This window comes from Mesorhizobium sp. LjRoot246 (assembly GCF_964254115.1).
Lineage (GTDB): Bacteria > Pseudomonadota > Alphaproteobacteria > Rhizobiales > Rhizobiaceae > Mesorhizobium.
The window spans coordinates 3394104-3843515 of sequence record NZ_CAXUSN020000001.1 but is presented as its reverse complement, the minus strand read 5'-3'; the positions used below and the strand labels follow the sequence as shown (position 1 = coordinate 3843515).

General features: G+C 62.6%; 427 protein-coding genes, 8 tRNA genes, 6 pseudogenes and 3 riboswitches (2 of these 444 running past the window's edge). Of the genes and pseudogenes, 198 read left to right on the top strand and 243 right to left on the bottom strand.

What is annotated here, in order from left to right:
* The 3 genes from ACSQ3L_RS18590 to ACSQ3L_RS18580 form a co-directional block, all read right to left on the bottom strand.
* Positions 1 to 1063, bottom strand: partial view of a class II 3-deoxy-7-phosphoheptulonate synthase gene (locus ACSQ3L_RS18590; protein WP_436161275.1) — the 5' portion only. Its footprint begins 311 nt before the window's first position; the window shows 1063 of its 1374 coding nt (coding positions 1-1063); it begins with the start codon at positions 1061 to 1063; the stop codon falls past the left edge of the window.
* A 137-nt stretch (positions 1064 to 1200) separates the two neighbouring features.
* The gene (gene mfd, locus ACSQ3L_RS18585) at positions 1201 to 4698 is read right to left on the bottom strand and encodes a transcription-repair coupling factor (RefSeq protein ID WP_436161274.1); all 3498 of its coding nucleotides are present in this window, start codon (positions 4696 to 4698) and stop codon (positions 1201 to 1203) included.
* Positions 4699 to 4768: 70 nt separating this feature from the next.
* Positions 4769 to 5056 carry a succinate dehydrogenase assembly factor 2 gene (locus ACSQ3L_RS18580; RefSeq protein WP_436163477.1) on the bottom strand — a complete coding sequence of 96 codons (288 nt, stop codon included), beginning with the start codon at positions 5054 to 5056 and terminating at the stop codon, positions 4769 to 4771.
* Positions 5057 to 5387: 331 nt separating this feature from the next.
* Between ACSQ3L_RS18580 and recG the strand changes: the two genes are divergently transcribed.
* Positions 5388 to 7496, top strand: coding sequence for an ATP-dependent DNA helicase RecG (gene recG / locus ACSQ3L_RS18575; RefSeq protein WP_436161273.1), 2109 nt, complete (start codon positions 5388 to 5390; stop codon positions 7494 to 7496).
* Here recG and ACSQ3L_RS18570 read toward each other — a convergent pair.
* Positions 7448 to 8203, bottom strand: a complete 756-nt coding sequence (locus ACSQ3L_RS18570) for a DUF502 domain-containing protein (protein WP_436161272.1) — start codon at positions 8201 to 8203, stop codon at positions 7448 to 7450. The genes recG and ACSQ3L_RS18570 overlap by 49 nt on opposite strands.
* Positions 8204 to 8759: 556 nt before the next feature.
* A complete protein-coding gene (locus ACSQ3L_RS18565) occupies positions 8760 to 9782 on the bottom strand; it encodes an IS110 family transposase (RefSeq protein WP_436158213.1) in 1023 nt (340 codons plus the stop codon).
* Between the two features lie 201 nt (positions 9783 to 9983).
* Here ACSQ3L_RS18565 and ACSQ3L_RS18560 point away from each other — a divergent pair, with 201 nt between their 5' ends.
* Positions 9984 to 10271: a GIY-YIG nuclease family protein gene (locus ACSQ3L_RS18560; protein ID WP_127383549.1), complete on the top strand. Its 288-nt coding sequence runs from the start codon at positions 9984 to 9986 to the stop codon at positions 10269 to 10271.
* 111 nt (positions 10272 to 10382) lie between these two features.
* On the opposite strand, the gene glmS is transcribed toward ACSQ3L_RS18560, so the two are convergent.
* The 3 genes from glmS to ACSQ3L_RS18545 form a co-directional block, all read right to left on the bottom strand.
* Positions 10383 to 12206: a glutamine--fructose-6-phosphate transaminase (isomerizing) gene (gene glmS, locus ACSQ3L_RS18555; RefSeq protein ID WP_436161271.1), complete on the bottom strand. Its 1824-nt coding sequence runs from the start codon at positions 12204 to 12206 to the stop codon at positions 10383 to 10385.
* 178 nt (positions 12207 to 12384) lie between these two features.
* Entirely contained in the window at positions 12385 to 13743 is a 1359-nt protein-coding gene (glmU, locus tag ACSQ3L_RS18550) for a bifunctional UDP-N-acetylglucosamine diphosphorylase/glucosamine-1-phosphate N-acetyltransferase GlmU (protein WP_436161270.1), read from the bottom strand.
* Positions 13744 to 13889: 146 nt separating this feature from the next.
* Complete coding sequence (locus ACSQ3L_RS18545; RefSeq protein ID WP_436161269.1) at positions 13890 to 14636, bottom strand: cytochrome c biogenesis CcdA family protein; 747 nt, start codon at positions 14634 to 14636, stop codon at positions 13890 to 13892.
* Between the two features lie 173 nt (positions 14637 to 14809).
* Between ACSQ3L_RS18545 and ACSQ3L_RS18540 the strand changes: the two genes are divergently transcribed.
* The 9 genes from ACSQ3L_RS18540 to ACSQ3L_RS18500 all read left to right on the top strand — a co-directional run bounded on the left by ACSQ3L_RS18540 (position 14810) and on the right by ACSQ3L_RS18500 (position 24669).
* On the top strand, positions 14810 to 15187 hold the full coding sequence (locus ACSQ3L_RS18540; protein ID WP_436161268.1) for a COG4315 family predicted lipoprotein: 378 nt from the start codon (positions 14810 to 14812) through the stop codon (positions 15185 to 15187).
* Between the two features lie 360 nt (positions 15188 to 15547).
* Positions 15548 to 18184: a type I DNA topoisomerase gene (topA, locus tag ACSQ3L_RS18535; protein WP_436161267.1), complete on the top strand. Its 2637-nt coding sequence runs from the start codon at positions 15548 to 15550 to the stop codon at positions 18182 to 18184.
* 6 nt (positions 18185 to 18190) lie between these two features.
* On the top strand, positions 18191 to 20509 hold the full coding sequence (gene rnr, locus ACSQ3L_RS18530) for a ribonuclease R (protein ID WP_436161266.1): 2319 nt from the start codon (positions 18191 to 18193) through the stop codon (positions 20507 to 20509).
* Positions 20509 to 20955: a DUF983 domain-containing protein gene (locus ACSQ3L_RS18525; RefSeq protein ID WP_436161265.1), complete on the top strand. Its 447-nt coding sequence runs from the start codon at positions 20509 to 20511 to the stop codon at positions 20953 to 20955. The genes rnr and ACSQ3L_RS18525 overlap by 1 nt, the downstream gene beginning before the upstream one ends.
* Positions 20956 to 21041: 86 nt before the next feature.
* Positions 21042 to 21782 carry an NUDIX hydrolase gene (locus tag ACSQ3L_RS18520; protein ID WP_436161264.1) on the top strand — a complete coding sequence of 247 codons (741 nt, stop codon included), beginning with the start codon at positions 21042 to 21044 and terminating at the stop codon, positions 21780 to 21782.
* 15 nt (positions 21783 to 21797) lie between these two features.
* A complete protein-coding gene (locus tag ACSQ3L_RS18515) occupies positions 21798 to 22976 on the top strand; it encodes an MFS transporter (RefSeq protein ID WP_436161263.1) in 1179 nt (392 codons plus the stop codon).
* 110 nt (positions 22977 to 23086) lie between these two features.
* Positions 23087 to 23545 (top strand): hypothetical protein, encoded by a 459-nt coding sequence (locus ACSQ3L_RS18510; protein WP_436161262.1) that lies wholly within the window; start codon positions 23087 to 23089, stop codon positions 23543 to 23545.
* A 153-nt stretch (positions 23546 to 23698) separates the two neighbouring features.
* Positions 23699 to 23866, top strand: a complete 168-nt coding sequence (gene rpmG, locus ACSQ3L_RS18505) for a 50S ribosomal protein L33 (RefSeq protein ID WP_006201775.1) — start codon at positions 23699 to 23701, stop codon at positions 23864 to 23866.
* A gap of 593 nt (positions 23867 to 24459) precedes the next feature.
* Positions 24460 to 24669, top strand: coding sequence for a hypothetical protein (locus ACSQ3L_RS18500; protein WP_436161261.1), 210 nt, complete (start codon positions 24460 to 24462; stop codon positions 24667 to 24669).
* 379 nt (positions 24670 to 25048) lie between these two features.
* Here the strand turns inward: ACSQ3L_RS18500 and ACSQ3L_RS18495 are convergent, their stop codons facing one another.
* The 7 genes from ACSQ3L_RS18495 to ACSQ3L_RS18465 form a co-directional block, all read right to left on the bottom strand.
* Positions 25049 to 26116: an ABC transporter ATP-binding protein gene (locus ACSQ3L_RS18495; protein ID WP_436161260.1), complete on the bottom strand. Its 1068-nt coding sequence runs from the start codon at positions 26114 to 26116 to the stop codon at positions 25049 to 25051.
* A gap of 4 nt (positions 26117 to 26120) precedes the next feature.
* A complete protein-coding gene (locus ACSQ3L_RS18490) occupies positions 26121 to 26969 on the bottom strand; it encodes a carbohydrate ABC transporter permease (RefSeq protein WP_436161259.1) in 849 nt (282 codons plus the stop codon).
* Positions 26969 to 27892 carry a carbohydrate ABC transporter permease gene (locus ACSQ3L_RS18485; protein WP_436161258.1) on the bottom strand — a complete coding sequence of 308 codons (924 nt, stop codon included), beginning with the start codon at positions 27890 to 27892 and terminating at the stop codon, positions 26969 to 26971. The genes ACSQ3L_RS18490 and ACSQ3L_RS18485 overlap by 1 nt, the downstream gene beginning before the upstream one ends.
* Before the next feature lie 217 nt (positions 27893 to 28109).
* Complete coding sequence (locus ACSQ3L_RS18480; protein WP_436161257.1) at positions 28110 to 29387, bottom strand: ABC transporter substrate-binding protein; 1278 nt, start codon at positions 29385 to 29387, stop codon at positions 28110 to 28112.
* A gap of 29 nt (positions 29388 to 29416) precedes the next feature.
* Positions 29417 to 30604 carry a PLP-dependent transferase gene (locus ACSQ3L_RS18475; RefSeq protein ID WP_436161256.1) on the bottom strand — a complete coding sequence of 396 codons (1188 nt, stop codon included), beginning with the start codon at positions 30602 to 30604 and terminating at the stop codon, positions 29417 to 29419.
* Complete coding sequence (locus tag ACSQ3L_RS18470) at positions 30601 to 31335, bottom strand: FadR/GntR family transcriptional regulator (RefSeq protein ID WP_292637798.1); 735 nt, start codon at positions 31333 to 31335, stop codon at positions 30601 to 30603. Before ACSQ3L_RS18470 ends, ACSQ3L_RS18475 begins: the two co-directional genes overlap by 4 nt.
* 139 nt (positions 31336 to 31474) lie before the next feature.
* Positions 31475 to 32944 carry an FAD-dependent monooxygenase gene (locus ACSQ3L_RS18465; RefSeq protein WP_436161255.1) on the bottom strand — a complete coding sequence of 490 codons (1470 nt, stop codon included), beginning with the start codon at positions 32942 to 32944 and terminating at the stop codon, positions 31475 to 31477.
* 369 nt (positions 32945 to 33313) lie between these two features.
* On the opposite strand from ACSQ3L_RS18465, the gene ACSQ3L_RS18460 reads away from it, so the two are divergent.
* Both ACSQ3L_RS18460 and ACSQ3L_RS18455 read left to right on the top strand, forming a co-directional pair.
* Positions 33314 to 34271 (top strand): IS630 family transposase gene (locus ACSQ3L_RS18460; protein ID WP_436161209.1). Its coding sequence is split into 2 segments (ribosomal slippage): positions 33314 to 33664 and positions 33666 to 34271, totalling 957 coding nucleotides; the frame shifts between segments, so codons are not numbered across the junction.
* A 12-nt stretch (positions 34272 to 34283) separates the two neighbouring features.
* Positions 34284 to 34574: pseudogene (locus ACSQ3L_RS18455) on the top strand (LysR substrate-binding domain-containing protein); the annotation flags it as partial.
* A gap of 271 nt (positions 34575 to 34845) precedes the next feature.
* On the opposite strand, the gene purN reads toward ACSQ3L_RS18455, so the two are convergent.
* The gene (purN, locus tag ACSQ3L_RS18450) at positions 34846 to 35439 is read right to left on the bottom strand and encodes a phosphoribosylglycinamide formyltransferase (RefSeq protein WP_436161254.1); all 594 of its coding nucleotides are present in this window, start codon (positions 35437 to 35439) and stop codon (positions 34846 to 34848) included.
* 793 nt (positions 35440 to 36232) lie between these two features.
* Between purN and ACSQ3L_RS18445 the strand changes: the two genes are divergently transcribed.
* Positions 36233 to 37558 carry a bifunctional folylpolyglutamate synthase/dihydrofolate synthase gene (locus ACSQ3L_RS18445; RefSeq protein WP_436161253.1) on the top strand — a complete coding sequence of 442 codons (1326 nt, stop codon included), beginning with the start codon at positions 36233 to 36235 and terminating at the stop codon, positions 37556 to 37558.
* Positions 37559 to 38030: 472 nt separating this feature from the next.
* Here ACSQ3L_RS18445 and ACSQ3L_RS18440 read toward each other — a convergent pair whose 3' ends face one another.
* Positions 38031 to 39404, bottom strand: coding sequence for a PleD family two-component system response regulator (locus tag ACSQ3L_RS18440; RefSeq protein ID WP_436161252.1), 1374 nt, complete (start codon positions 39402 to 39404; stop codon positions 38031 to 38033).
* A gap of 33 nt (positions 39405 to 39437) precedes the next feature.
* Positions 39438 to 39854, bottom strand: a complete 417-nt coding sequence (locus ACSQ3L_RS18435; protein WP_436161251.1) for a response regulator — start codon at positions 39852 to 39854, stop codon at positions 39438 to 39440.
* A gap of 196 nt (positions 39855 to 40050) precedes the next feature.
* On the opposite strand from ACSQ3L_RS18435, the gene ACSQ3L_RS18430 reads away from it, so the two are divergent.
* Positions 40051 to 40350 carry a DUF3572 domain-containing protein gene (locus ACSQ3L_RS18430; protein ID WP_292177183.1) on the top strand — a complete coding sequence of 100 codons (300 nt, stop codon included), beginning with the start codon at positions 40051 to 40053 and terminating at the stop codon, positions 40348 to 40350.
* Positions 40347 to 41000: a hypothetical protein gene (locus ACSQ3L_RS18425; protein ID WP_436161250.1), complete on the top strand. Its 654-nt coding sequence runs from the start codon at positions 40347 to 40349 to the stop codon at positions 40998 to 41000. The genes ACSQ3L_RS18430 and ACSQ3L_RS18425 overlap by 4 nt, the downstream gene beginning before the upstream one ends.
* An 11-nt stretch (positions 41001 to 41011) precedes the next feature.
* Here the strand turns inward: ACSQ3L_RS18425 and ACSQ3L_RS18420 are convergent, their stop codons facing one another.
* The gene (locus ACSQ3L_RS18420; RefSeq protein WP_436161249.1) at positions 41012 to 42544 is read right to left on the bottom strand and encodes a hypothetical protein; all 1533 of its coding nucleotides are present in this window, start codon (positions 42542 to 42544) and stop codon (positions 41012 to 41014) included.
* 98 nt (positions 42545 to 42642) lie between these two features.
* The gene (locus tag ACSQ3L_RS18415; protein ID WP_436161248.1) at positions 42643 to 43218 is read right to left on the bottom strand and encodes an N-acetyltransferase family protein; all 576 of its coding nucleotides are present in this window, start codon (positions 43216 to 43218) and stop codon (positions 42643 to 42645) included.
* A gap of 65 nt (positions 43219 to 43283) precedes the next feature.
* On the opposite strand from ACSQ3L_RS18415, the gene ACSQ3L_RS18410 reads away from it, so the two are divergent.
* Positions 43284 to 44612: a DNA polymerase IV gene (locus ACSQ3L_RS18410; protein ID WP_436161247.1), complete on the top strand. Its 1329-nt coding sequence runs from the start codon at positions 43284 to 43286 to the stop codon at positions 44610 to 44612.
* A gap of 6 nt (positions 44613 to 44618) precedes the next feature.
* On the opposite strand, the gene ACSQ3L_RS18405 is transcribed toward ACSQ3L_RS18410, so the two are convergent.
* A complete protein-coding gene (locus ACSQ3L_RS18405) occupies positions 44619 to 45125 on the bottom strand; it encodes a hypothetical protein (RefSeq protein ID WP_436161246.1) in 507 nt (168 codons plus the stop codon).
* A 194-nt stretch (positions 45126 to 45319) separates the two neighbouring features.
* Here ACSQ3L_RS18405 and ACSQ3L_RS18400 point away from each other — a divergent pair, with 194 nt between their 5' ends.
* A complete protein-coding gene (locus tag ACSQ3L_RS18400) occupies positions 45320 to 46201 on the top strand; it encodes a DMT family transporter (RefSeq protein WP_436161245.1) in 882 nt (293 codons plus the stop codon).
* A gap of 109 nt (positions 46202 to 46310) precedes the next feature.
* Here ACSQ3L_RS18400 and ACSQ3L_RS18395 read toward each other — a convergent pair whose 3' ends face one another.
* Positions 46311 to 48011 (bottom strand): ArnT family glycosyltransferase, encoded by a 1701-nt coding sequence (locus tag ACSQ3L_RS18395; RefSeq protein ID WP_436161244.1) that lies wholly within the window; start codon positions 48009 to 48011, stop codon positions 46311 to 46313.
* Between the two features lie 322 nt (positions 48012 to 48333).
* On the opposite strand from ACSQ3L_RS18395, the gene ACSQ3L_RS18390 reads away from it, so the two are divergent.
* The gene (locus tag ACSQ3L_RS18390) at positions 48334 to 49197 is read left to right on the top strand and encodes a methyltransferase domain-containing protein (RefSeq protein ID WP_436161243.1); all 864 of its coding nucleotides are present in this window, start codon (positions 48334 to 48336) and stop codon (positions 49195 to 49197) included.
* Positions 49198 to 49303: 106 nt separating this feature from the next.
* Here ACSQ3L_RS18390 and ACSQ3L_RS18385 read toward each other — a convergent pair whose 3' ends face one another.
* The 4 genes from ACSQ3L_RS18385 to ACSQ3L_RS18370 are packed head-to-tail and all read right to left on the bottom strand — an operon-like array spanning position 49304 to position 52664.
* Entirely contained in the window at positions 49304 to 49927 is a 624-nt protein-coding gene (locus ACSQ3L_RS18385) for a class I SAM-dependent methyltransferase (RefSeq protein WP_436161242.1), read from the bottom strand.
* Between the two features lie 2 nt (positions 49928 to 49929).
* Positions 49930 to 50409 carry a GtrA family protein gene (locus ACSQ3L_RS18380; protein ID WP_436161241.1) on the bottom strand — a complete coding sequence of 160 codons (480 nt, stop codon included), beginning with the start codon at positions 50407 to 50409 and terminating at the stop codon, positions 49930 to 49932.
* 38 nt (positions 50410 to 50447) lie between these two features.
* Positions 50448 to 51452, bottom strand: a complete 1005-nt coding sequence (locus ACSQ3L_RS18375) for a glycosyltransferase (protein ID WP_436161240.1) — start codon at positions 51450 to 51452, stop codon at positions 50448 to 50450.
* 6 nt (positions 51453 to 51458) lie between these two features.
* Entirely contained in the window at positions 51459 to 52664 is a 1206-nt protein-coding gene (locus tag ACSQ3L_RS18370; protein WP_436161239.1) for a glycosyltransferase family 2 protein, read from the bottom strand.
* 198 nt (positions 52665 to 52862) lie between these two features.
* On the opposite strand from ACSQ3L_RS18370, the pseudogene ACSQ3L_RS18365 reads away from it, so the two are divergent.
* Positions 52863 to 52988: pseudogene (locus tag ACSQ3L_RS18365) on the top strand (EamA/RhaT family transporter); the annotation flags it as partial.
* Between the two features lie 12 nt (positions 52989 to 53000).
* On the opposite strand, the gene ACSQ3L_RS18360 reads toward ACSQ3L_RS18365, so the two are convergent.
* The 4 genes from ACSQ3L_RS18360 to ACSQ3L_RS18345 form a co-directional block, all read right to left on the bottom strand.
* The gene (locus ACSQ3L_RS18360) at positions 53001 to 53804 is read right to left on the bottom strand and encodes a potassium channel family protein (RefSeq protein ID WP_436161238.1); all 804 of its coding nucleotides are present in this window, start codon (positions 53802 to 53804) and stop codon (positions 53001 to 53003) included.
* A 57-nt stretch (positions 53805 to 53861) separates the two neighbouring features.
* Positions 53862 to 54260, bottom strand: a complete 399-nt coding sequence (locus tag ACSQ3L_RS18355) for a nuclear transport factor 2 family protein (RefSeq protein WP_436161237.1) — start codon at positions 54258 to 54260, stop codon at positions 53862 to 53864.
* A 255-nt stretch (positions 54261 to 54515) separates the two neighbouring features.
* The gene (gene dnaE / locus ACSQ3L_RS18350; RefSeq protein ID WP_436161236.1) at positions 54516 to 58043 is read right to left on the bottom strand and encodes a DNA polymerase III subunit alpha; all 3528 of its coding nucleotides are present in this window, start codon (positions 58041 to 58043) and stop codon (positions 54516 to 54518) included.
* A 106-nt stretch (positions 58044 to 58149) separates the two neighbouring features.
* On the bottom strand, positions 58150 to 60162 hold the full coding sequence (locus ACSQ3L_RS18345; protein WP_436161235.1) for an acetyl-CoA carboxylase biotin carboxylase subunit: 2013 nt from the start codon (positions 60160 to 60162) through the stop codon (positions 58150 to 58152).
* Between the two features lie 200 nt (positions 60163 to 60362).
* On the opposite strand from ACSQ3L_RS18345, the gene ACSQ3L_RS18340 reads away from it, so the two are divergent.
* From ACSQ3L_RS18340 to ACSQ3L_RS18320, 5 genes are all read left to right on the top strand, one after another.
* Positions 60363 to 61490 carry an S-(hydroxymethyl)glutathione dehydrogenase/class III alcohol dehydrogenase gene (locus tag ACSQ3L_RS18340; RefSeq protein WP_436161234.1) on the top strand — a complete coding sequence of 376 codons (1128 nt, stop codon included), beginning with the start codon at positions 60363 to 60365 and terminating at the stop codon, positions 61488 to 61490.
* A 67-nt stretch (positions 61491 to 61557) separates the two neighbouring features.
* On the top strand, positions 61558 to 62028 hold the full coding sequence (locus ACSQ3L_RS18335) for a YaiI/YqxD family protein (protein ID WP_436161233.1): 471 nt from the start codon (positions 61558 to 61560) through the stop codon (positions 62026 to 62028).
* Between the two features lie 34 nt (positions 62029 to 62062).
* Entirely contained in the window at positions 62063 to 62740 is a 678-nt protein-coding gene (locus ACSQ3L_RS18330) for a DUF1345 domain-containing protein (RefSeq protein ID WP_436161232.1), read from the top strand.
* A gap of 97 nt (positions 62741 to 62837) precedes the next feature.
* A complete protein-coding gene (locus tag ACSQ3L_RS18325; RefSeq protein WP_436163476.1) occupies positions 62838 to 63719 on the top strand; it encodes a cytochrome b/b6 domain-containing protein in 882 nt (293 codons plus the stop codon).
* A 1-nt stretch (position 63720) separates the two neighbouring features.
* A complete protein-coding gene (locus ACSQ3L_RS18320; RefSeq protein WP_436161231.1) occupies positions 63721 to 64512 on the top strand; it encodes a molybdopterin-binding protein in 792 nt (263 codons plus the stop codon).
* A 40-nt stretch (positions 64513 to 64552) separates the two neighbouring features.
* Here the strand turns inward: ACSQ3L_RS18320 and ACSQ3L_RS18315 are convergent, their stop codons facing one another.
* On the bottom strand, positions 64553 to 65347 hold the full coding sequence (locus ACSQ3L_RS18315) for a maleate cis-trans isomerase family protein (protein ID WP_436161230.1): 795 nt from the start codon (positions 65345 to 65347) through the stop codon (positions 64553 to 64555).
* A 222-nt stretch (positions 65348 to 65569) separates the two neighbouring features.
* Here ACSQ3L_RS18315 and ACSQ3L_RS18310 point away from each other — a divergent pair, with 222 nt between their 5' ends.
* Positions 65570 to 66850 carry a D-amino acid dehydrogenase gene (locus ACSQ3L_RS18310; RefSeq protein WP_436161229.1) on the top strand — a complete coding sequence of 427 codons (1281 nt, stop codon included), beginning with the start codon at positions 65570 to 65572 and terminating at the stop codon, positions 66848 to 66850.
* 8 nt (positions 66851 to 66858) lie between these two features.
* Positions 66859 to 67587 (top strand): GntR family transcriptional regulator, encoded by a 729-nt coding sequence (locus ACSQ3L_RS18305; protein WP_436161228.1) that lies wholly within the window; start codon positions 66859 to 66861, stop codon positions 67585 to 67587.
* A 38-nt stretch (positions 67588 to 67625) separates the two neighbouring features.
* On the opposite strand, the gene ACSQ3L_RS18300 is transcribed toward ACSQ3L_RS18305, so the two are convergent.
* A complete protein-coding gene (locus ACSQ3L_RS18300; protein ID WP_436161227.1) occupies positions 67626 to 68627 on the bottom strand; it encodes a hypothetical protein in 1002 nt (333 codons plus the stop codon).
* Positions 68628 to 68907: 280 nt separating this feature from the next.
* Positions 68908 to 68994: riboswitch (glycine riboswitch) on the top strand.
* A 149-nt stretch (positions 68995 to 69143) separates the two neighbouring features.
* Here ACSQ3L_RS18300 and gcvT point away from each other — a divergent pair.
* Genes gcvT through gcvP form a run of 3 tightly spaced genes read left to right on the top strand, consistent with a single transcriptional unit; the run spans position 69144 to position 73446 of the window.
* Entirely contained in the window at positions 69144 to 70244 is a 1101-nt protein-coding gene (gene gcvT, locus ACSQ3L_RS18295) for a glycine cleavage system aminomethyltransferase GcvT (RefSeq protein ID WP_436161226.1), read from the top strand.
* A 5-nt stretch (positions 70245 to 70249) separates the two neighbouring features.
* Positions 70250 to 70618 carry a glycine cleavage system protein GcvH gene (gene gcvH, locus ACSQ3L_RS18290; protein WP_292177123.1) on the top strand — a complete coding sequence of 123 codons (369 nt, stop codon included), beginning with the start codon at positions 70250 to 70252 and terminating at the stop codon, positions 70616 to 70618.
* Positions 70619 to 70635: 17 nt separating this feature from the next.
* Positions 70636 to 73446, top strand: a complete 2811-nt coding sequence (gcvP, locus tag ACSQ3L_RS18285; protein WP_436161225.1) for an aminomethyl-transferring glycine dehydrogenase — start codon at positions 70636 to 70638, stop codon at positions 73444 to 73446.
* Positions 73447 to 73455: 9 nt separating this feature from the next.
* On the opposite strand, the gene ACSQ3L_RS18280 is transcribed toward gcvP, so the two are convergent.
* Both ACSQ3L_RS18280 and ACSQ3L_RS18275 read right to left on the bottom strand, forming a co-directional pair.
* Positions 73456 to 74631: a GGDEF domain-containing protein gene (locus tag ACSQ3L_RS18280; RefSeq protein WP_436161224.1), complete on the bottom strand. Its 1176-nt coding sequence runs from the start codon at positions 74629 to 74631 to the stop codon at positions 73456 to 73458.
* A 186-nt stretch (positions 74632 to 74817) separates the two neighbouring features.
* Positions 74818 to 75519, bottom strand: coding sequence for a winged helix-turn-helix transcriptional regulator (locus ACSQ3L_RS18275; protein ID WP_436161223.1), 702 nt, complete (start codon positions 75517 to 75519; stop codon positions 74818 to 74820).
* A 123-nt stretch (positions 75520 to 75642) separates the two neighbouring features.
* On the opposite strand from ACSQ3L_RS18275, the gene ACSQ3L_RS18270 reads away from it, so the two are divergent.
* Positions 75643 to 77112: an FAD-binding oxidoreductase gene (locus ACSQ3L_RS18270; RefSeq protein WP_436161222.1), complete on the top strand. Its 1470-nt coding sequence runs from the start codon at positions 75643 to 75645 to the stop codon at positions 77110 to 77112.
* Positions 77113 to 77269: 157 nt separating this feature from the next.
* Here ACSQ3L_RS18270 and ACSQ3L_RS18265 read toward each other — a convergent pair.
* The 10 genes and pseudogenes from ACSQ3L_RS18265 to cpaB all read right to left on the bottom strand — a co-directional run.
* Positions 77270 to 77476, bottom strand: a pseudogene (locus tag ACSQ3L_RS18265) (dienelactone hydrolase-related enzyme); the annotation flags it as partial.
* Complete coding sequence (locus ACSQ3L_RS18260) at positions 77458 to 77928, bottom strand: hypothetical protein (protein ID WP_436161221.1); 471 nt, start codon at positions 77926 to 77928, stop codon at positions 77458 to 77460. The gene ACSQ3L_RS18260 and the pseudogene ACSQ3L_RS18265, both read right to left, overlap by 19 nt.
* Positions 77929 to 78089: 161 nt before the next feature.
* The gene (locus tag ACSQ3L_RS18255) at positions 78090 to 78920 is read right to left on the bottom strand and encodes a hypothetical protein (protein ID WP_436161220.1); all 831 of its coding nucleotides are present in this window, start codon (positions 78918 to 78920) and stop codon (positions 78090 to 78092) included.
* A 76-nt stretch (positions 78921 to 78996) separates the two neighbouring features.
* Positions 78997 to 79962, bottom strand: coding sequence for a type II secretion system F family protein (locus ACSQ3L_RS18250; protein WP_436161219.1), 966 nt, complete (start codon positions 79960 to 79962; stop codon positions 78997 to 78999).
* 1 nt (position 79963) lies between these two features.
* Positions 79964 to 80929 carry a type II secretion system F family protein gene (locus tag ACSQ3L_RS18245; RefSeq protein ID WP_436161218.1) on the bottom strand — a complete coding sequence of 322 codons (966 nt, stop codon included), beginning with the start codon at positions 80927 to 80929 and terminating at the stop codon, positions 79964 to 79966.
* Between the two features lie 4 nt (positions 80930 to 80933).
* Positions 80934 to 82355: a CpaF family protein gene (locus ACSQ3L_RS18240; RefSeq protein ID WP_436161217.1), complete on the bottom strand. Its 1422-nt coding sequence runs from the start codon at positions 82353 to 82355 to the stop codon at positions 80934 to 80936.
* Positions 82352 to 83566: an AAA family ATPase gene (locus ACSQ3L_RS18235; RefSeq protein ID WP_436161216.1), complete on the bottom strand. Its 1215-nt coding sequence runs from the start codon at positions 83564 to 83566 to the stop codon at positions 82352 to 82354. The genes ACSQ3L_RS18240 and ACSQ3L_RS18235 overlap by 4 nt, the downstream gene beginning before the upstream one ends.
* Positions 83567 to 83602: 36 nt before the next feature.
* A complete protein-coding gene (locus ACSQ3L_RS18230) occupies positions 83603 to 83872 on the bottom strand; it encodes a hypothetical protein (RefSeq protein ID WP_436161215.1) in 270 nt (89 codons plus the stop codon).
* Positions 83873 to 83876: 4 nt separating this feature from the next.
* Entirely contained in the window at positions 83877 to 85322 is a 1446-nt protein-coding gene (locus tag ACSQ3L_RS18225) for a type II and III secretion system protein family protein (RefSeq protein ID WP_436161214.1), read from the bottom strand.
* Positions 85323 to 85355: 33 nt separating this feature from the next.
* Complete coding sequence (gene cpaB, locus ACSQ3L_RS18220) at positions 85356 to 86282, bottom strand: Flp pilus assembly protein CpaB (protein ID WP_436161213.1); 927 nt, start codon at positions 86280 to 86282, stop codon at positions 85356 to 85358.
* Between the two features lie 237 nt (positions 86283 to 86519).
* Between cpaB and parE the strand changes: the two genes are divergently transcribed.
* Both parE and ACSQ3L_RS18210 read left to right on the top strand, forming a co-directional pair.
* Entirely contained in the window at positions 86520 to 88574 is a 2055-nt protein-coding gene (gene parE, locus ACSQ3L_RS18215; protein ID WP_436161212.1) for a DNA topoisomerase IV subunit B, read from the top strand.
* Between the two features lie 44 nt (positions 88575 to 88618).
* Positions 88619 to 90682 (top strand): FUSC family protein, encoded by a 2064-nt coding sequence (locus ACSQ3L_RS18210; RefSeq protein ID WP_436161211.1) that lies wholly within the window; start codon positions 88619 to 88621, stop codon positions 90680 to 90682.
* Here the strand turns inward: ACSQ3L_RS18210 and ACSQ3L_RS18205 are convergent.
* The gene (locus ACSQ3L_RS18205; RefSeq protein ID WP_436161210.1) at positions 90679 to 91803 is read right to left on the bottom strand and encodes a DUF2336 domain-containing protein; all 1125 of its coding nucleotides are present in this window, start codon (positions 91801 to 91803) and stop codon (positions 90679 to 90681) included. The two genes, ACSQ3L_RS18210 and ACSQ3L_RS18205, sit on opposite strands and share 4 nt — an antisense overlap.
* 171 nt (positions 91804 to 91974) lie before the next feature.
* Between ACSQ3L_RS18205 and ACSQ3L_RS18200 the strand changes: the two genes are divergently transcribed.
* The 3 genes from ACSQ3L_RS18200 (at position 91975) to ACSQ3L_RS18190 (ending at position 94346) form a co-directional block, all read left to right on the top strand.
* Positions 91975 to 92932, top strand: a protein-coding gene (locus tag ACSQ3L_RS18200) for an IS630 family transposase (protein WP_436161209.1) whose coding sequence is annotated in 2 segments (ribosomal slippage) — positions 91975 to 92325 and positions 92327 to 92932 — 957 coding nt in all. Because the reading frame shifts where the segments join, the coding sequence is not laid out codon by codon here.
* Between the two features lie 76 nt (positions 92933 to 93008).
* Positions 93009 to 93461: a MaoC family dehydratase gene (locus tag ACSQ3L_RS18195; protein ID WP_127259620.1), complete on the top strand. Its 453-nt coding sequence runs from the start codon at positions 93009 to 93011 to the stop codon at positions 93459 to 93461.
* A gap of 3 nt (positions 93462 to 93464) precedes the next feature.
* Complete coding sequence (locus ACSQ3L_RS18190; protein ID WP_436161208.1) at positions 93465 to 94346, top strand: HpcH/HpaI aldolase/citrate lyase family protein; 882 nt, start codon at positions 93465 to 93467, stop codon at positions 94344 to 94346.
* A gap of 7 nt (positions 94347 to 94353) precedes the next feature.
* Here the strand turns inward: ACSQ3L_RS18190 and ACSQ3L_RS18185 are convergent, their stop codons facing one another.
* Entirely contained in the window at positions 94354 to 95028 is a 675-nt protein-coding gene (locus ACSQ3L_RS18185) for a methyltransferase family protein (protein WP_436161207.1), read from the bottom strand.
* A 400-nt stretch (positions 95029 to 95428) separates the two neighbouring features.
* Between ACSQ3L_RS18185 and ACSQ3L_RS18180 the strand changes: the two genes are divergently transcribed.
* Positions 95429 to 96163, top strand: a complete 735-nt coding sequence (locus ACSQ3L_RS18180; RefSeq protein ID WP_436161206.1) for a TetR/AcrR family transcriptional regulator — start codon at positions 95429 to 95431, stop codon at positions 96161 to 96163.
* Here the strand turns inward: ACSQ3L_RS18180 and ACSQ3L_RS18175 are convergent.
* The 3 genes from ACSQ3L_RS18175 to ACSQ3L_RS18165 all read right to left on the bottom strand — a co-directional run bounded on the left by ACSQ3L_RS18175 (position 96141) and on the right by ACSQ3L_RS18165 (position 99392).
* The gene (locus ACSQ3L_RS18175) at positions 96141 to 98042 is read right to left on the bottom strand and encodes a CASTOR/POLLUX-related putative ion channel (RefSeq protein WP_436161205.1); all 1902 of its coding nucleotides are present in this window, start codon (positions 98040 to 98042) and stop codon (positions 96141 to 96143) included. The two genes, ACSQ3L_RS18180 and ACSQ3L_RS18175, sit on opposite strands and share 23 nt — an antisense overlap.
* A gap of 156 nt (positions 98043 to 98198) precedes the next feature.
* The gene (locus ACSQ3L_RS18170; RefSeq protein WP_436161204.1) at positions 98199 to 98807 is read right to left on the bottom strand and encodes a flavin reductase family protein; all 609 of its coding nucleotides are present in this window, start codon (positions 98805 to 98807) and stop codon (positions 98199 to 98201) included.
* The gene (locus ACSQ3L_RS18165) at positions 98808 to 99392 is read right to left on the bottom strand and encodes a nitroreductase family protein (RefSeq protein WP_436161203.1); all 585 of its coding nucleotides are present in this window, start codon (positions 99390 to 99392) and stop codon (positions 98808 to 98810) included.
* Positions 99393 to 99548: 156 nt separating this feature from the next.
* Between ACSQ3L_RS18165 and ACSQ3L_RS18160 the strand changes: the two genes are divergently transcribed.
* A complete protein-coding gene (locus ACSQ3L_RS18160) occupies positions 99549 to 100511 on the top strand; it encodes a hypothetical protein (protein ID WP_436161202.1) in 963 nt (320 codons plus the stop codon).
* 21 nt (positions 100512 to 100532) lie between these two features.
* Here the strand turns inward: ACSQ3L_RS18160 and ACSQ3L_RS18155 are convergent, their stop codons facing one another.
* The 4 genes from ACSQ3L_RS18155 to thrS form a co-directional block, all read right to left on the bottom strand.
* Entirely contained in the window at positions 100533 to 100847 is a 315-nt protein-coding gene (locus ACSQ3L_RS18155) for a type II toxin-antitoxin system RelE/ParE family toxin (protein WP_436161201.1), read from the bottom strand.
* The gene (locus ACSQ3L_RS18150; RefSeq protein ID WP_436161200.1) at positions 100837 to 101112 is read right to left on the bottom strand and encodes a type II toxin-antitoxin system ParD family antitoxin; all 276 of its coding nucleotides are present in this window, start codon (positions 101110 to 101112) and stop codon (positions 100837 to 100839) included. The genes ACSQ3L_RS18155 and ACSQ3L_RS18150 overlap by 11 nt, the downstream gene beginning before the upstream one ends.
* Before the next feature lie 106 nt (positions 101113 to 101218).
* Positions 101219 to 102157, bottom strand: a complete 939-nt coding sequence (locus ACSQ3L_RS18145) for a lysophospholipid acyltransferase family protein (protein WP_436161199.1) — start codon at positions 102155 to 102157, stop codon at positions 101219 to 101221.
* An 86-nt stretch (positions 102158 to 102243) separates the two neighbouring features.
* Positions 102244 to 104220: a threonine--tRNA ligase gene (gene thrS, locus ACSQ3L_RS18140; RefSeq protein WP_436161198.1), complete on the bottom strand. Its 1977-nt coding sequence runs from the start codon at positions 104218 to 104220 to the stop codon at positions 102244 to 102246.
* Between the two features lie 255 nt (positions 104221 to 104475).
* Between thrS and ACSQ3L_RS18135 the strand changes: the two genes are divergently transcribed.
* A complete protein-coding gene (locus ACSQ3L_RS18135; RefSeq protein ID WP_436161197.1) occupies positions 104476 to 105312 on the top strand; it encodes an SAM-dependent methyltransferase in 837 nt (278 codons plus the stop codon).
* A gap of 58 nt (positions 105313 to 105370) precedes the next feature.
* On the opposite strand, the gene blaOXA is transcribed toward ACSQ3L_RS18135, so the two are convergent.
* The 3 genes from blaOXA to ACSQ3L_RS18120 all read right to left on the bottom strand — a co-directional run bounded on the left by blaOXA (position 105371) and on the right by ACSQ3L_RS18120 (position 106964).
* Positions 105371 to 106198, bottom strand: coding sequence for a class D beta-lactamase (gene blaOXA, locus ACSQ3L_RS18130; protein ID WP_436161196.1), 828 nt, complete (start codon positions 106196 to 106198; stop codon positions 105371 to 105373).
* 148 nt (positions 106199 to 106346) lie between these two features.
* Positions 106347 to 106721, bottom strand: coding sequence for a membrane protein insertion efficiency factor YidD (gene yidD, locus ACSQ3L_RS18125; RefSeq protein ID WP_436161195.1), 375 nt, complete (start codon positions 106719 to 106721; stop codon positions 106347 to 106349).
* An 84-nt stretch (positions 106722 to 106805) separates the two neighbouring features.
* Complete coding sequence (locus ACSQ3L_RS18120; RefSeq protein ID WP_436161194.1) at positions 106806 to 106964, bottom strand: hypothetical protein; 159 nt, start codon at positions 106962 to 106964, stop codon at positions 106806 to 106808.
* Between the two features lie 91 nt (positions 106965 to 107055).
* Here ACSQ3L_RS18120 and ACSQ3L_RS18115 point away from each other — a divergent pair, with 91 nt between their 5' ends.
* Positions 107056 to 107964: a LysR substrate-binding domain-containing protein gene (locus ACSQ3L_RS18115; RefSeq protein WP_436161193.1), complete on the top strand. Its 909-nt coding sequence runs from the start codon at positions 107056 to 107058 to the stop codon at positions 107962 to 107964.
* A gap of 33 nt (positions 107965 to 107997) precedes the next feature.
* Here ACSQ3L_RS18115 and ACSQ3L_RS18110 read toward each other — a convergent pair whose 3' ends face one another.
* Positions 107998 to 108426, bottom strand: coding sequence for a cell envelope integrity protein TolA (locus ACSQ3L_RS18110; RefSeq protein WP_436161192.1), 429 nt, complete (start codon positions 108424 to 108426; stop codon positions 107998 to 108000).
* Positions 108427 to 108476: 50 nt separating this feature from the next.
* Positions 108477 to 108923, bottom strand: a complete 447-nt coding sequence (locus ACSQ3L_RS18105) for an iron-sulfur cluster assembly scaffold protein (protein ID WP_436161191.1) — start codon at positions 108921 to 108923, stop codon at positions 108477 to 108479.
* 238 nt (positions 108924 to 109161) lie between these two features.
* On the opposite strand from ACSQ3L_RS18105, the gene folE reads away from it, so the two are divergent.
* From folE to ACSQ3L_RS18090, 3 genes are all read left to right on the top strand, one after another.
* The gene (folE, locus tag ACSQ3L_RS18100) at positions 109162 to 109797 is read left to right on the top strand and encodes a GTP cyclohydrolase I FolE (protein ID WP_436161190.1); all 636 of its coding nucleotides are present in this window, start codon (positions 109162 to 109164) and stop codon (positions 109795 to 109797) included.
* Between the two features lie 3 nt (positions 109798 to 109800).
* The gene (gene hisI / locus ACSQ3L_RS18095; RefSeq protein WP_436161189.1) at positions 109801 to 110253 is read left to right on the top strand and encodes a phosphoribosyl-AMP cyclohydrolase; all 453 of its coding nucleotides are present in this window, start codon (positions 109801 to 109803) and stop codon (positions 110251 to 110253) included.
* Positions 110254 to 110337: 84 nt separating this feature from the next.
* The gene (locus tag ACSQ3L_RS18090) at positions 110338 to 111303 is read left to right on the top strand and encodes a patatin family protein (RefSeq protein ID WP_436161188.1); all 966 of its coding nucleotides are present in this window, start codon (positions 110338 to 110340) and stop codon (positions 111301 to 111303) included.
* Between the two features lie 77 nt (positions 111304 to 111380).
* Here the strand turns inward: ACSQ3L_RS18090 and ACSQ3L_RS18085 are convergent, their stop codons facing one another.
* Entirely contained in the window at positions 111381 to 112895 is a 1515-nt protein-coding gene (locus tag ACSQ3L_RS18085; RefSeq protein ID WP_436161187.1) for an MFS transporter, read from the bottom strand.
* Between the two features lie 102 nt (positions 112896 to 112997).
* Here ACSQ3L_RS18085 and ACSQ3L_RS18080 point away from each other — a divergent pair, with 102 nt between their 5' ends.
* Positions 112998 to 113969, top strand: a complete 972-nt coding sequence (locus ACSQ3L_RS18080; protein ID WP_436161186.1) for a GlxA family transcriptional regulator — start codon at positions 112998 to 113000, stop codon at positions 113967 to 113969.
* 63 nt (positions 113970 to 114032) lie between these two features.
* On the opposite strand, the gene recJ is transcribed toward ACSQ3L_RS18080, so the two are convergent.
* The 8 genes from recJ to ACSQ3L_RS18040 form a co-directional block, all read right to left on the bottom strand.
* The gene (gene recJ / locus ACSQ3L_RS18075; RefSeq protein ID WP_436161185.1) at positions 114033 to 115817 is read right to left on the bottom strand and encodes a single-stranded-DNA-specific exonuclease RecJ; all 1785 of its coding nucleotides are present in this window, start codon (positions 115815 to 115817) and stop codon (positions 114033 to 114035) included.
* A 174-nt stretch (positions 115818 to 115991) separates the two neighbouring features.
* Positions 115992 to 116225 (bottom strand): DUF6434 domain-containing protein, encoded by a 234-nt coding sequence (locus ACSQ3L_RS18070; protein WP_436161184.1) that lies wholly within the window; start codon positions 116223 to 116225, stop codon positions 115992 to 115994.
* Between the two features lie 73 nt (positions 116226 to 116298).
* Positions 116299 to 117282 carry a class II fructose-bisphosphatase gene (glpX, locus tag ACSQ3L_RS18065; protein WP_436161183.1) on the bottom strand — a complete coding sequence of 328 codons (984 nt, stop codon included), beginning with the start codon at positions 117280 to 117282 and terminating at the stop codon, positions 116299 to 116301.
* Between the two features lie 202 nt (positions 117283 to 117484).
* Positions 117485 to 117652 carry a Thivi_2564 family membrane protein gene (locus ACSQ3L_RS18060; protein WP_292177048.1) on the bottom strand — a complete coding sequence of 56 codons (168 nt, stop codon included), beginning with the start codon at positions 117650 to 117652 and terminating at the stop codon, positions 117485 to 117487.
* A gap of 72 nt (positions 117653 to 117724) precedes the next feature.
* Positions 117725 to 118081 carry a hypothetical protein gene (locus tag ACSQ3L_RS18055; RefSeq protein ID WP_436161182.1) on the bottom strand — a complete coding sequence of 119 codons (357 nt, stop codon included), beginning with the start codon at positions 118079 to 118081 and terminating at the stop codon, positions 117725 to 117727.
* A 136-nt stretch (positions 118082 to 118217) separates the two neighbouring features.
* Entirely contained in the window at positions 118218 to 119531 is a 1314-nt protein-coding gene (locus ACSQ3L_RS18050; protein ID WP_436161181.1) for a homoserine dehydrogenase, read from the bottom strand.
* Between the two features lie 49 nt (positions 119532 to 119580).
* Positions 119581 to 120798, bottom strand: a complete 1218-nt coding sequence (locus tag ACSQ3L_RS18045; protein WP_436161180.1) for an LL-diaminopimelate aminotransferase — start codon at positions 120796 to 120798, stop codon at positions 119581 to 119583.
* Positions 120799 to 120842: 44 nt separating this feature from the next.
* Positions 120843 to 121325: a hypothetical protein gene (locus ACSQ3L_RS18040; protein ID WP_436161179.1), complete on the bottom strand. Its 483-nt coding sequence runs from the start codon at positions 121323 to 121325 to the stop codon at positions 120843 to 120845.
* A gap of 2 nt (positions 121326 to 121327) precedes the next feature.
* On the opposite strand from ACSQ3L_RS18040, the gene ACSQ3L_RS18035 reads away from it, so the two are divergent.
* From ACSQ3L_RS18035 to ACSQ3L_RS18020, 4 genes are all read left to right on the top strand, one after another.
* Positions 121328 to 123163: a PHA/PHB synthase family protein gene (locus tag ACSQ3L_RS18035; protein ID WP_436161178.1), complete on the top strand. Its 1836-nt coding sequence runs from the start codon at positions 121328 to 121330 to the stop codon at positions 123161 to 123163.
* Positions 123164 to 123490: 327 nt separating this feature from the next.
* A complete protein-coding gene (locus ACSQ3L_RS18030; RefSeq protein ID WP_436161177.1) occupies positions 123491 to 124627 on the top strand; it encodes a YcbK family protein in 1137 nt (378 codons plus the stop codon).
* A 360-nt stretch (positions 124628 to 124987) separates the two neighbouring features.
* The gene (locus ACSQ3L_RS18025) at positions 124988 to 126010 is read left to right on the top strand and encodes an IS110 family transposase (RefSeq protein ID WP_436158213.1); all 1023 of its coding nucleotides are present in this window, start codon (positions 124988 to 124990) and stop codon (positions 126008 to 126010) included.
* Between the two features lie 402 nt (positions 126011 to 126412).
* Positions 126413 to 126487 (top strand) — tRNA-Glu (locus ACSQ3L_RS18020).
* Positions 126488 to 126831: 344 nt separating this feature from the next.
* Here ACSQ3L_RS18020 and ACSQ3L_RS18015 read toward each other — a convergent pair.
* The 7 genes from ACSQ3L_RS18015 to ACSQ3L_RS17985 all read right to left on the bottom strand — a co-directional run bounded on the left by ACSQ3L_RS18015 (position 126832) and on the right by ACSQ3L_RS17985 (position 131031).
* Positions 126832 to 127134 (bottom strand): DUF1330 domain-containing protein, encoded by a 303-nt coding sequence (locus ACSQ3L_RS18015; RefSeq protein ID WP_436161176.1) that lies wholly within the window; start codon positions 127132 to 127134, stop codon positions 126832 to 126834.
* A 156-nt stretch (positions 127135 to 127290) separates the two neighbouring features.
* A complete protein-coding gene (locus ACSQ3L_RS18010) occupies positions 127291 to 127533 on the bottom strand; it encodes a hypothetical protein (protein WP_436161175.1) in 243 nt (80 codons plus the stop codon).
* Between the two features lie 410 nt (positions 127534 to 127943).
* On the bottom strand, positions 127944 to 128351 hold the full coding sequence (locus tag ACSQ3L_RS18005) for a TadE/TadG family type IV pilus assembly protein (protein ID WP_436161174.1): 408 nt from the start codon (positions 128349 to 128351) through the stop codon (positions 127944 to 127946).
* Positions 128341 to 128766: a TadE/TadG family type IV pilus assembly protein gene (locus ACSQ3L_RS18000; RefSeq protein WP_436161173.1), complete on the bottom strand. Its 426-nt coding sequence runs from the start codon at positions 128764 to 128766 to the stop codon at positions 128341 to 128343. Before ACSQ3L_RS18000 ends, ACSQ3L_RS18005 begins: the two co-directional genes overlap by 11 nt.
* Before the next feature lie 20 nt (positions 128767 to 128786).
* Positions 128787 to 130013, bottom strand: a complete 1227-nt coding sequence (locus ACSQ3L_RS17995) for a pilus assembly protein TadG-related protein (protein WP_436161172.1) — start codon at positions 130011 to 130013, stop codon at positions 128787 to 128789.
* Between the two features lie 255 nt (positions 130014 to 130268).
* Entirely contained in the window at positions 130269 to 130685 is a 417-nt protein-coding gene (locus ACSQ3L_RS17990) for a DUF6074 family protein (RefSeq protein ID WP_436161171.1), read from the bottom strand.
* 49 nt (positions 130686 to 130734) lie between these two features.
* Positions 130735 to 131031, bottom strand: coding sequence for a DUF982 domain-containing protein (locus ACSQ3L_RS17985; protein ID WP_436161170.1), 297 nt, complete (start codon positions 131029 to 131031; stop codon positions 130735 to 130737).
* Between the two features lie 244 nt (positions 131032 to 131275).
* Here ACSQ3L_RS17985 and map point away from each other — a divergent pair, with 244 nt between their 5' ends.
* The gene (gene map / locus ACSQ3L_RS17980; RefSeq protein ID WP_436161169.1) at positions 131276 to 132103 is read left to right on the top strand and encodes a type I methionyl aminopeptidase; all 828 of its coding nucleotides are present in this window, start codon (positions 131276 to 131278) and stop codon (positions 132101 to 132103) included.
* A gap of 29 nt (positions 132104 to 132132) precedes the next feature.
* On the opposite strand, the gene ACSQ3L_RS17975 is transcribed toward map, so the two are convergent.
* Positions 132133 to 133032 (bottom strand): sensor histidine kinase, encoded by a 900-nt coding sequence (locus ACSQ3L_RS17975; RefSeq protein WP_436161168.1) that lies wholly within the window; start codon positions 133030 to 133032, stop codon positions 132133 to 132135.
* 126 nt (positions 133033 to 133158) lie between these two features.
* Here ACSQ3L_RS17975 and ACSQ3L_RS17970 point away from each other — a divergent pair, with 126 nt between their 5' ends.
* Entirely contained in the window at positions 133159 to 133488 is a 330-nt protein-coding gene (locus ACSQ3L_RS17970) for a hypothetical protein (RefSeq protein WP_436161167.1), read from the top strand.
* Here ACSQ3L_RS17970 and ACSQ3L_RS17965 read toward each other — a convergent pair.
* Positions 133455 to 134216 carry a response regulator gene (locus ACSQ3L_RS17965; protein ID WP_436161166.1) on the bottom strand — a complete coding sequence of 254 codons (762 nt, stop codon included), beginning with the start codon at positions 134214 to 134216 and terminating at the stop codon, positions 133455 to 133457. The two genes, ACSQ3L_RS17970 and ACSQ3L_RS17965, sit on opposite strands and share 34 nt — an antisense overlap.
* Before the next feature lie 39 nt (positions 134217 to 134255).
* A complete protein-coding gene (locus ACSQ3L_RS17960) occupies positions 134256 to 135113 on the bottom strand; it encodes a MipA/OmpV family protein (protein WP_436161165.1) in 858 nt (285 codons plus the stop codon).
* A 242-nt stretch (positions 135114 to 135355) separates the two neighbouring features.
* Here ACSQ3L_RS17960 and radC point away from each other — a divergent pair, with 242 nt between their 5' ends.
* From radC to ACSQ3L_RS17925, 7 genes are all read left to right on the top strand, one after another.
* Positions 135356 to 136105, top strand: a complete 750-nt coding sequence (radC, locus tag ACSQ3L_RS17955) for a RadC family protein (protein WP_436161164.1) — start codon at positions 135356 to 135358, stop codon at positions 136103 to 136105.
* A 154-nt stretch (positions 136106 to 136259) separates the two neighbouring features.
* Positions 136260 to 137144, top strand: a complete 885-nt coding sequence (gene coxB, locus ACSQ3L_RS17950; RefSeq protein WP_436161163.1) for a cytochrome c oxidase subunit II — start codon at positions 136260 to 136262, stop codon at positions 137142 to 137144.
* A 22-nt stretch (positions 137145 to 137166) separates the two neighbouring features.
* Positions 137167 to 138936, top strand: a complete 1770-nt coding sequence (ctaD, locus tag ACSQ3L_RS17945) for a cytochrome c oxidase subunit I (protein WP_436161162.1) — start codon at positions 137167 to 137169, stop codon at positions 138934 to 138936.
* Complete coding sequence (locus ACSQ3L_RS17940) at positions 138933 to 139637, top strand: cytochrome c oxidase subunit 3 (protein WP_436161161.1); 705 nt, start codon at positions 138933 to 138935, stop codon at positions 139635 to 139637. Before ctaD ends, ACSQ3L_RS17940 begins: the two co-directional genes overlap by 4 nt.
* Positions 139638 to 139649: 12 nt before the next feature.
* Positions 139650 to 140369 carry a heme-copper oxidase subunit III family protein gene (locus ACSQ3L_RS17935; protein ID WP_136616244.1) on the top strand — a complete coding sequence of 240 codons (720 nt, stop codon included), beginning with the start codon at positions 139650 to 139652 and terminating at the stop codon, positions 140367 to 140369.
* A 9-nt stretch (positions 140370 to 140378) separates the two neighbouring features.
* Entirely contained in the window at positions 140379 to 140783 is a 405-nt protein-coding gene (locus ACSQ3L_RS17930; protein ID WP_436161160.1) for a cytochrome C oxidase subunit IV family protein, read from the top strand.
* A gap of 246 nt (positions 140784 to 141029) precedes the next feature.
* Positions 141030 to 141503: an aminoacyl-tRNA deacylase gene (locus tag ACSQ3L_RS17925; RefSeq protein ID WP_436163475.1), complete on the top strand. Its 474-nt coding sequence runs from the start codon at positions 141030 to 141032 to the stop codon at positions 141501 to 141503.
* Positions 141504 to 141559: 56 nt separating this feature from the next.
* Here ACSQ3L_RS17925 and ACSQ3L_RS17920 read toward each other — a convergent pair whose 3' ends face one another.
* The 5 genes from ACSQ3L_RS17920 to tig form a co-directional block, all read right to left on the bottom strand.
* Positions 141560 to 142372 carry a DUF2189 domain-containing protein gene (locus tag ACSQ3L_RS17920; protein ID WP_436161159.1) on the bottom strand — a complete coding sequence of 271 codons (813 nt, stop codon included), beginning with the start codon at positions 142370 to 142372 and terminating at the stop codon, positions 141560 to 141562.
* A gap of 353 nt (positions 142373 to 142725) precedes the next feature.
* Entirely contained in the window at positions 142726 to 143655 is a 930-nt protein-coding gene (locus ACSQ3L_RS17915; RefSeq protein ID WP_436161158.1) for a heme o synthase, read from the bottom strand.
* 137 nt (positions 143656 to 143792) lie between these two features.
* Complete coding sequence (locus ACSQ3L_RS17910; RefSeq protein WP_436161157.1) at positions 143793 to 144173, bottom strand: c-type cytochrome; 381 nt, start codon at positions 144171 to 144173, stop codon at positions 143793 to 143795.
* A 191-nt stretch (positions 144174 to 144364) separates the two neighbouring features.
* Complete coding sequence (locus tag ACSQ3L_RS17905; RefSeq protein WP_436161156.1) at positions 144365 to 144889, bottom strand: hypothetical protein; 525 nt, start codon at positions 144887 to 144889, stop codon at positions 144365 to 144367.
* Between the two features lie 162 nt (positions 144890 to 145051).
* Positions 145052 to 146527: a trigger factor gene (gene tig, locus ACSQ3L_RS17900; protein WP_436161155.1), complete on the bottom strand. Its 1476-nt coding sequence runs from the start codon at positions 146525 to 146527 to the stop codon at positions 145052 to 145054.
* 376 nt (positions 146528 to 146903) lie between these two features.
* Here tig and ACSQ3L_RS17895 point away from each other — a divergent pair.
* Positions 146904 to 146986 (top strand) — tRNA-Leu (locus ACSQ3L_RS17895).
* A 124-nt stretch (positions 146987 to 147110) separates the two neighbouring features.
* Here ACSQ3L_RS17895 and ACSQ3L_RS17890 read toward each other — a convergent pair.
* The 3 genes from ACSQ3L_RS17890 to ACSQ3L_RS17880 are packed head-to-tail and all read right to left on the bottom strand — an operon-like array spanning position 147111 to position 150297.
* Positions 147111 to 148559, bottom strand: a complete 1449-nt coding sequence (locus ACSQ3L_RS17890; RefSeq protein WP_436161154.1) for an aromatic amino acid lyase — start codon at positions 148557 to 148559, stop codon at positions 147111 to 147113.
* A 38-nt stretch (positions 148560 to 148597) separates the two neighbouring features.
* Positions 148598 to 149182, bottom strand: a complete 585-nt coding sequence (locus ACSQ3L_RS17885; protein WP_436161153.1) for a GDYXXLXY domain-containing protein — start codon at positions 149180 to 149182, stop codon at positions 148598 to 148600.
* On the bottom strand, positions 149179 to 150297 hold the full coding sequence (locus ACSQ3L_RS17880; RefSeq protein WP_436161152.1) for a DUF2157 domain-containing protein: 1119 nt from the start codon (positions 150295 to 150297) through the stop codon (positions 149179 to 149181). The genes ACSQ3L_RS17885 and ACSQ3L_RS17880 overlap by 4 nt, the downstream gene beginning before the upstream one ends.
* Positions 150298 to 150533: 236 nt before the next feature.
* On the opposite strand from ACSQ3L_RS17880, the gene ACSQ3L_RS17875 reads away from it, so the two are divergent.
* From ACSQ3L_RS17875 to ACSQ3L_RS17855, 5 genes are all read left to right on the top strand, one after another.
* Positions 150534 to 150674: a DUF1127 domain-containing protein gene (locus ACSQ3L_RS17875; protein ID WP_013531315.1), complete on the top strand. Its 141-nt coding sequence runs from the start codon at positions 150534 to 150536 to the stop codon at positions 150672 to 150674.
* Positions 150675 to 150723: 49 nt separating this feature from the next.
* Entirely contained in the window at positions 150724 to 150864 is a 141-nt protein-coding gene (locus tag ACSQ3L_RS17870; protein WP_436161151.1) for a DUF1127 domain-containing protein, read from the top strand.
* Positions 150865 to 151257: 393 nt separating this feature from the next.
* Positions 151258 to 152670 (top strand): methylenetetrahydrofolate--tRNA-(uracil(54)-C(5))-methyltransferase (FADH(2)-oxidizing) TrmFO, encoded by a 1413-nt coding sequence (trmFO, locus tag ACSQ3L_RS17865; RefSeq protein ID WP_436161150.1) that lies wholly within the window; start codon positions 151258 to 151260, stop codon positions 152668 to 152670.
* A 64-nt stretch (positions 152671 to 152734) separates the two neighbouring features.
* The gene (locus ACSQ3L_RS17860; RefSeq protein ID WP_436161149.1) at positions 152735 to 153037 is read left to right on the top strand and encodes a type II toxin-antitoxin system ParD family antitoxin; all 303 of its coding nucleotides are present in this window, start codon (positions 152735 to 152737) and stop codon (positions 153035 to 153037) included.
* Positions 153009 to 153341, top strand: a complete 333-nt coding sequence (locus ACSQ3L_RS17855) for a type II toxin-antitoxin system RelE/ParE family toxin (protein WP_436161148.1) — start codon at positions 153009 to 153011, stop codon at positions 153339 to 153341. Before ACSQ3L_RS17860 ends, ACSQ3L_RS17855 begins: the two co-directional genes overlap by 29 nt.
* A 3-nt stretch (positions 153342 to 153344) precedes the next feature.
* On the opposite strand, the gene ACSQ3L_RS17850 is transcribed toward ACSQ3L_RS17855, so the two are convergent.
* From ACSQ3L_RS17850 to yajC, 6 genes are all read right to left on the bottom strand, one after another.
* Positions 153345 to 154295: a sterol desaturase family protein gene (locus ACSQ3L_RS17850; RefSeq protein WP_436163474.1), complete on the bottom strand. Its 951-nt coding sequence runs from the start codon at positions 154293 to 154295 to the stop codon at positions 153345 to 153347.
* The gene (locus tag ACSQ3L_RS17845) at positions 154295 to 154729 is read right to left on the bottom strand and encodes a hypothetical protein (RefSeq protein ID WP_436161147.1); all 435 of its coding nucleotides are present in this window, start codon (positions 154727 to 154729) and stop codon (positions 154295 to 154297) included. The genes ACSQ3L_RS17850 and ACSQ3L_RS17845 overlap by 1 nt, the downstream gene beginning before the upstream one ends.
* A 92-nt stretch (positions 154730 to 154821) precedes the next feature.
* Positions 154822 to 155655 (bottom strand): phytoene/squalene synthase family protein, encoded by an 834-nt coding sequence (locus tag ACSQ3L_RS17840; protein ID WP_436161146.1) that lies wholly within the window; start codon positions 155653 to 155655, stop codon positions 154822 to 154824.
* A 1-nt stretch (position 155656) separates the two neighbouring features.
* The gene (locus ACSQ3L_RS17835; protein WP_436161145.1) at positions 155657 to 156100 is read right to left on the bottom strand and encodes an Mth938-like domain-containing protein; all 444 of its coding nucleotides are present in this window, start codon (positions 156098 to 156100) and stop codon (positions 155657 to 155659) included.
* On the bottom strand, positions 156075 to 158624 hold the full coding sequence (gene secDF, locus ACSQ3L_RS17830; protein ID WP_436161144.1) for a protein translocase subunit SecDF: 2550 nt from the start codon (positions 158622 to 158624) through the stop codon (positions 156075 to 156077). Before secDF ends, ACSQ3L_RS17835 begins: the two co-directional genes overlap by 26 nt.
* A gap of 51 nt (positions 158625 to 158675) precedes the next feature.
* Entirely contained in the window at positions 158676 to 159014 is a 339-nt protein-coding gene (yajC, locus tag ACSQ3L_RS17825; RefSeq protein WP_008876289.1) for a preprotein translocase subunit YajC, read from the bottom strand.
* A 299-nt stretch (positions 159015 to 159313) separates the two neighbouring features.
* Here yajC and ACSQ3L_RS17820 point away from each other — a divergent pair, with 299 nt between their 5' ends.
* Positions 159314 to 160189 carry an ATP-binding protein gene (locus tag ACSQ3L_RS17820; RefSeq protein ID WP_436161143.1) on the top strand — a complete coding sequence of 292 codons (876 nt, stop codon included), beginning with the start codon at positions 159314 to 159316 and terminating at the stop codon, positions 160187 to 160189.
* Positions 160190 to 160299: 110 nt separating this feature from the next.
* On the opposite strand, the gene ACSQ3L_RS17815 is transcribed toward ACSQ3L_RS17820, so the two are convergent.
* The 14 genes and pseudogenes from ACSQ3L_RS17815 to ACSQ3L_RS17750 form a co-directional block, all read right to left on the bottom strand.
* The gene (locus ACSQ3L_RS17815; protein ID WP_436161142.1) at positions 160300 to 161823 is read right to left on the bottom strand and encodes a peptidoglycan DD-metalloendopeptidase family protein; all 1524 of its coding nucleotides are present in this window, start codon (positions 161821 to 161823) and stop codon (positions 160300 to 160302) included.
* Positions 161824 to 162304: 481 nt separating this feature from the next.
* Positions 162305 to 162958 carry a protein-L-isoaspartate(D-aspartate) O-methyltransferase gene (locus ACSQ3L_RS17810; RefSeq protein WP_436161141.1) on the bottom strand — a complete coding sequence of 218 codons (654 nt, stop codon included), beginning with the start codon at positions 162956 to 162958 and terminating at the stop codon, positions 162305 to 162307.
* Positions 162955 to 163713, bottom strand: a complete 759-nt coding sequence (gene surE, locus ACSQ3L_RS17805) for a 5'/3'-nucleotidase SurE (RefSeq protein ID WP_436161140.1) — start codon at positions 163711 to 163713, stop codon at positions 162955 to 162957. Before surE ends, ACSQ3L_RS17810 begins: the two co-directional genes overlap by 4 nt.
* A gap of 229 nt (positions 163714 to 163942) precedes the next feature.
* Positions 163943 to 164554, bottom strand: a pseudogene (gene serS, locus ACSQ3L_RS17800) (serine--tRNA ligase); the annotation flags it as partial.
* Positions 164555 to 164713: 159 nt separating this feature from the next.
* Positions 164714 to 165424, bottom strand: a pseudogene (locus ACSQ3L_RS17795) (serine--tRNA ligase); the annotation flags it as partial.
* A 355-nt stretch (positions 165425 to 165779) separates the two neighbouring features.
* Positions 165780 to 166646 (bottom strand): twin-arginine translocase subunit TatC, encoded by an 867-nt coding sequence (gene tatC / locus ACSQ3L_RS17790; protein ID WP_436161139.1) that lies wholly within the window; start codon positions 166644 to 166646, stop codon positions 165780 to 165782.
* Entirely contained in the window at positions 166643 to 167422 is a 780-nt protein-coding gene (gene tatB / locus ACSQ3L_RS17785; protein WP_436161138.1) for a Sec-independent protein translocase protein TatB, read from the bottom strand. Before tatB ends, tatC begins: the two co-directional genes overlap by 4 nt.
* 29 nt (positions 167423 to 167451) lie before the next feature.
* Complete coding sequence (locus tag ACSQ3L_RS17780) at positions 167452 to 167673, bottom strand: twin-arginine translocase TatA/TatE family subunit (protein ID WP_013531295.1); 222 nt, start codon at positions 167671 to 167673, stop codon at positions 167452 to 167454.
* Positions 167674 to 167843: 170 nt separating this feature from the next.
* The gene (gene scpB, locus ACSQ3L_RS17775; RefSeq protein WP_436161137.1) at positions 167844 to 168614 is read right to left on the bottom strand and encodes an SMC-Scp complex subunit ScpB; all 771 of its coding nucleotides are present in this window, start codon (positions 168612 to 168614) and stop codon (positions 167844 to 167846) included.
* Positions 168611 to 169411, bottom strand: a complete 801-nt coding sequence (locus ACSQ3L_RS17770) for a segregation and condensation protein A (protein ID WP_436163473.1) — start codon at positions 169409 to 169411, stop codon at positions 168611 to 168613. Before ACSQ3L_RS17770 ends, scpB begins: the two co-directional genes overlap by 4 nt.
* 62 nt (positions 169412 to 169473) lie before the next feature.
* Positions 169474 to 170493, bottom strand: a complete 1020-nt coding sequence (gene nagZ, locus ACSQ3L_RS17765; RefSeq protein ID WP_436161136.1) for a beta-N-acetylhexosaminidase — start codon at positions 170491 to 170493, stop codon at positions 169474 to 169476.
* 131 nt (positions 170494 to 170624) lie between these two features.
* Positions 170625 to 174005: an SPOR domain-containing protein gene (locus tag ACSQ3L_RS17760; protein ID WP_436161135.1), complete on the bottom strand. Its 3381-nt coding sequence runs from the start codon at positions 174003 to 174005 to the stop codon at positions 170625 to 170627.
* Between the two features lie 103 nt (positions 174006 to 174108).
* A complete protein-coding gene (argS, locus tag ACSQ3L_RS17755) occupies positions 174109 to 175866 on the bottom strand; it encodes an arginine--tRNA ligase (RefSeq protein ID WP_436161134.1) in 1758 nt (585 codons plus the stop codon).
* 62 nt (positions 175867 to 175928) lie between these two features.
* Positions 175929 to 177143 carry a deoxyguanosinetriphosphate triphosphohydrolase gene (locus tag ACSQ3L_RS17750; RefSeq protein ID WP_436161133.1) on the bottom strand — a complete coding sequence of 405 codons (1215 nt, stop codon included), beginning with the start codon at positions 177141 to 177143 and terminating at the stop codon, positions 175929 to 175931.
* Positions 177144 to 177216: 73 nt separating this feature from the next.
* On the opposite strand from ACSQ3L_RS17750, the gene erpA reads away from it, so the two are divergent.
* The 6 genes and pseudogenes from erpA to ACSQ3L_RS17720 all read left to right on the top strand — a co-directional run bounded on the left by erpA (position 177217) and on the right by ACSQ3L_RS17720 (position 180219).
* On the top strand, positions 177217 to 177564 hold the full coding sequence (erpA, locus tag ACSQ3L_RS17745) for an iron-sulfur cluster insertion protein ErpA (protein WP_352655190.1): 348 nt from the start codon (positions 177217 to 177219) through the stop codon (positions 177562 to 177564).
* A gap of 4 nt (positions 177565 to 177568) precedes the next feature.
* Positions 177569 to 178081, top strand: coding sequence for a hypothetical protein (locus ACSQ3L_RS17740; protein ID WP_436161132.1), 513 nt, complete (start codon positions 177569 to 177571; stop codon positions 178079 to 178081).
* 2 nt (positions 178082 to 178083) lie between these two features.
* Positions 178084 to 178479, top strand: a complete 396-nt coding sequence (locus tag ACSQ3L_RS17735) for a VOC family protein (RefSeq protein WP_436163472.1) — start codon at positions 178084 to 178086, stop codon at positions 178477 to 178479.
* A gap of 17 nt (positions 178480 to 178496) precedes the next feature.
* Entirely contained in the window at positions 178497 to 179291 is a 795-nt protein-coding gene (gene xth, locus ACSQ3L_RS17730) for an exodeoxyribonuclease III (protein WP_436161131.1), read from the top strand.
* A gap of 171 nt (positions 179292 to 179462) precedes the next feature.
* Positions 179463 to 179756 carry a hypothetical protein gene (locus tag ACSQ3L_RS17725; protein WP_436161130.1) on the top strand — a complete coding sequence of 98 codons (294 nt, stop codon included), beginning with the start codon at positions 179463 to 179465 and terminating at the stop codon, positions 179754 to 179756.
* Positions 179757 to 179845: 89 nt separating this feature from the next.
* Positions 179846 to 180219: pseudogene (locus ACSQ3L_RS17720) on the top strand (endonuclease domain-containing protein).
* 87 nt (positions 180220 to 180306) lie between these two features.
* On the opposite strand, the gene ACSQ3L_RS17715 reads toward ACSQ3L_RS17720, so the two are convergent.
* The 4 genes from ACSQ3L_RS17715 to ACSQ3L_RS17700 form a co-directional block, all read right to left on the bottom strand.
* Positions 180307 to 181146, bottom strand: coding sequence for a tetratricopeptide repeat protein (locus tag ACSQ3L_RS17715; RefSeq protein ID WP_436161129.1), 840 nt, complete (start codon positions 181144 to 181146; stop codon positions 180307 to 180309).
* The gene (gene ilvD / locus ACSQ3L_RS17710) at positions 181133 to 182857 is read right to left on the bottom strand and encodes a dihydroxy-acid dehydratase (RefSeq protein ID WP_436161128.1); all 1725 of its coding nucleotides are present in this window, start codon (positions 182855 to 182857) and stop codon (positions 181133 to 181135) included. The genes ACSQ3L_RS17715 and ilvD overlap by 14 nt, the downstream gene beginning before the upstream one ends.
* A gap of 317 nt (positions 182858 to 183174) precedes the next feature.
* Positions 183175 to 184422 (bottom strand): outer membrane protein transport protein, encoded by a 1248-nt coding sequence (locus tag ACSQ3L_RS17705; protein WP_436161127.1) that lies wholly within the window; start codon positions 184420 to 184422, stop codon positions 183175 to 183177.
* Positions 184423 to 184779: 357 nt separating this feature from the next.
* Positions 184780 to 187563, bottom strand: coding sequence for a valine--tRNA ligase (locus tag ACSQ3L_RS17700; protein ID WP_436161126.1), 2784 nt, complete (start codon positions 187561 to 187563; stop codon positions 184780 to 184782).
* A 306-nt stretch (positions 187564 to 187869) separates the two neighbouring features.
* On the opposite strand from ACSQ3L_RS17700, the gene ACSQ3L_RS17695 reads away from it, so the two are divergent.
* Positions 187870 to 188502 carry a bleomycin resistance protein gene (locus ACSQ3L_RS17695; RefSeq protein WP_436161125.1) on the top strand — a complete coding sequence of 211 codons (633 nt, stop codon included), beginning with the start codon at positions 187870 to 187872 and terminating at the stop codon, positions 188500 to 188502.
* A 58-nt stretch (positions 188503 to 188560) separates the two neighbouring features.
* On the opposite strand, the gene ACSQ3L_RS17690 is transcribed toward ACSQ3L_RS17695, so the two are convergent.
* From ACSQ3L_RS17690 to ACSQ3L_RS17670, 5 genes are all read right to left on the bottom strand, one after another.
* Complete coding sequence (locus ACSQ3L_RS17690; RefSeq protein ID WP_436161124.1) at positions 188561 to 189376, bottom strand: DUF2497 domain-containing protein; 816 nt, start codon at positions 189374 to 189376, stop codon at positions 188561 to 188563.
* A gap of 357 nt (positions 189377 to 189733) precedes the next feature.
* Positions 189734 to 191125 carry a TolC family outer membrane protein gene (locus tag ACSQ3L_RS17685; protein WP_436161123.1) on the bottom strand — a complete coding sequence of 464 codons (1392 nt, stop codon included), beginning with the start codon at positions 191123 to 191125 and terminating at the stop codon, positions 189734 to 189736.
* Between the two features lie 187 nt (positions 191126 to 191312).
* On the bottom strand, positions 191313 to 191981 hold the full coding sequence (locus ACSQ3L_RS17680) for a protein-L-isoaspartate O-methyltransferase family protein (protein ID WP_436161122.1): 669 nt from the start codon (positions 191979 to 191981) through the stop codon (positions 191313 to 191315).
* A gap of 91 nt (positions 191982 to 192072) precedes the next feature.
* Positions 192073 to 192146: transfer RNA gene (locus tag ACSQ3L_RS17675), tRNA-Cys, on the bottom strand.
* Between the two features lie 340 nt (positions 192147 to 192486).
* On the bottom strand, positions 192487 to 192753 hold the full coding sequence (locus tag ACSQ3L_RS17670; protein WP_436161121.1) for a hypothetical protein: 267 nt from the start codon (positions 192751 to 192753) through the stop codon (positions 192487 to 192489).
* A gap of 223 nt (positions 192754 to 192976) precedes the next feature.
* Between ACSQ3L_RS17670 and ACSQ3L_RS17665 the strand changes: the two genes are divergently transcribed.
* Together ACSQ3L_RS17665 and ACSQ3L_RS17660 are read left to right on the top strand one after the other, a co-directional pair.
* Positions 192977 to 193051: transfer RNA gene (locus tag ACSQ3L_RS17665), tRNA-Asn, on the top strand.
* Between the two features lie 415 nt (positions 193052 to 193466).
* Positions 193467 to 193718 (top strand): hypothetical protein, encoded by a 252-nt coding sequence (locus ACSQ3L_RS17660; RefSeq protein WP_436161120.1) that lies wholly within the window; start codon positions 193467 to 193469, stop codon positions 193716 to 193718.
* Positions 193719 to 193772: 54 nt separating this feature from the next.
* Here ACSQ3L_RS17660 and ACSQ3L_RS17655 read toward each other — a convergent pair whose 3' ends face one another.
* The gene (locus tag ACSQ3L_RS17655; RefSeq protein ID WP_436161119.1) at positions 193773 to 194018 is read right to left on the bottom strand and encodes a hypothetical protein; all 246 of its coding nucleotides are present in this window, start codon (positions 194016 to 194018) and stop codon (positions 193773 to 193775) included.
* A 222-nt stretch (positions 194019 to 194240) separates the two neighbouring features.
* On the opposite strand from ACSQ3L_RS17655, the gene ACSQ3L_RS17650 reads away from it, so the two are divergent.
* Positions 194241 to 194672: a cupin domain-containing protein gene (locus tag ACSQ3L_RS17650; protein ID WP_436161118.1), complete on the top strand. Its 432-nt coding sequence runs from the start codon at positions 194241 to 194243 to the stop codon at positions 194670 to 194672.
* Between the two features lie 89 nt (positions 194673 to 194761).
* Here the strand turns inward: ACSQ3L_RS17650 and ACSQ3L_RS17645 are convergent, their stop codons facing one another.
* Positions 194762 to 195217 carry a carboxymuconolactone decarboxylase family protein gene (locus ACSQ3L_RS17645; RefSeq protein WP_436161117.1) on the bottom strand — a complete coding sequence of 152 codons (456 nt, stop codon included), beginning with the start codon at positions 195215 to 195217 and terminating at the stop codon, positions 194762 to 194764.
* Between the two features lie 275 nt (positions 195218 to 195492).
* On the opposite strand from ACSQ3L_RS17645, the gene ACSQ3L_RS17640 reads away from it, so the two are divergent.
* Both ACSQ3L_RS17640 and ACSQ3L_RS17635 read left to right on the top strand, forming a co-directional pair.
* Positions 195493 to 196251, top strand: coding sequence for a copper homeostasis protein CutC (locus ACSQ3L_RS17640; protein WP_436161116.1), 759 nt, complete (start codon positions 195493 to 195495; stop codon positions 196249 to 196251).
* Entirely contained in the window at positions 196248 to 196745 is a 498-nt protein-coding gene (locus ACSQ3L_RS17635; RefSeq protein WP_436161115.1) for a GNAT family N-acetyltransferase, read from the top strand. Before ACSQ3L_RS17640 ends, ACSQ3L_RS17635 begins: the two co-directional genes overlap by 4 nt.
* Positions 196746 to 196787: 42 nt before the next feature.
* On the opposite strand, the gene ACSQ3L_RS17630 is transcribed toward ACSQ3L_RS17635, so the two are convergent.
* The 4 genes from ACSQ3L_RS17630 to ACSQ3L_RS17615 form a co-directional block, all read right to left on the bottom strand.
* Positions 196788 to 197810: an acyltransferase family protein gene (locus ACSQ3L_RS17630; protein WP_436161114.1), complete on the bottom strand. Its 1023-nt coding sequence runs from the start codon at positions 197808 to 197810 to the stop codon at positions 196788 to 196790.
* A 274-nt stretch (positions 197811 to 198084) separates the two neighbouring features.
* On the bottom strand, positions 198085 to 198882 hold the full coding sequence (locus tag ACSQ3L_RS17625; RefSeq protein ID WP_436161113.1) for an FAD binding domain-containing protein: 798 nt from the start codon (positions 198880 to 198882) through the stop codon (positions 198085 to 198087).
* Positions 198883 to 199000: 118 nt separating this feature from the next.
* The gene (locus ACSQ3L_RS17620) at positions 199001 to 201349 is read right to left on the bottom strand and encodes a xanthine dehydrogenase family protein molybdopterin-binding subunit (RefSeq protein WP_436161112.1); all 2349 of its coding nucleotides are present in this window, start codon (positions 201347 to 201349) and stop codon (positions 199001 to 199003) included.
* 126 nt (positions 201350 to 201475) lie between these two features.
* Positions 201476 to 201973: a (2Fe-2S)-binding protein gene (locus ACSQ3L_RS17615; protein ID WP_436161111.1), complete on the bottom strand. Its 498-nt coding sequence runs from the start codon at positions 201971 to 201973 to the stop codon at positions 201476 to 201478.
* Between the two features lie 264 nt (positions 201974 to 202237).
* Here ACSQ3L_RS17615 and ACSQ3L_RS17610 point away from each other — a divergent pair, with 264 nt between their 5' ends.
* The 11 genes from ACSQ3L_RS17610 to ACSQ3L_RS17560 all read left to right on the top strand — a co-directional run bounded on the left by ACSQ3L_RS17610 (position 202238) and on the right by ACSQ3L_RS17560 (position 215702).
* Positions 202238 to 203422, top strand: a complete 1185-nt coding sequence (locus ACSQ3L_RS17610) for an FIST N-terminal domain-containing protein (RefSeq protein ID WP_436161110.1) — start codon at positions 202238 to 202240, stop codon at positions 203420 to 203422.
* Between the two features lie 14 nt (positions 203423 to 203436).
* A complete protein-coding gene (locus ACSQ3L_RS17605; protein ID WP_436161109.1) occupies positions 203437 to 204777 on the top strand; it encodes a hybrid sensor histidine kinase/response regulator in 1341 nt (446 codons plus the stop codon).
* Between the two features lie 9 nt (positions 204778 to 204786).
* Positions 204787 to 205212, top strand: coding sequence for a hypothetical protein (locus ACSQ3L_RS17600; protein ID WP_436161108.1), 426 nt, complete (start codon positions 204787 to 204789; stop codon positions 205210 to 205212).
* A gap of 400 nt (positions 205213 to 205612) precedes the next feature.
* Entirely contained in the window at positions 205613 to 211813 is a 6201-nt protein-coding gene (locus ACSQ3L_RS17595) for an RHS repeat-associated core domain-containing protein (protein WP_436161107.1), read from the top strand.
* Positions 211814 to 211819: 6 nt separating this feature from the next.
* Positions 211820 to 212287, top strand: coding sequence for a DUF4304 domain-containing protein (locus ACSQ3L_RS17590; RefSeq protein WP_436161106.1), 468 nt, complete (start codon positions 211820 to 211822; stop codon positions 212285 to 212287).
* 126 nt (positions 212288 to 212413) lie between these two features.
* A complete protein-coding gene (locus ACSQ3L_RS17585; protein ID WP_436161104.1) occupies positions 212414 to 212608 on the top strand; it encodes a transposase in 195 nt (64 codons plus the stop codon).
* 104 nt (positions 212609 to 212712) lie between these two features.
* Positions 212713 to 213297 carry a transposase gene (locus tag ACSQ3L_RS17580; RefSeq protein ID WP_436161105.1) on the top strand — a complete coding sequence of 195 codons (585 nt, stop codon included), beginning with the start codon at positions 212713 to 212715 and terminating at the stop codon, positions 213295 to 213297.
* 52 nt (positions 213298 to 213349) lie between these two features.
* Complete coding sequence (locus tag ACSQ3L_RS17575; protein WP_436161104.1) at positions 213350 to 213544, top strand: transposase; 195 nt, start codon at positions 213350 to 213352, stop codon at positions 213542 to 213544.
* A gap of 104 nt (positions 213545 to 213648) precedes the next feature.
* The gene (locus tag ACSQ3L_RS17570; protein ID WP_436161103.1) at positions 213649 to 214329 is read left to right on the top strand and encodes a transposase; all 681 of its coding nucleotides are present in this window, start codon (positions 213649 to 213651) and stop codon (positions 214327 to 214329) included.
* Between the two features lie 43 nt (positions 214330 to 214372).
* Entirely contained in the window at positions 214373 to 214843 is a 471-nt protein-coding gene (locus ACSQ3L_RS17565) for a DUF4304 domain-containing protein (RefSeq protein WP_436161102.1), read from the top strand.
* Positions 214844 to 215021: 178 nt separating this feature from the next.
* Positions 215022 to 215702, top strand: coding sequence for a transposase (locus tag ACSQ3L_RS17560; protein WP_436161101.1), 681 nt, complete (start codon positions 215022 to 215024; stop codon positions 215700 to 215702).
* A 291-nt stretch (positions 215703 to 215993) separates the two neighbouring features.
* Here the strand turns inward: ACSQ3L_RS17560 and ACSQ3L_RS17555 are convergent, their stop codons facing one another.
* Positions 215994 to 216677, bottom strand: coding sequence for a response regulator (locus ACSQ3L_RS17555; RefSeq protein ID WP_436161100.1), 684 nt, complete (start codon positions 216675 to 216677; stop codon positions 215994 to 215996).
* 175 nt (positions 216678 to 216852) lie between these two features.
* Here ACSQ3L_RS17555 and ACSQ3L_RS17550 point away from each other — a divergent pair, with 175 nt between their 5' ends.
* From ACSQ3L_RS17550 to ACSQ3L_RS17540, 3 genes are all read left to right on the top strand, one after another.
* Positions 216853 to 217548: a fumarylacetoacetate hydrolase family protein gene (locus tag ACSQ3L_RS17550; RefSeq protein WP_436161099.1), complete on the top strand. Its 696-nt coding sequence runs from the start codon at positions 216853 to 216855 to the stop codon at positions 217546 to 217548.
* 4 nt (positions 217549 to 217552) lie between these two features.
* Positions 217553 to 218203 carry a maleylacetoacetate isomerase gene (gene maiA / locus ACSQ3L_RS17545; protein WP_436161098.1) on the top strand — a complete coding sequence of 217 codons (651 nt, stop codon included), beginning with the start codon at positions 217553 to 217555 and terminating at the stop codon, positions 218201 to 218203.
* Between the two features lie 114 nt (positions 218204 to 218317).
* Complete coding sequence (locus tag ACSQ3L_RS17540; protein ID WP_436161097.1) at positions 218318 to 219358, top strand: zinc-dependent alcohol dehydrogenase family protein; 1041 nt, start codon at positions 218318 to 218320, stop codon at positions 219356 to 219358.
* Positions 219359 to 219388: 30 nt separating this feature from the next.
* Here the strand turns inward: ACSQ3L_RS17540 and ACSQ3L_RS17535 are convergent, their stop codons facing one another.
* A complete protein-coding gene (locus ACSQ3L_RS17535; protein WP_436161096.1) occupies positions 219389 to 220252 on the bottom strand; it encodes a DMT family transporter in 864 nt (287 codons plus the stop codon).
* A gap of 104 nt (positions 220253 to 220356) precedes the next feature.
* Between ACSQ3L_RS17535 and ACSQ3L_RS17530 the strand changes: the two genes are divergently transcribed.
* The 4 genes from ACSQ3L_RS17530 to ACSQ3L_RS17515 all read left to right on the top strand — a co-directional run bounded on the left by ACSQ3L_RS17530 (position 220357) and on the right by ACSQ3L_RS17515 (position 223655).
* Entirely contained in the window at positions 220357 to 221763 is a 1407-nt protein-coding gene (locus ACSQ3L_RS17530; protein ID WP_436161095.1) for a PLP-dependent aminotransferase family protein, read from the top strand.
* Positions 221764 to 221787: 24 nt separating this feature from the next.
* Positions 221788 to 222567 carry a hypothetical protein gene (locus ACSQ3L_RS17525; protein WP_436161094.1) on the top strand — a complete coding sequence of 260 codons (780 nt, stop codon included), beginning with the start codon at positions 221788 to 221790 and terminating at the stop codon, positions 222565 to 222567.
* Positions 222568 to 222631: 64 nt separating this feature from the next.
* Positions 222632 to 223405: a hypothetical protein gene (locus ACSQ3L_RS17520; protein WP_436161093.1), complete on the top strand. Its 774-nt coding sequence runs from the start codon at positions 222632 to 222634 to the stop codon at positions 223403 to 223405.
* Between the two features lie 55 nt (positions 223406 to 223460).
* On the top strand, positions 223461 to 223655 hold the full coding sequence (locus ACSQ3L_RS17515; RefSeq protein WP_436161092.1) for a hypothetical protein: 195 nt from the start codon (positions 223461 to 223463) through the stop codon (positions 223653 to 223655).
* A gap of 104 nt (positions 223656 to 223759) precedes the next feature.
* Here the strand turns inward: ACSQ3L_RS17515 and ACSQ3L_RS17510 are convergent, their stop codons facing one another.
* Positions 223760 to 224653 carry a LysR family transcriptional regulator gene (locus ACSQ3L_RS17510; RefSeq protein WP_436161091.1) on the bottom strand — a complete coding sequence of 298 codons (894 nt, stop codon included), beginning with the start codon at positions 224651 to 224653 and terminating at the stop codon, positions 223760 to 223762.
* Positions 224654 to 224784: 131 nt separating this feature from the next.
* Between ACSQ3L_RS17510 and ACSQ3L_RS17505 the strand changes: the two genes are divergently transcribed.
* Positions 224785 to 226251 (top strand): MFS transporter, encoded by a 1467-nt coding sequence (locus tag ACSQ3L_RS17505; RefSeq protein WP_436161090.1) that lies wholly within the window; start codon positions 224785 to 224787, stop codon positions 226249 to 226251.
* 19 nt (positions 226252 to 226270) lie between these two features.
* Here ACSQ3L_RS17505 and ACSQ3L_RS17500 read toward each other — a convergent pair whose 3' ends face one another.
* The 3 genes from ACSQ3L_RS17500 to ACSQ3L_RS17490 all read right to left on the bottom strand — a co-directional run bounded on the left by ACSQ3L_RS17500 (position 226271) and on the right by ACSQ3L_RS17490 (position 229038).
* Positions 226271 to 226768 carry a MaoC family dehydratase gene (locus ACSQ3L_RS17500; protein WP_436161089.1) on the bottom strand — a complete coding sequence of 166 codons (498 nt, stop codon included), beginning with the start codon at positions 226766 to 226768 and terminating at the stop codon, positions 226271 to 226273.
* 192 nt (positions 226769 to 226960) lie between these two features.
* Complete coding sequence (locus tag ACSQ3L_RS17495) at positions 226961 to 227389, bottom strand: phasin family protein (RefSeq protein WP_436161088.1); 429 nt, start codon at positions 227387 to 227389, stop codon at positions 226961 to 226963.
* Positions 227390 to 227742: 353 nt separating this feature from the next.
* On the bottom strand, positions 227743 to 229038 hold the full coding sequence (locus tag ACSQ3L_RS17490) for a DUF445 domain-containing protein (RefSeq protein WP_436161087.1): 1296 nt from the start codon (positions 229036 to 229038) through the stop codon (positions 227743 to 227745).
* 275 nt (positions 229039 to 229313) lie between these two features.
* Between ACSQ3L_RS17490 and rirA the strand changes: the two genes are divergently transcribed.
* Positions 229314 to 229775, top strand: a complete 462-nt coding sequence (gene rirA, locus ACSQ3L_RS17485) for an iron-responsive transcriptional regulator RirA (RefSeq protein ID WP_127267528.1) — start codon at positions 229314 to 229316, stop codon at positions 229773 to 229775.
* Positions 229776 to 229929: 154 nt separating this feature from the next.
* On the opposite strand, the gene ACSQ3L_RS17480 is transcribed toward rirA, so the two are convergent.
* The 5 genes from ACSQ3L_RS17480 to hemP all read right to left on the bottom strand — a co-directional run bounded on the left by ACSQ3L_RS17480 (position 229930) and on the right by hemP (position 234162).
* Positions 229930 to 230721 (bottom strand): heme ABC transporter ATP-binding protein, encoded by a 792-nt coding sequence (locus ACSQ3L_RS17480; RefSeq protein WP_436161086.1) that lies wholly within the window; start codon positions 230719 to 230721, stop codon positions 229930 to 229932.
* Between the two features lie 7 nt (positions 230722 to 230728).
* Positions 230729 to 231826, bottom strand: a complete 1098-nt coding sequence (locus tag ACSQ3L_RS17475) for a FecCD family ABC transporter permease (RefSeq protein WP_436161085.1) — start codon at positions 231824 to 231826, stop codon at positions 230729 to 230731.
* 11 nt (positions 231827 to 231837) lie between these two features.
* Positions 231838 to 232704: a heme/hemin ABC transporter substrate-binding protein gene (locus ACSQ3L_RS17470; RefSeq protein ID WP_436161084.1), complete on the bottom strand. Its 867-nt coding sequence runs from the start codon at positions 232702 to 232704 to the stop codon at positions 231838 to 231840.
* A 71-nt stretch (positions 232705 to 232775) separates the two neighbouring features.
* Positions 232776 to 233831 (bottom strand): hemin-degrading factor, encoded by a 1056-nt coding sequence (locus ACSQ3L_RS17465; RefSeq protein WP_436161083.1) that lies wholly within the window; start codon positions 233829 to 233831, stop codon positions 232776 to 232778.
* 124 nt (positions 233832 to 233955) lie between these two features.
* Positions 233956 to 234162 carry a hemin uptake protein HemP gene (gene hemP / locus ACSQ3L_RS17460; RefSeq protein ID WP_436161082.1) on the bottom strand — a complete coding sequence of 69 codons (207 nt, stop codon included), beginning with the start codon at positions 234160 to 234162 and terminating at the stop codon, positions 233956 to 233958.
* A 198-nt stretch (positions 234163 to 234360) separates the two neighbouring features.
* On the opposite strand from hemP, the gene ACSQ3L_RS17455 reads away from it, so the two are divergent.
* The 4 genes from ACSQ3L_RS17455 to ACSQ3L_RS17440 all read left to right on the top strand — a co-directional run bounded on the left by ACSQ3L_RS17455 (position 234361) and on the right by ACSQ3L_RS17440 (position 238470).
* Positions 234361 to 236538 (top strand): TonB-dependent hemoglobin/transferrin/lactoferrin family receptor, encoded by a 2178-nt coding sequence (locus tag ACSQ3L_RS17455; protein WP_436161081.1) that lies wholly within the window; start codon positions 234361 to 234363, stop codon positions 236536 to 236538.
* Between the two features lie 5 nt (positions 236539 to 236543).
* Positions 236544 to 236981: a hypothetical protein gene (locus ACSQ3L_RS17450; RefSeq protein WP_436161080.1), complete on the top strand. Its 438-nt coding sequence runs from the start codon at positions 236544 to 236546 to the stop codon at positions 236979 to 236981.
* Positions 236982 to 237066: 85 nt separating this feature from the next.
* Positions 237067 to 238089: a TonB family protein gene (locus ACSQ3L_RS17445; RefSeq protein WP_436161079.1), complete on the top strand. Its 1023-nt coding sequence runs from the start codon at positions 237067 to 237069 to the stop codon at positions 238087 to 238089.
* Between the two features lie 66 nt (positions 238090 to 238155).
* The gene (locus ACSQ3L_RS17440; protein ID WP_436161078.1) at positions 238156 to 238470 is read left to right on the top strand and encodes an antibiotic biosynthesis monooxygenase family protein; all 315 of its coding nucleotides are present in this window, start codon (positions 238156 to 238158) and stop codon (positions 238468 to 238470) included.
* Between the two features lie 12 nt (positions 238471 to 238482).
* Here ACSQ3L_RS17440 and putA read toward each other — a convergent pair whose 3' ends face one another.
* Positions 238483 to 242094 (bottom strand): bifunctional proline dehydrogenase/L-glutamate gamma-semialdehyde dehydrogenase PutA, encoded by a 3612-nt coding sequence (gene putA, locus ACSQ3L_RS17435; protein WP_436161077.1) that lies wholly within the window; start codon positions 242092 to 242094, stop codon positions 238483 to 238485.
* Between the two features lie 163 nt (positions 242095 to 242257).
* On the opposite strand from putA, the gene ACSQ3L_RS17430 reads away from it, so the two are divergent.
* Positions 242258 to 242710: an Lrp/AsnC family transcriptional regulator gene (locus ACSQ3L_RS17430; protein ID WP_436161076.1), complete on the top strand. Its 453-nt coding sequence runs from the start codon at positions 242258 to 242260 to the stop codon at positions 242708 to 242710.
* A gap of 1 nt (position 242711) precedes the next feature.
* Here the strand turns inward: ACSQ3L_RS17430 and ACSQ3L_RS17425 are convergent, their stop codons facing one another.
* From ACSQ3L_RS17425 to ACSQ3L_RS17410, 4 genes are read right to left on the bottom strand one after another with little or no spacing between them, the layout of a single operon-like run.
* On the bottom strand, positions 242712 to 243026 hold the full coding sequence (locus ACSQ3L_RS17425; RefSeq protein WP_436161075.1) for a helix-turn-helix domain-containing protein: 315 nt from the start codon (positions 243024 to 243026) through the stop codon (positions 242712 to 242714).
* Entirely contained in the window at positions 243023 to 243346 is a 324-nt protein-coding gene (locus ACSQ3L_RS17420) for a type II toxin-antitoxin system RelE/ParE family toxin (RefSeq protein ID WP_436161074.1), read from the bottom strand. The genes ACSQ3L_RS17425 and ACSQ3L_RS17420 overlap by 4 nt, the downstream gene beginning before the upstream one ends.
* A 56-nt stretch (positions 243347 to 243402) precedes the next feature.
* A complete protein-coding gene (locus ACSQ3L_RS17415) occupies positions 243403 to 244602 on the bottom strand; it encodes a cytochrome-c peroxidase (RefSeq protein WP_436161073.1) in 1200 nt (399 codons plus the stop codon).
* 7 nt (positions 244603 to 244609) lie between these two features.
* Entirely contained in the window at positions 244610 to 245059 is a 450-nt protein-coding gene (locus tag ACSQ3L_RS17410; RefSeq protein WP_436163471.1) for a FixH family protein, read from the bottom strand.
* 151 nt (positions 245060 to 245210) lie between these two features.
* Between ACSQ3L_RS17410 and ACSQ3L_RS17405 the strand changes: the two genes are divergently transcribed.
* Complete coding sequence (locus ACSQ3L_RS17405) at positions 245211 to 246131, top strand: sugar kinase (protein ID WP_436163470.1); 921 nt, start codon at positions 245211 to 245213, stop codon at positions 246129 to 246131.
* Here ACSQ3L_RS17405 and ACSQ3L_RS17400 read toward each other — a convergent pair.
* The 3 genes from ACSQ3L_RS17400 to ACSQ3L_RS17390 all read right to left on the bottom strand — a co-directional run bounded on the left by ACSQ3L_RS17400 (position 246128) and on the right by ACSQ3L_RS17390 (position 249842).
* Positions 246128 to 247150, bottom strand: a complete 1023-nt coding sequence (locus ACSQ3L_RS17400) for an aldose epimerase family protein (protein ID WP_436161072.1) — start codon at positions 247148 to 247150, stop codon at positions 246128 to 246130. The genes ACSQ3L_RS17405 and ACSQ3L_RS17400 overlap by 4 nt on opposite strands.
* A gap of 91 nt (positions 247151 to 247241) precedes the next feature.
* Entirely contained in the window at positions 247242 to 248699 is a 1458-nt protein-coding gene (locus tag ACSQ3L_RS17395) for an NAD-dependent succinate-semialdehyde dehydrogenase (RefSeq protein WP_436161071.1), read from the bottom strand.
* A 192-nt stretch (positions 248700 to 248891) separates the two neighbouring features.
* Positions 248892 to 249842 (bottom strand): AEC family transporter, encoded by a 951-nt coding sequence (locus tag ACSQ3L_RS17390; RefSeq protein WP_436161070.1) that lies wholly within the window; start codon positions 249840 to 249842, stop codon positions 248892 to 248894.
* Positions 249843 to 249987: 145 nt separating this feature from the next.
* On the opposite strand from ACSQ3L_RS17390, the gene ACSQ3L_RS17385 reads away from it, so the two are divergent.
* From ACSQ3L_RS17385 to ACSQ3L_RS17340, 10 genes are all read left to right on the top strand, one after another.
* A complete protein-coding gene (locus ACSQ3L_RS17385; protein ID WP_436161069.1) occupies positions 249988 to 253008 on the top strand; it encodes a caspase family protein in 3021 nt (1006 codons plus the stop codon).
* Between the two features lie 97 nt (positions 253009 to 253105).
* A complete protein-coding gene (locus ACSQ3L_RS17380) occupies positions 253106 to 253654 on the top strand; it encodes a histidine phosphatase family protein (protein ID WP_436161068.1) in 549 nt (182 codons plus the stop codon).
* Between the two features lie 229 nt (positions 253655 to 253883).
* Positions 253884 to 253957, top strand: a tRNA-Lys gene (locus ACSQ3L_RS17375).
* A 2-nt stretch (positions 253958 to 253959) separates the two neighbouring features.
* Positions 253960 to 254027, top strand: a tRNA-Asn gene (locus ACSQ3L_RS17370).
* 358 nt (positions 254028 to 254385) lie between these two features.
* The gene (locus ACSQ3L_RS17365; protein ID WP_436161067.1) at positions 254386 to 255528 is read left to right on the top strand and encodes a slipin family protein; all 1143 of its coding nucleotides are present in this window, start codon (positions 254386 to 254388) and stop codon (positions 255526 to 255528) included.
* A gap of 232 nt (positions 255529 to 255760) precedes the next feature.
* The gene (locus ACSQ3L_RS17360; protein ID WP_010909964.1) at positions 255761 to 256042 is read left to right on the top strand and encodes an acyl carrier protein; all 282 of its coding nucleotides are present in this window, start codon (positions 255761 to 255763) and stop codon (positions 256040 to 256042) included.
* A 56-nt stretch (positions 256043 to 256098) separates the two neighbouring features.
* On the top strand, positions 256099 to 257289 hold the full coding sequence (locus ACSQ3L_RS17355; RefSeq protein WP_436161066.1) for a beta-ketoacyl-ACP synthase: 1191 nt from the start codon (positions 256099 to 256101) through the stop codon (positions 257287 to 257289).
* Between the two features lie 52 nt (positions 257290 to 257341).
* Positions 257342 to 258613, top strand: a complete 1272-nt coding sequence (locus tag ACSQ3L_RS17350; RefSeq protein WP_436161065.1) for a beta-ketoacyl-ACP synthase — start codon at positions 257342 to 257344, stop codon at positions 258611 to 258613.
* Between the two features lie 36 nt (positions 258614 to 258649).
* Entirely contained in the window at positions 258650 to 259678 is a 1029-nt protein-coding gene (locus ACSQ3L_RS17345; RefSeq protein ID WP_436161064.1) for a zinc-binding dehydrogenase, read from the top strand.
* 4 nt (positions 259679 to 259682) lie between these two features.
* Entirely contained in the window at positions 259683 to 260678 is a 996-nt protein-coding gene (locus ACSQ3L_RS17340; protein ID WP_436161063.1) for a lipid A biosynthesis lauroyl acyltransferase, read from the top strand.
* Between the two features lie 71 nt (positions 260679 to 260749).
* On the opposite strand, the gene ACSQ3L_RS17335 is transcribed toward ACSQ3L_RS17340, so the two are convergent.
* Entirely contained in the window at positions 260750 to 261178 is a 429-nt protein-coding gene (locus tag ACSQ3L_RS17335) for a L,D-transpeptidase (protein ID WP_436161062.1), read from the bottom strand.
* 222 nt (positions 261179 to 261400) lie between these two features.
* Between ACSQ3L_RS17335 and ACSQ3L_RS17330 the strand changes: the two genes are divergently transcribed.
* The 5 genes from ACSQ3L_RS17330 (at position 261401) to ACSQ3L_RS17310 (ending at position 268010) form a co-directional block, all read left to right on the top strand.
* Complete coding sequence (locus tag ACSQ3L_RS17330) at positions 261401 to 262681, top strand: acetylornithine deacetylase/succinyl-diaminopimelate desuccinylase family protein (RefSeq protein WP_436161061.1); 1281 nt, start codon at positions 261401 to 261403, stop codon at positions 262679 to 262681.
* A gap of 161 nt (positions 262682 to 262842) precedes the next feature.
* Complete coding sequence (locus ACSQ3L_RS17325; protein ID WP_436161060.1) at positions 262843 to 264321, top strand: ABC transporter substrate-binding protein; 1479 nt, start codon at positions 262843 to 262845, stop codon at positions 264319 to 264321.
* 256 nt (positions 264322 to 264577) lie between these two features.
* A complete protein-coding gene (locus ACSQ3L_RS17320) occupies positions 264578 to 265525 on the top strand; it encodes an ABC transporter permease (protein WP_436161059.1) in 948 nt (315 codons plus the stop codon).
* Complete coding sequence (locus ACSQ3L_RS17315) at positions 265522 to 266391, top strand: ABC transporter permease (protein WP_436161058.1); 870 nt, start codon at positions 265522 to 265524, stop codon at positions 266389 to 266391. Before ACSQ3L_RS17320 ends, ACSQ3L_RS17315 begins: the two co-directional genes overlap by 4 nt.
* Positions 266388 to 268010 (top strand): ABC transporter ATP-binding protein, encoded by a 1623-nt coding sequence (locus tag ACSQ3L_RS17310; RefSeq protein ID WP_436161057.1) that lies wholly within the window; start codon positions 266388 to 266390, stop codon positions 268008 to 268010. The genes ACSQ3L_RS17315 and ACSQ3L_RS17310 overlap by 4 nt, the downstream gene beginning before the upstream one ends.
* 20 nt (positions 268011 to 268030) lie before the next feature.
* Here the strand turns inward: ACSQ3L_RS17310 and ACSQ3L_RS17305 are convergent, their stop codons facing one another.
* Both ACSQ3L_RS17305 and ACSQ3L_RS17300 read right to left on the bottom strand, forming a co-directional pair.
* Positions 268031 to 268516, bottom strand: coding sequence for an NUDIX domain-containing protein (locus ACSQ3L_RS17305; protein WP_436161056.1), 486 nt, complete (start codon positions 268514 to 268516; stop codon positions 268031 to 268033).
* Between the two features lie 47 nt (positions 268517 to 268563).
* On the bottom strand, positions 268564 to 268995 hold the full coding sequence (locus ACSQ3L_RS17300; RefSeq protein ID WP_436161055.1) for a TerB family tellurite resistance protein: 432 nt from the start codon (positions 268993 to 268995) through the stop codon (positions 268564 to 268566).
* 147 nt (positions 268996 to 269142) lie between these two features.
* On the opposite strand from ACSQ3L_RS17300, the gene ACSQ3L_RS17295 reads away from it, so the two are divergent.
* From ACSQ3L_RS17295 to ACSQ3L_RS17280, 4 genes are all read left to right on the top strand, one after another.
* Positions 269143 to 269928, top strand: a complete 786-nt coding sequence (locus ACSQ3L_RS17295) for a TSUP family transporter (protein WP_436161054.1) — start codon at positions 269143 to 269145, stop codon at positions 269926 to 269928.
* 52 nt (positions 269929 to 269980) lie between these two features.
* Positions 269981 to 270151: a hypothetical protein gene (locus ACSQ3L_RS17290; RefSeq protein ID WP_023812274.1), complete on the top strand. Its 171-nt coding sequence runs from the start codon at positions 269981 to 269983 to the stop codon at positions 270149 to 270151.
* Between the two features lie 102 nt (positions 270152 to 270253).
* Positions 270254 to 271084: a helix-turn-helix domain-containing protein gene (locus ACSQ3L_RS17285; RefSeq protein ID WP_436161053.1), complete on the top strand. Its 831-nt coding sequence runs from the start codon at positions 270254 to 270256 to the stop codon at positions 271082 to 271084.
* Between the two features lie 71 nt (positions 271085 to 271155).
* Positions 271156 to 271575 (top strand): VOC family protein, encoded by a 420-nt coding sequence (locus tag ACSQ3L_RS17280; RefSeq protein WP_436161052.1) that lies wholly within the window; start codon positions 271156 to 271158, stop codon positions 271573 to 271575.
* Positions 271576 to 271869: 294 nt separating this feature from the next.
* Here the strand turns inward: ACSQ3L_RS17280 and ACSQ3L_RS17275 are convergent, their stop codons facing one another.
* Together ACSQ3L_RS17275 and ACSQ3L_RS17270 are read right to left on the bottom strand one after the other, a co-directional pair.
* Complete coding sequence (locus tag ACSQ3L_RS17275; RefSeq protein ID WP_436161051.1) at positions 271870 to 273345, bottom strand: cobyric acid synthase; 1476 nt, start codon at positions 273343 to 273345, stop codon at positions 271870 to 271872.
* Positions 273345 to 273959, bottom strand: a complete 615-nt coding sequence (locus tag ACSQ3L_RS17270; protein ID WP_436161050.1) for a dimethylsulfonioproprionate lyase family protein — start codon at positions 273957 to 273959, stop codon at positions 273345 to 273347. Before ACSQ3L_RS17270 ends, ACSQ3L_RS17275 begins: the two co-directional genes overlap by 1 nt.
* A 156-nt stretch (positions 273960 to 274115) precedes the next feature.
* Here ACSQ3L_RS17270 and ACSQ3L_RS17265 point away from each other — a divergent pair, with 156 nt between their 5' ends.
* Positions 274116 to 275282 carry an isobutyryl-CoA dehydrogenase gene (locus ACSQ3L_RS17265; protein WP_436161049.1) on the top strand — a complete coding sequence of 389 codons (1167 nt, stop codon included), beginning with the start codon at positions 274116 to 274118 and terminating at the stop codon, positions 275280 to 275282.
* 25 nt (positions 275283 to 275307) lie between these two features.
* The gene (mmsB, locus tag ACSQ3L_RS17260; protein ID WP_436161048.1) at positions 275308 to 276192 is read left to right on the top strand and encodes a 3-hydroxyisobutyrate dehydrogenase; all 885 of its coding nucleotides are present in this window, start codon (positions 275308 to 275310) and stop codon (positions 276190 to 276192) included.
* Positions 276193 to 276495: 303 nt separating this feature from the next.
* Here mmsB and ACSQ3L_RS17255 read toward each other — a convergent pair whose 3' ends face one another.
* The 5 genes from ACSQ3L_RS17255 to ACSQ3L_RS17235 all read right to left on the bottom strand — a co-directional run bounded on the left by ACSQ3L_RS17255 (position 276496) and on the right by ACSQ3L_RS17235 (position 282278).
* A complete protein-coding gene (locus ACSQ3L_RS17255; RefSeq protein WP_436163469.1) occupies positions 276496 to 277140 on the bottom strand; it encodes a cytochrome c oxidase assembly factor Coa1 family protein in 645 nt (214 codons plus the stop codon).
* Between the two features lie 135 nt (positions 277141 to 277275).
* Positions 277276 to 278655 (bottom strand): aspartate aminotransferase family protein, encoded by a 1380-nt coding sequence (locus ACSQ3L_RS17250; RefSeq protein WP_436161047.1) that lies wholly within the window; start codon positions 278653 to 278655, stop codon positions 277276 to 277278.
* Positions 278656 to 278706: 51 nt separating this feature from the next.
* Complete coding sequence (locus ACSQ3L_RS17245; RefSeq protein ID WP_292180666.1) at positions 278707 to 278847, bottom strand: capsid protein; 141 nt, start codon at positions 278845 to 278847, stop codon at positions 278707 to 278709.
* A 129-nt stretch (positions 278848 to 278976) separates the two neighbouring features.
* Positions 278977 to 281034 carry a prolyl oligopeptidase family serine peptidase gene (locus tag ACSQ3L_RS17240; protein ID WP_436161046.1) on the bottom strand — a complete coding sequence of 686 codons (2058 nt, stop codon included), beginning with the start codon at positions 281032 to 281034 and terminating at the stop codon, positions 278977 to 278979.
* Between the two features lie 71 nt (positions 281035 to 281105).
* Positions 281106 to 282278 (bottom strand): MFS transporter, encoded by a 1173-nt coding sequence (locus ACSQ3L_RS17235; protein WP_436161045.1) that lies wholly within the window; start codon positions 282276 to 282278, stop codon positions 281106 to 281108.
* 302 nt (positions 282279 to 282580) lie between these two features.
* On the opposite strand from ACSQ3L_RS17235, the gene ACSQ3L_RS17230 reads away from it, so the two are divergent.
* The 4 genes from ACSQ3L_RS17230 to ACSQ3L_RS17215 all read left to right on the top strand — a co-directional run bounded on the left by ACSQ3L_RS17230 (position 282581) and on the right by ACSQ3L_RS17215 (position 288713).
* Entirely contained in the window at positions 282581 to 284158 is a 1578-nt protein-coding gene (locus tag ACSQ3L_RS17230; protein ID WP_436161044.1) for a trimethylamine methyltransferase family protein, read from the top strand.
* A gap of 138 nt (positions 284159 to 284296) precedes the next feature.
* Positions 284297 to 284782, top strand: coding sequence for an endonuclease domain-containing protein (locus ACSQ3L_RS17225; protein WP_436163468.1), 486 nt, complete (start codon positions 284297 to 284299; stop codon positions 284780 to 284782).
* Entirely contained in the window at positions 284779 to 287349 is a 2571-nt protein-coding gene (locus tag ACSQ3L_RS17220; RefSeq protein ID WP_436161043.1) for a GcvT family protein, read from the top strand. Before ACSQ3L_RS17225 ends, ACSQ3L_RS17220 begins: the two co-directional genes overlap by 4 nt.
* An 8-nt stretch (positions 287350 to 287357) precedes the next feature.
* Entirely contained in the window at positions 287358 to 288713 is a 1356-nt protein-coding gene (locus ACSQ3L_RS17215; protein ID WP_436161042.1) for a M24 family metallopeptidase, read from the top strand.
* On the opposite strand, the gene ACSQ3L_RS17210 is transcribed toward ACSQ3L_RS17215, so the two are convergent.
* Together ACSQ3L_RS17210 and ACSQ3L_RS17205 are read right to left on the bottom strand one after the other, a co-directional pair.
* Positions 288678 to 289472, bottom strand: a complete 795-nt coding sequence (locus ACSQ3L_RS17210; RefSeq protein ID WP_436161041.1) for a phosphate/phosphite/phosphonate ABC transporter substrate-binding protein — start codon at positions 289470 to 289472, stop codon at positions 288678 to 288680. The genes ACSQ3L_RS17215 and ACSQ3L_RS17210 overlap by 36 nt on opposite strands.
* 83 nt (positions 289473 to 289555) lie before the next feature.
* On the bottom strand, positions 289556 to 290566 hold the full coding sequence (locus ACSQ3L_RS17205) for a fatty acid desaturase (RefSeq protein WP_436161040.1): 1011 nt from the start codon (positions 290564 to 290566) through the stop codon (positions 289556 to 289558).
* 229 nt (positions 290567 to 290795) lie between these two features.
* Here ACSQ3L_RS17205 and ACSQ3L_RS17200 point away from each other — a divergent pair, with 229 nt between their 5' ends.
* Entirely contained in the window at positions 290796 to 291653 is an 858-nt protein-coding gene (locus ACSQ3L_RS17200) for a helix-turn-helix domain-containing protein (protein WP_292336579.1), read from the top strand.
* A gap of 135 nt (positions 291654 to 291788) precedes the next feature.
* Complete coding sequence (bmt, locus tag ACSQ3L_RS17195) at positions 291789 to 292811, top strand: betaine--homocysteine S-methyltransferase (RefSeq protein ID WP_436163467.1); 1023 nt, start codon at positions 291789 to 291791, stop codon at positions 292809 to 292811.
* A 15-nt stretch (positions 292812 to 292826) separates the two neighbouring features.
* Here the strand turns inward: bmt and ACSQ3L_RS17190 are convergent, their stop codons facing one another.
* The 3 genes from ACSQ3L_RS17190 to ACSQ3L_RS17180 all read right to left on the bottom strand — a co-directional run bounded on the left by ACSQ3L_RS17190 (position 292827) and on the right by ACSQ3L_RS17180 (position 296023).
* Positions 292827 to 293096, bottom strand: a complete 270-nt coding sequence (locus ACSQ3L_RS17190) for a hypothetical protein (RefSeq protein WP_436161039.1) — start codon at positions 293094 to 293096, stop codon at positions 292827 to 292829.
* Between the two features lie 213 nt (positions 293097 to 293309).
* Positions 293310 to 295460, bottom strand: a complete 2151-nt coding sequence (locus ACSQ3L_RS17185; protein WP_436161038.1) for a vWA domain-containing protein — start codon at positions 295458 to 295460, stop codon at positions 293310 to 293312.
* A gap of 2 nt (positions 295461 to 295462) precedes the next feature.
* Complete coding sequence (locus ACSQ3L_RS17180; RefSeq protein WP_436161037.1) at positions 295463 to 296023, bottom strand: RNA polymerase sigma factor; 561 nt, start codon at positions 296021 to 296023, stop codon at positions 295463 to 295465.
* A gap of 340 nt (positions 296024 to 296363) precedes the next feature.
* Here ACSQ3L_RS17180 and ACSQ3L_RS17175 point away from each other — a divergent pair, with 340 nt between their 5' ends.
* From ACSQ3L_RS17175 to ACSQ3L_RS17150, 6 genes are read left to right on the top strand one after another with little or no spacing between them, the layout of a single operon-like run.
* Positions 296364 to 296687 (top strand): ArsR/SmtB family transcription factor, encoded by a 324-nt coding sequence (locus ACSQ3L_RS17175; RefSeq protein ID WP_436161036.1) that lies wholly within the window; start codon positions 296364 to 296366, stop codon positions 296685 to 296687.
* Complete coding sequence (locus ACSQ3L_RS17170; RefSeq protein WP_436161035.1) at positions 296684 to 297094, top strand: SRPBCC family protein; 411 nt, start codon at positions 296684 to 296686, stop codon at positions 297092 to 297094. The genes ACSQ3L_RS17175 and ACSQ3L_RS17170 overlap by 4 nt, the downstream gene beginning before the upstream one ends.
* Positions 297095 to 297152: 58 nt before the next feature.
* Positions 297153 to 297371, top strand: coding sequence for a hypothetical protein (locus tag ACSQ3L_RS17165; RefSeq protein ID WP_436161034.1), 219 nt, complete (start codon positions 297153 to 297155; stop codon positions 297369 to 297371).
* Positions 297372 to 297382: 11 nt separating this feature from the next.
* Positions 297383 to 297820, top strand: a complete 438-nt coding sequence (locus ACSQ3L_RS17160) for a DUF1801 domain-containing protein (RefSeq protein WP_436161033.1) — start codon at positions 297383 to 297385, stop codon at positions 297818 to 297820.
* 29 nt (positions 297821 to 297849) lie between these two features.
* Complete coding sequence (locus tag ACSQ3L_RS17155; protein ID WP_436161032.1) at positions 297850 to 298242, top strand: VOC family protein; 393 nt, start codon at positions 297850 to 297852, stop codon at positions 298240 to 298242.
* A gap of 32 nt (positions 298243 to 298274) precedes the next feature.
* Positions 298275 to 298682 (top strand): DUF1801 domain-containing protein, encoded by a 408-nt coding sequence (locus tag ACSQ3L_RS17150; RefSeq protein WP_436161031.1) that lies wholly within the window; start codon positions 298275 to 298277, stop codon positions 298680 to 298682.
* A 2-nt stretch (positions 298683 to 298684) separates the two neighbouring features.
* Here the strand turns inward: ACSQ3L_RS17150 and ACSQ3L_RS17145 are convergent, their stop codons facing one another.
* Positions 298685 to 299863, bottom strand: coding sequence for an NAD(P)/FAD-dependent oxidoreductase (locus ACSQ3L_RS17145; protein WP_436161030.1), 1179 nt, complete (start codon positions 299861 to 299863; stop codon positions 298685 to 298687).
* Positions 299864 to 299945: 82 nt separating this feature from the next.
* Complete coding sequence (locus ACSQ3L_RS17140) at positions 299946 to 300533, bottom strand: TetR/AcrR family transcriptional regulator (protein WP_436161029.1); 588 nt, start codon at positions 300531 to 300533, stop codon at positions 299946 to 299948.
* Between the two features lie 139 nt (positions 300534 to 300672).
* On the opposite strand from ACSQ3L_RS17140, the gene ACSQ3L_RS17135 reads away from it, so the two are divergent.
* Positions 300673 to 301230 carry a DUF308 domain-containing protein gene (locus ACSQ3L_RS17135; RefSeq protein ID WP_436161028.1) on the top strand — a complete coding sequence of 186 codons (558 nt, stop codon included), beginning with the start codon at positions 300673 to 300675 and terminating at the stop codon, positions 301228 to 301230.
* 75 nt (positions 301231 to 301305) lie between these two features.
* On the opposite strand, the gene ACSQ3L_RS17130 is transcribed toward ACSQ3L_RS17135, so the two are convergent.
* From ACSQ3L_RS17130 to ACSQ3L_RS17120, 3 genes are all read right to left on the bottom strand, one after another.
* Entirely contained in the window at positions 301306 to 302043 is a 738-nt protein-coding gene (locus ACSQ3L_RS17130; protein ID WP_436161027.1) for a dienelactone hydrolase family protein, read from the bottom strand.
* Positions 302044 to 302149: 106 nt separating this feature from the next.
* Positions 302150 to 302830 (bottom strand): hypothetical protein, encoded by a 681-nt coding sequence (locus ACSQ3L_RS17125; protein WP_436161026.1) that lies wholly within the window; start codon positions 302828 to 302830, stop codon positions 302150 to 302152.
* 89 nt (positions 302831 to 302919) lie between these two features.
* Positions 302920 to 304494 (bottom strand): trimethylamine methyltransferase family protein, encoded by a 1575-nt coding sequence (locus ACSQ3L_RS17120; protein ID WP_024501311.1) that lies wholly within the window; start codon positions 304492 to 304494, stop codon positions 302920 to 302922.
* Between the two features lie 275 nt (positions 304495 to 304769).
* On the opposite strand from ACSQ3L_RS17120, the gene ACSQ3L_RS17115 reads away from it, so the two are divergent.
* Positions 304770 to 305468 carry a corrinoid protein gene (locus tag ACSQ3L_RS17115; RefSeq protein WP_027029468.1) on the top strand — a complete coding sequence of 233 codons (699 nt, stop codon included), beginning with the start codon at positions 304770 to 304772 and terminating at the stop codon, positions 305466 to 305468.
* Between the two features lie 88 nt (positions 305469 to 305556).
* Here the strand turns inward: ACSQ3L_RS17115 and ACSQ3L_RS17110 are convergent, their stop codons facing one another.
* Entirely contained in the window at positions 305557 to 305697 is a 141-nt protein-coding gene (locus ACSQ3L_RS17110) for an entericidin A/B family lipoprotein (RefSeq protein WP_013531174.1), read from the bottom strand.
* 64 nt (positions 305698 to 305761) lie between these two features.
* Here ACSQ3L_RS17110 and ACSQ3L_RS17105 point away from each other — a divergent pair, with 64 nt between their 5' ends.
* On the top strand, positions 305762 to 306403 hold the full coding sequence (locus ACSQ3L_RS17105; RefSeq protein WP_436161025.1) for a DUF1638 domain-containing protein: 642 nt from the start codon (positions 305762 to 305764) through the stop codon (positions 306401 to 306403).
* A gap of 24 nt (positions 306404 to 306427) precedes the next feature.
* Here the strand turns inward: ACSQ3L_RS17105 and ACSQ3L_RS17100 are convergent, their stop codons facing one another.
* A complete protein-coding gene (locus ACSQ3L_RS17100; RefSeq protein WP_436161024.1) occupies positions 306428 to 307360 on the bottom strand; it encodes a DUF4274 domain-containing protein in 933 nt (310 codons plus the stop codon).
* A 281-nt stretch (positions 307361 to 307641) separates the two neighbouring features.
* Between ACSQ3L_RS17100 and ACSQ3L_RS17095 the strand changes: the two genes are divergently transcribed.
* The 11 genes from ACSQ3L_RS17095 (at position 307642) to ACSQ3L_RS17045 (ending at position 316892) form a co-directional block, all read left to right on the top strand.
* Complete coding sequence (locus ACSQ3L_RS17095) at positions 307642 to 308217, top strand: DUF4893 domain-containing protein (protein ID WP_436161023.1); 576 nt, start codon at positions 307642 to 307644, stop codon at positions 308215 to 308217.
* A 94-nt stretch (positions 308218 to 308311) separates the two neighbouring features.
* Positions 308312 to 309091: a formyl transferase gene (locus ACSQ3L_RS17090; RefSeq protein WP_436161022.1), complete on the top strand. Its 780-nt coding sequence runs from the start codon at positions 308312 to 308314 to the stop codon at positions 309089 to 309091.
* Between the two features lie 55 nt (positions 309092 to 309146).
* Positions 309147 to 309413 (top strand): DUF1778 domain-containing protein, encoded by a 267-nt coding sequence (locus ACSQ3L_RS17085; protein WP_436161021.1) that lies wholly within the window; start codon positions 309147 to 309149, stop codon positions 309411 to 309413.
* Positions 309401 to 309916, top strand: coding sequence for a GNAT family N-acetyltransferase (locus tag ACSQ3L_RS17080; protein ID WP_436161020.1), 516 nt, complete (start codon positions 309401 to 309403; stop codon positions 309914 to 309916). The genes ACSQ3L_RS17085 and ACSQ3L_RS17080 overlap by 13 nt, the downstream gene beginning before the upstream one ends.
* Positions 309917 to 310156: 240 nt before the next feature.
* Positions 310157 to 310459 (top strand): virulence factor, encoded by a 303-nt coding sequence (locus ACSQ3L_RS17075; protein ID WP_436161019.1) that lies wholly within the window; start codon positions 310157 to 310159, stop codon positions 310457 to 310459.
* On the top strand, positions 310452 to 311090 hold the full coding sequence (locus ACSQ3L_RS17070) for a methylenetetrahydrofolate reductase C-terminal domain-containing protein (RefSeq protein WP_436161018.1): 639 nt from the start codon (positions 310452 to 310454) through the stop codon (positions 311088 to 311090). The genes ACSQ3L_RS17075 and ACSQ3L_RS17070 overlap by 8 nt, the downstream gene beginning before the upstream one ends.
* The gene (locus ACSQ3L_RS17065; protein ID WP_436161017.1) at positions 311087 to 312178 is read left to right on the top strand and encodes a methylenetetrahydrofolate reductase; all 1092 of its coding nucleotides are present in this window, start codon (positions 311087 to 311089) and stop codon (positions 312176 to 312178) included. Before ACSQ3L_RS17070 ends, ACSQ3L_RS17065 begins: the two co-directional genes overlap by 4 nt.
* 81 nt (positions 312179 to 312259) lie before the next feature.
* A complete protein-coding gene (locus tag ACSQ3L_RS17060; protein ID WP_436161016.1) occupies positions 312260 to 313234 on the top strand; it encodes a methyltetrahydrofolate cobalamin methyltransferase in 975 nt (324 codons plus the stop codon).
* Between the two features lie 10 nt (positions 313235 to 313244).
* Positions 313245 to 315335 (top strand): ASKHA domain-containing protein, encoded by a 2091-nt coding sequence (locus tag ACSQ3L_RS17055; protein ID WP_436161015.1) that lies wholly within the window; start codon positions 313245 to 313247, stop codon positions 315333 to 315335.
* Between the two features lie 184 nt (positions 315336 to 315519).
* Entirely contained in the window at positions 315520 to 315705 is a 186-nt protein-coding gene (locus ACSQ3L_RS17050) for a hypothetical protein (protein WP_056596339.1), read from the top strand.
* A 233-nt stretch (positions 315706 to 315938) separates the two neighbouring features.
* Entirely contained in the window at positions 315939 to 316892 is a 954-nt protein-coding gene (locus tag ACSQ3L_RS17045) for an alpha/beta hydrolase (RefSeq protein ID WP_436161014.1), read from the top strand.
* Between the two features lie 34 nt (positions 316893 to 316926).
* On the opposite strand, the gene ACSQ3L_RS17040 is transcribed toward ACSQ3L_RS17045, so the two are convergent.
* On the bottom strand, positions 316927 to 317826 hold the full coding sequence (locus ACSQ3L_RS17040; protein ID WP_127258510.1) for a LysR substrate-binding domain-containing protein: 900 nt from the start codon (positions 317824 to 317826) through the stop codon (positions 316927 to 316929).
* A gap of 216 nt (positions 317827 to 318042) precedes the next feature.
* On the opposite strand from ACSQ3L_RS17040, the gene ACSQ3L_RS17035 reads away from it, so the two are divergent.
* The 3 genes from ACSQ3L_RS17035 (at position 318043) to ACSQ3L_RS17025 (ending at position 319986) form a co-directional block, all read left to right on the top strand.
* Positions 318043 to 318228, top strand: a complete 186-nt coding sequence (locus ACSQ3L_RS17035) for a hypothetical protein (protein ID WP_032930657.1) — start codon at positions 318043 to 318045, stop codon at positions 318226 to 318228.
* Positions 318229 to 318567: 339 nt separating this feature from the next.
* Positions 318568 to 318702 carry a hypothetical protein gene (locus ACSQ3L_RS17030; protein WP_013531161.1) on the top strand — a complete coding sequence of 45 codons (135 nt, stop codon included), beginning with the start codon at positions 318568 to 318570 and terminating at the stop codon, positions 318700 to 318702.
* A gap of 345 nt (positions 318703 to 319047) precedes the next feature.
* On the top strand, positions 319048 to 319986 hold the full coding sequence (locus ACSQ3L_RS17025) for a GlxA family transcriptional regulator (RefSeq protein WP_436161013.1): 939 nt from the start codon (positions 319048 to 319050) through the stop codon (positions 319984 to 319986).
* Between the two features lie 19 nt (positions 319987 to 320005).
* Here ACSQ3L_RS17025 and ACSQ3L_RS17020 read toward each other — a convergent pair whose 3' ends face one another.
* The 16 genes from ACSQ3L_RS17020 to ACSQ3L_RS16945 all read right to left on the bottom strand — a co-directional run bounded on the left by ACSQ3L_RS17020 (position 320006) and on the right by ACSQ3L_RS16945 (position 338023).
* A complete protein-coding gene (locus ACSQ3L_RS17020; RefSeq protein WP_436161012.1) occupies positions 320006 to 320797 on the bottom strand; it encodes an ABC transporter ATP-binding protein in 792 nt (263 codons plus the stop codon).
* Entirely contained in the window at positions 320794 to 321567 is a 774-nt protein-coding gene (locus tag ACSQ3L_RS17015; protein WP_436161011.1) for an ABC transporter permease, read from the bottom strand. The genes ACSQ3L_RS17020 and ACSQ3L_RS17015 overlap by 4 nt, the downstream gene beginning before the upstream one ends.
* A 106-nt stretch (positions 321568 to 321673) precedes the next feature.
* The gene (locus tag ACSQ3L_RS17010) at positions 321674 to 322624 is read right to left on the bottom strand and encodes an ABC transporter substrate-binding protein (protein WP_436161010.1); all 951 of its coding nucleotides are present in this window, start codon (positions 322622 to 322624) and stop codon (positions 321674 to 321676) included.
* A 132-nt stretch (positions 322625 to 322756) separates the two neighbouring features.
* Entirely contained in the window at positions 322757 to 323101 is a 345-nt protein-coding gene (locus tag ACSQ3L_RS17005) for a peptidase inhibitor family I36 protein (RefSeq protein ID WP_436161009.1), read from the bottom strand.
* An 89-nt stretch (positions 323102 to 323190) separates the two neighbouring features.
* Positions 323191 to 324039: a DUF1194 domain-containing protein gene (locus tag ACSQ3L_RS17000; RefSeq protein WP_436161008.1), complete on the bottom strand. Its 849-nt coding sequence runs from the start codon at positions 324037 to 324039 to the stop codon at positions 323191 to 323193.
* A 95-nt stretch (positions 324040 to 324134) separates the two neighbouring features.
* Positions 324135 to 326696, bottom strand: coding sequence for a GcvT family protein (locus ACSQ3L_RS16995; RefSeq protein WP_436161007.1), 2562 nt, complete (start codon positions 326694 to 326696; stop codon positions 324135 to 324137).
* A 159-nt stretch (positions 326697 to 326855) separates the two neighbouring features.
* Positions 326856 to 327614, bottom strand: coding sequence for an FkbM family methyltransferase (locus tag ACSQ3L_RS16990; RefSeq protein WP_436161006.1), 759 nt, complete (start codon positions 327612 to 327614; stop codon positions 326856 to 326858).
* Complete coding sequence (locus ACSQ3L_RS16985) at positions 327611 to 328843, bottom strand: hypothetical protein (RefSeq protein ID WP_436161005.1); 1233 nt, start codon at positions 328841 to 328843, stop codon at positions 327611 to 327613. The genes ACSQ3L_RS16990 and ACSQ3L_RS16985 overlap by 4 nt, the downstream gene beginning before the upstream one ends.
* Positions 328844 to 328864: 21 nt before the next feature.
* Positions 328865 to 330295: an aspartate aminotransferase family protein gene (locus ACSQ3L_RS16980; RefSeq protein WP_436163466.1), complete on the bottom strand. Its 1431-nt coding sequence runs from the start codon at positions 330293 to 330295 to the stop codon at positions 328865 to 328867.
* A gap of 105 nt (positions 330296 to 330400) precedes the next feature.
* A complete protein-coding gene (locus ACSQ3L_RS16975; protein ID WP_436161004.1) occupies positions 330401 to 331408 on the bottom strand; it encodes an NAD-dependent epimerase/dehydratase family protein in 1008 nt (335 codons plus the stop codon).
* Positions 331405 to 331854: an EamA family transporter gene (locus ACSQ3L_RS16970; protein WP_436161003.1), complete on the bottom strand. Its 450-nt coding sequence runs from the start codon at positions 331852 to 331854 to the stop codon at positions 331405 to 331407. The genes ACSQ3L_RS16975 and ACSQ3L_RS16970 overlap by 4 nt, the downstream gene beginning before the upstream one ends.
* 124 nt (positions 331855 to 331978) lie before the next feature.
* The gene (locus ACSQ3L_RS16965) at positions 331979 to 333331 is read right to left on the bottom strand and encodes an FAD-binding oxidoreductase (RefSeq protein ID WP_436161002.1); all 1353 of its coding nucleotides are present in this window, start codon (positions 333329 to 333331) and stop codon (positions 331979 to 331981) included.
* A 2-nt stretch (positions 333332 to 333333) separates the two neighbouring features.
* Positions 333334 to 334767, bottom strand: coding sequence for a UbiA family prenyltransferase (locus tag ACSQ3L_RS16960; protein ID WP_436161001.1), 1434 nt, complete (start codon positions 334765 to 334767; stop codon positions 333334 to 333336).
* Between the two features lie 206 nt (positions 334768 to 334973).
* Entirely contained in the window at positions 334974 to 335237 is a 264-nt protein-coding gene (locus tag ACSQ3L_RS16955; protein ID WP_056596396.1) for a hypothetical protein, read from the bottom strand.
* A gap of 156 nt (positions 335238 to 335393) precedes the next feature.
* Positions 335394 to 337880 carry a mechanosensitive ion channel domain-containing protein gene (locus tag ACSQ3L_RS16950; RefSeq protein ID WP_436161000.1) on the bottom strand — a complete coding sequence of 829 codons (2487 nt, stop codon included), beginning with the start codon at positions 337878 to 337880 and terminating at the stop codon, positions 335394 to 335396.
* 14 nt (positions 337881 to 337894) lie between these two features.
* Complete coding sequence (locus ACSQ3L_RS16945) at positions 337895 to 338023, bottom strand: hypothetical protein (RefSeq protein WP_436160999.1); 129 nt, start codon at positions 338021 to 338023, stop codon at positions 337895 to 337897.
* Between the two features lie 47 nt (positions 338024 to 338070).
* On the opposite strand from ACSQ3L_RS16945, the gene ACSQ3L_RS16940 reads away from it, so the two are divergent.
* Genes ACSQ3L_RS16940 through ACSQ3L_RS16925 form a run of 4 tightly spaced genes read left to right on the top strand, consistent with a single transcriptional unit; the run spans position 338071 to position 343229 of the window.
* Positions 338071 to 339330, top strand: a complete 1260-nt coding sequence (locus ACSQ3L_RS16940) for a sarcosine oxidase subunit beta (RefSeq protein ID WP_436160998.1) — start codon at positions 338071 to 338073, stop codon at positions 339328 to 339330.
* A gap of 17 nt (positions 339331 to 339347) precedes the next feature.
* Positions 339348 to 339659, top strand: coding sequence for a sarcosine oxidase subunit delta (locus tag ACSQ3L_RS16935; RefSeq protein ID WP_436160997.1), 312 nt, complete (start codon positions 339348 to 339350; stop codon positions 339657 to 339659).
* Entirely contained in the window at positions 339656 to 342649 is a 2994-nt protein-coding gene (locus ACSQ3L_RS16930) for a sarcosine oxidase subunit alpha (protein WP_436160996.1), read from the top strand. Before ACSQ3L_RS16935 ends, ACSQ3L_RS16930 begins: the two co-directional genes overlap by 4 nt.
* A complete protein-coding gene (locus tag ACSQ3L_RS16925; RefSeq protein ID WP_436160995.1) occupies positions 342642 to 343229 on the top strand; it encodes a sarcosine oxidase subunit gamma in 588 nt (195 codons plus the stop codon). Before ACSQ3L_RS16930 ends, ACSQ3L_RS16925 begins: the two co-directional genes overlap by 8 nt.
* Positions 343230 to 343247: 18 nt before the next feature.
* Here ACSQ3L_RS16925 and ACSQ3L_RS16920 read toward each other — a convergent pair whose 3' ends face one another.
* The gene (locus ACSQ3L_RS16920; RefSeq protein ID WP_436160994.1) at positions 343248 to 343658 is read right to left on the bottom strand and encodes a VOC family protein; all 411 of its coding nucleotides are present in this window, start codon (positions 343656 to 343658) and stop codon (positions 343248 to 343250) included.
* Positions 343655 to 344164, bottom strand: coding sequence for a DMT family transporter (locus ACSQ3L_RS16915; RefSeq protein WP_436160993.1), 510 nt, complete (start codon positions 344162 to 344164; stop codon positions 343655 to 343657). Before ACSQ3L_RS16915 ends, ACSQ3L_RS16920 begins: the two co-directional genes overlap by 4 nt.
* A gap of 86 nt (positions 344165 to 344250) precedes the next feature.
* Between ACSQ3L_RS16915 and ACSQ3L_RS16910 the strand changes: the two genes are divergently transcribed.
* The gene (locus ACSQ3L_RS16910) at positions 344251 to 345147 is read left to right on the top strand and encodes a LysR family transcriptional regulator (RefSeq protein WP_436160992.1); all 897 of its coding nucleotides are present in this window, start codon (positions 344251 to 344253) and stop codon (positions 345145 to 345147) included.
* Between the two features lie 167 nt (positions 345148 to 345314).
* A complete protein-coding gene (locus ACSQ3L_RS16905; RefSeq protein WP_436160991.1) occupies positions 345315 to 346757 on the top strand; it encodes an MFS transporter in 1443 nt (480 codons plus the stop codon).
* A gap of 75 nt (positions 346758 to 346832) precedes the next feature.
* Here ACSQ3L_RS16905 and ACSQ3L_RS16900 read toward each other — a convergent pair whose 3' ends face one another.
* Positions 346833 to 347537 carry a nitroreductase gene (locus ACSQ3L_RS16900; protein WP_436160990.1) on the bottom strand — a complete coding sequence of 235 codons (705 nt, stop codon included), beginning with the start codon at positions 347535 to 347537 and terminating at the stop codon, positions 346833 to 346835.
* 225 nt (positions 347538 to 347762) lie between these two features.
* Between ACSQ3L_RS16900 and ACSQ3L_RS16895 the strand changes: the two genes are divergently transcribed.
* The 5 genes from ACSQ3L_RS16895 to ACSQ3L_RS16875 are packed head-to-tail and all read left to right on the top strand — an operon-like array spanning position 347763 to position 355303.
* A complete protein-coding gene (locus tag ACSQ3L_RS16895; RefSeq protein WP_436163465.1) occupies positions 347763 to 348305 on the top strand; it encodes a helix-turn-helix domain-containing protein in 543 nt (180 codons plus the stop codon).
* 21 nt (positions 348306 to 348326) lie between these two features.
* Complete coding sequence (locus tag ACSQ3L_RS16890) at positions 348327 to 350780, top strand: GcvT family protein (RefSeq protein WP_436160989.1); 2454 nt, start codon at positions 348327 to 348329, stop codon at positions 350778 to 350780.
* The gene (locus ACSQ3L_RS16885) at positions 350777 to 351682 is read left to right on the top strand and encodes a homocysteine S-methyltransferase family protein (protein ID WP_436160988.1); all 906 of its coding nucleotides are present in this window, start codon (positions 350777 to 350779) and stop codon (positions 351680 to 351682) included. The genes ACSQ3L_RS16890 and ACSQ3L_RS16885 overlap by 4 nt, the downstream gene beginning before the upstream one ends.
* The gene (locus ACSQ3L_RS16880) at positions 351675 to 352856 is read left to right on the top strand and encodes a pyridoxal phosphate-dependent aminotransferase (RefSeq protein WP_436160987.1); all 1182 of its coding nucleotides are present in this window, start codon (positions 351675 to 351677) and stop codon (positions 352854 to 352856) included. The genes ACSQ3L_RS16885 and ACSQ3L_RS16880 overlap by 8 nt, the downstream gene beginning before the upstream one ends.
* Positions 352853 to 355303, top strand: a complete 2451-nt coding sequence (locus tag ACSQ3L_RS16875; protein WP_436160986.1) for a GcvT family protein — start codon at positions 352853 to 352855, stop codon at positions 355301 to 355303. The genes ACSQ3L_RS16880 and ACSQ3L_RS16875 overlap by 4 nt, the downstream gene beginning before the upstream one ends.
* 168 nt (positions 355304 to 355471) lie before the next feature.
* Here the strand turns inward: ACSQ3L_RS16875 and ACSQ3L_RS16870 are convergent, their stop codons facing one another.
* From ACSQ3L_RS16870 to ACSQ3L_RS16840, 7 genes are all read right to left on the bottom strand, one after another.
* Entirely contained in the window at positions 355472 to 356059 is a 588-nt protein-coding gene (locus ACSQ3L_RS16870; protein ID WP_436160985.1) for an NAD(P)H-dependent oxidoreductase, read from the bottom strand.
* The gene (locus ACSQ3L_RS16865; protein WP_436160984.1) at positions 356059 to 356640 is read right to left on the bottom strand and encodes an NAD(P)H-dependent oxidoreductase; all 582 of its coding nucleotides are present in this window, start codon (positions 356638 to 356640) and stop codon (positions 356059 to 356061) included. Before ACSQ3L_RS16865 ends, ACSQ3L_RS16870 begins: the two co-directional genes overlap by 1 nt.
* Before the next feature lie 205 nt (positions 356641 to 356845).
* Positions 356846 to 358249: an FAD-binding oxidoreductase gene (locus ACSQ3L_RS16860; protein WP_436163464.1), complete on the bottom strand. Its 1404-nt coding sequence runs from the start codon at positions 358247 to 358249 to the stop codon at positions 356846 to 356848.
* Positions 358249 to 359550, bottom strand: a complete 1302-nt coding sequence (locus ACSQ3L_RS16855) for a cytosine deaminase (RefSeq protein WP_436160983.1) — start codon at positions 359548 to 359550, stop codon at positions 358249 to 358251. The genes ACSQ3L_RS16860 and ACSQ3L_RS16855 overlap by 1 nt, the downstream gene beginning before the upstream one ends.
* 186 nt (positions 359551 to 359736) lie before the next feature.
* The gene (locus ACSQ3L_RS16850) at positions 359737 to 360588 is read right to left on the bottom strand and encodes an ABC transporter permease (protein WP_436160982.1); all 852 of its coding nucleotides are present in this window, start codon (positions 360586 to 360588) and stop codon (positions 359737 to 359739) included.
* A complete protein-coding gene (locus ACSQ3L_RS16845) occupies positions 360575 to 361402 on the bottom strand; it encodes an ABC transporter ATP-binding protein (RefSeq protein WP_436160981.1) in 828 nt (275 codons plus the stop codon). The genes ACSQ3L_RS16850 and ACSQ3L_RS16845 overlap by 14 nt, the downstream gene beginning before the upstream one ends.
* An 11-nt stretch (positions 361403 to 361413) precedes the next feature.
* A complete protein-coding gene (locus ACSQ3L_RS16840; protein ID WP_436160980.1) occupies positions 361414 to 362418 on the bottom strand; it encodes an ABC transporter substrate-binding protein in 1005 nt (334 codons plus the stop codon).
* A 265-nt stretch (positions 362419 to 362683) separates the two neighbouring features.
* On the opposite strand from ACSQ3L_RS16840, the gene ACSQ3L_RS16835 reads away from it, so the two are divergent.
* Complete coding sequence (locus ACSQ3L_RS16835; RefSeq protein ID WP_436160979.1) at positions 362684 to 363067, top strand: RidA family protein; 384 nt, start codon at positions 362684 to 362686, stop codon at positions 363065 to 363067.
* 54 nt (positions 363068 to 363121) lie between these two features.
* Positions 363122 to 363925, top strand: a complete 804-nt coding sequence (locus tag ACSQ3L_RS16830) for a creatininase family protein (protein ID WP_436160978.1) — start codon at positions 363122 to 363124, stop codon at positions 363923 to 363925.
* On the opposite strand, the gene ACSQ3L_RS16825 is transcribed toward ACSQ3L_RS16830, so the two are convergent.
* Both ACSQ3L_RS16825 and cobD read right to left on the bottom strand, forming a co-directional pair.
* Positions 363926 to 364435, bottom strand: coding sequence for a tyrosine phosphatase family protein (locus ACSQ3L_RS16825; RefSeq protein WP_436160977.1), 510 nt, complete (start codon positions 364433 to 364435; stop codon positions 363926 to 363928). It lies immediately after the preceding gene.
* Positions 364432 to 365481 carry a threonine-phosphate decarboxylase CobD gene (gene cobD, locus ACSQ3L_RS16820; RefSeq protein ID WP_436160976.1) on the bottom strand — a complete coding sequence of 350 codons (1050 nt, stop codon included), beginning with the start codon at positions 365479 to 365481 and terminating at the stop codon, positions 364432 to 364434. The genes ACSQ3L_RS16825 and cobD overlap by 4 nt, the downstream gene beginning before the upstream one ends.
* Between cobD and cbiB the strand changes: the two genes are divergently transcribed.
* The gene (gene cbiB, locus ACSQ3L_RS16815; protein WP_436160975.1) at positions 365480 to 366448 is read left to right on the top strand and encodes an adenosylcobinamide-phosphate synthase CbiB; all 969 of its coding nucleotides are present in this window, start codon (positions 365480 to 365482) and stop codon (positions 366446 to 366448) included. The two genes, cobD and cbiB, sit on opposite strands and share 2 nt — an antisense overlap.
* A gap of 301 nt (positions 366449 to 366749) precedes the next feature.
* On the opposite strand, the gene cobO is transcribed toward cbiB, so the two are convergent.
* The 5 genes from cobO to ACSQ3L_RS16790 all read right to left on the bottom strand — a co-directional run bounded on the left by cobO (position 366750) and on the right by ACSQ3L_RS16790 (position 370459).
* Positions 366750 to 367364 (bottom strand): cob(I)yrinic acid a,c-diamide adenosyltransferase, encoded by a 615-nt coding sequence (cobO, locus tag ACSQ3L_RS16810; protein WP_436160974.1) that lies wholly within the window; start codon positions 367362 to 367364, stop codon positions 366750 to 366752.
* 1 nt (position 367365) lies between these two features.
* Entirely contained in the window at positions 367366 to 367881 is a 516-nt protein-coding gene (cobU, locus tag ACSQ3L_RS16805) for a bifunctional adenosylcobinamide kinase/adenosylcobinamide-phosphate guanylyltransferase (RefSeq protein ID WP_436160973.1), read from the bottom strand.
* Entirely contained in the window at positions 367874 to 368689 is an 816-nt protein-coding gene (locus ACSQ3L_RS16800) for a CbtA family protein (protein ID WP_436160972.1), read from the bottom strand. Before ACSQ3L_RS16800 ends, cobU begins: the two co-directional genes overlap by 8 nt.
* Before the next feature lie 15 nt (positions 368690 to 368704).
* A complete protein-coding gene (locus tag ACSQ3L_RS16795) occupies positions 368705 to 368884 on the bottom strand; it encodes a CbtB domain-containing protein (protein WP_436160971.1) in 180 nt (59 codons plus the stop codon).
* A 36-nt stretch (positions 368885 to 368920) separates the two neighbouring features.
* Positions 368921 to 369116, bottom strand: a riboswitch (cobalamin riboswitch).
* 158 nt (positions 369117 to 369274) lie between these two features.
* A complete protein-coding gene (locus ACSQ3L_RS16790; protein ID WP_436160970.1) occupies positions 369275 to 370459 on the bottom strand; it encodes a helix-turn-helix transcriptional regulator in 1185 nt (394 codons plus the stop codon).
* 373 nt (positions 370460 to 370832) lie between these two features.
* Between ACSQ3L_RS16790 and ACSQ3L_RS16785 the strand changes: the two genes are divergently transcribed.
* The 3 genes from ACSQ3L_RS16785 (at position 370833) to ACSQ3L_RS16775 (ending at position 374395) form a co-directional block, all read left to right on the top strand.
* The gene (locus tag ACSQ3L_RS16785; RefSeq protein ID WP_436160969.1) at positions 370833 to 371918 is read left to right on the top strand and encodes an aKG-HExxH-type peptide beta-hydroxylase; all 1086 of its coding nucleotides are present in this window, start codon (positions 370833 to 370835) and stop codon (positions 371916 to 371918) included.
* 88 nt (positions 371919 to 372006) lie between these two features.
* A complete protein-coding gene (locus ACSQ3L_RS16780; protein WP_436160968.1) occupies positions 372007 to 373062 on the top strand; it encodes a HesA/MoeB/ThiF family protein in 1056 nt (351 codons plus the stop codon).
* Positions 373063 to 373228: 166 nt separating this feature from the next.
* Positions 373229 to 374395 carry an aromatic ring-hydroxylating oxygenase subunit alpha gene (locus ACSQ3L_RS16775; protein WP_436160967.1) on the top strand — a complete coding sequence of 389 codons (1167 nt, stop codon included), beginning with the start codon at positions 373229 to 373231 and terminating at the stop codon, positions 374393 to 374395.
* Positions 374396 to 374534: 139 nt separating this feature from the next.
* Here the strand turns inward: ACSQ3L_RS16775 and ACSQ3L_RS16770 are convergent, their stop codons facing one another.
* Positions 374535 to 375734, bottom strand: coding sequence for an MFS transporter (locus ACSQ3L_RS16770; protein WP_436160966.1), 1200 nt, complete (start codon positions 375732 to 375734; stop codon positions 374535 to 374537).
* A 200-nt stretch (positions 375735 to 375934) separates the two neighbouring features.
* Here ACSQ3L_RS16770 and ACSQ3L_RS16765 point away from each other — a divergent pair, with 200 nt between their 5' ends.
* On the top strand, positions 375935 to 376933 hold the full coding sequence (locus ACSQ3L_RS16765) for a heparan-alpha-glucosaminide N-acetyltransferase (RefSeq protein WP_436160965.1): 999 nt from the start codon (positions 375935 to 375937) through the stop codon (positions 376931 to 376933).
* Positions 376930 to 377406: a methyltransferase family protein gene (locus ACSQ3L_RS16760; protein WP_436160964.1), complete on the top strand. Its 477-nt coding sequence runs from the start codon at positions 376930 to 376932 to the stop codon at positions 377404 to 377406. Before ACSQ3L_RS16765 ends, ACSQ3L_RS16760 begins: the two co-directional genes overlap by 4 nt.
* A gap of 221 nt (positions 377407 to 377627) precedes the next feature.
* Here the strand turns inward: ACSQ3L_RS16760 and ACSQ3L_RS16755 are convergent, their stop codons facing one another.
* The 3 genes from ACSQ3L_RS16755 to ACSQ3L_RS16745 form a co-directional block, all read right to left on the bottom strand.
* The gene (locus tag ACSQ3L_RS16755) at positions 377628 to 378014 is read right to left on the bottom strand and encodes a MerR family transcriptional regulator (RefSeq protein ID WP_056596491.1); all 387 of its coding nucleotides are present in this window, start codon (positions 378012 to 378014) and stop codon (positions 377628 to 377630) included.
* A 153-nt stretch (positions 378015 to 378167) separates the two neighbouring features.
* The gene (gene mgtE, locus ACSQ3L_RS16750; RefSeq protein ID WP_436160963.1) at positions 378168 to 379586 is read right to left on the bottom strand and encodes a magnesium transporter; all 1419 of its coding nucleotides are present in this window, start codon (positions 379584 to 379586) and stop codon (positions 378168 to 378170) included.
* 191 nt (positions 379587 to 379777) lie between these two features.
* Positions 379778 to 379862, bottom strand: a tRNA-Leu gene (locus tag ACSQ3L_RS16745).
* A 257-nt stretch (positions 379863 to 380119) separates the two neighbouring features.
* Between ACSQ3L_RS16745 and lipB the strand changes: the two genes are divergently transcribed.
* Positions 380120 to 380863: a lipoyl(octanoyl) transferase LipB gene (lipB, locus tag ACSQ3L_RS16740; RefSeq protein ID WP_436160962.1), complete on the top strand. Its 744-nt coding sequence runs from the start codon at positions 380120 to 380122 to the stop codon at positions 380861 to 380863.
* 22 nt (positions 380864 to 380885) lie between these two features.
* Here lipB and ACSQ3L_RS16735 read toward each other — a convergent pair whose 3' ends face one another.
* The 24 genes from ACSQ3L_RS16735 to ACSQ3L_RS16620 all read right to left on the bottom strand — a co-directional run bounded on the left by ACSQ3L_RS16735 (position 380886) and on the right by ACSQ3L_RS16620 (position 406671).
* Positions 380886 to 382136 carry a site-2 protease family protein gene (locus ACSQ3L_RS16735; RefSeq protein ID WP_436160961.1) on the bottom strand — a complete coding sequence of 417 codons (1251 nt, stop codon included), beginning with the start codon at positions 382134 to 382136 and terminating at the stop codon, positions 380886 to 380888.
* 592 nt (positions 382137 to 382728) lie between these two features.
* Positions 382729 to 383409 carry an ABC transporter ATP-binding protein gene (locus tag ACSQ3L_RS16730; protein WP_127272304.1) on the bottom strand — a complete coding sequence of 227 codons (681 nt, stop codon included), beginning with the start codon at positions 383407 to 383409 and terminating at the stop codon, positions 382729 to 382731.
* The gene (locus ACSQ3L_RS16725) at positions 383409 to 384695 is read right to left on the bottom strand and encodes a lipoprotein-releasing ABC transporter permease subunit (RefSeq protein WP_436160960.1); all 1287 of its coding nucleotides are present in this window, start codon (positions 384693 to 384695) and stop codon (positions 383409 to 383411) included. The genes ACSQ3L_RS16730 and ACSQ3L_RS16725 overlap by 1 nt, the downstream gene beginning before the upstream one ends.
* On the bottom strand, positions 384692 to 386020 hold the full coding sequence (gene proS, locus ACSQ3L_RS16720; protein ID WP_436160959.1) for a proline--tRNA ligase: 1329 nt from the start codon (positions 386018 to 386020) through the stop codon (positions 384692 to 384694). Before proS ends, ACSQ3L_RS16725 begins: the two co-directional genes overlap by 4 nt.
* Before the next feature lie 635 nt (positions 386021 to 386655).
* Positions 386656 to 386940 carry a DUF1467 family protein gene (locus ACSQ3L_RS16715; protein WP_436160958.1) on the bottom strand — a complete coding sequence of 95 codons (285 nt, stop codon included), beginning with the start codon at positions 386938 to 386940 and terminating at the stop codon, positions 386656 to 386658.
* Positions 386937 to 387341: a methylmalonyl-CoA epimerase gene (gene mce, locus ACSQ3L_RS16710; RefSeq protein WP_436160957.1), complete on the bottom strand. Its 405-nt coding sequence runs from the start codon at positions 387339 to 387341 to the stop codon at positions 386937 to 386939. Before mce ends, ACSQ3L_RS16715 begins: the two co-directional genes overlap by 4 nt.
* 138 nt (positions 387342 to 387479) lie before the next feature.
* Positions 387480 to 389150: a ribonuclease J gene (locus tag ACSQ3L_RS16705; RefSeq protein WP_436160956.1), complete on the bottom strand. Its 1671-nt coding sequence runs from the start codon at positions 389148 to 389150 to the stop codon at positions 387480 to 387482.
* Positions 389151 to 389268: 118 nt separating this feature from the next.
* A complete protein-coding gene (locus ACSQ3L_RS16700) occupies positions 389269 to 390090 on the bottom strand; it encodes a biotin--[acetyl-CoA-carboxylase] ligase (RefSeq protein WP_436160955.1) in 822 nt (273 codons plus the stop codon).
* Positions 390091 to 390095: 5 nt separating this feature from the next.
* A complete protein-coding gene (gene nuoN, locus ACSQ3L_RS16695) occupies positions 390096 to 391532 on the bottom strand; it encodes an NADH-quinone oxidoreductase subunit NuoN (RefSeq protein WP_436160954.1) in 1437 nt (478 codons plus the stop codon).
* A gap of 18 nt (positions 391533 to 391550) precedes the next feature.
* Positions 391551 to 393056 carry an NADH-quinone oxidoreductase subunit M gene (locus ACSQ3L_RS16690; RefSeq protein WP_436160953.1) on the bottom strand — a complete coding sequence of 502 codons (1506 nt, stop codon included), beginning with the start codon at positions 393054 to 393056 and terminating at the stop codon, positions 391551 to 391553.
* Positions 393056 to 395029 carry an NADH-quinone oxidoreductase subunit L gene (gene nuoL / locus ACSQ3L_RS16685; RefSeq protein ID WP_436160952.1) on the bottom strand — a complete coding sequence of 658 codons (1974 nt, stop codon included), beginning with the start codon at positions 395027 to 395029 and terminating at the stop codon, positions 393056 to 393058. The genes ACSQ3L_RS16690 and nuoL overlap by 1 nt, the downstream gene beginning before the upstream one ends.
* Before the next feature lie 10 nt (positions 395030 to 395039).
* Positions 395040 to 395348 carry an NADH-quinone oxidoreductase subunit NuoK gene (nuoK, locus tag ACSQ3L_RS16680; protein ID WP_010910101.1) on the bottom strand — a complete coding sequence of 103 codons (309 nt, stop codon included), beginning with the start codon at positions 395346 to 395348 and terminating at the stop codon, positions 395040 to 395042.
* A gap of 1 nt (position 395349) precedes the next feature.
* Positions 395350 to 395970, bottom strand: coding sequence for an NADH-quinone oxidoreductase subunit J (locus ACSQ3L_RS16675; RefSeq protein WP_436160951.1), 621 nt, complete (start codon positions 395968 to 395970; stop codon positions 395350 to 395352).
* 124 nt (positions 395971 to 396094) lie between these two features.
* The gene (nuoI, locus tag ACSQ3L_RS16670) at positions 396095 to 396586 is read right to left on the bottom strand and encodes an NADH-quinone oxidoreductase subunit NuoI (RefSeq protein WP_292638722.1); all 492 of its coding nucleotides are present in this window, start codon (positions 396584 to 396586) and stop codon (positions 396095 to 396097) included.
* 244 nt (positions 396587 to 396830) lie between these two features.
* Positions 396831 to 397874, bottom strand: coding sequence for an NADH-quinone oxidoreductase subunit NuoH (nuoH, locus tag ACSQ3L_RS16665; protein WP_436160950.1), 1044 nt, complete (start codon positions 397872 to 397874; stop codon positions 396831 to 396833).
* A gap of 2 nt (positions 397875 to 397876) precedes the next feature.
* Positions 397877 to 399958: an NADH-quinone oxidoreductase subunit NuoG gene (nuoG, locus tag ACSQ3L_RS16660; protein ID WP_436160949.1), complete on the bottom strand. Its 2082-nt coding sequence runs from the start codon at positions 399956 to 399958 to the stop codon at positions 397877 to 397879.
* Between the two features lie 74 nt (positions 399959 to 400032).
* Entirely contained in the window at positions 400033 to 400728 is a 696-nt protein-coding gene (locus tag ACSQ3L_RS16655) for an NADH-ubiquinone dehydrogenase (protein ID WP_436160948.1), read from the bottom strand.
* A 124-nt stretch (positions 400729 to 400852) separates the two neighbouring features.
* Positions 400853 to 402157, bottom strand: coding sequence for an NADH-quinone oxidoreductase subunit NuoF (nuoF, locus tag ACSQ3L_RS16650; protein WP_436160947.1), 1305 nt, complete (start codon positions 402155 to 402157; stop codon positions 400853 to 400855).
* A 10-nt stretch (positions 402158 to 402167) separates the two neighbouring features.
* On the bottom strand, positions 402168 to 403451 hold the full coding sequence (locus tag ACSQ3L_RS16645) for an NADH-quinone oxidoreductase subunit E (protein ID WP_436160946.1): 1284 nt from the start codon (positions 403449 to 403451) through the stop codon (positions 402168 to 402170).
* Entirely contained in the window at positions 403452 to 404642 is a 1191-nt protein-coding gene (locus tag ACSQ3L_RS16640) for an NADH-quinone oxidoreductase subunit D (protein ID WP_436160945.1), read from the bottom strand.
* A gap of 66 nt (positions 404643 to 404708) precedes the next feature.
* Positions 404709 to 405086 carry a four helix bundle protein gene (locus ACSQ3L_RS16635; protein ID WP_436160944.1) on the bottom strand — a complete coding sequence of 126 codons (378 nt, stop codon included), beginning with the start codon at positions 405084 to 405086 and terminating at the stop codon, positions 404709 to 404711.
* Positions 405087 to 405126: 40 nt separating this feature from the next.
* Positions 405127 to 405729: an NADH-quinone oxidoreductase subunit C gene (locus ACSQ3L_RS16630; RefSeq protein WP_436160943.1), complete on the bottom strand. Its 603-nt coding sequence runs from the start codon at positions 405727 to 405729 to the stop codon at positions 405127 to 405129.
* Between the two features lie 4 nt (positions 405730 to 405733).
* On the bottom strand, positions 405734 to 406315 hold the full coding sequence (locus ACSQ3L_RS16625; RefSeq protein WP_292182649.1) for a NuoB/complex I 20 kDa subunit family protein: 582 nt from the start codon (positions 406313 to 406315) through the stop codon (positions 405734 to 405736).
* Positions 406306 to 406671, bottom strand: coding sequence for an NADH-quinone oxidoreductase subunit A (locus ACSQ3L_RS16620; protein WP_010910112.1), 366 nt, complete (start codon positions 406669 to 406671; stop codon positions 406306 to 406308). The genes ACSQ3L_RS16625 and ACSQ3L_RS16620 overlap by 10 nt, the downstream gene beginning before the upstream one ends.
* 319 nt (positions 406672 to 406990) lie before the next feature.
* Between ACSQ3L_RS16620 and ACSQ3L_RS16615 the strand changes: the two genes are divergently transcribed.
* From ACSQ3L_RS16615 to ACSQ3L_RS16580, 8 genes are all read left to right on the top strand, one after another.
* Positions 406991 to 408190, top strand: coding sequence for a winged helix-turn-helix domain-containing protein (locus tag ACSQ3L_RS16615; RefSeq protein ID WP_436160942.1), 1200 nt, complete (start codon positions 406991 to 406993; stop codon positions 408188 to 408190).
* Positions 408191 to 408219: 29 nt separating this feature from the next.
* Positions 408220 to 408424, top strand: a riboswitch (cobalamin riboswitch).
* A 39-nt stretch (positions 408425 to 408463) separates the two neighbouring features.
* On the top strand, positions 408464 to 408892 hold the full coding sequence (locus ACSQ3L_RS16610; RefSeq protein ID WP_436160941.1) for a DUF1636 family protein: 429 nt from the start codon (positions 408464 to 408466) through the stop codon (positions 408890 to 408892).
* Positions 408893 to 408894: 2 nt separating this feature from the next.
* A complete protein-coding gene (gene cobW / locus ACSQ3L_RS16605; protein WP_436160940.1) occupies positions 408895 to 409932 on the top strand; it encodes a cobalamin biosynthesis protein CobW in 1038 nt (345 codons plus the stop codon).
* A gap of 18 nt (positions 409933 to 409950) precedes the next feature.
* A complete protein-coding gene (locus ACSQ3L_RS16600) occupies positions 409951 to 413781 on the top strand; it encodes a cobaltochelatase subunit CobN (protein WP_436160939.1) in 3831 nt (1276 codons plus the stop codon).
* A complete protein-coding gene (gene cobG / locus ACSQ3L_RS16595) occupies positions 413778 to 415277 on the top strand; it encodes a precorrin-3B synthase (RefSeq protein ID WP_436160938.1) in 1500 nt (499 codons plus the stop codon). The genes ACSQ3L_RS16600 and cobG overlap by 4 nt, the downstream gene beginning before the upstream one ends.
* A gap of 2 nt (positions 415278 to 415279) precedes the next feature.
* The gene (locus ACSQ3L_RS16590) at positions 415280 to 415912 is read left to right on the top strand and encodes a precorrin-8X methylmutase (RefSeq protein ID WP_436160937.1); all 633 of its coding nucleotides are present in this window, start codon (positions 415280 to 415282) and stop codon (positions 415910 to 415912) included.
* Positions 415909 to 416667: a precorrin-2 C(20)-methyltransferase gene (locus ACSQ3L_RS16585; RefSeq protein WP_436160936.1), complete on the top strand. Its 759-nt coding sequence runs from the start codon at positions 415909 to 415911 to the stop codon at positions 416665 to 416667. The genes ACSQ3L_RS16590 and ACSQ3L_RS16585 overlap by 4 nt, the downstream gene beginning before the upstream one ends.
* A complete protein-coding gene (locus ACSQ3L_RS16580) occupies positions 416664 to 417428 on the top strand; it encodes a precorrin-3B C(17)-methyltransferase (RefSeq protein ID WP_436160935.1) in 765 nt (254 codons plus the stop codon). The genes ACSQ3L_RS16585 and ACSQ3L_RS16580 overlap by 4 nt, the downstream gene beginning before the upstream one ends.
* On the opposite strand, the gene ACSQ3L_RS16575 is transcribed toward ACSQ3L_RS16580, so the two are convergent.
* The gene (locus ACSQ3L_RS16575) at positions 417392 to 418168 is read right to left on the bottom strand and encodes a cobalt-precorrin-6A reductase (RefSeq protein WP_436160934.1); all 777 of its coding nucleotides are present in this window, start codon (positions 418166 to 418168) and stop codon (positions 417392 to 417394) included. The genes ACSQ3L_RS16580 and ACSQ3L_RS16575 overlap by 37 nt on opposite strands.
* A 1-nt stretch (position 418169) precedes the next feature.
* Between ACSQ3L_RS16575 and cbiE the strand changes: the two genes are divergently transcribed.
* From cbiE to ACSQ3L_RS16535, 8 genes are all read left to right on the top strand, one after another.
* On the top strand, positions 418170 to 419399 hold the full coding sequence (cbiE, locus tag ACSQ3L_RS16570; protein WP_436160933.1) for a precorrin-6y C5,15-methyltransferase (decarboxylating) subunit CbiE: 1230 nt from the start codon (positions 418170 to 418172) through the stop codon (positions 419397 to 419399).
* Positions 419378 to 419896 (top strand): cobalamin biosynthesis protein, encoded by a 519-nt coding sequence (locus ACSQ3L_RS16565; RefSeq protein WP_436160932.1) that lies wholly within the window; start codon positions 419378 to 419380, stop codon positions 419894 to 419896. The genes cbiE and ACSQ3L_RS16565 overlap by 22 nt, the downstream gene beginning before the upstream one ends.
* A complete protein-coding gene (gene cobM, locus ACSQ3L_RS16560; protein ID WP_436160931.1) occupies positions 419893 to 420657 on the top strand; it encodes a precorrin-4 C(11)-methyltransferase in 765 nt (254 codons plus the stop codon). Before ACSQ3L_RS16565 ends, cobM begins: the two co-directional genes overlap by 4 nt.
* A complete protein-coding gene (gene cobA / locus ACSQ3L_RS16555) occupies positions 420654 to 421472 on the top strand; it encodes a uroporphyrinogen-III C-methyltransferase (RefSeq protein ID WP_436160930.1) in 819 nt (272 codons plus the stop codon). Before cobM ends, cobA begins: the two co-directional genes overlap by 4 nt.
* Complete coding sequence (locus ACSQ3L_RS16550) at positions 421469 to 422782, top strand: cobyrinate a,c-diamide synthase (protein WP_436160929.1); 1314 nt, start codon at positions 421469 to 421471, stop codon at positions 422780 to 422782. The genes cobA and ACSQ3L_RS16550 overlap by 4 nt, the downstream gene beginning before the upstream one ends.
* A 3-nt stretch (positions 422783 to 422785) precedes the next feature.
* Positions 422786 to 423562: an adenosylcobinamide-GDP ribazoletransferase gene (gene cobS, locus ACSQ3L_RS16545; protein ID WP_436160928.1), complete on the top strand. Its 777-nt coding sequence runs from the start codon at positions 422786 to 422788 to the stop codon at positions 423560 to 423562.
* 53 nt (positions 423563 to 423615) lie between these two features.
* A complete protein-coding gene (cobT, locus tag ACSQ3L_RS16540) occupies positions 423616 to 424626 on the top strand; it encodes a nicotinate-nucleotide--dimethylbenzimidazole phosphoribosyltransferase (RefSeq protein WP_436160927.1) in 1011 nt (336 codons plus the stop codon).
* 256 nt (positions 424627 to 424882) lie between these two features.
* The gene (locus ACSQ3L_RS16535; protein WP_436160926.1) at positions 424883 to 425194 is read left to right on the top strand and encodes a hypothetical protein; all 312 of its coding nucleotides are present in this window, start codon (positions 424883 to 424885) and stop codon (positions 425192 to 425194) included.
* Positions 425195 to 425334: 140 nt separating this feature from the next.
* Here ACSQ3L_RS16535 and ACSQ3L_RS16530 read toward each other — a convergent pair.
* Positions 425335 to 425410 (bottom strand) — tRNA-Lys (locus ACSQ3L_RS16530).
* Between the two features lie 357 nt (positions 425411 to 425767).
* On the bottom strand, positions 425768 to 426676 hold the full coding sequence (locus tag ACSQ3L_RS16525; RefSeq protein WP_436160925.1) for a PhzF family phenazine biosynthesis protein: 909 nt from the start codon (positions 426674 to 426676) through the stop codon (positions 425768 to 425770).
* A gap of 102 nt (positions 426677 to 426778) precedes the next feature.
* On the opposite strand from ACSQ3L_RS16525, the gene ACSQ3L_RS16520 reads away from it, so the two are divergent.
* The 3 genes from ACSQ3L_RS16520 to ACSQ3L_RS16510 are packed head-to-tail and all read left to right on the top strand — an operon-like array spanning position 426779 to position 430000.
* Positions 426779 to 428071, top strand: coding sequence for an efflux RND transporter periplasmic adaptor subunit (locus ACSQ3L_RS16520; RefSeq protein ID WP_436160924.1), 1293 nt, complete (start codon positions 426779 to 426781; stop codon positions 428069 to 428071).
* Between the two features lie 4 nt (positions 428072 to 428075).
* The gene (locus ACSQ3L_RS16515; protein ID WP_436160923.1) at positions 428076 to 428786 is read left to right on the top strand and encodes an ABC transporter ATP-binding protein; all 711 of its coding nucleotides are present in this window, start codon (positions 428076 to 428078) and stop codon (positions 428784 to 428786) included.
* The gene (locus ACSQ3L_RS16510; protein WP_436160922.1) at positions 428783 to 430000 is read left to right on the top strand and encodes an ABC transporter permease; all 1218 of its coding nucleotides are present in this window, start codon (positions 428783 to 428785) and stop codon (positions 429998 to 430000) included. The genes ACSQ3L_RS16515 and ACSQ3L_RS16510 overlap by 4 nt, the downstream gene beginning before the upstream one ends.
* Before the next feature lie 118 nt (positions 430001 to 430118).
* Here ACSQ3L_RS16510 and ACSQ3L_RS16505 read toward each other — a convergent pair whose 3' ends face one another.
* Complete coding sequence (locus ACSQ3L_RS16505; RefSeq protein WP_436160921.1) at positions 430119 to 430640, bottom strand: SRPBCC family protein; 522 nt, start codon at positions 430638 to 430640, stop codon at positions 430119 to 430121.
* Complete coding sequence (locus ACSQ3L_RS16500; protein WP_436160920.1) at positions 430621 to 430983, bottom strand: ArsR/SmtB family transcription factor; 363 nt, start codon at positions 430981 to 430983, stop codon at positions 430621 to 430623. Before ACSQ3L_RS16500 ends, ACSQ3L_RS16505 begins: the two co-directional genes overlap by 20 nt.
* Before the next feature lie 170 nt (positions 430984 to 431153).
* Here ACSQ3L_RS16500 and ACSQ3L_RS16495 point away from each other — a divergent pair, with 170 nt between their 5' ends.
* Entirely contained in the window at positions 431154 to 431396 is a 243-nt protein-coding gene (locus tag ACSQ3L_RS16495) for a hypothetical protein (protein ID WP_436160919.1), read from the top strand.
* Here ACSQ3L_RS16495 and ACSQ3L_RS16490 read toward each other — a convergent pair.
* A complete protein-coding gene (locus tag ACSQ3L_RS16490) occupies positions 431393 to 432109 on the bottom strand; it encodes a hypothetical protein (RefSeq protein ID WP_436160918.1) in 717 nt (238 codons plus the stop codon). The genes ACSQ3L_RS16495 and ACSQ3L_RS16490 overlap by 4 nt on opposite strands.
* 7 nt (positions 432110 to 432116) lie before the next feature.
* Complete coding sequence (locus tag ACSQ3L_RS16485; protein ID WP_436160917.1) at positions 432117 to 433229, bottom strand: endonuclease/exonuclease/phosphatase family protein; 1113 nt, start codon at positions 433227 to 433229, stop codon at positions 432117 to 432119.
* A 189-nt stretch (positions 433230 to 433418) separates the two neighbouring features.
* Between ACSQ3L_RS16485 and ACSQ3L_RS16480 the strand changes: the two genes are divergently transcribed.
* Complete coding sequence (locus tag ACSQ3L_RS16480; protein WP_436160916.1) at positions 433419 to 434003, top strand: BA14K family protein; 585 nt, start codon at positions 433419 to 433421, stop codon at positions 434001 to 434003.
* Between the two features lie 80 nt (positions 434004 to 434083).
* Here the strand turns inward: ACSQ3L_RS16480 and ilvC are convergent, their stop codons facing one another.
* Both ilvC and ACSQ3L_RS16470 read right to left on the bottom strand, forming a co-directional pair.
* A complete protein-coding gene (ilvC, locus tag ACSQ3L_RS16475; RefSeq protein WP_436160915.1) occupies positions 434084 to 435103 on the bottom strand; it encodes a ketol-acid reductoisomerase in 1020 nt (339 codons plus the stop codon).
* A 25-nt stretch (positions 435104 to 435128) separates the two neighbouring features.
* Positions 435129 to 435782: a TetR/AcrR family transcriptional regulator gene (locus ACSQ3L_RS16470; protein ID WP_436160914.1), complete on the bottom strand. Its 654-nt coding sequence runs from the start codon at positions 435780 to 435782 to the stop codon at positions 435129 to 435131.
* A 155-nt stretch (positions 435783 to 435937) separates the two neighbouring features.
* Here ACSQ3L_RS16470 and ACSQ3L_RS16465 point away from each other — a divergent pair, with 155 nt between their 5' ends.
* Positions 435938 to 436372, top strand: a complete 435-nt coding sequence (locus tag ACSQ3L_RS16465; protein WP_436160913.1) for a DUF1772 domain-containing protein — start codon at positions 435938 to 435940, stop codon at positions 436370 to 436372.
* Positions 436373 to 436401: 29 nt separating this feature from the next.
* Here ACSQ3L_RS16465 and ACSQ3L_RS16460 read toward each other — a convergent pair whose 3' ends face one another.
* Positions 436402 to 436860, bottom strand: a complete 459-nt coding sequence (locus ACSQ3L_RS16460) for a MarR family winged helix-turn-helix transcriptional regulator (RefSeq protein WP_436160912.1) — start codon at positions 436858 to 436860, stop codon at positions 436402 to 436404.
* A 131-nt stretch (positions 436861 to 436991) separates the two neighbouring features.
* On the opposite strand from ACSQ3L_RS16460, the gene ACSQ3L_RS16455 reads away from it, so the two are divergent.
* Positions 436992 to 437717 (top strand): glutathione S-transferase family protein, encoded by a 726-nt coding sequence (locus tag ACSQ3L_RS16455; protein WP_436160911.1) that lies wholly within the window; start codon positions 436992 to 436994, stop codon positions 437715 to 437717.
* Here ACSQ3L_RS16455 and ACSQ3L_RS16450 read toward each other — a convergent pair.
* Positions 437665 to 438930 carry an FAD-dependent oxidoreductase gene (locus ACSQ3L_RS16450; protein ID WP_436160910.1) on the bottom strand — a complete coding sequence of 422 codons (1266 nt, stop codon included), beginning with the start codon at positions 438928 to 438930 and terminating at the stop codon, positions 437665 to 437667. The genes ACSQ3L_RS16455 and ACSQ3L_RS16450 overlap by 53 nt on opposite strands.
* A gap of 46 nt (positions 438931 to 438976) precedes the next feature.
* Positions 438977 to 439387, bottom strand: a complete 411-nt coding sequence (locus ACSQ3L_RS16445; protein WP_436160909.1) for a winged helix-turn-helix transcriptional regulator — start codon at positions 439385 to 439387, stop codon at positions 438977 to 438979.
* 134 nt (positions 439388 to 439521) lie between these two features.
* Between ACSQ3L_RS16445 and ACSQ3L_RS16440 the strand changes: the two genes are divergently transcribed.
* A complete protein-coding gene (locus ACSQ3L_RS16440; protein WP_436160908.1) occupies positions 439522 to 440415 on the top strand; it encodes an SDR family oxidoreductase in 894 nt (297 codons plus the stop codon).
* Positions 440416 to 440456: 41 nt separating this feature from the next.
* Here ACSQ3L_RS16440 and ACSQ3L_RS16435 read toward each other — a convergent pair whose 3' ends face one another.
* From ACSQ3L_RS16435 to ACSQ3L_RS16425, 3 genes are all read right to left on the bottom strand, one after another.
* A complete protein-coding gene (locus ACSQ3L_RS16435) occupies positions 440457 to 441497 on the bottom strand; it encodes an SDR family oxidoreductase (protein WP_436160907.1) in 1041 nt (346 codons plus the stop codon).
* Positions 441498 to 441531: 34 nt separating this feature from the next.
* Positions 441532 to 443451 carry a potassium transporter Kup gene (locus ACSQ3L_RS16430; protein WP_436160906.1) on the bottom strand — a complete coding sequence of 640 codons (1920 nt, stop codon included), beginning with the start codon at positions 443449 to 443451 and terminating at the stop codon, positions 441532 to 441534.
* Positions 443452 to 443554: 103 nt separating this feature from the next.
* On the bottom strand, positions 443555 to 444295 hold the full coding sequence (locus ACSQ3L_RS16425) for a pyridoxine 5'-phosphate synthase (protein WP_436163463.1): 741 nt from the start codon (positions 444293 to 444295) through the stop codon (positions 443555 to 443557).
* Between the two features lie 135 nt (positions 444296 to 444430).
* Between ACSQ3L_RS16425 and ACSQ3L_RS16420 the strand changes: the two genes are divergently transcribed.
* On the top strand, positions 444431 to 444853 hold the full coding sequence (locus ACSQ3L_RS16420; RefSeq protein WP_436160905.1) for an STAS/SEC14 domain-containing protein: 423 nt from the start codon (positions 444431 to 444433) through the stop codon (positions 444851 to 444853).
* On the opposite strand, the gene ACSQ3L_RS16415 is transcribed toward ACSQ3L_RS16420, so the two are convergent.
* On the bottom strand, positions 444846 to 445973 hold the full coding sequence (locus ACSQ3L_RS16415) for an ATP-dependent DNA helicase (protein WP_184873422.1): 1128 nt from the start codon (positions 445971 to 445973) through the stop codon (positions 444846 to 444848). The two genes, ACSQ3L_RS16420 and ACSQ3L_RS16415, sit on opposite strands and share 8 nt — an antisense overlap.
* A 219-nt stretch (positions 445974 to 446192) precedes the next feature.
* On the opposite strand from ACSQ3L_RS16415, the gene ACSQ3L_RS16410 reads away from it, so the two are divergent.
* Entirely contained in the window at positions 446193 to 446516 is a 324-nt protein-coding gene (locus tag ACSQ3L_RS16410) for a hypothetical protein (protein ID WP_436160904.1), read from the top strand.
* A 74-nt stretch (positions 446517 to 446590) separates the two neighbouring features.
* On the opposite strand, the gene ACSQ3L_RS16405 is transcribed toward ACSQ3L_RS16410, so the two are convergent.
* The 4 genes from ACSQ3L_RS16405 to ACSQ3L_RS16390 form a co-directional block, all read right to left on the bottom strand.
* Positions 446591 to 446863 carry a nitrile hydratase accessory protein gene (locus tag ACSQ3L_RS16405; protein ID WP_436163462.1) on the bottom strand — a complete coding sequence of 91 codons (273 nt, stop codon included), beginning with the start codon at positions 446861 to 446863 and terminating at the stop codon, positions 446591 to 446593.
* Between the two features lie 82 nt (positions 446864 to 446945).
* Positions 446946 to 447605, bottom strand: coding sequence for a nitrile hydratase subunit beta (nthB, locus tag ACSQ3L_RS16400; RefSeq protein WP_436160903.1), 660 nt, complete (start codon positions 447603 to 447605; stop codon positions 446946 to 446948).
* A complete protein-coding gene (gene nthA, locus ACSQ3L_RS16395) occupies positions 447602 to 448207 on the bottom strand; it encodes a nitrile hydratase subunit alpha (RefSeq protein WP_436160902.1) in 606 nt (201 codons plus the stop codon). The genes nthB and nthA overlap by 4 nt, the downstream gene beginning before the upstream one ends.
* A gap of 79 nt (positions 448208 to 448286) precedes the next feature.
* Positions 448287 to 449412 carry the 3' portion of an efflux RND transporter permease subunit gene (locus ACSQ3L_RS16390; protein WP_436160901.1) on the bottom strand. It continues 2036 nt past the right edge of the window, so 1126 of the gene's 3162 nt are visible here — the last part of the coding sequence; its start codon lies beyond the right edge, outside the window; it ends in the stop codon at positions 448287 to 448289.

Sequence of the window (449412 nt, the reverse complement as noted above, 5' to 3'; positions counted from 1 at the left end):
TGCCGTGCATCGGATCCGACGACCACACCACGCTGCGGCCTTCCTTTTGCACCGCGCGCACCAGCTTTGGCAGATAATCGGTGACCTTGTCGGAACCGAAGCGCGCGATCAGCGTCAGCCGGCCAGGTTCGTTTTCGGGGTTGAGCAGGTCGATCAGTTCCAGCAACCCGTCCGGCGTCAGCGACGGGCCGCACTTCAAGCCGAGCGGATTCTTGATGCCGCGGCAATATTCGACATGCGCATGGTCGGGCTGGCGGGTGCGGTCGCCGATCCAGATCATGTGGCCTGATGTGGCGTACCAGTCGCCGGAGGTCGAATCGACGCGGGTCAGCGCCTCCTCGTAGCCAAGCAGCAGCGCTTCATGGCTGGTGTAGAAATCGGTCTCGCGCAGCGCGTAGTTGGTTTCCGAGGTGATGCCGACGGCCTTCATGAAGTCCATCGTCTCGGTGATGCGATTGGCAAGCGACTCGTACTTTTCGCCCTGTGGGCTGTCGGATACGAAGCCGAGCATCCAGCTATGCACATTCTCCAGGCTGGCATAGCCGCCTTGCGCGAAGGCGCGCAGAAGGTTGAGCGTCGCCGCCGACTGGCGGTACGCCATTTCCTGGCGGGCAGGATCTGGAATGCGCGACTTCTGATCGAATTCGATGCCGTTGATGATGTCGCCGCGGTAGCTGGGCAGCGTCACTTCGCCCTTGGTCTCGTTGTCGGACGAGCGCGGCTTGGCGAACTGGCCGGCAACGCGACCGACCTTCACCACCGGCTGCGCGCCGGCAAAGGTCAGCACCACCGACATCTGCAGGAAGACGCGGAAGAAGTCGCGGATGTTGTCCGCGCCATGCTCGGCGAAGCTTTCGGCGCAATCGCCGCCCTGGAGAAGGAATGCGTCACCGGCAGCGACTGCCGCAAGCTGCTTCTTCAGCTTGCGCGCCTCACCGGCAAAAACCAGCGGCGGAAAGGTTGCGAGCTGGGCCTCCGTGTTCTTCAGCGCGACAAGGTCCGGATAGGCAGGAACCTGCTTGATCGGCTTTGCTCTCCACGAATTCGGCGACCATTTCGTCATCGCTGCACCCAACGCTCTTTCCGGCGAGCACCCTCGCCCGCCATTTCCCGCCCCCCATTGGGGTTGGCGGCTCCATACACGAAGCCGATTTCCTATTCTAGACCGGAATTTCAGCGCTGGCGAATGGCCCAGGCCGGCTACGCCGCCTTCTCCACCAGCCGCGCCAACTGCGTCATGACGACAGCCGAACCCGCCAACCGCTTCTCGGCCGTTGGCCAATCGCGCACGAAGACGACGCTGTGGTCCGGCCGGATCTTGGCCAGCGAGCCCTGCTCGCCGATGAACCGGACCAGCCCGACCGGGTTGGAGAATTCGCGCTTGCGGAAATGGATGACGACGCCCTTCGGCCCGGCATCAAGCTTCTCGACATTGGCCTTGCGGCACAGCGCCTTGATGAAGACGATCTTCAACAGATGCTTCACTTCGTCCGGCAGCGGGCCGAAGCGGTCGATCAGTTCGGCGCCGAAAGCATCGATTTCCTCGGTGTTTTCGAGATCGCCGAGGCGGCGATAGAGCGCCAGCCTGAGCTGCAGGTCCGGAACATAGCTTTCCGGGATCATCACCGCCGTGCCGACGGCAATCTGCGGCGACCAGCCGCCATCCTGGACCTCGCCGGAATCCTTCACCTCGGCGACAGCCTCTTCCAGCATCTGCTGATAAAGCTCGAAGCCGACTTCCTTGATGTGGCCGGACTGCTCTTCGCCGAGAAGATTGCCGGCGCCTCTTATATCGAGGTCGTGGCTGGCCAGCTGGAAGCCGGCGCCCAGCGTATCCAGCGATTGCAGCACCTTCAGCCGGCGCTCGGCGGTGTCGGTCAGCTTGCGGTTGGCCGGCAGCGTGAACAGCGCATAGGCGCGCACCTTCGAGCGGCCGACGCGGCCGCGCAGCTGGTAAAGCTGCGACAGGCCGAACATGTCGGCGCGGTGGATGATCAGCGTGTTGGCGGTCGGAATATCGAGGCCGGATTCGACGATGGTCGTCGACAACAGCACATCGTACTGGCCATCGTAGAAGGCATTCATGATGTCGTCGAGTTCGCCCGGCGGCATCTGGCCGTGGGCCACCGCGACCTTCAGTTCAGGCACGGATTCTCTCAGGAAATCATGTATTTCCGCCAGATCGCTGATACGCGGAACGACATAGAAGGAATGCCCGCCCCGATAGCGCTCGCGCAGCAGCGTCTCGCGGATGACCAGCGGATCGAAGGGCGAGATGAAGGTGCGCACCGCCATACGGTCGACCGGCGGCGTGGCGATCAGCGACAACTCGCGCACGCCGGTCAACGCCAGTTGCAGCGTGCGCGGGATCGGCGTTGCCGACAGCGTCAGCACATGCACGTCGGTTTTCAGATCCTTCAGCCGCTCCTTGTGCTTGACGCCAAAATGCTGCTCCTCGTCGATTATCAGCAGACCTAGGTTCTTGAACGAGATCGCGGAGCCGAGCAGCGCATGGGTGCCGATGACGATGTCGACCTGCCCTTCGGCGATGCCCTTCTTGGTCTCGGCCAGTTCCTTGGCGCCGACCAGCCGCGAGGCCTGGCCGACACGAATCGGCAGCCCGGAGAAACGCTGCGAAAACGTCTTGAAGTGCTGACGCGACAACAATGTCGTCGGCACCACAACCGCCACCTGAAAGCCTTCCATCGCCGCGATGAAGGCACCGCGAAGTGCCACCTCGGTCTTGCCGAAGCCGACATCGCCGCAGATCAGCCGGTCCATCGGCTTGCCGGCCGCCAGATCATCGCGCACCGAGTCGATCGCTGTCTGCTGGTCGTCGGTCTCCTCATAGGGGAAGCGCGCGGCGAACTCGCCATAGAGACCTTCTGCCGGCACCAGCGGCGGTGCGAAGCGCATCTGCCGCTCGGCGGCGATGCGGATCAGCTGCCCGGCCATGTCGAGCAGGCGTTTCTTCAGCCGCGCCTTGCGCGATTGCCAGGCACCGCCGCCAAGCTTGTCCAGCGTCGCCTCGGCTGTGTCAGAACCGTAGCGCGACAGAAGCTCGATGTTTTCCACCGGCAGGAACAGCCGGTCGTCGCCGGCATAATGGATTTCCAGGCAATCATGCGGCGCGCCGACCGCTTCGATGGTCCGCAGGCCGATAAATCGGCCGATGCCATGGTCGGCGTGGACGACAATGTCGCCGGCCGACAGCGCCGAGGCCTCGGCAATGAAATCCGAGGGACGCTTCTTGCGTTTCGAACGCCGGATCAGCCGGTCGCCGAGAATGTCCTGTTCGGCGACGACGACCAGTTTTTCGGTCTCGAAGCCGGATTCGAGCGGCAGCACGGCCAAGGCCGCCTGACCCGGCTCGAGCTTTTCAGCTTCCGCCAGCGTTGCAACCTGCTTGAGGTTGCCGAGATGGTGTTCGGCAAGGATCTGGCCAAGCCGATCGAGCGAGCCTTCGGTCCAGCCGGCGATGACGACGCGGCGACGCGCCGCGCGCTCATTGGCGATGTGTTTGACGACGACATCGAACACATTGGCGTTCGGATCGGCGCGCTCCTCGACGAAGCTGCGGCCGTGGCGCGAGCCGGCGTGATAGACTTTCTTGGCGCCTGCGTCGGGCGCGTCGAACGGGGTGAAGTCGATCGCTTCGCGTGGCCCGAGCGAGGCGATCAGGTTTTCCGGCGAGAGATAGAGCAGGTCCGGCGCCACTGGCTTGTAGGGCACGGCATCCTTCAAGGCACCGTCCGCTTGCTTCCTGCGCGCCTCATAGTGGTCGAGGATCAGCGTGTGGCGCTCGGCCAGCGCCTCATGCGCGAGATGGTCGAAGACGACAGGCGTATCGGGCAAATAGTCGAACACCGTCTCCAGCCGCTCGTAGAAGAATGGCAGCCAGTGCTCCATGCCGGCGAAGCGCCTGCCCTCGCTGACCGCCGCATAGAGCCCGTCGTCGCGCTGTGGAGCGCCAAAGGCTTCGATGTAGGAGCGGCGGAAGCGGCTGATCGTTTCGGACGTCAGCGCCACTTCGCTCATCGCCTGCAGCGCCATCGACTTGCGCTGGCCGGTGGTGCGCTGGGTGGCGGCGTCGAACACACGGATCGATTCCAGCGTGTCGCCGAAGAAGTCGAGCCTGAGCGCTTCGGTCCAGCCGGGCGCGAACAGGTCGAGAATGCCGCCGCGCACCGCGAACTCGCCGATGCCGCGCACGGTCGGCACACGCTCGAAACCGGACGTTTCCAGCCGCGACACCAGTACGTTCATGTCGATCTGGTTGCCGGGCTTGGCATGAAAAGTCTGTGCCTCGACAAGATCCGCCGGCGGAATGCGCTGCAGCAGCGCATTGGCGGTTGTCAGGATGACGGCGCGGTGCGGCTTCTTCGCCAGCGCGATCATCGCGGTCAACGCGTCGAGGCGCTTGGCGGCGGCGTCCGAACCGGGCGAGACGCGGTCGTAGGGCAGACAATCCCAGGCCGGTAGTTCCAGCACCGGCAGGCCGGGCGCCGCGAACGACAGCGCCTCGATGATCGCCGGCAGGCGCTGGCCGTCGCGCGCGACGAACAGCACCGGCTTGTCGGGCGCGATCTCGAGCGCCGCCTGCACCAGCGCAAAGGCTTCGTAGCCGTCGGCGACGCCGTCGACGATGAACTGGCCGGCGCGGCCTTTCGGCAGACCGATAGTGGGAATGAGGCTCATGAAATCACGGTCTTGTTTTATCGCAATTCCGAACGGAAACCGTTTCGCACTTTCCTGGAATTGCTTGTGTTCAGAATGTCAGAGAGTGGCGGAAAGCCAGGATCTTTTGCAGGACGGCACAATCGATCTCCGCCGGCACCGGGCGTTCGCCGGTGACCATGGGCAGGAATTCGGTGTCGGGAATGTCGAGGAGCCTCTCATATTGGTCTATTTCCTCGCCGGTCAAGGCGCCGATCTCAGCATCGGCGAAAGTGCCGAGGATCAGGTCCATCTCGCGCATGCCGCGATGCCAGGAGCGAAACAGAAGCTTGCGGCGGTGGGCGTCCAGTCCTTCGCTTGATCTCGTCGTTCCGGTCATCATGCCGCATCCTTGCTTGCTGCGGCGCATATAGCGTGGATAGAAGGTGCTGTCAGCCTTGCAACGGCCCGGCGGGTGTCTAACATCCCGGTGTGACGAACATTCCTGACAGCATCGGCGCGAGCACCCCTCTCTGTCCTGCCGGACATCTCCGGCATTTCACCCTCCCCCTTGTGGGGAGGGTCGGCGAGCTCGCGCGGCGAAGCCGCGCGAAGGAGACGGGGTGGGGGTGCGGCGCTGGTGGACCGTTTTCTTCGCAAGACAGACGCGCACCTACCCCCACCCCGCTCCGCTTCGCGGATCGACCCTCCCCACAAGGGGGAGGGTAAAAATGAGGCCCTCCATCCTCGATCCCTTATTTGTCCCGATCACGTCGCTTGCCGGCGTCGGACCGAAAGTCGGTGCGCTGATCGAAAAGGTCGTCCCGGCCGACCTCGGTGACCGCCCCGCGCGCGCGGGCGACCTTCTGTTCGTGCTGCCGCACACCGTCATCGACCGCCGCAGCCGGCCGGGCATAGCAGGGTCCGCGGAAGGCCAGATCGTCACGCTCGAGGTGCGCATAGATCGCCACCAGCCGCCTCCGCGCGGCAACAGGTCGGTGCCCTACCGCGTCTATGCCCATGACGACACCGGCGAGATCGCGCTGACCTTCTTCCATGCCCATGCCGCCTATCTCGAAAAGGCGATGCCCGAAGGCGAGCATGTCGTGGTCTCGGGCCGCATGGAATGGTTCAACGGCCGCCCGAGCATGGTCCACCCCGGCCATATCGCGCTCGCCAGCGAAGCGGAAAACCTGCCGCTGGTCGAACCGGTCTATCCGCTCACCGCTGGGCTCTCGGGCAAGGTGCTGCGCCGGGCAATCGGCCAGGCGCTGGCGCGTGTGCCTGAACTTCCCGAATGGCAGGACGGCGCCTTCATGCGCAGGCACACCTTTGCCGCCTTCCACGATGCGCTCGCCCGCATCCACAATCCGGCCGACCCGATCGACGTCTCGGTCGACGGAGCCGCCTGGCGGCGCCTCGCCTATGACGAGCTGCTGGCGGGCCAGGTCTCGCTGGCGCTGGTGCGGGCAAAGGTCCGCCGGCTGTCCGGCCGTCCCCTGGTCGGCGACGGTCGCATCGTCGAAAAGCTGCGCGAGGCCCTGCCCTATTCGCTGACCGCTTCCCAGGAATTCGCCCTCGCCGAAATCAATGCCGACCTTGCCGATCCCGAACGCATGCTGCGGCTTCTGCAGGGCGATGTCGGCTCCGGCAAGACGGTGGTTGCGCTGCTGGCGATGGCGCGGGCCGTCGAGGCCGGCGGCCAGGCCGCTTTAATGGCACCGACCGAAATCCTGGCGCGCCAGCACCTGGCGACGATCGCGCCGCTTGCCGCCAAGGTCGGGCTGCGCATCGCCATCCTGACCGGCCGCGAGAAGGGCCGCGAACGCATCGACACGCTGGCCGGCCTGGCGAGCGGCGAGATCGACATCGTCATCGGCACCCACGCGCTGTTCCAGGAGACGGTGACCTTCCACGACCTGGTCTTCGCCGTCATCGACGAGCAGCACCGCTTCGGCGTCCACCAGCGGCTTGCCATCACCGCCAAGGGCGATGCGCCAGACATGCTGGTGATGACCGCCACGCCCATCCCACGCACGCTGGTGCTGACCGCTTTCGGCGACATGGACGTGTCGAAACTGACGGAAAAGCCGGCCGGCCGCCAGCCGATCCGTACCGTCACGCTGCCGCTCGAACGGCTCGATGAACTGGTCAACCGCATGGTGGACGCTGTCGCCGGCGGCCAAAAAATCTACTGGATCTGTCCGCTGGTCGAGGAATCCGAAGAGATCAAGCTGATGTCCGCCGAGGACCGTTTTGCGTCGCTGAAGCCATTGTTCGGCGACCGCATCGGTCTCGTCCATGGCCGCATGAAGGGCGCCGACAAGGACGAGGCGATGCGCGCCTTCAAGCAGGGCGAAACCCGCATCCTGATCGCGACCACGGTCATCGAGGTCGGCGTCGATGTTCCCGACGCCACCGTCATGGTCATCGAACACGCCGAACGCTTTGGCCTCGCCCAGCTGCACCAGCTGCGCGGCCGGGTCGGGCGCGGCGACAAGCCCTCCTCCTGCGTTCTGCTCTACAAGGACCCGCTCAGCGAAACCGCAAAACGCCGGCTGTCTGTCATGCGCGAGACCGAGGATGGGTTCCTGATCGCCGAGGAGGATTTGAAGCTGCGCGGCGAAGGCGAATTGCTGGGCACGCGCCAGTCCGGCACGCCGGGTTTCCAGGTCGCGCGCATCGAGGCGCATGCCGACCTTCTGGAGGCCGCCCGCGACGATGCCAGGCTGATCCTATCGCGCGACCCGGAACTGCAATCCGAACGTGGCGAGGCGTTGCGCCTGCTGCTTTATTTGTTCGGCCGCGACGAGGCCGTGCGGCTCTTACGCGCCGGCTGAGCCAAGGCGGCAACCGACGGGTTGGCGAGCATCCCTTCGATCGGCTCGCCATTCACGACAACCATTGGCTTGACCTCGGGCGCCACCAGCCCGGCCGAGACGATCAGCTTGGCGCCGTCCTCGATCGTCATGTCGAGCAGCACGATATCCGACTTCGGCACATACATCAGAAAGCCGGTCGTTGGATTGGGCGTGCAGGGCATGAACACGGCAATCAGCGGATCGCCTTCCTGGTCGAGCTTCTGGTTGATCTCGGTTTCCTTCTCGCTGGCGACGAACACCAGCGACCACACGCCCTTGCGCGGATATTCGACCAGCCCGACCTGGCGGAACATGTCGCCCTTGTTCGACAGCACCGTCTCGAAAATCTGTTTCAGCGAGCCATAGATGCCGCGCACCAGCGGCATGCGGCCAAGCAGCCGCTCACCGAAATTGACGATGGCGCGGCCGACGATGTTGGCCGTCAGAAAGCCGATCAGCGTGATCAGGATGAGCGCCACGATCAGCCCGAACCCCGGCACCGGAAACGACAGGTACGTATCCGGGCTATAACGTGCCGGAATATAGGGCTTCACCCAGGAATCGACCCAACCGATGAACGACCAGGCAATGTAGGCGGTGATCGCCAGCGGCGCGCAGACAATGAAGCCCGTGAGGAAATAGTTCCTCAGCCGGGTCACGCCGGAAGTCTTGGGAGCGTCGGACATGGTTCACCGGGGGCCGCTATTGCGACGCAACATTAGTGAACCGCCGTGCAGTTTGGAACTGCGAAGTTTTTAAAGAGCCGATTATGCCGCCGCTTCCAACGAAGCAATCCAAACGGAAGCAGCATACGTTCGCGATTAGCCGAAACATCCTTCCCTTCGTCATGTATGGACGGCCCCCTGTTGGCAAGGTGCAATTGGCATATTCGGCAGATAGTCTGGAGCGGTCATGTATTCGGCCTTTTGATGCGGTCGAATTTGGACCGCTGGCCCTCAAGGGTTACGCGGATCGGGTTCCAATCATCCATGTATGGACGGCCCCCTGTTGGCAAGGTGCAATTGGCATATTCGGCAGATAGTCTGGAGCGGTCATGTATTCGGCCTTTTGATGCGGTCGAATTTGGACCGCTGGCCCTCAAGGGTTACGCGGATCGGGTTCCAATCATCCACACGCGCTCTTGTATCGCGATGACGAAGGCGGAGTGTCCCGACCCAGGTCCTGACCATTTTGCCGTGCTGCCTTTTGCTCCTTACGCTGTTAAGGGCCTTGCTTTGCGGTTTATGCCGCAGCCGGTGCCCTGTATTCCTGTCCCGAGTTCAGCATTGCCCAGATGATGCGGGCGGTCTTGGCTGCCTGGGCGACGACGGCGACCTTGACCGGCCGCCTGGCCAGCAGGCCGCGTATCCAGGGCGAGCCTCTGTCGGGCTTGGCCCTGACCTGCCGCAACCAGGAACTGGCGCCGAGAATGAGCAGCCTTCGCAAGCCGCCATCGCCGGCGCGGCTGATATGGCCTGTCAATCTGTGCTTGCCGCCGGTGTCGTGGTTCTTGCGGGTCAGGCCGACCCAGGCGGCGAAGTCCCTGGCCGAGGCGAACTGGCGGCCATCGCCGATGGCGGCGATCGTCGCATGCGCGATGATCGGGCCGACGCTCGGGATCGTCATCAGCCGCAAGGCCGCCCGCTGCTGCCTGACCTGAGCCAGGATCTGCTTGTCCAGCTTGCCGATCTCGCCATCCAGCGCCCGCCATTGCCCGGCCAGCGGCAGCAGGCAGATCAACAACGCCGCGGGGATGGCTTCATCGGCCGTTTCGATGAGCTGCAGCAGGCCCTCGATGCCCGCCGCCCCCTTGGCGTTCGCGAGACCCATTTCGTAGAGATGGCCGCGAATGGCATTGGCCAGCTGCGTGCGTTGGCGTACCAGAAGGTCACGCGCACGATGCAGCGCGCGGGCATATTGCTGTTCGACCGTCTTGATCGGCACGAAGCGCATGTCGGGCCGGCTCACCGCCTCGCAACAGGCTTGCGCATCGCGGGTATCGTTCTTGTTGCGCTTGACGTAGGGCTTCACATAGGTCGGCGGCATCAGCTTGACCTGATGGCCGAGCGCGCTGAGCGTGCGGCCCCAATGATGGGCCGAACCGCAGGCCTCCATGCCGATCAGCGCCGGCGGCTGCGCGGCAAAAAACTTCACCACCTGCGCGCGGCGCAATTGGCGCTGCACGACCACTCGCTCGGTCGCATCCACCCCGTGCACCTGGAACACATTCTTGGCCAAATCGATTCCAAATCTGATAACTTGCATGACGGACGGTCTCCTTCCGCTGGGTTCAACACGACCAGTTTGGCACATTCGATGCCGCAAGGGGCCGTCCACCCATCATCCACGGGCGGAGCAAGGAGCGTAGCGACGCGGCGCAGACCCGAGGATCCATTCCGTGACGTCGGCCGAAAAATGCAACCCCTCAAGATGGCCGACGGATCGTCCAGCCGCTATACTTCGTTCATGACGGGCTATGTCTATTTAACTGCGAGCCGGAAACGCGGCACCATCTATATTGGCGTCACAAACGATCTCGGTCGCCGAATGCCCGAGCACAAGTCTGGTGAGGGTTCGCGCTTTACTGGACGGTACGGCGTAGAACGCTTGGTTTGGTACGAAGAGTATTTCGACATCCGCGATGCGATCCAGCGCGAGAAGTCGCTGAAACGTTGGCCGCGTCAATGGAAGATTGAACTGATCGAAAAGGCTAATCCGGAGTGGTTCGAGCTTTTCCGCGGGACTGGGTGGTAACACCAAGTTCTGCACCGCTTTGATCCGCCATACCGTCACGGAATGGATCCTCGGGTCTGCGCCGCGTCGCTTCGCTCCTTGCTCCGCCCGTGGATGACGAAAGGATGAAACCTACTCCACCGTCACCGATTTCGCCAGATTGCGCGGCTGGTCGACGTCGGTGCCCATGAACACGGCGGCGAAATAGGCCAGCATCTGGATCGGCAGCGCGTAGATGATCGGCGAGATGATTTCCGGCACGTCCGGCAGCACGATCGTCTCCATCGTCTTGACGCTCGTCAGTGCCGCACCCTTGCTGTCGGTGATCAGGATGATCTTGCCGCCGCGTGCCGCCACTTCCTGCATGTTCGAAACCGTCTTTTCGAAGATGCGGTCATGCGGCGCGATGACGATGACTGGCATGTTCTCGTCAATCAGCGCGATCGGCCCGTGCTTCAGCTCGCCCGCGGCATAGCCCTCGGCGTGGATGTAGGAGATTTCCTTGAGTTTTAGCGCGCCTTCCATGGCCAGCGGGAAATTGGTGTCGCGGCCGAGATAGAGCACATCCTTGTAGCGCGAGAGTTCGCGCGCGATCCGTTCGATCTGCTCTTCGAGCTTGAGCACCTGGTTGGCATAGCGCGGCGCTTCCGAAAGCGCGCGCACCAGCGTCTTTTCCATTTCCTTCGAGATCGTGCCGCGGGCTACGCCGGCGCGCACTGCAAGCGATGCCAGGACCGATAGCTGGCAGGTAAAGGCTTTGGTCGAGGCGACGCCGATCTCCGGCCCGGCCAGCGTCGGCAGCACGACGTCGGATTCGCGCGCCATGGTCGATTCTCGTACATTGACGATGGCGCCGATCTTCATGCCGGCCTTGCGGCAGTAACGCAGCGAGGCCAGCGTATCGGCGGTTTCGCCCGATTGCGAAATGAAGAAGGCGGCATCGTTCGCCGACAGCGGCATCTCGCGATAGCGGAATTCGGAGGCGACATCGATATCGACCGGCAGCCGTGCATAGCGCTCGAACCAGTACTTGCCGATCAGCCCGGCCAGATACGCCGTGCCGCAGGCCGAGATCGCCAGCCGGCCAATTTTGGCGAAATCGAACGGCAGATCGAGCGGCTTCGACACTCCGGAGACGAAATCGACATAATGCGCCAAAGTGTGCGAGATCACCTCGGGCTGCTCATGGATTTCCTTCTCCATGAAATGTCGCCGGTTGCCCTTGTCGACCATGAAGCTGGTCGAGAGCGACTGCTGGCGCTTGCGGTCTACCTTTTGGCCGTCGATGTCGAAGATGGTCACGCCGGCGCGGCGCACCACTGCCCAGTCGCCATCTTCGAGATAGGTAATCGAATTGGTGAATGGGGCGAGCGCGATGGCATCGGAACCCAGGAACATCTCGCCATCGCCATGGCCGACGGCCAGAGGCGGACCGTTGCGGGCGCCGACGATCAGGTCCTCGTCGCCCTTGAACATGATCGCGAGTGCAAAGGCGCCTTCCAGCCGCTTCAGCGCCTGATGCGCGGCCTCGATCGGCTTCAGCCCCCTGGCCAGTTCGCGCGCCACCAGATGCGCGACGACCTCGGTGTCGGTCTGCGACGAGAAAGAATAGCCGTCGCGGATCAACTCGTCGCGCAGTTCGGCGAAATTCTCGATGATGCCGTTATGGACGATGGCGACGCCTTCGGAGAAATGCGGGTGCGCGTTGGTCTCGTTGGGCACGCCATGCGTCGCCCAGCGTGTGTGTCCGATGCCGATCGTGCCGTCGAGCGGCTCGTCCTTGAGTCGGCGCTCGAGATTGATGAGCTTGCCTTCCGCGCGGCGGCGGCCAAGCTGGCCACGCTCGATGGTGGCGACGCCGGCGGAGTCATAACCGCGATACTCCAGCCGCTTCAACGCGTCGACGATGAGCGGCGCAACCTGCGAGTGGCCGACGATTCCAACGATACCGCACATGCAGACAGCCCCCGAATTCCCCGTGGAAAACCAGCGCTATCTAGGGATGGCCGGCCTGCCATGAAAGTCACTTTGCATTTCGTCCCGTGTAACGGAACGCTCATTCCTGTCGATGCACCATGACAGACCGCTCTTGCAATCCGGTTACTGCAATCGTTCGGTTTTTTGCGGGCCGATTTTACTTTTTCTTCGCAGCCGCGGCCGAAGCAAAGCGTTCGCGCAATTCCTTGCCCTTGCCTGGGATCGTCTTCTGGCGGGCGCGGCCGAAGGCCAGAGCATCGTCCGGCACGCTTTCGGTGATCACGCTGCCGGATGCGATGTAGCCGCCCTTGCCGATGGTGACAGGCGCCACCAACGACGAATTCGAGCCGACAAAGGCGCCCTCGCCGATGTCGGTGAAGAATTTCGAATAGCCGTCATAGTTGCAGGTGATGGTGCCGGCGCCGATATTGGCCCCCGCGCCGACGCGGGCATCGCCGATATAGGTCAAATGATTGACCTTGGCGCCCTCTTCGATGACAGCCTGTTTGACCTCACAGAAATTACCGACCTTGGCCTTGTTCCGGAGATCCGCACCCGGCCGCAGTCGCGCGTACGGCCCGACATCGCAATTGGCTGCAATGGTGGCGCCCTCGATATGGCTGAAGGCGTGGATCTTGGCGCCGCCGGCGATCTTCACGCCCGGACCGAACCAGACATTGGGCTCGACGATCGTATCAGTGCCGATCTCGGTGTCGTGCGAGAAATACACGGTCTCCGGCGCGATCAGCGTCACGCCCGACAGCATTGCTTCATGCCGCCGGCGCGCCTGCCAGATGCTCTCGGCTTGCGCCAGTTCGGCGCGGTTGTTGATGCCGAGCGCGCTTTCGAAACTGGCTTCGGTGGCGACGACATCAAGGCCTCGCGCGCCGGCGATCTCGACAATGTCGGTGAGGTAATACTCGCCCTTGGCGTTCTTGTTGCCGACCGCATCGAGCAGCTTCAGCGCGTGGGCGCCGGCAACCGCCATCATCCCGGCATTGCAAAAGCCGATTTTCTTCTCCGCCTCCGAGCAGTCCTTCTCCTCGCGAATGGCGGTGAGCTTGCCGTCCTTTTCGATCAGCCGGCCATAACCGCTCGGACTGGGCGGACGGAAGCCGATCACCACGACGGCAGCACCTTCAGCCAGTTTCAGCCGCGCCACGGTCAGCGCGTCGGCATCGATCAGTGGCGTATCGCCGAACATCACCAGGATATCGTCATAACCCTTTGATATCGCATCGCGAGCGGCGAGCACGGCATGCGCGGTGCCAAGCCGCTTCTCCTGCACGAAGGTCTCGGCCTTCGGCGCGAATTTTGCCGCGGCCTTGCGCATCTCTTCCGCGCCATGGCCGATCACCAGCGCCTGGCTGCCGGCGCCGGCGGCTTCGGCCGCCTTCACCACATGGGCGATCATCGGCAGCCCGGCGATCTGGTGCAGCACCTTCGGCAGCGCACTCTTCATGCGTGTGCCTTCGCCGGCGGCGAGGATGACGGACAGGCAGGATCTCTGGCTCATGGGCGAACAACCATATGAAAAGGGTTGGGAATCAAAGCATGCTAGCAGTGGCGCCATGCTGCACCAATGCGGTTAAATTCCGGTGAGGTGGTGGAGCAGCTGACTCTTAATCAGCGGGTCCGCAGTGCGGTCTTCATGTAGGGCGCCTACCCCAGTCGCCCTAGCACCGGGAAATTCTCCAGCAGCCAGTAGGACACGGTCTGCACGCCGCCAGTGAGGAAAAATACGCCGGCGACGACCAGCAGCGCGCCGATCGCCTTTTCGACGCGGCCGAGATGGACGCGGAATTTGCCGAGGAAGCGCATGAAGGCGCCGGAAAAAAGTGCTGCGATCAGGAATGGAATGCCCAGGCCGAGCGAATAGGCGGCGAGCAGCAGCGCGCCCTCGCCCACCGTCTCGCGGCCACCGGCCAGCGTCAGGATCGGTCCCAGCACCGGACCGATGCAGGGTGTCCAACCGAAGGCGAAGGCCAGCCCCATGACGTAGGCGGCAACCGCGCTTGCCGGCTTGCCTTGCGACTGGAAGCGCGCCTCACGCGACAGCAGCGGAATGCGCAGGATGCCGAGGAAATTCAGGCCCATCAGGATGATCAGCACGCCGGCGCCCATCGCCAGCGGCTCCTGCCAGACACGCAGCAGCCGGCCGATGGTCGAGGCGCCGGCGCCCAGCGCGACGAATACGGTCGAGAAGCCGAGCACGAAGGCGATCGAGGAATAGAGCAGCGCGCCGCGCGCGCCTTCACGCGCCGTCGTCCCCGCCTTGCCACGGAAATCGTCGACCGAGACGCCGGCCATGTAACAGAGATAGGGCGGCACCAGCGGCAGCACGCAAGGCGACAGGAACGAGATCGCTCCCGCCCCGACCGCGCTGACATAGCCGATGTCCAATGCCATTTCCTAGAACTCCAATGCCGTGATGCCGATATAGCGATGCGCAGCCTTGTCCACCAATCACCATTGTGTTGGCAAGATCATCCGTGCCGGGGAAGAAACGGTGCCTCGCAGGCGTTGATGCAGCGAGGCCGCGATTTCCCGCGCGCCTCCAGATGTCAGTCAGGGAGATTTCCATGAAAACCATAACCGCAGGGCTGGCAGCGCTTTTGCTCAGCACCGCCGCATCCTTCGCCGCCGACGCATGGAAGGAAGCCGAGGTCAATGGCACCAAGATCTACACCGACGCCAACGGCATGACGCTTTATACCTATGACAAGGACGAGAAGGGCAAAACCAATTGCTACGACAAATGCGCCACCAACTGGCCGCCGCTGAAGGCCGAGGCCGGCGCCAAGGCGGATGATGAATGGAGCGTTGTCGACCGCACCGACGGCACCAAGATGTGGGCCTATGACGGCAAGCCGGTCTATACCTTCATCAAGGACAAGAAAGCCGGCGACGTGAACGGCGACGGCGTCGGCGAGGTCTGGCACATCGTCAAGGCCGACTAAGCATGCCGATCCCGCCTACTGGCGGGACAAGGGCTGGTCGCCGGGCATCTCCATGCAGCCGGCGGCCGGCATCGATCAGTCCGTGACGGCGTCGACCCTGTGCCGCAACCAGCCGGCTTTCCGCGACTCGACGAAATGAAAACGGGTCGTTTCCGCCGACTCGGGATCACTATCTCCCTTTCCCGAAATTCTGTGATTTTCTCCATACACTCTAAGAGTGTATTGCTGCGGACACCCCGGCAATTTGGGCGCTTCCCCTTGACCGGATGCAAAAGCGCGGCCATGTGAGCGACAAATAGAACGAGATTTCGTCGCGCGCAGCGGAATTCTTCTGCCGCACCACAGCTGATATGAGACCTCATGGACGTCGTCGTCGTCGAATCGCCGGCCAAGGCAAAGACAATCAACAAATACCTCGGCAAGAACTATAAGGTTCTGGCCTCGTTCGGCCATGTCCGCGATTTGCCGGCCAAGGATGGCTCGGTGCGTCCGGACGAGGATTTCGCCATGTCCTGGGCGGTCGACACCGCTTCGGGCAAGCGGCTTGCCGACATCGCCAAGGCGGTCAAGGATGCCGACGGCCTGATCCTCGCCACCGATCCGGATCGCGAAGGTGAAGCCATTTCCTGGCATGTGCTGGAGGTGCTGAAGCAGAAGCGCGCGCTGAAGGACAAGCCGGTCAGCCGCGTCGTCTTCAACGCCATCACCAAATCGTCGGTGCTGGAAGCGATGGCCAATCCGCGCCAGATCGATGCGCCGCTGGTCGATGCCTATCTTGCCCGCCGGGCGCTGGATTATCTCGTCGGCTTCACGCTGTCGCCGGTGCTGTGGCGCAAGCTGCCGGGTGCTCGCTCGGCCGGACGTGTCCAGTCGGTTGCGCTGCGTCTCGTCTGCGACCGCGAGTCCGAGATCGAGCGCTTCATCCGCGAGGAATACTGGCAGATCGCTGCTCTGCTGGGCACGCCACGCAACGAGAATTTCGAAGCGCGGCTAACCGCCTTCGATCGCAAGAAGCTGCAAAAGCTCGACATTTCCAACAAGGCGCAGGCCGACGACATCAAGTCGATGCTCGAAGGCGCAACCTTCAAGGCGGTGTCGGTCGAAGCCAAGCCGACCAAGCGCAATCCCGGCCCGCCCTTCACCACCTCGACGCTGCAGCAGGCCGCATCGTCAGGCCTCGGCTTCTCGGCCAGCCGCACCATGCAGGTGGCGCAGCGGCTCTATGAAGGCATGGAGATCGGCGGCGAAACCACCGGCCTGATCACCTATATGCGAACCGACGGCGTGCAGATGGCGCCCGAGGCGATCGACGCCGCACGCGACGCCATCGCCAAGGAATTCGGCCCAAAATACCTGCCGGAAAAGCCGCGTTTTTACACGACCAAGGCCAAGAACGCCCAGGAAGCGCACGAAGCGATCCGCCCGACGGATTTCATGCGCACCCCGGCATCGGTCAGGCAATATCTCGATTCCGACCAGATGCGGCTCTATGAGTTGATCTGGAAGCGCGCCATCGCCAGCCAGATGCAGCCGGCCGAGATCGAGCGCACCACCGCCGAGATCGAGGCGGTCAACGGTTCACGCACCGCCGAGCTTCGCGCTATCGGCTCGGTCGTTCGTTTCGACGGTTTCATCGCCGCCTACACCGACCAGAAGGACGACGATGCGGAAGACGAGGAAAACCGCCGTCTGCCCGAAATCCGCGCCGGCGAACAGCTTGCCCGGCAGGCAATCAACGCCACCCAGCACACCACCGAGCCGCCGCCGCGTTATTCCGAGGCATCGCTGATCAAGAAGCTGGAAGAGCTCGGCATCGGCCGTCCTTCTACCTACACGGCGATCTTGAAGACGCTCGAGGACCGTGACTACGTCACCATCGACAAGCGCCGGCTGGTACCGCAGGCCAAGGGGCGGCTGCTGTCAGCTTTCCTCGAAAGCTTCTTCGAACGCTATGTCGAATACGACTTCACCGCCTCGCTGGAGGAAAAACTCGACGAGATCTCCGACGGCAAGCTTGCCTGGAAGGATGTGCTGCGCGATTTCTGGAAGGATTTTTCCGGCGCCGTCGCCGACATCAAGGAACTGCGCGTCACCGACGTGCTCGATGCGCTGAACGAAGAACTGGCGCCGCTGGTGTTTCCCGCGCGCGAAGACGGCTCCAATCCGCGCATCTGCCCGAAATGCGGCGCCGGCAATCTGTCGCTGAAGCTTGGTAAGTTCGGCGCCTTTGTCGGCTGCTCGAACTATCCCGAATGCTCCTTCACCCGCCAGCTCGGCGACGCCGCCAACCCCAATGGCGAGAATGGCGGCGGCGAGGACGGCACCAAGGTCATCGGCAAGGATCCCTACACGTCAGAAGAGATCACGCTGCGCAGCGGCCGCTTCGGCCCCTATCTGCAGCGCGGCGACGGCAAGGAAGCCAAGCGCTCCAGCCTGCCCAAGGGCTGGACGGCCGAGTCGATCGACCACGAGAAGGCGCTGGCGCTGCTGTCGCTGCCGCGCGATGTCGGCCAGCATCCGGAAACGGCCAAGATGATCTCGGCCGGGCTCGGCCGCTACGGCCCGTTCGTGCTGCATGACGGCACTTACGCCAATCTTGAAAGCATCGAGGACGTGTTCTCGATCGGTCTCAACCGCGCGGTGTCCGTAATCGCCGAGAAGCAGTTGAAGGGCAAAGGCGGCCGCAATGGCGGCACGGCCGCTGCGCTCAAGGAGCTTGGTGACCATCCCGATGGCGGCGGCAAGATCGTCGTGCGCGACGGCAAATACGGGCCTTACGTGAATTTCGGCAAGGTCAACGCCACCCTGCCCAAGGGCAAGGATCCGCAGTCGGTGACGATCGAGGATGCGCTGGCGCTGATTGCCGAGAAGGAAGCCAAGGGTGGCGGCGGCAAGAAGCCGTTCCGCAAGGCGGCAGCGGCCAAGGCGCCCGCAGCCAAGAAAACGGCGGCCAAGAAGCCGGCTGCGAAGAAGCCAGCCGCGAAGAAAAAAGGGTAGGATAGCGTGGCGCGCAAGATCACCGGCAGAACCCACGGCGATCCGCGCACCGCCGACACAAGAGCCAAGGTCAGGGACGACTATCGGCCGTCGCGTGACGAAATCCTGCGCTACATCGCCGAAAATCCCGATCGCGCCGGCAAACGCGACATCGCCAAGGCGTTCGCGTTGCGCGGCGACGACCGCATCTGGCTGAAGGATATTTTGCGCGACTTGCAGGACGAAGGCGTCCTGACCAAGGAGCGCAAGGGGCTGGCCCGCGTCGGCGCCCTGCCCCATGTCACGGTCCTCGATATTTTCGACCGTGACGCCGATGGCGTGCTGTTGGCGCGCCCCACCGAACACACAGCCAATGGACCGCCCCCCATCGTCTCCATCCGCCTGTCGCGCAGTGGCGGTGGACCGGCGCCCGGCATTGGCGACCGCGTGCTGGCCAAGACCTTTCCCGCCGACGAGACGAATGTCGCCCTTGGCGGCCCCGCCTACACCGGGCGGGTGGTCAAGATCTTCGAGAAACGCACCGATGCCGTGCTCGGTATTTTTCGCATCTTGCAGGACGGCACCTTCCGCATCGAGCCGGTGGAGCGGCGCCAGCCCGAACTGATCGTCGACAAGGAATTCCAGAACGGCGCCAAGAACGGCGACCTGGTCGAGGTCGAGCCCGCGCGGGCCTCCCGCTATGGGTTGCCGAGAGCCAAGGTGCTCAACGTGCTGGGTTCGCTGACCAGCGAAAAGGCGGTCTCGATGATCGCCATCCACGCGCATGACATTCCGCATATCTTTCCGGCCGACGTCATCGCCGAATCCGAAGCCGTCAAGCCGGCGACGCTTGCTCACCGTGAGGACTGGCGCGACCTGCCGCTGGTCACCATCGATCCGGCCGACGCCAAGGACCATGACGACGCGGTCTTCGCCACGCCGGATCTCGACGAGAAGAACCCCGGCGGCGTGGTCGCCACCGTGGCGATCGCCGATGTCGCCGCCTATGTCCGCTATGGCACCGCACTCGATCGCGAGGCGCTGAAGCGCGGCAATTCGGTCTATTTTCCGGATCGTGTCGTGCCGATGCTGCCCGAGCGCATCTCCAACGATCTCTGCTCGCTGCGCGAAAGCCAGGACCGGCCGGCGCTCGCCGTGCGCATGGTTTTTTCGGCCGAGGGCCGCAAGCTCCGGCACTCCTTCCATCGTGTCATGATGAAGTCGGCGGCAAAGCTCGCCTACAGCCAGGCCCAGGCGGCGATCGACGGCGTGCCGGACGATAAGACCGGTCCGATCCTCGACACCGTGCTGAAGCCGCTATGGGACGCCTATGCGATCCTCAAGCGTGGCCGCGATGGCCGCCAGCCGCTCGAACTCGATCTGCCGGAGCGCAAGATCATGCTCAAGCCGGACGGCACCGTCGATCGCGTCATCGTGCCGGAGCGGCTCGATGCCCACAAGCTCATTGAAGAATTCATGATCCAGGCCAATGTTGCCGCGGCCGAGACGCTGGAGGCGAAGAAGCAGGAACTGGTCTACCGCGTGCATGACGCGCCGTCGCTGGCCAAGCAGGAATCGCTGCGCGAGTTCCTGCAGACGCTTGGCCTGTCGCTGGCGCGTGGCGCGCAGATGCAGCCTGCCCAGTTCAACGGCATTTTGGAGCGCGTGCGCGGCGCCGACAATGAAGGCCTGGTCAATGAAGTGGTGCTGCGCTCGCAGAGCCAGGCCGAATACTCGCCCAAGAACATCGGCCATTTTGGTCTCAACCTCCGCCGCTACGCCCATTTCACCTCGCCGATCCGCCGCTATGCCGATTTGATCGTGCATCGCGGACTTATTGCCGCACTCGGCCTCGGTCCGGGCGGGCTGACGCAGGACGAAGCGGCACGGCTCGAAGATGTCGCGGTGCTGATCTCCGGCACGGAACGCCGCGCAATGGCTGCGGAGCGCGATACTGTCGACCGTCTGATATCAGCCTATCTTGCCGAACGCGTCGACGACCGTTTCGACGCCCGCATCTCCGGCGTCACCAAATCAGGACTATTTGTCCAATTGCCGCAGTACGGCGCGGATGGTTTCATCCCGGTGTCAACATTGAACGGCGATTACTATATCTACGACGAAACGGCCCGCTCCCTGTTCGGAGAACGCTCGGGCAAAGGTTACCAGCTCGCGGACCGCGTCGAGGTCCGGCTCGTCGAGGTGGCACCGATGGCTGGCGCGATGCGCTTCGAGATGTTGACCGACCCGAAGCCTTTGCCGGGCTCCAAGCGGTCGTTTCACAAGGCCAAGGGCCGCGCCCGCGCGTCGCAATCGCGACCCGGTTCGCGCGGCAGGAGACGATGATGGCAACAGCCACGGAAGAACAGGTTTTCGGCGGAGAACATCACTCGGGCCGGGCGGCGCGCCCGCTGTGGACGGCGATGAAGCGCGGCCTGCTCGGCCGCTGCCCGCATTGCGGCGAAGGCAAGCTGTTTCGCGCTTTCACCAAGACCGTCGACACATGCAGTGTCTGCGGCGAGGAACTGCATCACCACCGCGCCGACGACCTGCCCGCCTATCTCGTCATCGTCATCGTCGGCCACATCGTGCTCGGCGCCTTCATGGGCTTTGAGGCAACGTCGACTTTGTCCACGTGGCAGCACATCGCAATCTGGGTGCCGCTGACCATCCTTTTGTCGATCGCGCTGCTGCAGCCGGTCAAGGGTGCCGTCATCGGACTGCAATGGGCCTTCTATATGCACGGCTTCGGCGGCGAACACGACGTGATCGAGCCGCATCCCGAAGCTTGAGCCGCAGCCAAGAATACGGCGTGGCGCAACATACCCACCGTGAAAGGCCACTTTCGCTTGCCAGAAGTTTCCGCTAGGTCCTGTGCATGGACGGTATGACCAAGGCGGAAGTCGATAAGATCGAGCGGAGCATGATCGCTCATAGCGACCAGCCAATTCGCCCGCGCGATGCGGCAACCCTCATCCTGCTCGACCGCAAGGGCGACGAGGTGCTGGTGCTGATGGGCCGTCGTCATGCCGGCCACGCCTTCATGCCGGGCAAGTTCGTCTTTCCCGGCGGCCGCACCGACCCGGCCGACAGCCGTATCCTGGTCGCCGCCGCATTGCATCCGGAGCAGGAAGCCAGGCTCATCGCCGGGCCGGGCCGCACAAGCCCCGCTCGAGCCCGCGCCATTGCCTTGTCGGCTATCCGCGAGACCTATGAGGAAGCCGGATTGCTGATCGGCCGCAAAGGCGCTTTCGCTACGGCCAGGCCCGATTGGCAAGGTTTTGCCGAACACGGCGTGCAGCCCTCCCTGGATATGTTGCGCTTCATCGCGCGTGCCATCACGCCGCCCAACCGGGTGCGCCGCTTCGACACGCGCTTCTTCAGCGCCTGGCGTGACGACGTCGCGGTCGAACTGCCGGGTGGCGGTCCAACCAACGAACTCGAAGAGCTGGTCTGGCTGCCGCTTGCCAAGGCCAGGGAAGCCGACATCCCCGACATCACCCGGATGATCCTGGACGAGCTGGAAAAGCGCCTCGCCCATGATCCGCTTTTGCATCCGGGCGGCCCGGTGCCCTTTTACCGGCTTGTCCGCAACCGCTTCACCCGCGACCTTCTGTAGAGTATTCAGCATCCCATGACTGTCGACACCCAATCAAAGGGCGACGAACGCGTACACTGGCTGCCGATGGTGGCGGCGATCTCTTCGATCAGCGTCGTCGGCATCGCCATCGGTCTCGGCATGCCGCTGCTCAGCGTCATCCTGGAAACACGCGGCCATTCGGCCTCGATGATCGGCCTCAACACCGCCGTCGCCGGCCTTGCCTCGATCGCCGGTGCGCCGCTGGCGACACCGCTTGCCATGCGCTTCGGCGTCGCCTGGACCATGATTGCCATGATCGCCGCCGGCGCTCTGGCCTTCGTCGGTTTCCATTTCGCACCCGATTTCTGGATGTGGTTTCCATTGCGCATCGTGCTGCATGTCGCGCTGACGGTGCTGTTCATCCTGTCCGAATTCTGGATCAGCACCTCGGCGCCGCCGCATCGGCGCGGCCTTGTCCTTGGTATTTACGCCACGGTTCTGTCACTCGGCTTTGCCGCCGGACCGTGGCTGTTTGCCCATCTCGGCAGCTCAGGCTTCAGGCCGTTCGGTGTCATCATCGCTCTGGTGACGCTGGCCGCCATACCGGTGCTGGCAGCGCGCAACGAGAGCCCGACGATCGTCTCCGACGGCGAGACCAGCAATTTCCTGCGTTACATCTGGCTGGTGCCTTCGGCGACCGCTGCCGTGCTGGTGTTCGGCGCGGTGGAAACCGGCGGCTTTGCGCTGTTCCCGATCTACGGCAGCCGCATCGGCTATTCCGAAGCCGACGCAGCCCTTCTCCTGACCATGATCGGTCTTGGCAATGTGCTGTTGCAGATCCCCATCGGCATGATCAGCGACCGCGTCAGCGACCGCCGCTATCTGCTGATTGCCTGCGCCATGGTTGGTCTTGTCGGTACCGTCTTCATGCCCTTCTTCGCCCAGAATTGGCATTTGATGGCCGCGCTTCTGTTCGTCTGGGGCGGCGTCGTCGCTGCCATGTACACGATCGGCCTTGCCCATCTCGGCTCGCAGCTTTCCGGCCATGAACTGGCGTCGGCCAACGCCGCCTTCGTGCTGTGCTACGGCGTCGGCATGGTGCTCGGCCCGCAAGCGATCGGCATCGGTATGGATGCGTTCGGCCCGTCCGGATTCGGCTGGTCGCTTGGCCTGTTCTTCGCCGCCTATATTGCTCTGGTCGCCATGAGGTTGGTTCGCAAGATCCTGCTGTAGCGCGACTGCGCCAGCCCTGCATTTCGCACCGCATGGTGACAGGCTGCTGACAGAACCGTGTCAGTAGCCCGGGGCTAAAAGGGTGTCCCAAAACACTTGAGGACATTTCCATGATCGACAGCGGCTTTGAAACCACATCGCTACGAATGACACTGCTTCTGCTTGTGACCTTCCAGGCTCCGGCCGCCGATGTCGACCGCATCATGGACGCGGTGGTCGCGATCGCACCGCTGGCCATGGGCAAATATGACCGCAACGCCTATCAGTCGGCGCACGGCATCGAACGCTACAGGCCGCTTGAGGGTGCGGCCGCCGGCGCCGAAACGGAACTGCGGCGGCGCCCCGGCACGGTCGAGGTTTCCTTCGAACTGCCGGACGACCAGACGTTGGCCGCCCGCGTCGTCGAGGCGATTTTCCAGGCACACTCCTACCAGGAGCCGGTGATCCGCATTCAGCCGATTCTTGCCAGCCGTTCCAAAGGGCTGGACGACCGCGCCAATCCGAATCGCTGGTGGAACACGACCGGAGACTGGAAGAAGGCTGCGGCATCGGCGACGGAAACCGCATGATTTCCGGTCACCAGCAGGCTCGCGCGTATCGCACAAGGCCTGCCGGGCTTGACTTTCCGGGCGCGTTCTTTATGTGTCGCGCCAAGTTTCCCGCGTCCGGGTGTTTCCCCGTGCTCCAGCGGCCAAAACCCCACGAACAAACGGACTGATATCATGGCCAAAGCCGCAAACATCAAGATCAAGCTTCTGTCGACCGCCGACACCGGTTTCTTCTACGTGACCAGCAAGAACAGCCGCACCAAGACGGACAAGCTGTCGTTCCGCAAGTACGACCCGGTCGCCAAGAAGCACGTCGAATTCAAGGAAACCAAGATCAAGTAATCTGGGTTTCCCTCTGCAATGCCGAAACGCCGCCCGATAGGGCGGCGTTTTTCGTTTATAACCAGTTGATTTCATTGCATTTGCGTAGAGATTCCACCCAAAAGGATTGACCCTTCGCCGGGGTTGCGGCACCCTTGGTCGTGGGTTGGCAGGGTGTCATGAACAAGGCGCCTACGGATGTCGAAGAAGTTGAAAGCTGCGATCATTGCAGCCCTTGTTGCTCTGGCTGCTGGCTTTGCCGTCAGTAACGGGCTGATAAGTCAGCAGACGGCCGATGAGATCAAGGCCAGGACCGACCAGGTTTTGACTGAGGAAGAGGCATCACAGCCCGCACCTCAGCCTGACAGTCCCGTCGCACCTTCCACGGAACCTGCATCGCAGGCTCCGAGCCCGCCAGCCGCGGCACCCCCGCAAGGATCCCAACAGGGTCAATGAAGAAGCCCGCGCAAAGATGGCTCCCGTCGTGTGATCGCGCCATCACCTGCGGTGTATCATTTTAATACAATCGCCAATTGGTAGACTCGCAGGACGGATAGGCAGTTAGTTTCAGCGTCGGGCAAAAAGGGGGAATGCCTCGATACCGGGAGAAAACGATGTCCATTCAAAAAGGTGATTATCGAACCAACAGAGCCGACTACGCGATTGCCGCGATGCATGGCGGACTGACCGCCGACGACAGCGATCGAGACGAGATCCTGGCAAGAAGAAAAAAGTCCCTGTGGCTGAAAGATCGGCGCTCAACCAAGTCAGCCGAGAACCCGATGGATAGCTCGCCGCTGCCCAGAAGAATCCCTCGCGGTTAGCGGTCTACAATCGCCTTCCGCGATCGCACCATACCCGCACATAGCCAACTCGCCCATATTGCAGGTGCCGCCGTCGATGTTGACCTCTCCGACGACGGCCCTAGTTCGTGGCGAAATGACTTCCGTTCTTTTTAGAAGACGGCGGGACTAAGGTCTTGCGCTCTACACGCAAAGGTCCGAGCGGTCCTGTTCGGTTCCGGAAATGTCTATTGGACGTTCCGCTATTTTATCCAATTGAAATGTAGCGTTACCGTGTATTCCCGCCCGATATCGGCGCCCGATCTGGCTGCCCGCAACCACAGTAGCTTCAGCGCCCTGTGTGGATCCCTATGCAACTGCTCGGTCGCCCCCAATTGGACTCAGCCACGGCTGAGTCCCCTCAGCCGATGCGGTCACCGTTTTTCGGATCGAACAGATGCAGCGACGCCGGATCGGCGGCCAGCCGCACCACGTCGCCGGGCTTCACGCCGGCACGGCCCATGGCAAAGACGCACAACTGCTGGCTGGCGAGCTTGACGTAGAACTGCGTCGAAAGTCCGAGCGGCTCGACCACACCCACCTCGCCCTTCAGCGCGCCGTCATCCGCCAGCCTTATATGTTCGGGCCGCAAGCCGACGGTGATGGCGTCAGCGTCCTTCAGCGGCAGGCCTTCCGGCAGCCGCAGCGCCTGGCCATCGGCCAGAACGGCCTCCCACGTAGCACCTTTGCGAACCGTTGCCGGCAGGAAATTCATACCGGGTGAACCGATGAATCCGGCGACGAACATGTTGGCCGGCCGGTCATAGAGATCGAGCGGTGCGCCGACCTGCTGGATCAGCCCGTCATGCATGACGACGATCCGGTCGGCCATGGTCATCGCCTCGATCTGGTCATGGGTGACATAGACCGAGGTGGTCTTCAGTTGCTGATGCAGCGCCTTGATCTCGGCGCGCATATGGACGCGCAGCTTGGCGTCGAGGTTCGACAGCGGCTCGTCGAACAGGAACACCTTGGGATCGCGCACGATGGCCCGGCCCATGGCGACGCGCTGACGCTGGCCGCCGGACAGTTGCCGCGGCAGGCGCTGCAGGAAGCTGTCGAGCCCGAGCCGCTTGGCCGCGCCGTCCACCCTCGCGTCGATCGTCGTCTTCTCCGCCTTCTTCAGGAGCAGGCTGAAGCCCATGTTCTTCGACACGTCCATATGCGGATAGAGCGCGTAGGACTGGAACACCATGGCGATGTCGCGGTCCTTGGGTGCTACGTCGTTGACCAGCCGCTCGCCGATACGGATCTCGCCGCCGGAAGCCTCCTCCAGCCCGGCGATCATGCGCAAAAGCGTGGACTTGCCGCAGCCTGACGGCCCGACCAGGACGACAAACTCGCCATCGGCGATTTCAAGGTCGACCGCGTGCAGGACGCGGACCGCGCCATAATCCTTGCGGACCTTTTCGAGCGTAACAGAGGCCATCGATCTATCCTTTGACGGCGCCGGCGGTCAGGCCGGTGACGAGATAGCGTTGCAGGAAGGCGAAGAAGATACAGACCGGGATCAGCGCCAGGATGGATGCCGCCATCATCTGTCCCCAGTCGACGGCGAACTTGCCGATGAAGGTGAGCAGGCCGACCGCGAAGGTCTTCTGGTCGTCGCTGGAGATCAGCATCAGTGCGAACAAAAGCTCGCTCCAGGCGGCGGTGAAGACGAAGCCGAGCGTGGCGCCCATGCCCGGCAGCGTCAGCGGCACGATCACCTTGCGCATCGCCTGCGCGCGCGTGCAGCCGTCGATCATCGCCGCCTCCTCCAAATCCTTCGGAATGCCGTCGAAGAACGACTGCATCAGGAAGGTGGCAAACGCCGTGTTGAAGGCGGTGTAGATGATGATCAGCCCGGTCAGGCTGTTGATCAGGCCGATCTGCCCCATGACGCGGTAGATCGGCGGAATGACCATCACCAGCGGAAAAGTCTGGGTCAAAAGCAACATCAGCGCCAGTGCCGCCTTGCCGCGAAAGGTGAAGCGCGACATGGCATAACCGGCGAGCGTGGCGATGATCGTCACCAGTGCCGCCGTCGACACCGAGACGATGACGCTGTTGAGGAAATAGCGCGGGAAATCGGTGGCCTCGAGAACGGTGACGAAATTCTGCAGCGTCACGCGCGACGGCCAGAAGGTGATGCCTTCGGAATAGAGAAGCCGCTCCGGCGTGACCGAGATCTTCAGCGTCCAGTAGATCGGGAACAAGGCGAAGATCACGTAAGCGGCAATGGCGGCGTAGAGGCCGATACCGCCGAAGAAGCGCTGCGAGGCTGAACGTCCTGCGATCATCAGACGTGCCTCACCAGCGTACGGCGGATGCCGATCAGCGCGATCGCATAGGCAATGAGCAGGACTAATAGCAGCACGGCCACCGCCGAGGCATAGCCCTTGTCCAGCGATTTGAAGGCACTGACATAGATGTAGACAGGCACCGTGTTGGTCGAGCCGGCTGGTCCGCCCTCGGTCATGACGAAGATCAGGTCGGCGAAGGTAGCGATCCAGATGGTGCGCAACATCACGGTGATGGCGATGGTCGGCGCCAGGAATGGCAGCGTCACCTTGGTGAAGCGCTGCCAGGGCGAAGCGCCGTCGATCGCCGCCGCCTCATGCAGTTCCGACGGGATCGACTTCAGCGCCGCCAAAAGCGTGATGGCGAAGAACGGAATGCCGAACCAGATATTGGCGACGATCGGCCCCCACATGGCGGTTGAGGGATCGGACAGCACATTGGTCGGCTCGGCTTTCAGCCCCAGCGCGAAAAGCCAGTGCGGCAATGGCCCGATGATCGGATTGAACAGCCAGGCCCAGGTCAGGCCCGACAGGAAGGACGGCACCGCCCAGGGCAGGAACACCAGGGCCTGCACGGCCTTGCGGCCGCGAAACGGTTTGTCGAGCAGCAGCGCCAGGCCAAGACCGAGAAAGAACTGGAAGAACAGGCTGGCGACCGTCCACCACAGCGTGTTGACCAGCGCCTGCCCCAGCACCTGATCCGACAGCATCGCCTGATACTGTCCGAGCCCGACATATTCGGACTTGAACGCCGAGAATTTGCGGAACGAGTAGCTGATGCCGATGAGCAGCGGCACCAGAAGCACCACGACCAGCAGGATGATCGCCGGGCTGAGATAGAGCCATGGCTCGATTGCGGCATGGGATAGCCGCTTGCCACGCGGCTTGCCGGCGGATCGTATTTCGGACACGGCGTAGGTCATGGGCTCGGGGGCGCTCCTGGAACAGCGTCGGGGCTAATGACAAGCGTCCTTCTCCCGTTTACGGGGAGAAGATGCCGGTCCACCCTCCGCAGCTGCGGCGGAGGACGGGCAGGCAGATGAGGGGGCAGCGCGAACCTATCGAGGTATGGCGCAGCCCCTCACCCGTCACTTCGTGACACCTTCTCCCCGTGAACGGGGAGAAGGAAAAAAGAGGCGCTTACTTCTTGTTCTTCGCCAGCCAGTCCTGCTGTTCCTTGGTCAGGAACGTGGCCCATGCGTCGGCCGCTTCCTTGGCCGTCTTCTGGCCCAGCAGCACTTCCTGGAAGTTCTTGATCGCCACCTGGTCGACGAAGTTGCCGAGGTTCTCCAGATGCGTCGGCGGGGTGACCATTTCATATTTGGAGGTGTCGCTGAGCTCCGTGAACCAGCCCTTGAACTGCTCGGTCTTGAAATGGGGATCCTGGTCAGCGCCGTTGTGGATCGGGACGACGCCGACTTCCTTGGCCCATTCCAGATTGTCCTTCGGCGAAAGCAGCGTCGACATCAGCTTCCAAGCGTCGTCCTTGTGCTGCGAGTTGGCGAACATCGCCCAGCCAGCATAACCCAGCGTCGGATAGGACTTGCCGCTCGGTCCGACCGGCAATGGCGCAACCGCGAAGTCGTCGGCGCTCATCTTGTCGGCGATGCCGAGCAGCGCGTCCGGATCCTGGTTGAGCATGGCGCAGGTCCCGGAATAGAAGCCGGTGACCGTTTCGTTGAAGCCCCAGCTCACCGCATCCTTCGGCGCCAGGCCGTCCTTGTACATGTCGGCCAGCATCTGCAAGCCCTTGACCGAACCTTCGTCGTTGATGGTCGAAGTGCCGTCCTCGTTGAAGTAGCCACCCTTGCCGGCGGCGATGTTCATGAACATGTGCATGCCGTTGAAGGCGCCCGGCCCGCCGCGCAGGCAGTAGCCGTACTTGCCGGGGATCGCGGAGATCTTCTTGGAATCGGCGATGAAATCCTCGAGCGTCGCCGGCGGACCGTCTAGGCCGGCCTCCTTGAACAGTTTCTTGTTCCAGAACAGCGCGTTCACATAGTAGCCGTAGGGGATCATGAACTGGGTGTTGTTGACGGTCGAGCCGAACTGCTTGGCGCGGTCGCCGAGCGTCTTGGCGTCGTCCCATTTGGCCATGTAGGGGCCGAGATCCTCAAGCTGGGCATTGTTGGCGTAGAGGCCCATCCAGCGTTCCGGCATCTCGACAATGTCGGGCGTATCGCCGGCCTGCACCATGGTCAGGAATTTCTCGAAGGCCTGGCCCCAGGGCAGCGAGATCAGCTCGACCTTGACGCCCGGATTGGCCGTTTCGAATTCGGCGATCTGCTTCTTCAGGAATTCGGTGCGCGGCGGGCTGGTGATGACTTCGACCATTTTCAGGGTCGAATCGGCCACGGCATTTCCGGCGGAAATCGCCAGTCCCGCAACGGTGGCTAGCATGACGGTCAGTTTTTTCATGTTCAAGACTCCCATTTTGAACCCGCTTGTTATTTTCTGGCTTTTTCGAAGGCCTGGGCCACGTCAGCCCACAGGTCTTCGACACTCTCCAATCCGACATTGAAGCGGATGGTTCGGGGGCTGACGCCGAAGCGCGCCATCGAATTCAGGCCCGGCGTCTGCTCCAGCGACGCCTTGGCCGGTACGACCAGGCTTTCATGCCCGCCCCAGCTGACGCCGATGCGGAAATATTTCAGCGCATCGACGAAGACGGGGATGTCGATATCGTCCGTCACCTCGAAGGAGAACAGACCGGCATAACCGGCCAGCGTCGCCTTGCCCGGATGGTTCGAATAGACGGGATGGTTGACCCGCTCGACATTGGCATGCGCCTTCAGCCGTTCGGCAATGGTCAGGCCGCTCTTCATGTGGTGCGGCAGGCGCAGCGGCAGCGTGCGCAAGCCGCGCAGCAGCAGCCATGCCTCGAACGGCGACAGCTTGCCGCCGAGATAGGAATAGGTCTGCTCGTTGATGTGCTTGATATGGGCCGCCGAACCCGCCACCACGCCAGCGACCGTATCGCTGTGGCCGCCGAGATATTTCGAGGCCGAGTGCAGCACCAGATCGACGCCATGCGCGATCGGCTTCTGGAACACCGGTGTCGACCAGGAATTGTCGATCGTGGTGACGATGCCCTGCTCCTTGGCCAGTCGCGTCAGGTGCGCGATATCCTGCAGCTCGAACATCATCGAGGTCGGGCTTTCCAGATAAAGCAGCTTGGCGCCGGGAAGTGCCGCCGCGACCGCATCCGGATCGGAGCCGTCGACATAGTCGACCTTGATGTTGAGCCGCGGCAAAAGCCGCTCGAACAGCCGGTAGGCATCGCCATAGCAATTGCGCACCGCCACGATGCGCTCGCCCGCACCGACAAAGGCAAGCACCGTGGCACTGATCGCCGCCATGCCGCTGGAAAAGCCGCGCGCGGCTTCTGCGCCCTCAAGCGCCGCCACCCGCGCCTCGAACTCCATCACCGTCGGGTTGTCGCCGCGCGAGTAGATCGGCTGCTTTCGTTTGCCGGCAAAGGTATCGGCCATCTCGGCATAATTGGCGAAGGTGAACAGCGAGGTCTGGTAGATCGGCGGCACCACGGCACCGCCGGGAAACGGCTCGTCATGCGCCAAGAGTGTCGCCGCTTCGGCAAGATAGTCGTGATCGAAACTTGATGGATGCTCGTTCATGTCTGGCTCGAAAGTTTGAGTTTGGCGGCACCGCGCTTGAGATCGTCCTCGACGGTGGCGATCAGCTTGAGCGCCTCGGCGCGGGCGCCCTGCGGGTCGCGGGCGGCGATGCATTCGTAGATGGTGCGGTGGTAGGGAAAGCTGGCGTGGCCGAAATCGCGAACGCCGAGCGGATGCTCCCAGAAACGATGGAACAATTCGTGCATGGCGGCGATGATCTGCTCAAACAGCGGGTTGCCCGAGACCCGGTAGATGGCCTGGTGGAACTCCCAGTCCTCTTCCGACGACATGCCCTCGCGTGTGCGAAACGCCTGCTCCATGATGTCGAGCTTGCGCGCGATCTCGGCGATGTCGGCTTGGCTGGCGCGTTCGGCGCAAAGGGCTGCGGCCTCCGCTTCCAGCGCGCGGCGGATCTCCAGCGTCTGCATCAGGCTGGTGAAATCATTGCCGCCGGCCAGCGTCAGCGGCATGTGCAGCATGTCCGGCGAGACGGCGGCCTTGAGATAGGTGCCGCTGCCTTGCCGGCGCTCGACGAGGCCGAGCCCTTCCCAGCGTGTCAGCGCCTCGCGCACGGTGTTACGGCTGACCTTCAGCCGCTCGGCCAGAATACGCTCGGTTGGAAGCCGCTCGCCTGGCTGCAAGGCCTCGGCGCGGACAAACCCCACCAACGCCTTCAGCACGGCGTCATCGCGCGCCGTCGTCTGAATCGGTGGCAGGCTGTTCTGGTCCACATCAACTCCAAGTGGTCCAATGGTCCAACCAATTTCTGCATGGATGGAAACTCCTGTCAATCACTTGTCAGGAGAACTGTCGAAGGGAGCGACGCAATGCGTTCAAGGCGGTCGCGCGATCCCGCCTCGATCGTGTCTGCTAACCCGCAGCCGGTGGTCCGAACCAAGTGGTCAGCGCATCCACCAGTCCCTGCTGGGTCCCCACCCCAACCCAAGCCACATATCCATCGGGCCGGATCAAGACGGCGTCGGGCGCGGCGACCGTCCCCAGCACCGGAAGATCCCAGGCACCGGCACACAAGGCGTCGATCTGCAGGACCCGATCAGCCCAGGGCGCGATTTCCAGTCTGCCGGGCTCACCGAGGTTGAGGAGCACCGGCCGCGCGTCGTGCAGCAAGGTGAAGAGCCGCAACGGCCCGTTGGAGGTGACCAGATCGATGTCGGGCATTCGCCGCCCAAACAGTGGATGCCCCCCGCCGAGGTCGTAATGGACACCCAGGCCGGACATCTCCGCGGCGATCCGTTTGCGAGGCTCTTCCATGCCAAGCAACTCGGCAAAGATGTCGTTCAATGCCTTGGTGCGGGCATCCATGCGACGAAGCGCAACCTGTGCCATCGCGTTGCGCAGTACGCGGGCGGCAATCGGATGACGCTCGGCGTGATAGCTGTCTAGCAGGCTTTCCGGTGATATCCGCTTGACCACCTGGGCGAGTTTCCATCCCAAGTTCACCGCGTCCTGCACGCCAATGTTGAGCCCCTGCCCGCCCATCGGCGGATGGATATGCGCGGCGTCGCCGGCCAGCAGGACGCGTCTGTCGCGGTAGGCCACAGCCTGGCGCGTCATGTCGGTGAAACGGGAGAGCCAGGTTGGGTTGTGGACCCCGTAATCGGTGCCGTAGACTGCGACAAGTGCCTCGCGGAGATCGTGCAGCGTCGGTTCGCCTCCGATGGTCAGTTGCCTCTCGGTCAGCACGACACCGACCCGCCCGCCTTCCTCGATCTTGCCTATCGCATGAATTCCGAACGCATTGCTGTGAAAGCCCCATTCCGGCTCTTCCGACATCTCGGCCTCGGCAATCATCCAGCTCATCGTCGGATCCCATCCGGCAAACTCGATGCCGATTGCCTTGCGAATGGTGCTGCGGCCCCCGTCGCAGCCGACCAGATATGCAGTCCTCAGATGGTGGCCGGTGGAAAGTTCGACATCGACGCCGCTGTGGTCCTGGGTAAACCCCGCAACCTCGTGGCCATGATAGATCGGCACCTTCAATTCGCCGACCCAGTCGGCCAGGATGCGCTCGATGTGATTTTGCCGCAGCGCCAACAGATAGTTATGCCGGGTTGGGAAGTCGCTGATGTCCAGGCGGGTCATGTGAAAGCCCACGGCTGGGCCTACCTGGCCCTGCGAAAGGAACCGATCCGCAATTCCACGCTGATCGAGCACTTCGATGGTTCGGGCATGCAGGCCGCCGGCGCGCAAGCCGGCGAGTTTCTGATCCGGCCGTCGTTCGATAATGGCGACGTCGACGCCTGCCAACGCCAGTTCGCCCGCCAGCATCAATCCCGTCGGACCGCCCCCTGCGATCACCACCGCATGATCTGAAATCATTATCATCACTCCCGTGTTCCGTACCTTTGGGCCACGGTTTTACGGGAGGAGCCGGGTCTTGCCGCAAGCCCCTGGTGCGCCATATGTATGAGATGGAGGGGATAGCTGTTTCTTTCCCCTTGATGACCCGCTGTACGAGACGCCGAACGGCGACGGGCAGACCGCATCTGCAGGCGGATGCCGCCACAAGCCGGTGAGACTATCCCTATATCGGTGAAGAATACGGCAGCGGCATTACCCCAATCTGCAAAGTCCCAGCCCACGCCCTTGTTCGCTAGGACGACAGTCTAGAGCGTCGGGCGAATTGGGTGAATCGATGTGATTCCCTTTTTGGTGGAACTGTGATTCCCTTGGGCACGGAGGTGCTTCATGGGAAAAATAACTTCGGCTGATTTGCGACTTCGGATGGTGCGGGGCATTGCAGCTGGTAAGTCGCGGCGAGCGGTGGCGGCTCAATTTGAGGTGGCTCCGTCAACGGCGGTGCGGGTGCAAGCGCGGTATGCTGCGACCGGTTCACTGGCGCCGGCGCGGCAGGGCCGCCCGGCCGGCTCTGGCAAGCTGGGGCCGTTGCGGCAGGTCATTTTGGATAAGGTGCATGCCAAACCGGACATCACGATGCCGGACCTTGGCGCCTGGCTCGAGGCTGAGCACGGGGTGAAGGTGGACCCTTCGAACCTGTCGAAGTTTCTGTGCCGGGAAGGGCTTACCTATAAAAAAAGCGCTGCTGGCGTCGGAGCAAGAACGCCCCGACGTGAAGCAAGCCAGGCGTGACTGGCGCGAGCGCCGCCAGCCGCTGATGCGATGTCAACCGGCGCGGCTGGTCTTCATCGACGAAACCAGCGTCAAGACCAACATGACGCCGTTGCGTGGCCGCGCCCCTCGCGGCGAAAGGCTGCGGGCCGACGCGCCTTTCGGCAAATGGCAAACCCAGACCTTCATCGCCGGATTGCGCTGCCATGAACTCGTGTCGCCCTGGATCATCGAAGGAGCCATGGACGGCGCGGCTTTCGATGCCTATGTCGAGACCCAGCTTGCACCAAGCCTGAGCCGTGGCGACATCGTCATCCTCGACAATCTCAACGTTCACAAAAGTCCGCGCGCCGCACAGGCCCTGGCCGAGCGCGGCGCGTGGTTCCTGTTCCTGCCCAAATACTCCCCAGACCTCAATCCCATCGAGATGGCCTTCGCCAAGCTCAAGACACTGCTGCGCAAAGCCAAAGCGCGAAACTATGACGATCTCTGGCGCGCCATCGGCAATATCTGTGATCAGTTCAGCCCAACCGAATGTTGGAACTTTCTCAAAGAGGCCAGCTATGTTGCATGTTAATCGCCCGACGCTCTAGCCGACAAGGAGACGGTATCCATGGAGGACCTCTCGCAACGGCCATTGGTGCTGCTCGATCTACCGGAGTCACGCACCTATCTGATGGCGCTTTTTGATTTCGCCGCTCGCCGCCCGAAACTTGGCTTGCGTACCCGATCCTACGAGACGGTCCGCACCGCCGTTTCGAATGGGCTCGGCGTTTCGGTTCTCAACATAAAGCCAAATCGTAACGCAAGCCCCGACGGCCCCGAATTGCGACGCATTCCCATTTCCGATCAGCTGCGCCGGCCGACGTTATTGTCGTAGACCCCTATGGCGACAACAAACCGGCGTACGTGAAGGGCTTCATCCGCAATCGGCATCAGTACATATCGGAATTGGGGCCGGCAAATTTCGCAGTGTTCAAACCAGGGCAAGGTAACGGCCTGATCTACCCTGCCCCGCGAGTCTGAATGCCGCGTAGACACACAGGCGCCGATATCGATGGCATCGATAAAGCGGCGCCGCCCGCCAAGCATCGCCGCCACGCTCTGCTTTAAATGAGCCGCCCAGATCTAACTGAGCAAGCCAAGAGCTCTCAGAGTGGCAGCTTTAGATCGCCGCAGGAAACTCTGCGGACTGTTTCGATGATCAAGTCGCATTCCGCCTTCATGACCTTTCGCTCGATATCCTCAACGGCATCTGACGGATCAATATCGACCAATCGGCTGGCAATTGCGCGGCCATGATCATATTCGCTGTCAACAAGGTGGATAGTTGCGCCGGTTACGCTCTCACCTGCGTCAAACACGGCCTGATGAACCTTGCGCCCATACATACCCTTCCCCCCAAATCTGGGAAGCAAAGCAGGATGCACGTTCAATATCCTACCTTCAAAGGTTGTGAGCGTGCGGGGACCGAGTTTCCGAAGATACCCTGACAACACGATGAGTTCAGCCTCAGCATTTTGGAGTTCCCATCGCAACGCCTCATCCGCAGTATCCTCACAGGGCTGCGTGGGGATATAAATTGACGGAATTGCCTCCTCTTGAGCATATTTTAAAGCCGCCGAAGTCGGTCTATCACTCACGACCAAACAGGCTACCGCTTTCAGATCCCCACGATGAATTGCTTGGCTGATCGCCCGAAAAGATGAGCCATTGTTAGATGCTACGAACGCTATACGCAGCATTGGTTTCCCTGCCGTGTTATATCTGAAAAAAGAATATGGCTAACGGGTGCGGTCATAGTCTTAGCTCACCTGCCATATAACACGCTGCCTTCACTCCATCAGCGACCGCCGGCGCTATATAGCGTTCCGGAGCCCGTTGAATGAGATCGCCTCCAGCAAAAATCGCTCCCGATACGATGCGCTGAAGCGGCTTGTCCCATATTTGATCATAACTCGTAGTCATGCCAATTCTTACGAAACTCTCTCAACAAAACATGTCACCCCAGACCAGTTTTAATCGGCCCGAATGCCCACTGTGGCTTCATGCTCAATAACTGAGACATTAAGTGCCAACAGCAGTTTCGTGAAGCGGCTTCGAGATCGAAGCTCTTCCCTTGAAATGAGGACAACATTGGCCCATTTCTGGCGGGCGAGACAGCCAAAGAGCAAGCCTCATCACCGCCGCCAATCACTGTTGCCCTTCGCGTCCGTGCGACTCTCCCAAAGAATTGTGTCTGCCCCCAACACGGTAAGAGTGCGATGGCCCACCAGTCGAAAGCACGCCGGGTGAAAAGAGCCAACTCATCGGGTCACGTTGAGGGCGATAGCGGGTTGAGAGGGTTTCAATTCTATGTGAGAAGTCGACGCTACATACTAAATGGCAGGCTAGAGTTCGGCGCCCAGGATTGACTAATTCTGAATCTAGACACGAATGCAAGGGTTGCGGATGCTGAGCGGTGCCTGAATTGTTAAGCGGAAACGCAGCAAGCCTAAGCTTCGACTTTAGCTAAATTAGCCGACCGGTGAATACGCTATGCTGACATTCAACCAAAGCCGCCGCTTGGCAGAAACGCTAGCGCGTCTCGATGGTCTAACCGATTGGGAACGAAGGCCGCGTGGATCGATGCTCGTCGGGTTAGACTCGATGTACGATCTAATGCAGCGCCTAGAAAATCCCCACAAAGGCGTCCGCGCCATCCATGTAGCAGGAACCAAAGGCAAGGGGTCAGTTTGCGCTCTCCTTGAGGTCGCGCTGTTACGCGCAGGCTACCGCGCCGGCCGCTATTCATCACCGCACGTCGAGCGGGTATCGGAACGGGTCAGCATTTTAGGCCAGCCATGCGGCGAAGGCGAATTGGCGGACGCCCTGACCCGGGTACTGGACGCCTATGAAACCTCGAAGCATGACGGCACGCCGGGGGCTGCTGCGACTTGGTTTGACGTGTTAACAGCCGCTGCCTTTCTGATGTTCAGGGAAGCCGATTTGGACTGGGTCGTTGTCGAGGTTGGCCTCGGCGGACGGCTGGACTCGACAAATGTCGTCTACGGCGAAGTTGCCATCGTCACCAATATCGAGTTGGAACACGCTGAAATTCTCGGTGCGTCTCGGGAGGCCATTGCCCGCGAGAAAGTGGGCATACTCAAGCCCGGTGCGACTCTGGTCACGACGCTCGCAACTGACGACGAAGCCGGTCGAGTTTTGCAGGAGCAGGCCGACGAGTTAGGCTGCCCGGCCCTGCGCACCAATCTTGGGCCAGATGCAAGGATCGCGGACAGGAACGCTGAATTGGCGGCAGTAGCACTTGATCATCTGGGCAGGCAGGGCGTTTTCGCGCTTTCGAAGAGCGCAGCTAAGGTCCCACTCGGCGCATGGCTGCTAGATGATGCGACACAAACCAAAGCCCGCCTCCCAGGTAGGTTAGAGTGTTTCAACATCCGCGGTCTCAATGAACCACTATCGGCATCGCGAACTGTGCCGGTAGTGCTCGACGGTGCGCATATCCCTTTCAACCTTGCGGCGGTATTATGCGACCTCACCCTTCGACCAGATTTGAACGGTCGATGTGTGGCCGTCGTCGCCCTTGCCGCTGACAAGGACGCACTGGGCTTCTTGTCGGTTCTAACGGATTACGTGAGCACCACCATCTTTACGGAGCTGCCAGTGTCGGGTCGGGGTTGGCCGGCGGCAAATCTGAACGTTCTTGCAACATCGTTGGGTATGACGAGCGAAGTAGAGTCAGATTCAGAACTCGCCTTAATGCGAGCCGTTCGCCTGGCCTCGGAAACTGCAACGTGGCTCCTGGTTACAGGCTCATTACATCTCGTCGGAGCGTTGCGACGAATAATAAGCGCCGGCTAGGTGCACGCGTCCACTGGACTAGACAGTTTGGGAATCGTGGGCGCTGTGCCTTCTGAAGGCCTGCACGTCTGCCACTGGATGACACGCGCGCGACTGTCCGGTCCGTTGGAACTATCCCGATTTTTCGATGCACAAAAAACCCCCGAAGATCGGGGGCTTGGCACGGAATCCTCATGTCACATGAGACAAAGGGGGCCGGTCGGCGTTTGGCAGCGGTACGAGGAGGCCACTATGTGCCAGCGCCGGCCGGCCGACCCCACGGACCCAGGAGATGCGGCGGACCTGAGCATCATGGGGTATTCCTGAGGATCGGAGCCGGCTGTCTATCCTCGTGCCGGCTTCGTCTTGGCCTGCACATTTGCGCAAGAGCTTATGAAAATCAACAGTTTCTTAACCAAGGCTCGCGAATCGCTTGGGTTAAGGTAAACGGGTAACCCTGTCGGGTTGACTTGGATAATCGGAGCTGGACCGGTTATGCCGCCTTGGCGACGACACGGTTGCGGCCGCCGCTCTTGGCTTCGTAGAGCGCGAGGTCGGCACGCTTCATCAGCGCCGCCACCGTATCCACGCCCTTCAGCACCGACGACACGCCGACACTGACGGTGACCTCGATGGTCTTACCCTCTTGGCCGATGGCAAAGGGCGCCTGGGCGATTTCGGCGCGAATGCGTTCAGCCACCTTCTCAGCCACCGCGCCCTCAGTGTCCGGCATCACCACGACGAACTCCTCGCCGCCAAAACGGCAGGCAAGGTCGATACCCCGGACGTTCTTGCGCAGCCGTCGGGCAAATTCCCGCAGCACCTCGTCGCCGCCGTCATGGCCGTGCGCGTCGTTGATCGCCTTGAAACGGTCGAGGTCGGTGATCATCACCGACAGCGGCCGGCGCCGTGCCACGGCCCGATCGAACAGCGTCTGCAGGTGGCTGTCGAGATAGCGGCGGTTGTGCAGCCCGGTCAGGCCATCGGTCACCGCCATTTCGATGGTCTGGGTGACGCTGGCGCGCAGTTGATCGTTGTAGCGCTTGCGGCGCACCTGGGTACGCAACCGCGCCGTCAGCTCCTGCTGGTCGATCGGCCGCATCAGATAGTCGTTGATGCCGAGTTCGAGGCCACGGATGATACGCTCCTCCTCGCCCTCCTCCGCCAAAAGAATGATCGGCACGAAGCGGGTGCGATCCAGCGAACGCAACTGCGAACAGAGCCTCAGCGGATCGAAATCGGCGAACGCGGTCGAGATCATCACGCATTCATAGGACGTCTCCGCGGCCTGGAAGAAGCCGGCATGCGGATCGCTGGAGATATCGAGGTCGGCGCGGTCGCGCAGCATCTTTTGGATGCGCTCGACGGACGACTTGCGCTCGTCGATCAAAAGCACTTTCGGCGTCGTGTCCTCGGAGGCGAAATTGCGGCTCAAAAGCTCTTCGATGCCGATGTTGCGCGTCGTCGAGGCGCGCAGCCGCAACTCGTCGGTCAGGGACTTCAGGCGGACCAGGCTCTTGACGCGCGTCATCAGTTGCAGATCGTTGACCGGCTTGGTCAGGAAGTCGTCGGCACCGGCCTCAAGCCCACGGACACGGTCGGAAACCTGGTCGAGCGCGGTGATCATAACCACCGGAATGTGCGACGTCGCCGGATCGCTCTTCAGCCGCCGGCAGACCTCGAACCCGTCCATATCCGGCATCATCACGTCGAGCAGCACGACATCGACCTTGCCGTTCTCGCAGGTTTCGATCGCATCCGGCCCGTTGGTGGCGGTCAGCACTTCGAAATATTCGGCCAGCAGCCGAACTTCCAGCAGCCGCACATTGGCAGGGATGTCGTCGACGACGAGGATCCGCGCAGTCATTTCATAAGGCTCCGGCTCGGCTGAAAGGGTACATTACGCATCGCCCAGATAGGATTTGATGGTTTCGATGAAACGCGGCACCGAGATCGGCTTCGAAATATAGGCCTCGCAGCCGCCCTGGCGGATACGCTCCTCGTCGCCCTTCATCGCGAAGGCGGTCACCGCGATGACCGGGATGACGTGCAACTCGTCGTCCTCCTTCAGCCATTTGGTCACCTCCAGTCCCGACACTTCAGGCAGTTGGATGTCCATCAGGATGAGATCCGGCCGGTGCTGGCGCGCCAGATCGAGCGCTTCCAGACCGTTTCGGGTGCGCACGGTCTCATAACCGCTTGCCTCGATGAGGTCCCGAAAGAGCTTCATGTTGAGCTCATTGTCCTCGACGATCATGACCTTCTTCGGCATCGATATCCCGTCCCGGCCGCCCTTCCGCTCGAAGGCGACCGTCATGCGCCATGTCTGAACGCACCAAACCCTGCTTCACTTTACGGCAATATGATTGACGAAACGGAAATCCGCGGCTGAAAAGCAGCGCGAATTCCACCTCGCCCTTGCGCGTCCAAAGGGCGCGCCACGCTCTAATGGCTTGCCGCAAGCAACTCTTGCCATTACTGCGGGAGAGACTCATTCCACACCGAAGGTAGTGATGGCAAACGCAGCGTCAATGCGCGAAGAGGCGGAAGCGATTGCCGTGAAGGCCCTGGGCTTCGTCGCCTCCGATCCGGAGCTGTTGCCGCGCTTTCTGGCAATCACCGGCATAGAAGCCCATTCGATCCGCAAGGCCGCCAGCGAACCGGGATTCCTGGCCGGCGTCCTGCAGTTCATCCTTGCCCACGAGCCGACACTGATGCGCTTTGCCGAGGAAACCGGCACGCCACCGGCTGCTGTCGGCAAAGCCTTGCGGGCGCTGCCGCTGGGCGACGACAACCATGAGCATTCGATATGAGCGATGATCCCGAAACCGCGCGCCAGATCGGGGAATTAGTGGCTGACGACCGCCCGCTGCTGGTGCTTGACGTCGACGACGTCTTGCTCGAATTCATCCGCCCTTTTCCCAATTTTCTCAAGGCGCGCGGCTATGACCTGACGCTGGCCTCCTTCCGGCTGACCGGCAACATCGCCGAAACGGCGAGCGGCCGGCTGATCGAACAGCCCGAAGTCACCGCACTTCTGGGCGATTTCTTTGACGCACAGGCCGACTGGCAGAGTGTTACGGAAGGTGCTGCGGAAGCCCTGGCAGGGCTCGGCGATCGGGCGGAAATCATCTTGCTTACGGCCATGCCGCACAGACACCGAGCCGTGCGCCGTGCCCATCTCGATGCCCTCGGGATGAACTACCCGCTTCTGACCACTGAAATGGCCAAGGGACCCGCGGTGGCCAAGCTTCGCGGCAAGACCGACCGGCCGGTCGTCTTCGTCGACGATCAGCCGCGCAATCTGGCATCGGTGCGGGAATCGGTCGCCGACGCCGAACTCATCCACCTGATGGCCGACATTTCGTTGCGTGCGTTCCTGCCGCCGGTGCCGGACGACGTCGCCGTCGTCCAGGACTGGCACGAAGCCGCGCCGAAAATTGCAGTGGCGCTGGGGCTCTAAGGCCCCGGCCCTCAAGGGTTCAGTTTCGCGCCCGCCCCGCCGCCATCGTTCCCGCTATCGTCTCCACTGTCATCGTCGTCGATGCTGTCGTCCACGGCCGGATCGGCGGGCTTCAGCATGACGCCATTGACGGCGACCGAACCGTCGGCCTTGGCATTGACGACCCATTCCAGCCGGCCATCGGGCAGCGTATTGCCAAAACCTTTCGCCATGAGGGCGACAGGCACATATTGCGCCACCTCCGGTTCTGACTTCGCCGCCTCCTGCAGGCCTTCGACAAGCTTGTCGAAGCCGGCGACATCGACGGTCACGTTGCCTTCGGGCTTTTCGCCGGGGAACGTCATCTCGCCTTCCAGCGCGATCTCCGTGTCCTTGTTCTTCACGGTGCTGTGGCCGAGCACGACCTTCGGCGTCTTGGCCATGAAGTCGGCTTTGAGCTGCTCGCCGAATTCGGCCGACAGCGGCGGATCCTGATTGAGATCAAAGGCTTCGATCGCCTTCTTCGCCATGCTGTCGAGATCGATATTGGCGCCGCCGAAGTTCAGCTCGACATCTGTGGGCAGCAGCCCCACGCTCCAGCTCGGCAGAAGCTGCGTCGGCACGGTCAGCCCTGACGCCTTGATCCCGTAGGTGATCGTACCGCTTTGGGCGACGCCGTCGGTGCCGAACACGGTGCTGAGCTGGGTGGCGCCGAAATTGCCGACCGGGCTTTCCACCGCGAAATCCTTGAAGCCGTAGGTTCCCTCGACACGCTCCCAAAGCGGCAAGGCGGCGAGCAGAAGCGATTTGAGTTGCGCCTGGTTGGCCTTTAGCGTCGCTTCGTTTTCATTGGCCACGGCAAATGCCAGGAGATCGAGTAACGGCTTTGTCCGCACGCCCTTGCCGCTGGCTTCGACCGACAGTTCCGGTGACCTGACGGTGACCGGGAATTTCAACCCGCTCTCCGGATCGTCGAAATTGATCGCTTCGACAAAACTCGACACCTTTTGCGAGGTTGTGAAATCGACGCCGCCGGTCGCGGACTTGGTCGCGGCAATGGTCGCCGTGCCGGCGCCGGCGTTGACTTCCATGTGCTGCTTGGCATCCTTCGATGCCATCGTCATGCCGGACATCGAACTGGTACCGCTGGTGAATGCCGCCAGATTGGGATCGTAGACACCGGCCCCCTTGCCATCCTTGATCGAAAACTGCGTGCCTTGCAGCCCCTCGGGTCCGTTGAACTCGAAGGAAGCGCTTTGCGAAAAATCCATCGAGACATCCCAGGATCCATCGCTGCGCGGCTTGACCATCAGCGCATAGGGCGCGAAGTCGAATTTCAGCAGTTTCTGGTCCGGAAATGATGCGGCAAGTGCGTTGAAATCAAACAGGATTTTGTAGACGCCGCCTTCGAGCGAAACCTTCAGAATGCCTTTGTCGATCGCCTGCTTGCCGACGTAGCGGGCCAGGTCGTCTGACAATTTCTTCGCACCCTGACTGTCGACGGTCTGACCGAACGCAGGCGCGCTCAACGCAAGGAGGAAAACGAATGGTAGGGCACGGTTCACGCGAATTCTCCGTTTGACCTAGAAGGAACGTCCGTCTGGTATGAAATTACTGCTGCAACCGCAAGGTAAGATCAACAAGCCACGAGCGGCCCCCTCAATCAAAGCACCAGCCGCATCAGTGGCCGGCCGGCCTTGCGTTCCACCAACCGCTCGAAACCGGCCTTCTCGAAAACCCGAGACGAGCCGACGAACAGGCCGATCGAACGCGAATCGCGCGACAGGTCTATCGGGCATGCCTCGACCTGCCGGGCGCCATTCTTGCGGGCGAAGTCGATGCCGCCTTCGACAAGGCGATGCGTGATACCCCTGCCGCGCGCCTTGCTGCGGATGAAGAAGCAGGAGATGGCCCAGACGGCGGGATCCATTGCGTCGGCAGGATCGACCGGTGCCGACCCCCTGCCCTGATTGTTCCACTCGGGCACGTCGGCGCGTGGCCCGATCTGCATCCAGCCGACCGCCTGACCGTCTTCGAATGCCAGCAAGCCCGGCGGCGGGCCTGCTTCGATGCGCGCCTTGATGTGATCCTTGTTGCGTTCGCGGCTACTCTCGCGGCGCACCGCCGGCGCCAGGCGGAAATGCGTGCACCAGCAGCCGTAGCAGGCTCCCTGCTTGCCGAAGAGATCCTCGAATTCAGCCCAAAGCTCAGGCGCCAGCGGCGCTATGGTCGTGCTCATGCGTTCTCCCCAGGTCAGCCTTGTCGCTGGCCTTGCACTATCGTACCATTGCTTCTGTTCTCTTTATGTTCGCAGCGATGGCGGCCCCTGTCAACAATCCCGATCACGGTTTTTGCCGCGACTGCCTGACGTTTCAGCGCGGTGAGACGCGCCGCTGCGAGCGCTGCGGCAGCCCGCGCCTTGCGCGTCATCCCGAGCTTTACCGGCTGCATCTGGCCCATATCGATTGCGACGCCTTCTATGCGGCGATCGAAAAGCGCGACAATCCCGCGCTCAAGGACAAGCCGCTGATCATCGGCGGCGGCAAACGCGGCGTCGTCTCCACCGCATGCTACATCGCCCGCATCCAGGGCGTGCGCTCGGCCATGCCGATGTTCAAGGCGCTCGAAGCCTGCCCCGAGGCGGTCGTCATCAGCCCGAACATGGAAAAATACGTGCGTGTCGGTCGCGAGGTGCGCGCCATGATGCAGGCGCTGACGCCGCTGGTCGAGCCGCTCTCGATCGACGAGGCGTTTTTAGACCTCTCCGGCACCGAACGGCTGCACGGCCTGCCGCCGGCGGTGGTGCTGGCGCGCTTTGCGCTGGCAGTCGAGAAGGAGATCGGCATCAGCGTTTCGGCCGGCCTGTCCTATTGCAAGTTCCTCGCCAAGATAGCGTCGGACTTCCGCAAGCCGCGCGGCTTTTCGGTCATCGGCGAGGCCGAGGCGGTCGGCTTCCTCGCGGTGCAGCCGGTGACCATGATCTGGGGCGTCGGCAAGGCGTTCAACGCCACGCTGGAGCGCGACGGTATCCGCACCATCGGCCAGTTGCAGCAGATGGATCGTGGCGACCTGATGCGCCGCTACGGCACGATGGGCGACCGGCTCTATCGCCTTTCGCGCGGCGAGGACGTCCGCCGCGTCGATCCCGACCAGGACGCCAAGAGCGTATCGGCCGAAACCACCTTCGATACAGACATCGCGTCGCTGGACGAGCTGGTCGCGGTGCTGAGAGGGCTTTCAGAAAAGGTCTCGGCACGGCTGAAAAAGTCCGGCATTGCCGGGCGCACCGTGGTGCTGAAGCTGAAGACCCAGGATTTCAAGCTGCGCACGCGCAATCGCCAACTCGGCGACCCAACCCGGCTCGCCGACCGCATCTTTCAGACCGGAGTGGAGCTGCTGCGCAAGGAAACCGACGGCACGAAATATCGACTGCTCGGCATCGGCGTCAGCGACCTCTCGGACGACGACAAGGCCGACCCACCGGATCTGGTCGACCTCCAGTCGCGCAAGCGCGCCATGGCCGAAGGCGCCATCGATGCCCTGCGCGACAAGTTCGGCCGCAAGGCGGTGGAAACCGGCTATACATTCGGCAAGGGCCGCGACGCCCACCCGCCGGAACCGCTTGAGGACTGATTTTCGCTAGCTGCGCTGCAGGTCGATCCGGCTCGTGACCACGCTCTTGCCGGTTTTCGGATCGGTGTCGGTGACAGTCAGCCGCATGCCGTTCTCGCCACGTTTCTCAACCTTCATCTGCGCGCTTCGGTCGCCATTGACCTCCTTGGCCCAGCGAATGCCGAGATTGATCGCGTTGCCCGAACGGCTGCCGTTGAGCTGTGCCGGCCCGGTACGAGAACCGACATAGGTGCCGCTGTACTTTGCACCGCTGGCCGTCAGGTCCGCGCTGATGGCGCGCGTCACCACAATGAGCCCCCGGCAATTGCCGTCGAGCGACAGCGACGTCGAGGTCGCGTTCGACTTGAACGTACAGGACACATTCACCGTCGGCGCGTCGGTGGTCACCTTGACGATACCTTTGCCTGCGAAATTGCCCTTGAACGACTGGAGAAACCTAGTCTCGTCGGCACGCGCTGTGCCAGCCGCGGCCAACAGACAGCCGGCAAGGGCGAATTGCGCGAAGGATCTCATCGAAGCTCTCCTTGTCGATCTTGAAAAGGGCGGGACGATCCGCAAGCACGGCTGACTATCGCAACTCAACGCCCCTTGCCGGATCAGGTTCCGCCCGCAACACGACCGTTTTGCAACATCAAGTTGCGACTGGCCCAGTAGGAATGCAGCGGCTAGCGATTGCGGCAGAAGCTCCGGCCTGCGACATAGCGGGCATGACAGCCACCCACTCGATCCCCAAGGCCGCCTTCTGGATGGCGCTGTCGATCGCATCGTTCCTGGCGATGTCGGTCGCCGGCCGCGCCACGACAGCCGAGCTCAACGTCTTCCAGGTGCTGGAACTGCGCTCGGTGATCGGCTTTTTCATCCTTCTGCCGCTGGTGATGACGAGCGGCGGCTTTCCAGCCATGCGCACGCAGCGCCCCGTCGCCCATATCGCCCGCAACATCATCCACTATACCGGCCAGGCGGCCTGGCTCTACGCCTTGACGCTGATCCCGCTGGCCGTGCTGATCTCGATCGAATTCACCACACCGATCTGGACGGCTATCCTGGCGGTGATTTTTCTCGGCGAAAGACTCTCCCGGCCAAGGCTCGCAGCGATCGTGCTGGGGCTGATCGGCGTGGTGATCATCGTGCGCCCCGGAGCCGGCTCGGTCGATCCGGGACATCTCGTCGTGCTCGGCGCCGCCGTCTGCTTCGGCATCTCGGTGGTCACGGTCAAGTCGCTGACGCGGACGGAGAGCGTCGTGCGCATTATCTTCTGGATGCTGATCATCCAGTCTGTGGTCGGCTTGGTTCCGGCGCTCTATACGTGGCGCAACCCGCCGCTGGCGCTATGGCCATGGATCGTACTGATTGGCTTCACCGGCATGTCGTCGCATTTCTGCATGGCCCGCGCGCTTGGCTATGCCGACGCGACCGTCATCTCGCCGATGGATTTCCTGCGCGTGCCGCTGTCGGCGCTGATCGGCTGGCTGCTTTATAGCGAGCAGATCGACGCCTTCACCGCCGGCGGCGCGCTGCTGATCCTGGCCGGCAACCTGCTCAACCTGCAGCGCAAGGCGCCACAGCCTGCGGAGATCGCAACCTCCTAGCTATAGGCTATTCGCCCAGTCAGTTGCCTGGTTCGGTCGCTTACGATCCGACAGCTTGGCTGGCGTCGATACGACTGCCTTCACCCGCTTCGATCGAGCGGCACTCGGCTCAGTCATAGACGCCATCGAATAGAAACTCGTTGTCACTGCCGTCCTTGAAGTGTCCGGCGTACGAACCCGTCGGCAGCAGCAACGCTTCGCGTGCACCGTCGCGCAATGTTACGGTCTTTGGCCCGATCGCGAGGTGAAATGGCGGATCAAGCACGGCGCCGTCGATTACAACCTGGCCCCGTAACGGCGTTCCATCTGCACTGTAGAGCGCATAGCTTCCAGCAATCGGAACATCAAAAATCTTCCGCTGACCGGGATAAATTCTGCTACCAGCGATCCTGAGGTTGGGTGCGATACGGACGTAGCTGTTCAAGATCAGTGGCGCGACGACCGGATTGATATAGTCCATTCGGTAGGACCACAGGATCAACTTTGGCGGGGACTTGCTAAGGACATTATAGACCTCCGAGTTCTTGCCTTCCTGCAAGGTGGCGAGAACATAGTGTTTGTCGAGCCATAGAGTTGTCGGCTCCATCCGATTGGGCAGCATTCCTACGCCGTCGAAATACCGCTCACCTGGTGCAAGCAATGACTCTGCCCGCGCCACCAATTCAAGTTGGGCCGCATTGTCGAAGCGGAGGTAAAGTACATTGGCAACGAAGCTTATAGCCATGGCTGTGACGAGCGCTATCCACGCAAGGTGCAGGTAACGCACGCGGATTGCGGCGCCGTCGAGCAGCGTCAACGACCATAGCGACATGAACGGCAACGCCATGATGAACACGTAAGGCCACGGCTGGTCATGCGCGAAGACCAGCACAGTGACGACGATCGAGAAGATCAGCGCAATTCGTCTCCGTTCGTCGAGCTTCATGATCTGTATCAGAGACAGAGCCATGCCGGCGAAACAGAAGACGTAAAGAACATAGTTTCGCGCGAGCGTCTGAAACACGAATCGCCTCAGCCCCCCGTAATCACCGCCCCCGCGCGCAGCAATCTCAAGAGGGCCGAATACGAGGTTCCTGGCAATGGGAACAGGGTCGGCGCCGCCGAAGATGAAGCAATAGGCAATTATGGGAACGGTCCATCCCAGCACGAGCCATGCGCCGCGCGCCATGCCCGCCGCATAGCGTTTCGCCAAAGCCGCGTCAGCGACCAGACCAAGGCCAAGCGCAAAATTGAAGTAGACTGATTTCTGCGTCGCGAGGAACGACAGGCCGCTTAGGATTCCGGCAGCGACAAGCTGCCGTCCGCTCAATTCACGTGCCCGCAGGACGACCAGCAGCGCCGCCACCGCGAAGAACACCGCCAACGGCTCGGCGATGGTGCGAAAGATGCGCTCCATGAAATTCGAGAAGCACAGGAGGAGGAGGACAATGACCAAAGCCCGATTCCGGTCCTCGCCGAGCGCGCGAGCGCAGGCATAGACCATGGCCACGGTCGCGCATGCCAGCAGGGCGGTCTGGATGCGGCCGACAAGCAGGATCGACGTGGCATCCCAGCCGATCAGGTGGGCAATCTCGTAGAAGATCGCATAGCCGACCGCCTTGGGATGCCAGATCGTGTCGAAGAGGCCGTTGGAGAAATATTTTGCCCATCCGAGCTGGACGAATTCGTCCATGACGAAGCGGGCGTTCCAAGCCAAGGTGAAGAGCAAAACGATCTTAAGGGCAATTAGGACACCCAGAAAAACGGTTGCCGGGCGCTGCTCGATACCGAATAGCTGACCTGATCTGTGTCCAAATTCTTGCGTGTCCAAGATACCCCCCAAACCGTGACTCAGCCCAGAGCCCCCGCGTGCCAGCAACTGAACCTCTCGCCACTTCGACTGCTGCCGCTCCGCATACGCAAATAGCCAGTTTGGCGAGGCGGCTTCGCCTCGGTCCCGGCGCGGTTGCTTGTCGAAAACCGTGCCGAAACCGCGTTGCGTGATTTTGTTTGGTCGCGCCTGTGTAGTAGGTTCTTGCAGATTCCGCCCGTTTAGCTTGCGCTGAGCGGATTTTAACAACTGTTAGCCTTCGCTCGTTAAGAAAGGCCTATAGTCATCCATGGTAACCTGTTCTCCCAAATAGTGTGGAGACTTGAAAGGACAGCGCGTGCTGCAATCCAAATTCACGTCGGGTCTTGTCTGCCCAGCCTGCCATGCTGCGCTTGTGACAGGCCCCGGCGCCCTAACATGCAAATCTTGCTCAGCCATTTATCCTGTACGAAAAGGCATTCCGTTCTTTGCCGAGCCACCGACAAGGCAAGGTTTCGACGCCAGCTTCCATGAAGAGGCGTATGCCGGCACCAGCACCCGTGCCCGCTTTTACAATTCGCTGAAGCGACTCATAACAAGCGAGTATTCACCGCATGACACACTGAATTCGTTTCTAACGTCGGTGCCTCAACAGTCCACAGTCATCGAGTTCGGCTCCGGTGCGCGGCGCATCCGCTCCGATGTGCTCAACATAGACTTGTTCCCCGGGCCGAATGTCGATCTCGTGGCGGATATTGAGCGCACCCCGCTCCCGAGCGATTCAGTCGACTACATCATTCTGGACAGCGTGATCGAGCATGTTCCCAATCCGGCTGCGGTCGTTGATGAAGTGCTCCGCGTCCTAAAACCAGGCGGCAAGCTGCTATGCATCAACCCGTTCTTGTTTCCCTACCATGGCTACCCAGCCCATTACTGCAACTTCACGAAAGACGGGATCGAGCAGCTTCTTCGGCGGTTCGGAAGGGTTGAGGTTCAAACGCATCAGGGACCGACGAGCGCAATCGTCAACATCCTTTCCGAGTACGTCGGCGTGATTGTGGGTCGGGAGAACCGGACCCGCTATATGTTAGCGAAAGGAGCGGTCTTGACGCTGACATTCCCGCTCAAATTTATCGACAAATTGCTTGTCGATCGCCCCGAAAGTCATCGGATCTCCAGTATGCTCGGCACCATCGCGACCAAATAATTCAACGGCTGTACGTCCGCATCATCGCGCCGAATACCGGATCGTAACCTGGGCGGTGGCATTGATCGCGGGACATCCCTGTCTCGCGGATCAATCAGTTTAGACACTACCAACTCAACACTTCGCAATAGTTCGGCCAGTCAGGTACAGCCGATACTCTCTGCGCCTTTGGGAAATACCGTCGCGCCATGACCGCAAAGTCCGATCGTGAAAACAGCACGACATGCTTGTCTCCGGTGATGTGCCGGTCGGCAAGAAGCGACAGCGTGGCCCGCACGCCGCCCGGCTCAATGTCCTTCAAGATGATCTTCCGGCAAGCCCAGCGTTCGCAGCTGCCGGCCAGCGATTTGAAAAATGAGTCGCGTTGATCGACCGGCACGTGATGGATGACGTCGGAAATCGTGACAGCATCGTAAAGCCCTGTCACGTCGGCGAGATCAGTCGCAGGCAGAAGTTCAACCCTCGCGCGATGTACGTCGCTTAAGAATGTACCGATTGAAGGAGCTAGATCGCACATCGTAACAGCTAGGTCAGGGCGTCGATTTAGGAGCCGCTCGACGAGCGCGCCGTCACCGCCGCCGATGTCCACGATCTTCGCGCCGTTCGGCAATTCACCGTCAAGAAAACCCGCGATCAGGTTGAGGTTGACGAACACACGACGATATACATTGCCGACCGGCTCGAAATGGCGGCCGAGAACCCTGCGCGCGACCTGACCTGGTGCCAGCATTCTTATTCCTCGTTTCTTGCTGATTGGCGTTTTGCCGGGTGAGAAGGTGCCGTCGGCACGGTTGCGGAGTACAGATGGAGACGCGGCACGATGGCCCAGTGCGCAGCGACAAAGTTCCAGAAGAATAGGGCGATGGTGGCGATTGGGGTCGCAATCGGAACACTAAGCTCGAAGCCGGAACAGAGGACGACCATCATAGCTACCGAGATCGGATAGGCCGCAACCACGCCTCCTGCGAAACGCGTGAATGCCTTCAGGCGAAGTGACTCGGCAAAGGTGAACCGGCTATGCAGTCCGTATCCGATTGGCGTGACAGCCAAGAATGAGATCAGGATGCCCAGCAGGTAATGCCCCCCCAATTGATCGACCACAATCATGATGGCGTTGTGGGCAATGGCGCACATCAACCCCACTAGCGTGTACCGCCACCCTCGTTGCAAAAGCGGTCTTTTGCGGCTGCCCGCGCACCGCTCCTGCCCCATCTGCTCATCCGTAGATATAACTGGATTGGGCATCGGCCTTAGAAAGCCCCTGTTAACTTCGCACGAAGCCGGCAAATGACACGCTCCCACAACCGCGAGTCGCGCAAATAGCGCCTCATGCCGATCGGTCCGAGCGAAAGTACAGTACAAGCCGCGCGAACCAGGGCTTTAAAATTGCCGCCCGACGCGGCGGCCAGCGAGACATTGACGCTGATCGACGCCAGAGCGGCAGGTTCAACCCAGCGTCGGCTGCTCGCCGGAAGCCGGGAAAGATGGCGCTCCATGACAATCTGCATTTGCGACCGGAATTCGCTAACGTCACGGGATCCGGTTACAGTCAGCGAACCGCCGTGAACCCGAAAGGCCGTAGTGATCTCGTCGTGATAGACGACCGGACCGGTACTGGCGAGCTTCGCCCAGATGTCCCAATCCGCCGTATACCAGAGTTTCTCATCCATGCCTCCGCATTCCAGCCATGCGGTTCTACGGAATATCGGAGCGGGCACCGAGACAAAGTTTTGAACAAGCAGCCGCTCCAGCAAGAATTGAGCTCCGAGCACCTCGTCAGCCGGCAAAGGGCAGTTCCAGCGCCCAATTCGGCGGCCGTTGCGGTCAATGATGGCAGTTGGAGCCAAATGAAGCCCGGCTTCTGGCGAGGTCGCGAGCCAGCGGTGGGCGGCCTCGACGCGCCCAGGCAACCAAAGGTCATCTTGGTGGAGGATGCAGACGTGATCAGCGGCCGCCGACTCGACGCCCAAATTGGTCTTCGTTTGCCAAGGCGCAAGATCCGTTCGCTGAAGCAGCCGAAGGGGTAATCGGTGAGCAAATCGCTCTATGATGGCAGCAGTGGTGCTCGTCGGGCTGCTGTCGACAACGATTATTTCCAGGTTGCCGGTCGGCTCGACTGCAAGCGAGTCAAGTGTCGCCTCAATCCATGCCGCCCCCTCGTGGACCGGCATGACGACGGACAGAAATGGCTTTTCGTCGGCACAGCCACCTGCTCGAGTTCCCGCCCGCAAGCCAGCTGGGTGATCAGGACCCATTGCCTGTCACTCCAGATTATCAAGCAGCAACTTGAGCACAAAGCCGGACAGCACCATGGACATGCCGGCCACGCAGGCGGTGGTGATCACAAATGTCAGATGCACCGACTGCTCCATCGGGCCGCCTATGAAAATCCAACGCAGCGCCAGCAGCACCTCCGCGACAAAGCCCGTCGCCGCGAGCACACCTCCGGAAAAGACCAGCCATTCCAACGGGCGACCGCGCATCAGCCAGGGCACGATTCGGCCTCCATGGACTGGGTGATAAATGGCGATCGCCACCTTGGCCAGCATGCCGAAAAGGATCGCCGAAAGGCCAATCAATGTCGCCATTGCGGAGAGCGCGACGAAGTGAATTCCGAAATACCACCCGCCGATCCGAACGGGTCCCGCTGCGAGGATCGCAAGGCCGGCAATGCCGGTCACCAGCAAGGTCGCCCCTGGTATGAGATACATGGTGTTGGGTGCATGGGCCACGATCAGCCGCAGGTGGCGCCAGCCGTCGCGGAATGAACGCAGATGCGGTGGGCGGCCGCGCTTGTCCGGATAAAGCTTGATCGGCACCTCCCGGATCACCAGGCCTGCGCGATGCGCGTTGATGACCATCTCCGAGGCGAATTCCATGCCCGGTGAGCGCGCGCCTATCCTGCGGAATGCATCGCGGGTGAACCCGCGCATGCCGCAATGGAAATCATGTATCGGAGAATGGTGAAGCCAACGGGCAATCATTGAAAGCACCGGGTTGCCGAGATATCGATGCAGCGAAGGCATGGCGCCCGGCTCGATGCCGCCCGCAAAGCGATCACCCATGACCAGTTCGGCACCATCCTCCAATGCGTCGATGAACTCGCCGAGGCTGCTCCAGTCGTAGGAATCGTCTGCATCCGCCATGATGAGATACTTGCCTCGTGCGGATTCAGCCGCCGCGCTGATCGCCGCGCCGTATCCCTTGACCCGCTGGTGCACGACACGCGCACCGAGGGACTCTGCAATCTCAACCGACCGATCGCTCGACCCATTGTCTCCGACGACCACCTCGCCCACGATGCCCCGCTTTGCAAAAACATCGAGAGCCTTTTGGATGCAGATGCCGAGCGTGCGCTCTTCGTTCAGGCAAGGAATAATGGCCGACACGAGAGGCGCCGCCGCATCATCGGCGCGCAGGCCGTTCAGATCGGTCTTGACCGTCGCAAAATCCGCCTTCGCGATCATCGTGCCTCGCCCGCCCAATCGTCAGCCTTGCCAACGATCAGGCTACATCAAACATTCCGCTGCCTAGCTGCAACATTAGCAAGAACAAGTTAGTCAATGATATACGAGAGCCGTGCCCGTCGGCGGATTATGTGGTCATCAAGTAATTGGCGGAATTTTATACTCTCGTCGTAAGAGCGGCACGTCCAGATATGCCAATGGCTGGTGCTGTGTCAGGAACGGTTCGACGCCTTCACCGCCGGCGGCGCGCTGCTGATCCTGATGGGCAATCTGCTCAATCTTCAGCGCAGGCCGATAAAGCCGGCCGAGGTCGCGGCGTCATAGCGCCGCCGCTGGTCAGTTCCCCTCGTCCGGTATGTTGAGAAGATGGCCACAAGCCTTGCAGTGCACCGCGTCCGGTTCGTGCCGTTGCAGCCCGCATTGCGGACAAGGAAAGAACACCTTGGCCGGCCGGAAGATCGCCTGAGCCAGCCTGACGAACAGCGATATACCGATGATCATGGTGACGATCGCCGTCAGCTTGCCGGCCATGCCCGGCAGCACGATGTCGCCGAAGCCGGTCGTCGTCACCGTGGCGACGGTGAAATAAAGCGCGTCGATATAGTTTTCGAGTCCGGCGCCGGTGCGGAAGAAGAAGGTGTAGACGAAGCCGGTGATGACGAACAGGAAGGTCAAGAGGTTGATGACCGCGTGGCTCGCCTCGCGCCATGGCCGCAGGCCGCTCATCTCCAGATGCCGCCAGAGCGAACCGCTGCGCGACAGCGACCACAGCCGTAGGATGCGCAGGAAGGCGAGATTGGCCAAGGCGGTCGGCATCAGCAGCGTCAAAAGGATGAAGACGTCGACCCACGACGTCGGCTGCTTCATCAGCCGCAGCATGTTTTTGGAGGCAAGCAAGCGGGCAGCCAGGTCTGCGGCGACCAGTGCCGCCACCGCATCGTCGAGCCAGAGGAATGACGGCTTGTCCTGGAGAACCGGCGTCGCGATGAAGAAAGCGATGATGGCGAGGTCGATAACGACAGCCACCAGCTGGAACCGGAAAGCCGCCGGCGTGCGCCCGTGATAAAGCTTGCGCAGCCTGTCGCGCAGCCGCGCCATCGCCGAATTTTCCTGTAATCCGTCCTTGCCCGCCGCTTTCATGAGGATTGCGTAGCGTCCGCAGCCATGGCCGTCCAGTGGCTTAAGTTGCGGGATCCCTCAGCTTTGCACCACTTTGCCGTCGGGTCCGACAAGGCCCCAGGCGGTGGCCGTGTCATAGAAGAACTGCTCCTTGGCAATGCGGTCACCGCGCCACTGCTGAAGCGCCACCTCTTCCAGGCGCCGGACAGTGCCGTCCTTGTCGATCCTGTCGAATGTCCAGCGGATGGCGACATTGTCGCCGTCGACCAGAAAAATCTGGACCGGATGCGTATACATCTTCTGGATCCGTTCCAGAACCGATTGCTCGCGTGCCATCAGCGCTTCCCTGCCCCTGCGCGGGACACCGAGATTCTCCTGCATGGTCGCATCGTCATGGTAGAAGTCGGCGATCGCCGTGACGTGGCTGCCTTCGACCACTTCCTTGAGGAAGGTTTCAACGCGTTCGCGGCTGGGCATGATGGCGCATTCCTGTCTGGCCGCGGCCGCACCGCCGAGGCTTTGGATTGGGCTGGGTTCGAAACGGCGAATTTATTCGAGCTTGCTCGATGCATGTGGTTCAAGCGACAACAACTTCAACCGCAGCTGACATCCTGGCCCTATCAGACAGGATGTCAGGCCTAGGGCGAACTCAATCCGCGATGGCCGACATCTATCCGATTGCCGTCCGGGGTCATCGTTTGCAGGCTGGCATCACCTGAATATCAACGCACCTCAAACCAGCTCCACTTCGACCACGCCCGGCACCGCGCGCATCGCGGAGGCGATCTGTGGCGAAATCCGGTAGCGGTTGGGCAACTCGATCTCGATTTCCCCCTCGCCTTCTTCCTTGATCAGCACGAAGCTGACCTGGCCTTCGCCCCTGACGGTCAGTTGGCCGGCTAGCGTGTTGATCGGCGAGGCGTTGCGCACGAAAATGCGGAGCGCTTTCTGGACACGGCTTGCCTCGTCTTCCAGAGACTGTACCGAGTTGATGCGCAGATTGACGCCTTCCGGCCTGTCTTCGGCCGCAACGGTGATAACGACGGAGCGGCCGGCCTCGAGCAGGTCGCGATACTGCGCCAGTCCTTCCGAAAACAGCACGGCCTCATACTGTCCTGACGTGTCGGAAAAGGCGATAACGCCCATCTTGTTACCGGTGCGCGTCTTGCGCTCTTGCTTGGAAGTCACCGTGCCGGCCAGACGGCCGGCAGCGGCGCCGCGCTTGACGGCGGCCGAAAACTCGGCCCACGTCTGCACCCGCATCTTCTGCAGGGCCGCCTTGTACTCGTCGAGCGGGTGCGCCGAGAGATAGAAGCCGACCACCTGGAATTCACGGTGCAGCCGGTCAGCGGCGAGCCACGGCTCCGTCGTCGGCAGATTGAGCGCTTGCGACTGGGCGCCGAGCGAGGCGCCGAAAATATCGGCCTGGCCGGAAACGGCATTCTGCTGCGCCAGCGATGCCAGCCCCATCATGCGTTCCACGCCCGCCATCATGGACGCGCGGTCGTGGCCGAAGCAGTCGAGCGCACCGGCCATGATCAGGCTTTCGAAGACACGCTTGCCGACGATCTTGGGATCGACCCGCTCGCAGAAATCGGCGAGGTTCTTGAACGGTTTTTCGCCCCGCACAGCGACGATATGCTCGACCGCCGCGTCGCCGACGCCCTTCAGCGCGGCCAGCGAATAGTAGATGCGGTTCTCTCCGACCTCGAAGGGACGAAAGCTCGATATCACCGACGGAGCCAGAACTTCGATGCCGAGGCGCAGCGCGTCCTGGCGGAAATCGGCGAGTTTGTCGGTGTTGCCCATGTCGAGCGTCATCGACGCCGCCAGGAACTCCACCGGATAGTGCGCCTTGAGATAGGCGGTCTGGTACGAAACCACCGCGTAGGCGGCGGCGTGCGATTTATTGAAACCATAGTCGGCGAACTTGGCCAGCAGGTCGAAAATGAAGTCGGCTTGCGGCTTGCTGACGCCACGCTCGACCGCACCGGAGACGAAGCGTTCGCGCTGCTTGTCCATCTCGGCGCGGATCTTCTTGCCCATGGCGCGGCGCAGCAGGTCGGCTTCGCCGAGCGAGTAGCCAGACAGCTCCTGCGCGATCTGCATCACCTGTTCCTGGTAGACGATAACGCCTTGCGTCTCCTTGACCAGATGGTCGATCTTGGGATGGATCGACGCCATCTCCTCCTCGCCATGCTTTCGGGCGTTGTAGGTCGGGATGTTCTCCATCGGCCCTGGCCGATACAGCGCCACCAGCGCGATGATGTCCTCGATGCAGTCCGGCCGCATGCCGATCAGCGCCTTGCGCATGCCGGCACTTTCCACCTGGAACACGCCGACCACCTCGCCGCGCGACAGCATGGCGTAGGTCTCGGGATCATCGAGCGGGATCGTTGCCAGGTCGATCTCGATGCCGCGCCGGCGGATCAGCTTGACCGCCGTCTCCAGCACGGTCAGCGTCTTCAGGCCGAGGAAGTCGAACTTCACCAGCCCGGCCTGCTCGACATATTTCATGTTGAACTGGGTGACCGGCATGTCCGAGCGCGGATCGCGGTACATCGGCACCAGTTCCGACAGCGGCCGGTCGCCGATGACGATGCCGGCGGCGTGCGTCGAGGCGTGGCGGTAAAGGCCCTCCAGCTTCTGCGCCATGTCGAGCAGCGTCTGGACGATCGGCTCCCTCTCGGCCTCTTCGGCAAAGCGCGGCTCGTTGGCGATGGCGTCGGCGAGCTTGACTGGATTGGCCGGGTTCTGCGGCACCATCTTGGAGAGCTTGTCGACCTGGCCATAGGGCATCTGCAGCACGCGGCCGACGTCGCGCAGCACGGCGCGGGCCTGCAGCGTACCGAAGGTGATGATCTGGCCGACTTGGTCGCGGCCGTATTTCTGCTGGACGTAGCGGATGACTTCTTCGCGGCGATCCTGGCAGAAGTCGATGTCGAAGTCGGGCATCGACACGCGGTCGGGGTTGAGGAAGCGCTCGAACAGCAGCGAGAAGCGCAACGGATCGATATCGGTGATGGTCGTCGAATAGGCGACCAGGGAGCCTGCGCCCGACCCGCGGCCCGGCCCGACCGGGATGCCTTGCGCCTTGGCCCATTTGATGAAGTCGGCAACGATCAGGAAGTAGCCGGGAAACTTCATCTTGGTGATGATGCCGAGCTCGAAATTCAACCGCTCGCGGTATTGCTCGACCGTATATCCGGCGGTCGGGCCATGTGTGGCCAGCCGGGCGTCGAGCCCTTCATGCGCCTGGCGGGCCAGTTCGTCGGCCTCCGCCTGCACGGCTGCATCATTGTCGGCGACATCGCCGCCGGTGAAGCGCGGCAGGATCGGATTGCGGTTCTTCGGGTAGTAGGAGCAGCGCAGCGCGATCTCTACCGTGTTGTCGATCGCCTCCGGCAGATCGGCGAACAGCCGCGCCATATCGGCCTGGCTGCGCAGGAAATTGTCCGGCGACAGCCGGCGACGATTGTCGGCGGCGACAACCGAGCCCTCGGCAATGGCGATCAGCGCGTCATGCGCATCATAATCGTCGCGGGCCGAGAAGAACGCTTCGTTGGTGGCGACCAGAGGCAGTTCATGGGCATAGGCCAGATCGATCGTAGATTTCTCGATCACGCGATCATAGCCGGAAACCCGATCCAGTTCGACATAAAGCCGGTCGCCGAACATCGCCTTGAGGGTCAAAAGCCGGGCTTCGGCCAGATCGCGGCGATCTTCCTTGAACGCGGTGCCGATCGGTCCGCGCGGCCCACCGCTGAGGCAGATCAACCCGTCACAAAAGCCTTCCATCATTTCGGTGGTCAGGTGCACGGCCTCGCCTGGCGGCGTTTCGAGGTAGACGCGGCTGACCAGCCTGACCAGATTGGAATAGCCGGCTTCGGTCGCGGCGAGCAGGACGACCGGCCGCATGTCCGGACCTTGCCGCCTGCGGTCACGCTGGCCATCGCTGTTTTCGCCGGAAAAGGCGAGCGCGGTCTGGCAGCCGATGATCGGCTGGATGCCGTCCTTGACCGCCTTCTGCGCGAATTCCAGCGCGCCGAACAGATTGTTGGTGTCGGTGACGGCAATGGCCGGGACTTCGTCCTTGACCGCGTGAGCCACCACCTTGCCGATCTGCAAGGCGCCTTCCAGCAGCGAATAGGCCGAATGCACGCGCAGATGGACGAAGGGCCGCGCCGGCGCCTCCGGCCGCGCAGCCGCGATCGCGGCTTCGCGCTTCAGGGGATCGCGGGGAAGTTTTTCGTCGGCCATGGTGCTGCGTGAAGGTCCTGAGTCGATAGAGATGTATTGTCCGGGACCGCGCGATGCCAGTCCAGCACAAACCACTGCTGATCACAGGCTGCCTGTCCGGCTAGCCTTACGCGAATTCCATGATCACCGCGTCGACGGCCAGGCTGTCGCCTGGTTTGGCGTTGAGTTTCGACACGACAAGATCGCGTTCGGCACGCAGCACGTTTTCCATCTTCATCGCTTCGACCACCGCCAGCGTCTCGCCGACCTTGACCTCCTGGCCTTCGGCAACCGCAATCGACACGACAAGGCCAGGCATCGGGCAAAGCAGCAGTTTCGACGTGTCCGGCGCTATCTTTTCGGGCATCAGCCTTTCCAGTTCGGCGGTGCGCGGCAGCATGGCGTGCGCGGTCACCGACATGCCCTTCCAGGCGATGCGAAAGCCGTTGGCAACCGGCCTGATCTGAGCCGTAACCTTGCGCGCACCGACCGTGCCGCGCCAGATCAGGTCGCCCGGCCGCCAGTCGGACGAAACGGTCAGCGCCTTGCCGCCCTCGATCGACAGATCGATTTCCATCGGAATGGAAATCATGCCCTCGATGATCGACGCTGACAGATAGCCATCGCCGATTTTCACCACCCAGTCGCGCTTCAGCGCTCCCGAATGCGGCGCCAGCCGCCCGCCCAGCCGGTCGAGCCGGTCGCGGCGCAGCAGCTCCACCGCGGTCGCAATCGACGCCAGCACGGCTTTCTCGTCGCTGTCGGGTACGATCGGCGCGAAGCCGTCGGGGTATTCCTCCGATATGAAACCGGTCGATATCCGCCCTTCCCGCCAGCGCGGATGCTGCATCAGCGCGGCAAGGAACGGGATGTTGTGCTCGATGCCGTCGACGACGAAGCTGTCGAGCGCTTCCGACATGGCATCGATGGCTTCCAGACGCGTTGGCGCCCAGGTGCACAGCTTGGCGAGCATCGGATCGTAAAACATCGAGATTTCGGAGCCTTCGGTGACGCCGGTATCGTTGCGGATGACGACATCGCCGAATTGTCCTTCCTCCGGCGGCCGATAGCGCGTCAGCCGGCCGATCGAAGGCAGGAAATTGCGGTAAGGGTCTTCGGCATAGAGCCGGCTTTCCACCGCCCAGCCGTTCAGCTTGATGTCGCTTTGCTTGAGGCCAAGCTTTTCGCCAGCGGCGACGCGGATCATCTGCTCAACCAGATCGATGCCGGTGACGAGCTCCGTCACCGGATGCTCGACCTGCAATCGTGTATTCATTTCAAGGAAATAGAAGTTCTTGTCTTTGTCGACGATGAACTCGACCGTGCCGGCGCTCTGATAGTCGACGGCCCTGGCCAGCGCCACCGACTGCTCACCCATGGCCTTACGCGTCTTGGCGTCGAGAAACGGCGACGGCGCCTCTTCGGCGACCTTCTGGTTGCGGCGCTGGATCGAACATTCGCGCTCGCCCAGATAGAGCGCGTTGCCATGCGCGTCGGCCAGCACCTGGATCTCGATATGGCGCGGATCGACGACGAATTTCTCGATGAAAAGACGGTCGTCGCCGAACGAGCTTTTCGCTTCCGAGCGCGCACGATCGAAGCCGTCGCGCACTTCGGCCTGGCTCCAGGCGATGCGCATGCCCTTGCCGCCGCCGCCGGCCGAAGCCTTGATCATCACGGGATAGCCGATCTCGCCGGCGATCTTTTCGGCATGGTCGGCATTCTCGATGACGCCGAGCCAGCCAGGCACGGTGGAGACCTTGGCGGCGTTGGCGAATTTCTTCGATTCGATCTTGTCACCCATCGCCTTAATCGCCTTGGGCTTCGGGCCGATGAAGACGATGCCTTCCGCTTCCAGCGCCTCGCAGAAGGCCGCCCGCTCGGACAGGAACCCGTAACCGGGATGCACCGCCTGCGCGCCCGTCTCCTTGCAGGCGGCGATGATTTTTTCAGGCACGAGATAGCTCTGCGCGGCGGGCGACGGCCCGATATGCACCGCCTCGTCCGCCATCTCGACATGCACGGCATCGCGATCGGCATCGGAATAGACGGCCACCGTGGCGATACCCATCTTCCGCGCCGTCTTGATGACGCGGCAGGCGATCTCGCCACGATTGGCGATCAGGATTTTGGTGAACATGCGGAATGTCATCCCTCGGGTCGGCCGTTCCTTTTATGGCCTGTGCTTGCAGGGTCAAGCCGACCATGCAATTCACTGCCTTTCAATCGATTTGCGATTCCAATTCATCGCTGCGGCCCAGTCTCGGCACCAGCTGCCAGTTGATCGTGCCGGCAAAACCTGAAACCCTTGAAAAAAATTCGCCTTGGAGGAATTGCCTGATGAAAACCCGCGCCGCTGTCGCTGTCGCCGCCGGAAAGCCGCTGGAGATCATGGAGGTCGACCTCGACGGTCCGCGTGAGGGCGAAGTGCTGGTCGAGATCAAGGCGACCGGCATCTGCCATACCGACGAATTCACGCTGTCGGGCGCCGATCCCGAAGGCCTTTTCCCGGCCATCCTCGGCCATGAGGGCGCCGGCGTCGTGGTCGATATCGGCAAGGGCGTCACCTCGCTCAAGAAGGGCGACCATGTCATTCCGCTCTATACGCCCGAATGCCGGCAATGCCCGTCCTGCCTGTCGCGAAAAACCAATCTGTGCACGGCCATCCGCGCCACGCAGGGGCAAGGGTTGATGCCCGACGGCTCGTCGCGCTTCTCGATCGGCAAGGACAAGATCTTTCACTACATGGGCTGTTCGACCTTCTCCAACTTCACCGTGTTGCCCGAGATCGCGCTGGCCAAGGTCAATCCGGACGCGCCCTTCGACAAGATCTGCTACATCGGCTGCGGCGTCACCACCGGCATCGGTGCTGTGATCAACACCGCCAAGGTCGAGATCGGCGCGACAGCCGCGGTCTTTGGCCTTGGTGGCATCGGTCTCAACGTCATCCAGGGGCTAAGGCTTGCCGGCGCCGACATGATCATCGGCGTCGATTTGAACAACGACAAGAAGGAGTGGGGCGAGCGGTTCGGTATGACGCATTTCGTCAATCCGAAGGAGATCGACGGCGATGTCGTGTCCCACCTCGTCAACATGACCAAGCGCGGCGCCGACCAGATCGGCGGCGCCGACTACACGTTCGACTGCACCGGCAGCACCAAGGTGATGCGTCAGGCGCTGGAAGCCTCGCATCGCGGCTGGGGCAAGTCGGTCGTCATCGGCGTAGCCGGCGCCGGCCAGGAGATCTCGACGCGGCCGTTCCAGCTGGTCACGGGGCGGACCTGGATGGGTACCGCTTTCGGCGGCGCGCGCGGCCGCACCGACGTGCCGAAAATCGTCGACTGGTACATGGACGGCAAGATCCAGATCGACCCGATGATCACCCACACGCTGAAGCTCGAGGACATCAACAAAGGCTTCGACCTCATGCACGAGGGCAAGTCGATCAGGAGTGTCGTCGTTTACTGAGGAAGACCACAAGCCGCCGGCCAGCCGGCCCGCAACCTCTATGGTTCACAACGGCAGGAGAAGAAGCATGAGCGAACTCCCGGCCATCCTCGTCGACGCCGACGCCTGCCCGGTCAAGGCCGAGGTCGAAAAAGTCGCCGAGCGGCACGGCGTCGTCGTCACCTACGTCTCCAATGGCGGCCTGCGGCCATCGCGCGACCCGATGATCCGCAATGTCGTCGTCTCCAAGGGCGCCGATGCCGCTGACGACTGGATCGTCGAGAATGCCAAAATCAACGACATCGTGGTGACGGCAGACATACCGCTTGCCGCCCGCGCGGTGGCCCTTGGCGCCCATGTGCTTGGGCCGACCGGACGTCCGTTCACGCCGGAAACGATCGGCATGGCGGTGGCGATGCGCGATCTGAAACAGCATTTGCGCGAGACAGGCGAAAGCAAGGGCTACAATGCCAGCTTTGCCCCACAGGACCGCTCGCGATTTCTTGGCGAACTCGACCGCATCTTGCGGCGGGCGCTCAAATCCGTCACACCGCAGTAGAAAGAACCGCAGGCCATCCAAGGTTGGAACCGCCATGGCTGCCGAAACCCCGATGAAGAATCCCTTGCAGCGCCACATGCTGTTCGCGGTGTCGGCCTGCTTCGGCGTTCTGGCGCTCCTCACGGCCCTGCTGCTGCACGCCCCGCTCGCTTATTCGATCGGCGCCAACGCGTTCTTTGCCGCCTACGTCATTCTTGTCGTCGCCCAGATGCCGAAGTTCACCGGCAGGTATCTGAGCAAGAATGCGCGTGCCACCGACCAGCCGGTGCTGGTTATTTTCGCCGTGACGCTTGTCGTCGTCGGCGTCGCCACCTTTTCGCTGTTTCAACTGATCAATCAGAAAGACAGCGCCCACCCCATCGAACTCGGCTTCGCGCTGCTGTCGATCCCGCTTGGCTGGTTTACCATCCATGCCATGGCGGCGCTTCATTATGCGCATGTCTACTGGATGGACGGCGATGCGGTCGACGCCGAGACCAAGAAGAAGATCCCGGTCGGTGGACTGCTGTTCCCGGGCGACAAACGGCCGGAAGGCTGGGATTTCCTCTACTTCTCAACGGTTATCGGCATGACGGCGCAGACCGCCGACACCAACATCTCGACAACGCATATGCGTCGCGTCGTGCTTGTCCATTCGATCCTGTCGTTTTTCTTCAACACGGTCATCGTCGCCGCTGCCGTCAATCTCGCCGTCAGCCTAGGCGGTTCGTAATAAATCCGTGATCGGATGAAACATCGATTGGGATCGCGACGTATCAGGAGGACAATGAACGCGCAGGCCACGCCGCGAGGCCGGGAGTCGAAACATGATGGAATCCGTTGCCAGAAGCCAGTCCGCCGCCGATCCAGGCGCTTCGGCGTCGAACGACAAGACGCTGATCTATCGCCAGTCGCGCTGGACGCGGCTGACGCATTGGCTCTGGGCCATCTCGCTGTTCTTCATGCTGCTGTCCGGCCTGCAGATCTTCAATGCTCGTCCGCAGCTCTACATCGGCAAAGAGTCGGGCTTCGACTACAACAATACTATCTTCGCCATCGGTGCGGAAAATACCGACACCGGGCCACGCGGCTACACCGAAATCTTCGGGCATCGTTTCGACACCACAGGGGTGCTCGGTTGGTCAGGGCCGGCAGGCCAGGAGACGTCCCGCGCCTTTCCGTCCTGGGCGACGATCCCGTCCTACTATGATCTCGGCACCGCCCGCGTCATCCATTTCTTCTTTGCCTGGATACTGACCACGACCTTGATCGTGTGGCTGGTTGCCAGCACAGTGAACGGCCATCTGCGGCGTGATCTCGCGCCGCGCCTCGACGATCTCAAGCGGCTGCCGCAGGACATCATCGCCCACGCCAAGCTCAAATTCCACCACACGCGGGAATACAACACGCTGCAGAAGATGGCCTATGGCGGCGTGCTGTTCGTGCTGTTGCCGCTGATGATCATCACCGGCCTGGCAATGTCGCCAAGCATGAATTCGGTGCTGCCGTTCCTCAACGACCTGCTCGGTGGCCGGCAGACGGCACGCACCATCCATTTCACCGTCATGGTGCTGCTGGTCGCCTTCTTCATCGTCCATATCCTGATGATCCTCGCCGCCGGCCCGATCAACGAATTGCGTTCCATCATCACCGGCTGGTACCGCACCGATCCTCCCGCGCAGGACGATAAAACCGTCGAGAGGAGTGCCTGACATGGCGAAATTCCAGATCAGCCGCCGCAAATTCCTGACCGGTGCCAGCCTCGGCGCCTCCGGCATCATGCTGTCGGGCTGCGACGCCTTCGACAGCCAGCTAAGCGTCGGCAGCGGCCTGCGCAGTTTCCTTGAAAACGCCAATGGCCTGACCTACCGGGCACAGCGCCTGCTTGCCGGCCGCGACGCGCTGGCGCCGGAATTCACCGAAGCTGACATCCGCCAGCCGCAGCGGCCGAATGGTGTCACCGCTCCCGACGACGACACCTACAAGGGCCTGCTCGCCAACAACTTCGCCGACTGGCGGCTGGAGGTTTCGGGTCTTGTCGAGAAGCCGCTGTCGCTCAGCCGCGAGCAACTCCAGAACATGCCGGGCCGCACCCAGATCACTCGCCATGACTGCGTCGAAGGCTGGAGCTGCATCGCCAAATGGACCGGCACGCCGCTGTCGCTGGTGCTCGACCAGGCGGTGGTCAAGCCGCAGGCGCGCTACGTCATGTTCCATTGCCTCGACACGATTGACCGCAGCCTGTCCGGCGACATCAAATATTACGGCAGCATCGACCTGATCGATGCCCGTCACCCGCAGACGATCCTTGCCTATGGCCTGAATGGCAAGCCGCTGCCGGTCGAGAACGGCGCGCCGCTGCGCGTCCGCGTCGAGCGCCAGCTCGGCTACAAGATGCCGAAATATCTCTACAAGATCGAGCTGGTCGACGGCTTCGCCACTGTCGGCGGCGGCCGCGGCGGCTATTGGGAAGACAATGGCTACGACTGGTATGGCGGAATCTAACCGGACTCCGCAAAATGCCGCGGCTCTAGAGATGGCTAGCCTACAGCGAGCGGCGAAACAGCTCGCCTTTTCCGCCAATCTGCTCGCCGATGCCGCCGAGCCGCAGCATATGCCAGGCAAGCGCATGATTGCTCGAGGTGACCGGTTTCTTCAGCTCTTCCTCGACCTCTTCGATGATCCGGGCAACACGCATGCTGGTGCAGGAAACGAACACGGCCTCACAGTCGCTCGACGCGCCGATTTCCAAAATGGCCTGCTTGACCGATGCCGGCGTGATGCGTGCAACGACATTGTCGTCCGCTTCATTGAAGGAGCCCATGACCGGAATATCCATCCCACGCGCCATCAGAGATGCGCGCAGCGAATGATTGATTTTCGCCAGATATGGGGTGAGCAGCGCGATCCGCGAGACACCCAGGGCCTTCAGCGCCGCCCGCGCCGCCGTCACCGGATTGGTCACCTGTACGCCCGGCAGCGCCTCGTGAACACGCGCGGCAACCTTGTCCTCGCCGATGACTAGCGCTCCCGACGTGCAGGCAAAGCCGATCACATCGAACTTGACGTCGGGCAAAAGCCCGACCGTTCCTGGGATCACTGCCGACATCTTCATCAGGTTTTCCGGCGTGATCTCCACATCGCTGTAAAGACGGGCCTCGTACAGCGCGATGTCGCGCGCGGGCAGCGCATAGCGGAATTCATCCTCGATGGTCTGGTCGGTCCGCAGGACCAGCAAGCCGAGATTGGCACGGGTGCCGATCCCGTCATCGGTCTTGAAGGGAATGTGTTCCTTGTCGAGGACAAGCGTGTCGTCGGCGCGGCCAACCGGGGCGTCCATGGTGCAGTCCCCTTCCTGATGCCAATCAGAATTGTCGACAATAGAAGCGGCAACATTACCGAACCTGTCAAGAGCTCTGTGCGGATTATTGGGAACCGAAAACCGCCAGAATTATGCGCCTGAGTGGGTCGTTTTTCAGTCGCCGACCATGCGCTGTTGACAAGGATCGGCGTCTTCCTATTGAATTGTCGACAATAGAAACGACAGCTATTCGGGACAGCGGTGCGCATATTGATCTTGGGCGGAGGCGTTGTCGGGATCACCACCGCCTATCAGCTGCAAAAGGACGGCCACGCGGTCACCGTTCTCGAGCGGGCACCGCAGGTGGCCGAGGGCGCGAGCTGGGCAAATGCCGGCATGATCGCGCCTGGCCACTCCTTCGTCTGGTCATCGCCGGCCGCTCCAAAAATCCTGCTGAAGTCGCTTTTCCTGAAAGACCAGGCGCTTCGTTTCAAACTTTCCGCCGACCCGCATCTCTACACCTGGTCGCTGCGCTTCCTCCGGGAATGCACGGCCGCCAGGGCGCGTCGCAACACCCTGCTCAAGCATCGGCTTGCGGTCCATTCCCAATCGGTCCTTCAGGCGGTCGTCAAGGAGGAAGCGATCCAGTACGACAGGACCTCGGCCGGCATTCTTTACTTCCACCGCAGCCGTCAGGCGCTCGACAAGGGCGTCGCCAACATGCGCCTGCTGGAAGCCGACGGTCAGGTGATCCGCATTGTCGGCGCGCAGGAAATCGTTGCCCAAGAGCCGGCGCTGGCTTCGTCGCGCGACAGCATTGCCGGCGGCATAGTGTGTCCAACCGACGAAACCGGCGATGCCGCCAAGTTCACACGCGCGCTGGCGGCAATCGTCGTGTCGAGGGGCGGCAAGATCCTAACAGGCACCGAGGTCGTCAGGATGGAACGCAAGGACGACGCAATCAGCCGGGTCGTCACCGACAAGGGAGAGTTTCTGGCCGACACCTACGTTCTGTGTCTGGGCGCCGAGAGTCCTATCCTCGCCCGCAAGATCGGCCTTGGTCTGCCGATCTATCCGGTCAAGGGATATTCCCTGACCATCCCCATCGTCGACCAGGCCCTGGCTCCAAAACTTCCCGTCATCGATGAGCACAATCTCGTTGCCATCACGCCGATGGGGGATCGCATCCGCGTCACCGCCACCGCGGAATTCGCGGGCTATGATCGCAGCCACAAGCCCTCGGATTTTGCCTTCATGAAGCGCGTTACCCAGGAACTGTTCCCGCGCGGTATCGCCTATGATCGGGCCGAGATGAGGGCCTGCCTGAGACCCATGACGCCCGATAATCTGCCGGTGTTGGGCCTGCGCAACATCAAAAACCTCTGGCTGAACACCGGCCACGGCCATATCGGCTGGACCATGGCGCATGGATCGGCTCGCATCGTCGCCGATCTGATCGCTGGCCGGGCCGCGCCAATCGCCCTCGACGGTATCCTGCCCACACAGACGCGGTTCGCCGAACCGAGCACCGCACAGGCTTGACTGACGCCATGCTCCGACCCACCAGGCAAAGCAACCGGGACAACAACGCGGCGTTGGCATCCAAGCCGATCAAGACCGGCCCGCGTGTCTATGAAGAGATCCGCCGGATGGCGATGGACTATCGCTTCAAACCGAATGAACGCATCAATGAAGTGGCGCTTGCCGCGAGGCTGAATGTCAGCCGCAGCCCGATCCGGGAGGCGCTTCAGCGGCTGGTCACGGAGGATCTCATCACCTTCCAGACCAATCGCGGTTTCTTTTGCCGCGGCTTCGATGTCGACGAGGTGGTCAATCTTTCCGACGTGCGGGCTGTGCTCGAGGAGCGCTCCGTCAGGCTGGCAATCCAGCGCGCGACACATGAGGAGCTCGCCGCGCTCGTCGACTGGTGGACGCTCACCGTGGCGCGCGCCGACTCATTTTCCAGCGCAGAGCTGACCGCCAGGGACGAGGAATTTCACATCCGTATCGCCAGGCTGTCAGGCAATCCCGAACTGGCGCGCCTGCTCGAAGGCATCAACACACGTATCCATTTCGTCCGCAAGATCGAAGTGGAAAAGCACCGGCGGCTGTCGACGACCTACACCGAACACAGCGAAATCGCCCAGGCGATGGTAGCCCGCGATGCCGACAGGGCCGCCAGGCTCATGCATGACCACATCGCCATCAGTGTCGCCGATGCCATGTCGACCGTTCGGGAAGGCCTCGCCCGTATATACATCGACGTCGACCAGATTTGATCGGGCAACCCTTTGCTGGTCAGGCAACCCAGGACTGGTTAGGCAACTTTGTCGAGCAGCGGCCTCAGCGCCGGGTGGATTTCCGGCGAAGCGTGCTTGATCAGCGTCAGCAGCGCACGTTCGTTCTCGTAGAGAGGCCGGTCCGCTCCGATATGCTCGATCAGCCACTTGGCTTCGCCGGCATCGATCGTCTCGGCGCGGCGGGCCAGGGCCTCGGCCGCTCTGTTCTTGGCTTCCCACTCGGCCTCGATGTCATCGGGAGACCGATAGGCTTCCATGATGCCGGCAAGGCCGCCGGAGATCATGCGGCTGAAGAAGCCGCCGATTTCCGGGTCGGCGTGTTCGAGGAAGGCATCACGGCGCAGCGCCACATCACGCGTCGGCGCTTCATAGCCGGCCGAGCACATGACGAAATTGGCGATCGCCTTGACGAACAGATCGTTCCAGGACGGATCGTTGTGTCCTTGAGCGGTGCGCTCGTTGATCTTGAACAGCACCTCGGCCTCGGCGCGTGTAATGGCGATATTGCCGTCGCCGCCATGGGCATGGAGGATCCGGCGCAGCAACTCAACCTCGGCTTTGGCGATCAGCCCGGGAACCAGCGCACCGCCGAGCATCAGCGGCCCCTTGCCGTCGACGACGGCGTGGGCGACCTGTTGCAGCGCATAGACGCAAAGCTGGCCCGGCGACGATTTCGCCCGTTCCAGCACGTGGACCAGCAATTCGAGCTCGGTTCGGCTGTCGACCATGCCGTCGCGCGAGATCGTGCGGATCAGCCAGTCGGCATTGTCCTGCGAGATATAGCCCGCCGGCTTCTCCTGATGGACGATGTAGTCGGTGACCGCCTCGATAAAGAAAGGCGGCCATTCCCGGCATTTGTCCTTCGCCGTGGCGTCGAGCGCGAACAGCGCCTCGGCCTCGCCGCGCGTCACCACGCCATCGCCGAACACCTCATGGCGCAACATCGCCACGTCCTCTGCGGCGATGCGACTTTTTGAGGTCAGCCCCGCCACCGGCGCGCTCATGATCAATTCGCCCATTTGTCGTCCCCGTCCGCCGCCGGCAAGCGCCGGCCCCAAAGCGTCATACCTGCCAACGTACCAGCAGTGTCTTGAAAAACCGGCAAACGGCGTGGTTAGCGAAGACTTGTCGGCCAATGCATATCGCCCAAAATGTGCTGCGATTTTGGGAGAACGTCATGCGTCAAAACAGAGGACCAAAGCGCATCGCGCGTACGATGCGTTTTAGATGTCGCTGACAGGTGACAAGCCGTCGCGCACAAGCTATGGATGGCGCGTCGAGGACTCAGGGTCTGAGTCCTACCTGTTTGCGGGAGAGAACAGCGAGAGCTGTCGCCGAAGGGGAAATCGCCCGAAATCTCTCAGGCAAAAGAACCGTAGACGGGAAAGACACTCTGGAAAGTCGGGGCTTGCCCCCGCGCCGAAGGTGTAAGCGCCGCTGACAGAGTTCCGGCTGCGCGAGTCTCTCAGGCTTCAGACAGAGGGGCACGGACAGGTCGCCATTCGCGACCGATTGCGTGCGACTCTGGAGACGACATGACGGGCGACGACACAAGACACCTCCCCCTCGAAGATATCCATGTAGCCGCCGGCGCGCGCTTTGGCGCCTTTGCCGGCTGGTCGATGCCGCTGACCTATCCGGCCGGCGTCATGAAAGAACATCTTCACACCCGCGAACAGGCCGGCTTGTTCGACATCTCGCATATGAAACTGTTCGAAGTCAGCGGGCCGGAAGCGGTGTCGCTGCTCAACCGCGCCTGCCCGCTGGATGCCGGCGCGCTCGACAGCACGCAATCAAAATTGTCCTTTTTCCTCAATGAGGCCGGCGGCATTCTGGACGATCTGATCGTCACCAGGCTTGGCGATGACAGGTTCATGGTCGTCGCCAATGCCGGCAACGCCGTGGCCGACGAAAAGCATTTGCGTGCGCTTGCCGCGGATTTCGACGCCAGGGTCGAGCCGCTCGACCGCGTCTTCCTCGCCATTCAGGGTCCGGAGGCCTGGGCTGCTCTCTCCCGCGCCGGCATCGAGACCGGCTCGCTGCTGTTCATGCATGGTGTCGAACCGCGCAAGAACTGGTTCATGAGCCGCTCCGGCTATACCGGCGAGGACGGTTTCGAGATCGGCCTGCCGGAGGCCGATGCGCGCGACCTCGTCGCGAAGCTGCTCGGCGATGAACGCGTGCTGTGGATCGGTCTGGCCGCCCGCGACAGCCTGCGACTGGAGGCTGGGCTGTGCCTGCATGGCCAGGACATCACGCCGGAGACCGACCCGGCCGCCGCCGCCTTGATGTGGGCAATCCCGAAGGACATCCGCGCTTCCGGCGCTTTCATTGGCGCCGATGCGCTACGCGCCGCCGTGGAACGAGGGCCTGCGCAAAAGCGGGTCGGGCTGAAGCCGGAGGGTCGTCAGCCGGTGCGCGGCGGTGCCGCGCTTTTTGACGCCGACGGCAATCCGGCCGGCCATGTCACATCGGGCGGCTTCGGCCCTTCGGCCGGCCATCCAGTCGCCATGGGCTATGTCGCGACGCCATTGGCCAAGCCCGGAACACGGGTCTTCGCCGATGTCCGCGGCACGAAAATCCCGGTCGATATCAGCTCCCTGCCCTTCACACCACATCGCTACCGCAAAGGATGATTTCCATGGCAACGACCTATTTCACATCAGATCACGAATGGCTCCGTGTCGAGGGCAGCATCGCCACCGTCGGCATCACCGACTATGCGCAGGAACAGCTCGGCGATCTCGTCTTCGTCGAACTGCCTGAAACGGGAAAGAAGCTGAGCAAGGGCGACACTGCCGTCGTGGTCGAATCCGTCAAGGCGGCTTCCGATGTCTATGCACCGGTCGACGGCGAGATCACCGAAGCCAACGGCACGCTGTCGTCGGACCCTTCGCTGGTCAACTCGGCGGCAACCGGGGCCGGCTGGCTGTGGAAGATGAGGCTCGCCGACGAAAGCCAACTCGCGGGTCTCATGGATGAGGCCGCCTACAAAGCTCATATCGGCTGATATCAGGACTTATTGACATGACCGCAGCACTCGCTCCCTTCTCGGCCCGCCATATCGGTCCTGACGTCAACGATGTCAGAGCCATGCTTGCCGTGATCGGCGTTCCGTCCGTCGAGACGCTGATCAGCCAGGCCGTACCGCAGTCGATCCGCCTCGACTTGCCGTTGACCCTGCCCGCACCGGCCAGCGAAGCTGAAGCGCTGGCCGAATTATCGGCGACCATGGCCAAGAATACCGTGCTGAAGAGCTTCATCGGCGCCGGCTATCATGGCGTCCTGGTGCCGCCGGTCATCCAGCGCAACCTCTTCGAGAACCCGGCCTGGTATACGGCCTACACGCCCTATCAGGCGGAGATCAGCCAGGGCCGGCTGGAAATGCTGTTCAATTTCCAGACCCTGGTCACTGAACTGACCGGCCTGCCGGTGGCATCTGCCTCCTTGCTCGATGAAGCCACCGCGGTCGCCGAAGCCGTCGGCATTGCGCTGCGCCACCACCGCGACAAGCGCACCAAGATCGCATTTGCCGGCACGCCGCACCCGCAGACACTGGACGTTGTGCGTACCCGCGCTGAGCCGCTCGGCATCGAGATCGATGGCGAGACGATCGACGACAACACCGCTGCCCTGCTCGTCTCCTGGCCGGACACGTTTGGCGTCTATGGCGACCACAAGGCGGCGATCGACAAGGCGCGTGCGGCCGGCGCCATCGTCGTCTTCATCGCCGACCCGCTCGGCCTGACGCTGACCGACGCGCCGGCCAGGCTTGGCGCTGACATTGCCGTAGGTCCGATGCAACGCTTCGGCGTGCCGATGGGGTTTGGCGGCCCGCACGCGGCTTATTGCGCCGTCTCCGACAGGCTGACGCGGCTGATGCCTGGCCGCCTTGTCGGCCAGTCGACCGACAGCAAGGGCCGGGCCGGCTATCGCCTCGCGCTGCAAACACGCGAACAACATATCCGCCGCGACAAGGCGACCTCGAACATCTGCACCGCGCAGGCGCTGCTCGCCAATATGGCGACCGCCTACGCCATCTGGCATGGTCCCGCCGGGTTACAGGCGATTGCCAGACGCATCCACACGCTGGCCAATCGTCTGGCAAGCGGCCTCAAGGCGGCAGGCATATCCGTGGTCGGCGCGAGCCGCTTCGATACGGTGACGGTGGAAACCAGGGGCAAGGCGGCGCAGATCGCCACTGCGGCTGAAAAAACCGGCCGGCTGCTGCGCGTCATCGATGCCGACCATGTCGGCATCAGCTTCGACGAGACCTCGACCAATGCCGATCTCGATGCGATCGCGGCCCTGTTCGGCGCCAAGGCCGCTCCGTCGGCCGACAGCACGGTGCCCGGCAAGCCGCGCGGCAAGGAGTTCCTGACCCAGCCGGTCTTCCACGAAAACAAGTCGGAAACCGACATGATGCGCTTGCTGCGCCGGCTGGCCGACAAGGACCTGGCGCTCGACCGCAGCATGATCCCGCTGGGATCCTGCACAATGAAGCTCAACGCGGCGGCGGAAATGATGCCGGTAAGCTGGCCTGAAATCGCCAATTTGCATCCCTTCGCGCCGGCGAGCCATTCGGCCGGCTATCGCGCCATGATCGGCGAACTGGAAGGATGGCTGTCGGAGATCACCGGCTTCGACGCCGTCAGCCTGCAGCCCAATGCCGGCAGCCAGGGCGAATACGCTGGCCTGCTCGCAATCCGCGCCTATCACCGCTCGCGCGGCGAAGGTCATCGCACCGTCTGCCTGATCCCTTCCTCCGCGCACGGCACCAATCCGGCGAGTGCCGCGATGGCCGGCATGAGCGTTGTCGTCGTGCGCTGCCTGGAGGACGGCAACATCGACATGGACGACATGAGGGCCAAGGCCAACGAGCATTCCAAGAATCTCGCGGCGCTGATGTTCACCTATCCCTCGACGCATGGCGTCTACGAGGAAGGTGCGCGCCACCTCTGCGCCCTCATCCACGAGCATGGCGGCCAGGTCTATTTCGATGGCGCCAACCTCAACGCCCTGGTCGCCTTGGCACGGCCCGCCGATATCGGCGCCGATGTCTGTCATATGAACCTGCACAAGACCTTCTGCATCCCACATGGCGGCGGCGGCCCAGGCGTCGGCCCGATCGGCGTCAAGGCGCATCTGAAGCCCTATCTGCCGGGCCATGTCAGCGAGGGTTCGGCGCACGCCGTGTCGGCCGCACCATTCGGCAGCGCTTCGATCCTGCCGATCACCTGGATGTATATCCGCATGATGGGCGCCGCCGGACTGAAGCAGGCGACCGAGACCGCCATCATCTCGGCCAACTACGTGGCAACACGGCTCGCGCCGTATTTCCCGCTTCTCTACAAGGGTAGGCACGATCGCATCGCGCACGAATGCATCCTCGACACCCGCGTGCTGAAGGAGAGCGCCGGCATCAGCGTCGATGACGTCGCCAAGCGGCTGATCGACTATGGTTTCCACGCGCCGACCATGTCGTTCCCGGTCGCCGGCACGCTGATGGTCGAGCCGACCGAGTCGGAGCCCAAGCGCGAACTCGACCGGTTCTGCGAGGCGATGATCGCCATTGCCGGAGAAGCAGCGAAAGTCGCCAGGGGCGAATGGCCTTTGGCCGACAATCCGCTGGTCAACGCGCCGCACACCGCCGCCGAGGTTCTGGCCGGTCAGTGGACCCATCCCTACTCGCGGCTGGAAGCGGCCTATCCGGCCGGCGACGCCGACACGGCCGCCAAGTACTGGCCACCGGTGTCGCGCATCGACAATGTCGCCGGCGACCGCAACCTGGTCTGCTCCTGCCCGCCCCTGTCGGACTATCTGGGAGCGGCCGAATAACCTCTCGGACTAAGCTGAGCGCAAGGCCGGCTCGACTGGGTCGGCCTTGCCCATTCGACTGCGGCTGATGACGCAATTTCGCCCGGTGCGCTTGGCGGCATAGAGCGCTGTGTCGGCCTCGGCCAGCACGTCATCGAGGCTGCGGCCGTCGGCCTCGCCAAAGCCGAGGCCGCCGCTGACCGTGCTGCGCAACGGGCCGCGCTGGGTGGGAACGATTTCGGTGCCGAAGGCAACGCCGATCTTGCTGGCGAGATCATAGGCCCGCTCTTCCGTCATCCGCGACATGACAATCGCGAATTCCTCGCCGCCCAGGCGGAAAGCGTCAACGCCGGTCCTGGCATATTTCTTGATGACCGCGGCGAAGCGGCAGAGAACCTGATCGCCGACCGGGTGGCCATAGACATCGTTCGTTCGCTTGAAATGGTCGAGGTCGAACATGACAATCGCCATGAACGGGCCGAAACTCCGTTCGCCGTAGAGCGACAGCAATCCCCGCCGGTTCATCAACCCGGTCAACGGGTCGGTCATGGTCTCGGCCTTCAGCTCGATCTGCGCCTGCAGATGGTGGAGGGAAAGCGTCAGTGCGCCGAGCCCGGTCATGCAGGCCACCGCCACCACGGTGTTCAGCCGTTCGGCCCAGTTGTCGGGCGCTGTCGCGAGCACCCACTGCCCCTTGCCCAGCAGAACCATGCCACAGAGCGCAAACGACACCGCGCAGGTGCCGCTCAGAAACGAAACCACCAGCAGGATCCGGCGATCGTGACTGCCGTTGATCCAGAAGATGGCGCCGATCGCCGACAGCAGCGCCGTCACCGTCGCGTAGGTGACAATGAAGCCGACACCGTCAAGGCCCAGGAAGGTGACGGCGGCACCGACAGCCATCGCGGCAAGCGCCGGAACAACGGCACGCCTGTAGCCGGGCACGCCCAGATATTGCATGGCCGACACGCAGATGATCAGGAACCCCAGGCTAAGCAGCGCAAGCACGATCTGGCAAAGCAGCGGATCGGGATCCTTGCTGTATCGCCAGAACAGGATCACATGCGCGACGAGCACCAGAATGCCGCACGCCACCGTCAGGACGAAGCCTGCCTTGGGCGCAGTGAACCAGATCGCAAACATGGTGACGCTGAGGCAGATGCCCGACAGCGCGGCTGCGAGCAGGAGCGAACTGAAGTCCAGCATATCGGGCAAGGGCCTCTTGAGCGTCTGCGGTTGCGCTGCATTGTAGGTCAGCGGCAGCCCTCGGATATGGGTTTTCGGCCGATCTATCGATGCAACCTGCGGATAGGGTTTACAAAACGTCGATACGACGTGTCCCGAACAGCATCGCTCGCACTGCTAGACTCGCAGGATGCAGCGAAAGCTAGGTCAAACACGTTTGGGCGGAGCATCAACGTTCAAAAGGCGGCTCGCGTGGGCGAACATGCTGCGGGCGTTCCAGGTCGGGAAGGCTCTTGCGAGCGACAGGTCGCCGTCGAGCTGGATGCGGTCCTCGCGGGTGGCTTGGGACCAACTGAGCTGGCCGGCGTGCCATTTGACGAAAGCTTCGGCTTCCGCCGTGATGTAGAGATCCTCCTCGAAGCCAGGGTAAGTCTTGCAGATCTCTGTGTCTCCGAGCTCGATGAGCAGCCAGTAGCGCTCCCGGTGTGGGCGGCCGGTGAAATCGAAGCGGATGACGACGCGTCGATCCGGGAGCCGGTCCCGGCGCAGCGCCTTGCACATCGACCACAGGGCCATAAAGGGGTCTAGGTGCTGGGGGGCGATCTCCAGCCAATGCGCGCCCCACTCGCCGAGCGACTGGCAGACCGTGAAGAGGTCGTGGCCCGCGGACGTGAGCTTGTAGTGGCGCCCGCGCCCGTCGGGCTTGGGATTCGACTCGACGACACCGACCCATTCGAGCTGCTTGAGCCGCTCTGAGAGCAGGGTACGGGAGAGTCCGGGAGCGCCCTCCAGGATCTCGCTGAAGCTTCCGCAGCCAAGGTGCAGGTTGCGGACGATCAGCGGCGTCCAGCGCTCGGCGAAAATCTCGGCGCCACGGGCTATGGGGCAGTATTGGCCGTATGTCCTCATGACAGACGTCCTCACAACAGCAGTGTTGCGCATCCGCCTCCGAATGTGGAGTCCAGATTGTTGACTATGCGGCAGCGGCCCGCCGTGGTCCGATGAGGCCTCTCTCGACGAGAGGAGGACACGATGACGACACCTACGACGACAACAACGTACGCAGAAGCCCACCACGGGAGCATGCAGCCAACCGTCGTGGAAATCGACGGGTTCCGAGGCCGGCTGATCAATGCCAGCCACGCCGACTACGATGTCGCCCGTGCAATCTGGAACGGCGCCATTGACCGGCGCCCGCATCTGATCACCCGATGCATCGGGACCGCCGACGTGATCGCGGCTGTGCGTTTCGCTCGCGACCACGATCTGGAGATCGCCATACGGGGCGGAGGCCACGGCGTGGCGGGCACCGCCGTTTGCGACGACGGGATCGTCATCGACCTCTCGGCGATGCGGGGCGTTCGGGTCGATCCCGCCGGCCACAGGGCGTGGGTGCAGGGTGGCGCGCTGTGGGGCGACGTCGACCGCGAGACGCAGGCGCACGGCCTGGCCACCACCGGCGGAATTGTGAGCCATACCGGAGTCGCCGGGCTCACCCTGGGCGGTGGCATCGGCTGGCTGATGCGCAAGCATGGCCTCGCGGTCGACAACCTCCTCGCCGCCGACGTCGTGACGGCCGACGGCGAGCGGCTGCGGGCGTCCGAGGACGAGCACCCCGACCTGTTCTGGGCGTTGCGCGGCGGCGGCGGCAACTTCGGCGTGGTCACCTCGTTCGAGTTCCGCCTCCACCCCGTCGGACCCACCGTCCTGGCCGGACCCATCCTCTGGGACGCGAGCGACGTCCGGGAGGTTCTCCGTTTCTACCGCGACTTCATCCGCGACGCTCCCGACGAGCTCGGCACGGTCGTAAAATTCTGCACCGTGCCGCCTCTATCAGTCATCCCCGAGGAACTGCACTGGCGCCCGGTGGTGATGGTGGGCGCGTGCTACGCCGGGCCGATCGAAGAAGGTGAGAAGGCGCTCCGCCCGCTCCGCGCATTTGGGGCTCCCCTCCTCGATCTGGCCGGACCCAAGCCGTACGTGGTATTCCAGAGCGCGCTCGACTCGACCGTCCTCCACGGTTGGAACTACTACTGGAAGGCCACCCACCTGCCCGCGCTCCACGACGACCTCATCGACGTGATCGCCGGGCATGCATTCTCCTGCTCGTCGCCACGGTCGTATGTGGCAATGTTCCATCTGAAGGGGGCGGTGGGCCGAGTGGCCGAGGGCGCGACGGCGTTCGGAAACCGGCAAGCTTCGCACGCGATCATCGTCCACGCTGCGTGGCGGCCCGGCGAGAACTTCGGCAACCGAGAGACGGCCTGGACGCGGGGGGTCCTCGCCGCCCTTGGCCGCTTCCGCGAAGGCGTCTACGTCAATTTCCTCGGCGGCGACGAAGGCCCAGGGCGGGTCCGCGAGGCGTACGGCGACTCCGTCTTTGACCGGCTGGCTGACGTGAAGTCCTCGTACGACCCCGACAACGTCTTCCACCATAACCAGAACATCCGCCCGGGGCTGAGTGCCGGTGTGAGCGGTTCCAACGGCGCGGGCGATACTTGATGATTTGGGGTGGTGTTGGACGGGTGCGACGCCTGGCGAGTGCCGGGCGCTAGGGCTGCGCGGCCGTGAATGACCGGTATCGGCGCATCTTCCCAGTTGAGCACAGGGGCGTGGGAACTTCCGCTCACCACCCATTCCCGTCATGGGCGTGCTGGTGAACTGACCGGCCAACACCACACTCTTGCTCGCCGGCCCGACTCGTTCGACCGAGATTAGGGCTAAGCATATAGTCGGCGTGCACGGAGCCGGGACGGCTGCGTTCGAAGTGATAAGGCATGGCAATCTCGACAACCGTGATGCCACGCTGCGAGAAAAAGTTGGCAAGCCGGACCCTTGGACGCGAGATCAACCCTTGTTCAAGAGAGCGAGGTTGGCGTCGACGACGGTGGGATCCGCCATGCCGGCCTTCGCTTCGAGCAGCAGCGCCTTGGCCTTCTTGCGATTGCCACGCAGCAGTTGCGAGTAGCCCATGTTGTTGACGATTTGCGGCTTGCGGCCGGCGACTTTCAAAAGCTGGCCGTAGGCACGGTCGGCGAAGTCGAAGCGGCCGAGCTCGTCATAGGAAGCGGCGAGCCCCATCCAGGCCTCGGCATTGTCAGCCTTCAACTCGACAGCCTTGCGGAAGTGCTGTTCGGCGAGGCCGTAATTGGCGTCGCGAAACTGCGCCTTGCCTTGCGCCAGATCGGAGGTGTCGATGTCCTTTGCCGCCGGTTGGATGGCCGTGGTCTTGGTCGTGTCGACATTGCTGGTCGAACATCCAGACATCATCAAGACGGCCGCCATCGCGGCCATTGCCGTGAAACTACTGTGACGCATGCCCCTGCCTCATCGCCCGATTTGCCGGGTCGTTCTTCAGGAAACACATTACATCAGCGACGATTAAACTTCGGTGCCGAAACGCCGCTAAAACTAGGTGCCGGACATACCAGCCATTAACCACCTGGCCGCAGCGGCTTCAGTCACGACGAGCGGCGTTCTCACGGCTCCAGGGCCTTGAGCCCCGCCGGAGCCGTATACCGGCTGCCGTCATAGCGCAGCCGGTAGGTTTGGCTCACGGACTTGCCGGGATGGGACTGGCACTCGCCACTGTTGTCGGGCAACGGATTGTCGGTATCCATCCGCTCGACCACCGTAATGTCGTGGTAGCCATGATGTTTGGCCGGGTTCATCGCCAGGCTGACCTGGCTGGAATGAAAGGATCCGGCGCAACTGGCATCCCCCTCGCCGCCATTGTCGGCCACGACGAGGCCGTCGAGTACCATCCGCAGGGCATTGCCGTCGAAGGCATAGAGCCGCAGGCCGGTTTCGCTGAAGGGATTGGCCTGAGAATGGTTCGCCATTTCGATACGCAGGCCAAAGGCGGTGACATTGGGTGCCAGCCTATAGCGGCCGGTATCGAATTCGACCTTGCGGATGGCGATGGCGTCATCGTTCATCAACCCGGGCTGGAGCAGGCGCTGGCGCACCTGCAGGCTCTTCCTGTCGACAACCAAAAGCTCGATATCGCCGGCATGCGCGTAGTCGCTGGGTTGGGAGCTGTCCATCAGCGGCACCGCGACCAACAGCAGGTCGTCATGGGCGGGCCAGATCTTGCAGACCAGCCCCGGCGGATCGCCATATGCGAACCTCAGGGCGATGCAGGTGTGGGGTTCAAGCGTGAACGAGCCGCCGTCGGCACTCTTAAGGGCGTTGGGATACGCCTGCTGCACCAAGGCGGCCGCATCGCCGCAATCGTCGGCCGCGGCCCAGGCGGGCGACAGGCAGACGGCGGCCAGACCAAGGAAGAGGGTTCGCAACAGCATTCGCATGGGCTTCTCACGTTGCAGGCCGAGTTCGGGCAGAACAATGGGGTCAGCCCTCGCTTGGACTGATTTCAGGGGTACCCTAGTGTGTGCCCGTCAGTTTGACGATGATTGGAATGGTCGCAATCATCAGCACCACGGGCAGGATGCACACCACCACCGGCACAGACATCTTGGCCGGCAAGGCATGCGCCTTCTCCTCGGCCAGCGACATGCGCTTGTGGCGCATTTCGTCGGAGAAGACGCGCAGCGCCCCCGACAGGCTGGTGCCGAGTTCCTTGGACTGCTGCAGCAACGTGGCGAAGGAACGCACCTCGTCCAGGCTGAGGCGGTCGGCGAGCGCCTTCAGCGCATCGTCGAGACTGCGCCCGGCCCTCAGCTCCAGCGACACCAGCTGCAGGTTCTGGCTGAGCGCGGGATAGGTCTTGGAAAGTTCCTTCGAGACGCGCTCGATGCCAGCCTCCATGCTCATGCCGGCATCCGAGCAGACGATCATCAGGTCCATGAAATCGGGAAACCCGTTGCGATACTCCCGCCTGCGTTCCCGAACTTTCTGGCTCAGCACCAGGCCGGGCAGGAAATAGCCGGCCGCTCCCGACAGGATGACGAATGTCCAGCGGCTGGCCATCGTCGCGTCAGGGCTGGCCATCCACCGGTTGAGCACAAAAACACCGATAGCCGTGCCGATCATCGCGGTGAACCGGATCAGGAAGAACATGCCGACAGCGCGCGGCTCCATATATCCCGCCTGGATGAGCTTCATGCGCAGTCGGGCGACATTTTCCGGATCGCTTTTGGCGTAGAATTCCTGCGCCCGCTTCACCGCCTTCTCGCGCACGACGCCGGTATTCTTCTTCTGCACCGGCTCTGGTTTCGCGGCCACCGGAGCATTGTCGACCCTGAGCCGGCGCATGACCTCGTTGCGATCGCCCTTTGCCGTCACCATCGGCCAGGCGACCGCGGCGGCCCCTGCGGCCAGCAGCAGGATGGCCACCGGCATCAACGAGGTCGGCGCAAGCGAGGCGAGGAATTCGATGAAGCTTTGCATGTCAGAACTTGAAATTGGACATCTTGAACATGATCAGATTGCCCAGCATCAGCCAGGTGATAGAGCCGCCAATCAGGTACCAGGTCTTCGGCTCACCCCAGACATCGCGGTAGAAGGCCGGCATCAGCGCCATGATGGCGGCAAACAGCAGTGCCGGTATCGCCGTCAGGATGTAGGCCGACAGGCGGCCTTCGGTCGAAATGGCGCGCACCTTGCGGCGCAGCTTGCCGCGCTCGCGGATCGTCAGGGCCAGGCCATCAAGGATTTCGCGCAGATTGCCGCCCGAACTGCTCTGGATCGAAACGGCGGTGAGGAATAGCGGCAGGTCCTCATGGCCGACCCGATCGAACAGCGAATTCAAGGCCGAAACCAGATCCGATCCATAGGTCACTTCGTCGGCGATGACGCCGAACTCGGTGCCGATCGGGTCGGGCATTTCGCGCGACACCATGGCGATCGCCACCGGCACCGGATGGCCGGCCTTCAGGCCACGCGTGATCAGTTCCAGTGCCTCCGGCAGCTGCATGCCGAAGCGCTTCAGCCGGCGCTTGCGCTTGAAACGCAGCGTCATCACCGGCAGCATCGGCACAAGCACCGCAAACAGGACAAGTCCCAACAGCGGCGGCAAGCCATACCAGATGGCGACCAAACCCATGGCGAATGCCACGCCGCAGGTGATCATCAGGAATTTCGACAGCGGCATGATCATGCCCGACTGGGTTCGCAGAGCGCGGAACCGGTCCGGCGAAAACAGCGGCGTGCCCGCTTCAAGGCCGCGCTCCTTGCGCAGCTGGACCAACACCTGCTCCTGGCTGATCTTGTTTTCCTGCAGTTTCATGCGCCGGTTGATGGCGGTGCGCTTGTCGCTGCGGCCGGCATAGAGCAGGTAGCAGGCCTCGGCGATCAGGATGCCGGTCAGAGCTGCCGCGGCATAGACGACATAGATCGCGCTGAGCCCGTCGAACACTTGGCTACTCCTGCGGCCGGCCGGGTTCGAAATATCGTCCGGGGAACTCGATGCCCATGGCGCGCAGATCCTCAAGGAAGCGCGGCCGGATGCCGGTCGCCTCGTAGTGGCCGAGTATCCTGCCGTCGGCCTCCATGCCGGTGCGCACGAAGCGGAATATCTCCTGCATCTGGATGACGTCGCCTTCCATGCCAGTCACCTCGGCGACGCTGGTCACCTTGCGCTTGCCGTCGGACAGGCGCGTCAGCTGGACGATCAGGTCGAGCGCGCTGGCGATCTGGCTGCGGATCGACTGCACCGTCATCGGCATGCCGGTCATGCCAAGCATCTGCTCAAGCCGAGAAATGGCATCGCGCGGCGTGTTGGCATGGATGGTCGCCATCGACCCTTCGTGGCCGGTATTCATCGCCTGCAGCATGTCGAAGGCTTCCTCGCCTCGGCATTCGCCGAGAATGACACGGTCGGGGCGCATGCGCAGGGCGTTTTTGACGAGGTCGCGCTGCTTCAGCTCGCCATGGCCTTCGATGTTGGCGGGACGCGTCTCCATGCGCGCGACATGCGGCTGCTGCAACTGGAGCTCGGCCGCGTCCTCGATGGTGATCAGCCGCTCATCTTCTGGAATGAAGGCCGACAGCGCGTTGAGCATGGTCGTCTTGCCGGTACCGGTGCCGCCCGAAATGATCGTCGTCTTGCGGGCATGCACGGCCGCTGCCAGCACTTCGGCCATGTTCTGGGTGATGGCGCCGAATTCGACCAATTTGTGCAGGCCGAGCTTGTTTTTGGAGAACTTGCGGATCGACACCAGCGGCCCATCGACCGCAACCGGGCGGATGGCGGCGTTGAAACGCGATCCGTCCAGCATGCGCGCATCGACCATCGGTTGCGATTCGTCGACGCGACGGCCGACCGCGGCAACGATCTTGTTGACGATGCGCAAGAGATGCGCCTCGTCCTTGAACGGAATATGGACCGGCTGCAGCTTGCCTTTCTTTTCGACGAAGCAGTTCTGGTGGCCGTTGATCAGGATGTCGTTGATATCGGGGTCCTTGAGCAGCGGCTCGAGCGGACCGAGGCCGACCATCTCGTCGACAATGTCGTCGACCAGCGCGTCAAGCTCGACGGTGTTGATCGCCATCCGCTCCAGTTTGGTCTTTTCCGACACGAATTCATGCACTTGGCGGCGCATCTCGTCCTTGGGCAAACGCTCCAGCGCGACAAGGTTGATCTCCTCGAGCAGCAGCCGGTGGATACGCACCCGCGCATCAAGCACCTTGTTGGCGTTCTTTGCCGGCGATGCTTCCGGCTTTGACGGCAAAGCCTTTCGGTTCGTCGGAATGACGACGGCATGATGGGCGACCGGCGTCGGCTCGGCGGCGCGCTGCGGACGCGCATCGCGGTTCTGCAAGGTGGAAAAGCGGCTGGTCATCCGGCCTTCCTCTTCAACAATCCACGGCCCATGCCAAACAGCGAGCGCGATTTCGCTCGGGTTGGAACCGCTTCCTCCGGCAGGATGATCTTCTTCAGATCATTGACGACATTGGCGTTCGGATCGATCTCGTGCAACGGCACGCCGCGATCGACCGCCTCTCGCACCAGCCGGTAGTTGTTGGCGATACCGCCGACGAAATGCTCGCCGAGGATTTCCTGGACGTCCGCCTGCTTGATGCCGTTGTCGAACATCTTCTGCTCGAAACGGTTGACGATGACGTTCGGCTTCACTTCCTTGCCGGCGGTCTCGTAGACCGCCTGGATCAGCCGCTGCGTGTGGCGCAGGCACGGCACCGTCATTTCGGCGACGATGTAGAGCTTGTTGGAACCAAGCAGCACGGTCTCGGTCCATGGAAACCAGGTGCGCGGCATGTCGATGACGACATTGTCGAAATACGCCGAGACCAGGTCCAGCATGCGCACCACGACATCGGTCTTGAACGAGCGCATTTCCGAGGGATGCGTCGGCGCCGCCAGCACACAGAGACCGCTTGCGTGCTTGGACAGCATCACGTCGAGCAGTTGCCGGTCGAGGCGCTCGGGCTGATTCTCGATCTCGGTGATGTCAAAGCGCGGTTCGAGGTCGAGATATTCGGCGCAGGCGCCCTGCTGGAAATTGAGATCGACGACGCAGGTCGAGGCGCCGCGCGTCACCGAATGATGCAGCTGGAAGGCGGTTTGCAGCGCCAGCGTCGTGGTGCCGACGCCACCCGCGGCCGGCATGAAAGTGTAGATCTGCGACTCGGTGTTTTCCTCGCGCCCGGGTCCTTGCAGCGCCCGCACCACGGAGCGCACGAGATCGGCAGTGGTGATCGGCTTGACCAGGAAATCCGCGACCTTGAGCTGCACCAGGATGCGCACCGCGGCCGCGTTGAACTCCTGCGTGACCACGACGACCGGCACCTTGTCCTCCAGCCGGCGCATGATGCGCTGCAACGACTCGACCTCCTCCAGCCTTGCCGCATCCATGTCGACGATGATGGCGCCGAAGTCGGCTTCCTGGATCTCGCCGCGCAGCTCGGTGACATTCTTCTCCACTGTCGAGAGCTGGATGACCTCGGAGGCAGCGAATGCGGTCCGCGTGTCCTGCACAAAGGTCCTGTCGGTCGATATCAGCAGGATCTTCCTGGTCTTGATGCCGTTTGCCATTCTGTCAGGTCGCCCGTTGGATCAGTTGCGGTTGAATCAGTTGCTTGCGCTAGACTGCGACGCCTTCGCATCGGCGGCCTGATCGGGCGTAACAGCCGCAGCACTCTCGCGCTGCGCGGGCACCAGAAGCCTGGTGTTCTGGACCCCGTATTTCCAGGGATCGACCATCTGCATGACGGTGTTGGCGGCCTGCGCCTCGCCGGCGCCGATCGTCGGCCCTTCGCTGCGCACATAGTCGTCGCTGGTGCAGCCGGCGGCCCAGCCTGACAGCAGCAAGGCGATGCTCGATCTCAAGGCCAGACGCATGGCTTCAGTCCTTTGGCAGGTCGAGGAAATGCCCGGCCGAAGCGGCCGCGGCAGGTTGGGTGACACGGCCGTCGGCCAGCGCCACGGAGCGACCGGTATCGGAGCTCTTCACTTCCTCGGTGTTGTTGAGAAAATAATCGGCGTTGCTGGCCGGCTGCGTGCCATCTGTCGGCTCGACGAGCTTCTTCGACGGATCGACCGGCTTGACCAGATAGGGCGTGACGATGATGACCAGGTCGGTCTCGCGTCGCTGATAGGATTTCGAGGAAAACAGTGCCCCGAGCACCGGCATCTTGCCGAGGCCGGGAATGCGCGACGTGGTGATGTCGTTTTGCGACTGCAGCAATCCGGCGATCATGAAGCTTTGGCCGTTCTTCAGGTCGACCGACGTCCTGGCCCGGCGCACGATGAAGCCGGGAACCGAGATGGTGCCGATATTGTAGGAGGCCGAGGCATCGATCGAGGAGACTTCCGGCGCGATGTCGAGGCTGACCAGCCCGTCCTTCAGGACGGTCGGCGTGAAATCCAGGCTAACGCCGTATTTCTTGTAGCTGACCGAGATCTTGCCGTTGTCCTCGGAGACCGGGATCGGGAATTCGCCGCCGGCGAGGAAGCTCGCCGTCTGGCCGGAACGGGCGATCAGGTTCGGCTCGGCCAGTCGCCGCGCCAAGCCGCGCTCTTCCAGCGCCTTAATGGCGATGTCGATCGACACGCCGTTCGACAAAAGCCGGCCGATGATCTCGCCGGTACCGGCCGCCGGCACCGTACCGGTATCGATTGTGACATCGCGTCCGCCGAGGCCGTAGGCGAAATTGGCGGCGTATTTTGCGCCGAGATCCTGGCTGGCCTGACGGTTGATCTCGACGAAGCGGACGTTGAGCTGGACTTGCTGCGACGAAGAGATGTTGACCGAGTTGATCACCTCCTCGGTGCCGGAAAAGCGCGTCGCGATCTTGTTTGCCTTTTCGGCCGCGACGGCGTCATCCGCCTCGCCCGACAGCACGACACGGCCATTGGCCGAGCCGACCTTGATCCTGGCATCCGGCACGCTGGCGCGAATGGTGCTGGCCAGTTGGTCGGTGTCGAGCGTCACCTCGATGTCGACGGTGCCGACAAGCTGCTTCTTCTCATCGAACAGTGCGATGCCGGTGGTGCCGAGATTGTTGCCGAGCACATAGAACGATTTGTCGGTCAGCGGATTGACGTTGGCGATCTCCGGGTCGCCGATGACGATCTGGTAGAAGGCGGCACTGGTCATGATCGTCTTCGGCTTGCCCTTGGCAACCTTGATCGACGCATTCTTGGTCGACGACACGTAGACGATGTCGTTGTCGGCTCTAGCCGAGGCGCCTAAGGCCAGCATCGCGGCGGCAGCCAGCGAAGCCGCGACGGCCACGGTGCGCAAAACGCGCAACCGTCCCGTGACCCGATATGTGATAAGCCCGAACATTGTCCCCGTCCCTCACCCAGTCCCCACTGGCTTCTATTTCTGGTCCCGCGAAGGAACCTGGTATTCCTCGGCTTTTGTGCCGCGCGTCACGATGACCGTCTTGAACTTCGGTTTCTCCGGTTCCTTGGTGGCGGCATCGAACAGCGAGCTGGCCGCGGCCTGCACGTTCGAGGCGACCGATCCGCCGAAGGAAGAGATGGTGGTGACGCCGTTCTTGCCGTCGCCACCTTCGCTGGAAGAGCGAAGCGACAGTGACAAGGTGCCGACGGTGCGGGCAAGCGCCACTTTCTGCGCGCCGTCGGTCGTCACCTCGATGGTCACTGAATTGGCGATCTGCGGCGTCGTCTGGCGCACGTCGGCGCCCTGCCCGACGCTCAGCACCTTGGCGTCGGAGACGACGATCTCGGAGGTGATGGTCGAACCGGCCGCACCCTGCGCGTTCTTGGCCACTTCCTGGATTTCGCCGGCATCGCGCGTCAGCACGACGTCGACGCGGTCGCCCGGCGTGACGAAGCCGCCGACACCGGCGATCTCATCGGTGCGGATGGTCACCGCCCGCATTCCAGGCGTCATCATGTTGGAAAGCGTCGCGCGGCCATTTGGCCCGGACAGCTTGGTCAGCAGCACCGGCTCGTTGACGTCGATCGGCGACAGCACCACGCGGCTGCCGTCTGCGAGCAACGCATTGATGGTGGCGAAGGCGCCCTGCGGCACGGACTCTTGCGACCACGGAATTTCGCTAAGCTGCGCCCGGTCGAGTTCCATGCCGTAGCGCAGCGGCGCATTCGCCACCACGATGGTCTTGAATTCCACCCTGGGTACGACAGGTGCCGGAATCGACGCCGTCTTCTCTTCGGAATCGGCCTTAGCCTGGCTCTTGACCCAGAAATCCGCGGCAAAGATCGATATCGCGCCGAAAACGGCGGCGATGCCGATCATCGATATGGCCTTGCCCCTCACGCCTAAACCCCTGATATCAGCAGTTTCTTGTTTTGTTGGGCTCACGCTAGGCCGCATTGTTAAAGAATCGGGAATCTTGCGCGGCGGCATCGGACCTATTTCCGCCAGCTTGGTTATCGAATGGTTTTGGGTTAAGAGGAGCAATATCCCCGAACGGAACAGGAACCTCGGTCGCTTGGCGCTGAAAAGCGTGGCAGTATCGCGAGGTGATTCGCAGCACCGGACCCTATGGCAGGCATGGACGACAACAACGATCTCTTCGGCAATATGGACAAGCAGCCGCTGCCGGTTCGCACGCCGGCGCGCCCGGCGGATCCGCTGGTGCAGGCCACCAAACGTCCTGCCGCAATCAAGGATGGCAGCGAGGGCTATAGCGCCGCCGACATCGAGGTGCTGGAAGGGCTGGAGCCGGTGCGCCGCCGGCCAGGCATGTATATCGGCGGCACCGACGACAAGGCGATGCACCATCTGTTCGCCGAGGTCATCGACAATTCGATGGATGAAGCGGTTGCCGGCCATGCCACCTTCATCGACGTCGAACTCTCGGCAGACGGCTATCTCACCGTCACCGACAATGGCCGCGGCATCCCGGTCGATCTGCATCCGAAATTCAAGAAGCCGGCACTCGAAGTGATCATGACGACGCTGCATTCGGGCGGCAAGTTCGACTCCAAGGTCTACGAGACATCAGGCGGCCTGCACGGCGTCGGCGTTTCCGTGGTCAATGCGCTGTCGGACCATCTCGAGGTCGAAGTCGCGCGTGGCCGTCAGCTCTATCGGCAGAAATTCTCACGCGGCGTTCCGGTGACTGGCCTCGAGCAGTTGGGCGAAGTTCACAACAGGCGCGGCACAAAAATCCGCTTCCACCCCGACGAGCAGATTTTCGGTAAGGGCGCGGCATTCGAACCGGCGCGGCTCTACCGCATGACGCGCTCGAAGGCCTATCTGTTCGGTGGCGTCGAAATCCGCTGGACCTGCGATCCGTCACTGATCAAGGAAAAAGATCCAACGCCGGCCAAGGCGGAGTTCCATTTTCCCGGCGGCCTGAAGGACTACCTCAAGGCATCGCTCGGCGACGACTTCCAGGTGACGCGCGAAATCTTCGCCGGCAAGAGCGACAAGCAGGGCGGCCATGGCTCGCTCGAATGGGCGGTGACCTGGTTCGGCGGCGACGGCTTCATCAATTCCTACTGCAACACCATCCCGACCGGCGAAGGCGGCACCCACGAAGCCGGTTTCCGCAACGTGCTGACGCGGGGCCTGCGCGCCTATGCCGACCTCGTCGGCAACAAGCGTGCCTCGATCGTCACCTCGGAAGACGTCATGATCTCGGCGGCGGGCATGCTGTCGGTGTTCATCCGCGAGCCGGAATTCGTCGGCCAGACCAAGGACAGGCTGGCGACGATCGAGGCCATCCGCATCGTCGAGACCGCAATCCGCGATCCGTTCGACCATTGGCTGGCCGACAATCCGCAGGAAGCCTCGAAGCTGCTCGAATGGGTGATCGCACGCGCCGACGAGCGGGTACGCCGACGCCAGGAAAAGGAAGTGTCGCGCAAGAGCGCGGTGCGCAAGCTGCGTCTGCCGGGCAAGCTCGCCGACTGCACGCAAAATGCCGCCGCGGGTGCTGAACTGTTCATCGTCGAAGGCGACTCGGCCGGCGGCTCGGCCAAGCAGGCGCGCGACCGCGCCAGCCAGGCGGTACTGCCGCTGCGCGGAAAAATCCTCAACGTCGCCAGCGCCGGCAACGACAAGCTGGCCGCTAACCAGCAGATCTCGGACCTGATCCAGGCGCTCGGCTGCGGCACGCGGTCGAAATACCGCGACGAGGATCTGCGTTACGACCGCGTCATCATCATGACCGACGCTGACGTCGACGGCGCCCACATCGCGTCGCTGCTGATCACCTTCTTCTACCAGGAGATGCCGGCACTGGTGCGGGGCGGCCATCTCTACCTCGCTGTGCCGCCGCTTTACTCGATCCGGCAAGGCGGCAAGGTCGCCTATGCCCGCGACGACGCGCACAAGGACGAGCTCCTGCGCACCGAATTCACAGGGCGCGGCAAGGTCGAACTCGGCCGCTTCAAGGGTCTGGGCGAGATGATGGCCGCGCAGCTCAAGGAGACCACGATGGATCCGAGGAAGCGCACGCTGCTTCGGATCGACGTTATCGACGCCGAGGCCGCGACCAAGGACGCTGTCGATGCATTGATGGGCACCAAACCCGAAGCCCGCTTCCGCTTCATCCAGGAACGCGCCGAGTTCGCCGAGACGGAAGTGCTGGATATCTAGCCGCCAGCCGGTCCATAACAAGCTCCAGTTGCGGAGACGAGCATGTGACCTGGGCGCGGCTGAAGGGCTACTTCGAGGCGAGTTTGGCCGGGCTGACGCAACCGACGCGCTCGGACTGGATTTTCGCCCTGCGCACCGTCTCGGCCGGCCTGATCGCTCTTCTCGTCGCCTACGCCCTAAAGCTCGACCACCCGCAATGGGCCATGATGACGGTGTTCATCGTCGCCCAGCCGGTTGCTGGCATGGTGCTGGCGAAGGGCTTCTACCGGCTGCTTGGCACGCTCGTCGGCGGCGTTGCGGCGATCGGCATAACCACCGTGTTCGGCGCCAACCCCTGGGTGCTGGTGACGGTGCTTGCCGTCTGGATCGGCATCTGCACCTTCGTCTCGTCGCTGCTGCGCAATCCCGAAGCCTATGGTGCCGCCCTTGCCGGCTACACCGCGATGATCATCGGCCTGCCCGCTTTCGGACAGCCGCACCTCGTCGTCGACCTCGCGGTGGCGCGCTGTGCCGAGATCGTGCTCGGCATTGTCTGCGCCGGCCTGACCAGCCGGCTGATCCTGCCGAAACTGGCCAGCGATGCCATCATTTCGCGCCTGAAACGCTGCATCCTCGATCTCGCGACCTACGCGGGCGGTGCGTTCTCCGGCGGCGATCCGGCAACGCTGTCCGCCCTGCACCGAAAGTTGGTCGCCGACACCCAGACGCTTGGCGAGATGCGCGCCTATGCCAGGCTTGAAGCGCCGAGCTTCGCGCCGCGCGCCCATCCGGTCCGGCGCACCATAGGACAGTTGCTCTCGGCCCTGTCGGCCGCACGCGCGCTGCATTCGCACGCCGCCCCGAAGAATGCGGCGCTCATTCCGGTGCGCTCGGAATTGCAGTCCCTGGTCAGCGAACTGGCGACAAAGCCCGGCGCGTTGGACGATACGGCGCTGTGGATGGCTCGGCTCGATGCGATTGCCGGAAACGCCCGGCAAATGCCCGATGCCTCGACGGACCAGGGCGACGACAGGGTCGGCACCATCACCCGCCTCACCATCGCCGCCGATTTCGCCGAGGCGCTCAAGCAGGTGCTGCGCGGCCTCGACGCCTTGCGCGCGCCGGTCACGCGCCCGGTTCGCGGCAGCAGGCAGCCTGCGCTGGTGGTGCATCGCGACCCCGGCGCATCGCGCAACGCCGTGCGCGCCGCCCTTGCCACACTGCTGGTCGCGGCCTTCTGGCTGACGACGAAATGGTCGGAAGCGGCCGGGACGGTCATTCTCGTTGCCGTCGTGTCGAGCCTGTTCGCCGCTCGCCCCAACCCGGTGCAGGTCGCCTGGGGCTTCTTCAAGGGAACGCTGCTGGCGCTGCCCTTTGCCTTTCTCGTCGGCCAGGTCGCGTTGCCCGCTTTACCCGGATTCGGCTGGTTCATGCTGTTTGTCGTGCCGATCCTGGTACCGACGGCACTGGCCATGGCCAATCCACGCTATGTCGGCGTGGCGACGGCCTTCGCCATCAACTTCCTCGCCTTCCTCAGCCCACATCAGGCCATGACTTACGATCCCGGACCCTTCTTCGCCGGCTCGGCGTCGATCCTGGTCGGCATCCTGCTGGCGATCGGTGTCTTCATCGTCGTGCTGCCCGCCGATCCGTGGCTTGCCGCCAGCCGTATCGTGCGCGCCATGCGCGAGGATTTGGCGCGGCTTTGCCTGCATGAGCGCGTGCCGAGGCGTTCGGCCTTCGAGAGCCTCGCCTATGACCGCATCAACCAGCTGATGCCGCTGGTGCAGAATGCCGGCCGGAAGGGCGATGCGGTTCTGGGCGGCGGCGTCGCCGCCGTCACCGTCGGCCTGGAGGTCCTGCGGCTGCGCGATGCAAGCCAAGGCCATGCCATCCCATCCGAGACCGCGCTGTCGATTGCCAACTTCCTGAGAGGACTGGCGCGTGAACTGCTCTTCCGCGCCCCCGGTGATCCGCGGACGTCGACCGTCGCCGTCGCGCGCCAATATGCGGCTGGTATCGCCCAACGAAACGGTACCGGCGAAATGCTGCAGATCGCGGCATCGCTGCGCATCATCGCCGCCGCGATGGAGGATTTCCCGGATTTTTTTGCGAGGGATAAAGGCTAAGCCGCGGCGATCGCCAGTGCATGGCCACGCGCGTTCTCGCGCAGCGCGTCGAGATGGATCGACTTGACCAGCGCGGCGAGATCGCCTTCGGCGGATTGACCGCCCACCTCTTTCAGCATCAGCCAGCTGACCTCCTGCACACCGGCGACGCGCTTGCCATTGGCGACCTCGCGCCAAATCTTCAGCGCACGCAGGATGATGGCGTGGGTGGCGGCGGCGAGGCCGGCACTGCGGAACAACGCCTGCAGGGCGACATCGTGCCCGCCGGCCAGCAGCGCCCTCACCCTTTGTTCGGACTGCTGGCAGAGCGCGACCAGCGCCGAGCCGAAGAAATCGACCTTGCCGTGCGCGATGGTGCGGATGAGGAAGCTCGCGGTAAGGTCGCCGCGCAACCTGAGATGCTCGATCAGGGCCGCGTGTTCTTCCTGGCGCGTGCCCTCGATCAGCGTCACCGAAGCCTTGACGCAGGCATCACGCATGACGCGGTCGGCTCGCGCCGCGCCCATCAATGCCATCACCAGCGGCGACGTTTTCAGCATCTCGCCGAGCTTGACGAGCAGCATATGGCGGCAGTCGGCAGGCAGGCGGGCATCCGATATCAGCGCCTCGCGCACCAAGGGCAGATGGCCGTGGCGTTCGGCCATGCGGCGGAAGCTGAGCGAGGCGATGTCGGCACCGCTGTTGGCGAGCAACACGGCACAGGCTTCCGCCTCGCCGATCTCGGCAATGGCCGCCGACAGCGCCATCGAGACGAGCGGCCGGTCGGCGATCAATTTCTGTGTCACCTTCGGACTTGATGCCACGCGGTTGATCAGATCGGCGTCGGTGAGCAGCGGCGAGCGCGCCAGCACCACGCCGGCGACTTCCGGCTGGTCGGAGGCCAGCACGCTGATGATCTGCAGTGGTGCGTGGTGGCTCATAGACAGCGCCTCAGCCATCGCCAGACGCACTTTCGACGAGGCATCGTCGAGCAACAGCGTCAGCGCCGCCTCGGCGGCGCAGCGGTCTTCGAAAGGCAATTCGGAATTGATATAGGCCCGGGCCAGAGCACTCGCCGCCGCGGCGCGCTCCGACACCCTGGCCGTGTAGATCCACTTCAGGAAATGCGAAACAACAACCATGTCCGTCTGCTTACGCCCCTTGCCAGAAGGTTTCTGGCCCCGGTCGGAACGGTAGGCAGAAATGGTTTACGAACGGTTCACCATGTTCATTAGAGCGTCGGGCGAATTGGGTGAATCGATGTGATTCCCTTTTTGGTGGAACTGTGATTCCCTTGGGCACGGAGGCGCTTCATGGGAAAAATAACTTCGGCTGATTTGCGACTTCGGATGGTGCGGGGCATTGCAGCTGGTAAGTCGCGGCGAGCGGTGGCGGCTCAATTTGAGGTGGCTCCGTCAACGGCGGTGCGGGTGCAAGCGCGGTATGCTGCGACCGGTTCACTGGCGCCGGCGCGGCAGGGCCGCCCGGCCGGCTCTGGCAAGCTGGGGCCGTTGCGGCAGGTCATTTTGGATAAGGTGCATGCCAAACCGGACATCACGATGCCGGACCTTGGCGCCTGGCTCGAGGCTGAGCACGGGGTGAAGGTGGACCCTTCGAACCTGTCGAAGTTTCTGTGCCGGGAAGGGCTTACCTATAAAAAAAGCGCTGCTGGCGTCGGAGCAAGAACGCCCCGACGTGAAGCAAGCCAGGCGTGACTGGCGCGAGCGCCGCCAGCCGCTGATGCGATGTCAACCGGCGCGGCTGGTCTTCATCGACGAAACCAGCGTCAAGACCAACATGACGCCGTTGCGTGGCCGCGCCCCTCGCGGCGAAAGGCTGCGGGCCGACGCGCCTTTCGGCAAATGGCAAACCCAGACCTTCATCGCCGGATTGCGCTGCCATGAACTCGTGTCGCCCTGGATCATCGAAGGAGCCATGGACGGCGCGGCTTTCGATGCCTATGTCGAGACCCAGCTTGCACCAAGCCTGAGCCGTGGCGACATCGTCATCCTCGACAATCTCAACGTTCACAAAAGTCCGCGCGCCGCACAGGCCCTGGCCGAGCGCGGCGCGTGGTTCCTGTTCCTGCCCAAATACTCCCCAGACCTCAATCCCATCGAGATGGCCTTCGCCAAGCTCAAGACACTGCTGCGCAAAGCCAAAGCGCGAAACTATGACGATCTCTGGCGCGCCATCGGCAATATCTGTGATCAGTTCAGCCCAACCGAATGTTGGAACTTTCTCAAAGAGGCCAGCTATGTTGCATGTTAATCGCCCGACGCTCTAACTGGCTTGCGGGCTTGGTTTGCAGCGCATATCAACCGTCAAACAGCGGAGGTGATAGAAAATGGCAGGGCTTTACCTCGAAGAGTTCGTCGTCGGCCATGTCTTCCAGCACACGCTGCGCAAGACCGTCACCGAAAGCGACAACATGCTGTTTTCGGTGATGACGCTGAACCCGCAGCCCCTGCATATCGATTTCGATTTTGCCGCCAAGAGCGAATGGGGCAAGCCGCTGGTCAACTCGCTGTTCACGCTCGGGCTGATGATCGGCATTTCGGTCAATGACATCACGGTCGGCACCACGGTCGCCAATCTCGGCATGAAGGAGACCGTGTTTCCGCACCCGGTCTTCCATGGCGACACCATCCGTGTCGAGACCACGGTCATCTCGGCGCGGGAGTCGAAATCCAAACCCGATCGCGGCATCGTCGAGTTCGAGCACCGCGCCTACAATCAGCATGGCGATCTCGTCGCCAAATGTACGAGGCAAGCGATGATGCTGAAGAAGGCGGCCTGACCAATGCGCTCGCTGCTGTTCGTCCCCGGCGATTCCGAGAAGAAGCTGGAAAAGGGTTTTGGTGCCGGCGCCGACGTGGTCATCGTCGACCTTGAAGATTCCGTGGCGCCACGGAATAAGGCGGCGGCACGCGAGGTGGCGGCGCGCTTCATCGCCGAGCGCAGGGCACAAACCAGCTCAGTCATCTATGTCAGGGTCAACGACCTGTCGACGGGGCTGACGGATGACGATCTGGCAGCGCTCGTTTCAGCCAAGCCGGACGGCATCATGCTGCCCAAGTCGAACAGCGGCCAGGATGTGCAGCATCTCTCGGCAAAGCTCAGGGTGCGCGAGGCCGAAAACGGCCTGGCCGATGGCGCGATCAAGATCCTGCCGATCATCACCGAGACGCCGGCAGGCGTGCTGGCGGCGGCGACCTATGCGGGGGCGAGCGCGCGGCTTGCCGGGCTCACCTGGGGCGCGGAAGATTTGTCGGCGGCGCTCGGTGCGCGCACGGCCCGCGACGAGCATGGCCGCTACACGGACGTGTTTCGTCACGCCCGCACCATGACCATACTCGCCGCTGGTGCGGCGGAGGTCGCGGCGATCGACACCGTCTTTCCGAATTTTCGCGACATGGCAGCCTTCCAGGCGGAATGCACCGAGGCCGAGCGCGATGGCTTCACCGGTAAGATGGCGATCCACCCCAATCAGGTGCCCGTCATCAACGCTGCCTTCACCCCCTCGGCCGAGGCGGTGAGACAGTCGGCAGCGATCGTCGCGGCGTTCGAGGCAGCGGGAAATCCCGGCGTCGTCGGCATCGGCGGCAAGATGTACGACCGCCCACATCTGCGGCTGGCCGAACGACTTCTGGCGCGGGCAAAGGCGGCAGGTGTTTCCGCCTGAGCGCCCGCTACCAGATCAATGGAATCAGGCGGTAGCGAACACGGGCTGCATAGTCGTCATAGCCACGCAGCCCAGTGCGAAGCGTTTTCTCTTCGATGAAGGTGCGGATGGCCAAGAGAACGACGAGCACGAGTACCGATGCCAGCCCCCACCAGGAACCAAGCAGAAGTGCCGTGCCGGCGAAGAAGAGGATGGCGCCGGCATACATCGGATGGCGGACGTAGCTGTAAGGCCCCGTGGAGATCACACGTTGTCCGCGTTCGTCCTGGATCTTCACCACGGGCGCCGCGAAACTGTTCTCCAGCATCGTCAGGTAGCAGATCCAAATTCCGAGCAGCAGGACCAGCGCGCCGACCACCTGCACCCAGACGGGAACCGCGGACCAGCCGAAACGGACGTCGAATCCCATGAATATCTGCGAACCAAAGATAGCGAACAGAAGTATGGACAGCAGGACCTTGTCGGCCGCGTCCTGATTCTTCTGGATGGGAGAGCTCAGCCGCTCATTCATCAGGCCGGGATCGCGCCTCGCCAGCGCCACGCCCAAGGTGAGACTGAGCCCCACCATCCCCACCAGATAGACCCAGGCCCCCGGCCAGTGCAGCGTACCGGCCGACAGGAAGAGCAAGGCGCCCATGGCGCCAAACCAGATGAATGTCTGAAGGACCAATTTCGCGATCATGATTGACCTTTCACGATATGCCCTCACCGGCATTGGCAATTTTAGACCATCGGTCTATCATACCGACCATCGGTCTACGGTTCAAGCGGACTATCGACCCAAGGCTCCGAACTCGGCTTAAGGCCTGGCGGCAGCCAGTTCGGCGGTGTCGGCAGCTTTTGCGCCGGCAGCATTCACGATAGGAATTTTTTCTTGACCCCATGACCTCAGCTATGGTACACATTTGGCTATGGTGCTGATTTGCGCCAGTGACCCGCCGCACAGGCGGGTTTTTCGTTTGATGCTCCGTCAGCCTGCGCGCCGCGAAGGCTCCGAAGGCACCCATTAACCCGAATTCGTTGCCCTGGCTGCCGACCGTCCGGACTGGACGGGAGCAGCCATCACGTGCAGAAGGTTCATCATGCCCCGTGTCATCAAGCATCCAGAGCTCAGGCGAGAAGAACTTCTGGACCATGCCCAGACCCTGTTCCTGACGCAGGGCTATGACAAGGCGAGCCTTAACGACGTGATTGCGTCTGCCGGCATCTCGAAGGGCGCCTTCTATCACTACTTCCCCTCCAAGGAGGCTCTTCTGGAGGCATTGGCCGATCGCTTTGCAAGACAGGCACTGGCTGGGGTCCAGGACATACTCGACGATCCCGGCCTCGACCCGCTTGGCCGCTTGAATGGCTTGCTCAGCCAATCGCGGCGGGCCAAGATCGAGACCGCACCGGAAGCTTGGGCTCTTTTCGAGACGATGTTTCGGCCTGAAAATCTGGTGCTTTTCCACCGTATCAATCTGGCCGCCAGCGCGTCGTTTTCACCGCTGCTGGTCAAGATCATCAGGCAAGGCATCGAAGACGGCACTTTCAGAACCTTCGATCCGGAAGGTGTCGCCGACATCGTCATGCAGTTCGGCATGGCCACGCGTGACGTCGTTGCCAAGGCCATTACAGGCGGCAGCGACGCCGACATGGAGATCGCGATCGAAGCCCTGGAGAAACGCGTCAGGCTCTACGAGATCGCTCTCGACCGCATACTGGGCCTGCCCGATGGAAGCATTCGGATCGGCGAGCCCGGCTATGTGCGCACCGTCATGACGGCTAGAAGGCGAACGAATGCCGGCAAGGCCCTCAGTCCCGCGCCAGCACGATGATCCGGTCCTCCGGCAGATAGGCCAGCGCTTCCGACTTCAGCGGGTTGACGGTGACGCCGCCCAGCGCCCGCTGGTCGGCCTCTCCGGCACGGATGCGCCGGTAACCTATGGCGATTTCGCCGCGCAATCGCGCCGATTCCGCGATCGTCCAGAAGGTCAATGGCCGGTCGATGGCGACATAGTCGGCGACCGGACGCATGTAGATTTCAGAACCCTTCTCGTCGAGCAGGTCATCGAAGATCGCGGCGAGATGCTGATTTTCAGACGCCTGCGCCAGCATCAGGCTGACCAGCCTGTTGCTGACGACGAAATCATCGGCCTTGGTCACTGCCGCAAGCTCTCGGTTGCGCACGTCGATCATCTCGCTGACGATCGAGATGTGCATGCCGGCATCGTCGGCAATCTTGCGCAGATGCAGCAGCGCCACCAGCGTGCGCGTATCGGCGGGTTGCGCTGCCATGGTTTCGCTGTAGCCGAGGACGAGCACGTGGTCGTAGGAAGGCACGTCCAGGCTTGCCAGCGCGCTGCTGCTCGACGTGTCGGTGACGCGGCAGGAAACCGCCAGATTGTCGCCGACGACCGGCAGTTCGGCAACTTCCCGCTCGAGGCCTGATGTGTCGGCGGCGATGGTCAGGATCGACCCAGGCGCGACGTAGCGCGACAGTTCATAGGTGATGATCGGGCCGCGCCGGTTCCAGCCGAGGATCAGCGTGCGCTCCGGCTTCGCCGCGATTGACCGCGGACCAAGGATCGCTGCCGCATCGATCTTGATCCCAGCGCTTCCCAGTTTTATCGCGGCATCGTCCTCCGCGATGACAATGGCGCGCATGTCCTTACCGATCACCAGGTCCGAATCTGGGTTGAGATTGACGCGCCCGTTGCGATCGCAAAGCCCGATCAGCGCGCAGTGCTCGTACGCCATCACCGCCTCGCCGAAGGTCTTGCCGGTGAGGTCCGGCTGCTCGGTCGTGTAGATTTCACAGCCGTCGAAATCCAGCAGCTCCGAATAGACGCCGCTGAGACCCGACTGCCGGCTCGAATGCACGACGATGCGCGAGATCAGCTGGTCGGCCAGCACCAGTTGCACCTCGGTTCCGCCGACGACGCGAGCGACCTCGGCGTTCTTGCCGTCGCGGATCTCCGCGGCAATGTTGTAAGGGTCGGCACGCCGGCTCGGGTCGTTGACCAGCGCCAGCACCGTCTTGATGACCTGCGAATCCGGATCGTCGCCCGCCGGCGACAGCACGATGACCGACCGCGAGGTCTGCGGATTGACGATGGCCAGATCGTAGAGATCGGTCGGGTCGCCGCTGCGGCAGATGATACGCGTGTTGCCCAGTTTGCCGACCTTGGCCGCGATCTCGTCCTCCATCTCGACCTTGTCCATATTGGCCATGACGACGATGCGCGGACGGCGGCGGCTGGCATTGGCAATGACGAGTTCGGAGATGACGTCGAAGATCGACGGCGACCAGTTGAGGATGATGGTGTGGTCGGTCTCCAGCACTCGCGAACGGCCCTTGCGCAGTTCGTCGAGCTTGCTGTCGACGCCGGCGCTGAGCACGCCGATGAGGGCCGACACGACGAAGATGCCGGCAAGCGTGACAAACAGCATAACAAGACGGAAGGCCCAGCCAGTGTCACCGCCCATCGTGCCGGAATCGAGCGTGCGCATCAGCGATTCCCAGAACGCTTCGACAAAGTTCAGCGGCTCACCGCCCTCCGGCGCTATGCGGGTCGCAGCAAGGAAAGCGGCGGCGGCGATGATGATCAGCAGCGAAGCGACGGCGAGCCAGCCGATCAGCGCGATCGGACCGGCGGCCATGCTCTTGTCAAACCCATAGCGCAGCCGGGTTCCCAGCGAGTCTCGTTTCTTCATGTCGCCCGCGCCCCGCAATGTCCCCAAGGTCGATGCGTAACCCCAACGCATCGCCGAAGCCGCTCTCTTAGCGTGTGTTCAGACAAAGGGGAATCGCTTTCGCGTGCTCACGGCCATCGAATCCGCCGACGCGCGGGACGGCGGCCGAACCCAGGGTCAGTCCTTGTCCCAGCGCGGCCGGCGCATCGAAAACACCTCGTCGACGCTGGCATAGTCCATATAGCCGAGACGAGCGACGTTGCCGGCCTTGGTGATGTCGAACAGGCCGTCTGTCAGGAAAGCGTCGTCGATATGAACGCCGACCACTTCACCGGCGACGACCACAGCACTTGTCGGCGATCCGTCCAGCGATTTTGGCCGAAAGACTTCCGTCACCCGGCATTCGAGCGCGGCAGGCGCCGCCGCCACCCGCGGCGGCGCGACGAGGCGCGACGGCGCCATGGCGAGATCGGCATAGACGAACTCGTTGACGCCGCGCGGCGCGTTGACCGACGTGCGGTTCATCTTCTCCGCGAGGTCGCGGCTGACGAGATTGGCGACGAACTCGCCCGTCTCTTGAGCAAAGGAAGCGCTGTCCTTCTCGCCCTCGGAGGAGAACCAGACAATGAACGGCCGCGTCGAAACGGCATTGAAGAAGGAGTACGGCGCGAGGTTGATCTCGCCAGCCCTGTTCAGCGTCGAAATCCAGCCGATCGGACGCGGCGCCACGATCGCCTTCGAAGGGTCGTGCGGAAGGCCGTGGCCCTTTGAAGGCTCATAAAACATTCAGCCCGCCCACGGCCCCGAATAGTCGCCGTAAAGCTTTGCCGGATCGGGCCGCGGCCGCTCCGGCGCCGGGCCGGCAAAGGAGCCGATATGGATGAAACCGACGACCCGCTCCTGCGGCGCCAGCCCCAGCAGTGCCCTGCCCTCCGGCACATCGGAATACCAGTTGCTGATCATGTTGGTGCCGTAGCCCAGCGCGTTGGCCGCTATCATCAGGTTCATCGCCGCCATGCCGCCCGACAGGAACATTTCCCATTGCGGGATTTTTGGATTCTCCCTGGTGATCGACACGACGCCGATCACCAGCGGCGCGCGCGAGAACCGCGCCAGTTCCTGGTTGCGGCGGCCTTCCGGCAAGGGACCTTCCCGCTGCTCGGCAAGCGCTGCCAATTGTCTGCCGATTTCGACGCGGGCCTCGCCGCGGTAGAGGATGAAGCGCCAGGGCTCCAATCGGCCATGGTCGGGCACCCGGGAGGCGGCGGCGATCATCGTCGCGATCTCCGCATCGCTCGGCGCCGGCTCCTTCAAATCGGGGATCGGTGCGGAGTTTCGGGTCAGCAGGAAGTCGATGATCGGCGACGCCATGGGCGCAAGTCTCCTGAGCATTCTGTTTTGAGCTGAAGCGCACCATCGGGAATTCGGGCGGCTCGGGCATTGGCGCGGGATACGCCGGACGAAGAGTCGTATCGATCGGACTCTTAAGCCTTGAAATTGCCACCGCCATGGGCTTCAACGCAAGGCATGTTTGAGGGGACTGTCCGTGTTTTCCTGGTCTGGCTCGGCGCCGTACTGTTGATGGCGCCGGTTTCGCTTGCCATGGCACAGAACGTCGACGGCATCAGCAACCTGAAGCTCCCAGGAATTTCGAGCTACGCGACGCCGAAAGGCGAGACATCGCTGGCACTGAGCGGCGGCGGCGCCATCACGCTCTCCGCCCAGTTGACCGACAAGGGTTCCGACATCACGCGCGGCATCGTCTGGCGGGTCTTCAAGCCCGAAGCCGTCAACGGCAAATTGCCGATGGTCGCCTCCGCCCATGGCGGCACCGCCGTCTTCCAACTCGAGCCCGGCAGCTACCTGGTCCACGCCTCTTACGGCCGGGCAGGCGCCACCAAACGCATCACTGTCGGCAAGGACACCAAGCGCGAGAGCCTCGTGCTCGATGCCGGCGGCCTCAAGCTCGACGCCGTTCTGTCGGGCGGCGTGCGCATTCCGCCGAAGAAGCTGCGCTTTTCGATCTACGAGGGCACCGCCGAGGCCAATGGCGACCGCGCGCTGATCATTCCCGATGTCGAACCCAACAGCGTCGTGCGGCTCAACGCCGGCATCTATCATATCGTATCGACCTATGGCGCGGTCAACGCGGTCATCCGCTCCGACATCCGCGTCGAGGCCGGCAAGTTGACCGAAGCCACCGTCGAGCACCACGCCGCCGAGATCACGATGAAGCTGGTGCGCGAAACCGGTGGCGAGGCGATCGCCGATACCTCCTGGTCGCTGCTCAACGAATCCGGCGATCCAATCAAGGAAACCGTCGGCGCCTTCGCCTCGATGGTGCTGGCCGAGGGCGACTACACCATCATCGCCAAGAACCGCGACCGCATCTATCAGAAGGATTTTACGGTCGTGGCCGGGCAGAACCAGGAAATCGAGGTTCTGGCCAGCGAGGCTGCGGCGATGGACCCGGAAGAAGGCGCTGATTAGTTCGCAATTCCACCAGAAGAATCAGGTGTCTGCCTCATCCTCTGAACTGGCCGGATAATCCTGTCCGCCGTAGAGCACGCGCAGGATGACCACGATACCACCGTCGACCCGGAAAACGATCGACACGCGGCGTTCAAAACCGACGACACGAACGCCGGCGCCAACGGGGTCGCGCACGGTCCCGCGCTCCGGGAAGGTGGACAGCGCCATGCATGCGGCCTCTATGCGGTCGACATAGTCGCCGGCACGCCGACTCCCACTGTCGTTTTCGATATAGTTGTAGATGGCGAAGAGGTCGGCTTGGGCCGCCGGTCTGAAGACGACCTTATGCGTCACGCTTAGAAGCCTTCATGCGATCCGCATGATGGGCGCGCAGCGCTTTGAAGACGTCTTCGGCGGGGATGTCCGGACGCGGGTCGTCAAGGGCCTCCTGGACCTTGGCGCGCATGATCGCGGTGATGGTCTGCTCCTCACGGTCGAGGGCGCGCAGCGCGGCGCGCATGACCTCGCTGGCGGAGTCGTAGGCGCCCGACGCCAGGCGTGCGTCGACGCTGGCCTGCTGGCGGCCGAGGGTCACGGTGATCGGTTTGCTGGTTCTCATGGCAAGTTCCTTCCTTGCCCCATTATAGCAAGTGACGTTACAGTGTCATACTATTTTCGCAACGGCCGGCCAAGACTCGGCCCTGGTGAGCCGGATGTTTGTTTGCTCAAGCCGCCAGTCTTGTCCGCGCCGGCAGGAACGGAATCCGACGGCGCGCCACGACGGGCGCAAGGTCGAACACGCCGCGATACAGCCGGTCGAGCAAGGCCTTGCGGTCGCGCAATGGCTCCAGTTCGCTCCAGCTCAGCACATCGCCGACGCGTACGTCGATCGCCTTGCCGGACAGCCGCGCGAATTCGTGAATGAGCAGCGACGTGCGCAATGTCAGCGAGGCCTTGCCGACGAATCTCGCCACACGGCCGTCGCGCTCGGCCATGTTCATCGGGCCGCTGACCAGATGGAACAGCCTGCCGTTCTGCCCGGAAAAGTGCATCGGGATGACCGACGCCTTTGCCTCCTGAATGAGACGGGCGGGAAACATCTTCCACGGCAAATCGCGCGCCCGGCCAAAACCTTTTGGCGCGGTGGCCACACCGCCGGCCGGAAACACCACGATGGTGACGCCCTCTTTCAACAGCCGCACCGCTTCATGGCGCACGGCCATGTTGTTCTTCAGCGCGTCCTTGGTCTCGGAAAAGTCGATCGGCAGCGAATAGGGCTCCATCTCGCGGATCTTGAGCAGGTCCTTGTGGATCATCACCCGAAACGGACGCCCAAGCTGCTCGGCCAGCGACAGCACGGCAATGCCGTCACCGATGCCGAACGGGTGATTGGCAACGATCACCAGCGGTGTATCCGGCAATTGCGCCGGCGGCCATTGATCTGGAGTCCGCACGCGGACGTCGATCAGGTCGAGCATGCGGCTGAACACGCGCTCGCCGGTCGGCACGACCTGGCGGCGCCAGAAATCATAGAGCGCGGTGTAGCGGTCGCGGCCCGACAGGCCTTCGACCGAATGAATGAACCAGCGTGTCAGCGCCGGCTGGCGCGGATTGGCATAGGAAAGTTCGGGAAAAGGTCGTTCGCGCAATTTCAACTTGAGCATATGGGCTCGTTACAAGGTTGGCGTGACAGGGATATGAAAATGGCGGTGGAGCGATGCCACCGCCATCTGGTCGAAAAGAATGCCGATCAGGCCGCGCGTTTGCGCCGACGGTCGGGCGTGACCGCTTCTTCGGTCAATTGCGCGATCGCCTGCTCGAGACCAAGCGATTCCTGGTCGCGTGAGCCCAGCCGGCGCATGTTGACCGCCTGCTCCTCCGCTTCGCGCTTGCCGCAGACGAGGATGACCGGAACCTTGGCTAGGCTGTGTTCGCGGACCTTGTAGTTGATCTTCTCGTTGCGCAGATCCGCTTCCGCCAACAGGCCGGCGGCTTTCAGCTTGGCCACCACCTCGGTCGCGTAGTCGTCGGCATCCGACGTGATCGTCGCCACCACCACCTGCAGCGGCGCGAACCACAGCGGGAAATGGCCGGAGTAGTTCTCGATCAGGATGCCGAGGAAGCGCTCCATCGAGCCGCAAATGGCGCGGTGCACCATCACCGGCTGCTTCTTCTCGGAATCCGAGCCGATGTAGAAGGCGCCGAAACGTTCCGGCAGGTTGAAGTCGACCTGCGTCGTGCCGCACTGCCATTCGCGGCCGATGGCATCCTTCAGCACATATTCGAACTTCGGCCCGTAGAAGGCACCCTCGCCCGGATTGATCGAGGTCTTGATGCGATTGCCAGACCGCGTCCTGATCGTCTCCAGCACGCTGCCCATGATCGCCTCGGCGTGATCCCAGGCTTCGTCGGTGCCGACGCGCTTGTCGGGCCGCGTCGACAGCTTGACACTGATTTCGTCAAAACCGAAATCGGCATAGGTCGACAGGATCAAATCGTTGATGCGCAGGCATTCCGCCGCCAGTTGCTCTTCGGTGCAGAAGATGTGCGCATCGTCCTGCGTGAAGCCGCGCACGCGCATCAGCCCGTGCAGTGCGCCGGATGGCTCGTAACGGTGCACATTGCCAAATTCTGCAAGTTTTACGGGCAGATCGCGATATGACTTCAACCCATGCTTGAAAATCTGCACATGGCCCGGACAGTTCATCGGCTTCAGCGCGAAGACACGATCATCATCGGTATCGTCGCCGGCGACCGTCACCTTGAACATGGCGTCGCGATACCAGCCCCAGTGGCCTGACGTCTCCCACAGGCTCTTGTCGAGCACCTGCGGCGCGTTGACTTCCTGGTAGCCTTGCTCGTCGAGGCGGCGGCGCATGTAGTTGACCAGGTTCTGGAACATCTTCCAGCCTTTGGCGTGCCAGAAGACGACGCCCGGTCCCTCTTCCTGGAAATGGAACAGGTCCATCTCGCGGCCGATCTTCCTGTGGTCGCGCTTCTCGGCCTCCTCCAGCATCATCTGGTAGGCTTCGAGTTGCGCCTGGTCGGCCCAGGCGGTGCCGTAGATGCGCGTCAGCATCGGGTTGTTCGAGTCGCCGCGCCAATAGGCACCGGCCACCTTCATCAGCTTGAAGGCATTGCCGATCTGCCCCGTCGAGGCCATGTGCGGGCCACGGCAGAGGTCGAACCAGTCGCCCTGCGCGTAGATCTTGAGATCCTGATCCTCGGGAATGGCGTCGATCAGCTCCAGCTTGTAGCTTTCGCCCTTGTCGGCAAACACTTTCTTCGCCTTGTCGCGCGACCAGACCTCTTTGGTGAACGGCTTGTTACGCGCGATGATCTCGCGCATCTTCTTCTCGATCACCGGAAAATCGTCGGGCGTGAATGGCTCGTTGCGGGCGAAGTCGTAGTAGAAGCCGTTCTCGATCACCGGCCCGATGGTCACCTGCGTCCCCGGCCAAAGTTCCTGCACGGCTTCAGCCAGCACATGGGCCGCGTCGTGGCGGATCAGTTCCAGCGCGCGCGGATCGTCGCGGGTGACGATCTCGACCTTGCCGGACTTGCCAAGCGGATCGCTGAGATCGCGCACTGTGCCGTCGATCGAATAGGCAACAGCCTTCTTGGCCAGCGATTTCGAGATCGATTCGGCCAGGCCGGCACCGGTCAGCGCCGCATCATATTCGCGGACGGAGCCATCGGGAAATGTCAGGGAAACGGAATTCAGCATGTATATCTCCTATCCAGTCCCGCAAACGAGCGCGGGTGGTTAAAATGCATGTCGCCCAAAAGTGTATGGCGGTTTTGAGCTTACGACATGCATAAGAAAAAGCCGGATGCGTCCGGCAGCGCGCGGGTTTTAGAGGCAGTCTCGCATCAGGTAAAGAGCGCTGATTGGTCTTGCCGTCAGGAAATGGCGGCAGAGATGTCGTAGGTCGGACGTCAATGCTTGCGAATATCGCCTGCATGGCTTGGAATCCTCAACATGGAAGACGCATCCCCAAGCCAAACCGCCCTGCGCGTCGCGCGCTTGAGAGCCCTGCATCAGATTTCACCGCAGGCGGCGCTGTTTCGCGACCCATGCGCGATTGCGATTCTCGGTGAAGGTAATCCAACCGAGCAGCAGCTTGCGCAGGAGGACAATTACAGCCGGCGTATGCGCCTGTTCGTAGCGGCGCGCGCCCGCTTTGCCGAGGATTGGCTGGCAGCGGCGGTGCGCCGTGGCATCCGCCAACTCGTCGTGCTCGGCGCAGGTCTCGACACGTTTTCGCTGCGCAATCCGTATCCAGGCCTCGAAGTGTTCGAGGTCGACCACCCGGCCACGCAAGCCTGGAAGCGTAAATGTATCGCCGATGCCGGCCTTGCCGAACCACTGGCCACCACGTTTGTGCCGGTCAATTTCGAGCGGCAGCATCTGCCCGCGGAACTGGCGTCGGCCGGTTTGAAGTCGACCGAGCCAAGCTTCTTCATCTGGCTGGGGGTCGTGCCCTACCTGACCGAGCAAGCGATCTTCAGCACGCTGGCCTACATCGCCGACACGCCCGGTTCGGAGATCGTGTTCGACTATAGCGAACCGTCTGAGAACCGCGATGCGGCTGGACAGGCCGCCCTGGCATTCCATGCGGCGCGCGTCGCGGCTGTCGGGGAGCCCTGGATCAGCTTCTTCGTCCCCGGCGAGCTGGCGAAATCGCTCCGCGGCCTCGGATTCGATGAGATCGAAGATCTCGAGAGCAGAGACATCGCTGCCCGCCTCTCGGGGGCACCGAAGGGAACGACGACCAGCTCCGGTGGCCACATCATCCGTGCGCGCCGAAGCGCTTAGAGCAATTCCAGGAAGTGTGCGTGGCGACTTTCCGTCCGGAATTGCTTGGAAAGCAGGCTCATTTCATCAGCTGCGGCAGGTCCTTCAGGAACCTGGCCCGCGTCTCGAGACCCTTGGGCTTGCCGGTGCGGTTGGTGTCAACCACAAGACGTGCAAAGACGATCTGGCGGCCATCCTTTTGCGCCCAGCCGACGAACCAACCGAGCGAGCGCTTGTCCTGGACCTTGTCGGTGTCGTTGCGCAACCTGGTGCTTCCGGTCTTGCCTTGCACCGTCCAGCCCCCGGCCTGGAAGGTCGGGATGATGGCTGATGTCATGTCGTAGGCCTTGGCCGAGACCGGCAGCTTGCGGGCCAGAAGCTTGCGCAGGAAATCGACCTGCTCGACCGGCGTGATCTTCAGGGAAGAATTCACCCAGGACTGGGTCAGACCGTCATTCTTGCCGGGATTGCCGGAAACATCGGCGTTGCCGTAGTCGAATTTCGAGACATAACCGGCAAAACTCTGCGGCCCAAGCCGGCGGGTGATCTCCCGGGAGAACCAAAGGATCGAATCCTTTTCCCAAATCGTCGGATCAACGGTCTTCTGATCCCGTTTCACCGCCTTGAACTCCGGCTTGTAGTCCCAGCTCGGCGTGTGTTCGTCGCTGAGGATGCCGCTGTCGTAACCGATCAGCGACAGCGGCACCTTGAACGTCGAAGCCGGGCTGAACCGTCGGTCGCACACCCCATCCTGGTAAAGCGTCTTGCCGCTCGCCGCGTCAGCGATCACCGTGCATTGGATGTCCTGCAGCGGCGCCGATTGCGCACGCAACGGAAATCCCAACAGCCAGGCGAGCAGAAAGAGAATCCCGGCAAAGATGAAGGGAAGGCGGTCGAAATTGTGCATTTTCTGCTCGCTCCAGAAGGGGGTCCGCGAGCGGCTTAGCGGGGTCTCTTGTCTCGATTTTGTCTCAAATGCGCAGTCTTTGTGCAGGCTTGTATTAACCCTACCGGATTGTAAACGCGCAGTGCCGCCAGGAACCTGACCGGCGCCCTCACCCCTGCGTTTCGCCACGCTTGCTGCCGATCCGCCAGTACCGCCACGGCGTGAACCAGACATAGCGCTCGGCCAGGACTTCCGGCACAAGGTCGATGCCATGCGTGCCGAATGGCCCGCAGCGCAGCACGCGAAAAAATCCCATCCAACCGCCGGCCCACAGGCCATGGCGAGCAATCGCCTCATGCGCATATTCCGAACAGGTCGGCAGATGCCGGCAGGAATTGCCGACGAAGCCGGACAGCGTCAGTTGGTAAAGGCGCACCAGAGACGTACCGAGCAGCCGGCCCGGCGTCTTGCGCCATGGGCCGGGCCAGTTGCGGCCGCCTTTTTGCGACCCGGCAATATGCGCATGCCCATGTTGGTCGCGCACCACAGTCTCCGTATCGCGTTGCCCAGTCGATAGATGTGGGCTTCCGCTGGAGAACGCAATCCCCGCTCCTTGCGCGGCCCGCCGTCACGGACGGAAACGGCGAAACGGCTGCCTGTCAGCCGAAGGCGCCCAGCGGCCGGGACAGGTCGGTTCTTCGCGGCGCTTTCCACGCTGTCTTCCGTCGCGCCATTGAAACGTTGCGATCCGCATGACATCGCCAAAAATAGCCAGAATTTCATTCATGGCAGATCTCCTTTGACGACGATTAGACCGCTGCTGGCCATCGTCTTCAAACGAGTATAATTTCCGCCTCGGATAACTTGAGATTATGCGAATGAAGCGCGGACGACTTCCCCTAACGGCACTGAGGAGTTTCGAGGCGGCGGGCCGGCACCTGAGCTTCAGCCGCGCGGCCGAAGAACTTTTCGTTTCGCAGGCGGCGATCAGCCGACAAATAAGGGACTTGGAAACTCTGGTCGGCAGGCCACTGTTCGAGCGGCTTCACCGCAAGGTCGAACTGACGGAAACAGGACAAACTCTCCTCGGTCAGTTGACCGCCAGCTTCGACGACATCGACCGTCGGCTGTCAGAAATCATCAGCAAGCCGGCCCAGAGTCCGTTGCGGGTCAGCGTCGAGCCGTCCTTTGCGGGCGAATTTCTGATACAGCGCCTCAATTCGTTTCAGCAACGCCACCCCGAGATCGACATTTCGGTCGACGCAGACTCTCGGCTCATAGAATTTCGAGGACACGAAGCAGAAATCGCGATCCGATACGGAGCCCATGCCCGGTCCTGGCCACGCACGGAAGCGCGGCATTTGGTCGACGTTCTGGTGACGCCAGTCCTGGCATCGGGGTTGCTCGCGTCGGGCGCCCCCCTGACATCACCAGCCGACCTGCGGCACTATACCTTGCTCCATGACTACAATCGCGATGGCTGGGCGAGCTGGTTTCAGGCAATGGGCCTTCCAGAGCTCGCCCTCCAGAGAGGACCGCTTTATACCGACGCCGCGCTTGCCATGCAGGCCGCGAAACTCGGGCACGGTGTCGCTTTGGGCGACCGCATCCTGAACGGCGCTGATCTTCGAGCCGGTCTCTTGGTCCGTCCGTTCGAAATGGAAGTCCCCTATGGCGCATATTGGCTTGTCGCGCCTGATTTCCAACGCCTCAGCCGACAGGCCGAGGTTTTTGCGGACTGGCTTGTCGAAGAGCTTCGCGTGGGACCGACGGACAGCGAAGTCTAAGCGGTCCGTTCAGCACGTTTTCGGCCGGTCCCGCTACTTTGTCTTCTTGCTGTATTTTTCGAAGAGTTTGTCGATCGCATCCGCGGCCAAAGGCTCGCCCGGTGAGTCCTCTCCGGGGTTGAATGTGAGGATGACATCGCGCCACATATCGTAGTGGGCCGCAAACGAAGTCAGGCCGGGAAATGGCGCGCAGCGCGTGATTGCCCGAACGGCGGCCTCGGCAACCTTGTCCAGCGGCGGCGTCACAGGACTGACGATTTTTGGCGGGCCGGCGAGCGACCCGTCCTTGTTCAGGCTGATCCGAACGCGCGCAACGCTTCTGGTGTTTGCAGGCATGTTCCAACACACCTGAATGGCTTTCATGAGGTAGTCGCCGATATCCCGCTGGGCTGCTATGTCTGCGTCAGCTCGGCTCGAACCGCCGCTCGCCACAAGTGAAACGGCAAGGCTGGAGGCGAACACCAGGCTCCGGAAGCGAAGCTCGCCTACCGTGGAAAGGCCAAATCCCAAGGTCAGGCCGCTTCTTCGGCGCGCTTTTTCTCGATCTGGCCGATCGCGTCGACCACGGCATCGAAAGTCAGCATGGTCGAGGCATGCCGTGCCTTGTAGTCGCGCACCGGCTCCAAGTACTTCAAATCCGCGAAACGCCCGTCAGGCGGGGCGCCATTTTCCTTCAGCATCTTCAGCATGGTGTCGCGCACCGTGCGCAATTCCTCGGCACTCGCGCCGACGACATGCTGCGCCATGATCGAGGACGACGCCTGGCCGAGCGCGCAGGCCTTCACGTCATGGGCGAAATCGGTGACCACGCCGTCCTGCATCTTGAGGTCGACGGTGACCGTTGAGCCGCACAGCTTGGAATGCGCCTTGGCGGTCGCGTCGGGATGATCGAGGCGGCCGATACGGGCGATGTTTCCGGCGAAACCGAGAATTTTCGTGTTGTAGACCTCGTTTATCATTATTTTCCAATCCGTCGCCGCCAAGCGAACAGCGATTGCCGCTGTCGTGTCTTCCTTTCGCTCGTCACGACCTTATATAATGGTGGCAGTCCGGCATCGACAAGACAGCAAAGCCAGTGTCGTTGCCGGGAAGTTCACGCCGCTTGCGGGGCTGGAAACTGGGCACGTTTCCGACACCGAAAGGTCGTGGTCCGTTCAACTCGTTCCTCCGCCGAGAGGGACTACGGGAGACGCCTTTATGGATGCCGTCATCAAGAAATTCATGCCCCAGTCAGCCTACATGGAAAAGCCGGTGACCGACCGGCCGAGCGAGGCAGAAGTCGAGGCCGCCGTGCGCACGCTTTTGCGTTGGACCGGCGACAATCCGGACCGCGAAGGGTTGGTCGACACGCCAAAGCGGGTGGCCAAGGCCTTTCGCGAAATGTTCGGCGGCTACGACATGTGCCCCGCCGATGAGCTCGGCCGCACCTTCGAGGAGGTCGCCGGCTACGACGACCTCGTCATCGTCAAGGACATAACATTCCATTCGCATTGCGAGCACCACATGGTGCCGATCATCGGCAAGGCGCATGTCGGCTATCTGCCGGACGGCAAGGTCGTCGGCCTGTCCAAGATTGCGCGCGTCGTCGATATCTTTGCCCATCGCCTGCAGACCCAGGAGGCCCTGACCGCGCAGATCGCCGGCGTCATCCAGGACGTGCTCAATCCGCGCGGCGTCGCCGTCATGATCGAGGCCGAGCACATGTGCATGGCCATGCGCGGCATCCGCAAACAGGGCTCCACCACCCTCACCTCGACCTTCACCGGCGTCTTCAAGGACTCGCCCGAAGAGCAGGTTCGTTTCGTCACCATGGTGCGCGGCGGCGGGGTCTGATCATTGGAATTTCCGAAAGCTCCGTCAGACAAGAAAGCCCTGGAGGAAGGCGCGGTGTTTTCACCGCGCTTCGATGCGGCCGGGCTCGTCACGGTCGTGGTCACCGACGCCGAAGACAGCATGCCGTTGATGGTTGCGCACATGAATGCGCAAGCATTGGCGCTGACGCTGGAGACAGGCATCGCCCACTACTGGTCGCGCTCGCGCAACGCGCTGTGGAAAAAGGGGGAAACGTCAGGCAATTTTCAGCATGTCGTCGAGATGCTCACGGATTGTGACCAGGACGCCATATGGTTGCGCGTCAAAGTGTTGGGCCACGACGCAACCTGTCACACTGGTCGACGTTCATGCTTTTATCGGACGGTGGGGCTGATCGATGGCAAGGGGACGCTTGCCGATGACGGCAGCAAGCCGCTGTTCGATGCGGAAAACACGTATCGGAAACCATCAGCTTGAACCTTCTACCTGACATCAGCGACACAGATTCATCATTTCGATACGGCCCGCCCGTATAGTAGCCGTGGGACAAGGGAGATCGTGATGCTCGAGTGGGCGTCATTGCGTAACAGACCAGATGTCAGGGAGGCCAACGGCCTGTCCTCGCCAGGCGGCGCGTCCGAAACCCCAAAGAAAACAGGCATTTCGCTCGCCTTGGGCGGCGGTTGCGCCCGCGGCTGGGCGCATATCGGCGTGCTGCGCGCGCTCGACGAAGCCGGCATCGAAGTGTCGATGATCGCCGGCACCTCGATCGGCGCGCTGGTCGGCGGTTGCTACCTCGCCGGCAAGCTGGACGAACTGGAAGAATTCGCCCGCAGCCTGACCAAGCGACGCATCTTCGGCCTGCTCGATCTCAATTTGCGCGGCAGCGGCCTGTTCGGCGGCATGAAGCTCGACGCCCGGCTGCGCGAGCACATGACCGGCATCCGTTTCGAGGATCTGGCCAAGCCGTTCGTCGCGGTCACCTCCGAAATCCGCACAGGCCACGAAATCTGGCTGTCGAGCGGCTCATTGATCACCGCCATGCGCGCCTCCTATGCGCTGCCCGGCGTGTTCGAGCCGGTGAATTGCAACGGCCGCGTGCTGGTCGACGGTGCACTGGTCAACCCGGTTCCGGTTTCGGTCTGCCGTGCCTACGAGCAGCCGCTCGTGGTGGCGGTCAATCTTCACTACGACCTGTTCGGGCGCGCCGCCGTCATCAAACACAGCGCCGGCGAACTGGTCGTCGAAAAGGACGCGCCAAGGCCCGGCCATGGCGATCCCGAACACCAGTCGCATCAGACCCGGCTCGGCATCACCGGCGTCATGGTCGAGGCCTTCAACATCATCCAGGACCGCATTTCGCGTGCCAGGCTTGCCGGCGATCCGCCAGACATGTCGCTGCAGCCGAAGCTCAGCCATATCGGCCTGACCGAATTCCACCGCGCCGACGAGGCGATCAATCTTGGCTATCAGGCGACGATGGCGCAGATTGGCGAACTGACCCGGCTGCAGACCGTTCTCGCCTGACGCATACCCCAATGCACGGAAAACAAACAATGAAGCGCGTCGGCTGACTCGCGCGACGCGCTTCAAACTCCAGAGACTCAGCGCACAGCTTCGGCAGAGGTGGCGGCATCCTGAGCTATTCCCGGATTCTGCTTGATCATCAGAGCCAGGACCGCACCAAGGAAAACCGCGGCGGCGGCGAACAATCCAGCCATACGCAATCCGTCGACGACATCCGATGTGGTAGCGGCCTCGCCACCCAAACCGACATTGGCCACCACAAGAGCGGCGGCGAGACCCAGGGCCGCGCCGATCTGTAGGGATGTCGAGCCTAGCGCCGAGGCGACCCCTTGTTCGTTGGCGGCCACTCCGGAAGCGGCGGCGACGAACAGCGTCGTAAAGGCGATGCCGCCACCGAAACCATAGATGAGGATCCCGGGCAGCACGGCCCAATACGAACCGCCTGGCGACAAGGCGAGAGCGATCGCCACCAGCCCGATCCCATAGATCAACATGCCGGCGAACATCGTGGCGCGAGTCCCCCACTTGGTGAGCAGCAGGCCCGCGCCCTTGCCGCCGCCGATCATCGCCAGCACACCGAGCGGAACGAATGCCAGGCCGGCAGCGAGCGCGTTGTAGCCGAGCAGATTCTGAAAGTAGGTCGTGAGAATGTAGTAGCCGGAACTCAGCGCCATGTGATGAAAGAAACTCACCGCCGTGGCCGTGACGAGGCTTCGATTGGCAAACAGCCGCAGTGGCGCGAGCGGATCGCGCACGCGTCTCTCGATGAGAATGAAGACACAGAGCAGCAGCACGCCAATCACGAGCGATCCGGTGCTGCGAACCGTATTCCAGCCCACCTCGGGTCCGCTGGCCAAGCCGAACACCAGCAATGTCGCGGCTGCCGTGACGACCAGCGCACCCGGCAGATCAAAACTCCGCCTCTGGCCTTCGCCTGCCGGATCGGGCGCCAGCAGAACTGGGGCGGCGATAAGTGCGGCGCCCAGAGCCAGTGGAACGGTGAAGAAGAAGACCGCTTGCCAACCCCAGCCATTGGTCAGGACGCCTCCGATAATGGCACCGGCCGCCAGGCCGCCACTGCCCGTGGCACCCCAGACCGCCAGCGCCCGATTGCGCTCTGCACCTTCCGCGAAGCTGGTATTGATCAGCGCCAGTGTTGCAGGAAACAGAAGCGCCCCGCCCAAACCCTGAACGGCCCGAGCGACCACCAGCGTAAGTGCATCGGGCGCAAATCCGCCTGCCAAGGATGAGACGCCGTAGAGCACGAGCGCCAGGATGAACATGCGCCGCGGGCCAAGCCGGTCAGCCGCTCGACCGCCGAGCAGCAGAAACCCGCCAAAAGCCACGGCGTAAGCGCTCACCACCCATTGCAGCGATTGCGACGTAAAGCCGACATCGCGGCCGATGTCCGGCAGCGCGACATAGACGATGTTGTAGTCGATCGCGATTATGAACTGCGCGAACGCCAGCAGCGCGAGCCTGAGCCCGGACCAGCGTGGCGCTCCCACATCGGTTTGATTCGATGATTTCTGCATTTGTATCTTCCCAGTTGTGGATTCCGCAGCCCCGCTCTTCGTCAGCGAGGCCCGCATGCGGCTACCCTGGAGGCGTCGCACTTGTTTCGGAATTGGCATTTTTGACAAAGATTGTGCTAAACTTGCCATCCGACGAATACGCTACCGGGAGTACCGCGAATGGCTGCAAAGCCCATCCACGTTGTGATCTGGCTACCGACCGATTTCTATTCGGCGGTTGTCTTGACGCTGGTCGAAATGTTTCAGCTCGTGAATGACGTCTGCGGTTCAGAGGTCCTTTCATGCGAGTTCGTTTCCAGGGCATCGCCCGCAATTTCGACTGCCGGAATTTCTTTCCCTGCGAAGCCGCAACCATCCCGAAAAATGGATGTGTTGATTCTGATCGCCATGCCGGGTGTCGAGATTCCCGAACTTCTGCGCTCGCTTGACCAGGAGAGTGAGTACTCAAAACCGCTGATCGCACGCGCACGGCAACAGGATGCGATCATCGCGGCACATTGCGGCGCATGTTATTTGCTTGCCGATACGGGCCTGCTGGACGGCAAGCGGGCGACAATATCCTGGTGGCTGAAGTCCCACGTAAGCCGCCGGTTTCCGCAAGTTCAATGGGACTCATCGCGCATGCTTGTTCGCGACGGACGCCTTTACACCTGCGGAGGCGGATTTTCAGGACTGGAGCTGGCCAAAGCCCTGCTGGTCGATCTCGGCTTCTCGAAAGAGGAGCGCATCGTCCGAAAGCTCCTGGTTCTTCCGCCCTCGCGCAAATTTCAAAGTCCCTACGAATTCCCTCTCGAAGAATTGCCCAAAGAGATCAATCCGCTGGAGAACAAACTGCGTGAACTCTCGGAAAACAAGATACGGGAAATCGATTTGAGCTTTCTCTCGGCGGGCCTTGGCTTGTCTGCGCGAACGCTGTCTCGCAGGATGGCCAGTGAACTCAAGACGACGCCGGGAAAATGGATCCAGGAAAAACGGTTTGAATTGGCAAGGTCGTTGCTCGAGGGAACCAAGCTGAGCATTTCCGAAATCTGCTATCGGGTGGGCTATCAGGATGTCGCTTCGTTCAGTCGCACTTTTTCCAAAACGACCGGAATGGCGCCGGGCGAGTTTCGAAAGCAAATTCGATCATAGGCATCCACTATGACCTTGCCGGGCAAGCCTGCGGTTCGCAGAGAACATGTTCAAACAAGAGCTTTACGCACGCGCTGCATCGGTGACGCGAAATTGCACCGTGCGGTTGCCGTTCCAGTAATTTCCCGACAGTGAACCGGCGACGTGGATTGTCTTGCCCCGGCTCTTGAACAGGAATTCGCCAAGTGCGGTATCGACGGCGCGAAAGGCGATCGCCTGGATGCGGCCGCCGCTCTCCGACTGTAAGTCGACGCGGATGTGGTTGGTGCCGACCGGCCTGGCGTCTGCCAGCCGATGACGTGGCAGCGCGAAAACGGGGGCTGGATACCCGGCACCGAAAGGTCCGGCCTTTTCCAGCGCGTCGAGCAGGCTGAGTGTCGCGCCTTCAGCGGCAAGCGCACCGTCTATGGCCAGGCTTTCCTCGCCCTGCAGGCGGAACACGTCGGCTGCCGCCCGCTCTTCGAAAAACGCCCTGAGTTCGCCCAGCTTCGCCCGCTCCACGGTGATGCCGGCCGCCATGCCGTGGCCGCCGCCCTTGACGATCAGCCCGGCAACGGCCGCCTCGCGCACCAGCCGGCCGAGGTCGAAACCCGATACCGAACGGCCCGAGCCGGTGCCGATGCCATTGGCGTTGAAGGCGATGGCGAAAGCGGGCCGGCGCGCATGATCCTTCAATCGCGAAGCGAGCAGACCGACAATGCCCGGATGCCAGCTGTTGCTGGCAGTGACGACGATGGCCGGGCCGTTGCCGCCGGCAAGCTCGGCGTCGGCCTCGACGCGCGCCGCCGCCAGCATCTCCTGCTCCATCAACTGCCGTTCCTGATTGAGCCGGTCGAGCGTCTCGGCAATGGTACGCGCCTCGACCGGGTCATCGGTCGCAAGCAGCCGGCTGCCGAGTGCGGCATCGCCGATGCGTCCGCCGGCATTGATACGCGGGCCGATCAGATAGGCCAGGTGGAAGGTGCCGATCGGTTCGCCGATGCGCGACACCCTCGCCAGTGCCGCCAGCCCTTCGTTCCTCTGCTGGCGCGCCATCTGCAGCCCCTTGACGACGAAGGCGCGGTTGACGCCGGTGAGCGGCACCACGTCGCAGACGGTGGCCAGTGCCACGATATCCAGCAGCGAAAGTAGGTCCGGCGGCGTGATATCGGTCATCCGCCCGCGCAGGATCTTGGCCGTCTGCACAAGGGCGAGAAAGACCACGCCGGCGGCACAGAGATGGCCCTGCCCGGAAAGGTCGTCGTCGCGGTTGGGATTGACGACAGCGATTGCCGCCGGCAAGGCACCGCCAACCTGGTGGTGATCGAGCACCACGACATCGGCCCCGGCCTCATTGGCGGCATCGATGGAAACGGCGCTGTTGGTGCCGCAGTCGACAGTGACGATCAGCGTCGCGCCGCGCGAAACAAGTTCGCGCATGGCGTCGGGATTGGGGCCATAGCCCTCGAAAATGCGATCCGGGATGTAGATTTCCGACGGCACCGAAAAATGCGTGAAGAACCGCTTCAGCAAGGCCGACGAGGCAGCGCCGTCGACATCATAGTCGCCGAAGATCGCCACCTTTTCCCTGGCCATCACCGCGGCGGCGATGCGGGCCGCTGCCCTGTCCATGTCGGTCAGCGATGCCGGATCCGGCAGCAGATCGCGGATCGTCGGGTCGAGAAACCGCTCGGTCTGCTCGGCGGTGACGCCGCGGCCGGCAAGCACGCGCGCGACGATGTCGGGCACGCCATGACCTTGCGCGATGGCGAGCGCGATCATGTCCTGCCGCTCGGTCAGCCGGTGTTCCCAGGAAACACCGGATACCGACTGCCTGACATCGAGGAAGAGGCGTTTTTCGCCCGTCATGCGATTTGCCAACTCATTTGCGGCCGCAGGATAGTGCATGTCGCGCTAAAGTATGCAGCGGTTTTGGGACAACGATCTGCATAAGCAACAACTTAAAGCGCGGCGCGTTCACGCGACGCGCTTTCAGCCAAAGGCAGGCAAAGCCAAGCGGTTCGTGCGCCGTCACGGGAGATTTCAAGAAAGCGATGCTTTCCGCTTTTCAGACTGACGCCGAAGCCATTCGTCGACCGCGTCGCCCATTGTCTTTTCCGCACCGTCCTTGAGCCAGGCCATGAACGGCCGGTCGAACCTGAACGCATCGCCACATTCCCGGATAAGAAAGCGGCGCACGTTCTGGGTGTTGCGATAGGACTTCGTGATGGCGGTGGCGCGCGAAATCGGATCCGCGTGCCAGTCGAACGGTTTCATCGTCAAATCCTTGCAGCCGACATCGGGTGTGCCCGAATGGCTAACAATTGCAAGGTGTCTTCGCAAGCGAGCGTCAGAACTTGTCCAGGTCCTGATGGCGTGCCTTGATCTCGCGCACCGTCCGCGACGACGAGCGCAACACGATCGTGTGGGTGGTGATGTAATTGCGGCCGAATTTGACGCCGGCCAGCATGTTGCCGTCAGTGACACCGGTCGCCGCAAACAGCACGTCGCCGCGCGCCATGTCCTCCGCATGGTAGATCCGCTTCGGATTGGAAATACCCATCTTTGCCGCGCGAGCGACCTTTTCCGGCGTGTCGAGGATCAGCCGGCCCTGCATCTGGCCGCCGGTGCAACGCAGCGCGGCGGCGGCCAGCACGCCCTCGGGTGCGCCACCAGTGCCGAGATAGATGTCGATGCCGGTTTCTTCCGGGTCCGTGGTGTGGATGACGCCGGCGACATCGCCGTCGCCGATCAGCCGGATCGCGGCGCCCGTGGCGCGCACGGCGTCGATCAGCTTGGCATGACGTGGGCGGTCGAGGATACAGGTGGTGATGTCCGAAATAGCCACGCCCTTGGCCCGGGCGAGGCTGGCGATGTTTTCGGCCGGCGAGGCATCGATGTCGATGACGCCGTCGGCGTAGCCCGGGCCTATGGCGATCTTGTCCATGTAGACATCGGGCGCGAACAACAGGCTGCCTTTCTCGGCGATGGCGATGACGGCGAGCGCATTGGGAAGGTTTTTGGCGCAGATCGTCGTGCCTTCGAGCGGATCGAGCGCGATATCGACGGCCGGACCTTTGCCCGAACCGACCTCCTCGCCGATGTAGAGCATCGGCGCCTCATCGCGCTCGCCCTCGCCGATCACCACCGTGCCCTTGATGGCAAGCCGGTTGAGCTCCTGGCGCATGGCATCGACGGCGACCTGGTCGGCCGCCTTTTCGTCACCACGCCCGCGCAGCCTGGCGGCCGCGACGGCGGCCCGTTCGGTGACGCGCACCAGCTCCATGGTGAGTATCCGGTCAAGACCGGCGACAATGTTCTGGGCCACATTCATCTGGCAATTTCCTCGTTCGTATGCCGCCTCCCGCCGGAGGCGCGCCTGTTTTGTCAAACGAGCATGACAACGGCAAGACCTGCCGAACAATTTATCGAATATCCAGCAATATCAATCGATTAAACCGAATTTTTGAAATAAAGGCCAGCCTGGTCCCAATGAACCGGGCCAGGCTTGAAAAGTGAAAATGGACCTCCTCGCGTTAGAAAACCGCGAGATATCTAAGCAGCGAAATGATGCCGATGATGATGACGATGACTTGCACGATCTGTCTCGTCCGGCCGTCGAGCGGCAAGCGTTGAACCAGATAGAGGACGAGGATGATGACGAGGAATGTGATCAGGATGCTGATCAACGCGGATGAAGCCATAGTGCCCTCCTGAAAATCATGTGCTGAAACAAGGAAAATGAGCCGGAAAACGCGGCCCTATCGCGCCCGCGGTCAATACCAGCGACGTGACGTATCGTTCGTCGACTGGCCAATAGCGAAGCCGGCCAGAAAGCCGAGCAGCCCGATCGCGCCGACCACGGCTGTCGTCGTGCCGGGATTTTCGCGCGCGACTTCCGAAACAGCATGGGCCTGGCTGCGCAACTGCTGAGCGGTGCGCGACGCTCGGGTAGCGGCCGTGTCGTAGAAATCGGAAGCCTGCTCGCTGGCGTCATCGAGCATTTCCGCGCCCCGCGCCGAAATGCTCTTGTTGATCTTGGTGATCTCCTTGCGCAGTTCGGCAATCTGCTTTTCCAGCGTCTTCTGGACATCGTTGATATCAGGGGTGTCGGCTTTGTTGGTATCGGCCATGAAGCGGCTCCCTCTGGTTGCTGACCAAGAGAACGGCGCCGAAGCGAATTCGTTCCGGTCCGTAGCGGTTGCCTGCCGCCAGACCGGACCTCAATGCCTGCGGAATTCTTGTTCCGCGCGGCTATCGGACAAGAAGCTACCCTGCCCGCTCGATGCGGATGACCTGCGGCTTGTCGGTCAGATGGCCGTCCTTGGTGATGCCGTCGACGGCCTTGCGCACGGCGGCCTCCGTCGTCTCGTGGGTGACGAGGATCACTGTCTTCTGTGCCGCCACCTCGCCGTTGACTGCGTGCTGGACGATGGATTCCAGCGAAATGTCATTATCGGCCATGCGCTTGGCGATTGCCGCAAACACACCGATGCGATCATGCACGGTCAGCCGGATGAAGTAGCCGCCGGCATGGCTGCGCATTTGCGCCTTCTTGTAGGATTTCAGCTCCTTCGCCGGCCGGCCGAAGACCGGACCGTGCTGGAAGCCTGGCCGGCTCTTGGCAATGTCGGCGATGTCGCCGATGACGGCAGATGCGGTGGCGTTGCCGCCGGCACCGGGGCCGGACAGCAGCAGTTCGCCAAGAATGTCGGTCTCGATCGCCACCGCATTGGTGACGCCGTGCACCTGCGCGATCACCGAGGCGGTTGGCACCATGGTCGGGTGCACGCGCTGCTCGATGCCGCTGTCGGTGCGCTGGGCGACGCCAAGCAGTTTGATCCGGTAGCCAAGATCGCCGGCTGCGCGGATGTCGGCCTGGGTGATGTTGGAAATGCCTTCCATATAGATGTCGTTGGCGGCAATCCTGGTACCGAAGGCAAGGCTGGTCAGGATCGACAGCTTGTGCGCGGTGTCGTGGCCCTCGATGTCGAAGGTCGGGTCGGCCTCGGCATAGCCCAGCCGCTGCGCGTCCTTCAGGCAGGCATCGAACGAGATGCCCTCGGCCTCCATGCGGGTCAGGATATAGTTGCAGGTGCCGTTCAGGATGCCGAACACGCGGGTGACCGAATTGCCGGCCATCGCCTCGCGCATCGTCTTGATGACGGGAATGCCGCCCGCCACTGCCGCCTCGTAGTTGAGCAGCACGCCCTTCTTCTCGGCGATCTCGGCGAGCGCCACGCCGTGCTTGGCCAGCAGCGCCTTGTTGGCGGTGACGACGTGACGGCCGGCTTCGAGTGCCGCCTTCACCGATGCGCGCGCCGGCCCCTCGTCGCCGCCGATCAGTTCGACGAACACGTCGATTTCGGCGGTCTGGGCCATCTTGACCGGATCGTCGAACCATTTTGCCGAACTGACATCGATGCCGCGGTCGCGCTTCTGGTCGCGCGCCGAGACAGCCGACACAACGACGTCACGGCCGCACTGGCGGGTGAGTTCCGCCGCCTTGTCGCGCAGCACGCGCGCCACCGACGCGCCGACCGTGCCGAGACCGGCAATTCCAACACGCAATGCTTCAGCCATGTCCGGCGACGTCCCTCAGGTCAGATCGAAATTGTCTGCGGCGGCAAGCTCACCGGTGAGCGGAAAGCGGCACGACATTGTTGGGCTGCTTGGCGCTGGTCGCCAGGAAGCGCTTGATGTTGCGCGCCGCCTGCCGGATCCGGTGCTCGTTCTCGACCAGAGCGACGCGCACGAACTCGTCGCCATGCTCGCCGAAGCCGACGCCTGGCGCCACCGCCACGTCGGCATGTTCGATAAGCAGCTTGGAGAATTCGAGTGAGCCGAGATGCCTAAACGGCTCGGGGATCGGCGCCCAGGCAAACATCGATGCCGCCGGTGCCGGAATGGTCCAGCCGGCGCGGCCGAAGGCATCGACCATCACGTCGCGGCGCTTGTGATAGATGTCGCGCACTTCGGCGATGTCGGCGCCATCGCCATTGAGCGCGTGTGCCGCCGCCACCTGGATCGGCGTGAAAGCGCCATAGTCGAGATAGGACTTTACCCTGGTCAGGGCCGAAATCAGCCGCTCGTTGCCGACGGCAAAGCCCATGCGCCAGCCGGGCATGGAGAAAGTCTTCGACATCGAGGTGAATTCGACGCAGACATCGATCGCGCCCGGCACCTGCAGCACGGACGGCGGCGGATTGCCGTCGAAATAGATCTCCGAATAGGCAAGGTCGGACAGGATGATGATGTCGTTCTTCTTCGCGAAGGCGACCACATCCTTGTAGAAATCGAGCGAGGCGACCAGCGCCGTCGGGTTCGACGGATAGTTGAGGATCAGCGCCAGCGGCTTTGGGATCGAATGCTTGACCCCGCGCTCGAGCGCCGGGATGAAGCCGTCGTCTGGCTCTACCTGCAGCGAGCGGATGACGCCGCCGGACATGATGAAGCCGAAGGCATGGATCGGATAGGTCGGATTGGGGCACAGGATCACGTCGCCGGGCGCCGTGATCGCCTGCGCCATGTTGGCGAAACCTTCCTTCGAGCCAAGCGTGGCCACCACCTGGGTGTCCGGATTGAGCTTAACGCCGAAGCGGCGTGCATAGTAGGCCGCCTGGGCACGGCGCAAACCCGGAATGCCGCGCGATGAGGAATAGCGATGCGTGCGCGGATCGCGCACGACCTCGCACAGTTTGTCGACGATGGCCTTGGGTGTCGGCAGGTCCGGATTGCCCATGCCGAGGTCGATGATGTCGGCGCCGCGCGAACGGGCGCTGGCCTTGAGCCGGTTGACCTGCTCGAAGACGTAAGGCGGAAGCCGGCGAACCTTGTGAAATTCTTCCATGGCAGTTCCAGACAGCAAAGGGGCGTTGGGCGCGCGCTATATACTTATTTGCAGGTAGGGTCGAGGGCGGGGTCGCATTTGGCTTCGATCTGCTTCAGCGTTTCGTCGCCATGTTTTTTGGCGAGATCCGTGAGCGCCGCCTGATTGGCCACCTCCGGACCGCCGCCTTTTGCCGCCTGAGACGTCTCATCCGCCTTCAATTGCGCAAGCTTGGCGTTCTTCTCGGCTTCGGTGAATTGCGGCGCCGCCACTTGCGGCTTGATGTTCAGGTTCGGAAAAGTGCCGGTATCCTTCGGACCCTTGCCCGCAGCGACGGGCGTCGGGCCGTTGGTGCTTGAGCACCCGGCAATCCCCATGAGGACGATCGCCGCGCCGATGCGGCAAAAACGTCCGGTACCGAAAAAAACAGTCTCGCCAATATTAATCGTCATATTGTTTCCTTGGCAGCCGGGGTAGAGCGAGATTGGACCCGGTCGGATGTCCCATGTTAATATGTCAAGAAAAGGCCTCGGGAGGAACCCCGCCAACCATGTCCAAAACACCCGATTCGGGCAAAGCGGAAGATGACGAGCCTTCGACCGTCGAGCAATATCTGGTGAAGGACCCGGAACGCTTCGCCCTGAATATGGCGCGCATGATTGAGCAAGCCGGCAAAGCGGCCTCCGCCTGGGCCGAGCCGCGCGAAAAGGGCGATGTACGCGATCACGTCGCCGAGCCGGTTGTCGATATGGTGAAGACCTTTTCCAAGCTCAGCGAATACTGGCTTTCCGATCCGCAGCGCGCGCTGGAAGCGCAGACGCGGTTGTTCTCCGGCTACATGACGGTCTGGGCGAACGCCATTCAGCGCACCAGCAACGCCGCGGAAGACACTGAAGACGCGGTCAAGCCGGAGCGCGGCGACAAGCGCTTCCTCGACCCGGAATGGGGCCGCAACGCCTTCTTCGATTTTCTCAAGCAGGCTTATCTCGTCACCTCGCGCTGGGCGGTCGACCTGGTCGAGCACGCCGAAGGCCTGGACGAGCACACCCGCCATAAGGCCGGCTTCTATGTCAAGCAGGTGTCCAACGCCATCTCGCCGTCGAATTTCATCCTGACCAACCCGGAGCTGTTTCGCGAGACGATCGCCTCGAACGGCGAGAACCTAGTGCGCGGCATGAAGATGCTGGCCGAGGACATCGCCGCCGGCAAGGGCGACCTGAAGCTGCGCCAGGCCGACTATTCGCCCTTCGAGATCGGCAAGAACATCGCCACCACCCCCGGCAAAGTGGTTGGCCGCAGCGATGTCGCCGAGATCATCCAGTACGACCCGGCGACCGAGACGGTGCTCAAGCGGCCGCTGCTGATCTGCCCGCCATGGATCAACAAGTTCTACATCCTCGATCTGAACCCGCAGAAATCCTTCATCCGCTGGGCGATCGAACAGGGCCACACCGTGTTCGTCATCTCCTGGATCAACCCGGATGAGCGCCACGGCACCAAGGGCTGGGAAGCCTATATTCGCGAGGGCCTGCAATACGGCCTCGACACGATCGAGAAGGCCACCAGCGAACGCGACGTCAACGCAATCGGCTATTGCGTCGGCGGCACGCTCCTGGCGGCGGCGCTGGCGCTGATGGCGCAGGAAGGTGACGACCGCATCAAGTCGGCCACCTTCTTCACCACCCAGGTCGACTTCACCCATGCCGGCGACCTGAAAGTGTTCGTCGATGAAGAGCAGGTCGCGGCGGTGGAAAAGTCGATGAGCGAAAAGGGCTACCTCGACGGCACCAAGATGGCGACCGCCTTCAACATGCTGCGCTCGGGCGACCTGATTTGGCCCTATGTCGTCAACAACTACATGCGCGGCAAGGACCCCCTGCCTTTCGACCTGCTCTACTGGAACGCCGATTCCACCCGCATGGCCGCAGCCAATCACTCCTTCTACCTGCGCAACTGCTATCTCGAGAACAACCTTTCGCAAGGCACGATGGAGCTGGCGGGCCACACTGTCTCGCTCGGCGATATCACCATCCCGGTCTACAACCTCGCCTCCAAGGAGGATCACATCGCGCCGGCGCTCTCGGTGTTCCTCGGATCGAAGTATTTCGGCGGCAAGGTCGAATACGTCATGGCCGGGTCGGGCCATATCGCAGGCGTCGTCAATCCGCCGGCATCCAACAAGTACCAGTACTGGACCGGGGGTACGCCGATCGGCGACTTCGGCCAGTGGCTAGGCAGGGCCACCGACCATCCGGGATCCTGGTGGCCGCACTGGCAAGACTGGATAGAGGCCAAGGACAACACCCGCGTGCCGGCCCGCAAACCCGGCAAGCATATGAAAACCTTGGGGGATGCTCCGGGTACCTATGTGAAGGTGCGTGTGTAACGGACTGTAATGTCTGGTGAGTTGACGGGCCGGTAAAAGCGGGCGAAATGGTATCGTCAACTATCTAGCAGTCGCAATTCGGCAATCACTGCAAAAATACTTCCAGGCTTGCGGATTTGACACAGGTCTCGTTTCCGGGTCGGAGACAAAGGTCACCTTGGCAGCGACGTATACGTGCCGCGCCAAGGCTATACCGACCGGGCATCGAGGGGGAATTCGACTTTGAAATCAGCAGGATGGAGCCTCGCAAAGGGAGAACGCCGCGCCATTGTGGCAGCGCTCTGCTCCGTGCTTTTGGCCTCCTGCACATCGGCTGGCGACCCGACAATGTCGGTTGGAATGCCCGGCTACAATGCCACCGCATCGGATATGAATGCCGCCTCGAGCGGCAAGCCGACCGCTGTCGCCGATTCGTCCGAGGTCACGACCGAGCAGACGACCGTGATGACGGCAAGCGATACGGCGCTCCCCGAGAAGGTCGCCTATGTGCCGATAGCCAAGCCGCAAGCCGCCTTTCCGATGACCACGCCGGCAGGCACTGAGACGATCGCCGGAAGCACTCCACAGTCCTTGCAGCAGCCGGCGCCGACGGCGCAGCAGAACGACGCGGTCGCCCAACAGACTGCCTCCGCCGATGCCGGCGTGAACGCGGCTAAGCCGGCTGCCGCTCCAGCGATGGACAATCCGGTCTATGTGACCGCTGGCGAGATGCCACAGGCCGACGCACCCAGGAAGAAAGGCTTCCTGGCTTCTATGTTCGGCGCCACGCCAGCCTCGGCGGCACCGACGCCGCTTATCAACTCCAGGTCGGGCGAGCAGCCCTCGGCGCAAGCCAGGCCCGCGCCAGCGGCGGCAAAACCGATCATCACGCTGGCCTCGGCCGATTCCACGGCAAAACCGGTGCAGTTGGCTTCGATCGGCGGCGAGACCGGCCACATTACCGGTAGCGATGCATTGCCCGGCGTGCGCCAGACGGCCCTGTTCGAAATCAAGCGCAAGTCCGGCCTCGACGACGAAAGCGACGTCGACCTCAACGAGGACGAGGGGCCAATCGGCGGCTCCTATCAGGTCGCATCCGCCGCCGGCATGGCTCGACTGGCGCCCAACGGGCTGCTGAAGCAGAACGAGAGCGTCGATGTGGCGTGCCTGAAGCCGTCGCTGGTGCGCGTGCTGAAGACGATCGAAGGCCACTACGGCCGCAAGATGACGGTGACGTCAGGCTATCGCGACCCGGCCCGCAACCGCCGCGCCAATGGCGCTAAGAATTCGCTGCACATGTATTGCGCCGCCGCCGACATCCAGGTCCCCGGCGTTTCGAAATGGGAGCTGGCGAGCTACATCAGAAGCATGCCCGGCCGCGGCGGCGTCGGCACTTACTGCCACACAGAATCGGTTCACGTCGATGTCGGTCCCGAGCGCGACTGGAACTGGCGCTGCCGCCGGCGCAGCGGCGGTGACGGCTAGCAGCGCGGCTCGGGCCTGTTAGCAGCCAAGATCGTTTGGTCGACCATTCTAAGTATTCGGGATTGGCCGAAGCCTCCCCGACTTCGTCATCCCAGGGCGAAGCAGGAGCGAAGCTCCGTCGCGGAGACCCTGGGATCCATGCCGCGACCTTAACCGAAGAGCGCAACAGAGCAGAATTCTGCGCCGCTGCAGCGCTCTGAAGTCGCCGCATGGATCCCTTGGGCTGCGAAGCAGCTCCAGGGGTCTGCGCCGCGTCGCTACGCTCCTTGCTCCGCCCGTGGATGATGGGTGGACGGCCCCTTGCGGCATCGAATGTGCCAAACTGGTCGTGTTGAACCCAGCGGAAGGAGACCGTCCGTCATGCAAGTTATCAGATTTGGAATCGATTTGGCCAAGAATGTGTTCCAGGTGCACGGGGTGGATGCGACCGAGCGAGTGGTCGTGCAGCGCCAATTGCGCCGCGCGCAGGTGGTGAAGTTTTTTGCCGCGCAGCCGCCGGCGCTGATCGGCATGGAGGCCTGCGGTTCGGCCCATCATTGGGGCCGCACGCTCAGCGCGCTCGGCCATCAGGTCAAGCTGATGCCGCCGACCTATGTGAAGCCCTACGTCAAGCGCAACAAGAACGATACCCGCGATGCGCAAGCCTGTTGCGAGGCGGTGAGCCGGCCCGACATGCGCTTCGTGCCGATCAAGACGGTCGAACAGCAATATGCCCGCGCGCTGCATCGTGCGCGTGACCTTCTGGTACGCCAACGCACGCAGCTGGCCAATGCCATTCGCGGCCATCTCTACGAAATGGGTCTCGCGAACGCCAAGGGGGCGGCGGGCATCGAGGGCCTGCTGCAGCTCATCGAAACGGCCGATGAAGCCATCCCCGCGGCGTTGTTGATCTGCCTGCTGCCGCTGGCCGGGCAATGGCGGGCGCTGGATGGCGAGATCGGCAAGCTGGACAAGCAGATCCTGGCTCAGGTCAGGCAGCAGCGGGCGGCCTTGCGGCTGATGACGATCCCGAGCGTCGGCCCGATCATCGCGCATGCGACGATCGCCGCCATCGGCGATGGCCGCCAGTTCGCCTCGGCCAGGGACTTCGCCGCCTGGGTCGGCCTGACCCGCAAGAACCACGACACCGGCGGCAAGCACAGATTGACAGGCCATATCAGCCGCGCCGGCGATGGCGGCTTGCGAAGGCTGCTCATTCTCGGCGCCAGTTCCTGGTTGCGGCAGGTCAGGGCCAAGCCCGACAGAGGCTCGCCCTGGATACGCGGCCTGCTGGCCAGGCGGCCGGTCAAGGTCGCCGTCGTCGCCCAGGCAGCCAAGACCGCCCGCATCATCTGGGCAATGCTGAACTCGGGACAGGAATACAGGGCACCGGCTGCGGCATAAACCGCAAAGCAAGGCCCTTAACAGCGTAAGGAGCAAAAGGCAGCACGGCAAAATGGTCAGGACCTGGGTCGGGACACTCCGCCTTCGTCATCGCGATACAAGAGCGCGTGTGGATGATTGGAACCCGATCCGCGTAACCCTTGAGGGCCAGCGGTCCAAATTCGACCGCATCAAAAGGCCGAATACATGACCGCTCCAGACTATCTGCCGAATATGCCAATTGCACCTTGCCAACAGGGGGCCGTCCATACATGACGAAGCGATGGGGCGTTGCCGCTAATCATCAAGCCATGCGGACCGACGAAATCGCCGATTTGGCAGGCCCGGAAAAAAGTTGTCCAAGGTGGCACCTGACGGGTTGCCGGTTGCACGCAACGCCAGTATAAGCCGCTTCGTCTGAGCGCGCCCATCGTCTAGCGGTTAGGACACCGCCCTTTCACGGCGGTAACAGGGGTTCGATTCCCCTTGGGCGTACCAGAGATCTCAAGCGCTTCGTGGAAGACCTCTCTCCCCAATTTCTGGACGCAGATTGCTTCACAGCGGTTTCTGTGACTGTCGGCTTCCACGATCCGATCGCGATCTTCCGCGATCACACCATAGGCCAACGCGGTCACACGGTTCACAATAGTACTACAAAGTGGTCGATTCCTCAGGGATGTAGCCGCTCCGAAAGCCCGCCGCAGGTCGCTCCCGTGGCGGGTTTTTCATCGATATGGCATTGGACGGTGCAGTTGGGCTCCTGGAGGCAACAGACCACGCCGGCCACTGCGGGAAAGGGTTTGACGTTCTGCCGCGCTGCTTAATTTATGAAGCCACCATCGTCACGCAGTGGGTGTTGCGATCCCCTCAAGCGCAATGATCCTGGTGTTGGCGCAACGCTTGCGAATTTCGATCAGGCGGGCGTATTCCGGCGAATTGTACCAGCCCATCAATGACGCCATATCGGGGAATTCGATAACAACCAAACGGTGTGGCTCCCAATCACCCTCCAAAACCTTGGTCGCACCGCCACGACCTAGGTATCGCCCACCGTAACGCTCCTCGGTGGCCGGCACATCCCGCCGGTATTCCTCGAACATGGCTGCGTCTTTTATGTCGACATCCGCGATCAGATAGGCGGCCATTTGTGCTCCCTCCTCCTCGACGGCGGCCCCGAACCTTGCGCTCCGTCCCGCGGCAAGGGGACGGCATTGCGTGCGGGAGCCTAGCCAAAAACGGGGCGCCCGCCGGTTAAGACGATCCATCTTCAGCGCTTCAACCCAGCGTCCGTCGAAGCGAAGTCAAAACCCTGTTTCAATCCACGGATTGGAGTCGTATCCGAGGCGCGGCTTTGCCTTTGCCCCGCTATCTTCCGGTTTGGCGGTTCCGGTGAAACTGCAGTCCAGATTTGGAACGGGCTTCTTGGCTGATGGGTTGGCAGCACACAAGGCGGCGGCATCACTGACCGCCACCTTCTTTTCCTTGGCAACAGCGACACCAGTCGCTGCGAAAACGACAGCCGCGCAAAATATAGCCACTCTCATTGGAACCCCCACACATTGCACACGACAGATGGTCGGACATGACGTAGCGTCATTTTTATATTAGCATTAACGAATATATAAGATAGCCCTGTGCCGTCAAAAGCTCGCCGGAGTGCCAAGCTTGCGTCACGTGACCGCCAAAAGCGGCGCCGATCTGGACACAAGCCGGTATGGGTCGCATTCTTCTCTGGGGAGAAGGACCTGGCTAAACTAAACCTAGGGGCTGATCAGGCTAAACGCTGGCGAGACCGGGCCTTGCGCGGTCGCCGGAGGCGTCTATCACTTAACGTCGTGTCGTGGGCGCTGATCCTGACGGCGATAGCCATTCTCTGTGGCCTGATCGCGCTCAAGGCGTACAGGTAAGCAGAACCCCAACGTGAGTTCTCGCCGATCGCTGTCCTGCCACAGCCTTAGCCGGCGCCGACCAGCGGCACGGTAACGGTGGTCGCGTAGTTGATCGGAAAGGCGCTGAAGTAAGGGAACTCGATGACAAAGGCGTAGGCGGCGGTCAGATGCGCCATGCGGAAGCCGCCGCTCGCCGGGTCGATGGCGATCGTGACGTTCACATCTTTAAAGCCCAAGGCCTGCAATTTCTGCGTGGCGATCGATTGGATGTCGGCCTGAGTCAGCGTGTTCTGAAGCTGCAGCGAGCGCGCTGACGTCTCCAGCGTATAGCGAACACTAGAGACCGAGTGCATCGACCAGCCGAAGGCGAAGATCCCGAACAGCAGCATGACCAGGAAAGGCGCGATCAGCGCAAACTCCAACCCGGCCCCGCCCGATCGATCCCGCCTGAACGCGCTTGCCCTAGCGGACACGGATCATCTCCTGGTGGCCGATGGTGGTGGAAGCGGCAAAGGCGCCGAAGGCAACGGGCGGCACCCAGGTGGCCGATGCCTGTATCTGGACATAGATCGACGGCACCTTCGGCCCACTGCACATGGTGGAAGCGTCGACCACGGTCGTCCCGCACATGCGGATGCGGCTTAGCGTGACCTGGCCGTCCTCCGGCCGATTTTCCCAGCTCGCAATGGCAACGGCTTGGGTCGCCGCATCGTCGGTCGATCCGCTCATGACCAGGTTCGCGGCGGTCTTCACACCGGCGCGCATCGACAGTGAACTCGTCACGTAGGACCAGCCGTCCAGAATGCCAAGCAGCACCAAGCACAGAATGGGCAGCACCATCGCGAACTCGACCGCCGCAACGCCTGAATCATCGCCAAGGATCGGCATCGATCGGCGCTCCACGGAGGCTACTCTACCAGTGCCACGGACTGCGCCGCCGGAATGTCGCGCATCCCAAGGCTCTTGCAATCCTGATTGACGGTTGTGCTGCCAGACCATTGGATCGTATTGGCGACGATCTGGGTGCAGCCGCCATTGCCCGAGAAGTTGCCAAGATAGCTCACTTGCTGTTTGGGGAAGTAGATGGCCCCGGTCAAAAGCGAGTCCGCTGTGCCGTTGAATGTGCTGGATGCGGCGATACCGGTCCTGTCGCCGTAAAACAGAACGCCTGAATAGGCGCCCGATGTCGGTGCGCTGAGCTTCACGGACGCATTGCCATTCATGCTGACCGTCGAGCTGCCCGACATGAAGATGGTCACCCCGTCGCCGGTGATGGCTGCGTTGGCGTTTATCTTGAAACTGCCCTGGACGACATAGACGCCGGGCGAAAGCGTGACATTGCCCTTTAGGTTCATGCCGCTGCAATAAGTGCCTGGACTGAGCGTCGCCTTATTGTCGTTCTGGCAGGGGTTCGCGGCCACCGGAGTCGGCAGGTCGGCAAATGGATCGGCGGCAGGCAGTGCCTGGGTGATCGGGGCCGCGCAGACGGTGGTGACGGGATTGCTGAGAGAGACGCCGCCCGCCGATATCAGGCAATCGGCCTGCAGACTGGCCGAGCCCTGAAGCTTGATGGCGTCCGGGGCGTTCGAATTGGACATGATGACGCAGTGTGTGACCTTCACGCTAGTATTGCCCGAAAACTCTACAGCCTGCGGGGCGGTCAGATCGAGCGCTTCCATGCAGGCCTTCGAGGCATCGGTGATGAGCGCCACCGCCCTTGCCTGTTCGGGGACCTGAGCCTGCGTGAAGATCAGGGTGAACATCCGGTCGAGCTTCTGGCCGACGATCACCTCTACCGCTTTCTTCGCCGTATTCGGGCCGGACGCTGGCGGCGTATTGACGACGATCGTGCCCGAGCCCAGCCCGTTCGTCGCTGCCGACTGGGTCGCGGCCGCGACGATTGTCGGCTTGTCGGAACCCGAAATCTGTTCGAGCGCTCCGGCATAGGCGGCGGCATCGGCCGTCGCCTGCAATCTCAGGCTGTTGTAGTACCAATAGGAGGTCTCGACACCGAAACCCGCGGCCCCAACAACGATCGGCAAGGTCAGGGCGAAAATGGTGGCAACATTTGCGCCCGTGCTCCGGCGCATACCGTCCGCTATGAGCCGAAATCGGGTGAAGCAACTGAAGGCCATAGCGTAGATTAGAAAGCACGCACATATGAACGAATGCCTAAAAAGTTCCGTTCATTTTTTGATCGGTGATCTATTTGGCTGTCAAAAGAAGGGGGGTTCGTTGCTGATCGACACGTTTTGGACATGATACTCCTTGTCCGCGCCGGTTCGCCCGGAGCAGCCTTTTCATAGTCGCATAGCGGGAGGATGGGCCAGCGCCAGCAAGACGCGGCCGCTATTGGAGCACTTGATAGAAGCTAGGGTGCGAGATTTGCCTCAGGCGGAAAGAATTGGCATCGGCTCCGCAACAGTTCCTGCCGACATCTCTCTCTGCACGGCCAGGAAGAACCTGCGCACTTCGTCGCCGGCTGCCGTTCTGTCCCTGCCGGATCCGACAACGAGATCAAGCAACTCCGAGGCCTTGGCCCTCCAGAACGAGGTGGCGTTCTCGCCATGCAGGTGGCCAAGCTTGGCAGCAACCTCCCTGACCAAGAATACCTGACGGTCGATCGGAAATGCACGGACTTTTTCTGAGGACATCTTCGGAACCATGAGACTGACGCAACGAATCAACCATTGCCAACAAGCAATGGCGTAGCCGGGAAGGTGGAAACGGAAGATTAACGACACTGACGTTGGTGCGGTCCTCAGGGACGAAGCGGAACGCTCGCGACATTCGTCGTGTGCGTTCAAACGCGCTTCGTTGGCTTTGCAATCGGCAGGCGAAAACGGGCGACGGCCCTCAGGCCTGGAGCGCCCTCGCCTCGCCGCCGCGCTTGCGCGGCGTCATCATGTCCCTGGCCATCAGTCCGCTCGCGCGGCAAAACGCCATGAACGCCCGGCAGGCATCCTCGGTCTTGACCACGTCCACCGTGGCGCCGAAGCAGGCGTTGAACGCCTTCTGATAGATCGGCCCCTGACGGCGCACAGGCAAGTCCTGGAGAAAATCCAGCGCCTGTTCGACGCCGTAAATTTCCTCGACTGGCAGGCCGGGCGCGGGTGCGATGCGCACCGGCACCTCGAATTGCAGTCTGTCCATTTCCTGTCTCCCGAACTGGCGTCACCGGGGCAACGCCGTTCGTCGTCAAAAAAGTTGCTTTGACCGGCTTTTGGCCCAGAAATGTGTCGTCACTTGGGTCGTTGAACCGCCCATGCAAGGCGAATATCGCGAACGCGCGGTCGCATCAGGCAGTTCTTCCTTGAACCTTTTGCCCTCAAGTGCCAAATCTGGAGAGATTTTCACGTCGGCTCTCATACAGGGCTCTACCGGCTAAACGGACAACATGGTCAACTATCTCGACGCCGCCACGGCTCCGCTCAGAAACACCGGCCAGATTCGCCTCTATGGCGAGGACGGCTTTGCCGGCATGCGCAAGGCATGCGATCTCACAGCACGCTGCCTCGACGAGCTGGTGCCGATGGTCGAGCCCGGCGTCACCACCGAAACCATCGATCGCTTCGTCTTCGAATTCGGCATGGACCATGGTGCACTGCCGGCGACACTCAACTATCGCGGCTACACGAAATCGTCCTGCACCTCGATCAATCATGTCGTCTGCCATGGTATTCCCGACAACAAGCCGCTCAAGGACGGCGACATCGTCAACATCGACGTCACCTACATCCTCGACGGCTGGCACGGCGATTCCTCGCGCATGTATCCGGTCGGCACGATCAAGCGCGCCGCCGAGCGCTTGCTCGAAGTCACGCATGAATGCCTGATGCGCGGCATCGCGGCGGTCAGGCCCGGTGCCCGCACCGGCGCCATCGGCGCCGCCATCCAGACCTACGCGGAGGGCGAGCGCTGCTCGGTGGTGCGCGACTTCTGCGGCCACGGCGTCGGCCAGCTCTTCCATGACGCGCCTAACATCCTGCACTATGGCAGCGCCAATGAAGGCGTCGAGATGCGGCCCGGCATGATCTTCACCATCGAGCCGATGATCAATCTCGGCCGGCCGCATGTGAAGGTTCTGTCGGACGGCTGGACCGCGGTGACGCGCGACCGCTCGCTGTCGGCGCAATACGAGCATACGATCGGCGTCACCGACGCAGGGTGTGAGATTTTCACGCTGTCGCCCAAAAAGCTCGACCGCCCCGGCCTGCCGGCTTAACGGGCGTCGTCTTGCCGGCACGAGGCCGTCTATGACGGCTGGACACCCGCGGCATTCGGCAGGTCGATGATAACGACCAGTCCGTTCGGCTGGTTGTCCTGCAATTCGATCCTGCCGCCGTGACCTTGGACGATGTCGGCAACGATCGAGAGACCCAGGCCGAAGCCATGCTTCGATGCAACGCCGCGTGACGCATCTTCCTTGAAGAACGGTTCGAAAACACGGGCGCGCACCGTCATCGGAATGCCCGGCCCGTCGTCGCCTACCGTGATGCGTGCCGCCGTGTCGGTCTGCGTCAGTGCGACCGTGACATTGCCGGCGAATTTGACCCCGTTGTCGCAGAGGTTAGCGATCGCTCGCGCCAGTGCATTGGGCTTGCACCAACCCAAAAGCCGATCCGGCCCGGAATATGAGACCGGAAACCCGACATCGGAGAATTCGGCGCAGACCGTTTGCAGAACGCTGGCAATGTCGGCGCGCTGCAGCTTCTCGGTCGAAACGTCGTTGCGCAGATAGGTCAGGGTCTCGTCGATCAGGACTTCGATGTGCTGGACATCGGACAGTATCGCGGTTCGGATGGGTCCATCATCCATGCGCTCGGCGCGAAGCCGCAGCCGCGTCAAAGGCGTGCGCAGATCGTGACTGACGCTGCGCAACATGCGCGTGCGGGTTTCGATCATCGTCCGGATACGCGTTCTCATCCTGTTGAGCGCGCTCGCCAGACCGACCATTTCGACGGAACCACGTTCGATGAAGAGTTGGTCGCTATTCTCAATCTCGGCCGAACCGACTGCCGCCGAGATGCGCTTCAACGGGTCCGTCACGGTCCAAACCGCAAACAGCCAGATCAGGAGGGGCAAGGCGACGAAAGCCATGAACCTATAGAACAAGGCACGGACGAGGCCCGATGTCAGTAAAGAATCGGGCATGCCGAAATGAGCCAGGACGTCCCGCTGGTCCAGGTCGACAACAAACGCGTATCGGCCACCGATCCTTATCCAGCGTCCATCAATTGACCCCCTGTCGATACGGAGGAGCCATTCGATACTTCGCCATTGCAGATAAGAATATGGAATGCCGCGTATCTGTTCCTTGGGCAACACCTTGAAATCAAAACCAGCTCGCCTAGCCGTGGCCAGAATTGCGCCACGCGCTTCCGTTGGCGTTTCGCGCAACAAGGCAGCAACAACGGCAGCCCGTCTGGCGCCATCGTCAAGGACCGGAAGGTCGACGTTCTCTATAAAATTTTCGACGACCGATCCGACGGACAGAATCACAACCAACGCGATGACAATGATTGCCGCGAACTGCCCACGCACGGATTGGGGCAGAAAACGGCGGACGAAAGCCCTCATGCTTCCTCCACCGTCGCGGTGAAGATGTAGCCACCCAGCCGAACGGTCTTCAGAAGTACCGGATCGCGCGCGTCCTTTTCGATCTTCCGGCGGATCCGGCTGATATGGACGTCGATGCTTCGCTCGATCGGCCCGGCGAGCCCGGCATGGGTTACGCCAAGAAGCTCCTCGCGAGTGAGAACCCGGCCTGCATTGCGGCAGAACGCAAGCAACAGGTCGAATTCATGCGTCGTGGTCGCGACCCGCGCATTGTTGGGATCATGCAATCGCCGGCGTATGGGATCGAGACTCCAGCCCTCGAAGCGAAGCACCTTCGACCGGTCCCGCTCGTCGGGAGCATAGGCCGTGCGGCGCAGCAACGCCCGTATCCTGGCCGTCAGTTCGCGCGCGCTGAAGGGTTTCGTCACATAATCATCCGCGCCGATTTCCAGCCCGAAGATACGGTCGATTTCCTCGCCAAGCGCCGTCAACATCAGGATTGGAATGTTTGTCCCGGTGCGAAGACGGCGGCAGATGTTGAGGCCGTTTTCGCCCGGCAGCATCACATCGAGCACGATGAGATCAAACTTCCGGTTGCGAAGCGCGGCATCCATCTTGGCGCCGCTCTCGGCCACTTCCACGATCATGCCGTTATCGGTGAGTGTCTCACCCAGCATGCGAGAGATCTCTGGATCGTCTTCGACAATGAGGATATGCGAACCTTGTCTTGCCGATCTGGATTCGGCATCCAGATCGCTTCGGCGCCTTCGCTGTGCCATGCTGGAGTTTGTCATAGCCTGCATTGGTGCCTGCGTGGGTCAGAACCGATATCCGACCAGAAGCATCCCTGAAGGCTGGATCTTGTCGACGACAACAGGGCTGTCGGCAGCGTCTCCCAAGAGGACGCCGACCCCCGCTTCGCCGCGCACCATCCAGTTCTGGTTGAGCATATATATGGCGGAAATGGAAAAATCGGCGCGCTTCAACCCAGCGCCGGCATCATAACGCGCCAGCCCCGAGCGAGCCGATTGTTCGGGCGTGACGCCAAAATAGGCCTGCATATGATTTTCGTCGGCGAAGACGGCGGATGCGCTGGCGCCGATCATCAGCGATTGGGACAGAGGCTGGGTCACCTCGATGCCGACCCTGCCCTCCAGGCCATCGCTGCCGCCGATGGTCTTGTCCAGTTGCGCGAAGATTTCGGCCGGGCCGAACTTCACCGCCGCCTTTGCGCCAACCGTCGCGCCCATGTCGACATCCCCCATGCCGCGCAGATGATCGGAATCGTCTTCCTTGCGGCCCATCTCATAGCCAAGCCGCGCGCTGAATTCGAACGGTCCCTGTTCATAGACGGCGATGTTGGCACCTGTCGGATCGATCGTCACCGTGTCGAGGAATGTCGCCGTGACGAAAGGCACCGGCATGATCTTGAACCCGTCGCTGCCCTCGTATTTGGGAACGATGATGGCGCCGCCGCCAAGCACGACATGCCAGTCGGACAGTTTCTGTTCGATGCGTCCGAAACGGGAGGGCTCGGGCGGCGGGATAAAATCATCGGAATTGACCGCTATGGCGTCGGCCGCCAGCGCGCGCCCCGAATGCGTCGAAAACAGGATTGCCATCACCGCAAGCGATGCCCGGCCGGCAAATAATCCAGAGTCCATTTTGGCGAACATGCGTGCTCCAGTATAGCGAGGCAATGCGCCTCCGATGCCGTCACCATGTCAGGTGAAAGTGGCCGCATGCGCGAAGTGATGTTAAGTTTTGTTGCGCAATCGTGGTTTCATCTTGCCGGTGCAAAGTAGCTGACAGCGGGAGCTGTCGAGCGTCGCCTCGCAACGGAGAACAGAACTGTTTCAATCCAGGCCGGAACGGTTCTAATGTCCGTGCCGGAGCAATGTGGGCGGCATAGGGGAACATGAGCGACGACGACGAACGGAGTTTCTTCTCCGAAGCACCGATGCGGCCTGTGGCGAAAGCCAAGATGGCAGTCGAAAAGCCGCATTACCTCGGCCATCGCGACCGCTTGCGCGAACGCTTTGTCTCGGCGGGTCCGGACGCCCTGCCCGACTACGAACTTCTGGAACTTCTGCTCTTTCGCCTGATTCCTCGCGCCGACACCAAGCCGGTCGCCAAGGCGTTGCTGGCGCGCTTCGGCACGCTGGCCGAAGTACTTGGCGCACCCATTAACTTGTTGCAGGAGGTCAAGGGCATCGGCCCAGCGGTGGCGCTCGATCTCAAGATCGTCGCGGCAACCGCGCAGCGCATGGCGCGCGGAGAGGTGCAGGGTCGCGAAATCCTCGCGTCCTGGACACAGCTTCTTGCCTATTGCCGGTCGGCTATGGCCTTCGAGGAGCGCGAGCAGTTTCGCATCCTGTTCCTCGACAAGAAGAACGCGCTGATCGCCGACGAGGTGCAGCAGACAGGCACCGTCGACCACACGCCGGTCTACCCGCGCGAGGTGGTCAGGCGCGCGCTCGAACTCTCGGCGACCGCCATCATTCTGGTGCATAACCACCCGTCAGGCGATCCGACACCATCACGCGCCGACATCGAGATGACGAAGGAGATCATCGAGGCCGGCAAGCGCCTGGGCATTGCCATCCACGACCACATCATCATCGGGCGCAAGGGTTATGCCAGCATGAAGGGCCTGCTGCTGATCTAGGAGTGGCCCTTCTCGAAGGGTCGCTTGCAGCAAAAGGCGGCATTTTTCTCGTCAAGATAGTCGGCTCTAGAATTGCGACCCCAAATCAAGCTATGATGACCTTGGCATTCGCCGGGACAGCTTCGCGCCCCCTTGAATGCCGGGAGGACGGGACATGGCCGTAGCGCTTGTACTCGTTTTGATCGTTGTGGGCTCGGTGTTGTTTCACCTCCTGAGTCCATGGTGGTGGACGCCTATTGCCTCGAACTGGGCCTATATCGACAACACCATCATCATCACCTTCTGGATCACCGGTGTCGTCTTCGCCGCCGTGGTTCTGTTCATGGCCTATTGCGTCTTCCGCTTCCGTCATCGGGAAGGGAACAAGGCTGCATACGAGCCGGAGAACAAGCGGCTCGAATCGTGGCTGACAATCGTCACCGCGGTTGGGGTCACGGCGTTGCTGGTCCCCGGCCTGTTCGTCTGGAGCCGGTTTGTCAACGTCCCAAACGACGCAACCGACGTCGAGGTCGTCGGCCAGCAATGGCAGTGGAGTTTCCGCCTGCCTGGCAAGGACGGCAAGCTTGGCACATCCGACACCCGCAACGTCACCGCGGACAATCCGCTGGGCGTGATCGCCGGCGATCCCAATGGTCAGGACGATGTCGTGGTCGAGGCGGCTGATCTGCATCTGCCGGTCGGCAAACCGGTCAAGATGCTGCTGCGCTCGATTGATGTGCTGCATGATTTCTATGTCCCGGAATTCCGCGCCAAGATGGACATGATCCCGGGCTCGGTCACCTATTTCTGGTTCACCCCGACCAAGACCGGAACCTTCCAGGTCCTGTGCGCCGAACTTTGCGGCCAGGGACATCCGATGATGCATGGCGTCGTGATGGTCGATGCCCAGGAAGATTATGTGGCCTGGCTCGGCCAGCAGCAGACTTTCGCACAATTGTCGGCCCCCCAGCAGACGGGTTCGGCAGACGAGACGACGGGACAGACGGCGGCGCCGGGTCCCGAAATTGCAGCAAAGCTCGAAACGGTCGGGTCTCGCTGAGGAAGGACACGGAGGTGTTCCTATGGTCGACATCACGCCTGCAGATGGCATCCCGCCGGCCGAAGTCGCGGAAATGGAACTCTACCATCCGCACAGTTGGTGGACGAAATACGTCTTCTCGCAGGACGCCAAGGTCATCGCCATCCAGTATTCGGCGACAGCGACGAGTATAGGCCTGGTCGCCCTGGTGCTATCCTGGCTGATGCGGCTGCAACTTGGCTTTCCCGGTACGTTCGACTTCATCACCCCGGAAGCCTACTACCAGTTCATCACCATGCACGGCATGATCATGGTGATCTACCTGCTCACCGCCCTCTTCCTCGGCGGCTTTGGCAACTATCTGATCCCGCTGATGGTCGGCGCCCGCGACATGGTCTTTCCCTATGTCAACATGCTGAGCTACTGGATCTACCTGCTCGCCGTGCTGGTTCTGGTGTCGAGCTTCTTCGCGCCCGGCGGGCCGACTGGGGCCGGCTGGACGCTCTACCCGCCGCAAGCCATCATGAGCGGCACACCCGGCGGCCAGGACTGGGGCATCGTCCTGATGCTCTCCTCTTTGATCCTGTTCATCATCGGCTTCACCATGGGTGGCCTGAACTATGTGGTGACGGTGCTGCAAGGCCGCACGCGCGGCATGACAATGATGCGCCTGCCGCTGACCGTCTGGGGCATCTTCACCGCGACCGTCATGGCGCTGCTCGCCTTTCCGGCGCTGTTCGTCGCCTGCGTGATGATGCTGCTCGACCGCGCCCTCGGCACCAGCTTCTTCATGCCGGCGATCTCCGAGATGGGCGAGCAACTGCAGCACAATGGCGGCAGCCCGATCCTGTTCCAGCATCTGTTTTGGTTCTTCGGCCATCCCGAGGTCTACATCGTGGCGCTGCCGGCGTTCGGCATCGTATCCGACCTGATCAGCACCCATGCACGCAAGAACATCTTCGGCTACCGGATGATGGTCTGGGCCATCGTCGGCATCGGCGCGCTGAGCTTCGTGGTCTGGGCGCACCACATGTATGTCAGCGGCATGCACCCCTATTTTGGCTTCTTCTTCGCCACCACGACGCTGATCATCGCCATTCCGACCGCCATCAAGGTCTACAATTGGGTGCTGACCCTATGGCGGGGCGACATCCATCTCACCATACCGATGCTCTTTGCCTTGGCCTTCATCGTCACCTTCGTCAATGGCGGATTGACTGGCTTGTTCCTCGGCAACGTCGTCGTCGACGTTCCGCTGTCCGACACCATGTTCGTCGTTGCCCATTTCCATATGGTCATGGGCGTCGCCCCTATCCTGGTGGTTTTCGGCGCGATCTACCACTGGTATCCGAAGGTCACCGGCCGGATGCTCAACGAGACGTTGGGCCGGTTCCATTTCTGGGTCACGTTCCTCGGCGCCTACCTGATTTTCTTCCCCATGCACTACCTCGGCCTGATGGGCGTGCCGCGGCGCTACGCTGAACTGACCGACATGACGGTGATGACCGAGTCGGCCCACCACCTGAACTCGTTCATCAGCATCATGGCGTTTATCGTCGGCTTTGCCCAGATCGTGTTCCTGTTCAATCTGATCTGGAGCATCCGCCATGGCCGCGAGGCCGGCGGCAATCCGTGGCGGGCCACGACGCTTGAATGGCAGACGCCACAAACACCGCCGGCGCATGGGAATTTCGGCAAGAACCTGCCTATCGTCTATCGCTGGGCCTATGACTACAGCGTGCCGGGCGCCAAGGAGGATTTCATCCCACAGAACGTGCCGGGCTCCCTCGGCCCCTCAAAGGAGCCGGCATGAGCGTCATCATAGTCTTCTTGTTCGTCATCGCCGGATTTGCCGGATGGTGGCTTTCCCATCAGCGGCTGATGTCGAGGCCATGGCTCGAGCAAGGTCTGGCCGGGGACTTTGTCGCCCTCGACCGGTCGGCGCTGCCAACCGCCAAGATCGGCCTCGGTGTCTTCCTCGCCGTCGTCGGCTGTCTGTTCGCACTGTTCACCAGCGCCTACTTCATGCGCATGGCGGTATCGGACTGGCAGCCCCTGCCGCTCCCTCGCCTGCTCTGGCTCAACACTGGCGTACTCATCTTGAGCAGCATCGCATTGCAATGCGCCGTGGTTGCCGCGCGCAAGGGTCAGATCGACACGGTCAGGCTCGGCCTTGCCGTGGCCGGGCTCACAGCGCTTGCCTTCCTGATCGGACAGCTCATGGCATGGCGGCAACTGACCGAAGACGGCTATCTTCTGAGCTCCAATCCGGCCAATAGCTTTTTCTACCTGATCACCGGCATGCATGGCCTGCACATACTGGGTGGGCTGGTGGGCCTCGGCAGAACGACCGCCGGCGCCTGGAATGGAGCGCGGCCGGAACGGCTTCGCCTCGGCGTCGAGCTGTGCGCCATGTACTGGCATTTCCTGCTCTTCGTCTGGCTCGCCATCTTCGCCCTGCTGGCAGGTTGGGCCGCGACGTTCATCGACATTTGCCGACAGTTGCTGACTTAGGGATCAAAGCGGATGGCAGAGACACTGACGCATATCGGCCAAACGGAGCCAAGGCCCGCGGGTTGGCAAGGCATTGCCGCCGACTGGTCCTCGGATCAGCGTGCGTTCAAGAACGTGTCCTGGGGCAAGGCCATGATGTGGATCTTCCTGCTCAGTGACACCTTCATCTTCGGCTGCTTCCTGCTCTCCTACATGACCGCGCGTATTTCGACCCGCGTGCCATGGCCCAATCCGAGCGAGGTCTTCGCGCTTCGTATCGGCGGCTCGGATATCCCCCTGATTCTTATTGCCATCATGACCTTTGTGCTGATTTCAAGCAGCGGAACGATGGCAATGGCAGTCAATTTCGGCTATCGCCGCGACCGCCGCAAGACGGCAATTCTCATGCTTCTGACCGCGGCACTCGGCGCGACCTTTGTCGGCATGCAAGCCTTCGAATGGACCAAGCTGATCACTGAAGGGGTGCGGCCCTGGGGCAATCCCTGGGGTGCGGCCCAATTCGGTTCGTCTTTCTTCATGATCACCGGATTCCACGGCACCCATGTGACGATCGGGGTGATCTTCCTGATCATCGTCGCGCGCAAGGTCTGGCGCGGAGATTTCGACACCGGACGGCGCGGCTTCTTCACCAGCCGCACGGGCCGCTACGAGAATGTCGAGATCATGGGGCTGTACTGGCACTTCGTCGATCTGGTCTGGGTGTTCATCTTCGCATTCTTCTATCTTTGGTGAGAGGCAGACATGGCTGAAGCAACCGCAAACGGCCTGGGGCAACACGCGCTTGGCGCTGGTCATGCACATGAAGCGCCGGTGACCGGCACCGCCCATGCGGAGGTCCACCAGGAGCACCCGATCAAACTCTATCTGGTGGTCTGGGCGTGGCTGTTCATCCTGAGCACCTGCTCCTACCTGGTCGATTATTTCGGCCTCCACGGTTATCTCAGATGGTCGCTGATCCTGATCTTCATGATCCTCAAGGCAGGGCTGATCGTCGCCGTCTTCATGCACATGGCCTGGGAACGGCTGGCGCTGACCTATGCGATCATCCTGCCGCCGATACTGGTGCTGGTGTTCGTGACAATGATGGTCTTCGAAGCCGACTACACGCTTTTCACCCGGCTGGCGTTTTTCGGATCCGGACCCTGACGCGCAACTGGGTGCTATGGCATCCAGTCAGGATCCACGCGTGCGGCCTGCGCCAGTTCGGTTGGCGGCGCCTTGAAACAATCGGCGACTGGTCCATTTTTGTTAGAGCATGATGCCGAAAAGTGGATCCGGCTTTTTGCTGCACTGATCTTCAGGTTCGGAAAGATCATGCTCAAACAAAAGCAGAGAGCCCATCCCGACTTATCGGGACAGAACAGGCTCCGAACTCCGGCAAGGGAGGCCAAGATGACGATCGCAAACAGACTGAAGGACTTCATCGACGGCAAAGGAATTTCCTACGACACCGTCGCGCATCATCGCACTTCAACAAGCCGGCAGTCGGCAATAGCCGCGCATGTGCCCGGCAGCATCATGGCGAAATCCGTGGTCGTTCACCACGAGCTCGGCTATACGCTGGCCGTGGTTCCGAGCACCCACAGGATCGAACTTGGCAGGTTGCAAGACGTCATGAACAAGCGTCTCGGACTAGCCTCCGAAGACGAGGTGATTTCGCTCTTCGGTGATTGCGACACCGGCGCCATCCCGCCGATCGGCGCAGCTTACGATGTGCCGGTGATTGTCGATGAGAGCCTTGGCGATGCCGCCGACGTCTACTTCGAAGGCGGCGACCATAGAACGCTGGTGCATGTCAGTGGCGCGGATTTCCGCAACCTGACCATGGGCGCATACCAGGCTCGCTTCAGTCACCCGGCTTACTGACGGCTTCGACCAGACTTGCACCGGCACCCTCGCCGGTGCGGTGAGGCAGAATTTCCTTAACTCGCCGGTCTGGCGGGCGACTCCACGACCTTGCGGTAGACATGCCAGGTGGCGTGACCGAGGATCGGCAACACGACGGCCAGCCCAGCAAATACCGGCAGCGAGCCGATGATCAGGGCGACGGCAACAATCAGTCCCCAGATAGCCATGGTGATCGGGTTCGCCAGCACCGCACGCACCGAGGTGTGGATGGCTTCGTAGGCGCCGACGTCCCGGTCGAGCAGCAATGGGAAGGCGACGACCGTTGTGCACAATACCACCACGGCGAAGACGAAGCCTATGGCGTGCCCCAGGATAATCAGCGTCCAGCCACGTCCGGTGGCAAATATTTCATTGATGAAGCCGGATATCGATTCCGGCGGAGCCGGGCCGAAAAGATATTGGTAGAACATCTGCGCCGTCAAAAGCCAGGTGACGAAGATTGCAAACAGCATGATCCCGACTGCCGCGATGGCCGGCAGCGCCGGAGAATTCCTGACTTCGAAAGCGTGGCTCCAGGAGGTGTCGAGTCCAGATTCCCGTCTGCGGCTGATTTCATAGAGGCCTATCGCCGCGAATGGGCCGATCAGTGCAAAACCGGAGACCAGCGGAAACAACAACGGCAACGCATTGGCGCCCGAAGTCCAAGCGGCAAGCACGACGCCCACGAGCGGATAGATCAGGCAGAGAAAAACGATATGCGATGGTTTGACCATGAAATCGTCGACGCCCCGCTTGAGCGCGTCGAAAAGGTCGGAAACGCCGATTTTTCGAATTCTGGTATGTTCCAGCGTCTCGCTGGCGCCTGCTATCACATGAAAGCTTGCCATGACCATTCCTCCAGACCAGGTCCGGTAAGGTCGCGATTTCGCGGTGCTGCCGTTTTACATGACTGGCCACGCAAAACCGCGACCTGCACCGCAATCAACATACTCTCTTGCCGGAGACTTGTCGCCTTTTGTCAGAAGAGCTCTGGCGATCTGGCTAGCTCTGGTGGCCTTTTTTCGATATTCTCGCGGTCGAAGGTGAAGGTCATGGACGGAAGGACGCTTCTCATACTCGGCCTTGGCATAGTCGCCCTGCTGATCCTGGGATTCTGTGCAATACCATCGTGATGTTCGAGCCGGTCCTGGCGTGCAATGTCTTCAATGCAACATTCCGAGAACAGCGGTCATGCGTCATCTCAGACTGACATGAACGCTCGCATTGCGACGGTGTCGGCAAGCAGCATGGCAAAGATCGCGAAAAGATAGAAAATCGAGAAGGCAAACAGCGCCTTTGCGGGCTTCATCTCCTCGTCTGGACCGACCAGAACCTTCCAGGCGTGCCAGATGAAACCCGCGCCCAATGCAATCGAAACAATTCCATAGAACCCGCTCGCGAATCCGAACGCCCAGGGCAGCACGCCGATTGGCGCCAGAAGCAGTGAATAGGCGAGTATCTGTTTTCTGGTCGAGGCCTGGCCGGCCACGTTCGGCATCATTGGGATGCCGGCAGCTGCATAGTCGCCGACCTTGAACAGCGCGAGCGCCCAGAAATGCGGCGGCGTCCACAGAAAGATGATCAGGAACAGGATGAGGCTTTCAACGCCGATCGCGCCAGTGGCGGCCGCCCAGCCAATGACAGGAGGAAGGGCACCCGCCGCGCCGCCAATGACGATGTTCTGCGGCGTTGAGCGCTTCAGCCACATCGTATAGATGACAACGTAGAAGAAGATGGTGAAGGCCAGTAGCGATGCAGCAAGCCAGCCCACCAGCACGCCCAGCGTCATGACCGAAAGTGCGGAAAGCACCAGGCCGAAGCCGAGAGCTTCACCCGGCGTTACGCGGCCCGACGGAACCGGCCGCTTTGATGTGCGCGACATCAGCGCGTCGATGTCGGCGTCGTACCACATGTTGAGAGCCCCGGCCGCGCCTGCTCCGATTGCAATCGCACCGATTGCAATCATCGCGATGACCGGATTCATCGCGCCAGGCGCCGCCATCAGGCCAACGAAAGCAGTGAATACGGCGAGCGCCATGACCCGCGGTTTCAAAAGCGCGAAGAAATCACCCGCCGTCGCTTCCGAGAGGCGGATGCCGGTATCCTTGAGGCGGTTTTCCCTAGTCGACATCTCGGACCGATGGAAGCAGGCAAGCTAGGTCATGATCCCGAACTGAAGGCGCGAGCGAAAACGGAAACCCGGTCTTACGCTGCCCTTCGGTTCGGATAAGATCACATGAAAGCAAGAGGTTAGACGCAGAAGCCAGGTCACTTGGAGAACGTTTTCAGATAGGCAATGACGTTGGCCACGTCCGCATCGTTCTTGAGGCCGGGGAACGCCATCTTGGTGCCTTTGACCATGGCCTTGGGATCGTGAAGGTAGGTCGTCAGGGTTGGTTCGTCCCATTTGACGCCGGATTTGCCGGCCGCAGTCATGGCATCGGAATATTTGAAATCCGGGTGCGTACCGGCGGTGCGGCCAATGACGCCGTGCAGCGACGGACCGATCTTGTTCTTGTCCTCATCTGCGATGTGGCAGACCTTGCATTTGGTGAAGACCTTCTCGCCAGCAGCAGCATCCTGGGCCTGCGATGGGTTGGCGACAAAGGTTGCAACAGACACGACGGCGAAAAACGCGACTAAGCGCATGACTTTTCCTCCCTGATCGTCAAATGTGCCCGAAACGATCTGCGCGCGCCTGGCCTACCAACAATACGCCTTGCACGGCAAAACAGATTATCTGCTTCTCCCCCAACGGAATTACGGCACCTGTATACCACAGAATCCGCCGGCAGGTAGAAGATGTCGACCGTACAAAGGTTTAGGTGGTCTGCAGTGGCTCAAGGTGCATCGGTGTTGCAGCTGCCGGCAACCTGGTTGACCGCTTCGCCGAACCCGGCGAGGTCGAAATCGGCCTCGCCACGCCCCGAAAGTAGTCCGAACCGCCACGAAAGCTGAAGCCGGTTCGCGGCGACAAGGCGCCTGATGCCGTCGGCGCCATCGCGCACCAGCATCCTGCCGCGCGGCCCGACCGACCAGCTTTCATCGAATTTGCTGCCCTGGTCGAGCGTGATCGACATGGTGATCTTGCGGCTGGCCGAGACGGCGTCGTTCAGTTGCAGCCATTCGGTCCAATGCGGTTCACCGTTTGCCCGGCAGGCAATGGTCAGGATCGGGCTGTAGCTCAAGGCGCCGCCGCCGGTGATCAGCTTGTTGGTGGCATAGAGCGACGCCGTGACGAGGCCGTCCTCGCTTGTGTCGAACCGCCAATTGTCGGGCACCGTATCGGCTCGGGCAATCCCGCAGACCGAAACAAGGATCAGCGCGATTGCCGCGGCATGTCCCAATTCGACGAACAGTCTCAACGCGCCCTCCAACAGCCAAGCGGCCTGCAATAGAAGCGCAGATAATGATCAAAGCTTGGTCGCCATAGGGCCATCGCTCGCGAAGCGTGGCGGCTGTTGCAGTTTGGCAACGAAAAAGGCCGCCTCGAGGGCGGCCTTTCCTGTTTCGGCGGAGTGCTGGTGTTATTCGGCGTCCTTGGCGGCCTTCTTCTTCGGCGCGGCCTTCTTCTTGGGCTCTTCCGAATCGTCGGCATTCTTCTCGTCGGCCTTCTTGGCGGCGGCCTTCTTCGCCGGCTTCGCCTTGACGGCGGTTTCAGCCTCTTCGTCGTCGGCCATCAGCTCTTCCTTGCTGACCTTGACGTCGGTGACCGAAATCTGGCCGAGCAGATGATCGACCACTTTCTCCTCGAACATCGGCGCGCGCAGCGTGTTCAGCGCTTCCGGGTTGTTGCGGTAGAACTCGAAGACTTCCTGCTGCTGATTGCCAGGATAACGCCGCACCTGCTCGAACAGGCCGCGCTGCAGCTCGTCGTCCGATACGGTGACGCCGGCCTTCTCGCCGATTTCAGCTAGCACCAGGCCAAGGCGCACGCGGCGCTCGGCAAGACGCAGATACTCGGCACGGGCCTCTTCTTCCGTCGTCTCTTCGTCGGCGAAGGTGTGGCCGGCTGCTTCAAGGTCGCGATTGACCTGCGCCCAGATGTTGTTGAACTCGGCGTCGACGAGCTTCGACGGCGCCTCGAACGAGTAGGATGCGTCGAGCTGGTCGAGCAACTGGCGCTTGACCTTCTGGCGCGTCATGGCGCCGAACTGGTTCTCGATCTGGCCGCGCACGACGTCTCGCAGGCGCTCCAGCGACTCCAGGCCGAGGTTCTTGGCGGTCTCGTCGTTGATTTCCAGCGCGCCGGGCTGGGACACTTCCTTGACGGTGACGTCGAAGGTGGCTTCCTTGCCGGCCAGATGCGCAGCCTGGTAATTTTCCGGGAAGGTCACGGTGACCTGCTTTTCGTCACCGGCGTTGGCGCCGACAAGCTGATCCTCGAAACCGGGAATGAACTCCTTCGAACCCAGGACCAGCGGCTGATCGGTGCCGGCGCCGCCATTGAAGGCCTCGCCGTCGATCTTGCCGACATAGTCGATGGTCACGCGGTCGCCGTTGGCGGCCTTGCCGGTCTTCGGCTCGTAGCTGCGCGCCGATTCGGCAACGCGCTGGACCTGCTCGTCGATCTCGGCGTCAGGCACGTCGAACACCTGACGCGTCACCTTGATATCGGAAAAATCCTTGATCTCGATCGCCGGAATGATCTCATAATTGAGGCGGAACTCGAAGTCGGCGCCGCCGGCCAGGATCTTCTCGGCTTCCTTCTCGTCCTCGGTCATGATGACTTCGGGCTGCATGGCAGCCTTTTCGCCACGCCCGGTGATGATCGAACGGGTCGAATCATTGAGGATTTCGTTGACCACTTCGGCCATGAACGACTTGCCGTAGACCTTGCGCAGGTGCTGCACCGGCACCTTGCCGGGACGGAAGCCGTTGATGCGGACCTTGTTGCGGGCATCCGAAAGCCGCGCCATCAGCTTGGCTTCCATGTCACCGGCCGGCACGGTGATCTTGATCTCTCGCTTGAGACCGGAGTTGAGCGTTTCGGTGACCTGCATCGTAAAACCTTTGTTTTCACCAATGAGACTGCCACGGCCTCTGCCGTTCACAGCCTGCCGGTATATTCTTGCCGGGAATGGCTTTTGGTACGGAACCTGGCGATTTGACCGAAAACCCGGCTCAAACTCTCCCAAACTGCGTTCCAAAATGTGAATAAGTTCTTGTTTTTCCTACTTCTTATCACATTCTGCAGAAGCGGATCGTCGCGTCCCGTCACATTTGACACGCCTTTTGTCACAGGCGAGGCTAATTTTCAACAGTCTTCGCATTCCGGCGAATAACCAACATTTTGGCCCTCACCCGACATCTTGTCTCTGACCCTCATGTCGTCTCTGACATTGACAGAATGATGGCTACATGGGATTGCCGGTCCATGCGGGTATGGCGGAACTGGTAGACGCACCAGATTTAGGTTCTGGCGAGAGATCGTGGGGGTTCGAGTCCCTCTACCCGCACCACCCTTCGCTCTTCGAGCTTCGGGTGGCAGGCCACCTGAAGCTCTTTAGACGAAGGAGTGTCCTCCGAAGCCTTGGCGTAGGAGGACCGGCGCGGCCGATGTCCCGGCTAGTGCCCTCCACGAGATCATGCCTCAAACACCTGTCCGGTGAACAATTCGGCCAGCTTTGCAAGCTCTGGCCCCAGCACGCGATCGGCGCCAACAGGCGGCACGATCCCCCTGATTCCATCGACGAAAGACCGCAGCGCAGGCGGCGGCGTGCGTTCGGTGACGTGCAGCGCCTGCGAGGCGATCATCGCCAGCATTGCCATGGCGGCATCGACGCAGCGGCCGGCGGTTGCCTCTTTGGTCCATGCGAAGAACGCCGTCGTGGCGACATCGTCTTGCCCGGCGCCAGCCGATTCCGTTCCCGGAATGAATGTGCGTTGTGCGGCCAGCTTGGCCTGTTCGAGATAGCCGGTGATCGCCATCGGCACGTAGCCGACATTGCCGTGACCGTCGCTGTCGGCTGAGTGCCGCCCGCTCATCAGCAGGTCGGGCAGCAGCGACACCTTGCCATTGAGAAGTTTTGAGGCGTGGCGGTCGCAGAGCAGGCAGATATCGGCCCATATCGCCGCCAGATCGTCCAGCGCCGGCGTCGCCATGGCATTGTGATAGCCGCCCGTCGAGATGCAGCGGCCAAGCGGATATGTATCGTCCGGCGGGATATAGACGGGATTGTCAGATATCGAGGCCAGCGACACATTGGCCGCCCGCTCGGCAGACGATAGTGCCCTATGCGCCTGGCCAAGCACGCGCGGCACGATGCGGTAGCTGACAGGCGCCTGATAATTGCGCCGCCCATCGCCGGCGCCAACCAGAAACTCCCGCAATCCCTGCAGGGCCGCCGCCTCGTGCTCATCGCCCCAGAGCGTATCGAGCGCCGCGTCATAATGCTCGAGCGGAGCACGAAACGCTTCGATCGACAACGCGAAGACCTTGTGCGCCATGCGGATGCGGCGGCGTGCCGCGAGTGCCGCGTCGGCCACCAGGGCTGCAGCGCAGGGCGAACCGTTGATCAGCGAGCCCCGCTCCTTGACCTCCAGGTCGAAGCGCGTCGAAAGCTCGGCAAACAAGGGATAGAGCGCCAGGATCTCGCCGGCGCCGCCCTGGCCGGAGCCCGGCACCGTTGGCATCGGCCGGCCATCCAGCATGGCGGCAACGGCGAGCGCAATGCGTGGCGTGGTGGCAGCGTTGCCCTCGATGAAATTCGTCAGCCGGGCAAGCACGATCGCCCGGACCACGCGCTCCGGCAGCGGATCGCCGAACGAGGTCGCGGCAGCGTACGCCTTGATGCGCGCATGACGGTCCCGCTCGTCAGGTTCTAGCTTTCGGCTCGCCAGCTCCCCCATGGCGGTGGTGACGCCATAGATGACCGGTGGCGGATCGGATTCGATCAGCTTCAGGAACGAAGCCCGGCACTCGGCGATGCGTTGCAAGGCCTTCTCGCCGATCGCCACCGTGTCTTTCTTCCACGCAACGCGCAAAACAGTGTCGAGGTTGATGTCCTCACGCGTCGACAGGCTAACTGGCATGCTTCACACCACGGCAGGCAGGGATGCTGATACGGATATTAATAGAGTGGTTCCTCGAACAGCGTCTTGTCGCCGTCCACCAGCGCCTTGATCTGCGCGGTGCCGTCGCCGGCGAGCGCCAGCCGGATGCCGAACGGGCGCACCCGCATGTCGTTCTGGATCGCCATCCCCTCGCCTTCCGGCAGATAGAAGCGCTCGATGCCGTAGTCCGGCGCCACGGTGCCCCCTTCGCTGCGAAGATCCCAGCCCTCGGCGACGTGCCCCGATATGTCGGCTTCGTCGGCCGCGGCCTGTGTCGGCGCCTTGCCGAACCAGGCGGTCGTTGGCGCCCAATAGCCATCAATGCCCTTCTTCAGGCGCACGACAATCGATGTATCGTCGCTGGAGAGTTTGTCGGGCGGAATGTCGGCGATCATTTTTACCGGTATGCGCGAAATCTCGTAGCCGAGAATAATAAAGTCGCCGCGCAGCAAATCGCGCGGATCGATGGGTTCGATCTTCAGCAGCACCTCCTTGCCGTTGCGCAGGATCGCGGCTCGGCCGGCGATGATCCAGCTCAGAAATCCGATCTGGACGAGTGCCAGCACCAGTGCCGAGATAACCAGTCTTTTCCCGGTGATCATGCCGTGGCTCCCCCAGTCTCTGGACCCTTCATGCGTTTTTCCACGCGGATGATGACGATCGCAAGGATGCCGAGCAGCACCGCGGCGGCCAGGAAGAAGCCGGCCGTATCGAGCATCGATTGCAAGGTCACGACATAGATGACGGCGAGTTCGAAGGCGAAGCCCAGATAGGCAAGCCAGCGCAAACCGCGGCTCTCCCGTCCTGCCAGCACGATTGCGGCGACGATGCCGGCCAACGCGATCACCGAAGCGATGGCGAAGCCGCTGTTATAGCTGCTCTCGTCGGCCAGTTCGAACTGGATCATTGCCAGGCCGGTGAGGAAGCCGAGCAGCGCGTGCAAGGGCAAGCGGCCGCTGAGCTGCACGATTCTGTCGACCGGGTCGGGTGCGAAAACCGAGGCCGCGAACAGCAGCGCCGAGGCGACGACCAGCGGGATCGCCACCTGCAGCGTGTCGTGGTCGGTGACTAGCAGCACCAGATAGAACAGCACCGACAGGATGATCAGGTGCCGCGCTGCCTGGCTGCGGGTCCAGAACGAGACGGCAAACAGCACGATCGCCATAACGACGAAGCCATGCGGAAAATCGGTACGGCTGTAATAATCGAAACCTTTCAGGAACAGCCAGGCATCGGCAATGCCGACCGAAGCGACCGTCAGCGGGTTCGAACGCAGCGCCACCGCCGCCAGTGCCGTGCCGGCGCCCCAGGTAACCAGAGCCGACGCCTCGTCGCCCGAGAGATGATACATCTGGCCAATCAGTGCGATCGAGCCGCCGAAAGCCGCTGCCGCCACGATCCACAACGCCTCGCCGATCGCCGCATGGTCGCGCATCTTCAGTACCGCGCCGCCGACATAGCCGCCAAGGATAATAGCAAACAGTGCCGCCACGCGCGCCAGCCGCGGGATCGCGTCCCAATTGGCGGCGACGAAAATCAGGATGGCGGCGCCGAACAGCAAGGCGGCCATCATCGCCAGGATCGAGCCGAAGCTGAGCGACTTGCGCTCGTTGGCCTCGATATCGCGCGCCAGCGAATCGGCCGTCGCGGCGTCGATCATGCCGGCCTGCTGCCAGCGCGCGATATCCGCCCTGACCCGCGACGAATAGCTCGCCATGCTGCTTCTCCCCCAGTTTGGTCTTTTTTTCAGCCGATCCGGTCAAATCGTTGACGCGGCGGCATTTTCCGATTCGGGTTTCTTTGTGTCAGGTCCGTGAACGCGCGTTAATGCTGCATTGCACAATTTGCATTGCTGCCATGCAGCCATAGCGCTTTTAAATCGATATGGGTCCGCCTATTTATAGTTCGTACACAAACGGAATGATCCGCAAGAAAGACGAAACGAGAACTACCATGAACCTGATCCGCAACTACCGCAACTGGCGCCGCTACAGGGACACCGTGTCCGAGCTGAGCCGCCTGAGCAACCGTGAACTGACCGACCTTGGCATCAGCCGCAGCGACATTCCTTACGTTGCTCGCAAGGCGGTCTAATTCTTCGGACCGCAAATGGTCCGAACCAGTTTTGAAAAAGAGAACGACAATGAACCTGATCCGCAACTATCGTAACTGGCGCGTTTATCGCGAGACGGTTGCCGAGCTGGGTCGCCTCTCCAACCGCCAGCTGCATGATCTCGGTATCGTCCGCGACGAAATCAAGATCGTCGCCCGCCGGGCGGTCTAACACAGGAATTTCGCCAGGGTCGACCTCCTCCCCGACCCTGACGAATACGGTCAGCCCTTACCTCCTCCCAAGGGTTGACCACAAAAACGGCGCCCGCCGCACCTCCTCCCGCGGCGGGCGCTGTTCCCCCGGGGCAAAACGAATTTTGCCCCAGAGGTTTCGCCCCTTGTAAAATAGCGAAAGAGATTTCGTCAAAGCCGACCTCCTCCCCGGCGATGACGAATACGGTCGGCCTTCACCTCCTCCCGAGGGTCGACCCCAAAAACGACACCCGCCGGACCTCCTCCCCCGGCGGGTGTTGTTGTTTTCAGGGGTTGATTCCCTGGCTTGCAGTTTGCCCCGCGCCGCGCACGGCAATTGCAATCGCCGCGCCAAGCGATTATTCCGGCGCTCATGAGCAAAAATCCCATCCACATCATCGGCGGCGGCCTTGCCGGTTCCGAAGCCGCCTGGCAGGCAGCGCAGGCTGGCGTTCCCGTCGTCCTGCATGAAATGCGGCCCGTTCGCGGCACCGATGCCCACAAGACCGATAGCCTGGCCGAGCTGGTTTGCTCCAATTCCTTCCGCTCCGACGACGCCGACAACAACGCCGTCGGCCTGTTGCACGCCGAAATGCGGCTGGCCGACTCGCTGATCATGAGCGCCGGCGACGCCAACCAGGTGCCGGCTGGCGGTGCGCTTGCCGTCGACCGCGACGGATTCGCCGACGCTGTGACGAAAAAGCTCGAAGCGCACCCGCTGATCACCATCCAGCGCGAGGAAGTACCGGGCTTGCCGCCGACGGATTGGGACCAAGCGATCATCGCCACGGGTCCGCTAACCGCACCAGGGCTTGCCCAGTCGATTGCCGAAGCGACCGGCGCCGATGCGCTCGCCTTCTTCGATGCCATCGCGCCAATCGTCCATTTCGACACGATCGACATGGATATCTGCTGGTTCCAGTCGCGCTACGATAAGGTCGGACCCGGCGGCACCGGCAAGGACTACATCAATTGCCCCATGGACAAGGACCAGTACCTTGCCTTCGTGCAGGCGCTCGTCGATGGCCAGAAAACCGAATTCAAACAATGGGAAGGCACGCCCTATTTCGATGGCTGCCTGCCGATCGAGATCATGGCCGAGCGCGGCGTCGAGACATTGCGCTACGGCCCGATGAAGCCGATGGGGCTGACCAATGCGCACAATCCGACGGTTAAGGCCTATGCCGTCGTGCAGCTGCGGCAGGACAATGCGCTGGGTACGCTCTACAACATGGTCGGTTTCCAAACCAAGTTGAAGCATGCCGAGCAGGTGCGCATCTTCCGCACCATACCGGGTCTCGAAAACGCCGATTTCGCCCGCCTCGGCGGCCTGCACCGCAACACCTACATCAACTCGCCGACCCTGCTCGATGCTTCGCTGCAGTTGAAGTCGCGCCCCGGCCTGCGTTTCGCCGGCCAGATCACCGGCTGCGAAGGCTATATCGAAAGTGCTGCCATCGGCCTGCTCGCCGGGCGCTTCGCCGCCGCCGAAAGGCTCGGCCATGCACCCTCCTTGCCGCCGCTCACAACAGCCTTCGGCGCGCTGCTCAACCACATCACCGGCGGGCACATCGTCTCCGATGACGAGCCTGGAAAGCGATCGTTCCAGCCAATGAACGTCAATTTTGGCCTATTCCCGCCGGTCGAAGCGCCGAAGACCGAGGGCAAACGCATGCGCGGCAAGGACAAGACCGTCGCCAAGCGGCACGCCATCACATCGCGCGCACGCGCCGATTGCCGTCAATGGCTGGGATTGGAAGCGCAAACGGCCGAAGCTGCGGAATAGCTTCTGTATGATGGACCTCAGGCGTAGGGTAGGATAGTATCCTACTTTATCTGGGAGACGACCCATGGAATCCGCCGAGAAACTGTCCATCACCGTCACGCCTGCAATGGCGCGTATGATCCGCGAGAAAGTCGAGGACGGCTCCTTCGGATCGGCGAGCGAAGTCATCCGCGCAGCCCTGCGAGCCTTCCAGCGCGAGGAGGAAGAGCACGCCGAGCGCATGGCGTCGATCAGGGCGCGGGTGAAGGCATCGATCGAGGACACGAGGCCTGCTGTTCCGCTCGACGAGGCGATCGATCGGGTAAAAAGTCGGATTTCACAGATGGCGCGAGATAGTAATGATCCAGCGTCTCGCCGTCGTTCTTAGCGAAAACGCGATCTCCGATCTTGAAGCGATTGGCGCCTACATCCTTGAGAACAGCGGCAGCGAAAACATCGCCAACGGCTTTGTGGATCGGATAGAGGAGCGTTGCCAGAGTATCGGCAATGCACCCCGCGGCGGTCGCTCGCGCGACGATATCGTTCGGGGACTACGAACCGTCCCATTCGAGCATTCCGCCGTCATCACCTATCTGATCGAGAACGATGTCGTCCGCATCGTCAACATCTTCCATGGCGGTCGCGACTATGAGACGCTGATGCGCGACGGCGGGTCGAACGAACCATCCTGATATTTATTCAGCCGGCTCGACACCAGCCATCGGCAGCCCCGGCTTGCCGGCCTCACCCGGATTTCGCCTGACATAGGCCGCCTTGAGACTCTCCGAAGTCTCGCGCGAGCCGTCATGGCTCCAGCCTGGCGGCTTGATCAGATAGTTCAGGCGATCGCGCAAGGTCAAGCCGGGCGCAAAGGTGTCCTTGAACATGCCGATCCATTCGTGGAACGCCACTTTCAGCGGATTGAACGTGCCGAGATTTTTCACAATCCCATAGCGCGGCCGGTCTTCCTCCAATTCCTCAACGAAGGTACCGAACATCCGGTCCCAGATGATCAGCGTGCCGGCATAGTTGGCGTCGAGATAGCGCGGATTGGTGGCATGGTGGACGCGGTGGTGTGACGGCGTGTTGAAGACGAACTCGAACCAGCCCCACATCTTGCCGATCGTCTCGGTGTGGATCCAGAACTGCCAGACAAGGTTGAAACCGAAGGTGAAGGCTATCACCGCCGGATGGAAGCCAAGCAGCACCAGCGGCGCCTGCAGCACGAACATGAAGGTGAACAGCCCGGTCCAGCTTTGCCGCAGCGCCGTCGACAGATTGTAGTGCTGGCTGGAATGGTGGTTGACGTGCTCGGCCCACACCCAGCGCACCCGGTGCGCGATGCGGTGATAGACATAGTAGCGCAGATCATCGAGCAGGAAGGCGGCCAGGAACACCCAGACCGACAGGCCGAGATTAAAGACGCGGAATTGCCAGAGCCACAGCAGCGCCCAGTAGGACACGACGCCAAGCAGCAGGCCGGCAACCACATTGCCGGTGCCCATCATCAGGCTGGTCAGTGTGTCGCGCGTCTCGAACGAACCCTTGGCGCGGCCGGTTCGCACCAGCCAAAGTTCGATCAGGATCGCGACCACGAAGAACGGGATGGCCAGCTGGGTGACCTGTGGAAAGTCGTAGCTGTCCATCATGCAGCCTCCCTCGCGGAATGTGTGTGTTGCCGCTCAAGCGCTTTCAGCAAGCCTCGTGCATCTGTTGCGCTGGCAAAGCGGAAGCGGCCGCCCTTCCAGGTGAAATCGGCAAGCCGGAACGAGACCGTGTTCGCATCCCCGGCGTTCAAAACCGCGATATCTCGAGGCGTGACAATGCGGGTCAAAAAGCAGTCTCCGATGCTGTGGACGATACCGATGCGCCCTCGCCCGATATCCAGAAACGCGGTCCTGGCATCCGCTGTCAGGCGGACCACCATCGCGATCTCGTCAGGAAAATCCTCGGCAAATCGGCTCATTGCATGATCTGCGCCAATGAGCGTCGCCGTCTTGCTGCCGCCGGTGAAATGCACCGCGGCAACTGACAGCGCGATGCCAAGGGCGACGATCGCAACCAGCAAAGGCAAGCTCATGGAACGGGCATCTCCTCCGGCCGGCCTGTCGTCTGAGGCGACAGTTTTGGCGCGGAAACTTCTTAGCACGATTGACGTTTACGTCAAAGTGCCTACCAACCCTTGGTCACGCGACGCAGCAGCAGCCAATGCCGGCGCAAGCCCGACAGCCGCGCCACACCATCGAGCGGCGAGCCATTCTCCATTTTGCCGAGATAGGCGCGCGACAGGGCCAGCGGCAGGAACGCTGGGCGCAGCGAGACCGGAACAGCAGACGCGCCCTGTTCGAAGGCGGAAAGATGTTCCCGTGCCAGCGCGATCATCGCCGCCACCGCGCGTTTGGCGCCGGGTCCGCCATCGCCGGCAATGAATTCTTCCGGCGACGATCCCGCCGCCGCCAGAATGTCGGCCGGGACAAAACATTGTCCGCGCTTGCGGTGCAGCGGCAGCAACAGCAGCAGGCCGGTCATCGCCTGCGCGCAGCCAGCCCTGCCCGCCAGTTCGGCAAAGCGCGGCGCCTCGCCGGGGTCGAGCACCATCGCCGCAAGTTGGATGAGCGCGGCAGCCGTCTCGCCGCAATAGCCTTCCAGATCGGTGCGCGAGGGCATGGGATCGTCGTACAGGTCGAAGATGCGCGCATCGAGCATGTTCTCGAAGGCCGGTTTTGGCAGGCTGAATGTCGCTATCGTGGCATTCAAGGCTTCGGCTGTGGGATGGCCGGCACCGGCCTCCCCGCCGGCAGCAATGACATCGCGCCACCATTGCAGCCGCACCTCGCCCGGCAGCGCTTCATGGATGCGATCGCGAATGCCTGCGATCTCGGCATTGAAGGCGTAGAGCGAAAACAGCGCGTCGCGCTTGTCCGCCGGCGCGTAAAGCGCGGTCAGATAGCGGTCATGGTCGGCGGCGCGCACCGCGTCCATGACGATTTTGGCATTCTGGGACATGTCAATCGACGGCGATAAGTGCTGCGGCCACGGCGCGGTCCTCCGCCAGAAGGACATTGTAGGTCCGCACCGCGGCACCCGTCGACATCGGATCGGACGCAATGCCGGCGGCCTTCAGCGCGGCCCGCAGTGCCGCCGGCAACGGCCGGAGATCCCTGCCCATGCCCACCAGCAGGATCTCGACCTTGCCGGCCTCAGCCAGCAGCCTGTCGAAATCCGCCGCCGTCAGCGCCAGAGGATTCGCCGGTTCCCAGCCATGGATGCCGGACGGCAGGCACATGAGCGAGCCGCGATGCGACATGTCGGCAAAGCGGAACCCGCCATTGCCGTAGGCTTCGATCGGCGCGCGGCCTGGAAAATGCGCCTCGCGGATGACGATGCCTTTGCCGGTCACCGTTAAACCCCTTCGGGCCGGCGCGTCAGGTCGCGACCGCCTTGCCGCCATTGACCGGCTTCTCCTCGTCGGCCGAAGCCGTCGGCCTCAGCTTGAACAGGATCAGCAGCGGCGCCGCGATGAAGATCGACGAGTAGGTGCCAAAGACGACGCCGAACAGCATGGCCATGGTGAACGAGCGGATCACCTCGCCGCCGAACAGAACCAGCGCCAGCAGCGCCAGGATCGTCGTCACCGAGGTCAGCGTCGTTCTCGACAGCGTCTCGTTGATGGCGTTGTTCAGGAGTTGCGGCAGCGGCATGCGCTTGTATTTGCGCAGATCCTCTCGAACACGGTCATAGACAACGATCGTATCGTTCAGCGAATAGCCGATGATGGTCAGGATCGCCGCCAGCGACGACTGGTTGAACTCCAGCCCGGTGATGACGAAGAAGCCGAGCGTCATGACCACGTCGTGCACCGTCGCCACGATGGCGCCGACCGCGAACTGCCACTCGAAGCGGAACCAGACATAGACCAGGATACCGAGCAGCGCGATCAGCATGGCGATCGTGCCTTGCTTGGCGAGCTCGCCGGACACGGTCGGTCCGACCACTTCGACGCGGCGGAAGTCATAGACGTCCTGCAGCTCGCCGCGCACCTTGTCGATGACGGTCTGCTCGGCATTCTCGCCACCATCCTGCGTCCCGACGCGGATCAGCACGTCGTTGGGCGTACCGAACTGCTGCACCTGGACTTCACCGATGTTGAGTTCGGTCAGCCGCGCGCGGAGGTCGGCGAGATCGGCATTGCCGCTCTTGGTCTGCACCTCGATCAGCGAACCGCCCTTGAAATCGATGCCGTAGTTGATGCCGACGGTCATGAACAGCACCACCGACAGGATCGAAAGTGCGCTCGATAGCGTGAACGTCCAGCGACGGATGCCCATGAACGGGATCTTGGTGCCGGGCGGAACGAAGGTCACCGGTGCCTTCGGCAGTTCCTTCGGGCGAGCCCGGCGCAGCCAGATCGAGACCAGCAGACGGGTGAAGGTGAAGGCGGTGAAGACGGTCGTCAGGATGCCGATTGCATAGGTGATGGCAAAGCCCTTCACCGGACCGGTACCGAGATAGAACAGCACCACGGTGGCGATCAGCGAGGTGATGTTGGAATCGACGATGGTCGCCAGCGCCTTGGTGAAACCGGTATCGATTGCCTGGATGACTGAGCGGCCGTTTCGTCGCTCCTCGCGGATACGTTCGTAGATCAGCACGTTGGAATCGACCGCCATGCCGATGGTCAGCACGATACCGGCGATACCCGGCAATGTCAGCGTCGCGCCAAGCAGCGAGAGCACCCCGACGATCATCGCCACGTGCACCGCCAGCGCGATGTTGGCGAGGAAGCCGAGGAAGCCGTAGGCGACGAACATGAAGGCAACGACGAGGATCGAACCGATGATGCCTGCGACCTTGCCGGCATGGATCGAATCCTGGCCAAGGCCCGGACCCACCGTGCGTTCTTCGATCACCGTCAACGTCGCCGGCAGCGCACCGGCGCGCAGCAGCACGGCGAGATCGTTGGCGCTCTGAGCCGTGAAATTGCCGGAGATCTGGCCGGTGCCGCCGAGGATCGGCTCGCGGATCTGCGGCGCCGAAATGACCTGGTTGTCGAGGATGATGGCGAACAGCTTGCCGACATTCTGCGCCGTGGCCTGGCCGAAGCGTGCCGCCCCTTTCGAATCGAAGCGGAACGACACCACCGGCTCGTTGTTCTGCGAATTGTATGTCGCCTGGGCATCGACGAGGTTTTCACCCGAAACGATGACGCGGTTCTCGATCAGATAGGGGACCGGCGGATCGTCCTGCGAATACAGAACCGACGAGCCGGCGGGCGGACGGCCATTGAGCGCATCCTGCACCGGCATCGACTGGTCGACCATCTGGAAGGTCAGCTTGGCGGTCTGGCCGAGGATTTCCTTCAGCCTCTGCGGGTCCTGAAGGCCCGGCACCTGGACGAGGATACGATCGTCGCCCTGCCGCTGCACGATGGGTTCGGTCGTGCCGAGCTCGTTGACGCGGCGCTCGACCACCTCGATCGACTGCGTCAGCGCCGTCGACGTGCGGTATTTGATGCCGGCGTCGGTGACGTTGAACTTGAGCAGGCCGGGCTCGGAATCGTCGAGCGTCATTTCCTGGATCGAGCCGCCGGTGAACAGGCCGGCAGCGACTGGATCGGTCAACGCCTTCAACGCCTTCTTGGCGGCATCGAGCTGGGCGGGATCGGTGATGCGGACCTGCAAGGTCCGTCCCGTGCCGGCAAGGCCGGTATAGCCGATCTTGGCGTCGCGCAGCAGCGTACGGATTTCGTCGCGCGTCGTCTCCAGCCGGTCCTTGATCAGATCGTTCTGGTTCATCTCCAGCAGGATGTGCGAACCGCCCTGCAGGTCGAGGCCCAGCGTCATCTGCCGCTTCGGCACCCAGTTGGGCAGTTGTGCCAGCGTGCTGGCGGAGAACATGTTGGGCGCGGCGAGGATCACTGTGATGGCCACGGCCACCCAGATCAGGATCATCTTGAAGCGCGAAAAATAAAGCATATGGCGTCGTCCGTCAGAGCGTGTCCGCGGATCACTCCGCCTGAATTTGGATTATTTCTTGGCGTTCTGGTTCGCCACCGGCTCGCCCTTGACGCGCACATCGGCGATCGTCGAACGCAGCGCGGTCACCTTGGTGCCGCCGCCGAGGTCGATCTCGAGTTCGTTGTCGTCGATCACCTTGGTCACCTTGCCGACGAAGCCGCCGCCGGTAACCACCGTGTCGCCGCGACGAACCGCGGCCAGCATCTCGCCACGCTTCTTCAGCTGCGTGCGCTGCGGCCGGATGATCAGAAAATACATGATCACGAAAATCAGGACAAACGGCAAAATGCTGATGAACATGTCGGGAGAAGCGCCAACGCCTTGGGCGTATGCCGGTGTCACGAACATCGAGGTACTCCTGAATTTTGAAAACAGCCGCCAATTTGGCGGCCCCTTGAAATTTGGCCGGAATATAGTCGGTAAAGTTGTCAATGCAACTGCGCGGCCGGCCAAATCGGCTGCTTTTCCGGCCTGTTGAGCCGTGTTAGAGCGTGATCGCGAAAAGCGCGAGCCGGTTTTCTCGGACAAACGGAAACCGTTTGTCCAAAGATCACGCTCGAACAAAAGGTTACAACCGGTTTTGTATCAGACGGAATCGGGCAGCTTCACGCTCCCACACGCCAAAAACGCGAAAACAAAAGACGGATATGACCGACAGCAGCATTGAAGCCTTGAACCAGAAACTCGACCGGCTGATCGAGGCGGTGAGCCGCCTCGCCCCGCCGCCGGTGCCCGAAACCGACCTCGGCGAGGCCGATTGCTTCGTCTGGCAGGCCGATCCGGGCTATCTGGAGCCGGTGCGCAAGGTCAATCGCGTCGACATCGGCCTGATCCGTGGCGTCGACCGCGTCCGAGACATCCTGGTCGACAACACCGAACGCTTCGCTACCGGCTATCCGGCCAACAACGTGTTGTTGTGGGGCGCGCGCGGCATGGGCAAATCGTCGCTGGTCAAGGCCGTGCATGCGGAAATCAACGCCAAGGGCAAGTCAGACCTGCCGTTGAAGCTGATCGAAATCCACCGCGAAGACATCGACACGCTGCCGAAGCTGATGGGATTGCTGAAAGCGGCCCCGTTCCGCTTCATCCTGTTTTGCGACGACCTCTCCTTCGACCACGACGATACCTCCTACAAGTCGCTCAAGGCAGCGCTCGAAGGCGGCGTCGAGGGCCGCCCGGCCAATGTCATCTTCTACGCCACCTCGAACCGCCGTCATCTGTTGCCGCGCGACATGATCGACAATGAGCGCTCGACCGCCATCAACCCGTCCGAGGCGGTCGAGGAAAAAGTGTCGCTGTCCGACCGCTTCGGCCTGTGGCTCGGCTTTCACAAATGTTCGCAGGACGAGTATCTCGACATGATCGACGGCTATATCCGGCATCATGGCCTCGCCATCGATCCCGAGCAGCTACGCGCCGAGGCGCTGGAATGGGCGACGACGCGCGGCAGCCGGTCGGGCCGCGTGGCCTGGCAATTCACGCAGGATCTGGCGGGACGGCTCGGCAAACCGCTGAAGGATTGACCTCCCGGAGCCAACTGAAAAAGCCCGCTCCTTGCGGAACGGGCTGAGCCGGCGGGCCGGACTGGAGGTCAGACGGCCCGCAAATTGCTTTTTTTCTTCTATTCGAGCGACTATTCGAGATAGCCGGAGGGATCGACCGGGGCGGAGTTCTTGCGCACTTCGAAGTGCAGCTTCGGCGAGTCCGTCGTGCCGCTCATGCCCGACAGCGCGATTTCCTGGCCGCGCTTGACCTTCTGGCCGCGCTGCACCTCGATCGAGCTAGCGTGGCCGTAGACGGTGACCAGGCCATTCTCGTGCCGCACCAGAACCGTGTTGCCGAATTCCTTGAGCCCGTCCCCGGCATAGATGACGACGCCATTCTCGGCCGCCTTGACCGGCGTTCCTGCCGGCACGGCGATGTCGACACCGTCCTTGCCGGATCCGAAACCGGAGATCACGCGCCCGCGCACCGGCCAGCGCATCTTGCCGATGCCGGTGGCGTCAGGCGCAACGGCATCGTCGTCCTCGGCCTGTTGGATGACTTTCGAATCTTTCTTCGGCGGCGTGTAGGACGCCAGCGTTTCTGACGGCGTGGTCTTTGCAGCTGGCTGCGTGGTCGCCGTGGTCACCGGATCGATTTTCGCCGGCTTGGCGCTGGCGACCGTCGCGGTCCCACCGGCCGGCACCTTCAGGGTCTGGCCGATCTTGAGCAAGCCATCCTTCATCCCGTTAGCCTGCTTGATGGCGACAACACCGACGCCGGTCTTCCTGGCGATCGACGAAAGCGTGTCGCCCGACTGGACCGTATAGGTGCCAGCAGCGCCTGTCGCCTTTGCCGCGGCCACCTGCGCAGGCTTGGGCTCCTTGGGTTGGTTTGCCGCAGCCGAGGTGTCAACCTGTGCGGCGGACTTGCCCTCCTTGAGCTTCGGCTGCTGCGGCAGCACCGCGACTTTTTGGGGTGCGGTAGCCGGCAGATCGTGCTTGCCGTCTTTCGCCGGCTTGGCATCGGCGACTTTCGGCTCGCCCCTGCTCGAATAGGCATAGGCCGGAATGATCAGCTTCTGGCCGGTCTTCAACCCCTTGGTCGCGCTCAGCCCGTTGACCTTCATGATCACGTCGGACGGCACCTTGTAGCGCTGCGCCAGGCCGCCAATCGTTTCGCCGTCCCGAACGACAATCTCGGTTGCATGCGGCTTACCAGAGGACGCCACTCGCGGCTCATCGGGCTGCGCAACCTTGAAAGGCGATGCGGCCGGAGCGACGGTGCCAGTCGTGGTCCTGTCGACATGCGGTGCCGGAGTCAATGCGGTGCGCATCGGCTTCGCTGCGGGCGCCAGAGCGGGAGCCGGCTGCGCCTGGGCAACGGGCGGCGGCAGCGGCCGCGTCGAGACAGGCTCGAGGCTGGAGCGGCTGACCGACTGCGTATGGCTGCCATCGAGTGGAGCGGCCGCGACATCGCCCGGATAGGGCTGCTGTACGGCATCCTGCTTGTTGATGATGGTGCGCTGATTGTTGGTCGAGGATGTAAAGACGTCGTCGACGCCATTGAACCGCGAAACCTGGGAACTGCACCCGGCCGCGGCGCCTGCAATCATGAGGACGGCGCAGCCTCGCGCCAGATTGCGTCCATTTGCCTTCAAAACACTGAGTTGCATCGCACTGACCCGCACATACCCGGTACAAACTAGGCATGATTAAAGCGCGTTAATGTTACTCGACGGTTAACCTCATGGAATCCGGCGCAATTTTCTTAAAATATTAGAGGACTGGCTTGGGCATATCGGGACTGAGGCCTGGCCGCGCCGAGAGTGGCTGGGTCCGAGACCCGGAAGGCAGCGGACATTGGGGTTTGGTGAGTCCCGAAAGCGCGGCAAGCCGCCATTCGCCGGGCAGCATCACCTGAGTATCGACACCGCCTAGACTACTAGTTCGGAGTGTTCGCAAAGCGGGCCACAACGCTACCGCCGTCATCCTCGGGCTTGTCCCGAGGATCTACGGACATGCGAAGGATAGCCATGTTATTCAAGTACTTTTGCTGATGTCGGCAGATCCTCGGGAACAAGCCCGAGGATGACGGGAATCCGTGGCGCACCACGATGAGGGGCGTCGCCTGAATCCGTTCAATCGTGACGCGCTTTAGATGACGGCCGCGACACTGCGCAAGATCGGCTGCAGGCGAACGAGGCCGATGTCTTCGCGCTCGAACCGGCTGCCGACCTTGGTCAGCTTGGCCAGCACCTGTTCGCCCTCTTCGGGGCCGATCGGGGCAATGACGATGCCGCCGCTCGACAATTGATCGAGCAGGAAGCGCGGCAGGTTGTCGAAGGCCGCCCAGGCGACGATGCGGTCGAATGGCCCTTCATTCGGCAACCCGTTGGAACCATCGGCGTGGCGCACGATGACATTGCCGATGCCGAGCGCCTCGAAACGCTGCCTGGCCTGCTCGACAAGCGTCTTGTAGCGATCGGCGGTGACGATCCGCCCTGCCAGCCGCGACATCACCGCCGAGGTATAACCGGAGCCGGTGCCGATCTCGAGCACGCGATTGCCGTCCTCGATGGCAAGCGCCGCGATCACCGCCGCCTGCATGTCGGCGCCTTCGATCGCTTCGCCGCATTCGATCGGCAGCATGCGGTCCGACCACGCGATGGAGTGGAACTGGGCCGCCAGGAAACCGCGCCGCGGCGTCGCCTCGAAAGCCGCGATCAGCGCCTTCGGCACCGTTCCCCGGCCGCGCAGGCGCAGGAGAAAGGCGGCAAAGCCTTCGCGGTCATCGATCGGGAGGTTCATGCAAGCGCCTTGCTCAATTGGTCACGAATTTCATGCGCGGTCAGGTCGAGCTGCAGCGGCGTCACCGACACCAGCCTGTTGCGCAGAGCGTAGAGGTCGGTGCCTTGCTTGCCTTCGACCGGTTCGCGGCCGAAACGCAGCCAGTAGTACGGCAGGCCGCGCCCGTCGCGGCGTTCGTCGACCCACAGGGAGTGCACGAGCTTGCCTTGCGAGGTGACCACCGTACCGGCGACCTCTTCGGGCGTGCAATTCGGGAAATTGACGTTGAGCAAAACGCCCTCCGGCAGCGGCGTTGCGACAAGCTTCTTCAGCAGCGCCGGCGCGAGCGCTTCGGTCGTCTCGTAAGGCACCACGCGATCCTCGCCGACATAGCTGTAGCCCTGGCTGAGCGCGATCGAGCGGATGCCGAGCAGAGCGCCTTCCATGGCGCCGGCAACGGTGCCGGAATAGGTGACGTCGTCGGCGATGTTGGCGCCGGAATTGATGCCGGAGAGGATCAGGTCGGGTGCGCCAGGCAGGATCTTCTTGACGCCCATAATGACGCAATCGGTCGGCGTGCCGCGCACGGCGAAATGCCTCTCGCCGATCTTGCGCAGCCGCAGCGGCTCCGAGATCGACAGCGAATGCGCATAGCCGGACTGGTCCTGCTCCGGCGCCACCACCCAGACATCGTCGGACAGCGTGCGCGCGACGCGTTCGAGCGACGCCAGGCCCTCGGCATGAATGCCGTCGTCATTGGTCAGGAGAATGCGCATGAAGCCGCCTTCGCAGAATTGGACTGACGGCAGCGCTCTGTGGCGCCCCCCTCTGGCCTGCCGGCCATCTCCCCCTCAAGGGGGGAGATTGGCAGTTCCGTAGCCGCCGCATTCCCCGCTACGCCAACAATTAGCGAAAGCCGTGATGACAGCGCAATCTCCCCCCTTGAGGGGGAGATGTCCGGCAGGACAGAGGGGGGCGCCAAGGAATGCGACACTGCCAAGCTAGTCACTTCGATGATTCGATCTTTTCCAAACCGCCCATGTAAGGCCGCAGCACTTCAGGAATGGTTACGCTGCCATCCTCGTTCTGGTAGTTTTCGATGACGGCGATGAGCGCGCGGCCGACCGCGGTGCCCGAACCGTTGAGCGTGTGGACGAAGCGGTTGCCCTTGCCGTCCCTATCCTTGTAGCGGGCGTCCATGCGGCGCGCCTGGAAATCGCCGCACACCGAGCAGGACGAGATTTCGCGATAGGCGTTCTGGCCCGGCAGCCAGACCTCGATGTCGTAGGTCTTGCGCGCGCCAAAGCCCATGTCCCCGGTGCACAGCGTCATGGTGCGGAACGGCAGGCCGAGCCGCTTCAGCACTTCCTCGGCGCATTGCGTCATCCGCTCGTGCTCGGCAAGCGATGATTCCTGGTCGGTGATCGACACGAGTTCGACCTTGTAGAACTGATGCTGGCGCAGCATGCCGCGCGTGTCGCGCCCGGCCGAGCCTGCCTCCGAACGGAAGCACGGCGTCAGTGCGGTGTAACGCAGCGGCAATTTCTCGTGGGCGGTGATTTCTTCACGCACGAGATTGGTGAGCGGGACCTCGGCGGTCGGGATGAGGCCAAGCCGCCTTTTCGAATGTTGGTAGTCATCGGGAGTAAAGTTGGTGGCCTCATACTCGGCATCACGAATGAAGCTAAGAGCGCGATCAACTCCTTGCTCGATCGACGTTGGAGGCCCCCCTAAGGATGTCCCCTCAAGAGCCAATCTTCGGGCCATCTTGAGCTTCCAATCATCGTATTCGGGCGTACGAGGATCGGTAAAAAATAAGTCCTCCTCGAATTTCGGCAACTGACCGGTGCCGAAAAAAACCTCGTCGCGCACCATCAGCGGCGGAATGACTTCCTCATAGCCATGCTCGGTCGTGTGCAAATCGAGCATGAACTGGCCGAGCGCGCGTTCCATCCGCGCCAATCCGCTCTTCAGCACGGTGAAGCGCGAACCTGACAGCTTTGCCGCGCGCTCGAAATCCATCATGCCGAGCGCTTCGCCGATCTCAAAGTGCTCCTTCACCCAGTTTGGCCGCGCAGGCACCTTGCCGACAACGTGCTTGACGACATTGTCGTGCTCGTCCTTGCCGACAGGCACATCGTCGAACGGCACATTGGGCAGCACCGCCAGCGCGTCGTTCAGCGCCTTGTCGAGTTCGCGTTCGCGCGCCTCGCCGTTCTGGATGAAGGTCTTGATCTCGCCGACTTCGGCTTTCAGCTTCTCGGCAAGAGCCGCATCGCCCGAACGCATGGCGTTGCCGATTTCCTTCGAGGCGGCATTGCGGCGCTCCTGCTTGGTCTGCAGTTCCGTGACGTGTTCGCGCCGCGCCTCGTCCGAGGCGATCAGCCCATCGACCGTGGACTGCGCCTCGCCGGCGTCCCACGAGCGCTTCATCAGCGCCTCGACAAGGGCCTTCGGGTTGTCGCGGATCCATTTGATGTCAAGCATGATTTGAACGCTCCTGGGTAGCATGTCGCCCAAAAGTGCGTAGCGGTTTTGGGACAATCGACATGCTTCAAACAAAACTGAAACGCATCGCTTGATGGCGGTGCGTTTCAGCCAGAGGGCCTAAACCGCATCCTTGACCGATGCAAGATGGGCATGGGGAAGGCAAGCCTGCGATCTCGCTTTAACGCGCTTTCGACGGGATGACGGAGAGCCTGAAATGAAAACCTGCCTCTGCGGCGGGTCGCCGGTGCAAATCAGCACCATACCGAGAATCATAGCATAGCTGCCCTCAGCAGGTAAAGAAAAAATTCCTATCGGCATCGATTCCGAGCCAGCCGGGACGCGGCGCCACGGCTTATGTGGAAGATACGTCCGCTGGCTTCTTCTCGGCGACCTCGTCCGCCGCGTCCTGCTTCTCGCGCGCCACGCGCTGCTTTTCCTGATCGCGCTCGATCAGCCGGGCAGCCCAGATGGAGACCTCGTAGAGAAGGATGGTTGGAATGGCCAAACCGATCTGGCTCATCGGATCGGGAGGGGTCAGCACGGCCGCGACGACGAACGCAATGACGATCGCCCATTTGCGCTTCTCGGCCAGCGCCTTGGACGACAGCATGCCGACGCGCGTCATCAGGCTGGTCACCACCGGCAGTTGGAACACCAGGCCGAAGGAGAAGATCAGCGTCATGATCAGGCTGAGATATTCCGACACTTTCGGCAGCAGCGAAATCTGCACCTGGTCGTCGGTGCCGGCCTGCTGCATGGCGAGGAAGAACCACATCACCATCGGCGTGAAGAAGAAATAGACCAGCGACGCGCCCATCAGGAACAGGATCGGCGACGCGATCAGGAACGGCAGGAAGGCGTTGCGCTCGTTCTTGTAGAGGCCAGGCGCGATGAATTTGTAGATCTGCGTGGCGATCAGCGGAAAGGCGATGACCATGCCGCCGAACATGGCGAGCTTGACCTGCGTGAAGAAGAATTCCTGCGGCGCGGTGTAGATCAGCTCGACCTTGTGCGGATCGAGCCCGGCCCATTGCGTCGCCCATTTGAACGGGACGACTAGGAGGTTGAACAGCTTCTTGGCGAAGAAGAAACAGACCAGGAAGGCAACGAAGAAGCCGCCCAGCGACCAGATCAGCCGCCGGCGCAGCTCGATCAGGTGCTCCATCAGCGGCGCCGACGATTTCTCGATCTCGTCTCTTTCCTTGTCCGAAACGCTCACTTGGCGGCTCCCGCCGTCTTCTTGGCCGCCGGCTTCTTCATCGGAGCAGGCTTCGGTTCGGTCTTCGTCCCCGTCTTGGCCGCCATGGTCTTGGCCGCAACAGCTTGGGCCGCAGCGGGCTTCGCGGCCTTGGGCATTTCAGGCTTTGCCGCCGTCTTCGCCGGCGCCTTGGGCGCGGGCGTAGCCTTCGCGGAGATCGTTTTCGCCGGCGCTGGAGCCTTTGCGCCATTTGCCGAAGCCTTGGCCGGCGCAGGCTTGGCTTTCTTCGTCGCAGGCGCCTTCGGCGCCACAACAGCTTCTGTCGACACCGATGATGTCGCCACCGATTCATCGATCATGGCCGGGAAAACCGGCGCTGCCGGTGCTGCTTCCGGTCCGTTGACACCCGGCATGGTCGTTGCGCCATTCTTCAACGGTTCGGCGGCCTGCGGGGTCGAGGCGGCAGGCGTTGCCGGATCAGCCGCCGGCTTCGGCTTCATCGCCGCGTCGACGCCGGAACGAACGTCGGCCGCGGCCTGTTCGAAGGGATTAAGCTGCTTCCTGATCTCGGCCATCGGGCTCATGCCCCTGAGCTCGTCGACGGATTTCTTGACGTCGTCGAGCTCGGCTTCCTTCAGCGCCTCGTTGAACTGTTTCTGGAAATCGGATGCCATGGCGCGCAGCTTCGCCGTCGTGCGGCCGAAGGTGCGCAGCATATTGGGCAAATCCTTGGGTCCGACGACCACGATCATGACGATCGCGATGACCAGCATTTCGGTCCAGCCGACTTCAAACATGGCACTTTGTTCCGACTAGAGCCCGTGGCTCAGCTCTTGCTGGCTTTTTCCTTCGCGGCCGCAACGGTCTCGTCGGCGCGATGTTCGACGGTGCGCTTGTCTTCGGCAACGTCGTCGTCGGCCATGCCCTTCTTGAAGCTCTTGATGCCCTTGGCCATGTCGCCCATCAGCTCTGGAATCTTGCCGCGGCCGAACACCAAAAGCACGATCACCAGCACGATCATCCAGTGCCAAATCGAAAATGAACCCATAACAAATCTCTCTCGAACGTTTTCCCTGGCGATGATCTATGCGCTTTCGCGTTGGGATTCAAACACAACTGCGACAGAGTTTATGAAAGGGTGGCGGATGTCACGCATTTTCAACGCGATGGCCCCGCTACGAATCCGCGCATCCTCGACACGTCGGCCGCCAATGCCAGTTAATCTTCAGTGACGCGCGGCGTCAGCAGGCCGAGTTCCTCGAGGTCGATGTCGGTCAGCGCATCCTCGTCGTCGGTCAGTGCGTCGGGATCGGCCGGCGGCTGCGGAATGGAGAAATTCGACGGCATGCGGCCAGAAAGCAGCCCCGCCCCCTTCAGTTCCTCCATGCCGGGAAGATCGCGGATTTCCTCCAGCGCGAAATGGTCGAGGAAGGTCTCCGTCGTGCCGTAGGTGACAGGGCGTCCCGGCGTCTTGCGCCGGCCGCGCATGCGCACCCATTCCGTTTCCAGCAGCGTGTCGAGCGTGCCTTTCGAGGTCTCGACGCCGCGGATGTCCTCGATCTCGGCGCGCGTCACCGGCTGGTGATAGGCAATGATCGCCAGCACTTCGAGAGCCGCGCGGGAGAGCTTCCTTTGCTGGACAGTATCCCGGCTCATCAGGAAAGCCAGGTCGCCGGCGGTACGGAACGCCCAGGCATCGCCGACCCGCACCAGATTGACGCCACGCCGCGCATAGATTTGCTGCAGCTCGGCCATGGCATGGGCGATGTTGATGCCGTCCGGCAGGCGTGCCGCAAGCTGCTTTTCGCTGACCGGTTCCGCGCTGGCGAACACGATCGCCTCGGCCATGCGCACGGCTTCCGCCAGATGCAACCGCTCGGCCGGGTTCTGTACCACCTGCTGCTCGGCCGGATCCTGTGAAAACAGTTCCTCTTCGGATTCATCGCCGACATTGAACGGGATAACCGAAGCGTTGGCGCGTTCGCTCATGATGCCACCTCGACTGCCTTGATTGCCTGCGTGCGGCCGCGCAGATAGATCGGCGCGAACACTTCGTCCTGCCGCATGTCCATCGTCCCTTCGCGCACCAGCTCCAGCGTGGCCGCGAATGAACTGGCGATCGCCGTGCGCCGCTCCTCTGGGCTGGTCATGTACGCGATCAGAAAACTTTCCATCGTCGTCCAGTCGCTCACGGCCCCCACCAGGCGGGTCAGGATGTCGCGCGCGTCCTTGAGCGACCACACGCCGCGCCTGGCGATCGTCACATTGTTGATCGCCTGCTTCTGCCGCTGCTGGGCATAGGCGGTCAGGAGATCGTAGAGCGAGGCCGAATAGGCGTTGCGCTTTTCGACGATGACCATTTCCGGCATGCCGCGCGCGAACACGTCGCGGCCGAGCCGGTTGCGGTTGACCAGCCGCGCCGAGGCGTCGCGCATGGCTTCAAGCCGCTTCAGCCGGAACTGCAGCACCGCCGCCAGTTCCTCGCCGCTTTCGCCCTCGTCGCCCGGCTGCTTGGGGATCAAAAGCTTAGACTTGAGGAAGGCCAGCCACGCCGCCATCACCAGATAGTCGGCGGCAAGCTCGAGCCTGAGCGCCCGCGCCGTCTCGACAAAGGTCAGATATTGCTCGACCAGCGCCAGGATCGAAATGCGCGCCAGATCGACCTTCTGGGTGCGAGCGAGATGCAGCAGAAGATCGAGCGGACCTTCGAAGCCGGCCACGTCGACGACCAGCGACGGGTCGCCGGTGACGCGTGAATCGTCATTCTCGGCCCACAGACGGTCCATCGGTGCGGCCTTTGCGGCCTTGCTTTCCAATGTTTCCGCCACTGCCTGTCACTCTCCCTTTGCTATGCCACCGCATCGAAGTAGGTGGCGAATTCGGCACGTATTTCGGTTTCTTCAACCGTGTCGCGGTTCGTTATATAGGTCAGCGCCCGCTTTGCGCGCTCCAGCGACGTGCCCTCAAGGCCCGTGGTCCGCGATGCAATGCCGGCCATCTCCTCGAAAACGCCGTTGCAGTGAAGGACCAGATCGCAGCCCGCCGCAAGGATCGAGGCCGCCTTTGTCGGGAAATCCCCAGAAAGTGCCTTCATCGAGGTGTCGTCGCTCATCAACAGCCCGTCGAAGCCGATTTCGCGCCGGATGATCTCGTCGATGACCTTGCCGGAGGTGGTCGCCGGGTTGTTGGGGTCGATCGCGCTGTAGACGACATGCGCCGTCATCGCCATCGGCAGATGGTTGAGCTCCCTAAACGGGGCGAAATCATGCCGCTGCAGGTCGCTGAGCGAGGCATTGACCACCGGCAACTCGAAATGCGTGTCGGCAAAGGCACGTCCGTGACCCGGAATGTGCTTCATGACCGGCAGCACCCCGCCCGACAACAGGCCTTCGGCAGCGGCACGGCCAAGCTCGATCACCGGTCGCGGGTCCTTGCCATAGGCGCGCGCGCCAATGACGTCGCTGGCGCCCTCGATCGGCACGTCGAGCACCGGCAGGCAATCGGCTGATATGCCGTAGCGCAGCAGGTCGAAGGCATGCAGCCGCGCCATCAGCCACGCCGCGCGGGCGCCGGCGTCATGGTCGTCGCGCCACAGCGCGCCGAGCGCGCCGCCGGCCGGATAGTTCGGGGCAAGCGGCGGCCGCAGGCGTTGAACACGCCCGCCTTCCTGGTCAATGAACACCAGCGCGTCCGGGCGCCCGATGCAGTCGCGCATCTCGGCGACCAGGTCGCGGATCTGTTCGGTCTCGCCGATGTTGCGCGCAAACAGGATGAAGGCCCACGGGCATTCATTGCGATAGAAATTGATTTCTTCGCGGGTAAGCGATTTCCCGGCACAGCCGAGGATCATGGATTTTGATTCGGTCATGTCAGGAGTTTAGGGCTTTGCGCGATCAAAGGGAATCGCCGGGGATCAGATACGGTGCAACGCCGGATCTGCTTTCCCCATGAAAAAGCCGGCGCGGTGACCGCGCCGGCTTTTGGTGATTGGCTCCGGCTCTAGCGCGAGACGAAACAGTTGCCGCCGGCGGCCTTGTAGCTGGTGCACAAATTGATCGCGTCATTGCGCGACTGGGCCGGAACGCGCACGCGGTAGAACGTGCCCTTGCCGGCGATCTCGGCCTTGACGATGTTGGCGGTACGGCCCGACAGCACGCTGCCGTAGCGGCGCTGCAGATCCTGATAGCTGGACTGGGCGCTTTCGACCGTCGGCTGCGAAGCGATCTGCATCGACCATGAACCACCGCCGGTCGCGGTCGATGCCGGATCGATGGATGCGACCTGATCGGGCTTGACCTCGCCGACGACATCGACCGGCTGGTCGGACGGGCGCTGCGGCGCGAGCGGAACCTTTGCCGGCGTGTTGGCCGACTGCACCTTGGCCTTGGCTGGCGCCACCGGCTTGAGGGCCGGTTCGGCGCCAGCCTGGGCCGCGGCGGGCGTCACGGTGCCGGTCTGGTCCGCCTCAGCCTGCGCCGTCGGGGCAACATGCTGCGGCGCCGGGTCGACCGGTTCCGTAGCGGCCACTTGCGGGGCGGCGGGCGCCGGATCCTCGCGTGGCACCAGCGAACCGTCCGACTTGACCACCATGGTCCTCACCTTGCGCGGCGCAACGGCGACGACATCGGCATTGGTGCCCTTGTCGGCATCCTGCAGCACCTGCGCGATGCGGTCCTCGGACTTGGGCGCGGGGGCCGCGCTGTCGGCCGGCGCGGCAGCGGCACTGTCGGCCGGAGCGGCGACGGCGGTCGATGCGGCGTTGCCGTCATCCGTTCCGCCGGCAGCGGCATTCTGGTTCGGCGAGAGATCGATGGCGCGGGCCGGGTCCTTCGCCTGCACATCCACCGGCTCTTCGACGTTGGTGACCAGCTTTTCCTGGACCGGCTCGGCGGGCTTCGCGCCCCTGACCGCGTCGTAGACCTTGTTGTCCTGGTTCGGCACCACGGCGCCGCCCGGATTTTCCGGCTTGACCTTGATCGGCGCATTATCGGCCTTGACGATCACCGGCGCTTCGCTGCCGCCCTTGCCGCCGAAAGACAGCGCAAAGGCGCCAAGGCCGCCCGCGACCGCCACCGCGCCGACAATCGCGGCGATGAACAAGCCACGCCCGCGCCATGGCCTCGCGGCCTCGCGCTCGCCGAGGCCCGGAACGGTCATCGCCTCGTCCAGTTCGGGATCGTAGTCGAGTTCATCGACGGTGAAATCATCGGCCTGCGAAACTGGCTGGCTGCCGGGCAGACTGTCGAGATCGAAGCCAGAAGCATCGGCATAACCCGTGGGCGCCGCTGCGCGGGCAGACATGTCCATCGGCCGCGCCGCATAGGTCCGCGCTTCCGGCTCATAGCCCGGCTTGACACTGTCATAGCCCGGCTTGGCGTTGTCATAGCCCGGTTTGACGTTGTCATAGCCTTGCGTAAAGCCCGCGGCGTAGGAGTCATCATCGTAAGACGCGCCGGCCACGTTGCCTGCGGGAGCGGCAGCGACTTCCACCGCGTTCATCTCGGAGAGAAGGCTGGAGAACTCGGCATCGAGATCGTCGTAGCCAGGCGTCGCCGGCTGATCTTCCTCGAAGTGCAGTTCCGGAATATCGAGATCGTCCGCCAGCGCCACGACACGCTCGGGCACATCGACCGTCTCGACATCGGGCACGTCTTCGTAACGCGCGGGCTGGTGCGATTGCGGCGCCGACACAGGGGCAGCCTGGGCGACGGTCTCGACCGGCTCGGCCGGACGATAGAACGTTGCTGCGGCAACTGCCGGCGCCGCGGCCATGGATGCCGTCGAAGCTGACGGCTGAGTGCTAAATGACGGCTGGGCGCTGAATGATGGCTGCTGCGGAACCGGCGTCACGCGGCTCCATGAACGGGCAGGCTCAGAGGCGGTGGAACGCTCCGCCAGCCAATCCAGAGAATCCGCCGAATTGTCGCGGGAAGCGGCCGCATCGCGGGGATTTAGGCTCTTGGCCAAAGCGTCGTCGAACGCGTCGTCGTCGAGATCGATATCACCATGTTCGGGGTCCGGATCTGAAGCCTCCTGCTCGAGTTCATCAAGCATGAGATCGTCAATATCCGCATCGGCCGCTTGGGCCGCGCCAACGTGCTGAACCTGCTCAGGCGCGTGTTCGTCGAGATCCCAGTCGAGGTCGTCGACAAGATCGGCCGGTTCCTCGGCGGTCTCCGCGGCTTCGACGACAGGCGGCTGCTCAGCGGCGGCAGCCGGCTGAGCCGTCATGGGCTCCCTGGCCGCCGGCGCCGCACGCGTGGTCATGGCGCCCAGCAGCGCATTCAACTCGTCTTCCAGGCTCCGCTCGTCCGTGATCGGGGCTTGCACCGCAGGCGCGATATCGGCTTCTGGCGCCACCGGCTGGACCGCAGCGGCGGCAACCTCCGCGACCGGCTCTTCGACCGTTTCGGCAAACGTGTCGTCGAATTCGAGGTCGAAAGCGTCATCCGACGCGCCTTCAGGGCTGGAAGTCTCGCCCTTCGCGTCCGCGGCATCGGCAAGCTCATCATGCGCTTCCGGCTCTTCGAACGCGACCGGCTCGTCCCCGCGACTATCAAAATCCATGTCGACATCAGCCATGGCGTCGTCGAAGTCGCCGGCGAAATTCTCGTCGGAAGTCTCACGCGCAGCCGCCTGTGCCGGCATGGGATACTCGACGGGGTCGGCCGCCATGTAGGACTGTTCGGGCGCCGAATGGCCGTCGAGCATCAACTCGTCTTCGAGCGAGATCGCAACCGCATCGTCGAATTCATCATCGGCGGCTGCCGGCTCGACAGAAGCAGGCGCGTCAACGACCGGCGCGGCATGCTGTGCCTCTTCGGCCTCCTCATCGAGGCGAAAATCCTGGTCGAGCGACGCGGCAAGCTCATCCGCCATCGGCTGATCGTCCTCGAAGGGCGAAACGTCTTCGAGCGAATTGGCGACGGCATTGTCGAAATCGGAATCGAAAGCCGGCTCGACAGACGGCACGGCTTCACCTGCCGCCGCATGGCTGGCGCCTGCGACGTGGTCGTCGATCTCAGCCATGTCCAGTTGGAAATCGTCGTCGAGCGACACCGAAAGCTCGTCGTCCATCACGCTGGCATCGGCCGCTTCGAATGCCGGCTCTTGCTCGAATGCCGGCTCAACAGCCTCGACAACCGGAGCGGCGTCGCTGTCATCAGCGCCGAACTCGCCCATCAGTTCCTTCTCGAGATCGATATCGAAATCGCCCAACTCCGTCGCGTGATCGGCAACGGGAGCTTTCGGCTGGGCGGGCGATTGCGGCCTGACTGGCTGGCGCGGGTCGAACCCCATGATCCTGGTCAGTTCCGCGAACGGATCATCGTCAGTGAGGTCGTTGTTATCGGCTACTCTCAGCTGGGTTCTGTCTGCCATTATTGTTCCCGAACTCGCACTCATTCGGACGCCATGGACGTCGCGTAGGGTTGGCCCTTACCAGCGCAATGTGGGCAAAAGGTGACAGGTTATTTAGTCAAACCTAACGCATTTCGGTGGGCGCGGCGGCTCCGATCAACGTCAGGCCGGACGTCAAAACGTCCGAAACAGCCTGCACCAGCCCTAGTCTGGCATGCGTCAATTGTCGGTCGTTAACCTTAACAAAACGTAAGTCCGGATTATCCGTGCCACGGTTCCAGTGTCCATGGAAGCTGGAAGCCAGATCATAGAGGTAAAATGCCAGCCGATGCGGCTCGAGCGCAAGTGCGGCGGACTCGATCAGACGCGGGTATTCGGCAAGCTTGCGGACCAGGCCTATCTCGCCCTCGTCGGTCAGCAAGGCCACGGCCGACGCCAGGCTGTTGCGGTCGAAATTGGCTTCGCCCAACTGCTCGCTCGCCTGCCGGAACACCGAATGGCAGCGCGCCGAGGCGTACTGCACATAGAATACCGGATTGTCCTTGGACTGCTCGGTCACCTTGGCGAAGTCGAAATCCAGCGGCGCATCGTTCTTGCGGTATAGCATCATGAAGCGGATCGCGTCGCGACCGACCTCCTCCACCACTTCGCGAAGCGTCACGAAATCGCCCGACCGCTTCGACATGCGCACCGGCTCGCCTTCGCGAAACAGTTTTACCAACTGGCAAAGCAGCACGGTGAGCTTCACCTCTTCGCCGGCAATTGCCCGCGCCAGGGCTTCCAGCCGCTTGACATAACCGCCATGGTCGGCGCCGAGCACATAGATCAGGTCGACGAAGCCGCGATCGACCTTGTCCTTGAGATAGGCAACGTCGGCGGCGAAATAGGTGAACGAACCATCCGACTTGACCAGCGCCCGGTCCATGTCGTCGCCGACCGCGGTCGAGCGGAACAGCGTCTGCTCGCGGTCCTCCCAATCGTCGGGCTTCTCGCCCTTGGGCGGCGGCAGCTTGCCCTTGTAGATATGCCCCTTCAGCGTCAGGTCGTTGATCGCCAAGCGAATCTTCTTGGCATTGTCAGCGTGCAGCGTGCGCTCGGAGAAGAACACGTCGTGATGCACGTTGAGCATCGCCAGGTCCTCGCGGATCATCGCCATCATCGCATCGATGGTGCGGTCCTTGACGATAGCGAGCGCCTCGTCATCCGGCATCTGCAGCAGCGAGCGGCCGAACTCTTCGACCAGCGCCTGACCGACAGGCACCAGATAATCGCCGGGATAGAGACCGGCAGGTATTTCGCCGATGTCGTCGCCCAGCGCTTCGCGATAGCGCAGGAATGCGGAACGACCGAGCACGTCGATCTGCGAGCCGGCATCGTTGATGACATATTCCTTGGTCACGTCGTAGCCGGCGAAAGCCATCAGATTGGCGAGCGCGTCGCCGACGACAGCACCCCGGCAATGGCCGACATGCATCGGCCCGGTCGGGTTGGCCGAGACATATTCGACATTGGTCTTCCTGCCGCCGCCAACCGTCGAGCGGCCATAGTTGCGGCCCTCGCCAAGCAGTGCGGTCAGATGTGCCTGCCAGAAGCCGTCCTTGAGCCTCAGATTGACGAAACCAGGACCGGCCACTTCTGTCGCCGCGACATCCTTGTCGTCGCGCAGCGCTTGCGCCAGTCTTTCGGCCAGCGCGCGCGGATTCTGGCCAGTCGGCTTGGCCAACACCATCGCCGCATTGGTCGCCAGGTCGCCATGGCTGGCGTCGCGTGGCGGCTCGACGGCAATGCGCGACAGGTCAAGCGTAACGCCGTCTTTGTCTTTCAGATCAAGCGCTTCGACGGCTCTTATGATTCGCGCGGTGAAATCGGCGAAGATGTTCATTGGACGTGCTCTGGCGGCTTTGTGGCGAATCCGGCTCGTTGGCCGGCAAAATCGAGCCCGCCCTAGCTCAATTCAGGCGTATGGTCAAACAAACGCCGGTGTTCCTTGAGCGCGTAAGTGTCGGTCATACCCGCCAGGAAGTCGGCGACACTGCGTGCCTTGATGCGGTCGTCGGCCCGATCCAACCCCTCGCGCCAGCCGTCCGGCATGGCGCGCGGATCGGCGAAATAGGCATCGAACAGGTCGTTGACGATCTGCTCGGCGTCCGCGCGCACCCGCATCACCTCCGCATGCCGATAAAGATGCTTATAGAGAAAGGCCTTCAGTTCTTTCTCGAAGGCAGCCATTTCGGCCGAGAAAGCCACCATTGTCTCGCCCGCCGCTCTTGCCGCATCGGCGCTCCGCGGCCTGATACGCTCGAGATTGGCTGATGTGGAGACAATGACATCCTCGACCATGGCGGTGATCTGCCGCCGCATCAGCTCGTGGCCGGTGCGCACGTCATCGAGGGAGGGATAGCGAGCGCGCACGCCCTTCAGAATGGTTCCGGGCAGCGCAACCACCTCCAGCATATCCAGCGTCAGCAGCCCTGACCTCAGGCCATCGTCGATGTCATGCGTGTTGTAGGCGATATCGTCGGCGATCGCCGCGCATTGCGCCTCGATGCCGGCAAACCGGTCGAGTTCGAGGTCGTGCAGCTCAGAATAATCACGGATCGCCTGCGGCACCGGCCCTTTCAGACCCTTGCCCTTGGCGTCCGTCAGCGGTCCATTGTGCTTGACCAGGCCCTCCAGCGTCTCCCAGGTCAGGTTGAGCCCGTCGAATTCGGCGTAGCGCGCCTCCAGCCTCGTCACGATGCGCAGCGATTGCGCGTTGTGGTCGAAGCCGCCCCAGGCGGCCATCTTTTCGTTCAGCGCGTCCTCGCCGGTGTGGCCGAAGGGCGTGTGGCCGAAATCATGCACAAGCGCCACCGCCTCGGCGAGATCCTCGTCGCCACGCAGCGCCCGTGCCAGGGCGCGCGCGATCTGCGCCACTTCGATCGAATGGGTCAGCCGGGTGCGGTAGTGGTCGCCTTCATGCGCGATGAAGACCTGCGTCTTGTGCTTGAGCCGGCGGAACGCCGTCGAATGAATGATGCGGTCGCGGTCGCGCTGGAACGGCGTGCGGGTCGGGCTTTCCACCTCGTCGAACAGCCGTCCGCGCGACTTTGCCGGATCGCAGGCATAGGCGGCGCGTGGCCGATAGCCAAATCCGATGTCGCCCAACTCGTTGGTCATGATCGATGCCGCAGTTGACTTGCCCCGTCGCGCTTCATACCTATCATGTGAAACCGAAAGCAAGGTGACGCCGATGGGCGCGGATGCCAAGACTGCCATGAAAGTCGACATGACCGAGGCCGCCGCCAGGCGGATCGCCAAGATTGTCTCGGGCGAAGCCGGCAAAACGGCGCTGCGCGTGTCGGTCGAAGGCGGCGGTTGCTCGGGCTTTTCCTATAAGTTCGACCTGGTCGAGGGGGCGAACGATGATGACGTCGCCATCGAGAAAGATGGCGCCACGGTGCTGATCGACGATCTGTCGCTGGTCTATATGGGCGGCTCGGTGATCGATTTCGTCGACGATCTGATGGGCCAGTCGTTCCAGATCCGCAATCCGAACGCGGTCGCTTCCTGCGGCTGCGGCACGAGCTTCAGCATTTGACGACATGAAGCCGCTTCTCGAGGGCCATGAGGATCCGATTACGGTTCTTGTAGCCCGCGAGATCGAAGCAATTTCTGACACCGACATTCTTGGTTGGGCCAATCGTCACAAGGCATCTGAAGCGTATGCCGAAGACGCTGATTACCTGCAGCTCAGGCGATCCAATCCACGCAATGCCACCAGTATCGAAAATACTCGTGGTCATCTGCTGTCCTTGATCGCGCGGCATTTTCCCGGCTTCAACGAAAGGTCCAAAGAGGCGGAGCAGATCGCGCGTAAGCTATTCCTTCGACGCTTGCAGGCCTATCTTGAGGGCGAGATTAAACCCTCCGATATCTGCTGTATGGTGTCTCCCATCGAGCACAGATATGATTTTCCAGCCTGGCTTGGAGACCTATTCAACGCCTGCGACTGGCTTGACGAGCGTGCAACGCCTGAGCAATTACCACATCTGCGAAATGCAATTGAGCAAACGCTTGCGGCAAATGCCGACTTCCAACGTTCTGGGAGTAAATGAACATGCCTGCAATCGGCGCGGTCCGTCAGATCGCGCTGTCGGCTGGCCGTGACCTCGACGCGACGCTGGCGTTCTGGCGCGACGTGCTCGGCATGGCTGTCCATGCACGCTTCGATCCGCCGGGCATTGCCTTCATCATGGCCGGCGATATCAGACTACTGTTCACCGACGGCATACCGGCCGGAACCGTCTATCTCGACATATCCGGGCTCGATCGCTTCCATGCCTCGGCGGTCGCGGCGGGCGTGCCCTTCACCGCGCCGCCAACGCTTGTCCATCGCGACACCGAGGGCCAGTTCGGTCCAGCGGGGGAAAGCGAATGGATGGCCTTCCTAAAGGACCCGGCTGGCAATACGATCGGCTTCGTCGAACGCCTGCCGCCGCAAGAACCCAACTGAACAGCATTGAGACCGTCATGAAAATTGTCACCTGGAACATCAACGGTATCCGCGCCCGCATCGGCAACCTCACCCACTGGCTGACCGAAAGCGCGCCCGACATCGTCTGCCTGCAGGAGGTCAAGACGGTCGACGATCAGTTCCCGCGCGCCGAGATCGAGGCGCTTGGCTACAATGTTGAAACCCACGGCCAAAAGGGTTTCAACGGCGTCGCGCTGCTGTCGAAGCTGCGCTTCGACGAGGTGACCCGAGGCCTGCCCGGCGACGATGCCGACGAGCAGGCGCGGTTCATCGAAGGCGTTTTCTCGACCGACAAGGGCGCTTTGCGCGTCGCCTCGCTCTATCTGCCGAACGGCAATCCGATCGATGACGAGAAGAAATTCTCGTACAAGCTGTCCTGGATGGCGCGGCTGGAGCGTTGGGCAGAAGAGCGGCTCAGACTGGAGGAGGCTTTGGTGCTCGCCGGCGACTACAATGTCATTCCCGAGCCGATCGACGCGCGCTTTCCGGAGAACTGGCTGGGCGACGCGCTGTTCCAGCCGCAGACGCGGCAGGCCTTCCGCCGGCTGCTCAATCTTGGCTTCACCGAGGCGGTGCGCGCGGTCACCGACGGGTCCGACACTTATACGTTCTGGGACTATCAGGCCGGCGCCTGGCAAAAAAACAACGGCATCCGCATCGACCATCTGCTGTTGTCGCCGGAAGCCGCCAACCGGTTCTCATCGGCCTCGATCGAAAAGCATGTGCGCGCCTGGGAAAAACCGTCCGATCACGTCCCGGTGGCGATCGATCTCGCGCTGCAGCCGGCCTGACGACGCCTAGAGCCTGTTCCATCCCGATGGCAGCGGGATGGGGCTCTATCTCCTTGTTTGAACGTGATCTTTTCCGAAAACCCGATCCCACTTTTCGGGATCACGCTCTGAACCCTCATATCGCCACATTTCGCGCCGTTCATTGCGGGCCAGCATGGCGGCTGGGGTTCCATGAGCACACGATTTCATCTTTGTCCGATCGGCCTGGCATTTGCCATGGCCGCTCCGGGTGCGGCATTTGCCGACCAGGAATGCCTGGCCAATGGAAAATCCTACCAGATCGGTCAGGTCGCCTGCCTGACGGTGGCCGAGCAGAGCCATCTGGCCCGCTGCGACATGGTGCTCAACAACACATCGTGGACGAAGATCGGGGACAGCTGCCCCGAAAACACGCTGGCGCCCCATGTCGCGCCGATCTCGACGCCGGCCCCCAGCATGGTGCCGACGGAGCCGACCGCGAACTGAGCCAATCTCCCCCCTTGTGGGGGAGATGTCCGGCAGGACAGAGGGGGGCGCCGTAGGGCGCCAGCCCCAACAGCAACCGAGCATCGAGAATGCCTCACACGCCTCTGCCTCCAAACCATCGTGCAAACGCCAGGTCAATGCGCAAGGTGATGACATCAGCCGAGTTGAGGCTCTGGAACGAGCTTCGCGCGCACCGGTTGATGGGGCTAGCTTCCGGCGGCAATTTCCGATCGCCGGCTACATTGTTGACTTTGCTTGTCCTGGGAAGAAACTGGTCGTCGAAGTTGATGGCTCCCAACACGCGGAAGGCGATGCTGTCGCGGGCGACGATGCGAGATCATCGCGTCTGGAGCAGGATGGCTGGACTGTCCTGCGCTTTTGGAATGACGATATCATCCGTGACATCGACAATGTCTGCCAGCACATTGTAATCGTGGCCGGTGTTGCGGGTATGTCAGAATAACAGCAAGGCTGGCGGGACAGCGCCCCCCTCTGCCCTGCCGGGCATCTCCCCCACGAGGGGGGAGATCGGCAGTTCGACCAGCAACGCCTACTGGTCCGAGCTGCCGCCCTTGGTGAGGATGTCGTCGGCCAGCGAGATCGCGGTGCGGCGGTCGGCTTCGCCGGCGGTGGCAAATGCCTCTTCCTGCATGCCGCGGATCCATGGCTGATCGGCCGGCGAAGCGCGTTCGAGCGCCGCGGTCATCATCGCCAGGCCGCGAACGATCTTGCCGCTCTGGAACAGCAGATGGCCCAGCGTCGCTTGCGCGCCGGCATGGCCCTTCTCGGCGGCAAGCTGGAACCAGCGTCCGGCCTGCTTGACGCTGGCCTTCACGCCGCCCTCGCCCTTCAGGAACATCTGCCCCATCTCGAACTGCGCGTTCGGATTGCGGTAGTTGGCGGCGGCGCGCATGTAATATTCCTGGGCCGCCACCTCGTTCTCGGTGACCGGGCTGCCGGGAATGCCCTTGCGCAGATAGTCGCCAAGCGCGACCAGCGCGTCGGAGACATAGCTTTCCTCGGGCGAGCCGGGCTCGACATCCTGGTCGACGATTTCCGAGAAGAACTTGAACGCCTCGTAGTCGTCGCGCGCCACGCCGTCGCCCTCGGCATACATGCGGGCAAGCTTCCAGGTGGCGCCGATCTGGCCGTTTTCGGCGGCGTATTTGTAGGCCTCGGCGGCCTGTTCCTTGTGGCCGTTCTTGTAGGCGGAAAAGCCGAACTGGAACACCGCCCAAGGGCTCGATTGCGGCTTCACGCCGGTCTTGTCGTCGAACACCTTGTCGTCGAAGGCCATGGCCTGGCCCACGGCGCCAAAGGTCGCGCCAAACGTGGCGATCACGACCAGTGCCGAAAAGACAGACGACCTCAACAACTCAGATGTCCGCATAACAGTGTGTTTCTTTCGCACCGCCCGGATGGGTCACCGCGCCATCGCGCGCCGGCCCTACCGTCTGTGCATATTTCCATATCGCGCCCGACTGATAGTCGGTCGTGCGCGCCTTCCAGGTCTTCGCCCTCGCCGCCAGTTCGTCATCGGACAACGCCACATCGATCGTACCGTTCACCGCGTCGATCGAGATCAAATCGCCATCCCTGAGCAGCCCGATCGGACCGCCCACGGCTGCTTCCGGCCCGACATGGCCGATGCAGAAACCGCGCGTCGCGCCGGAGAAGCGCCCGTCGGTGATCAGCGCCACCTTGCCGCCCATGCCCTGGCCGTAGAGCGCCGCCGTCGTCGACAGCATCTCGCGCATGCCGGGGCCGCCGCGCGGCCCTTCGTAGCGAATGACGAGAACTTCGCCTTCCCTGTAATTGCGATGCGTCACCGCCTCGAAACATTCCTCTTCCGAATCGAAGCAGCGCGCCGGGCCGGAGAATTTCAACTCCGTCATACCCGCGACCTTCACGATCGCGCCTTCGGGGGCAAGGTTTCCCTTCAAGCCCACGACACCGCCGGTTTGGGTAATGGGTCTGTTGGCCGGGCGGACCACATCCTGGTGTTCATTCCAGGCAACGTGCTCCATATTTTCGGCCAAAGTGCGGCCAGTCACGGTCAGGCAATCGCCGTGCAGATAGCCATGGTCGAGCAGCGTCTTCATCAACAGCGGAATGCCGCCGGCCTCGAACATGTCCTTGGCGACATATTTGCCGCCCGGCTTGAGGTCGGCGATGTAGGGCGTCTTCTCGAAAATCTTGGCCACGTCGAACAGGTCGAACTTGATGCCGGCCTCGTGCGCGATCGCCGGCAGGTGCAGTGCCGCGTTGGTCGAGCCGCCGGTGGCCGACACCACGGTCGCCGCGTTTTCCAGCGCCTTCAGCGTGACGATGTCGCGCGGCCGGATGTTTTTCGCGATCAGCTCCATGATCTTTTCGCCCGAGGCGAAATTGAAGCGGTCGCGCATCTCGTAAGGAGCCGGTGCGCCACAGGAATAGGGCAGCGCCAGGCCGATCGCCTCGGCGACGGTGGCCATGGTGTTGGCGGTGAATTGGGCGCCGCAAGAGCCGGCCGACGGACAGGCCGCCTGCTCGATTTCGAGCAGTTCGGCATCATCGATCGTGCCGACCGAGTGCTGGCCGACCGCCTCGAACACATCCTGCACGGTGATCTGGCGGCCGCGATAGCTGCCGGGCAGGATCGAGCCGCCATAGATGAAGATCGACGGCACGTTGAGGCGCACCATGGCCATCATCATGCCGGGCAGCGACTTGTCGCAGCCGGCGAGGCCAACCAGCGCGTCGTAGCAATGGCCGCGCATGGTGAGTTCGACCGAATCGGCAATGACCTCGCGTGACACCAGCGACGACTTCATGCCCTGGTGACCCATGGCGATGCCGTCCGTGACGGTGATGGTGCAGAATTCGCGCGGCGTGCCGCTGGCGGCCGCGACGCCCTTCTTGACCACCTGCGCCTGACGCATCAGCGAGATGTTGCAAGGTGCGGCCTCGTTCCAGCAGGAGGCGACGCCGACCAGCGGCTGCGCGATCTCGGCCGCCGACAAGCCCATCGCATAGAGATAGGAACGATGCGGCGCACGCGCCGGACCGACGGTCACATAGCGGCTCGGGAGCTTAGCCTTGGAGATGACTTTGGCGTCCATACTCTTCCTTGCCCCATCTTTCCCTGCAATGGGGCGGTGCGGCCTGCCCCATCGCCGAGCCTTTTGGCGCGTGTCCCGAGACAAGATCGAGGTGCGCCGGGTTTATGGCGGGAAATGGGCAATTTCCTCGGCCTGACTTCTAGCGCAGGGGTTGTTCAGAAAGTGTTGCCAAAACGTCACAATCGCACGAGGCGCTAGCGATGCGGCTAATATGCAACGCAGCTTGAAAGCTGCGGCGGTGGAATTGCCATTGTCCGAGCCAGCAGCAATGAAAAGGCCGGGCGATGCCCGGCCCTTTCATTCGATTTTTCAAAGGTTTAGAACTTGATCTTGAGACCGCCCGAAATCGCCGTCACCAGATCGTTGCCGAAGTCGTAGCTCACTTCCTGGCCGGCCACATAGCCGTTTTCGCCAGCCACTGTCCCCGAATGGCCGCTGGTCAGCACGCCGATCGCGCCTGCCAGACGAACCTCGATGTTGGGCTTGGGCGTAAAGGCGACGCCGCCGCCCAGTGTCCAGGTGTCGGTCTGCGAGCCGTAGCCGTGCGACGTGCCACGATCCCATGAAAGCTGGCCGGCAGCACTCCACTGATCGTTGAACTTGTGGCCGATGCCGCCGGTGACGGTCCAGCCGTCACGATACATCAGATCCAGCGAGGTGATCTGGCCTGAATGGAGATCGTCACCCGTAACGCATGCCGCGGAGGGAGTACCTACGACGCAAATCGGAACACTCTGCAGCAGGCTCCAGTTGACCCACTTGAGCGAACCAAAGGCGAGCCAGTCTGGCGCAATACCCGACTGCAACTTCAATTCGACCGTGTCCGGCATGTACTGCGTCGAGCCATAGATCGGCAGCACGACAAGGCCAACACGTGTCAAATCCAGCGAGCCGGAGATATTGTCGAGCTTGACCCGCGAATTGTAGACCAGGCTGGCGCGCAACGCGATCTCGGGGATCTCGTAGGCAAGGCCGGCACGCCAGCCCCAACCGGTCCCCCTGAGGTCGACACGACCGGTACCCTGGAAACCCGGTACCAGCGGCGACACCAGATCTTGCTTGAAACCATAGACTTCCTGATAGTAGACGCCGCCGATGAAGCGAACCTGGCCTTTGCCGGCATCCATCTTGTAGGAGCAGGTAGTGGCGTAGTTGTTGCTCTTGATGTCCGTTTCCATGTTGGATTCAGCACCGGCCCACAGACCCGGATTTGTGTGCGCGCCCCAAGGCTGGGAATAGTCGAACATGCAGTCGACGCCCTGGACAACCTGCGCCTTGACGCCGATCCGCGGCACCCAATAGCTCTCGCTGTCGTTCGCCGTGCTGCCGAGGAAGGTCACATTGCCGTCGCTCGGGTCCGTGTCCACGCCATTCTTGAGTTTGCGCTGCGGCATGACGTAAGTCGCTTCGGCTTCCGTCGCGAACGGAGCCGGATCGAACAGAAGATCGATGTCGTAGCCGCCGCGCTCGATGCCGCCGGCATGCGCCGAATTCATCGCTGTCCCGATCAAAGCCAGTGAAAAGCAGCCCGCCCCAAGCAGCGCTTTCAGTCGCAGAATAGTCATGAAATGTCCTCCCCGAATTCGAGTGCATCAAGCTAGAACCAATTCAGGTTAACGGTGCAACAAGGAATTCAAGGGCGTACGTGTACATGTTCGCCAGGCGCATTTTTGACTTAATGCAACCAGATGCGGCAACGCCGAAAAACGGTCCTTGGCGCGGGTCTCGTCCTCAAAAAACTGGGAAAAACCATCCAAAAAGGCGTAAAAACAGCGCTTTTTGGAGGCCAAGAGCCCCATTGTTACATTATGGCAACAATGGGGCAAAAACTTCCGTTTACGTCAACATTAACGCAACGGAATGTCGATTTTCGAGGCAAAATCACCCATTTTAGAGGGCGCTAAAGTCTCGCGAATCTACCCTCAACCGGCGTCGCGAACCCTGGTCAGCGCCACCGAAAGCTTGTCCTGCGCATCGCGGTATTCGGCGAGCTTTTCACGCTCGGCGTCGACGATCTCGGCCGGCGCGCTGGCGACGAATCTTTCGTTCGACAGCTTCTTGTGCAGGCGCGCGATTTCCTCGGTCACCTTGGCCAGTTCCTTCTGCAGCCGTGCAGCCTCGGCGGCGAGATCGATCAGGCTGCCGAGCGGCAGGCAGATCGTCGCCTCGTTGAGCACGATCTGCGCCGAACCCTTTGGCGCGACATCGGCCAGCGAGATGTCGCCGACCCGCGCCAGCCGCTTGATCGCCGACTCCTCGCGAACAAGCCGTTCGCGGGTCACGTCGTTGGCGCCGACCACGACCAGCGGTGCGATGGCCGCCGGCGGCACGTTCATCTCGGAGCGCACGGAGCGGATACCGGAGACGAGGTCGACCAGCCAGTTGATGTCGGCGGCCGCCTCGGCATCCTCGAAGTCTGGCGACGGCCACGCCGCATGGCACAGCAGCGACGACCGTTCCTTGCCCTCGCCTGCGGTCTGCGCCCACAGTTCCTCGGTCATGAACGGCATCATCGGATGCAGCAGCTTGTAGATCTCGTCGAGCACGAAGGCGACGCAGGCGCGGCTTTCGGCCTTGGCCGCCTCGTCGGTGCCCATGAACACCGGCTTCAGCAGTTCCAGGTACCAGTCGCAGAACAGGTTCCAGACGAAGCGGTAGGCAGCACCCGCCGCCTCGTTGAAGCGGTATGAGGTGATGCCGTCGGTGATCTCGCGCGCGGCCCGTGTCAGCTCGGTGAGGATCCAGCGGTTGACCGCCAGCTTGGCGTCGTTCAGCCAGAAATCGTCATTGCGCGCGACCTCGTTCATTTCGGCGAAGCGCGTGGCGTTCCACAGCTTGGTGCCGAAATTGCGATAGCCGGCGATGCGCGCCGGGTCGAGCTTCACGTCGCGGCCCTGCGCCGCCATCACCGTCAACGTGAAGCGCAGCGCATCGGCGCCGTATTCGTCGATGAGGTCGAGCGGGTCGATGACGTTGCCTTTCGACTTCGACATCTTGGCGCCATTCTTGTCGCGCACCAGCGCGTGGACATAGACGGTGTGGAACGGCTCCTCGTCCATGAAGTGCAGGCCCATCATCATCATGCGGGCGACCCAGAAGAAGATGATGTCGAAGCCAGTCACCAGCACGTCGGTCTGGTAATAGGTCTTCAACTCGGGCGTCTCATCGGGCCAGCCCAGCGTCGAAAACGGCCACAGCGCCGACGAGAACCAGGTGTCCAGCACATCCTCGTCGCGGGTCAGGATCTCGCCCGGCTGAAAATTCTCGAGCTTGTCCTCGACCCAGGCCTTCCAAGGCCCTTCCAGCGCCAGATAATATTCGATCGCAGCACCTAGCGCCTCTTCCTCGGTCTTCTCGACGAAGACGCGTCCGTCCGGCCCGTACCAGGCCGGGATCTGGTGACCCCACCAGAGCTGACGCGAGATGCACCAGGGCTGGATGTTCTCCATCCAGTCGAAATAAGTCTTTTCCCAGTTCTTCGGCACGAAGTTCGTGCGACCCTCGCGCACCGAGGCGATCGCCGGCTTGGCCAGTTCCGCCGCATTGGCATACCATTGCTCGGTCAGGAACGGCTCGATCGGCACGCCGCCGCGATCGCCATGCGGCACGGCGTGGCGATGCGGCTCGACCTTTTCGAGGAAGCCGCCCTCTTCCATCAGTTCGACGATCTTCTTGCGCGCGACGAAACGGTCGAGGCCGTCGAGCTCATCCCAGATCGCCTGGCGCTCCGGCGTCACCTCGAGACCGGCGAGAAAATCCTCGTTGTCCTTGAGGCTCACCGCCGCCTCGGTGGTCAGGATATTGATCGCCGGCAGCTTGTGGCGCTTGCCGACCTCGAAATCGTTGAAGTCGTGCGCCGGCGTGATCTTGACCGCGCCCGAGCCCTTTTCCGGATCGGAATACTCGTCCGCCACCACGGGAATCTTGCGGCCGACGATCGGCAGGACGATGTTCTTGCCGACCAGATGCCGGAAACGCTCGTCGTCCGGGTGCACCGCGACAGCCGTGTCGCCCAGCATCGTCTCGGGGCGTGTCGTCGCCACGGTGATGAAGGTTTTTGGGTTTTCCGGGTCGAAGACCTGGCCTTCGATGGGATAACGGAAGTGCCAGAGGTTGCCGTTGACCTCTTGCTGCTCGACTTCGAGATCGGAGATCGCGGTGAGCAGCTTTGGGTCCCAGTTCACAAGGCGCTTGTCCTTGTAGATCAGGCCTTCCTTGTAGAGCGTGACGAACACTTCCAGCACGGCCTTGGACAGGCCTTCGTCCATGGTGAAGCGCTCGCGTGACCAGTCGGCCGAGGCGCCGAGCCGCTTCAATTGGTTGAAGATGGCGCCGCCGGATTCGGCCTTCCACTCCCAAACTTTCTCGATGAACTGCTCGCGGGTCAGGTCGCGGCGATGGATCTGTTTTTCCATCAACTGCCGCTCGACCACCATCTGCGTGGCAATGCCGGCATGGTCCATACCAGGCTGCCAGAGCACGTTCTTGCCGCGCATGCGCTCGAAGCGCACCAATATGTCCTGCAACGTGTTGTTGAGCGCGTGGCCCATATGCAGCGAGCCAGTGACGTTCGGTGGCGGGATGACGATGGTGAAGGCCTCAGCCCCCTCCTCGGCCCCGGCACCGGCGCGAAACGCATCGGCCTCTTCCCAGACTTTGGCGATCTTCGGCTCGACGGTTTTGGCGTCGTAGGTCTTTTCAAGCATGGGAAAATGGTCCGCGCTGTCGGGAGTTTTGCTGGTCCGGTGTAAATCGGAAGGTTTTGGCCAAGTCAACCGCAAGCGCTGCCTCGGACCCTCGAAGTCAAATAGGCGTGGCCATGATCAGATCAAGGAAGACCCACTTGCGATCGTCCATCAAGATAGCAGCCACTTGTTGCCCGGGAAAAGGGGGCTTGAACGCCTTGACCGCCAAGCGTCATGCCAATACCGTGACAACGCTGCTGTAGGGCGCATCGGCTTCCGGCCGGAGGGGCATGGCCCGCCTACGCCAACTCAACCCGCAGTGCGCCCATGCCAACGCTCGAACACCACAAGAAACAGGCCAAGCTCTATCTCAAATGGCACCGCGAACGGTACTATCCCGTCGCCGCTGTGATTGGATGGATATTGCCGCGTTTCCGCGACCTCAGCGACAGCCAGATCCTGGATCACGAGTTCAAGCTCGCCGACGCCCAGGAACTGGTCGCCAGGAAGTCAGGCTTCGAGAACTGGCAAGCGCTGAAGAAAGGTCTCCAAACCATGCCCGATCGTACAGCAGCAGATGCCGAAAAACCGCTCCTGGCCTTTGCCGAACCGCAGCTTTTTGTCTCAGACATTGAGGCGGCCTGCAATTTCTACCGGCAAAAGCTCGGCTTCGAGACGCGCTTCACCTATGGCGAACCGCCCTTCTACGCGCAAATCATCCGCGACGGTGCGCGGCTCAACCTGCGCCATGTCGACAAGCCTCCATTCATCGCCAATTCGGCTGATGACCTGCTGGCGGCAACGGTCATTCTCGACAACATCAAGGCGCTGTTCCTGGAGTTTCAGGCGGCCCAGGCTCCCTTTCACCAGACGTTGCGAACCGAACCGTGGGGCGCCCGCACGTTCATCGTCAGGGATCCCGACGGAAACCTCGTCTGCTTCGCCACCAGCGCGAACTGACCTCAGCAAAAGAAACGGCGCCACGAAGGCGCCGTTTATCCCCGCAATCGGTATAGAGCTACTGCGCGCCGCGCGCCACACGCTCGATCTCCTCGCGCACCAGCCTTTCGACCAGTGTCGGCAGATTGTTGTCGAGCCAATCCTGAAGCATCGGCCGCAGCATCTCTTCGGCCATCTCGTCGAATGTCTTCTTGCTGCGGCTGGCAAACGCATCGGAAAGCTCGCCGAAGGCGGCTGCGACCTGCCGGCCGGTGTGCTCGGAAACGATCGCCGGACGCGGCGCGTCGCTGGCCGGTCGAACCACGCTTGCATCCGGACGAGATGGCTCGACGGCTGCTTCCGCCGTCGGCTCCTCCCTTGGATTGTCCAGCTGAGATTGGATAGCCGGCTTGCGTGCCTCGCTCCTGTCCGGCACCGCCCTCGCCTGCTCACCAACCGCGGCGATCTCGCGCCGCCAATCGGCAATGGGAGCCTCGGCAGCTGCGACAGGACGCAGTGCTGGTGCGTCGACCGTGGCCGGCTCCGCGGCAACGCGGGCGCTGACCTCGGCAAGCGTCATCGACGGCTTTGCCGGGACGGGATCGGCGCGCGCCGGCGTTTCCACACGCGCGACCGGCTCGGCGGCCGGCAACTGTGCCCGGACTTCCGCTAGCGTGACCGGCTTCCTGACTTCGGGAGCGGCATGCAGGTCGGCACGGAATGCCTCGACGTCGGGAACTGTATCGGCGCTCGACGCCGGCTCCGGATTCCGGCTGAACTCATCCGCGTCGCCCGGCTGCTTGCGGCCGCCGTCGCTGTCCTCGATGATCCGCCTGATGGAAGCCAGTATCTCTTCCATGGAAGGTTCGCGCTGTGCGCTGCTTGCCGTTGCCATCGTCACATCCGCCGCCTTTGTGACCCCTGTGGATTTCCGCTCCGGCAAAGCCGGATCGAATCATGGCGACAGCGTAACCGACGGATCGCCGTACGAGAATCCCCAATCTGGGGACTTGTGGGATTTCAACAGATTAGGGTGATCTCGAACCCGAGAGCTGCGGAGCAAGTCCGAGCAGAACGCCCCAGAGACTGTTTCGAAATTCGCTCTGGCGAGTCATATGGTGGTGGTTTCGAGAACCGTAGCGCAGCGGACATTTGGTCCGTGAGCTCAGTTCTACTGCGTCGACGCAGTAGAACTGGAAAGCGCGGAAAACGCCATCAGATGGCCGCCAGAGCAGAATTTCCAAACAGGCTCTCAGCGGCCGTCCGGCGTGCGCAGTCCGTACCACTTGTCCTTGACCGCGTTGTAATGCTCTTCAGGCTTGTATTTCGCCACCTGCAGGCCAAGGCGGTCGACGGACAGGCGGCCGGTCGCCTGCAGGATTGCATAGCTCGCCACCACCACGTCATGCTCATAGCCGGCCTGGTTGATCTGGGCGGTGATGACCGTCGCCTGTGCGTTGAGGACGTCGAGCGTGGTGCGCTGGCCGACATTGCGTTCTTCGATGACGCCGTTCAGCGCCAGCTTCGCGGCCTCGATCACCTGCCTGTTGGCCGTCAGCTGCTGCTGCGCGGCGGTGTACTCGGTCCAGGCGGCGGTGACGGCCTGGCGCACCTGATCGCGGCTGACGTCGACCTCGATACGCGCCTGGCTGAGCGATTCCTTATCCCGGCGCACGACGGCCGAGTTTCGGCCGCCCGAATAAATCGGGATGGTCAGCGTTGCCCCGACACTGGCCGAATTGGTCGTGCCGTCCTGCGAACCGACGCCCGGCAAGGGCGAGGTGTTGCGATAGGCGCTCGAAACACCGGCGGAAGCCGATAGCTGCGGCAGCAACGCACCTTCGGCCGACTTCACCGAAAACGCGGCGGCGTCGACCAGATGCTGGGTGGCGAGAATAGCCGGATGCTCGTTCGAGGCCACGCCGACGGCGGCGGCAAGGCTCGACGGCAACAGCTTTGCCACCGGTGAAGCAGCCTTGAGCTTGCCCGGTTCGTCGCCAACGATCTGGCGATAGATCGCCGCACTCGCCAGCGCCTGCGCCCGGGCAGCACTCAGCGATGCCACGGCGGCGGCTCGCGAAGCGTCGGCCTGTGCCACGTCGGTGCGCGTGCCTTCACCAACCTCGAAACGCGAACGCGCCGCGCGCGCCGTCTCGGTCAGGAATTGCAGGTTCTGTTCCGTCAGCACGGCGACCTGCCGGTCGCGAATCACGTTCATATACGCCTGGGCCGCGATGAACAGGGTGTTCTCTTCGGTGTTGCGCAGGCTTTCGACCGAAGCGCGAACCTGGGCTTCCGCGGCAGCGACATTGTTCCTGGTCTGAAAGCCGTCGAACAGCGTCTGATTGATCTGGACGCCAAAATTGCCTGTCGTCAGCCGCACGCTTGAGTTGGTGCCGTTGAGATGGCTGCTCGAATAGTCGATGTTCGCCGAGCCTGTGACAGTCGGGCGCCAGCCCGACTTGGCGATGGCAACACCCTCATCGGTGACACGAACGCCGGCGCGGGCCGAATTCAGCGAGGAATTGTACTGATAGGCCTTTGCAAGCGCGCCGGAGATGGTTTCGGCCGAAGCGGCCAGTGGGGACAGCATGGTCGCCGAAACGAGGACGGCGGTGAAAAGTGACTTGCGTACAGACGGCACGGTGTATCCCTCATTCGTTTTCCATGGGAACCACGCCGCGCCAGCTTCTCTTTTTTTGAGCAGACGGCACCGCGTGTTTCAATGTTCCCTGCTGCTCAAGCCCCAAAGTGCCCCCAGTTTGCGGATCAGCAACGATCGTTCAAACGCAAGCGACCATGACAAAGCCTCTCCTGCAAGGCCAAATCATTCAGAATTCGAAGGCACGAATGCGTTCAAACCCCGGTAGTGGCTTAATTGCCGCATTAAATGCCCGTCTTCCGGTTACAACCCCCCCGGCCTTAAAAAAAAGCCGGGCCACGCCGGAATTGCCCTGCCCTTCGACGGCGACGAGTCGGCCGCCTTCGGCAAGCTGGTCGAGCAGCGGCGCCGGGACTTCCGCAACGCTGCCGCCGACGAAGATGACATCGTAAGGCGCCTGGGCGGCATGCCCTTGCGCCAGCGGCCCCTGGACGACGGTCACATTGCCGCAGCCCAACGACGAAAGCGTCGATATGGCGGTCTCCGCCAATGCCGAATCGCTTTCGAGCGCCACCACGGATCCCGCCAGCCGCGACAGAATGGCCGAGGCGTAGCCCGTGCCGCAGCCGACATCGAGCGCCGAATCCGTCCGATTGATTTCAGCCAGCTGCATAAGCTTGGCCAGCGGCGAGGCTTCCATGAGGTAGCGCGCGCCGTCCGCACCGGCGGCAATGCGGATGTCCTCGTCGATATAGGCGAGATCGCGTTGGGCGGCGCCGACAAAGACCTCTCTCGGCACGACAAGCATGGCGTCGAGCAGCGGCGCGCTGGTCACATCGGTGGTGCGCACCTGGCCGTCGACCATCTTGACGCGAAGCTCGGAGAAATCAGCGCTCATGTTCCAACCAATCCGCTTGCCGCGCCAGAACCGCGGTTCATTATGTCAGGAACTTCAGGCCCCCGGCGCTGCTGCGCAGGGGGCCGGGCATTGGAGGCCTCGCCCGGAATCGAACCGGGGTGCAAGGATTTGCAGTCCTCTGCGTAACCACTCCGCCACGAGGCCTCGTTGCTCCCGGCGTTCCACCCGGTTCCAATAGGTTGCGGCGAAAATGCCGTCAAGCGGCCACCGTGCATTCCGAACGGTTTCCTCTGCGCTAGCTTGGGCGGCATGCGTCAAATCCTCAGGTTCCCAAACATAACAATAGCATATTAGCGAGTTGTGAAGCATAGCCCGCCTTTGGAAGTAACCCATCTGCCGGCCCATGCGTTGAGCACGGCAGGAGATGGCTGCGAGCACCTGTCGCCGCATGACAGGGCAAGGCTTGCCTCAGCCGTGGCGATTCTCAAGCAGATCTGCGAGACACTGGGAGTGCATGCCGCCCGCTGAAGCGCGCCACCTTGCGCTATCGATCGTCATTCGGCCGGCGGCGCCGTTCCCACCAGATGACAAAGCGGCGCCTGTGGCGCCGCACCAGCGCGAATTCATAGGACAGCACCAGCAATCCGAGCGGGACCATCCAGAAACCGAGGATCGGCAGGAAACCGAGGATGCCGCCGATGGTCAGCAGGATGCCGATGGTGATTCTGGACCCGCGCGAGCGCGGCATTTTGAACTCGCGCCCGAAAACCGAGATTTTCCGTGCCTGCATCTGGTTGTCTTGTGCTGTCATCGTCTCGAAAGATTGACCCGTTTGATCGTTCGGAAGCATGCTTGAACCAAAGCCGCGGCCGCGCTTTCGGTTCCATATCCCTGCCAAGACCGCTAATATGAGGGCATCCCTCGTCGATTGCGAGAAACGCCTTCGCGAAAAAGCCTCGGAAAAATGCGAAAAGCTTCTTTGCAAAGCCGAAAAGGGCAGCTATAGGCTGCCCCACTCACATAAGAGCATCCGTTCCCCGGTAGCTCAGTGGTAGAGCAACCGGCTGTTAACCGGTTGGTCGCTGGTTCGAATCCGGCCCGGGGAGCCAATCTTTTCAACGATTTGAAGGATTTTGGAGGGTGCGCAAATTTGCGCATGCTCTCAGCTGACTCCATCTGCCCTCGGATTGATTCCGCATTGCTTCGAGTTTGATGCCGGCATTCGTCCTGCCGCTATCTCGGCAGCCGCATCGTCGCGCGTGCCGCCCGTCAGGACTTCTTATCGCCGTTTGGATTGGGTACCGGCGCCTCTCGCACGTCTCGCGGTGGCGGATCGACGTGTTGAAGGTCTGGCGGTGCTTCTTTGTCCCGACGTTGGACCTTCTCCGGTTCGGGCTGCGATGGCGGTTCTTTGACCTTGTTTGCCATAATCCAGTTAACCGGACCGCCGGTCTCTTGTTCCGTTAGGGAGCCGGAAAACTGAAAGCCAGGGGGAACCGGGGACGTTGAAGAGCGTTCCCTCGCATGCTGAAAAAGATCGCCTTTGCCGCTGTGCTGTTCCAGGTCGCCATCTTCTCGGCCCTCCTAACTCAGACGGTTCTTTTTGCGTCATCCACCGCCACCCAGGCCGCGAACGTGCAGCTAGGGGCTTCCGGTGCGGTCACAGAGAAAGAATGCGCCAAGGCGACGTGGCCAGATATTCCCGATCATTGCCTTAAGCGGACCGACGCGAGGACGCTCGTCACGACGACCTGGATCACGACCGGGCGACAATAGGCCGCCATGTATGCGGCCCAGCCTGCCCTTGCCGGTCACGCTGGCCACTCCACCTCACTGCGTTGATGCTTCTTCAGGTGGTGGCGTCAAAACTGTGATGTCCATTCTGGCGATCTTGGATGCCGCGCGACCTTGCGCACCAGAATCCACGTCGCCGGTTGCGGCAACCATAATTTTGGCGAGATGTCCCACGGCGTCCGCGCTGCGGCCTGGCGAAAATCCGTCGCTCGTTTCCGGCTTTCCCACTGCCGTTTGTTTTTCCGGGACTTGCCGATGTTGATTTGCAATCGCCGAAACCATTGAAACCTCCTGTGGTAACGTCTCGACCCTTTATATTAGCACTGGCTGTTGTGAGGCTGACCTGGCAAACCTGCCGCCAGCAGCCGCACTTCATCGCCGAACCCGCTCTTGGCCGCGAAGCCAACTCTGACGTACCGCACGAGGTCCACTGACTCGGCGCTTAGCGCTACCTTGCACGCGGCTGACCGGCGCGCGATGCTGATGCCCGGGTTGGAGAGAATCATGCGAAAAATTCTGATGTCGGGGCTGCTCCTCGCGGCGGCCTTTTCCGCAAATCCGGCCCACGCACTGGACAGCAGCGGCACGCCCGTCGTCGTGACGCCGCTCGCGTCCCGCACGACGACCGCGTCCGGCCAGCCGATCACGCTGCCGCGGAAGAACGTGCAGGTGCTGGTGTCGACCTATGACATCGCGCCGGGCGCCACCTTACCGGTCCACAGGCACCCCTTCCCGCGCTATGCCTATGTCCAGGCTGGGACGCTGAAAGTCACCAATGTCGAAACCGGCAACAGCAACACCTACAAGGCTGGCGATTTCATCATCGAAATGATCGGCAAATGGCATCAGGCCACCAATATCGGTGATATCGAGGTCAAGCTGCTGGTGATCGATCAGGTCGAGGAAGGCGTCAAGAACACGGAGTTGCGCCAGTAGCCGCCAGGCCCGAAGGCGGAAGGCAATGCGCCACCCCGCCTTTCCCACCCGTCACGGACAACCGCCCTGCCGAAGCGCCGACCCAACGCTCAGCCCCAGGAGCCGACCATTTGCCGTGTCGTGGCGTTGAGCCGGTTGAAGGCATTGATGAGCGCTACCTGGATGACCAGCGCGGCTAGCGCCTTTTCGTCATAGTGGCGGGCGGCTTCGTTCCAGACATCGTCCGGTACGGCGTCCGCCCGGTCGGCGAGCCTCGTGCCGGCCTCGGCCAGCCCCAGGGCCGCGCGTTCGGCGTCGGTGAAGTATGGCGTCTCCCGCCAGGCCGCCAGCGCAAAGATGCGCTCGTCCTTTTCGCCGGCCTTCTTCAGTTCGCGCGCATGCATGTCAACGCAGAGAGCGCAATTGTTGATCTGGCTAGCGCGCAGATGGATGAGCTTGCGCGTCACATAGGGCACGTCGGCCGCCTCCGTCGACTTGTCCAGCGCCAGCAGCGCCTGCAGGGCGCCAGGGATGAGCATCACCGGATTCTTGATTCTCGCTTGCATGGTCTTTCTCCTTTTGAAGAGTTTCGTCAGGGCGTGTTTTGTCGAGCCCGGACGCAGCGCATCCAGGTTCTCAGTTCGTTGAAATTTTCGGCTGCCGCCGCGCTACCAACCGCCAACCAATAACCAATCGGCTATGGGTTATTCATAACCATGTAGTTATATAATTGTCAAGCAGGGAAATACCGCCTGGCCCAAGCGGCGGCGCTCTGTTCGCGCTTTCGCGCCAACCGGCCCGATGCTAGGGCTGGCGGCGACATCATGGATTGGATCGCCCCTTGACCACAAAACCTCGCCTGCCGCTGATCGAAATCTGTGTCGAAGGCATTGACGGCCTTCTGGCGGCACAAGCTGCCGGCGCCGACCGGGTCGAACTGTGCGCCAGCCTCATTGAAGGCGGCATCACACCGAGCTTCGGCACGGTACGCGCAGCGCTCGACCAGGCGACAGTGCCGTTTCACGTCATGGTGCGGCCGCGCGGCGGCGATTTTCTCTACAGCGAAACCGAATACGCCTCGATGCTCGCCGACGTCTCGGCACTGCGCGATCTCGGCGTGCCCGGCGTGGTGTTCGGCTGCCTGAACGCCGACGGCACCATTGACGAGGCGCGCATGAGCGAACTGACGCAGGCTGCCGGCCCCTTGAATGTCACCTGCCACCGCGCCTTCGACATGACGCGCGACCCGGCCGAGACGCTCGAAGCGCTGATCCGCAGCAAGGTCGGCCGCGTGCTGACCAGCGGCCAACGTGACACCGCGATCGAAGGGTTGCCGCTGTTGGCGGATCTGGTGCGGCAGGCTGGCGACCGCATCGTCATCCTCGGCTGCGGCGGCCTGGATCTGCACAACATCGCCGAAGTGCGCGGCAAAACCGGGCTGGCCGAAATGCATTTCGCAGCCCTCAAGGATGTGCCGAGCGCCATGGACTACCGCAATCCCCATGTCGGCATGGGTGGCTCCGACCTCGACCGCGAATATCGCAACACGCTGACCGACACACCGCTGGTGGCGGCAACGATCGCGGCAGCCAAGGCATGAATGCAGCCCCTGCCCCGATCAGCCGCGTAGCGACCGAAGACGAAGCGGCGATCCTCGCGCTCAACAACGAGCACGCCGCCGAACTGTCGTGGCTGGAGCCCGAAAGGCTGTCCTTCCTGCTCGGCGAAGCGTTTTACACCAGGCGCATCGGCGATCTCGAAGCCTTCATCATGACCTTCGACCAGGACGCTCGTTACGACAGCCCGAATTTCCTGTGGTTCCGCGAGCGCTACAAGCGCTTCGTCTATGTCGACCGTGTGGTCGTGGCGGCACAAGCGCGTGGCCGCGGCCATGCCCGCCGGCTGTATCAGGATCTGTTCGGCCATGTGGAGCGCGCCGGCCACACGCTGGTCACTTGCGAAGTCAACACCGACCCGCCGAACCCCACCTCGGATGCCTTTCACGCCGCCCTCGGCTTCGCTGAAGCCGGCGACGCGGTCATCCATGGCGGCAAGAAGGCGGTGCGCTATTACTTCAGATCGTTGCAGGCATAGAGGGCGAGCGCGCCGCAAGGCGGCCTGAACGGCCCAGTTGCCTTACCAATTTCGGTTGAGCCATTCGCGCGCCGGTCGCTCGATGAGGTAATAGCTGCAGAGCGCGCAGACAAAGACGCCGGCCAGCATCGGGATCGGCGCGCTGCCTTGATCATAGACGAATTTGTAGAACGGCTGCTGCCACAGATAGAGCGAGTACGACCACAGCCCCAGCGTCGCCATCGGCCAGGAAGACAGCAGACCTGAAAAATACCGGGGGCTGAAGTCGAGCACGTTGACGGCCAGCGCCAGCAGCGGCACTGCGAAGAGATAGTGGATCGGCGTCGGCACCGGATCGAGGAACAGCAGAACGGCGCAGATAGACGCCGCCAGGGCCACATGCTTGCCTCTCAAGACCGCCGGCAGCATGCCGTCGGCCTTCAGCAGGCAGATCGAAGCCGACAGCAGGATCGACGCGATATGCACGTCGGTGCGCCAGTAGGTGGTTTCGTAGTCCATCCCGAAGATCCAGTACGAAACCGCGCCGTTGGCCATGGCGAGCAAGGCCAGCGCCAGGAGCAGCACGACGACGCGAGAGCGGCTTGAGACGACGACGCTGATCAGCGCCAGGATGATATAGGCGTGCTCCTCGATGCACAGCGACCAGATATGGTCGAGCGCTCCTGCCCGGGTCACCAGAATGCCGGCATAATTGTAGGTGAATGTCAGCGCCGTCAGCGCCGCCTTCCATTTGAAGGCGACGAATGTGCCGGAGAGCGCGATCATCGCGACGACCACGAAGACCAGAAGGGCCGGATAGATGCGGGAGAAGCGGCGCTTGAAGAATTTCTTCAGCGGGTAGCGCTCGATGAACAGGATCTCGCCCATCAGCCGGCCGCTGAGCACGAAGAAGAATTCGACACCCAGCACGCCGAGATTGATTCCCCGAACCGGAAAGAAATGGCCGATCAGCACCAGGGCGATCGAAAGCCCGCGCCAGCCGTCCAGATAGGCCAGTCTTGTTCTGGCCGGTCTGTCGACGGCGGATCGGGACGGAACGACATGCGTCGCGGAAATGTCGGTCATGCCGATCCTCTCGCATTGATCATGCGAAAGGGCACGGCGGTACACTCCGAACCCGGCTCGCATTCCCGCCCCAATCCATATTGCAGTGCAATATCAATTTGTGCAAGTGCGAGATTGCCGTCGCCGGATCAGTTCGCGGCGAAGGATAGGCCGGAATTGCTTCAAGCAGAGGAGCGGGGATTCCATCGGCAACGAGACGGACACCGATCGCCACATATGAAAAGGGGCCACGAAGGCCCCTTTCCCTGTCCGACGTTCCGCGAAACGCGTGGTATCAGGCGTTGGCGGCAGCAACCGCGCGCTTAGCCATCACCACGATCAGATTGGCGCGGTAATCGGCCGAGGCGTGGATGTCGGTCATCAAATTCTTCGCCGGCACTTTCACGCCGTCGAGTGCAGAGGCCGCGAAATTCTTGGCCAATGCGGCCTCGATCTCCTTCGAACGGAAAACGCCGTCATCGCCGGCGCCGGTGACGGCGACGCTGACGCCATCCTTGCCCTTGGCCACGAACACGCCGACGATGGCGTAGCGCGATGCCGGATTGCGGAATTTTTCATACGCCGCCTTGGCCGGCGCGGTGAAGGTGACGGCGGTGACGATTTCGCCATCCTTCAACGAGGTCTCGAACAAGCCCTTGAAGAACTTGTCCGCCGCGATCTGGCGCTTGTTGGTGACGATGGTGGCGCCCAGCGCCAGCAGAGCCGCCGGATAATCGGCCGCCGGATCGTTGTTGGCGATCGAGCCGCCGATCGTGCCCCGATAGCGCACCGCCGGATCGCCGATCAGCGACGCCAGATGGGCAAGTGCCGGACAGGCCTTCTTCAGCTTCTCGTCATTGGCAACGGCGTGATGCGTGGTCGCGGCGCCGATGGTGACGGTCTTGCCCGACACCTTGACGCCCTGCAGCTCCTTGATCCGCGACAAGTCGACAAGATCGGACGGAGCGGCGAGCCGCGTCTTCATCGCCGGGATCAGCGTCATGCCGCCCGAAAGCAGCTTGGCGTCGCCCGTCTTGACCAGCTTGGCGGCATCGGCGACCGAGGCGGCGCGGTGATAGTTGACTGCGTACATGGGATTCTCCCCTGGGGTGAAGAGGGTGTAGTCAGTAGTCGGTAGTGAATGGTCAGCTGCCGCGTTGGCGAAGCGCTTTTCTATTCGCTACTCACTACTCGCTACTCACTCCTATTTTTCAATGTTTCGTCGCGCGGATCGCTGCCCACACCGTGGACGGCGATGCCGGCATGGCGAGATCGTTGCTGCCGATGGCGTCGGTGATGGCGTTGATCACCGCCGGCGGCGAGCCGATGGCGCCGGCCTCGCCGCAGCCCTTGACACCGAGCGGATTGCCCGGGCACGGCGTGTTCGAGGTCGAGACCTTGAACGACGGCAGGTCGCCGGCGCGCGGCATGGTGTAGTCCATGTAGCTCGCGGTCAGCAGTTGTCCGCTATTGTCATAATGGGCGCCTTCGAGCAGCGCCTGGCCGATGCCTTGCGCCAATCCGCCATGCACCTGGCCCTCGACGATCATCGGGTTGATAATGTTGCCGAAATCGTCGGCGGCGACGAACTGGATGATCTCGGTCACACCGGTTTCCGGGTCGACCTCGACCTCGCAGATGTAGCAGCCGGCGGGAAAGGTGAAGTTCGACGGATCGTAGAACGCCGTTTCCTTCAGCCCGGGCTCCATGCCGCCTGGCAAATTGTGGGCGGTGTAGGCGGCGAGCGCCATCTGGAACCATGGAACGTTCTTGTCGGTGCCGGCGACCTTCAGCGCGCCGTTCTCGATGACGATGTCGCCTTCGTCGGCTTCCAGCAGATGTGCGGCGATCTTCTTGGCCTTGGCCTCGACCTTATCGAGCGCCTTGACGACGGCCGACATCCCGACCGCGCCCGAGCGGGAGCCATAGGAGCCCATGCCCATCTGCACCTTGTCGGTGTCGCCATGGACGATCGAGACGGAATCGAGCGGCACGCCGAAGCGCTCGTTGACCAGCTGCGCGAAGGTCGTCTCGTGGCCCTGGCCGTGGCTGTGCGAGCCGGTCAGCACTTCGATCGTGCCGACGGCATTGACGCGCACCTCGGCACTTTCCCACAGGCCGACGCCGGCGCCCAGCGACCCGACCGCCGCCGATGGCGCGAGGCCGCATGCCTCGATGTAGCAGCTCATGCCGATGCCGCGCAGCTTGCCTTTCCTTGCAGCCGCCGCTTTGCGCTTGGCAAAGCCGGCATAGTCGGAAGCCTTCATCGCCGCGTCCAGCGAAGCGGCGTAGTCGCCGGCGTCGTAGTTCATGATGACCGGCGTCTGATGCGGGAACGATGTGATGAAGTTCGTTCGGCGAAGATCCGCCGGAGACAGGCCCAACTCACGAGCAGCGGTCTCTATAGCGCGTTCGAGCAGATAGGTGGCTTCCGGCCGCCCTGCCCCGCGATAGGCATCGACCGGCGCGGTATTGGTGTAGACGGCGCGGACATTGGCATGGATCGCGGGAATATTGTACTGGCCCGACAACAGGGTCGCGTAGAGATAGGTCGGTACACAGGACGAGAAGAGTGACATGTAGGCGCCAAGATTGGCGACGGTGTCGACCTTCAGGCCGGTAATCCTGTTGTTTTTGTCGAAAGCCATTTCCACCGTGGAGACATGGTCACGGCCGTGGGCGTCGGTGAGAAAACTTTCGGTGCGGTCGGCCACCCATTTGACCGGCACGCCGGTTTTCTTCGAGGCCCACAGGCAGACGATCTCTTCCGGGTAGATATAGATTTTCGAGCCGAAGGCGCCGCCGACATCCGGCGCGATGACGCGCAGCTTGTTTTCCGGCGCGACATTGTAGAAGGCGCTCATCACCAGCCGGGCCAGATGCGGATTCTGCGAGGTCGTCCAGCAGGTGTAGTGGTCCTCGGCTTTGTCGTAGTAGCCAAGCGCCGCACGCGGCTCCATGGCGTTGGGCACCAGCCGGTTATTGACGATCTTCATGCGGGTGACGTGGGCAGCAACCTTGATCGCCGCGTCGGTCGCCTTGCCATCGCCAAGCTCCCAATCGAAGATCAGATTGTTGTCGGCCTCGGGGTGGATCTGCGGCGCGCCCTTGTCCATCGCCTTGGAGGCATCGACGACGGCCTTCAGCTCCTTGTAGGTGATCTCGACCGCCTCGGCGGCATCGCGCGCCTGCCCCTTGGTCTCAGCGACAACGATGACGACGGCGTCGCCGACATAACGGACCCGGTCGAAGGCGAGTGGCGACCACGCCCCCATCTTCATCGGCGATCCATCCTTGGAGTGGATCATCCAACCGCAAATGAGATTGCCGATGCCGTCGGCCTTGAGTTCCTTGCCGGTCAGCACGCCGATGACGCCGGGCATGCCTTGAGCCTTTTTCGCATCGATCTTCTTGATCTGCGCATGCGCGTGCGGGCTGCGCACGAAGGCCGCGTGCTTCATGCCGGGAACCACCATATCGTCGACATACCGGCCGGCGCCGGTGATGAATCGTCTGTCTTCCTTGCGCGCGACCCGAGCGCCAACACCTTCAATGCCCATCAGAAATTCCTCCCGAAATGCTGAAATAGCGAATAGTGAGTAGCGAGTAGCGAGTAGTGAAAATCGAGAGCCGCGGTCAGTCAGAAGAATACTATTCGCTACTCGCTATTCGCTACTCGCTTCCTCTCACGCAGCCTGCCTGGCCCTGCCCTTCGACCCCTTCATCGTCTTCGATGCGGCGAGGATCGCCTTGACGATGTTGTGGTAGCCGGTGCAGCGGCAGATGTTGCCTTCGAGCTCGGCACGCACCGTCGCCTCGTCTAGGCCTTCGGGGTGGCGGCTGATCATGTCTGTCGCCGTCATGATCATGCCCGGCGTGCAGAAGCCGCACTGCAGACCGTGATGTTCCCTGAAGGCGGCCTGCACCGGATGCAGGTCGGCGCCGTTGGCCAGGCCCTCGATCGTCACCACCGTCGAGCCGGACGCCTGCACCGCGAGCATCGAGCAGGATTTGACCGCCTTGCCGTCGACATGGACGACGCAGGCACCGCATTGCGAGGTGTCGCAACCGACATGCGTGCCGGTAAGGCCGAGATTTTCCCGCAGGAAGTGAACCAGAAGTGTTCGGTCCTCGGCAGCACCGCTGACCCTTTTTCCGTTCACCATCAACGAAACGTCCGACATGGTCCCTCCCTGGGTATCAACCTTGGTCATCACGCCGCCGACGCGGCGTTGGCGCGTCGGTCATGCTTTATTCGTACACCGCACACCGCACAAAAAACAGCACGTCGCAAACGCGGCACATTGTACTTTCGGTCATGGCCGCGCCCAAACGTGCGGTCGCGGTGGCCCCATTGCCAAACTGCCGATTGAGGGCAACAATGTCGGTCGACGCCCGCGCGCAGAAGCATGTAAAAACAGCCGCGCACAAAAAGAGCGTCGGAGGAAATGCGGAGAACATCGCTGGCCAGTTCACGGACGCGCTATGCATGCGGCCTGTCGGCGCTCACCACGGACGAGCCCGACATGGAGGCGTTCGCCAGGGCGATCGCCCAGGAGGCAGCCGCTATCGACGCCGGCTTTGCCCTGCTGTTCTTTTCCCAGAGTCTGGTCGAGGCCAGTGCCCTTTCCCAGGCGCTCATGACCCACGCGCCGGGGCTCCACCATGCGGGCTGCTCGACCGCCGGCGAGATCACGCCGCAAGGTCTCGAGGATGGTCATGTGCTGGCCATGCTGCTGCCGTCCTCGGCGTTTACCGCTGTCAGCGTGATGGTCGAAAATTTGTCGTCGTCGGGCATGGACAGGATCACCGGCGAGGTCGAGGCCTTGCGGCGGTCGCTGCGTGGGCACCTGGGTTGCGATAGCACCAAAGGCACGTTCGCGCTCTGCTTCATCGACGGGCTCTCCTATGCCGAGGAGGCGGTGAGTTCGGCCATCCATTGGGGCCTCGACGATATACCGCTGCTCGGCGGCTCGGCCGGCGACGATTTGAAGTTCGAGACGACGAGCCTGATCTCGAACGGCAAGGTCACCTCCGACAGTGCCATCATCGTGCTGATATCGACTGAAATTCCGTTCCATGTCTTCAAGACCGACAATTTCGTTCCCACCGACGAAAAGCTGGTGGTGACGGCTTCCGATCCAGATCACCGCATCGTGCGCGAATTCAACGCCACCAATGCGGCGGAGGAATATGCCGCGTCCGTCGGCATCGTCCCGCAGATGCTGACGCCGCTGAGCTTTGCCTCGCATCCGGTGGTGGTGAAGGTGGGCGGCGAATATTACTGCCGGTCGATCCAGAAGATGCACCCCGACGGCTCGCTGTCGTTCTTCTGCGCCATCGACGACGGCGTCGTTCTGTCGATCGCCCAACCCAAGGACTTGGTCGAAGCGACACGCGCGGCGTTGCGCGATGTCGGGGAGAGGCTTGGCGGCATCGACATGATCTTCGGCTTCGACTGCGTGCTGCGCCGGCTGGATGCGCGCAACCGGCAGGTGTTTCGCGATATCTCGGAACTCTACCGGGTCAACAATGTCATCGGCTTCGGCACCTATGGCGAACAGTACCGGTCGATGCATCTGAACCAGACCTTTACCGGCATCGCCTTTGGCGAGCGCCAGGCGGCGGAATAAGGCGGCGCAACAAGATGCCGCTCCGGGACATAAACGATCTCGAAAAGCTGAAGAAGATCAACGCGGCGCTGGTCAGCCGCGTCGAGCGCTCGATGGACCAGCAGGGCAACGCCTTCTCGCTGTTCCAGACCGCGATTTCGCTTGAAAATCGGGTGCGCACGCGCACCGAGGAACTGCATTCGACCTTGCGGCGGCTGGAGCAGTCGAACATCGACCTCAGCGCCGCCAAGGAAAACGCCGAACTGGCGAACCTGTCGAAAACCCGCTTCCTCGCCGCCGCTAGCCACGACGTGCTGCAGCCGCTGAACGCGGCCCACCTTTCGGTTTCGGCGCTCGCCGAAGTGCAGACCAGCGAAGAGGGCAAGAAACTGGTGCGGCAGGTCGAACGCTCGCTGGAGACGATGGAAGACCTGCTGCGCACCCTGCTCGACATCTCCAAGCTCGACGCCGGCGTGGTGGAGCCCGACACGAGCGACGTCAGCCTGGAGGCGCTGTTCTCGTCGCTGCGTTCGGATTTCCTGCCGGTGGCGAAACTGAAGGGGCTGTCGCTGAAATTCCGGCCGGTCAACGCCGTGGTCCGTTCCGATCGCACGCTGCTGCGCCGCATCCTGCAGAACATTCTCTCCAACGCGCTGGGCTATACACGCTCGGGCGGCGTGCTGGTCGGCACCAGGCATCGCGGCGACACCATCCGCATCGACGTTGCCGACACCGGCTGCGGCATTCCCGACGACCAGCGCGAGGCGGTGTTCGAGGAGTTCCATCGCGGCACCTCGCCGGCCAATGCCGAGATGGACGGCGGCGGTCTCGGACTTGGGCTGGCCATCGTGCGCCGCATGGCCAGCGCACTCGGCCATCCCGTGACGTTTTCATCGAAGGTCGGGCGTGGCACCATCTTCCACATCGACGTTCCCGTCGGCCTCGGCGCCCCTGCCGACGCCATTGCCAGCGTCGCCGACATGGAACGGCCGCGCGGCTACGGCCTGTTCGGCACCAAGGTGCTGCTGGTCGAGAACGATGTCGAGGTGCTGCAGGCGATGACCTTCCTGCTCCAACGCTGGCAATGCCTGGTGCGGGCCGCGACCTCGACCGACGATGCCCTCGACATGCTCGGCGACACCGACTGGGTGCCAGACATCGTCATTGCCGACCAGCATCTCGACGGCGGCGATCTCGGCACCACGACCATCGCCGAGGTCCGCGACTATCTCGGCCGCGCCGTGCCGGCCCTGATCGTCACTGCCGACAGTTCCGAAGCCGTCGCCAAGGCGGCGCGCGCGGGCGGCATCGAACTGATGCGCAAGCCGCTGAAGCCAGCGCAACTAAGGGCGCTGCTGGCGCATTTGCTGGCTTAGGGAAGAACAATGCGGTTTCTTGATTATTTGGGGAGGCCGGCCGCCCAGCTGCTAACCTTGGCGCCATTTAACATCTGGCAGTTCAAGCGAACCGTTGACAACGATCTTCCGGACAACAAAGTAAACTACGTTGCCGATCGCTATGACTTTTCCTTTGCGTGTGACAGTCATGAAACAATATCAACTATATTCATCGGATCTGACCATTTCGGGCAATTCCTCGGTGGTATTTCCTTTTCGCACGACCGTGGGGAATTGCAGGGCTTCCTTGGCGCACCCTCGAAAAGCGGGAAGCCATATAGCGATCCCATTTTGGGGGAGTACGGGCCGTGGGACCGATATGACGACGGCCGTCAGTCAATACATATTGAGTACGAGCCTCGCGCGGACAGGATAAGACGAATAACGCTTATGCGGGCCGACGTGGTGCCGTGAGATCCAGCCAGCAATTACGCAGCAATTACGGTGACAGTGCACTTTTTTGTCACCGCCAGGTTGCCATCGTCGATCGGGTCGTTCGATCTGCTCGAGACGGATGTCGCGGCTTTCGACGCTTGAAATTACAATTACGGTGACAGTGCACTCTTAATATGTCCTCCCGGCCAATAGCGCGTACTATCACCGCATTTGATAGCGCAAGCCGCTGAAGCCCGCACGGCTAAGGGCGCTGCTGGCGCATTTGCTGGCCTGATCGCTTCTCATGCGGTTATCCTTCATTTTGAAAGAGCGCCCCCTACCGCAAATAAGTCTGTGGATATTCCTGGCGCGACGGGTTGGTGTCGTATCCGCCAAGTGAAGGAGGAATATTCTAAAGCAACTGGGTCGGGGGATTTTCATGAACCGCTTGCTTCTAGGCGCGGCTTTTCTTGCCGCTGGTGTATTCGGTGCGGATACATCTTTCATCTCTTATATTAGAGGAAATGCAGGAATAGATGCTCTTGCGCAAGAGGCGCCAGGGGCATCGCCTGGCGCGCCTGCCGGCTACGGCAATGGCGGCGCGGCGCTGTGCAGTGGGAGGCCGGCGTCAGGCACAGCGGCGCCGGCGGGAGACGCGGCGTCCGGCGGAGCGGTCGCCGGCAGCCCGGATGCAGCGGCCAAGGTTGGCGCCAAGCCGGCCGATGCCAAGCTAACAACCGACACCAAGTCGACTGACGCCACCAACACAAAGACGACGGATACCAAATCCGGTACGGCGGCCAAGACGACCGATAGCGCGCCGGAGGCGCAAGCGGCGGTCGCAGCCGCCACGACGGCCGACAGCGGCGATCCCGAAGCGATCGGCACGCCGAAGGTCGACCTGCCGAAGGCAGGCGGCAACGGCAATCTTGGCTATTCCATCGGCATCGATGTTCCCGCCTTCCACGGCATCGAGCCGCGGATCGCACTCACCTACAACTCGTCGCGCAAGACCAAACTTGGCGGCCTCTATCAGGGCTGGCTCGGCTATGCCTGGGGCCTTGATGGCTTCGACGTGATCGAGCGGGCAAGCCCCGGCTACGGCATGCCCGCCTTCGATGGCAACGATATCTACCTGCTCGACGGTCAGGCGATGGTCGCCTGCACCGCCGGCATGGTCTCGCCGTCCTGCTCGACCGGCGGCACGCACGCTACCGAGAATGAATCCTATCGCCGCATTGCGTACAACGGCACCGCCAGTGAGTGGAAGGTAACGGATCGCGACGGCACCGTCTCGGTTTTCAAGTCGGTCGGGGTCGTCGCAGGTTCCTCCGCGCCCGACGCAAACCTCGCCTTCGCCTACCGCTGGGTGCTGACTTCGGTCACCGACACCAATGGCAACACCGTCACCTATGGCTACTCTTGCCCGACAGTGCCGGTCTGCTACCCCTCGACGATCAGCTATAACGGCACAGGCGGCGCAGACATCGCGGACGGCGCGTTCGTCTGGCTCCACTATGAGCAGAGGCCGGATACGATCCTGATGGGCAATGGTCTCGGCATTTCAGAGACGAACTTGCGCTTGAAGACGATCAGTGTCTGGGTCAGCCACACTCTGCGTAGCGCCTATAAGCTGACCTACGACCAGGCGCCGTTCTCCAACGCCTCGCGCCTGACCGCCGTTACGCGCTACGGCACCGACACCGCCATGACAGCCGACGGCACCATCTCCGGTGGCACGGCGAAGGTGCTTGGCCAGATGACCTATCAGAATACGGATGGGGCGTATGCGACGGTGGCGGCCAAGATTTATGGGACGTCTCTGCCGCCTGCGGCCAACGTTGAGCAGCCGCAGCAAGTCGGCGATTTGAATTTCGACGGTCGCGATGAGGTCTTCGGGAATTATGTCGAGACAACGACGACCCGATCTGGAGGAAGCAGCGGCGACACGACAACGACAAAAAAAACTTATGCCAAAATATACAAATACGGGCCAAGCGGAGTGTTGGCAGGATCAAGTTCCGTAAATCTTGACTCATACGTTGTCACCAGCAACCCCGATAACCACGACTCCTTCCTAGAGACGGGGCGACTGCTTGGCAGCAAAAATGCGATGGATTTCGTCTATGTGACGAAAAACACGACAGAATTCGGCCAGAACGGCAACACCAGAACCTCGGCCTACAGCTCAATTCTCCTAACCGATGCGCAATTGGCATTGACCAAGGCCAACTGCACGCCAACTGCGCCGTCCGGTTATGAAGCGATTTGCTCGGCACTGCCCAACACCGGCACTCTGACAGATCTAAATGCGGTGCCAACCTTCGTAGCCGACACGGATGGGGATGGCATCGACACACCCAATTTTGGCGCCAATTTTGGCGGCCATCAACTCATGGTCGGTGATTTCCTTGGCAATGGCAGGCAGCAGCCGCTGTTCGCCGGCGTTAGTTCCCTCCAAAAAGGTGTGCTTTCGAATGGCAAATGGCAGGGCAGCGAGACGTCGTTCTCGATCGGCTGCTCCGCAACGCCCTATGATAGAGCACCTGCCACCTGTGTGTTGGCCGACATCAATGGCGACGGGGCAACAGACGTTTTCCGCTACAACGGTGTTGATGACATTGCCGGGGTATGGCTGTCGACCGGGGTCGGCTTCAAAAGCTACGCAGTCTCGTCGATATCTGGGACCTCTGCTGTTCTGCGCGATTTTGACAATGATGGGCGGACGGATGTCATCACGATTGGAGGTACGCTAACCAGTTGGCCTGGCAGAACCGGCACAGTGAGAGTTTTCTCGCTGCAACCATCATCGACAGCTATAGCGCCTGTGCAACTCACGCTACCAGCATCGATGACCGCCGGCACGGTGGTCGGCGACTTCAACGGCGACGGCCTGCCGGACTTTACCGACTACAACAACATGTTCATCTCGAACGCCGGCACTGGCAACCCGAACCTGCTTCGGCAGATCACCACGGAACTCGGCGGCACGGTCGCGGTCGACTACGCGCCATCCTCAACATGGGCGAACAACTACCTGCCGCAGGTTGTGCATGCGGTGACAAAACTTTCGGTCGGCGATGGCCGTGGCCAGACGGCGGTGAGCACGTACTCCTATGCCGGCGGCAAGTACGATCCGGCGGCGCGCAAGTTTTTGGGATTCGCCTCGATCGTCGAGACGAAACCACTGGCCAATGGCGAGACGGCCCCGTCGAAGATCGAGACGACCTATCGCCAGGATCTGGCAAGCTACGGCCTGCCGTCGCTGACGGTGTGGAAGGATGGCGCCGGCGTCGTCCACAAGCAGGTGGCCGAGACCTATGCGGTCAACACGGCGGCAAAGCCCTACACGGTACAGAACACCGCGACCGACACGACGCTGACCGAAAACATTTCTCGCACGCTCAGGGTCGAGCGGGTGTTCGACATCTACAACAATGTCACCAATATCAGGGATTATGGCCGCACCGATGTCAGCGGCGACGAGACCTGGACGGAACGCTTCTTCTCGCCCAATACGTCAGCCTATATCGTCTCGGCCCCGATCGCCGAACGCACCCACGCAGGCCTTGGCGCCAGCGACCCGTACATCAGCTACCTGCATCGCTACTACGACGGCAACACAAGCGACGTTTGGGCGGTGCCAAACAAGGGCAATCTGACCTGGGTGCAAACCTTCAGCGACGTCTCAGTTGGCAAGACGGTCAATCAGTATTTCACCTACGACACTTATGGCAACAGGATCTCGTCAACCAACGGCCTCGGCCACAAGACCGAGTGGGATTACGACCCCACCTATCACCTCTACCCCGTAACCGAGCGCGCGCCGAAATACTTCGCCACCGGCGGCCAGACGGCCGACACCCGCTTTGTCTCGACCGCCACCTACAATGCCGTGTGTGGCCTGCCGGCGACGAAGACCGACCCGAACGGCATCGTCAAGACTTTCACCTATGATGCGTTTTGCCGACCCTACCAGGTCTCACAGAACGTGCTGGACACCTATGTCAGGAACCAGTTTGTCAGCGAAGGCAACCCTGGGGCGCAGGCGCTGATCAAATACACGCCGCTGCCCAATGGCGCAGGCGACGATTTTACCATCTCCTGGTATGACGGGCTTGGCCGGGTCTATCGGGTAATGACGCCCGGCGAGACGGCAGCCGGGCCAAGGCGCATCACCGATACCGACTACGATCAGCGCGGCAATGTCTTGCGCACCGCGTTCCCACGCTTCGTCGACGACGCCGCGCAATGGACCACCAACTTCTATGACTGGGCCGACCGGCTGGTGAAGACGGTCAATCCGGATGCCAGCCAGCGCTCTTATCTCCATGACATGGCGACTGCGACCGGCACCCCCAACCCACGGCTTTATGGGGTGACGCTGACCGACGAACTCGGCCACCTGACCAGAACCCCATCGACGACACGCGGCGATTACGCTGGCATCGTTCGCGACCAGTTCGGCCTCAACTTGACGGAGGCCCGCGGCTACGACCTCCTCGGCCGCCTGATCGGCGTCACCGATCCCGGCGGTTCGACCTGGACCTACACCTACGACATGGTCGGTAACCGGCTGTCGGCGTCCGATCCTGACTTGGGCACCTGGACTTATGTCTACGATGCCGCCAACCGGCTGATCAAACAGACCGATGCCAGGGGCACGGTCACCAATCTCGCCTACGACCAGATGGATCGGCTGACGCTGAAGACGGCCACCGCGCCGGGCGGCAGCCCGGTGACGCTGACCCAGAACACCTACGATCAGGCGGAGGCCCCCTATAACAACATCGGCCAGCTTACCACCTCGCAGAACCCGATAGCGACGCAAAGCTACAAATATGACAGCTTGGGCAAGCTCGGCCTTCAGGTCACGACCTTCGCCAACCCGAACGTGATGCACGTCACCTTCGACGTCCACGATCGCTCTGGCCAGACCGTGAAGAAGGTGTATTACCCGGGACCGCTGGAATTCGGCACCACAGCCGCCCCCTTGCAATACACCGCCGGCAACAGGCTCTACGCAGCGCCCGGCTTCATCACCTCGACGCTCTACGAGGCCGATGGCCAGACCAAGGAGATCACCTACGCCAATGGCGTGAAAACGTCCTTCACCTACTCGCCGACGCGCCGCTGGCTGACGCGCATCACCAACTCGTTCGGCGCCAGCACGCTGATGGACCGGCAATACACACGCGATGCTCTCGGCCGCATCACCAACATTGTCGGGGCCGCTCCCCAGGGCAGTTGGAATTATGTCTACGACAACGCCGACCGGCTGATGTCATCAGACAATCTCGCCGACAACACGCTCGACGAGACGTATGTCTATGCCGCCAACGACAATATGACCTCACGCACCCGTGTCGCCGGCACCTATGTCTATCCCCCGGCGAACTCCGCTCGTCCGCATGCTCCGATATCCGTCGGCGCCAATGCGATGGCATATGACGCCAACGGCAATTTGACATCGGATGGCAGCCGCGCCTTTGTATGGGACGAGGCCAATCGCCTCAAGACGGTTACGCGTGCCTCGAACACCGTCAATTTCGCCTACGGTCCGGACGGGGCGCGGGCCAAGAAGACCTCGAGCTTCGCCACGACGCTTTATCCCGACACCAATGTCGAGATCAATCCGGCGATACCGGGAGCAGAGGTTTATACCCGCTATCCGCATCCCGACATCAAGGTCGTCGGCACCACCAAATACTTCCTGCACCGCGAGCACCTCGCCTCGGTGCGCCAGGTCACCGACATGTCGGGCACCGTCGTCGACGCCACCAGCTACGCCACCTATGGCGAGAGCCTCAACACCGGCTTCCAGACGCAAAAGAACTACATCGGCGAACGCTTCGATCCCGAGACCGGACTGCTCTATCTCAATGCACGGTACATGGATCCGGTGCTGGGGCGGTTCATTTCGCCGGATGACTGGGATCCGACACTGCCGGGGGTGGGGACCAACCGGTATGCGTATGCGCAGAATGACCCGATTAACAAGAGCGATGCGAATGGGCACGTCGCTAGCACACCGTCATCCGCGCAGGTCGCCAAGGACAGAGCGGCGGCAGAGAAGCAAGCCCGTGAACAGGACAAGCAAGCGGACAACCTGGCGTCAGCTCTCCGAAACGCCGACGGTGACCTCAGCGTATTAGATGGCGCTTCACCGGAAGTTGCCCGAAAAGCGCTGGGAAAATTCAATCTTAGCAGATCAGGAAGAGCAGATACGGCCGATGGCGTTTTTGGCCTCATGCCAGGTGTCGCGCCGGTGAGAGCTGGTGTGTTTGTAGGGGCTGCAATATTCGGCGGTAAGACGGCATTGAAAGATGGTGTCGAGGCATTTGTTGCAAAAGAAGCAGCTGAAATCACAGCAAAGAAAAATGGCGAAACACTTGCTACAGCAGCAGGGCGCAAGGCGCACACGGATTGGGACCCGGGACCAGGCTTTGTTAGAGAAGTCACGTTTCCAGGTGGCAAACGTGCGGATGCCGTTAATGTGGCTGACAAGATCGTAAAGGAGTTAAAACCGGACAATCCTAGGGCTGTAAAACGTGGCGAGGCTCAGCTAGAGGGTTATATCAAAGCGGCGGAGGCAAAGTTCGGCGGAATTTGGACCGGCGTTGTAGAAACGTATAGGTAAGAGAAAATGGACAAAAAAGGCCTAGAAGCTTTATTGAATAGGGAACTCTCGATTCACGGGTTCATAAAGAAATCCACGTCGTGGTATCGTCAAGAAATAGAAACCTTGCAAATAGTCAATTTGCAAAAATCCAATTTTGGTCTAAGATTCTACATAAATATTTGTTGCGTTCCAAATGGGATGTCAGTCGAAGGAATGCCGAGGCCAAAAGAACACGATTGCCCTATTCGAATCCGATTGGAGTCTGCATTTATCGATCAGAAAGCTACGATTGAAGAGGCCTTTAATCTCGAGATTTTGAATTTAAGCGACGATCAGAGAGCTAATGTCGTCTCTTCGATTGTATCGACAATGATTGTCCCATTTCTCGAAAATATGAAAGATAAGAGTAGTTTGATTCGATCGATCAAATCACGACTGCTTGATCACGCGTTGATAACATTGACTGCCAAAGCGTTCTTAGGAATCGATTAATGTGAATGCTGCACCGCCTGAAAGGCGGTGGCTTCAAGTTACGGCTTAAAAAGAATTACGGTGGGAATTGCGGTGACAGTGCACTTTACCCCTATTCGCCAGCATCGCCGCGTATAAACTCACCTCATGGCTCGCCTTGCCCGCATTGTCGTTCCCGGTCTGCCGCACCACGTGACGCAGCGCGGCAACGGGCGCGCCAAAGTGTTTTTCACGTCCGATGACTATGCGCTCTACAAGGACCTCCTGGTCGAGCATTGCCGCGCCGCCGGTGTCGGCATCTGGGCGTGGTGCCTCATACCGAACCATGTGGAATTACGGTGACAGTGCACTTTTACCCCATTCGCCGTAATTACGGTGACAGTAAATTACGGTGACAGTGCACCTTTTACCCTATTCGCCGGCATTGCCGTGTATAAACTGACCACATGGCTCGCCTTGCCCGCATTGTCGTTCCCGGTCTGCCACACCACGTGACGCAGCGCGGCAACGGGCGCGCCAAAGTGTTTTTCACGCCCGAAGACTACGCGCTCTACAAAAACCTGCTGGTCGAGCATTGCCGCGCCGCCGATGTCGGCATCTGGGCGTGGTGCCTCATGCCGAACCATGTGCACCTGATCCTGACGCCGGCCGATCCGGATGGACTGCGGCGCGCGCTCGCCAAGGTGCACCGCGCCTATGCCGGCGCCATCCACGCGCGGCAAAGGAAAACCGGGCATTTCTGGCAAGGCCGCTTCGGCGCCGTTGCGATGGATGAGGACCACCTCCTGTCGGCGGTGCGCTATGTCGGGCTGAACCCCGTTCGCGCCGGACTGGCGAGCCAGTCGGCGGATTGGCCCTGGTCAAGCGCTCGGGCACATCTGACGGGTGAACCCGACGGCGTCACGGATTTGCAGCCGATGAAGGACCGGTTGCCATCGACGGCCGGACTGTTCGATTTGATCGAGACGGATATCGCGGCGTTCGACGCCTTGCGCAAGGCCGAGAGCATCGGCAGGCCGGAATTACGGTGACAGTGCACTTTATTACCCTATTCGCCGGCATCGCCGCGTATAAACTCACCTCATGGCTCGCCTTGCCCGCATTGTCGTTCCCGGTCTGCCGCACCACGTGACGCAGCGCGGCAACGGGCGCGCCAAAGTGTTTTTCACGTCCGATGACTATGCGCTCTACAAGGACCTCCTGGTCGAGCATTGCCGCGCCGCCGGTGTCGGCATCTGGGCGTGGTGCCTCATACCGAACCATGTGGAATTACGGTGACAGTGCACTTTTACCCCATTCGCCGTAATTACGGTGACAGTAAATTACGGTGACAGTGCACCTTTTACCCTATTCGCCGGCATTGCCGTGTATAAACTGACCACATGGCTCGCCTTGCCCGCATTGTCGTTCCCGGTCTGCCACACCACGTGACGCAGCGCGGCAACGGGCGCGCCAAAGTGTTTTTCACGCCCGAAGACTACGCGCTCTACAAAAACCTGCTGGTCGAGCATTGCCGCGCCGCCGATGTCGGCATCTGGGCGTGGTGCCTCATGCCGAACCATGTGCACCTGATCCTGACGCCGGCCGATCCGGATGGACTGCGGCGCGCGCTCGCCAAGGTGCACCGCGCCTATGCCGGCGCCATCCACGCGCGGCAAAGGAAAACCGGGCATTTCTGGCAAGGCCGCTTCGGCGCCGTTGCGATGGATGAGGACCACCTCCTGTCGGCGGTGCGCTATGTCGGGCTGAACCCCGTTCGCGCCGGACTGGCGAGCCAGTCGGCGGATTGGCCCTGGTCAAGCGCTCGGGCACATCTGACGGGAGAACCCGATGGCGTCACGGATTTGCGGCCGATGAAGGACAGGTTGCCGTCGTCGACCGGACTGTTCGATTTGCTCGACACGGATGTCGCGGCGTTCGACGCCTTGCGCAAGGCCGAGAGCATCGGCCGGCCGGTGGGCAGTGAGGCATTTCTGGACCGGATTTTCGGGCAAACAGGGAAAGCCGTGAAACTGCGGAAGCGAGGCAGGCGGCCAAAGGAAAATAGTGCACTGTCACCGTAATTCCTTGGCAAGGGGTCGTAGAAACATACAGGCGGGAATGAGCATGGATAAAAAAGAGTTGACGTACCTTCTGAACGATGAGCTTTCAAGGTATGGATTTCGCAAGAAGTCAACAACTTGGTACCGTGACCTGCAAGAATCACTACAGGTAGTTGACCTGCAGAAGTCAAATTTTTCGAATTTGTTTTACGCAAACATCTGCTGCGTCCCCGGAGGAATGTCAGTCGATGGTTTGCCAACCCCAAAAGAGAACAAGTGCCCAATCAGAATTAGACTTGATTCTGCCTTTCCTAAGAATAAGATCGAAATTCAAAAAGCGCTAGATCTCGATTCAAAAGAAATAACCGACGACGATAGAGCCACAATGATTTCAAGTTTTTTGCATGAATTGATACTTCCGTTTCTTGAAAACTTGAAAGATTTGAAAAACATAAAGAACTCGATCGAATCAGGATTACTTGACAATGGAATGGTATATGTAAGTGCAAAGAAATTCTTAGGGATTTCGATATAAGAAATTAGAATCATGGAATTGGGCGACAGCGGAACTACGGTGACGGTGCACCTTTGCTATGTTCGCCCGGCCACCATTGAGCGCGGCGCCTGATGGGTTACCCTCCCCTCGATAGGAATTACGGTGACAGTGCACTTTTTACCCTATTCCCCGGCATCGCCGCGTATAAACTGACCACATGGTTCGCCTCGCCCGCATCGTCGTTCCCGGCCTGCCGCACCACGTAACCCAGCGTGGCAACGGGCGCGCCAAAGTGTTTTTCACGCCGCAAGACTACGCGCTCTACAAGGACCTGCTGGTCGAGCATTGCCGTGCCGCCGGTGTCGGCATCTGGGCGTGGTGCCTGATGCCGAACCATGTGCACCTGATCCTGACGCCGACCGACCCGGATGGCCTGCGTCGTGCGCTCGCCAAGGTGCACCGTGCCTATGCCGGGGTCATCCACGCACGACAAAGGAAAACCGGGCATTTCTGGCAAGGCCGCTTCGGTGCCGTGGCGATGGACGAGGATCACCTTCTGTCGGCGGTCCGCTATGTCGGGCTGAAACCCGTGCGCGCCGGGCTGGCAAAGCAGGCGGCGGATTGGCCCTGGTCAAGCGCTCGGGCTCATCTGACGGGTGAGCCCGACGGCGTCACGGATTTGCAGCCGATGAAGGACCGGTTGCCATCGACGGCCGGACTGTTCGATTTGATCGAGACGGATATCGCGGCGTTCGACGCCTTGCGCAAGGCCGAGAGCGTCGGCCGGCCGGTGGGCAGCGAGGCATTTCTGGATCGGATTTTTGGGCAAACCGGAAAAGCCGTGAAACTGCGGAAGCGAGGCCGGCGGCCGAAGGAAAATAGTGCACTGTCACCGTAATTGCATATGGCAGCGCCAGCCCCCCTCTCCGACCGCTACGCGGCCACCTCTCCCCCACTTTGTGGGGGCGAGGAAACCAACCGCCGAGGTCGCAACCCTGAAAAGCCTGGGTTCCTCGCCCCCACAAAGTGGGGGAGAGGTGGCTCGGCGAAGCCGAGACGGAGAGGGGGAGCGCCATATGCGATTACCCTCCCCTTGATGGGGGGTCGGCGCGGAGCGCCGGGGTGGGGTGCGGCGCAGACCCCACCCCGCTCCGCTTCGCGGAGCCCCCACAAGGAGGAGGGTAAAAGCTCAAAACCCAGCCTGGTCGCGAAACAACTCCGCATTGTCCAGCTTCGAGACCTCGATCACCGCTTGCGTGCGGCTGTAGACATTGAGCTTGCGCAATATCTCCGAGACATGCGCCTTGACCGTGGTCTCGCCCACCTGCAGCTCGTAGGCGATCTGCTTGTTGAGCAGGCCTTGGCGCAGCATCTGCAGCACGCGCAGCTGTTGCGGCGTCAGTGTCGACAGGCGCTGCACCATATCGGCGCGGTCGGCGCTGTCGGCGTCCGGCGGCCGGCCTTCATAGGTTTCCGGCACATAGATCGCGCCTTCCATCACCGAGCGGATGGCGGCGGCCAGGTCGCTCTTGCGCGCCGATTTCGGAATGAAGCCGGCGGCGCCATAGGACAGCGCCTCGGAAATGATCTTCGGCTCTTCGTAGCCCGAGACGATCACCACCGGCAGGCGCGGATAGCGGGTTCGGAGCTGCAGCAGCCCGTCGAAACCGTGCACGTCGGGCATCGAGAGGTCGAGCAGCGCGAGGTCGAACGGCTTGGCGCCGGCCAGCAGGTCGAGCGCCTCGGTGATCGAGCGCGCCTCCACCGTGTCGACTTCCGGATAGGCCATCTGCACGGCGCTGTGCAACGCCTCGCGAAACAGCGGATGGTCGTCGATGATCAGGAACCGGGCGCGATCGTGGGTTGCGGTCATGGGGTTCATTTCAGTTCGTGGGCGATGAGAATAACCCCGCCACCATGGCCAGATTATTGGTAAATAGTATATCGCCATCTCCGGCGGAAAGTGCCGCCGGCACTTTCTCGACCAAATCGCCTTGCCCGGGCGTCCAAATCGGTCGAATGTTTCCGGCAACCAAGCAGAGACCCACATGACAGAATTCGTCCTTGCCCTCCCCGCAATCGCATCGGTGGCCGTTGCGGGCTCGTCCGAGCGCTTTGCGGTGCGCCGCATCTTCTGCGTCGGCCGCAACTACGCGGCGCATGCCCGCGAGTTCGGCAATGACGAGCGCGATCCGCCGTTCTTCTTCACCAAGCCGGCCGACGCGGTGGTCGATTCCGGCGCCACAATTCCCTACCCGCCGCTGACGGCCAATCTGCACCACGAGATCGAACTGGTTGCCGCGATCGGCAAGGCGGGCTTCCGCATTCCCCGCGACAAGGCGCTGGACCATGTCTGGGGCTACGGCGTCGGCATCGACCTCACCCGCCGCGACCTGCAGGACGAAGCCAAGAAGGCCGCCCGGCCGTGGGACTGGTCCAAGGCCTTCGACCGCTCCGCGCCTTGCGGCCCGCTGGTGCCGGCAGCAAAATCCGGCCATCCGCAAAAGGGCCGCATCTGGCTCGCTGTAAACGGCAAGGTCAGGCAGGATGCCGATCTCGCCGAGCTGATCTGGCCGATATCGGATATCGTGTCGATCTGCAGCGAGGCGGTGGAACTGGAACCTGGCGACCTGATCTTCACCGGCACGCCGGCCGGCGTCGGCGCGGTGGGTCCGGGCGACACGATGACCGGCGGCGTCGACGGCATCGGCACCATCGAAGTGACCATCGGCCAGCCGAAGTGAGCGCATGAGCGAACTCGTCCTGCACAACTACTATCGCTCCTCCACCTCCTACCGGGTGCGGATCGCGCTGGAGATGAAGGGGCTGAGCTACGACTACGTCCCGCATCATTTGCGCCATGGCGAGCATCTGGAACCCAGCTATCTCGCGGTCAATCCGCAAGGGCTGGTGCCGGCGCTGGTGCTCGGCGACGGCACGCTGCTGACGCAATCGCTGGCGATCATCGAATTCCTCGACGAGACCAGCCCGGAACCACCGCTATTGCCAAGGGATGCGGCCGGTCGGGCACGTGTGAGAATGCTGGCGCAGATGATCGCCTGCGACATCCACCCGGTGAACAATCTGCGCGTGCTGACCTCGCTGCGCACGCTGTACGGCGCCGGCGACGAAGACATCGCCAACTGGTTCCGCCATTGGGTGAACGAAGGTTTTCAGCCGCTTGAAAAGATCCTGGCTTCGTCACCCGAGACGGGCACATTCTGCCATGGCGACGCGCCGGGGCTCGCCGATATTTGCCTGGCCGCGCAGGTCACCAGCAACGCCCGCTTCGGCGTCGACCTGACACCCTACCCGACGATCGCGCGTATCAACGCCGCCTGCATGGCACTGCCGGCCTTCCAGAAAGCGGCGCCCCAGAACCAGATCGACGCGGAATAAGGCTTCATCCGCGTAGCTTCGGCGCCGGAACAGCATGGCTGGCGGAATGGATTTTCGCTTGACCGGATAGGGAATCGGCTATCGTTTCCCGCAGACCGTGTGAAGGAGTGACCAATGAAAGCCGTCGTCTTCGAGAAATTCGGCGAAGCGCCGACGATCCAGACCGTTCCCGATCCGAAGCCGGCCGCCGATGGCGTCGTCATCAAGGTCGAGGCGACCGGCCTGTGCCGCAGCGACTGGCATGGCTGGATGGGTCATGACGAAGGCATCACGCTGCCGCATGTTCCGGGCCACGAACTGGCTGGCGTCGTTGTCGCGGTTGGCAAGCAGGTCACCCGCTGGAAGGCCGGCGAGCGCGTCACCGTGCCGTTCGCCGTCGGCTGCGGCCGCTGCTTCGAATGCAATTCGGGCAATCACCAGGTCTGCGAGCACCAGACGCAGCCCGGCTTCACCGGCTGGGGCTCGTTTGCCGAATATGTCGCCATCGAGCATGCCGACACCAACCTCGTGCGCTTGCCCGACGAGATGGAATTCGCCACCGCCGCCAGCCTCGGCTGCCGCTTCGTCACCTCATTTCGCGCCATTGTCGATCAGGGACGGGTGACGCCGGGAGAATGGGTGGCGGTGCATGGCTGCGGCGGCGTCGGCCTGTCGGCGATCATGATCGCCAGTGCCATGGGCGCCAATGTCATCGCCATCGACCTCACCGACGAGAAGCTGGATTTCGCCAAAAAGATCGGCGCCGTCGCCACCATCAATGCGGCCAAGACGCCGAATGTGGTCAAGGCGGTCAAGCAGATCACCAATGGCGGCGCGCATATGTCGATGGACGCACTCGGCCACCCCACCACCTCGTTCAACTCGATTTCGAATCTGCGCCGGCGCGGCCGCCATGTGCAGGTCGGCCTGATGCTGGGCGAGCATGCCCGGCCGCAGGTGCCGATGGACAAGGTGATCGCCTTCGAGCTCGAAATCCTCGGCAGCCACGGCATGCAGGCCTACCGCTACCAGGCGATGATGGAGATGATCCGCCACGGCAAGCTCAAGCCGGAACTGCTGGTCGGCAAGAAGATCAGCCTCGACGAGGCGCCCGCGGCCTTGATGGCGATGGGCGGCTTCGAGGGCATCGGCATCGGCGTGGTGACGAAGTTTTAGACGGCGGAAGCCGCCTCCCCGCGAAGGTAGTTATCTGGCAAACTTCTTCGCGCCGAACACGCACAGCACCACGCCGAGCGTGACGACGACCATCAGCGAGCTGACCTGCTCGTGCAGTAGCGTCGCTGCCAGCGCGAGGCCGAAGCACGGCTGCAGCAATTGCAATTGCCCGACGGCGGCGATGCCGCCTTGGGCCAGGCCGCGATACCAGAAGACGAAGCCGATCAGCATGCTGAACAGCGAGACATAGGCGAGGCCGATCCAGGCATTGGAGCCGACGCCGGCGAAAGACGGCGGCAGCGTCGCAAAAGTCAGCACCAGCATGATCGGCAGCGACAGCACCAGCGCCCAGCAGATCACCTGCCAGCCGCCGAGCCTGCGCGACAGCGCGGCACCCTCGGCATAGCCCAGGCCGCAGGCGATGATGGCGGCGAGCATCAGACCGTCACCGACCGGCGAGGCCGTCACGCCCTGCGTCAGCGCAAAACCCGCGACCAGCGCGCTGCCTATACATGAAAACAGCCAGAACGCCGGCCGTGGGCGATCACCGCCGCGCAGCACGCCGAAGATCGCGGTCGCCAGCGGCAACAGGCCGACGAAGATGATGGAATGGGCCGTGGTGACGTGCTTCAGCGCAAGCGCCGTCAGCAAGGGAAAGCCGACAACCACGCCAAGGGCGACGATCACCAGCGACAGCAGATCGCCGCGCTCCGGGCGCTTTTGACGAAACAGGAGCAGCAGCGCCAGGCCAAGCAGTCCGGCAATCGCCGCCCGGGCCGACGTCAGGAATGTCGGGTCGAAATCCCTCACCGCCACGCGCGTCGCCGGCAGCGAGCCGCTGAAGATCAACACGCCGATGAACCCGTTCATCCAGCCGCTCGCAATCTTGTCCATCATAGGCTCCGTTTCTCGGCTCCGTATCGCGCGGAGCCCGTGGCGTTGCCAGAGACAATGCGGTACAATTATGCAGAACTGTCATGGTCGATCGAGCAGTACGGATGGACAATCAGACCTCGGAAAGCGAGAGAAGCGGAACGCTCGTCGAAGGCGTTATGGCGACGATCCGCCAGCGGATCGCGGCGCGCAGCCTGACGCCGGGCGCACGATTGCCGTCGATCCGCGCCTTCGCCAAATCCATGCAGGTGTCCAAATCCACCGTGGTCGAAGCCTATGAGCGGCTTGCCGCCGAAGGCGCGATCCGCTCACGGCCGGGCTCGGGTTTCTATGCCGCCGGCTCGCTGGCGCCGCTGTCGCTGGCCGAGATCGGTCCTCGGCTGGATCGCGCCGTCGATCCGCTCTGGATCTCGCGCCAGTCCCTGGACGCAGGCGATGACATGCTGAAGCCTGGCTGCGGCTGGCTGCCCGCGTCATGGATGCCGCAGGCAGGGCTGCGCCGGGCACTGCGCACGGTGGCGCGTGCCGACGATATCGCGCTGGCCGACTACGGCACGCCACTCGGGCTGCCGCCGCTGCGGCAATTGCTGGTACGGCGCATAGCCGGGCACGGCATCGAAGCCTCGCCTGAGCAGATCATGCTGACGGAATCGGGCACACAGGCCATCGACCTGTTGTGCCGGTTCCTGATCGAACCCGGCGACACGGTGCTCGTCGACGACCCCTGCTATTTCAATTTCCACGCCCTGTTGCGCGCCCACCGGGCCAAGGTCGTCAGCGTCCCCTACACGCCGTCGGGGCCGGATATCGATCTGTTCGCGCAGGCGCTGGCCGAGCACCGGCCGCGCCTCTACATCACCAACTCCGCCATCCACAACCCGACCGGCGCGGTGCTGTCGCCGGTCACCGCGCACCGGCTGCTGAAACTCGCCGACCAATCGGATCTGACCATCGTCGAGGATGATATCTTCGCCGATTTCGAACATGCGCCGGCCCCCAGGCTGGCGGCGTTCGATGGCCTGAGCCGCGTCGTCCATATCGGCAGCTTCTCCAAGACGCTATCGGCGTCGGTTCGCTGCGGCTTCATCGCCGCGCCGCGCGACTGGATCGAGCCCCTGACCGACCTCAAGATCGCCACCACCTTCGGCGGTGGGCGGCTCGCGGCCGAGCTGGTGCTGACGCTGCTGAAAGACGGCAGCTACCGCAAGCACATGGATTTGCTGCGCGCACGGCTTGCGCGCGCCATGGGCGAGACAAGCGCCCGCCTGAAGGAGATCGGCATCACACCCTGGATCGACCAGCCGGCCGGCCTGTTCCTGTGGTGCAGCCTGCCGGATGGCGTCGATGCGGCCGAAGTCGCTCGCCGTGCTCTGGCGGAAAACATCGTGCTGGCGCCCGGCAACGCATTCAGCCTGTCCGGAACGGCCAGCCGCTTCCTGCGCTTCAACGTTGCCCAATGCGCGGACGAGCGGATTTTCAGGGCGCTTGCAGTTTTCGCCTCCCGAACATAAGCGTCAACAAGATGGGAGAAAATTATGCCGACATTGCCAGAAAATAATCTTGACTACCCGGTTCATATCGCAATTGGAAACACGTTTGGCAGCGGCTTCTATCTCAATGCACCGGCTCACACGTGGCTTATCACTGCTAAGCATGTATTATTTAAACAAAATGGGGATCTTATTGCTGACGGGGCTCTGCTGACGTCATTCACAAATCGGTTCGCAAATCGACTGACAGCGGCACTCAATCTGAATGTGCTTCAGGCTAACGGGCACATTCTCTTCCATGCCATTGCAGACGTTGCAGCCATAAGACTTGGAGACGTGGCCAACGCAAATCTTCAAATGTATCCTGAGATTACGCTAAATGGAGCGCCTGGCGTTGGCATTGTTGGGATGGCGGTTGGTAATGTCATTTCGATCGATCACGCACAGATCGCAAACGAGGTTTATCTTTTTGGCTATCCAGGCTCAGTTGGCAGCGTGGGGCAAATAGAGCCTCTAAAGCCCCTGCTACGCCGCGGCTGTATTGCCGGGATTAATAGCCTGAACAGAACGATCATCATCGACGCTCCCGTCTATCAGGGGAACAGCGGCGGACTGGTCATTGAAGTTTCCTGGCCTAACATCGCAAACACCAGATACAAAGGTTTAGGAGTTGTGTCGCAGTTTTGCCCATTCATTGAACAAATGAAGAGCCTCCATTTCGGTACCGTCAACACGTCAATCGAGAATTCGGGATACTCCATTGTAGAGCCAATAGACAAAGTCTTTGAGATGCTCGGAATCGCAATGCCTGAGCCTGAGGCATAGCTGACCGTGAATCACATTTTTTCAATACTGTCTTTTGGCAAATCCAATTGAAGGTGGAGACCGCATGACCCCGCTTGCTGCACGGCTGTATCGACGTGGAGACAGCACGATCAGGTCGATTCTTGGAATGTGCCAGTTTGTGGAAATATCTGCGATCCTAGACATGGCCCAGGAAATGGGCCGCGCAGATGTTGATGCGGGTTGCGACATCTACAGCGAGCTTGCGCAACTGCCGGCACCGCTGACCGCCGTAGAGTATTGTTTCGAGGGCACTCGCTCTACGCTCCTTTGCGAACAGCATGGCAATGAAATCCACTACAGCGCATTCTACGAAATTGAAGGGTCGGAGAATCCGGCGGATTTCCGTTTCACGACGGGATTTGTCTTGGGCACTCCAATGAACACTCCAATTACTTGGGCGAATTTCGAGGGTGAGCCAGGATACGAGACACCAAATGCTCGAATGCCCGAAGGAGACCTGCGCCAGCGGACCGCACGATCAACCAGCCTCCTACTAGAGAAGGCGCTTTGTATTTTGAATCAGCCGGGGCTCGTTGAACGGCTTCCTCGCCCCACAGACAAGCGCGTTATTCGGGAGAGTGCAAAGGATCGCCTTTCCGCACCACCAACCCAATGGTTTCAATGCAAGATTCGGCACGGTCTACATGGAACGGCAGGCGACCAACCTGGCGCAGACACTTCACCGCGTCCCCTTCATTATGTCCGCAAGCATTTCAAGCCTTCTGTCCAAAAGTGGATCGAGGGGTATTGGCGCGGCGATATCGAGTTGGGCGTACACCTCAAGTGGTACTCCCCCCAACCATCGAGAGCAGGATGATCGAGCGATGTCACCATAGCAGAATGACCTCCGCTGACCTTGAGGGCTCGGCGGCATGACGGACAAACTGATCATCAACAAACGGACGATCCTTGATCGCCTGTCGACAATGCGCACCCTGGCCGACCGCTTTGCAAACGAGTCCTTTGGCGACTTTGATCGCGACGTGTTTTTTCGGCTCTCTCGTGAAATCGCTGGCGAGATCGACATTCTAATGGAGGAGGCTATCCGCCGAGAGGAAGCCTCTTGACCTCGCCACATGCCGAATTCATCAAGCAGTTGGCAAAGTCCGGGCTTTGGAGAATTGAAGACCTCGTTGAGCACAGCTTAGATTCGACGTGTCCAAATTGCATGTCAGCGAGACGCCGCGCAAACCTCCCGCACGCAATCGCGTAGCCAGCGCTGTGCCGGATCGGCGTCGAGGCGCGGATGCCAGAGCATGGAAATGGTGACTTCAGCCGTGGCAACCGGCAGGGCAAAACTGTGCATGCCGGCGCGTGCGCCCTCGGTATGCCGCTCGGGCACGCTGGCGATCAGGTCCGACGTGCGGGCCATGGCAAGGGCTGCCGAGAAGCCGGAAACCATGCACACGACTGTCCGCTGCAGCCCGATCCGGTTCAAAGCCTCGTCGATCGGCCCTTTCTCGCGGCCACGCCGTGAAACGCTGATATGCCGGCCTGCCGCATAGCGCCCTGGCGTCACCGCGCCCTCGCTCAAGGGATGGCCCATTCGCACGGCGCCGATGAAGCGGTCGCGAAGCAAGGCCTGAATGCGCACTTCCGGCCCGGTTTCACCAGCGACGCCTATGTCCAGGTCGATCGCCGCGTCGCGCAGCGACATGACGTCCTTGTCGGACTTCGGTGCAAAGCGCAGCCGCACACCGGGCGCATCGGCCTGGATACGAGCGACGAGACGCGGCGCGAATTCTTCGACGAAACTCTCATTGGTGCGCAGCGTGAAGACCCTGTCCAGGCTCCGGAGATCAAGCAGGGTGGCAGGACGCAGCAGCGCCTCCGCATCCTGGACGACACGGCCAACCTGCTGTCGCAGTTCTTCCGCGCGCGGCGTCGCCACCAGGCCGCGACCGGCGCGAACCAGCAGCGGATCGCCCGTGGCCTCGCGCAGCCGCGCCAGCGTGCGGCTCATCGCCGAGGGGCTGAGCCGCAGGCGGCTGGCGGCGCGCGCCACGCTGCCTTCGGCCAGCAGGATATCGAGCGCGAACAGCAAATTGAGATCGGGTGATGTCATTGCCGGATCATAGCACAGGACATGGCGTTTGATGCACGAATAACATGCAAATGCTGCGCCTTCCGCCATATCGACCAAGGGACTAGATCTCCGCAAGCTCCGGTTCTGGAGCTGATGGAAAGGAGAGCGCCGTGGCAATTGCCGAGCAAAATCTGGACGGGCTGACATCGGTGCCGCAACAGGCCCAATCCGCCGGCTGGGCGCTGGCAAGCCTGTCGCTCGCCACCCTGCTGTCGTCGCTGGGAACCAGCATTGCCAGCGTCGGGCTGCCGTCGCTGATGCAGAATTTCGGCGCGACGTTCCAGTCCGTGCAATGGGTCGTTCTCGCCTACGTGCTCGCCATCACCACACTGATCGTCAGCGCCGGACGGTTGGCCGACATGTTCGGGCGTCGGCCGTTGCTGCTTGGCGGCATCGCACTGTTCACATCGGCATCGGTGCTTTGCGGCCTGGCGCCAACACTCTGGCTGCTGATCGCCGCACGCGCCGTGCAGGGACTTGGCGCGGCGCTGATGATGGCGCTGACGCTGGCCTTTGTCGCCGAAACCGTGACCAAGGACAGAATCGGCAGCTCCATGGGCCTGCTCGGCGCCATGTCCGCGATCGGCACGACGCTTGGTCCCTCGCTCGGCGGCCTTTTGATCGCCGGCTTCGGCTGGCGCGCGATCTTCCTGGTCAATGTCCCGCTGGGTGTGCTCACTTTCGCTCTCGCCTGGCAGGCCTTGCCGGCACGCGGCAGGGCAGCGCAGGTCAACCGAGGCAAGTTCGATGCGATTGGCACGGCCCTGTTGGCCCTGACATTGGCCGCCTATGCGCTGGCCATGACGCTGGGCAGAGGCAATTTCGGCACACTCAACATCGGCCTGCTGATCGCTGCAGGCATTGGCGTTGTTCTTTTCGCCGCCGCACAAGCGAGAGTGAAAAACCCCTTGATCCAGCTTGCCAGCTTCCGCGATCTCCAGCTCAGCGCCAGCCTCGTCATGAGCCTCGTCGTCGCCACGGTGATGATGGCGACACTGGTGGTGGCCCCGTTTTACCTGTCGCGTGGGCTCGGGCTTGATGCTGCGATGGTGGGCGTGGTGCTGTCGACCGGCCCGCTCGTCTCAACGCTGTCGGCGCTGGTCGCCGGACGCCTGACCGATCGCTTCGGAGCGCACAGGATGATGGTTACAGGCCTGCTAAGCCTCGCGACAGGCACGTTCCTTCTGTCGCTCGCCATGACCAAACTCGGCATTGCCGGCTATGTCGTCCCGATCACCGTCACCTGCATCGGCTACGCCCTGTTCCAGACATCCAACAATGCCGCCGTCATGACCGGTATCAGTGCCGGCCAGCGCGGCGTCGTTTCCGGCCTGCTCAATCTCTCGCGCAATCTCGGCCTGATCACGGGCGCCTCGTTGATGGGCGCCATATTCGCCGTCGCATCGGCCGAAGGGCGAGAAGGCAGTGATCTTCTGTCCGAGGCGGCGGCCCGGGGAATGCAGGTCACCTTTCAGACGGCGACGGTGCTGGCGCTGATCGCGCTGTTTCTCGCACTGCTCTCGGCCCGCGCCGAGTTTAGGCGGCAGAGACCGGTGGAAATGTCGCAAGACCTCTGACTTTGCGCAAACCGACCGCTTAGGCGCCTGCCCGCTTGCGGCGCTCGTAGAGCATGACCAGCGTTTCAGCCATCAAGGCAGGCTTCTCCTCGCCTTCGATCTCGACCGTGTTGGCCGCCTTCATCAGATACTGGCCGGGACCCCTGTCCTCCATGGACAGCAGCGTGATGCGCAGCCTGATGCGTGCGCCGACCTTGACCGGCGCCAGGAAGCGCACCTTGTCGAAGCCATAGTTGAAGGCCGCCTGGGTGTTCTCAGGCACGATGCCCATGCCGAGCGCCAGCGCGCCGATGATCGACAGCGTCAGATAGCCATGCGCGATCGTCGTGCGAAACGGGCTTTGCCGCCGCGCCCTCTCGGGGTCGACATGAATCCATTGATGGTCGCCGGTGCATTCGGCGAACTGGTCGATACGGCTCTGATCGACCGTCGTCCACTCCGACACACCGAGCTCCTGCCCGGCCATCGCCCTCAACTGGTCGAAGGTCGGCGGCGTTTTAGGCCGTATTTCGTTCATTCCTGCTTTCCCGATCGCTTGCAACGCCTCCGGACCACGAACTGGCGGCCCCTGTCAATTCGCCCTACGCGAATCCGTTCCGCCGATTTAGGCCTGAATCGTGCCATGCCTGCCAGCGCGGAGGCAGGTCAAATCGGGATTTCTTGACTTTCCGGGCTTCCGACAGCAGCAAACCGTCAAGGTCAGAGAAGGTTACTTCTTCTCGTAGCCGGCGCGGATTTCCTCCATCGCCTCCTTGATGCGCGTGCGCAGGATGTCGACCGATTCGGTGCCGGATTTCTTGACCAGCTCAGCCACTTCGCCGGCATTCTTCAGTGCGGCCTCGAAGGACTTTTTGGCAAACTCCGTCTGTTTGGCCATCAGTTCCTGCGGATTGCCCGGCGCCCTGTAGCTTCGCGCCATGTCTGTGACTTCGCGCAGCGTGTCCTGCAGCATCTCGCGCTGCCTGGACAACAGCGAGGTCGCGCCGGCGGCACCGGCTCGTGCCGATTTCTCCAGCGCTTCGAGGTTCTTGCGATGATGGGCGAGGATCGCCTCGACATCGACATTGGGCACCTTCAGGTCGCGGCCGAACCGGCCGAACATGTCCATGAAGGAATCGGATTCCGGTTGCTTGGCCATGTTGGTCTTCTCCCCCTATCGCCGCCGTTTGCGCTCCCGCAGAAGAGAATAGCACCGAAGTGCCGCGTGTCCATTCGAGTGCGGCCGGGCTCCGAACTCAGGTTAGCAAAACACTGACGACAGCCAGTTCGGCGGTATCGGTAGCTTTTTTTGCTGCACGATAGGAATTTTTTCTTGACTCGGTGACGTCAGCTAAGGTATATATTTGCCTATGGTGCTGATTTGCGCCAGTGACCCGCCGCACAGGCGGGTTTTTCGTTTGATGTCCGTCAGCCTACGCGCCGGCAAAGGCTCCGAAACAACCCGTTAACCCGAGTTCGTAACCCTGCGGCGGCACCGACCCGAAACCGGCGTCAGCCGGCGAGGAACAGCCGCTCGGCGACATAAAGCACGACGCCGGCCAGCCCGCCGATGATCATGCCATTGAAGCGGATGTATTGCAGGTCCCTGCCGATGTTCATCTCGATCAGCCGCGTCAACTGGGCAAGGTCCCAGCGCTTGACCTGATCGGCGATGAATGTCGACACGCCGCTCTTCTGGCTTTCCACGAACGACGCAAGCGCCACCACGAACCCCTGGTTCATGTCGGCCCGGATCTGCGCATCGCTGGCAAGATGGCGGCCGACCTCGACGAACATGTTGGCAAGATGCGCACGGATGACCGAATTGGGCGCCTTGGCATCCTGCTCGATGAACTGGCTAAGGCTTGCCCACATGTCGCCGGCCAATCCCCTGACCTCCGGCCGGGCCAGGAAATCGCGCTTCAGCTTCTCGGCGCGTTTGGCGTATTGCTTCGATGTCCTGAGCTTTTCGATGAAGCCTTGGGCGAAATGGTCGAATTCGGCGCGCATTGGGTGGTCGGGGTCGGCCCGCACCTCGTCGAGCAGCGAGCCGGCCGAGGCGACGATCTTCTTCAGGAGATAGGCGTCGGCACGGAACAGGTTGAACAGCGATGGCAGCTCTTCGCGGATTTTCTCGCGCATCGTCGCTAGCGCCTTCTCGTCGTTGAGAAACCGGCCGATCACCTTGGTGAACTCGTCGAACAGTTTCTGGTGGCGGCGATCATCGGTGAGCGCGGAGAGCAGCTCGGCGGCCAGCGGCGCCAGCGGCACTTTCTCGATCTGTTCGAGCATGCGGCTGGTGACGAAGCCGCGCAGGCCGGATTGCTCGACAGCCGCGAGCGTCTGCGGCACCAGCCGCACGACGAAGCGCGACAGGCCGGCGGCGCGCTCGGCATCGGCCAACCAGTCGGCGACCAGCGCCGAAAAATCGACCTCGGCGAGCTTTTCACGCACCGGTTCAGGCGCCAGGAAGTTAACCTCGATGAAGCGGCCGAGATTGTCGGCGATGCGGCTCTGGTTCTCGGGGATGATGGCGGTGTGCGGGATCGGCAGCCCCAGCGGCCGCCTGAACAGCGCCACCACCGCATACCAGTCGGCCAGGCCGCCTATGGTCGCGGCCTCGGCGAAGGCGGCGACGAAGCCGAGCCACGGATGTATGTGCTCGAATGACTTGGCGAGCGCAAACACCAGCACGCAAAGCGCCAGTGCGGCCGCCGCGACGAATTTTGTCCGCCGCAACGCGGAAAGCTTGGCATCCGCGTCGGCATCGAAACGGACAGGCGCCAGGGACGAAGCCGATTGTGACATGGATGAGCCGCTCCTCGTCGATCTGAGCCTATTTAGTGCTTCGACGATCGGAATACCCGCGACAGCCGGCTTCGCCCAGAACCTTGCCCGGCTGCGCACACAAAGTTGAGAAGAAAAATCACCTATTGTGCGGGGCTAGTCTGGAATTATTCCAAGGTATAGGCCATATTCCGCCAAGGCCAATGTGGCGAATCCGGAATTTCGGGTTAAAGCCGCATCAGCAAATTTTTGAAACCTGGCGTGGTTGCACCGCACCAGTGTCTTGTGAGGACAAAATGCGGCTTACGCGCCAGACCAACTATGCCATGCGCATCTTGATGTATTGCGCGGCGAATGATGACCGATTGAGCCGTATCCCCGAGATCGCGGCCGCCTATTCGGTGTCGGAGCTTTTCCTGTTCAAGATCCTGCAGCCGTTGGTCGAGCACGGCCTTGTCCAGACCGTGCGTGGCAGGAATGGCGGCGTCAAGCTCGGCCGGGCGGCGGAAGCCATCAGCCTGTTCGATGTCGTGCGCGTGACGGAGGAGAGCTTCGCCATGGCCGAATGCTTCGAGAACGATGCCGCCGAATGCCCGCTGGTCGATAGCTGCGCGCTGAATTCGGCGCTGCGCGAGGCGCTGAATGCGTTCTTCGCTGTGCTGGAGCGCTATACGATCGCCGATCTGGTGGCAGCGCGGCCGAATGTGCGCAATTTGCTCGGCATCGACATGCTGGAGCGCCGCGCCCCGGCTGCGTGAGCAAGTCTCTCGGCGTTTGAGTAGGTCTGTTGAGATTCAGGTCAGGCCGAGTCGAGAATGGTGGGTTCCGAGAACCGGAACGGAGCGTACGTTTGGGTACGTGAGTACCGGAAGCGCAGGAAATCGCCATTCGCAGGCCGGCCTCACCTGAATATCAATAGACCGCTGATTGCGGCAGCACGAACGGCACGTTGCCAGCCGGCAGCACGCCGACCCTGAGCCGGCAGTCGAACACCTTTTCGATCAGATCATCGCTCAGCACGTCCTGCGGCGACCCGGTGGCGGCCAGCCGGCCGCGATGCATGACAAAGATCCGGTCGGCATACATGGCCGTGAGATTGAGGTCATGCAGAATGGCGACCACGCCGCCGCCCCTTCTGGCAAAGTCGCGGGCAATGTTCATGATGATCAGCTGGTGCTTGATGTCGAGGCTGGAAACCGGCTCGTCGAGGAAAAGATAGCGCGGCTTGCCGTCGAGCACCGGCGCCCAGACCTGGCACAGCACGCGCGCGAGCTGGACGCGCTGTTGCTCGCCGCCGGAAAGCTCCTGGTAGAAACGCCCGGCAAAGCCGTCAAGATCGACACGCGCCAGCGCCCGTTCCGGCAGCCGCGCATTCTCGCCCGGCAAGACGCCCGAACGGCCGCCAACAAGTCCAAGCTTGACCACCTCTCGCACCGTGAACGGGAACGACAGCGTCGTCGCCTGCGGCAGCACCGCCCGATGAACCGCGGTTTCGACCGGCTTCATCGCGCAGAGATCGCGGCCGTTGAGCGCGACGCGCCCGGTGTAGGCGAGTTCGCCGGAAAGCGCCTTGAGGAAGGTCGTTTTGCCCGAACCATTGGGGCCGACGATGGCGGCAATCTCGCCTGGCCGCGCGTGGAAATCGACACCGCTGACGATAGGCTTGCCGGCGATATCAACCGAAACATCCTTGGCCTCGATCATCCAAGCCTCATAAATCGACGACGCCGCGCTTGCGCAGCAGGATCCAAAGGAAGAACGGCGCGCCTGTTATCGCGGTGACGATGCCGATCGGCAATTCGGCCGGCGCAACGATGGTGCGCGCGACCGCATCGGCCAGAAGCAGCAGCGAGGCACCGAGCAGCGCCGAAGCGGGCAGCAGATAACGATTGTCGGGGCCGATCAGCAGGCGCAGCAGATGCGGCACCACGATGCCGACGAAGCCGATGCCGCCACTGACGGCGACGGACGCGCCGACCGCCGCCGAGACGCCGACAATGGCCGTGTATTTCAGCCGCTGCACCGGAATGCCGAGATGGCCGGCGGTCGCCTCGCCCAGCGCCAGTGCGTTGAGGCCGCGTGCCAGGAACGGCATCGCCGCCAGCGCCAGCACGATGATCGGCCCGACCGAAGCGATCTTCGCCCAGGTCGCGCCGCCGAGCGATCCGAGCTGCCAGAAGGTCAGGTCGCGCAACTGTCGATCATCGGCCATGAAGATCAGGATGCCGGTCAGCGCCATGGCGAGCGCTGCCAACGCGATGCCGGCGAGAAGCATGGTGGCGACCGAGGTTTGCCCCCGCCGCGTCGCGACCTGATAAAGCACCAGAGTCGTTGCCAGCCCGCCGCAGAATGCTGCCAGCGGCAGTGCAAGCGTGCCGAGTAGGGCTGTCACCGGAGCCAATATTGTGGTGCCGAGCACGATGACGGCAACCGCGCCGAGGCTGGAGCCAGCCGAAACGCCGATCAGGCCGGGGTCGGCCAGCGGATTGCGGAACAGTCCCTGCATGACCGCACCGGAGACCGCTAGCGCCGCGCCGACCAGCATGCCGAGGATGATGCGCGGCAAGCGGATGTCGTAGACGATCAGGCTGTCGCGGGCGCTCAGCACGGCGTCATCAGGCACTGTGCCGAACAGCCAGCCGCCAATGACGTTGATGGCCGATGCATCCGACGCCCCCGATGTCAGTGACAGAAAAACGGCAGCCGCTAGCCCCAGGCACAGCAGAAGAATGACGATGCGGGCGCGGCCCGACCGGTCGCCTTCGGATGCGCTCGCCATCACTGGGCCGGCGATCGATTGATCGACCATGATCCGCCCGCTCAGTCCGTGACCTGCCCGCCATAAAGCGAGACGGCAAGGTCGTGGATGGCATCGGCCGTGCGTGGCCCGAAGCCGAGCAGATAGGCGCCGTCGATGCGGATCAGCTTGCGCGCCGTTCCGGCCGGCGTCGAGGCGATCGACGGATTGCCGAACAGTTCGTCGTCCGATACCGGAGGCCCGGCATTGCTCATCATCAGGATCACGTCCGGCCTGGCGGTTATGATCGCCTCGTCGGACATTTGCTTGTAGCCGGAAAAGCCCTCAACGGCATTGACCCCGCCGGCCAGCTTGACCATGCCGTCGGCGGCGGTGTCGCTGCCGGCCGCCAGGATCTTGCCGCCCTGTACTGACAGCACGAACAGGATGCGCTTGCGCTCCTTGATCGACGCGGTCTGCTTCTCGGCGGCCGTGAGTTTGGCATCAAGCTGCTTGGCGAGCAGCTCGGCCTTGGCATCGACGCCGAGCGCCTTGCCGACGATGCGGACCTTCTCGAGGACGCCTTCGTGGCTATAGTGCTCGGGCACCTCGATGAACGGGACGCTCGCCTTCTTCAGGACATCGACGGCTTCCTTGGGACCGCTGCCATGCAGCGCCAGGATGCCGGTCGGGTTGACCGAGAGCACGCCTTCCGGTGACAGCGCGCGCATGTAGCCGACATCGGGCAGCTCAAGCGCCGCCTTTGGGTACCGGCTGGTGGAATCGCGAGCCACCAGATGCTTCTCCTCGCCGAGCGCATAGACGATCTCGGTGATCGAGCCGCCAATGGCCGCGATCTTCGAGGGATCGGCAAACACAGCCGTCCCTTCGGTGGCGTTGGCAGGCTGCAGCGCAACGAAAGCCAGGGAAAGACCGATCGCCGGCCCCATTACCGATCTTAAGATGGGCGCCAAGCCGAGGACAGGCGCTCGTCTGAAAAAGGAAATCATGGCTATAATCCTCAGGTCGGGCTTGGGATGCGCGGCAGGTTTTCGGCCAGGAACCGCCAGTCGTCACGCTCGCTTTCGCCCTCATGACGCTTGCCGAAGAACTGGATGATCATCTTGCCGTCGGCATCATAGACTTCGAGCGAGGTGACATGACCGTCCTTGGTCGGCTTGCGCACGGCCCAGACCTCGTGGATGTGGTCGGTTCGCAGGTGTAAATGGAAGGTTTCGTCCAGCACATTGATCCATGGTCCCATCGGCTTGATGGATTTGATCGGGCCGGAATGGATCTGGATGCAGCCGCGGTTTCCGACAAAGCACATGATCGGCATTTCGCCCTCCGCGGCGTGATGGAACATGGCCCGGACGGCGTCATTGTCGAGCAGCCAGGCATAGTCCTGGCCGACCATGCGCACTGCCTGCCGGCGGCTGAGTTTCAGCGTCTTCAGCATGCCGAAGAACTGGTGCACGTCGGTCAGCCGGCTCCAGCGGTCGCGCAGATCGTCGAGATTGGCGGTCGCTTCGTCACCGCGGACCTCGTCATCCGGGAGCGGCCCTGAAATGTCGACCGTCGGCCCCTGATTGGACGATTCGAGCGCAGCGACCAGCTTCTGATAGGCATAAAGGCTGGAGGCCGGCCGCAGATGCACCTTGTGCACGGCCTCGCCGGCCGCATCGAAGAACTGCAAGCTGCGGCGGATTTCGTCGCCATCGCGCTTTTCCACGGCAAAGCCGTGCGCCCAGACTTTCGGGAAGATGCGCAGGTCGATGTTTTCGCCGAGCACCATGGCATTGTGATTGCCGGTGACGACCTTGTCATAGACGCCGATCTTTTCGTGCACCGCGCTCTCGTTGCGGGTCAGCGCCATGACCTCGCCGACGGCCTCGAGGCCGGTCAGAAGATCGTTGACGCGTGGCTCGACGCGCACGACGCCGTCGCCGCAATGGGCTGCGACCAGTTCGGCCTCCGAAATGCCGAGCTGGGCAGCCAGATCGCGCTCGCGCGTCTTCGGATTGTCTGTCCGTGCCCGCCGGATTTCATGCGGGGCGGGTTTTACGCGCTGGTCCATGTTTCGTCCCTGTCGCCTAGAGCAATTCCAGGAAAAGTGTGAAACGGTTTTCCGTCCGGAATTGCGTTAAAACAAAGAGATAGAGCGGTTCGGCGTTTCCGTGAAACGGTGAACCGCTCTTGTCTTACTTGTTGAGAATGAGCTTGCCCTGGCGGGTAATCTTCAGTCGGTAGAGCGCGCCATGATGCTCGATGCCGATCTCATGTTCACCCTGGAACAGGGTGTTGCTGGACAGGGTTCGCACCGCCAGCGGAACCCGGTCGAAACGGGCGGAGGCATCGTCGGAACGGCGGACGCGATGGCGAAAGTCGTTGGGATTGTGGGTGTTCATCTGGATCGATCCCTTTCCTGTGCCGGGCGTCTGGCTAGGCGTTGCGTAATCCGATTCATTTCTTGACTTGAATAATCATGTTTACTAGTCAGTGCAATACCGGATTAAATTAGTCAAGATTTAAGACGCCGGACACGATCAAAAATGCCAGCCAGCCCCGGGCCAGCCAGCATGAAACCTGGACTTTGGAGTTGGGGCATGGGGTTGGTGAATTGGGAATGGCGCGGCCGGTCGGCGGCGAACGGCGCGGCGGCTTTGCTGGCAAGCGTGGCGGCGATCGCCTTGTCGGCGCAACTGGCCAACGCTCAGCAGGCGGCGAAGCCGGCGGATCAAACGAAGAAGGCTGACGAGGAAAAGGCCGCACCAGCGGGAGCAACGCTGCTCGACCAGATCCTCGTCGTCAGCCGCACCGGCGAGACCGCGATCGAATCGCTGGCATCGACCAGCCATGTCGACCAGGAACAGCTCGACCGCCGCATGGCGACGACGCCGAACGAGATGCTGCTCGGCGTGCCAGGTGTCGCCGCGCAGGCGGACGCCAGGCGCGTCAGCACCAGCATCAACATCCGCGGCCTGCAGGACTTTGGCCGCGTCGCCGTCATCGTCGACGGCGCCCGCCAGAATTTCCAGCGTTCCGACCACGGCACGCAATCGACATTCTACATCGACCCCGAACTCGTCAAATCCGTCGATGTGATCCGCGGCCCCGTCGCCAACACCTACGGTTCGGGCGCCATCGGCGGCGTCGTCTTCTTCGACACCAAAGATGCGGCGGATTTTCTCAAGCCGGACGAGACATGGGCTGGCTCAGTCACGGGGCGCTATGAGAGCAACGGCAAGGGTTGGACATCAAGCGCATCCGGCGCCTACCGCCTCAACGAGAATTGGGACGCGCTCGGCAACATCGTCTACCGCAACTATGACGACTACAAGGATGGCGGCGGCGACACGGTCAAGGGCACCGGCTTCGACGTGCTCAGCGGCCTGCTCAAGACCACCATCCGCCCGACTGACAACAGCGAGCTGAAGCTCGGTTGGGTCGGCTCAAGCGACGGCTGGAACGAGATTAGCGGCGGCGTGCCGGTCAATGACGTCGACCTGAAGTCGAACACCTTCACGGCGCGCTACAACATCACGGATGAGGACAAGAGCTGGCTCGATCTCCACATCAACACCTCCTACAACAAGACCAATCTCGACCTGACCAGCCTTGTAGCTCAGAAGCGGTTCAACCCTGTCACCGGCCTGCCGATTGTCTTGCCGGCGGGATCGCAGTCGACATTCGACGTCGGCACGACCGGCATCGACATCTGGAATACGTCCCGCTTCGAAACGAGTGGGATCGCGCATGAACTGACCTACGGCGGCGATTGGGTCGGCGATAACGTCAAGACCGGCGGTGCGGCGGGTGGCGACAGCTTCTACACGCCGTCAGGCAAGCGCAATGTCTCCGGCGCTTATGTGCAGGATAAGCTCACCTGGGATTGGCTCGAAGTTATCGCTGGTCTCCGCTACGACAGCTACAGCCTCAAGGATGACACCCACGACATCTCTGGCGATAGGGTATCGCCGCGCATCACCGTCGGCGTCTCCCCGTTCGAATCGGCAGGTCTTGCCGGCCTTCAGTTCTATGGCACCTATGCCGAGGGCTATCGCTCGCCGTCGATAGCCGAGACGCTGATCAGCGGCAATCACCCGGCAGGCGTCAGCTTCCCGTTCCTGCCCAATCCCAATCTGCGGCCCGAGACCGGCAAGACGACCGAATTCGGCGTCAACTACAAGCAGAACGACATTCTGGAGGCTGGCGACGCGTTCCGTCTCAAGGCGGCCTATTTCAACAACGATGTCGACGACTACATCGATGGCGTGACGCTGTCGGCATTCGACCCGACCAGCGGCTGCCCGTTCGGCCCAGGGATCCCGATCTGCTTCCAATATCAGAACTTCGCAAAGGCCAAGATCAACGGCTTCGAGATGGAAGGTGTTTACGACGCGGCGTGGGGCTATGCCGGACTTTCGGCCTCTATCATCAACGGTCACACCATATCGTATGAAGGCGAGAGAGCGGACCTCGCCACAATCCCCTCCTCCCAGGTCACCGCGCAGCTCGGCCTGCGCTTCCTCGAGGACAAGCTGACTGTCGGCGGCGAGGTGCAATACAATGGCAAGCCGAAGGGCAATACGGTGGCCAAGAACTACACGCTGGTCAATGCCTTCGCCAGCTATCAGGCGACCGACAATTTGAAGATTGATTTCCGTGCCGACAACCTGTTCGATGTCAAATACGCCAACCCGCTCAACGGCAGCACGACAGTTGCGGTCTATGAGCCCGGCGTCACCTTGAAGCTGGCGGCAACGATGCGGTTTGGAGGCTGATGACCATGAGGAGCTTGACGACATCCCTTCGTCTGCTGACTTCGACGCTGGCGATGTCACTTGCGATGGTTCCGGCGTGGGCACAAGAATCCGCGCCGGTCCTCACCCTCGAACTCAACGCTGCGCAACCTTCCGACAAGGGTTGCCGCCTGACTTTCGTGGTCAACAACAATCTCGGCGCCGACCTGTCCAAGGCGGCGTTCGAGATCGCCCTGTTCAACGAGGCCGGCGTCGTCGACCGGCTGACCGTGCTCGACTTCAAGGAATTGCCTGCCGGCAAGACCAAGGTGACGCGCTTTGATCTGGCCGGCACCGAATGTGCGAAGGTCAGCCGCGTTCTGATCAACAGCGCGACCGAATGCACCGGCACCGGCATCGAACCGAATGCCTGCATGCGCAAGCTGAAGACGGGCACCAAGACCGGTATCGCTTTCGGCGTCTGAGGTGGGGCTGCATCCCGCATTCCTGCAAAACACTGTGGCGTGGCCGATCGCCGGCTCCCACACGTTTGGACCAAGCGATCTTGATTTGACAATTCTGGTCGTGTCACTGCAGGTCTCGCCGCGAGACATGCAGGATATCAGCCCCCTCCCAGACGCCGGCGCAGAGCTGGCCATAAAACCAGCCGAGCCGCTTGCGCTGCCGCGGCCATCGGCCTGGAACCGCAAATGGACGGCAGCGATCGTCATCTCCTGCCTGCTCCACGCCGCGGTGGCGGCGGCCTTCCTGATCTCGCCCTCGGGAATCTCCAGTTTCCCGGACGCGATGCAGTCGGAAGGCAGCGATCAGTCCGGCACCAAGGTGGTCGGCAGCGCGCTGGACAAGGACCCGGCGGCAATAAATGTCGCGCTGGTGCCGAACCCGCAACCGGCCAAACCACAGCCGGCAACGCCGCCCAAGCCGTCGCCGCCAACGGAACCTTCTCAACCAGCCAGGGAAGCGGCAAAGCCGCCGCTCAAGCCTTTGCCGGAACCTGTCAAACAGCAGGCGGTCACCCCGGACATATTGGTGGCCGGCGCCCCCCGCTCCGATGACCAGAGCGTGGCTCCCAAGGCCGAAACGCCCGCACAGCCGACGGTTCAGCCTCAGAGCACCGAGGCGCCTGTGGCCGTTCCGGAGCAGCCGCCGATTCCCAGCGCCAGGCCAACTCCGGCAGCCGCCCCAGGAACTGCAAGCGAACAATACGAAAAGCGCGGCACAGCGGACGGCCACGAGATAAAAGCGGCAATTGCCAGCAAAGGCAGAAAACAAACCGATGCCGGCAACGCGGCAGCGTCTCGCTATAGCGGCGAGGTGGCCGGCAAATTGGCTCGCGCCAATCGCCGCGTTTCGAAAGCGGCGCAAACGACAGCCCGCAACAACGCAATGGTGGCATTTGTGGTGCTGGCCAATGGAAACATCAGCGACTTGCAGCTTGCCAAAAGCTCAGGCTCTCCGGAGCTCGATCAATTCGCGTTGGAGCTGGTGCGAAAACAGGCACCTTTCCCTCCCATTCCGCCGGAGACCGGACTGTTGAGCTGGCGCTTCAAAGCGCCAATCGGCCCGTTCTGAGCCTCCGTCGCCCCGTTACTCCATCCGTCGATCGTCAAAGTTCAAAACCGCATGAAAGGAACCACCATGTACATCGCCATGAACCGCTTCAAGGTGCAGATCGGCTCGGAGAACGATTTCGAAGCTGTGTGGAAGAACCGTGACTCCAGCCTCGCGGAGATGAAAGGGTTTCGGGAATTTCATCTGCTGCGCGGCCCGGTCAACGAGACCGAAGGCTACACGCTGTTTGCCTCGCACACGGTGTGGGCGAGCCACGCTGATTTCGTCGCCTGGACTAAATCGGAGAATTTTCGGGCCGCCCATAGAAATGTCGGCACGACAAAAGTCCACTATCTCGGCCACCCCCAGTTCGAGGGTTTTTCGGTCGTCGAAGGCGCGTAGCGATTGGCCGGATCAAGCTCCGGCCAGCAGGCTCGCATTGCCACCGGCGGCCGTGGTGTCGACGCAGACCGCACGCTCATGCGCATAGGCGGCCGGGTTCAGCACCTCGCTGACCAGCGGCACGATCGGGCCGGAGCGGTCGGCGATGACCTTGCGCACGATGCGTGCGGCCTCGGGCGTGCCGGAAAAGGCAACGACATCGACGCGCAGCGAGCGTGCTTCGACAGGATCCGGCCGACCGTCGATGGCGGCCAGCGGCAGGCCCTTGCCGGTCAGCGCGGAGAGTGCTGCCGGCGCACCCGGCGCAACGGCCAGCACCGCGTTGCCGGCAGCAAGCGCCTGGATCGTCTGCGCGAGCAGCGTATCGCCATCAGGGCCAAGGCACAGCACCCGTCCGCGTGACGACAGGGAGAGTGTGTTGGCCTCGCCTGTCGGCCCGGGCAGGTCGACCTGGCCGAAGTCGATGCCGGCGGCGGCACCAATGGCCGCGGCACCCTTGCCGCGCAAATGCTTCCTCAGAATGGCGATGCGGTCCGGGCGCGTCGACCAGCCGCCAAGTGTGGGATCGGGCAGATTGTCGGCAAGTTCGGTCGCCGTCACCTTATGGCCATCCTGCAAATGCGTGCCGGCCTCCGGCCCCTTGCGGAAGCGCCTGAGATAGTGCGGGCCGCCGGCCTTGGGTCCGGTGCCGGAAAGCCCCTCGCCGCCAAACGGCTGTGAGCCGACTACAGCGCCGATCTGGTTGCGGTTGACGTAGATGTTGCCGGCATGGATGCCGTCGACGAAATGCTGCACGCGGCCCTCTATGCGGGTGTGCAGGCCAAAGGTCAGGCCATAGCCCTTGCGGTTGATCGCGGCGATGACCGCATCGATGTCGTCGGCGTCAAAGGTGGCGACATGCAGCACCGGCCCGAACACTTCGCGCTCCATGTCTTCGATGCCCTTGACCCGGAAGACGTGTGGCGCGACGAAGCGACCCTCCTTGGGTGCTTCGAGCTTGGCAATGAGCCGGCCCTGCAGGCCCATTTTCGTGCAATACTCGCGGATCGAAGCCTGCGCCTCGTCGTCGATGACCGGGCCGACATCGGTCGAAATCCGCCAGGGATCGCCGATGCTGAGCGCTTCCATGGCGCCCTTCAGCATCTCCAGCATCTTCTTCTCGACGTCCTTCTGCACATAGAGAACGCGCAGCGCCGAGCAGCGCTGGCCGGCACTCTGGAAAGCCGAGGCCAGGATGTCGCGCACCGCCTGCTCGGGTAGTGCGGTGGAATCGACGATCATCGCGTTGAGACCGCCGGTCTCGGCGATCAGCATGGCGTCGGGCGCGGCCGTCTCGGCCAACTGCTTCTCGATCAGCTTGGCAACCTCGGTCGAGCCGGTGAAGCAGACGCCGGCAATGCGCGGATCTGATGTCAGCGGGCCGCCGACCGATGGGCCGTCTCCAGGCAGAAGCTGGATGACATCTTCCGGCACGCCGGCCTCGCGCAGCAATTCGACGGCCCGAAAGGCGATCAGCGGTGTCTGCTCGGCCGGCTTGGCGATCACCGAATTGCCGGTGACAAGTGCGGCGGCGATCTGGCCGGTGAAGATGGCGAGCGGGAAATTCCACGGCGAAATGCAGACGATGGCGCCGCGCGCTTGCGTACCCGCCTCCGCATTGGCCGCCTCGGTGGCGTAGTAGCGCAGAAAGTCGACGGCCTCTCGCACCTCGGCGACGCCATCGGCCAACGATTTGCCGGCCTCCCGTGTGGCGAGCGCGAAGAACTCGACCGCATTCGCCTCATAGAGATCGGCGGCGCGGTTGAGGATCGCCGCGCGCTCGGCCACGGGACGCTTTGCCCAGGCCGGCTGCGCTTCCACCGCAAAGCGCACGGCCGTCGCGACTTGCTTGGCAGCGGCTTCGCTGACCGTGCCGACCACTTCGGAAGGCTTTGCCGGGTTGACGATCGGACGCTGCTTGTCGTAGCCGGCGGCACGGGTGATCGGCTTGGCGTGCCAACGATCCGGCCCGGCGAAGGCGGCCTTGGCCTCGTCGATCGTAGCCAGCGTCACCGTGTCGGTGATGTCAAAACCCCTGGAATTGCGTCGGCTAGCGCCAAAAATCTGGGAAGGCCGGGCAATCGCCGGATTGGCGGCCGGACCCTGGGTCTCGACCGTTTCGAGCGGATCACACGCAATGTCCTCCGGCTCGACATCCTCATCGGTCAGTTGATGCACGAAGGAGGAATTGGCGCCGTTCTCCAGCAGCCGGCGAACCAGATAGGCAAGCAGATCGGAATGCGCGCCGACCGGTGCATAGATGCGGCAGCGCGTGCCTTCGGACCGTCGCACCGTCTCATGCAGCGCCTCGCCCATGCCGTGCAGGCGCTGGAACTCGAAGGAATCGCGATTGTCCGCCATCGACAGGATGGCGGCGACGGTGTGGGCATTATGGGTGGCGAATTGCGGATAGATGCGGTCGGTCATCGACAGCAGCTTTTTCGCGCAAGCTATGTAGGAAACGTCGGTGTTGGCCTTGCGGGTGAAGACGGGATAGCCCGACAGTCCGAGCGTCTGCGCCCGCTTGATCTCGGTGTCCCAATAGGCACCCTTGACCAGCCGCACCATGATGTTGCGGTCGTATTTCCTGGCCAGCGCGTAGAGCCAGTCGATGGCGAAGGCCGCGCGTGGCCCATACGCCTGCACCACCACACCAAAACCGTTCCAGCCGGCCAGCTCCGGCTCGGCCAGCACGCGTTCGATAACGTCGAGCGACAGATCGAGACGGTCGGCTTCCTCGGCATCGATGTTGAGGCCCATGCGCGAATGGCGCGCGGCAAGCGCCAGCGACAAGAGCCGCTCGGCCATCACAGGCAGCATCTCGTCCTTCTGCGCCACCTCGTAGCGCGGATGCAGCGCCGAAAGCTTGACCGAAATTCCGTGGTTTTGCCTGATATCGGGACCGTTGGAGCCGGAATCGAGCGACGAAATCGCGTCGGCATAGGCCTTGTGATAGCGCAAGGCGTCGGCCTCGGTGCGGGCCGCCTCGCCCAGCATGTCGAAGGAATAGAGATAACCCTTCTGCGTCATCGGACGGCCGCGCTTGACGGCTTCCGCGATGGTGCGGCCGAGCACGAACTGCTCGCCCATTTCGCGCATGGCGGCGGCCACCGCCTTGCGGATGACCGGCTCGCCCAGCCGCCGCACCATCGAGCGCAGCGTGCCTTCGATGCCGCCTTCGCCTTCGTCGAGGACGCGGCCGGTCAGCATCAGCGCCCAGGTCGAGGCGTTGACGAAGATCGAGCTCGAGCCACCCGAATGCGCCGACCAGTCGTGCGGCGCGATCTTGTCGGCGATGAGATCATCCATGGTCTCGGTGTCGGGCACCCTCAACAGCGCCTCCGCCAGGCACATCAGCGCCACGCCTTCCTTGGTGGAGAGGCCGTAGGCAGAGAGGAAGACCTCCATCAGCCTCGGATCCGACGAACCGCGCACCGCCCGCACCAGATCGGCGGCGCGAGCCGAGATCGCCTTGCGGTCTTTCCCGGAAAGCCCCGTCGCTTCGGCCAGTCGCTTTACGGCCTGGTCTTCGTCGGGCAGGTAGTTGGCGCGGATCTGCTGGCGGATGGCATCAAGCGCTGGCATGGCGGTCCCATGGATCGAGCAAAGGGGATCGGGCCGGCGGCCGCCGGACCGAATGGCGCAAGCTAGCACAGGTGTGAAATTTCGGCCGGTCCGAAGAAATCGACATGGCAGGTCATTCGATCTATCATGGCGGCCCAAACCTGGCATATGGGCTGCACTTTCGATGATCGAAGACCAATTGGACCGCATCGACAGGAATATCCTGTCGGCGCTGGCAAGCGATGGCCGGCTTTCGATGTCCGAACTGGCGGCAAGGGTCGGCCTGTCGAAGACACCGGTGCAGGCACGCGTGAAGCGGCTGGAGAAGGACGGATACATCAGGGGCTACCAGGCGATCATCGACCGCGAGCGCATGGGCGAAGGTCATGTCGCTTTCGTCCAGGTGAAATTGTCCGACACCCGATCCGCCGCACTCGACGCCTTCAATCGGTCCGTACAGGCCGTGCCGGAGATCGAACAGTGCCACATGATGGCGTCGAGCTTCGATTATCTGCTGAAAGTCCGCACCAGGGATATCGCCGCCTATCGCCGCGTGCTCGGCGAGCGCATCTCGGCCCTGCCCCACGTCGCCCAGACCTCGACCTTCGTGGCGATGGAAACGGTGAAGGATCGGTAGATCAATGACCGGTGCGCGACTTCGGCTTCGAAGACTCGAAGCTGATGCGGAGCTTCGAGCCTGTCGCCTTGGCGAAACGCTGCAATGTTCGGGTCGAAGGCATGTTTCGACCACTCTCCAAGCGGGCAATCACGGCCTGTGTCGTTCCCATGGCGACGGCGACCTCTTCCTGAGTCATGTCGGCTTCACCCCGGGCCTTGATCAAAGCTTCGGCGATCGCGAACTCTTCCTCCAACGCTTCGTATTCGGCAACGAATTCCGGGTCCTTGAACCAGTCCTTGGCGACGTCCTCAACGGGGATTGTTTTCCGGCTCATAGAACCTCCTTTGCTCGCTTAAGAGCCAATTCGATTTCGCTTCGTGGCGTCTTCTGAGTCTTCTTGGCAAACACTCGCACCACTACCACACGGCGTTCGGCCGCGGTCACGTAGACCGCACGAGCGATGCCATCCCGGCCCTTCATGCGCATTTCCCAAAGCCTGCCTTCCAAGTGCTTAGCGTATGGCTCGTGGACTTTCTGCAGGCCGTGCGCCTCGATCAGGCGCGATATCCTCAGAAAGCTGGCCAAGATATCTTTCGGTTGAGCCTCAAGCTCCTGTCTCACCTCGCTATTGAGAAATACGACCGACCAGCTCATCGACCTAGATATACCTTTTTTGCAATATCTTTCAATCGCCGATATAGTCGGCAACGTCACTCCGCCAGCGTCTTCAGAAAAGCCACCAGCGCCGCGCGCTCGCGATCCGACAGCTCCAGCGGATGAACCTCTGACACCCCTTCGACGCTGGGGGCGGCCTTCGCATAGTGCGCCACCACCTCGTCGAGCGTCGAAAACTGCCCGGCGTGCATGTAGGGCGGCCGCGTTGCGGCTCCGCGCAGCGACGGCGTCTTGTAGGCGCGAACAAGTTCCGGCGCGGACTTGACCATGAACCGTAGTTCGCCGCAGGCGCCGGCATCGCCATCGCGATAGGCGCCGAAGCAGTTGAATGGATCGGCTTCGACCTGTGCCACGGCATCGATACGGCCGCGATCTGGCGGCAGGCCGGCAACGGGCGGCACGCCGGTGTTGTGAAAGCTGTTGTCGGTGAAGCGCGGGCCGTCGTGACAGGTCACGCAATTGGCCTTGCCGATGAACAGTTTCAGCCCAAGGATTTCCTGCTTGGAAAAGACGGCATCGCCTTTCGGCTCGGCGCCGGTGGCGAGATCCAGCGCAAAACGGTCGAAGCGCGTCGGCACCGGCTCGATCGAGCGTTCGAAAGCGGCGATCGCCTTGCCGATATTGGCGAAGACACCGTTGATGGCGTCGCGCTGCGCGCCGCTCATGGCATTCCAGGCTGCCTTCTCGGCATCGTTTCCAAGTGGGCTGGCATTCAACGGCATGCCGGAAAAATCGGGCAGCGGCCCGAAGATGCGCTCATAGCGTTCGCCGAAGCGCGCTTTGATGTAGTGCGCGTAGGCAGCGCGGTTTCCCGCCTGCTCCAGCGGGTTTTCGAGCGGCGTCAGTGCTTGCGCCCACAGGCTGTCGCGGCGGCCGTCCCAGAAGAACCAGGGATCGCGCGCCACGCCGGCCAGCGGCATTGTGCGCCGGTTGGTGTGGCCGACGCCGACCGCTTGCGGGAGGTCGTCCTGGAACTGGCGGTCGATCTTGTGGCAGGTCGAGCAGGACACCGTGGCGTTGCCACTCATGCCTTGGTCGAAGAACAGCGTCGAGCCGAGTGCTGCGGCTGCGGGCACGTCGGCAAAACGATTGGTGGTGTCGGGCTTGAGCGCCGGCAGCGACGACAGCGTCAGCGAGGCGATGGTCTTCTTTTCGGCGTCGGAAAAATCCGGCTTGCCGCACCCGGCAAGGATAACGGCCACCATCAGCGCCAGAAAACACGAAAGCCGCCTCATTTCTTGCTCACAGCACCACGTTGAAGAGCACCGTATCGGAGCCCGCGGTGGCCGAGATGGCGAAATGCAGCTGCCACCAGCCACTCATGGTGAATTTCACCCCTTCGATGCGATAACGTCCGTCGCCGAGATAGTCGGTCGCCTGCGGGCTGGTGGGCAGGCCGTGACTGTGCAGCGGCATGCCGCCGGAGATCGTGATCGCGGCTCCTTCCACCGGAGCTCCTGCCTTTGTCTTCAAGGTCAGCAGCCAGGATTGCAGTTCGCCCTGCCGCACAACGCCGCGTTCCGGTGCGAAGCTTGCCACGAACAGCCCGGCGGTGGTGTTCTTCGTCCGCGAGACATCCGGGCCGGCAGGCTGCACTGAGCGCGGCGCCGTCAGGTAGACGACCGCGAGAATGCCGACCAGCAACGCAGCCAGACCAAGACCTGCCAGAAGATAACGCCATATCGATGCCAAACCGGTTCCTTTTCTGCAGACAACGCTCTGCCGGACGGATCGCATCCCGCCAACCTGTGGGAAAACGCTGTGGCGGAAAAAACCCTGCTTGCCAAGCATGGCGCTGCCGATGGCAAAAAGCTACAGCACCGAGATCACTGGAGGATTGCAGATGGCGGGAAACGGCGTCGCCTCGATCGGCGAATGCATGCTCGAACTGTCGGGCCAGACGGGACCGAACTGGCGCATGGGTTTTGCCGGCGACACGTTCAACACGCTGTGGGCACTGCATGCGTTGAGCACTGAGCGACCGGCAACCTATGTCTCGGCCTTCGGCGACGACCCGTTCTCGCAAGGCCAGATCGATTTCTTCGCCGAAAACGGCATCGGCATCGGCTCCAGCCCGATCATACAGGGTGCGCGGCCCGGCCTCTATGCCATCACGCTGACCGGCGCCGAGCGTTCCTTCACTTATTGGCGTAGCGATGCCGCCGCGCGGCAGCTCGCCTCGGACCCGGCTGCGCTGTCGAAAAGCTTGGAAAATCAGGCGCTTGTCTATTTTTCCGGAATCACTTTGGCAATTCTGGACGATGCCGCGCGCGCCACGCTGCTGGGGGCCGTCGCCGAGGCGCGGGCGGCTGGTTCACTTGTCGCCTTCGACCCCAACTACCGGCCACGGCTCTGGCGCAGGCGCGAGGCAGCGCAGGCTGCGATCGTCGAAGCCCTTGCCGTCACTGATATCGCATTGCCGACCTTTCCCGACGAGCAGATGCTGTTTGAGGATGCAACGCCGCAAGCAACCGCTAAGCGGATCGGGAAACTGGTTGGCGAGGTCGTCGTCAAGAATGGCGAAGCGCCGGCGCTGATCGCCAAAGGAGGAACGCTGCGCGAAATGCCGGCGATCCATGTCGCTGCTCCCGCCGATACGACGGGCGCCGGCGATTCTTTCAACGGCGGCTATCTTGCGGCTCGACTTGCCGGCCATGAGCCGCAGGAAGCCGCGCGCCGTGCCCACCGCGTCGCCGCCGCCGTGGTGCAGGTACGCGGCGCGCTGGCACCTTTCGAGAGGTTGCGGGCCGCGTTCGAAGGCTAAGGTAACCGGAACCTGTATTCCGTCACGTGGTGGTAGATCGCGCCCGGCCACAGCGTTGCCTGCGGGAAATAGGGCCGGTTCGGCGCGTCCGGCCAAATCTGCGGCTCCAGGCAGAAGCCACAAAAGGCCTTATGGTTCCGCCCTTCCAGCCCGATGCGCGGTGTCACATACTGGCCGGTATAGAGCTGAACGCCCGGCTCCGTGGTCCATACTTCCATTTCGACACCGGAACTCGCCCCTTGGACCCACGCCGCCTGCTTGAGCGGCCCGCGTGCCGAGGCGAGGCAGAAATTCTGGTCGTAAGGCAGCTGTTCGCCCTCGGTCTCCATGCGCAGCGGCCGCGCCTGGCGGAAATCGAACGGCGTGCCGTCAACCGGCTTGACCACGCCGGTCGGGATCATGTCGCCGTCGACCGGCAGATAGGCACCGGCATTCAGCATCATCCTATGATCGAGAATGTCGCCGGCGCCGCCATCATCCAGGTTGAAATAGGAATGCTGGGTGAGATTGCACAGCGTCGGCTCCTCGCAGGTAGCGGTCAGCTCGACGCTGAGCGTGCCGGGGATCTTCAGCCGGTAGGTGCAGGTGACGTCGAGCGCGCCGGGAAAGCCCATCGTGCCGTCGGGATCGTGCAGCGTCAGCGTGACGAAATCCCTGCCATGCAAGGAAACCGTCCACGGCCGGTGGGAATAGCCCTGCGAGCCGCCATGCAGCGTATGCTTGCCGAGGAAGTTTTGCTCGGTCTGGTAGCGATTGCCGCCAATGGTGAAGCGGCCGTCGCGGATGCGGTTGGCATAGCGGCCGACGACGGCACCGAAGAAGGCCGTATCCGTCTCGTAGTCTTCCAGCCGGTCATAGCCGAGCACCAGCGGCGCATCGTGCCCGGTCAGGCGCAGATCCTGAATGATCGCTCCCAGCCCGATAATGTTGGCGGTGATCCCGCCGCCCCTGATCGTGAAGCGACGCACCGGCTCGCCTGCCTGCGTCGTGCCGAAAACCTCGCCGTCCTTCATCGCCATGCCCGTAAATGCCAGTTGATCCAGAGGAGTTCGGCTGGTTTTCCGTGAAAGATGGGCAGGCCATCGGCCTCCCCATCCCAGGGATAGTCTATCAGAGGCCGAGGCCGCCGATGCAGACATATTTGGTATCGAGGTAATCCTCGATGCCCTGATGTCCGCCTTCCTTGCCGAGACCTGATTCCTTGACGCCGCCGAACGGCGCTTCCGGCGTGGTGATGAGGCCTTCATTGACGCCGACCATGCCGTATTTCAGCCCTTCCATGACACGGAAGGCGCGGCCGAGATCGCCGGTGTAGAAATAGCAGGCGAGGCCAAATTCGGTGTCGTTGGCGAGCGCGATGGCTTCCTCTTCGGTCTCGAACTTGAACACCGGTGCTACCGGCCCAAAGATCTCTTCCTTCATGAAGCGCATCTTCGGCGTCGCGTTGGCGATGACCGTCGGCTGGAAGAACGAACCGCCGAGCGCATGGCGCTTGCCGCCGGCGACGATCTTGCCGCCCTTGGCAGTGGCGTCGGCGATCAGTTCCTCGACCTTCTCGACCGCCTTCTCGTCGATCAGCGGCCCCTGCTGCACACCGTCCTCGAGGCCGGACCCGACCTTCAGCCCGTTGCTGGCAGCGGCGAGCTTCTCGACGAACTTGTCATAAACCCCAGCCTGGACGAGGAAGCGGTTGGTGCAGACGCAGGTCTGGCCGGAATTGCGGTACTTGGCGGTGATCGCACCGGCGACGGCACGCTCGAGGTCGGCGTCATCGAAGACGATAAACGGCGCGTTGCCGCCGAGCTCCATCGACACCTTCTTGACGGTGACCGACGACTTCTGGATGAGAAGCTTGCCGACCTCGGTCGAGCCGGTAAAGGTGATCTTCGACACCAGCGGATTTGCACAGATCTCGTCACCGATCTCGCTGGCCGAACCGGTCAGGATGTTGACGACGCCCTTGGGGAAACCAACTTCCTCGGCCAGCGCGCCCCAGGCGAGACCTGAGTAAGGTGTCTGCGAGGCCGGCTTGACGACCGCGGTGCAGCCGGCGGCGAGTGCCGGGCCGAGCTTGCGGGCCAGCATCGAGGACGGGAAATTCCACGGCGTGATGGCGGCGATGACGCCGACCGGTTCCTTGGTCACCAGGATGCGGCGATCCGCCCACGGCGAAGGCACGACGTCGCCATAGGTACGGCGGCCTTCCTCGGCGAACCACAGGATGTAGGACGCGGCCGAACCGATCTCGCCCTTCGATTCGAACAGCGACTTGCCCTGCTCGATGGTCAGCAGTTCGGCCAGCACATCCTGGTTGTCCATCATCGCATCGTGCAGCTTGCGCAGCAGCTTCGAGCGCTCGAGCGCGGTGGTCTTGCGCCACGACTTGAAAGCGTCGGCGGCGGCTTCGATGGCGCGGCGGGTCTCGGCCTTGCCCGATTTCGGCACGGTGCCGATCTTGAGGCCGGTGGCCGGGTTGTTGACATCGACCGTCTGGCCGCTGTCGGCCTGCACCCATTCACCGTTGATGAGATTGGCCTGCCGCATGAAATGGCTGGTTTTCTGAAGCATGGTCTATCCTCCGTTCGGCGCACTGACGGGCCGGTCTGTGAAGTCTTCGGTGAGCGTGCGTCATGGACTGAAGCCGGCACGCCGGAGCCAATGCTCTTTACCTAGGGCAAGGCCCGCAAGCAATCGCAAGATGGCATATAGGGCTTGGGCCAGAGCGAGACGAGAGCAGCTGGCGTGCTTACCCCCGATGCCTTACCCGAAAACATGCAAGACGACAGTCAGCCAGAAGGCCGTGGTGACGGCCGCGCAGGCCGTGGCGATGGTCATCTGGTTCGACGCCAGTGCCTGGCCGGTGTTGAACTGCACCGCGATGAGATAGGAATTGATGCCGGATGGCAGCGCCGCCACCACGACCGCGACCTTGGCTGTCAGGGGCGGCAGGCCCAGCAGCCAGACAAAGGCGAGAACCAGCGCCGGCATCAGGAACAGCTTCAGCGCCGAAAGCGCCAGCGCCGGCCGGACATTGCCTGATATGCCGAAGCGGCGCAGGCTGAGGCCCATGGCAAACAGCGCCACCGGCCCGGCCGTGTCGGCCAGCGCATCGACCAGCCGCGAAGCAAGCTCGGGAAGCGGCACCCCGGTCATGCGCCAGGCGAGCCCGGCCAGAATGCCGATGATCAGCGGATTGAGGAACAGCCGTCTCAGAAAACTCCTGACGACACGCAGGGGATGGACGTGCTCGTCACCGCTTCGGCCGAACATTTCGAAGAGCACGATGGAAGCCATCATCATGATCGGCAGATGCACGGAGACCAGCAGCGACAGCACTTCGAAGCCGCTCGGGCCGAATATGCCAAGAATGAAGGGAGCACCGAGCAGCACGACATTGGAATAGGCCGACGACACGCCGCCGACGACGCCAGCGCGTGAATCGCGCCCGAAGACTCGCGTGGTGACGACATGGCCGGCGGCCCAGGTAATCGCCACGGCCGCGAAATAGGCGCCCCATAGCGACCAAGGCGCTACGCCATGGAAATCGGCATTCACCATCGTTTGGAACAACAGCAGTGGCATCGCCACGCTAATCGCGAAATCGGCTATGCCCTCGCCACTCGCCGGTTTCAAATAGCCGGTCCACCCGGCGAGATAGCCGAGCCCGACAAGGCTGAAGACGAAAAGGACGGTTTCGGTGAGCGGAGACATTTTTACCGTGGCTGGCGAGTTTCCCGTGATAGGCGAGCCACGGCCGCGGCGCAATCATGCCCGAATTTGATCATGCCCCAATTTAATCATGGTAGACTGGCAGCGTTATAGAGGGTTTGGATATCAGGGCGGACACCAACGGCAAATGGGCTTTGTCGGTACCTCGAAGCACAATCTATTTCGGCAGGTGTGGCTGACGGCTTTCGTCGCCGCATTGCTTTGCCTTGCCACGACAGCGCTTGCTCTTGCCGAAACGAAAAGCCTCAAAGGTGTGGCGCTGATCATCGGGCAGTCGAATTACGCGCACATCGCCGCCCTCCCCAACCCGGCCAACGACGCCCGCGACATGGCCAAGATGCTGACCGACCTCGGCTTCGACGCCCGCAACGTCACCGATCGTGATGCCACGAAGCTGAAGCGCGATCTGGAGCGTTTCACGGAAGATGCCGAAGGCGCCGATGTCGCGTTCATCTATTATTCCGGTCACGGCATCGAGGCCGGCGGCGAGAACTACCTGGTTCCGGTCGATGCCGACGTGTCATCGCTGAAAGATGCCGGCACCGCCCTTGTGCCGATATCCGCCGTCATGGACGCGTTGAAAACCACCGTGCCGGTGACGATCGTTCTGCTCGACGCCTGTCGCACCAACCCGTTCCCCGCGGACGCCGTGGTGCGGCGCACGCCGACCGCCTCCGCCTCGCCCATCGGTGCCGGCGGTCTGGAACCGGTGCGCGGCGCCAAGGCGCTCGGCAACGCGCCCGCGGCCGACGCAAGCCTGGGCACCGTGGTCGGCTTCGCCGCCGAGCCGGGCCGTCCGGCGCTCGATGGCGCCGCCGGCGAAAACAGCCCTTACGCATCCGCTCTTCTGCGCCACCTCGCGGCGATGAAGGGCACCGAGTTCGGCTCGGTCATGCGCATGGTAACCGAGGAGGTCTATCTCGACACCAAGGCAAAGCAGCGTCCCTGGGTCAATGAAAGCCTGCGCCGGCTGCTCTATTTCGGCGTCGCGCCGGCGGAACCGACCGGCGACGACGGCCTGATCACCGGCGAGCGGCGCCAGCTACTGTTGACGATTTCCGACTTGCCGGACCCGAAACGAGCGCAGGTGGAACTGGCCTCGCTGCAGGAAGGCGTGCCGCTTGATGCGCTCTATGGCGTGCTGAAGGCACTCGGGACGGAAAAAATCCCGGAGGATCCGTCCGACCTGCAAAAGGTGCTCGACGCCCAGGCCGAGCGCCTGAAGAAGATGATGTCCGAACGCGCCGCGCTGCGCACCGACGATCCGGAGATCAAGCGCCTCATCGCTTCCGCCGACAAGGCCATCGGCCAGGGCGCCATCGTGACGGCGCGCAAATTCCTCGACGATGCGGTCGGCCGGGTCGAGCAGACCAACGATGCGGTCGATCAAGCCGAGGATCTCGTCAAGCAGAAGCGCCTTGCCGACGCCGCGATCTACGCCAGGCGGGCCGATGCCTCTGGGCTGGTCTTCGACTACAAATCCGCCGCCGGCGACTACGCCAAGGCGTTTTCGCTGGCCGAAAAATGGGACGACAAGCTGCGCTGGAACTACAAGAACCAGGAAGCGGAGGCGCTGAACGCCTACGGCTACGCCACCGGCGACCTCGATGCGCTGCAGCACTCCATCGAGGCCTATCGTACCATCCTGAATTTCATCCCCAATGGTGAACAGAACCGCGATTGGGCGATCACCCGCAACAACATGGCGGTGGTGCTGCAGACCATCGGCGAGCGCGAGAGCGAGACCGCGCATCTCGAAGAAGCGGCTGGGATCTTTCGCGATTCGCTTATCGTCTTCGAGCGCGAGAAGGACGATCTCAACTGGGCCGCCGCGCAGAACAATCTGGCCAATGTGCTGTTGAAGATCGGAGAGCGCGAGAGCGACCCGAAGCGCCTGAATGAAGCGGTGGTGGCGATGCGTGCGACGCTCGAGAAACGCCCGCGCGAAAAAGTGCCGCTCGACTGGGCCGCTTCGCAGAACAATCTCGGCCTTGCACTCTATGCGCTTTCCGAACGCGAGGCCGCCGGCGAACATCTGGCGCAAGCCGAAGCGGCCTACCGGCTGGCGCTTGAGGAATACACCCGCGAAAAGGCACCGGTCGAATGGGCGATGGTCGAGAACAATCTCGGCAACACGCTGGTGTCGCTCGGCATTCAGCGCAACGAAAAGGCGAAGATAAACGAGGCGACCGACGCGTTCCGTGCCGCGCTCGAGGTGCGAACCCGGGAAACTTTCCCGGTCTCATGGGCAACCAGCCGGCTCAACCTCGGCAATGCGCTGAGTGGTGTCGCCCGCTACGATATGGGTACCGGCGCGCTCGAAGAGGCAGCGGCGGCCTATGGCGATGCGCTGACGGTGTTTACCCGGCAGCGTTTTCCGATGGACTGGGCGTCGGCGCAGAACAATCTCGGTTCGATCTACCAGACGCTTGGCCAGCGCACGCGCGATGCGGCCAAGCTGGAGCAATCGGTGAGCGCCTTCCAGGCCGCCCGGCAGGTCTATGTCAGACGGAAATTCCCCCTCGACTGGGCAATGAGCCACTACAATCTCGGCAATACGCTGCAGCTTCTTGGTGGGGTGACCGACAAGCCCGAACATTACAGCGAGGCAGTCAACGCCTACCGCGATGCCTTGCGCGAATACAAGCGCGAGACGAACCCGCGGCAATGGGCGCTGGCCCAGGCAGGCCTCGGATCGACGCTGCACTGGCTGAGCATGAGCAATGCCGACCCCAAAACCCTGCAGGATTCAATCGCCGCACGGCGGGCAGCACTCGAAGTGCTGACCATCGAAGCCACCCCCATCGATTGGGCCAACGCCCAGAACGGCATCGGCATGAGCCTGCTCAACCTCGGCAACCTCGAACGCACCGACAAATATCTCGGTGATGCCGAGGCCGCTTTCGCATCGACGTTGAAGGTGTTCACCCGCGAAGGCCAGCCCATGCAATGGGCCTTCGAACAGAACAATCTCGGTGACGTTCACTGGAACCGAGGCAGCTATGGCGGCGGCAAGGCCGAATATCAAAAGGCGATCGAATTCTTCGAGAATGCCAAGCAGGGCTTTACCGAAGCCGGCTACACAAGCCCCATCCCGCTCACCGACCGGAAGATAGATCTGGTGAAGAAGCAGATCGCCAAGAAGTAGAGCTCCAGCCGGCTGCGCCTTGTCTTTCGGCTGGCTTTACCGTCCCTATATGTCCTTTCACTGGAACCCATTGCCGGGAACCGGAGAAGGATAACGGATGATTCGATTTACCTTGGCGTTGTTCCTGCTTGCTGTTCCCGGCGTGGCTCACGCCACGGACGCCGGCTGGGCGTTGCTGCGCGATGGCGGGCATGTCGTGCTGCTGCGCCATGCCATGGTCACCGGCACCACCGATCCGGCCAATTTCGACATCGACAGCTGTGCCACCCAAATGAACCTGTCGGCGCGCGGCAAGCAGCAGGCGAGCAAGATCGGCGCTCTGTTTGCCGCCCGTGCAGCACCGATCGAGCGCGTGCTGTCCAGCCGCTATTGCCGCTGCCTCGACACCGCCCGCATCGCCTTCGAGGCCGAGCCGGAACTGTTTGCGCCGCTCGATCTCCTGAAGGGCGACGAGACCCAGAAGACCGCGCAGATCGCGGCGATCCTGAAGGAGATCCGCGCCTATTCCGGCTCCGATAATCTGGTCATGGTCACCCATCTCGAAGATATCACGGCACTGACCGGTGTTTCGCCGCGCGAAGGCGAGGCGGTGGTCGTCGAGCCGCAAGGCGATGGCCTGCGCGTGCTCGGCCGCGTCACCTTCTGAGCGCGCTGCGCTTGATCGATGACGCCGGAAGCGGTGTTGCCAAAATGCCACCGCTGAAAGAAGCCGCGAATTCGCCGTGACAATGCCGCTTGCGACAACCCGTCGCAGGGGCTATAGGCGCGCTCCCGGTCACGAGAACCGAAGTGAGCACAACGGTTGGAGCTTTCGTCTCCGCCCGTGCAGGCGGCTTTGCCACCCTGTATACGGCGCCGCTTTGGGGATTGGGATCGCGGATGTAGCTCAACTGGGAGAGCGCCGGATTTTGTCCGGAGGTTGTGGGTTCGAGTCCCGTCGTCTGCACCACGGATAGCTCAGCTGGAAGAGCATCAGATTGTTAATCTGACTGTCGAAGGTTCGATTCCTTCTCCATTGGCCTGAAAAGCCAGCACCCTACCACGGTGTTATCTGAAAACGGTCCGGGGACTGGAATGCGAAAGACTGGACGGATGGCCCAAGCCTTCGGGCACGGATCAACCTGAGAGTCTTTCGCCATCGGCTCGCGGCCAGGCCCGCGGTGACGATCAAGGCGCAGTGCTGCCGGCAAGGGAGGCCAAGGCCTCCGGCGCTCGCTTCGTCGCCCCGCGATCCGCTCCCGAAGGCCCGCCGTGGATTGATGCCACCAGTCCCCGGATCCATTCGTGCCCGGACTACGACGTGAAACGAGAAACGAAGGGAAGATCGACGCATGACGTGACGCCTCGCATGGGGCCATGCCCGACAGGAGTATGACAATGACCATTCTCGACAAGGTTCTTGGGCGCGAGCGCGTCCTCGTAAGGGAAAACGAACGTGCCCTCACCCTGCACAAGGGTGAGATCAAGGCTGTCCTGCTGCCGGGCGAACATTGGCTCGCCAACCGGCGCGGCAGCCTTGAAGTGTCGCGGCACGATCTGAAGAACCCGGAATTCATTTCGGCGTACGAGAAGGCGTTGTTCGACAAGCTCCCGGATGTGGCCGCTCGTCATTTCACCGTCGTTCGCACCGGGCGTACGGATGTCGCCGTTATCGAGCGCGACGGCAATTTGCACGCCGTTCTGGCGCCGGATCGCAAGCTCGTGCTGTGGACGGATGCCGGTCCGTGGAAGGTGACGCTGATCGACACATCGGTCGATCTCGCCATCGATGCGGTGGTCATGCGCCGGCTCGGCCAGGCCCGGAAGGCGGAATTGATGTCCGTCCATCCGGTCGTCGACGGTCAGGCCGGGCTGCTGTTCATCGACGGTGTCCTGGTCGGGACGCTTGCCGCGGGCGTGCATGGCTTCTGGAACGTCGGACGCATGGTGCAGATCAAGGTCGTCGACCTCAAGCGCCAGTCGCTCGATGTTGCCGGGCAGGAAGTGCTGACCAAGGATCGCGTGACGATCCGCGTCAACATCGCTGCCGAATACCGGGTCGTCGATCCGGTCAAGGCGGTGAGCATGGTGAAGGACTTCTCCGAAGCCCTTTACCGTGCCCTGCAGTACGCCTTCCGCAAGACGCTCGGCGCGCTGACGCTCGACCAGATCCTTGAAAAGAAGGTGACGATCGACGAGGAGGCGGCAGCCAAGGTCCGCGCCGATATGGCCGGGATCGGAGTGGAGGTCAGCGATATCGCCCTCAAGGATGTGATCCTGCCGGGCGAGATGCGCGAGATCCTCAACCAGGTGGTGTCGGCCGAAAAGCAGGCCGAGGCCAACATCATCCGTCGCCGCGAGGAGACGAACGCAACGCGTTCCCTGCTCAACACGGCCAGGGTGATGGCGGAAAACCCGGTGATGCTGCGGTTGAAGGAGCTCGAGGCTCTGGAAACCATCGCCGGCAAGGTCGAGCGGCTGACCGTCCACAACGGAACGGGCGGCCTGCTCAACGACCTGGTCAAGCTCCGCGACAGCTGATGCATGTCGCCCAAAAGCGGTTCCGGTTTTGGGAAGCGACATGCATCGAAACAAAGGCTGACGTAACGTCAACGGAAGGGCCGCCGGGTCGACCGACGGCCCTTCTTGCGTTTCTTGAGTGCCCTACCCATCTGCGCCCGGCTTATCAGGCCTTTTCCTACCGGAAAAAACCGATTAGACAGCGCCCAAACAAGATGCGGACAGATTCCGCCCGCAACCGAAGGAAAAGCCCTTGTCCACCACGTTCGACAAAGTCGCCAAGATCATTGCCGACACCAGCGAGATCGATATCGACACCATCACGCCCGAGAGCCACACGATCGACGATCTCGGCATCGACAGCCTCGATTTCCTCGACATCGTCTTCGCCATCGACAAGGAATTCGGTATCAAGGTGCCGCTGGAAAAGTGGACCCAGGAGGTCAATGACGGCAAGGCGTCGACCGACGATTACTTCGTCATGAAGAACCTGTGCGCCAAGATCGACGCGCTGGTTGCCGCCAAGACCGCCTGACGTCGGTTGAGCGCGCGATCTTGACGCGCTCTGCCGCCTGACCCACAAAGCCGCCCATGAGCAGCCCCCGCGACGTCGTCATCACTGGTATCGGCCTTGTCTCCTCGCTGGGAGAGGGGCCGGACGCCCACTGGCAGAAGCTCGCGCAGCCGGGCCTGCAGCCGGTGCTCGAAGCGGCGCGCTTTGCGCCCTACACCGTCCATCCATTGCCGGAGATCGACTGGAACCTGCAGATTGCCAAGCGCGGCGACCAGCGCCAGATGGAAACCTGGCAGAGGCTCGGCACCTATGCCGCGGGCTTGGCGCTGGACGATGCCGGCATCAAAGGCAATGACGAACTCTGCACGACCATGGACATGGTGGTGGCCGCTGGCGGCGGCGAGCGCGACGAAGCGGTCGATGCCGCCATTCTCGCCGCTTCGGAAAGCCGCAACGACCGCGACGTGCTGCTCAACGAGAAATTGACCACCGAATTGCGGCCGACGCTTTTTCTGGCCCAGCTTTCCAACCTGCTCGCCGGCAACATCTCCATCGTCCACAAGGTGACGGGCTCGTCCAGAACCTTCATGGGCGAGGAAGGTGCCGGCGTCGCGGCCGTCGAAACGGCCGCCGCGCGCATCCGGTCGGGCCAGTCGACGCACATTCTGGTCGGCGCTGCCTTCCAGACCGAACATTCCGATATGCTGCTCGGTTATGAGCTCGCCGGATATCTGCATCGCGGCCCATGGAAGCCGGTCTGGCAAAGACAGGGTGCTGAGGGCGGTGGCGTCGTCACCGGCTCCGGCGGAGCCTTCCTGGTGCTGGAGCAGCGCGAACACGCGACAAGCCGCGGACGAAAGATCTATGCCGAGCTCGGGCCGGTCGTCTCCGGCCGCGCCAGGCGGCCGCGCGGAGAACTCGACGCCGAGATCGCCGCGCTGCTCAAGCAGGCTGCATTGCCGAACGGCAAATTGCTGACCCTGTCGGGTGCGTCGGGCGCTCATACGGCAACCGCTTCGGAAAAAATCGCACTCGATGCCAATCCGGCAATCGCCGCCCGCGGTTTTTCGACGCTGACGGGCCATATGAAGGAAGCGCAGTTTCCGTTCGCCGTGGCGTTGGCGGCACTGGCCGTCGACCGCAAGGCCGCCTACCCTGTTTTCGACGCCGCAGCCGAGACGCCGTTCGAAGGCGTTCCCGGAGCCGCCCTTGCAACGGCGATCGGCTATCACCAATTCGAGGGCATGGCGCTGATCAACGCCGCCTGAGGCGGTGTTCCATGGATCCATGCTGCAACGATAAACGCTCGAGGGCTCCCGGATGGCCAATCTGAACGATCATATGGGCAGGCCGATCGTCGCCGTCACCGGCATCGGCGTGGTGACCTCGCTTGGCGTCGGCAAGGCCGATAATTGGGCGGCGCTGACCTCGGGCAAGTCGGGCATCCACCCGATTACCCGTTTTCCGGTCGATCATCTCAACACCCGCATCTCCGGCATGGTCGACTTCCTGCCGTCGAGCTCGAAGGGCTCCAGCCACCTCACCTATGAACTGGCGGAAACCGCCGCGCGTGAGGCCGTGGCCGAATCCGGCCTCGATTCCGATAATTTCGGTGGTCCTCTCTTCCTCGCTTCACCGCCGGTCGAACTCGACTGGCACGACCGCTTCGCGCTCTACAATTCCGATAATTTGGACTCGGGCGGCGAACGGCTGCTGCGGGTGGCGCGCGGATTGAAGGAACTAGACATTTTCGAGACCACGCAGTTCGGCTCGATCGCCGACCGGCTTGCAGACCGTTTCGGCACGCGCGGCCTGCCGATCACGCTGTCGACCGCTTGCGCTTCCGGCGCCACCGCCATCCAGCTCGGTGTCGAGGCGATCCGCCGCGGCGAATGCGACCGGGCGTTGTCGATCGGCGCCGACGGCTCCGCGACCGCCGAGGCGCTGATCCGCTTCTCGCTGCTGTCGGCACTGTCGACCCACAACGACATTCCCGAAAAGGCGTCAAAACCCTTCTCCAAGGAGCGCGACGGTTTTGTCCTCGCCGAAGGCTCGGGTGCGCTGGTGCTGGAATCGCTGGAGGCCGCCCTTGCCCGTGGCGCCACCGTCCTCGGCATCCTGCGCGGCTGCGGCGAAAAGGCTGACGATTTCCACCGCACCCGGTCGAAGCCGGACGCTTCGCCGGCAATCGCGGCGGTCCGCGCTGTGCTTGCCGATGCCGGCTTGAGCGAAGACGAGATCGACTACGTGAACGCCCACGGCACTTCGACGCCGGAAAACGACAAGATGGAGCATCTGTCGCTGTCGACCGTGTTCGGCGAACGGATCGGCTCGATGCCGGTCTCGTCGAACAAGTCGATGATCGGCCACACCCTGTCGGCGGCAGGCGCCGTCGAGGCGGCGTTCTCGCTGATGACGATGCGCGAGAGCGTCATTCCGCCGACCATCAACTACGACAATCCCGATCCCGCGATCGTGCTCGACGTGGTACCGAACAAGAAGCGCAATGCCGAGGTTCGCACCGTTCTGTCGAACTCCTTCGGCTTCGGCGGCCAGAACACTTGCCTTGTCATGGCGCGGGAACCGGTCTAAGCGACGTTTTTCAGCCAGACTGAACCGACAGGCCCCATGCGCGCATTGCAACTTATAGAGGACCGCCGTCTTGAGACGGTGGACCTGCCGCCTCCCCCACCGCCGGCACTCGGCGAAGTCACGCTGCGCATCAAGGCGGTGGCGCTGAACCATATCGACGTCTGGGGTTGGCGCGGCATGGCCTTCGCCAAGCGCAAGCTGCCGCTGGTCGTCGGCGCTGAAGCCTCCGGCGAGGTCGAGGCGGTCGGCCCCGGCGTCTCCAGCCTGCTGCCCGGACAATTGGTGTCGATCTACGGCGCCCGCACCTGCGGCCTTTGCCGAGCCTGCCGCGAAGGCCGCGACAATCTCTGCGAGCATGTTTCGGGCGTTCACGGTTTCCATCTCGATGGCTTCGCACAGGAGAAGATCAACCTGCCGGCCCGCCTGCTGGTCCCTGCTCCACCCGGCGTGACCGACATCGGTGCGGCGGTGGCACCCGTCACCTTCGGCACCGTCGAGCACATGCTGTTCGACAACGCCAGGCTGCAGCCCGGCGAGACGATCCTCATCCATGCCGGCGGATCCGGCATCGGCTCGGCGGCCATCCAACTGGCCAAGCGGATGGGCTGCACCATCGTCACCACGGTCGGCTCGAACGACAAGATCGACAAGGCCAAGGCGCTCGGCGCCGACCATGTCATCAACTACCGTGACGACCGTTTCGAGGGCGTCGTTCGCAAGCTGACCAAGAAGAAGGGCGTCGATGTCGTGTTCGAGCATGTCGGCGCCGACACCTTTGCCGCCTCGATGCTGTGCCTGAAGCGTGGCGGCCGCCTGGTGACCTGCGGTTCGACGTCCGGCGTGTCGACGCAGATCAACCTGATGCAGCTATTCCAGCAGCAACTGAAGCTGCTCGGCTCCTTCGGCTGCCGCATGGAGAACATGGCCAATGCCATGCAGAAAATGGCGGCGGGACAGGTCGCACCGGTCATCGACACCGAAGTTGATTTCGATGGTATCGATGCGGCGTTGAAGCGCATGGAAGGCCGCGACGTGTTCGGCAAGATCATTCTGCGCGTCGGCTAAAGCCTTGACCTCTGTATTCAAGAAGTTCCGCCGGGACCTGAAATTTCGTTACGGCAGGCAGTTGCGCCAGCTCAACTACTGGCTGGTGGCCCGCGCTGCCATGATGATCATCTCGGTCCTGCGTCTGCTGCCGGCCGATAGCGCGCTGAATTTCGCAGACCGCATCGCACGCCGCGTCGGCCCCTGGGTGGGGCGCCATCAGGTCGCCGTCGACAATCTGCGCAAGGCCTATCCGGAAAAGAGCGAGAGCGAAATTCAGGCGATCGCCTCCGACATGTGGGGCAACATGGCCCGCCTTGCCGCCGAATATATCTTTCTCGACGCCCTGTTCGACTATGACCCCGCGGCCGGCAAGCCCGGCCGCGTCGAGGTCAAGGGTACTGAACATTTCGTCGAGATCGCCGCCGAAAAGCGGCCGCATATCGTCTTTACCGGCCATCTCGGCAATTTCGAACTCTTGCCGGTGGCGGCGGCGACTTTCGGCATGAACATCACGGCGCTGTTTCGCCCACCCAATAACCCCTATCTCGCCGACTACATCCTGTCGACGCGCCGCTCGACCATGGGCTCGTTACTGCCATCGATGGCCGGCGCCTCATTCGCCTTGGCGGCGGTCCTGGAGAATGGCGGCAACATCGGCATCCTCGTCGACCAGAAATTCTCCAATGGACTGGATACGACGTTCTTCGGCCGTCCCTGCCAGAGCAATCGGGTGCTGGCCACCCTCGCCCGTCACTACGATTGCGACGTCTATCCGGCGCGCTGCGTCAGGCTGCCAGGCAACCGCTTCCGGCTCGAAATCGAAGACAAGTTGACATTGCCGCGCACCGCTGACGGCAGCGTCGATGTCCACGCCACCACCCAGCGCCTCAACGACGTGGTCGAACGCTGGGTGCGCGAAGATCCCGGCCAGTGGATGTGGTTCCACAAAAGGTGGGAGATCGGCGGCGGGCGAAAAAGACGGCCCTCGCAGGCAAAAGCGCCAGTCCCAAACGCTTAAGCAGAGCTGCTGGCGAGGAGATTACTCCCCGCACCAGCAGATGAAGCCAACATCACAAAATCTGAATCAACTCAATTGGTGACGACAATTCGCGTGTTGCCGAAGCCCACTTCCCGCACCATCGAATAGAAGGTCGCGGCATTGGCCGTGTGCAGCCGCACGCAACCATGCGACGCCGGACGACCAAGCTGCCTGACGGCGCCGGTTCCATGGATGGCATAGCCGCCATGGAAGAACACGGAGTAAGGCATCGGCGACATATGGTATTTGCGCGAATACCACATCCTGGCCGTGCGCTGCGGCCGATAGCTACCGCGCGGCGTGAAATAGCCGGTGCGGGCCGTGGAGACACTCCACCGGTAAACCGACAAGCCATATCTGACCGTCATCGTCTGCGATGATACGTCTATATTTGCAACGAGGCTGGCTGCCCAACCTTGCCCCGCAGCACCGAACAGCATCGCGACAAACACGGCTGCGATGAGAACTGTCTTTTTCATGCGATCAAACCCCTTTGATTGCCCCTTACTTGCCTGCCCTCACGTTGTTTTTCATCTTTTTAATGGCAGGTGAACGGGGTAACACGCACTCCTTGACCAATTCGCCAATCCAAAGCAGCGAATTTGAACGATTTCCCGCAATAGTTGCCGCAACGACACGCCGCACAGGCTTGATCACCTGCGGGCTTGCAAAACCGCTGAGATCGCTGCTCAACTCTGGGCATGAACGAGCGACTCCTCCAGGCAATCGATGACAGGCGCGACGATGTCGTCGCGCTGACCGCCGATCTGATCCGTTTCCCGACCATCAATCCACCCGGCGAGGCCTACCGGCCATGCGCGGAATATCTCAGCGCGCGGCTGAAGAAGAGCGGTTTCGAGACTGAATTCATCCGCGCCGAAGGCACGCCCGGCGACACCGACCGCTACCCGCGCGTTAATGTCGTTGCCCGTTTCGACGGAAGGTCGTCAGGCGCCTGCGTCCACTTCAACTCGCATATCGACGTGGTTGAAGCCGGCGACGGCTGGACCGTCGATCCCTTCGCCGGCATCGTCAAGGACGGCAAGGTCTATGGCCGCGGCGCCTGCGACATGAAGGGCGGTCTGGCAGCCTCGATCATCGCCGCCGAGGCCTTCCTGGAAGTGTTCCCCGACTTTCCCGGCGCTATCGAAATATCCGGCACCGTCGATGAAGAGTCCGGCGGTTTCGGCGGCGTCGCCCATCTGGCCAGGCTCGGCTATTTCTCAAAACCCAGGGTCGACCATGTCATCATTCCCGAGCCGCTGAACAAGGACCGCATCTGTCTCGGTCATCGCGGCGTCTGGTGGGCGGAGATCGAGACCAAGGGGGAGATCGCGCACGGCTCGATGCCGTTTCTCGGCGACAATGCGGTGCGCCACATGGGCGCCGTACTGCAGGCCTTCGAGGACGAATTGTTCCCCGCACTCGACCGCAAGATGACACGCATGCCGGTCGTGCCCGAAGGGGCAAAACGCTCGACCTTGAACATCAACTCCATCCATGGCGGCCAGACCGAGGATTTCCGGCCCGGTCTGCCCTCGCCCAACGTGCCCGATTCCTGCCGGCTGACCATCGACCGTCGCTTCCTGCTCGAGGAGGATCTCGAGACCGTCAAAGGTGAGGTGACCGGCATTCTCGACCGCCTGAAGCGCGAGCGGAAAAAATTCGACTACGAAATCCGCGACCTGATGGAAGTCTTGCCGCTGATGACCGAGCGCGACGCGCCTGTGGTCAAGGCGGTTGCGCAAGGCATCATGGCGATCTTCGACCGCGAACCCGACTACGTCATTTCGCCGGGCACCTACGACCAGAAGCACATCGCCCGCATCGGCCATATCTACGATTGCATCGCCTATGGCCCGGGCATTCTCGATCTCGCCCACCGGCCGGACGAATGGGTCGGGATATCGGACATGGTGGAATCGGCCAAGGTGATGGCGATCGGGCTCAACGTGCTGCTACGCGGCACAGCCACGGGATAGCTCGCATCGCAGCAAGCTTCGACCGGCCGACGAGGCCGCCGGGACAAAAACATTCCCGGCCACGCCAACGGGCAGAACGAAACGCAATTTACTCCGCGGCGAAATCACGCTTCTATCGCCCGGGTTTGAGCACCTGTCTGAAACGCATGGGGAGTTGCACGATGAAATTGTGGAAAACCATTCTGGCGGCTGCAGTGCTGTCACTGGCCGCCGGCACCTCTGCGTTTGCCGCGCGCACCGACCTGGTCATCGGCATTCCACTCGAACCCCCGCATCTCGATCCGACCGCCGGTGCTGCCGCGGCAATCGACGAGGTCCTCTACGCCAACGTGTTCGAGGGCCTGACGCGTATCGGGCCGAATGGCGAGGTGCTGCCTGATCTGGCCGAAAGCTGGACCATTTCCGATGACGGCAAGACCTACACCTTCAAGCTGCACACCGGCGTGAAATTCCATGACGGCACCGACTTCAATGCCAGCGATGTGAAATTCTCGCTCGACCGTGCCCGCGCCAACAATTCGGTGAATGCACAGAAGGGGCTGTTCGCTGCCATCGACACGGTCGAAATCGTCGACCCCGCAACGGTCAAGGTCACGCTGAAGAACCCTCAAGGGTCCTTCCTCTACAATATGGGCTGGGGCGACGCGGTGATCGTGGCGCCGGAAACTGCCGACACCAACAAGGAAAAACCTGTTGGCACCGGCCCGTTCAAGTTCCAGAGCTGGGCCAAGGGATCGTCGATCACGCTGGTCAAATCGGACAATTACTGGGGTACGCCTGCCTCCCTCGACAAGGCCGAGTTCCGCATCGTACCGGATGCCGCGGCCTATGTGCCGGCGCTGCTTTCCGGCGACATCCAGGCTTTCCCGTTCTTCGATGCCGACAGCGTCGCGCAGGTCAAGGACGATCCGCGCTTCAAGGTGGTGATCGGCTCGACCGAGGGCGAGACCATCCTGTCGATCAACAACAAGAAGCCGCCCTTCGACAAGCTGCAGGTGAGGCAGGCGATTTCCTACGCGCTCGACCGCAAGGCGATCATCGACGGCGCCTCGGCCGGCCTCGGCCTGCCGATCGGCTCGCATATGTCGCCGGCCAGCAAGGATTATGTCGACCTCACCGGCCGCTACCCGCATGATGTCGCCAAGGCCAAGGAATTGCTGAAAGAGGCAGGCCTCGAGAACGGCTTCAAGGCGACGCTGAAACTGCCGCCGCCCGCCTATGCCCGCCTCGGCGGCGAAATCATCGCCTCGCAACTTCGCGACGTCGGTATCGATCTGGAAATCATTCCGGTCGAATGGGCGCAGTGGCTGGATCAGGTGTTCACCAAGAAGGATTACGACCTGACCATCGTCTCCCACACCGAACCCAACGACATCGATATCTATTCGCGCAAGGATTATTACTTCAACTACGACAATTCTGCTTTCGACAAGGTGATCGCCGATCTCGGTGTCACCTCTGACGAGGCCAAGCGCAAGGACTTGCTGGGACAGGCGCAGAAGATCCTGGCCGACGATGCCGTGGTCGGCTTCCTCTTCGAACTGCCCAAGGTCGGCGTCTGGGACGCCAAGCTGCAAGGGCTGTGGGAAAACGCGCCGATCCAGGCCAACGACTTGACCAAGGTGAAGTGGAGCGAGTGAGGCTGTTGGCCAAAGGGCGACGCTTGCGTTCCTTCGCGCCCCCCTCTGCCCTGCCGGGCATCTCCCCCTCAAGGGGGGAGATTGGCAGTTTCGGCGCCGCCGCCGAACGTGCAACGTTGACGATTGGCGAAAGCGCAAATGATAGCGACATCTCCCCCCTTGAGGGGGAGATGTCCGGCACGACAGAGGGGGGCGCCGTAGAACGATACGGTGGCCCGGTTCTTGAGACAGACAACGCAGCGGTTCATTTATCCCGATGACCGCCTACCTCCTAAAACGTCTCGCCATAGCCATCGCCACCCTGCTGCTGGCTTCGATGGTGGTGTTCGCCGTCCTGGAGATCCTACCCGGCGATCCGGCACGGCTGATGCTAGGCATGAACGCCAGTGCCGATCAGGTCGAACTCTTGCGCGACCGGATGGGCCTTAACGCGCCACTGGCCTTGCGCTATCTGCACTGGGCCGGCGGCCTGCTCAGTCTCGATTTCGGCCGCTCCTACACCTATTCGGTGCCGGTCATCGATCTGGTTCGCGAGCGGCTTGCCGTGTCGCTGCCGCTGGCGCTGATCGCGCTTGCGCTCTCCACCGTCATCGCGATCCCCGTCGGCCTGTTTTCCGCCAGCCGGCGTGGACGGGCCGGTGATACGATTTCCATGGGCGCCGCACAGCTTGGCGTCGCCGTGCCCAATTTCTGGTTCGCCCTGATGCTGATCTATGTCTTCGCCGTCTGGCTGCGGCTGGTCCCTGCCGGTGGCTTCCCCGGATGGGGCGCCGGCATCTGGCCAGCCTTGAAATCGTTACTGCTGCCGGCGGTGGCTCTCGCCTTGCCGCAAGCCGCGATCCTGGCGCGCGTCACCCGCTCGGCACTGATCGAGGTGCTGAACGAGGACTATATCCGCACCGCCCGCGCCAAGGGCCTGCCCTACCGAGCCGTGCTGTGGCGGCATGCACTGCGCAACGCCATGATCCCGGTGCTGACCATTCTTGGCCTGCAGTTCGCCTTCCTGCTCGCCGGCACCATCATCATAGAGAATGTCTTTTACCTGCCCGGCCTCGGCCGGCTGGTGTTCCAGGCAATCACCCAGCGCGACCTGATCGTCGTCGAAAGCGTCGTCATGCTGCTGGTCGCAGCCGTCATCGCCGTCAACCTCCTCGTCGACCTTTCCTATGCGGTTGTCGATCCGCGCCTGAGAAGCCGGCAATGACGCTGCACATCGACATTCCGGAGGAGACGTTCGGCAGCATCCTGGCCAAGGCATTCAGGAATACCGCCTTCGTTGCCGGTTTCGTCATCACCTTGCTGATCCTGGCAATGGCTGTAGTTTCCTATGGCTGGACGCCCTACGACGTTACGAAACTGGTGATATCGGACAAAACGCAGGCGCCCTCGCTGGCGCACTGGTTCGGCACCGACCATTTCGGCCGCGACATCCTGTCGATGGTCATGGTCGGCGCCCGCAATTCGATTGCCGTGGCGCTGGTTGCGGTCGGCATCGGCATGGGGGTCGGCGTGCCGCTCGGCGCCTTTGCCGCGGCACGCGGCGGCCTCGTCGACGAGGCACTGATGCGTCTGAACGACCTCGTCTTCGCCTTCCCGGCGCTGCTGTCGGCGATCATGATCACCGCCATCTTCGGGCCGGGCGCCGTCAACGCCATCATCGCCATCGGCATCTTCAACATCCCGGTCTTTGCGCGTGTCGCCCGCGCCGGCGCGCTGGCGATCTGGCCGCGCGAGTTCATTCTCGCCGCTCGCGCCGCCGGCAAAAGCAGCACGCAGATCACAATCGAACATGTGCTGCCCAACATCGCCACGCTGCTCCTGGTGCAAGGCACCATCCAGTTCGCTCTGGGCATCCTGGCCGAGGCCGGACTTTCCTATCTGGGCCTGGGTGCGCAACCGCCAATGCCGAGCTGGGGCCGCATGCTGTTCGACGCGCAGACCCGGATGGTGGTGGCGCCATGGATGGCGATCTTTCCGGGCATGGCGATCGTTGTCGCCGTGCTGGGGCTGAACCTCCTGGGCGACGGCATCGCGGACATTCTCGATCCGAAATCGCGGCGGCAGCGATGAGCCTGCTCGACATCGAGAACCTGTCGCTGATCATCGGCGACACGCAGATCCTCAAGGATGTGGAGCTTTCCGTCGCGCCCGGTGAGGTGATGGGGCTGGTCGGCGAATCCGGTTCCGGCAAATCGATGACCGCGCTGACGGTGATGCAGCTTCTGCCCCATGCCGCGCGCGCCACCGGACGCGTCACATTCGACGGCATCGACATCCTGGCAGCAACCGAGGACCAGATGTGCGCGCTGCGCGGCGATGATATCGGCATGGTGTTCCAGGAGCCGATGACGGCGCTCAATCCGGTCAAGACCATCGGCGAACAGGTTGCCGAAGGCATACGCTGGCACACCAAGGCCAGCCGCGCCGAGGCCGAAGACCGGGCGCGAAAAATGCTGGACCGCGTCGGCCTGCCCGCGGCGAAATTCCCGATATCGCGCTATCCGCACGAACTGTCCGGCGGCCAGCGCCAGCGCGTCGTCATCGCCATCGCTTGCGCGCTGAAGCCTAAGCTGCTGATCGCCGACGAACCGACGACGGCGCTCGATGTGGTGCTGCAGGCGCAGATCCTCGACCTCTTGCGCGACCTCGTCGCCGAAAGCCGCATGGGCCTGCTCTTGATCTCGCATGACCTCGCCGTGGTGACCGAGATGGCGGACCGCATCACCATCCTGCGGCACGGCGAGGTTATGGAGGCCGGCGACACCGCACGCACGCTGTCCGAACAACTCCACCCCTACACGCGCCAGTTGGCGCAGGCCTCGATGCATGTGCCGGCGCGCGCCGAGCCGCACCGCACCGGGTCGAGCCAATCCCTGCTTCAGGTCGAGAGCGTGACGCGCGACTATCCCGGACGGCGCACCTCGCTGTTCAAGCGCGCGCCTGGTATCCGCGCCGTCGACGATGTCTCCCTGTCGATGGCGCCGGGCCAATCGGTGGCGCTGGTTGGCCGCTCCGGCTGCGGCAAGTCAACGCTCGCGCGCATGATCCTGGCGCTGGACCGTCCGACATCGGGCACGATCCGGTTTCGCGGCGACACCGTCACCGGCAAGAGCGAAGCCGAGCTGAAGCCGGCCCGCCGTGACATGCAGGTCGTCTTCCAGGATCCCTACGGATCCTTCGACCCGCGCCAGAAGGTCGGAAAACTGGTCGCCGAACCCCTGCATGTGCTGGAGAAAAAGCCGACGCACGCCGAGCGCCGCGAGATGGTGGCGCATGCGCTGCACGAGGTCGGCCTCGGCATCAGCGACATGGACAAATATCCGCACGAATTTTCCGGCGGCCAGCGTCAGCGCCTGTCGATCGCCCGCGCCATCATCACCCGCCCGAAACTGGTCGTCGCCGACGAGCCGGTTTCGGCGCTCGACGTCTCTGTCCGCGCCCAGATCCTCGATTTGTTCGCAGAGCTCAACCAGAAGCTCGGCATCGCCTATCTCTTCATCACCCACGATCTGACCGTCGCCCGCGCCATCACGGACGAGGTGCTGGTCATGCATGACGGCAAGATAGTCGAGCGCGGCAAGACGAGCGAGGTGCTGGATCACCCGCAGTCCGAGGCGGCCAAGGCACTTGTCACCGCAGCCCCTGATCTGCACCGGGCAATCGCACGCCGGATGCAGGAGCAGGGTTAGAGCGTCTCAGAGACTGTCTCTCAGATCATCTGGAATTTTCCGGTGGCCTTGAACCGGAGATAGGCCTCGATGCTGCGCGCCATGTTGGGCAGCATTTCGGGCAAGCCGTCGGGCGCGAACCAACCGACGGCGCTGCTTTCGTCATCGGTGACGGCCGGCTCGCCTTCGAAGGAACGCGTGTAGAACATCAAAGCGAAGAACTGAGCGCGGTCGCCATTCGGAAACTGGAAGGTTTCATAGTGTGGGTCGCAGCCAAACCCGAACGGTTCGACGTCGCTGGCGACCAACCCGGTTTCCTCAAGTACTTCCCGGATCACCACCGCTTCCAGGCCCTCGCCTTCCTCGGCATTGCCACCAGGCAAGCCCCACAAGCCAAAATCGGTCCGTTCCTGCAACAGGATGCGGCCGTCGGCGCGCTCGATGACGATGCGCGCGCCTGGCATCAGCACCAGGCGATTCCCGATCAACGCCCGCAACTGTCCCAGGTAGCTATCGGCAAAGGCCATCCAAACGTTCCCTCCCGGCGCCCGCGAACCGCCGCAGAAGCAATGCCTCAGCCTTCCGGCTTCACCACATCGACCGGGCTGATGTCGAGCAGGTCGAGCGTGCGGCGCAGCAGGCGCACCTCGCTCTCGGCCAGTTGCGAATCCGCCTTGGCGATATCCGCCATATGCTGGGCCAATTGCTTGCGCCGTTCGATGTCGAGATCGCGGAAAAGCGCGATGGCCTGCGAGCCGTTGGTCTCGTAGCCGAACTCGTTGAGATATTCGATGACGCTGTCGATGCTGCTTTCCGCAATGCCGAAGGCGTCCTTGCAGATGCGCCGGAAGGCAACCATCTCGCTCTCGCTGACAGACCCGTCGGCCAGGATCATACGAAACAGCATCAGCAGTTCCGCCGACAGGACCGGATCGTCCGCAACCTTGCGCACGCCCGGGTCGCCATCGAAGATCTGACGTATCTGGTCCAGCAATGCGAATGCCATCAGGAGCCTCTTTCCGGGTTAACCACACAAATACAAATCCAAGCGCGATGCGCTTGGATAGAGGTAGCGCGGAATCGACCTTGCGCAAACAGGGCGGCCGTGGTCGAACGCGCGATATTTCAGCCGGCCGGATCCCCCACACGTCAAATGATCGACCTTAGCATCCAGACCATCGCCATCCTCGCCTTCGCCGCCTTTGCCGCAGGCTTTGTCGATTCGATCGCCGGCGGCGGTGGGCTGATCACTGTGCCGGCGCTGCTGCTTGCCGGCTTCACACCCGTCCAGGCGCTCGCCACCAACAAATTGCAGGGCATGTTCGGCTCGGGCTCGGCGACCATCCACTATGCCTCGAAAGGTCATGTCGACCTGCGCCGGCAATTGCCGTCGGCGCTGCTGGCCCTTGTCGGAAGCGCCATCGGCGCGTTGCTGGCGACGATCGTGCCGGGTGACATTCTGCGGGCTGCCCTGCCCATCGTGCTGATCGCCATCGCGCTCTACTTCGCGTTCAAGCCCAACATGAACGATGTCGATCGCGCCGAGCGCCTGTCGCCGTTCCTGTTCGGACTGACCCTGGTGCCCGCTATCGGCTTCTACGATGGCCTGTTTGGGCCAGGCGCCGGCTCCTTCTACATGCTGGCCTTCGTGGCACTTGCCGGCTACGGCGTGCTCAAGGCGACCGCGCATACCAAGCTGCTCAACTTCGCCTCCAACATCGGCGGCTTCATCGTCTTCGCGGCCTTCGGCGTCGTCTACTGGAAGATCGGCCTGATGATGGGGGTTGCCCAGTTCCTCGGCGCCCGTGTCGGCGCCAGCCTGGCCATGCGCATCGGCGCAAAACTGATCAAGCCGCTGCTGGTGATCGTGTGCCTGGCGCTTGCGGTGAAGCTGCTGGCCGACCCTGCGAACCCGCTGCGGGCCTTGATTGGTGTGTGATCCCGCGCCCTGATAGAATGACGCTGTTCGAATCATGTTGGAGGAGCCACACATGAATCTTAGCGCACCTACCCAGATCGTTTTTATCATCTCCGTTGTCATCGCCATCATCGGCGTTCTCGCCGCGCTTGGCGTTCTTGCGTTCATTCCACTCGCATCGGTGTGGATTGTTCTTATTGCTTTCATCGTGCTTGCCGGCGGCTGCCTGATGCGCGGCGCCTGACCATTTCCCTTGAAGTGGGGACGAGGAGCGCCCGGCCAAAAGCCGGGCGCTTTTGATTCCGGCCCGGGGTCTGCTAGATTTGCCTTGGCGCAAGGATGGCCGATGCCAGTCGAGATGCAACCCCAGCAAGAGCAGGACCGATCCGTCGCCGGGCGGTTCGAGATGCGCCGGCGCCTGCCCAACCCTCAACTTGCGGGCGTCGTGTCGGACATCTGCGGCTATCGCGAAATGGCGCCCGGCCATCTGCGCAACGTCGAATACGCGTCGCTCACCGTACCGCTGGTCATCAGCTTCGCCGAACCCTTCGCCATCGGCCTCGGCAAGGCGCCCGGCGACAATGACCGCTTCGCCAGTTTCGCCGCCGGCCTCTATGCCGGACCGGTGGTGATCGAATCCTTCGGCGGCGCCTGCTGCGTCCAGGTCAATTTCACGCCGCTTGGCGCACGGCGTTTCTTCCGCATGCCGATGAGCGAACTGGCCGACAGCATGGTCGCCCTCGACGACGTGCTTGGCGCGCAAGGCATGGCGCTGCGTGAACGGCTTGGCAACGCGCCTGACTGGACGACGCGTTTCGACATGGCCGAAGCCTTCGTCACCGCTCGTCTCGAGAATGCCGCGGAAACGCCGCTCGAAATCGGCTGGGCCTATGACCGCATCATCGCATCCGGCGGCCGGACCCGCATTGCATCGATCGCCGAAAGGCTGGGCTGGAGCCGCAAACATCTCGCCGGCAGTTTTTCCAACGCCATCGGCATTGGCCCCAAGACACTGTCGCGCATCGTCCGCTTCAACCGGGCGCTCGGCCTGTCGAGGCAGCAGACCGTCGACTGGGCGGATATCGCCGCCGATTGCGGCTATGCCGACCAGGCGCATCTGGTGCGCGAGTTCCGCGACCTTGCCGGCGAGACGCCGACCGCGCTGTCGGCCAGGTAACATTTCTTCAAGACGCCGGAACGGCCTTTAAGCAGAGTGGGTTATCGACCAACCCTGCGAAGGAGGTTCCCATGCCCACCACCACTGAAGCGCCCCGCCTCTACCCCGCCTTGCGCTACAAGAACGCGGCAAAGATGATCGACTGGCTGGGCGAAGCCTTCGGCTTCAGCGTCCGGGTCCGCTATGGCGAAGGCGATGTCGTGCATCATGCCGAACTGGTCTTCGGCTCCTCGATGATCATGCTGGGCTCGGTGCGCGACGACGACTACGGCAAGATGGTCGGCGAGCCCGGCTCAGGCGGCGGCGAGTCGATCTATATTGCCGTCGACGATGCCGATGCCGCCTATGCCAAGGCCAGGAAGGCCGGCGCCACGATCATCCAAGAATTGACCAACCGCGACTATGGCAGCCGCGAGTTCATCTGCCGCGACCCGGAAGGCAACGTCTGGTCCTTCGGCACCTACTGGCCGAAGGCTGGCGAGAAGGGCTGACCGACCATCGCCAGCACTCGAAGTCGGCGAAGGCGTCCGAACTTCGTCATACCAGGGCGAAGCAGGAGCGAAGCTCCGTCGCGGAGACCCTGGTATCCATGCCGTGACCTTGGCCCACGAGTGCAGCGAAGCGGAATTCTGCACCGCTGCAACGCTTCGAAGTCGCGGCATGGATCCCTTGGGCTGCGGAGCAGCTCCAGGGGTCTGCGCCGCGTCGCTACGCCTTGTTCCGCCCGTGGATGACGACGTGATGGGCGTTATCGCTAATTGCCAAGGTGGTTCGCCAACGAGGCTCTATCGAGCCAACCCAAAAATCGCGTCACAGTCGAGATTAATCTCCAGCTCGGCCGCGATCTCGTCCAGCGCTTTCTCGACCTCGGCGCGATAATCGACGCCGCCGCCGCTGACTCCAAGACTCGCAAGATAGGCCGCCCGAAAGCCATCGGCGCCAAACAGGCCATGCATATAGGTGCCGATCACCTTGCCATCGGCCGACACCGCCCCGTCCTCCACGCCATTGATGACGGCGGAAGGCCGGAGCGTATCTGGCCCAGTGGTGCGGCCGAGGTGGATCTCGTAGCCCTCGAGCGGCAGGTCGAATTGTACCGAGCGGGCGCTGACGTTGCGCACCGTCTTTTCCGGCTCCATCACCGTCTCGACGTCGAGCAGGCCGAGCCCTTCGGCCTCGGTGACGCTGCCTTCGATACCGTCGGGGTCGCGCACCGCGCGGCCAAGCATCTGGAAGCCGCCGCAAATGCCGACGACATGGCCGCCGCGCTTATGGTGCGCGAGCAGATCGCGGTCCCAGCCGTTCTCGCGGAACTTCAGGAGATCGCCGATGGTCGACTTGGAGCCTGGAATGACCACTAGCCCGGCATCGGCGGGCAGCGGCTTTCCCGGTGGCACAAAGACAACCTCGACCTGCGGTTCGGCCTTGAGCGGGTCGAGATCGTCGAAATTGGCGATCCGGCCAAGCACCGGGACCGCCACCTTCAGCGCGCGCGTCTCGCCGGACGCCAGCCGTTCCAGCACCACCGAATCTTCCGAAGGCAGCCGCGCCGCCGCCTTCAGCCACGGCACCACGCCGAAACAGCGCCAGCCCGTGAATGTCTCGATTGACCTTATCCCGTCATCGAACAGCGAAACGTCGCCGCGGAACTTGTTGATGAGATAGCCGACGATCATGCGCCGGTCCTCTTCCGGCAGGATCAGATGCGTGCCGGCGACCGACGCGATGACGCCGCCGCGATCGATGTCGCCGACCAGCACCACCGGCACGTCGGCACGCGTGGCAAAGCCCATATTGGCGATGTCACGGCTACGAAGGTTGATCTCGGCCGGCGAGCCAGCGCCCTCGACGATGACCAGATCGGCGCCCTCGCTAACCTTGCCCCAGGAGTCAAGAACGGCATCCATCAGCCGGCCCTTCATCGCCTGGTAGTCGCGCGCCCGCGCTTCGCCGACCACCTTGCCCTGCACGATGACCTGCGCGCCGACATCGGTCTGCGGCTTCAGCAGCACCGGGTTCATGTGGACCGACGGTGCCACGCCGCAAGCGATCGCCTGCAGCCATTGCGCACGGCCGATCTCGCCGCCGCCGGCTTTGTTGTCGCCGGGGATATCGGCAACGGCGGCGTTGTTCGACATGTTCTGCGGCTTGAACGGCCGCACCGTCAGCCCACGCTTCTTTGCCGCACGGCACAGGCCGGCGACCAGCACGGTTTTGCCGACATCGGAACCCGTGCCTTGCAGCATGATCGCTTTGGCCATCAGCCCCAGCCCTGCGCCACGGTTCCGGTGATATCGGATTTCTGCGCCAGCGGCCCGCCGCGCCAGATGTAGAGCGCCAGCAATGGCTCTTTGCCGGTGCGCATGGCGTGGTTGACGTTGGAAGCGTGGTGAACGACCTCACCGGCCGTGCGCATGCAAAAGCCGCTCTCGCCCATGCGCCATTCGGTGCCGCCGGTCAGCGGAATGTAGATTTCCTCGGCAATATGATGGTGGTCGGGATAGACGATATCGGGTCCAAGGATCAGCAGGCCGGCGGCGACCGCGTCATTGGCGAAGTGGCCTCGGGTGCCGAACACTTCCAGCCAGCCGTAATTGTCGATGAACTCTTTTCCGAAGTCCGCCTCGCCATAGGTCTGCCCCCAACGGAGATCATTCCGACGCTCGGCAAGCAGCCGCACCAGCGGCCTGGCATCCGGCGGCGCCAGTTCGGCGGCGCGATCGAGATGGCGCAGGCAGGCAAGCGGATGCGGCTCGAGTATGCGGACCGGCATCTCCCAGGTGATCCGGGCCACGGCATCGCGCACCAAGGCGTGATCCACGGACGCAAGGTATGCGTGGAACCTGTCCAGCAGTTCGTCGAATTTTGTCGTCACATCTCACTCCGGACATGCATTGGTGCACAGCCGCTCCCCAAATGGCCGGCTGGTAGCGTCGGGTTGCACGGCGGCATCATTGGTCTAGATTGGTGCGCGCGCAAAGCCAAAAACGACAGGCCAGCGGCTAGCTGGCCAGCACACAGGGAGCACGCCATGGACGCCGCGGTCGATGCGAGCACCAGCCAGTTCGAACTCAACGAGGAACAGCGCGCCATCCAGGAGATGGCGCAGGCATTCGCCGCCGACCGAGTTGCGCCGAACGCACTCGACTGGGACCGCAACAAGCATTTCCCTGCCGATGTGATCCGCGAGACCGGCCCGCTCGGCCTCGGTGGCATTTATATCAGGGACGATGTCGGCGGTTCCGCGCTCGGCCGGCTCGATGCCGTTCTGATCTTCGAGGCGCTTGCGCACGCCGATCCGGCCTTTTCGTCGTTCATCTCGATCCACAACATGGTGGCCTCGATGATCGACCGTTTCGGCAATGACGAGCAGCGCCAGCGCTTCCTGCCGAAACTCACTTCGATGGAATGGCTTGCGAGCTATTGCCTGACCGAGCCCGGTTCCGGCTCCGATGCCGCGGCGCTGAAAACGCGCGCTGTCCAGAGCGGCGGCGACTATGTGCTGAACGGCACCAAGCAGTTCATCTCTGGTGCCGGCGACAGCGATGTCTATGCCGTCATGGTGCGCACCGGCACTGAAGGGCCGAAAGGCATTTCCACCATCGTCGTGCCCAGAGATGCGCCGGGCCTTTCCTTCGGCGCCAATGAGCACAAGATGGGCTGGCACATGCAGTCGACCCGCCAGGTCATTTTCGAGGATTGCAAGGTGCCGGCGGAAAACCTTTTGTCCGGCGAAGGTGCCGGCTTCGGCATTGCCATGGCCGGGCTCGACGGTGGCCGGCTGAACATTGCCGCCTGCTCGCTGGGCGGCGCGCAGTCGGCGCTCGACAAGGCGCTCGCCTACACCGCCGAGCGCAAGGCTTTCGGCTCGAAGATCAACCAGTTCCAGGCTTTGCAGTTCAGGCTGGCCGACATGGAGACCGAGCTGCAGGCGGCGCGCATCTTCCTTTATGCCGCCGCCTCGAAACTGGACCGCAAGGCGGCGGATGCCGGTAAATGGTCGGCGATGGCCAAGCGCTTCGTCACCGACACCGGCTTCAATGTCGCCAACGACGCCCTGCAACTGCTCGGCGGCTACGGCTATCTGCACGATTATGGCATCGAGAAGCTGGTGCGGGACCTGCGGGTACACCAGATCCTCGAAGGCACCAACGAGATCATGCGCGTCATCATCGCGCGGGCGTTGATTGGCCGTTGAAGCCAGCAACTCTGGGAGACAAATAATGACGACGATCGCCTTCATCGGCCTTGGCAATATGGGCAACCCAATGGCTGCCAACCTGGTCAAGGCGGGGCATGCCGTGCACGGCTTCGACCTGGTGCCGGAAAACCTTACCGTCGCGCGCGAGCATGGCGTCGTCATCATGGCCAATGGGCCGGCCGCGGTGAAGGATGCTAGCGTGGTAATCACCATGCTGCCTGCGGGCAAGCATGTGCTGTCGGTCTATGAAGACATTGCCCACAAGGCGAAAAAGGGCGCGCTATTCATCGATTCCTCGACCATCGACGTCGAGTCGGCGCGCAAGGCGCACGCCATTGCCGCCAAACACGGGTTGCTGTCCATCGACGCGCCCGTCTCTGGCGGCACCGGGGGTGCCGCGGCCGGCACGTTGACCTTCATGGCCGGAGGCTCCGATGAGGCCTTCGCTGCCGCCGAGCCGATCCTGAAGCCGATGGCTGGCCGCATCGTCCATTGCGGCGGCGACGGCGCCGGCCAGGCGGCAAAGATCTGCAACAACATGATCCTCGGCATTTCGATGATCGGCGTCGCCGAGGCCTTTGTTCTGGCGGAAAAGCTCGGCCTGTCGCATCAGGCGCTGTTCGACGTCGCCTCGACCTCCTCCGGCCAGTGCTGGTCCTTGACCTCCTATTGCCCGGTGCCTGGCCCGGTACCGACTTCGCCCGCAAACAGGGGTTACAACCCAGGATTTGCAGCAGCCCTGATGCTGAAAGACCTGAGGTTGTCGCAGGAAGCCGCGCAAAATGCCGGTGCGGTAACGCCGCTTGGTGCCGAAGCAGCCCAGCTCTATGCCTTGTTCAACGCTCAGGGAAATGGCGCCACCGACTTTTCCGGCATAATTAATTTTCTGCGCGGCAACCCTGCGTAACCAACTGATTTGGCGATCTTTTTCCGATTTCCTTCGGCAGAAAAGATGCAAATTTAGATTTGCTTAAGCTCTCGATAACTCCGCGGTAACGATGTCCCTATAAAACGGATTGCGAGGCGGACATATCTCATCCGCCCGGCGCTCCGGATCAGGTCTCGCGTACCGGAGCCCGTAAGTTTCGACAAGCGCCCGTAAGTTTCGCAAAGTGTTTGCGTAGCGAAGCGCCATGCGTATTTGGCAAAGCCGCGTTCCCGATGGAGCGCGGTTTTTGCGTTTTAGCCGATTTATCAGCGCAGTTTGGTTTTATATTCCGATTGCCGCATTCGGGATCGGGACATGATCTTCGTTGATCAGCACGATCGGCACATCGGCTCCCTCGACCCTGACGACCAGCAGGCGCAGGCCCCACGTGCCGGCAGTGCGGACAGCGGTCGAGTAGGCCGTGCCCTTGCCCTTGGCGCCGTGGACCGGAATGCTGAACTGGGCGTCGCCAGCCCCATTCGCATTGACATTGAGATGACCACCGATCCAGAAACTGTCGGCCACATCATCACCCAGCGCGGCCTTGACGCGGTCGTCGGCGCGAAGCCTGTCCATCGTCATGTGATAGGCATCGCTGCCTTTCAGGACGTAGGGGATGCTGCCGACCATCGTCGCACAGCCGCCGATCCCGACCACCCAGACGGCAAGGCCCGCGATCGCCCAGTTGCGCTGCGTCTTGCGAAACTGTTCCGCATCGCGCCAGGCGCGGTTCCGCCAGGCCCAGCGGCTGCCACGCGCGCCAAGCACGATGATCATGATGATGTTGACGACCGGGATCAGCGCCAGCAGCGCGATGAAGGTGCTGTTGCCGATACCCCAGATCCAGTTGAGGAAGAAGGCGCCCCAGTTCCAGCGGTCGAGCTCGGCTGGAATTTCGGCGGGCTGGTTGAGCGGTTGTCCGGCCATGATGTCCCCTTCGGCGAACTGCCTCGGCGGGTTGTAGCCGATACCGCTGACGACCGGAACCCTCGGCCGGCCCGAGGCCGGCACAGGATTCATGAACAGTCGGGCGTCTCGATCGCGGGACGCCCGACCATACCCTCACCGCTTGCGCAGGTCGGCTTGCGCCAGATCCAGCGCCTTTGAGATGCGCTCGCAGGCCATATCGATCGTATCACGGGTCCAGATCAGAGGCGGCGACAGGATCATCGTGTCGCCGGTGGCACGCAGCATCATGCCATTCGCGATCGCGTGGTCGCGCACCGTCACCGCCGCACTTCCAGCCGGCAGAAACCGCTCCTTGGTCGCCTTGTCCTTGACGATCTCGATGGCGCCCATCAGCCCGATCGAACGCACCTCGCCGACCAGATCATGCCCGGCAATGCGCTCCTGCAAGGCCTTGGCGAAATAAGGGCCGGTGTCGTTCCTGACACGGTCGACCAGCCCTTCGCGCTCGATGATCTCGAGGTTCTTCAGCGCCACGGCACAGGCCACCGGATGGCCGGAATAGGTGTAGCCGTGATTGAACTCGCCGCCCTTCTCGACCAGCGTCGAGGCGATGCGGTCGCCGACCAGCAACGCCGACAGCGGCTGATAGCCCGAGGTCAGCGCCTTGGCCGTGGTGATCGTGTCGGGCTCGATGCCGAGCGTCTGCGCGGCAAACCATTCGCCGGTGCGGCCATAGCCGGTGATGACCTCGTCCAGCATCAGCAAGACATCGTATTTGCGGCAAATGCGCTGCACTTCCGGCCAATAGCTGACCGGCGGTATCTTGACGCCGCCCGCTCCCATCACCGGTTCGCCGATGAAGGCCGCGACCTTGTCAGCGCCGGCCTCGAGGATCGCATCCTCGACAGCCCCGGCCGCGCGCAAGCCGAAATCATGATCGCTCTCGCCGGGCAGCGCCAGCTCATAGGCATAGGGCATCATCACATGGACGATGTTGGGCACCGCGCCGTTGAGCTGTTTGTGCATGCCATCCATGCCGCCGAGCGAGGTGCCGGCAACGGTCGAGCCGTGATAGGCCATCTTGCGCGAGATGATGCGGTTCTTCTCGGGCTTGCCCTCCAGCACCCAGTAGTGGCGCACGAGGCGCAGCGCCGTGTCGTTGGCTTCCGAACCGGACGAACCGTAAAACACCTGGTTGACGTGCTTCGGTGCGATCTCCGCCAGTTTCTTGGACAGCAGCACCGGCGTCGGCGTCGAGCATTTGAAGAAGGAGTTGTAGTAAGGCAGTTCCTTCATCTGGGCATAGGCAGCCTCGGCCAGCTCGTCACGGCCATAGCCGATGTTGACGCACCACAGCCCGGCCATGCCGTCGAGGATTTCACTCCCTTCGGAATCGTAGATGAACGGCCCGTTGGCGTGGGTGATGATGCGCGAGCCGGCCTCGCGCATTTCCTTGTGGTCGGTGAACGGATGCAGATGATGCGCGGCATCGATCTGCTGAAGCTGCTTCAGCGAATAATTCTGGTAGGTCATGGATGTGATCTTTCCTCTGGATTCTATCCGGCCAAAGCCGGGGCGAATGCGTCAGAGGCAGAGAGGTGGCGAGTAGCCGATGCGGGCGCACAGCCGCAAAAGCTCGGCGCGCAGCGTGCGCGGCGACGGTGTCACCGCGACCCGCAACGCGCGAAGACCAAATGCGCCAGCCAATGTCCCTTCGAGAGCCATGGCCGGCACCATAGAGCAATTCCAGGAAAAGTGTGAAACGGTTTTCTGTCCGGAATTGCGTCAAAACAAGAGAACAGCAAAGGCTGGTCGAGGTGAACCACCCTTTGCTTGGCCCATGACAGAATGAGTCTAGGCCTTGGCTGTCAGCGCCCTCTGCAGGAAGACATACTTCATCGCCGTCTGCGCCGCCTGCGGCCGGCGGTCGCCGCGGCCGCCATGCCCGCCTTCGGTTTCCTCGAAGAACAGCGTGCGTGCATGGCCGGCTTCCTGCAGGCGGGCGGCCATCTTGCGGGCATGGCCGGGGTGGACGCGGTCGTCAGCGGTCGACGTCGTCAGCAGCACCGGCGGATAGGCGGCGCCAGCGTCGACATGCTGGTAGGGCGAGTAGGCCGAAAGCCAAACCACGTCTTCCGGTTTCGACGGATCGCCATATTCGGCCATCCACGAGGCGCCGGGAGGCAATTGCGTGTAGCGCAGCATGTCGAGCAGCGGCACCTCGATGATGACGGCGCCGAAGAGTTCAGGGCGTTGCGTTAGCGAGACACCGGTCAGCAGCCCGCCATTCGAACCGCCCTGGATGCCGAGCGAGGCTGCTGTCGCAATCCCGCGTCGAACGACGTCCTGCGCGACCGCGGCGAAATCGTCGAAGCCGTTCTGGCGATTGCCCTTGAGCGCCGCCTGGTGCCAGGCTGGGCCGAACTCGCCGCCGCCGCGGATGCACGCCTGCACATAGGCATTGCCCTTCTCCAGCCACAGCCGGCCACGCACGCCGGCATAGCCTGGCAGAAGCGGCACTTCGAAACCGCCATAGCCATAGAGCAGCGTCGGCACGGGACCCTTCTGGTCGCGCCGCCTGACGACGAAATAGGGGATCATCGTGCCGTCCTTGGAGCGTGCCTCGAACTGTTCCGAGATCAGCGGCGAGGCATCGAAACGCGCCGGCTGCGACTTCACGGTGGCCAGCGTCTCGCCATTGTCGTCAGACCAGATGATCGAGCTTGGCGTCAGGAAATCGGTGAAGGAGAAGGAAACGCTGGAGCCGAACTGCTCGGCATGGCTGATGCCGACATTGCCATTTTCAGGCAGCGCGACCGGTTTCCGCGACCAACCGCCGTCCTTGCGCTCGCAGACGACGACCTTGCCGCGCACATTGTCCATCAGGTTGATGAACAGCCGGTCCTGCGTGCGGGCAGTGCCGGCGATGGACACCCGATATGCCGGCTCGAACAAGGTTTCCACTGGTCCGAGCGCGCCGGTCTCTACCCAGTGCGCCAGATCCAACGAATAGAGGCCGTCAGGCTTGCACACCGTGCCGTCGGGCGCCGTCCACGGGCTGCGCACGCCGAAGACGAGCTGATCCCTGAAGATCGCGGTGTCGGTCACGTCGTCGGGCAGCGGCAGCTGTCTGTTCTCGCCGGACGACAGCCGCAGGAAGATGTGCGAGGCGAAGAAATTGAGCGTCCGAGCGAGGATCAGATATCGCCTGTCACCGTCGTACTCGACTGCGGCACCGACGGCGAGATCCTCTTTCTGCGCCTCGAAGATCGGTGTCGCGTCTTCCAGCTTGGTGCCACGCTTCCACAGCTTGATGACACGCGGATAACCGGACTCGGTCTTGTCGACCTCTTCAAAGGCGGCCGAAACAATGACCGTGTCCTTGTCCAGCCAGCTGAAACCAGACTTGGACGCCCGCGCGTGAAACCCATCTTCTACGAACGATTTGGTTTCGATGTCGAATTCGCGCATCTCGCTGGCGTCGCCGCCATCGGGCGACATCGAGACCAGGCAGAGGTTGAAGTCGGGATAGAGCCGGCTGGCGCCGCCGAACACCCATTTGATCCCCTCCTTCGCCGCAAGCTGGTCGAAGTCGATGATCGTTTCCCAGTCGGGCTTCTCGGTCTTGTAGGAAGCGACCGTCGTGCGGCGCCAGAGGCCGAGCACATTGGTCTTGTCCTGCCAGAAATTGTAGACATGGCCCTTCAGCGCGGAACCGACCGCGATATTGTCCTCGGCCGTCATCAGGTCGAGCGCGGTCTGGAACGACGCCTGATAGGACGGATCACCCTGCAGCTCGCCGACCGTGACCTGGTTCTGGCGATGAACCCAGTCCAATGATTGCTTGGCTGTCCTGTCTTCCAGCCACAGGAATGGATCGTCGGTCGAAGGGGCGGTGGCGGGCTTGTTCATGAGGCCTCCGATAAACGCGTCGCTTTTTGGCACTGCCAACATCGATATTAAGTGTCCGATATTCAATATTTTCAGCGCACGATTGAGGCTTTCCGCCGACCAACCAAGCTCGCAATGGCCAGCGCCAGACACAACAGGCCAAGCGTGATCGGCAGGCCGCCGGCGCCCAGAATATCCATGGCGCCGCCGGCCAGCGGCGGCACGGCGATACCGCCGACGCCCCACATCAGCGAAAAGGCGGCATTACCGGCGACCAGTGCAGAGCCGGTGAAGCGCTCGCCGAGCTCGATGATCGACATGGTGTAGATGCCGTAGGACGCCGCGCCCCAGACGAAGATCATCGGCCAGATCATTGGTGTCTGGATCAGCAGCGGAAGCAGCACGCAACCGAGCACGGTGATCGAGACGCAGGCAAGCTGCACAAGGCGCGCGGAAAGCCTTTCCGCCAAAAGGCCGAGCGGCACCTGCATGGCGATGTTGCCGGCGATCATCACCGACAGCAGCGCCGACATGCGGGTTTCGGTGATGCCGTGATGGGTGCCGTAAACTGGCAGCAGCGCCAGCACGCCCTGTTCGAAACCGGCGGCCACGATGACGGCAAACAAAAGCAGCCACGCCAGCTGCACGAAGCCAAGGACCGAGAGCCGATGCCCGGCCTCGTCGACCTTGGGCAAGCGCGGGAGCACCGAGGCCAGGCAGATGCCGCACAGCACGAAGGCGAAAATGCCGACCAGAAACGGCGGCCAGCCTTCCGTGCCGACAGCAAGCAGGCACAGCGGCCCGGTGGCGAATCCCGCCGAGATGATCGTCGAATAGACGCCCATGACGCGGCCGCGCCGCGCCGGCGGCGCCAGCGCGATCACCCAGATCTCGCTCAGCACATAGAGCGGGTTGGTCACCACGCCGATCAGGAAGCGCAGCGGAAACCACAGATACACATTCTGCGTCCAGCCGATCAGCGCCAGCACGACAGCCGAAAGAGCCGCACAGGTAAGTGCCGTGCGCCCTGCCCCAAACCGCCGCGCCAGCGCCGGAATCGATGGCGACGACAGGATGAAGCCGATCGGCGTCATCGCCGCCGACAGGCCGATCATCGCCGGCGAAACGCCCTGCCGCTGCAGGATGAAGCTCAACAGCGGATAGGACAGGCCTTGCGCGATGGCGAACACCGAGACCGTGGCGATCACACCGGTGATCGCTGCCCATTGCATCGTCTCGTCGTCGTTCGATTCCACCAGGTTCATTGTGCGCACCGCTATCGGAGGCTGCAGGATTAGCGATTGAGTCACGCGGTGGTAAGCCCCTGGCAGGCGAAAACCGCTTGCTCCAGACAATGCCTGTCAGGAGGCTGGGCTTGTCGGGAAGCGCGGCGTACGGATGACCGATCCAGAGCAAACATCACCAGTGCGGCGTCGAGCGCGGCGATCACGACTGGTAGCCCGAGCGGGCATGTCGCTTCCCTAGCCCTAGTGGTCGCCGCCTCCGCAATGGCAGAACAGTCGCCGGTCCATTATGCCGCCCGTTATCGCATCCTACGAGGACCATCATGACCGCCGCCCTACAACCCTCAGAGCCGGCATTGGCCACCGACCGCGCCCGTCGCGGCGGCCGCGCCGGAAAGCGCGCCGGCGGCTCGGCCGCGTTCGAACAGCCGGCATTCCGGCAGCTGAAAAACCCGCTGACGCCGACTAGGCTGGTTTCGGACGACGAGCTGGAATCGATCCATCTCGCCTCTCTGCGCGTGCTCAGGGAAATCGGCGTCGACGTTCTGCATGACGAGGCCCGCCGCATCATGAAGGCGCATGGCGCCGACGTGCGCGACGGCAGCGAGCGGGTGCGCTTCGACAGCGACATGATCCTGGAACTGGTGTCGCACTGCCCGTCGGAGTTCACCATCCATGCCCGCAACCCGGCGCACAATGTGCGCTTCGGCGGCAACAATGTGATCATCTCGATGATGGCGTCGGCGCCCAACTGCTCCGACATCGATCGCGGCCGTCGGCCCGGCAACCAGCAGGACTATCGCAACTTCCTCAAGCTCGCTCAGATGCACAACATCCTGAACTGCACGGGCGGCTATCCGGTCGAGCCTACCGATATCCATCCATCCGTTCGCCACCTCGAATGCATTCGCGATCTCAGCGTGCTCACCGACAAGGTGTTCCATATCTATTCGCTGGGCAAGGAGCGCAATGTCGACGGCATCGAGATCGCCCGCATCGCGCGCGGCATCAGCCACGAGCAACTGCTCGAAGAGCCATCAGTCTTCACCATCATCAACACCAATTCGCCGCTCAAGCTCGATGTGCCGATGATGGAAGGCATCATCCAGATGTCGAGCAAGGGCCAGGTCGTCGTCGTGACACCGTTCACCCTGTCGGGTGCCATGGCGCCGGTCACCATCGCCGGCGCGCTGGTGCAACAGAACGCCGAGGCGCTGTCCGGCATCGCCTTCGCCCAGATGGTGCGCAAGGGCGCGCCCGTCGGCTATGGCGGCTTCACCTCCAATGTCGACATGAAGTCCGGTTCGCCGGCCTTCGGCACGCCGGAATACATGAAGGCGCAGCTCGTCGGGGGGCAGCTTGCCCGCCGCTACAACATCCCCTACCGCACCTCCAACACCTGCGCCGCCAACACAGTCGACGCGCAGGCGGCCTACGAAAGCGTGTTCTCGCTGTGGGGCGCCATCCAGGGTGGCGGCAATCTGATGATGCATGCCGCCGGCTGGCTCGAGGGCGGCCTGCGCTGCTCCTACGAGAAGACCATTCTGGACATCGATCTGCTGCAGATGGTGGCCGAATTCCTGACCCCACTCGACCTTTCCGACGAGGCACTCGGCTTCGACGCCATCCAGTCGGTCGGTCCCGGCGGCCATTTCTTCGGCACACAGCACACCCAGGACCGCTACAAGACCGCCTTCTACTCGCCGATCCTCTCCGACTGGCGCAATTACGAGACCTGGGCGGAAGCCGGCTCGCCGACGGCGCTCGAAAAGGCCAATAAAGTCTGGAAGGAACGGCTCGCTTCCTACGAAGAGCCCTATATGGACCCGGCCATCCGCGAGGAACTCAACGCCTTCGTCGCCAAGCGGCGGTCCGAGGGCGGCGCGCCAACCGATTTTTGATCGTCAGTATTGTTGATGAACAGTCGACCCCCACTCCGTCGAGCTGCGCTCGACACCTCTCCCCCGATCGACGGGGGAGAGGAAAGGCGCGAGCTTATGAAGGCTGGCGCCCTTCCTCTCCCTCCGGAGGGGGGAGAGGTGGCGCCGCGAAGCGGCGACGGAGTGGGGGAAGCCCGCCCCGCAACGCGCAGCCGCCGCAAAACGGGTACCACCCAGCGAGCCAGAAAACTCAGGCAAGGTGACAACCAGGCCGAAGCGCTGCTTTGGCTTGAGTTAAAAGCCCGCAAACTTGGCGGCTACAAGTTCACGCGACAGTTCTTTATCGGACCATACTACGCAGACTTCGCCTGCCGCGAAAAATGGCTTGTCGTGGAAATCGACGGACACCAGCACGCCGGCAGTTCCTATGACCGCCGCCGCGACGATTTCATGCCCGCCGAAGGCTATTCGATCCTGCGTCTTTGGAGCCATGACGTCCTGAAAGGCCGTACTTCCGTCTGTGAAACCATCCTTGCCGCGCTTGATGGCAGGCTGGCTGAAAACATCGCCGTATCCGATCTCCGCTTTGTCTTCACGCCTCACTCATTCGATTCAATCTCTTCAAAAACGGATCTATCTAGATGAAATCTCATGTAAAAGCGGTTGTCATCGGCGGCGGCGTCGTCGGCTGCTCGGTTCTCTATCATCTGGCCAAGGCCGGCTGGACCGACATCATGCTGATCGAGCGCTCGGAACTCACCTCGGGCTCGTCCTGGCATGCGGCGGGCGGCTTCCACACGCTGAACGGCGACCCCAACGTCGCCAAGCTGCAGGCCTATACGGTGCAACTCTACAAGGAGATCGAGGAAATTTCCGGCCAGTCCTGCTCGCTGCACCTGACCGGCGGCGTGATGATGGCCGATACGCCCGAGCGCATGGATTTCCTGCGCCTCGCCCACGCCAAGGGCCGCTATCTCGGCATGGACACCGAGCTGATCACGCCGTCCGAGGCCAAGGCGATGTTCCCGCTGATGGACGAGACCAACTTCGTCGGCGCCATGTGGGACCCGGTCGAAGGCCATCTCGATCCGTCCGGCACCACCATCGCCTATTCAAAGGCGGCGAAAAAGCTAGGCGCCGAGATCGTGCTGCGCAACCGCGTCGTCGAACTGACGCAAGAGGTCGACGGCACCTGGAACGTCGTCACCGAACAGGGCACGGTTCACGCCGAGCATGTCGTCAATTGCGGTGGCCTGTGGGCGCGCGAGATCGGCCGTATGGTCGGCGTCGAACTGCCGGTGCTGGCCATGGAGCATATGTATCTGCTCACCGAGCCGATGCCGGAGGTCGAGGAATTCAACAAGTCGACCGGCCGCGAAATGATCGGCGTGCTCGACTTCAAGGGCGAGATTTACACCCGCCAGGAGCGCAACGGCATCCTGCTCGGCACCTATGAGAAAGCCTGCAAGCCGTGGTCGCCGGTCAACACGCCCTGGGATTTCGGCCACGAATTGCTGCCGCCCGACCTCGACCGCATCGCGCCGTCGCTGGAAATCGGCTTCAAGCATTTCCCCGGCATCGAGAAGGCCGGCATCAAGCAGATCATCAACGGACCCTTCACCTTCGCGCTCGACGGCAACCCGCTGGTCGGCCCGGTTCAGGGCCTGACCAATTTCTGGTGCGCCTGCGCGGTCATGGCCGGCTTCAGCCAGGGCGGCGGCGTCGGCTTGGCGCTGTCCAACTGGATGGTGCATGGCGATCCCGGCTTCGACGTCTGGGGCATGGATGTCACCCGCTTCGGCGAATGGGCCGGCCTGCGCTACACCAACGCCAAGGTCCGGGAAAACTACTCGCGCCGCTTCTCCATCCGCTTCCCCAATGAGGAACTGCCGGCGGCACGCCCGGCGCAGACGACGCCGCTCTACGACACGATGCTGGCCAACAATGCCGTCATGGGCGACAGCTGGGGACTTGAGACGCCGCTCTGGTTCGCGCCGAAAGGCAAGGAGGCGAAGGACATTGTCTCCTTCCATCGCTCCAACGATTTTGGCCCGATCGGCGAGGAAGTACGCGCCACGCGCGAGCGCGTCGGCGTCACCGAGATCGCCAACTTCGCCAAATACGAAGTGTCGGGACCGGGTGCGGAAGATTTCCTCAACCGGCTGATGACCAACCGCATGCCGAAGACGGGTCGCATCGTGCTGACGCCGATGCTCAACGAATTCGGCAAGCTGATCGGCGATTTCACCATCGCCAAGGCGGCAGAAGACCGCTTCATGATCTGGGGCTCGTCGGCCGCGCAGAAATACCACATGCGCTGGTTCGAGAAGCACCTGCCGAAGGACGGTTCGGTGCGCATCCACCGCTTCGACCAGACGCTGGTCGGCCTGTCGATCGCCGGGCCGAAGTCGCGGGACCTGCTGCAAAAGCTCGTCGATGTCGACATCTCGACCAAATCCTTCCGCTTCATGGATTTCCGCGAGATGGCCGTCGGCGGCGCACCGTGCCTGGTCAACCGCATCACCTACACCGGCGATCTCGGCTACGAGATATGGATGGCGCCGGCTTACGAGCGCCTTGTCTATAGTGCGATCAAGGATGCCGGCGAGGAGTTCGGCCTGGTCGATTTCGGCATGCGCGCTCTGCTCTCCATGCGCCTGGAAAAGAACTTTCCGACCTGGTTTCGTGAGCTGCGGCCGATCTACGGACCGTTCGAAGGCGCGATGGATCGCTTCATCAAGCTGGAGAAGAACGATTTCATCGGCCGCGAAGCTGCAGCCAAGGAGCACGCGGAAGGACCGAAACTGCGCCGCGTCTCCTTCATCGTCGATGCTGCCGACGCCGACGTCATGGGCGACGAACCGATCTGGGCCAAGGTCAGCAAGGACTACGGCACGGTGGAAAAGCCGCATGGCTACGGCGCGCCGCGCTTCGACAAGGGCGGCAAGGAAATACGTGGCTCTAAGGCGGCCGAAGGCGCTTCCGCCGTGCGCGGCATCGTCGACGGCGATTGGCGCGTGGTCGGCTGGGTCACGTCAGGCGGCTATGCGCATTATGTGCAGAAGTCGATGGCGCAAGGCTACGTCCCCGCAGCACTTGCCGAGGACGAAAGTGCCGGACTGTTCGAGATCGAGATCCTCGGACACAGGCGCCCGGCCCGCATTAATGTCGAAGCGCCCTTCGACCCGAGCGGCGAGAAGATGCGGACCTGAGTTCGACCATGGACAGCGCAGCGCCGAAGGGCAGCTTTGGCCGGCATCGCAAGATCATGCCGTTCGAGCCGGGCTCGATAGAGGCCCTGCGCGACGCCTCCCGCCGGAAGGCGGCTTCGCTTAACCAGCATGTGCTGGGTTATGGCGCCCAAGCTGATGCTGAATGGGCCGCGGCAGGGATTGCCTCGCCCGATCTGCCGGCGATGCGAAAATACCGACTTGAGCGTATTCGCGCCGAGTTGAAGCGGCGCGGCTATGCCGGCGCCCTGCTCTACGATCCCGTCAACATCCGCTACGCCACCGACAGCACCAACATGCAGCAATGGGTGGCCCACAATCCGACGCGGCATTGTTTTGTCGCCACCGAGGGGCCGGTGGTGCTGTTCGATTACTTTTCCTGCGAGCACCTGTCCGACCATTCCGGCGTCGTCGACGAAGTGCAGCCGGCGGTATCGTGGATGTATCTCTATAGCGGCGAGCTAACGGAGCAAAAGGTCCGTCGCTGGGCCGCCGGCATCGCTGATCTGGTCAGGGAACATGGCGGCGGCAACAGCCGCATCGCCGTCGACCATATCGATCCGGAAGGCGTCGAAGAACTGGCCCGTCTCGGTGTGTCGATCGGCAATGGCGAAGCGGTGATGGAAAATTCGCGGCTCATCAAATCACCGGACGAAATCCTCGCCATGCGCCGCGCCGTCGTCACTTGCGAGGCGGCGATGGGTGAGATGGAGCAAGTCCTGAGGCCGGGCATCTCCGAAAACGAATTGTGGGCCGAACTGCATCGCGGCAACATCGCGCGCGGCGGCGAATGGATCGAGACCCGATTGCTGACGTCAGGTCCGCGCACCAATCCATGGTTCCAGGAGTGCTCGTCGCGCAAGATTGAATCAGGCGACCTTGTCGCTTTCGACACCGACCTGATCGGCCCCTACGGCTTCTGCGCCGACCTGTCGCGCACATGGCTGTGCGGTGATGCAAAGCCGACCAATGAACAGCGTGACCTGTTCCGCATCGCCGCGGACCAGATCACCCACAACACCGAACTGATGCAACCCGGCATCTCGTTTCGCGACCTCGTCGAACGCTCGGCTGTGCCGCCCGGAGACTGTTTCCCGACCCGCTACGGCGTGCTCTACCACGGCGTCGGGCTGGCGGACGAATACCCGACCTTGCCGCATGCCAGCGACTGGACATCGGATACGCCGGACGGACTGCTGGAACCAGGCATGGTGCTGTGCGTGGAAAGCTATATCGGCCGGCTTGGCGGGCGCGAAGGCGTCAAGATCGAGGAACAGATCCTGATCACCAAGACCGGCAACGAGAAGCTTTCAACCTACCCGTTGGATGCGAGGCTGCTCGGCTAGGCCGGCAAGCGCTTCGCGCAGCGCGGTCACCGTCTTTTCCGGCGTCGTTGCGGCGGTGATGTAGGGCAGGCCCTTGCGCCATCCTGTCCAGCCGACGACCCTTACTTTCCGAGCCGCGGGCTCGAAGCGCTGCGCCAGCACCCAGCTCTCGCAGTCGATGGCAGCTATATCGGCCTTGCCTTCTGCAATTGCGACGATCGAGGAACGGTGCCCGCCGCTTTCGCTGCGCGATGCAAAGATGTCCAGACTTTCGCCCATCGCCTCAAGGTCGCGCTTCAAGCCGATCAGGCCGGACATGGAATCGAGATCGTTGAAGGTGAAGCGCTTGCCGCGAATGCGATCGAGCTGGATCAGCGGGCGGCCATCATCTGGCGCGACAACCGACGGCGCGCCATCCGCTGGCATGACGATGGCGCTGGAGTAGAACTCACCCTGCCCGCCCTCATAGGCATCGTAGCTCGGCTGGCTGACCACCTGCACATGGCTGGACAGGCCGAGTTCCATCGGCCCCCAGCAGGTCTGCGCGAAAAGCAGCGCCGGGTGCAGCCACAGTCTGTGAAAATCGAGTTCGTCCGGCAATGTCGCCAAGTCGGGCGCGCGCGGCACCGGCGGCAGGTCACCATTGCGGCGCACCAGGGTTTGCGGCGCATCGATACCCTTTTTACGGAAGGCATCGCGCAACCGCGCCCATTGTGCGTCGACCTCGTCGCGCACTTCGGGCCAGTCATACATCGGCAACGCCGCAACCAGTTCGCTCATGTCAAAGTCTGACCACTATGCCCGGGATTGAAGGGAACCGACCGCAGCCAGTCTAGCAGGCAGCACATGGCTGCCGCAAAAACTCATTCCTTGGGCGGCTCGGCGGGGACCGGCGCACTGCCAAGGCCGCTGATGCTGCGCGCCCTGATGCGCGGCTTGAAGGCCCTGCCCAGCTCCGGCGCACGCCGCAGCACCGGGTGCACGATCGGCTCCTTCGCCTTGAAGGCATAGGCTTTGATCAGCGCGAAATAGTTCGGATAGGCATAGCCGTTGTTCATCCGCAGCCATTCCTCACGGCGGTCGCGAAACAGCTTGGGCAGCTTGTACCAGGCTACAGTCGGAGTCTTGTGGTGGACGAAGTGCAAATTGTTGTTGAGGAACAGGAACGACAGCGGCGAGCGCTCGACGATCACCGTGCGACCTTCCGGATGTTCCGACCATTGATGTTCGGCGAAGGTGCGGATCGATATCAGCGATTGACCGAGCCAGACCGGCACCAGGATGTAAAGCCATAGCGGAATGCCGAAGCCGAACTGGACGATGGGCAGCACGATCGCAAGCCCGATCGCATGCAATAGCCATGCTTTACGGATCGCCTTGTCGCCGGCAATCATGTGCCTGGCATCGTCGATGAAGAAGCCGATGCAGGACAGCCAGGGGCCGAGCACGAAACGGCCGGCCATGGTGTTGTTGACCTTGAGCAGGAATTTCATCGTCGGCGGCAATCCGTCGTGCTGCCAGAGCGCCTGATAGTAGCTTTCGGGATCGTCCAGCGGATCGGTCAGCCGCTCGTCGGCGTGATGGCGCAGATGGATGGTCTTGAAGCGGCGGAATGGCCAGACCAGACCGATCGGCAGGAACACGAAAGCCTCGTTGATCCGCGCGTTGCGTGTCGGATGACCGTGCAGCACTTCGTGCATGATCGACGATTGCAGTGCGGCGGAGAAAGCCAGGACGGCGAGCGCCAGGACGGGGTAGAATGGCCAGAGCAGGAAACCGGTGGCGAGCCATGTTGCATAGCAGAAGAAAGCGAGTACCACGGTCGGCCACTCGATGGCCGGTACGCCGTGTCGCCTGATGCTCTTGCTCGTCATGCTATTGACCACTGTCCCTCAGTCGCCGGAGCCCCAATTGGCTCCTGACAACATTGTGTCAGGAGAAATGATTCCACTCAACGAGACAAAGTGCACAAACTGTTGCGATTGCGCATTTTTGACCGCACATGTTATACATTGTAAACAAACTTAGGGATTAATTTACGCCTGAGGCACGTTCACAGAGGCTTCGGCGCAAATTTTTCCTCAATCGGCCTGGAGCCTGGACATGGACAAGCGCGACCTGTCGACGATCTTCCGCGAACGCCTGAAAATGCTCTTGACACGCTCCGACCTCAACCAGTCGGCCTTCGCGACCGCGGTCGGCATCGACCGCTCGGCGCTGTCGCAACTGCTGTCGGGCGCCTCGACCCGCCTGCCCCGCGCGGAGACGCTGCTCAACATCGCCGCCGAGTTCAAGGTGTCACTCGACTGGCTTCTCGGCCTCAGCCAGGACGAGGGTCTCACCGGTGAAATCCGCGAGAGCCTGGAAATCGAGGAGGCACCGGACGGTTTCGATCGCACGCTGCTGGCCAAATGGCATGCCGAGGCGGCCGGCACCAAGATACGCTACGTGCCGGCCGGCATTCCCGACCTTCTGCGCACCGAAGCGCTGGTCGACTACGAAGCCGGCATCACCAACAAGAGCCGCCTCGCCCAGGCCGGCGAAACCCAATACCGCATCGACTACAACAGGCGGCCAGAAACCGACATGGAAGTCTGCATGCCGCGCCATACGCTGGAGATCTTTGCACGCGGGCTGGGTGTCTGGGACCGTTTCCCGGAAGCCGACAGGCGCGCCCAGTTGCTGCACATGGCGACGCTGCTCGACGACCTCTATCCGACCTTCCGGCTGTTTCTTTATGACGGGCGGATGCGCTATTCGATCCCCTACACCATCTTCGGACCCTATCGCGCCGCCATTTATGTCGGCGACATGTATCTGGTGCTCAATGCCACCCAGCCGATCCAGACGCTGATCCAGCATTTCGACAATCTGATCCGCGCCGCCGACATCAATGCACACGAGGCGGCAGGCTTCGCGCACAGACTGGCCGGCATGTCGTTCCCATCGGGTACTGTCTGAGCTTTGGCAATCGAGATCACCGCCGCGCGATGATCCAAGGGGCCGCGTTGGCGACTCCGCCAAAGCTATTTCGTTGACTACACATAAAGACTTCTTTATATCCTTATTCGAATTCGAAACATGAAAGCCAATCCGATGACGACCACCAACCCGATCGATGCGCTGCTGGCTGAAAAGGGCGTGCTGCTGGCCGATGGCGCCACCGGCACCAATCTGTTCGCCATGGGTCTGGAGGCCGGTGAGGCACCCGAGCTGCTCAACGAGACGGCACCCGACACCATCACCAGCCTGCACCAGAATTTCGTCGATGCCGGCGCCGACATCATCCTCACCAACTCCTTCGGCGGCACCCGTCACCGCTTGAAGCTGCATCATGCGCAGGACCGCGTGCACGCGCTGAACAAGCGCGCCGCCGAGCTCGCGCGCGCCGTCGCCGACAAGGCCGGCCGCAAGGTGATCGTCGCCGGCTCGGTCGGCCCCACCGGCGAATTGCTGGTGCCGCTCGGCGCCATGACCTATGACGAGGCGGTCGAGGCCTTCGCAGAGCAGATCGAGGGCCTCAAGGCCGGCGGCGCCGAAGTCGCCTGGATCGAGACCATGTCGGCTCCCGACGAAATCCGCGCCGCCGCCGAAGCCGCCATCCGCGTCGGCCTGCCCTACACCTACACCGGTTCCTTCGACACCGCCGGCCGCACCATGATGGGCCTGCTGCCGAAGGACATCCACGGCGTCACCGATGGCCTGTCGCAGGCGCCGCTCGGCGTCGGTGCCAATTGCGGTGTCGGCGCGTCCGACATCCTGGCCTCGCTGCTCGACATGACCGAGGCGAAGCCGGAGGCGACGGTGATCGTCAAGGGCAATTGCGGCATTCCCGAATTCCGCGGCACCGAGATCCATTATTCCGGCACACCCGAACTGATGGCCGATTATGTGCGCCTCGCTGTCGATGGCGGCGCCAAAATTATCGGCGGCTGCTGCGGCACCTCGTTCCAGCACCTTGCCGCCATGCGCAAGGCGCTTGATGCGCATACCAAGGCGGATCGTCCGACGGTTGAAAAGATCGTCGAGCGCATCGGTCCGATGCGCAACAAGGTGGCGACGGAAAACACCGCCGAGACCAGCGAAGCCCGCCGCGAGCGTCGCCGCAGCCGGGCCTAAGGCAATCGTCTTGGACTATTCGCTGCTGTCGGCGTAGCTCGACTGCGCCGACTTGAAGTCGATGACGTTGTCGCCGCGCATCGTCATCAGTGCGCCCGAAGCACCGGGATCGGTGATCTGTTCCAGCATGATGCGGAAGCGGTCGTTGGTCAGTGCCGACATGGCGGTGTGGCGCGCCTGCGCGACATCGTCGCTGATGCGCCTGGACTCGGCTGATGGTGCTGACGAAGCCGCCGAAGCGTCTCGCGCCGGGGGTATCGAGTTGGCGATAGTCCTGATCTGCAATTCCCGGTCCCTCAAGCCCCGTAGACTCGGCGGTGTAACAAGGAGGGGGTTGCGATCCGGTACCGGAAATGCGGCGCAATTTAACGACCCGGAAAATTCTCAAAAAAAGGCCGGCAAGGGAATGAACCCCTCGCCGGCCTGCCTCACCCGCCCGTTGGCCGGTTTCCCCGTATCAGAACGATCCCATCTGAAGGAAAACGGCCGTCATCACCACTACCGGTTACCGCCCAGCGCCGAGGCAAGGCGCACAAGCGAGAGGAACTCGGACCTGTACCCAAACGGGTCGGCTCCTCGAGCGGCAGTGGCGATCTCCATGATCTTGTCGTAACCGAACTTCGCGGTCGCATCCTCGTCGCGCAGTTTTTGGCCGAAGGCCGCGACCGCGACGGAGAAGCGCTGGTCGGTGCTGGCCTGGTCGAAGGACGAGAGCTCGTTGGCCGAGGTCACCGGCGTGGTGATCAGCTTCGAGACGTCCTCATTGGGCAGCTTGTAGCGGATCTTGACGAAGGCATATTCGTCCGCATTGGCGACGCCGCCATTGTCCACCGACGCCTGGCCATAGCGCAGCGGATCGATCTGTTCGCCGCCGCTGCCCTTCGGCGTGATCTCGTAGATCGCGGTGACCGAGTGGCCCGAGCCGATATCGCCGGCATCGACGCGATCATTGTTGAAATCCTCGCGGTTCAAGGCGCGGGTTTCGTAGCCGATCAGGCGATATTCCGAGACCTTGTTCGGGTTGAACTCGACCTGGATCTTCACGTCCTTGGCGATGGTGAACAGCGTCGAAGAGGCGTCCTCGACCAGCACCTTCTCGGCCTCGGCCAGCGTGTCGATATAGGCCGCGGTGCCGTTGCCGTTCTGCGCGATGGTCTGCATCATCTGGTCGTTCAGATTGCCGCGGCCGAAGCCGAACACCGACAGGAAGACACCGGTCTTGCGCTCCTTTTCGATCAGCCGCTTCAGGTCATCGTCGTCGCTCTGGCCGACGTTGAAGTCGCCGTCGGTGGCAAGCATCACCCGATTGACGCCATCCTTGACGAAAGATTTTTGCGCCAACCTGTAGGCTTCCTTGATGCCCGCCTCGCCGGCCGTGCTGCCGCCAGGCGTCAGATTGTCGATGGCACTGAGAATTTTGTCCTTTTCGGACGCCTTGGTCGGCTCTAGCACTGTGCCGGCGTCACCCGCATAGGTGACGATCGAGATGGTGTCGTCGGCCTTCAGCCTGCTGACCAGCAGCCGGAAAGCCGACTTGAGCAACGGCAGCTTGTCCGGCTCGTCCATCGAGCCCGAGACGTCGATCAGGAAGACCAGATTGGCCTTCGGCTGCTCGGTCGGCTTGACGTCAAAACCCTTGATGGCGACATGCATCAGCCTGGTCTGCGTGTTCCACGGCGTCGGCATGACGCTGACGGTCGAGTTGAATGGCGTCGAAGCCGAGTCCGGCCCCTTCCAGTCGTAGGGGAAGTAGTTGACCATCTCCTCGACGCGCACGGTGTCGGCCTGCGGCAGATAGCCTTGCTTCAGCGAACTGCGCACGAAGGAATAGGAGGCCGTGTCGACGTCGATCGAGAAGGTCGAGACGGGATCCTCGAGTGCTGCATGCACCGGATTGGTCTTGAAATCCTCGACGCGGTCGCGGTTTTCCGGTTGCGGCTGCATCTGGTCGGCCGGCAGGGTCGACGGCTGCTGCGGCGCTATCAGCTTCGACTCGGCCGTCATGCGAGCGACCCCCGAGGTGCCGGGCGCGCTCACTGTGCCATCCAGCGCAAATTCACCCGTCGGCGCCGGTGGTGCAGGCTCTGCCGGCATACCGCGCCCCAGCGCATTCTGCTGTGGAGCGCTACTTGAAATCGCCGATTCCTGCTGTGCCGCGCCGCCAGCAACGGTCGATTCAGATTTCGGCGGCGAGATTGGCGCCACAAGTGCATCGGTCGCATCGCGGTTTTCCACATCCGCGTCGGCCTTTTTGTTCTTCTCAAGCTCGCTGCGAACCGGCTTCGGCTCGGCGGTCGTCGGCTTCACCGTCGCCGGCTTATCGGCCAGCGTCTCGCTGATCTTCTCGTCGCCGCCGAATTTGGGCGGCTGTTCCCTCAGCAGATGGAAGGTGGCGTATCCGGCGATCGGCAGGGCGACGAGCCCGGCAAGGGCCGGCGTGGCAATGAGTTTCTTTTGCATGATTTCGCTCCAGAGCTTTTGTGCTCGCTCTGTAAGACGAAGCCCGCCAACCGATCCTTGGGTGACAGCGGAAATATTTTCCTGATCATAGGCGCGCATGGCGGCCTCAAAGGCACGTGCCTTCGCGCTCTCGCCCGGCACCGGTGCCGCGATGCCGCGCAGTCTCTTGAGTTCGTTATCGTCGACCATGGTCACACTTCCCCGGCCGAGCGCATGAGCGTCTTCAGCCGTTTCTTCGCTTCATGGATGTGCCAGGAAACCGTCGTCTCCGAGATCGCCATCGCCTCGGCGGCGGCCGCGTGGCTCACCCCTTCGCCATAGACCAAAAGCACCGCGTCGCGCTGCTTGTCCGGCAATTGCCGCACCGCCGCCCAAAGCGCCTCGGCCGGATCTTCCGGTTCGACCGGCGCCTCACCCGAGATCAGCGCATGGACGCCGTAGGCCTCGGTCTTGACCGTCTCGCGAGCGGACTTGCGCATCATGTCGCGCGCGGCGTTCATCGTCACGGAGTAGAGCCATGTCGTGAAGGCGCCGCCGCCGCGATAGTCGCGGATCGCCTTGCCCAGCCGGACGCAGACTTCCTGGGCGATGTCTTCGGCATCGGCCTTCCTGCCGCTCCAGCGATAGGCGGCGCGATAGACGAAGTCATAGTGCCTTTCCAGCAATGTGCCGAAGGCCCCCCTGTCTCCGCCCTTCGCCCGCCCGATCAGTTCAGCGTCGGAGGCTTCGCTCTCATCCAGCATCATCGCCATCATTTGCCTGTTGGACGAAGGCTAATGGCTAATCCTTGGGGCAATGGGAAGATTTTTTTGGAAACGGCCGGATCGCGGCCAGCGACCAGGGCTACGAGCTTGGGTTGACGGGTTCCTTAGGAGCCTTCGCCGGCGCGTTGGCTGACGGAGCATTAAATGAAAAACCCGCCTGCGCGACGGGTCACTGGCGCAAATCATCACCATAGATAAATATGTACCATAGCTGACGGCACGGAGTCAAGAAAAAATTCCTATCATGGGACCTGCGACGCTTCCGCTTGACACACACATATCTCGGCGGTTATACGTCAATCAATAGCCACTGGGTTATCAATCCCAAATGACCAACCCCCATGATGTCCTGTTCAGAACGCTCTCCGATCCGACACGTCGGGCGATCTTCGAGCGCCTGTGCCGGCAAGGTGAACAGACCGTCGGCGCCCTGACGGCCCAGTCGGGCGTCTCGCAGCCGGCGGTGTCGAAGCATCTCGGCGTTCTAAGGCAAGCCGGGCTGGTGCGCGACCGCCATGAAGGAAGGCAGACCCACTATAGCGCTCAACTCGCGGCCCTTTCCCCACTGACTGACTGGACGAACCAGATGAACGCATTCTGGCAGAGCCGGTTCGACGACCTCGAAAATTTGCTCAAAAGAATGGACCAATGACCAACATTGCGACCGAAACGCGCTCCGTCATCGTCGAACGTGAGATCCCCTATCCACCGGAGAAGATCTGGCGTGCGCTGACCCAACCGCATCTGATCGAGGAGTGGCTGATGAAAAACAACTTCAAGCCAGTCGTGGACCACCGTTTCAATCTCAGTGCGGACTGGGGCGGCGTCGACTGCCAGGTCCAGACGGTCGAGCCCAACAAAACACTTTCCTATACCTGGGATACCAAGGATCTCGAGAGTGTGGTGACCTGGACGCTGACCGCTACCAGCGCGGGAACTCATCTGCGCATGGAGCAGACCGGCTTCCGCTCGGATCAGCAGCCATATTACCGCGGCGCCACGGTCGGCTGGCAGAGGTTTTTTACTGCCCTGGAGGATGTCCTGGCGCGGCTGGATTGAAAACCCGCCTGCAAGTGGATCGATGATCCGCTTCGGTTCGTTTTAACGGGAGGTCTCATTGGACTGGAACAAGTGGATCCGGCAAATTCATCGCTGGCTGTCGATCATCTTCACGCTGACCGTCGTCGCCAACTTCGCCACCATGGCATTTGGGCAGCCTCCCGCCTGGGTGGTCTACTCGCCGCTTCTGCCGCTCTTCCTGCTGCTGTTCAGTGGCCTGTATATGTTCGTGTTGCCCTATGCCGCCAAGGGACGCGGTGCGCAGCGCGCGGGGTAGGAATGGGCAGAATGGCCAAGACGCAGCGGCAATCGACCAAAGCGGCACCGGTCCTGCTGTCGGGCGGCAACCCGCAAATCGCCAAGGGTGACGGCGACGCCCCGGTGCAGGTGTATATCGCGGCTATGCCGGGCTGGAAGCGCGGCCTGGGCGAGCGCCTCGACGCGCTCATCGCGTGCAACGTGCCTGACGTGCGCAAGGCCGTGCGATGGAACTCGCCATTCTACGGCATCGAGGGCCAGGGCTGGTTCGTGTCGTTTCATGTCTTCACCCACTACGTGAAAGTGACCTTCTTCAGCGGCATGTCACTGCGCCCGATACCGCCCGGCGGCACGGCGAAAAGCAAGGATGTGCGCTGGATCGACATCCGCGAAGACGACCAATTCGACGAGGCGCGGATGGCGGAATGGATCAAGCAGGCGGCTGCGCTGCCCGGCTGGATCCCGTAGCGATCGAATACGACAGAGGAGGAATTGCCATGAAGATCAAACTGACCAGCGTGTATGTGGACAACCAGGAAAACGCACTGCGCTTCTACACCGACGTGCTGGGCTTCGCCAAAAAGGCCGATTTCAGCAACGGACCCTATCGCTGGCTGACCGTCGCCTCGGCGGAAGAACCTGACGGAACCGAGCTGCAGCTCGCGCTCAACGACAACCCGGCCGCCAAGACCTATCAGGAAGCCATCTTCAAGCAGGGCCAACCCGCGGTCATGTTCTTCACCGACGACGTCAAGGGCGACTATGAGCGCATCAAGGCAAAGGGCGGCGCGTTCACCATGCCGCCGACCGAGGTGACCGGCTCGACCATCGCCCAATTGAACGATGGCTGCGGCAACCTCGTTCAGATCACCCAGCTGGCGCGCTGGTAACGGGCGGCGGTTGAAGCAGGGAAGGCACCCCAATGACCCCATCGCAACAGATCGACCAGTTGATCGCCGGCCTGAAAGACTGGCGCGGCAAGACGCTCGCCGGCATCCGCAAGGCCATCCTTGCAGCCGATTCGGACATCGTCGAGGAGTGGAAGTGGATGGGCAGCCCGGTCTGGTGCCTCGACGGGAACATCGTGGTCGGCAACGCCCACAAGGACAAGATAAAACTCACCTTCTCCCATGGCGCCAGCCTGCCCGACCCCGACAAGCTCTTCAATAACGGTTTTGGCGGCAAGGTGTGGCGGGCAATCGACATCCATGAGGGCGATAAGCTCGATAAGGGCGCCTTGAGAGACCTCGTCCATGCCGCCATCGACTACAACCGGGCCAAATCGAAGAAGAAGGCGCCGGCGGCTACTGGGGCGAAGCCACGGGCGTAAATCTAAGCCGCCTGGCCCGCAACCCAGCCCGACGACCACGCCCACTGGAAATTGTAGCCACCCAGCCAGCCCGTGACATCGACGACTTCGCCGATGACGAACAGGCCCGGCACGGATTTCGCCTGCATCGTCTTCTGGTCGAGGCCATTGGTGTCCACACCGCCAAGCGTCACTTCGGCGGTGCGGTAGCCCTCCGAGCCGGCGGGCTTGATGCGCCAGTCATTGACTGCCGCGACAACGGTTTTGATCTGGGCATCGGAAAGATCGGCGAGGTTGCCGTCGATCCCGGTTCGCTCGGCGATCGACTGTGCAAGCCGCTTCGGCAGGTGATTTGCCAGCACCGTCTGCACGGCTTGTCGCCCATTGCCGCGCTTGGCGGTACGAACGAGGTCCGCCACATCCAGCCCCGGCAGCATGGCGATGCGGATCTCATCGCCCTCGCGCCAATAGGACGATATCTGCAGGATGGACGGTCCGCTGATGCCGCGATGCGTGAACAGCATCGCTTCGGAGAACTGCGTCTTGCCGCAGGCGACTTCCGCGTCGACGGCGTTGCCGGCCAGGGGCGCCAACCGCTCCAGCGTGTTGGCATCGAAGGTCAGCGGCACCAGCGCCGGCCGCGTTTCGGCAATGGCAAGGCCGAACCGTTCGGCAAGCTCGTAGCCGAAGCCGGTCGCCCCCATCTTGGGGATCGACTTGCCGCCGCAGGCCACGACCAGGGATTGGCAAGTGACGGTGCCCGTGGAGAGGGCGAGCACAAACCCATCAACGGTTTTGCGGACATCCTCAACCCTAGTCGACAGTACCAGCTCCACGCCCCTGCCCTGCATTTCCGAGACCAGCATGTCGATGATCTGGCGTGCGGAGCCGTCGCAGAACAGCTGCCCAAGCGTCTTCTCGTGATAGGCGATGCGGTGGCGTTCGACGAGGGCGATGAAATCGCGCTGCGTGTAGCGGCTGAGTGCCGAAATGCAGAAATGCGGATTGCCCGAGAGAAAATTCTTCGGGCTGGCATGGATGTTGGTGAAGTTGCACCGGCCGCCGCCGGAGATGCGGATCTTCTCGCCAGGCGCCGCCGCATGATCGAGGATCAGCACCGAACGGCCGCGCTTGGCCGCCTCCACGGCGCACATCATTCCGGCTGCACCGGCGCCGACGATCACGACATCATGGGATTGCATCAGGCTGTTCGTTCCCGCTCGACCGGCTCATCTGGGGCCGCGCCATTTGTTCCGCCTGATACCACTTTGGCCCGACAGTTCTCTAGCAATCCCGTCCCAGCAGCTTGGTGATCTGGGGGGTGACGATTGTGGTGAACAGTCCGGGATCGCCGAAAGCCCTCGCAGAAAGCATTGCCCCGTGAACCGATGCCATCAGCATCTGGGCCTCCTCCTCCGGTCGGTTGTTCAATCGGAACAAGCCCTGCTCTACTCCGGCCCGCAACACCGATGTAAGCCATCCCGCGAGACTATGGAAATGGGCACGAACGCGCGATGCGACCTCTTCCGGCAGCATCTGCATCTCGCCAGCGAGCATCGCACAGACGCAAAAGGATGGCGAAGCATCGCGAATGCATGTCCGCCAGTAATTCAGGTAGGACTGCAATTGTTCGGCAGGGCTTGAGAATTGTCCTCGGAGAGAGTCCAAACCCGTTTCGGCCTGCTGCCTGTAGCGATCCACCAGCACCGAGACCAGCTCGGCCTTCGTCGGGAAGTGATGGTGGATGCTCGCCTTCCTGATGCCGATCGCAGCCGAGATATCGGCATAGCTGAACCCGTTATAGCCTCCCGCGACGATCAGGGACTGCGCGACGTCGAGAATTTTTTCCGAAGTCGAAGTCATTGATTTCATGTCGCCGCCTACCTTCTGGTAGGCAAATTGTCAAGGCTGTGCATCGTTCCTGCTTCTCACAGAGAGGTGTTCGGGCTTCGGGTTGACTTAGAATCCCCACCTTCCTACTGATAGGTAGGCAACAACAAGGAACCTGCCAATGCAAAGCCAATCGTCGAACCCGTCCAGCTGGCTGCGATCCTATTATTTCGGACGCGCCATATTTTCTATCGCCTGGGTTGCTGCCGCCATCCTCTTCGGCGGGCAACCTGGCCCCACCGCCCTTCTGCTCGTGATCTATCCGGCATGGGACGCCCTCGCCAATCTGGTTGACCTCAGGGTAAATGGCGGCCTGAGAGCCAACTCGTCCCAGGCATTGAATGTCGTGGTCAGCACGCTGACGGCGCTCGCCGTCACCGTGGCGGTCAGCAACAGCATGTATGCCGTTCTGGCCGTGTTTGGGGTTTGGGCGATCCTCTCTGGTCTGCTGCAGCTGATTACGGGAGCAAGGCGCTGGCGCTACCATGGCGCGCAATGGCCGATGATCCTCAGTGGCGCGCAATCGGCCCTCGCCGGTGGCTTCATGATCAGCCTATCCCTCGGCATGGTTGCGCCGACGATTCTGGACATCGCCCCCTATGCTGGGTTCGGCGCGTTCTACTTTCTGCTTTCCGCTATTTGGCTTGTCGTCGCAGCCTATCGCAAGGCAGACGCATAGTTAGGCGCAGCCTGGTGCGACGGCGGCAGGAGAAAGTCATCTGCCGCCGTCGAGACCTGTGTGCGACATCTGACCTTAGATCAGCGTCTCGGCAAACAGCGTCGTCAGCCGCTTCCAATGGCGTTCGGCACCCGCGGCATCGAAAACGCTATGGTCCGGAACGCACCAACCATGCGCCATTCCGGCATAGTTCTCGATGACATGGTCGACTTCCGCGGCCCTGAGCGCCTCGGCCAGTCGTGCCGATTGTTCCGGCGGGAAACTCCTGTCGACGCCGGATGTGCCGACATAGACACGCGCCTTGATGGAGGCTGCCTTGCGATGCGGGCTGTCGGCGGCATCGCTGGCCAGATTGCCGCCATGGAAGCTTGCCGCCGCCCTTATCCTGTCGGGATAGGTTGCAGCCGCGTTCAGCGCCCGGCCGCCGCCCATGCAATAGCCGACCGTGCCGATCGGCCCTGTGATGCCTTCCGCCGCAAGCGCGTCGAGGAATGCGCCGCTGTCGCTGATGGTCATGTCCTGCGAGGTGCCGGTGACCAGCGCCACCAGCGCCGTCTTGGTCTTTTCCTCGGCGAAGGCGGTCTTGGCCTCGAACGGCCCGTAGGGTGCATTGCGGTAGAACAGGTCCGGCACCAGCACCGCATAACCTTCATTCGCCAGCCGCTCGGCCATGCTGTCGAGCGCCGGCCGCGGACCGAAAGCGTCCTGATAGAGAATGACGCCGGCCTTTGCCGGAGATACGTTTGCGGAGCGGAAAAGCCCTGCTCTGGCAACGCCGTCCCTGGTCTTGATCTGAAGGTCCTGTTTCGTCATCGACTGCTCCGTTCGTTTGATGCGCGATAGATATCCGCGCGAGCCGCCAGGGCAAGGCGTTGCCCGAGCGTGGCAGTCAACATTTCGTTCAGGATTGCGTGAGGACTTACAGGCCCGCGAATGCTGCCATGTGAAACGCCTGCACCTCCGGCGGATAGCGATAGTCGGTGCCATAGGGACGGGCGTTGCGGTCGAGGCAACCGCCGCTCCGGCACGGTTCGCCATCCGCCCCTCGCACATGCGCCAGGCAGGATTGATAGGCGAATCCCTGCGCGGAATAGGCGTCGACCGGACAGGATTTCAGGCAGGGTTTCTCGATACAGGCGTCGCAAAGGTGGATTGTCTCGCCCTGCTCCGGAAGCGCGATTTCGTCCTCGAACAGCAGGGCACCGCGATAGGCATGCCAGAGCCCGTATCGCGGATGCATGAGGATGCCGAGCGGCGACGGCCTCAGCCCCTCCGCCCGCATTGCCCATTGCTGGAACGGTAGATACGGCTTGTCGGAAGGCGAAACGGCCCGCGCCCCGAATGTCTCCGCCACGGCACCGATCACTTCGCGGGACCAGGTGTCGAGCGGATTGGCGATGGTCCCCAATTGCTTCTCCCACCAGCGCAGGAAATGCGGCCAGGACCCGGCACCCGCCTGCCCCACCAGCAGGACAGATCTGGCCGAAGCGCCCGTTGTCGGCGCTTCATCTGGTGCAAAATTGAAACCGCCACGAAGAATAAGACCGTGGGCGAGAAGCACCGCGGCAATGCGGTCAACGCGGCCGGCAGGCGCAATCATTCCTTATCGACCGGATCGGAGAACGCGCTCCGCCAGACTTCCTTGTGGATGATGTTGGCGACTTTAGCCCCGCCTGACTCGGGCTCCTTTCAAGTGAAGGCGTCGGGCATCGACCCCTTCTTCTTGGCGATGAAGTCTTTCAAGGCCTCGTCGATGCTCGGATCGAGATGCGGCGCCTCGTAGCTTTCCAGCCAGCGGCGTGCGAGTTCGTTGGCACGCTGCGGCGCGGTCTTCTCGCCTTCGGCCAGCCACTGCTCGTAGGAATTGTTGTCGGCGATGTTGGAGCGGTAGAAGGCGGTCTGGAAGTTGGCCTGGGTGTGGTCGCAGCCGAGATAGTGGCTGCCCGGGCCAACCTGGCGGATGGCATCCATCGCCTGGCCGTTTTCCGACAGGTCGACGCCTTCGGAGAATTTTTGGGTCATGCCGAGCTGGTCGATGTCCATCATGAACTTTTCGTAGCAGGAGGCGAGCCCGCCCTCGAGCCAGCCGGCCGAATGCAGCACGAAATTGGTGCCGGCCAGGATGGTCGAGTTCAGCGTGTTGGCGCTCTCATAGGCCGCTTGCGCATCCGGAACCTTGGACGCGCAGAGCGAGCCGCCGGTGCGGAACGGCAGGCCGAGCCGGCGCGCCAGCTGTGCGGCACCGTAGGAAACCAGCGAGGGTTCCGGCGTGCCGAAGGTCGGCGCGCCCGACTGCATCGAGATCGATGAGGCGAAGGTGCCGAACAGCACCGGCGCGCCAGGCCGGATCAGCTGCGTGAACGACGCACCGGCCAGCACCTCGGCCAAAACCTGCGTCAGCGTGCCGGCGACCGTCACCGGGCTCATCGCACCGGCAAGGATGAACGGCGTGACGATGCAGGCCTGGTTGTGGCGCGCATAGACTTTCAGCGCACCGAGCATGGTCTCGTCGAACACCATCGGCGAGTTGGCGTTGATCAGGCTGGTCAGCACCGTGTTGTTCTCGACGAAATCGTCGCCGAACACGATCTTGGCCATGGCGACGGTGTCTTCGGCGCGCTCCGGCGCGGTCACCGAACCCATGAACGGCTTGTCGGAATATTTGATGTGGCTGTAGATCATGTCGAGGTGGCGTTTGTTGACCGGCACATCGACCGGCTCGCATACCGTGCCGCCCGAATGGTGGATCGACGGCGCCATATAGGCGAGCTTTACGAAATTCTGGAAATCCTCGATCGTCGCATACCGCCTGACACCGTCGAGGTCACGCACGAAGGGCGGGCCATAGACCGGCGCGAACACGGTGGCATTGCCGCCGATCTGCACCGAGCGCTCGGAATTGCGGGCGTGCTGGGTGTAGACGGACGGGGCGGTCTTGAGCAGCGAACGGCAAAGCCCCTTCGGAAAGTGCACGCGCTCGCCCTTGACGTCGGCGCCGGCTTCTTTCCACAATTGCAGCGCTTCGGCGTCATCACGGAAGATGATACCGATTTCCTCGAGCACCGTGTCGGTGTTCTTCTCGATCAGCGCCAGGCCTTCTTCGTCCAGCACCTCATAAACATTGATCTTGCGCTTGATGTAGGTGAGCTGCGTGCCCGGACCGCCGCCCGAACGTGCTGCCCGCCGGGCAGCAGCCCCGCCGCTGGCGCCGCGCCCACGTCGCGCGTTTGACGCTTCCTGATCGACTGCCGCGTGTTCGCTCATGGTGGTTCTTCCCTGAATCTGTTCTTGTCTGGAATCCGTAGCGGCTGCCTCTCACCGCTTCTCGCCAGATCGTAGCCACGCACCCTATTCGAAACGGCCCGCCAGCGCCAATGCCTGTCGCAAAATCGACAAGAATTCCAAGAGAGTTACGGTCGCTTTCCTTTTGCGGGAAGTCGCAAATCAGCTATGGATACATGCCCTCAGCGGGTTAGGTATGAACGCGAATATTGTGTGCTTTGCGACATGGTCGCGATGCCGGCAGGAGCTCGATACAAATGTCCGACGACGAGATCATCCTTTCCGAACTTTCCGACGACGAGTTGGTGCAGCAGATGCACGACGACCTCTATGACGGGCTGAAGGAAGAAATCGAGGAAGGCACCAACATCCTGCTCGAGCGCGGCTGGGTACCCTACAAGGTGCTCACCGAGGCGCTGGTCGAAGGCATGCGCATCGTCGGCGAGGATTTCCGCGACGGCATCCTGTTCGTTCCCGAAGTGCTGTTGTCCGCCAACGCCATGAAGGCCGGCATGTTCATCCTGCGCCCGCTGCTCGCCGCCACCGGCGCGCCGAAGCAGGGCAAGATGGTGATCGGCACCGTCAAGGGCGACATCCACGACATCGGCAAGAACCTCGTCGGCATGATGATGGAGGGTGCCGGCTTCGATGTCATCGACCTCGGCATCAACAATGCGGTCGAGAAATATCTCGATGCGATCGAACAGCACCAGCCCGACATCATCGGCATGTCGGCACTGCTGACCACGACCATGCCCTACATGAAGGTCGTCATCGACACGATGAAGGAAAAGGGTATCCGCGACGACTATGTCGTGCTGGTCGGCGGCGCGCCGCTGAACGAGGAATTCGGCAAGGCCGTCGGCGCCGACGCCTATTGCCGCGACGCCGCGGTGGCGGTCGAGACCGCCAAGGACTTCATGAAGCGCAAGCACAATGTGCGCGCTTCGGCCTGATTGGCCAATCCTGCAAGGACAACAGGAAAAGCCGCGCCTTGTAGCGCGGCTTTTTTGTTCCCAGATGATGAAGGTGGCTGCGCGCGGATCAGGGCTTGGTGACGGTGTCCTCGACCGCCTTGGCCGTCGATTTGACGTCCCTGCCGACGCCACGGACGGTGTTCGCGCAAGCCGCAAGGGCCAAGGCGCAGGCCAGGATGGCAATCGGCGTGATGCGTAGCAGTTTCATGAACGGTGTCTCCCTCAATAGATAAATTAGCGCCACAGCAACGAAGGCCGGCTCGACGGGTTCCATGGCCAAGACGCAAAAAACGAAACCGAATCAAGACGACAGGCTGCTCGTCATCGCCTGTGGGATGATTGCGCGCGAAGTTCTGGCCGTCAAGGAACAGCTCGGACTGGATCACCTCGACCTGACCTGCCTGCCGGCGGAATTCCATTTCTATCCGGATCGCATCGCACCGGCCATGGACAAGGCGATCGAAAACGCCAAGGCGGAAGGTTATACCAACATCTTCGTCGGCTATGCCGATTGCGGCACTGGCGGACTGCTCGATCGTATCTGCGAGAAGCATGGCGTCGAGCGTATGGTCGGCCCGCACTGCTTCGCCTTCTATCAAGGCATGGAGGCCTACGCGAAAATCGCCGACGATGACATGATGTCGTTCTACATGACCGACTTCCTGTGCCGGCAGTTCGACGCCTTCTTCATGAAGCCGCTCGGCCTCGACAAGCACCCGGAGCTGATCAAGGACTATTTCGGCAACTACGAGAAGCTGATCTACCTCGCCCAGACCAACGATCCGGAACTCGACAAGGTCGCCGAAAAGGCCGCGAAAATGCTCGGTCTCGTCTATGAACGCCGCGCGACGGGCTATGGCGACCTGACGGCCGGAATGGCGCACGCGGCAAAGGTCGTGAGCGGTCCTACTTGAATTTCCACCTCGGGGCGAAAGTGGTCATTCCCTGTTTCGCTCTTTCCATGCGTCAAACGAATACAGGATTTCGCCGTCCATCGACGTGTAATGGGAAACCGATCTGCGGCCCTCGAAGATGCGACAAGCCTCGTCAGGCATCTTGAACGGCAGTCTCCCACCGTCAGCAACGATCGAGGCAACCGCACGTTGATATCGCTTCACGGTCTCCAGGTCATGGCGTGAGTTCAGTTCCGCGCTCTTGTAACGCCCACGCGACCAGTTGCGGGCAATTGCTTTGCAGAGCAACCAGGCCTTTCGATAGGCCCTCGGAACGCTTTCAAGGGTCGGGTATCCAACCCAATTGAGCGCATCTGCAAAGAAGATATCGGCCGCAGTCGCCTGATCGCATTGGGGCTGCCAAACAACCCAGCGCAAAGGTTGGATGCCGAAATCGTAGTTCCAATTGCTCAACACCGCGTGCCAAGTGTCCGGTGTCTGTTGCGCGAGCCAGTTGACCAGATTTTTGCCGGGGATGTCGACGCGGGCCGACTTCGCCGATAACCAGATGGCCATAAGCTTGTCCTCAGACTCCCAGGCCGTTTGTATGGCTGCCCTCGTATTTCGTTCGTCCTGCATTTCTTTCAACCAGGTCGGCAGCTTAGCCTGGATTTCGGCAGGTTGGCAGGCGATTCGCTCCGCGACCTCAGGCTCAGTCAGCGCATCGAGATGGAAGTAGAGATCAGAGAGGGCTTTGAGTCGCACGGCCGCCATGTCGGAACCGAGCCGAAGCGCTGTGATGAAGGTGTTTGCTGCTGCACTGGAATCCACCGACATGTTGAGTTCCCGGGCAAATGCACCGAGAAGCCTTCTCCAGTCCAAGGTGGCGAATAACTTCGTGTGCCCGTGGCTCAGGACGGCATGCATCTCGATCTGGACTGTCAGGGCGTCGCGTGCGGTTGGTGCATTGCTCAGCACGAGTTGGTCCTCAAACGTCGTTGCAACACTCTTAAGGCAGGTCGGAGCCCAGCCTGCCGGTATCGATCGGCACTGACTTCGACTTTGTTACGCGACGTCCGCCGCGCTGATACATTGCTTTGTAGCTCTAAACGATGCCACTTGAAGAATGGTTAGCGACGTTGGTGAATTGTCGGAACGCCGGCAACGGCCGAATCTTGCCCGCTCAAGGTTTCCAGTAGAAGCGTGCGGTCATAAGAGCGTCGTTTGCCGGTCGGCTGATGCGGTAACAGGAGAAATTCATGAAACTACCAGCAATCACCCTCGCCGCTTTCGCCATCTTCGCTGCTGCTCCCGCACTCGCCGATGGCGAGGTGCAGAAACTCATCACCCCAGCCGACAAGGCGAGGCTCGACAAATACGGCGAGACGCGAAAGGCAGCACTCGCCGAGGCGAAAGCGGGCGACCCCGCCGAGATCAGGCAACTCGACGCCTTGCTGGCAAAACCGCTGGTGGCCTTTTCCAACAAGGGCCTGACCGGCAACTGGCAGTGCCGCACCATCAAGGCCGGCGGACCTTTGCCGCTCGTCATCTATGGCTGGTTCAAGTGCAAGGTGACCGATGACGGTTCCGGCTGGCGGCTCGAAAAGATCAGCGGCTCACAGCGCACCAAGGGCCGTTTCTTCGACGATGGCGAGAAACGCGCGATCTATCTCGGTTCCTTCTATGTCAACAACGATCCGGCAAAGCCCTATGGCAGCGGCCCGCGGACCGACCAGGTCGGCTACGCCTTCCGCAACAGCGCCAAGGAATGGCGCATCGAATTCCCGGCGCCCTATTACGAATCGAAGCTCGACATCATCGAATTCAGGCGCTGACCGTGTATCGAAGAGCTGATCACCAAGGATTAACCCGAACGCCCTAGCATCCCGATCATTGTCGAGAACGGGTTGCTTGGAGGGGGCAAGATCCATGGCAGCATCAGCATCTAGTACGCGGATCGTGGTCGTCACCGGCGGGGGCCAGCATGTCTGGGCTATCGTCAACGCGATCGCAGATCGCGTCGGCCCTGTCAGCGTCGTCCTCGAAACGCCTGAATCCAAAAAGCAATTGCTTCGTGGCCGGGCTCGCCGCCAAGGCTGGTTACAGGCCATCGGCCAACTTGGCACGATGGTGCTCAGCAGGCTGGGCAAACGGCTTCTCGCCAGCCATGCCGCACGGCTGATTGCCGAAGAGAAGCTCGAGGTCGATCCGCGGCGGGACCAGGAAATCATCCATGTCGCCTCGGCCAACGGGCCGGAGTGCCTCGAGGCGATCGAGAAGATCCAGCCTGGCGTTGTCCTGCTTAACGGCTGCAGGCTTTTGTCGAAGGACATGCTGGCCCGGATGCCTTGCCCGGTGCTCAACTATCATGCCGGCATCACGCCGAAATACCGCGGCATGAATGGCGGCTACTGGGCGCTGACGTCAGGCGATCCGCGGAATTTCGGCACCACGGTTCATCTGGTCGATGCCGGCGTCGATACGGGCGCGGTGCTGAAACAGGTGCGCGGTCAGCCAAAACGCGGCGACACCATTTCCAGCTATGCGCTTCGCCAGGCCGCGTTCTCGCGCGACATCTGCGTCGAAGCGGTCAGCGACGTGCTGGCCGGAAAACTCACCACCATCGACCCGGGCCTGCCATCGCAACAATGGTATCACCCGACGATCTGGTTCTATCTCTGGACCGGCATGCGCCGTGGCGTATGGTAGGTGCTGTCAATCGGACGCCCTGTATGCTATTGTCCTACAGAAAGCGAGTTTGCCGATGTCCAACATGGCCCCCTTAAGCGTCCGCGTCACCTCCGACGAACGTGAAATCCTTGAAGCCGCCGCCCACCAAGCGAACACCAATCTCAGCGACTTCATCCGCCGCAAGGCCGTCGAAGCCGCCGAAATGGAGGTGCTGAACGGACGTGTCGTGACGATCCCGGCTGCCGATTGGGAAAAGTTCGAGGAGTGGGCAAAGTCTCCCCCGAAGGCTCTTCCTGGGCTGCGAAGGCTCGCTGCGTCACGGCCCGTATGGCAGGACTGACGCCTCCCCGGCCTCTTGGCGCCGATGACGACAGAGAGGGCTTTGACTGCGGCCGCGAGTCGCTCAACAACTGGCTCCGCCGTCATGCCTGGCGCAATCAGCAGGATGGGATTTCACGAACCAGCATTATTCTTGATTCCACGACTGGTGTTATTGCCGCCTATGTTGCCTTGAGTGCCGGTCAGATCGAGCGGGCACATCTTGCGAAATCGGCGCAACGCAATCGCCCCGATCCCATTCCTATCGTATTGCTCTGCCAACTTGCTGTAGATCGCCGGCATCAAGGTCATGGCTGTGGACGCTCGCTTCTCCTGTTCGCATTCAGGACCGCGGTTCGATTCTCAAGCGAAATCGGCTGCTTCGGTGTCCTCACACACCCGCTCGACGAGGCCGTGAGAGGCTTCTATCGCGGTTTCAACTTTGAAGATCTCCCATTCGACCCGAAACGAAGCATGATCGTCCGCATCGCCGATTTGAAACAGAGCGGCTTCGGAGACAAATAGCCGCCGAAGATCGGTTATCCATTCGATAGCCGGAACGCGCGGTTACGCTCACCCCCACAAGAAGCGTGTCGGCGACTTCGACCGTTCATCCCGGGCTATCGCGGCCCATAGCGGGATCAAAGATTCGCCTTTCATTTTACGACATCCAAATGCGTCGCTTTTGAATGCGCGCGCGTCGTCCCATAACAAGCGGCCCCACTGCGCTTCCGGCAATGCTCGCAGATCGAGGAGTGAGCATTCATGGCCGATCTGATCGTTGTCTACTGGCGTGACATCCCTGCCCAGATCATTGTCAAGAAGGGCCGGCAGAACGCCAAGCGCGAACTGCCGCTGCGCTTCACCGAAGCGATCGACATGTGCGCCATGCGCACCGGCGCCGGCGGCACCGACGATTACCTGGCCGAATGGCGCAAGGCCGATCCCGTTGCGGTCGGCGATGACCTCGAAGCCGAGGTCGAGAAGGCGTTCAACGACATCGACACGAAATACGACCGCGAGCGGCTGGTCGCTCTGGTCAAGGCGGGCGGCAAAGAAAATGTCTGAAACCATTCCTGCCAAGGATGGCCAAAGGGTTGTCCAGCCGGTTACCCAGGCCACTCTGGTCAAGAAGGCAGCGCCGAAATCCGACTACAAGCCGGCCGACGTGTCGCCGCAGCGGCGCGTCCAGCGTTCCTTCGCGGTCCGGCTTTGGTCGGTCCGGCATTCGCGGCTACTCGAATGGTTTTACGCCAAATTCGCCGACATGTTCCTGCTCCTCCATCCCTTGTGGAAGGGCATTGGCTACGGCCGCGTCGAAGGACCGATCAAATTCGTCGAGAAGCGCGTCAAGGGCTTCATGTTCGACTGCCGCATGTGCGGCCAGTGCATTTTGTCCTCGACCGGCATGTCATGCCCGATGAACTGCCCCAAGCAATTGCGCAACGGCCCCTGCGGCGGCGTGCGCGCCAACGGCAATTGCGAGGTCGAGCCTGATATGCCCTGCGTCTGGGTCAAGGCCTGGGAAGGCTCGCAGAACATGGTGCACGGCGACAGGATCTTGACGGTGCAGAAGCCGGTCGACCAGTCGCTGCGCGAAACCTCGGCCTGGCTGCGGGTGACCGCGCAGGCGGCAGCCGCGCGCGAAGCGGCCGCTGCAGCCAAGAATGCGACGGCCAACACCGGGGCGTCGGCATGATCGGCCGCCAGCTCGACGAGAACCCGGCCGGCATCCATCTGCCGCTCGAGCCCCTGCCCGGCCACACCTCGCGCGGCCGGCTGGAACGCGTCCTGCGGCGAGGCGAATTCGCCGTCACCACCGAGCTCAACCCGCCCGACAGCGCCGATCCCGAAGACGTCTACAACAGGGCCAAGATTTTCGACGGCTGGGTCGACGCCATCAACGCCGTCGACGCTTCCGGCGCCAACTGCCACATGTCGTCGGTCGGCATCTGTGCTTTGCTGACCCGCATGGGCTATGCGCCGATCATGCAGATCGCTTGCCGCGACAAGAACCGCATCGCCATTCAAGGCGACGTGCTGGGCGGGGCTGCGATGGGCGTGGCCAACATGCTGTGTCTCACCGGCGACGGCGTCCAGGCTGGCGACCAGCCCGGTGCCAAGCCGGTGTTCGACCTCGACTGCATGTCGCTGTTGGAAACCTGCCGCATCATGCGCGACAACGGCAAGTTCCTGTCCGGCCGCAAGCTAACGACGCCGCCGCAGCTTTTCCTGGGTGCTGCGATCAATCCCTTCGCGCCGCCGATCGACTTCCGTCCGCATCGGCTGGGTAAGAAGATCGCCGCCGGTGCGCAATTCGTGCAGAGCCAGTATTGCTTCGACGTGCCGATGTTCCGCACCTACATGCAGAAGGTGCGCGACCTCGGCTACACCGAAAAATGCTTCATCCTGGTTGGTGTCGGACCGCTCGCCTCCGCCAAGACGGCCAAGTGGATCCGCTCGAACGTACCGGGCATCCATATTCCCGATTCTGTCATCAAGCGGCTGGAAGGCGCGCAGGACCAAAAGAAAGAAGGCAAGCAGCTCTGCATCGACATCATCAACGAGGTGAAGGAAATATCAGGCGTTTCCGGCGTTCACGTGATGGCCTACCGGCAAGAGGAGTATGTTGCCGAGATCGTCGATGAATCGGGCGTGCTGAAGGGCCGCCAGCCATGGAAACGCGAGATACGTCGCGACGACCAGATGGTCGCCGACCGGCTCGAGCACATACTCCACGACGACATTACCGAAACGCAGGTGGACATGGTGAAGACCGCGCACTGACGGCGCGGACGGCCATCCATTCGCTTGAACGAAACCAGACAACGATATAAAGAAATCTTTATATCACGGCGGAGAGAATTCATGACCCGTACCATCGTCGCCTCGGCGACACGAGAAATCATCATCGGCTTCGACCAGCCGTTCTGCGTGATCGGTGAACGCATCAACCCAACCGGCCGCAAGAAGCTGGCCGCCGAGATGATCGCGGGCAATTTCGAGACCGTCATCAGGGACGCATTGGAGCAGGCAGCCTGTGGCGCCACCATGCTCGACGTCAATGCCGGCGTCACCTCGGTCAACCCGAACGAGACCGAACCTGGTCTTTTGGTGCAGACGCTGGAGATCGTGCAGGGCTTGGTCGACCTGCCGCTGTCGATCGACAGCTCCGTCACCGCCGCGATCGAGGCAGCGCTGAAGGTCGCCAAGGGCCGTCCGCTGGTCAACTCCGTCACCGGCGAGGAAGAAAAGCTCGAAGCCATCCTGCCGCTGGTCAAGAAATACAACGTGCCCGTCGTTGCCATCTCCAACGACGAGACCGGCATTTCGATGGACCCGGACGTGCGCTTCGCCGTCGCCAAGAAGATCGTCGAGCGGTGCGCCGATTTCGGCATTCCGGCGCATGACGTCGTCGTCGATCCGCTGGTCATGCCGATTGGCGCGCTGGGCGATGCCGGTCGCCAGGTCTTCGCGCTGCTGCGCCGCCTGCGCGAAGAGCTCAAGGTCAACACCACTTGCGGGCTGTCCAACATCTCGTTCGGCCTGCCGCACCGCCATGGCATCAACGCTGCCTTCATCCCGATGGTGATCGGCGCCGGCATGACATCGGCGATCATGAACCCGGTGCGTCCGCAGGAAATGGAAGCCGTGCGCGGCGCCAATGTGCTGAACGGCACCGACGAGAATTGCACCAACTGGATCCGCACCTACAAGGATTACAAGCCGGCCGAAGGCGGCCAGGCGGTCGCCGCACCAACGCAGGTCAACGCGCCGGGCGAAGGCGCCAACAACGGTGGCCGCCGCCGTGGCGGCCGTGAAGCCCGGATGAGCCGAGGATAAGCGCGCAATCGTGAATTCACCCGCAAACATCACCGACCCGCTCGTGCTGTTCATGCCGTCCGGCAAGCGCGGGCGTTTTCCGGTTGGAACGCCGGTGCTCGATGCCGCGCGCCAGCTCGGCGTCTATGTCGAAAGCGTCTGCGGCGGACGCGCAACCTGCGGACGCTGCCAGATCGAAGTGCAGGAAGGCAATTTCGCCAAGCACAAGATCATCTCCTCCAACGACCACATCACGCCCAAGGGCGCCAAGGAAGAGCGCTATGAGCGCGTGCGCGGCCTGCCCGAACGGCGCCGCCTCTCCTGCTCGGCGCAAATCCTCGGCGACCTCGTCATCGACGTGCCGCAGGACACCGTCATCAACGCGCAGACCATCCGCAAGGATGCCGACACCAGGGTCATCGCTCGTGATGCGGCGATCCGCATGTGCTATGTCGAGATCGAAGAACCCGACATGCACAAGCCACTCGGCGATCTCGACCGGCTGAAGATCGCGCTGATGCACGACTGGGGTCTGAAAAGCCTCGATTTCGATTTTTATCTCTTGCCGCAGGTGCAAAGCATCCTGCGCAAGGGCAACTGGACCGCGACCGCCGCCATCTACAAGGACGCCGACAGCGAGACAGCGCGCGTCGTGGCACTGTGGCCCGGCCTCAAGAACGAGGCCTATGGGCTCGCCTGCGACATCGGCTCGACCACCATCGCCATGCATCTGGTATCGCTGCTGTCGGGCCGCGTCGCCGCCTCGTCCGGCACGTCGAACCCGCAGATCCGCTTCGGCGAGGATCTGATGAGCCGCGTCTCCTATGTGATGATGAATCCGGACGGGCGCGAAGGCATGACGGTTGCCGTGCGCGAGGCGATCTCGGGCCTGGTCGACAAGGTCTGCGCCGAAGGCAATGTGCAGCGCAACGACATCCTGGATTCCGTCTTCGTCGGCAATCCGATCATGCACCATCTGTTCCTCGGCATCGATCCGACCGAGCTTGGCGGCGCGCCGTTCGCGCTGGCTGTTTCGGGCGCCGTGCACATCAAGGCATCCGACATCGGCCTGAAGCTCAACCAGGGCGCCAGGCTCTACATGCTGCCTTGCATCGCCGGCCATGTCGGCGCCGACGCTGCGGCGGTGACGCTGTCGGAAGGCCCGCATCGCCAGGACGAGATGATGCTGATCGTCGATGTCGGCACCAATGCCGAGATCGTGCTCGGCAATCGTGCGCGGGTCGTGGCTGCTTCATCTCCCACCGGCCCGGCCTTCGAGGGCGCCGAAATCTCCGGCGGCCAGCGCGCCGCCCCGGGCGCCATCGAGCGCGTGCGCATCGATCCCGACACGCTGGAGCCGAAATACCGCGTCATCGGCTCGGAACTGTGGTCCGATGAGCCGGGCTTCCTGGAGAGCGTCCAGGCGACCGGCGTCACCGGCATCTGCGGCTCCGGCATCATCGAAGTGGTGGCCGAGATGTATCTCGCCGGCATCATTTCCGAGGACGGTGTCATCGACGGCGGACTTTCGGCCCGCTCGCCGCGCGTCACCGCCAACGGCCGCACCTTCTCCTACGTGCTGAAGGAAGGCTCCGCCGCATTGAAGGAAGATGGGCCGAAGATCACCATCACCCAGACCGATGTGCGCGCCATTCAGCTTGCCAAGGCGGCGCTTTATGCCGGCACCAAGCTGTTGATGGAAAAGCAGAACACCGAGCATGTCGATCGCATCCACTTCGCCGGCGCCTTCGGCTCCTTCATCGATCCGAAATACGCCATGGTGCTCGGCCTGATCCCGGATTGCGACCTCGACAAGGTTTCCGCTGTCGGCAACGCCGCCGGTGCCGGCGCGCGCATGGCGCTGCTCAATCGCGGCTATCGCCGCGAGATCGAGGACACCGTCAGCAAGATCGAGAAGATCGAGACGGCGCTGGAACCCAAATTCCAGGAGCATTTCGTCTACGCCATGGCGCTCCCCAACAAGGTCGATCCGTTCCCGAAACTGTCGGCGGCGGTGAAACTGCCGCCGCGCAAGACGGTCAGCGAAGATGGTGTTGCCGGAGACGCCACCCCGCGCCGGCGTTCGCGCGAAGGCCACGCCGCCAGGCGCGGGCGGGAATAAGCGGTCGCCAGGCCACCGCCTTTCCAAACTCGTTTGCATGCAAATGTTTCCGGATCGCCCGATCCGGAAACCGAAATCCTGTTTTCGTGAAATCCGCCAGATACATGGCAAGCGCATTCAACCGGCATCGAACGGCAGGCAGAAGATCGCTTTCAGCCGCTGCAACGCTCCAAGGGAGACAACGATGTCGATGCTCGAAAGCCTGGGTCGCTATGGCGCGGCCATCAAGAATGCTCACGACCGCAGCAAGGCGCGGCGCCTGTTGAACAGCCTGCCGCCTGAGATCCAGAAGGATATCGGCTGGCCGGTGTCACCGCGATCCAGCGAAAAGGCGTCCCTCACCAGCGCCATCTGGAGCGCCGCGCGCTGATGACCTTCGCCGACAAATGCAAACTGCTCGGCATGCGCCGGGGACGTCGCATGCCGCCGGCGACCACCAGCAACCGGCTGCGTGCCGCACTTTTACCGCACCGCTGACCATCACCGCGCGGATCACACCACCGTGTAGGCGCGGCGTAAATCTTGACATTTTCGGCCACGGCACGATCTTCGAAGATATTGGGGGTTCTCTTAGTCGGCTTTGGCCGAAGTTCGTGTATCCGCATGCCAAGTTTGAAAAGCCATGTCGTGTCTTTCGTCCTGCGGCACAGCCGCAAGCAGGCGTTTGCCAGCCCGGAAAACCTGCAGCGCTGGATCGCTGCAGCGCGCAAGACCGAGAACCACCGGCCGCCTGCCTCGCTGCATCAGCGTCTCGACATCCAGACACACACCGTAGACGGCTTTCCGGTCTACGAAATCGCTCCGAGAGACGGCGAGCAGAAGCGGATTCTCTACCTGCACGGTGGCGCCTATGTCTTTGAAATCACGCCGTATCATTGGCACCTGATCGCCGAGATGGCGGACCGGCTGGGCTACGGTATCACCGTGCCGATCTACCCCATCGCCCCCGAACACGATTTCCACGCCATGTTTGGCATGGTTGGCGATGTCTACCGGCAGATGCTCGCCGAGACGGAAGCCGAAGACATCGTCTTCATGGGCGATTCCGCTGGCGGCAACATGGCCGTGGTGCTGACCATGATGGCCGCCGAAGACGGCCTGCCCCTGCCGTCGCGGCATGTACTCATTTCGCCGGGCCTCGATATGTCGCTTTCCAATCCAAAGCTGTTCGAGGCCGAACGCAACGACCCGTGGCTCGGCATTCCCGGTGGACTTGAAGCGATCCGGATGTACAGCGCCGGCATCGACCGCAGCGACTGGCACATCAGCCCGGTCTACGGCGATCTGTCGGTGCTGCCGAAAACGCTGCTGTTGACCGGCTCGCGCGATCTTCTAACCCCCGACAATCTGATCTTCGCGGAGAAGGCGCGTGTCGCCGGCGTCGAGGTCGATATCGTCCATGAGGAAGGCATGTTCCACGTCTGGCCGTTGATCGACATGCCGGAATCGCGCCGCGCCCGTCAGCACATTGTCGCGTTTCTCAGCGAGAGCCGCTCGCCGATCAGGCAAGACACGAGAACCATATTCGAAGCACCCTCCGCCGAGGCGGCGGAGTAGCGCTTCCTATTCTGGATCGGCCCCTGCTGGCGGATCAGAACTTGCCGGTCTCCCGGAACACTTCAAACGTCGCGCGGATATGGTCGGCGACTGCCTTGACCGGCGCGCTGGCGTCCGGCGCCACCACCATCGCCAGATTGTAGGTGCCGATGTCGGGCATGCCGTCCTTCGGGCAGAGCTCGACCATGTCGTTGCCGAGGAACGACTTCGGCAGCGGCGCCACGGCGAGATCGGACATGATCGCGGCGCGCTGGCCGGCCGTGTGCGCGCTCATATAGGCGATGCGGTAGTTGCGGCCCTCGCGGCCAAGCGCATCGAGCGCGCCTGCCCGCCAGGCGCAGCCCTCTTCCCACAGCGACACCGGCAAGGGCTCGCGCAGATGCGCGCAGCCGCCCTTGGCGCCGGCCCAGACGATCGGCTCGGTGAGCAGCACCTCGGCGCCGAGAGCGCTGGTCTTGTAGGAATTGGTCAACAGCGTGATGTCGAGCGCCCGGTCGTCCATGCGCCGGCGCAGATTGCTGCTCTGGTCGATGGTGACGTCGACGGCGATCGACGGATGCGACTGCGCGAAACGCTTCAGCACATGCGGCAGCACGCGCTCGCCGTAATCGTCCGGCGAACCAAGCCGCACCACCCCGACAATCTCAGGAATGATGAACTTCGACACCACCTCGCGGTTGATCGACAGCAGCCGGCGGGCATAGCCGAGCAGCATTTCGCCGTCCGTGGTCAGCGACACCGAGCGCGCGTCGCGCGCGAACACCGAGCGGCCGAGAATGTCCTCGAGCTTCTTGATCTGCATGGAGACGGCAGACGGCGTGCGGTAGACGGCATTGGCGGCGGTGGTGAAGCTGCCGGTCTCCGCAATTGCCACGAAAGTGCGCAAAACGTCGAGATCGAGCAGCGGCAGCGGATGATTGAGCGGGGCGTTCATGGGAACCGACCTTCAATTTTTCTGATACAAAGCATCATTCCATTTCGTTTGATTGAACATCAGATTGGGAGGATAGTCAACTCCATCGAAGCAGGTTGCTGCCACAAGCAGCCATGAAACGCTCCCGACACAGACCTGCATTCGACGCGAAATGAAGTTGAAACAGACTTAACCAACGCGCTGTCTGGCACCCGCCAGCCACCAAAGGAGAATGAAATGTCTATCCTGTCGTCCCTTGGTCGCATCGCGACCGAATTCAGCGCGGCCCGTGCCCGCTACCAGACTGAACGCGCTATCCGCTCCCTGCCGATCGAACTGCAGAAGGATATCGGCTGGCCTGAAGCTTCCGACACCAAGACCGGTACTCGCAATGGCGTCGGATCCTGGGCTGGAGCAAAGTAAATCGTGTGTACCATGTGCTGAAGGCCTGCCGCGCGAACCGCCCGGCAGGCCTTCTCTGTTTTATTTGTATTCAAATGAGTTTTGGTGCCATGTCGCCAGCGCATGACGCATATGAGAAAGCCGCATAGCAGCTCCTATTTTCAATTAATGCCTTGTAAATAATCGTAAATTTTGGGCACCTTGCCCAAATCTGTCGCAATCGATGTCGCATTTCATATCAAGCGGTTCGCTTTTGCGATTTAGTTTCTGCCCACACAAGCCTATATGACCGTCAGCAAACGAGCTGCCCCACTCCATCAAGCGAAGGCGACCCGTCTGAGCAACCGAATGGAGATGATCATGAAGCTTTTTGCACGCCTTTTCGCCCGCCGTGAAATGAACCTGACCACCGCTCTCGAGCGCCAGCGCCTCGCCAACACCATGCCCGGCCAGACCGGCGCCATGAATGCGGCACGCCTCGGCTTCGTCGCCTGAAGATTTTTAGAGCAGCGCTTCCCTGCCGCTGTCTTGAGACTGTAACGCCGCCTGGCTCCAGCCAGAGCGGCGTTTTTGTTTCGCCGCAGGGTGCAAATTGCCTGTCCTCTGAACAGCTGGATGCCACTTTCTGGGCTCACTGCATGCCGATTGCCCATTTGCGACCAATGTCGCAAATATAATTCTGCCATAGCGGCGTAGCCGATTGACAAACATGGTTTTTCCTGATGACGCTATGCTATTCGCGACATCCTGTTCGCGCCATGGCTGTGTGAGGTTCCCTTGAACGCCGTAAAGCATCCGATCAAGCGATCGTTTGTATTCTTCCTTATTCCCGATTTCACAATGATCGCTTTTGCGACGGCGCTCGACCCGCTGCGCTCGGCCAATCGCATGCTCGGCTACGAGGCCTATCGCTGGCGCCTCGCCAGCATCGACGGCAAGCCGGTGCGCGCCTCGAACGGCGTCGAATGCGCGGTCAACACCTCGCTGGAGGATGAGCGCAAGAAGATGGCGGGTCCCGACCGGCCGAACATGGCCATCGTCTGCAGCGGTATCGATGTCGAACGCTACCAGAACAAATCGGCCTTCGCCTGGCTGCGCGAGGAGTACAATCGCGGCGTCGCCGTCGGCGGCCTGTGCACCGGGGCGCATATCCTTGCCGCCGCCGGCCTATTGTCCAACAAGCGCTGCGCCATCCATTGGGAGAACCTGCCGGGGTTTTCCGAGGCGTTCCCGAAGGCCAATGTCTTTGCCGACCTCTTCGAAATCGACCAGAACATCTACACCTGCGCCGGCGGCACCGCCGCACTCGACATGATGCTGAAGCTGATCGGCGACGACTTTGACGAGAACCTCGTCAACCGCGTCTGCGAGCAGGTGCTGACCGACCGCGTGCGCAGTCCAACCGACCGCCAGCGCCTGCCGCTGCGCGCCCGCCTGGGCGTCCAGAACTCGAAAGTGCTGACCATCATCGAGTTGATGGAGGCAAACCTGTCCGAGCCGCTGTCGCTGATCGAGATCGCCGACCATGTCGACCTGTCGCGCCGTCAGATCGAGCGGCTGTTCCGCACCGAGATGGGACGCTCCCCTGCCCGCTACTATCTCGAAATCCGGCTCGACCGCGCCCGACATCTGCTGATCCAGTCGTCGATGCCGGTGGTCGAGGTGGCGGTCGCCTGCGGCTTCGTCTCGGCCTCGCATTTCTCCAAATGCTACCGCGAGCTCTACGCCCGCTCGCCACAGCAGGAGCGCGTCGACCGCAAGCAACTGCTGGCGGCTTGATACAGCACATCAGAGTAGCTTAGGCCGTCTGCCCCTGCGCCGTGCGCATCGCTTCGACGCGGATATCCTCCGTCAGCCGCGCCTTCAGCGCCGAGAATTCCGGGCTGGTCTTCAGCGTGTAGTGGCGCGGATGCGGCAGGTCGATGCCGACATCCGACTTGACGCTGCCGGGCCGCGCCGTCATCACGATCACGCGCGAGGCCATGAAGATGGCTTCCTCGATGTCGTGGGTAACGAACAGCACCGTCTTCTTGCGCCGTTCCCAGATGCCGAGCAAAAGCTCCTGCATCAGCCCGCGAGTCTGGTTGTCGAGCGCACCGAACGGCTCATCCAGCAACAGGATCTCCGGATCGTTGGCCAGCGCCCGTGCGATCGCCGTGCGTTGCTGCATGCCGCCGGAGAGCTGCTTCGGCCAATGGTTCTCGAACCCCTTCAGTCCGACAAGATCGACATAGGAAGCAACTATCCCGTCCCGCTCCTTTTCGGCCATGCCGCGTTCGCGCAAGCCGAAAGCGATGTTCTGCGCCACCGTCAGCCACGGGAACAGCGTGTAGGACTGAAAGACCATGCCGCGATCCGGCCCCGGCCGGATCACCGCCTTGCCGTCCAGCAGCACACGGCCCTCGCTCGGCGCTTCCAGGCCGGCGACAATCCTGAGCAGTGTCGACTTCCCGCAGCCGGAGGGTCCCAGAATGGTGATGAAGTCGTTGGCGGCGACCGCCAGGTCGATCGGCATCAGCGCCTTGACCGGCTGACCGCCGCGCACGCCGGCGAAGGTGCGCGAAACGCCCTCGATGAGAAGCTTGTTCACGCCAGGCTCCACGGAAAGAGCCAGCGGTTGAAGGCCTTGAAGGCGAAGTCGGACAACAGCCCGATCAGCCCGATGACGATGATGCCGAAGATGATCTGACCCGTCGCCAGCCGCGACTGACTGCTGATGATCATGTAGCCGATGCCGGATGACGAGCCGATCAGCTCCGCGACGATGACATAGGTCCAGGCCCAGCCGAGCACCAGCCGCAACGTCTCGGCGATCTCGGGCGCATTGGCTGGCATGATCACCCGTCTGATGATGCCGTTGTTGGTGGAGCCCAGCGTGTAGGCAGCCTCGACCAGATCGCGCCGTGTACTGCCGACCTTGACCGCGATGATCAAGATGATCTGGAACACCGAGCCGACGAAGATGACGAGCAGCTTTTCCAGCTCGCCGATGCCCGCCCACAGGATGAGCAGCGGGATGAAAGCCGAGGCCGGCAGGTAGCGGGCGAAGGAGACAAAAGGCTCCAGAAACGCCTCCACCGGCTTCCAGGCGCCCATCGCGATGCCAAGCGGCACCGCCATGACCGAGGCAAGCAGGAAGCCGCCGAAGACGCGCCAGATGGTGATCAGAACATCGAGCCAGAAACGGTCCTCGACCAGCAGCCGCCAGCCATCCCGCAGCATCGACAGCGGATCGGCGAGGAAGATACGGTTGACGTGGCCGCCGAGGGTGATCCACGCCCAGAAGGCCACGAAAAGCACGAAGAAGGAAATGCCGAGCACGGTTCGGATACCGGGCGAGACCGGATGCAAGGGGCGCATCGTCAAACCGTCCCCATTTTCAAATGGTCCCCATGCTCAAATCGCGGTTTGTCCAGGAGAAGGCGGCAGCGCCAGGCGCCGCCGCATGATGGCCAAGGCCGGAGTGTCAGTTCGACACCGCGCTGGTGTCGGCCAATGTGTTGACGTCGGGCGCTTCCTTGATCAGTCCCATCTGTAGCAGCAGTTCGCCGGCGGTCTTGGAAAAATCCTGGAATTCCTTGGTGAAGAACTGCTTGTTCTCGGCCTTGTCGGCCCATTTCAGGTATTTCGCCGAATCCTCGAACTCCTTGGCCGACTGCTTCACGTCGGCGCCCATAGTCTCGTAGGATTTCTGCGGATCGCTCTTGATCAGGTCGAGCGCCTCGAAATAGCTGTCCGCGAGCGCCTTGGCGGCATCGGGATTGGCTTTGAGGAATTCGGGCGTGCAGCCGACCGTGTCCAGCACCATCGGGTAGTCGAGTGTCGTCGCCAGGATATGGCCCTGATCGGACTTGTCGCGCACCGCCGAGATGAACGGTTCGTAGGTGACGGCGGCGTCGTTCTGCCCGGCGAGGAAGGCTTGTGCCGCCGCGTCCGGCTCAAGATTGACGACCGTCACATCCTTGGTCGACATGCCGTTCTTGTTCAGCACCCAGGCGAGCATGAAGTAGGGCGACGTGCCCGGCGCCGAGGACGCGACATTCTTGCCCTTGAGATCGGCGACGGTCTTGATGTCGTTGCGGGCGACGATGCCGTCGGCGCCATAGGATTTGTCGAGTTGGAAGATCTGCTTGGTGGTGACGCCGCTGGCGTTCCACACCAGCCAGGTCTCGACCGTGGTGGCCGCGCATTGCAGGTCGCCGCTGGCGATGGCGAGCGGCCGGCTCGCTTGCGGCACCTTCTTCAAGGTCACGTCGAGCCCGTGTTTCTCGAAGATGCCCGCCTGCTTGGCAAGCGTCAGCGGCGCGAAGCCTGTCCAGCCGCTGATGCCGATGGTGACCGAGGTGGCGGCCATCGCCGGTGCGGACAGACCGGCGGCAAGTGTCAATGTTGCAGCAAGAACGGCGATCCTGGTCATGTCAGTTCCCCTTTTGTTTTCTGTGAGCAAATTGTCTCACAGACACCAATCGGCTTGTCAATGAACAGGATGGTGAAGCGTATCGCGGCGACAGGCACCGGATCGGCGGCCATCAGAAATCCCGGCGTGGCTTCAATAGTCGTCGCAGGTGCACTCCGCCGACGAGATACGGTCGTTCCAGTCGCTGCCGCCGAAATTGCGGATCCTGCGCCGGATCTCGATAGAGCGGCCGCCCATCCGAGAGTCCTCATAGGCAATGAGCGTGCAACCCCGGCTCACGATCACCGAAGACACGCGGTCATTCCAGAATTGGCCGCCACGAAAGTTTACGGAGTCATCGGCCTCCATACCGATGGACCGCCCGCGAAAATTCGCATGCTCGAACATGATGCAGGCGGGCTCGTCCCTGTATTGGGCGCCTGCGGCGTCGGCAAAAAGCACCGACGCGACGGCGGTCAGGATGGCAAGGCTTTTCATCTGATGTTTCCTCCGGTTTGACCGCGGCCCCTCCTGCTGGATAGCGCGGTCCGGCCATTTTGCCAATGCTTCGTGTCTGGGGCGCAAGCCTAGCGGCTGTCGAACATCCAACTTCGGTCGCGCCACATTTTCTCGCCGACCTGGCAGTCGGTGGCGGGCTTGTCCTGCGCCAACACCACCGGAGGATGCGCGGCTTCTTCCGTCGCCCATTGCGGCGAGGCCGGACCGGCGAGTTCCAGCACCAGCTTGCGGCGGATGGCTTCGGGAAACTGCGTCCAGTCGTTGACCGGGATCATGAAGGCTCCAGGACCACCGATGACGCAGTCGCTGTAGTAGCGGTCGAGATTGTTGACGTCGTAGGCACCGGAAAATCCGCCTCGCGTCATCAGCGGCAGGCCGTTGATGACGATGCCTTGCTTGATCAGTTCGTCGCGGGTGAGGTTGACCGGTGCGCCCTGGTTGTTGGGGCCGTCGCCCGAAATGTCGATGACCCGCTTCGTCCCCTGGTAGCCGCTTTCGGCGAACAGGTCGTTGCCGAACGCCAGCGCGCCTGAGATTGACGTGCGCCGCGCGCTGTTGGGCGGCTGGGCGGACAATTGCGCAACCACGCGCTCCGCATCACTGCGGCTGGCGATCACCGTCCACGGCACGATGACGCGCTGCCAGCTGGTGCCGGCCCATTCGACATAGGTGACGGCGATCTTGCCGTGGGCGCCGTCGGCAATGGCCTGCAGCACATTGTCGTGCGTCAGCGCTGCCGCATAGCCGTGACGCTGTATCTCGAGTTCGTCCGGCGACATCGACAGCGAAACATCGACAGCCAGCACCAGCTCGACATCGACAGGCTCATCCGCGAGGGACACCGGCATCAACCAAAGCGCCAGCGCGAAGGCGGCACAGGCCGAAAGCAAATGTCTTGCGCCTGAGAAAGCAGACATTCCGCGAGACTAAGCGAAAACCGCCGGCTTAAAAAGACAAAAGCCCAGCTGATGGCCGGGCTTTTGTCTTCATGCCCCTTGCGCTGGCCCAAAGATCAGCTGCGCGGCTTCAAATTCTCCGGATCGTAGAGCGGTTTGTAGCCGACAGCCGCGACTTCGACCGGATATGTCTCGCCGAAATACTCGATCGTGAGCTTGCGGCCCTCCTGGGCGTACGCCCATGGCAGATAGGCGAGGCCGATATTCTTGCCGATGGTCGGGCCATAGGCCATCGAGGTGGTGAAGGACCGGCGGCCGAGCTCGTCGACCAGCGTTTCGCCGGTCTTCGGATCCATCACCGGCATCGTGCCAACCGGATAGCGGGCAACGCCTTTCGAATCGACATTCTCAGTCATCACCAGCGTGCACAGCATAGCCGGTTGGTGTTCGCGGGCGCGGTATTCGACATGCCTGGCCTTGCCGCAAAAATCGTTCTCCTTGACCTTCGGGCGAGCGAGATCCGCTTCGAGCAGATTGTACTCGGTCAACAGGTCAGCGTTCTGCAGGCGCAGGCTCTTTTCCATGCGGCGCGTGTTGGCATAGGTCTCGACGCCGAACGGCATGACACCGGTCGAGCGCAGCGCGTCCCAGACGGCGAGACCGTCCTCGTAGCGCATGTGCAGTTCCCAGCCCTGCTCGCCGACATAGGAGATGCGGAACGCGGTGACATCCTTGCCGCCGATCCGGACCGGCTTGATCGCCGCGAACGGGAAATTCTCAACAGAGAGCCCATCGGGATTTTCGACCACTTTCTGTAGGGTCGCCCGGGCGTTCGGACCCCAGATGCCGATGGTGACGAATTTCTCGGTCACATCGGTGATGGTGACATCGAAGCCTTTGTCCTGCGCGGCGCGGCGCATATACTGGAAATCGCGCGGGCCGGCGTCCGCCCCGTCGATCAGACGGCAGCGATCGGCCATGCGAATGACGGTAAAGTCCGCGCGAACCATGCCTTCCTCGTCGAGGAAGTGGGTGTAGATGCCCTTGCCGATATTGTTGTCGCCGCCGATTTTGGCCGCGCACAGCCATTCCAGCAGCGCGACATGGTCTGGGCCTTCGATGTCGTACATGGCGAAATGCGACAGGTTGACGATGCCGCAATCCTCGCTCATGGCCAGATGTTCGGCATTGGAAACGCGCCAGAAATGGCGGTTGTCCCACTCGTTCTCACGCACCGGCACCCGGTTTCCGTATTTCTCCAGCAGATGTTCGTTGGCGGCATAGCCGTGGGCGCGCTCCCAGCCGCCGAGCTCCATGAAATAGCCGCCAAGCTCCTTCTCGCGTTCCCAGAACGGCGAGCGCCTGATGTTGCGGGCCTTGGAGAACGGCTCGCGCGGGTGCACCGCCGGATTGTAGACCTTCATCGCCGTCTCGGTGCAGCGGTCCCAGATGAACTGCTCCTTCGTCTGGTGCGGGTAGAAGCGCGCATAGTCGATAGCGTGATGGTCGATTTCCGTGCGGCCGTCGGTCATCCAGTCGGCGATGAGCTTGCCCATGCCGGGGCCATCCTTGACCCAGATGGCGACAGCATACCACAGGCCCCGCACCTTCTGGCTTTCGCCCATCGATGGGCCGCCATCGGCGGTCACCTGGAGAAGCCCGTTGAAGGAATGGCTCTCGTTATAGCCGAGTTCGCCCAGGATCGGCGTCAGTTCCATGGCGCGTTCGAGCGGCGCCAGGATCTGCTCCATGTCGAGGTCGCGCTGCGAAGGCGAAAGCCGCGCCTGATCCTTCTCCAACAGGTCGCGCGGATGGCAAAGGCGCGGATTGGTCTCTTCGTAGTAACCCCACTCGATCTGCCCACCTTCAGCGGTCTTGGGATCGCCGGTGTCGCGCATATAGGCCGAGTTGCCCTGGTCGCGCAGGAGCGGCCAGCCGATCTCCTTGCCGGTGCCGGCGAACTCATTGTAGGGGCCGAAGAAGGTCAGCGGATGGTCGATCGGCATGACCGGCAGGTCTTCGCCGACCATCTCCGCGATCAGCCGGCCCCAAATGCCGGCACAGACGACGACATAGTCGGCCTCGATGGTGCCGCGATCGGTGACCACCCCTGATATGCGGCCATCCTTGACGACGAGCGACCTGGCCGACGTGTTGGCGAAGGATTTGAGCTTGCCCGACGCTTCCGCCTGGTCGACCAGCTTGCCGGCGACCGTCTGCGAGCGCGGAATGACGAGACCGGCATCGGGATCCCACAGGCCGCCCTGCACCATCGCTTCTTCGATGAGCGGGAATTTTTCCTTGATCTCGGCGGGTTCGACCAGCCGGGCGCGTGTGCCAAACGCCTTTGCCGAGGCGATCTTGCGCTTGATCTCTTCCATGCGGCTATCGTCGCCGACGCGCGCGACTTCGAGACCGCCGATGCGCGCGTAATGGCCCATCTTTTCGTAGAAATCGATGGAATAGAGCGTCGTCCAGCACGACAGGAAGTCATGGCTGGTCGTGTAGCAGAAGTCGGAGGCATGCGCAGTCGAGCCGATATCGGTCGGGATGCCCGACTTGTCGATGCCGACAATGTCGTCCCATCCCCGTTCGATCAGATGATGGGCGATCGATGCGCCGACAATACCGCCCAGGCCGACGATGACGACCTTCGCCTTTTTCGGAAACTCTGCCATTGCCCGCGACTCCAAAGTGATAAAGCGGGCGGACTATAGGGCGGAGCGGTGGCGCTGATGAAGCCTGTTTGCGACATTGGCAAAAAGCCAAGCGACCAGACGGCAGAATGCTTCCCGTCCGGCGCCTTGGATGATTCGCTTGCCAGGGTGGAAGCTAACTCAGGCGAAGGCCCAGATGTCCTCGGCCTGGAAGCCGACCTGATAACCCGCTGTCTTCAGCTTGACCACGACCTGACCGATCTCGGCTGCCGGCAGCGCTCCGACCTCGACCTTGATCATGCCAGGGCGGTAGCGCTTGAGGTCGAGCTGTTCGAAGACGATCCAATCAGCGCCCTCGCAATCGACGAGGAAGGCATCGATATGGCTGATGGCGTTGCGGTCGAGCAGCGTCTGCAGCGTTTCCGACGGCACCTCGATGTCCCTGAGATGCGGCGCGAACCTGTTGAAATTGGCGTCGGCCTCGCCCCAGGCATTCTTGCCCGACATCAGATTGGTGTCGGTGACCGACGAGCAACCGATGAACTCGATCGGCAGCGTGCCTGCCTCGAGGGCTGCGGCATCGAAGGTGTGGACGGTGATCGTGCCCTTGGTCTTGGTAACGGCGACCGGCTCTATGATGAAGCGGTCCGTGTCGGGATAGTTGGCGCGCAGCCGTTTCTGATTGTACGGAATCGGCTCGACCAGCATCGCGCGTGCTCCAGCTATACGATGTAGCCACGGCGTCACGTCGTCAAACAGCGCGCCATCGCAGGCGCCGACATTGACCATCTGGAATGGCCGCCCTGCCCCACCGAAGCGCGCCTTCAGCGCCGCTTTGGCCAGGAATTTCGTGCCGCGCAATGATGGCCCACGATCGAGAATTCCACGGGGAAGACCAAGCGACAGGGCAATGCGCGCCAGGCTGGATATGGAACTCATGAGTTGTCTCCGGAAATGGCGTGCAACGCGGCGCGATTCTGGCTGCGGGCCACGGCCGCCCACAACGCCATGAACGGCGTCGCCAGCAGCAGGAATGGCGGGATCAAATGCGGGAAATAGATGCGCGTGTCGTGGATCGGGAAGACGGTGAACTTCGCCAGCGCGCCGAGCACCAGTGCCGCAAACAGGATGCCCGTGCGGCGATCGAGGCGGAAGCCGGCGCGGGCGATCGCAAACCAGCCGGCCAGTGCGAGCACCGACACCCCGACCCAGCTGTTCAGGCTGACGGCGCGCAGCAGCGAGGCGGCAAACGCCCTGAGATAGGCGGCGGCCGAGAATGGCGGTTCGAACCCGTCCATATTGTAGTGCTGCTCGATGCTGGAGAACCACAGATGCGGCCACCAGCCAGGATGATGAGCCCAATGCGAAATGGCGAAATAGGCGACAAAGGACGCGGCAAAGCCGGCCAGCGCGCCCCATGACTTCTGCCGGAAGGCGACCAGCAGCGCAGCAAAAACAGCAAGGAAAACAATATTGTCCGGCCGCACCATAAAGGCAAGGAAGAGCAGAAGCGCCGTTGCCGCCTCGCGGCTGCGGACAAAGGCATAGAGCCCGCCAAGAAGCAGCGCTGACGTGAGCAGGTCCGGCGTCGAAGCGCGCGCCGCATCGCCGAAATCGGCCATGATCAGCACCGCGCCGACCACCGGCGCCAGCGCCAATGCTTTTTCCGAACGCAGCCACATCAGCGTGATCGCGCCGAACAGCAGCACGGAGAACACCTGGACCAGCCGCATCGCCTCGACCGGCGACATCACCGCGCTCAGCGTCGACAGGATCTCGGCATAGAGGAACTTGATCCTGTACATGCCAAGCAGCGAACGGAAGTCGGCTGCATTCTCCGTCATGTGGCTGCGGTAACCGCCGCCGTCATCGGTCAACGCCTTGTAATCGCTGGCCGAAACGCCTGATTTGACCGTGTTGTAGGCGTAGTCGTGCAACGCCTGCGCATCGGGGTAGGTCCCCTCCTCTGCTATGGCGAGATAGGGCAGCATGTCCCAGTTGGCGTTGGGCATCCACCATGCCGTGAACGCCGTCAGAAGGATATAGAGCGCGAAGGCCGCTGCACCGATCGGTGCTGCCAGCCGCGCATAAGTCCCCTCACCCAACGCCAGACCGGCCTCGGTGAGCCGGTCGAGTGGATTTTGTGGAACTGGCGACTTGGTCAGCATCGTTGTACCCGGCGAATTCGCTTAACGGACCTGGCTTTTGACGAAATCCTTCACGATCGACACGATGCCGCGCGACAGCAGGCTGTCGAAGGCATCGACGAAGCGGTCGACATGCTCGCGCTGGCAGATCAGCGGCGGCTCGAGCCGGATGACATTGCGGTTGTATTCGGTGAAGGCGACAAGCACATCGTAGTCGCGCAAAAGCAGCGCTCCAACGAAGCCGGACAGCGAGCCCTTCAGCTTGTCGTCGAGCACGCTGACGATCGGCCGCAGCACCATCGGCAAGGTCTGCGAGAAGTCGTGGAACTCCAGGCCGACCATAAAGCCCTTGCCGCGCACATCGTTGATGATCTTCGGGTATTTTTCCCTGAGCGCCTGTAGCCGCTGCAGCAAATAGTCGCCGGTGACGGCGGCGTTGTCGATCAGCCCCTCGTCATAGAGCACGTTGAGCCCCTCGATCGAGGTGACGCAGGCCTCGCCCATGCCGCCAAAGGTCGCCATGGCATGGATCATCGCCGTTTTCGGCGTGCCATAGGCCTTCATATAAACCTCGCGCCGGGCAATCATCGCGCCGACCGCCGCCTTGCCGGCGCCGAGCGATTTGGCCAGCGCCGTCACATCGGGAATGACGCCGTAGTGCTCGAAGGCATAGAAGCGGCCCGAACGGCCGTAGCCGCACTGCACTTCGTCAGCGACCCACAGCACGCCATACTGGTCGCACAGCGCGCGCAGCTTCTGCCAGTACTCGGCCGGCGCCTGGATGATGCCGCCGCCGCCCTGGATGGTTTCAAGCACGATGACGCCGACCTCCGGGTCGGAGCGGAACAGCCGCTCGACCGCTTCGATGTCGGCAAAGGGGATGCGGACCGTATTGTCCGCCACCTTGAAGTCGGCGCGGTAGAGCTGGCCGTCGGTGATGCCGAGCACGCCCTTGGTCTTGCCGTGGAAGGAATTCTCGGCATAGACGATTTTCGGCCGCTTCGGGCCGGCGGCGCGCTCGGCAAGCTTCACCGCCGCTTCCATGGCTTCCGAGCCGGACGAGCCCAAAAACACCATGTCGAGATCGCCGGGCGAGCATTTCGCGATGTTGTGCGCGAGGGCCGCCGCATATTGCGACATGAAGGCGATGGCGATTTCCTGGCGCTTCTCCTCCTGGAATTTCTTGCGTGCTTCGAGAATGCGCGGATGGTTGTGGCCGAAGGCCAGCGAACCGAAGCCACCGAAGAAATCGAGGATCTTGCGGCCGTTCTGGTCGATGTAGAACATGCCCTCGGCACGTTCGATCTTGATCTTGTGGAAGCCGAGCAGCTTCATGAAATGCAGCTGACCGGGGTTGAGATGCGCCTTGAACAGGTCGGTCATCTCAGCGACATCCATCGCCTTGGCCTGCTCGACGCTGATCAAGTCGGGCTTGGCGATGGTGACGGGCGACAGCGCCGGCGCGCTGACCATGGTGCGCGCATTGGTCTGCTCGGGCTTGGCCATGACGGTCATTTCAATCTCCTGTCTGCACGCACGACCGCGATCGTGCGCAACGAAAGCTGTTCGGCGAGCCCGCTATTCGGCGGGCACATGTTTGGTGGCGACTGCGGGACCGGCCTTCTTGGCGCGGTACTCGCTGTAGGCGGCGATCAGCATGTCCTCGTCGCGATATTGCGGCACCCAACCGAGCTGGCGCCCGGCCTTGGACACGTCGAGCACGCACTCCTCGTCAGCGATGAGATATTGCTCCGGATCCATGATCGGCATGTTCATCAGGTCGAGCAGGTCGAGCGTGCGCTTCACCGCCCAGCCCGGTGTCGGAACCAGGATCGATTTCGAGCCGGCATGCTTGATCAGGTCGCCGAGCAATTTCTTTACCGGCGGCGGATTGAGCGAACCGAGATTATAGGCCTCGTTGGGCACGCCGGCCTTCCAGGCCGCGCGGGCCGCTTCCGCACAATCGAACACCGAGATGAACTGATAGGGGTTCCTGCCCGAACCGATCATCGGCACGGGAAGATTCCAGTCGATCAGCTTGAACAGCTTTTCGAGAATGCCGAGCCGGCCGGGACCGATGATCAGGCGCGGGCGAAACAGCGAGATCGACATGCCGCGTTTGCGCCATTCGATGGCCAGTTCCTCGGTCTTCTGTTTCGACCAGCCATATTCGCCGAGCGGCGCGACCGGGTGCTCCTCGGTCATCGGCTGCGTGACCGTGTGGCCGTAGATCATGTCGGTCGTGTAGTGGACCAGCTTTGGCGCGCCGGCTCTGTCCATGGCCTGCATGATGTGCTCGGTGCCGTGGAAATTCACCGGGAAGAAGAAATCATGCCGCTTGGCGCGCACCTGGATCGGCGACAGCATCTTTGCCGACAGATTGTAGACCATGTCGTCGGCCTTCAGCCCAACCGCGGCGACCGAGGCCGGATCGGTGACGTCGCATTGGATGAAGCGGACGTTGCGGTAATGCGGCAGGTCGCTTTTGACGATGTCGGCAACGACAATCTCTTCACCATCGGCCACAAGCTTCGGGGCAAGGTGACGGCCGACGAAACCGTCGCCGCCGAAAATCACATGTCTCATCGAACGGTCTCGTTTGTCTGGATCTTGTCGGGCGTGATGGAAGCGGTCTGGTCCTCATGCCCCCGCTCGCCCAAATCCCGCCCACTTTGCGCGATCAGCACCGTGCCGACGCAGATGCAGGCGATGCCGGCGATGCGCCAGCCATTGAGATCCTCGCGGAAGACGAAATAGGCGAAGATGGCGACAGCGACATAGGCGAGGCTGAGGAACGGATAGGCGAAGGAAAGTTCGACCTTGGACAGCACATAGAGATGCGAGGCCATCGAGATGACGAAGGTGCAGAGGCCCAGGAAGACCCACGGGCTGAAGACGATCTGCAACAGCTTGACGAGCGGATTGACACCCTCGAACGAGATCGGCCCGAGCGACATCATGCCTTGCTTCAGCATCAGCTGTGCAGCAGCATTGGTCATGACGGTAAAGAGAATGAAGACGATGTATTTCATGTGTTCCAAGCCACCCCTTCACGCTTCCTATTACAGACCGGCAAACATTTCGTGAAGCCGCAAGAATGTTTTGAGTGAATCGTTTGTTTAACGATTCGGCAACCAAGACTTACTCGAGTTTTATCTATTCAGCCGCCTCTACCGCGCCATGCCGCATATCCAGTTTCTTCGCCGTGCGCGCCCAGAAACTCGACGTGAAGGCGGGATCGCGGAGCACTTCCAGCCGCTGCCATTCGGGAAAGGACGAAGCGAAGATGTCGGCGCCCATGCGGGCGTCCTTGTAGGGATTGACCGCGCCGCCAGCCTCGACCGTGATGCGGTCGAGTTCCCGCAGTAGCGCCAGCGTCGTCGCGCCCTTGTTGGGAAAATCCAGCGTCAGCGTGTAGCCGGGACGCGGGAACGACAGCAGCGCCGGCGAGCGGATGGAGCCGAAGCGTTTCAGCACGGTGAGGAACGAGCCCTGCCCGGCTTGCCTCGCAGCCGCCAGCAGTGCCGGCACAGCTTCGCGCGCCGTCTCTTCCGGCACCACGCTCTGATGCTGGAAAAGCCCTTTTGGCCCGTAGAGCCGGTTCCAGTCGCGCACGCCGTCAAGTGGGAAGAAGAAGCCTTGATATCCGACCTGGCGCGGTTCCATCGACCGGCCCTTCTTCCACCTGTAAGCGGCGTTGAAGGCGGTCAGGAACGGCCGGTTGAGCACATTGAACGGCGGCTGGAGCGGCACCGAGAGATTACCGCCGGCGCGCGAGGCGGCGTGCGAACCGTGCTCAGCGTGATTGCCTGACAACAACAACCCGCGGCCGCTGTTGCGGCCGCCGGCAAGCTGGTCGATCCAGGCGACCGCATATTCATTGGCCTGATCGGCCGCCTCGGCCAGCTCGAAAAACTCGCTGAGATCGCGAAACGGCGCAGTCCTTTCGACGATGTCGAGGGAATGCACCCGCATCAGCCGGATCGAGGCCGACAGGATGAGTCCGGTCAGCCCCATGCCGCCGATCGTCGCCGCAAACAGCCTCGCATTGACTGATGCCGAGCAACGATGGGTCTTTCCGTCGGACCTGAGCAGCGTGAAGGTCTCGACATGGCAGCCGAAGGTGCCGCGCCGATGATGGTTCTTGCCATGCACGTCATTGGCGATGGCGCCGCCAAGCGTGACGAATTGCGTGCCTGGAACGACCGCCGGAAAGAAGCCGTAAGGGGCAGCGTGGGCGATGATGTCGGACAACAGCACGCCGGCATCCGCCTCGAGAACACCGGTTTCGGCGTTGAAGGCGCGGATCCGGTTCAGCGACCGCATGTCGACCACCGCGCCGGCCTCGTTCTGGCAGGAATCGCCGTAGGAGCGGCCGTTGCCATAGGCAAGCAGCGACGCCGGCCTAGCCTGCCCGCCCTTCAGCAGCGCGATCGCCTCATCGGCACCGATGGCGCGCGGCGCAGGCGGTGTGGCAAGGCCAAAGCTTGGGAACCGCTCGGTGGCCATGTCTACCAGCCCCCGATGACCAGCATCACCGCACCGATCAGCACCACGATCTGGCTGCGCCAGTCGCGGATGATGAAGACGACCGGATCGTCATGCATCTCGTTGCGGCGTGCCAGGATCCAGACGCGCATGGTGAGATAAAGCACGATCGGCGCCAGCGGCCAGATCAGCCACGGATGTGGATAAAGCTCGCGCACCGCGACACTGTCCATGTAGAGCGCCAGCACCAGCGCCGAGGAGAAGGCCGAAGCCATGCCGGCCTGAGCGACGATCTCCTGATCTTCGGTGCGATAGCCGCGGCCGGCGATGCGCTCGCCCGGCGGAATAGCCGTAGTGCGCAGTTCAACGAAGCGCTTCACCAGCGCCAGCGACAGGAAGAAGAAGATCGAGAAGGCAAGCAGCCAGAACGAGACATCGACGCCGGTCGCCGCCGCACCGGCCAGAACGCGGATCGTGTAGAGGCCGGCAAGCGTCAGCACGTCGACGAGCAGCATGCGCTTGAACGACAGCGAATAGGCCGTCGTGACCACCATGTAGCCGCCGAGCACGGCCAGGAATTCGGGCGACAAGAACAGCCCGGTGCCGATGCCGATCGCCAGAAGCACCGCGATCGCGCCAAGGCCGAACGGGATCGACAGCGCACCGCTGGCAAACGGCCTGTTGCGCTTGGTGAGGTGCTTGCGGTCGAGCGCGAGGTCGAAAAAATCGTTGAGGATGTAGATGGCCGAGGCCACCGCGCTGAACGAGACGAATGCCAGCAGGCATTGCCAGATCATGTCGATGTTGAAATATTCATGCGAGAGCACCATCGGCACGGCGATCAGCGAGTTCTTCAGCCATTGATGGACGCGCAGCATCTTGATGATGGTCCGCAAAGTCGGCTTCGGCACCGGCATCGTTTCGGCGCCATGTGCCGCTTGCCAGCGCGCGGCATGGCGGTCGGGTGCGACGACAATCGCATTGCGCGCGGCATCGAAGACCTGGAGGTCATGGCGGCTGTTGCCGGCATAGTCGAAGCCGCCATCGCCATAGGCCGCGATCAGCGAGGCGCGCTTCCTGCCCGAGGTTAGATTGGCGAGACCATCGGTGGCCAGCACCTGGTCGAAAATGCCGAGATGGGCAGCGATGGCGGCGGCGAATTTGCGCGGCGTACCGGTCGCCAGCACGATCTTACGGCCCTCGGCGTGCTCGGTCCGAAGGCGGCAAAGCAACATTTCGCGATAGGGCAGCGATGCCGGATCGATGTCGATGCGCTGCGCGATTGCCTGCTTCAGCCGCGCCGGCCCGCCGGCGGCCCAGAACGGTACAAGGAAGATATAGAGCGGGTTCTTCTTGAGAAGGATGAACAGCCCTTCCCACAACAGGTCGGTCGCGATCAGCGTGCCGTCGAGATCGACCGCAAGCGGTATTGCGTTCCTGTCCGACCGCGCATCCATATCCGTCTTGCCCTGCCCGCGTAGATTTGCGCGCCGCTTTTCGGCGTCTTGAGGCTGGTATAGCGGGGGATGGCGTAGCGAACGTTAAAACGTCCGGTTGTAGACGGCTGCCGTCGCGGTATTTCCAGCGTCATCGTTAAACAACCGCTACCGGAAACGATAAAAGGCCGAGCAAATGCCCGGCCTTTCCAATTACACCGCCACGATTACTTGATGCGGGCGACGCCGCCCGAGATTTCGACGGTTTCCGAACCGGTCAGCGCTTCGAGGTCGCCGTTCGGCAAGGTGACGAAGCAGCCATTCGGGCAAAACTCAACCGTTTCGCCACCGGCAAGCGCAAGGTCGGTTTTGCTGCCGCCCTCCGTCACGACCAGCGTGCGGGTCTCGGCGTCCTTGTTGACCGCGCTCGCGGCATGGGCCGAGCCGATGGCTGCGACCAGGGCGACGGCAGCGACGAGAGACTTCCACATGTTGCAATACCGGTGTTCCCACCGCCTCTGTTGCATTTCGCAAGGCATTTTCGCCTTTGCATGGGAGCTTATATGAGATGGAAGCTGAACCGCAACTGAATGCCGCATTCATGCCGCAATTGGTTTCGGCGGGATTTGAGGCTGGGGATTCCGAGCCTAGTCCGGATCGGGCTTCCTGGTTTTGCGGGACTTGGCCAGCCGTTTCTTCTCAACCTCGGCTTCGGCCTTTATCAACTCCTGTTCGGCGAAGTCGGCCTCGATCTTGTCGTCGTCGGTCGGCCAGGCCTTGGGCTTGTGGGCCTCGACCACCGCGCGCGGCGTCGAGGGAATCTCGATGTGTTCGCCGCTGAATCTTTCGATGACGGCAAAACGGATGTCGTTCTGCGCGATGTTGCCATTCATGACATCGGCCAGGAACACCCGGATCTCGAATTCGAGGGCGGCAGGGCCGAAATTGGAGAACAGCACGAAGGGTTCGGGGTTCTTCAGCACCATCGGGTGGCCGCGTGCGATCTCCAGCAGGACGGCATGGACCTGCTTGACGTCGCTGCCATAGGCAACGCCGACCTTGATGTCGATGCGGCCAAGCTTGTTGCGGTGCGTCCAGTTGCCGACGGCGTTGTTGATCAGGTTCGAATTGGGCAGAATCACCGACTGCCGCTGGAAGGTCTCGATCTCGGTGGCGCGCACGCTGATCTTCTTGACGGTGCCGCTGACATCGCCGGCGACGATCCAGTCGCCGACCTTGAAGGGCCGCTCGGCCAGAAGGATCAGGCCGGAGACGAAATTGGACACCACATTCTGCAGGCCAAAGCCGATACCGAGGGAAAGAGCACCGGCGACCAGTGCCAGGCTGGAGAGATCGATGCCCGCCGCCGATATGCCGACGAGTGCCGCCAGTGCCACGCCGGCATAGCCGACCGCCAGCCGGATCGAGTTGCGCACTCCGGTATCGACCTTGCCGCGCGCCATCACCGAACCGTCGAGCCAGCCCTGGAACCAGCGCGTCAGGAAATAGCCGATGATGAAGACGACGATGCCGGAGAGGATGCCGGTGACCGAAATCGTCACCGAACCGATATTGATGCCGGTTGCGAGCTTGTAGGCCCAAGCCTGGATATCGCCGGGCTGGAAACCCCACATCAGCAGGATCAGCGGCAGGAACACCAGCACGATCATCACATTGATGGCGACGCTGACGACAAGGCCGAGCTGGTCGAGGGCCGTATCCTCGTAGCTGGAATTGCCCGACAGCCAGCGCCCGACGGTCGTGTTGGCGAAAGCACCCTCCTCGCCGATCGCCTGCGCCGACAGGAAGCCGATATAGGCGGTGATGAGCACAGTGCCAGTCACGACAACCTGCAGCGAAACGAACAGAGCAAGGCCGATGTAACCGAGCAGCGCCGCGATGATGGTGAAAAGACCGAGCGCAAGCGCTGTATAGCGCAGCCATGCCGGCCACGGCCGCCAGCTTCCGTCACGCGCCTTGAACGGCCTCAGCATCGCCATCAGGATCAGGATGACGCCGACGATGATGGTGGCGCCGAAACTGCGGGCGATGGTCAGCGACAACGGCGAGCCCATCTTGTCGTTGATCACCGACAGGAAATAGTTGACGCCGATGACCACGGCCATGGCGGTCGTCAGCCGCACCAGCCAGCGCGCCGGACCCGTCTCGACGGGGATAAGACGCCAATTCGGCAGCCGCGGCTCGAGCGCCGCGTTGGTCAGCCGGTTGACGCAGAACACCACCCCGATAACGGCCGCGAGCGCATTCAGGAAGAGGCCGATGTCGCCGCGCAACACATTGTAATAGTTGAAAAAGAACACCGTTGAGGCCAGGAACACACCGACCGCCAGCGTCGGCAGCAAGGTCGACCAGAAGGCCACCGACAGGCGGCTGAGATAGGACGGGTCCTCGTTGGCAGGGTCGGCTTCGAACACACGCCCGAACAGGCGCCTGCCGCCGACCAGTAGCACCAACGCCAGCCCGAGCGCCACGAAGGTAGCCGCGAGGATGGCCTGGAACTTGAACTTGAAAGCGAAGCTCAGCCAGGACGACACTGCCTTGTAGAAATTGCTGAACTCGTCCCTCGCGTCGGAAAAAACCTGCGGGCTGAGCGCGTCGGACAGCACGTAGCGCTTGGTGAGCACATTGCGGAACAGCTCGCTGCGCATGTTGCCGATCTTGTCGATCAGCCCGCTGATGCGGATCGAAAGCGACTGAGCCTGCGAGATGACGGCGTTGATCTCCGCCTTTTCCGACACCAGCGCCTGGCGTTCGCCGCTGACGATGTCGGGCTCCGGCGGCTGGTCGGCGGCGGGTGCAGGCCCGATCTGTTCAAGCCGGCTGTTGATTTCGCCAAGACGCGTGCGGAAGGCCAGCGCGCTGGTCAGCGATTGCCGCGACAGTTCCTCGAGCTGCAGCCGGATATCGACAAGGCTGCTATCCTCCTCGGCGTCCTGCTGGATCTGCTTTTCGAAATTGTCGGTCTTGGTCGTCAGCGCCTGGATGATCTTCTGCTGGTCGGCGACCAGCCCGGCGGGCGCCTGGCCAAGCCCTTGTGCCGCCGCGTCGAACGACAGCGGCGCCAAGACGACAAGCGTGAGGATCAAAATGAGACGAAGCAATCGGAAAAGCATGGTTTGTTGGAGACTCACCGGCGCAAAAAGTAGTTTGAAAGCCTGTCCTTGATAAAGGCGGCCATATCATGGGGCAAGCCGTCGCATCCGATCGCGGGCGTCGGCCAGTCGAAAGGCAATGGCGCAATACTGGCCTTGCGCATGCGGCCTGCTCTATAGTCTGCCGCATCGCCCGAACCGGATGACAATGATGGCAGAGTACTCGGCCTTTTCGCTGCTCGCGAACGCGCTCAAGGGAAACAAGGACTGGAAACCGGCCTGGCGCAAGCCGGACCCGAAGGCGTCCTATGATGTCATCATCATCGGCGGCGGCGGTCATGGGCTGGCCACCGCTTACTACCTCGCCAAGGAACATGGCATCACCAATGTCGCCGTGCTGGAGAAGGGCTGGCTCGGCTCCGGCAATGTCGGCCGCAACACGACGGCCGTGCGTTCCAACTATCTGCTGCCGGCCAACACCCGCTTCTACGAACATTCGATGAAGCTGTGGGAGAACCTGTCGCACGAACTCAACTACAACGTCATGTTCTCGCAGCGCGGCTGCCTGAATCTGGCGCACACGCCGGCCCAGTTCGACGACTATGCCAGGCGCGGCAATGCCATGCGCCATCTCGGCGTCGATGCCGAACTGATGACGCCTGCGCAAATCAAACGCCTGATCCCGGCGCTCGACATTTCCGACAGCGCACGCTTTCCGGTGGTCGGCGGCCTGATGCAAAGGCGCGCCGGCACCGCCCGCCACGATGCGGTGGCCTGGGGCTATGCGCGAGGCGCCGACCGGCGCGGCGTCGACATCATCGAGAATTGCGAGGTCACCGGCTTCCTGCGCGACGGCGACCGCATATTAGGCGTCACCACGTCGCGCGGCGACATCCGCGCCAAGAAGGTGGCCGTTGCGGTCGCCGGCAGCACTGGACGCGTCATGCAACTGGCCGGCATCGAGACGATGCCGATCGAGAGCCATGTGCTGCAGGCCTTCGTCACCGAATCGCTGAAACCCTTCATCGACACCGTCGTCACCTTCGGCATGGGCCATTTCTACATGTCGCAGTCGGACAAGGGCGGCCTCATCTATGGCGGCGACATCGACGGCTACAACAGCTATGCCCAGCGCGGCAATTTGCCTATCGTCGACGAGGTGATGAGCGAGATGCTGGCGCTGTTTCCCGGCCTTGCCCGCGTGCGCATGCTGCGCTCCTGGGGCGGCGTCTGCGACATGTCGATGGACGGCTCGCCGATCATCACCACCGGCCCGCTGCCCGGCATGTATCTCAACTGCGGCTGGTGCTATGGCGGCTTCAAGGCGACGCCGGCTTCCGGCTGGTGCTTTGCCTGGACCATCGCCAAGGACCAGCCGCACGATTTCAACGCCCCCTTCACGCTCGACCGCTTCCACCGCGGCCTGGTGATCGACGACAAGGGCCAGGGTGCAAACCCGCGGCTGCATTAGGCATTAGGTAGAGTTCAATGTTGATCACTTGCCCTTATTGCGGCCCGCGCGACGTCATCGAGTTCACCTATCAAGGTGACGGCAACCGCGAGCGTCCCGACCCCGCTTCGCAGAATTTCGAGGCGTGGAACGCTTATGTCTATGACCGGCTGAACCCGGCCGGCGATCACAACGAGATCTGGCAGCATTCCGGCGGCTGTCGCGCGCATCTCAAGGTCGTGCGCAACACGCTGACGCATGAGATTTCCAGCGTTGCCTTTATGCGCGGTGATCATGGGCGCGGCGATCATGGTTCGGCCGCGCGCCGCAAGGCGGAGGGCAAGGCATGAGCCCGCGCCGCGCCGACGCCGGCGGCCGCATCGACCGGCTGAAAACCATCCGCTTCACCTTCGATGGCGCGCCCTACACCGGCCATGCCGGCGACACGCTGGCGTCAGCGCTGCTGGCCAAGGGCGTCACCCTCTTTGGTCGCTCGTTCAAATACCATCGCCCGCGCGGCCTGCTGACGGCAGGCGTCGAGGAACCCAACGCCCTGGTGACGGTGCTGAAGGGCGAGGTTCGCGAACCCAACATTCCGGCGACCATGGTCGAGATTCATGACGGGCTGGTGGCTATCAGCCAGAACCGCTTCCCCTCGCTCGCCTGGGACGTCAACGCCGTCAACCAGCTCGGCGGCAAGATCCTGTCGGCCGGCTTCTACTACAAGACCTTCATGGGACCAGTGTTCGGTCCGCTCAAAGGCACGCGCTTCTGGATGTTCTGCGAGCATTTCATCCGTCGCGCCGCCGGCCTCGGCAGCGCCGGATCGGCGAAGGACCCGGCCCGTTACGAGCGCATGAACGCCTTTTGCGACGTGCTGGTGGTCGGCTCCGGCCCGGCCGGGCTGATGGCAGCCAAGGCCGCCGCCGATCAGGGCGCCCGCGTCATGCTGGCCGATCTCGAGCCGCGCTTCGGCGGCTCGGCCAACTGGTCTGATGAAACCATCGATGGGGCGCCGGCCGCCGATTGGGCGCGCCGCACCGTCGCCCAACTCGAAGGCCGTGACAATGTCCGGCTTTTGCCACGCACCACGGTGTGGGGCTATTACGACAACAACACGCTTGCCGCGCTCGAACGGGTCAGCGACCACAAGGAGCAGCCAGCCAAGGGCGAACCGCGCCATCGCTACTGGGCGATCCGCGCCAAATCCGTGGTCCTGGCCACCGGTGCCTTTGAGCGCCCGCTGGTCTTCCCCGGCAATGACCGGCCAGGCGTGATGCTGGCGCATGCCGCCGAGCGCTATGCCAACGAGTTCGGTGTGCTGCCAGGCGAGCGAATCGCACTGTTCACCAACAATGACAGCGCCTATCGCGCCGCCGTCGCCTTGAAGAAGGCCGGGGCCGCGGTCGTCGCGATCGCCGATGTCAGGCCGGAGCTTTCGCCGGAGATGCGCAAGCTGGCCGCGGAGGCCGAGGCAGAGATCTTCGCCGGCCATGCCGTCGTCGCCACCGAAGGCGGCAAGGCACTGTCCGGTCTCAAGCTGCAACGCTTCGACATGACCAATGGCACGCTTACCGGCGATGCGCGCAGCATCCATGCCGATTGCCTGCTGATGTCCGGCGGCTGGTCGCCGACCATCCATCTGGCCAGCCAAGCCGGCGCCAAAGCGGAATGGAACGCCGCGCGGCAAGCTTTCCTGCCGCCGAAGCCGACACAGAAATGGATTGGTGCCGGTGCCTTCACCGGCAGCTTTTCCACCACCGAAGCGCTCGCCGAGGGCCGCGCCGCCGGCCTGGCCGCCGCGGGCGGGCAGAGCGCGCCTGCTGTGCTGCCGACCGTCGAAGCCGTACCCGGCGATCCCGATCCAGCCCCGGTGTTCGAAATCAGGGCCAAGGGCAAGAGCTTTGTCGATTTTCAGCACGACGTCACCGCAGAGGACGTGCGGCTGGCGCATCGCGAAGGCTTTGTCTCGGTCGAGCATCTGAAGCGCTACACCACGCTCGGCATGGCGACCGACCAGGGAAAAAGCTCCAACGTGCCTGGCCTTGCCATTATGGCCGAAGCGCTGGGCAAACCGATCCCCGAGGTCGGCACGACGCGCTTCCGGCCGCCCTTTGCGCCAGTGTCGATCGGCTCGCTGGCTGCGGAACGTTTTGGCGACCTCAAGCCCGAACGGCTGACGCCGATGCACGACTGGCATCTGGCCCATGGCGCGACGATGTATTCCGCCGGCCTCTGGTACCGGCCGATGATCTACGGTCATGCCGGCGAGACGGTCGAACAGGCCTATGTGCGCGAAGCCAAGGCAACGCGCGAAAGCGCCGGCATCGTCGATGTCTCGACGCTGGGCAAGATTGCCGTGCAAGGACCCGACGCCGCCCTATTCCTCGACCGCGTCTACACCAACATGTTTTCGACGCTCGCCGTCGGCAAGGCCCGCTATGGGTTGATGCTGCGCGAAGACGGCCTCGCCTTCGACGACGGCACCACCTGGCGGCTCGGCGAGCAGGATTTCCTGATGACCACCACCACGGCCAATGCCGGCAAGGTGATGCAGCATCTGGAATATTTCCTCGACGTGATCTGGCCGGACCTCAAGGTGCACGTAACCTCGGTGACCGACGAATGGGCGGGGGCTGCGATCGGCGGGCCGAAGGCCAGGCAGATCCTCGCCTCTTGCGTCATCGGCACCGCTGTCGACAACGCCACCTTGCCCTTCATGGGCATCGTGCGTGGCGAGATATCAGGCGTGCCGGTGATGATCTGCCGGCTGTCCTTCTCCGGCGAAATGGCGTTCGAGGTCTATTGCGGCGCCGGCCATGGCACGCATGTCTGGGAAGCGCTTGTTGAAGCCGGCAAACCGTTCGGGCTGGTCACCTACGGGCTCGAGGCGCTGGGCACGATGCGCATCGAAAAGGGCCATGTCACCGGCGCCGAGATCGACGGCCGCACCACGGCGCGCGACTTGCATCTCGACTGGATGCTGTCGAAGAAGAAGCCGTTCATCGGCTCGGCGATGATGGACCGCGAAGGCCTGATCGCGTCGGACCGGCTGGAACTGGTCGGCCTGATTTCGCTCGACAACCGGCCGCTCAACGGCGGCGCGCATATTGTCGAAGAGGTTGACGAAGCCAATCCGCACGGCTCGATCGGCCACATCACCGCCTGCTGCTATTCGCCGGCGCTCGGCAAGCATATCGCGCTGGCGCTGGTCAAGGGCGGCAAGGCACGGCGGGGCACGCGCGCCCATGTCTCCGATCCCTTGCGCAACCGGTTCGGGCCGGTCGAGATCGTCTCCAACCACTTCTTCGATCCGGACGGGAGCCGCATGCATGGTTGAGCGCCAATCCCCACTCGAACCGGAATTCCACGTCGGCTCGCATGGCAATTTCGAACATGGTGTCGAAATCATCCTGACCGAGACAAGGCCGGGCTCGATCGTGCAGCTCGCCGCCTGGCCCGGCGAGGAGAAGAAGCTGATCGCGGCCATCCGCACCGTCACCGGGCTTGCGCTGCCTGATGGCGCCGGCGGCGGCTTGACCGACGGCGTGAAATCGGTGTTCGGCTTCGCGCCGGGAAAGTTCACCGTTGCCGACGAGGCCGAAGAACTGGCCGCGGCCTTTGCCAAGGTCGTCACCCCGACCATCGGCACGATCACCGACCTCTCGCACGGCCGCACCGCCATTCGCATTGCCGGGCCGAAGGCCGAATGGGTGCTGGCGAAATTCTTCGCCATCGATTTCGCGCTGCCGGCCTTTCCCGTCGGCGCCGGCCGTTCGACCACCCATCACGACGTCTTCGCCCAGATCCAGCGCACCGGCGCCGACCAGTTCGACATCTATGTCTTCCGCTCGTTTGCACGCTCGTTCTGGAAGGCGCTTTGTCACGCCAGCGAAGAAGTCGGCTACGAGGTGCAATAGGCCCGCCCTGTCGGCCAGCTAGGCCTGCTGCGCGACGGCGTGCCAGTCGGCGTTCTCCAGGACGACGCGATAGCCATCGCAATCCTCGAAGGTGACCCCTTGCCTGTCCCAATAGGGATTGAAGGACGGCACCGTGGCATAGCCATGATCCTTCATGCGCTGCACGGCGGCTTCCCAGGCGTCGCGATCCGGCATGTAGAAGACGACCAGATTGTCCGCTGTCGGCGCCCTGCCGGCGTCGTGGCCATGGGCGTGGGTGAATTCGAAATGATAGGCGTCACCGGGCTGCCCGAGCATGACGCCGTCGAAGCCGTCATGGCCGCTGAAGCGAAACAGTTCCTGGAGACCGAGACCATCCCGATAGAAGCGGGTGACCGCGGCGAGATCGTTGGTTGGCCGCGCGAGGCGCAGGACGAGATGAGGTTTCATTGGGCGTCTCCTTTTTGGGTCGGATGCGAACCGGGCTGGGCTGTCTGTGAGGCAATGGTGCTTGCCCATTGCGTCACGACGAGCCCGGCTATGATGAACGCAAGTCCTGCGAAGCGGGCAATATTCACCGGCCGATGGGCAAAGCTCATCAAGGCGAAATGATCGATGACCAGCGAGGCGACCATCTGGCCGGCAATGACGGCAACGATGAAGCTCGCGGCACCGAGCCTCGGCGCCAGCAGCAGTGCGGCGGTGATGTAGACCACGCCTGCCGCGCCGCCGATCCAGATCCACCACGGACCTTTGAGCGCCATCCCGACGGAAGGAACAGGCAGCCTGAAGGCTATCATGACCGGGACGATCAGCACGACGCTGACACCCAGCGAGACGAAGGTCGCCCAGAGCGGATGGCCAAGCAGGCGGCCAAGCATGGCGTTCGCCCCTGCCTGGAAGGGCACGGCGGCCCCTGCCAGCAAAGCGGCGACAAGAAGAGAAAAACTGGGCATGCGATTGTCTCCATATCGATCAAGCCCAGTTAGGTCATCACGTTTGCATATGGAAATTCGATCATCTCACACATAATATGCATGAGATGAATAATCTCGCTGGTATCGATCTCAACCTCCTCGTCGTGCTGGAGGCCTTGCTTGCCGAACGCCACGTCTCGCGGGCGGCACTGCGACTGAAGAAGAGCCAGCCCGCTGTCAGCCATGCGCTCGCCCGATTGCGCCACCTTCTCGATGACCCGCTGCTGGTCAGGCGGGCGGGTGGCCTCGAGCCGACGGCACGCGCCATGGAAATCGCGCCGGCACTCACCGAGGCGCTCGACCGCATGCGGCACCTCCTGGCACCGGCCGGCTTCGATCCGGCGACCGAGCGCCGAACGTTTCGGCTCGCCATGTCGGACTATGGCGCCGCCGTCATCCTGCCGGCCTTGCTGCCGCTCTTGCGGGCGCGGGCGCCGCATGTCGACCTCTTGGTCAGCCAGGCGAGCCGCGAGGTGATGGTTTCGCAAATCGTCGACGGCGAGATCGATCTTGCCTTCGGCGTCTTTCCTGACCTGGATCGATCCATGCGCTCGCATCGACTGTTCGACGAGCGCTTTGCCTGTCTCGCCGATGCGGCAAGCCTCGGCGGCAAGAAGACGATGGATCTGGCGACCTATCTGGGCCGGCCGCACGCACTGGTCGATTTGCGGCCCGAGCGTCAGAGCGAAGTCGACAAGGCCTTGGCCGAACTGGGTCACAAGCGGCGGCTCTGCCTCGTCATCCCGCATTGGGGCGTGGCGCCGAGCCTGATCGCCGGCACCGACCTCGTGCTGACCGTCGCCAGCCGGATCCTGCCGGCGCCGGACAACGGGCTTTGCGTGTTCGCCTCTCCCTTCGAGATTCCGGCCTTTGAGTTCACGCAGATCTGGCACAAGCGCCGGGACGGCGACCCGGCACACCAATGGCTGCGGTCGCAGCTTCAGCACCTGCTTGACGGTTGAATGGTCCGGCGGCGCACAATGTGTTCTGGCATCAACGCCAGCCGGTTCTGCCGCTAGAGAATCCTCCCGCGTGCGCCCATTGTGGAGAGATGGCCGCCTAGCCGGCCCAAGGGATAAGAAAATCCCTTCTTCAAGAGTCGGCACATTCGTTTGGTTCGAACATCTCCATGACCGCTGAACTATCCGCCGGCGCCACGGATCGCGCCGATGTGCCGGCCAGAGCCTTGCTCCTGCTGCCGCTGACGGTCGCCTGCGGGGTGTTCATGACCAGCCTCGACCAGAATGTCGTGGTCACGGCGCTGCCCGGCATCGGCGAAAGTCTCGGCCGTCCGCCCAGCCAACTCGGCCTGCTGATCACCGTCTACGTCGCCAGCCTGATCATCTCGATGCCGCTTGGTGGTTGGGCCGCCGACCGCTTCGGCCTGCGCAACGTCTACTGTTTTGCCTTGCTGGTGTTCGCCGCCTCGTCGGCGCTCTGCGGGCTGTCTGACAACATCTGGACGCTGGTCGGCGCCCGTGCGCTGCAAGGCTTTGGCGGCGCCTTGATGGGCACGCTCGGCCAGGTCGTCATCCTGTCGACCTTCCCGCGCAGCCGCACGCTCAAGATCAACATGTATGTCTCGCTGGCCGGCCAGTCCGGCCCGCTGGTCGGCCCGCTCGTCGGCGGCGCGCTGACCACCTACATTTCCTGGCGCTGGATCTTCTTCATCAACGTGCCGTTCGCACTGGCAGCGGCAATTCTTGCCGCCTCGCTGTTTCCAACGATGACCAAGCCGGTACGCACGCCGTTCGACTTTCCGGGCTTCCTGTTGGTCGGCGGCGGCATGGTGCTGCTGGTCTTCGGCATGGATTCGCTGGCCGCCAAGGATGCGACGGGCGGTATCATTGCCGGCGAACTGGCGCTGGCGCTCGTCATCTTGACCGTCGCCTCGTTCTACTGCCTGCGCGTGCGCAATCCGCTGCTCGATCTCAAGCTCTTACGCATCCGCACCTTCCGCATTTCGTTCCTCACCGGCGGCGGGCTGGACACGATCGGCCTCAGCTCCGTCGTCTTCCTGCTGCCGCTGATGTTCCAGCTCGGCTTCGGCATGAGCGCGGTGCAGGCGGGGTCGCTGACCTTCGTCGCGGCGGTCGGCTCGGTGGCGATGCGGTTCTTCATGCCGCATGTCCTCAACCGTTTCGGCTTCCGCCGCGTGCTGGTCTACAACACGCCGATCGTCGCCGTCCTGGTCGCTGGCTTCGCCCTGGTGCAAGCGACCACCCCGGTGTGGATCGTGCTTGCCTACATCTTCGTTTTCGGCGTCTTCCGCTCCGCGCAATGGGCCTCGACCGGCAACCTCGCCTATTCCGACATCGCGCCCGAGCAGCTCGCCCGTTTCAGCGCGCTCTATTACATCTTGTGGCAGCTGGCGGTGGCTATCAGCGTCGGTCTGGCCGCGGCAGCACTGTCATTTCTGGCCGGCGGCGGCCCAGCCATCGCCGACGATTTCCGCATCCTGTTCGTGATCGAGGGCGTCATCACGCTGTGCGCGCTGCTCGCCTACCTCAAGCTGACACCGCAGGATGGCGCCCATGTCAGCGGCCATGGTGCCCATATGAACACCGAATAGTGCATGTCGCCCAAAAGTGTGTAGCGGTTTTAGGACAACGACATGCACAAGGGAAAAGTCAGCCGGCAGGCCGACCTACTCGCTGAACGTCACCCACTCCTCCAGCGGCACGCGGTCGGTGCGGAAGGCGTTTTCAGGTTTTGACGTGTCTTCATAGCCTAGCGCCATGCCGCAGACGACGATCTCCTCGTCGGGAATGTCGAGCACCGGCCGGATCTGCCGGTGATAGGGCGCGAAGGCTGCCTGTGGACAGGTGTGCAGACCCCTGCCTCTAGCTGCGACCATGATGTTCTGCAGGAACATGCCGTAGTCGATCCATGAGCCCTGGTTGAGCCGGCGGTCGATGGTGAAGATCATGCCGATGGGCGCGTCGAAGAAGACGAAGTTGCGGTCGTGCTGGGCGCGCATCTTGTCGACCTCGCGGCGACCGATGCCGAGCGCGCCATAGAGGCCGAAGCCGTTGGCGCGGCGGCGGGTGAGATACGGCTCGAAGAACTGTGTGGGGTAATAGCGGTACTCATCCCAGTCGGCCTTTTCGGCGCGAATGCCTGAATTGAGAATGGCGTCGGTGATCTGCCGTTTGGTCTCGCCCTTGGTGACATAGACCTTCCATGGCTGCATGTTGGTGCCGGACGGAGCCCGCGCTGCGACCGCCAGAATGGCGCGGATCGTGTCGTCGTCGACCATGTCGGGCAGAAATGCGCGTACCGAGCGGCGCGACAAGATCGCCTCGTCGACAATCTCGGCATCGTCCGCAATTCGGATGTTGTTTTCCAGCATGGGCCGTCCTTTACCCCTCGTCTCGATCGGACGTCCCCACTCGCCGCTCTCGGCGGAGCCTTTGCATGAACCGTCAAAATGGCGCAAGCAAATCTTGTGCATCCGTGAAAATCCGCTTGATTTTTTCATGAGGTTGATTTCTCATGAAATTTGACCGCAATTTTTCATGAAGTGAACGTTTTGCTTTCGCCTACCGCAAGAACATTGCAGGGACCTGACGAACGCGTGCTGGCCGGCGATATCAGAGCCTTACGCAGGGCGCGCGGGCTGACACTCGCCGAGATCGGCATGAAGCTTGGCCGTTCGGTCGGCTGGGTCAGCCAGGTCGAGCGCGGCCTGTCGACGCCATCGCTCGGCGACCTCAGGGCCTTCGCCGAGCTGTTCGGCGTGCCGATCAGCCTGTTCTTCAGCCATGACGTGCCTGTCGAAAGCGAGCGCGGCGTGGTTGTGCGCGCCGGCCGGCGCCGCACGCTTGGCACAAGCGAATCCGGCCTGGTGGAGGAGCTTCTGTCGCCCGATCTCGGCGGTAGCTTCGAGATGGTGCGTTCGGTCTTCGCGCCGGGCGCGGAACTGAAGGCCGAGGCGCAGCGGCCGACCGAGGAAGCCGGATACGTCGCGTCCGGACTGTTCGACATCGAGATCGCGGGTGTCTGGCATCGGCTTGGCGAAGGCGATTCCTTTCGTTTCGAAGGCAAGCCTTACCGCTGGCGCAATCCAGGCACCGAGCCTGCTGTCATCATCTGGGTGGTTTCGCCACCCGTCTATTGAGTTAAAGTTTTGGAGAAGAACATGGCGGGTTTGCCGAGCACGGCGCGCGTGGTGATTATCGGAGGCGGCGCCGTCGGCACCTCCTCGCTCTATCATCTCGCCAAGGCGGGCTGGACCGACTGCGTGCTGCTCGAAAAGAACGAGCTGACCTCGGGCTCGACCTGGCATGCCGCCGGCAACGTGCCGACCTTCTCCTCGTCCTGGTCGCTGATGAACATGCAGCGCTATTCGACCGAGCTTTATCGCGGGCTGGCCGACGCGGTCGACTATCCCATGAACTATCACGTCACCGGCTCGCTGCGCCTTGCTCATACGAAAGAGCGCATGCAGGAATTTCAGCGCGCCAAGGGCATGGGCCGCTACCAGGGCATGGACATCGACATTGTCGGCGCCGACGAAATCCAGCGCCGCTATCCTTTCATCGAGACGCATGACCTGAAAGGCGCGCTCTACGATCCGAGTGACGGCGACATCGATCCGGCGCAGCTCACCCAGGCGCTCGCCAAGGGCGCGCGCGATATGGGTGCGAAGATCATCCGCTTCTGCCCGGTCACAGGCGTGCGCCGCGAGAACGACGAGTGGGTGGTCGAGACGGCGCAAGGCGAGATCCGTTGCGAGATCGTCGTCAATGCCGCCGGCTACCGCGCCGCTGAAGTCGGCCGGATGTTCGGCCGCGACGTGCCGATGATGGTGATGAGCCATCAGTACATCCTGTTCGAGGAGATCGCCGAACTGGCGGCATGGTCGAAGGAACAGGGCAAGAAATTGCCGCTGCTGCGCGACGTCGACACTTCCTACTATCTGCGCCAGGAAAAGAACGGCATGAATCTCGGCCCCTATGAGCGCAATTGCCGTGCGCATTGGGCCACCCACAACGATCCTATGCCTGAGGATTTTTCCTTCCAGCTGTTCCCCGACGATCTCGACCGGCTGGAGCACTATCTGGCCGACGCCGTCGCCCGCGTGCCGATCCTTGGGACCGCCGGCCTGTCCAAGGTTATCAACGGACCCATCCCCTACACGCCGGACGGCAATCCGCTGATCGGGCCGATGCCTGGCGTTCCCAATGCCTTCGAGGCCTGCGTCTTCACCTTCGGCATCGCCCAGGGCGGCGGCGCCGGCAAGGTGCTGGCTGAATGGGTGACTGAGGGCCAGACCGAATGGGACATGTGGTCGTGCGACCCGCGCCGCTTCACTTCCTTCGCCTCGGCGCCGGACTACTGCCTCGCCAAGGGCATGGAAATCTACGGCAACGAATATGCCATCCAGTTCCCGCGTCATGCCTGGCCGGAAGGCCGCGACCGCAAGCTGTCGCCGATCCACGATCGCATCAAGGCGCTCGGCGCCCGCTTCGATGCCTATAATGGCTGGGAGCGCGCCACCTGGTATGCGCAAGATGGCGACGATATCTCAGAGGAAGCGACGCTGACCTTCCGCCGCGACGGACCGTGGCAGCACCGCGTGCGCGAGGAGTGCCTCGCGGTGCGCGACGCGGCCGGCATTCTCGACCTGCCGGGCTTCTCGCGCTTCAATCTCGACGGTCCTGGTGCCGCCGAGTGGCTGAGCCTGCAGGTCACCGGGCTGGTGCCGAAGCCCGGCCGCATCGGCCTCGTCTATTTCGCCGACGACAAGGGCCGCATCGTCACCGAAATGTCCGTCGTGCGTCACGATGACAACCTGATGACGCTGATCACCGCGGCCGTCGCGCAATGGCATGATTTCGAATGGCTGAAATCGCGCATGCCCAAGGACGCGCCGTTCAGGCTGATCGACCGGACCGAGGAATTCTCGACCCAGATCCTGGCCGGTCCCAACTCGCGAAAAATCCTCGCCGATGTTTGCGAAGCCGACCTCGCTCTGCCATGGCTGACGCATCAGGAAACCAAGATCGCCGGGCGCTGGGCGAAGCTTGTGCGCGTCTCCTTCGCCGGCGAACTCGGGTGGGAAATCCACACCAGGGTCGACGACACCGCCGCCATCTTCGACGCCGTCCGCGCGGCAGGCCAGCAGCATGGGCTGAAGCCGTTCGGCATGTATGCGCTGGATTCGCTCAGGCTCGAAAAAGGCTACCGCACCTGGAAGGGCGACCTGTCGACCGACTACTCGATCCTGCAGGGCGGGCTCGAGCGCTTCGTCAAATGGGACAAGCCCGACTTCCGCGGCAAGGCGGCGTTACTGAATGAAAAACAGCAAGGTGTGAAGAAGCGCTTCGTCACGCTGGTCGTCGAGAACCCCGGCGACTGCGACGCTCCATCGGTGTCGACGCTGTGGCATGACGGTCAGATTGTCGGCGAAACGACGTCGGGCGGCTGGGGCCACCGCATCGACAAGTCGATCGCACTCGGCATGCTGCGCGCCGACCTCGCGGAACCCGGCACGGCTATCGAGGTCGAAATCTTCGGCGAGCGTTTTCAGGCGATCGTGCAGAAGGACGAGCCGCTTTGGGATCCCAAGAACGAGAGGCTGCGCGCATGAAGAAAATCATTCTCACCGATGGCGGCATGGGCCAGGAACTGGTGCGCCGCAGCAAGTCCGAGCCGACGCCGCTTTGGTCGGCCAGGGTGCTGATCGATGAGCCCGATCTGGTGCGCGACCTGCACGCGGAATTCATCCGCGCCGGTGCCCGTGTCATCACCATCAACACCTATTCGGCGACCCCCGAACGCCTGGCGCGCGAGGGTGCGGAAGACCTGTTCAAGCCGTTGCAGAAGCGCGGTATCGAATTGGCTAGGCAAGCCCGTGACGAAGCCGGCGACACCGCGATCGCCGGCTGCTTGTCGCCGCTGTTCGGCAGCTACGCGCCGGCGCTGACCATTTCCTATCAGGACACGCTCGATATCTACCGCCGCATCGTTGCCGAGCAGGCCGACGGCGTCGACCTGTTCTTGTGCGAAACCATGGCGTCAGCGGACGAGGCCCGCGCAGCGGTCACCGCTGCATCGGAAAGCGGCAAGCCGGTATGGGTGTCGTGGACGCTGGCCGATCACGGCAAACCGCACCTGCGCAGCGGCGAGGCGATAGCCACCGCGGCCAGCGCGCTCGACGGCCTGACTGTCGCCGCGCGGCTGGTCAATTGCTGCCGGCCCGAAGCGATCGCCGCGGCCTTGCCTGAACTGATCGGCCTCGGCGGCCCGGTCGGTGCCTACGCCAATGGCTTCACCTCCACCGAAGCGCTCAAGCATGGCGGCACCGTCGATGTGCTGCATGCTCGTCACGACCTCGGCCCGGATGCCTATGCCGACCAGGCGATCGGCTGGGTGGAGGCTGGCGCCAGCATCGTTGGCGGCTGCTGCGAAGTCGGACCGCCGCATATCGCGGCTCTGCGCGACCGGCTCGAACAGGCCGGCTACGAAATTTCGGGAGTTTTGCATGCCTAGACCATCATCGCGCATCTCCGGCATCGTGCCTTCGGGCAAGGACGGCTGGGAAGTCCATTTCGCCGCCTGGACCCGCAAGGAGGCCGGCGAAGACATCATCATGCTGTCGGTCGGCGACCATGATTTCGATACGCCTTCGCAGACGATCGAAGCCTGTGTGACCGCTGTTCGCGGCAGCAATCATCACTACACCCCGCTTCCCGGCTTGCCGCGCCTGCGCAAGGCGATGGCGGCGGCCTCGAGCGCCTGCACCGGCGTCGAGACGTCGCCGGATCAGGTCATCGCCACGCCGGGCGGCCAGGCCGCACTCTACGCGGCCGTGCAGGGCGTGCTCGACCAGGGCGACCACGCCATCGTGGTGGCGCCCTACTACGCCACCTATCCCAACACGTTCAGCGCCGCCGGCGCCGATTTCACCGTCGTCGAGACGCCGGCCGAGGACGGCTTCCAGCCACGGGCCGACATGATCCGCGCTGCAATCCGGCCGAACACGCGCGCCATCCTGATCAACACGCCGAACAACCCGACCGGTGCGGTCTATTCGCGCGAGCGGCTGGAGCAGTTGGCCCAAGTCTGCCGGGAGCACGACCTCTGGCTGCTGTCGGACGAAGTCTATTGGACGCTGGGCGGCGGTGAGCATGTCTCGCCGCGCTCGCTGCCAGGCATGGCCGAGCGCACTCTGGTCATCAACTCGATGTCCAAGAGCCACGGCATGACCGGCTGGCGCATGGGCTGGCTGACCGGTCCGGAGGAGATGATCACGCTGATGATCAATCTCAATCTGGTGACGACCTACGGCCTGCCAGCTTTCATCTCCATCGCCTGCAGCGAGGCGCTTGAAAACCGTTACGGCGTCAGGGAAATCGCCGAACGTTACGCGGCACGCCGCACCGTTTTGCTCGACGCCGTACGCGGCATGAACGATGTCACCGTGCGCGGTTCGGAGGGCGGCATGTATGTCATGCTCGACATATCAGCCGTCGAACCAGACGATGAGAAATTCGCCTGGGCCTTGCTCGACAAGGAAAATGTCGGCGTGATGCCCGGCTCCAGCTTCGGCGAGGCGGCCGCCGGCCACATTCGCGTCAGCCTCTGCCAGCCCGAACCCGTTCTGCAGGAAGCTGCACTTCGTCTGCGCCGTTTTGCTTCCAGCTACCGCCGTGAGGCCGCATGACCGCCAAGGCCATCCCCACAAAGGCACGCGCCGTCATCATCGGCGGCGGCGTTTCCGGCTGTTCGGTCGCCTATCATCTGGCCAAGCTCGGCTGGACCGACATCGTGCTGCTGGAACGCAAGCAGCTGACCTCGGGCACGACCTGGCATGCCGCCGGCCTGATCGGCCAGTTGCGCGGCTCGCAGAACATGACGCGACTGGCGAAATATTCCGCCGATCTCTACGTCAAGCTGGAAGCCGAGACCGAAGTCGGCACCGGCATGCGCCAGGTCGGCTCGATCACCGTGGCGTTGACCGAAGAGCGCAAGCACGAGATCTACCGGCAGGCGTCGCTGGCGCGCGCCTTCGATGTCGATGTCCGCGAGATTTCGCCCAGGGAAGTCAGCGAGATGTACCCGCATCTCAATGTTTCCGATGTCGTCGGCGCCGTGCATCTGCCGCTCGACGGCCAATGCGACCCCGCCAACATCGCCATGGCCCTGGCCAAGGGCGCCCGCCAGCGCGGCGCCACCATCGTCGAGAATGTGAAGGTCACCAAGGTCCACACCAAGGCCGGCCGCGTCACCGGCGTGTCCTGGGCACAGGGCGAAGACCAAGGCACGATCGAAGCCGACATCGTCGTCAATTGCGCCGGCATGTGGGCGCGCGAACTGGGCGCACAGAACGGCGTCACCATCCCGCTGCACGCCTGCGAGCATTTTTATCTCGTCACCGAGCCGATCCCCGGCCTCACCCGCCTGCCGGTGCTGCGCGTGCCCGACGAGTGCGCCTACTACAAGGAGGACGCCGGCAAGATGATGCTGGGCGCCTTCGAGCCGGTGGCAAAACCCTGGGGCATGGACGGCATTCGTGAGGATTTTTGTTTCGACCAATTGCCGGAGGACATGGAGCATTTCGAGCCGATCCTCGAAATGGGCGTCAACCGCATGCCGATGCTGGCGACCGCCGGCATCCACACCTTCTTCAACGGCCCCGAGAGTTTTACGCCCGACGACCGCTACTATCTCGGCGAGGCGCCGGAACTGTCCGGCTATTGGATGGCGACCGGCTACAATTCGATCGGCATCGTCTCCTCCGGCGGCGCCGGCATGGCGCTGGCGCAGTGGATCAACGATGGCGAAGCGCCCTTCGACCTATGGGAAGTCGACATCCGCCGCGCCCAGCCGTTCCAGAAGAACCGCCGCTATTTGAAGGAGCGCGTCTCCGAAACGCTCGGCCTGCTCTATGCCGACCATTTTCCCTACCGCCAGATGGCGACCTCGAGGAATGTCCGTCGCTCGCCGCTGCATGAGCATCTGAAGGCGCGCGGCGCGGTGTTCGGCGAAGTCGCCGGCTGGGAGCGTGCCAACTGGTTTGCCCGTGAGGGCCAGGAGCGCGAATACCGCTATTCCTGGAAGCGCCAGAACTGGTTCGACAACCAGCGCGAGGAACACCTCGCGGTCAGGAACGGCGTCGGCCTGTTCGACATGACCTCGTTCGGTAAGATCCGCGTCGAGGGCCGCGACGCCTGCGCCTTCCTGCAAAGACTATGCGCCAACGATATGGACGTGGCAGCGGGCAAGATCGTCTACACCCAGATGCTCAACCAGCGCGGCGGCATCGAGAGCGACCTGACGGTCTCGCGCCTGTCGGAGACGGCGTTCTTTCTCGTCGTCCCAGGCGCCACGCTGCAGCGTGACCTCGCCTGGCTGCGCCGCCATGTCGGCGAGCAGTTCGTCGTCGTCACCGATGTGACGGCGGCCGAAAGCGTGCTCTGCCTGATGGGACCGGATGCGCGAAAACTGATCCAGAAGGTCAGCCCCAACGATTTCTCCAATGAGAAAAATCCGTTCGGCACATTCCAGGAGATCGAGATCGGCATGGGCCTGGCCCGCGCCCACCGCGTCACCTATGTCGGCGAACTCGGCTGGGAACTCTACGTCTCGACCGATCAGGCAGCCCATGTCTTCGAAGCGATCGACGAGGCGGGCGCGGACGTCAGCCTGAAACTCTGCGGTCTGCACACGCTGGATTCCTGCCGCATCGAGAAAGCCTTCCGGCATTTCGGCCATGACATCACTGACGAGGACAATGTACTGGAAGCCGGCCTCGGCTTCGCGGTGAAGACGGCCAAGGGCGACTTCATCGGCCGCGATGCCGTGCTACGCAAAAAGGAAGTCGGCCTGTCACGCCGGCTGGTCCAGTTCCGGCTGAAGGATCCAGAGCCCCTGCTCTTCCACAACGAGGCGATCCTGCGCGACGGCAAGATCGTCGGCCCGATCACATCAGGCAATTATGGCCATCACCTCGGCGGTGCCGTCGGGCTGGGCTATATCGAGTGCCGGGGCGAGAGCGAAGCGGATGTGCTGGCCTCGTCCTACGAGATCGAGATTGCCGGCGAGCGTTTCGCGGCGGAAGCGTCGGTGAAGCCGATGTATGATCCGAAGTCGGAGCGGGTAAGGATGTAGCGCTTCTTACCCTCCCCCTTGTGGGGAGGGTCGGCTCGCAGCCGAAGCGAAGCGCAGGTTGCGAGACGGGGTGGGGGTGCGCCCTACGAGACCCCCACCCAGCTTCGCAAAAGCCGCCTTCGCGGCTTTTGCGAAGCGACCCTCCCCACAAGGGGGAGGGTAAGGAACTCAAAACCGCTCCAGCTTCCCTCGCACCTTCGCCAAAAACGCCGCCCTTGTCGCCGGCGTCGAGGAATCCATCAAATAGTGCGCCAGGAAGAACGTCCGGCAGCGTGTGGCGCACAGCGCCCGCATGCCGCGCAGCAGCGTTTTGCGCCCTGGCTGGCCGACGACGACGCTCCACCAGGTCGGCGCGCCGCAGGTGGTGATGACACCGACCCTGGTCACATGCGTCATCAGCGACTTGATACGCCCCTTGCCCGCCGGCAGCTTGAAAGCGACGTCCGTTGCCCACACCCGGTCGAGCCAGCCCTTCAGCATCGCCGGCAGCCCGTACCACCACGTCGGATAGACGAACAGGATCGCTTCGGCCCAGTTGAGCAGCTCGAAATGCGGCTTCAGCGCCGGGTCCTGCGGCGCCTGGTCGTTGTAGGAGCGCCGCTCGTCGCAAGTCATCACCGGATCGAATTTTTCGGCGTAGAGGTCGAGCAGCCGCACCTCCCAGCCCCTCGCCTTCAGCACGTCCACGGCGGTGTCGCGTATGGCGGCGCAAAAGCTCTCGGGCACCGGATGGCAGTAGACCACCAGCGCCCGCATCAGAAAGCATCCATGCTGGCCGCGACCTTGGTTATGAAGGCCTTGCGCGTGCTGTCGGTCGACAGGTTCATCGCATAGTGCGCGAGATAGCTCACCGGCGCGCCCGGCTTTACGGTGGCGCGCAGCATGCGCTTGATCAGCCTACGCGGCGGATCTCCCATCAGCATGGCGCGGAATCGGCTGCCGCCATAGGTGGTCACCGCCGTAACCTTGCGAATGTTGTGCAGCGACGGCCGCGCCTTGCCATCAACCATCTTGAACGACACGCCGGGCAGAAAGACGCGGTCGAAGAAGCCCTTCAGGATCGCTGGAAAGCCGTAGTTCCAGACCGGGTAGGATAGCACCAGCGCATCGGCGCGCAGCAGGCGCTCGATGTAAGGTGCAACCGCATCGGCTGGGCCGCGCCGGTTGTGATAGTTCAGCCGTTCATCGCGCGTCATCCGCGGATCGAACTCTTCGGCATAGAGATCGCAGTCGTCGACCGTATGGCCCGCTGCCGTCAGGCGCTCGACGATCATGCGGTGCAGGCCGGCATTGAAGCTAGTCTCGACCGGATGGGCGTAGAGGACGAGGATGTTCATGGGACAACGTCCCAGACGTCAGTGCGAGGCACCCCCCTCTGCCCTGCCGGGCATCTCCCCCGCAAGGGGGGAGATCGGACTGCCGCATCGCTTTCGCCACCTGTCAACGCCGCAGAATGGTCGCGACTCAGAGGCTGCCAATCTCCCCCCTTGCGGGGGAGATGGCCGGCAGGCCAGAGGGGGGTGCTCAAGCGCAAACCTCTCCTCATCCCACCTTCTGCAGCCCCTTGAACAAAAAAGTCCGGCCCGACCGGTAGTCATAGTCCGGGTTCTCCCAGGCGATCATCTTGCCAGGATTGAGTAGGCCTTGCGGATCTGTCTCGCGCTTGAAGGCAAGCTGCACCGCATCCGTCTGCTTCATGCCGCCCTCTTCCAGCGTGTAGCGGTGCGGGTTGAAGATCGGGCAGCCATTCTCCTCATGCAACCGCACGATCTCGTCGAGCCGCGCTTCGGTGGTGAACTTGACCAGCGGCAAGCCGAAGCAGGTGATGTTGCCGTCCAGACGCACGAATTCCAGATGCGAGAACACCTCGCCCGGAAACATCGCGTCCATCTTCTCGACCAGCGCCAGCTGGTTGGGAAACGGATAGAGCGACTGCAGGTAGGTGATCGAAGGGTCGACGCGCAGCGCTCTCAGCGTGGTGTGGTTCCAGGCCAGTTCATAGGCCGGCGGCAGGCCCTTCTTTTCGTCCGGCGTTGCGGTTGCGGCATTGAAGATCACCTCGCCGCCAGCCCGGCGGGTGAAGGCCAGGAAGGCATCCAGCCCGTGCTGCGCCACCATGACGACGCAGATGCTCTGCCCATCGCTCAGGAATTTCTGGTGCCGCTTGAAATAGAGCTGCGGTACGGGCGCTGCTATCGGGGTGATCAGCTTGGTCAGGATACCGTCCTGGCAAGCCAGCGCATTTCCGTAGTGGGCGGCATCCATGAAAGCGTCGAAGCCGACGATGACGTCGATCCATTCGTAAGCCGCGGTTAGCGGCATCTCGACCTCGGTGATGATGCCGTTGGTGCCATAGGCATGGGTGACCTTGTGCAAATCCTCGCCGGTGAGTTCGAGCGCCTTCGGCTCGGCCTCCATCGTCACCACGCGCAGCCGAAGCACATTGCCGAAATCGCGCAGGCCGCCGAAATTGATCGAACCGACGCCGCCCGAACCGCCTGCAATGAAGCCGCCGATCGAGGCCGTGTTGTAGGTGGACGGCGACAGCCGCAGCTCCTGCCCGGAATGCGCCCGCGTCGCCCTGTCGATATCGGCAAGAATGGCCCCCGGCCCGGTCACGACGCGACCTGGCGAAATCGACTTGATCTCGTTCATTTCGGCGAGATTGAGCACGACGCCGCCGGAGAGCGGCATAGCCTGGCCGTAATTGCCAGTGCCACTGCCGCGCGGTGTCACCGGCACGCCATGCCGGTGACAGGCAGCGAGCACGCGGATGAGTTCCTTCTCGTTCTTCGGCGTCACGATCAAATCGCCGGTGACATGGTCGAGCTGCTGCTTCAGCACCGGGCTGTACCAGTAGAAGTCGCGGCTCTTCTGCTGGACGATGGCCGGATTGTCGTCGACCTTCAGCCCGTGAAGATCGCGTTTGAGCGCCGAAACATCCATCATTCCACCATCAGTTCGTCAAGTTCGGCATAGTCGGGCAATTGCCTGTCGATCGCCCTGCCGCCACGCACGACGATGCGATCCGATTCGGACCGCGACAGCAATTCCGTCCAGCTTCGGCCTTTGAACAGGATGAAGTCGGCATCGCCGCCGGCGGCCAGCATACCGAAGCCATCAAGCCGCATCACACTGGCCGGTGTCGCCGTGACCGTTTGCGGCCAGTCGGCGACCGGATGATCGAAATGCAGGATGCGCGTCGCCATGCGGTAGACCTCCAGCATGTCGAGATCGCCATAGGCATAGAACGGATCACGCGTGTTGTCGGAAGCGACAGCGACCGGAATGCCCCTCGCCTTCATTTCGTGCAGCAGAGTCACGCCACGCCAGCGCGGCGTGTTGCCGTCGCCGCGCCGGTCCTGCAGATAGAGATTGCACATCGGCAGCGACACGACCGCGAGCCCCGCTTTCGCCACCTTGTCCAGCGTGTCGAGCACGTCGAGGTCCGGCTGGCGCGCCAGCGAGCAACAATGGCCGACGAGTATGTTCCCTTCGAAACCGTTCCAAAGAGCGGCCTCGGCGATCTTCTTCAGCGATATGGCGGAAACATCGTCGGTCTCGTCGGCATGGAAATCGAGATCGAGGCCATGCTTGATGGCTTGCGCGAAGACATGGTCGAGCAGCTCTTCGAGATCCGGCACCATGTAGGTGACGACACCGAGCACGCCCTTGGCCGCGGCGACCCTTTTTGCCAGCCTGTCGAACCACTTCTTGTCGCGCACGCCCTCAATGCCAAGCAGGCAGGCACCCTGCAATTCGATGCGGCCGCGCCATGCCTCGCGCATCGTCTCGAACACCGGCCAGGAGATTTCCTCCTGCGGCGCAACGCTGTCGAGATGGGTGCGCAGCGCCCTGGTGCCATGCGCGTAGGCCGAGCGCAGCGAGAAATCCATCCGCCGCGCCACATCCTCGGTGCTCCAGCGGGCGACGCGGTCGGCCCCGGCGGCATTGAGCGCGCCCATGAAGGTGCCGTCGGGATTGGGTTTTCGCGGCCAGATATGGCCCTTGTCGATATGCGTGTGGCAGTCGACGAAGCATGGCAGCACGATGCGGCCGCCAAGATCGACGGCGTCGGCAGGCGCTTTCGATCGGCCATGCGCGGCAATGCTGGAGACCTTGCCGTCAGCGACGGCAATGTCGGCCAGCGCGAAACCGTCATTATCGTAAGTTGCAGTAAGGCCCGACGTCAGTGATTGATGAACACGGACGTTAGCGAGCTGATAAGAGCCGGAGGCTGGTATCAAGGCCTGCCCCCCTCTGTCCTGCCGGACATCTCCCCCTCAAGGGGGGAGATTGGCCGCTTCAGCCTCGCTGGCCATCCTTTGACGTCGGAGATTTGCGAAAACCTTAGAGACAGCCAATCTCCCCCCTTGAGGGGGAGATGGCCGGCAGGCCAGAGGGGGGCGCTTCGCGCGAACATTTCCGTCACCCTAGCGCTCCTGCTTCAGCGCACTCTCGTGCCAGCGCCGCAAAATGAGATGCGATATCAGCGACAGCACGAGGAAGATCAAAATGCCGGTGAGCGAGATCAAAAACAGCGCCGCGAACAGCCGCGGTGCGTTGAGCCGGTAGCCGGCCTCGATGATGCGCGAGGCAAGGCCGGACGACTGGCCGGTGGTGCCGGCCACGAACTCGGCCACCACGGCGCCGATCAGCGACAGGCCGCCGGCGATCTTCAGCCCGCCGAGGAAATACGGCATCGCCGCCGGCAACCTGAGATAGCGCAATTGCTGCCAGCGCGTCGCGCCATTGAGCTTGAACATATCGCGCAGATTGCGGTCGACGGAGTTGAGCCCGAGCGTGGTGTTGGACAGGATCGGAAAGAAGGCGACGATCCAGGCGCAGAGCAGAAGCTTCGTCGTCTGGTCGTTCACATAGATATTGATCAACGGAAAGATCGCCACGATCGGCGTTACCTGCAGCACGATGGCGAACGGGAAGAACGACATCTCGACCCATTTCGACTGCGCGAACAGCACCGCCAGCCCGACCCCGCCAACAACGGCAAGGAGCAGGCTGAGGAAGGTGATGCGCAAGGTGACCAGCAGCGAGGAGAACAGCAGGCCGGCATCGTTGTAAAGCGTCGACAGCACCACGCCGGGACGCGGCAGGATGTATTGCGGGATCTCGTTCCAGACGCAGATGCGATCCCACAGCCAGATCGCCAGGATCATGATCGCCAGCGGCAGCACCCAGCGGCCGATCCGCTCGAACCGTTCCTGGCGCACGCGCCGTGCTTCCTCGGGGTCGAGTTCGAGCGCCCGCTCGTCAATGGCCGTCATGATGCGCGTCCGCTGTTGAATTGATGGCCTTGACCAGCACATCGGAGGCCTGACGGCACAGTGCCGCATAATCGGGCGAGGTGCGAAACGCCTCGTCGCGCGGATAGGAGGCCTCGATGGCGAGTTCGTCGAACACCCTGCCCGGCCGCGCTGCCATGACGACGACGCGGTTGGAGAGGAACACGCTTTCAAAGACGCTGTGGGTGACGAAGACGACTGTGAAACGCTCGTCCTGCCACAGTTCCAAGAGATCGTTGTTGAGCTTGAAGCGGGTGATCTCGTCGAGTGCCGCGAATGGCTCGTCCATCAGCAGCACACGCGGTTTCGTCACCATCGCCCGAGCGATCGAAACCCGCATCTTCATTCCACCGGACAGTTCGCGTGGCACCGCGTCCTCGAAGCCGGTCAGGTGCACCCGCGCCAGCATTTCCGTTATCGCCGGTGTCGCCTTGGCGCGCGAAATGCCCTTCAGCCGCAGGGGCAGCCAGACATTGTCGAAAACATTGGCCCACGGCAGCAGCGTTGGCTCCTGGAAGACGAAGCCGATGTTCGAGCGGTCAAGCGAGCCGCCGCCGCGCCAGTCGAGCACGCCGGAGGTCGGCGTCGACAGCCCGGCGATGAGCCGCAGCGCCGTCGACTTGCCGCAACCGGACGGCCCGAGCAGGCTGAGGAAATCGCCTTCCCGGATCGTCAGGTCGACGTCGCTCAGCGCCGTCACACCGTTGGAGAAGACCTTGCCGACGCCGCGCAACGCCAGAAGCGTCGGGGCAGTACCCGACGCAGCCGGCGCTGGCGCCACTTTTTCCCTTATCATGCGGGACCGGCCTATTTCTTCAGCTCAAGCCCAACGCCCTTGTTGACGAAGGTCAGCGTGTAGGCCTTCTTGATGTCGATGCCGGCTGGCGTCACCTTGGCCTTGACCATCTTGTCGTAGAAGCTTTGGATGCGCGCGTCTGTCATGGCGCCGATGCCGAGCTTTTCGGTGTCACCGGAATCAGCCAGCCCGAACTTCTTCATCTGCTCGATCGAGAACGCGATCTGCTCGTCGCTCATGTCGGGATTGTCTTTCTTGATCATCTCATTGGCGGCCTTGTTGTCGCCGTAGAGATATTTGTACCAGCCCTTGGCCGAGCCATCGACGAAGCACTGAACCACCTCCGGCTTCTTGTCGATCGTGTCCTGCATCACCTCGATCGTCGTCGAATAGGTGTCCCAGCCATAATCGGCGAGCAGGAACTGGTTCGGCACGAAGCCGCCCTCCTTCTTGACCGCGAACGGCTCGGAGGTGACGTAGCCCTGCTGGATCGACTTCTTGTTGGCGAGGAAGGGAGCGGTGTTGTAGGTGTAGGGCGCGCGCTTCGCGGCATCAAAGCCGAGTTCGATGACCATCCACTGGAAGACGGTCTGCACGCCCTCGTCGCCCAATATGTACTGGTCGGCGTTCTTCAGGTCCTCCCATTTGTCGAGCCCCTCGCCTGGGTGGGACATGATCACCTGCGGGTCCTTCTGGAAATCCGCCGCCACCACGCGCATCGGAATGCCTTGCTGGACGGCATCGAAGGCCGACAGCAGATTGCCGCCCATGTAGAAATCGATCTTGCCGGCAAGCAGCATCGGCCGGCCGCTGACCTGCGGGCCGCCCTGCATGATGGTGACGTCGAGGCCGCAAGCGGCGTAGGTTCCGTCCGCGACGGACTGGTAATATCCGCCATGTTCCGGCTCGGCCAACCAGTTGGTGCCGAAGGTGACTTTTTCATTCGCCGCGGCGCCCAGCGTACTGGCCGCAAGCAGGGCCACCACCGCCACCGAGATCTTCTGTTTTCCGTACATCGACACCACCCTCTGTTTGCTCCGGCACGCCACGCGCCAGGCTCGACACCAAAGATTCAAGAAGCAAGACACATGCCACCAGCGCCTTGCGCCGGGACCGCCCGCCTGGACGACATTGCAACACCAAGGACGAACGGGTCATGCTGTACGGAAGGCATCGTGCCTATTTTTTGAACGCCTGTCCACAATCGCACCGGGAACATGCACCGCCATCTTGAAGGTGCAACGGGACAGGCCTTAGGCTACGGGAAAGCCGGAGATTGCCATGTTCAAATTCCTCACCCCGAAGTCGATCAAGCCACCCTTTGCCCGCTACAGCCACGGCGTCGAGGTGCCGCCCGGTAAACGGCTGGTGCTGTGCTCGGGCCAGGTCGCCATCACCGCGGACGACCAGATTCCCGAAGACGCCGACGCACAGGCCGAACTCTGCTTCCGCAACATCGCAGCGGTGCTTGGCGAAGCGGGGCTCGGTCTCAGGGATATCGTCCGCATCAACACCTACGTCACCGACCGCGCGCATCTGCGGCCCTATATGGATGTCCGCGACCGGCTGTTTTCGAGTCCCGCGCCGGCCTCGACGCTGATGATCGTCTCCGGTTTCGCTCGGCCCGAATTCAAGGTCGAGATCGAGGCTATCGCGGCTGGGTGATCGACAGGCAGCCCGTCCCGCGCTAGGTCTGGCCGTTCATCGAAGAGGCATGACATGACCGTAGCAAAAAGACGTGTGTGGTGGGGCGACTACCGGACCACCGAATACGCATCGATCGATCCGGAGGCGACGGTCGCCGTGCTGCCCCTGGCGGCGATCGAGCAGCATGGTCCGCATCTGCCGGTTTCGACCGACACCACGATCATGAACGGCATGCTCGACACGGTGATTTCCCGCCTGCCCGACGATCTCGACATCCGCATCCTGCCGGTCCAGGCAGTGGGCAAGTCGAACGAGCATCTGCACGCACCTGGCACCCTCACACTGCCGGCAACGACGCTGATCGAAGCCTGGACCGAGCTTGGCCTGTCGATCGCGCGCGCCGGCGTGCGCAAGCTGATCGTCGTCAACTCGCATGGCGGCAATGAGGAGATCATGGGCATCATCACGCGCGAACTGCGCGTGCGCGAAAACATGCTTGCCGTGAAAACCAGCTGGCAGCGTTTCGGCCGGCCTGCCGGCATGTACACCGAACTCGAGGACCGCCACGGCATCCATGGCGGCGATGTCGAGACCTCGCTGATGCTGCATTTCCGGCCCGACCTGGTCGACATGGGCAAGGCCGACAATTTCGTTTCCAACGTCGCCAAGGCCGAAAAGGAATTCTCGCTGCTGCGCCACACCGGCACCCACGCCTTTGCCTGGATCGCCAGCGACCTGAACCCGAACGGCGTGGTCGGCGATGCCAGCATCGCGACGGCGGAGAAGGGCCGGCTGACAGCCGAGTATCAGGCCGACGGGTTCATCAGCCTGCTCAGGGATGTGCGCAAGGCGAAGCTTGCCGACTGGTTGAAGTAGCTACGCATCGATCTTCAGCGCGAAAGGCGTGCCTTCGAAGGCATCCGCACCGCGCCCGATCGATTCGATCGCTTCCACCATGCGGCCGTTGCGATCAAGCAACGCGTCGGCCACGGCGATCAATCGCGGATTGGGCGTCGCCGAGGGCGACAGCACCCGCAACGTTCGCGCCAGTTCGGCCTCGTCACGCTTCGGCGCCAATGCGGCGGCGATGATGTAGGCCGAAGCCGTCGAGCGGCTGATGCCGGCATAGCAATGCACGACCATCGGCCTTGCCCGGTCCCACCGACGCGCGAAATCGAGCAGGTTGCGGACATGCTCCTCGCCCGGCATGGTCATGCCGTCCTGCGCCACCGCGATGTCGTGCATGACCAGATGCAGGTGATTTTGCCGAGCGATGGAGGCCGGCCGGACCACCTCCGTGCCCGCGGCGAGCAGCGACAGCATACGGTCCGCGCCGGTTCTGGCCACCGTTTCCTCGATCTTTGCCAGCGAGCAGACATGGATCATCGTTTTGAACCCTTCGATTGATCCTCGCGCCGCGACGCCCATTCGGCAAGGGCGGATTCGAGCCGCTCCCACTCCAGCTCACTCCCCGGTAGGCCGGCGCGCAGGACACCGGGTCGGCCGGCAAAATGGCGAAGCAGGATGCCGCGCTCGCCAAGCGTGGAAAACAGATCGGCGGCATTGGGCAAGCTGATGTAGCGGAACAGCGTGGTGCCACCCACGACGGGAATACCGAAGCGGCCGAACAGCGCGTCGAGCCGCGCCGATTCACCAGCCAGCGCCGTCCGCATTGCGTCCTGCCAGCCGATGTCGGCAAGCGCGCGGATGCCGTATTCCAGCGCCGGGCCGGCGACGGCCCATGGTCCGAACTGCGTTTCCAACCGCTCGACCGTCGCAGCATCGGAAAGTGCAAACCCAAGCCGAACGCCGGCCAGACCGAAGAACTTGCCGAATGAGCGCAGCACGACGATGCCGCCCTGGCCGACATCGCCCGCAAGGCTGTGCTGACGCGGCCCGACATCCATGAACGCCTCGTCGACGACCAGCAGCCCGCCCTTGGCACGCAATCCGGCGGCCAGCGCCAGCAACCGGTCGCGCTCGATGATGCGCCCATCCGGATTGTTGGGGTTGACGATGATGGCAAGGTCGGCATCCGCCAACGCCTCGAAATTATCGACCTCCGCCACCGCGTGCCCGGCGATCGCGGCAGCGCGGGCATGTTCGGCATAGGTCGGACCCAGCACAAGCGCCTTGCCGGGGCTAATCAGCGAGGCGACGCGCGGCAACAGGATCTGCGTGCCCGGTGCCGCCACGACGTTGGCTGGTGAAGGCGCGCCGTAGGTACTGACCGCGATCTCTGTCAGGTCGCGCGTGCGCGCGGCTTCCGGCAATCGCGACAGCGAGGTGGCGGGCAGGTCGAAAAGCGGGTAGGAGTGCGGATTGATACCGGTCGAGAGGTCGACGAAAGGCTGCAGGGCGTTGGGGAAAAGCGCCCTCGCCCGGCCAAGACTTCCACCATGGTCCACCACCGCCCCATCAAGAAGCTTCATGTCAGTTCTGATCGCTTTCCTGTCATTGGCCGTCGAATTCGCCCTCGGTTACCCCGATTGGCTGTTTCGCGCCATCGGCCATCCGGTGACGTGGTTCGGCAGGCTGATATCCTTTCTCGACCGCAGGCTCAACCACGCCGCTGATCCCGACGCGCTGCGTCGCAAGCGTGGTGTCCAGGCGCTGCTGGTGATCGTGCTGGTGCCGGCGGCGATCGGCCTCGGCGTGCAGATCCTGTTCTGGTTCGTTCCCATGGGCCTGATCGTCACGGCCCTTCTGGCAACATCGCTTCTGTCGCAGAAGAGCCTCTACGAACACGTCGAGGCCGTCGCTGACGCGCTCGACACCGGCGGTCTCGCTTTGGGCCGGGTGGCCGTCTCGCGAATCGTCGGCCGTGACCCCGAAACGCTGGACAGGGCCGGTGTCAGCCGCGCGGCGATCGAGAGCCTGGCCGAGAACTTTTCCGACGGCATCGTTGCCCCCGCCTTCTGGATCGGCGTTGGCGGGCTGGCCGGCGGTGCTGCCTACAAGGCCGCCAACACCGCCGATTCGATGATCGGCCACCGCACCCCGCGCCACGAGGCGTTCGGCTGGGCGGCGGCGCGCTTCGACGATTGGATCAACCTGCCGGCGTCGCGGCTGACAGCGCTGCTGATCGTGCTGGCTGCATTCCTCGTCAAAGGCGCCGATCCCCGCAATGCCTGGCAAGCGGTATGGCGCGACGCGAAAAAACACCGCTCTCCCAATGCCGGCTGGCCGGAAGCGGCGATGGCCGGTGCGCTCGGCCTGGCGCTCGCCGGGCCGCGCAGCTACGGCGGCGTGCTGGTCGACGACGTCTTCATGGGCGAAGGCGGCCGCCGCGAAGCCGACAGCGTCGACATAAGGCGAGCGCTGAAACTCTATCGCGTCGCAGATTACCTGCTGATCGCGCTGTTTGGGCTGGTCGCCGCGATCATCATTCTGGCGTGACCTCACCGCCTCGTGAGTTCTCTCCCGAAGGGAGGAAGGGAGCCGAGCCGCAACAGGTTCGCGCCTTTCCTCTCCCCCGTCGATCGGGGAGTGGGGGTCGACCAGCTCGGCAGTCGCGTTTTCGCGTCCGCCGGGTCGCGCCTGCCAGTCTGCGGCCGCGCGTTCGATAATCGCCGTCCCCCAATCCGTCGCTGCTTCGCAGCGCCACCTTTCCCCCCTCCGGAGGGAAAGGAAGGGAGCCCCGCTGGGAGCGTTGGCGACCAGACTTGAACGGCCTACCCACAGAAGGGGACAACAGATATCAGAACTCTATCCCCTGCTGGGCCTTCACGCCCGCGGAAAAATGGTGCTTGGTGACGCCCATTTCGGTGACGAGGTCGGCGGCCTCGACCAGCGCCGGCTTGGCGTTGCGGCCGGTGACGACGACATGCAGGCCCTCGCGCCGTGCTTTGAGCGCCGCAACCACTTTGTCGAGATCGAGATAATCGTAGCGCAGCGCGATGTTCAGTTCGTCGAGCACCAGCAGGCTGATCGACGGATCGGCCATCAGTTCTAGCACTTTGGCCCATGCGGCTTCGGCGGCCGCGATGTCGCGCTTCAGATCCTGTGTTTCCCAGGTGAACCCCTCGCCCATGGCGTGCCAGACGACGCGCTCGCCGAAGGCAGCGAAGGCGTCCTTCTCACCGGTGTGCCACTTACCCTTGATGAACTGGACGACGCCGACGCGCTTGCCATAGCCGAGCATCCGCAGCGCCAGGCCGAAGGCAGCAGTGGTCTTGCCCTTGCCCGGGCCGGTGTTGACGATCAGCAGCCCCTTCTCGACCGTCTTGCTCGCCACCTCGGCATCCTGCACCGCCTTGCGCTTGGCCATCTTGGCGCGGTGGCGCTCTTGGTCCTTATTGTCGATGTCGGTCATGTCATTTCACCTTGAGCGGCAGTCCCGCCACCATCAGCAGCACCGTATCGGCGACGGCAGCGACCTGCTGGTTGAGCCGGCCGGCGGCATCGCGAAAGCGGCGCGCCAATGCGTTGTCCGGCACGATACCCTGGCCGACTTCATTGGACACCACGAACCAGGACCCGCGCGGCCGCGACAGCACGTCCGCCAATCGCCGGCATTCCAGATCGAAATCGTGTTCGGCCAGCATATGGTTGGTCAGCCACAATGTCAGGCAATCGACAAGCACCGGCTGATCGTCCGGCAAAGCCTCGAGCGCGCCAGTCAGATCGAGCGGAGCGTCGATCGTCAGCCAGCCCTCGCCGCGCCGCGACTGGTGCAGCGCTATGCGCTCACGCATCTCGTCGTCGTAGGCTTGCGCCGTGGCGATATAGGCCCAGGGCGGCGGCAAGGCCGTCGCCAAAATTTCGGCGTGCGCGCTCTTGCCGGAGCGCGCACCGCCGATGACGAAGGTCAGCTTGCTGCGATCAGGCAAAGCTGTCGCGCAGGCTGGCCGCGGTGCCGGTGAAGCGGCCACGAACCACGCCCACGACCGCGCCGAGCACCAGCCAGAACACCAGATTGGTCACCGTCACCGCCACCACGAACTGGTGATGCAAGCCTTCCGGAATCGCCGTCTCGTAACTGCCGGGCTGCGGCGCGCCGACAATATGCGGTGCGACGATCAAGGCCACGGCAAGGATCGCCAGCGGCAGCGACTTGCGGAAGGCGATCAGGCCGAGCCCGGCCGCGGTCGCCGTAGCCGTTGCCCACCACCAGATCTGGCGCTGCGTGAGATCGGCCGCCGGCATGGCCGGCAGTTCCGGCGGCAGGCCGAGGCCAGGCGCCAGCGTGAACACGGCAAAACCGGCCAGGCCCCAGAACACGCCCTGGCGCCAATTGCCGATGCCGCCGGCGAATTCGGAGACCGCGACCAGGATCAGCGCGAAGCCGATGCCGGTGACGATATTGGCAAGCACGCTGAAGGCGAAACGCTCGAAACCGTCTGCCGGCGCCCAACCCTCGTCCTTCGCTGGAGCCGTCGCTTCAGCCGGTGCTTGCGTGGCAGCGCTCATGGAGTTTGTTGCCGGCGCGGCCGAGCTCATCGCGTTGCCGCTGGTGGCATCGGCAGGCGCCGCTGGCGCGGCGGCATGGTCATGGCTGTGGCCGCCGCCGGCCTGTTCGTAGACTTCCGCCTTCAGAATCAGCGGCACGGTGGCATAGGCCTGCATGCAGGCGAGAACGACGCCGGCCACGAGCCCTGCGATCGCCGCGATGAACACGACGTTGCGAAACAGGTTCATGATGTCAGACCCTCGTCAGTGGCAGGGAAACGCCATCGAATGGCGGTAGTCGTGAGCCGCATTGTGGACCGCATCGATATGCGAGAAGCCGACAAAGCCCATCACGAAAATGCCGAGCAGCGCGGCGAGCGCGAGCTGCATGAAGCGCGACTGCGAGGAGACGGAGGCGCCGAGGGAGACGGAAGCGGCAGTCATATCTTGTCCTTTCGCCCTCCACCCGAGGGCATCGAAGTCAGTTTCCTGTCGCCGGCAGGTCTCCTGGCTCGCGGATCAGCGCCCTTCCCCACCTTCCCGAAGAAAAATCTTCAGTGGCATATGGAGAGGACTACCGCACACAGTTGCGGGGGCAGCCACGGCATTGGGCGAAACTCGCCCGAACCGCATTCCCTCTTGGCTCCAAAATGGAACCGACGACATCGGCGACTATAGGCAGAATCCTCGCCTCCGGCAAACCAAATTCCGCCGGCAACCATCGCGAATGCGTCGTACCAGCCGAGGCCGCCGCTGTCGCAATTGACAATTTTCCTGGCCGGGTGTCGGCTGACGCATCACAGGACGCATTGTGACCAGTATTGTGGCTCTACTCTACGTCAGCAGCCGGACGAGTTCAGCCTGTCTGCGCACACCAGTCTTCTCGAAGATGCTGGTGAGATGCGCCCTGACTGTTGTGGCTGCAATGCCAAGTCGGGCAGCGGCCGCGTTGCGTCCGTCGCCCTTTAAAATTTCCCAAGCGACTTCAGCCTCTGCCCTTGTCAGCCCAAACCGGCCTCGCAGGTACTCTTTTGTTTCGGCGGGCGTCAAGTCGAAGGTTGCCGTTATGGACGGCCCTATGAATATGGCGGCCACCGCCTCGGGCCGAAGCTGTGCGCGCAAGTCGCTGCCGTTCATTGGCAGGACATGGGCGAAGACCGGTGCACCCTCCGGTCCGGCAAGGCGGATGGCAAGACCAGTCTTGCCGAGCATCGTCTCGTTCCGGGCCGCAAGGCGAATCGCCTTGCCCAGTTCTCGCGCTGCTGAGGGTGCCTTGGCAGTCAGTATCCCGCCCGTGCCTTGCACGGCAGCGCCAACTTGCAGCATGCGCTCTGCGGACCGGTTCGCATGAAGAATTCTGCCATCGCTGTCGGTCAATACGACTCCGCAGCGGAGCGCATCGAATGCTGCTTCGATACGTGCGCGCTCAATAGCACAAGCGTCGAGCACATTGCTAATAGTGACCGCACGGCGGAGATGCGGAAGGAGAAGTATTCCGATTTCGATCTCTCGCTCGGTAACAATGCCGTGCCGCTGATGTCGCGAGACCACGATCTCAGAGAAATGTGATGGCGTGTACATCAGAAAAAGATGCATGACATCAACGATGCCGAGCGGTTTCAGGCAGTGCTGAACGTACGCAGAGTCCTCTAGATAACTGGGGGAGAGTTCGCGCGAAGCGATAAAGGGCGCATCGAGAGAAAGCCCCTTGGCGAACCATTCGTTCAGCCGCGCATGGATTTCGGGAATATGTTTCTGCCTCTCCTCAACCCCGAACTGTCCCCAGCCCAAGCTCTTGTCGATCAGGAGGCGATCACGGCGCAGATCGTTGAGAGAAAGGATGATCGACTCGCCGCACATCGCCGGCATGATCTGCGCCAGCGTTCGTTCCCACTGCGAGGGATCTAGCGCGCAATCATAGATAGACCCGATCAAATCCGAGAGGGTATGCGGCGACAGGTTGTAGCCTTGAGCCTGTCCGCCGGACTGCTTCTGGATCGCACCCCAAGGACTACCCATAACCGCCGCCTCGGCTCTTGAATTCGTGTGTGCGCCTGTGAGTTACACTGTCGCACAAGCGCATCCGCTTATGTAATTAGTGGACGCTTGGTTGCTGCCCTTGCCAATGTCTTGAACCGGAGACTGACGATATAGGACGAACGTCCGATGCGCCACCGGTCGCTGGGCTGTATCGTTAACGCCATCATGCGCTACAGCTCCCGTTTTGCATGATCAGCGGATGGCCCTATCATCTACTTTTGGAGGGAAAAATGCCGGACGACGACGATCGAGAACAACTACATCCTGTTTTGGTTGAGCAACAACGCGTGAGACTGAGCACGTTCTCTTCACGTTTTCTCCCGCCTGTACACATTATGATTCAGATAGAGCCATGCAAGCCAGCAGCCGAAGCACTAAATCGCACGCCACGTTTGAACCCGTGAGCGGCGGACGCACCTGGGTGCCGGATGCTGCTCGCGCCATTGAGGAGCAGTACGCACTGTTCACACTGGTCGAGCAGGCCATTGTAGATATCGTGCGGGCCGCAGCTCCAGAGGCAATCGAGCAAGTCAAAGAGACCTTTGCGCACGGCGCAAAGGTCTCTGGAGCGCTCCTCGGTAGTCCGTCGGCTCTTTTTCATCCCTCTTTTTTTGTTTGGTACTCAGACTTCGCCAACGCAGTGAGAGATGACGACTGGGACCATTTTCTAAAGATTCTTGAGACGCTTCCATCAATACTTGAGCGGATCGAAAAAAGCATAGAGCGTTCCCGGAAAAATCATGCGCAGATCGGATTCCCAGTCGATCTACTACAGGAGCCTGACGACTCGCGAAGTGCTGCCAAGCGACTTGCGCAGAGTGCCGAAAATACGGTCGCGGCAGTCAACGAAAAGGCGGAACCTGTCAGGATCGTCGATGCTCCTTCCGCTCGTTTGATGGAGCAATTGTCGAAGAGCTATGCGCTGGTGAAGTCAGTCTGGCCTGAAATGGCAGACGAAATGGCGATCGCGACCAGGAGGATCGTATTTCTCGACACAAGCCAGATCATCGGGGCGAGTGACGGAGATTGCCTCGGAACTATATTTATAGGAATGAAGGAGACGCAGGTTGTCAGCAAGCTGGCAGAAGAAATTATACACGAGACGTCTCACAACGTCCTCAACACCCTGGCCTTGGCTTCACCAATAATCGAGAACGACGCAAGCGAACGCCACTTCAGTCCGCTGCGCGTGGATTTGCGGCCGGTATTTGGAATAGTCCACCAAGTTTTTGTATTGAGCAGGCTAGTTGAATTTTATCGGCGACTGAAGAAAAAAGAACCACGATTCGAGGTTCAGTTTGGCGATGTATTGACGAGATTCACAGGTGGGGTCGACGTCGTTGAACAGTACGCGCGAGCCGCCCCCGCTGGCGGACCGCTGTTGCGCTCATTCACACAGTACCGTGCTCAGGTGGTGATGGAGGCATGTCATGTCTGAACCCTCAAACGATAGGTCAGCTGGCCTTCCGGGCCGACAGCTTCAGCTTCGTCCAGACATGATCCTCTTTCCTGACCAGGAGGGCAGGATGCTCCTTTATACCGAAGGGGCGGAAACGATCGCCCTATCAAGCGATGATCTCGATTTGAAGTCTGCATTGCCGGCACTCCTTCGTGGGACGAGCCTTCTGGAGTTGCAACGAATGTCGCCTCATGGTGTCTCTCGCGAAGCAGCTGCCGAAGCGGCGAGTGAGCTGATCAGTCTGCTGGAGAAAGCAGGGGTCCTCCAGCGAGAGGTCGACACATCCGGTTTCCCCGAGGATGAACTCCGACACTTTAGCAGCGTGATCGCATATTTTGGACGCTACGAAAGCCGTGAAAGCGACCGCATCGATTACTTCCGGAAACTTCGCGCTGCACGCATACTACAGGTCGGACTTGGAGGTCTTGGTTCGTCTGCATTGATGTATCTGGTAGGATGCGGGGTGGGACATGTTCTCGGCGTCGACCCCGACGTATTGGAAACCGGAAACGTCGCACGCCAGGTATTCTATTCCCGTCAGGACGTAGGCCGCAGTAAGGTTGATGCAGCCGCAGACGCCGTGACGCGTCTATCGCCCTACACCCGTTTCATAGGAATTCAGGAAGGCATAGCCTCAGCGGATGATCTTCTTCGGATAATCCATGAATACGGTCCCTTTGACCTAATCCTGCAAACAGCTGATGCCCCAATTTGGGACCTGACTAAATGGATAGCGACAGCAGCCAGGACTTCCAACATCCCGTCGCTTCACTCCAGTTATTTGGGCGTCGGTCCGTTGCATCTTCCCTATCGAACAGCGTGCCCTGCATGCATGTTGCCAAAAGTGGAGGCGCAGTTAGAGAATCATGAGGAGATTCTGAATTTTGAAAGAGGGTTGGTATCCGGTGGAATCCCCCGAGCAGTCCTGGCGACTTCCCTTGGACACTATGGAGTGCACCTAGCTCAGGAAACGGTGACATTCCTGACTGGAAGTTCAAAAGCGCATACAATCGGCGGACTCAAGCGAATTTTCATAAATGGAGAACCCTCTACGTGGATCGAACCGATCGATCGTGACCCTCGGTGCTCAATTTGCGGAGCCGCCAAGGAGAGAGCTGCGTAAATGCTAGCGTACCGCAGGAGGCGCAAGCGACGTCTGCCGTGCGGCCGCTTTCCAAATCCCGTTTCTGCCGCATGATTAGGCGCCGCGCCCGAAACCGGCAACGCCGCCGCCTGATTGACAAACGATTGGCCGGGGTGTCGGCTGGCATCACTGGAGGAAGCCAGCCATGCAGCCGACTGCCAGCGAGCGCGATCCCTACAACGGCCTGACCCGGGCCGAACCGACGCTGCCGTCATCGGCCTATTGGGGCACGGAAGCCTATCAAAGGGATCTCGACGCCATCTGGTATCGAAGCTGGCTGCTCATTTGCCGCGAGAGCGACCTTGCCCAACCCCTGGCTTTCCGCCGATTCCGCATCGGCACGCAGGACATCGTCGTGCTGCGCGACGAGACCGGCGAGCTGCGCGCCTTTCACAACACCTGCCGCCATCGCGGCTCGCAGCTTTGCCGGGAAAGCGAGGGCCGGCTGAAGGCGCGGCTGATCACCTGCCCCTACCACGCCTGGTCCTACTCGTTGCGTGGCGATCTCGTGCGTGTGCCATCGAAATCGCTGCCTGAAAATTTCGACAAGGCCGACCATCCGCTTTACCGCGTAGCACTCTCGGTGTGGCGCGGCTTCGTTTTCGTCAACCTCGCCGAGGATGCGTCCGGTTCGGCGCAGGCATCCTTCGATCCCGCCTCCGGCGATCTCGGCAATTGGCCGCTGGAGACGCTGGTAAGCGGCCATGTGCTGCGCAAGGTGATGAACTGCAACTGGAAGATCTTTTGGGAAAACTTCAACGAATGCCTGCATTGCCCGGGCGTCCACAAAGACCTGTCGCGGCTGGTGCCGATCTACGGCCGTGGCCTGATGGGACGGCACGACGACCCCGAATGGACCCACCACGCCGACAATGATGCGCCCGAATTTTCCGGCGGCCTGCGGGCCGGTGCCGAGACATGGTCGCGCGACGGCCGGGCGCATGGGCCGGTCTTTTCAGGCCTGACACCTGCCGAGCGTACCGCCGGTCAGACCTACGCCACCAGCCTGCCGTCGATGTTCATCGTCGGCCATGTCGATTATATAAGAACGGTGCGGCTGGCGCCGCTCGGCCCCGAACAGACCGAGCTTGTCGCCGAATGGCTGTTTGCGCCCGAGGCGCTCGCCGCGACCGACATCGACAACATCGTCGCCTTCGGCACCCAGGTGCTGGAGGAGGATGCTGATATTTGCGAGGTGAACCAGAGAGGCCTGCGCTCGATGCGCCACGCGGCCGGCGTGCTGATGCCCGAGGAATACGACCTGCACCGCTTCCACAACTGGGTGCGCGAGCGGCATGCAGCGACCGTCTAGTCGGCCTTCAGAATTCGCTCCGGCGAGGCATATGGAGTGGTTTTCGAGAACCGGCGCGCAGCGGACTTTTGGGTCCGCGAGCACCGGAAGCGGAGAAAATCGCGACAGATGTCCGCCGGAGTAGAATTATCAAGGCCGACTAAAGTGATTTCGGCAGATAGCGCCAGGTCACAAAACCGCAAACCGCCGCCAGCAGGCCGAGCGTGACGAACACCGAGCCCAGGCCGAAGAAGGCCAGCACCACGGAATAGACCAGCGGCGGCGTCAGTTCGGAAAAGTCGAGATAGGTGCGGTAGACCGCCGCCATCTGCGATCTTTCATAGGAGCGCACCGAGCGCATGAAGGCGGTCGAGCCGAGTGCGTCGAGCGCAATGGTGAAGAAGGCGCCGCAGAGCAGGAAGGCGCCGGTGAGCAGCGGCACGGCCTCACCGACGAAGCCTGCCGCCAGAAGCGCGGCCGACATGGCGAAATAGGCAAAGGTCATGGTCCTGCGGCCGCCGAAGCGCTTTCCTGCCTTGCCCCAGAAGATAGCCATAAACAGCAGCGCATTGCCGGCCGAAACCAGCAGGCCGCCGGCCAGCTTGCCCTCGCCGGTGATCACCATGAACAGCGGCCCATAGACGAAGAACGTCGTCCAGAAGCAGGAGCGGCCGAAAGCGATCAGCCAGGCCAGCCTAAGCCTGGGCTGCGCGATGAAGCGGCCGATATTGGCGAGCGGATTGACCGGCCGCGTCTTGCCCGGACGGATCGAGGGGTTGTCGCCGAGCCGGTAGGTCCAGAACAGCGCCAGCAGGGCAAACGCAAAAACAGCCACCGCGCCATGCGCGGCATAGATGCCGAAGCGCGTGTAGAGGAAGATGCCGAGCGTCGGCCCGCCGGTCCACGCCAGCATCGACCACGCCATGCGCAGCGATTCGGCCTGCATGAAATCGGTCTTGCGGATGTGGTCCATGATGTAGAGGTTGAGCGTAATCGACAGCGCGCTGGCGCCCATCACCCGGCACAGCATGCCGGCCAGTTGCCCGGCAAGCGTGTGCGTGACGAAGAACAGCGAGCCGATGGCCAGCAGGCAGGCGCCCGCTGTGTAGACCCAGCGCCGGGCAAAGCGGCGGATCAGCATCGGCATGAACAGCGTCACCGACAGGCCGAGCATCGCCACGACGGTATAGAGGATCGAAACGATCTGCTCGTTGCGCAGGATCTCGTAAGCCTGGATCGGGATGACGCTCGATACCGTGGCGCGGGCGAAGGATTCGACCGCATAGAGCGAAGCGAAGGTGCGCGCGTCCGCGGCCTTGAGGGCCGGTAGCCAGATCGGATGACGCACATGGGTGGACATTGCTTCCCCAAAGCAGAATCTTCGGACTAAATCTGCCGTGGCGACCCCAGCGCCAATAAGAGGAAACCGACGCACATCAGGCAAAAAGCGAAGTCGGCCAAAGGCTTCCCGGTACTGGCCCAATGCGGCGGCTCCCAGTCTTCTTTTGTCCGGGGCAACCGTGATAGTCCTCCAGCGGGGCTGAATCAGAACGCGAGACCATGAGCATCCAAACGCCGACCGCACCCGTTCAGGATCGACCTAAGCGCATCGTCGCCATCGACATCGTGCGCGGCATCGCGCTGATCGCCATGGCGAGCTACCATTTCACCTGGGACCTGGAGTTCTTCGGCTACACCGATCCCGGCCTCACCGCCTTCGGCTGGTGGAAGATCTACGCGCGCTGCATCGCCTCGACCTTCCTGTTCCTGGTCGGCGTCAGCCTGTATCTCGCCCATGGCCGACAAATCCGCTGGAACGGCTTCTGGAAGCGGTTCGCCATGGTCGCTGGAGCGGCGATCGCGATTTCGGTCGTCACCCGCATCGCCACCCCTGACGGCTTCATCTTTTTCGGCATCTTGCACGAGATTGCGCTCGCCAGCCTGCTCGGTCTAGCCTTCCTGAGGCTGCCGGCACTGCTGACGATTGTCGTTGCCGCGCTCGTCATCGCCGCGCCCATCTATCTGCGCCTGGAAGCGTTCGATCACCCGTGGCTGTGGTGGGTCGGCCTGTCGGCGAACAATCCGCGCTCCAACGACTATGTTCCGCTGTTTCCGTGGTTCGGCGCCGTCCTTGCGGGCATCGCGGTGACGAAACTCGCCGCCGGCTCCGGCGTGCTTGCCCGGCTTGCCGAATTGGCGCCCGGCCGGTGGGCCAACCCGCTGGTCTTCATCGGCCGGCACAGCCTCGCCTTCTACCTGATCCACCAGCCATTGCTGATCGGCAGCGTGTGGCTGTTCTCGCAGATCATGCCGGCGCAGGTCGAAACCCCGCAGGTGAATTTCCTGAAAACCTGCCAGCTATCTTGTGAACAGTCGCGCGACACCGAGTTCTGTACGAGCTATTGTGTCTGCATGCTCGATACGCTCGAGGGCGAAGCCACGCTTGATCGGCTCTACAACAACGACCAGACTGCGGAGTGGAAAGCGCATCTGTCCGATCTCGCCGGCATGTGTACCGCCAAGACCGACAGCAAGTTGATGGAGGGAGGGGCCGAATGACCGAGAACCAGCCGAAGCCGGGGCTCATACCGTGGCCGCCGCTGATCTACATTGCCGCCATCGCCATCAGCATCGCGCTGGGCCTGCTCTATCCCCTGCCCTGGATCGGCGACCTGCTGGGCGATATTCTTTTCGCCGCCGGCTGGGTGGCTCTGTTTGCCGTCGCCGCACTCTGGTTCACCGCGGTCCGCACCATGATCCGCGCCAGGACGACCATGAACCCCAACGCGGTGCCCGATCATCTCGTCACCTCGGGTCCCTTCGGCATCACCCGCAATCCGATGTACCTGGCCAACACGCTGCTGTTGATAGGCGTCGCCTTTGTCTCGGGCATCGTGTGGTTCCTGCCGCTGGCGTTCATCGCCGCCTATGCCACGCAGAAGGTGGCGATCGAAGGCGAGGAAAAGGTGCTGGCGGCGAAATTCGGCAAGAGATACCGGGACTACGCGAAGCGGGTGCGACGCTGGATTTGACGAGCGCCCGCGGTTTCCATCGCGCAGAGTTTTGACAGGTTGCTTTTGCTGCCAGATGGCACACTTCGGTAAATAGCCGAAGCATCCATTCCGTCGTCATCCACGGGCGGAGCAAGGAGCGTAGCGACGCAGCGCAGACCCGAGGATGACGAAGTTTGGAAGACTTCGGCTAGTCCCGAACGTTTGCCATGCCGCTCAAACGCGCGATAGAATCCACTCCGCTACGTATTCACACCAAGCTCCACCAGCCGCTCCACACAAGACTCCTCGGCCTGGTCGAGTTCGGCGAGCGTCTCTTCGAGGTCGCGGCGCTTCTGCCTGAGATCCTCGCGCTTTTCCTCGATGCGCTTGATCATCAGCTTGAGTTGACCGACCTCGCCGGGCGGCGCCTTGTACATCTGGATGATTTCGCGGATCTCGTTGATCGAGAAGCCGAGCCTCTTGCCGCGCATGATCTGCCGGATGAGGTGTCGGTCGGAAGGGCGAAACAGCCGCGTGCGGCCACGCCTCACCGGCTGCACCAGCCCCTCGTCCTCATAGAAGCGCAGCGTCCGCGTCGATACGTCGAACTCGCGAGTCAACTCGGTGATCGAATAATATTCCCGCATTGCCACTCCCACACGCCGGAATCCGGGGCGATCGCCATGCGGCGTCACCCTTCCGTCCCGAACCAAACCCATGCCACGCCGGAATCGACCTGGCGCCCCGCACGAGCCTCGCACGGCATTTACGTAAAAGTCAATTGACACAAAGGGGTGCCTTCAAGGCACGCCGAACCACCATGTGGCGATGCCGAGAAACGCAAAGAAACCGACGACATCGGTGACCGTGGTGACGAACACCGCCGAAGCGACCGCCGGGTCGATCTTGAAACGGTCGAGCAGCAGCGGAATCAGGATGCCGGCGAGCGCGGCCACGAACATGTTGATGATCATCGCCGCCGCGATGATGCCGCCCAGATTGGGGTCACGGAACCAGGCTGCCGCAACGATGCCGATCAGGATGGCGAAGATAATGCCGTTGATGAAGCCGACACCCATTTCGCGGCGAATGATGCGGCTGGCGTTGTAGATGTCGAGATCCCTGGTCGCCAACGCCCGCACCGTGACGGTCATGGTCTGCGAGCCGGCATTGCCGCCCATGCCGGCGACGATCGGCATCAACACCGCCAGTGCCACGATATGTTCGATCGTGCGGTCGAACAGGCTGATCACCGACGCCGCCAGGAAGGCGGTCAGAAGGTTGATCAGCAACCACGGAACGCGCGAGCGCGAGGTCGAAAAGATGCTGTCGGAAAGCTCTTCGTCGCCGACACCGCCCATGCGCATCAGATCTTCCTCGGCCTCCTGCTGGATGACGTCGACGACATCGTCGATGGTCAGCACGCCAACCAGCCGTTCGTTCTCGTCGACGACGGCGGCCGACAAAAGATCGTACTGCTCGAATTCTCGCGCCGCCTCCTCCTGGTCCATGGTGGCGGGAATGGCGTGCCGTGTCTCGTGCATCACCTCTTCGACCTTGACCGAACGCTTGGTGCGCAGGATCTGGTCGAGGTCGATGGCGCCGAGCAGCTTGAAGGTCGGATCGATGACGAAAATCTGGCTGAAGCGTTCGGGAAGGTTGTTGTCCTCGCGCATGTAGTCGATGGTCTGGCCGATCGTCCAGAACGGCGGCACCGCGACGAACTCCGTCTGCATGCGGCGGCCGGCCGTCTCTTCCGGGTAATCGAGCGAGCGGCGCAGCCTGATCCGCTCGGTGAACGGCAGTTGCGACAGGATCTCGTCCTGGTCTTCCTGGTCGAGATCCTCGAGAATGTAGACGGCGTCGTCGGAATCGAGCTCCTGCACCGCCTGGGCAATCTGCGCATTGGGCAGATTGTCGACGATCTCCATGCGGATCGCCTCATCGACCTCGGTCAGCGCGGAGAAGTCGAAATCAGCGCCCAACAGTTCGACCAGTGCGCGGCGCTGATCGGGATGCAGCGCCTCGAGCAGGTCGCCAAGTTCCGACTGGTGCAGGTCGTCGACTTCATGCTTGAGCGTCAGCGTGTCGCGGTCGGCGATTGCCGCACCGATCTGGGCAAGGAAGGATGAAAGGACGACGCCGTCCTCGCCATAGATCTCGGCGTGGTGCTCCTCGGCGGCCCTGGCGCCGGTCGTCCGTTCGTTCTGGCCTTCCACCAGCGCCTCCCGCCACAAGAATCCCGGAAAAGGTGCGTCTCAGGTCTAAAACATCGGACTCAAAAGTGGAAACCGTTTTGGGAAAATCCGACGCTCAAAAGAAAGTGGCGTAAAGTGCGGGAATATCAAACGAAATGCGCCCGGCCCGCAGCGGGCGGAGGCTGGCACAAATCGGATTCTGGGAAGAGAAATGGTGCGGTCGAGAAGACTCGAACTTCCACGGGTTGCCCCACAGCGACCTCAACGCTGCGCGTCTACCAATTCCGCCACGACCGCACGTGGTAGAGCCGGAACCGACCGGCTCGCGGCGTGTAGCAAATCGTTTCCGGCGAAACAAGTGCGCGGCAAGCAATAATGTCAGGCGATTGGCATAATGCTCCACAGGGTTGGGATGCATAGCCGGAACTGGACGTTTGCGCCTGATATTGCCATATGGAAGGCAAGTGCATGTCGCTCAAGCATGCTCACGGGCCTGACCCGAGGGTGCATGAGGTTTTGGAGCCGCGACGAGCATAGCGAAAAGACAACACCTCATGCCAGAACGCAGCCAAATTGCCACGTCGTTTCTGCCCCTCCCCGGCTCAGCACCGGTCGAATGGCTGATCGAGCCGGGCCTCACCGCCTATCCGGATGCGATCGCCTTCATGGAGGCGCGCGCCGAGGCAATCCGCAGCGGCGCAGCCGGTGAAATGGTCTGGCTGGTCGAACATCCGCCGCTCTACACCGCCGGCACCAGCGCCCGCGGCGAGGATCTGATCGACGCCAACCGTTTCCCGGTGTTCGCGGCAGGACGCGGCGGCGAATACACCTATCATGGGCCGGGCCAGCGGGTCGCCTATGTCATGCTCGACCTGAAGCGCCGGCGCGAGGATGTCCGCGCTTTCGTCGCGGCGCTCGAACAGTGGATCATCGGCACGCTCGCCGCCTTCAACGTGCATGGCGAACGCCGCGAGGATCGGGTCGGCGTCTGGGTGGTGCGGCCGGATCGCCCTGCTTTGCCGGACGGTTCGCCGGCCGAGGACAAGATCGCGGCAATAGGCATCCGGCTACGGCGCTGGGTGAGCTTCCACGGCATCGCCATCAATGTCGAGCCGGAGCTCGACCATTTCAGCGGCATCGTGCCCTGCGGCGTGCAGGACCACGGCGTCACCAGCCTTGTCGATCTCGGCCTTCCCCTGATCATGGCCGATCTTGATCTCGCGCTGAAATCCGCCTTCGAGGACGTGTTCGGTCCCGCCACGGTCTTGCCTGTCGAAGCGGCCCGCAAGGCCGGTTGAGTCTTCCTGATCCGGTAACGGCTCAAATTAATTGAGCAGAGGCCCACAGGACGCCGTAGCCATGGATGGCGAACACCGCCAGCAGCGCACCGGCGATGGCGAAGCGGTCGACGGTGCGGATCGGCTTCAGCTCGTGGCGTGGCTTAAACCCGCTGCTCATCGTCAGCAGGCTGAGGATCGAAAACACCGCTCCCGCCGCGAGCAGAAAGTTGGAAGAAAAGCCGGCCTGCCAACCCACAGCCAGGAAAGCCGAGAGCAGGAAGAAAGAGGCCAGCGCCAGCGCGATCGGCCCCGGGCAAATCTGGCGCAGCACCTGGCCGCCGTCGAACTTCCACACCGGCACCAGATTGGCGATATTGAACAGGGCGGCAAAGCCCGCCAGGGCCGCCAGCAGCATTGCTGCCAGCCGATGTCCTTCCGCTCCGGCAAAGGTGCTGGCGGCGATAGCGATGGGCACCAGGAAGGCGGAGAAGCCGGCGCCCATCAGCGCCACGAAGGCGACCTCGAAACGGCTGTCATAGGGCCGCCCGCCGATGGCGATGCCGCCGAGCAGCGGAATGAAGATCATCCGCGCCCTGTTGTGACCCATCAGCCGGAACGCCGCCATATGGCCAAGCTCATGCAAGGCGACCACTGATGTGAGGATCGCGGCCAGTGCCAGGCCGCCGGGGTGAAGGCCGAAGAATGGCCACAGGATCAAGGCCGAAAGACCGGCGAAGCCGACCTGGCTGAGCGGATGCTCGAACCAGCCGCCCTTGCGATACTGCCCGGTCCGTGCCCAGCGCCGCAGCTTGGAGAGTTCGCGGCGCATGGCGAAATAGCGGAACACCAGGAAGGCAACGCCGCGGTAGCGATCGGTTTGGCTGAGCGTCACCCGCGTGCCGCTGCCCTCGGAAACGAGTTCAGCCGTTTCGCGAAAATCCTTCCAGAACGAGGCGTCGAGCGCGGTGTCCTCGATGACGCGCATCGAGAAACGGCTGCCCTCGACAACATCTTCGAACCGCGACTTGCGCTCGATCGGCTTGCCGTCGCGTCCTTCCCAGGACAGCGTGATACGTGCCACACCCTCACCGTCCAGAGCTTCGGCGGAAAGAATCTCACCTGACCAGCCGGCATCGCTGCCGAGAGGCCACAGCGCCTGCCAAAGGTGCTGCCTGTTCGCCGCTATCACGCGGCTGAGCCGGACCGTGCGCAGACCAAGCGGCACGGTCATCAACAGAAAGATCAGCCCGAGATTGCTGGCCACCAGAATGGCCGTGACGATGGGCGACATCTGGACGTTGCTCCCCTGTCTTGTCAGGGCACCCTAACGTTGCGGCGGCAAGGAAGGCTTAACGGCGGAACCGTCTTCGACGGCGTAGGAACAGCAGCGGCGAACGCCGCCAAATCACATGGCTCCGATCCAGATCGCCATGGAAACGAGGAATGTGCTCATGCAAACCAGTGAGATGACATCCTGAACCAGATCGGTCATAACTCTCTCCTGTTGTTGATATGTTCGCAGTTTGTTCTAATTTTGTTTCAATGTCAACGAGCACAATCCGGCCGCCTCCGGATTTTTGCGGCGATCAGATCAGCAGGGTTAAGAAAAGGTTGATGGGCATGCGACAAGCCGACAACCTGTCGGAATCGGGCTGCGCAAAAGTTCGCGGGAACGCTGGATGTGTTGAGATTCAGGTCAGGCCGAGTCGAAAACGATGGTTTCCGAGAACCGGAGCGGAGCGTACTTTTGGGTACGTGAGCACCGGCCTACGCCGGCCGTAGCCTTCATTGCCACCACCACTTACAAGTGCTTCGGCCGGCGAAGGCCGGAAGCGCAGGAGACCACCGTTTGCAGGCCGGCCTCACCTGAATATCAGCACATCCTAAAGCGGCACCACTTTGCCGTCGGCCAGCGTGACGCGCCGGTCCATGCGCGATGCCAGTTCGTGATTGTGGGTGGCGATCAGCGCCGCCAGGCCCGATTGCTTGACCAGCGCCGCCAGCGCCTCGAACACATAGGAGGCGGTGACCGGGTCGAGATTGCCGGTCGGCTCGTCGGCCAGCAGCACCAGCGGCGCATTGGCAACCGCGCGGGCGATGGCGACGCGCTGCTGCTCGCCGCCGGAAAGCTCGGACGGCCGGTGCGACGCGCGCTTGCCGATCTGCATGTAGTCGAGCAACTGTGCCGCGCGCTCGGCCGCGTCCTTGCGGCTCAGCCCTTTGATGAGCTGAGGCATCATGATGTTTTCCAGCGCCGAGAATTCCGGCAGCAGGTGATGGAACTGGTAGACGAAGCCGACATCGTTGCGGCGGATCGCCGTGCGCTCGTCGTCGGACAGCCGCCCGCAGGCACGGCCGGCCAGGATGACGTCGCCGGCGTCGGGACGCTCCAGCAGGCCGGCGGTGTGCAGAAGCGTCGACTTGCCGGTGCCCGACGGCGCCACCAGCGCCACCATCTCGCCGCGCTTCAGCGAGAAATCGGCGCCGTTCAAAATGGTGAGCTTGCGCGGCCCCTGCACATAGTGCCGCTCGACGCTCTTCAGCTCGATAATGACCTCGGCCACTACTCGTACCTCAAGGCTTCGACCGGATCGAGCCGGGCGGCCCGCCACGCCGGAAACACCGTTGCCAGGAACGACAGGCCGAGCGCCATCAGGATGACATAAGTGGTCTCGCGCGGATCCATCTTCGCCGGCAGCTGGCTGAGGAAATAGAGTTCCGGATTGAACAGCACCTTGCCGGTCATCCACGAGAAGAACTGGCGGATGGATTCGATGTTGGTGCAGATCAGCACGCCGAGCAGCACGCCGGCGAGCGTGCCGGTCACGCCGATCGCCGCCCCCGTCATCAGGAAGATGCGCAGGATGGCGCCGCGCGACGCCCCCATGGTGCGCAGGATGGCGATGTCGTGGCCCTTGTCCTTCACCAGCATGATCAGGCCGGAGATGATGTTGAGCGCCGCCACCAGCACGATCAGCGTCAGGATCATGAACATCACGTTGCGCTCGACCTGCAGGGCGGAGAAGAAGGTCTCGTTGCGCTGGCGCCAATCGACCATGTCGATCGGCCGCTGCGCAGCCGCCTCCACCTTCGGTTTCAGCGCGTCGACATCGTCAGGATTGTCGACATAGATCTCGATCGTCTGCGCCCGCCCGTCCATGTTGAAATAGAGCTGCGCTTCGGAGAACGGCATGTAGACGATGGAAGTGTCATATTCGGACATGCCGACTTCGAAGATCGCCGCGATCTTGTAGCCCTTCATGCGCGGCGTCGTGCCGATCGGGGTCACGTCGCCGTCCGGTGAGATCAAGGTGATGGTGTCGCCGAGCGTCAAGCCGAGATTCTCGGCCATCCGCTTGCCGATGGCAACGCCATCGCCGGTGTCGAAATCGGCGATCGAGCCCTGCTTGATGTTGCTGGCCACGATCGAGATTTTGCTCAGATCCTCGCCGCGTATGCCGCGCACCAGCGCGCCGGTTCCGCCGCCGACATTGCCTTGCGCCAAAACCTGGCCGTCGATCAGCGGGATGGCGTATTTGACGCCTGATACGCCGTTGATGCGGCCGGCGACCTGCGCATAGTCCTCCAGCGGCGAATCGAGCGGCTGCACGATCAGATGGCCGTTGACGCCGAGGATGCGCGTCAAAAGCTCCGCCCGAAAACCGTTCATCACCGCCATCACCACGATCAGCGTGGCGACGCCCAGCATGATGCCGAGGAAGGAGATCGAGGCGATCACCGAGATCACCGTTTCCTTGCGCCGTGAGCGCAGATAACGCCAGGCGACCATGCGTTCGAAGATGGAAAAGGGTCCGGCGCCCGCCGATCTTGCCGCCGCCGCCTCGTTCATGTGGCGACACCGAAGCGCTTTTTCGCCTCCGCGATCGGCAGCGTCTCGCGCTCGCCGGTCTTGCGATTCTTGATCTCGATCTCACCGGCGGCGACACCGCGCGGCCCGACGATCACTTGCCATGGCAGGCCGATCAGGTCGGCGGTGGCGAACTTGCCGCCGGGCCGCTGGTCGGTGTCGTCGTAAAGCACGTCCTTGCCGGCGGCGACGAAAGCGAAATGCAGCTCGTCGCAGACGCGGTCGCACTCGGCATCGCCCGCCTTCATGTTGATCAATCCGATGTCGAACGGCGCCACCGCTTCCGGCCAGATGATGCCGTTGTCGTCATGGCTGGCCTCGATGATCGCCGCGACAAGGCGCGAGGGACCGATACCGTAGGAGCCGCCGGAGACGAAATGATCCTTGCCGTCGGGTCCGGTCACCTTGGCGCCCATCGGCTTGGAATATTTGTCGCCGAAGTGGAAGATGTGGCCGACCTCGATGCCGCGTGCCGACACCTTGTCGCTCTCGCCGATCTTCTCCCACGCCGCCTCGTCATGCATCTCGTCGGTGGCCGCGTAAGGGGTCGTCCATGTCTTGACGATATCGCCGATCTCGGCGTCGTTGGCGAAGTCGGTCTTCTCTCCGGGCACATCGAGCGAAAGATAGTCGCGGTGGCAGAAAACCTGGCTCTCGCCGGTGTCGGCCAGGATGATGAATTCATGGCTGAGGTCGCCGCCGATCGGCCCGGTGTCGGCCCGCATCGGAATTGCCTGCAGCCCCATGCGCGTAAAGGTCCTGAGATAGGACACGAACATCCTGTTGTAGGCCGCCTTGGCGCCCTCGAAGTCGAGGTCGAAGGAATAGGCATCCTTCATCAGGAATTCTCTGCTGCGCATGACGCCAAAGCGCGGCCGCACTTCGTCGCGGAACTTCCACTGGATGTGGTAGAGGTTGAGCGGCAGGTCCTTGTAGGATTTCACATAAGCGCGGACGATCTCGGTGACCACTTCCTCATTGGTCGGGCCGTAGAGCATGTCGCGGTCCTGCCGGTCCTTGATGCGCAGCATTTCCTTGCCGTAGTCGTCATAGCGGCCGCTTTCGCGCCACAGATCCGCCGACTGGATGGTCGGCATCAGGATTTCCAGCGCACCGGCGCGATTCTGCTCCTCGCGGATGATGCGGCAGACCTTGTCCAGCACCCGCTTGCCGAGCGGCAGCCACGAGAAACTGCCCTGCCCCTGCTGGCGGATCATGCCGGCGCGCAGCATCAACCGATGCGAGACGATTTCGGCCTCGCGCGGATTTTCTTTGAGGATAGGCAGGAAATAGCGCGACAAACGCATGGACTGGTCCGTGAGTGAGGATGGCCGCGTCAGAATCGGCGCGACTTTGGCTTGCTTGCCCCGGCTTCATAGCCATTTCATGGCGGAATGGAAACCCGGACGCAGCCGCCCGAAAATCGGAAATCGATTTTCAAAAAGCAGGGACAGCTGGGATCAAAAGCGTCGCGGTGTCCTTCAAGCGTCCAGCGGACGCGCGGCGCTGCAAGGCGCCGCGCTTGCCCTGCGCATCCTATTGGTCGTTCCCCAAGCAACGCCTGCCACACTATTGTGCAGTGCAGCACGAGAATGCCCGTTTCAAGGCAAAATTCTTCGTGACATTGTCATTCGCCTTGGGCTAATGTGCCCTGATAACCGAGAGGGTAGAAAAAAATCTGCTCTCCTACGCGGTCAAAGTCTTGGGAGGATGCGATCTAGGCGCGGTTACTCGCTGCCGCCGGAAACCGGAAACAGATCGGACGCGTTTAAATTGCAAGGCCTTGTGCCTTGCATTTTTTTTGTGCAATCACCTGCTTAGCGCCGTGAGTTGCCAAACTACCTTACCTTGCGTCAGCGCTCGACCGGACAGCAAACGGCACGGCAACCCTGACCGAAACCGCTCACGATTCCGATGGATGAAAAGGTCGGCGCCAATCGGTCTATTTGGCTGGTGTTTGGCCGAAATCCGGCACGATGTGCGGGATGTCGTTGAGGCTGTATCCCAGCCCATGCGTGAGGCCATAGAAAATGCCCATCAGGACAGCCGTGGCGATGGTGGTGCGGATCACGGCGCGCAGCATGTGCGGACCGCGCGGCGCGCTCGGAACCGTGCCCAGCGTCACGTCACGATCGTCGTCCTGCGTCCTCACGCTGAACGGCAGCACCACAAACAGCACCACCCACCAGGTCGCGAAAAACAGGGCGGTGAACGAAACCCAACTCATGATTGCTCCAGTTCGATCAGCGTGCCGAAAAAATCCTTCGGATGCAGGAACAGCACCGGCTTGCCGTGCGCGCCGGTTTTCGGGTTGCCGTCGCCCAGCACACGAGCGCCGGCAGCCTTGAGCTGGTCACGCGCCGCTAGGATGTCGTCGACCTCGTAGCAAAGATGGTGCATGCCGCCGGAAGGGTTTTTCGCGAGGAATGCCGCGATCGGCGATCCCTCGCCTAATGGCTCGAGCAGTTCGATCTTGGTGTTGCCGACATTGACGAACACCACCGTGACGCCATGCTCGGGCAGCGCCTGCGGCTCCGTCACGTCCGCGCCGAGCGTATTGCGATAAGCGGCGACGGCAGCAGTCAGCTCCGGCACGGCAAGCGCGACATGATTGAGGCGTCTGAGCATTGGCACTCCCAAGCTAGGGAGTATGGGAATAGGGGAATAGGGGAATAAGGGAGTGGGGGAAAAGACAGGTATGTCAGCTGTTTGCTCTTCCTATTCCCATACTTCCCTACTCCCCTACTCCCCTACTCCCTTAATTCCTCACCTGGTAACGAACACCGTCACCAATGGTTTCTTGCCCCAGGCTTCGTTGGCAGCGCCACGCACGGCGCGTCGTACCGCCTCTTGCACAAGGTCGAGGTCTTTTCGGCGCTGGCGGGGGATCGAGTCCACCGCGCCGACGGCCGCATCGATCATCAGATCCTCCAGCGACTCGCCACGGCCATCGGCCTCGGCGACGCCGATGGCGACCAGATCGGGGTCACCGGCGAGCTCATATTTGTCGTCGAGCACGACATTGACCGCCACATGGCCGGCAAAGGACAGTTTGCGCCGGTCGCGGATGCCCATCGCCTGATCGGTACCGATCAGTCTGCCGTCCTTGTATATGCGGCCGAACGGCACCTGGTCGATGATCGTGGCTGGGCCGGGAGCAAGCCTGAGCATGTCGCCGTCGCGCACCTGCGCCACCTGACCGATGCCCGATGTCGACATCAGCGATCCCTGCGCCACCAGATGCGCCGCCTCGCCATGCACGGGAACGCCGATCTGCGGCCGCACCCATTCATACATCTTGCGCAATTCGCTGCGCCGCGGATGGCCGGAGACATGCACCAGCGCATCGCCGTCCTCGATGATCTTGATGCCGAGATCGATCAGGCGGTTCTTGATCTCAAGGATCGCCTTTTCGTTGCCGGGGATGGTACGCGACGAAAACACCACCGTGTCGCCTGCCGTCAGCGATACCGACTTCATCTCTTCGCGCGACAGCTTGGCCAATGCTGCCAGCGGTTCGCCCTGGCTGCCGGTGCAGATGATGACCAGGTTTTCACGCGGGATGAAGCCAAAATCCTCCTCGGCGATGAACTCCGGCAGGCCGTCCATGTAGCCGAGTTCGCCGGCCACATCGATGACGCGCTTCAGCGAACGGCCGAGCACCAGGCACTGACGGCCGGCATCGCGCGCCGCCTTGGCAATGGAGACGATGCGTCCGACATTGGAGGAGAACGTGGTGACCGCGACACGGCCCTTGGCGGCCTGGATGACGCCCTTGAGGCCTTCGCCGACGGCCACTTCCGAAGGCGACTCGCCTTCCCGCAGCGCATTGGTCGAATCGCAGATCAGCGCCAGAACGCCCTTGTCGCCATAGGCGCGGAAGCGCCCCTCGTCGGTCTTCGGCCCGATCGTCGGCTCCGGGTCGATCTTCCAGTCGCCGGTGTGGATGACTGTGCCGGCCGGCGAGGTGATCGCCAGCGACATCGGTTCGGGAATGGAGTGCGCGACCGGAATAGCCTCGATCTCGAACGGGCCGACTGTGAATTTCTCGCCCGCCCGGTAGATCGTCACCGGTATTTTCGGCGCGCCCTGCTCGCCTTGCCGCTTGGCTTCGAGCAAGCCGGCGCTGAACGGCGTCATCCACACCGGCGCCTTCAGCTTCGGCCAGGTGTCGAGCAGTGCGCCGTAATGGTCTTCATGCGCATGCGTGATGACGATGCCGCGCAGATTGGCGAGGTCCTCCTCGATGAAGCGCGTGTCGGGCAGGATCAGGTCGACGCCCGGATGTGCGGCATCGGGGAAGGTCACGCCGACATCGATGATGATCCACTCGCGCGCACTGGGCGGTCCGTAGCCGTAAAGAGCGAAGTTCATGCCGATCTCGCCGACGCCGCCGAGCGGCACGAAGACGAGTTCGGCGTTTTCCGCTTTCGCCATGATTTTTCCCTTCCTGGCCCTCAAGCCAAGCCCATAAAGCAATTCCAGGAAAAGTGTGTATCGGTTTTCCCACAGGAATTGCGCAAAAACAAACAGTTAGAGCCGTTCACGAACAGCCCTAGGCTCTGGCTGAAGCGACCGCCCCGAAATGCACGTCGCCGGCCGCGATCGTCAGAACCGAACCTTCATCGTCGCGGATCACGAAACGGCAGTCCTCGTCAATGGTTTCAAACACCCCACGCACCACATTACCGTCAATTCTGACAGCAACCTCGCCGCCGAGCCCCGCCGCGCGAGCCAGCCACCGTCGCCTGATGGCGGCAAGTCCGCGCCCTTCATCCCACAACCGGACATTCTCGCTCCAGGCATCCGACAGCGCCAGGAACAGTGTTTCCGCATCGCATGTCGCGCCCAACGCGCTGAGTGATGTTGCCGGATAAGGCAAATCTTCGGGATAAGCCACCACATTGACGCCGATGCCGACCGCCACCGCGAAACGGCCGCCTTCCAGAACAGCCGATTCCAGCAGGATGCCGGCCAGCTTGGCGCCGGAGGCAAGCACGTCGTTCGGCCACTTCAGCTCGAAACGGTTTTTTCCTTCACTGCCGCCGTCGAGGCCGATGGCGACCCGGCCCTTCGGCACAACGGCATCGAGCGCGTCGGCCAATGCCAGCCCGGCGACAAAGCCCAGCGTTGCGGCAAGGCGAAGCTCACCATTGGTGATGACGAGCAACGTCGCCGCCAGATTGCCTTCCGGTGTGGCCCAGACACGGCCGCGCCGGCCACGCCCGCTTTCCTGCTTCTTGGAAACGACCCACAATTTGCCCGGGTCGCCTGCCCTTGCGTGGTCCAGCGCCAGCGCATTGGTGGAGCCGACGCTGTCATGCGCCTCGAGCCGGAACCCTTCCGACGCCGAGGTTGGGGCCAGCCGAAATGCCATGCCGTCTAGAAAAACGTCTTGGCGGCGGCTTCGGCATAGGTGCCGATCGGTCCGCCGATCAGCACATAGAACAGCACGAAGGCGCCACAGACGCCGAGCACGACACGCAATTCCGTTGCCATCGGCACGAAGCCGCCGACCGGTTCGTCGAACCACATGATCTTGATGATGCGCAAATAATAATAGGCGCCCACCACCGAGGCCAGCACGCCGATGATCGCCAGCGCGTAGAGATTGGCGTTGATGGCGGCGAGGAAGACGTACCATTTCCCCCAGAACCCGGCGAGCGGCGGAATGCCGGCCAGCGAGAACATCAGGATGGTCAGGATGGTCGCCATGATCGGATTGGTCGACGACAGGCCGGCCAGATCGCTGATCTGCTCGACATTGCCTTCCTTGCGCCGCATGGCGAGGATGAAGGCGAAGGTGCCGAGCGTCATCACCAGATAGATCAGCATGTAGATGGCCACGCCGCGCACGCCGGCCTGGCTGTTGGCCGCGAGGCCGACCAGCGCGTAGCCCATATGGCCGATCGAGGAATAGGCCATCAGCCGCTTGATGTTGGTCTGGCCGATCGCCGCGAAAGCGCCGAGCGCCATCGAGGCGATCGAGATGAAGACGATGATCTGCTGCCAGTCGGAGGCAATCGGCTTGAATGCGCCCATGGTGACACGCACGATCAGCGCCATCGCCGCCATCTTGGGGGCCGCCGCCAGGAACGCCGTTACCGGCGTCGGCGCGCCCTCATAGACGTCGGGCGTCCACATATGGAACGGCACCGCCGAGATCTTGAAGGCAAGGCCGGCCAGCACGAAGACGAGACCGAAAACCAGGCCAAGCTGGCGCTCGCCGCTGCCGAGAGCCGTCGCGATCTCCTGGAAGCCGGTATTGCCGGTGTAGCCGTAGACCAGGCTGATGCCGTAAAGCAGCATGCCCGACGACAGCGCGCCGAGGACAAAATACTTCAGGCCGGCCTCGGTCGAGCGCAGATTGTCGCGGTTGATCGCGCACAGCACATAGATCGCCAGCGATTGCAGTTCGAGACCGAGATAGAGCCCGATCATGCCGTTGGCGGAGATCATCAGCATCATGCCGAGTGTGCAGAGCAGGATCAGCACCGGATATTCGAACTTGTCGAAGCGCTCGGCCTTGGCAAAGCGCATCGACATGACCAGCGTCACCGCCGAGCCGACCAGCGCCAGCACCTTCATGAAACGGGCGAAGGAATCCTGGATGAAGGCATTGCCGTAGGCGCTGCCCTGCCCGGTTTGGAAGATCAGCCAGGCGCCTGCGATCACCAGCACGGCAACCGCAAGGCCGGTCACCGTGTTGGCGGTGTTGGCGCGCGAATAGGCCCCGACCATCAGCAGCGCCAGCGCGCCGATGGCAAGGATCAGCTCTGGCGTCGAGAGCGACAGGCTGGAGAAAAGGTCCGGCGTCATGGTTCGCAAAACCTCTGGTCAGTTCGCCGCCGCGGTCTGCGCGGCGCCGATGGATGCAGTGACATTGGTGACGAGCGACTTGACCGATTCGGCCGTCGCGTCGAAGACCGGGGCGGGATAGACGCCGAAGAAGATGACCAGCACGACCAGCGGGTAGATGATCACCTTCTCGCGCGGCGACAGGTCGAGCAGGCCCTTCAGGCTGTCCTTGGTCAGCGCGCCGAAGATCACCCGGCGATAGAGCCAGAGCGCGTAGGCAGCCGACAGGATGACGCCGGTGGCGGCGAAGAACGCCACCCAGGTGTTGACCCGGAAGACGCCGAGCATGGTCAGGAATTCACCGACGAAGCCGCTGGTTCCGGGCAGGCCGACATTTGCCATGGTGAAGATCATGAACACGGTGGCGTATTTCGGCATGTTGTTGACGAGGCCGCCATAGGCGTCAATCTCGCGCGTGTGCATGCGGTCGTAGATGACGCCGACGCACAGGAACAGCGCGCCGGAGACGAGGCCGTGGCTGAGCATCTGGAAGATGGCGCCCTGCACGCCTTCCTGGTTCATGGCGAAGATGCCCATGGTGACGAAGCCCATATGGGCAACCGACGAATAGGCGATCAGCTTCTTCATGTCCTCCTGCATCAGCGCCACCAGCGAGGTGTAGATGATGGCGACGATGGAGAGCGCGAAGACCAAAGGCGCGAACATTTCGGACGCCAGCGGGAACATCGGCAAGGAGAAGCGCAGGAAGCCGTATCCGCCCATCTTCAAGAGGATGGCGGCCAGGATGACGGAGCCTGCCGTCGGCGCCTCGACATGCGCGTCGGGCAGCCAGGTGTGCACCGGCCACATCGGCATCTTCACCGCGAAGGAGGCGAAGAAGGCGAGCCATAGCCATGTCTGCATGTTGGCCGGGAAATTGTGGGTCAACAGCGTCGGGATGTCGGTCGTGCCGGACTGGAAGAACATCGCCATGATGGCGAGCAGCATCAGCACCGAGCCGGCCAGCGTATAGAGGAAGAACTTGAACGAGGCGTAGACGCGCCGCTTGCCGCCCCAGACACCGATGATGATGAACATCGGGATCAGGCCGGCTTCGAAGAAGACGTAGAACAGCACGATGTCCAGCGCGCAGAACACGCCGATCATCAGCGTTTCGAGCAGCAGGAAGGCGATCATGTAAGCCTTGACGCGCTTCTCGATCGATTCCCACGACGCCAGGATGCAGAGCGGCATCAGGAAGGTCGTCAGGATGACGAACAGCATCGAAATGCCGTCGACGCCCATGTGATAGGAAATGCCGGAGTCGAGCCAGGCGACCTTCTCGACGAACTGGAAGCCGGATTGCGAATTGTCGAAACCGGTCCAGATGAACAGCGAGATGATGAACGTGAATGTCGTCGTCAACAGCGCGATGGCGCGGATGTTGCGGCGCGCGTTTTCGCTGTCATCGTTGATGAACAGGATGAGCAGCACACCAACCAGCGGCAGGAAGGTGACCAGCGAGAGGATTGGCCAGGCGGTCATCAGAGCATCATCCAGGTGACGAGTGCGGCAACGCCGATCAGCATGGCGAAGGCATAATGGTAGAGGTAGCCGGTCTGCAGCTTGACGACGCGGTTGGTGACATCGACGACGCGCGCTGAAACGCCATCCGGGCCAAGCCCATCAATGATCGTTCCGTCGCCGGTCTTCCACAGGAAATGGCCGAGGGCCTTTGCCGGCCGCACGAACAGGAAGTCGTAGAGTTCGTCGAAATACCATTTGTTGAGCAGGAAGGCGTAGAGCAAGCGATGGTTGGCGGCGACGCTTCGGGGCATTTCCGGCGAGCGGATGTAGAACTTCCAGGCCACAGCGAAGCCAATCAGCATGGCGATGAAGGGTGACAGCTCGACCCACAGCGGCAATTCGTGGATCTCGTGCAGGATGTGGTTTTCCGGCAGCGTGAACAGCGACGCCTTCCAGAACTCGGCATGGCCCTCGCCGATGAAGGCGCCGTGGAAGATGATGCCGGCAAACAATGCGCCCGCGGCCAGGATGAACAGCGGCACCAGCATCACCGGCGGCGACTCATGGACGTGGTGCATGACCTCGTGGCTGGCCCTCGGCTGGCCGTGGAAAGTCATGAAGATCAGCCGCCATGAGTAGAAGGAGGTGAAGCAGGCGGCGATGACCAGCAACACGAATGCCAGGCCGGCAACCGAATTGTGGCTGGCAAAGGCGCTCTCGATGATGGCGTCCTTGGAGAAGAAGCCGGCGGTGCCGATGACCGTCACCGGAATGCCGACACCGGTTAGCGCCAGCGTGCCGATCACCATCATCCAGTAGGTGGCCGGGATCAGTTTCCTGAGGCCGCCCATCCTGCGCATGTCCTGCTCGTCGGAGACAGCATGGATGACCGAGCCCGAGCCAAGGAACAGCAGCGCCTTGAAGAAGGCATGCGTGAACAGATGGAAGATCGCCGCGCCATAGGCGCCGACGCCGAGCGCCACGAACATGTAGCCGAGCTGCGAACAGGTCGAATAGGCGATGACGCGCTTGATGTCGTTCTGGACGAGACCGACCGTCGCGGCGAAAAAGGCTGTGAAGGCACCGATGAAGGTCACCACCGTCAGTGCCGAATGCGACAGTTCGAACAGCGGCGACAGCCGCGCCAGCATGAACACGCCGGCCGTCACCATGGTGGCGGCATGGATCAGGGCCGAGACCGGAGTCGGGCCTTCCATGGCATCCGGCAGCCAGGTGTGCAGCGGCACCTGCGCCGACTTGCCCATGGCGCCCATGAACAGCAGCAGGCAGACGATCGTCATGGCCGCCTGCTTGTCCAGCGCATAGCCGAGAAAGGTCAGCACGGTAGCGCCTTGTGGGGCGCCTTCAGCCGGAACAAACGTCGCCGCATTGGCGAAGATGGTGCCGAGATTGACCGAGCCGAACAGCACGAAGACGCCAAAAATGCCGAGCGCGAAGCCGAAGTCGCCGACACGGTTGACGACGAAGGCCTTGATTGCCGCGGCATTGGCCGACGGCTTCTTGTACCAGAAGCCGATCAGCAGGTAGGAGGCGAGGCCGACCCCTTCCCAGCCGAAGAACATCTGTACGAGGTTGTCGGCCGTCACCAGCATCAGCATGGCGAAGGTGAACAGCGACAGATAGGCAAAGAAACGCGGCCGGTTCGGATCGTGGTGCATGTAGCCGATCGAATAGATGTGAACCAGCGCCGACACGGTGTTGACCACCACCAGCATCACCACCGTCAGCGTGTCGATCCGGAGCGCCCAGGACGCTTCCAGTCCGCCCGACTGGATCCAGCGCATCACCGGCACGGTGAACACCTCGCCATGGCCGAAACCGACGGTGAAGAAAGCGACCCACGACAGCACGGCCGCGATCACCAGGAAGCCGGAGGTGATGTATTCGGACGCCTTGGCGCCGAGCGACGTGCCGAACAGGCCGACGATCAGGAAGCCGAGCAGGGGAAGGAAGACGATGGCCTGATACATGGTGGTTCCGTCAACCCTTCATCATGTTCACGTCTTCGACCGCGATCGAGCCGCGGTTGCGGAAGAAGACGACGAGAATGGCAAGTCCGATGGCGGCTTCAGCCGCCGCGACCGTCAGCACGAACAGCGCGAACACCTGGCCGACCAGATCGCCAAGTGCGGCCGAAAAGGCGACGAAATTGATGTTGACCGCAAGCAGGATCAGCTCGACCGACATCAGGATGACAATGACGTTCTTGCGGTTCAGGAAGATGCCGAACACGCCGAGCGTGAACAGAACAGCCGATACGGTCAGATAATGCGCGATGCCGACAACCATCTCAGAGTCCCTCGCCTGTCTTGACCTTGCGAATTTCCATGCCCGTCGCCGCCGTGCGGCCGACCTGGGCTGCGATCGACTGCCGCTTGACGCCTGGTTTATGGCGCAGCGTCAGCACGATCGCGCCGATCATGGCGACCAGCAGGATGAGGCCCGAAATCTGGAAGTAGTAGAGGTAATCGGTATAGAGGATGTCGCCCAGCGCGGCCGTGTTTGTCCGCGCCGCGAGATCCGGAATGGGCTTGGAGACCGTCGCGGCGAGCTGCGGCGCGAAGGTGTAGCCGCCGAGCACGACGATCAGTTCCGCCGCCAGGATCAGCCCGACCAGCGCGCCGATCGGCGCATATTGCAGGGCACCTTCCTTCATCTCGGCGAAATCGACGTCGAGCATCATGACGACGAACAGGAACAGCACCATGACCGCGCCGACATAGACGACGAGCAGGATCATCGCCAGGAACTCGGCCCCGGTCAGCATGAACAGGCCGGCGGCGTTGAAAAAGGTCAGGATCAGGAACAGCACCGAATGCACGGGGTTGCGCGACGAAATGACCATGAACGCCGATGCCACCGCGACAAAGGCGAAGAGGTAGAAAAAGGCCGCCTCTAGTCCACTCAACATGGGGTTCCCCCGGGTTCCTGTACAAACAGGACAACCGTCCTGTTTCGATGTTTGCCGCCGCCTCAGGCTGCGAGTTTCGTTGTGTCCTTAGACGAGGCCCCTCGCCCCGTCCATGCGTCAAATATCAGCGGTAGGGCGAGTCCAGCGAGATGTTGCGCGCCAGTTCGCGCTCCCACCGGTCGCCATTCGCCAACAGCTTGTCCTTGTCGTAGTAGAGTTCTTCGCGCGTCTCCGTCGCGAATTCGAAATTCGGCCCCTCGACGATGGCGTCGACCGGGCACGCCTCCTGGCAGAAGCCGCAATAGATGCACTTCACCATGTCGATATCGTAACGCACCGTACGGCGCGTGCCGTCATTGCGGCGCGGACCGGCCTCGATGGTGATAGCCTGCGCCGGGCAGATCGCCTCGCACAATTTGCAGGCAATGCAGCGTTCCTCGCCGTTCGGGTAACGGCGCAACGCATGCTCGCCACGGAAGCGCGGGCTGGTCGGCCCCTTTTCGTGCGGATAATTGATCGTCTCCTTCGGCGCGAAGAACTGGCGCATCGACAGGAAGAAGGCGCTGACGAAATCCTGCAGCAGCAGCGATTTTGCGGCCTGAGTTAGTGCACCCATTTGCCACTCCCAAACGCTACCAACGCAACGACCGCGAACATGACGCCCAATATGAGTGGGTAAGCCACAACGAAGCGCTTGACGAAATGCTCGTCCATTTGCTGCTCCTCAACCGATAGGGGAACGCCAAAAAAACCAGTTTGCCTTTTCCGGTATCGCTCAAGTGGGGCGCCAGAGCGTGACATAAGCCACCCCACCAGGACTCCAAAAGCGCCGCCTACCACCAAGATTACCAAATCGCCCATCACGCAAACCCCGTGATCTTGAGGAAGGCGGCGGTGACGACCACCATGAACAGCGAGATCGGCAGGAACACCTTCCAGCCAAGCCGCATCAGTTGGTCGTAGCGATAGCGCGGCACGAAGGCCTTCACCATGGAGATGCCGAAGAACACGAAACAGACCTTCAGCACGAACCAGATGACGCCCGGCACCCAGGTAAACGGCGCGAAGTCGAACGGAGGCAGCCAGCCACCGAGGAACAGGATGGTGGCCAGCGCGCACATCAGCACGATGGCAACATACTCGCCGAGGAAGAACAAAAGGAACGGCGTCGACGAATATTCGACCATGTGGCCGGCGACCAGTTCCGATTCGGCTTCGACCAGGTCGAAAGGCGGCCGGTTCGTCTCGGCCAGCGCCGAGATGAAGAAGATGATGAACATCGGGAACAGCGCCAGCCAGTTCCAGTCGAGGAAGGTGTTGGGCAGGCCAATACGCGTGCCAATTCCATCATGCTGCGACAGCACGATATCCGTGAGGTTGAGCGAGCCGGCGGTGAGCAGAACGGTGACGATGACGAAGCCGATCGAGACTTCGTAGGACACCATCTGCGCCGCCGAACGCAGCGCGCCGAGGAACGGATACTTCGAATTCGACGCCCAGCCGCCCATGATCACGCCATAGACTTCGAGCGAGGAGATGGCGAAGACATAGAGGATGCCGACATTGACGTTGGCGATCGCCCAGCCCTGGCTGACCGGGATGACCGCCCAGGCCGAGATCGCCAGCACCGCAGAGACCAGCGGCGCCAGCAGGAACACGCCCTTGTTGGCGCCGGACGGGATCACCGGTTCCTTGAAGACGAATTTCAGCAGATCGGCGAAAGCCTGCAGCGTGCCCCAGGGGCCGACGACATTCGGGCCACGGCGCAATTGCACCGCCGCCCAGATCTTGCGGTCGGCGTAGAGGATGTAGGCGACGAAGATCAACAGCACGACGATCAGCACCACCGACTTCAACAAGATCAGCAGCGCCGGCAGCACGTAGAAGGAGAAGAAAGTGTCCATGCTTATTCCGCCGCCTGCTTGAAGCCGCTCTTGGCCAGTGCCGAGCATTCGGCCATCACGGCCGATGCCCGCGCGATCGGGTTGGTCAGGTAGAAATCCTTGACCGGCGAGGTGAAGGTGCCCTTGTTCAGCCGCCCGCCGAGCTTCGCCACCCCAGCGATGTCCTCGGCATTGCCGGCCGCGACCTGGTCGATGCGGGCCAGATGCGGGTGTTCGCCGTAGAGCTTGGCGCGCAACTGGGGCAGCGAATCGAACGGCAGCTTCTTGCCCAGCACATCCGACAATGCCCTGAGAATTGCCCAGTCCTCGCGCGCTTCGCCCGGTGCGAAGCCGGCGCGGTTGGTCTGCTGCACACGCCCTTCCGTGTTGACATAGGTGGCCGACTTTTCGGTGTAGGCGGCCGCCGGTAGGATGACGTTGGCGCGATGCGCGCCCTGGTCGCCATGCGTGCCGATATAGACGACAAAGGCGCCGCCAGTCTTGGCCATGTCGAGCTCGTCGGCGCCGAGCAGGAACAAGAGCTCCATCTCGCCCAGCATGCCGGCGACGTTCTTGCCGCCCTCGCCCGGCACGAAGCCGAGGTCGAGGCCGCCGACGCGTCCGGCCGCATTGTGCAGCACCGCAAAGCCGTTCCAGTCGGCGCGGGCAGCGTTGACGGCGGCGGCGAGCTTTGCCGCCTGGCCGAGCACGGCCGCGCCATCGGCGCGCGCCAAAGCGCCCTGGCCGACGATGATCAGCGGATGCGTCGCCTTCTTCAGCACCTGGAAGAACTTGCCGTTGCCGTCCGCCAGATCCTTCAGCGAATCCGGTCCGGCGCCCAGCTGTTCATAGTCGTAGCGCGTGTCGCCGACATCGCCGATGATGCCGACCGGCAGATTGCCGATCCGCCAGCGCTTGCGGATGCGGGCGTTGAGCACCGAGGCTTCATAGCGCGGGTTGGCGCCGATGATCAGCACCGCATCGGCCTGCTCGATGCCTTCGATGGTCGGGTTGAAGATGTAGCTCGCGCGGCCCAGCGCCGGATCGAGGGCTGCGCCATCCTGGCGGCAGTCGGTGTTCTTCGAGCCGAGCGAAGCCATCAGCAGCTTCAGCGCGTAGATTTCCTCGACCGCTGCGAGATCGCCCGATATGGCGCCGATCTTTTCGGGTGCCGCCTTCGACACCGCGTCCTTGATCGCCGCAAAGGCCTCGGCCCAGCTTGCCGGAACCAACTTGCCATCCTTGCGCACATAGGGGCGGTCGAGGCGCTGCGTGCGCAGGCCGTCCCAGATGAAGCGGGTCTTGTCGGAAATCCACTCCTCGTTCACCGCCTCGTTGACGCGCGGCAGGATGCGCATCACTTCGCGGCCTCTTGAGTCGACGCGGATTGCCGAGCCCACGGCATCCATCACGTCGATGGATTCGGTCTTGGTCAGTTCCCACGGCCGCGCCTGGAAGGCGAACGGCTTCGAGGTCAGCGCGCCGACCGGGCACAGGTCGATGACATTGCCCTGCAGCTCCGAGGTCATCGCGCTTTCGAGATAGGTGGTGATCTCGGCATCCTCGCCACGGCCGATCAGGCCGAGCTCGGAAATACCGGCGACTTCCGTGGTGAAACGGACGCAGCGCGTGCAATGGATGCAGCGGTTCATCACCGTCTTGACCAGCGGTCCGATATACTTGTCTTCGACCGCGCGCTTGTTCTCGTGATAGCGCGAGGAATCGACACCGAAGGCCATCGCCTGGTCCTGCAGGTCGCATTCGCCGCCCTGGTCGCAGATCGGGCAATCCAGCGGATGGTTGATCAGCAGGAACTCCATCACGCCTTCCCTGGCCTTCTTGACCATCGGCGTGTTGGTGAAGATTTCCGGCGCCTCGCCATTCGGGCCGGGACGCAGGTCGCGCACGTTCATCGCGCAGGACGCCTGCGGCTTGGGCGGCCCGCCCTTCACCTCGATCAGGCACATGCGGCAATTGCCGGCGATCGACAGCCGCTCATGGAAGCAGAAGCGCGGCACTTCCGCGCCAGCGTCTTCCGCCGCCTGCAGCAGCGTGTAGTGGTCGGGTACAGTGATCTCTTTCCCGTCGACCTTGAGCTTTGCCATTCGCCTCAAACCCCTGCGGAGTTTCCCGCAATCTCTTTTCCGGACGCGGTCGAGACCACGTCAGGCAGTTTCATTCACTTCTTGACGGCAAGCGCCGCCGCTTGGGCTTTCCAATCGTCGCGGCCGATGCGGCCGCTAAGCGACAGATAATCCTCGACCCAGGCAACCTCTTGCGGCGTCCATGCCGCGATCTGGGCATAGGTCCAGATGCCGAGGCCGTTGAGAACCTTTTCCAACTTCGGTCCGATACCCGATATCGCCTTGAGATCCGCCGGTTTGGCCGGCTTCTCCATGGCTTTGGGCTGCCTGAAATCCTCCGGCAACAGCACATTGCCGGCGTCGCCCGTTACCGGAGCCGCATTTGCGGCTGGCACGGCAGTGGCGGCCTCCTTCGCGGCAATATCGGTGACCTCCTGGGCGAAGGATTGCGCCTCGGCGATCATGGTTTTCGCCGTTGCCCGCGCCCTGGTGGACGACGTGCTCTGATCGTCGAACTGCGCGACGCGTGCCTCGAAATCATCGACGATCGGCTGCAGAAGCCGCTGCGAGGCTTCGGCCGCGCCTGAAATCGCGCCCAGCCAGACGCCGAAAGCGTGATTGGCGAGCCCGAGCCCAAGCGCCGACATCGCCGCCGCACCCGCGACAGGATGCACGAAAAGGTTGACGGCGCTGGCCATCTCCTTCGGCATCATCCTGGTCAGGTCCTGGTTCATCTTCTCGATCTGGTCCAAATTAGGCATCAGTGGGTTGGGTGTCGAATACGGCGCCATAGAATTCTCCTGGTCGTTGTCTTCGTTCGCCCGCCCCAGTTGTCTCAGATCGGGCACTTGCCCGTATCTCAAATCGGGCACTGCCCGTATCTCACTTCGAGCTTTGCCCGCACTCACAAATTCTCTATTCCGCAGCCACCATCACCGGTTCGGCCCGGTGCGCGTTGCGCGAAAACTCGTCGATGCGCCGCTCCACCTCGCCGCGGAAATGCCGCATCAGACCCTGGATCGGCCATGCCGCCGCGTCGCCCAGCGCGCAGATCGTGTGGCCCTCGATCTGCTTGGTGACGTCGAGCAGCATGTCGATCTCGCGCTTCTGCGCTTCGCCGCGCACCAGCCGCTCCATCACCCGCCACATCCAGCCGGTGCCTTCGCGGCATGGCGTGCACTGGCCGCAGCTCTCATGCTTGTAGAAATAGGAAAGCCGCGCGATCGCCTTCACGATATCGGTAGACTTGTCCATGACGATGACAGCCGCCGTGCCGAGCCCGGATTTGAGGTCGCGCAGCGCGTCGAAATCCATAGGCGCGTCAATGATCTGCTCGGCCGGCACCAGCGGCACCGAGGCGCCGCCAGGAATGACCGCCAGCAGATTGTCCCAGCCGCCGCGAATGCCGCCGCAATGCGTCTCGATCAGCTCGCGGAACGGGATCGACATCGCCTCTTCGACGGTGCACGGATTGTTGACGTGGCCGGAGATGCAAAACAGCTTGGTGCCGACATTGTTGGGCCGGCCGAAGGACGAGAACCAGGCAGCGCCGCGGCGCAGGATGGTCGGCGCGACCGCGATCGATTCGACGTTGTTGACGGTGGTCGGGCAGCCATAGAGGCCGACATTGGCCGGGAATGGCGGCTTCAGCCTGGGCTGGCCCTTCTTGCCTTCGAGGCTTTCGAGGAGTGCTGTTTCCTCGCCGCAGATATAGGCGCCGGCGCCGTGATGCATGTAGATGTCGAAGTCGTAGCCGGACGTGTTGTTCTTGCCGATCAGCTTGGCCTCATAGGCTTCCTCGATCGCCCGCTGCAGCGCCTCGCGCTCGCGGATGAACTCGCCGCGCACATAGATGTAGGCGGCGATCGCGCCCATGGCGAAACCGGCAAGCAGCGCACCCTCGACCAGCGTGTGCGGGTCATTGCGCAGGATGTCGCGGTCCTTGCAGGTGCCGGGCTCGGATTCGTCGGCGTTGATGACCAGATAGCTCGGCCGGCCGTCGCTCTGCTTGGGCATGAACGACCATTTCAGGCCCGTCGGGAAGCCGGCGCCGCCGCGGCCGCGCAGGCCCGACGCCTTCATCTCGTTGACGATCCATTCGCGCCCCTTGGCAACGATGCCGGGCGTGTTGTCCCAGGCGCCACGCGCCATCGCGCCGGCCAGCGACTTGTCGAAGAGGCCGTAGATGTTGGTGAAGATGCGGTCTTTGTCCTGAAGCATTTTTCGTCCCTCAGACCGGTTTCTTGCCGAAGACGCCGATGTATTCGGCGACGCCGCCCTTGGCGAGCGCCTTGGCCTGCTTGACCCAGTCCTCGCGTTCAATGCGGCCATGGAAAGCGAGATAACCGTCCACCCAATCGCGCTCGGCCTTCTTCCACGAAGCAACCTGCGCGAAGGTGAAGATGCCGAGCGTATGCAGGATGCCCTCAATCTTGGGACCAACGCCCGAGATCAGCTTGAGGTCGTCGACCAGCGCCGGCCTGTCGATGCCGGCCGGACGGTTCTTGTCATCGAGCGACGGTTTGGCCGGCTTGGCGGCCTTGGCGACCGGTACCTTGACCTCCGGCGCCTTGAAGGCGGATGCCGGCTCGGCCTTGGTCTTGGGACCGCTGCGCTGCTTGGAAACCTGCTCGACTTCGGGGTCCGCCTTGTTGGCATTGGCGGCCGAATGCAGCGGGGCGGCAACGCTCGCCGCCTTTTCAACCGCCGGCGCGACCTTGGTCTTTGAGGGCGTCTTCAATGCCGGGCTGGTTTCAAGGGCGTCGGTCTTCGGCTTGCTGGCTTTGGACGGCGCGACAGGGGCCGGTGCTGGCACGGCCGTGGCGATGATCGCATCCGGCGCCGCCCTGGCGGCTTTGGCTGCTTCCCTGGCTTCCCTTTCGCGGGTCGACTTGAGGATCGCCTTTTCGCTCTTCAGCGTGGTGAGGCCGGAGGCCGGCTCCGAGCCGGTGCGGCCGTTCTGCGGTCCCGGAGCCACCGAGGCGCCCTTGCCCGCGTCATAAAGATCGATGATTTCGGCCAGGCGTTCCGGCGTCAGGTCCTCGAACGTGTCCTTGAAGATCATCACCATCGGCGCGTTGACGCAGGCGCCGAGGCATTCGACCTCTTCCCACGACAAGGTGCCCTTGTCGTTGGTGTGGAACTGGTCGTGATGGATTTTGGAGCGGCAGACATCCATCAGCGCTTCCGAGCCGCGCAGCATGCAGGGCGTGGTGCCGCAGACCTGGATATGCGCACGCGTACCGACCGGGTTCAACTGGTACTGGGTGTAGAAGGTCGCGACCTCGAGGCCGCGGATACGCGGCATGCCGAGCATGTCGGAGATCGTCTCGATCGCCGCCTTCGTCACCCAGCCTTCCTGCTCCTGCGCTATCATCAGCAAGGGAATGATCGCCGACTGTTCGCGGCCCTTCGGATACTTCTTGATCCATTGCTTCGCCGCGGCCGCATTTGCCCGGTTGAAGGCGAAGGAGGCTGGCTGGACGCTGGCTTCTGCGAGACGGCGGACTGACATTTAGCGATCGACCTCACCAAACACGATGTCGAGGGAGCCGAGAACGGCGGTGACGTCGGCCAGCATGTGGCCGCGGCAGAGGAAATCCATCGCCTGCAGATGCGCGAAGCCCGGTGCGCGCAGCTTGCAGCGGTAGGGCTTGTTGGAGCCGTCGGAGACCATGTAGACGCCGAACTCGCCCTTCGGCGCCTCGACCGCCGCATAGACCTCGCCGGCCGGCACGCGATAACCCTCGGTGTAGAGCTTGAAGTGATGGATCAGCGCTTCCATCGAGCGCTTCATCGCCTGGCGCTTGGGCGGCACCACCTTGCCGTCAAGGTTCGACACCGGGCCGGTGCTTTCCTTGCCGAGCAGGAGATCGACGCACTGGCGCATGATCTTCGCCGACTGGCGCATTTCTTCCATGCGCACGAGGTAACGGTCGAAGCAGTCGCCGTTCTTGCCGATCGGAATGTCGAAATCCATTTCCGAATAGCATTCATAGGGCTGCGACTTGCGCAGGTCCCAGGCTGCGCCCGAACCGCGCACCATGACGCCCGAAAAACCCCTGGCCCAGGCATCGGCCAGCGAAACGGTGCCGATGTCGACATTGCGTTGCTTGAAGATGCGGTTGCCGGTCAGCAGTTGATCGAGGTCGTCGATCGACTTCAGAAACGGGTCGATCCACTTGCCGATGTCCTCGACCAGCTTTTGCGGCAGGTCCTGATGGACACCACCGGGCCGGAAATAGGCCGCGTGCATGCGCGAGCCGGAGGCGCGCTCATAGAACACCATCAGCTTTTCGCGTTCGACGAAGCCCCACAGCGGCGGCGTCAGCGCGCCGACGTCCATCGCCTGCGTCGTCACATTGAGGATGTGCGACATGATGCGGCCGATTTCGCAGTAAAGCACGCGGATCAGTTGGCCGCGCTTCGGCACCTCGATGCCGAGCAGGCGCTCGGCGGCCAGCGCGAAGGCATGCTCCTGGTTCATCGGCGCGCAATAGTCGAGCCGGTCGAGATAAGGGATCGCCTGCAGGTAGGTTTTGGCCTCGATCAGCTTTTCGGTGCCGCGATGCAGCAGCCCGATATGCGGATCGACGCGATCGACCACTTCGCCGTCGAGTTCAAGAACCAACCTCAAAACGCCATGCGCCGCAGGGTGTTGAGGGCCAAAGTTGATGTTAAAATTGCGGACGGAGGTTTCAGCCATTCTGGCGCCTCTGGCGAAGAGTCAGTAGTGAGTAGTGAGTAGTGATCATCAGTCTCAATGCCTGCTTCATTCCGCCTGCTTGGCCTGCACTGTCCGGATAAGAGATCTCGTCATTTTTCCAATCTCTTCGCATCGCAGTAGCAGTTCAATCTCATTGTCTTTTCGCAGCAGACCAACCCGGCATGCCAGCAGTATGTGCGTTTCCAATTCCTTCAACGAACCCTGCGCCATGCGCAGGAATTGAACGAACGACCCTCTGTTTTCACGACCATATCCCTCTGCAATATTCGCTGCGATCGAAACCGCCGATCGGCGCATTTGCGAGGTCATGCCGTAGATCTCATCCCTCGGGAACTCTTTGGTGAGGCGGTAACAATCTTCAGCGACCGTCATCGCCGATTGCCACACCTTCAAGTCACGATAGGATTTGATCCGTTGCTCCAAGTCCTTCCCTACTCACTACTCACTACTCACTACTCACTACTCACTGTTTTGCCTTCTCGTCACCCGGCAGGACGTAATCCGTACCTTCCCACGGGGACAAAAAATCGAAATTGCGGAATTCTTGCTTGAGTTCCACAGGCTCGTAGATGACGCGCTTGGCCTCGTCGTCGTAGCGCACTTCAACGAAACCGGTCAGCGGGAAATCCTTGCGCAGCGGATGGCCTTCGAAACCGTAATCGGTCAGCAAGCGGCGAAGATCGGGATGGCCCGAGAACAGTACGCCGTAGAGATCGTAGGTCTCGCGCTCGAACCAGTCGGCGCCGGGATAGACGCCGGTGATCGACGGCACCATGGTTTCCTCGTCGGCCTGCACCTTGACGCGGATGCGCACATTCTGCTTCGGCGACAGGAGATGGTAGACGACGTCGAAGCGCTTGGCCCGCGACGGATAGTCGGCGCCGCAGACATCGATGATCGAGATGAACTGGCAGCGCGCATCGTCGCGCAGGAAGGTCATCACCTCGACCAGATCGCGCGGCTCGACATGGACGGTGAGCTCGCCATAGGCGATATCGGCATCGTTCACGCGGCCGATCAGCTTCTCGCCGAGATAGGTCGACAGTTCGCTCAGGGATGCGGTCATGGATTTACCGTTCGATCGTGCCGGTGCGGCGGATCTTCTTCTGCAGCAGAAGAATGCCGTAGAGCAGCGCTTCGGCGCTCGGCGGGCAGCCGGGCACGTAGATGTCGACCGGCACGACGCGGTCGCAGCCGCGCACCACCGAATAGGAATAGTGGTAGTAGCCGCCGCCATTGGCGCACGAGCCCATCGAGATGACGTAGCGCGGCTCCGGCATCTGGTCGTAGACCTTGCGCAGCGCCGGCGCCATCTTGTTGGTCAGCGTGCCGGCGACGATCATGATGTCGGACTGGCGCGGTGAGGCGCGTGGCGCAACGCCGAACCGCTCAGAGTCGTAACGCGGCATCGAGGTGTGGATCATCTCGACCGCGCAGCAGGCGAGGCCGAAGGTCATGAACATCAGCGAGCCGCTGCGCGCCCAGGTGATCAGCGCCTCGGTCGAGGTGACGAGAAAGCCCTTGTCGGCCAGCTCGTTGTTGATCTCAAGGAAGAACGGATCGTCCTCACCCACCGGCCTGCCGGTGCTGGGATCGATGATACCTTTGGGCTTCGGCGCGACGAGGGTGCCTGAACTGTCGTTCAATCCCATTCCAGCGCTCCTTTTTTCCATTCATAGGCAAAGCCGATGGTCAGCACCGCCAAAAAAACCATCATCGACCAGAAACCGAGCATGCCGATCTTCGAGAACGACACCGCCCACGGAAACAGGAAGGCCACTTCCAGGTCGAAGATGATGAACAGGATCGACACCAGGTAGAAACGGATGTCGAATTTCATGCGGGCGTCGTCGAACGAGTTGAAACCGCACTCGTAGGCGGAAAGCTTTTCGGGATCTGGATTGCGGTAGGCCACCAGAAAGGGTGCGGCCAGCAGCGCCAGGCCGACAACCAGCGCCACGCCTATGAACAGGACGATGGGCAGGTATGAGCTTAGAAGTGCGTTCATGCTCGGCTTTCCGTTGGCGCCAATCCACTTTGATTACAGCACCGGACCCTACTGCGGAAGCGTGACAGTTTAACCGCTGAACCGTTTTAAGGGCCTATGCTGCAACGCGGCGAGGGTTAGCGCAGCACTTCCGGCGAAGCAAGTCAAACATTGTTCAAAACACTGACCTGGACGGCATATCCAGGGAAACTGGTCCGATCCGCTCCTGTTTGATTTCCTTCGCTTTTTACTCCACTTTTCTCTCCTGACATGGTTGCCGCCAAAACCCTGCTAGCATGGGCTGGAATCACCCATCAAATCCCCTCAGAGTGACGCCTGCATGAAGGAAAAGATCTCGCTCCCGATGGCCCGGCGCATCGCGCTTGCCGCCCAAGGGTTTCTCGATCCCCGCCCAGCCGGTACGCCGGACCGCCGGCATTTTGCCCGCGTGCTGGGTCGGACCGGCCTGCTGCAGATCGATTCCGTCAGCGCGGTGGTGCGCGCTCATTATATGCCGCTCTATTCGCGCCTTGGCCCCTACCCGCTCGCTCTGCTCGACAACGCGGCCGTGACGCGCAAGCGCACGGTGTTCGAATACTGGGCGCACGAGGCCTCCTTCCTGCCGGTCGAGGCCTACCCGCTGATGCGCTGGCGCATGCAACGGGCCGAGCGCGGCGACGAAATGTATCTGGGCCTCGCCAAATGGGGCCGCGAGCACGCCACCTATATCGAAGAGATCTACCGCCAGGTCGCCGAGCGCGGCCCGATCGCCGCTTCCGCGCTCGAAGGCCAGAAAGGCTCGGGCGGCTGGTGGGGCTGGAGCCATGCCAAGCATGCCTTCGAATGGCTGTTCTGGGCCGGCCGCATCACCACGGCGCACCGCCGCGGTTTCGAGCGCTTCTATGACCTTCCCGAGCGCGTGCTGCCGCAGGCGATCCTCGATCTGCCGGTGCCTGCCGCCGAGGACGCGCACCGCGAATTGCTGCGCATTTCCGCCCGCGCCCACGGCGTGGCGACTTCAGGCGATTTGCGCGACTATTTCCGCCTGTCGCCGGCCGACATGAAGGGCCGGCTGGAGGAGCTGGTTGAAACAGGCGAGCTGTTGCCGGTGCGTGTCGAAGGCTGGGACAAGCCGGCTTATCTTCACAGGGACGCCCGTTTGCCCCGAAAAATCGGGGCACGCGCGTTGCTGGCACCGTTCGATCCGGTCGTCTTCGAGCGCTCGCGCAGCGAGCGGCTGTTCGATTTCCACTACCGCATCGAGATTTATACCCCGGCCGACAAACGGCAATATGGCTACTATGTCCTGCCGTTCCTGCTCGGCGACCGGATCGTGGCGCGCGTTGACCTCAAGGCAGACCGCCCCGCCAGCGTCCTGCGTGTCCACGCCGCTTACGCCGAAGCCGGCGCGCCATCGGAGACCGCCGCGGAACTCTTCGAGGAATTGAAACAGATGCAGGGCTGGCTCGGCCTTGAACGCATCGAAGTGACCCCGGCCGGCGATCTGGGTCCGGCGCTGGCCGACATCGCCGTGTCGTAAGCTCGCGTTGACACCGCCGCCCGCAAAAGCCTAAATCCGTACCAGACGGTCTCTTCTCTTCAACGAGAGGAGCTAAGAGGGAATGCGGTGCGGGATATCTGTCCCAAATCCGCGGCTGTCCCCGCAACTGTAAGCGAAGAGCCAAGGCCGAAAGCCACTGGGAATTCCCGGGAAGGCGGCTACCCAAGGCGATGACTCGCGAGCCAGGAGACCTGCCGTCTGCGACTGTAGAATCCGATCGCCCGGCGGGTTTCCGGGCAAGGAGCCCGATCTTTGGACCACGACAGCAGTTTTTCGGCTGGCACAGCGGATATCTCATCCGGTCATAGTGATGCCTTGGCCGGCGTCACGGTGATCGTCTGCGCCTCCTGCCGCGATGAAACAGGCTCCGACGCCCATCCCCGCGCCGGCGAACTGCTGGCGGACGACACGCGCCGCGCCGCATGCGGCGACAATATTCGTATCCGCAGCGTCGAATGCCTCGGCAATTGCAAGCGGCGGCTCAGCGCCGCCATCCTGCGCGACGGCTGCTGGAGCTATGTCTTCGGCGACCTGACCGCGACCAGCGGCGCCGACCTCGTCACCGGCGCCAAACTCTTCGCCACCTCCACCGATGGTCTCATTCCCTGGCGTGGCCGTCCCGATAGCCTGAAGCGTGGCCTCGTTGCCCGCATCCCTCCCCTCGACCTGTTGAAGGACTGACCATGACCGCTTCCGTATCCCGCGTTCCCTGTACCGTCGTCACCGGTTTTCTCGGCGCCGGCAAGACGACGCTGGTCCGCCATCTCCTGGAAAATGCCGGTGGCAAGCGTATTGCGATCATCGTCAACGAGTTCGGCGACATCGGTATCGATGGCGAGATCCTCAAGGGCTGCGGCATCGACACCTGCCCCGAGGAAAACATCGTCGAACTGGCCAATGGCTGCATCTGCTGCACCGTCGCCGACGATTTCGTGCCGGCACTCGACAAGATCCTCGCGTTGACGCCGAGGGTCGACCATATCCTGATCGAGACCTCGGGCCTGGCGCTGCCCAAGCCGCTGGTACAGGCCTTTCAGTGGCCGACGGTCAAAAGCCGGGTCACGGTCGATGGCGTCATCGCAGTGGTTGACGGGCCGGCATTGGCCGAGGGTCGCGTCGCCAATGACATGGACGCCCTGCAGGCGCAGCGCGCCGAGGACCAGACGCTTGACCACGACGACCCGGTGGAAGAGGTGTTCGAGGACCAGATCGCCTGCGCCGACCTGATCATCCTGTCGAAGAGCGATTTGATGGACGCCGCCGGCTCGGCTCGCGCCAATGCCATCATTGGCGAACACTCCGCCCGCGCGGTGAAGATCGTGCCGACCTCGCATGGCAAGGTCGATCCCTCGATGCTGCTGGGGCTTGGTCTCGCCGTCGAGGACGACATCGAGAACCGCAAGTCGCATCATGACGGCGCATTCGACCATGAGCATGACGACTTCGACACGTTCATCGTCGACATTGCCTCGATCGCCAATCCGGACGAGCTGGCGAAGCGTGTCGCCACGGTCGCCGAGGAAGAGAACGTGCTGCGCGTAAAAGGCTTCGTGGAAGTCGGCGGCAAGCCGATGCGGCTTTTGCTGCAGGCCGTTGGGCCGCGCGTCAATCACTATTACGACCGCGCCTGGACCGCCACCGACGACCGCCGCTCGCGCCTCGTCGTCATCGGCCTCAAGGGGCTGAACCGCCCGGCGATCGAGCGTATACTCGCCGGCTGATTTCGGACACGGGTTGCGATGCACATCCTCACCACGACATCCGCCTCGCTCGACGACCTCGCCGAGCCAGTCGATCTGCGGCAGACGCCGGCGGATATCGTGGCGCTGTCCTTCACCGACAGCGATCTCGCCGGACTGGCGGCGGCATGGAAGGCCGATGCCGGCCGCCTGCCCTCGATGCGACTCGCCGCCCTACGGGACCTGCGCCATCCGATGTCCGTCGACCTCTGGGTCGACAGCGTCGCTCGTCACGCCAAGATCATCCTCGTGCGCATCCTCGGCGGCTACGACTGGTGGCGCTACGGCTGCGACCAGCTTGCCTCGACCGCCCGCGAGCGTGGCATAAAGCTGGCCCTGCTGCCCGGCGAATGCCGCGACGAGGATCTGCGCCTGATCGAAGCCTCGACGCTGCCGCGCGAGGAGTTGGATGGCCTGCTCGACTATTTCCGCGAAGGCGGCCCGGCGAATATGAGCGCGCTGGTGCGGAGATTGGCAAGGTTAGCGGGACAGGATGAGGCCGTTGTCGAGCCGGTGGCGGTGCCGAAAGCTGGTTACTATGTGCCTGGATGTGGAGTTGTGGAGAAGCCGGACTTATCGAATGCTGGCGTTCCGTCACACCCCCCTCTGTCCTGCCGGACATCTCCCCCGCAAGGGGGGAGATCGGCCTTCATCAAGGCCGGCTCGTCTTCTGCGTCTTCTGCGTCGTCAGAACTAAGCAGATCACTGACCTCGACGATTGGCGAAACCGTAGATGACCAAGCAATCTCCCCCCTTGCGGGGGGTGAGGAGTGGTCCGCGCAGCGGACGGAAAGCCAATTGCTTGGCTTTCCGAACGACGAACGCCCGGAGCGACAGCGAAGGGCCGGGTCCGGCAGGACAGAGGGGGGTGTGACGGAACTCGACGCTGACGACATCAACGCTCCTATCGTGCCGATCCTCTTCTACCGTTCGATGCTTCTAGCCGCCGATGTCGCCCCAATTGACGCCCTTTTTGAAGCACTCAGCCAGCGCGGCATCAACCCGGTCCCCATCTTCGTCTCCAGCCTCAAGGACCCCTCCTCCCTGGCGTTCGTGGAATCGGCACTGGCATCGCTGAAACCCGCCGCCATCATCACCGCAACCGCTTTCGCGTCCGGCGCCGAACCCGGCATTGAAACCCTGTTCGACCGCGCCGGCGTGCCCGTCTTCCAGGTCATCGTCGCCACCACCCGCCGCGACATCTGGGAAAACAACCAGCGCGGACTGGCGCCCGCCGACCTTGCCATGCATGTCGTGCTGCCCGAACTCGACGGCCGCATCCTCGCCGGCGCCATTTCCTTCAAGGGCGAGAGCGAGACCGATCCCGCACTTGGCCACCGCGCCTTCGCCAACCGGCCGGAGCCGGATCGTGTCGCGCAAGTGGCTGACCGCATCGCGGCCTTCATCCGCCTGCAGGAGACGCCCCGCGCCGGGCGCAAGCTCGCCATCCTTATCCCGGATTATCCGAGCGCGCCGGGTCGAACCGGCTACGCCGTCGGTCTTGATGTCCCGTCCAGCGTGTTGGCCATGCTGCATGACCTCAGGGAACAGGGCTATGTGGTTGAGGGGATTCCGCGGACGCCGCGGGCGTTGCTGGATTTGCTGGAGCGGAGTGGCGACGGGCTGGGGCTGGACGATTATCTCGCTCTTTCGACGGAATTGCCGACAGGTGCAATTGCTGCAGTCGAGGCGGCATGGGGTAAGGCAGAAGACGAAACAGGTTTGCGCGAGGCGCCCCCCTCTGTCCTGCCGGACATCTCCCCCTCAGAGGGGGAGATTGGGCTGCCATCTGCGCTTTCGCCAATCTCCAACGATGCGAGAGGGAGCGATGCGCTGAAGCTGCCAATCTCCCCCCTTGAGGGGGAGATGTCCGGCAGGACAGAGGGGGGCGCCTCGCACCGAAGCTTCCCCTTCCGCGCCGCCACCTTCGGCAACGTCACCGTAGCCCTCGCCCCCGACCGCGGCCGCTCGGCCGACCGCCGCGCCGATTACCACGACCCGACACTCCCACCGCGCCATGCGCTCATCGCCTTCGGCCTGTGGCTGCGCAAATCGCTCGGCGTCCATGCGCTGGTCCATGTCGGCGCCCACGGCACGCTGGAGTGGCTGCCGGGCAAAACCGTTGCGCTGTCGGAAAACTGCTTTCCCGAGATCGTCACAGGTCCGCTGCCCGTCATCTATCCCTTCATCGTCTCCAACCCCGGCGAAGCGGCGCAGGCCAAGCGGCGCATCGCCGCCGTCACGCTTGGCCATTTGCCGCCGCCGCTGACCGGTGCCGGGCTCGACGAAAACCAACACAAGCTCGAGCGGCTGGTCGACGAATATGCCCAGGCCGACGGGCTCGACCGTCGCCGCCGCGACCGGCTGGCCAAGCTGATCGTCGACACGGCGCAGAAGACCGGCCTCGCCACCGAAGCCGGCGTCGCCAGGACCGACGCGCCGGATGAAGCGCTGCGCCGCATCGATGCCTGGCTCTGCGACCTCAAGGATTTCGCCATCAAGGACGGGCTGCACATCTATGGCCGCGCCCCGGAGGAAGAGCCCGACGCCATGCGCCGCCGGAGCGCCGACGCAGAGAAGGCGGCGCTGCTCGCGGCGCTCGATGGACGTCACGTGAAGGCAGGTCCGGCCGGCGCGCCCGCGCGGGGTCGCTCGGACGTGCTGCCCACCGGCCGCAATCTGTTCACCTCGGACCCGCGCACCATGCCGACGCCGACTGCCTATGACCTAGGCAAGGCCGCGGCGGAGGAAGTCGTGCGCGGCTATATGCAATCGCATGGCGACTGGCCGCGCTCGCTGGTCATCGATCTCTGGGGTTCGGCCTCGCTGCGCACCGGCGGCGAAGAGATCGCGCAAGGGTTGGCGCTGATGGGCTGCCGGCCGCAATGGGATGCTGCGACCGGCCGCATCACCGGCATCGGGGTGCTGCCGCCGGCAACGCTCGGCCGCCCACGCGTCGACGTCACCTGGCGCATATCAGGCCTGTTCCGCGACATGTTCCCGACCCAAATTGCGCTGATCGATGCCGCCGCCAACGCGGTTGCCGCCCGCGACGAGGACGATACGGAAAACCCGCTCGCTGCCAAAACCCGCACTGACGGCAAGGTCAGCCCGCGCATCTTCGGCACCTCGCCCGGCACGTACGGCGCCGGCGTCGAGGACCTCATGTCCTCCGGCGACTGGAGCGCGCGCGAAGAAATCGGCCGCGCCTATCTGGACGCCACCTCGCATGCCTATGGCGGCGCTGACGGCGAAGGCGTCTCCGCGCCCGGCGCCTTCGAGGGCCGCATCGCCGAGGCCGATCTTCTCATCCACACCGGCGACGACCCCGGCCGCGACATTCTCGAGGGCTCCGCCGACGTCGCCTTCATCGGCGGCTTTTCGGCCGCCTTGGCAACTCTCGGCAGAAATGCCGATGTCATCGTGCTCGACACCACGGATCCGCAAAAGCCGAAGGCGCGTTCGATCAGTGAGGCGGTGGCCCGCGTCGTGCGCGCCCGCGCCGTCAATCCACGCTTCATATCAGGGCAAATGCGCCACGGCCCGCGCGGCGCCTCCGAATTCGCCGAGACAGTCGACCGGCTGGTCGGCTTTGCCGAAACCACGCATGCCATTTCGGGAGCGCTGATCGAGGCGGTTCATGATGCCTATGTCGGCGATCCGGCTGTCCGCGCCTTCATACTGCACGAGAATCCTGCCGCTGCGAAGGTGATTGCAGAGCGCTTCCTGTCGGCGCGCCGGCGTGGCCTCTGGCACCCCTTGCGCAATTCCATCGACGACGATCTCGCAGCCCTGATTGCCGAAGCAGAAGCGCTTGGGGTGGCGGCATGAACGCCTTCTCGCGTCGCGGCGCCTGCCCGGCCCTGTCGGCGCCTATGCAGACCGGCGACGGCCTGCTGGTGCGGCTCAACCCTGTCGCTGGAGGCCCATCTTCTGGAGGATTGTCGCCAAAGTCGTTGATCGGGATAGCGGAATCCGCTTTGCGTCACGGCAACGGCATCATGGAAGTCACCGCGCGCGGCAGCCTCCAGATACGCGGGCTGACGGTGGACAGCGCGGCGCTGCTGGCGGCGGAGGTCGATGCGCTGGGTATTGCGGTGCGCACCGGCGTTCCGGTCGAGACCGGTCCGCTGGCCGGCATCGATCCGCAAGAGATTGCCGATCCCCGGCCGCTGGCTGAGCGGATCAGGGCGGCGGTCGAAGAGGCTGGGCTGACGCAACGGCTCGGGCCGAAGGTGTCGGTCGTGGTCGATGGCTGCGGGCAGCTCACGATGGATTCGGTGACGGCCGATGTGCGGCTGGCTGCAACGCGGCCCGATGCGGGAATCCAATGGCGGGTGTCTGTCGCGGGTGATGGGTGGAATGCGAGGCCGCTGGTCCTTGCCGATGAAGGTGCGGCTCGCGATATCGCCGTCGCTGCTCTGAGGATGATTGCCGAGAAAAGCCGTGAGGCTCACGCAAGGGATCTGTCGGAGAGGCAATTAATATCTCTCGAAGGTTGGCATTCTGTGGCGCCCCCCTCTGTCCTGCCGGACATCTCCCCCTCTAGGGGGGAGATTGGCAGCTTCACCGCAGGCTCTCCTCTTGCAGCATCGAGAATTGGCGAACGCGGCTCTCCGAGCGCAATCTCCCCCCTTGAGGGGGAGATGTCCGGCAGGACAGAGGGGGGCGTCGTAGAGCACTCTCGCCGGCCAATTGGCTTCTTCAGTGTAAGCCACGCCACCGCCCTCGGCATCGCTCTCCCCTACGGCAGCATGCCAGCAGACAAAATCATCAGCCTCGCCCAAAGCGCCCTCACCCTCGGCACAACCGAAATCCGCCTCGCCCCCGGCCGTGCCCTGCTCTTCCTCGGTCAGCCACCGGCAGCCAGCCAGCCCCTCCAGCACACCGCCGCCACCCTCGGCTTCGTGACCTCCCCCGCCGACCCGCGCACGCGCATTGCCGCTTGCCCGGGCACACCAGCCTGCGCCTCCGGCTGGATCGCCACGCGCGACATTGCCGAGGCGATTGCCGCTGAAAACGCCGACAGTCTCGACTTCACCCTGCACATTTCCGGCTGCGCCAAGGGCTGCGCCCACCCCGGCCCGGCTGCACTCACAGTGGTCGGCGGCGAAAACGGAGCCGGACTTGTCGTGAACGCGACGGCAAAGGCCCTTCCTGCCGGCTACAGGCCGGGCTATGACGCCGCGCGCGGCATCGGCCGCGTCGCGGCGATGATCCGCAACGCACGATATCAGGGCGAAACCGCCGCCGCTTGCCTGACAAGGCTCGGGCCGGCCGGCATCGCCGAGGCTTACCGACAGGCCCAAACTGAAAAACGGAAATGAGCATGGCCGCCTACGACTATATCCATGACGGCACGGCGATCTACGAGCGCTCCTTCGCCATCATTCGTGCCGAGGCCGATCTTTCGCGCTTCTCCGAAGCCGAGGCCGATGTCGCCATCCGCATGATCCATGCCTGCGGGCAGGTCGAAGCATCAACGCATTTTGTCTTCTCCAGCGATTTCGTTGCCGCCGCGCGCGCCGCTTTGGCGGCTGGCGCGCCGATTTTCTGCGACGCGGAAATGGTCTCGCATGGCGTCACGCGCGCCAGGCTGCCGGCCGGCAATGAGGTGATCTGCACCTTGCGCGACCCGCGCACGCACGACATCGCCAGGCAGATCGGCAACACCCGTTCGGCCGCCGCGATCGATCTGTGGGGCGAGCGCATGGCCGGCTCGGTGGTCGCCATCGGCAATGCGCCGACCGCGCTGTTCTATCTCCTGGAAAAACTGCGCGACGGCGCGCCGAAGCCTGCGGCCATCATCGGCATGCCGGTCGGCTTCGTCGGCGCGGCCGAATCCAAGGACGCGCTGGCCGAGAATTCCTACGGCGTGCCCTATGCCATCGTGCGCGGCAGGCTTGGCGGCAGCGCCATGACCGCAGCCGCGCTCAATTCATTGGCGAGGCCCGGCCTGTGAACGCCCTTCTCAAAGGTCGTCTCGTCGGCGTCGGCACCGGTCCCGGCGACCCCGAGCTATTGACGCTGAAAGCCGCGCGGGCCTTGGCGGAAGCCGATGTCGTGGCCTATTTCGCCAAGCGCGGCAACAACAGCAATGCGCGCGCCATCGTCGAAGCGCAGTTCCGGCCCGAAATGACGGAACTGCCGCTGCTCTATCCCGTCACCACCGAAATCGACAAGGATCACGACGACTACCGTTCGCAGATCACGGCTTTCTACGAGGAGTCGGCCGAGAAGGTCGCCGAACATCTTGAGGCAGGCAAAATGGTTGCCGTGCTATCCGAGGGCGACCCGCTGTTCTACGGCTCCTACATGCATCTGCATGTCCGCCTCGCCCATCGCTTCCCCACCGAAGTCATTCCCGGCGTCACCGCCATGTCCGGCTGCTGGTCGCAGACTGGTATTCCGATCGTCCAGGGTGACGACGTGCTGACGGTGCTGCCCGGCACGATGAGCGAGTTCGAGCTGACCCGCCGGCTGGCCGACACCGATGCTGCCGTCATCATGAAGGTTGGACGCAACCTGCCCAAGATCAGGCGGGCGCTGGAAGCTACGGCCAAGCTGTCGCGCGCCGTCTATGTCGAGCGTGGCACCATGGCCGGCAGCGTGTCGATGAAGCTTGCCGACAAACAGGACGACAAGGCGCCCTACTTCGCCATCGTGTTGGTCGCCGGCTGGTCCGGCCGCCCCGGAACCCTGGGAGCGCAAGCATGAGCGGGCGTCTCACCGTCATCGGGCTTGGCCCCGGCAATGCCGATCAGGTCACGCCGGAAGCCAGCCGAGCCGTCGCCGAGGCAAAATTCTTTTACGGCTACAAACCCTATCTCGACCGGCTGGAATTGCGCCCGGATCAGACCCGCGTCGCTTCCGACAACCGCGAGGAGCTCGCCCGCTCCAAGGACGCATTGGTCAAAGCCGCCGAGGGCCATGACGTTGCCGTGGTCTCCGGCGGCGATCCCGGCGTTTTCGCCATGGCGGCGGCCGTCTGCGAGGCGATCGAGGCCGGTCCGGCCGAATGGCATGCGGTCGATGTCACTGTGGTGCCCGGCATCACCGCCATGCTTGCCGTCGCCGCCCGCATCGGCGCGCCGCTCGGCCATGATTTCTGCGCCATCTCGCTTTCCGACAATCTGAAGCCGTGGGATCTGATCGAACTGCGCCTGCTGGCGGCGGCCGGCGCCGGCTTCGTCATCGCGCTCTACAACCCGATCAGCAAGGCACGCCCCTGGCAGCTTGGCCGCGCCTTCGAATGCCTGACCGCGATCCTGCCCGGCACCACGCCGGTGATTTTCGGCCGCGCCGCCGGCCGCCCGGACGAGCGCATCGAGGTCACTCTGCTGGCCGATGTCGAGGCAGAGAAGGCCGACATGGCAACCTGCATTATCATCGGCTCGCCGGAAACCCGGATCATCAAGCGCGCAGAGAAGCCGGCGCTGGTTTACACGCCGCGTTCGTCGACGGGACGGACAAAATGATCGACCCCAAGCTGATCAACGATGGAGGCCAGCGCTTCGACCGTTTCAGCCGAGGGCACATCCGGCAGATCAGGCCTGCGGATCATGACCACCTCGATGCCAAGCCCCCTTGCCGCGGCAATCTTGCCGTAGGTTGCTTCGCCGCCGCTGTTCTTGGACACGACGACATCGATGCGATGCTTTTCGAGCAGCGCGCGCTCTTCCGCCTCTCGAAACGGCCCTCGGGCCAGAAGATAGCTCGCATCCGGCACGGCCAGCTTGGGCTCGACCGGATCGACGCTGCGGATGAGATAATGATGCTGCGGTGCTGCCTCGAAAGCAGCGACCTCTTGCCGGCCAAGAGCCAGAAAAACGCGGCGCCGCGCCGGTCCAAGCGCTTGCGCGGCATCGCCGGATGTATCGACCTGCGTCCAGCGGTCGCCCTCGACAGGCTCCCAGCCGGGGCGCCGCAGGGCAAGGATCGGCACGCCGGCCATACGGGCGGCTTGCGCCGCATTGGCGGAGATTTGTGCCGCATAGGGATGCGTGGCGTCAATCAGCAAGTCGGTGCCCGTCTTGCTGAGATAAGCGGCCAGCCCATCGGCACCGCCAAAGCCTCCGCTTCGCACTGGCACGCCTTGTGCAACCGGGCTTTCGGTGCGGCCGGCCAGCGACAGCATGACCGAGGCACGCGCCGCCAGTTTTCCGGCCAGTTGCCGGGCTTCGGTGGTGCCGCCGAGGATCAGAATACGGTGGGTCATCATGCCTGCTGAGCGTCAATCGCGAGCCGCCTGGCTGACGGTGGTCGGTATCGGCGAGGACGGTTTAGCGGGTCTCGGCGACGAGGCCAAGCAGCGGATTGCCGAGGCGGAGATCATCTTCGGCGGCAAGCGGCACCTGACACTGGTCGCGTCCTTCGCCAAGGGTGAGGCGCGCCCCTGGCCCGTTCCTTTCGATGCCGAGATGACTGATGTTCTGACGCTTGCCGGCAGGCGCGTCTGCGTGCTCGCCTCCGGCGATCCATTCTTCCACGGTGTCGGCGCCACCCTCGCCCGCAAGGTCAAGCCGCAGGAGATGCATGTCATTCCCGCGCCATCGGCCGTTTCGTGGGCGGCCGCGCGCCTTGGCTGGGCGCTGCAGGATATCGAGACCGTCTCGCTGCATGGCCGGCCGCTCGACCTGATCCGGCCGCTGCTGCAGCCACGTGCGCGCATTTTAGCACTGACGTCGGACGCCGGAGCCCCCGCCGCAATCGCGCGCCTGCTCGTCGAACTCGACTTCGGCGCCTCGCGGCTGACTATCCTGGAGGCGTTGGGCGGGCCGAACGAGAACCAGTGCTCGGCGCGCGCCGATGCGTTCGATCTCGAAAACATCAATCCGCTCAACGTGTTGGCGGTCGAAGTTGAATCTGGTCCCGACGCGCGCGTGCTGCCGCTCACATCAGGCCTGGCCGATCATCTGTTCGATCATGACGGCCAGATCACCAAGCGCGAAATCCGCGCGATTACCCTGTCGGCGCTGGCGCCGAAGCGTGGCGAATTGCTGTGGGACATCGGCGCTGGCTCCGGCTCCGTCGGCATCGAATGGATGCTGGCCCACCCTTCGATGCGCACTATTGCCATCGAAGCCGACCCGACCCGCGCCGCCCGCATCGGCCACAACGCCGCCGCCTGTGGCGTTCCCGGCCTTGTCGTGGTGGAAGGCAGCGCGCCCAAGGCGTTTGCCAGGCTGGATACGCCTGACGCGATCTTCATCGGCGGCGGCGGCAGCGACGCCGGCGTCTTGAACGCAGCCATCAAGGCGCTTCGCTCGGGCGGCCGTCTCGTGGCCAACGCGGTAACGCTGGAGATGGAAGCCCTCCTTCTTGCCCAGCATACGAAGCGTGGTGGCGATCTCACCCGGATCGCCATAACCCGCGCGTCTCCCGTGGGCTCGATGCAGGCCTGGCGGCCGGCCATGCCGGTCACCCAATGGAGCTGGGTGAAGCCATGATGGTCGCGGGCATAGGCTGCCGAAAGGGCGTGAGCGTCGAGGACGTGCTTGCGGCGATCGAAACCGCCCTCGAAGCCCACGGGCTGGCGATGACGGCGCTGTCTGCGCTGGCCACGACTGAATTCAAACGCAACGAAGAGGCCATTTTCGCTGCCGGCCGTGAACTCAACCTCCCTGTCGTAGTGGTGGACGTTGCCGGATCCGAATCGGCGCTCCCCCTCACCCAGCCTCCGCTTCGCTCGGCTGACCTCTCCCCGAGGGGAGAGGAGATTGCCAGCGCCGCCGCCAGTCTCTTCTCCCCAGCGGGGAGAAGGTGGCCCGAAGGGCCGGATGAGGGGGCCGCCTCGCGCAACCTCTCGCAAGAACTCGCCGGTACGCCCTCGGTTTCCGAAGCATCCGCCCTTGCCGTGGCCGGCATTGGTGCAAAATTGCTCGGAGCCCGCACCGTGCTCGGCCCGGTCACCTGCGCCATCGCCATCAGCGGAGATGCGCCATGACCGTCCATTTCATCGGCGCTGGTCCAGGTGCCGCCGACCTCATCACGCTGCGCGGCGCGAGGCTCTTGGCAAGCTGCCCCGTCTGCCTGCATGCCGGCTCGATCGTCGCGCCCGAGCTTTTGCAGCACTGCGCGCCGGGGACAAAACTGATCGACACCGCGCCGATGTCGCTCGACGAGATCGAAGCCGCGTATCTCGATGCCTACAAATCAGGCCATGATGTAGCCCGCCTGCATTCCGGCGACCTGTCTGTGTGGAGCGCCGTTGCCGAGCAGATCCGGCGGCTGGAAAAGCATGGCATTCCCTACACGCTGACGCCCGGCGTCCCCTCCTTCGCCGCTGCCGCCGCCGCATTGCGCCGCGAACTGACCATTCCCGAGATCGCGCAAAGCCTTGTGCTGACCCGCATCTCCGGCCGCGCGTCGAAAATGCCGCCAGGCGAAACGCTGGCCGGCTTCGGCCGCACCGGCGCCACGCTGGCCATTCATCTGGCCATCCACGCCATCGATCGCGTCGTCGCCGAGTTGACCCCGCACTATGGCGGCGATTGCCCGGTGGCGGTCGTCTTTCGCGCCTCCTGGCCGGATGAGCGCGTGCTGACCGGCACGCTGGCGACCATCGAGGCGCTGCTCGCCGCCGATCCGATGGAGCGCACGGCGATCATCTTCGTCGGCCGCTCGCTGGCCGCGGAAGGTTTTGGCGAGAGTTCATTATACGACGCCCATTACCAGCGGCGTTTTCGCGGACGGGACGGATTGTGAGCGGCAGCACCAAAAACAACGGCGAACACGCCACGCTCGAAAAAGCCTTGTCCCGGCTGAATTTCAAGCCGCGCCGGCTCGAACCGGGCCATGTCTGGCTGGCCGGCGCCGGCCCCGGCGACCCCGGCTGCCTGACCCTGGAAGTGCTGGCGGCGTTGGCCGAGGCGGATGCGGTCGTCTATGACGCGCTGGTCTCATCGGATGTCGTTGCCGTCGCCGAGAAGGCCGAGCTTTTCTTCGCCGGCAAACGCGGCGGAAAACCATCGATGAAACAAGACGACATCACCGCCCTTTTGGTGCGGCTGGCGCGCGACGGCCGCCGCGTCGTCAGACTGAAGGGCGGCGATCCCTATATTTTCGGCCGTGGCGGCGAAGAAGCTCTGGCGCTCGCGCGGGAAGGTATCCCCTTCCGGGTCTTGCCCGGCCTGACTTCGGGACTCAGCGCTTTAGCCGCGACCGGCATCCCAGCCACCATGCGCGGCATCAACAAGGCTGTGATCCTGGCCACCGGCCACGCCGCCGGCACCGATGACGATATCGACTGGGCGGCGATCGCCCGCACCGGCCAGCCTGTCGTCGTCTATATGGGCATGGCCAATCTGCCGCTTATCGCCGCGGCACTGCTTGACGGCGGGCTGGCGCCGTCGACACCGGCGGCTGTGATCGTCGCCGCCACGACGCCGCAGGAGCGAACCGTCGTCGCCACGCTCGCCACCATCGCCGAGGAAGCGGCGGCCGCCGGCCTTGCTTCGCCGGCGCTGATCGTCGTCGGCGGCATCGTTGCCATGCGCGCGGCACTGGCGGGACAAGCATGACGGCGCGCGCGATCATCGTCGGCGCGCCGCGCTCCGGCTCCGGCAAGACCAGCGTCACCATCGGCATTTTACGCGCGCTGACGCGGCGAGGGCTGAAAGTGCGCGGCGCCAAATCCGGCCCCGATTATATCGACCCCGGCTTCCACACCGCCGCCACGGGTCTGTCCGGCGTCAACCTCGACAGCTGGGCGATGCCGCCGTCGCTGCTCAACGCACTCGCCGCGCAAGCCGCCGACGACACCGATTTCGTCATCCTCGAAAGCGCCATGGGGCTTTTCGACGGGATTCCGGCCTCGCCGGGCCGCACTGGCTCGGCGGCCGACCTAGCGCGGCTCTATGGCCTGCCGGTGCTGCTGGTGCTCGACGTTTCCGGCCAGTCGACCACGGCGGCGGCCGTCGCCAAGGGTTTTGCCACCTATGATCCGGATGTGCGCATGGCCGGCGTCGTGCTCAACCGGCTGGGCAGCGAGCGCCACCGCCGGCTGTCGGGCGACGCCATCGAGGCGATCGGCCTGCCGGTCGTCGGCGCCATCCTGCGCGACCCCACTCTGAACCTACCCGAGCGGCACCTCGGCCTCGTCCAGGCCGGAGAATATGACGACCTGATGGCGCATCTCGACCGGCTGGCCGATATGGCCGAAAAGTCGCTCGACCTCGATGCCATCATGACCCTGGCGACGCCCCTCACCCCGGCGCCTGGCGGTTTCGCCGACGCATTGGCGCCGCCCGGCCAGCGGATTGCGCTGGCCGAGGATGCCGCCTTCACCTTCCTCTATCCGCACGTCGCGGCGTACTGGCGCAAGGCGGGCGCCGAAATCGTCCCGTTCTCGCCGCTCGCCGACGAAGCGCCCGGCGAGGGCTGCGACATCTGCTGGCTGCCCGGCGGCTATCCCGAGCTTCACGCCGGCAAGCTCGCCGCAGCCGCGAATTTCCGCGCCGCGATGACCCGTTTCGCCGCGACAAAGCCGATCCATGGCGAGTGTGGTGGCTTCATGGTGCTCGGTGAAGCGCTGGAAGATGCTTCGGGCGAAACGCACAAAATGCTCGGCCTGCTCGGTCATTCCACCAGTTTCGCCAGGCGCAAGATGAACCTCGGCTATCGCGAGGCGCGGCTGCGCGCCGATTGCCCGCTGGGCTCAGCCGGCGCGCTGATCCGCGGCCACGAATTCCACTATGCGCAGATGCTTGCTGCCGGTAACGACGAGCCGCTGGCCGACCTTGCCGACGGCCAGGGCAATCCGATCGGCGCCTCGGGCTATCGGCGCGGCCATGTCAGCGGCACCTTCTTCCATGCGATTGCAAGGGGCTAGAGCATGAAGTTCAAGAACCTGGTCCTTTCACCGCGGCAAGTCGTCGACGACATCGCGCTCTGCCTGGTCTTCTTCACCAGGCTGCCGCTGCCCGGCTTCGATTTTCGCGGCCGCAGCCTTGCAGCCGCGATCTGGGCCGCCCCTGTTACCGGCCTCGTCGTCGGCCTGATCGGTGCCATCGTCTTTGCCACGGCGGAACGGTTCGGCCTCGCCATGGGGCCAGCGGCGGCTCTTGCGCTTGTGGCAACCGTACTCACCACCGGCTGCCTGCATGAGGACGGGCTGTCCGACGTCGCCGACGGCTTTGGCGGCGGCAAATCGCGCGGCCGCAAGCTCGAGATCATGCGCGACAGCCGTATCGGCGCCTATGGTGCCATGGCGCTGGGCCTGTCGCTGCTGATCCGCTGGAGCGCGCTTTCGGAATTCGTCGATCCCACTCAGGCCCTCTTCGCCCTCCTGGCCGCACACGCGGCCTCGCGCGGCGTGCTCGGCGCCTTCATGCATCTTCTGCCTTCGGCGCGGATCGACGGCCTGTCGGCCGGTGCCGGCACCGTCTCGCAGGAAACCGCCATAGCCGGCGCTGTGCTCGGCGCGATCCCGCTTCTCCTGCTCGGTCTGGGCGGCGCTGTCTTCGCACTGGTCCTGCTTGGCCTGCTATTTGCCGCGTTCCGTGCCCTTTGCCTCCACCAGATCGATGGCCAGACCGGCGACACGATCGGCGCCTTGCAGCAGGCGAGCGAAATCGCGGTGCTGCTCGTCGCATCCGTTGCGCTTTCCTAATCCCTTGGCCTGATTCCCTTTTTGCCTGATTCCCTTTCGGAGACTTTGCCCCCATGCCCTTCAAATCGCTTAGTGAATTGCGCTCCGCCTGCATCGACCTGCCGGCCGGCAGCGATGCCGCGGCCAATGCGGTCGCCCGCCGCCAGGACACGCTGACCAAGCCGCAAGGCAGCCTCGGCCGGCTGGAGACCATCGCCGCATGGCTGGCGCGCTGGCAGGGCCGCGACATGCCGAAGCTCGACCGCGTAAAAGTCTTCGTTTTCGCCGGCAACCATGGCGTCACCGCGCAAGGCGTTTCGGCCTATCCTTCCGAGGTCACGGTGCAGATGGTGGCGAACTTCGCCGGCGGCGGCGCCGCCATCAACCAGCTTGCCCGCATGGCCGGCGCCGACCTCGACGTCATCCCGCTCGATCTCGACCATCCGACCGGCGACTTCACGCAAATGCCGGCGATGGACGAGAAGGCGTTTCTGGCGGCAGTCTCGGCCGGCTATGACGCGGTGACGAAAGACCTCGACCTCATCTGCTTCGGTGAAATGGGCATCGGCAACACGACGCCGGCAGCGGCCATTTCGGCCGCCCTGTTCGGCGGTGGTGCCGAAAAATGGACTGGACGCGGCACCGGCGTCGACGACGCCGGCCTGAAGCGCAAGGTGGTTGCCATCGAAGCCGGCCTGAAGCGCCACGCCGCCGCCCTTGCCGATCCGCTTGCCGTCGCTGCAGCGCTCGGCGGACGCGAACTCGCCGCCATCCTCGGCGCCACGCTGGCCGCCCGCCATCTGGGCATACCCGTGCTGCTCGACGGCTTCGTCTGCACGGCCGCGGCGGCCCCGCTGGCAAAACTGCACCCGACCGGCCTCGCCCACACCATCGCCGCGCACGTTTCGGCTGAGTCAGGCCATCGCGGCCTGCTGGAAGCGCTCGGCCTGCCGCCGCTGCTCGATCTCGGCATGCGGCTCGGCGAAGGCTCCGGCGCCTGCCTCGCCGTCAACATCGTCCGCTCGGCGCTGGAGTGCCATGCCAGGATGGCAAGTTTTGCCGAGGCGGGGGTCTCGGAAAAGTAAGGCAGCCCAAGCGCGGATCGCTTTGAAGCCCCTGAAACGCTCTAACGGGGAGCGCGGCTTTTTTGCTCGAGACGTATCGGCATCGGGCGGGCTCGGCCTTTGTGCAGGACGGCTCAGCCGAGCGTCTATATTAGCAATAAAGAATATATTAACGGCTGTGATGCAGCCTTCTGTACGGGGACGGAAAACACCTCCTCATCGGACGTTCCAACGCGCGCTGAAGCGCCGGGACGCTCGACCAATGCGGAGCAAACGCATGAGTGTCGGAGCAGCTCTCGAACAATTGCTGCGGTTGATTCATAGCCGAGCCATGAAGCTAGCGGCGTTGCCGGAGGATGAACGGGACTTACACTACGATCTCATCCGCCGGTCATGTTGCGAAGCCGCCGAGCAGATAGGACAAAATCCCGACAAGGCAGCAATCACGGCGAACGATATGGTTGAGTTTGTTCGCGCACTGGTCGGAATCATTGAGGTCAGCTGTGGATCGGACCAAGGGCCGACCACCGATCGGCCGCCGCCAGCGCGACATTTTGGCAGCCGTGAGAATGGCATGACCCACGGCTAGCGCATTTCAGGAACGCTTTTCCGTCCGGGATTGAGTCAAAGCAAAGGGTGAGCAGTTCGGCAGCATCGTGCGGATACGGGTTTCGGTCGTATCCGTCAGGGTCCCTCACCTCGTCCAACAACTTGATTTTGTTAGACATTTGGTGGGTGCGCACAGGATTGAACTGTGGACCCGCTGATTAAGAGTCAGCTGCTCTACCAACTGAGCTACGCACCCACTCGGCCGGCAAAAACCGGCGTTGGCGGGCATATAGCCGCCACCATCGGTCCTGTCCAGCCCTGCCGGAATCATTTCCCGACAAATCGCTTGGAGCCTCGCTTTTAGCTGTTGGTGCCGGGCGAAACCTTACGTTCTCTTGGCGGGACAGCGCCCCCCTCTGCCCTGCCGGGCATCTCCCCCTCCAGGGGGGAGATCGGAAGCTTCGTCGTCCCGCCTCTCTTTCTGCATTCGAAGTTGGCGAAATCCGAAATTACGGCCAATCTCCCCACTTGAGGGGGAGATGTCCGGCAGGACAGAGGGGGGCGGTGAAGGATCGCTAACAGCGACGGTCTTCCTCGATGCATTAATGCGCGATCAGACGAACAGTCTGCCTTCCGCCACCTTGACCGCGTTGCCGCCGATGCGCGCCGAGGCCAGTTTTCCGCCTTGCACGGTCAGTTCGAGGCGGATGCACGATGGCCGGCCCATCTCCAGCCCCTGCTCGATCCACAGCTGCGAAGTGCCGTCGGTCGGCGCGTCGAAATGCATGATAGCGCCGGCAAAGGCCGCCGCCGCCGAGCCGGTCGCCGGATCCTCGTAGGAAGGCGTGCCGGGCACGATCATGCGCACATGGAAGGCGCTGTCGTGGTTCACCGTCTCGCGGCAGTAGACATAGGGGCTGGCGAAGGCCCATTCGCTCTTGCGCGGCGCCAGTTCCGACCAGGCCTGGTTGTCGAGCCGGATGCGGCCCGCCGCCTCGAGATTGGCAACCGGGATGGTGACGTAAGGCACGCCCGCCGACCAGAACGCGACGCGGTGATTCTCGAAGCCGATCTCATGCGGCGTCAGGCCAAGCGCCGCACCGATCGCCTCCGGGTCGGCTTCGAGCTTCAGCGGTTCCGGCAGCTTCGCCAGGTCGAACTCGGCAAAGGTCGCGCCATCGTGCTTGCTGACGGCGCACCGCACCGGGCCGATGTTTTCCTCCAGCACGAAGATGCCGGCGCCGCCCTCTTCCGCCAGTTCGGCCAGCGCAATCGCGGCGCCTACCGTGGGATGACCGGCGAACGGCATTTCGTAGTCGGGCGTGAAGATGCGAATGCGGTTTTTATGCTTCGGATTGCTCGGCGGCAGCACGAAAACCGATTCGGACAGGTTGAATTCGCGCGCGATGGCCTGCATCGCGGCCGTGTCCAATCCCTTGCTGTCGAGCACGATGGCCAAAGGATTGCCCGCCAGTCGCTCGGTCGTAAACACATCGTAAAGTAAGTAATTCCGGGTTTTCATTCCTGCCTCAATCCCAACATGGGCGAAATTTAATTTGATATTCGAACCGGTAAGCCTGATCTGTGCACAGATAGGGACATTTACGCATTATAGGGGTCCAGCGTGGACCAGATTGTCAATCTGCCAAAGATGGAATCGGATTCCGCCATCGAGACGGCGCTCGGGCTCGACAAGACGGGTCGGCGCAAGTCGCGCCGGCGTGGCTGGCTCTATGCGCTGCTGGCGCTGATCGTGCTCGTTGCCGGGCTTGGCGCCTATCAGTGGTATGCCGGCTCGCCGGCCAAGATCGACTACACCACAGCGCCTGCCGCCAAGGCCGACCTCACCGTCGCGGTGTCGGCGACCGGCACGCTGCAGCCGCTCACCCAGGTGGACATTTCCAGCCAGCTCTCCGGTATCATCCGTTCGGTGTCGGTCGAGGAGAACCAGCAGGTCAAAAAGGGCGATGTGCTGGCGGCACTCGACACCGCGAAACTCCAGGTGCAGATCGAACGGGCGCAGGCGTCCGCCAAGGCGGCGTCCGCCAATGTCGAGGACGCCGCGGTAACGCTCGCCGAAAACGAAAAGGCACTGATCCGCGCGGCGGCACTGACCAGGCGCGGCATGGCGACCGACCAGTCGCTTGAGGCGGCGACCGCGACGCGCGACCGCTCCAAGGCGGCACTCGACAGCGCCGAGGCCAATCTCGCCATCGCCAATGCCGATCTGAAATCGCAGCAGACCGACCTTGCCAACAGCACCATCTATGCGCCGATCGACGGCATCGTGCTGACGCGTTCGGTCGACCCCGGCCAGACGGTCGCCTCCTCCCTGCAGGCCCCAGTGCTGTTCATCATCGCCGCCGATCTCAGGAACATGGAACTGGTGGCGGCGGTCGACGAGGCCGACATCGGCGCGGTCAAATCCGGCCAGCATGCCCGCTTCACGGTCGATGCCTTCCCCGAGCGGCCGTTCGATGCCGAGATCCGCGACATCTCCTACGCCTCGGTCACCACCGATGGCGTCGTCACCTACAATGCGCGGCTCGAGGTCGACAACAACGAGCTGCTGCTGCGGCCCGGCATGACCGCCACCGTTTCGGTCGTCACCAAGCAGGCCAAGGGCGTGCTCACCGTGCCGGCCACCGCCTTCCGCTATCGCCCGGCGCAGCAGGCCGCGCGCGGCTGGAGCCTGAGCGACCTGTTCACCGGCCGCATGGGCCGCCCCGGCGGCAACCGCCAGCGCCAGGCCGCGACGGTGCCCACCGATGGCTCACGCACGCTCTACGTGCTGGAGAATGGGCGTCCGCACCCGGTCAACGTCAAGATCGGTTCCACCGATGGCGAACTGACCGAGATCATTTCCGGCCTGGACGAAGGCGCAGAGGTTATCACCGCGTCGCAGCAGCGGAGCTGATGCCGTGGCTGCGGGCGCGACCCTCATCACCTTCGACAAGGTCTGGAAGAGCTATGGCCAGGGCGAGGCCAAGGTGCACGCGCTGGCCGGCGTCGATCTCGCCATCCGGCGCAGTGAATTCGTCGCCATCATGGGGCCGTCCGGCTCCGGCAAATCGACGGCGATGAATATAATCGGCTGCCTCGACACGTCGACGGCCGGAACCTATTCCTTCATGGGCATCGACGCCGGCCGCCTCGACCGCAACCGCCGCGCCATGCTGCGCAACCTCTATGTCGGCTTCGTCCTCCAGGGCTACAATCTGCTGGCCCGCACCACGGCGGCTGAAAATGTCGAACTGCCGCTGATCTATCGCGGCGTGGCCGCCCGCGAACGCCGCGACCTTGCCATGCAGGCTCTGGCGGAGGTCGGCCTTGTCGGCCGCGAGCACCACACACCGGCCGAACTGTCCGGCGGCCAGCAGCAGCGCGTGGCGATCGCGCGCGCCATCGTCACGCGCCCGACCCTGCTCGTCGCCGACGAGCCGACCGGCAATCTCGACACCGCACGCACGCACGAGATCATGGAACTGCTGACCCGGCTCAACACCGAGCTTGGCCTGACCATCGCCATGGTCACGCATGAGGCCGACGTCGCCGACTATGCCGAACGCACCATTCGATTCCTCGACGGCCACGTCGCCTCCGACTCCAAGAGGCTGGAGACGGCACAATGATCTGGGAAACCGTCCGCCTCTCGCTTCGCTCGATCCGCCGCAACGTGCTGCGCTCGTTCCTGACCTTGCTTGGCATCGTCATCGGCGTTGCCGCCGTCATTGCCATGCTGACCATCGGCTCCGGCACGACCGAAAAGGTCAAGGCCGACATCTCCAAGCTCGGCAGCAATCTGCTGGTCGTCCGCTCCGGCCGCCCGGCCGGCCCCGGCGCTCCGGGCGGCCTCGACCAGGTGGTGCGCCCACTGGCCGAAAAGGACCTGGCGGCCCTGGTTGCGCACCTGACCGGTGCCCGCGCGATTTCGCCGGCCTCGCAGAAGCAGGTGCGTGTCATCTTCGGCACCGAGAGCCTGATCTCGGGCGTCACCGGCACCGACAGCGCCTATCTCGACGCACGCGACTGGAAGCTGGTGTCCGGCCGGCCGTTCAGCGATTCCGAAACCCGCTCGGGTACCGGCGTGTGCCTGATAGGCGAGACCGTGCGCCAGCAATTCTTCGGTGCCGGCGATCCCGAGGGCGAGATCATCCGCGTCAACCGCACCTCCTGCAAGATCATCGGCCTGCTCGAACCGAAGGGCTATACCGGCTTCGGCCAGGACCAGGACAATGTCGTCCTGATGCCGCTGCACGCCTACCAGCGCCGCATCGCCGGCAACCGCGACATCGACAACATCTACATCGCCGCCGACGATCGCACCCCGACCAGCGAGTTGCAGCCGCGCGTCGAGGACATCTTGCGCGATATCAGGCGCATCACGCCCGAGCGCGAGAGCGATTTCGCCATCCGCGACATGACCCAGATCGCCGACGCCATGGCCAGCGCCACCACCACCATGACCGGCATGCTGGGCGCGGTTGCCGGCGTCAGCCTGCTGGTCGGCGGCATCGGCATCATGAACATCATGCTGGTCTCGGTCACCGAGCGCACCCGCGAGATCGGTATCAGGCTCGCCATCGGCGCGCATGAAAAGCACATCCTGATCCAGTTCCTGGTCGAGGCCACGGTGCTGTCGCTGCTCGGCGGCATCATCGGCATCCTGATCGGCCTGGCGCTGGCCGGCCTCGCCGCGGCGACGCTGACCATCCCCTTCGCGCCAAGCCCCGCGGTTATCCTGCTCGCCGTCGGCTTTTCGGCGCTCATCGGCATGGTGTTCGGCTTCTTCCCGGCGCTGCGCGGCGCCAGGCTCGACCCGATCGACGCGCTTAGGCATGAGTAAGCCCAGGCCAGCTCGGCCACGGCGGCCTCCATCCACAACCTTGGATGCTAGCGGACACCCACAACGCAGTCGCCGTTCGATCAAAGGCCGGTCAACGCTGTTCCATGCGCAGAGGACTTCATGACCGTCCCTCGCCCGCGCCCAGCGTGACGAGAAGCGCGTCCAACTGCTCGAACTGCTCGCCCATCGCATCCGCCGCCCCGGTGCCGGCAGCGTCGAGAGCTTCCTTCGAAGGATAGAGTTCGTGCAGGACCAGCAGCGTCTTGCCACCTTTCTCCTCGAAGGTCACCGTGGTGACGGGTCCACCGTCACCACCTTCGTCATTGGTCCAGACGAGGCGCGAGTGCGGTATCACTTCGATATACCTACCGAAGAACTCGTCAGGGTTTGAGGCATCGTGGCCGAACACCAAGCGGTACCTACCCCCGACACGAACATCCATCTCGCAGGAACGCAGGAACATGCCCATCGACTTCGGCGCCCACCACTGCTTGAACAGCTCGGGCTTGGTCCACGCCTCGAAAACGATGCGTGCCGGGCCGTTGAAGGTTCGCGTAACGACGAGCTCACGCTCGGACTTCCGTTCCACCGTCGTGCGGTTCTTCACGGGGCTGGGCCTACTATCTCTTCTTTCGTCCATCGACTTTCTCCTTCCGTTTCAATTCCTCGACAACCTTGTCCAACTCGTCGAAGCGTGCGTCCCAGAGCTGGCGGTGCCTCTCGATCCATGCCGCCTCTTCCTCCAGTCCGTGTAGGCCGAGCTTGCAGGTCCGCACGCGCCCAACCTTCTCCGTGGTGACGAGCCCCGCCTGCTCCAAAACGCCGACGTGCTTCTTCATGCCCGTGAGGGTCATGTGGAATTTCTCGGCAAGCTCCGTGATCGAAGCGTCCGAACGGCCGAGCTGCTCCAGAACGCCGCGTCGGGTGGCGTCCGAGAGCGCGGCGAACGAGGCATCTAAGCGGGTTTGGTAATACTGAACCATGTGGTTCAGTATGTAACAGGCGGATTGGCGGCATGCAAGGGGAGGCCCAGCGCGCGCTGCGTTGCCGGCCGCCTCCACTCCCAAATCGACATCATCTCGATACAGATTCGATCGACTCGGCGATCTCCAGGCCCTAAGGCAAGATATCTCTGGTTGGGGGCGAATAGCACATGAGCAAGAAGGCGCGACTGATCCTGGCGATGGTCATCATCGAGGCAGCCCTTGCAGGTATCTGGTGGTATCTCGCCCGCTACGGCATGGCCAATCCTGATCGCGTCACATCGGATTTTCAGGCAGTCGTCGGCCAGACCATGGGAATGGCGATGGGCGGCTTGCTGGGCATCGGCTTTATCCTGTTCCTCGTCGCCGCTCGCAATGATCGCAAGGCGGCGCAGAGCAAGACACTTCGTTAATCGACGCCCGAAAAATGCCACTCGATCAGCGGCTTCATGTGCGCTGATAGCCCGGCTGGCAGGTCGGCGGCATGGCGGATGATCACCGGCCCCTCGATCTCCGGCTCGGTCTCGGCCGCTACGAAGGCCGAGATGCGCCGGGCGATCTCGTCGGCGGGCGCCGCCGCGTGGTAGCGGCGGAAAATCACTGTGCCGCTGTTGGTCGACATGGCGTGGTAGCGCTTGCCGCGTTCCGCACCTGACAGGTCGAGACCGGTTTCCTCGCGCACCTCACGGATCATGTTGAAATCGACATCGACCAGCCCGTCGCGAAAGTCGGCCGGCTCGAACGAGCCGGCGGCGAAATAGACGCGGCCGGGGTTGGCCGTGTGTGAGCCCATGCGGATCGCCACCAGCGCGTTGTCGCCGGCCACAAGCATGGCATGGGCATAGGCATGCTCGGCGCCCGAATTCTCGCGCCGTTTGCGCCACAGCATGAAAGTCGAATAGTTGACCGCATGGCAGCGGCCGACGAGACAATTGTCGCGGTAGGCGAGTTGCGACAGCAGCACCACCGTGCCGTCGAACAGCGCCGGATTAACGGCGACTTCGCGCCGCCAGTTCTCGGTGATCGCCTCTGCATTATCCCTGGAGAAAGGATGCGGGCCAGGGTCGAGCCGGACGTCGACGGCATCGACGGGCAGGATGACATTGCGCGGCAGGTCGAAACTCATGCGGGTATCACGCGATGTCCAGCGTGATGGCCACCGGGCAATGGTCCGATGCCTTCGGCCGGTCCCAGCCGGCACGCGGAAAGCGGTCGACCTCCTGCCCCGGCGGAAAGATAGTGCGCCAGGGCTGGCCGTTGCGGATGATGTCGGGAACAGCCGTCGCGTTGCTGGCCGCGAGCCCCTTCGACAGCAGGATGTAGTCGAGCTGGCACAGATGCCGCTCTTCCGGTCCGCGCGTGTGGTAGAAACTCCAGCGGTCCATCTCCGGCCGCCGCTCGACGACGTTCTCGCAAAAGCCGCCGGCCGTCAGCACATTGATGCAGGACAAGGCCTCGTCGACCACCTCGAAACGGTAGCCGTCGATCGCGTCGCCGGCGACCTTCACGCGCTGCCGGTAATCGTTCATGTCGCCACAGATCGCCCAGCGTTTGTCGGCGGCGTGATCCCCACCGAAACGCTGCTCGATGATCCGCCGCACGGCTTGTGCCTCGGCAATGCGCACCGGCATCGTCGCCTCGCGCCCGTCGAGCCCGTTGCGCGGCGAGCCCATCGACTTGAAGTGCACGAGGTAGAGCGTCAGCGGCACGCCGCCCACGGTGATGTCGATCTCCAGGCAGTCGCGCCGGAAGATGCGCTCATTTGCCTGGTTGCCGAGGGCGGCCAGCTCCGGCGTGTGCAGCCCGAACTGCTCGTAGGTGACGTAGGCGTGGCTGGTCATGCGCACGAATTCGATCGGCTGGCCCTGCGCGGTTTCGTTGCGCATCATCACGGCAACGTCGATGCCGCGTGAATCATTGCCCGATGTGGTGTATTTCTGCCGGTAGCCCTGCCCCACCATCTTGAACAGATAGCCGTATTCGAACGCCTTCAGCGCCTCGACATTGTCGACTTCCTGCATGCAGATGATGTCGGCGCGGGTGGCGGCGATGGCCAGCGCCGTCAGCTGGCGCGTATCGTCGGACTGGGCGATGGCACGGGCCTGCTCCAGCATCCTGTATTCCGCCTCGCTCCGGATGTCGTACAGCGCCAGCGTGCGATCCTCGTTGAGCTGGTTGCGATAGCCGGAAAAATCGAACCTGTTCATCAGGTTCTCGACATTGAAGGTGGCAAGGCGCAGCGACATGCCATGACCTTTGCCCGCAAGTTCTGCAGAAAACAAGCTCGCAGGACCACCAACTGAGATCGATCGATCCTGACGCCACTCGCGCCATGGTTGACGGAACCTTTCCGTTCATCCGCCGTTCAGATGCAAAGATCCATTGTTGCCCCATTCCTCGGGTGGGCGCGGGGCCTGTAACTCTTGGAGAGTGCAATGAATTCGCTCTTTTCTTCCACGGTCAAATCCGGGCTGATAGCCCTCGGTATCTTCTCCGGCATCACGGCGCCGTCCGCCGCCGGACCAATCCTGCAGCCGAATCTATCTATTCCGACAAGCACGGCGGCGCCGACTGTCACGCCGGTCCGCGACGAATGGGCGGGCGGCAACGACCGTCAGTTCAACAACGATTGGAGATGGCGCCGGTCGGGCAACTGGAACGGCGGCCGTAGACACTGGGACGGTGGCGGCAACTGGAACGGCGGAAACTGGAATCGCGGAAACTGGGACCGCGGCGATGACTGGCGTTGGCGCCGCCACTATCATCGCCGGCACTACGATGATGGAGCAGCCGCTATCTTGGGCCTTGGGCTGGGGCTCGGCCTCGGCAGCATGTACAACAACTACAATTACTACGATGCCCCGCCGCCGCGCCGCTATTACCGCACCTATCGGACGCAGCGGGTTTCCAATGCTCATGTGCAATGGTGCTATAACAGGTACCGGTCGTATCGCGCCTGGGACAACACGTTCCAGCCCTATGGCGGCCCGCGCCAGCAGTGCTGGTCGCCCTATAGCTGAGTAGGGCCTCAGAAATGAAAAACGGCGCCACGTGGCGCCGTTTTTGCGTCTGTTCGACTTTCGAGTCGTGCGGATCGCGCTTAGTTCTTAGCCTTGTCGACCAGCTTGTTCTTGGAAATCCACGGCATCATCGCGCGCAGCTTGGCGCCGACTTCCTCGATCTGGTGGTTGTCATTGTTGCGGCGGATGCCCTTGAAGCGCGACATGCCGGCGCGATATTCCTGCATCCATTCCGAAGTGAACTTGCCGGTCTGGATGTCCTTCAGCACCCGCTTCATCTCGGCCTTGGTCTCGGCGGTGATGATGCGCGGACCCGAAACATATTCGCCCCATTCGGCGGTGTTCGAGATCGAGTAGTTCATGTTGGCGATGCCGCCTTCATAGATCAGGTCGACGATCAGCTTGACCTCGTGCAGGCACTCGAAATAGGCCATTTCGGGCGCGTAGCCGGCTTCCACCAGCGTCTCGAAGCCGGCGCGGATCAGTTCGACCAGACCGCCGCACAGCACGACCTGCTCGCCGAACAGATCGGTCTCGCATTCCTCGCGGAAATTGGTCTCGATGATGCCCGAACGGCCGCCGCCGACGCCGCAGGCGTAGGACAGCGCCAGATCGAGCGCATTGCCCGACGCGTCCTGGTTGACGGCTACCAGGCACGGCACGCCGCCGCCCTTCTGGTATTCGCCGCGCACCGTGTGGCCGGGACCCTTCGGGGCGATCATAACGACGTCGACCGTCGATTTCGGCTCGATCAGGCCGAAATGCACGTTGAGGCCGTGCGCGAAGGCAATTGCCGCGCCGTCACGGATGTTCGGCGCGATCTCGTTCTTATAGATGTCGGCCTGCAATTCGTCCGGCGTCGCCATCATCATCAGGTCGGCCCATTTGGCGGCATCCGCCACGCTCATCACCTTGAGCCCGTCGGCCTCGACCTTCTTGGCGGTCGCCGAGCCGGCCTTGAGACCGATGGCGATCTCCTTGGCGCCGGAATCCTTAAGGTTGAGCGCATGCGCCCTGCCCTGGCTGCCATAGCCGATGATGGCGACCTTCTTGCCCTTGATCAGATTGAGATCGGCATCACGATCGTAATAAACGCGCATTTTGTCTTCCTTCCCGTTTTATGAATCAGAGGCCCTGCGGCCCGGTTTTTGCTCCGAAAAGAGCTAGAAACTGCTGCGTCGCGCGCGCGGCATCGCCGCCGATCGCCGCCTCAGTCAATTCCAGCCGGTCGCCAAGCAGCAGACGGATCTGCACATCGCGGGCGACCAGCCCGAAAAAGGTGCGGAATGCCGTCTCGGCATCCGAAAAATCGAGCAGCCCGGCCCGATGACCAGCCTCAAGCATGGGCTTCAGCCGCTTGGCCAGCGCAAAGCGGCCATTCTCCAGCACGACGGCGCCGAGATTGTCCTTGCCAGACCCGGCATGGCCAACCGCCACCCGGTTGAGCGCGATCGAGGTGTCGCTGGAGATCACCCGGAGCCAGTCCGAGGCAAAACGTTCAAGGCTTGCCGTCAGGGAGGCCAGATCGAGCCCCTTGCCATCGACCTGCGCCACCCGCACTTTCGAAGCCTGCCATTGCACCGTCGCCGTCAGCAGCCCGTCGCGGTCGCCGAACCATTTGTAGAGCGTTTCCTTGGAGCAGCTGGCGCGGCGCGCCACGGCGGTCATGGTCAGTTGATCGCCCTCCTCGACCAGCAGCCGCAACGCCGCGTCGAGCACGGCCTTCTGCCGCTCCGTCAGCGCTTCGCTGGTGTCGATTTCGGGCACGCTGTGCAACACGCTCTTCTCTCGAAAGGCAAGGCTGGCCGGTCATTCCGGCGAGCCGTACCGTACGTTACGGTTCGCCTGATCTATGCCGTATTGCACTGAGCCTTGCAAGCCCTATTTTCTGTTTCGACGGCATCGGCGCCGGATGGCAAGCAGGGGGAAAGAAGATGCTGATCGGACTGCTTGCCTTGACGGTTGCCGCCGTGTTCTCCGGCGCCGCGATCTATCTCAGTGTCGCCGAGCAGCCGGCGCGGCTTGGTCTCGACGACAAGGCGCTGCTGCAGGAATGGCAGCCCTCCTACAAGCGCGGCGCCGCCATGCAGGCCTCCATTGCCCTTCTCGCCTGTATTCTCGGTCTGCTTGCTTGGTGGCAAACCGGCGGCTTCGCTTTCCTGATCGGCGCGGTGTTGATCATCCTGCCCTGGCCGTGGACGCTGATTGCCATGATGCCGACAAACAGGGTGCTGGAGACGATGGTCGCGAGCGCCGATAATCCGCAAGCTAGGTCCCTGATCGTCAAATGGGGCAATCTGCACCTGGTTCGCACCGCACTTGGCGTGCTGGCGACGCTGGCATTTCTCTGGGGCAGCCATCTGGCCTGACCTCGCCAAGCCGGCCTGGCGCGATGGCATCAGTCCGCGACGGGCGGATGACGCAAGCGCCCTAGCAGTGCCGAGACCATGGTCAACTCATCTCCAGAGAGTTTGGCGCCGACCAGTTCGGCGATCGACCGCCCATAAACAGCCCACATCTGGCGGCGTGTCTGTCGTCCCTTGGCCGTGATGCGGATGGTCTGGCCGCGACCGTCATCGGCCACCGGCAGCTTCTCGACGAGCCCATCGGCCTCGAGCCGGGCCAGCAGGCGCGAAATGTTGTATTGCGCAAACAGCGTGCGCTCGATCAGTTGGAACGGCCGCAGCCCGCCCTCACCCGCCTCGGCGAGCTCATGCAGCACGTCGTACCAGGCAAGCGGCGGCAGGCCGGCTGCCTTCAACGCCTCTTCAGCACTTTCCATCAGCTGGCGCGATACGCGCATCAGGCGAGCCCAGGCCTTGATGGCTTCGGGCATAGGCGCTGTTTTCTCGGTCATGGTCCAACATAGGCGATAGATGCATCTGCATCAAGCTTGACGGTCGATGCATTCGCATCTACATAGATGCAACTGCATTAACTATGGAAAGCCAATCCCCATGAAACACGCCTTGTGTCTGGAGAACTGAGATGACAGACAAGCTCATTCTCGTCAGCCATCATCTCTGCCCTTATGTGCAGCGCGCCGCGATTTCGTTGGCCGAAAAAGGCGTGCCGTTCGAGCGCGTCGACATCGACCTCGCCGACAAGCCGGACTGGTTCAAGGCGATCTCGCCACTCGGCAAGGTGCCGCTGCTGCGCGTGCAGCGAAATGGCGAGGAGACGGTGATCTTCGAATCGGCCGTCATCCTCGAACTCCTCGAAGAGACGCAGGCCAAGCCCCTCCACCCCGCCGACCCCTATGCCCGTGCCCGGCATCGCGCCTGGATCGAGTTCGGCTCGGCAACCCTCAACGCCATCGGCCGGTTTTATTCAGCCACGAGCGAGGCCGGCTTCCTGGCCGAATCCAGCGCGCTGTCTGCAATGTTCGATCGTCTTGAGGCCGAGCTGGCGGACGAGCCTGGCGGACCCTGGTTCGCCAGCAAGCACTTTTCGCTGGTCGACGCCGTTTACGGTCCGGTCTTCCGCTATCTCGACGCCTTCGAACGGATCGGTGATTTCGGCATCCTGGACGGCAAACCGCTCGTCCAAGCCTGGCGCAAAGCCTTGAGTGAACGCCCGTCGATCAAGCACGCCGTGGCGCCGGACTACCCGCAGCACCTGCATGCCTTCCTGCAAGCCAAGGGCTCGTACCTTTCGGGCCTCATTTGGCGGAATGATCCAACCACCGCGCTTCGGCCAGCCCGATCCGCTTGAACGGATCGATCACGGTTCCAGCCACCATCGAGGCAAGAAACTGCGGCGCCGGTGGGATTTTTGCCACCGTCGCCACCAGCCTGTCGCGGATGAAGGGCAAAGCCACCGAATCCGACTGGTAGAACGGCGTGAATGCCAGCGACAGCGCCTGGAAGATCCGGACATGCCAGCGCCGCGCCTTTGCATAGGCTTCCAGTGCTGCCTCGACGTTTGACGCCCGCCCAAGCGCATGGCTGAGTGCCGCGGCGTCGAGCAGTGCCATGTTCGCCCCTTGCCCCAATTGCGGACTGGTGGAATGCGCCGCGTCGCCGATGACGGCCAATCGCCTACCGGCCGGAAGCTTCATCGTGTGGTGGCCGTAGCGGGCCAGCGAGAGCTGGTCGAAACTGTCGATCTGGCTGACATACGCCTCGCTCTGCGGCCACAGCCGGACGACCCTCTCCTTCCACCCGTCCACACCTCGGGCGCGCACGGCGTCGGCGTCGGCCGGCTTCAAGCTCCAGAAGAAGGCCGCCATCTTTTCGGCGCCCGGCTCCGGCCGGCCGATCGGCAGCACGCCGATCATCACGCTGGCCTTGTCGTAGCGTTGCAACAGCGCGTGCTCGTCGAAACCTTCGCCGCGCCAGCCGAGCGAGGCCCAGAACGCGCCATAGGTAAGTGCTCGTGGTTCGCCTGGATTGCCAGCGCCTTGCCGCAGTTTCGAGCGAGAACCGCTGGCGTCGATGACGAGATCGAACGGCCCTGCCCTTCGTCCGTTGCCGCAGATCAGCGCCACCCGTTCGCCGATCTCCAGAGCCTCGATCTCGACACCGGTCTCGATAGTAATCGCCTCGCGCCGCGCGGCGCGAAAAAGCACGCCGAACAAGGCCGCCCGGTGCACGGCGAGGCCAAAACGACCGCCATGTAGCGCATCGTAACGGACATCGAGCACGGTACGGCCGGTGCTGGCATCGGCGCCATGCAGGCGGTCGATGCGGCTGCCCAGCGCCAGTATGTCGTCGAGCAGGCCAAGATCGGCCAGGACCGTCAACCCGGTCGGCTGCAGGATCAGTCCGGAACCGACCGGCTTCGGTTCGTCGAAGCGCTCGAACACGGTGACCCGATGCCCGGCACGCTTGAGATAGAGCGCCATGGCCAGTCCCGCCGGCCCGGCGCCTGCAATTGCGATGTCGTAGGAAATGCCAATGCCCCCAAAGCCGAATGGCCGGGACAATCCTTCAGCGGCCGGACGAAATCAAGTCGCGGCACCGTTCAGGGGCTTACGCTTGGGCGGCATCAAAATCGGCGCGCGCTGCGCGCACCGCATCATGGTTGAGTTCGGCCCACAGAATCAATTGATGAAAGGCGCCGAACATAGAGCGCCCGAGGTCGGTCAGGCTGTATTCGACGCTCGGTGGTTTGGTCGGGAACACCTCACGATGCACATAACCGTCGCGCTGAAGATCGTACAGCGTCTGGGTCAACATGCGCTGCGAAATGTCGGGCACAAGGCGCCTCAACTCGCCGAAGCGATAGGGTTTTTCAGCCAAGGCCATCATCAGCAGCGATCTCCATTTGCCGCTAACGCCCTGGATGACATCACGAACCGGACAATTGGCAATATTGCCGCCGCCTGAGATAGCCTTGTAGATCTCCATCTTCGATTTCAGATTGATGACCTTGCCGTCCATGGCTGGTTCCCTGCGTGTGCCTACCTCCCGAAAAACTGCCTTCTTTACGGCACCAGGTCAATTCCTATTTTAGTGCTGGTCTCTTTCTGAGACTATCACTCGGCCGCCCTTGCGGCGCAATGTCAGGATCTCCCATGACCAAAACCCTTCTCGTCACCGGCGCCTCCGGCCAGCTCGGCCGCGGCGTCATCCACTATCTCTTGGACACGCACAAAGTTCCGCCAGCAAAGATCATCGCCACCACACGCAATCCGGAAAGCGTGGCCGATCTGGCGCTGCGCGGCGTCGTTGTCAGGGCCGCCGACTTCAACGACGCGGCCTCGCTGGAAACCGCATTCGAGGACGCCGACAAGGTGCTGATCATTTCGACCGGCGATCTCGATCTCAAAAGCGGCAGGCGCCTGAAGCAGCACGAAAATGCCGTCGCCGCGGCCAAAAACGCCGGCATTTCGCATCTGCTCTACACCTCGATGCCCAATCCGGAGCCGGTATCGCCGGTCCTGTTTGCCGATGACCACTACAGCACCGAGCAGGCGATCAAGGCGAGCGGCATCCCCTACACGATCTTCCGCAACGGCTGGTACCAGGAGAACCTGTTCATGGCACTGCCGCACGCGATCGCCTCGGGACGCTGGTATACGTCCGCCGGAGAAGGCCGGATTGCGCACGGCGCACGCGATGACATGGCAGCGGCGATCGCCGCCGGCCTCGCTTCCGGCTCGACCGAGAGCAGGACCTACACCTTGACCGGTCCGAATGCCTACACCACGGCAGAGATCGCGGCCCTGGTAAGCGAGGTTACCGGCAAGCCGCTGGAAGTCATTCAGGTTCCGGATGAGGCGCTGACCGAAGGTGTAAAGGCGGCCGGCGTGCCAGAGGATTTCGCTGACGTCGTCGTATCCTTCGACGTCAACACGCGTTCCGGCCGCATCGCCATGGTGACCGACGCGATCGAGACGCTTTCCGGCAGGACGCCGAAGACCTTGAAGCAGTTCCTCGAGGCGAACAAGGCCGCCCTGGCTGGTTGAAATCCGAGCGGCGGAAAGTCTCGTCTCGATTTTCCGCCGCGCTACTTCGCCTTTTTGAGCAGCCCAAGCCGGACCAGGCTTTCGCCCGTCGCAACCAATGCATCTTCGCGTGATCGCGGCGCCCAGCCGAGCAGGCGCACGGCCTTCGCTTTTGTCGCATTCTTGACCTTGCCCAGTTCCGGCACGAGCTGCGCGGCTTCCGGGTTGAACAGGCCCACGATCCGCACTAGCCAATCGGGAAGCTCCCGGGTCGATACCCGCGCCCCGGCATCGCCCAGCCGCGCTTTCAACGTCTGCGCGATCTCGCGCACCGTCATGAAATCGCCGGCAACCGCCAGGAATCGCTTACCCCTCGCGGCAGGGTTGGTCATGGCACGCACATGCAGGTCCGCCACGTCGCGCGCGTCGACGACGCCGAAAGACAGGCGCGGCAACCCCGGCATGGCGCCGTTCAGCATGCGCTGAACAAATTCGGTGGAGGTCGAATGATCGGACCCAAGAACCGGTCCGAAGATGCCAACCGGATTGACGACCGCGAGTTCAAGTTTGCCGCCCTCGGCGGCAATAAAATCCCAAGCGGCACGTTCCGCCAGGGTCTTCGATTTCACATAGGCACTGATCTTGCCCGCCGGATCGGTCCAGTTCTCCTCGGTGAACGGCTGGCCGCCAGGCGGCGGCTTGCCATAGCCGATTGCAGCGAAGGACGAGGTCAGCACGACGCGCTTCACGCCCGCATCCCGCGCCGCGCGCAATACCCGCAGCGCCCCCTCACGCGCCGGAACGATCAGGTCGTCTTCATGTTTCGGTACGCCGGGCGGAAATGGCGAGGCGACATGAAGCACATAGTCGCAACCGGCCACCGCATCCGGCCAGCCCGCGTCGGCCATCAGATCGGCGACGGCGAACGAAAGCGCCGCCGCGGGCTCGATACCGCCGGCCTTGAGCATGGCGAGCACATCGGCTTCGCGTTTTGCAGAGCGCACGGTCGTGCGCACGCGGTAGCCGGCCTTCAGCAGTTCGAGAATACAGTGAGCGCCGAGGAAGCCGGAGCCGCCGGTAACAAGCACCAATTCGCCGCTCATTCCGCCTCCTCAGCCGTTCATGGGCAAGAGCCCGTCAGATCGCCACCTGCGTACCGATCTCTACCACACGGCCGGTCGGGATCTGGAAATATTCGGTCGCATCGGCCGCCGTGCGCGCCAGGCCGATGAACAGCTTGTCCTGCCACACCGGCATGCCGGAATTGGGCGATGCCTTGAGCGAGCGACGCGACAGGAAGAACGAGGTCGTCATGATGTCGAATTTCCACCCCTGCTTGCGGCAGATCGCCAGCGCGCGCGGGATGTTGGGCTGTTCCATATAGCCGAAGGTCAGCGTCACCCGCATGAACAGCTCGTTGACCGTCTCCATCTTGACCCGGTCGCTGTCTGGCACCACCGGCTGCGGCGCCGTCACCACCGAAAGGATGACGTTCTGCTCATGCAGCACCTTGTAGTGCTTGAGGCTGTGCATCAGCGCGGTTGGCGCGCTAAGCGGATCGCTGGTCAGGAAAACGGCGGTGCCGGACACCAGTTGCGGCTTCTTCTTCAACAGATTGCCGGCGAGGAAATCGAGCGGGATCTCGTTGCGGCGGGTCTTGTCGAACAGATAGCGGCTGCCGCGCACCCAGGTCCACATGGCCATGATGACGGCGAAGGCTACTGCCAGCGAAGACCAGCCACCTTCAAAGACCTTGACGATGTTGGAGGCGAAGAAGCCGATGTCGATCAGAGCGAACAGTGCCGTCAGCCCGATCGCCGACCACAGGTTCCATTTCCAGATCCGCGTCATGATGACGAACAGCAGCGTCGTCGTCACCAGCATGTTGCCGGTCACCGAAATGCCGTAGGCGGAGGCCAGCTTGCTGGACTCGCCAAAGCCGACGACCAGCATCATCACCACCAGCGCCAACAGGAGATTGACGCGCGGCATATAGATCTGGCCGGACTGCTTCTCCGACGTATGCAGGATTTCCAGGCGCGGCAGCATGTTGAGCTGCACCGCCTGCCTGGTCAGCGAAAAGGCGCCGGAGATCACTGCCTGGCTGGCGATGACAGTGGCGGCGGTCGCCAGCACCACCATCGGTATCAGCGTCCATCCCCCGTTCATCTCGAAAAAGGGGTGACCAACGACACCGCCGTTGGCGAGCACGAAGGCGCCCTGCCCGGCATAATTGAGCAGCAGGCAAGGGAACACGATCGCCAGCCAAGCCAGCACGATCGGCTTGCGGCCGAAATGGCCAAGATCGGCGTAAAGCGCCTCGGCGCCTGTGACGGCAAGGAAGACAGCACCGATGGTCACAAAAGAGACGTCAGGCGAATTGATCAGGAAGGCGACGATATAATGTGGACTGATTGCCCACAGGATTTCCGGATCGGCGATGATGTGGTTGATGCCGGAAAGTCCGATGGCCAGAAACCATATAGCGGTCACGGGACCGAACACCAGGCCCACACCACCTGTGCCGAAGCGCTGCACCGCGAATACCATAGCGAGGATGACCAGAGTCAGTGGCACGACATAAGGCTGGAAAGCGGGCGTGACGACATTCATGCCTTCGACCGCCGACAGCACCGAAATCGCCGGCGTGATGACGGCGTCGCCGAAAAACAATGAGGCCCCGACGATACCTATGCCCAGGATCACCGCCGAGCGCTTCGGGAAACTGCCGCGCGCCAGCGCCATCAGCGACAGCACGCCACCTTCGCCGCGGTTGTCGGCACGCAGCACGAACATGATGTACTTCACCGTCACCGTGATCGTAAGCGACCAGATGATCAGCGACAGCACGCCGAGAATATCGCCGCGCTCGGCAACGTTGCCGCCGGATGAGGCGTGAAGCGCCTCGCGAAAGGCGTAGATCGGGCTGGTGCCGATATCCCCATAGACGACACCGAGCGCGCCCAGCATAAGCACCTTGGTGCTGTGCTGCTCGACTTCAGGGTGGCTCGATTGGTCGACGGGTTCTGCCTCACTACCAGTGTTGGCAAGGGCCATAAACGACACTCCGATAATCGCGCGGTGCTCTACGCTTGCTGCGGTGCAATATCAAGTGCCGTCGCGTAATGGCTACCATGCCTGCCACGCGAGGCTGCCATCGCTACCACCCGCAGGCCTTGAGGAACCGACCCACCGTACCGGCCATGCCATACTCCAACGCGTCGGCTGTCAACCCATGTCCGATCGACACTTCGGCCAATGCCGGAATGCGCTTGACCAGCGCAGGCAGATTGCTGACCACCAGATCGTGCCCGGCATTGACCTGAAGCCCGGCGACAAGGGCGGCGTCGGCGGTTTTTCCCAGTCTTTCCAGCTCCTTGGCCGCTTTGGCGGAATCGGAATGATAACTTCCATACGGACCCGTGTAGAGCTCGATACGGTCGGCGCCGGTGTCGCGCGCTGCCGCTATGCCGGCGGCGTCCGAATCGGAAAACAGCGACACCCGAAATCCGCCCTTCTTCAGACGCTTGACGATCGGAGTGAGGAACGCGGCCTGGGCGGCGAAGTTCCAGCCATGGTCCGAAGTCGCCTGCGCCGGATCGTCCGGCACCAGCGTCACCTGTTCGGGCTGGTGCTTTTCCACAAGCACCAGGAACTCCTCGGTCGGATAGCCCTCGATGTTGAATTCCGCGCGCGGAAACTCGTCGTCGATCAGCGACCGGATCTCGGGCAGATCGGAGTGTCTCGTGTGCCGCTCGTCGGGGCGCGGATGCACCGTCAGCCCATGCGCCCCGGCTGCCAGCGCAATGCGGCCCAGGCCGGTGACGCTGGGCCATGGCAGGTCGCGCCGGTTGCGCAGCATGGCAATGGCATTGAGATTGACGGAGAGCTTTGCGGGCATGTTGGTGGCCTCGGAAATCATTCGACGCGCTCACCTATAATGACTTTGGCGGCAACAGTAATGCCTTTGGTGGGAACAGACTGGGGGTTTCGGGTGTTCCAAGCCTGATGAACGAACCGGGGAAAGGAAGCGCCGATGAATTTTCTCGATGAGGTTCCGGCAATCCGCCGTATCGAGACCAGCCGTGACGACCTTTTCGCCATCGACGTCGTCGGGCACGTCACCGCCGCCGACGGCGAAAACCTTTTCGGGCTGCTGGAGGCAGCTTATGCCCTGCACGCGCGCATCGACGTGCTGGTGCGCCTTGTCGACCATGATGGCGTCGACTGGGCCAATATAGCGGACGAGACCCTCGAGCAGGGCGCCATCCATGCATTGGAACATGTCGGCCGTTGCGCGACGATCGGCGAACCGGACTGGACAGCGGACGCACAACGCTTCCTGCCGCCCTCACAGCCCATCGAACTCAGACATTTCAAGGCGGAAGACGAAGCCGCGGCTTGGCAATGGCTTGCTGCGCAGCCGGTCGGGGCAACTGCGTCCGGCGTCTCTACCTGACGATGGTCAGCCGCTCGGCCGCCCGCGTGATGGCGGTGTAGAGCCAGCGCTGGCGGGTTTCCTTGAAGGCCCAGCTTTCGTCGAACAGCACGATCTCGTTCCATTGCGAGCCCTGTGCCTTGTGCACGGTCAGCGCGTAGCCATAGTCGAAATCGTCGAAGCGCTTCTTCTGCTGCCAGGGAATATCGGCGTCCGGGTCCTCGAAGGCCGCCTTGAGCAGCTTGATCTTGGCCACGCCGCGATCCGGATCGTCCTCTTCGGGAGAAACCAGCAGATTGATGCCTGGCTTCACCGTCTCGCGCGACGAGGTCATCACCTTCCACAGCGAGCCGTTGAGCAGGCCCTTGGCCGGATCGTTGCGCAGGCAGACAAGCTTGTCGCCGGCCTGCGGATAATCGGCATTGAAGCCTTTGAGCTCGCGCAGCCGCTGATTGTAGCGTCGCCGCGTGCGGTTGGTGCCGACCAGCACCTGGTCCGCCTTCAGCACCAGTTCCTGGGTGACGTCTTCCTTGCCGATCACCTGCGCCGTGCCGTAGTCACCGCGCATGAATTCCCGGCCCTCGCGCACATCGAGCGCCAGCCGCAGGATCGGGTTGTCGCGCGCCTGGCGGTGGATTTCGGTGAGCAGAAAATCCGGCTCGTGGTCGGTGAAAAAACCGCCGCCCGAGATCGGCGGCAACTGGCCGGGGTCGCCGAGCACGAGGATCGGTGTGCCAAAACTCATCAGGTCACGGCCAAGCTGCTCGTCGACCATCGAGCATTCGTCGATGACGACCAGCTTGGCCCGCGAGATCGGGCTTTGGCGGTTGAGCGAAAAAGTCGGCGACATCGACGTCTTGCCGGTGACTTCGTCCGACACCGATTCCTCGCCCTTCGGCCGATAGATCAGCGAATGGATGGTGCGTGCATTGACCGCGCCCTTGGAGCGCAGCACCTGCGCGGCCTTGCCGGTGAAGGCGGCGAACTGCACCTGGCCGTCGACATGTTCGGCGAAATAGCGTGCCAGCGTCGTCTTGCCGGTGCCGGCGTAGCCGAACAACCGAAACAGCTGCGGCTTGCCGGTCTTCAGCCAGCGAGCAACCGCTTGCAACGCCTCGTCCTGTTGGGGAGAGAATTCCATCTGCGCGAGAGACCGGATTCGCAAGGGAAAGACAAGACAGCTGCCACCACCATCAACGCGTCGGGACGCCTCGGTGCCGCCGACAGGTCAGGTTACCAGGCGCAAACAAGAACGTAAAGAGAACACGTGATGCCCCAGTTCGAATTTTGGCTACGGATGGGAACCAGACATTAAGGCGTTTAGATTAGCAAAAGCGACACAATCAAGGGCCAAGGGCGTATGAAGCTCGTCATGCAAGGACAACCATTATTCGTCCACCTTGCACTGTGGATATGTGTTGCTGTCTTTCTCGTCAGCTTTTTGGGGATGCTTTGCGGTAACTACCTCATCCTGACAAAGACGGAAGGGCTTGTAACCAAGCCCGATGAAAGAGGGCTGCCATATTGGGAACGGGCTGCGCGCAAGTACAGCCGAGCCAGCAGCATCCTCGTCCAAAGAGAGTTCAAATACCTGCGCTACCTTACGTGCTTTGCAATAATCGGCGGCTTGAGCTCCTTCGGCTGCCTTCTCCTCATTATTCGTGTTTTTGGGACCCGCACTTAGGTCCGCTTAGGGTCTCCAGCCAAAATTCGAACTACGACACCGACGAACAAACCCGTCTATCGGCCGGAGTGCTACTACCTGCGGTCGACCCTAGGATCGTTCTCAAGCAGGATCGGCTTGCCGTGCGGAGTGGCATGTGCGGCGCGCTCCCAGGCTTCGGCCATCGCATCGACATCGGCCTTGGCCGCCAGCCCTTTTGAAGCAAGCAGGCTTTCCAGCGCCGCCAGCCAATGTTCGTAATAGTCGTGGCCGTCGGCCGCGGCGCCTGGCTTCTTCACCTCGGCCGACAATGCCTGCGCCCATTCGCTCCATGAGAACAGGCCCTTGTCGTGCAGCGCCACAGTCATGGCGAAGGCTTCGGCCTGCCACGGCTCGGCAAACACCGGGGCATCGACTCCCGGCGGCAAATTAGTGACGAGGCCATTCACCTCACGCCGGCTCAAGATAGCTCTCCCAGGCATCGATCGACACGCTTAGCGTCGGGTCGGCGCCCTCGCCCCAGATTTCCGACCCTTTAAAAACCACGATATAGACCCATTGCGGGTTCTCGCCTTGCCCATGCGCATTGCTGTCCGGAAAGACAAAGCCGTCGCGTACAGCTTCGACAACGCCATGCTTGCCGCGTGCGTAGCGCGGCAGCCGCGTGTGGCCGGTCGGATTGAAGTTCTTGGTCCGCACGGGATCGCCGGCCTTGAACCGCGCCTGCTGCGCCACCGGCCGGTCGCAAGGACCGCCCTTGGCCAGCACGGCCGGAACGCTTTCCGCCTTCAACACCCGTTTCGGCACCGCTGCCGGATCGACCGCCCGGCCCTCGGCCAGGTCGCGCTCACTGATGAAGCCATGGCGCTTCAGCAGCACCTCCAGCGCCTTGATCCAAATCTCGTAGTAGCTGGAGGCATAATAATCTGCTGGATGCAGAGATTCCCGCGCGTGCCGGCTCTCGTCGATGTTCCAGGCGCCCATGGCGCCGGCGCACAGCGTCACGCCGAGCGCCCGCCTTTCCCACGCGGCATGGAAATACGGCTCGTCCTTTTCCGGCGCGACCGGGCCGAAGCCCATCTGTCCGCCGAGATCCTGCGGCCCGTTCATGCCGGCTGTCTCGCCAGAGCGGCGCCGATCATCGCGTCGCGGCTGACCAGTTCAGCCAGCTGTTCCTCGCTCCAGCCCTCGGTATTTTCAGGCCGCATCGGCACGACGAGATAGCGCAGCTCCGCGGTCGAATCCCAGACGCGTATTTTTGTCCCAGCCGGCAGCGTCAACCCGAACTCTTCCAGCACCCCGCGCGGATCGATGACGGCGCGCGAACGATAGGGCGACGCCTTGTACCAGACCGGCGGCAGGCCGAGCACCGACCACGGATAACAGGAGCACAGCGTGCAGACGACAAGGTTATGGGTGTCCTGCGTGTTGAACACCGCCTGCATGTGCTCGCCCTGACGGCCGGTATAGCTCAGCGACCCGATCGCCGCCGTTGCGTCGCGCTTGAGCCAATCGGCATAGGCTGGATCGCTCCAGGCTTTCGCCACCACCCTGGCGCCGTTGCGCGGGCCGATCTTCGTCTCATAGGTATCGACGATGACGTCGATCGCGGCCGGATCGATCAGACCCTTCTGAGTAAGGATCGTCTCCAGCGCGCGCACGCGGGCGGCAAACGGATCGAGTTCGTTGTCGTGGTCATGATCGTGGGACATGGCGACAAATTACGGCTCCGGTGATGCCACCGCAAGCGCAACGCCTTGGGCCAGCGGCACATGCGCTGGCCCTGTCACATCATTCGGCGGCCGCCCGCTGCGGTTCGGACAGCATTTCTTCCCTCGCCTTGAACAGCGAGGGCTGATCGAGATCTTCGACTGGGCTCGGCTCACCCTTGCGTTTCGACCAAAGCCCGACCAGCCAGCCCGAGAAATTCTCCATGTAGACATAGATCACCGGCGTCACGAACAGGGTCAGCGCCTGCGACGCCAGCAGACCGCCGACGACGGCAACGCCCAGCGGCTGGCGCAGTTCGGCGCTGGCGCCGGTGCCAAGCGCGATCGGGAACGTGCCCATCAGTGCGGCCAGCGTCGTCATCATGATCGGCCTGAACCGCATCAGGCAGGCTCTATGGATCGACTCGGTCGCCGACATGCCTTCTCGTCGCAATTCAAGCGCGACGTCGACCATCATGATGCCGTTCTTCTTGACGATGCCGATCAGCATCAGGATGCCGATCACCGCGATGACAGACAGATCCATGCCGGCGAAGCGCAGCGCAACGACAGCGCCAAGCACAGCCGACGGCAGGCCGGTGAGGATCGTGAGCGGGTGGATGAAGCTCTCGTACAGGATGCCGAGCACGATATAGATGGTCAGGATCGCACCGCCGACCAGCAGGCCCTGGTTGGCCAGCGAATCCTGGAAGGTCTTGGCCGTGCCGGCAAAGCTCGTCGAGATCGTCGTCGGCATGCCGATCTGCTCTTTAAGCGCGTTGATGCGCGTTACGCTGTCACCCAGCGCCACGCCCTGCGGCAGGTTGTAGGAGATCGTCACCGCCGGAAGCTGGCCAAGCTGGTTGACGGTCAGGGCGCCGGCCGTGCGATCGACGCGGGCGAAGGCGCCAAGCGGAACCAGACTGCCGCTCGCCGTCCTCATCTGGATGGCCAGCATCCGCTCGGGCGACCACTCGATCTTGGGGTCGAGCTCCGTGATGACTTCATAGCTGTCGGCCGAACCGAAGATGGTCGAAACCTGGTCGGTGCCGAACCCGCCATAGAGGGCCGAGCGCAACGTGTCGGTATCGATGCCGAGCTGGGCGGCCTTGTCGCGATCCACCACCAGCGTCGCCTGCAGCGCATTGTTCTGCAGGTCGCTGGTGACGTCGGTGAAGTTCGTATGGTCGGCCGCCATCGCGTCATTC

Coding starts and splice junctions, on each gene's coding strand:
- mfd (WP_436161274.1), bottom strand. CDS start 4,698: ATGAGCCTCATTCCCACTATCGGTCTGCCGAAAGGCCGCGCCGGCCAG.
- ACSQ3L_RS18580 (WP_436163477.1), bottom strand. CDS start 5,056: ATGACCGGAACGACGAGATCAAGCGAAGGACTGGACGCCCACCGCCGC.
- recG (WP_436161273.1), top strand. CDS start 5,388: ATGAGGCCCTCCATCCTCGATCCCTTATTTGTCCCGATCACGTCGCTT.
- ACSQ3L_RS18570 (WP_436161272.1), bottom strand. CDS start 8,203: ATGTCCGACGCTCCCAAGACTTCCGGCGTGACCCGGCTGAGGAACTAT.
- ACSQ3L_RS18565 (WP_436158213.1), bottom strand. CDS start 9,782: ATGCAAGTTATCAGATTTGGAATCGATTTGGCCAAGAATGTGTTCCAG.
- ACSQ3L_RS18560 (WP_127383549.1), top strand. CDS start 9,984: ATGACGGGCTATGTCTATTTAACTGCGAGCCGGAAACGCGGCACCATC.
- glmS (WP_436161271.1), bottom strand. CDS start 12,206: ATGTGCGGTATCGTTGGAATCGTCGGCCACTCGCAGGTTGCGCCGCTC.
- glmU (WP_436161270.1), bottom strand. CDS start 13,743: ATGAGCCAGAGATCCTGCCTGTCCGTCATCCTCGCCGCCGGCGAAGGC.
- ACSQ3L_RS18545 (WP_436161269.1), bottom strand. CDS start 14,636: ATGGCATTGGACATCGGCTATGTCAGCGCGGTCGGGGCGGGAGCGATC.
- ACSQ3L_RS18540 (WP_436161268.1), top strand. CDS start 14,810: ATGAAAACCATAACCGCAGGGCTGGCAGCGCTTTTGCTCAGCACCGCC.
- topA (WP_436161267.1), top strand. CDS start 15,548: ATGGACGTCGTCGTCGTCGAATCGCCGGCCAAGGCAAAGACAATCAAC.
- ACSQ3L_RS18525 (WP_436161265.1), top strand. CDS start 20,509: ATGGCAACAGCCACGGAAGAACAGGTTTTCGGCGGAGAACATCACTCG.
- ACSQ3L_RS18520 (WP_436161264.1), top strand. CDS start 21,042: ATGGACGGTATGACCAAGGCGGAAGTCGATAAGATCGAGCGGAGCATG.
- ACSQ3L_RS18515 (WP_436161263.1), top strand. CDS start 21,798: ATGACTGTCGACACCCAATCAAAGGGCGACGAACGCGTACACTGGCTG.
- ACSQ3L_RS18510 (WP_436161262.1), top strand. CDS start 23,087: ATGATCGACAGCGGCTTTGAAACCACATCGCTACGAATGACACTGCTT.
- rpmG (WP_006201775.1), top strand. CDS start 23,699: ATGGCCAAAGCCGCAAACATCAAGATCAAGCTTCTGTCGACCGCCGAC.
- ACSQ3L_RS18500 (WP_436161261.1), top strand. CDS start 24,460: ATGTCCATTCAAAAAGGTGATTATCGAACCAACAGAGCCGACTACGCG.
- ACSQ3L_RS18495 (WP_436161260.1), bottom strand. CDS start 26,116: ATGGCCTCTGTTACGCTCGAAAAGGTCCGCAAGGATTATGGCGCGGTC.
- ACSQ3L_RS18490 (WP_436161259.1), bottom strand. CDS start 26,969: ATGATCGCAGGACGTTCAGCCTCGCAGCGCTTCTTCGGCGGTATCGGC.
- ACSQ3L_RS18485 (WP_436161258.1), bottom strand. CDS start 27,892: ATGACCTACGCCGTGTCCGAAATACGATCCGCCGGCAAGCCGCGTGGC.
- ACSQ3L_RS18480 (WP_436161257.1), bottom strand. CDS start 29,387: ATGAAAAAACTGACCGTCATGCTAGCCACCGTTGCGGGACTGGCGATT.
- ACSQ3L_RS18475 (WP_436161256.1), bottom strand. CDS start 30,604: ATGAACGAGCATCCATCAAGTTTCGATCACGACTATCTTGCCGAAGCG.
- ACSQ3L_RS18465 (WP_436161255.1), bottom strand. CDS start 32,944: ATGATTTCAGATCATGCGGTGGTGATCGCAGGGGGCGGTCCGACGGGA.
- purN (WP_436161254.1), bottom strand. CDS start 35,439: ATGCTGCGTATAGCGTTCGTAGCATCTAACAATGGCTCATCTTTTCGG.
- ACSQ3L_RS18445 (WP_436161253.1), top strand. CDS start 36,233: ATGCTGACATTCAACCAAAGCCGCCGCTTGGCAGAAACGCTAGCGCGT.
- ACSQ3L_RS18440 (WP_436161252.1), bottom strand. CDS start 39,404: ATGACTGCGCGGATCCTCGTCGTCGACGACATCCCTGCCAATGTGCGG.
- ACSQ3L_RS18435 (WP_436161251.1), bottom strand. CDS start 39,854: ATGACGGTCGCCTTCGAGCGGAAGGGCGGCCGGGACGGGATATCGATG.
- ACSQ3L_RS18430 (WP_292177183.1), top strand. CDS start 40,051: ATGGCAAACGCAGCGTCAATGCGCGAAGAGGCGGAAGCGATTGCCGTG.
- ACSQ3L_RS18425 (WP_436161250.1), top strand. CDS start 40,347: ATGAGCGATGATCCCGAAACCGCGCGCCAGATCGGGGAATTAGTGGCT.
- ACSQ3L_RS18415 (WP_436161248.1), bottom strand. CDS start 43,218: ATGAGCACGACCATAGCGCCGCTGGCGCCTGAGCTTTGGGCTGAATTC.
- ACSQ3L_RS18410 (WP_436161247.1), top strand. CDS start 43,284: ATGTTCGCAGCGATGGCGGCCCCTGTCAACAATCCCGATCACGGTTTT.
- ACSQ3L_RS18405 (WP_436161246.1), bottom strand. CDS start 45,125: ATGAGATCCTTCGCGCAATTCGCCCTTGCCGGCTGTCTGTTGGCCGCG.
- ACSQ3L_RS18400 (WP_436161245.1), top strand. CDS start 45,320: ATGACAGCCACCCACTCGATCCCCAAGGCCGCCTTCTGGATGGCGCTG.
- ACSQ3L_RS18385 (WP_436161242.1), bottom strand. CDS start 49,927: ATGCTGGCACCAGGTCAGGTCGCGCGCAGGGTTCTCGGCCGCCATTTC.
- ACSQ3L_RS18380 (WP_436161241.1), bottom strand. CDS start 50,409: ATGGGGCAGGAGCGGTGCGCGGGCAGCCGCAAAAGACCGCTTTTGCAA.
- ACSQ3L_RS18375 (WP_436161240.1), bottom strand. CDS start 51,452: ATGGGTCCTGATCACCCAGCTGGCTTGCGGGCGGGAACTCGAGCAGGT.
- ACSQ3L_RS18370 (WP_436161239.1), bottom strand. CDS start 52,664: ATGATCGCGAAGGCGGATTTTGCGACGGTCAAGACCGATCTGAACGGC.
- ACSQ3L_RS18360 (WP_436161238.1), bottom strand. CDS start 53,804: ATGAAAGCGGCGGGCAAGGACGGATTACAGGAAAATTCGGCGATGGCG.
- ACSQ3L_RS18355 (WP_436161237.1), bottom strand. CDS start 54,260: ATGCCCAGCCGCGAACGCGTTGAAACCTTCCTCAAGGAAGTGGTCGAA.
- dnaE (WP_436161236.1), bottom strand. CDS start 58,043: ATGGCCGACGAAAAACTTCCCCGCGATCCCCTGAAGCGCGAAGCCGCG.
- ACSQ3L_RS18345 (WP_436161235.1), bottom strand. CDS start 60,162: ATGTTCACCAAAATCCTGATCGCCAATCGTGGCGAGATCGCCTGCCGC.
- ACSQ3L_RS18340 (WP_436161234.1), top strand. CDS start 60,363: ATGAAAACCCGCGCCGCTGTCGCTGTCGCCGCCGGAAAGCCGCTGGAG.
- ACSQ3L_RS18335 (WP_436161233.1), top strand. CDS start 61,558: ATGAGCGAACTCCCGGCCATCCTCGTCGACGCCGACGCCTGCCCGGTC.
- ACSQ3L_RS18330 (WP_436161232.1), top strand. CDS start 62,063: ATGGCTGCCGAAACCCCGATGAAGAATCCCTTGCAGCGCCACATGCTG.
- ACSQ3L_RS18325 (WP_436163476.1), top strand. CDS start 62,838: ATGGAATCCGTTGCCAGAAGCCAGTCCGCCGCCGATCCAGGCGCTTCG.
- ACSQ3L_RS18320 (WP_436161231.1), top strand. CDS start 63,721: ATGGCGAAATTCCAGATCAGCCGCCGCAAATTCCTGACCGGTGCCAGC.
- ACSQ3L_RS18315 (WP_436161230.1), bottom strand. CDS start 65,347: ATGGACGCCCCGGTTGGCCGCGCCGACGACACGCTTGTCCTCGACAAG.
- ACSQ3L_RS18305 (WP_436161228.1), top strand. CDS start 66,859: ATGCTCCGACCCACCAGGCAAAGCAACCGGGACAACAACGCGGCGTTG.
- ACSQ3L_RS18300 (WP_436161227.1), bottom strand. CDS start 68,627: ATGGGCGAATTGATCATGAGCGCGCCGGTGGCGGGGCTGACCTCAAAA.
- gcvT (WP_436161226.1), top strand. CDS start 69,144: ATGACGGGCGACGACACAAGACACCTCCCCCTCGAAGATATCCATGTA.
- gcvH (WP_292177123.1), top strand. CDS start 70,250: ATGGCAACGACCTATTTCACATCAGATCACGAATGGCTCCGTGTCGAG.
- gcvP (WP_436161225.1), top strand. CDS start 70,636: ATGACCGCAGCACTCGCTCCCTTCTCGGCCCGCCATATCGGTCCTGAC.
- ACSQ3L_RS18280 (WP_436161224.1), bottom strand. CDS start 74,631: ATGCTGGACTTCAGTTCGCTCCTGCTCGCAGCCGCGCTGTCGGGCATC.
- ACSQ3L_RS18275 (WP_436161223.1), bottom strand. CDS start 75,519: ATGAGGACATACGGCCAATACTGCCCCATAGCCCGTGGCGCCGAGATT.
- ACSQ3L_RS18270 (WP_436161222.1), top strand. CDS start 75,643: ATGACGACACCTACGACGACAACAACGTACGCAGAAGCCCACCACGGG.
- ACSQ3L_RS18260 (WP_436161221.1), bottom strand. CDS start 77,928: ATGCGTCACAGTAGTTTCACGGCAATGGCCGCGATGGCGGCCGTCTTG.
- ACSQ3L_RS18255 (WP_436161220.1), bottom strand. CDS start 78,920: ATGCGAATGCTGTTGCGAACCCTCTTCCTTGGTCTGGCCGCCGTCTGC.
- ACSQ3L_RS18250 (WP_436161219.1), bottom strand. CDS start 79,962: ATGCAAAGCTTCATCGAATTCCTCGCCTCGCTTGCGCCGACCTCGTTG.
- ACSQ3L_RS18240 (WP_436161217.1), bottom strand. CDS start 82,355: ATGACCAGCCGCTTTTCCACCTTGCAGAACCGCGATGCGCGTCCGCAG.
- ACSQ3L_RS18235 (WP_436161216.1), bottom strand. CDS start 83,566: ATGGCAAACGGCATCAAGACCAGGAAGATCCTGCTGATATCGACCGAC.
- ACSQ3L_RS18230 (WP_436161215.1), bottom strand. CDS start 83,872: ATGCGTCTGGCCTTGAGATCGAGCATCGCCTTGCTGCTGTCAGGCTGG.
- ACSQ3L_RS18225 (WP_436161214.1), bottom strand. CDS start 85,322: ATGTTCGGGCTTATCACATATCGGGTCACGGGACGGTTGCGCGTTTTG.
- parE (WP_436161212.1), top strand. CDS start 86,520: ATGGACGACAACAACGATCTCTTCGGCAATATGGACAAGCAGCCGCTG.
- ACSQ3L_RS18205 (WP_436161210.1), bottom strand. CDS start 91,803: ATGGTTGTTGTTTCGCATTTCCTGAAGTGGATCTACACGGCCAGGGTG.
- ACSQ3L_RS18195 (WP_127259620.1), top strand. CDS start 93,009: ATGGCAGGGCTTTACCTCGAAGAGTTCGTCGTCGGCCATGTCTTCCAG.
- ACSQ3L_RS18190 (WP_436161208.1), top strand. CDS start 93,465: ATGCGCTCGCTGCTGTTCGTCCCCGGCGATTCCGAGAAGAAGCTGGAA.
- ACSQ3L_RS18185 (WP_436161207.1), bottom strand. CDS start 95,028: ATGATCGCGAAATTGGTCCTTCAGACATTCATCTGGTTTGGCGCCATG.
- ACSQ3L_RS18180 (WP_436161206.1), top strand. CDS start 95,429: ATGCCCCGTGTCATCAAGCATCCAGAGCTCAGGCGAGAAGAACTTCTG.
- ACSQ3L_RS18175 (WP_436161205.1), bottom strand. CDS start 98,042: ATGAAGAAACGAGACTCGCTGGGAACCCGGCTGCGCTATGGGTTTGAC.
- ACSQ3L_RS18170 (WP_436161204.1), bottom strand. CDS start 98,807: ATGTTTTATGAGCCTTCAAAGGGCCACGGCCTTCCGCACGACCCTTCG.
- ACSQ3L_RS18165 (WP_436161203.1), bottom strand. CDS start 99,392: ATGGCGTCGCCGATCATCGACTTCCTGCTGACCCGAAACTCCGCACCG.
- ACSQ3L_RS18160 (WP_436161202.1), top strand. CDS start 99,549: ATGTTTGAGGGGACTGTCCGTGTTTTCCTGGTCTGGCTCGGCGCCGTA.
- ACSQ3L_RS18150 (WP_436161200.1), bottom strand. CDS start 101,112: ATGAGAACCAGCAAACCGATCACCGTGACCCTCGGCCGCCAGCAGGCC.
- ACSQ3L_RS18145 (WP_436161199.1), bottom strand. CDS start 102,157: ATGCTCAAGTTGAAATTGCGCGAACGACCTTTTCCCGAACTTTCCTAT.
- thrS (WP_436161198.1), bottom strand. CDS start 104,220: ATGCTGAATTCCGTTTCCCTGACATTTCCCGATGGCTCCGTCCGCGAA.
- ACSQ3L_RS18135 (WP_436161197.1), top strand. CDS start 104,476: ATGGAAGACGCATCCCCAAGCCAAACCGCCCTGCGCGTCGCGCGCTTG.
- blaOXA (WP_436161196.1), bottom strand. CDS start 106,198: ATGCACAATTTCGACCGCCTTCCCTTCATCTTTGCCGGGATTCTCTTT.
- ACSQ3L_RS18120 (WP_436161194.1), bottom strand. CDS start 106,964: ATGAATGAAATTCTGGCTATTTTTGGCGATGTCATGCGGATCGCAACG.
- ACSQ3L_RS18115 (WP_436161193.1), top strand. CDS start 107,056: ATGAAGCGCGGACGACTTCCCCTAACGGCACTGAGGAGTTTCGAGGCG.
- ACSQ3L_RS18105 (WP_436161191.1), bottom strand. CDS start 108,923: ATGATAAACGAGGTCTACAACACGAAAATTCTCGGTTTCGCCGGAAAC.
- folE (WP_436161190.1), top strand. CDS start 109,162: ATGGATGCCGTCATCAAGAAATTCATGCCCCAGTCAGCCTACATGGAA.
- ACSQ3L_RS18090 (WP_436161188.1), top strand. CDS start 110,338: ATGCTCGAGTGGGCGTCATTGCGTAACAGACCAGATGTCAGGGAGGCC.
- ACSQ3L_RS18085 (WP_436161187.1), bottom strand. CDS start 112,895: ATGCGGGCCTCGCTGACGAAGAGCGGGGCTGCGGAATCCACAACTGGG.
- ACSQ3L_RS18080 (WP_436161186.1), top strand. CDS start 112,998: ATGGCTGCAAAGCCCATCCACGTTGTGATCTGGCTACCGACCGATTTC.
- recJ (WP_436161185.1), bottom strand. CDS start 115,817: ATGACGGGCGAAAAACGCCTCTTCCTCGATGTCAGGCAGTCGGTATCC.
- ACSQ3L_RS18070 (WP_436161184.1), bottom strand. CDS start 116,225: ATGAAACCGTTCGACTGGCACGCGGATCCGATTTCGCGCGCCACCGCC.
- glpX (WP_436161183.1), bottom strand. CDS start 117,282: ATGAATGTGGCCCAGAACATTGTCGCCGGTCTTGACCGGATACTCACC.
- ACSQ3L_RS18060 (WP_292177048.1), bottom strand. CDS start 117,652: ATGGCTTCATCCGCGTTGATCAGCATCCTGATCACATTCCTCGTCATC.
- ACSQ3L_RS18055 (WP_436161182.1), bottom strand. CDS start 118,081: ATGGCCGATACCAACAAAGCCGACACCCCTGATATCAACGATGTCCAG.
- ACSQ3L_RS18050 (WP_436161181.1), bottom strand. CDS start 119,531: ATGGCTGAAGCATTGCGTGTTGGAATTGCCGGTCTCGGCACGGTCGGC.
- ACSQ3L_RS18045 (WP_436161180.1), bottom strand. CDS start 120,798: ATGGAAGAATTTCACAAGGTTCGCCGGCTTCCGCCTTACGTCTTCGAG.
- ACSQ3L_RS18035 (WP_436161178.1), top strand. CDS start 121,328: ATGTCCAAAACACCCGATTCGGGCAAAGCGGAAGATGACGAGCCTTCG.
- ACSQ3L_RS18030 (WP_436161177.1), top strand. CDS start 123,491: ATGTCGGTTGGAATGCCCGGCTACAATGCCACCGCATCGGATATGAAT.
- ACSQ3L_RS18025 (WP_436158213.1), top strand. CDS start 124,988: ATGCAAGTTATCAGATTTGGAATCGATTTGGCCAAGAATGTGTTCCAG.
- ACSQ3L_RS18015 (WP_436161176.1), bottom strand. CDS start 127,134: ATGGCCGCCTATCTGATCGCGGATGTCGACATAAAAGACGCAGCCATG.
- ACSQ3L_RS18010 (WP_436161175.1), bottom strand. CDS start 127,533: ATGAGAGTGGCTATATTTTGCGCGGCTGTCGTTTTCGCAGCGACTGGT.
- ACSQ3L_RS18000 (WP_436161173.1), bottom strand. CDS start 128,766: ATGCCGATCCTTGGCGATGATTCAGGCGTTGCGGCGGTCGAGTTCGCG.
- ACSQ3L_RS17995 (WP_436161172.1), bottom strand. CDS start 130,013: ATGGCCTTCAGTTGCTTCACCCGATTTCGGCTCATAGCGGACGGTATG.
- ACSQ3L_RS17985 (WP_436161170.1), bottom strand. CDS start 131,031: ATGGACAGACTGCAATTCGAGGTGCCGGTGCGCATCGCACCCGCGCCC.
- map (WP_436161169.1), top strand. CDS start 131,276: ATGGTCAACTATCTCGACGCCGCCACGGCTCCGCTCAGAAACACCGGC.
- ACSQ3L_RS17975 (WP_436161168.1), bottom strand. CDS start 133,032: ATGCCCGATTCTTTACTGACATCGGGCCTCGTCCGTGCCTTGTTCTAT.
- ACSQ3L_RS17965 (WP_436161166.1), bottom strand. CDS start 134,216: ATGGCACAGCGAAGGCGCCGAAGCGATCTGGATGCCGAATCCAGATCG.
- ACSQ3L_RS17960 (WP_436161165.1), bottom strand. CDS start 135,113: ATGTTCGCCAAAATGGACTCTGGATTATTTGCCGGCCGGGCATCGCTT.
- radC (WP_436161164.1), top strand. CDS start 135,356: ATGAGCGACGACGACGAACGGAGTTTCTTCTCCGAAGCACCGATGCGG.
- coxB (WP_436161163.1), top strand. CDS start 136,260: ATGGCCGTAGCGCTTGTACTCGTTTTGATCGTTGTGGGCTCGGTGTTG.
- ctaD (WP_436161162.1), top strand. CDS start 137,167: ATGGTCGACATCACGCCTGCAGATGGCATCCCGCCGGCCGAAGTCGCG.
- ACSQ3L_RS17940 (WP_436161161.1), top strand. CDS start 138,933: ATGAGCGTCATCATAGTCTTCTTGTTCGTCATCGCCGGATTTGCCGGA.
- ACSQ3L_RS17935 (WP_136616244.1), top strand. CDS start 139,650: ATGGCAGAGACACTGACGCATATCGGCCAAACGGAGCCAAGGCCCGCG.
- ACSQ3L_RS17930 (WP_436161160.1), top strand. CDS start 140,379: ATGGCTGAAGCAACCGCAAACGGCCTGGGGCAACACGCGCTTGGCGCT.
- ACSQ3L_RS17925 (WP_436163475.1), top strand. CDS start 141,030: ATGACGATCGCAAACAGACTGAAGGACTTCATCGACGGCAAAGGAATT.
- ACSQ3L_RS17920 (WP_436161159.1), bottom strand. CDS start 142,372: ATGGCAAGCTTTCATGTGATAGCAGGCGCCAGCGAGACGCTGGAACAT.
- ACSQ3L_RS17915 (WP_436161158.1), bottom strand. CDS start 143,655: ATGTCGACTAGGGAAAACCGCCTCAAGGATACCGGCATCCGCCTCTCG.
- ACSQ3L_RS17910 (WP_436161157.1), bottom strand. CDS start 144,173: ATGCGCTTAGTCGCGTTTTTCGCCGTCGTGTCTGTTGCAACCTTTGTC.
- tig (WP_436161155.1), bottom strand. CDS start 146,527: ATGCAGGTCACCGAAACGCTCAACTCCGGTCTCAAGCGAGAGATCAAG.
- ACSQ3L_RS17890 (WP_436161154.1), bottom strand. CDS start 148,559: ATGCCAGTTAGCCTGTCGACGCGTGAGGACATCAACCTCGACACTGTT.
- ACSQ3L_RS17885 (WP_436161153.1), bottom strand. CDS start 149,182: ATGATCACCGGGAAAAGACTGGTTATCTCGGCACTGGTGCTGGCACTC.
- ACSQ3L_RS17880 (WP_436161152.1), bottom strand. CDS start 150,297: ATGGCGAGCTATTCGTCGCGGGTCAGGGCGGATATCGCGCGCTGGCAG.
- ACSQ3L_RS17875 (WP_013531315.1), top strand. CDS start 150,534: ATGAACCTGATCCGCAACTACCGCAACTGGCGCCGCTACAGGGACACC.
- ACSQ3L_RS17870 (WP_436161151.1), top strand. CDS start 150,724: ATGAACCTGATCCGCAACTATCGTAACTGGCGCGTTTATCGCGAGACG.
- trmFO (WP_436161150.1), top strand. CDS start 151,258: ATGAGCAAAAATCCCATCCACATCATCGGCGGCGGCCTTGCCGGTTCC.
- ACSQ3L_RS17860 (WP_436161149.1), top strand. CDS start 152,735: ATGGAATCCGCCGAGAAACTGTCCATCACCGTCACGCCTGCAATGGCG.
- ACSQ3L_RS17855 (WP_436161148.1), top strand. CDS start 153,009: ATGATCCAGCGTCTCGCCGTCGTTCTTAGCGAAAACGCGATCTCCGAT.
- ACSQ3L_RS17850 (WP_436163474.1), bottom strand. CDS start 154,295: ATGGACAGCTACGACTTTCCACAGGTCACCCAGCTGGCCATCCCGTTC.
- ACSQ3L_RS17845 (WP_436161147.1), bottom strand. CDS start 154,729: ATGAGCTTGCCTTTGCTGGTTGCGATCGTCGCCCTTGGCATCGCGCTG.
- ACSQ3L_RS17840 (WP_436161146.1), bottom strand. CDS start 155,655: ATGTCCCAGAATGCCAAAATCGTCATGGACGCGGTGCGCGCCGCCGAC.
- ACSQ3L_RS17835 (WP_436161145.1), bottom strand. CDS start 156,100: ATGGCGGCAAGGCGGTCGCGACCTGACGCGCCGGCCCGAAGGGGTTTA.
- secDF (WP_436161144.1), bottom strand. CDS start 158,624: ATGCTTTATTTTTCGCGCTTCAAGATGATCCTGATCTGGGTGGCCGTG.
- yajC (WP_008876289.1), bottom strand. CDS start 159,014: ATGTTCGTGACACCGGCATACGCCCAAGGCGTTGGCGCTTCTCCCGAC.
- ACSQ3L_RS17820 (WP_436161143.1), top strand. CDS start 159,314: ATGACCGACAGCAGCATTGAAGCCTTGAACCAGAAACTCGACCGGCTG.
- ACSQ3L_RS17815 (WP_436161142.1), bottom strand. CDS start 161,823: ATGCAACTCAGTGTTTTGAAGGCAAATGGACGCAATCTGGCGCGAGGC.
- ACSQ3L_RS17810 (WP_436161141.1), bottom strand. CDS start 162,958: ATGAACCTCCCGATCGATGACCGCGAAGGCTTTGCCGCCTTTCTCCTG.
- surE (WP_436161140.1), bottom strand. CDS start 163,713: ATGCGCATTCTCCTGACCAATGACGACGGCATTCATGCCGAGGGCCTG.
- tatB (WP_436161138.1), bottom strand. CDS start 167,422: ATGTTTGAAGTCGGCTGGACCGAAATGCTGGTCATCGCGATCGTCATG.
- ACSQ3L_RS17780 (WP_013531295.1), bottom strand. CDS start 167,673: ATGGGTTCATTTTCGATTTGGCACTGGATGATCGTGCTGGTGATCGTG.
- scpB (WP_436161137.1), bottom strand. CDS start 168,614: ATGAGCGAACGCGCCAACGCTTCGGTTATCCCGTTCAATGTCGGCGAT.
- ACSQ3L_RS17770 (WP_436163473.1), bottom strand. CDS start 169,411: ATGGACCGTCTGTGGGCCGAGAATGACGATTCACGCGTCACCGGCGAC.
- nagZ (WP_436161136.1), bottom strand. CDS start 170,493: ATGACCGAATCAAAATCCATGATCCTCGGCTGTGCCGGGAAATCGCTT.
- ACSQ3L_RS17760 (WP_436161135.1), bottom strand. CDS start 174,005: ATGGCAGACAGAACCCAGCTGAGAGTAGCCGATAACAACGACCTCACT.
- argS (WP_436161134.1), bottom strand. CDS start 175,866: ATGAACATCTTCGCCGATTTCACCGCGCGAATCATAAGAGCCGTCGAA.
- ACSQ3L_RS17750 (WP_436161133.1), bottom strand. CDS start 177,143: ATGACCAACGAGTTGGGCGACATCGGATTTGGCTATCGGCCACGCGCC.
- erpA (WP_352655190.1), top strand. CDS start 177,217: ATGGGCGCGGATGCCAAGACTGCCATGAAAGTCGACATGACCGAGGCC.
- ACSQ3L_RS17740 (WP_436161132.1), top strand. CDS start 177,569: ATGAAGCCGCTTCTCGAGGGCCATGAGGATCCGATTACGGTTCTTGTA.
- ACSQ3L_RS17735 (WP_436163472.1), top strand. CDS start 178,084: ATGCCTGCAATCGGCGCGGTCCGTCAGATCGCGCTGTCGGCTGGCCGT.
- xth (WP_436161131.1), top strand. CDS start 178,497: ATGAAAATTGTCACCTGGAACATCAACGGTATCCGCGCCCGCATCGGC.
- ACSQ3L_RS17725 (WP_436161130.1), top strand. CDS start 179,463: ATGAGCACACGATTTCATCTTTGTCCGATCGGCCTGGCATTTGCCATG.
- ACSQ3L_RS17715 (WP_436161129.1), bottom strand. CDS start 181,146: ATGCGGACATCTGAGTTGTTGAGGTCGTCTGTCTTTTCGGCACTGGTC.
- ilvD (WP_436161128.1), bottom strand. CDS start 182,857: ATGGACGCCAAAGTCATCTCCAAGGCTAAGCTCCCGAGCCGCTATGTG.
- ACSQ3L_RS17705 (WP_436161127.1), bottom strand. CDS start 184,422: ATGACTATTCTGCGACTGAAAGCGCTGCTTGGGGCGGGCTGCTTTTCA.
- ACSQ3L_RS17700 (WP_436161126.1), bottom strand. CDS start 187,563: ATGCTTGAAAAGACCTACGACGCCAAAACCGTCGAGCCGAAGATCGCC.
- ACSQ3L_RS17695 (WP_436161125.1), top strand. CDS start 187,870: ATGCCAACGCTCGAACACCACAAGAAACAGGCCAAGCTCTATCTCAAA.
- ACSQ3L_RS17690 (WP_436161124.1), bottom strand. CDS start 189,376: ATGGCAACGGCAAGCAGCGCACAGCGCGAACCTTCCATGGAAGAGATA.
- ACSQ3L_RS17680 (WP_436161122.1), bottom strand. CDS start 191,981: ATGAGCGCTGATTTCTCCGAGCTTCGCGTCAAGATGGTCGACGGCCAG.
- ACSQ3L_RS17670 (WP_436161121.1), bottom strand. CDS start 192,753: ATGACAGCACAAGACAACCAGATGCAGGCACGGAAAATCTCGGTTTTC.
- ACSQ3L_RS17660 (WP_436161120.1), top strand. CDS start 193,467: ATGCTGAAAAAGATCGCCTTTGCCGCTGTGCTGTTCCAGGTCGCCATC.
- ACSQ3L_RS17655 (WP_436161119.1), bottom strand. CDS start 194,018: ATGGTTTCGGCGATTGCAAATCAACATCGGCAAGTCCCGGAAAAACAA.
- ACSQ3L_RS17650 (WP_436161118.1), top strand. CDS start 194,241: ATGCGAAAAATTCTGATGTCGGGGCTGCTCCTCGCGGCGGCCTTTTCC.
- ACSQ3L_RS17645 (WP_436161117.1), bottom strand. CDS start 195,217: ATGCAAGCGAGAATCAAGAATCCGGTGATGCTCATCCCTGGCGCCCTG.
- ACSQ3L_RS17635 (WP_436161115.1), top strand. CDS start 196,248: ATGAATGCAGCCCCTGCCCCGATCAGCCGCGTAGCGACCGAAGACGAA.
- ACSQ3L_RS17630 (WP_436161114.1), bottom strand. CDS start 197,810: ATGACCGACATTTCCGCGACGCATGTCGTTCCGTCCCGATCCGCCGTC.
- ACSQ3L_RS17625 (WP_436161113.1), bottom strand. CDS start 198,882: ATGTACGCAGTCAACTATCACCGCGCCGCCTCGGTCGCCGATGCCGCC.
- ACSQ3L_RS17620 (WP_436161112.1), bottom strand. CDS start 201,349: ATGGGCATTGAAGGTGTTGGCGCTCGGGTCGCGCGCAAGGAAGACAGA.
- ACSQ3L_RS17615 (WP_436161111.1), bottom strand. CDS start 201,973: ATGTCGGACGTTTCGTTGATGGTGAACGGAAAAAGGGTCAGCGGTGCT.
- ACSQ3L_RS17610 (WP_436161110.1), top strand. CDS start 202,238: ATGCGGAGAACATCGCTGGCCAGTTCACGGACGCGCTATGCATGCGGC.
- ACSQ3L_RS17605 (WP_436161109.1), top strand. CDS start 203,437: ATGCCGCTCCGGGACATAAACGATCTCGAAAAGCTGAAGAAGATCAAC.
- ACSQ3L_RS17600 (WP_436161108.1), top strand. CDS start 204,787: ATGCGGTTTCTTGATTATTTGGGGAGGCCGGCCGCCCAGCTGCTAACC.
- ACSQ3L_RS17595 (WP_436161107.1), top strand. CDS start 205,613: ATGAACCGCTTGCTTCTAGGCGCGGCTTTTCTTGCCGCTGGTGTATTC.
- ACSQ3L_RS17590 (WP_436161106.1), top strand. CDS start 211,820: ATGGACAAAAAAGGCCTAGAAGCTTTATTGAATAGGGAACTCTCGATT.
- ACSQ3L_RS17585 (WP_436161104.1), top strand. CDS start 212,414: ATGGCTCGCCTTGCCCGCATTGTCGTTCCCGGTCTGCCGCACCACGTG.
- ACSQ3L_RS17580 (WP_436161105.1), top strand. CDS start 212,713: ATGGCTCGCCTTGCCCGCATTGTCGTTCCCGGTCTGCCACACCACGTG.
- ACSQ3L_RS17575 (WP_436161104.1), top strand. CDS start 213,350: ATGGCTCGCCTTGCCCGCATTGTCGTTCCCGGTCTGCCGCACCACGTG.
- ACSQ3L_RS17570 (WP_436161103.1), top strand. CDS start 213,649: ATGGCTCGCCTTGCCCGCATTGTCGTTCCCGGTCTGCCACACCACGTG.
- ACSQ3L_RS17565 (WP_436161102.1), top strand. CDS start 214,373: ATGGATAAAAAAGAGTTGACGTACCTTCTGAACGATGAGCTTTCAAGG.
- ACSQ3L_RS17560 (WP_436161101.1), top strand. CDS start 215,022: ATGGTTCGCCTCGCCCGCATCGTCGTTCCCGGCCTGCCGCACCACGTA.
- ACSQ3L_RS17555 (WP_436161100.1), bottom strand. CDS start 216,677: ATGACCGCAACCCACGATCGCGCCCGGTTCCTGATCATCGACGACCAT.
- ACSQ3L_RS17550 (WP_436161099.1), top strand. CDS start 216,853: ATGACAGAATTCGTCCTTGCCCTCCCCGCAATCGCATCGGTGGCCGTT.
- maiA (WP_436161098.1), top strand. CDS start 217,553: ATGAGCGAACTCGTCCTGCACAACTACTATCGCTCCTCCACCTCCTAC.
- ACSQ3L_RS17540 (WP_436161097.1), top strand. CDS start 218,318: ATGAAAGCCGTCGTCTTCGAGAAATTCGGCGAAGCGCCGACGATCCAG.
- ACSQ3L_RS17535 (WP_436161096.1), bottom strand. CDS start 220,252: ATGGACAAGATTGCGAGCGGCTGGATGAACGGGTTCATCGGCGTGTTG.
- ACSQ3L_RS17530 (WP_436161095.1), top strand. CDS start 220,357: ATGGACAATCAGACCTCGGAAAGCGAGAGAAGCGGAACGCTCGTCGAA.
- ACSQ3L_RS17525 (WP_436161094.1), top strand. CDS start 221,788: ATGCCGACATTGCCAGAAAATAATCTTGACTACCCGGTTCATATCGCA.
- ACSQ3L_RS17520 (WP_436161093.1), top strand. CDS start 222,632: ATGACCCCGCTTGCTGCACGGCTGTATCGACGTGGAGACAGCACGATC.
- ACSQ3L_RS17515 (WP_436161092.1), top strand. CDS start 223,461: ATGACGGACAAACTGATCATCAACAAACGGACGATCCTTGATCGCCTG.
- ACSQ3L_RS17510 (WP_436161091.1), bottom strand. CDS start 224,653: ATGACATCACCCGATCTCAATTTGCTGTTCGCGCTCGATATCCTGCTG.
- ACSQ3L_RS17500 (WP_436161089.1), bottom strand. CDS start 226,768: ATGAACGAAATACGGCCTAAAACGCCGCCGACCTTCGACCAGTTGAGG.
- ACSQ3L_RS17495 (WP_436161088.1), bottom strand. CDS start 227,389: ATGGCCAAGCAACCGGAATCCGATTCCTTCATGGACATGTTCGGCCGG.
- ACSQ3L_RS17490 (WP_436161087.1), bottom strand. CDS start 229,038: ATGTCACAATCGGCTTCGTCCCTGGCGCCTGTCCGTTTCGATGCCGAC.
- rirA (WP_127267528.1), top strand. CDS start 229,314: ATGCGGCTTACGCGCCAGACCAACTATGCCATGCGCATCTTGATGTAT.
- ACSQ3L_RS17480 (WP_436161086.1), bottom strand. CDS start 230,721: ATGATCGAGGCCAAGGATGTTTCGGTTGATATCGCCGGCAAGCCTATC.
- ACSQ3L_RS17475 (WP_436161085.1), bottom strand. CDS start 231,826: ATGGTCGATCAATCGATCGCCGGCCCAGTGATGGCGAGCGCATCCGAA.
- ACSQ3L_RS17470 (WP_436161084.1), bottom strand. CDS start 232,704: ATGGGGCCGGCGATCGGTCTTTCCCTGGCTTTCGTTGCGCTGCAGCCT.
- ACSQ3L_RS17465 (WP_436161083.1), bottom strand. CDS start 233,831: ATGGACCAGCGCGTAAAACCCGCCCCGCATGAAATCCGGCGGGCACGG.
- hemP (WP_436161082.1), bottom strand. CDS start 234,162: ATGAACACCCACAATCCCAACGACTTTCGCCATCGCGTCCGCCGTTCC.
- ACSQ3L_RS17455 (WP_436161081.1), top strand. CDS start 234,361: ATGGGGTTGGTGAATTGGGAATGGCGCGGCCGGTCGGCGGCGAACGGC.
- ACSQ3L_RS17450 (WP_436161080.1), top strand. CDS start 236,544: ATGAGGAGCTTGACGACATCCCTTCGTCTGCTGACTTCGACGCTGGCG.
- ACSQ3L_RS17440 (WP_436161078.1), top strand. CDS start 238,156: ATGTACATCGCCATGAACCGCTTCAAGGTGCAGATCGGCTCGGAGAAC.
- putA (WP_436161077.1), bottom strand. CDS start 242,094: ATGCCAGCGCTTGATGCCATCCGCCAGCAGATCCGCGCCAACTACCTG.
- ACSQ3L_RS17430 (WP_436161076.1), top strand. CDS start 242,258: ATGATCGAAGACCAATTGGACCGCATCGACAGGAATATCCTGTCGGCG.
- ACSQ3L_RS17425 (WP_436161075.1), bottom strand. CDS start 243,026: ATGAGCCGGAAAACAATCCCCGTTGAGGACGTCGCCAAGGACTGGTTC.
- ACSQ3L_RS17420 (WP_436161074.1), bottom strand. CDS start 243,346: ATGAGCTGGTCGGTCGTATTTCTCAATAGCGAGGTGAGACAGGAGCTT.
- ACSQ3L_RS17415 (WP_436161073.1), bottom strand. CDS start 244,602: ATGAGGCGGCTTTCGTGTTTTCTGGCGCTGATGGTGGCCGTTATCCTT.
- ACSQ3L_RS17405 (WP_436163470.1), top strand. CDS start 245,211: ATGGCGGGAAACGGCGTCGCCTCGATCGGCGAATGCATGCTCGAACTG.
- ACSQ3L_RS17400 (WP_436161072.1), bottom strand. CDS start 247,150: ATGGCGATGAAGGACGGCGAGGTTTTCGGCACGACGCAGGCAGGCGAG.
- ACSQ3L_RS17395 (WP_436161071.1), bottom strand. CDS start 248,699: ATGCTTCAGAAAACCAGCCATTTCATGCGGCAGGCCAATCTCATCAAC.
- ACSQ3L_RS17390 (WP_436161070.1), bottom strand. CDS start 249,842: ATGTCTCCGCTCACCGAAACCGTCCTTTTCGTCTTCAGCCTTGTCGGG.
- ACSQ3L_RS17385 (WP_436161069.1), top strand. CDS start 249,988: ATGGGCTTTGTCGGTACCTCGAAGCACAATCTATTTCGGCAGGTGTGG.
- ACSQ3L_RS17380 (WP_436161068.1), top strand. CDS start 253,106: ATGATTCGATTTACCTTGGCGTTGTTCCTGCTTGCTGTTCCCGGCGTG.
- ACSQ3L_RS17365 (WP_436161067.1), top strand. CDS start 254,386: ATGACCATTCTCGACAAGGTTCTTGGGCGCGAGCGCGTCCTCGTAAGG.
- ACSQ3L_RS17355 (WP_436161066.1), top strand. CDS start 256,099: ATGAGCAGCCCCCGCGACGTCGTCATCACTGGTATCGGCCTTGTCTCC.
- ACSQ3L_RS17350 (WP_436161065.1), top strand. CDS start 257,342: ATGGCCAATCTGAACGATCATATGGGCAGGCCGATCGTCGCCGTCACC.
- ACSQ3L_RS17345 (WP_436161064.1), top strand. CDS start 258,650: ATGCGCGCATTGCAACTTATAGAGGACCGCCGTCTTGAGACGGTGGAC.
- ACSQ3L_RS17335 (WP_436161062.1), bottom strand. CDS start 261,178: ATGAAAAAGACAGTTCTCATCGCAGCCGTGTTTGTCGCGATGCTGTTC.
- ACSQ3L_RS17330 (WP_436161061.1), top strand. CDS start 261,401: ATGAACGAGCGACTCCTCCAGGCAATCGATGACAGGCGCGACGATGTC.
- ACSQ3L_RS17325 (WP_436161060.1), top strand. CDS start 262,843: ATGAAATTGTGGAAAACCATTCTGGCGGCTGCAGTGCTGTCACTGGCC.
- ACSQ3L_RS17320 (WP_436161059.1), top strand. CDS start 264,578: ATGACCGCCTACCTCCTAAAACGTCTCGCCATAGCCATCGCCACCCTG.
- ACSQ3L_RS17315 (WP_436161058.1), top strand. CDS start 265,522: ATGACGCTGCACATCGACATTCCGGAGGAGACGTTCGGCAGCATCCTG.
- ACSQ3L_RS17310 (WP_436161057.1), top strand. CDS start 266,388: ATGAGCCTGCTCGACATCGAGAACCTGTCGCTGATCATCGGCGACACG.
- ACSQ3L_RS17305 (WP_436161056.1), bottom strand. CDS start 268,516: ATGGCCTTTGCCGATAGCTACCTGGGACAGTTGCGGGCGTTGATCGGG.
- ACSQ3L_RS17300 (WP_436161055.1), bottom strand. CDS start 268,995: ATGGCATTCGCATTGCTGGACCAGATACGTCAGATCTTCGATGGCGAC.
- ACSQ3L_RS17295 (WP_436161054.1), top strand. CDS start 269,143: ATGATCGACCTTAGCATCCAGACCATCGCCATCCTCGCCTTCGCCGCC.
- ACSQ3L_RS17290 (WP_023812274.1), top strand. CDS start 269,981: ATGAATCTTAGCGCACCTACCCAGATCGTTTTTATCATCTCCGTTGTC.
- ACSQ3L_RS17285 (WP_436161053.1), top strand. CDS start 270,254: ATGCCAGTCGAGATGCAACCCCAGCAAGAGCAGGACCGATCCGTCGCC.
- ACSQ3L_RS17280 (WP_436161052.1), top strand. CDS start 271,156: ATGCCCACCACCACTGAAGCGCCCCGCCTCTACCCCGCCTTGCGCTAC.
- ACSQ3L_RS17275 (WP_436161051.1), bottom strand. CDS start 273,345: ATGGCCAAAGCGATCATGCTGCAAGGCACGGGTTCCGATGTCGGCAAA.
- ACSQ3L_RS17265 (WP_436161049.1), top strand. CDS start 274,116: ATGGACGCCGCGGTCGATGCGAGCACCAGCCAGTTCGAACTCAACGAG.
- mmsB (WP_436161048.1), top strand. CDS start 275,308: ATGACGACGATCGCCTTCATCGGCCTTGGCAATATGGGCAACCCAATG.
- ACSQ3L_RS17255 (WP_436163469.1), bottom strand. CDS start 277,140: ATGGCCGGACAACCGCTCAACCAGCCCGCCGAAATTCCAGCCGAGCTC.
- ACSQ3L_RS17250 (WP_436161047.1), bottom strand. CDS start 278,655: ATGACCTACCAGAATTATTCGCTGAAGCAGCTTCAGCAGATCGATGCC.
- ACSQ3L_RS17245 (WP_292180666.1), bottom strand. CDS start 278,847: ATGGCTCTCGAAGGGACATTGGCTGGCGCATTTGGTCTTCGCGCGTTG.
- ACSQ3L_RS17240 (WP_436161046.1), bottom strand. CDS start 281,034: ATGAACAAGCCCGCCACCGCCCCTTCGACCGACGATCCATTCCTGTGG.
- ACSQ3L_RS17235 (WP_436161045.1), bottom strand. CDS start 282,278: ATGAACCTGGTGGAATCGAACGACGACGAGACGATGCAATGGGCAGCG.
- ACSQ3L_RS17230 (WP_436161044.1), top strand. CDS start 282,581: ATGACCGCCGCCCTACAACCCTCAGAGCCGGCATTGGCCACCGACCGC.
- ACSQ3L_RS17220 (WP_436161043.1), top strand. CDS start 284,779: ATGAAATCTCATGTAAAAGCGGTTGTCATCGGCGGCGGCGTCGTCGGC.
- ACSQ3L_RS17215 (WP_436161042.1), top strand. CDS start 287,358: ATGGACAGCGCAGCGCCGAAGGGCAGCTTTGGCCGGCATCGCAAGATC.
- ACSQ3L_RS17210 (WP_436161041.1), bottom strand. CDS start 289,472: ATGAGCGAACTGGTTGCGGCGTTGCCGATGTATGACTGGCCCGAAGTG.
- ACSQ3L_RS17205 (WP_436161040.1), bottom strand. CDS start 290,566: ATGACGAGCAAGAGCATCAGGCGACACGGCGTACCGGCCATCGAGTGG.
- ACSQ3L_RS17200 (WP_292336579.1), top strand. CDS start 290,796: ATGGACAAGCGCGACCTGTCGACGATCTTCCGCGAACGCCTGAAAATG.
- bmt (WP_436163467.1), top strand. CDS start 291,789: ATGACGACCACCAACCCGATCGATGCGCTGCTGGCTGAAAAGGGCGTG.
- ACSQ3L_RS17185 (WP_436161038.1), bottom strand. CDS start 295,460: ATGGTCGACGATAACGAACTCAAGAGACTGCGCGGCATCGCGGCACCG.
- ACSQ3L_RS17180 (WP_436161037.1), bottom strand. CDS start 296,023: ATGGCGATGATGCTGGATGAGAGCGAAGCCTCCGACGCTGAACTGATC.
- ACSQ3L_RS17175 (WP_436161036.1), top strand. CDS start 296,364: ATGACCAACCCCCATGATGTCCTGTTCAGAACGCTCTCCGATCCGACA.
- ACSQ3L_RS17170 (WP_436161035.1), top strand. CDS start 296,684: ATGACCAACATTGCGACCGAAACGCGCTCCGTCATCGTCGAACGTGAG.
- ACSQ3L_RS17160 (WP_436161033.1), top strand. CDS start 297,383: ATGGCCAAGACGCAGCGGCAATCGACCAAAGCGGCACCGGTCCTGCTG.
- ACSQ3L_RS17155 (WP_436161032.1), top strand. CDS start 297,850: ATGAAGATCAAACTGACCAGCGTGTATGTGGACAACCAGGAAAACGCA.
- ACSQ3L_RS17150 (WP_436161031.1), top strand. CDS start 298,275: ATGACCCCATCGCAACAGATCGACCAGTTGATCGCCGGCCTGAAAGAC.
- ACSQ3L_RS17145 (WP_436161030.1), bottom strand. CDS start 299,863: ATGCAATCCCATGATGTCGTGATCGTCGGCGCCGGTGCAGCCGGAATG.
- ACSQ3L_RS17140 (WP_436161029.1), bottom strand. CDS start 300,533: ATGAAATCAATGACTTCGACTTCGGAAAAAATTCTCGACGTCGCGCAG.
- ACSQ3L_RS17135 (WP_436161028.1), top strand. CDS start 300,673: ATGCAAAGCCAATCGTCGAACCCGTCCAGCTGGCTGCGATCCTATTAT.
- ACSQ3L_RS17130 (WP_436161027.1), bottom strand. CDS start 302,043: ATGACGAAACAGGACCTTCAGATCAAGACCAGGGACGGCGTTGCCAGA.
- ACSQ3L_RS17125 (WP_436161026.1), bottom strand. CDS start 302,830: ATGATTGCGCCTGCCGGCCGCGTTGACCGCATTGCCGCGGTGCTTCTC.
- ACSQ3L_RS17120 (WP_024501311.1), bottom strand. CDS start 304,494: ATGAGCGAACACGCGGCAGTCGATCAGGAAGCGTCAAACGCGCGACGT.
- ACSQ3L_RS17115 (WP_027029468.1), top strand. CDS start 304,770: ATGTCCGACGACGAGATCATCCTTTCCGAACTTTCCGACGACGAGTTG.
- ACSQ3L_RS17110 (WP_013531174.1), bottom strand. CDS start 305,697: ATGAAACTGCTACGCATCACGCCGATTGCCATCCTGGCCTGCGCCTTG.
- ACSQ3L_RS17105 (WP_436161025.1), top strand. CDS start 305,762: ATGGCCAAGACGCAAAAAACGAAACCGAATCAAGACGACAGGCTGCTC.
- ACSQ3L_RS17095 (WP_436161023.1), top strand. CDS start 307,642: ATGAAACTACCAGCAATCACCCTCGCCGCTTTCGCCATCTTCGCTGCT.
- ACSQ3L_RS17090 (WP_436161022.1), top strand. CDS start 308,312: ATGGCAGCATCAGCATCTAGTACGCGGATCGTGGTCGTCACCGGCGGG.
- ACSQ3L_RS17085 (WP_436161021.1), top strand. CDS start 309,147: ATGTCCAACATGGCCCCCTTAAGCGTCCGCGTCACCTCCGACGAACGT.
- ACSQ3L_RS17080 (WP_436161020.1), top strand. CDS start 309,401: ATGGCAGGACTGACGCCTCCCCGGCCTCTTGGCGCCGATGACGACAGA.
- ACSQ3L_RS17075 (WP_436161019.1), top strand. CDS start 310,157: ATGGCCGATCTGATCGTTGTCTACTGGCGTGACATCCCTGCCCAGATC.
- ACSQ3L_RS17070 (WP_436161018.1), top strand. CDS start 310,452: ATGTCTGAAACCATTCCTGCCAAGGATGGCCAAAGGGTTGTCCAGCCG.
- ACSQ3L_RS17065 (WP_436161017.1), top strand. CDS start 311,087: ATGATCGGCCGCCAGCTCGACGAGAACCCGGCCGGCATCCATCTGCCG.
- ACSQ3L_RS17060 (WP_436161016.1), top strand. CDS start 312,260: ATGACCCGTACCATCGTCGCCTCGGCGACACGAGAAATCATCATCGGC.
- ACSQ3L_RS17050 (WP_056596339.1), top strand. CDS start 315,520: ATGTCGATGCTCGAAAGCCTGGGTCGCTATGGCGCGGCCATCAAGAAT.
- ACSQ3L_RS17045 (WP_436161014.1), top strand. CDS start 315,939: ATGCCAAGTTTGAAAAGCCATGTCGTGTCTTTCGTCCTGCGGCACAGC.
- ACSQ3L_RS17040 (WP_127258510.1), bottom strand. CDS start 317,826: ATGAACGCCCCGCTCAATCATCCGCTGCCGCTGCTCGATCTCGACGTT.
- ACSQ3L_RS17035 (WP_032930657.1), top strand. CDS start 318,043: ATGTCTATCCTGTCGTCCCTTGGTCGCATCGCGACCGAATTCAGCGCG.
- ACSQ3L_RS17030 (WP_013531161.1), top strand. CDS start 318,568: ATGAAGCTTTTTGCACGCCTTTTCGCCCGCCGTGAAATGAACCTGACC.
- ACSQ3L_RS17025 (WP_436161013.1), top strand. CDS start 319,048: ATGATCGCTTTTGCGACGGCGCTCGACCCGCTGCGCTCGGCCAATCGC.
- ACSQ3L_RS17015 (WP_436161011.1), bottom strand. CDS start 321,567: ATGCGCCCCTTGCATCCGGTCTCGCCCGGTATCCGAACCGTGCTCGGC.
- ACSQ3L_RS17010 (WP_436161010.1), bottom strand. CDS start 322,624: ATGACCAGGATCGCCGTTCTTGCTGCAACATTGACACTTGCCGCCGGT.
- ACSQ3L_RS17005 (WP_436161009.1), bottom strand. CDS start 323,101: ATGAAAAGCCTTGCCATCCTGACCGCCGTCGCGTCGGTGCTTTTTGCC.
- ACSQ3L_RS17000 (WP_436161008.1), bottom strand. CDS start 324,039: ATGTCTGCTTTCTCAGGCGCAAGACATTTGCTTTCGGCCTGTGCCGCC.
- ACSQ3L_RS16995 (WP_436161007.1), bottom strand. CDS start 326,696: ATGGCAGAGTTTCCGAAAAAGGCGAAGGTCGTCATCGTCGGCCTGGGC.
- ACSQ3L_RS16990 (WP_436161006.1), bottom strand. CDS start 327,614: ATGAGTTCCATATCCAGCCTGGCGCGCATTGCCCTGTCGCTTGGTCTT.
- ACSQ3L_RS16985 (WP_436161005.1), bottom strand. CDS start 328,843: ATGCTGACCAAGTCGCCAGTTCCACAAAATCCACTCGACCGGCTCACC.
- ACSQ3L_RS16980 (WP_436163466.1), bottom strand. CDS start 330,295: ATGGTCAGCGCGCCGGCGCTGTCGCCCGTCACCATCGCCAAGCCCGAC.
- ACSQ3L_RS16975 (WP_436161004.1), bottom strand. CDS start 331,408: ATGAGACATGTGATTTTCGGCGGCGACGGTTTCGTCGGCCGTCACCTT.
- ACSQ3L_RS16970 (WP_436161003.1), bottom strand. CDS start 331,854: ATGAAATACATCGTCTTCATTCTCTTTACCGTCATGACCAATGCTGCT.
- ACSQ3L_RS16965 (WP_436161002.1), bottom strand. CDS start 333,331: ATGGCCACCGAGCGGTTCCCAAGCTTTGGCCTTGCCACACCGCCTGCG.
- ACSQ3L_RS16960 (WP_436161001.1), bottom strand. CDS start 334,767: ATGGATGCGCGGTCGGACAGGAACGCAATACCGCTTGCGGTCGATCTC.
- ACSQ3L_RS16955 (WP_056596396.1), bottom strand. CDS start 335,237: ATGTGGAAGTCTCTCGTCGCTGCCGTCGCCCTGGTCGCAGCCATCGGC.
- ACSQ3L_RS16950 (WP_436161000.1), bottom strand. CDS start 337,880: ATGCTTTTCCGATTGCTTCGTCTCATTTTGATCCTCACGCTTGTCGTC.
- ACSQ3L_RS16945 (WP_436160999.1), bottom strand. CDS start 338,023: ATGCGCAAGGCCAGTATTGCGCCATTGCCTTTCGACTGGCCGACGCCC.
- ACSQ3L_RS16940 (WP_436160998.1), top strand. CDS start 338,071: ATGGCAGAGTACTCGGCCTTTTCGCTGCTCGCGAACGCGCTCAAGGGA.
- ACSQ3L_RS16935 (WP_436160997.1), top strand. CDS start 339,348: ATGTTGATCACTTGCCCTTATTGCGGCCCGCGCGACGTCATCGAGTTC.
- ACSQ3L_RS16930 (WP_436160996.1), top strand. CDS start 339,656: ATGAGCCCGCGCCGCGCCGACGCCGGCGGCCGCATCGACCGGCTGAAA.
- ACSQ3L_RS16925 (WP_436160995.1), top strand. CDS start 342,642: ATGGTTGAGCGCCAATCCCCACTCGAACCGGAATTCCACGTCGGCTCG.
- ACSQ3L_RS16920 (WP_436160994.1), bottom strand. CDS start 343,658: ATGAAACCTCATCTCGTCCTGCGCCTCGCGCGGCCAACCAACGATCTC.
- ACSQ3L_RS16915 (WP_436160993.1), bottom strand. CDS start 344,164: ATGCCCAGTTTTTCTCTTCTTGTCGCCGCTTTGCTGGCAGGGGCCGCC.
- ACSQ3L_RS16910 (WP_436160992.1), top strand. CDS start 344,251: ATGAATAATCTCGCTGGTATCGATCTCAACCTCCTCGTCGTGCTGGAG.
- ACSQ3L_RS16905 (WP_436160991.1), top strand. CDS start 345,315: ATGACCGCTGAACTATCCGCCGGCGCCACGGATCGCGCCGATGTGCCG.
- ACSQ3L_RS16900 (WP_436160990.1), bottom strand. CDS start 347,537: ATGCTGGAAAACAACATCCGAATTGCGGACGATGCCGAGATTGTCGAC.
- ACSQ3L_RS16890 (WP_436160989.1), top strand. CDS start 348,327: ATGGCGGGTTTGCCGAGCACGGCGCGCGTGGTGATTATCGGAGGCGGC.
- ACSQ3L_RS16885 (WP_436160988.1), top strand. CDS start 350,777: ATGAAGAAAATCATTCTCACCGATGGCGGCATGGGCCAGGAACTGGTG.
- ACSQ3L_RS16880 (WP_436160987.1), top strand. CDS start 351,675: ATGCCTAGACCATCATCGCGCATCTCCGGCATCGTGCCTTCGGGCAAG.
- ACSQ3L_RS16875 (WP_436160986.1), top strand. CDS start 352,853: ATGACCGCCAAGGCCATCCCCACAAAGGCACGCGCCGTCATCATCGGC.
- ACSQ3L_RS16870 (WP_436160985.1), bottom strand. CDS start 356,059: ATGCGGGCGCTGGTGGTCTACTGCCATCCGGTGCCCGAGAGCTTTTGC.
- ACSQ3L_RS16865 (WP_436160984.1), bottom strand. CDS start 356,640: ATGAACATCCTCGTCCTCTACGCCCATCCGGTCGAGACTAGCTTCAAT.
- ACSQ3L_RS16860 (WP_436163464.1), bottom strand. CDS start 358,249: ATGGATGTTTCGGCGCTCAAACGCGATCTTCACGGGCTGAAGGTCGAC.
- ACSQ3L_RS16850 (WP_436160982.1), bottom strand. CDS start 360,588: ATGACGGCCATTGACGAGCGGGCGCTCGAACTCGACCCCGAGGAAGCA.
- ACSQ3L_RS16845 (WP_436160981.1), bottom strand. CDS start 361,402: ATGATAAGGGAAAAAGTGGCGCCAGCGCCGGCTGCGTCGGGTACTGCC.
- ACSQ3L_RS16840 (WP_436160980.1), bottom strand. CDS start 362,418: ATGTACGGAAAACAGAAGATCTCGGTGGCGGTGGTGGCCCTGCTTGCG.
- ACSQ3L_RS16835 (WP_436160979.1), top strand. CDS start 362,684: ATGTTCAAATTCCTCACCCCGAAGTCGATCAAGCCACCCTTTGCCCGC.
- ACSQ3L_RS16830 (WP_436160978.1), top strand. CDS start 363,122: ATGACCGTAGCAAAAAGACGTGTGTGGTGGGGCGACTACCGGACCACC.
- ACSQ3L_RS16825 (WP_436160977.1), bottom strand. CDS start 364,435: ATGATCCATGTCTGCTCGCTGGCAAAGATCGAGGAAACGGTGGCCAGA.
- cbiB (WP_436160975.1), top strand. CDS start 365,480: ATGTCAGTTCTGATCGCTTTCCTGTCATTGGCCGTCGAATTCGCCCTC.
- cobD (WP_436160976.1), bottom strand. CDS start 365,481: ATGAAGCTTCTTGATGGGGCGGTGGTGGACCATGGTGGAAGTCTTGGC.
- cobO (WP_436160974.1), bottom strand. CDS start 367,364: ATGACCGACATCGACAATAAGGACCAAGAGCGCCACCGCGCCAAGATG.
- ACSQ3L_RS16800 (WP_436160972.1), bottom strand. CDS start 368,689: ATGAACCTGTTTCGCAACGTCGTGTTCATCGCGGCGATCGCAGGGCTC.
- ACSQ3L_RS16795 (WP_436160971.1), bottom strand. CDS start 368,884: ATGACTGCCGCTTCCGTCTCCCTCGGCGCCTCCGTCTCCTCGCAGTCG.
- ACSQ3L_RS16790 (WP_436160970.1), bottom strand. CDS start 370,459: ATGGGTAGTCCTTGGGGTGCGATCCAGAAGCAGTCCGGCGGACAGGCT.
- ACSQ3L_RS16785 (WP_436160969.1), top strand. CDS start 370,833: ATGCAAGCCAGCAGCCGAAGCACTAAATCGCACGCCACGTTTGAACCC.
- ACSQ3L_RS16780 (WP_436160968.1), top strand. CDS start 372,007: ATGCTCCTTTATACCGAAGGGGCGGAAACGATCGCCCTATCAAGCGAT.
- ACSQ3L_RS16775 (WP_436160967.1), top strand. CDS start 373,229: ATGCAGCCGACTGCCAGCGAGCGCGATCCCTACAACGGCCTGACCCGG.
- ACSQ3L_RS16770 (WP_436160966.1), bottom strand. CDS start 375,734: ATGTCCACCCATGTGCGTCATCCGATCTGGCTACCGGCCCTCAAGGCC.
- ACSQ3L_RS16765 (WP_436160965.1), top strand. CDS start 375,935: ATGAGCATCCAAACGCCGACCGCACCCGTTCAGGATCGACCTAAGCGC.
- ACSQ3L_RS16760 (WP_436160964.1), top strand. CDS start 376,930: ATGACCGAGAACCAGCCGAAGCCGGGGCTCATACCGTGGCCGCCGCTG.
- ACSQ3L_RS16755 (WP_056596491.1), bottom strand. CDS start 378,014: ATGCGGGAATATTATTCGATCACCGAGTTGACTCGCGAGTTCGACGTA.
- lipB (WP_436160962.1), top strand. CDS start 380,120: ATGCCAGAACGCAGCCAAATTGCCACGTCGTTTCTGCCCCTCCCCGGC.
- ACSQ3L_RS16735 (WP_436160961.1), bottom strand. CDS start 382,136: ATGTCGCCCATCGTCACGGCCATTCTGGTGGCCAGCAATCTCGGGCTG.
- ACSQ3L_RS16725 (WP_436160960.1), bottom strand. CDS start 384,695: ATGAACGAGGCGGCGGCGGCAAGATCGGCGGGCGCCGGACCCTTTTCC.
- proS (WP_436160959.1), bottom strand. CDS start 386,020: ATGCGTTTGTCGCGCTATTTCCTGCCTATCCTCAAAGAAAATCCGCGC.
- ACSQ3L_RS16715 (WP_436160958.1), bottom strand. CDS start 386,940: ATGAGTTGGGTTTCGTTCACCGCCCTGTTTTTCGCGACCTGGTGGGTG.
- mce (WP_436160957.1), bottom strand. CDS start 387,341: ATGCTCAGACGCCTCAATCATGTCGCGCTTGCCGTGCCGGAGCTGACT.
- ACSQ3L_RS16705 (WP_436160956.1), bottom strand. CDS start 389,150: ATGGCGAAAGCGGAAAACGCCGAACTCGTCTTCGTGCCGCTCGGCGGC.
- ACSQ3L_RS16700 (WP_436160955.1), bottom strand. CDS start 390,090: ATGGCATTTCGGCTGGCCCCAACCTCGGCGTCGGAAGGGTTCCGGCTC.
- nuoN (WP_436160954.1), bottom strand. CDS start 391,532: ATGACGCCGGACCTTTTCTCCAGCCTGTCGCTCTCGACGCCAGAGCTG.
- ACSQ3L_RS16690 (WP_436160953.1), bottom strand. CDS start 393,056: ATGACCGCCTGGCCAATCCTCTCGCTGGTCACCTTCCTGCCGCTGGTT.
- nuoL (WP_436160952.1), bottom strand. CDS start 395,029: ATGTATCAGGCCATCGTCTTCCTTCCCCTGCTCGGCTTCCTGATCGTC.
- nuoK (WP_010910101.1), bottom strand. CDS start 395,348: ATGGTTGTCGGCATCGCGCATTATCTGACCGTATCGGCTGTTCTGTTC.
- ACSQ3L_RS16675 (WP_436160951.1), bottom strand. CDS start 395,970: ATGTTGAGTGGACTAGAGGCGGCCTTTTTCTACCTCTTCGCCTTTGTC.
- nuoI (WP_292638722.1), bottom strand. CDS start 396,586: ATGGGTGCACTAACTCAGGCCGCAAAATCGCTGCTGCTGCAGGATTTC.
- nuoH (WP_436160950.1), bottom strand. CDS start 397,874: ATGGACACTTTCTTCTCCTTCTACGTGCTGCCGGCGCTGCTGATCTTG.
- nuoG (WP_436160949.1), bottom strand. CDS start 399,958: ATGGCAAAGCTCAAGGTCGACGGGAAAGAGATCACTGTACCCGACCAC.
- ACSQ3L_RS16655 (WP_436160948.1), bottom strand. CDS start 400,728: ATGGCGCCGTATTCGACACCCAACCCACTGATGCCTAATTTGGACCAG.
- nuoF (WP_436160947.1), bottom strand. CDS start 402,157: ATGCTTCAGGACAAAGACCGCATCTTCACCAACATCTACGGCCTCTTC.
- ACSQ3L_RS16645 (WP_436160946.1), bottom strand. CDS start 403,451: ATGTCAGTCCGCCGTCTCGCAGAAGCCAGCGTCCAGCCAGCCTCCTTC.
- ACSQ3L_RS16640 (WP_436160945.1), bottom strand. CDS start 404,642: ATGGCTGAAACCTCCGTCCGCAATTTTAACATCAACTTTGGCCCTCAA.
- ACSQ3L_RS16630 (WP_436160943.1), bottom strand. CDS start 405,729: ATGACCGCATCCCTGAGCGAACTGTCGACCTATCTCGGCGAGAAGCTG.
- ACSQ3L_RS16625 (WP_292182649.1), bottom strand. CDS start 406,315: ATGGGATTGAACGACAGTTCAGGCACCCTCGTCGCGCCGAAGCCCAAA.
- ACSQ3L_RS16620 (WP_010910112.1), bottom strand. CDS start 406,671: ATGAACGCACTTCTAAGCTCATACCTGCCCATCGTCCTGTTCATAGGC.
- ACSQ3L_RS16615 (WP_436160942.1), top strand. CDS start 406,991: ATGAAGGAAAAGATCTCGCTCCCGATGGCCCGGCGCATCGCGCTTGCC.
- cobW (WP_436160940.1), top strand. CDS start 408,895: ATGACCGCTTCCGTATCCCGCGTTCCCTGTACCGTCGTCACCGGTTTT.
- ACSQ3L_RS16600 (WP_436160939.1), top strand. CDS start 409,951: ATGCACATCCTCACCACGACATCCGCCTCGCTCGACGACCTCGCCGAG.
- cobG (WP_436160938.1), top strand. CDS start 413,778: ATGAACGCCTTCTCGCGTCGCGGCGCCTGCCCGGCCCTGTCGGCGCCT.
- ACSQ3L_RS16590 (WP_436160937.1), top strand. CDS start 415,280: ATGGCCGCCTACGACTATATCCATGACGGCACGGCGATCTACGAGCGC.
- ACSQ3L_RS16580 (WP_436160935.1), top strand. CDS start 416,664: ATGAGCGGGCGTCTCACCGTCATCGGGCTTGGCCCCGGCAATGCCGAT.
- ACSQ3L_RS16575 (WP_436160934.1), bottom strand. CDS start 418,168: ATGACCCACCGTATTCTGATCCTCGGCGGCACCACCGAAGCCCGGCAA.
- cbiE (WP_436160933.1), top strand. CDS start 418,170: ATGCCTGCTGAGCGTCAATCGCGAGCCGCCTGGCTGACGGTGGTCGGT.
- ACSQ3L_RS16565 (WP_436160932.1), top strand. CDS start 419,378: ATGGAGCTGGGTGAAGCCATGATGGTCGCGGGCATAGGCTGCCGAAAG.
- cobM (WP_436160931.1), top strand. CDS start 419,893: ATGACCGTCCATTTCATCGGCGCTGGTCCAGGTGCCGCCGACCTCATC.
- ACSQ3L_RS16550 (WP_436160929.1), top strand. CDS start 421,469: ATGACGGCGCGCGCGATCATCGTCGGCGCGCCGCGCTCCGGCTCCGGC.
- cobS (WP_436160928.1), top strand. CDS start 422,786: ATGAAGTTCAAGAACCTGGTCCTTTCACCGCGGCAAGTCGTCGACGAC.
- cobT (WP_436160927.1), top strand. CDS start 423,616: ATGCCCTTCAAATCGCTTAGTGAATTGCGCTCCGCCTGCATCGACCTG.
- ACSQ3L_RS16535 (WP_436160926.1), top strand. CDS start 424,883: ATGAGTGTCGGAGCAGCTCTCGAACAATTGCTGCGGTTGATTCATAGC.
- ACSQ3L_RS16525 (WP_436160925.1), bottom strand. CDS start 426,676: ATGAAAACCCGGAATTACTTACTTTACGATGTGTTTACGACCGAGCGA.
- ACSQ3L_RS16510 (WP_436160922.1), top strand. CDS start 428,783: ATGATCTGGGAAACCGTCCGCCTCTCGCTTCGCTCGATCCGCCGCAAC.
- ACSQ3L_RS16505 (WP_436160921.1), bottom strand. CDS start 430,640: ATGGACGAAAGAAGAGATAGTAGGCCCAGCCCCGTGAAGAACCGCACG.
- ACSQ3L_RS16500 (WP_436160920.1), bottom strand. CDS start 430,983: ATGGTTCAGTATTACCAAACCCGCTTAGATGCCTCGTTCGCCGCGCTC.
- ACSQ3L_RS16495 (WP_436160919.1), top strand. CDS start 431,154: ATGAGCAAGAAGGCGCGACTGATCCTGGCGATGGTCATCATCGAGGCA.
- ACSQ3L_RS16490 (WP_436160918.1), bottom strand. CDS start 432,109: ATGAGTTTCGACCTGCCGCGCAATGTCATCCTGCCCGTCGATGCCGTC.
- ACSQ3L_RS16485 (WP_436160917.1), bottom strand. CDS start 433,229: ATGTCGCTGCGCCTTGCCACCTTCAATGTCGAGAACCTGATGAACAGG.
- ACSQ3L_RS16480 (WP_436160916.1), top strand. CDS start 433,419: ATGAATTCGCTCTTTTCTTCCACGGTCAAATCCGGGCTGATAGCCCTC.
- ilvC (WP_436160915.1), bottom strand. CDS start 435,103: ATGCGCGTTTATTACGATCGTGATGCCGATCTCAATCTGATCAAGGGC.
- ACSQ3L_RS16465 (WP_436160913.1), top strand. CDS start 435,938: ATGCTGATCGGACTGCTTGCCTTGACGGTTGCCGCCGTGTTCTCCGGC.
- ACSQ3L_RS16460 (WP_436160912.1), bottom strand. CDS start 436,860: ATGACCGAGAAAACAGCGCCTATGCCCGAAGCCATCAAGGCCTGGGCT.
- ACSQ3L_RS16455 (WP_436160911.1), top strand. CDS start 436,992: ATGACAGACAAGCTCATTCTCGTCAGCCATCATCTCTGCCCTTATGTG.
- ACSQ3L_RS16445 (WP_436160909.1), bottom strand. CDS start 439,387: ATGGACGGCAAGGTCATCAATCTGAAATCGAAGATGGAGATCTACAAG.
- ACSQ3L_RS16440 (WP_436160908.1), top strand. CDS start 439,522: ATGACCAAAACCCTTCTCGTCACCGGCGCCTCCGGCCAGCTCGGCCGC.
- ACSQ3L_RS16435 (WP_436160907.1), bottom strand. CDS start 441,497: ATGAGCGGCGAATTGGTGCTTGTTACCGGCGGCTCCGGCTTCCTCGGC.
- ACSQ3L_RS16430 (WP_436160906.1), bottom strand. CDS start 443,451: ATGGCCCTTGCCAACACTGGTAGTGAGGCAGAACCCGTCGACCAATCG.
- ACSQ3L_RS16425 (WP_436163463.1), bottom strand. CDS start 444,295: ATGCCCGCAAAGCTCTCCGTCAATCTCAATGCCATTGCCATGCTGCGC.
- ACSQ3L_RS16420 (WP_436160905.1), top strand. CDS start 444,431: ATGAATTTTCTCGATGAGGTTCCGGCAATCCGCCGTATCGAGACCAGC.
- ACSQ3L_RS16415 (WP_184873422.1), bottom strand. CDS start 445,973: ATGGAATTCTCTCCCCAACAGGACGAGGCGTTGCAAGCGGTTGCTCGC.
- ACSQ3L_RS16410 (WP_436160904.1), top strand. CDS start 446,193: ATGAAGCTCGTCATGCAAGGACAACCATTATTCGTCCACCTTGCACTG.
- ACSQ3L_RS16405 (WP_436163462.1), bottom strand. CDS start 446,863: ATGACTGTGGCGCTGCACGACAAGGGCCTGTTCTCATGGAGCGAATGG.
- nthB (WP_436160903.1), bottom strand. CDS start 447,605: ATGAACGGGCCGCAGGATCTCGGCGGACAGATGGGCTTCGGCCCGGTC.
- nthA (WP_436160902.1), bottom strand. CDS start 448,207: ATGTCCCACGATCATGACCACGACAACGAACTCGATCCGTTTGCCGCC.